A 461,373-nucleotide genomic window follows, 5' to 3' on the forward strand; every position below is an offset into this window, starting at 1 on the left:
CGTACGCAAATGGAAAAACAGAGATGATGAAAGAAGGAGAAACGGCAAAAGGGTTGAACTATGAAGTAGAGGATATGCAAGCAGCAGTCCTGCATCAAACAGACAGCCAGACCATCAGTCTCTCCCTGGATGTCATGAGAATCATGGACAATGTAAGAGAACAGTGGGGAATTACCTATCCGTTTGAATATGAAAACCTCCGGCTTTTATGACGGGCCGGGGTTCCTTCATAGAAAAATGTAAGCGTTTAAAAATTTAATGAAAAAGAGAGGCGAACTGTGTAGATGTTGAACCGATTGTTCCGTGTATGTTTTCTTGCAGCCCTTATCATGGCCTTCACCCTGCCAAACCCCGTCTATGCACAAAAGGCAGAAAAACCCGTATTTACAGAAGTCAGCGTTCATGATCCTTCCGTCATTGAGACAAACGGCACCTTTTATGTATTTGGATCTCATCTTGCTTCAGCAAAAACAAATGACCTCATGCAATGGCAGCAGCTGACCACCAGTGTAAGCAACGACAATCCTCTGATTCCGAATGTCTACGAAGAATTAAAAGATACCTTCGAATGGGCGCAATCCGATACCCTGTGGGCGGCTGACGTCACACAGCTGGCGGATGGCAAATACTACATGTACTACAACGCCTGCCGCGGCGACTCGCCTAGATCCGCCATGGGTGTCGCCGTCGCAGATAACATCGAAGGCCCATACAAAAACAAAGGCATCTTTTTGAAATCAGGCATGGAAGGAACAAGCGATGATGGAACACCGTATGACGCGACCAAACATCCGAATGTCGTAGACCCGCATACCTTCTTTGATAAAAACGGCAAGCTGTGGATGGTGTATGGATCATACTCAGGCGGCATTTTCATTCTTGAAATGAATCCGAAAACGGGCTTCCCGCTTCCTGGGCAGGGATACGGGAAAAAACTGCTCGGCGGCAACCACAGCAGAATTGAAGGCCCATATGTTCTCTACAATCCAGACACCCAATACTACTACTTATACCTGTCATATGGCGGTCTCGACGCAACAGGCGGCTACAACCTCCGTGTGGCCCGCTCCAAAAAACCGGACGGCCCATACTATGACGCAGAAGGCAACTCGATGCTTGACGTCCGCGGAAAAGAAGGAACATTCTTCGACGATCGTTCCATTGAACCGTACGGCGTCAAACTCATGGGCAGCTATTCATTTGAGACAGAAAAAGAAAAAGGAACCGGTTACGTCTCACCAGGCCACAACTCCGCATATTATGACGAAAAAACCGGACGCTCCTATTTAATCTTTCACAGCCGCTTCCCGGGCAGAGGTGAAGAACACGAAGTCAGAGTCCACCAAATGTTCATGAACAAAGACGGCTGGCCGGTAACAGCGCCATATCGTTACGCAGGAGAAACACTGAAAGAAGTTAAACAAAAAGACATCACAGGAACATACAAACTCATCCAGCACGGAAAAGACATCTCAGCCGACATCAAAAAAACCATCAACATCCAGCTCAACAAAAACCATACCATTTCCGGGGAAATGACTGGAACATGGAAGAAAACCGGAAAAAATACAGCTGAACTTACGTTAGCCGGCAAGAAGTATAGCGGAGTGTTTTTACAGCAGTGGGATTCGGTGAGAGAGAAGAACGTGATGACGTTTAGTGTATTGAATGGCAGCGGTGAGACTGTTTGGGGATCTAAATAAGATGGAGAAGCGCCTTCGAGAGAAGGCGTTTTTTATGATCTTTATTGACTATAAGTAACGGTTAAGAGTGAGAAAAAACTAGAAATGGTAGTGAGGTTGAAGGCCTAAACAAAAAGACCCCCTTTATGATTATCATTCCCCTTATAAAATCATACAAATCGAATTTTTAGCAATTTAGAACCGGGATAACTCTCCTTAAGACAGACCCTTTTACCTATTTATCCAATATGACCCATCATGTAATATGAAAATAGTCTGTATTGTAAAGAATTGACACAGTTTGATAGAAACATGAGGTGTTGCGGCATGCATAGTGAAATGTTGTTACATTCGGTAAAAGCCGACTTACATAAAAAGCAGGAACAGATCCATCAGTTAAAACGAGTGCTGCACGAAATCAGGCAAATCAAACACGATTTTTCTGAGGCCCAGCATCTCATTCACCGGCCTCATCTCACCCCGGATGCATGGAGAGGAACACATGCTGAGCGGTTTGAAGATATTCGTGAAGGAATGAACAAAGCATATCATCAAATTAAAAGCGAACAGGTCAGTGGAATTATCGAAAGCATCGAAGGGAAAATCCACTCATTAGAGGGCGATGTCTATTCCATAAGACGCCAAATTACGAGGATAGAGCATGAAATAGAGAAGGACAAACATAAAAAGTGAGGTGAGCACAAATGGCACAGGAAATTAAAATGATCTATGGCACAGTGAAGCAAGGGCTTTCTCAGCTCAAGAATTCAGCTGAACTCAAATCCTCCTTGCCCGGCCATCTCTCAGGCAGAAACCATTTGAATGTTGTAAAGTCCATCGAGCAATTAAATGAGGACATCAAAGAGCTCACTGAAGCATATGCCTCCGTTCTGGCCAAGCATATCGCACAAACGGAAAGCGCGGTAAATGCTATGAAGGAAACGGATGAAAACATATCATCTTCCATGAAATAAAGCGCGGGAGGACAAGGGATTGAAAACATTAGATGTCCACGCTCTTCACGAGGGCATTCAGCATACGATTGAGAAACTCGACAAGCAAAAACAGCAGCTGGAGAAGCTGGAAAAAAGCGTTGAGCATCTGGCAGGCATGAAGGATGCGTTAAAAGGAAAAGGCGGAGATGCGATCCGGACTTTTTACGAGGAGTGCCACAAGCCTTTTCTCCTTTTCTTTGGCATGTTTATCGACGAATATAAAAAAGTGCTGAAACAAACACAGCATGCGATTTCCTCTGTAGAATCTGACTCCCATGGCATGATCGCAGAGGCTTTTCTCTCACACGATGCGAGACACGGGGTCAAGCATGCACGAGAAGTGACAGAGCAGCTCACTGACGCAGTCAATCGCCAGACATCAGCCATCGACCACATCGTCAGCCTGCCGACAGTCAATGATACCTTTTTCCGAATGGAAACAGAACAGGCTGAGCGACTGATTTCGGACACCCTGAACAAGCTCTTTCAATTTGACGGCCAGCAAACCCAAGCACTAGAAACCGCAAAATCAGATTTTCAAACGATGAAAAAGTATATCGATCAGCTCGAAACGATGTACACAGGGCCGAAAATTGAAATTACAGGGTACAAAAGCGGCTCGATTTTGAAATCACAGGAAGAAGAAAAGATCAACCAAACCTTCGGCGGCATAAACTCGCAAATGAAGCAGGCGGATGATTCACCGATGGAGTTGATGTTGAAGAAGCTGGAGAAACATAAGCAGTCCAACGTTGATACCGTGATGAAGGATGGCAAACAACAGAAGATCGAGCGTGAGATTCATGCTGATGATAGTAACTTAACTGTATTACAGAAAGAAGCAGCAGCCCATCCGAAAGTCTATGGAGACATACGGGTGATAAATGATAAACTATATAATCATAAAGGATTAAAAAAGATAGATACGATAGAAGTGATTGACGAACTAACTCGTGATACTGCAAGCATCGACTACGTCGGCGGCAAATATTTTGTATATGAAAACGGCCAAATTGTGAGAGAATTCTACGCTGGAGGGAAAAAGCGGCTAGAAGAAGTTTCTTACATACCAGAGGATAAAGTAGGCGGAGCTAAGTCATTGGATTCATTTTTGGCTGGAACGCAGTATGAATTTATTGAGTGGGTAAGTCCTCAGGGCGCTATTAAAAAATTGGCGGTCAGAGGCGGGAAACGTGTTGTCACAGATGTGGCTAAGCATGTTGCGGAGAAAGATATAAAGGGAGATGTAAAGAAGAAAACTCCTAAGGGTAGCGTTAATAGTAAGTGGTGGCATCCCGGATATGTAGATAATTTAAGCTCTTCCCAAACTGTTATAGGAATAAAAAATTCACCCAAAGGTTTATCAACCCTTGGTAGTTCAACACGTCAGAATGCACTAGATGCAGGAAAAGGATGGGTTGGTGAAGCAGCAGAAAAAATGTATGATAAAGCAGGAAATTTTTTAGGGTACAAAAGTGTAGATAAAATGAGAGCTTTTAGATTGCAATATAAACCAAAAGAAAAAATGTGGAGAGCAAACTTTACTGAAAATGAAATTACGGTTGTAGGATCAAAAACAGAATTAAGAAATGTACATGTTGATATTTTAGATTAAAAGGTGGGATATAATTATGTTAGAAATTAAAGCTTTAACTAAGGATTATGAAAATTGGGGTGAAGACGCTGATGATTTCTACGTTTCATTTGAACTTGATGTAGGATTGCACGATATACCAGGTGCTTCTGATTTGTTTACTTTTAACGTTCTTAGCCCTAAAAGATTGGATAAGATACTTGAAAGTACTGAAATTGAATTAGGGCATGGATATTTCATAATGAGAGATTTTAATATAAAAACTGTCAATTCTACTGTAGAGACTATTATGAATAAATGTAAAGACGATGACTATGATAAGTATGTGAATAATTTATCTCAATATTTTAAATTACAAGGATAACACCAAAAGAGTTGTTGGCATAGAAACACATTCGCTTATAGTTATACTAAAAGAATATGAAGATATCGAAACTGAGATCTATATCGGACTTAATACAAATGTTATATGATAATTTAAGATAAAATAACTAAGAGTTTTTCAAGTTAGAAGATATTCCTGATTATAAATATCTCACTTCAAACTATATTTTAATTGAATAGTTTTCAGGGCCTTACGGTTTGCTTCCTAGTAGATCCAGCTTTAGAGTAGTAACTGTTTTACCTTGATTGGCAAAGTGCCTTTCAAGGTTTTTTAAAATAACTTTTGGGTGGACAAAGCAAGTCCTATCTTGAGTTTTAAAAACTCAAAATGATAAGTGAGGGGTTTTATTAAAAACTGAATTTGATGAAACTAGCAAAGAAGATTGTGGACTATACTTTCGAGTTTTGGGTAATGAGATAAAACTTCAGAGAGTAGAAGTTAGCGATGTGTAGCGAAACAAAGCTTAAAAAACAGGTCGAGAAAGTTATTGATTTAGTATTAGAAAAAAAGAGTTTAGTAAATCAAGAAGATCATAACTATTTAAATACTCTTTTTAAGAAGTTTGTAGGCGAATTTTTAAATGATAATGAGAACATAGAAAAAATAAAACAACAAACTTTTGTAAAAGGAGCTTTACGTGCATATTTTGAAAACTTTCTAGTTGATAGCTATCAAAAACCTCTTGTGGTAGAGCGCTAGATAAATTAAAAACAATGTTATTTAAATAGTAAAGTAACTAGTAAAGTAGTAGTTCAAAAACCAAAAATGAAAGCGTTGACATCCTCTAAATCTAGTGCTAAAGTATACCTACAAACAAATACAGCGACCCGTCAGGATTGTTACTGCGAAAGCAGGCAAAACCTAAATGGTGCAGGTGCAGGAGGAGACTCTCGCAATCTGCGTCATTTAGGTTTTTTTTATTCTCATTTAGGAGGTGATGCGTTTTTTGATACAAAAAAAGCTGGTGAAAGGCGGCCACCTTTCATCCAGCAGTCCCCCCCATAAAAAGGAGGTATACACATGGATTATGATAAATTATCGAAAGACATATTACAACTCGTAGGCGGTGAAGACAACGTTCAGCGCGTGATTCACTGTATGACGAGGCTGCGTTTTAATCTTCATGACAACTCAAAGGCGGATCGCAGTCAGTTGGAGCAGCTGCCGGGTGTGATGGGCACCAACATCAGCGGCGAGCAGGTTCAAATCATTATCGGAAACGATGTGCCAAAGGTGTATCAGGCGATGTTGCAGCATAGCAATCTCAGTGATGAGAAGAGCGCTGGTTCATCCTCTCAGAAAAAGAATGTGCTGAGTGCGGTCTTTGATGTGATTTCTGGTGTGTTTACCCCGATTCTGCCTGCGATTGCGGGAGCGGGGATGATCAAAGGGCTTGTTGCGCTAGCGGTCACGTTTGGCTGGATGGCTGAGAACAGTCAGGTTCATGTCATTTTGACGGCTGTCGGTGACGGCGCGTTCTACTTCCTGCCACTTCTGCTTGCGATGAGTGCGGCGAGAAAATTTGGAAGCAATCCGTACGTAGCGGCAGCCATTGCGGCGGCGATTTTGCACCCGGATTTGACGGCACTGCTTGGTGCGGGGAAACCGATTTCCTTTATCGGGCTTCCTGTAGCCGCTGCCACTTATTCGTCAACAGTCATTCCGATTTTGCTGGCGATTTGGATTGCTTCATACGTGGAAAAGTGGATTGACCGTTTTACACACTCGTCTCTCAAATTGATTGTGGTTCCGACATTCACATTATTGATTGTCGTGCCGCTGACATTGATTACTGTCGGTCCGCTTGGCGCTATTTTAGGAGAATACTTGTCTGCTGGGGTCAATTATTTATTTGATCATGCAGGGCTGGTAGCGATGATTTTGCTGGCGGGAACGTTCTCTTTAATCATTATGACAGGTATGCATTATGCCTTTGTGCCGATTATGATCAACAACATCGCTCAAAACGGCCACGATTATTTACTGCCGGCTATGTTTTTGGCGAATATGGGGCAGGCCGGGGCATCATTTGCCGTCTTCCTTCGCTCCAGAAACAAAAAGTTTAAATCACTCGCGCTTACCACAAGCATAACGGCGTTGATGGGAATTACAGAACCTGCGATGTACGGCGTGAATATGCGTTTGAAGAAACCGTTTGCGGCCGCTTTGATTGGCGGTGCGGCCGGTGGCGCTTTTTACGGGATGACGGGTGTTGCTTCCTATATTGTCGGGGGGAATGCGGGTCTGCCGAGTATCCCTGTCTTTATCGGCCCAACGTTTATTTACGCGATGATCGGTCTTGTGATTGCTTTCGCGGCAGGAACAGCAGCTGCGTATTTGCTTGGATTCGAGGATGTACCGTCTGACGGCAGCCAGCAGCCGGCTGCAGGAAAAAGCTATGAGAGCAGCGGAGAAATCATTCACAGCCCGATTAAAGGGGAAGTGAAAGCATTAAGCGAAGTCAATGACGGGGTGTTTTCTGCCGGGATCATGGGAAAAGGATTTGCCATTGAGCCTGAAGAAGGAGAAGTTGTTTCACCTGTTCATGGAAGCGTTACCACCATTTTTAAAACAAAACATGCAATTGGCATTACGAGTGATCAGGGGGCTGAAATCCTCATACACATTGGATTGGACACGGTGAAACTCGAGGGACAATGGTTCACAGCTCACGTCAAAGAAGGCGACAAGGTCGCGCCGGGAGATCCGCTCGTGTCCTTTGATCTGGAACAAATCAAAGCCGCGGGATATGACGTCATTACCCCGGTGATCGTGACCAACACAGACCAATATTCGTTTTCACCGGTGAAAGAAATCGGCAAAGTGCAGACAAAAGAAGCGGTGCTTGCTTTATCTTAAAAAACTGATGGGGTGATCAATATGAGTTCAAATGCAAAACGATTTCCAGAAGGATTTTTATGGGGCGGCGCAGTTGCTGCCAACCAAGTGGAGGGTGCTTATAACGAGGGCGGTAAGGGGCTTTCGACAGCTGATGTATCGCCGAACGGCATCATGTCTCCATTTGATGAATCAATGACTTCCTTGAATCTGTATCACACCGGAATTGATTTTTACCACCGTTATAAAGAGGACATCGCCTTGTTTGCGGAAATGGGTTTTAAAGCGTTCCGTACATCGATTGCGTGGACAAGAATTTTTCCAAATGGCGATGAAGAGGAACCAAATGAAGAAGGCCTCAAATTTTATGATGATCTGTTTGATGAACTGTTAAAGCATCAGATTGAGCCTGTCGTAACCATCTCTCATTATGAAATGCCGCTCGGTTTAGTGAAACATTATGGCGGCTGGAAGAACCGCAAAGTCATAGAGTTCTATGAACGCTATGCCAAAACTGTATTCCAACGCTATCAACACAAAGTGAAGTATTGGATGACGTTCAATGAAATTAACGTGGTGCTCCATGCGCCGTTTACCGGAGGCGGCCTTGTCTTTGAAGAAGGAGAAAACAAACGAAACGCAATGTATCAGGCGGCACACCACCAGTTTGTGGCCAGTGCTCTTGCCGTCAAAGCGGGTCACGAAATCATCCCTGATTCGAAAATCGGCTGTATGATAGCGGCAACGACAACCTATCCGATGACCTCTAAGCCGGAGGATGTCTTCGCGGCAATGGAGAATGAGCGCAAAACACTTTTCTTCTCAGATGTGCAGGCAAGAGGTGCGTACCCAGGATATATGAAACGCTATCTGGCAGAAAACAATATTGAAATTGAAATGGCTGAAGGCGATGAAGAGCTCTTGAAAGAACATACGGTAGATTACATCGGATTCAGCTATTACATGTCAATGGCGGCAAGCACTGATCCTGAAGATCTTGCAAAATCAGGGGGCAACCTGCTGGGCGGAGTCAAAAACCCTTACCTCAAATCATCAGAATGGGGTTGGCAAATTGATCCGAAAGGCTTGCGCATCACGCTCAACACCTTATACGACCGCTATCAGAAGCCGCTATTTATCGTTGAAAACGGCCTTGGCGCTGTCGACAAAGTTGAGGAGTACGGCACAATCCAGGACGATTACAGAATCAACTATCTGCGTGATCATTTAATTGAAGCGCGTGAAGCGATTGCGGACGGCGTTGAATTAATCGGATACACATCATGGGGGCCAATTGACCTTGTCAGCGCATCTACTGCGGAAATGAAAAAACGCTACGGCTTCATTTATGTGGACCGGGACAATGAAGGAAACGGAACATTAAACCGCATCAAGAAAAAAAGCTTCAACTGGTATCAGCAGGTCATCGCCACAAACGGGGAGAGTCTCTGACAAATTTTTGAAAACTTATGCGCTTCAATTGACAATAACTAAAAGCAGGCGGACAATTAAAGAGAAAGATGAACCACCCACAGTCCGAAAGGCGGGAAGAGCATGTTTAACAAAATGTTAGTTGCGATTGACGGATCAGACATGAGTGAAAAAGCGCTTGATGCCGCAGTGCATTTGGCCAAAGAGCAGCAGGTGGAACTAAGCATTCTTCATGTGGGGAGAGAAGCCGTCGTCACGACTTCTTCTCTGACGGGAATTGTCTATGTGCCTGAACATTTTATTGATGAAATCAGGAACGAGGTTAAAAAAGAGGGTCTCAAAATCCTTGAGAATGCAAAAGAAAAAGCAGCCGAGAACGGTGTTCAAGCTGAAATATTTTACGCGCAGGGCGAGCCGGCTCATGAGATACTAAATACCGCAAAAGAGAAAGGCGTCGGCCTGATCGTAGTCGGCAGCCGGGGCATCAGCGGCCTGAAAGAAATGATGCTAGGAAGCGTCAGCCATAAAGTGTCTCAATTATCAACTTGCCCGGTTTTGATTGTTCGATAGATTTGTTAAAAAAGCGCCTCTCGGGCGCTTTTTTCTATTTAGAATAGAAGTGTTATAATATTTGCATGTAAAAAAGAGGAATTCCATGTGTAGATTTCTGAATTTATAAAAAATATGCTATGGGTACTGGAGGTAGATTACGCTTGATGCAACAGGATCTTTCCATATCGTCAAAACAAAAATCAACAGCCGTAATCAAAATGGTCATCTCCATGGTGATTTTCGGTTCCATCGGCTTTTTCTCGGAGCATGCCAATCTGCCGTCATTTGAATTGGTCTTTGTCCGCTGCCTTTGCGCGACGCTATTTTTAAGCTTTTGCTGGCTGGCGTCCGGCCAGTATAAAACTGAAAAGTGGAGCAAGAGAGAAGTGCTGCAAACATTGGCGTGCGGTTTCTTTCTTGTATTCAACTGGGTGTTTTTATTTAAGTCTTTTGAAGAAACATCTGTCACGATCGCCATCTCCGTTTATCACCTTGCACCGGTGCTTGTTCTTCTTCTGGGGAGCATCATCTACAGAGAGAAATTAAATGTGATCTCCGTCAGCTCCATTATCATCTGCTTTCTGGGAACTGCGCTGATTTCCGGAATTAACGGCAGCACTTCATTGACACAGCTGATGGGATCAGGGATCATATGGGCCGTTCTCGCCGCACTGTTTTATGCGTTCACCACTTTATTGGGAAAAGGCATTCAAAACCTCAGTCCTTACACGACAACCTTCTTGCAAACGGGTTTAGGGGTTATCATCCTGATTCCATTTATTCACTTCGGCGCTTTTGCTGACCTGTCTCAAGGAAACTGGATTATGGTGGTATCTACCGGTATCATCCATACGGGTATTGTGTATTTACTGTTTTTTGACAGTTTACGATTTTTATCAACGAAATTCATTTCAATCATTGTCTTCCTCGACCCGGCTGTTGCGATCGTACTCGATACCGTCTTCACAGGTTTCCGCCCAGACCTCTATCAAACACTAGGTATCGTGATGATCTTTGCGGGCATGGCTTTGACGCTTGTCAGGAGGCAGAGAAAAGCGGATGTGGTTGCTGAGGGTAAGGATATGGAACAAATTCAATAATGATAGAAAGAATGTAAAAAGGCCTAATCGGCCTTTTTTTGTTTTAGGTCAATTTACTCTCGCTAATCCTTAAAATAAGATAAACTTTCTAGAAAAATATTGTAATAATATTTCAGTCTAGTTAAGATTATTGAGTGAATATTACTTTTATTACAAAAGGAGAGAGGAAATGAAAAAAAGAAAGAGGCGGACCTTTAAAAGGTTCATTGCAGCATTTTTAGTGTTGGCTTTAATGATTTCATTATTGCCGGCAGATGTACTGGCAAAAACCACAGAAGAAGAGACTGGAAATCGTATTGTTGCCGATGATCCAGAAGAAACTCCTCGGAATGAACAAACTGAGGAAGCCGTACCTTTTGATCCGAAAGATATAAACAAAGAGGGAGAGATCACCTCAGAAAGAACAGAAAATACAAAGCTTTATTATGAAGGAGACGGTGTCTATAAACAGGAAGTATACCTTGATCCTATTCATACAAAGGAAACACCGAATGCTGACTGGGAAGACATTTCTCCTGAGTTAAAAGAATCGACAAGCAAACAAGTCGAGACAGAGAATGCCATTTTGAATTCAGATTTTCAAAAGCAAATGAAGAACGGGCTTTATGCGACTTTTGAGCACAATGACCATAAGGTTACATATTCACTTGTAGAAGCGAAAGGCCCAAATAAAACTTCACTTACTCCGAAAGATACCTCAGCAGATTATAAGACTGACAGTAATGAGATTGTTTATCCGGATGTTTTTCCGAATATTGATCTTCAGACTTTCACATTCAACGAAAACATCAAAGAAGATTTAGTCCTTCATCAGTATGATGGATACAACACATTTACATTTCAGGTAAAAACCGATTTGCAGGCTAAAGAACAAGAGGATGGATCCATTGATTTTTCTGATGAAAAAGGAAAAGTTGTTTTTTCTGTGCCTAAACCTTTTATGACGGATTCAAAGTTAGATGAGCTTTCTGGCGAGGTTGAACGGTCAGACAAAGTCAGCTATAAGCTGGAAAAGAATGAAGAAGGGTATTTGCTTCACCTCACAGCAGACGAGAACTGGCTGAAAGACCCGGAACGCGTATATCCAGTATCTATCGACCCATCAACATCTTTATCTGTTTCATCGGACACGTTTGTCATGAGTGCCTACCCGACGACGAACTATTCGGCCTCCTCACAAAAATGGGATGCTAATTTAAAGTCTTATGTGCTGAAAACGGGATACTATGACAAAACAACAGGCACAAACTATGCGTTCATGAAATTTAATAACCTAAAACCGATTCAAAATATGACTGTCACCAAGGCTACATTAAAAACTTATGTTGCCCATTCCTATTATGGAACAAAGGCAACCGGTCTTTGGCTGGATACGGTCAACAGCAATTATGATAATGCAAAAGTGACATGGAACACCAAACCGGCATCTAAAAATATCGGAAAAGCCGACGTCCATAAAGGACAGTGGGCGAGTTATGATGTGACCGCTGCTGTAAAGTCATGGAACTCCGGCGGGGCCAACTATGGGTTTAAGCTTCATACAAACGGAAACGGTAAGGAATACTGGAAAAAACTAATTTCTTCAGCGAACTCCGCCAATAAACCGTATATTGAAGTGACGTATACCATACCAAAGGGAAACACCCCTTCCATTAAAGCGTATCACAACGGAGACTCCACTGGTTATTTTGATATCAGCTGGAAAAAGGTTGAAGGTGCGAAAGGATATAAAGTATGGATTTACAATGGTAAAGAGTATCAAGCGATCTCTGCAGGCAACGTCACATCGTGGAGCACTAAAGGAAAAAAGATCTGGCCTACGAGCGCAGAAATTGCTTCCAAGCGATATAAACTGCATGTGGACGGCAAGGACGGAGCCGAATTGGCACTAGACCCATCCCCGGTCTATAAGAATTCCGGCGGAAGCTATGCCACAAGCAAAAACTATTGGATCGGCGTCAGTGCGATATTTGACCAAGGTGAAGGAGCGATGTCCGCACCGGCAAAGCCCGTTATCCCTAATGTAGGAAAAGCACAAGCACCGTCAACCAAGGGCTATAATAATGGAAATGCCACAGGATATTTTGATCTTTCTTGGAAAGCTGTATCAGGAGCCACCGGCTATAAAATTCAGGTATTCAATGGGAAAGGCTTTGAGACACTTGATCTGGGAAATCAGACATCTTGGACCACCAAGGGGAAAAAGATCTGGCCGACAAGTGCAGAAATCAAAGCGGGAAAATATGCTCTTCATCTAAAGGACGGAAACGGAGCAGAGCTGCCGATCAATCCTGGCCCAACTTATAAAAACGCCGGAGGAGACGGAGCCAAAAAAAATTACTCATTTAAAATAATCGCCTATAACAAAGACGGCGAAGCCATTGCATCACCGGCTGCTAATCCGACACTTCCTGATATCGCTAAGCCAAAGAATTTAACTGGCTATTTGTATACAAACACAAAATCGAGTCAAACGGGCTATGTGAATTTGATATGGGAAAAGGTTCAAAATGCGAAAGGCTATAAAGTTAACATCTATAACGGGAAAGAATATCAGTCCTATGATGTTGGTGACGTGGATCATTGGACAACCCAAAATAAAAACATCTGGCCGACGCCTGAGGAAATAAAAGCCGGAAGCTATAAGCTGCATACAGACGGAAAGGGCCGTGAATTGGCACTCGATCCATCACCTGTCTATAACAATGCAAATGGGAATTACAAAGGGAAGAAGAATTATTCTTTCACGCTTTCCGCCTATAATGCAAATGGTGAAACGATTCCGACGGCACCCTTTAACCCAACGTTCCATGAAGGCGCAGAATTCCTTGGAACAGAAGAATACTGGTCTATCATTGATATCCCAAGCGGCCAGTTAAATGGTGCGACAGGCAATGTTATTGTGAATGAAGAAGACCTGTCAATTGACGGACGCGGACCGGGACTTGGCTTATCGAGAACCTACAACAGTCTTGACACCTCTGATCATTTATTTGGGCAAGGCTGGTATGCTGATGCAGAAACATCTGTCATCTCGACGGATGGCGGGGCAATGTACATCGATGAAGACGCTACGACCCATCGATTTACGAAAAAAGCCGATGGCACATATCAGCCGCCGACCGGTGTATATCTTGAATTAACAGAAACAGCTGATCAGTTCATATTAAAAACAAAGGATCAAACCAACGCTTATTTCAATAAAAAAGGCGGCAAACTCCAAAAGGTAGTGGATGGCCACAACAATGCAACTGTCTATACTTACAATGACAAAAATCAACTGACAGCCATTACAGACGCATCAGGCCGCAAGCTCACATTCACATATGACGAAAATGGCCATGTGACCTCCATCACCGGACCTAAGAATAAGAAAGTAACCTACTCATATGAGAGTGATTTGCTGAAGAAAGTCACGGATACAGATGGGACTGTCACAAGCTTTGACTATGATGCGGAAGGGCGTCTTGTCAAACAATATTCAGCCAACAGCAACGAAGCAAAGCCTGTCTTTACCGAATATCAGTATAGCGGACACCGTCTCGAAAAAGCGATCAACGCTAAAAAAGAAACATATGTCTATAGCTATGATGCTGATAAAAAGACGCTTCTTATGACACAGCCAAATGGCCGGAAAGTACAGTATGGCTATAATGAAGCGGGAAATCCCATTCAGGTTATTGATGATGCGGAAGGGCTAAAAATTACAACAAATACAAAATATGAAGGCAATAATGTCGTAGAAGATGTAGATCCAAACGACGTCGGAACCGGAAAAGCAACGGAAAGCTATCAATATGACAAAGATGGCAACGTTACATCCGTTAAAGACGCGTATGGAACTGAGACATACGAATACAACAAAAACAACGACGTCACAAAGATGAAGGATACCGAGGGCAATGTCACGGATATTGCTTATGACGGACTGGATGCTGTATCCGAAACCGATCAGAGCGGAAAATCATCTTCAGCAGCTGTTTATGATAAATATGGAAACCAGATTCAATCCAGTAAAGATTTATCAGCTTCAACTAATATTTTGAAAGACGGAAGCTTTGAAGCGCAAAAATCCGGCTGGAATCTGACTGCATCTAAAGACAGCGGCAAAATCTCAGTGATTGCCGATAAAAGCGGGGTTCTTTCCGGATCAAAGGCATTGGAAGTCTTGAGCCAATCAACGTCTGCCGGAACAGATCACGGATATTCCTCAGCGACACAAACAGTTGAGCTGGAGCCGAATACAACCTATACATTAAGTGGGAAAATCAAAACAGATCTAGCGAAATCAAGAGCTTACTTTAACATTGATTTGCGAGACAAAGATCAAAAACGAATTCAATGGATTCACAATGAATACAGTGCATTAGCCGGAAAAAATGACTGGACAAAACGGCAAATCACTTTTACGACTCCGGCAAATGCAGGAAAAGCTGTTGTGTACATGGAAGTCGATCATAGAGATAAAGATGGCAAAGGAAAAGCATGGTTTGATGAAGTCCAGCTGGAAAAAGGCGAAGTTTCGTCAAGCTATAACCCAGTTCAAAACAGCAGTTTCACAGCAGCAACGGAAAACTGGAATGTAAGCGGGGCCTCCGTTGATTCTGAGGAAGGCTTTAATGATGACATATCATTAAAAGCTGCCCGGACCAGTGCGTCCCAAGCCGGATCAGTAACAAAACAAACCGTTGTCTTAGGGCAAAGCGCAAACGACAAACCAGTTTATCTCACACTGACAGGAATGTCGAAAGCCAGCAGCGTCAAATTTACAGATGAAAAAGACTATTCTCTGCAGGCTAATGTCACTTACGCGGACGGCAGCACAGGTGTATACAATGCCAAATTCCCTTCTGGAACACAGGAATGGAACCGGGCAGCTGTCGTTATACCAAAAACAAAGCCGATCAATAAAGTCGATATCAGCATTCTGTTCCAAAAGAGTGCGACAGGAACAGTCTGGTTTGATGATATCCGCCTGATTGAAGGAAGCCTTCTGACAAAAAGCACGTATGACAGTAATGGTAACTATGTGACCAAGGAAGAGGACGAACTAGGTTACGCCACTTCAACTGATTACGATGAAACTGGTAAGAAAACAGCTGAAACGGATGCAAAAGGTGAAAAAACAACCTATACGTATGATCAGGCAGACCAATTGACAAACATGACGCTCTCCAACGGCACTTCTATCCTTCACAGCTATGATAAGGAAGGCAATGAGGTAAGCAAAACCATCCGGGCGGGAGCAGATCAAACCTATAAATACGAATATGATGTCATGGGCAAGCTTGTCAAAACAACTGACCCTCTCGGCAATGTGTTAGCAAGCGAATATGATGCCAACAGCAACCTGACCAAAACCATTTCACCGAATGGCAACGAAGTGTCTCTTTCTTATGATGGAACAGACCGGGTGAAATCAAAATCATATAACGGTACAGAAAAGTACAATTTCACGTATGACAAAAATGGAAATGAAACGTCAGTCGTCAATAAAGAGCAGAACACCACAAAGAAACGGACATTTGACAACAAAAACCGTTTAACCGAATTGACTGACCGCGGCGGCAGCCAAACTTGGACATATCCTAGTGACTCCGATAAGCTGAAAACCTTCTCATGGAGCCATGGGGATCAAAAAGGAACGAATCAATTTACGTATAACAAACTGGATCAAATGATTGAGATGAAAGACAGTACATCTTCCTATTCATTCGATTATGATGAAAATGGCAACGTCCAAACCTTTATTACGGGCAACGGTGGCGGAACAAGTTTTTCTTATGACGAAAGAAACCTTGTAAGCTCGCTGCATATCGGCGACAAAAACGGCGGAAGCATTCTGACAGAAAGCTATGAATACGATGCCAACGGAAACCGTACCACGATAAACAGTTCAGCAAGCGGCAAGGTGCAATATGAGTATGGGAAGCTGAATCAGCTTGTCAAAGAAATCCATGAAGATGGTACTGTCATTGAATACACATATGATGGATTCGGGAACCGGAAAACCGTTACAACTGTAAAAGACGGTTCAAGCAAAACGGTGAACGCTTCCTTCAACATCATGAACCAGCTGACAAAAGTTAATGATGAAAGCATCTCTTACGATAAAAACGGCAACCGTACATCCGACGGCAAATTCACATATACGTGGGATGCAGAAGATAACCTGACCGCCGTTACAAAAAAGGGCGAAGACAAGCCATTCGCAACATATAAGTATGACGAAAAAGGAAACAGAATCCAAAAAACCGTCAACGGAAACGTCACGAACTACTTCTATGACGGAGACAGTTTGAACGTCTTGTATGAAACAGACGCGGACAACAATGTCACAAAATCGTACACGTACGGGGACAGCGGCCAGCTGTTATCCTACACAGAGAATGGCAAGAAATATTTCTATCACTACAACGCACACGGCGACGTCATCGCGATCTCAGACAGCACTGGAAAAACCGTTGCCGAGTATCAATATGACGCATGGGGAAATCCAACAAAAACCGAAGCAAGCGAAGAAGTAAAGGACAACCGCTACCGCTACGCAGGCTACCAATACGACGAAGAAACCGGCCTGTACTATCTCATGGCCCGCTACTACGAGCCAAGAAACGGCGTGTTCCTATCGCTCGACCCAGACCCGGGCAGCGACGGAGATTCATTGGATCAGAATGGGTATGCTTATGGAAATAATAACCCGGTGATGAATGTTGATCCGGATGGGCATTGGGTTTGGCTTGTGGTAAATGCCGGGTTTGCAGCCTATGATGGGTACAAGGCATATAAATCAGGTAAAGGATGGAAAGGTGCTGCTTGGGCGGCTGCTTCTAACTTTGGGCCTGGGAAGATATTTAAGGGTGCTAAGAGAGTTTATAGATTTGCGAAATCAGGTAAAAATTTCAACTGGAAACATATCAAAAAAGATCATGGTCCTAAGTCGAAGGCACGAATGCCAAATGGGCAACCAAAAAGCAAGTTTAGAAGTGCTAAAACTTTAAGAAGAACAACTAAGGCAACAGCAAGAACTAGACCGGCATACGTCCAAAAAGATGGTAGAACAGTTCACTTTAAGAAGTTTAAAAAGCCTATTGGAAGAAAAACGAATGGTAGGCATACTTATACTGTAAAGGTTGTTAAGTCTGGAAGGTATGTTGTAACGAGTTACCCTTATTAAAAAGTGAATAAAAGGAAGAGGGATGATTCTTTCTTCCTTTTTAAAAATAGAAAGGATGTCATCTATGCATGAACTAAAATTTAGAGATTTGAATGTCGAAGTAAATGAGGAAGATACAGTATTACTATCGATGACTGAATCAGAAATAATTGTATTGACTAAAAAGGAAATCGATTATGGTGCTAAATATATAAATCATATTGTTCTCTACTGTAACACTGATGGACGATTCTTAAATAGCTTTAGCATACAAACAAACGAACAAGTCATAAATGTACAAAAAGTTGATGATTCATTCTTGTTTTTAATTGATAAAGAGTACGAGGATAGTGTTAGAGACGTTGAACCCAATATATATTTGTGGAATCCGATTGAAGGATTCCATCAATCTTTTTATGCGGGGCGATACATTAATTCAATGATAATAGATCAAAATAAGAATTTATGGGTCGGCTATGATGAAACGGGTATATTTTCATGCGTTGATCAGGAAATAAGCACGAGAGGGATTAATAAATTCGTTTTGAAAAATGGAAAATATGAATTGTATTTCCACGGTGTTAGTTCTTATGTGATTGACCAATATTTTTCTACTTTTGTAAGTGAGGATGCCATCTATTTGTATTACAGATCGATGGGTGAAGATTATTTACAAAAATTGAATTTACTTGGAGAAACATTAGAAAGAGTTGAGGTTGGAATAGAGTGTAGTTCATGCATCAAAAATGGATCATCTATTTATCTTTTCAGTCGTGATGATGACTCTTACAATATTGAAAAAGTATTCAAGACGAATGACATGCAAAATTATGTAGAACAAAAAATTTCAAATGAAAACAATGGAGAAAGTCTATGTTTTACACAAGTAGCTTCCTATAAAGATAAGGTTGCAGGAATTGATCATAATAATAAGCTTTTTCTGTTAAATAATCAAAGCTTATAAAAGGGGATGCTCAACAAGTAGACTCATCAAATTTGGTAAGCAGTGAAAGTGAGAAATTTAGATGGAACATACAAATAGGAGGAATCCATTTGAATTCACACAATACGAGAAATTGAAAAAGCATCTTTCTGATGCGGATACGGGTCCATATACATTAAAAGAGTTTTCTTTCTATATGAAAGAAGATGATCGTTATATTCATATTCCTGTGTTTGAATTAAAACTCTCAGCTCAAACCTGTGACATTCATTTGCGGTTTGATGACATCAGTGCATCGAAGCTGGATGACCTTGAATCCATCGAATGGGTTGAATTTGAGATTTTACCGACTGACGATCAATGGGAAAGGCTTCGCTATTATGTGTATGATCAAGAAAACCAAATGAGTTTCTATTGTGGAGGATGGGATGTGATCAAGTGTGACAAGAAGTCACACTGATTTTCCCCTTTTTGCTTGAGACCCCCCACCTCATTTTTATTCTTCAACGCAATTTTTTTCTGCCTTCAGCCATCGTAAAGAAACAATCTCCGAGGAACTGGATCATGGTGGTATCTACCGGTATCATCCATACTGGTATTGTCTATTTGCTGTTTTTTGACAGTTTGCGATTCTTATCAACAAAATTTATTTCAATTATTGTCTTCCTCGACTCGGCTGTCGCAATCGTACTCGATACCGTCTTTACGGGTTTCCGCCCAGACCTCTATCAAACACTAGGCATCGTAATGATCTTTGCGGGCATGGCTTTGACGCTTGTCAGGAGGCGTGGGAAGGCGGATGTGGTTGCTGAGAATTCTCAAATATAGGCCTGATGAAAAGAATATCGAAATGATAAAAGCAGCTGTTTTCAACAGCTGCTTTTATTTTATTTCCAAATGTACTTTCGATACAGATTCCCCATAGCGTATATCACTTTGAGAAATGAACCTAAAGAAATGAGTCTATAGTCACTGTATATGGGAAATGCATCTTTTATCGTCATAATTTAGTATTTTAGAAGGATGCATCTTTTTTTGATCACAATTATCATAATTAAAGATGAATAAAGAACTACAATAGAGTAGGAGGAATTGCATAATGAAAAAGAAATTGATCATGACATTCGCATCTTTTGTTATCGCCTTGACAAGCTTTACAGCTATTGATCTTGCTGATAACAAAGCACAAGCAAAAGATTGGGTGAAAAGAGGCAGTATTTGGACTACCCATTACCATTCAGGCTCATTCAAAAACTATACGTACTCACCTACATTTCAGATTTTTTATTCAGGTCAAGGAACGAATGCAAGCATTAATGCAAACGGATCTGGAAGCGGGAATATAAAAGCCGAGATGCAACAGAAGACAAGTAAAGGATGGAAAACCATTAAAACTTTTTATGCAAAGAAAAAGGGTTATACCAACTTGAGCTACAGTAAAGCATCTAAGAGCTATAAAACAAAATACAGATTTAAATTCAGTAATACAGGAACTAAAAAAACGATTAATTATACATTCGCTTCTCTTTATTAAAAAGCAAAACCCCAGCCTTCACTCAAGGTTGGGGTTTCTGCGTTTGACTCGCCAAATTCTGAAGACAGCGGCTGCGTAAGTGAGGGAAGCCGGAATAGTAATGGCGATGAGAAAGATAAAAAGGATGTGTATGGTGTTATGAAGTACGGTAGCTTCAGCAGAAAAAAGCATACTCCTGATGACAGTGAAAGCCGCAGTAAGACAGAGCATAAACAATGTGATATAGCGAAGGGTATATTCACTTTGTTTGTATTTATCAATCATGGTTGAACGGTCGGAGTAAATCGGCTTCGTTCCGGGTGCAGCGGCAAAGATATGTGTGGTGTATTCAGAACAAACATGCTCCCATCCAGCATTTTCGAATATGTCAAGGTATTCATCCATGCTGTCATCATTGACGGCACGATAGTCTAAGCTGTAAATCAAATTCCGCGGTTCAGCTTTTCTAAGTTTATACCCCATAAACGCAAATGAATCGAGCACCCAGCCTTTGCTGGCCATATCACTTAGTCTCTTCATATCCTTTTCCTCTGAAAACGCCAATCCTTTAGACATCATATATTTTTTCTGTTTCATGACTAGTCCCCTTTCAATTGTTGAAAAGCGCGTTCTCCGTGTTCAGCCATCCATTTTCTGCGATGAATTTCTTTTTTCAGTAATTCTTGGCCGCTTCGTGTGGTTTGGTACACTTTGCGGCGCGGGTTGTCATTGTTGACAAGCTCAATGATCTCTTCTTGCAGTAATTTCTTTAACAATGTATATAAGGTAGCCGGGCCGATCGTGAAGGAGTCATCGGTCATGTCTTCAATCTCTTGCATGATCGAATATCCGTGTTTTGGTTCCAGCAATGTTAAGACAATATAATAGGCTGGATCGGTAAGCTGATCCATTTCCTGCGGACGTTGCTTTGGCAAGTGGTCACCTCATTTCCTATATCAATAAATGATATATCAACTATTGATATAATAAAATCTTCCTTTCTGTTTGTCAACGCCATTTTTTTCTGCATTCAGTCATCATAAAGAAACAATCACCGAGTATGCATTATTGTATACGTTTTCATAGAGGGGGGAATCTTAATGAAAAAATGGATGGCTGCGGGTTTTGTGATGATGCTGATGCTGTGTTTCGGCGGGATTGAGAGTGTGAAGGCGGCGGAGCCGAAGGTGTATCAGTTTGACTTTGGGAGCGGTTCGGTTGAGCCTGGTTACATTGGTGTCAGGGCGTCTGAGCGTTATGACCCGTCAAAGGGCTACGGTTTTCAGACGCCGGAGAATATGAAGGATGTGGCGGCATCCGGGACTGGTGTGAAGAGTGATGCGGTTCAGTTTTTAGCGTATGGGACGAAAAGCGACAACACGTTTCATGTGGATCTTCCGAACGGCCTTTATGAGGTAAAGGTGACACTTGGCAATACGGCAAGGGCCAGTGTGGCGGCGGAGGGTGTGTTTCAGGTCATCAATATGACGGGGGACGGTGCGGAGGATACGTTCCAAATTCCTGTCACCGACGGGCAGCTGAATCTGCTGGTGACAGAGGGGAAGGCTGGCACCTCTTTTACGCTCAGTGCCTTGAAAATCAAGAAATTGTCTGATCAGCCGGTGACGAATCGAACCATCTATGTCGGCGGCGATTCGACGGTGTGCAATTATTATCCGCTCAACAGCAGTAAGCAGGCGGGCTGGGGGCAGATACTGCCTCAATATATCGACAAACACACCTTCCAAGTGAGAAACATGGCGTCCGGCGGGCAGATCGCGAGAGGGTTTCGAAATGACGGACAGCTGGAGGCGATCCTGAAGTATATTAAGCCGGGTGATTATTTTATGTTGCAGCTTGGCATTAATGACACAAATCCGAAGCATAATGAATCGGAAGCGGAGTTTAAGGAGATTATGCGTGATATGATCCGCCAGGTGAAAGCAAAGGGTGCGGAAGTCATTCTTTCAACACCCCAGGGACGGGCAACAGATTTTACTTCTGAAGGCATCCATTCGTCTGTAAACCGATGGTACAGGGCTTCAATTTTGGCTTTGGCCGAAGAGGAAAAAACACACCTCATTGACTTAAATGTCCTCAGCTCGGCCTACTTTACATCAATCGGCCCGGAAAAAACACTCGCATTATACATGGACGGAGATACGCTGCATCCAAACCGCGCGGGAGCCGACGCACTGGCGCGACTAGCTGTTCAGGAGTTAAAACGCCAGGGAATCGATGGCTTTTAATACGTCATTTTTCGACAAAACACATATGCCTTCGCCAATTAGAGTATAATGAGAACATCTGCAAGAGACAGGAGTTTATACATGAGTCATTTTAAAAACTATCAAATCAGTCATGACATTTTACGAGCATTAGAAGGGCTGGGATATACAGAACCGACCAAGGTGCAGCAGAGCGTGATCCCCGCCGCCCTTGAACGAAAAGATCTTGTCGTCAAATCACAGACCGGAAGCGGGAAAACGGCTTCGTTTGGGATTCCTCTCTGTGAGCTGGCGGATTGGGATGAAAACAAGCCGCAGGCGCTTATTTTAACACCGACCCGTGAGCTTGCCGTACAAGTAAAAGAGGATATCACGAACATCGGACGATTTAAACGAATCAAAGCGACAGCTGTGTTTGGAAAATCATCCTTTGACAAACAAAAAGCTGAGCTTAAACAAAAAAGCCACATTGTTGTCGGCACGCCGGGACGTGTACTGGATCATATCGAAAAGGGTACGCTGCCGTTAGACCGTCTCTCCTATTTGGTCATTGATGAAGCCGATGAGATGCTGAATATGGGCTTTATCGAGCAAGTGGAGGAGATTATCAAGCATCTGCCGACTGAGCGCACGACGATGCTGTTTTCGGCGACGCTGCCGGAGGATATTGAGAAATTGAGCCGTCAATATATGCAAAACCCGGAGCATATCGAAATCAAAGCGGCCGGCCTAACCACAAGGAATATTGATCATGCGGTGATTCAAGTAAGAGAAGAGAATAAGTTTTCTTTGCTGAAAGATGTACTGATGACGGAGAATCCCGACAGCTCCATCATTTTCTGCCGGACGAAAGAGCATGTCAATCAGCTGACCGATGAATTGGATGACTTAGGATATCCATGCGATAAAATTCACGGCGGAATGATTCAGGAAGACCGTTTCGACGTTATGAATGAATTTAAACGGGGCGAGTACCGGTACCTCGTCGCGACAGATGTCGCCGCGCGCGGGATTGATATTGAAAATATATCCCTCGTCATTAACTATGATCTGCCGCTTGAAAAGGAAAGCTACGTCCACCGCACGGGCCGGACCGGGCGCGCAGGTAAGAAAGGAAAGGCCATTTCGTTTGTCACGGCCTTCGAAAAACGGTTTTTAGCCGACATTGAAGAATATATCGGGTTTGAGATTCAAAAAATAGAAGCCCCTTCTCAAGAAGAAGTGGCCAAGAAGAAACCTGATTTTCTATCTAAATTGAATGACCGTCCGGAATTCAAAAAGGACAAAAGCGAAGAGCTGAATAAAGACATTATGAAGCTGTATTTTAACGGCGGAAAGAAAAAGAAAATCAGAGCCATTGATTTTGTAGGAACGATTGCCAAAATTGACGGTGTGTCAGCTGATGACATCGGCATTATCACGATCATGGATAACGCCTCTTACGTGGAGATTTTAAACGGAAAGGGCCCTCATGTTCTCAAAGTGATGAAGAATACAACCGTCAAAGGGAAAAAGCTGAAGGTGAATAAAGCGAATAAATGATGAATGACCTGCTCCAATTAAAGGGGCAGGTCATTTTGGTGTTTACTGACATCGGCACGGTTTTCCTCCGGAACGAACGCGAGAATCACAATGCCGATTATAAAAAGAACAATCAGGCTGAACACTGCAGTCGAGGATTTCCCGGTCAGCTGGGCGGTAACGGCGATGAGCAGCGGTCCCATAATCGAAGCGAATTTCCCAAAAATGTTGTAGAAGCCGAAGAATTCATTGGCGTGGCGCTTTGGCACGAGCTTGGCGAAATAAGAACGGCTGAGGGCTTGAATGCCGCCCTGCGAGGTAGCGACAAGCATAGCCAGTATCCAGAAATCAAGCGTTGTCTCCAGAAAATAGGCGTATACACAGACAATCATATAAATAATGATCCCAACGTACAGCATTGTCTTCCCCGTAAAGCGTTCTGCCAGTTTTCCGTATACAATGGAAAACGGCGCGGCGACGACCTGGGTGACAAACAGGATGATCAGGAGGCTTGTGGGGCTGATCCCTAAATCAGATCCATAGGATGTCGACATCGTAATAATAGTGCCGACTCCGTCGATATAAAAGAAATAAGCAAGCAAAAAGAGGAACAGCGCCCGGTACTGCCTAATCCGTTTCACCGTTTGGCCGAGCCGTTTGAAGCTGTTGATGACGATATGAGGTTCTCTTTTGATGTAATAGCGCTGATGGACATGTTTCAGCATCGGGATGGTAAACAGCCCCCACCAGGCAGCCGTTATGAAAAAGGACAGCTGGCTTGCGGCCGATACAGACATCGGAATCGTTTCAGCTTGTGCAAGCAGGATGGCAGCAATGCTGATGATAAATGGAATCGTGCTTCCAATGTACCCTAAGCCAAAACCCCGTGCAGAGATGATATTCATCCGTTTTTCTGAAGTGACGTCAACGAGAAAGGCATCATAAAACACGTTGGCGCCGGAAAAACCGATAGCCGATATGGTATAAAACAGCAATAAAAGCAGCCAATGTTCACTTGGGATAAAGGCAAGCATCGCGGTGCTGGCGACACCGGCTGACACAAAGAAACCAAAGAACCGTTTTTTGCACCCTTCATAGTCGGCGATCGTGCCTAAAATCGGCCCGAGCATGGCAAGGATAAACGTTGAAATCGCAATGGTATAGCCTAAATAGGCAGTCGATTGAGCGGCGCCGATACCGCTTTCCGCAACCGCTGATTTATAAAATAACGGAAATACCGCGGTGGTTACGACAATCGAGTAAGCAGAATTTGCCCAGTCATATAACACCCAGCTGTTTTCTTGTTTCGTAAAACGTTTCATCATCAGCGCCCTCCTCCGGTAACGATACTTCTATTGTACGAGAAATGGGCCTGAAAAGAATGGAATGAACGTCAATTTTTACAAAATATTTATGTTTTTGTGCTTCAAATCATACTTTTGGTTTATTGATGGGCATAGGTGTATCTGGTACCATTTATCTATATTTTGCCGTATTTTCCAGAAGAGGTGCAGCGGAGAGGAGACTGAGCATGAGGCGAATAGGCTTGTGTATAAGCCTGCTGGTCACAGTTTTTGTGATGAGCGCATGCGAAAGTGAAGATGAGGCTCAGACGTTTGCAGATCGTGATCAAGAGACAGTAAAACAAACCACAGTCAAACTGATGAGCAATAAGAATAAGCAGGACTTCCAGACACTCCCAAACGATATGCAGCTGGCCATTGTATTCAGTTCCATGATACGTGTAAGCGAAGCATTTGATTATGGAATCGGCAATCCTGAATACTTCGTCCGGAGCAGCATGACTGAAGGAGAAGCAGACATTGCGAAGGAGAACCTTGAATCGATTCAATTTGAAAATAAACAGCTCAAAAAGCAAAACAACGAGGCAGTTGCTTTGCTCCAAAAAACCCACAATCAAGAAATGAGCCATAACGAAATGCAACAGCTGAAAGAGAATAGAACCGCTTTTTTTGAGGTCACAGAAAGCATGATCAAACTTATCAGCCAAGTCACACCGAAAAACGCGAAGAAGACAAGACAGCAGCTGGATCAGCTGAAAAAACAATATACGCAATACAGCGCCGAAAGCGTCAAAATCATGAACAGCATTGTCAAGAAGCAGGGGGCTGACAAGGCATCATTTGAACGCCATCTGGAGACAATGCTTCAAAAACAGCCCGGGCAGCCGATGCTGAGTGAATTGTATTAACCTGTTCCCGTCTTTCCCTGATGATATTGACCTAGTACAAAAAGAATGTACAATCAAGGTGTAGTCTGTTCTTAGTTGATTGGAGGGACATGTCATGAAAATTGCGAAGGTGATCAACAATAATGTGATCAGCGTGGTCAATGAACAGGGAAAAGAATTGGTCATCATGGGCAGGGGGCTCGCGTTCCAGAAAAAGACCGGCGATGATGTCGATGAAGACCGCATTGAGAAGGTGTTCACGCTCGATAACAAGGATGTATCAGAAAAATTCAAAACCCTTTTGTATGATATACCGATCGAGTGTATGGAAGTATCCGAAGAGATTATCAGCTATGCGAAATTACAGCTCGGCAAAAAGCTCAACGACAGCATCTATGTATCGCTGACCGACCATATTAACTTTGCCATCCAGCGCAATCAGAAGGGGCTTGATATCAAAAACGCCTTGCTGTGGGAAACAAAGCGGCTGTACAAAGATGAGTTTGCGATCGGCAAAGAAGCGCTGGAGATGGTGAAAAACAAGACTGGCGTGTCTCTGCCGGAGGATGAAGCAGGCTTTATTGCCCTGCATATCGTAAATGCCGAGCTCAACGAAGAGATGCCTAATATCATCAACATTACAAAAGTCATGCAAGAGATTTTGAGTATTGTAAAATACCATTTTAAAATTGAATTCAACGAAGAATCGCTTCACTATTATCGGTTCGTCACCCACTTAAAGTTTTTCGCGCAGCGTCTATTTAACGGCACACATATGGAAAGCCAGGACGATTTTTTGCTGGAGACGGTGAAAGAAAAGTATCATCGCGCGTATGTATGCACGAAGAAAATCCAAACTTATATTGAGCAGGAGTATGAACACAAGCTCACCAGTGACGAGCTGCTGTATTTAACGATTCACATAGAAAGGGTCGTCAAACAAACATAATGAAAGCGTTGACATTTTCATTTCCTTGTGTTAATTTTTTCTTACATTCATATATGATGATGTTAGGATTGTTACTGATAAGCAGGCAAAACCTAAATTACAATGAGTGCGGATGATCTCTGTCTGTGCTGATGGTAATTTAGGTTTTTATTTTTTCAGAGGGATGGTGATGATGGCGTTTCGCAGAAAAAACCGAATGATGGCGTTTCATAGGATTGTTACTGGTCAGGCAGGCAAAACCTAAACTACTTGTTCCTATTGCGATAGGGGTAGTTTAGGTTTTTTATTTTTTAACAGAAGGGATGAGAGGAAAATGGGGGTTCAAGCAGCGGCAAAAGAGATTTTACAGCTGGTCGGCGGGGAAGAAAATGTGCGTTCTCTAGTACATTGTGCGACACGCCTGCGTTTTACGCTGAACGATCGGTCGAAAGCGGATAAAGATAAAATCGAAGCTTTGGATGATGTCGTAACTGTAGTGGAAAGCGGCGGGCAGTTTCAAGTCGTGATCGGCAATCACGTTTCAGAGGTATATCAAGAGATTGGGAGAATGTCTAATCTGCTGAATGATGACCAAGCTGAACGGTCTGCCCAAAAAGGGAATCTGTTCGGACGGCTTGTTGATATCGTATCGAGCATTTTTACACCTTTACTTGGCGTGATGGCGGGAGCGGGAATTTTAAAGGGCCTGCTGATGATATGTACAAATGCCGGCTGGCTCAAAACAGAGGAAACCACTTATACGATACTGTATGCCGCTGCGGACAGCCTGTTTTACTTTCTTCCGCTCTTGCTGGCCATTACTGCTGCCCGGAAATTTGGCGCGAATCTATTTGTTTCTGTCACAGTTGCGGGTGCGCTTATCTATCCAACGATCATTGAGTTGAAGAATGGTAATGCAGAAACGGACTTTTTCGGCATTCCAGTCGTGTTAATGAACTATACGTCAACTGTGATCCCGATCATTCTGGCGATTTTTGTGATGAGTTACGTTGAGAAGTATTTGAACCGGGTGATTCATGACAGTGTGAAAACCTTCATCACCCCGCTGATTTGTCTGGTAACCATTGTGCCGCTCACATTAATTGTATTCGGTCCGCTTGGTGTAAACGCGGGAAATGCCATTGCGTCTGCGATTCTGGCAATCTTCAGCTTTAACCCGATGCTGGCCGGCGCCGTGATCGCGGCACTCTGGCAGATTCTTGTCATCTTCGGCATCCACTGGGGGATTGTGCCGGTCATTTTAAATAACATTGCGGTCAATGGGCAGGATTCGATCAAACCGGCTACAGCGGCAGCCGTGTTTGCACAAACAGGAGCTGCTGTGGGTGTCATGCTGAAAACGAAAAACAAAAAATTAAAGGCGCTTGCCGGTTCCGCCGCTGTCACAGGGATTTTTGGCATCACAGAACCAGCCGTTTACGGCGTGACGCTCAGGCTGAAAAAACCTTTTGTATGCGGTGTCATTAGTGCTGCTGTTGGCGGGGCGATTATCGGACAGGCTCACAGCGTGGCCATCGCTTCTGGCGCACCCGGTCTATTGACGATCCCGATTTTCTACGGACAGGGCTTTGCCGGTTTTATCTTGGGAATCTCGGTATCTTTTATTCTATCAATCATCTTAACGTACATTGTCGGGTTTGAAGATCCCGCGGAACAAATAGAAATAAAAGCAGAACCACCTGTACCCTCAGTCCGGCGTGAAGAGATCAGCAGTCCGTTAGAAGGAAAAGTGGTTCCGCTAACAGAAGTGAAGGATAAAGTGTTTGCATCTGAGACACTTGGAAAGGGAATAGCGATTTTTCCGGAGAAAGGCAGACTCGTCGCACCAGCTGATGGCGTGATATCAACCGTTTTTCCGACGGGCCATGCATTCGGCATGGTCACCGATCAGGAAACGGAAATCCTCATTCACCTCGGATTTGATACGGTGAAGCTGGAAGGAAAACACTTTTATCCTAAAGTAGTGCAAGGACAAGCAGTCAAACAAGGTGATTTGCTTGCTGAATTTGACCTGGATGACTTACTAAAGGCGGGGTTTGATATGAACACACCGATCGTCATCACAAACGCAGATCAATATACCGACGTCATTCAAACAGATCAAAAGCAAGTCAAAATAGAAGAAAGAATCTTTTCTTTAATCTAAAACCATTGGAGGAACAGACGATGAACTATAAAACACTTGCAGCATTTCCGGAGAATTTTTTGTGGGGGGCATCGACTTCTGCCTATCAAGTTGAAGGCGCGTGGAACGAAGATGGAAAAGGCCCGTCAGTGATTGACGCACGTGACAGCTATCCTGAGGGAACGACTGATTTTAAAGTCGCCAGCGACCATTACCATCGCTATAAAGAAGACGTTGCCTTGTTTGCTGAAATGGGCTTTAAAGCGTACCGGTTTTCTATCGCATGGACGCGGATTATTCCTGATGGCGACGGAGACATCAATCAAAAGGGAATTGAGTTTTACAGCAATCTGATTGATGAGTTGCTCAAATATAAGATTGAGCCGATCGTCACGATGTATCACTTTGATCTGCCGAATGCTCTGCAGAAAAAAGGCGGCTGGTCGCAAAGAGCCACAATAGATGCGTTTGAACGGTATTCCAAAGTGTTGTTTGAGCACTTCGGCGACCGTGTGAAGTACTGGCTGACCATCAACGAACAAAACATGATGATCCTTCACGGAAGCGCTTTAGGTACACTTGATCCGAATCTTAAAAATCCGAAAAAAGAGCTGTATCAGCAAAACCACCACATGCTGGTGGCGCAGGCAAAAGCCATGAACCTCTGCCACGACATACTGCCGGGCGCAAAAATCGGCCCTGCTCCGAATATCGCGCTCATCTACCCGTCGTCTTCTAAACCGGAGGATATTGTGGCGGCTTTTAACTATAATGCGATTCGGAACTGGCTCTATTTAGACATGGCAGTTCATGGGCGCTACAATACGACGGCGTGGGCTTATATGAAAGAAAAAGGCTATACGCCAGTTATTGAAGATGGTGACATGGAGATTCTGCAATCCGCGAAACCTGATTTTATCGCCTTTAACTACTATACCTCTCAAACAGCGGCAGCGAGCCAAGGCGACGGATCGGACGAAGTGGCGCGCGGAGGTGACCAGCATTTGAAAACGGGAGAAGCTGGCGTCTACCGCGGAAGCAGCAACCCGCATTTGAAGAAAAATGACTTCGGCTGGGAGATTGATCCGGTCGGTTTCCGCTCCACGCTAAGAGAAATCTATGACCGTTACCAGCTGCCACTGATCATCACAGAAAACGGGCTTGGTGCCTTCGATCAACTAGAAGAAAACGATACGGTCAATGACGATTACCGCATTGATTATGTAAAACAGCACATCGAACAAATTCAGTGGGCCATCACAGACGGCGTCGATGTGTTCGGCTACTCCCCATGGTCAGCCATTGACTTGATTTCTACACACCAAGGCTGCTCGAAACGCTACGGCTTCATTTACGTCAATCGTGATGAATTTGATCTGAAGGATCTGCGCCGTATCCGGAAGAAAAGCTTTTATTGGTATAAAGAGCTGATTGCTTCAAATGGTGAAATTTCGAATGAGTAGTTAAATATATACAAATTATGAACATTGAGTCATAAATGTAAACTGGTTGGAGTTTCCTGCCGATATGTACAGTATAAAACCTGGAAGGAGTTTGTATATGAAGAACAAAAAAATATTTTCATTACCCCTATTGTGTGTTGTCTTGATTGTGGTCTTTAGCTTTTGTCTGAATTCAAATGCTGCTGCAGCGCAAAATGTGCCAAAAGAGAAAGCAATCACGAAACAGCAGGAAACATTGAAAAACCATAAGGAAATGGAGGATGTTTCTTTAAAGCAAGCAGATGCAGGGAGCCTTAAAAAGGATAAAAATGCAGAAACAATAAAAGTGAAGAAGCCTGCCAATGAGAATGTTTTTAAAACAACTTCCATGTACAACTCCGAAGACCAAGTATTCGATACTTCATCTGTACTTAACGATAATAACCCTGACGATATGTATTTCTTCAGCACTGCGTCAGATCGAACTCTGATCACACGGATTTTGTCTGGCAACAGTCAGTACTATTTAAAACTGTATGTTGTCAATTGGGATACGGGTGAAGCACAGCCGACTAATATTACAATGGATGCGGGGAACTTAGTGCTTTTAAAAGAGCTTCCGGCCGGCGATTATATGATTCGGGTCTATTCTGAAGGAACGCTGGGAGATTCATACAACATTCAGTTAAATGCAAAAAACCCTTCAAATTACACAAGTGTGAAGTCGATCACCTCTAATTTGCAAGCCTTTGTTGCTGAGTACGCAGACGGTTCTGTCTATGCAAACGGAACATTGTTGTACAATACCAGCACAAAAACATCTTCATTAAGCTGGGAAAGAGAATATTATTTTTCGTATGGCGGCGGGTATAATCAGCGCACCCATTCTATTTCCGATGTGAAGGTGAAAAATGTTTCTGATCCTGTTACTTATCGTTCAAGTTATGCGAGCTCAAATGCGGCAGTGATGGTTTACTTAGATACAGGGACGCTGTTTATGCATCATGTATCAGCGTATCAATCAGGGGTAGGTTACGATGACTCTTTTCTTGATACATTAGGCAAAAAAACACCTAGAAGACTTGATGCAGATGATCAAAACTATGGTGATCACATTTTAATTGTTGATGTAAAAACCGGCAAAGCAATCGACTTTTTCAGTGTTTTAAATTACTACTATGCATCAGGCGTTGAGAGCTTGCCAGTCATTTCGTATATTCAATAAGAATTCACTTAGGCTATTTCATTACAATGAAATAGCCTATTTTAATTGGCTAGCGGAATGACTAGAGTTTTTTAACTCTTCAAAAATGTTATCTTGCTTATCAGGTTCAGGCCGATTCATTGTATTTGCATCAGGAACATTCATCATTTTCTTAAAATCACCCATGGTTAGCGGCTTCTTGTCATCATGTAATTCATATCCTAATTGGCCGTTTGCCTCAATCGTTGCATTCTTAACGTCCTTTATGCTGGAGATTCCGTGAAGCCTCATTCGCATTTCAAGCTGATCAACTGTCAGCCTCAATTTTTTCATATTTTCTATATTGAGTTTGCCATCTTCAATGACTAACTTTGCTTTGCCTGTTATGAACTTTTCCATCCAATTGGCTTTTATCTGGAACCATTCCATGAGTATTAGCGCCAGAGTAAAAATACTGGCTGCCACAAGGGTTTTCCATAAACTTGTCTCTATAATCGGCTGGACAATAATTGTTCCAATTGAAATCATCACCACAGTTTGTGCTAACGTCATTTGAGAGATCGATTTTCTGCCAGAAATTCTGAGCAATATAATACCGGATATAATTAAAATGAGTGCTTCCCAAGCAAAATTCATGCAATCACCTTTTTGTGTTGGTTTTCCATAGTATGATCTTGGGTTTTCGGATTATACAGAACAAAAGGATTTCCGCCAGCGGAAATCCTCTTCTCATTAAAACGAAATAATCCCAATCAAAAGCGCCGCAATCGTCATCACAATCGTTGTCCCCACTGCCCATTTGATGGTGAATTTTTGATGATCGCCAAAGCTGACGCCTGCCATTCCGACCAAAAGATAGGTGGAAGGCACAAGCGGACTTAGAAGATGCACTGGCTGTCCCAGCAGGGAGGCCCTTCCGATTTCAGCGGCATCTATTCCGTAAGCGGATGCGGCTTCGGCGATGATGGGCAGGACACCAAAGTAAAAGGCGTCATTTGACATGAAAAAGGTGAATGGCATGCTGATGATGGCGGTGATCAATGGCAGGTGCGGACCCATGGCATCAGGGATGAGTGAAACGAGAGAATGCGCCATCGCATCCACCATTTTTGTGCCGGAGAGAATGCCTGTGAATATGCCTGCCGCAAACACCATCGAGACAACGTTTAACGCATTTCCCGCATGCGCCGAGATTCGTTTCTGCTGCTCGTTGACATTTGGATAGTTGACCATCAAGGCGATGGCGAACGCGGTCATAAAAAGAACAGGGAGCGGCAGCAGGCTGGTGATCAGAGCGGCCATCAGAGCAACAGTCAGCAGCAGATTAAACCATTGGAGGGCGGGACGCTTGAGCGGCGCTGCCTCCGGATCAGAGGACGGTGCGTGTTCAATCGAAATGACGCCGAGACGCTTCCGCTCTTTTTTTCCAAGGAAATAAGCAACGGCGATCACCCAGAGAATGCCGGCGATCATAGCGGGAATCAGCGGCGTGAAGACCTCCGACGTGTCCAATTTTAAGGAAGCCAAAACCCTCGCCGTCGGTCCGCCCCACGGTATAATGTTCATGACCCCGGAACCGAGCATCGCAATTCCCGCTAGCACCAAACGGTTCATGCCGAGCCGTTTGTACAGAGGCAGCATCGCCGCAATGGTAATCATATAGGTTGTTGTCCCATCTCCGTCCAGCGAGATGGTCATCGTCAGAACCGCTGTGCCGACGGCAATTTTTAACGGATCTCCTTTGACAAGAGATAAAATTTTTGCGATGAGAGGATCAAACAAACCTGAATCAATCATAATGCCGAAATACAGGATGGCGAATAACAGCATGATACCGGTAGGAGCGAGGTCTGTAACGCCCTGAATCATCATCTCGCCGAGATCTTTGCCAAATCCGCTGATCAGGGCAAACACAACAGGAACGACAATTAAAGCAATAAGAGCGGAAAGCCGGTTAGACATAATAAGGTACATGAAGACAATAATCATCACAAAACCGAGTGTGGCAAGCACGATATGACCTCCCCCATTCAATAGCATATTTTTGAGTAAGCGCTTCCACTTTTTCTTTCTGAAAAGAAGGCTTATTTCAAATATGTATGACCACATATGTATATGTAGACCTAAAATCCTATTGAGCGGATTAGCAGTTTATATGAAGGATGCCACGGGTAAATGTGCTGTAGAATGTTTCGTTTGAAAAGGGGGAGCAGACATGAATGATGATCAAAACAAACGTGTAAATGAACACGCAAAGGACGAGCAGCTTGAGCAGTACAGGGCCGATAACAGCGGGAAGAAAATGACGACAAACCAAGGCGTGCGGGTGTCAGAGGATGAGCACTCGTTAAAGGCCGGGGTCCGGGGCCCGACGCTGATGGAGGATTTTCACTTCCGGGAGAAAATGATGCATTTTGACCATGAGAGAATCCCTGAACGGGTCGTGCATGCACGTGGGTATGGGGTGCATGGCTTTTTTCAGGTTTATGAGCCGATGACAGAATTCACCCGGGCGAAATTTCTTCAGGACCCTTCGGTGAAGACGCCGGTATTTGTCCGGTTTTCTACAGTTGCGGGTTCCAAAGGCTCCGCAGACACGGTGCGGGATGCCAGAGGCTTTGCGACGAAATTTTATACTGAAGAAGGAAACTATGATCTTGTGGGAAATAATATCCCAGTGTTTTTCATTCAGGATGCGATCAAATTTCCGGATCTGGTTCACGCGTTTAAGCCTGAACCTCATAATGAAATGCCCCAAGCCGCGACTGCTCATGATACGTTTTGGGATTTTGTCGCCAATAACCCTGAGTCTGCTCACATGGTGATGTGGACGATGTCTGACAGGGGCATCCCTCGCAGCTACAGAATGATGGAAGGCTTCGGTGTTCACACGTTCCGTTTTGTCAATGAACAAGGAAAGGCGCGTTTCGTGAAATTCCACTGGAAGCCTGTGCTCGGCGTGCATTCTCTTGTATGGGATGAAGCGCAGAAAATTGCCGGGAAGGATCCCGATTTCCACCGCCGCGACTTGTGGGAAACAATTGAAAACGGCGGCACGGTTGAATATGAGCTCGGCGTACAGATGATTGATGAAGAAGATGAATTTAAATTTGATTTTGATATTCTTGACCCAACCAAGCTGTGGCCGGAAGAGCTTGTACCGGTGAAAGTCATTGGGAAAATGACGCTGAACCGCAACCAGGATAATGTATTTGCGGAAACAGAGCAAGTCGCATTCCACCCGGGAAATGTTGTGCCAGGCATCGATTTTACAAATGATCCGCTATTGCAGGGACGGCTTTTCTCTTATACCGACACACAGCTCATCCGTCTTGGCGGCCCGAACTTCCATGAGATTCCGATTAACCGGCCGGTATGTCCATTCCATAACAACCAATACGACGGCTATCACCGGATGACAATTAATAAAGGGCCGGTCGCTTATCATAAAAACTCTCTGCAAAACAATGACCCGTCGCCTGCGACAGCTGAAGAAGGCGGCTACGTCCACTATCAGGAGAAAGTCGAGGGCAAAAAAATCCGCCAGCGGAGCGACAGCTTCAACGATTATTACTCACAGGCGAAGCTTTTCTGGAACAGCATGTCTCCTGTCGAAAAACAGCATATCAGCTCTGCTTTCTGCTTCGAGGTCGGAAAGGTCAAAAGCAAGGACGTGCAGCGGCAGGTTGTTGACGTCTTCAGCAATGTCGATACAGGCTTAGCGGAAGAAATCGCCAATGGAGTAGGTGTGGCGCCGCCGGCGAAACGAAAAGCATCAAAAGAAATTCTTACCTCACCTGCGTTAAGCCAGGCCCGCACTGTGAAAACAGCGTCAACGAGAAAAGTCGCCGTTCTCGCCGGAAACGGATTTCATGAAGAAGAGCTGCAAACAGTGCTGAACGCCTTAAAGCATGAAGGGATCACAGCAGATATCATCAGCCAAACGCTGGGGTACATCACAAGCGGCACCGGACAGCAGCTTGAGGCCAGCGGCACGTTCCTGACGGCTGATTCAGTTCTGTATGATTCCGTCTATGCCGCAGGAGGACCAGAGTTAAAAGACAACAAACAAGCGATGTCATTTATCAGAGAAGCCTATAATCACTATAAGGCGATCGGTGCGGCAAATGAAGGAATTGATCTTCTTCAATCCTCTGTCGGGACAACAGAAGGCCCGGGCATTGTGACTGCTAAAGATGAAGCTGACTACACCGCCTTCAGCAAGGCGTTTATTGAGGCGGTCGCCGCTCACCGCCATTGGGATAGACGAATTTGATCCGCTCCTGTATCTTAAAGGAAGATACTTTTCATAAGGAGCATGACAGATGAACGAAAAACAGCTCGCTGAAGCTTACGAACGCGATGAAAATATGATGATTTTGGTGTTTGCCCAATGGTGCGTGAACCATGATCTTGATCCGCTGGAGCTGTACGCCAAAGCGTATCCGCAGCAAAAGCTCAATGAAAGCTTGAAAAAAACCATGGACGAACTGGTCGTGGCGAAACACGAATCAGAGCACATTCCGGACCAGGCCGTCATTGCGGTATTAGAAATGTTTGGAAATATAGATTTGGCCCAAGCGGTTCACGAAGCCATTGCTGAGCGTAAACAATAAAAGGAGACATGTGTTGTCTCTTTTTTTATTGGGGAAATCGAGCTGTTAGACCTAGAAACTTCTTTTGATTTTATCAGTCTATAAAAGTGTGTATTGCTTAAAAGAGGGAATGATAAGCAACGACATCAAAGGAGGAGATCGTATGAAATGGAATCACATGCTGAAAGCCGCGGGGATTGCTGTTTTGCTTTTTTCTGTATTGGCATATGCGGCCCCATCTTTAAAAGCGGTTCAAGCGAAAACACCGACTGTCAGCAGCCATACGTACAAAAAGATCAAGGAGCTAAAGTATCCTCAGGTGCATCACATCGGGAATGCCGCGTTTGAAAAGAAAATCAATCAAGAGCTGAAAGCCTACATTGAACAATCGTATCAGGAATACCTGAAAAACAAAAAAGCAGGCGAACAGCAGGGATTCAAAGCGGAATACCAAACATCCTTCAGCGTCAAATACAATGCGGCGGGCAAGCTCAGCATTCAAACACTCAATTATATATATTCAGGCGGCGCCCATGGTTTAACGTCTGTTCAGTCCTTCAACTATGACTTGAAAACACAAAAGCGGGTGACACTGAACCAGATTCTGAATACCAAAACAAAAGTCAGCAAAACGCAAGATTATCTGTATAGCTATATCAAAAAACACGATGAGCTGTTTTTCCCTGATGTAAAGAAAGAGGATATTACCCTTAATCAAGACACAACGTTTTACTTTACGAAAAACGGAATCGCCATCGTCTTCGGCCAGTATGACTTAGGACCATATGCAGCCGGAATCCGGGATGTGCAGGTGCCTTCCTCTATTTATCAATAATCAAAAGAGCCATATCCGCAAAGGGATATGGCTCAATGTTTCTACCATACAAACAGGCCGACAATCGCAGCACTCAGTAAAGATACCGCAATTCCGCTGACAAGCAATTTCCACACGTTTTTCCCGATGACCGTTGACTTTTCGCCGTCAAGAATCGAGTTGTACGTTCCGTAAATCATGCCGACTGTACTGAAGTTGGCAAATGACGTCAGGAATGTCGTCGCCACCGCAACTGTGTGAGGCGGAAGTGATTTGAGATTGTTTTTCAAGTCAAGCATCGCAACAAACTCGTTCGTTGCCAATTTCATGCCCATCAGTTGAGCAACATACATTGCATCATGTACTGGCAGCCCAAGCAGGAAAGCGAAAGGACTGAAGAGATAAGCGAAAATCGTCTGGATGGTCAGGCCATGTACGAAAACGCCAAGAATGCCATTGACTGCAGACGTTAATGCGACATATCCGATTACCATTGCCAAAATAACGATAACCATGTTCATGCCGACAAGCATACTGTTAGAAATCGTAGAGAAAAAGTCTTTCTTCTCTTCTTTAGGCGGTGTATAGATGATATCTTCATCCTCCGGCACATGAACAGGGTTCAGCAGGTTTGCGATAATCAGCGCGTTTAAGCAGTTCAACGGAATCGCTGTAAACACGTATGTCGCCGGCACCATTGACAGGTAAGATCCAATAATGGAGCCGCTGATGCTGCTCATGCTCATTAAGCCGAACGTAAGCAAGCGGTTGTTATTTAGTACCGTAAGCTGCTGGCGGATGACCGCAAGTGCTTCAGTATTTCCCAGGAACATCATTTGAATAGAGAAAAAGCTTTCTAATTTCGGCAAGCGGGAAGCCTTTGAAATCACCCATCCGATTTTATCAATCAGCCAAGGCAAAATGCCGAAATATGTTAAAATATCAAAGAATGTGACGATAAAGATAATTGGAAGAAGTGCACTAAAGAAAAAGTCTACTGTTTCATTCGCCATGACTGACGGGAAGGCAAACGCGATACCGTCACTGGCGCAAGCAATCAGCCAAGTGAAGAAATCACCAATTTTACCGATGGCCCAGCTCCCGACTTTTGTTCCCAGCATAAACCAAGTAATCAGCAATTCCAGAACAATTAACGTAATGATCGGGCGCCACTTGATTTTCTTTTTCTGCGGAGAACATAGGAATACAACTGCCATAATCACAATGAGACCGACAAGGTTTAATAAAAAGTACATGATAGCAACTCCTATGAGGTTTATTATGGAAACAAAAAAAGCCCCTATCCTTCACAAATTCTGGAAGTGCAGAAAGTGTGAAAAATAAGAGCAAACAGAAAAGAACTTGTCCTTTTCAACTCGTTCAAATTTATTCAAACTTTCTTGTAGTCTAGTTTTTTACGGTTACTAGGTAGAAACAATCAGACCATATTACTGATCATATACAAGAATGTCTTTTTTCTAAGATGATAGCAGTATTTTATCCTTTCACTTTTTGAAAATCAACCTTTTTAACTATTTTCACAATAATAAAATTTATATTTTGAAATGAGAAAATAAAGGGAAAATATGCTGGATTGCTATGTTGATATGATGTTGATGGGGACAAAAGCGGTATGGCATTGATTTTTCTTCAACATATGGTTTCAGCTCCTGGAGGTTTGTTGTATGATGTAAATGGGGAAACCCATACAGCAAAAAGGGAGTTTTTTTCATGATTATCCAATTCATTCGTTATAGATAATGACAGGTATAGACAATCTGCCAGACCTGGCCAAACATTTGAGATAGGCCCAGGTTTATTTGTCTATGCCTTTTTCATTTATCTAAAAATGAATGAATGAGGTGTTTTTATCATGAAACGAATAGTTGATTTCAGCCAATTCGCCCCTATGTTTCGATGCCCGCTTTGTGGTTCTTCCATGGATGCGAATTCAGGAAAAAGCTTGATTTGTACAAAACGAGGCCACACGTTTGATAAATCTCGACACGGATACGTGAACTTCCTGACGAAGCCGGTCAAAACCGGTTACGATGCCGGACTTTTTGAAGCGAGGAGCAGGCTGATTGGAGAATGCCAGTTTTTTGAGCCGCTCCATCATGCAATTGCAAATCTCATTAGTTATCCCAAATCTGGTCAAGAAGCATTCACCATCTTGGACAGCGGGTGCGGTGAGGGATCTCATCTGAATGCGCTTTGCGGGTTTGATTATGCGGGGAGAACAGCGACGGGAGCCGGCATCGATCTTTCGAAGGATGGGATTATAAAAGCTTCTAGGACATTCAAAGATCAGATGTGGGCGGTTGCCGATGTGGCGCGTGCTCCCTTTCATGACCGCCAATTCGATGTTGTCTTGTCGATTTTTTCACCATCCAATTATGCAGAGTTTCATAGGCTGCTGAAGGATGATGGCATGCTCATAAAAGTAGTGCCGCGAAAAGATTATTTAATAGAATTAAGGCAATTTTTATATACTGATTCACCAAGGCGTACGTATTCCAATATGGCAGCTGTTGAGCGTTTTACAGCGAATGTTGAACACAGCCATCATGTGAGGCTGCGTTATGTCAAAACGCTTGATCGCCAAGCGATACATTGGCTGCTCCAGATGACGCCGCTCGCCTGGTCTGCGCCGGAAGACAGAGTCAGGCTGCTGAAAGAGATGAAATCAGCCGATATTACGGTTGATGTTGATATCTTAATAGGAATGAAATGAATGGCAGAGGAAAGCTCCGAAAAAAGGAGCTTTCCTTTTTTTAATCGGAATAGTTGGCCCCCGCTTCCCGTACATATGGAAAGGGGACGGGAACGGTCGATGCGGAGAGTATTTGTAAACGCTTTCCCATCCGTGGAAATGGGGGATGTGTGTGGAACTGATCATCATTCTATTGGCGTTAGGCTTGCTGATGTTTACGGCGTATCGGGGATTTTCTGTCATTTTGTTTGCGCCGATTTGCGCGTTATTTGCGGTGCTGCTGACAGATCCAAGCCATGTGCTTCCTTTTTTCTCCTCGATTTTTATGGAGAAGATGGCGGGTTTTATTAAGCTGTATTTCCCGGTATTTTTACTCGGTGCGATTTTTGGAAAAGTCGTTGAAATGTCCGGGCTTGCGGCATCGATTGCGAAAACGATTGTCAGGCTTGTCGGGGCAAAAAGAGCGATACTTGCCATTGTGCTGATGGGCGCTATCTTGACGTACAGCGGCGTCAGCCTATTTGTTGTCGTGTTTGCCGTGTATCCGTTTGCGAAAAATCTGTTCCGAGAAGCTAACATACCGAAACGCCTCATCCCGGGAACGATTGCTTTAGGGGCTTTTACATTTACAATGGACGCACTTCCGGGGACGCCGCAAATTCAAAATGTCATCCCGACGACGTTTTTCAAAACAGACATTTATGCCGCTCCTTGGCTTGGCTTGTTCGGCGCAGTGATTGTGCTGGCAGCGGGCATGATGTATTTGGAATCGAGGCGAAAAAAAGCGCAGACATCCGGCGAAGGCTACGGCGGTTTTGATTCGGAGAATACTGCTGCTCTTGAATCGCCTGAGTTCACGGCCGAACCGGACAAAAGCCCGGTGCAGCATGCGCTTGCCTTTGTCCCGCTTATACTCGTAGGTGCAGTGAATAAATGTTTCACCATATACCTTCCAAAGTGGTATCCGAATGGATTTGATTTTTCATCGATCGGATTAAAGGAATTCGGCAAGCTCGATATTTCTTCAGCGGCTGCTATTTGGTCGGTGGAGCTCGCTCTGGTGATTGGCATCATTACAACGATTTTATTTGATTGGAGAAGGGTGTTTGCCCAAATGAAGGAAGGGCTGAATGAAGGGATCGGCGGTGCCTTGCTGGCATCTATGAATACGGGTGCCGAGTATGGTTTCGGCGGCGTTATCGCCGCGCTGCCGGGGTTTCACAAGCTGAGCAGCGGAATCTCGCACACCTTTACCGATCCGCTTGTGAACGGGGCCGTCACGACAACTGCACTGGCGGGGATCACCGGATCGGCTTCAGGAGGTATGGGCATTGCACTAAGCGCGATGTCGGATCAATACTTGCAGGCGATTCAGGCTTACAACATTCCGCCGGAAGTGATGCATCGAGTCATATCGATGGCATCAGGCGGCATGGATACGCTGCCGCATAATGGCGCTGTTATCACGCTTCTGGCCGTGACAGGACTAACTCACCGGCAATCGTATCGGGATATTTTTGCAATCACGCTCATTAAAACGGCTGCCGTATTTGCTGTGATCGCGATTTACAGCCTGACCGGTCTAGTGTAAGAGAAAACGAAAGGGGCATCAATATGGGAAAAGTACTGTCATCAAGTAAGGAAGCTGCGGAACTGATTCATGATGGAGATACACTGATCGCAGGAGGATTCGGGCTCTGCGGCATTCCTGAACAGCTCATTTTGGCGATAAGAGATCAGGGAGTAAAGGATTTAACCGTTGTCAGCAACAATTGCGGAGTTGATGACTGGGGGCTTGGTTTGCTTTTGGCTAACAGGCAAATCAAGAAAATGATCGCATCCTATGTCGGTGAAAATAAAATTTTTGAGCGGCAGTTTTTAAGCGGAGAGCTTGAGGTTGAACTTGTTCCCCAAGGAACGCTCGCTGAGAGAATTCGTGCAGGCGGTGCGGGCATACCGGGATTTTACACGGCGACAGGCGTTGGTACTTCAATAGCAGAGGGAAAAGAACATAAAACGTTCGGAGGCCGGACATATGTACTGGAGCGAGGCATCACCGGCGACGTGGCGATTGTCAAAGCGTGGAAAGCGGACACCATGGGGAATTTGGTTTTTCGGAAAACGGCGAGAAATTTCAATCCCGTTGCCGCCATGGCAGGGAAGATTACGATTGCCGAGGCAGAAGAAATCGTGGAAGCGGGAGAGCTCGATCCAGATCATATCCATACGCCGGGAATTTACGTACAGCATGTGGTGCTTGGCGCGAGCCATGAAAAACGGATTGAAAAGCGAACAGTCCGACAAGCGGCGGGAAAGGGTGAGGCGAAATGAAAGAAGCGAGAAAACGAATGGTCAAACGGGCTGTACAAGAAATCAAGGATGGCATGAACGTCAATCTTGGGATTGGAATGCCAACGCTTGTCGCAAATGAGATACCCGATGGCGTTCACGTCATGCTTCAGTCAGAAAACGGCTTGCTCGGGATCGGTCCGTATCCTGTGGAAGGAACGGAAGATGCGGATTTGATCAATGCAGGAAAGGAAACAATCACTGAAGTGACGGGGGCTTCCTATTTTGACAGCGCTGAGTCATTCGCAATGATAAGAGGCGGGCATATCGATTTGGCTATCCTCGGCGGCATGGAAGTTTCTGAGCAGGGCGATTTGGCCAATTGGATGATCCCAGGGAAAATGGTAAAAGGGATGGGCGGCGCCATGGATCTCGTCAACGGGGCGAAACGGATCGTTGTCATCATGGAACATGTCAATAAACATGGCGAGTCAAAGGTGAAAAAAACATGCTCGCTTCCGCTGACAGGCCAGAAAGTCGTACACAGGCTGATTACGGATTTGGCTGTTTTTGATTTTGATAACGGCCGCATGACACTGACGGAGCTTCAGGAAGGTGTCACAATTGAAGAGGTTTATGAAAAAACAGAAGCCGCTTTCGCTGTAAGCCAGTCTGTGATCAAACAAAATTCTTAATGGGAGGGTGTTTGACATGAAAAAACAAGTCGCCTTGGTGACTGGGGCAGCCGGCGGAATCGGATTCGAAATCGCGAGGGAATTCGCCCGTGAAGGCGCTAGCGTCATCGTTTCGGACCTTCATCAGGAAGCATGCGAAAAGACCGCTTCCAAGCTTGCAGAAGAAGGTTTTGACGCAGCAGCCATTCCGTGTGATGTGACAAAGGAAGCGCAAGTCGCTGATACGGTAAACGCCATCCAAAAACGATACGGCCGCTTGGATATTTTGGTGAACAATGCCGGTATTCAGCACGTCGCCCCGATTGAAGAGTTTCCGACAGAAACCTTTGAACAGCTGATCAAGGTTATGCTGACGGCGCCCTTCATCGCGATGAAGCATGTTTTTCCGATCATGAAAAAACAGCGGTTTGGCAGAATTATTAATATCGCATCTGTTAATGGTTTAGTCGGCTTTGCGGGGAAATCCGCTTATAATAGTGCCAAGCACGGCGTCATTGGACTGACAAAGGTGGGGGCGCTGGAAGGTGCGCCCCACGGCATTACAGTCAACGCGCTCTGTCCGGGTTATGTCGATACACAGCTTGTCCGCAATCAGCTGAGCGATCTTTCGAAAACGAGAAATGTCCCTTACGACTCCGTGCTTGAACAGGTCATTTTTCCGCTTGTGCCGCAAAAACGATTGCTTTCCGTCAAGGAAATCGCGGATTATGCGGTGTTTTTGGCAAGCGAGAAAGCGAAGGGTGTCACCGGGCAGGCTGTCGTCCTTGATGGAGGCTATACCGCTCAATAACATAAAAAACACACTTGCTCCGCCAGGGAATCAAGTGTGTTTTTTCTTTGCTTATTTCCAAACATCGTTAGCGATCTCAACCACATGGCGCAGCTTCGCCCATTGCTGTTCTTCAGTCAGCTTGTTGCCTTCCTCAGTTGAAGCGAATCCGCATTGAGGGCTGAGGCAAAGCTGGTCTAAGCTCACATAGCGGGACGCTTCTTCGATACGGCGTTTTACATTGTCTGGATGTTCAAGCTCACCGAATTTAGATGTCACTAAGCCAAGGACAAGCTGAAGATCAGAGCGCTTCACATAACGGAGTGGTTCAAATCCGCCTGAGCGTGAATCATCATACTCTAGGAAAAGCCCGTCCAGGTTCAAGCCGTCAAAAATGGTTTCGGCTGCTGCGTCATAGCCGCCTTCCGCTGTCCAAGTGGACTGGAAGTTGCCGCGGCAAATGTGCATTGTTACGGTCAAGTCATCCGGACGGTCTGCAATCGCGTCGTTAATGGATTTCGCAAACAGCTGGCGAAGCTCATCAGGCGTTGTTCCGAACGCTTCGATTTGTTTTAAGCCTTTTTCAGATAAGAAAACAGCCCATGCTGTATCATCAAGCTGGAGGTAGCGGCAGCCTCTGTCATAAAACGCTTGAATCGCTTTTTTATATGCTTTGGATACATCGTGCTGGAAAAGGTGATAGTCGTTTTTGTATGCATCCTTTTCCAGCTTTCCGCGGAAAAACAGCATATTCGGGCTTGGGATTGTCATCTTTGGTGTCGCGTCACCGGCAATGCTATGGAGAAAGGAGTAATCTTCAAGCATTGGGTGAGTTGAAAAGTCGATATCACCGGTCACTTTTATGCCGCGTGCTTTTGTCTGTACGTTATGGAATTGAATGCCCTGCTCAGGAGTAAACGGCTCAACGCCATCTAAGTTTTCAAGGAAATCAAAGTGCCACCACGCTCTGCGGAATTCACCGTCTGTCACGACGTTCAGGCCGGTTTCCTTCTGTTTTTCCACAATGCGGGTGATTTCATCGTTTTCGATTTGGCGAAGCTGCTCAGCCGTAATCTCGCCGGCCGCTTTTTGCAGCCGCGCTTTTTTAACGGGCTCAGATCTCAGCAGGCTTCCGACTTGATCCGCGCGAAACGGCGGTTTTTTTCTTTGAAGTGATTTTTGTTCTGCGGGTGTTGTTTGTTGTGGCATGTTGTCCATTCCTTCTTTCCATTCGAATATAAAAAAGCTCTTCCTTTGGATAAGGAAGAGCTTGTATGACAATCTCAACCTTATCTTCAAGAGCAATCATTGCTCTAAAGGATTTAGCACCATTCTGTTAAACAGCGGTTGCCGGGTATCGCAGGGCCAGTCCCTCCACCTCTCTTGATAAGGAAAACCTTTTTATGAAATTTTCTGATAGTATCTATTATTCACACATTTTATGTTTCTGTCAATGATAGATTATCTCCACACATCGTTGGCGATGTCGATCACATGGCGCAGCTTCGCCCATTGCTGCTCCTCTGTCAAAAGATTGCCTTCTTCTGTAGAGGCGAAACCGCACTGCGGGCTGAGGCACAGCTGATCCAGGCTGACAAAGCGCGCCGCTTCATTGATTCGGCGCTTCACATCCTCAGGATTTTCAAGCTCGCCGTATTTCGATGTAATCAAACCGAGTACAATTTGCAGATCCTTGCGTTTCACGAAACGGAGCGGATCAAAGTTACCGGAGCGGTCATCATCGTATTCCAAGAACAGGCCGTCCAAATGTAAGCCATCCAAAATCGTTTCCGCTACAGCGTCATAGCCTCCAGATGCCGCCCAAGTTGAACGGAAGTTGCCGCGGCAAATGTGCATCGTGATTGCTAAATCATCAGGCCGATCTGCCACTGCATCGTTAATCGTTTTGGCGAATAAGGCAGGCAATGTTTCTGGATCGCCGCCAAGCGCTCGGACGACCTCTCTGCCTTTTTCCTCAAAGAAGAGAGACCATGACGTATCATCAAGCTGAAGATAGCGGCATCCAGCGTCATAGAAGGCTTTGATTGCTTTTTTGTACGCTTGGGCCAGATCATGAAAGTATTCCTCTTGGTCGTCATAAATCCCTTTATCGGCTTTTTCACCGAAAAACAGCATATTCGGGCTCGGAATCGTCAGCTTTGGTGTCGCGTCACCGGCAGTCTCATGTAAAAATTGATAATCGGCAAGCGCGGGGTGGCTCGTAAAATCGAGTTTTCCCGTCACTTTGATGCTGCGTGCTTTTGTTTTCGCATGATGGAACTGAATCCCTTCAGCCGGGATGAACGGTTCCACACCGTCAAGCCCTTCCAGGAAATCATAATGCCACCAGGAACGTCGGAATTCCCCGTCTGTTACCACATCGAGACCGATTTCTTTTTGTTTTTCCACAGTGCGGGTGATCTCTTGATTTTCGATATCACGAAGCTGTTCCGCAGTGATCTCGCCAGCCGCTTTTTTTTGCCGGGCTTCTTTCACCGGAGCAGATCGCAGTAAACTGCCGACATGATCGGCACGGAAAGGAGCTTTGATTTGTTTTTCTGTTTTTTGTCCTGCAACATTTGTTTGTTGAGCCATGTCATTCGCCTCTTTTCTGAAATGTGTTGTGCATGAAAAAAGCTCTTCCTTTGAGTAAGGAAGAGCTTGAATGATCAAATCTCCGCCTCATCTGCAAGAACGCAATGTTCTAAAGGATTTAGCACCATTCTGTTTGAAACAGCGGTTGCCGGGTATCATAGGGCCAGTCCCTCCACCTCTCTTGATAAGGTACATCTTCATATTCAGATTTTAATTATCTTAATATTATTACTTTTGGATCAATTGTCAACACCTTTTTAGAAAATACTTTCATCTTCGTCGTCATATAATACCATATCCAGCACGATAGCAATGGCTGTGCAGATCAGCACATCTTCCTCGTTTGCAATTTGCAAATGATAGGAATCCCCCCAGCTAAGCCACTTTTTGCTCACTGACATCCGGACATTTTCCCCGTCCGTCAGTTGAAATTCATCCTTCCACAAGTCACCGTCAATTTCCCAGTTGAGCTTGGAAATTTCAAATTTTGGTTTAAAAAACGTTAATTTCTTTGCCACCTCACAAACTGTTTTCCCGCCAATTGAAATCTCGTATCGCGGCAATACAGACATTACTTTTTGTTCTATGGAAACGAGTGTTTTTCCGGATGAATCTGTCATTTGTAGCGAGTCTCCTAACGAAAAGAACCGGCCCTCGACCTTGAATGTCTCTTCTTCATCTCGGTCATAAATGTGAAATGCATCTTTAAACGAGAACATTTTTTGTTTCATAAATAATTCGATCATTGCTGAAGTCTCCTTTTGGATTTGCCTTGTAAGAGATTACGGACAGGCGGCAAAAAGGTTTCAAGTTCCAAATCTAGTGATCAGAAACCCTGCTGATTGTTTTTCCCGAGTAATAAATGTTTCTAAAATTGAAAAAGGCTGCATGATTCAGCAGCCTTTTCGTTTGAAATATAGGATTAGGAAAGAGGCATCCGGCGTTTTTGGCGGATGGCGTCAAGGTCGATTAGGTTGTTGTGATGAGGTGCGGCTGCTGGCAGAGGGCTTGTCTTTTGCGGTTTGCGGCGATTGTCCTTGCTGAAAGAAAAAAGAAGATAGCCGCATAATGCGATGATAATAAATAGGATCATTTTACATACCTCCCAAAAAAAGTTTTGGTATTCTCTATTGTACGGATAAAATGTCAAAAAGTATTCAAAAAATTCTAAATCCATTAAAAATAAATAACTGCCCCTCAAAAACAGTCTAACCTGATGACCTGAAAATAGTCTTACAACATGATGATTGTTCTGGTTGGTGATTGGTTCTATAGTTACTATCGACGATAAAATAAATTCCTTTATATAACTTTTAACCTAAAATTTCATAATTCAAATTACCTGTTTTTGGTTGTTGTTTTCTTGCTTGTTTGGTTTATACCCTATTTTGCGGAATCAAACACAAAAAACCCAAATTACGGAGCATTTGGGCGGTACGAGTGAATGCGGATTATGTTTTGGGGATTTGAATGTTTTATTTGAAGAAGCGTTTGAACATTTTTCTGATTTTTTGAAAGGGGCTGGATTTCTTTTGCATGTTAAGCGGCCTTGTCATCATCCATTTTTTCAATAGACTCTTTGCAGCGATTGCATGTTTTGTCATTGTTTTTCCTCCTCAACTGTTGATACTTGTTTTACGGAGGACGTATTCAAAATGTTTCGTTTTCACACAAAAAAACCAGTCTTTTTTTAAGACTGGCTTTTGGTATTATGCCTGTTCTTCAAACAGTTTTGCAATCTCAACGATGACATTTACGGCTTTCACCATGTTATCGGCTGAGATGTATTCAAATTTGCCGTGGAAGTTTTCCCCGCCGGTAAAGATGTTTGGCGTTGGGAGTCCCATGTAGGACAACTGGGATCCGTCCGTGCCGCCGCGGATTGGAGAAATCTTCGGTTCGATGCCGAGGTTTTCCATCGCTTGCTTGGCAATGTTGACAATTTCGATGACAGGTTCAATTTTCTCTCTCATGTTGTAGTATTGATCGTTCATATCAAGCTGAATCCGGTCTTGCCCGTATTCGTTTTGAAGTTCTTCAACGACACGCTTCATTGTTTCTTTTCTGCTTTGGAAGTTGCCTTTGTCGAAGTCTCTGATAATGTAGTGGAGTTTTGTTTCCTCTACATCTCCTTGAATCGACAGCAGGTGGTAGAAGCCTTCGTACCCTTCTGTATATTCAGGGGCTTCGTCTGCCGGCAGCAGGCTGTTCAGCTTCATTGCGATTTTCGCAGAGTTGATCATTTTCCCTTTTGCCGTTCCGGGATGTACGTTGTTGCCTTTGATCGTGATTTTTGCGGCAGCGGCATTGAAGCTTTCGTATTCAAGCTCGCCGAGCGGGCCGCCGTCAACTGTGTAGGCAAAAGACGCATTAAACCGTTTTACATCAAATTTGTGCGGCCCTCTTCCGATTTCTTCATCTGGCGTAAAGGCGACTCTGATTGTGCCATGCTTGATTTCAGGGTGTTTGATGAGGTAATCCATGGCTGTCATGATTTCGGCGATACCGGCCTTATTGTCTGCGCCGAGAAGGGTTGTGCCGTCTGTGGTGATGAGTGTATGGCCCTTATAGCCGGGCAGTTCAGGGAATTGATCAGGTGACAGGATGACCTGCAGCTGTTCATTAAGAACAATGTCTTTTCCATCGTAGCTTTCAATGATTTGCGGATTCACGTTTTTGCCGGTAAAGTCTGTGGCAGTATCGACATGTGCGAGAAAGCCGATAGTCGGCACGTCTTTTTCAGTATTGGAGGGAAGAGTCGCCATGACATAGCCGTTCTCATCAATGGCTACATCCTGCATGCCAATGGATTTCAATTCATCAACGAGCATGTTTCCTAACGTCAATTGGCCGGGTGTGGAAGGGCAGGTGTCGACGGATTCATCGGACTGTGTGTCCACTTTTACATATGTAGTAAACCGTTCAATGATTTCTTCTTTCATTTCCAATCATCTCCTTTGTCTTATTTTATCATGACGGGATGAGAGTTTTCTATTGCACAATACCGTTTCGAATAGCAAAAACGACTGCTTGTGTCCGGTCTTGGGCATTGCATTTTTGCAGAATGCGGTGCACGTGAGTTTTCACAGTGCTTTCGCTGACGAAAAGCTTTTCAGCAATGTCTTCATTTCTCAACCCATAGGCCATTTGCTGAAGAACTTCGAGCTCTCTTTTTGTAAACGGATCTGCCAATTCTTTGTCTTGAGTTTGTTGCTTTGAGCGAAATGTCTCGCTGATAATTTTAGCAGCTGTGGCTGTACGGAAAATCGCTTCACCTCTGGCCGCGGCGCGAATGGCGTCAATCAATTCTTCAGGAAGCGTATCTTTCAGCAGATAGCCGACTGCTCCCGCGCGAATGCCTTCAAATACATATTCCTCGGTATCAAAGGTAGTTAAAATGACAATCTTTGTATCTGGCAGTGCAGACATAATGTCTTTCGCCGCTTCGATACCTGAGCAATGTGGCATTTGGACATCCATCAGGATGACGTGGGGTTTTGTTTGCTTTGCCAGTGCAATAATGCCGTGCCCGTCGCCTGCCTCACCAGATACGGCCATATCCGGCTGTGCGTTGATGACATAGCGGAAGCCTTCACGCACAAGCGGCTGATCATCGGCAAGTGCGACGCGTATTTTATCTTTGTTCATCTTTTTGCTCCTTATTCGTTGTCGTGAGCGGCAATGCCAGCTCAATTTGCAGGCCGCTCGGCTGCACGGCGCTGAAAGAAAGGGAACCGCCTGCTTTTTCAGCGCGGTCTTTCATTCCTGTCAGCCCAAATCCGCAAGTAAGATTGCCGGTGAAATGTCCGTTGTCGGTGATTGTGACATAGAGGTGGGTCTCGTCGTTAGAAATGACGGCAGCCGCATGGGTAGCGTGAGCGTGACGGATGATATTGGTCAGCGCTTCTTGCAAGGTGCGGTAGATCGTTTCGCTTACGTTTTGAGGCCAAGACTCTTCTGAAAGGCCGGCAGTGTCTAAAGAAACGTGCAAGCCGCTTCGTTCCTCCACTTGGTGGATAAGCCCCCGCAAAGCGGTAAGGCCAACCATCGATTCACTTCGGCCCATTTGGTGAACGACAGACCGTACTTCCTGAAGACATTCTCTGGCGACAGTCAGTACATTTTGAATGACTTTTTCTGAATCATCCTTGCTGCTTTTCAGGATATAGGGAAGAGATTGAAGCTGAACAATCACAGAAGTCAGCTCGTGGCCGATACTGTCATGAATGTCTCGGGCAATTCTTGTACGCTCCTCAAGGACCGCGTACCTTAAAGAAAGAACAGAAGCCTCCTGCAGCTCTGCATGTGCTTTCTGGAGTTCTTCGTGGGCTTGCTCCAGCTGCAAGTGCATTTTTGCCAATTCAGCATGATTTCGTTCAGCCTCTCTTCTCGCTTCTCGCTTGAAACGCATGGAGGAGAAGAAGACGTACAGTCCGATCATGATAGAGATGTTACTAATGATATCATCCAAGCTGCTGTCAAAAAGGGTGTATAGAAAGAAAACGTTGCCCCCAATTAGACATATTGTAAAAATCAAGGACAGCCGTGCAGGAAGCTTTATGGCTGCGAAAACCATTAAAAATACGATTAAGAAAAAGGCGGCTCCCTGCTCTTGGCCGGAAATAGCCCAAAGGAAAACGGTCAGGAGCCAAAGCCCGATGAATATGCCCAAATTGACAGCAGCAGATGCCACAAAGGGAATGATCCAAATGAATGCTAGATACACCGCAAATACAAACACTAACAAAATGGGGTCAGCTTTGGCTGGGTGAGATAAAAATTGTATGCAATTCAAAATGAGAATAAGGCTCGGCACAAGCTTCTTGTAGTGCCGAGCCGGAGATTGTTGGTTCATGCTGGTCCTTCTTTCAGTTATTGAATGGATACTTTGCCAGAGGCCAGCCGTCTGTATGCTTTGTAAAGCATGATGTTACGGGCTGTGATAGTGCCGAGGGGAATGAAGAACATAGAATGTATAATGGCAATAAAAATCTCGTTGCTCTCAGGCAGCCATGTTCTCGCAGCCATGCGCAAAGAAAGTATCACTAGAATGAGGATAACACTTCCAAGGGAGCCGCGTGAAGTGACCTTTCCGGTTTCCGGGTGAATCCGCACGTTTACCATCTTCCCAATGCCAAACCCGCAGGCCAGCCCGATCAGTAATAAAATGCAGCTGATCGCCACATGTAAAACAGAATGAAAATACACCGGCTGAAATGATGCTGATACACCCCATAAGAGCAGCAGCGGAATGATCAGCAATTTCGCGGGCTTTACCGTTCTTTCTCGATACATCGATAAAATAATAAGAATAAATACAATAAAAATGTAGGGGCTCATCGCCATGTCATCAAATCCTTTCAGCATTAAGCATAGCGAAAATTGGAAAAGAAAACGTCAACCGGCAGATTGATTTTTCAGCTGCCATACTTGTTTGCGCTGCATAAAGTCATGTAATATGGCGTGAAAATGCTGAAAACCTGTATCGGATAGCCCGCAAAAATATGAAAAAACCATTAATAAACTATTAAACTTCTTAAAAATGGATGTAGCCCGGTTCCAAACACTATATAATAATAGCAGGTCATTTTTTAGGAGGGTTTACATCATGGCAATACTTGTTACTGGCGGTGCCGGGTACATCGGAAGCCACACATGTGTTGAATTATTGAACAGCGGCTATGAGATTGTCGTTCTTGATAATTTGTCCAACAGTTCAGCTGAGGCACTGAACCGCGTCAAGGAGATTACGGGAAAAGATTTAACGTTCTATGAAGCGGATCTATTGGATCGGGAAGCGGTAGATTCGGTTTTTGCAGAAAACGAGATTGAAGCTGTGATTCATTTTGCGGGGTTAAAAGCAGTCGGTGAGTCTGTTGCGATTCCGCTCAAATATTATCATAATAATCTCACAGGAACGTTTATTTTATGTGAGGTCATGGAGAAATACGGCGTCAAAAAAATCGTATTCAGTTCTTCTGCGACGGTATACGGCGTTCCGGAAACGTCACCGATCACGGAGGACTTTCCATTAGGTGCGACTAACCCTTATGGGCAGACGAAACTCATGCTTGAACAAATATTGCGTGACTTGCATACGGCCGATAATGAGTGGAGCGTTGCCCTGCTGCGCTACTTTAATCCATTCGGCGCGCATCCAAGCGGACGGATCGGTGAAGACCCGAATGGCATTCCGAATAACCTTATGCCATATGTGGCGCAAGTCGCCGTCGGCAAGCTGGAACAGTTAAGCGTATTCGGCAATGACTATCCGACAAAAGACGGGACAGGCGTACGCGATTATATTCACGTAGTTGATCTCGCAGAAGGCCACGTCAAGGCGCTGGAAAAAGTATTGAACTCCACAGGAGCAGATGCATACAACCTCGGAACAGGCACAGGCTACAGCGTGCTTGAAATGGTCAAAGCCTTTGAAAAAGTGTCAGGGAAAGAGGTTCCGTACCGTTTTGCGGACCGCCGCCCGGGAGACATCGCCACATGCTTTGCAGATCCTGCAAAAGCCAAGCGGGAACTAGGCTGGGAAGCAAAACGAGGCCTCGAGGAAATGTGTGCTGATTCCTGGAGATGGCAGTCTTCTAATGTGAATGGGTATAAGAGTGTAAAATTATAAACAAAAGGGCTGGTGGTTTTCCCCAGCCCTTCTTTCTATTGATCTAAGTTCACTTCAAATGTAAATGGATTGATTGTTATATCGTAGTTTTCGGAAGATCCTTCTAAAATAATTTTTGCTGTTTTGCTTTCGATTTTAGGGAAAACAATAACTCCTTCAGTGTTAACTCCTGGTAAGATTTCACTTTGGATTTTAGGATAACTTGATAGGTCGTCTTTACGCTCAAGCTGTTTATTATCAGCGATGATTTTGGCATTGAAGTCATAAAAATTGATTTCATCTTGTGATTTGTTTTCTATCTTTACATATAGGCGAGTTTCTTTTTCAGCAAGTTCAACTTTTTGAAGCGTGAGTGCAAATCCGTGCTGGTTCTGTGTTTTATCCACGTTAATTGTTTTTTGAGCTGGGGCAAAAGCTGTTGCATAGTCGCTTTTTTCAATAGAATCGGCAATGATTCTCGGCGCTGAAACAGATCCGCCCAATGCGTTTTCACCATCATATTTGTCTTTCACCGTACCGACTACATGAATAATATCGTCATCTTTAATATCTAAATCAGAGTCGTCGCTCATAATAAGTGTATTCTTGCTTAACTTTTCTGGATTATTATAGCCCTGAAAATATGTACCATCATCGTCTTGTTCAACGTCAAAAACTTTTACATACAGATCAACTTTATAATTTTTAAATTGATTGGCATTGGTATATAGTTTTTCTATATCAGCCTTTTGTACTGTTTTTGTCGACTTTTTAGAGTCGGAGCTGGTTGTTGCTGTAGAAGCTTGAGAATCTCCGCTGTTTCCGATGTTCGCAATAATGATAATGACGACTATCGCTAGAATAAACGTAATGATTTTATGTCTCATAAAAAAGTTACGTTGGTCTTTACCGCAATTCGGGCATTTTTTAACACCTTTTGCAATCTCTTGACCGCAAGTTTTACAGTGTTGCATCTTTCCTGACATTATATTTCCTCCTATGTAATTAAATGTTTGAAATATATGTTCTATTTTGCCTATATATTTTCGCGTAGTCAATGATAAATTGATACTAATATTTAATTTATATTTTCTTTTAAAAGGTACTTTGTATCATATCGGTCAAATCTTTCATTTATTAACAGCTGATGCTCTTTTTTTGTTTCTCTTTATTTACTGATTAAATCTCCGCAAATACCTCTTGAACCAATTCAAACCGTCCCTTATAATGCTAATATTGGAAAGTAAAAATGATATGATAAAAACAGTGGTTTTCTAGGGTTCCGCAATGCAAATTGGACTGTGACCGAGAGAAAACACATAGCAGCCCGGCTGTTATGACACGGTGGGATAAAAGCCCAGGAGTTTCTGCTCTTTTGCGAGAGCGTACTCCTGGGTTTTTTTGTTGATACTATCTGGAGAAGGAGTGTTTTGTGATGAAAAAGAAAATGCTTGATGTGCTGATGCTTGTGATTGGCGCTTTTTTCTTTGCGCTTGCAGTGAATTTGTTTGCGATTCCCAATGACCTTGGGGAAGGCGGGGTCACTGGGATTACGCTGATTTTGTATTATCTGTTTCAATGGTCTCCCGGGGTAACGAACTTTATCTTAAATGCATTTCTGCTTTTAATCGGCTACAAGTTTCTAGACGGTAAGACCACTGTCTATACAATCATTGCCGTAGCGGCGAATTCGCTTTTCCTCCACCTGACACACGGGTGGAGCACTCCGTCTGATGAATTGATCATTAATACGATTTTCGCGGGTGTATTTGCGGGAGTCGGTATTGGCATGATTATTCGTGTCGGCGGAACGACAGCCGGTTCTGCGATTCTGGCCAGAATTGCTAATAAATATTTAGACTGGAATATCAGCTACGCGCTCTTGTTTTTTGATTTAATCGTGGTATTTAGCTCTTATTTTATTATTGGTGCGGAAAAAATGATGTTTACGATCGTGATGCTGTATATCGGAACGAAGGTGATGGACTTCATTATTGAAGGCTTGAACACGAAAAAAGCGATTACCGTCATTTCAGAAAATAAGAGTGAGATTGCAGAGCAGGTAAATACCTTGATGGATCGGGGCGTGACGATTTTATCAGGGAAGGGAAACTATACGGGCCAGTCAAAAGAGATTTTGTATATCGTCATTAACAAACAGGAACTGTCCATGCTGAAGAAAATCATCAGAAGCTGTGACAAAAAAGCGTTTGTGATCGTTCATGACGTACGCGATGTGTTTGGCGAAGGCTTTGTTGATATATCTAAATAATGAAATTCCCTCTGCACTTAAAGCAGAGGGATTTGTTCGTTTAGAACGGATATTTGCGGTATTGTTTCTGGATTGATATCCATTTCGTCACAGTAAATTCCTCGACCACCCATGGATTTCCGAAGCGGCCGACACCGCTGGCTTTGTTTCCGCCAAAGGCGATATTCGGCGAGTCATTAACGGACTGGTCGTTGACATGGGTCATGCCGCTGTCAATTTGCAGGGCAAACGTTTCGCCTTTTTCTAAATCAGAAGTGAAAACCGCTGAGCTGAGGCCGTATTCGGTATCATTAGCCATGTCGATCGCTTCCTGATCACTGGAGGCTTTGATAATGGTGGCAATCGGGGCAAACAGCTCCGTTTGGGCAATTTTGCTGTCGTTGTCTGCACCTACAAAGACATAAGGTGTGAGCACGTTTCCGACGCGTTTTCCTTCAACCGCAAGTTCAATGCCGTCTGCCTTTGCCTGCTCAATGATCTCCAGCGCTTTTTCGATTTGGCGCTCGTTGATCAGCGGGCCGACAACGGTTTTCGGATCAGTTTGATCGCCGTACGGAAGCTGTTTGACACGTGCGGTGAATTTTTCAACAAACTCATCGTACACATCTTGATGAACGATGATTCTGTTGATAATCATGCAGATTTGTCCCTGGTGAATAAATTTCCCGAAAATCGCGGCGTCTACAGCACGATCGACATCCGCGTCTGAAAGGACGGCAAAGGGGTTGTTGCCGCCGAGCTCAAGGGCCATTCGCTTAAAGTCACGCCCGGCGATTTCACCAATATGGCGCCCGACTGCGGTTGATCCCGTAAAGCTGATTAATTTCGGAATTGGATTGGTCAGCATGCCGTCCCCGATTTCCTTTAGGTCCGTCAACATGACGTTGAGGACACCCGCAGGAAGACCGGCGTGTTCAAATGCTTTTGCAATGATGGTTCCGCCGGAAAGAGCGGTTTGAATATCAGGCTTGTGAACAACACTGTTTCCCAGTGCAATCGCAGGCGCAATCGTTCTCATTGATAAGTTCATCGGAAAATTAAATGGAGAAATCGATGAAATGACACCGAGCGGAAGGCGGTAAATCTTATTGATTTTCCCTTCAATGTCGGATGGAACCTCTTTGACGCCGCCTAATTCTCCGGTATATGTCATGGCTTCATCTAAAATCGCAATTGTTTGTTCAAGCTCGATCGTTGCTTTAATGATGGTTCCGCCGGTTTCGCGGGAGATCATCATGATGATGTCATCACGGTTTTCCTGTAGGTAGTCGCGTGCTTTTTGCAGGACTGCTTTTCGTTCTTCTGCTGTGCTCTTGGCCCACTCTTTTTGCGCCTGCTGTGCAATGTCAAATGCATCCTCCAGTTGTTTGTTTGTTGCCAAAGATGCTGTTGTCATCACAGACTGGTCATACGGATTCAAAATGTCCTCCGTACGTCCGCTTTCCCCTTCTGTCCATTTTCCGTTGATAAAACTTTTGTTTAACGCTTCTAAACCCATTAATGATCGTCCTCCTTTGGTCGTGCATATCCTCTTCTATTTCCGCTGAAGCCAATATGTAAACGAACGAGGTTTCCCTTTCAGTTTCCCGTCTATCTATGCCGGATATACTCTTTTTTATTGGAGAACATGTGCATTTCGCCTTATACTGAATATACAGATCCTTACATGAGAGAGGAGACCCTATGAAATCGCTGCTGGCTATTTATCCCGGTTCGATTGTGTCTGAGGAGCTTTGCGTAAAGGAAGGCTGTCTATGTTTTTTTGATGAGAACAGTCAGAGATATATCACCATTCCGAAAACGGAGATTAGCGAAAAAGAGACGTTGCTGCTGCGGTCATTTTTGACACCTGCAGATGAGGCCAATCAAATGTCTTTGAAGTCGCCGGAGGAGAACAAGTGGTTTGCGTTTCTTTTTTCGAGAGGGGAAGTGCCGGCGAGCATAAAGAAGCGAACGAGATTTGTTCATTTTCATTTGCTCGGTAAAATAGAGCGTGCGTCTTTTGCGGAAGCGGTTCGCCATTTCTGGCCGGTGCCTTTTGTGATTGTGTGGATGCATGAAGACAGAGGCGTGATTGTCGAGCAGGAAAGTGAAGCGGCGGCGGGGAAGGACGAACTGGAATCACTCGCCAAGGTTCTTGAAAGTGATTTCTACTTCAGTGTCCGTTTTTACGCCGGGAGATTTTACGAGCCCGATGAGAGTCTGCGAACACATTATGCCCGTGAACAGACGTATTTCCTCTTTGCTGAAAAACGGCTGCCTCAGATGCAGAGTGTGACCTTTGAGATGATCTTTCCTTTTTTATTATTAGAAGCAGAAAAAGAAAAGCTTGAAACGCTGCTCTCTGAAGAAGCTGAGCTTTTATTCGGAGATGAATCTGAGCTGAGGAAGACAATCAAGCTCTTTATTGAAAACAACTCAAACGTGACGTTAACGGCGAAAACGCTGCATCTGCACCGCAACAGCCTGCAATATCGAATTGATAAATTTATTGAGCGGTCAGGGATAGACATTAAAACGTATAAAGGCGCGCTGCTCGCCTATTTTATCTGCCTGCAAAGCGAAGTTTCAGAATAAATTGGAAATATGCACGAAAAATGGTTGCTGATTTTATGAACGCTGCCCATTTTAGCGATAGGGAAATGCTGTTACACTCAATTTAGGAAAGCGTTTACAATGACAAAGGGGGAAATTACATGGCTGAATTGCGGATGGAGCACATTTATAAATATTATGATCAGAAGGAAGCGGCTGTTGATGACTTTAACCTTCATATTGACGATAAGGAATTTATCGTATTCGTAGGCCCGTCTGGCTGCGGGAAATCAACGACGCTGCGGATGGTCGCAGGGCTTGAGGAAATTTCGAAAGGCGATTTTTATATTGAGGGAAAACGTGTAAATGATGTAGCGCCAAAGGACAGGGATATCGCGATGGTATTTCAAAACTACGCGCTCTATCCGCATATGACTGTCTACGATAATATTGCATTCGGGCTGAAGCTTCGGAAAATGCCGAAGCCTGAAATCAAAAAAAGGGTAGAGGAAGCCGCTAAAATTCTCGGGCTGGAGGAATATTTGCACCGCAAACCGAAAGCGCTGTCAGGCGGGCAGAGACAGCGGGTCGCGCTTGGACGGGCAATCGTGCGGGATGCAAAGGTGTTCCTGATGGATGAGCCTTTGTCAAACCTAGACGCGAAGCTGAGGGTGCAAATGCGGGCGGAAATCATTAAGCTCCACCAGAGACTGCAAACCACAACAATTTACGTGACGCATGACCAGACAGAAGCGCTGACGATGGCGACACGGATCGTGGTCATGAAAGACGGAAAAATCCAGCAGATCGGGACGCCGAAGGACGTATACGAATTCCCTGAAAACGTCTTTGTCGGCGGTTTTATCGGCTCACCGGCGATGAATTTTTTCAAAGGAAAGCTGACGGACGGTCTCATCAAAATTGGTTCTGCGGCATTAACCGTGCCGGAAGGAAAAATGAAGGTGCTGCGTGAAAAGGGCTACATCGGCAAAGAGGTCATCTTCGGCATCCGTCCTGAGGATATTCATGATGAATTGATTGTCGTGGAGTCATATAAGAATTCTTCGATTCAAGCGAAAATCAATGTCGCAGAGCTGCTCGGTTCTGAAATCATGATTTATTCGCAGATTGATAATCAAGACTTTATTGCGCGGATCGACGCCCGTCTCGATATTCAATCAGGTGATGAGCTGACGGTTGCGTTTGATATGAATAAAGGCCATTTCTTTGACAGTGAGACAGAAGTGAGAATTCGTTAAGCACAAAAGCCGGACATGGAGACATGTCTGGTTTTTTTGTGTTCTTTTTAAGGTTTACAGAAAAAAACGCAGCGGGTAGTGGTTGGTAAGGAAGGGGAGATAGAGATGTGGCATGCGGCAATGTGGGGCGGGATCTCAGGCTCTGCTGTATTGCTGGGCGCGCTGGCGTCCATGTTTTTTTCGATTCGCAAACAGATCATCGGCTATATTATGGCTTTTGGCACAGGGGTATTAATTGGCGCGGCTGCTTACGAACTTCTCGGGGATGCAGTGGCAGAAGGCGGAATTGTAGCGACAGGCGCCGGATTTATTGCGGGAGCTGTCGTGTTTACGGTTTTTGATTATGCTGTTTCCAAAAGAGGCGCGTCGCAAAGAAAAAGATCGGGACAAGCAGCTGCCGGCGGCGGAGGAATAGCCATTTTTATCGGCACCATTATGGATGCTGTTCCGGAATCGATTATGATTGGCGCAAGCCTTCTCGAAGAACAATCGGTCAGCTTCCTTTTGGTGATCGCCATTTTTATCAGCAACATACCTGAAGGGCTGTCCAGTACAGCAGGAATGAAAAACAGCGGATATTCGAGAACGAAAATTGTACTGCTTTGGGCCGCGGTACTCGTGATATCAATTCTCGCATCATGGTCAGGATACTTCCTTCTCGACGGTGCTCCAGAAGAAGTGATGTCAGCGATTGCAGCATTTGCAGGCGGGGGGATCATTGCGATGGTTGCTTCGACGATGATGCCTGAGGCGTACGAAGACAGCGGTCCAATGACAGGTTTGATCGCTGCACTTGGCCTGTTAACCTCGCTGGTTTTGAATCAGTTTTCTTAAGTTATTTTTATTAAATGTATTGAAAAGAGAGTGGCTTATCCACTCTCTTTTTGTTCGCATTATCGATAAACTGAAACACTTAATTGTCCATAAAGTGAACCATTTTTAAAAACAGTAAGTTTTCCCTGACCAACACTTTGACCTGTTACGATCCCATAAGCATCTACAGTAAAAACAGCTTTGTTGTCACTATGATATGAAAATCCTGAGCCCAATAAATGGCTTGGTAGTGGTTTTGCATGACCCACCTGTATGTTAAAGTCGGCTAATTTCGCCTCAATAGGAGCGAGTGATGCAGGAGCAGTTTGACTTTCTGGAACCATTACAGAATTCTGAGTTGCCTCTTTAGCAGAAGCTTGACCTCCGATTGATAAAACAACAGCTGAAACAGAAAGTAAAGAAACAATCGTTTTCTTCATTTTCATATCAATTCCTCCTAATATCATTTTTTATTGCAAGTAAACTATTCGATTTACTTAATTAATTACCCTTGTAAAAATATGTAAACTATTTGTGAACTTTTGGAAGTGGTTTTTTTGTACTTGAAAAACCTACAAATCAACCGATGAAAAAGGAGGAAGAAATAGACAGAAAGCAGGGAACTGATGAAACGTTTTATCCTAAGCATTTTTCTTTTGGGAAGCTGCTTGGCTCTCGCGGCTTGCGCTGATAAAGAGGCGAACGCGGAGCAGCAGATGCCGAAAGCCGAACAAAAGAAACCGGAAGAAAAGACAGTACATGTTCAGAAAAAAGAAAACGATACATCCGCATGGATCAAAACAGAGAAACCGGCAAAGCTGCCGATTTTGATGTACCACAGCATTTCCTCTGGAAACAGCCTCCGTGTCCCGAAGGAAGAATTCGAAGCGCATATGAAGTGGCTGCACGAAAACGGCTATCAGACATTAACGCCGAAAGAGGCGTATCTCATGCTGACGCAGGATAAAAAGCCGAGTGAGAAATGCGTGCTGATTACGTTTGATGACGGATACACCGACAATTATCAAGACGCGTATCCAGTGCTAAAAAAGTACGGGATGAAGGCGACGATTTTTATGATCGGCAAATCGATCGGACATAAACACCATCTGACAGAGGACCAAATGAAAGAAATGGCGAAGCATGGCATATCCATTGAAAGCCATACGATTGACCACCTTGAGCTGAACGGGTTAACGCCTGAACAGCAGCACAGTGAGATGGCTGATTCGAAAAAGCTGTTTGACGGCATGTTTCATCAGCAAACCTCTATCATCAGCTATCCGGTAGGACGCTACAATGAGGAGACGCTGAAGGCTGCCAAAGAAACGGGCTATCAAATGGGCGTGACGACAGAACTGGGCGCGGCATCGAGAGACCAGGGAATGTACGCCCTCCATCGCGTGCGCGTGTCCCCGGGCATGTCAGGCTCGGCTTTTGGCGCGTACATCGAATCAATGAAATAAAAAAGGGCGGCGCTCAATCGCCGCCCCCTCCGCCACAGCCGGAATCGCTGAAACCTCCGTCACTGCCGCATCCATCATGGTGCGAGCCATGATCTGAATAACCGAAAAAACCGCTGTCCGCATGCTGGCGGCTTTTGTTTTCCGACGGCTGCGGCTGAATGACTGAAAGAAAAACAATAATAGCTATAATCAATAAGATGATCACAATCACTTCTGATCACTCCCTTTTTTCACCATATCTGTTATACGGGTGAAACGCAGATCGGTTTCACTTCAAAGAGATCGATTCTTTCAGACGGTCTCTGAGCCAGCGTTTCAGTACCCCGTGTCCTTTGTTTGACAATAGAGTGCTAACACGCCAATACATAGGGGGATGAGGAGCGAACTGAAAATCAATCAATCTGAAAAGCCAGCTTTTATCGCGGGTGAGAGAGTCAATTTGAAGCTCGTCTTCATCTGCTTCGGAACTGTAGGCACTTTGTTTCTGTATGTCTTCATCCTGCCGAACCGCCAAGATCCTCAAAGCTTCGGCCATTTGTTTGTACCCGCCTTCCAGCAGTGATGCGCCAAGGTTGTCAGCGCGCACCTCCATCCATTGTGAACAAAAGGATTGATAGAGCTGAAACAGGATGATGATCGCCATGATGAAGACCCAAAGCACAATTTTGTGGGCCCCGGAATGGACGATATGCTGTTCAAATAAGAGGATGACCCCAACGACGGCTCCAAGATATAGAAAACGTAAAAACTGTGATGACAGAACATCACGTTTTTTAATATGAATCGCCTCATGAGCCAGAATGCCTTCGATGACACGCAGCGGAAGGGTTAGTGTGGCACTTGTCAGAATGACCATCGACCTTCCGACATTCATGCCGACTGCCATTCCGTTGTAATCATCACTTTCCGTTTCGTATATGCGGACATGGGAAATACCGGCCTTGCGGAAAACCTTGTCGGCCGCTGCCTGTACATGCGGATGATGACAAGGCTTGGCATCCATTGCCGCCCGCAAAACACGGTCTGACAGATACATGTTGAGTATCCAGTACAGCATCACGGCAACGGCCATGGCCCATGGAGAGGCATGTAATGCATATAACGCGAGCACCAATAAGGCGTAAGCTGATACGCCCTTTACGCTGGCGGCAAAATATAGCTTCCCAAGCAGCCGCTTCACATTTTTTCTATGATAAAACGGTAAAACAGAAATCACAGTGTCATCGTTGTTTTCCGATTCTGTGTATTCACGGAGGATCGCTTTCCATCTTTGCGGTTCCTTCACCGTCAGAAACAGCGTTTCACCGGGAAGAGACAGTTTGATGACTTGCTGAAAGCTTGTTGTCAGATCTAAACGGGATGAATACATCGTCAGAAGCGGATGAAGCTTTAAGAGATCAGCCGTTGATTCAAGCTGAATATCTTTCAAATCAGAAAGTGGGTATGTACGGGTTTCATAACGTGAGCTGATGTGCAATTTTTCTAAGGATGCTGAATACAAAACGTTCACGCTGAAAACATTCAATATTCGTTTCACCATTGCCCCTCCGCCGGAGATCATGCCGAAAAGGATCACATATTTGAGGGGGCTTGGGTCAGGTCCATAGATCAAAAAGATGACGGCGCCCGCAAACACAACGGCGGTCAGCGTGATGTCTGACAGGAGGCGTGTTTTGTTTCTGGCAAGCTCGATTTCCTGCCAGTCTCCCGAAGGTTTTGCCGCACGTTCGGAGACAGTGAGATCCATTGCAGTCCAATAGCAGTAGAACATTGTCGCGATCGAGACAATGCCGTCTATGAATGATTGATGAGAGAAGATGTAAACAGCTGCGCCGACCCAAAGAACGATATCAATCCAGAAATCTATGGCCGGAATGAGTTTTGCTGCCAGGGATGATATAAAATAAAGTCCCAGCCCGAGAATCATAAAGAGAAATAGATCTGTTCCCATAGGCATGCTAGAGTCCTTTCTATCTGGTATTTCCAACTATTACTATAGCATGTTGCGGGAACTTGCAAAAACACGGACATGCAAAAGAGCAAGCCCTTTCGTTTTACGAAGAACTTGCTTGCGGTGTATCAATAAAACTGGTGAAGCAGCAATAAGGTTAAGGACACTGTAATCGCTCCCCCGATTCGGGTAGACACCTGGGCGAATGGCATTAACTCAAGCCTTTCTGCGGCGCTTAAAATGGCGACGTCTCCGGTGCCGCCTTGTCCTGAGTGGCACGCATTGATAATGGCGGTCTCAATCGGATACATGTTCAGCCACTTTCCAGTGAAGAAGCCGACGGCCATCATGGTCACAACGACAGACAGAATCGTAATGATATTGCTGAGGTTAAAGGCAGCGATAAGCTTGTCCCACGGGGTCATGGACACCCCGATCGCAAAGAGCAGCGGGTAAGTCACAGCGGTTGAAAAGAAGCGGGACACCCCAAAAGCGCCATTTTCAATTGAGGCAGGCGCCAATTTGAACAGCTTAATCAGAACAGCCAGTAACAGCATGGCAACGGGTGCCGGAAATCCAAAAAAGTCGTGAGCGAGCATGCCGACTAAATATAAAGAAACAGCAAGGATACCGCCTGAAGCAAATAAGGAAAGGTTGAACATTTGCTGTCCGCTTTGCGATTCCTCCAGCGCAGGGGACTCCTCTTCAGAGCGGTCCACTTTGCCGTTGCCTGTCCATTCCGGTTTTTTCTTTCCGATTCTGTTCAGCAATCCCGCTAGAATGATCGCGCACAGGCTGCCCAGCATGATAGACGGCAGAACAAGTGCAAACGCTTCCCCTTGAGACATGGGCATGATGTCAGAATAACCGATGGACAGCGGAATAGCGCCTTCTCCGACTCCCCCTGCCATAATAGGGATGACAATGTACAGCAATGTATGCTGAAATCCGAGCCCGAGCAAAGTGCCGACAGCCAGTCCGACAATAGCGGCTGCGACAGAACCGGCAATAAGCGGAATAAAGATTTTCATGAATGCTTTTATGAGTGTTTCTCTTTTCATGCCAAGGATGCTTCCGACGACAATCCCAGCGATAAATAAGTATAGAAAGTTTGAGTTTTCTGTAAATTCTGTGGTGGATTTGACGATATCATTAGGCAGCAGGTGATAGTAGACGACAGCGGACGGAATAAAAGTAGCTAGGATGGCCGGGCCGCCGATAGAACGAACAATCGGTACCGATTTGCCGATTTGGGCAAAGGTGAACCCGAAAAACGCCATGACGGCAATGGATGTCAAGATGTCACTTTTTACATCGTGATGCATAACAAAAACAGTGATTAATATAAACAGCAAGACATACACAGGAAGCGGTATGATGCCTACTTTTATATTCATGGCTTTCGCAAACCAATTCTCTTTTCGAACCCCTTCGTGAATTGTATCCGTTTGCAATTGCATTTGTGTTTGAAGCTCTCCCATTGAAAAACCTCCCCCTATTCTTGATGCAGTGAAATTGTTCACTACGTTAAGTATACTAAAAAATTGAAATTATTAATATATTAAAAATTTACTATTCAGCTTTTCGAATTTTCCCGGTTCAAATGGAAAGAGGCATTCTGACTAAAAACGGTCTATGACGGAGTGCCGAGAAACGGGTGTTGGTGCCGGACAAGCATTTTATTCGCAAGGAACGATGTGTTGATGTACGATAATAAAGGGTCATTTATCCTAGGAGGCCGTCATAAATCAGCAACAAAATAGACAATAATTCGTCACATAGTGTGGGGCTTTTTAGGTATTTTAGGCTTTATTTTTAAAATGAATCGTTGTAAAGTACTTAATATGAACCAGTCAGAGAATGTGTCATTTGGTCAGTCTGGCAATCTAGCATCATATTGAACGACTTATTGACACATTTGTGAAATATTGAACAATATTTTTTTCGTCTATTTTGTGAATTACTGATCAAAGTCTCGGTTCTATTTGTGAAGTAGTGAGCAAATTAACAGTTTTAACCGGAAATGGAGGAGAAAGCATGAGTGAATTGGTATTAGCCCGTATACAATTTGCATCAACAACGTTGTTTCACTTCTTGTTTGTGCCGATGTCTATCGGGCTTGTGTTTATGGTTGCGTTGATGGAGACTCTTTATCTTGTGAAGAAAAATGAGCTGTACCTCAAAATGGCAAAGTTTTGGGGGCACTTATTCTTAATAAATTTCGCAGTCGGTGTTGTAACGGGGATTTTGCAAGAATTCCAGTTTGGGTTGAACTGGTCTGATTACTCCCGTTTTGTCGGAGATGTATTTGGCGCTCCGCTTGCTATTGAAGCATTATTGGCGTTTTTCATGGAATCTATCTTTATCGGATTATGGATTTTCGGCTGGGACCGCCTGCCGAAAAAAATTCACGCTCTCTGCATTTGGCTCGTGTCATTCGGAACGATTATGTCATCTTTCTGGATTTTAACAGCGAACTCCTTTATGCAGGAGCCGGTCGGCTTTACGATCAAAAAAGGCCGCGCGGAAATGAACGACTTTGCCGCGCTGATTACAAATCCTCAGCTTTGGGTTGAATTCCCGCACGTCATTTTTGGTGCGCTTGCCACCGGGGCTTTCTTTATTGCCGGAGTGAGTGCTTTTAAACTATTGAAGAAAAAAGAAGTGCCGTTCTTTAAACAATCTTTTAAACTCGCAATGATCGTCGGCCTTTGTGCCGGTCTTGGCGTCGGCCTTAGCGGACACATGCAGGCTGAGCACTTGATGGAATCACAGCCGATGAAAATGGCTGCCAGTGAAGGACTTTGGGAAGACAGCGGCGACCCTGCTGCTTGGACGGCTTTTGCTACGATTGATACAAAAAATGAAAAAAGCTCAAACGAAATCAAAGTTCCTTATGCATTGAGCTACTTGGCTTATCAGAAATTCAGCGGAAGTGTCAAAGGGATGAAAACACTTCAGGCTGAGTACGAAAAAATATACGGAAAAGGCGACTACATTCCGCCTGTCAAAACGACTTTCTGGAGCTTCCGCATCATGGTTGGCGCAGGTGTTGTCATGATTCTTGCTGCGTTAGGCGGCCTTTGGTTAAACCGGCGCAAAAAGCTTGAAAACAGCAAATGGTATTTGCGCATTATGATCGCATTGATTTCCTTCCCGTTTCTTGCGAACTCCGCGGGCTGGATTATGACAGAAATCGGGCGTCAGCCGTGGACGGTCATGGGCTTGATGACAACTGCTCAATCCGTGTCGCCTAACGTAACGGCGGGCTCCCTGTTATTCTCAATCATCGCATTTGGTTTGATGTACTTGATTCTGGGTGCACTGCTTGTCTTCTTGTTCATCCGTGAGATTAAAAAAGGTGCGGAGCATAGTGATCATCACGATGTTCCTGTAACAACAGATCCATTTAGTCAGGAGGTATACCATGGCATCTCTTCATGATCTTTGGTTTATACTCGTTGCTGTATTGTTTGTAGGATTTTTCTTTTTGGAAGGCTTTGATTTCGGGGTCGGCATGGCGACCCGTTTTCTTGGCCATAATGAGTTAGAACGCAGAGTGCTGATCAACACGATCGGGCCGTTTTGGGACGCGAATGAAGTATGGCTTTTGACTGGTGCAGGCGCCATTTTCGCGGCATTCCCAAACTGGTATGCAACGATGCTGAGCGGTTATTACATTCCGTTTGTCATTGTGCTGCTTGCGTTAATGGGCCGCGGGGTTGCGTTTGAGTTTCGCGGCAAGGTTGATCATTTAAAATGGGTAAAGGTTTGGGACTGGGTCGTTTTCTTCGGCAGTCTGATTCCTCCATTTGTGCTTGGTGTGCTGTTCACGACATTATTCCGCGGGATGCCGATTGATGCCGATATGAACATTCACGCACATCTATCCGATTATATCAATGTATACTCTGTACTTGGCGGTGTGACTGTAACACTTCTTTGCTTCCAGCATGGATTAATGTTTATCACACTGCGTACGATTGGTGATTTGCAAAATCGCGCCCGGAAAATGGCGCAAAAGATAATGGGTGTTGTTTTTGTAGCGGTTCTTGCCTTCGCGGCCCTTTCTGCCTATCAGACAGACATGTTTACTCGCCGCGGCGAGATTACCATTCCGCTCGTTGTTTTGATTGTCATCTGCTTTATGCTCGCGGCTGTATTTATCCGTAAGAAAAAAGACGGCTGGACATTTGGGATGACAGGCGCGGGGCTGGCGCTGACTGTAGGAATGATCTTTATTTCATTATTCCCTCGGGTGATGGTCAGCTCGCTTCAAAGCGCGTACGATTTAACAGTAGCTAACGCTTCTTCCGGTGATTATTCGCTTAAAGTCATGTCAATTGCAGCATTAACGCTATTGCCGTTTGTCATCGGCAGTCAGATCTGGAGCTATTATGTCTTCCGGAAGCGCGTCAGCCATAAGGAGCCTATGACTTATTAATGGGAAAAGACCTGTTTCGATATAAAGGAATGAAGCGGATTCTCACCGTGATTACTTGTTTAACGCTGATTCAGACAGCCGCTATTATTATGCAGGCAGAGTGGCTGAGTGAAGCCGTAACCGGACTGTTCAACGGGAAGAGCATTGCCTCCCTGTTTCCGGTGATCGGCTTTTTCCTTATCGCTTTTGCCGCCCGGCACGGGGTGACGGTGGCGCGCCAGAAAATCGTCTATCAATATGCCGCCCGGACAGGGGCAGATTTGAGAAAAAGTTTTCTTGATCAGCTGTTCCGATTAGGCCCCCGCTTTGCAAAGAAAGAGGGGACGGGGCAAATGGTGACCCTAGCGATGGAAGGCATCAGCCAGTTCCGCCGCTACCTTGAGCTGTTTCTGCCGAAAATGGTCAGTATGGCGATTGTGCCTGCGGCGGTTGTCATTTATGTGTTTTTTCAGGATCGCACATCAGCCGTCATTTTAGTTGCTGCTATGCCGATTCTGATCATCTTTATGGTTCTCCTCGGCCTTGTCGCACAGAGAAAAGCGGATCGTCAGTGGAAATCCTATCAGAGACTTTCCAATCATTTTGTTGATTCTCTTCGCGGGCTGGAGACATTGCGTTTCCTAGGTTTGAGCAAGTCGCACAGCAAAAATATTTTCTATGTTAGTGAGCGGTATCGGAAAGCAACGATGAGCACGCTTCGGGTGGCATTTTTATCTTCATTCGCCCTTGATTTTTTCACGATGCTGTCGGTGGCAACAGTCGCAGTGTTTCTGGGCCTGCGCCTCATTGACGGCGATATTTTGCTTGGCCCGGCTTTAACGGCGCTTATTCTCGCACCTGAATATTTTCTGCCGGTGCGGGAAGTGGGGAATGATTATCATGCAACGCTGAACGGACAGGAAGCAGGCAAAACCATTCAAGAGATTTTGTCGCAGCCTGGTTTTAAAGAAGAGGCGCCGCTTCAGCTTGAGGCTTGGTCCGATCAGGATGAGCTGAAGCTGTCAGGTGTGTCAGTCGGCCGGTCGGTGTCCGATATTGATCTGTCATTCAAAGGCAAGAAAAAAATCGGCATCATTGGTGCAAGCGGTGCGGGAAAATCAACTTTAATTGATATCCTCGGCGGTTTTTTGGAGCCGAATGGCGGTACGATAGAGGTCAATGGTTCAGAACGGTCCCACTTGCAGGACGGCAGCTGGCAGAAAAACCTCCTTTATATCCCGCAGCATCCGTACATTTTTGATGATACACTGGCGAACAACATTCGCTTCTATCATCCAAGCGCTTCGGCTGAGGATACAGCCCGCGCAGCTGCCGCGGCGGGACTGGCGGAGCTGGTGGACAACCTTCCGGACGGATTAGAGGGACGGATCGGGGAAGGCGGCCGGGCGCTCAGCGGCGGCCAAGCTCAGCGTGTCGCGTTGGCCCGCGCCTTCTTGGGAAACCGCCCGATCCTGCTGCTGGATGAGCCGACCGCCCATCTAGATATCGAAACAGAATATGAAATAAAAGAAACGATGCTGGATTTATTTGAGGATAAGCTCGTCTTTCTCGCGACTCACCGCCTTCACTGGATGCTCGATATGGATGAAATTATCGTGCTGGACGGGGGCAGGATTGCGGAAATCGGGACTCACGATGAATTGCTGGAGAAAAACGGTGTGTACACCAAACTCGTGGAGGCACAACTGGGGGAAAGAGCATGAAGAAAGAAGAATGGATTCTGCCGTATATCAAGCAAAATGCCCGCCTGTTCGTTCTGGTTATCTTTTTGGGCGCGGTGACAATTTTTTCTGCTGCTTTTCTCATGTTCACCTCAGGGTTTTTGATCTCTAAGGCGGCGACAAGACCGGAAAACATCCTGCTTATTTATGTGCCAATTGTCGCTGTGCGCACCTTTGGGATTGCGCGATCTGTGTCACGGTATGTGGAACGCCTCGTCGGCCATCACATCATTTTGAAAATCGTGTCCGACATGCGCCTCCGCCTCTACAACATGCTTGAGCCGGGTGCCTTGATGCTGCGTTCCCGTTTTCGCACGGGGGATATGCTCGGCATTTTGTCTGAGGATATTGAGCATTTGCAGGATGCCTTCTTAAAAACGATTTTTCCTGCCATCTCGGCCTTGCTCCTGTATGCTGTTTCAGTGATTGCGCTCGGCTTCTTCTCTTGGCCGTTTGCCATATTGCTTGCGCTTTATTTGTTTGTTCTTGTTGTACTGTTTCCGGTAGTGTCTTTGCTCGTGACGAGAGCGAAGAATGCGAAGCTGAAAAGCAGACGGAATGTGCTGTACAGCCGTCTGACAGATGCTGTAATGGGTGTCAGCGACTGGATGTTCAGCGGACGCCGGCATGCGTTTATTGATTCCTATGAAAAAGAGGAACATGATTGGTTTGAGCTTGAACGGAAAAAACAATGCTTTACAAGATGGCGGGACTTTGCTGCGCAATGCCTTGTCGCCGGCCTAATTTTGCTGATGCTGTTTTGGACGGCGGGGCAGCATGCAGACGGCGAACTCGCCAAAACGATGATTGCGGCTTTTGTCCTTGTGGTGTTCCCGCTGACGGAAGCCTTTCTGCCGCTTTCAGATGCTTTGGGCGAAGTGCCTGGCTATCAGGATTCCATCAGACGCATGAACAAGGTGGCTCCTCAACCGGAGGCGTCACAAACAGAATCAGCGGCTGAAACGCTCGATCTCCATGATGTCACACTGTCATTTCGTGATGTGGCGTTTTCTTATGACAACAGCAGCCAAGTGCTGCACAACTTTTCCTTTACGTTGCGCCAAGGAGAAAAGATGGCGCTGCTCGGCCGGAGCGGGTCCGGGAAATCTACGTCGCTCGCATTAATCGAGGGCGCTTTGAAACCGGTCTCAGGATCTGTGACGTTAAACGGTGTGGAGACATCGCTGTTAAAGGATCAGATTGCTGATGCGGTGGCCGTGTTAAACCAAAAACCGCACCTGTTCGATACAAGCATTCTGAACAACATCAGGCTTGGAAACGGAGAGGCAAGTGACGAGGATGTGCGCCGCGCCGCAAAACAGGTAAAGCTGCATGACTACATTGAGTCACTGCCTGACGGATATCATACTTCTGTTCAGGAAACCGGAATTAGGTTTTCCGGAGGAGAGCGCCAGCGGATCGCACTTGCGCGGATTTTGCTGCAGGATACGCCGATCATCATCCTTGATGAGCCAACGGTCGGACTCGATCCTATTACCGAACGTGAATTGATGGAAACGGTGTTTGAGGTGTTGAAAGGAAAAACGATTCTATGGATTACGCACCACCTTGCGGGAGTGGAAGCGGCCGATAAAATCGTGTTTCTCGAAAATGGCAAAACAGAAATGGAAGGAACGCATGAAGAACTGCTGGCGGCAAACGAACGATATCGCCGGCTGTATCATCTTGACGTTCCTGTAAAATAGAAGACAGCCCCTAAGGCTGTCTTTTTTTGTTTGAAATAGTAAAGGTGCAGGAAAAATAGGAAGAGAAAGCAGAGGAGGGATAGAGATGAATATTCCAATTTGGACGGAGGAGCATGTGAGGGCCTCGCTCCCTGAAAGAGAGACGGGAAGCCATAAAGGCACGTACGGTACTGCATTGCTGCTGGCGGGAAGCGACGACATGCCGGGCGCAGCGCTTCTTGCGGGGCTTGGGGCCATGCGGAGCGGGCTCGGAAAGCTTGTCATCGGTACGTCTGAAAGCGTGATCCCGCTGATTGTTCCTGTTCTGCCGGAGGCGACCTATTGGCGTGACGGCTGGCAAAAAGCGGCTGACGCTCAGCTTGAAGAGACGTACCGGGCCATTGCCATCGGACCGGGGCTTCCGCAAACCGAAAGTGTTCAGCAGGCAGTTGATCATGTGCTTGCGGCGGATTGCCCCGTTATTTTGGATGCCGGAGCGCTGGCGAAGCGTACATATCCGAAACGGGAGGCGCCCGTCATCCTCACACCGCACCCGGGCGAGTTTTCCCGCATGACAGGGGTACCGGTGAAGGAATTGAAAAACAAAAGAGCGGAATATGCAAAGGAATGGGCGGCTCAGCTGCAGGCTGTCATTGTGTTAAAAGGGAATCAAACCGTTATCGCATTTCCCGATGGTGACTGCTGGCGCAACCCAACCGGAAACGGGGCACTCGCCAAAGGCGGAACCGGTGACACGCTGACGGGCATGATATTGGGCATGCTTTACTGCCACGAAGACCCGAAGCATGCCATATTAAACGCAGTCTATCTGCACGGTGCGTGCGCTGAGCTCTGGACGGACGAGTACTCCGCTCATACGCTGCTCGCTCACGAGCTTTCTGATGTGCTGCCTCGTGTGTGGAAGCGATTTGAATGATAAAAAGCTGTCTTCATAGAGAAGACAGCTTTTCTTGATAACTCCGTTTTTTCAGACGCGGTTTCATCAATACATAATAAAGAACAGAAGGCACGGCCAAGCCGACAATCCATGCGATATCTCCGCCTCCAAACTTTTTGGCAAGCGGTCCAATGTAAAAGGACGTATTGATAAACGGGATTTCAAGCAAGATGGACAGGACGAACGCAATCGTGGTAATCCAATTGACTTTTCCATACGGCCCGTTCACATCAAACATGGCTTTGACTTGATAGTTTCCGTGGCGGACGAAGTAGTAATCGACTAAATTGATTGCCGTCCAAGGTATTAAGAAATAACTGATGAAAAAGATAAAATTCAAAAACAGCTCCATAAAATTGCTTTGCCCGAGAAGGCTTAAGACTGTGCCGACAAGCGTGACGCCGAGGATCATGATGATTCTGACTTTGGGCGTGACTTTTAACTTCAGAAAAGGCTCAAGCGTTGTTGTTGTAGACATGAAAGCTCCATACAGGTTAAAGACATTGATCGCCATTTGCCCAAATAACACAATGATTAGCATAATAAACGAGAAGGGGCCAAACAATTGGACAATCTGGCTGCCTGAGTTTGCCGTAAAGTCAGGCAGTGCTGTCGTCAGCAAAGCGCCGAGCAGCATCATCCAGATGGAGCTGACAGATGTACCTGCATAGCTGTACCAAAATGTTTGAGAAGCCGGTGTTTTAACTGGCAGATATCTAGAATAATCGGCAACATACGGTGCGTATGCAAGCTGCCACGTTGCGACTGCGCTGACCGCCACCAAGAAAATTGGCAGATCAACCGCTCCGGGAATCCAGCTGCCTGCCGGAATCGGCAATTGGAAAATGAGTATCGTTGCAGCAAAAAATACAGCAAAAGAGGTCCAAGAAAGGATTTTTTGCATTTTGTGAATCAAATCATGGCCGAAAATGGTGAGTAAAAAACATACGGCGCTTAAGCCTATAATGCTCCATGATCCCGGGATGGGAACAAAGCTGCTTAAGGTTCCAGCCGCCAGAATCGTGCTGCTTGCGAAGAAACCAAGGTAGATAAACATAACTAAGAAGAGGGGAAGAATCGCTCCAATTACGCCGAATTGGGCACGGCTTTGAATCATTTGCGGGATGCCAAGCTGAGGGCCTTGCGCGGAATGAGACGCCATAAATATGGCACCGATTAAGGTTCCGCAAATAATAGCGGCAACACTCCAAAACAGATTAAGTCCCATTGCAACGGGAATCGTGCCAGTCACTAACGTGGTGATATGCATATTAGCCCCGAACCATACGGGAAATAAATCTTTCGCTTTACCATGTCTTTCTTCATTCGGAATATATTCAATCGTTCGCCTTTCTACTTTCAATGCATCGTCCTCCATATATAATGAAATTTTGAAATTGACATAAAAACATAGCTTAACAGACTGTACCTCGCTTTACAAATTTAGATGTTCACGAAAACCGATGAGAAGCCAGTGAAGTCAATAGATCAAAAGAATTATAAAAAAAATGAGCGCTTTAGAATCCGGTGTCGTCTCATAAGGCAGAAAAACAAAAAAGGGGGGATCGCGGCTATTGGATACACATGAAGAACACCAGCTGATTCAACAGGCGAAAGAGGGAGACGACGAGGCGTTTACAGCCCTTTTCCACTATCATTATTCTTTTTTATATAAATATTTGTTGAAGCTCTCTCTTCACCCTGATCTCAGCGAGGAACTTGTTCAGGAAACCTTTCTCAAAGGATACATTCATTTAAGAAGCTTCCAAGGCCGTTCCAAATTCTCCACGTGGCTGATCTCTATTGCGTCGAAGCTCTACCTCGATCACCAGAAAAAGAGAAAGAGAGAATGGAAACGGAATCAGGCGGTTAAGGAGGAAGCAATCAGATCAAGTGGGACGTGTCAGCGAAAGGGGAAGAATGGAGCGAAGCGCTTGATCTGTTTTCAAAGCTGGACCCTAAACTGCGCACGCCAGTTTTATTAAGGCATTACTACGGCTATACCTATGCAGAAATCGGGCTGATGCTGCAAATCAAGGAAGGCACGGTTAAGTCTAGGGTTCATAAAGGAGTGGGACGATGAATAAAGAAAAGCTTTCTATTCATTTAAAATCAGAATTGCAGAAAATTGATCAAACAGCCAATCCCTCTATACCAGATCAAAAAGAACTGATTTACCAGCTATTACAAATGAAAGCTGAACGCAGAAAAAAACTGCTGAAAGAGATCATCTTATTTGTATTCTGCGCGCTGATGGTTGTGAGTGCGGCAATCCTGACATTCACTCAAGCTCCCGCTGTATTTATCGTAATTCAGGTTTGTGTGTTTGCGGTGCTGCCGATTTTGATTGCGGCTGAGAAAAAAAGACATCTTGGTGAATGGGAGGTGGAGCGCCGATGACACAATCAGAAATTGTCGTGGCGGTGGTTGCTTATCTCATCGTATTGGCGCAGGGAATCTTTTTATTTATTGATGCGAAAAAACGAGATCGTTTGGCATGGGTATGGGGAATTGTCGGACTGATTCAAGCACCGATTCCTCTGGTTTGCTATTACTTTTTTGTTATTAGGCCGGACCGGAAGAAAAGGGGGATCAAGCAATGAATATTTCTTGGGAAATGATTTTGCCGCTAATTGTATTGCAGCTTGTGCTGGCGGTGTTCGCTCTCATCAGCTGTATAAAGGAAGAGCGGACAAACGGGCCAAAGTGGATGTGGGCTGCAATTATTGTATGTATCAATATTATCGGGCCGATTTTATTTTTTACCGTCGGCAGAAAGCAAAGGTGAGAGGGCATGCTGTCTATTGAGTCATTATGCAAATCGTATCGGCATCATCAAGCTGTAAAGAATGTCAGTTTTCACGTGAATGAAAACGAGTGTGTTGCACTATTAGGTCCCAATGGAGCCGGTAAAACCACAACGCTGCAAATGCTGGCCGGGCTGCTTTCGCCAACCTCTGGAACCATCAAGCTGTTAGGGGAGAAAAAACCCGACCGGCGTTTGATTGGGTACCTCCCGCAGTATTCTGCTTTTTATTCGTGGATGACCGCAAATGAATTTTTAACCTTTGCCGGGAGACTGTCCGGGCTTTCGAAGAAAAAATGCCAAGAGGAAATCGGTGGGATGCTTGAATTCGTCGGCTTGCAGGAATCCGCGCACAAAAGAATCGGCGGCTATTCAGGCGGCATGAAGCAAAGACTCGGGCTGGCACAGGCGCTGCTCCATAAACCGAAGCTGTTGATATTGGATGAACCGGTGTCTGCTCTTGATCCATCAGGACGGTTCGAGGTGCTGGACATGATGCAGGAGCTGAAGAAGCATATGGCTGTCCTGTTTTCTACACATGTTTTGCACGATGCGGAGCAGGTATGTGATCAGGTGTTGATCATGAAAAACGGGGAGATTTCATGGAAAGGCGAATTACAGCAGCTGAAGAAACAGCATCAAACGAACGTTTTCACCCTTACAGTGAAAGAGAAGCTGAAGGGCTGGCTTGAAGAGAAGCCTTACGTCTCAACTATTGTCTATATGAATCCGTCTCAAGCTGTTTTCGAGCTGCCTGATATACAGGCTGGCCGGACATTGCTGAGTGATTGTATCCGAACGGGCTTGACTGTCACCATTTTGAACAGAAAACGGAGTCGCTTGAAGACGTCTATCTAAAGGTGGTGCACGCATGAAGGTGATGATAACGCTATTGCAGAAAGAATGGCTCGATGGGTGGAAAAGCGGCAAGCTGATCTGGCTGCCGATCGCAATGATGATTGTCGGGTTGACACAGCCGCTGACCATTTATTATATGCCGGAAATCATTGAACACGGAGGAAACCTTCCTGACGGCATGAAAATCAGTTTTACGATGCCTTCTGGGTCTGAAGTGATGGTCAGCACGCTTTCTCAATTCAACACGCTTGGCATGGCTCTGGTCATCTTCAGCGTCATGGGCAGCGTGGCGAATGAAAGAAATCAAGGCGTAACGTCGCTGATCATGTCACGGCCTGTGACGGCAGCCCATTATATCGTGAGCAAATGGCTCACCCAAAGCGTGATCGGCATTGCGTCATTTGCAGCTGGATACGGGCTTGCTTATTATTACGTCCGGCTGCTGTTTGAGGACACATCATTCAGCCGTTTTGCCGTAAGTCTTGGCCTCTACGCTCTTTGGATCATGTTTATTGTGACAGCCGGCCTTGCCGGAAGCACGATGTTTCGGTCTCTCGGAGCAGCCGCGGCTGTCGGAATCGGGCTGACAGCTGCAGTTTCCTTTGCTGTTTCGCTATTTCCTGATGGTGCGAAATGGCTTCCGGATGCGCTTTGCAAGCAGGCGGAGCATATCCTTCTTCATGGAGAGCGGGCGGATTTTTTCGGATGGTCGCTCACATTCTCCATTTTGTGCATCGTGCTTCTGGCCATGTTTTCAGTATGGCGCTTCCGGCGGTATGAAAGCTATTAATTGATCATGTTGCGCTTTTGCACAAGCATTACAAGAAAGGCGGCAAATGCCAGCGACCCGGCTCCATAAAAAACCTCGGACAGCCCGAAAAGCTGTGCGGTTTTTCCTGCAAGAAGGGGACCGAGGAAGATACCCAGCGCATAAAACGATTGATAAAACCCCATAACCGACATTTTCAAACGGGCAGAACTGATATCGACGACAAGGCTTAGCAGCAGAGGAAATACGAAACCGAGCGCCAGCCCGATGCAGGCGTGTGTGATGCAAACTGTGAACAATGTAGCTGAAAAAGGAACGAATAGCAAACAGACTCCTGTGACAGCAAAACTGATGAGCATCACCGAGTAAGCGATTTGGCTTGTGAAACGCAGAAACACGAAGCTTAATGTGGCGGCTGCGTGAGGGAGGAAAAAGGCGCTCATCACCCAAAGCAGCTCCGCGTCGCCCATTCCGAGCTGATTAATGAAAAGCGGCGTAAATCCAAACACTGTCATAAATAATACCGCATGGGCCGTCATGGATAGAATGGTGAAAAGCTTCAGCTTCGGCAGCTGGAATGTGTCTTTGATGTATTGCGGCACACGGATTGTATCACGGTTCGCGGGAGGAGCCGACGGATCTTTAATAAAACAGCAGATCACCAGACCGGCGGCAGAGGCTGCGAGCGCCATCCAAAATGGAACCTGCCTGCCTAAGTGGGCTGCCGCAAGCCCGCAGAACACAATACTGACAAACTGAGGCATGACGGTGAAAAACTGCATGATGCCCATTGCTTTTGATGCATTGTCATTGTTGAAATAATGCGCGTATAAAATGGTCGCCATTACCCACATGGAAGCGGTTATCCCTGCAAACAGCCGGGCGGCCAGCACGAAGAAGAAAGAATCAAACATCAGAAAAAGCAGGCTGCTGAGGACAGAAAACCCAAACCCGGCAATTAACAATTGCTTGCGCAGAGAAAACAGAATGTCTGACAGAAGGCCGAGCGGGAATCGCAGAAGGATTTGCGTAACGCCGTAGCTGCCGAGAATGATGCCGATTGCGCCGTATGAAAAGTGCAGATCCTCCAAATACAGGCTGAATACAGGAACATAAATATAACCTGAGAACCAAAAACAAAATACCATGCATAAAAAAACGGCGTGATCTAAAGCGCCGATTGTTTTTTTCTGAGGAATCATGTCCTGCTGTAATTCCATCGTTTCTCTCCACCCCTTTCCTTCCAGTACAACACAATTGCTGAAAGCGTTTCAATAGAAAAATAAAAAACAGGACTTCAAAAAAGCCCTGTTTGTTGTTTTTAATACGGATCAGACGGATGGCTTTCCTGTTCAGCCTGCTTTGCAGCCTGTTCAGTCTCTGTTGTGCCGATCGGTCCGTTGCTGTTGTTTTCTGAGACTTTTTTCAGGCCTTCCGCCACGCGTTTTCCGTAGTCCGGATCAGCTTTTGTGAAATTTTCAATCATCTGATCCTGGATTTCTTTTCGGCATGTAGAAAGCGTATTAACTAGATTCGTGATCAATTCGTTCCGTTCAAATTCGGTAAATCTCCGGTACGTTTCTCCGGCCTGTCCGAAGTTGTTCGTTCTGTCGATCGCTTCACGTTTTACATCACCTTCGACATGCGGCGTATGATCTTTTCCATCCTGCTTCGCTTCCTTTAGCCCGCCCATAATCGATGGCTCATAGTTGACGTGCGGATTTTGGCCTTCTGCTCTATCGACCCGATATTGCATTTGCCCGCCTTCCTGGTTGGTGGCAACATGCTTTTTCGGCGAGTTGATCGGAAGCTGCAGGTAATTTGCACCTACACGGTAGCGCTGCGTATCTGAGTAGGCAAACGTCCGTCCCTGAAGCAGCTTGTCATCTGAGAAATCAAGTCCGTCAACAAGCACTCCCGTTCCGAATGAAGCTTGTTCCACTTCTGCATGGTAGTTTTCCGGGTTTTTGTTAAGCACCAATTTGCCGATCGGTTTCCATGGGAAATCGTCTTTATACCACAGCTTTGTCGGATCGAGTGGATCAAAGTCCAGTTCAGGATGCTCATCATCGCTCATGATTTGAGCATACACTTCCCATTCCGGATAATCTCCATTTTCAATCGCTTCATACAAATCCTGTGTAGCATGGTTAAAGTTTTTCCCTTGAATCTCTTCCGCTTCCTTCTGTGTCAGGTTGCGGATGCCCTGCTTCGGTTCGAAATGATATTTCACGAGAACGGCTTTGCCTTCCTCATTCACCCATTTATAGGCGTGTACGCCCGAACCCTGCATTTGCCGGTAGTTGGCTGGGATGCCCCAAGGCGAAAACAAGAAGGTGATCATATGTGTCGCTTCAGGAGACTGAGAAATGAAGTCGAAAATACGTTCACCATCTTGGATGTTGGTCACTGGGTCAGGCTGAAACGCGTGCACAAGATCCGGAAATTTAAGCGGGTCGCGGATAAAAAAGATTTTCAGATTGTTCCCGACTAAATCCCAGTTTCCGTCTTCGGTATAAAGCTTAAGGGCAAAACCGCGCGGGTCTCTCAATGTTTCTGGTGAATGTTTTCCATGATTTACCGTAGAAAAACGGACAAATGCCGGCGTTTTCTTGCCTTTTTCCTGAAAAAGCTTGGCCCGGGTGTACTTTGAAATCGGCTCGTCTCCAAAGCTTCCGTAAGCTTCAAAATACCCGTGTGCACCCGCTCCTCTGGCATGAACAACCCGCTCAGGGATGCGTTCACGGTCAAAGTGGCTGATTTTTTCGAGAAAATCGTAGTTCTCAAGTGTTGTAGGTCCTCTGTTCCCGACAGTTCTCACATTTTGGTTGTCAGTGACAGGGTGCCCCTGTCTATTCGTTAAGGTATCCTCTGATTCGTTTTCCCCGGATGTCTTATGAGAAAGCGCATCCTCGCTGCTTTGGGCATTTGTTCCGTGATGTTTGTTTTGATGATTATCTTTCATTGGTTGACCCTCCTTTTTAGAACGGTAATAATATTCCCTTAATGGAAAGATTTTAAAACAGCCGTTTTTTTTTATCGGGGTCGGGAATGGTACAATGTACAAAAATCGGTAAAAGGAGAGGTCGATTCGTGACGAGAGAAACAAATCCGCTGCCCATCACGTTTTACCAAAGAACCGCCCTTGAGCTTGCCCCGGCGCTTCTCGGCTGCCTTCTGGTAAAAGAAACAGACGAAGGCACAGCGTCAGGCTATATTGTGGAAACAGAAGCCTATATGGGCGCCGGAGACAGAGCGGCCCACAGCTTTAATAACCGCCGGACGAAACGGACTGAGATTATGTTTGCAGAAGCTGGGCGGGTGTATACATACGTGATGCACACCCATACATTGCTGAATGTCGTTGCCGCAGAAGCAGATGTCCCGCAAGCGGTCTTAATCAGGGCCATTGAGCCTCATGAAGGCCAGCTGTTAATGGAGGAGAGGAGGACGGGCCGGCATCCGAGGGAATGGACAAACGGGCCCGGAAAGCTGACGAAAGCGCTTGGCGTCACGATGAATGACTACGGACGCTGGATCACGGAACAGCCGCTTTACATCGAAGGCGGGTATACACCGGAAGAAATTTCAACCGGCCCGCGTATCGGCATCGACAACAGCGGAGAGGCGCGCGATTATCCGTGGCGTTTCTGGGTGACGGGAAACAGGTACGTGTCGCGGTAGCATGTTTAAGCAAAAGGCAATCAGGGGAATGGTTGAGAAAAAAGAAGGGAGAATCGGAGCTTTGAAAAAGATGATCAAAACCGTTATCAAATGGGCGCCGGTCATTTACCCGATTGTGCGAAAAATCATGAAGGATCGCAAGGCGTCTAAACGAAAGAATATGTCCGCATCCCGAACAGCCGGCTGACCCCGGCTGTTTTTTATAGGTCAGTTTTCCCTCCAGGCCTCCCGATGTTCATTGACTTGCCATTCCCGCCATTATAGAATTTATATACATTTCGCATTCCTTCATCATCCTTTCTGCCTATTCACTTATCCCTGCATCTACTTGATAGGAGGTTTTTCTCATGCTTCATGGGCGACTTCGTGATATTCTGCGCTTGCTGATGGCGGCTGAAGCCCCGGTGACAAGCTCGTTTTTTGCCGCGCAATTAAATGTGACGACGCGGACGGTCCGCAATGATATAAAGGAACTGCAAGGTGCGCTAAGCGGCTATGGCGCCTATGTCCAATCGGTAAGAGGCTCAGGTTACAAACTCCGCATTCATGACGAGCAGACATTCAGAACGCTGCTGCAAGATGTGTTTCAGCAAAAAAAAAGCCTGCCGGTATTGCCGGAGGAGAGAATGGCCTATCTCACGAAACGGCTGCTGCTGGCGGAGCATTACCTCAAGCTCGATGAACTGGCTGAAGAACTATTTATCTCAAAATCTACACTCCAAACGGATTTAAAAGAAGTAAAGAAACGGTTGCTGCCGTACCGCATCGTCATGGAAACACGCCCAAATTACGGCTTCAAGCTGCGCGGGGACGAGGTGCAGATGAGGTACTGTATGGCGGAGTACATTGTCGATGAAAGAGAAATGGAGATTGATATTCTGAATGAAAAGGCTGATATTTTGCCAAATGAAGAAATCGAGATCATCCGTTCCGCCATCCTGAAAAAAATGAAAAACGACCGCATCCCTCTGTCCAACTTGGGACTGAATAACCTCATCATCCATATCGCCATTGCCTGTAAACGGATCAGAACGGAAAACTATGTATCTCTTTTCCCGGAAGATATGGATCACATCCTGCATCAAAAAGAATATCAGGCTGCCGAAGCCATTGTAAAAGAGCTGGAATCAGCACTTGCCGTTACATTTCCGAAAGACGAGACGGCCTATATTGCCATGCATCTCCTTGGCACAAAACGAATGACACAACCACAATGCGGGGAGGACACATTTTCAATAGACGAGGAAACTGATCAGCTGACATTTGCGATGATTGAAGCCGTTGATCGCGAAATGAAGCTCGGCATCCTGCATGACAAAGAGCTGAAAATCGGCTTGGCGCTACATGTGAAGCCGGCGGTCAGCCGCAACCGATACGGCATGAACCTTCGAAATCCGATGCTGGCAGCGATCAAGGAACATTATCCTCTCGCTTTTGAAGCCGGGATCATTGCGGGGATGGTCATAAAGGAACAGACGGGCATCGATATTCATGAAAACGAAATTGGGTATCTGGCTCTCCACTTTGGCGCTGCGATTGAACGGAAAAAAACAGAAAGCCCGCCGAAACGCTGTATCATTGTGTGCGCATCAGGTGCCGGAAGCGCCCAGCTACTGCGTGAAAAACTCCGCTCCCATTTCGGCAAGCGGCTCGATATTCTTGGAACGGCTGAGTATTACAGTCTTGACCAAATGTCCTATGAATCCATTGATTTTGTCATCAGCACCATCCCGATCAAAAAAGAGCTCCCTGTACCAGTGCTAAAGGTCAACACACTCTTAGGCGGGACTGACTTTACAAAAATCGAATCCATTCTGAGTGATGAAAAAGAAAAAGCCGCCCGCTATCTGAAAAAAGAACTCGTTTTTTTCCAGGAGGATCTGCGCTCAAAAGAAGAAGTGATTCAATTTTTAGGGCAGAAAGCGGTTGATTGCGGCTATGCCGACAAAGAAATCATAGATTCCATTTTTGAAAGAGAAGACATGTCGCCAACGTGCTTTGGCAATCTGGTTGCCATCCCGCATCCGCTCGTTCCGCAGACAAAAACAACGTTTTGGGCCGTCTGTACGCTCAAAAAACCGATAGATTGGGAGGACCAGCGTGTTCAATTTGTCTGTTTGCTTTGTGTCGAAAAGGAGAACAAAGCGGATTTGCAAAGCATGTATAAACTGCTTGGCAGCATTTTGGATGACCCGGCAGCGGTGAACCAGCTGATCAAATGCCGTTCATATCAAGAGCTTTCGGACGTGTTTGACCAAAAAATGCTGAGCTGACAGCCTGTATATACCTTTTTTCCGTTTCCTGCGGAAAAACCTTGAGTGTTTATGAAAGCGATTTCATAATATGATGATATCAACAGCAGGACATTACAAAATTGATCAAACTCTAGGGGGTCTTTTACATGAATATATTACTCGTATGTGCAGCAGGCATGTCTACTAGCTTATTGGTGAGCAAGATGGAAAAAAGTGCGCAGGAACAAGGAAAAGACTATACCATTTGGGCAGTTTCAGGCGATTCTGTACAAAGTCATATTGATAAAGCGGATGTATTGCTTCTCGGCCCGCAAGTCCGTTATATGCTTCCGCAGCTGAAAAAATTAGGAGAGTCAAAGGGGGTACCAGTAGACGTCATTAATACCGTCCATTATGGCACATGCAACGGGGCGGAAGTGCTGAAATCAGCTGAACAGCTTGGACATGTGTCATAGAGAGGGGCGGGCTATGTGAATAAAGTCAATCAGATCTTAGAAGAAAAGGTCATGCCTATAGCGGGAAGAATTGCGGGGCAGCGTCATTTGCAGGCGTTGCGTGACGGTATCATCCTCACGATGCCGCTGATTATCATCGGTTCCTTTTTCCTCATCATCGGCAACCTCCCGATCCCGGGATACGCTGAGTTTATGGCAAAAACGTTTGGCAGCTCCTGGTCTGAAAAGCTGGCCTATCCAGTTGACGCCACCTTTGAAATTATGGGTCTTGTCGCCGCGTTCGGCATCGCCTACCGGCTCGCCGAGAAATACGGCGTTGATGCCTTGTCGGCCGGAGCCATTTCACTAGCGGCATTTTTGCTAGCGACACCGTATCAAGTGCCGTTTACGCCGGATGGTTCGACGAAAGAGATTATGGTCGGGGGCGGAATTCCGCTCTCGCTGATGGGAAGCAAAGGCCTGTTTGTCGCCATGATTATTGCCATGGTGTCGACAGAGATTTACCGTCTCATTATCCAGCGCAACTTGGTCTTCAAAATGCCGGATGGTGTTCCGCCGGCAGTCAGCAAGTCATTTGTCGCGTTAATCCCCGGCTTTGCCGTCATCTTTCTGATTTGGGCAGCCCGGCTGATTGTTGAAGCGACGCCGTTTGAAAGCCTTCATAATATTGTAAGCGTTTTACTGGGAACCCCGCTTTCCATTCTGGGAGGAAGCCTCGGGGGAAGCCTTGTCGCAGAAGCCGTGAAAATGCTTTTATGGGCCTGCGGCCTTCACGGCGCCAACATTGTCGGCGGCGTCATGGCACCGATTTGGTATGGCGCAATGGATGCCAACCGGATCGCATTCCAAGCCGGTGAGGAGCTTCCTAAGATTTTCACCCAGCAATTTTTCGATATCTGGGTCAATATCGGCGGAAGCGGCGCCACATTGGCGCTGGTTGTCACGATGTTCCTGCGCGCCCGAAGCAAACAAATGAAGCAGCTCGGGAAGCTTGCGATCGGCCCGGCCATCTTCAATATTAACGAACCGATTATTTTCGGAATGCCGATCGTCATGAACCCGATGCTTTTACTTCCGTTTATCATCACGCCGCTTATCACACTGACACTCACTTACATCGGAATGAGTACCGGCCTTGTCGCCAAACCGGCGGGGATCGCAGTGCCGTGGACCATGCCGCCAATCTTTTCAGGCTATTTGGCGACAGGGGGGAAAGTTTCAGGCGCGGTCATGCAAGCCATTAATATCGCCGTATCCTTTGTTGTCTACTATCCGTTCTTCAGAATGTGGGATAAACAGAAGCTGAAAGAAGAAAACGATTTGGAACTGGTCCAAACGCCTGCAGCATCAGATGACAAAGAAGCGGCTCTGTAGAGAAAGGAAGTGAATCGCGTGAATGAAAAAATGGAGCAAATCATTTTTCAAATTATCCTTCACGGAGGAAACGGAAGGAGCTCCGCAATGGAGGCCATTGCCGCTGCCAAAAGCGGTGACGCAGAAGAAGCGCGGAAAAAGCTTCAAGACGCGGCAGAAGAATTATCAAAAGCCCATCATTATCAGACAGAGCTGATCCAAAATGAAGCGGGCGGAGAAAAAACAGAAATGACGCTTCTGATGGTGCATGCACAGGATCATTTAATGAATGCAATGACAGTGAAGGATCTGGCGGCGGAGATCATTGAGTTATATGAAAAAATCACCGAGCAAAGGGGAGCAAGCATATGACAAAAGGATTAAAGATTGTAACGATTGGCGGAGGTTCAAGTTATACGCCCGAGTTAGTGGAAGGGTTGATTAAACGGTATGATGAGCTGCCTGTCCGTGAATTATGGCTCGTCGATATCCCTGAGGGCGAAGAAAAGCTGAATATTGTCGGCACGCTCGCCAAACGGATGGTTGAAAAAGCCGGCGTCCCGATCGATATTCACCTTACGCTCGACCGGAGAAAAGCGCTGAAAGACGCAGACTTTGTCACGACTCAGTTCCGTGTCGGACTTCTGCAGGCAAGAGCCAAGGATGAGCGCATCCCATTAAAATACGGCGTCATCGGCCAAGAAACGAACGGCCCGGGAGGCCTGTTTAAAGGATTGCGCACGATTCCAGTTATCCTGGAGATCGCAAAGGACATTGAAGAACTCTGCCCGAACGCGTGGCTCGTTAACTTCACAAACCCTGCCGGCATGGTGACAGAAGCTTTGCTTCGCTACTCCAACCTGAAGAAAGTCGTCGGTCTCTGTAACGTTCCAATCGGCATCAAAATGGGTGTAGCCAAAGCGCTTGATGTAGATGTGGACCGCGTAGAAGTCCAATTCGCCGGACTGAATCATATGGTGTTCGGGCTGGATGTTTTCTTGGATGGCGTAAGTGTGAAGGATCAAGTCATCGAAGCGATGGGTGACCCGAAAAACGCGATGACGATGAAAAACATCTCAGGCGCAGAGTGGGAGCCAGAATTTTTAAAAGCACTCGATATCATCCCTTGCGGCTACCACCGTTACTATTTCAAAACAAAAGAGATGCTGGAGCACGAACTGGAAGCATCACAAACGGAGGGCACCCGTGCTGAAGTTGTGCAGAAGGTTGAAAAAGAACTGTTCGAGCTCTATAAAGATCCGAACCTTGCGATCAAACCGCCGCAGCTGGAAAAACGGGGCGGTGCGTATTACAGCGATGCAGCGTGTAATTTAATCAGCTCTATTTACAATGATAAACACGACATTCAGCCGGTGAACACGATGAATAACGGGGCAATCGCCAGCATTCCAGACGATTCCGCGGTTGAAGTGAACTGCGTGATGACGAAAAACGGCCCTCAGCCAATTGCTGTCGGCGACTTGCCGGTGTCTGTCCGGGGCCTCGTTCAGCAAATCAAATCCTTTGAACGTGTCGCGGCAGAAGCGGCGGTCACAGGCGACTACCAAACAGCGCTCCTCGCCATGACGATTAACCCGCTCGTTCCGTCCGACACTGTGGCTAAACAGATTTTAGACGAAATGCTGGAGGCGCACAAAGCGTATCTGCCGCAGTTCTTTAACAAAATTGAAGCGTAAAAAAAGCCGGCCATTGAAGGCCGGCTTTTTTCTTACTTATTTGCTTTCAGTCAGCGCTGCAACTTCGGTCGTCCATCCGAATTCGTCTGCGACAGCGCCTTTTTGAATGCCTGTAATCGTGTCATATAGTTTTTTGGCGATTTCACCTGTTTCACCGTTGTTGATCGAAAGTGTTTCATCCTGCCAGATCAGCTCGCCGACTGGGGAAATAACAGCTGCTGTACCAGTTCCGAAGGCTTCTTCCAGGATGCCGTCTTTATGGGCTTGGATGACCTCATCGATCGCAATTTTCCGTTCTGAAACTTGAAGGCCCCAATGCTTAAGCAAGGCGATGACTGAATTGCGCGTAATGCCTTCCAGTATGCTTCCGTTCAGCATCGGCGTTACGATTTCACCGTTGATTTTGAAGAAGATGTTCATGCTTCCGACTTCTTCGATGTATTTCTTCTCAATGCCGTCCAGCCAGAGTACTTGAGAAAATCCTTTCTCTTCGGCTACCTGCTGAGCTTTTAAGCTTGAAGCATAGTTCCCTGCGGTTTTGGCATTTCCCGTTCCGCCTTTTACCGCACGGACAAATTCACTTTCAACAGCGATTTTGACCGGCTTGATGCCTTCTTTGTAATAAGAGCCGACCGGAGAAAGAATGATAAAGAGCTTATACGTATGAGATGCCGCAACACCGAGGAAAGGCTCGGTTGCGATGATGAACGGACGGATATAAAGGGACGTGCCCTCCGCATTCGGAATCCAGTCTTTATCGATCGCGACAAGTTGTTTTAAGCCTTCCAGAACCTGTTCTTCATCAATTTGCGGGATGCAGAGGCGGTCGTTTGATTGATTCAGACGCTCCATATTTTTTTCTGGTCTAAAAAGCAGGACATGGTCATCCTCTGACACGTAGGCCTTTAACCCTTCAAACACGGTTTGGCCGTAGTGATAGACCATTGCGGCCGGGTCCATTGGAATGGGTTGGTAAGGAATGATTCTTGGATCGTACCATCCTTTATCCGCCGCATAGTCCATTACAAACATGTGGTCTGTAAACACTCTCCCGAACGAAAGCTGATTTGGATCTGGTTTCGGTTTTTTTGTTGATGTCAATTCAACGCGAATCGTTTGTTTAGTCATGGTCAATCTCCCTGCTGTTAAATTGTTTATATTATCAAACTTATTTGAAAATAATTTATATTCTATTGTATACCTTCAACAAATATTCGCAATAGGTTTGCTCAAATTTGTAAGAAATTCATAAGAAAAAAGCAGGAGAAATTAATTCTCCTGCGTGTTCATTTGCTCGAACACTCTGTCATAATCGGCCCGAGTTGCATTTCGAAGACCTTCAACACGTTCATTTGTAATCTCTTGTTTGCCTTCCTTCAAGCCGTCCAAGAAATACTGAACATATTCTTCAGCTGAAATGCCGCGGTACGTCAGGCCTTGTTTATCGCGTGATTTTTGGTTTAAGCCCGTGTCAACCATAGGCGGTGCCATTTCAATCACTTCCACGCTCGTGTCGCGGAGCTGGTGTCTCAGCGTAAGCGAGAACGAGTGAAGCGCCGCTTTCGTTGCGCAGTACACCGGATAAACAGCTAACGGGTTAAATGCAAGCCCGGATGTGACCTGAACGATTGCTGCCTTGGGCTGCTTCATCAAATGAGGCGTGAAAAGGGCTGATAAATGGACAGGCGCTTGAAAATTAAGTTCAATTTCATCTCCGTCCACAAGAAGCTCTTCCGTCCCTTTTTTGAAGTCAATTTCCTTTTGAATGCCAGCGTTGTTGACAAGAACATTCAGGTTCGGAAATTCCTTTAAAGCCCATTCATACAATGCTTCCCGCTGCGAACGGTCTGCAACATCACATTGCTTTGTATGGATGTTTGGGAGCTGCTGCTTCGCTTCTGTAAGCCGCGCTTCGCTGCGTCCGCAAATGATAACTTCATTGCCAAGTTCCAGCAGGCGCTTGGCAAGCTCAAGCCCGATGCCAGCGGACCCCCCTGTGATTAAAATCGTATTGCCTGTCATCTTCATTGATGTACCACCTCTTACTAGTTGGCTGTGATTCCTTTACTATTTCAAATCTTAGCAGGAAATATGCAGCCGCGTCCTATGAGATGCTCAGGATGACGTGACTTTTCCGGTTTTATAAAACTCGTCAATTGCTTTATCGACATACACCCAGCCTTTCCAGCCGATGTGGATGGTATCTTTCATGAAATATGGGTCATATTCATGTCCTGAAAAATCAGCAACCTGGAAGCCCTTCGCTCTAATCTGCTTATTTACTTTTTTGTAATAATCAGTGCGGCCTTTTTTCGGGAAGCCAGTGTAGTCGTACCATTTTCCATTGACAGGGATGGTGACAAACATAGGCTCTGCACCCGCATCCTTCAGGATATCAAGCATCATTTCAAAATCGCCGTATTCCGGTGACACCGCATACGATTTTCCTTTGTTTTTCCCTTTCAGCTTAGGCACTTTCGGCTTCAGCTTTTTATAAACAGGATTGTCAATGTGAAAATCGTTAGACCCAGAGTGGCGTTTGCCTGATTGATCTGCGAGTTTATTCAATTCAGACCATGACTTATCTTTTACAGACTGAGAGATATAACGCTTTGGCCCGGATGATTCCGTCGTTGAATAATACAGGTCTTTCTTTTCGAGCATGCTGTAATATACTTTTGCGGCCGGCTTCAGCGCGTTCACTTTCCACGTCTGGCCGTTTACCATTGCTTTATACAGCTCGCAAAGAATCGCATCATTTTGTACGGCCTTAAAGCGCAGCATGCGTTTCATCATTTTCTTTTTCACATCAGGGTCGATCTGCTCGTTAAATGCCAAATCAAGCCCTTGCAGCGCAGAATAGTTCGGCGCGAAATGCTGTTCATCAGACCCGCGCTTAATAAACCATTGCGGAGACACGATGAATACGATTTTTTTGCCCTTCAGCTGATCCATATGGGCAGCGAAGTTTAAGGAATGGATCAATGACTGGGACCCGCCTTTGCCGACAAGGTATGGCGTGAACCCCTCATTGTTTACCTGAAAATAATTAGATGGGTGGAACTCGTCCAGCCGGGAAAGCTCAGAAGACCCGTAAATCGGAAGATATGCCGGATCTTTGAGCATTTGATCTTGTAAATATAGCCCTTGAAACATACTCGGGTTCAAGGCGGTTGCTGACTCTTTCACCTGCTTATCAGTGATGAAGCCTGTCAGCCATGAAGATGGAATTGCGATGGCGCCTGCGAATAGAATAAACGCCAAAATAATTGGACCGAAAAAACGCTTTTTCATTATTTCAACTCAGACAGCTGATTTACAATGTTGTTAGGCGTATTCCAAACATCCCGATCAAACTCAGTGATCGGCACTAAAATATCAAAACGGTTTTCAATCGCAAGCAGCAATTCTACTGTTCCAAAAGAATCAAGCAAACCTTCTTCAAAAATTTCAATATCAGGATTTTCCTTTACGATGTCATCCTGGCAAACCTCTGCTAAAACGTCTAATACCTCTTGTTTAAAATCCATAGCTTTCTAATCTCCTTTAATGGTGGTGATGAAATAGTTTTCCTGAGAAAATATAAAACCCGAAGCAAACGAAGTGGAACGTGATCACAATCGCAAGAATGGTTGTCCAGCGATTGGACGGAAGCCATTTGTATTTCTTATTCCACTTCTCGAAAAAGTTGTAACACGTCATCAGCACGGCGTGATAGAGGCCGTAGATGATATATTGCGGCGCGAGCCCGTGCCAAACCCCCATCAGCATAAACAGCAGGAAATACCCGATGTTTGAAACGGCCATACGGTTTTTGATCCACTTTTTCTTTGTCATCCAAAATACGAATCTCATGAACACATAATCTCTGAACCAGAATGATAGAGACATATGCCAGCGATTCCAGAAATCTTTAATATTTTTACTGATAAACGGTTTATTAAAGTTTTCCGGTGATTTAATGCCCATAATATAGCTGACCCCGACGGCAAACATCGTGTAGCCGGCGAAATCAAAGAATAAATACATGCTGTAGCCGTACATGTACAGCAGGTTCCCAAGAATCTTATTGTGCGTGATCGCGGGAAGATTCATGATGAAGTACGTATTGATTGCATAGCCGATAATAAACTTGTACAGGAAACCGATAAAGATCTTATGAATCCCTGTATACAATAGGTCGGCGTATTCTTCTTTCGTCCAAGCCTTCTGTTCATCCTTGACGAATCGGCGGTATCTGTCGATCGGACCGGAGGAAATCGTCGGGAAAAACAGGATGAAATACAGCAGGCGGTGCAGCGGCAGCTGTTCTTTCAGCAGGCCGTCTCTTGCTTCCATAATCAGCTGAACGCCTTTAAAGGTTAAATACGAAATCCCTAAAAAGCTGATCAGGTTATCTGGCGGATGATGCGGCTGCGGGTGTGAAAGGAACGGCCATATTTTTGACAGAAATAAAGGCAGAATCGAAGCGATAACAGCTCCGCAAAAGACAAAGCCGCTGTTCGCTTTCTGCCGGTACGCCAGATAGCCGCTGATCAAAAGCACCTGCCATATCGTAAACAGACACAGTGCGATGACCCCGTGTAAGTCGTGCGAAAAAATTAAAGCCAATATAATGATAGATATGAACATGTTGTATGCTTGAAATCTTTTTCCGTTCAGGCCGAGAATGATCGTCGGCAGAAGAAGAATGCCAAGCAGTATAAAGAATAAAAACGAGCTGTAAGGCGTCATACAAGAACCTCTTCGCCGATGCGTTTCCGGTCGATTTTGCCGTTAGCCGTCATTTGGATGTGATCCTGATAAATGAATTTTCTCGGGATCATATACGCCGGAAGGGAAGCGGCAAGCTCTTTTTTAATAGCGCTTGTCAGCTGGAATTCCTTCTCGAACTCATGCTCCTCAGGCACAATAGCAGCGATCAGGTACTCAACTGTTCCGTTTGGCTGATAAGGAATCACGACAGCAGAGCGAACGTACTGTGACTGTCTGACATGGAACTCGATTTCCTCCAGCTCCATTCGATAGCCGTGAAGTTTAATCTGAAAATCCAAACGTCCTTGGCAGAAAATCTGACCGTCTTGAATAAAGCCGGCATCGCCAGTTCGGTATGCCCACTGGCCTTCATGAGAGAAAAACGCTTTTTCCGTCAGCTCTGGCTCACCAAGGTAGCCTCGGCTTACACTCGGCCCTGCAATGACGATTTCTCCTTTTTCTCCATCAGGAAGCGGCTGTCCCTGTTCATCCATAATGAAAATGTTCATATCTGGTTTGGCGAAGCCCACTGGAAGCGATTCGCTGCGGCTGATGACGTCATCCGTAATTTCAACCGATGTGACAGCCACTGTCGCTTCAGTCGGACCGTACGTATTAAAGATTTTTGCTTTCGGAAAACGCTCAAGCAGCGCTTTTGCAACAGAAACCGGAAGAACCTCTCCGCAAAACATAAATGTGTCCGCTTCAGGCAGCAGGTCCTGTGAAAAACCCGGGTCCATCAGGCACATCTGCACAAAGGAAGGTGTTGATGTCCACACATTCAGCCCGGACTTTTTCAGCTCTTCGAATAAGATTTTCGGCTTATTCACCGCATCCTTTGTCACGCAGTGTAAAGTCCCGCCTGATTGAAGGCACGGATAAAGATCCATGACTGATAAATCAAATGAAAACGGCGCTTGATTTAAAAATGTTTTTCCTCCGTTGACTGGAAAGTCTGCACAAATCCAGTCTGTAAAGCTTTGAAGATTCGCAGCGGAAATCTGCACGCCTTTCGGATTTCCTGTGCTTCCGGAAGTGTAAATGATATAAAACGTTTCGTGTTCTTTGACCCATTGATCTTGGCTGACAGAGCCGCCTTCGTTTTCCAGCAGTTCTTCCGCAGAAACTGTCTGAATCTGCTGGCCGACTGCATCAATTGAGAGTCCTGCTGCATGGATCAGCAATTCTGCTCCAGAGCTTTCGATAATTTTCGCAATCCGTTCGGACGGAATAGACAGGTCAACCGGAATATAAGGATGTCCCGCTTTGACACTTCCCAAGAAGGAAACGATCATGTGCGGCTCCATGTGGCCGTACACAAGGATAGGAGATTTCTTTTCCCCAGAAATGCGTTTTTGGATCGCGGCAGCCGCGCGGTCAGACTGCTCCCATAATTCCTGATACGTGAGCGACTGGCCTTGAGAGCGGAAGGCATCGGTTTGCGGATAAGTTTCCGCATGTGTTTGAATAGCATGTAAAAGTTTCATAGTTATTCTCTCTCCAATTAGAAATCGTTATAAATATATGAACCGGTATTCGCGGTGTGAAAACCATACATAAAAAACAAAACAAGCAGTATCATCAAATAAAAGCCTGTATGACATGTCCACTTGACAGCGGGTTTTTCATACAACTGTTTCATTAATTGCAGCATATCAAAAATTCCCTTCCCGTTTTTTCGACAATCACATGATTATTTGACGATCAGATGCTCAAAAAGTTTCATTTTTTCCCTAATCTCCCTCAAATTAATATATCGGCGTATGTTTTTGAAAATGAATCTTTATACCTGCAAGGGCAAGAATGGAATGTTTCGAGCTGATTCATAATAAAGGAAAAGATACCTGGAGTCAAAAGATCTTTTTAACTTTTAAAAAGTGTAATGTACTTAAAAAAATTTTTCTGTACCTGTTCGTTCAAGTGAAAGCAGAAACCTAATGAAATCAGGGCGAGAAGCGTATAATAAGAAAGAAAACGCCTTCTTGCGGTATCTTGTGAAATAAGGGAGAAGTCATTATGATAGATAAGGAAGCAAAAGGAGTCTTTATCAAGCTGCCGGCTGAAAAAAAGTAAGCCTTTTAATAGAAAGGAAGAGGAAGATGAACCAAACAAATAAGGGTGAGGGTCAGACAGCGCCGCAAAAAGAAAGCATGGGGCAGATCCTTTGGCAGTTAACCCGTCCTCATACGTTAACCGCATCGTTTGTGCCTGTGCTGCTCGGAACCGTTTTGGCGATGTTTTATGTGAAGGTTGATCTGCTGCTGTTTTTGGCTATGCTGTTTTCTTGCCTATGGATCCAGATCGCGACGAACTTATTTAATGAATACTATGATTTTAAACGCGGATTAGATACAGCAGAATCAGTCGGAATCGGAGGTGCGATTGTACGCCACGGAATGAAGCCTAAAACGATTTTGCAATTAGCTCTGGCCTCATACGGGATTGCCATTTTGCTCGGTGTCTATATTTGTGCGAGCAGCAGCTGGTGGCTTGCGCTGATCGGCCTTGTCGGCATGGCGATCGGCTACCTGTATACAGGCGGGCCGCTGCCGATTGCGTACACGCCGTTCGGTGAATTATTCTCAGGCATTTGCATGGGTTCGGTGTTTGTGCTGATTTCGTTTTTCATTCAGACAGATAAGATCAATATGCAGAGCATTTTGATTTCCATCCCGATTGCGATTCTTGTCGGCGCAATTAACCTGTCGAACAACATTCGTGATATTGAAGAGGACAAAAAAGGCGGACGCAAAACATTGGCGATTTTGATGGGGCATAAGGGAGCTGTTACTCTGTTAGCTGCGTCGTTTGCCGTCGCTTATATCTGGGTTGTCGGCTTGGTTATTACCGGTGCCGCAAGCCCATGGCTGTTTGTCGTCTTTTTAAGCGTGCCTAAGCCGGTTCAGGCAGTGAAGGGCTTCGTCCAAAAAGAAATGCCGATGAATATGATTGTCGCAATGAAATCAACAGCCCAAACAAATACATTTTTCGGATTCCTGCTCTCGATCGGTTTATTGATCAGCTATTTCCGATAAAAAGAAAGACCGCTTATTTCTTGCGGTCTTTTTTTGTTACATTCGACCGCATTTTGTAAAAAAATTCATAAAACCATGCTGCAGGCAGGCACGTCTAGTACATGGACAGCGGATAAAGATCCGTTAAAGGAGATGACGAAAATGGATTTATCTGTAACACATATGGACGATTTAAAAACAGTAATGGAAGATTGGAAAAATGAATTATTAGTTTATAAATTTGCGCTCGATGCCTTGGATACAAAGTTCTCAATTATCAGCCAGGAATATAACCTCATTCACGGACACAACCCGATTGAACATACGAAATCCCGTGTCAAAAGCTTTGAAAGCATCGTGAATAAGTTAATGAGAAAGGGCTGCGAAATTACGACGAAGGAAATGAAGGAGCACATCAATGACATTGCCGGTGTGCGTATCATTTGTTCCTTTATTTCTGATATTTATAATGTCGTTAACGTGCTAAAGCAGCATGAAGATTTGAGAATTGTAAAAGTGAAGGATTATATCCAGACGCCAAAACCGAACGGCTACCGAAGTCTGCATTTAATCATTGAGATGCCTGTGAATTTAACGAACCGTGTGGAATACGTCAAAGCAGAAATTCAAATCCGGACGATCGCGATGGATTTCTGGGCGAGCCTTGAACATAAAATTTACTATAAATTGAACAATGACGTTCCTAAGCAATTAACAGATGAGCTGAAAGAAGCGGCGGAGATTGCCCATTATCTAGATGAGAAAATGCTGGGGATTAAGAAAGAAGTGGATTAAAAAAAGACGGCAGCAATGCGCCGTCTTTTTTATTTGGTATCTTCATAAATGTCGGAGGCTTTGGCCTTCATTTGTTTCTTAATGGCTTTCGGTTTCTTCTCTTTTTTCACAGCTTGATAGACAGCGGCGGTTATAAGATCACCGGCTTGCTGGAGGCGTTCTTTGCTGATATGTTCGATCGAGTCTTCAGGGGTGTGGTACCACGGCTCAACTTCTTCTGTTTCTGGGTCTCCCCAAATAAAGTTGGCGGAATCAATGCCGGCTTCGTGGAACGGCACATGATCAGATGATCCTCCCTGTGTGAGAGACAGGCTGTCAAACCCAATTTTTTCAGCGGCCGTATGGCTGGATTCCCAAACATAGTTAGATTGGCCGTCCAATGTGTTGACATACAGCTCAGACGCATTCTCCCAGCTTGTGCCTACCATGTCTAAGTTAAAGTTCACTTCGCTTCGTTTCAGCTCTTTAGCCGATAGGTGATCTACATAATGAGAGGAGCCGAGCAGGCCGAGCTCTTCAGCGCCGAAAGCGATAAAGCGGATTTCTTTGTCAGAAGGAATGCTTTTTAAGACGCGCGCCATTTCCAGCATGACAGAGGTTCCTGAGCCGTTGTCATTTGCTCCGGGCGAAAAAGGAACACTGTCGTAATGGGCCGTCACGTACACAATGTCTGGATGTTTGATGTTCTTTGGTTTTTTGATTCCGATGATGTTCTGGGAGGTTTGGTTTGTGATTGCGTTTAGTTTTAAAGTTGCTTCTTTTTGCTGAGTAAGGGTTTCACCGTCTTCTTTCTTAATTCCGACGACAGGAACGCCGACTTTATTTCCCGACAGGTTTGGCGTCACAGGCACGAGGCTTTCTTTGTTGTTATAAATGATGACAGCCTTGGCTCCGGCGGCTTCGGCATTTTTGGCTTTCTCGTAAAATGTAAGATCTCCTCTGGAAATCAAGGCAATTTTGCCCTTAACGTCAGCGGTGAAGTCCTCTGGATAGCCCAAGCCGGCATTGTAAAGCGGAGCCGTCAGCCCTTGTTCTTCAGTCGGGGCAGAGCCGGATGCCGCTCGGAGAAGAATATCGCGTCCTGCTGAAGACAGCGTTCCCTCAAGCCGGTCAGGGATACCGAAACGTTGAACCTTCACATCAAGTTTTAATTTTCTCAAGGATGAAGCGATTAACAGGGCACTCTTTTTTTCAGCGGCAGTTCCGGCTATTCTGGGACCGATTGTTTCACTAAGCTGAGAAATGGTTGAATACGCACGCTTTGCTTTGAATGGGAGCTCTCGCTCGCTATCTGATATTTGAACAGCGCGCGCGGCAGGGGTGACGCTCTGTGCCGGCATGATGATCGTGCCAGCAGTTAAAACGGCCATCGTCATTACAGTCAAAAGCTTTTTCATCAGAATTAAACCTCCCCTAAATGTATGGATGGGGAATATTTCGGGATGCTAAAAGAATTTCCTGCAAAAGGGAGAGCGTTTTTGAAAAGACAGTGCTTTATACCTGCAAAAAAACGCTTATGAAAGACAGGTCATAAGCGCTTCGGGATATCAGACTATTGGAGTTTTAAAAACTTGCGTTTGCCGACTTGGATGATCATATTTTCCTTTATCACTGCATCAGCGTGGATATCTGTTATTTTCTCTCCGTTAATTCGGACACCTCCGTTTTGAATCATGCGGCGCGCCTCGCTCTTCGAAGAGAGGAGCTCTAGCTTGACGAGCAGATCAATAATCGCTATCGTTTTCTCGCCTTTCCAGTTCACAGCCGGAATATCCTCTGGCAGGCTGTTTTCCTGAAAGACTGTTTTAAATGAGTGTTCGGCAGTTTCAGCGGCTTCCGATCCGTGATACATTCGGACGAGCGTTTTGGCTAAAAGCATTTTGGCATCCCGTGGATGAACAGCGCCGGTTTCTAAGTCTTTCACGAGCTGTTTTTTCTCTTCAAGCTCTAAGTCTGTTGCCAAGTGGATGTATTTTTTCATCAGGCTGTCGGGCAGTGACATCGTTTTCCCGTACATGTCGTTTGGATGTTCGTCAATGCCGATGTAGTTATGTTTCGATTTCGACATTTTCTCAACACCGTCCAAGCCTTCTAATAGCGGCATCAGGATGACGATTTGTTTTTCTTTGTTGTACCGTTCTTGGAAGTGCCGTCCCATCAGTACATTGAAATGCTGGTCTGTTCCGCCAAGTTCAATATCGCTTTCCAGAACGACGGAATCGTATCCCTGCATCAATGGGTAAAAGAATTCATGAAGCGAGATCGGTTTTTGCATAGCGATGCGTTCTTCAAAGTCGTCGCGCTCCATCAGGCGGGCTACGGTTATTTTGCCTGCCAATTCAATGACATCCTCCAGATTCAATGTTTTCAGCCATTTCGAGTTGTAGTGTAGCTCGACTTTTTCAGGATCCAGCACTTTTCCGAATTGCTGAAAATATGTTTTGGCGTTGTGCTGAACTTCTTCATCAGTCAGCTGCTTTCTGGCTGCTGACTTTCCGGTCGGATCACCGATTTTTCCTGTGAAATCCCCAATTAACAGCTGGACTATGTGGCCGTTTTCTTGAAATTGGCGAAGCTTGTTTAACACAACCGTATGGCCCAAATGTACATCCGGTGCAGACGGATCTAATCCGAGCTTAATTTTAAGCGGTGTGCCTGTCGAAATCGATTTAACGAGCTTCGCCCTTAATTCCTCCGGCGGTATGACTTCTTGGGCGCCTGTCATGTATAGCTGTAGCTGTCTTTCGACTTCTTTTTGCTGTGCTGCTGTGAGCTGTTCAAATGTTTTCATCTTTCTTCCTCCTTTTTTAAAAACACAAAAAAGAGCCCATCCCGATAAGGGACGTGGCTCAATGCACGCGGTACCACCCTGGTTGAAGACATCGTCTTCCGCTCATTCGAATAACGGTTTCCCGTTCTTTGCTACTAAGGTTCACAAAGAAAGCTTGGGGAGGTAATTCACGTTTGCCTGTGCGCCGGCTCGCACCTACCGCCGGCTCTCTGAAACAGGGAGACAAACCGCTACTGGATTCCCGTCAAAGCTTATGTTGTATGAAGATTGTCAGCTACCTTTCTAAGCAGCTCTGTCAGTGTTTTCTGTTCGTCTTTCGTCATCCCCGCAATGAGTTCTGTTTCCCCTTTGTGAAACTCCGGATAAAGCTCTTCTATCGCTTGTTTGCCGAAATCGGTGATGGAGACAAACACGAGTCGTCGATCTCTTGTGTCGATGCTTTTACGGCAAAAACTCTTTTTTTCGAGCGTTTTGATCACGTTGCTTGCTGTAGCTGTTGAAATGTCTGACAGCTCAGCAGCTTTTCTCGTTTCGAGTGCTCCCCATACCCATAGATCATAAAGGATGGAGAAAGCTGTCCAAGAAAGGCCATAGGAAGAAAGAACCTTAGTCTCCATTTTGATACGGAGCTTTTGCGCAGATCGATACAGATTCGTCGCAATCGATATGGCTTCGAGGTTGAGTGACTCGATGGGCATTTGTTTAAGCTTAGAAAGTGTGTCGTGTTCTTCTTTCCGAAGCTGTTGATGTTGATAGGAACGTTTCACTATTTATGCCTGCCTTAAATTATCAGAATCATTAGCTATGAAATGAATTGTAACAGAGTCTGATATTAAGTTCAAGTCATTTTAATTAGATATTTAGCAAACAAAAAAGTGGAAAAAAAGGATTTATTGTAAGTATATCTTTTAGCATCTATAAAATGCTGGAGTGGCTCTTTTAAATATTTGAAAGGGGGCAAGCCCTTTCTTTGACTTTATTTTTTAACTGCGGATCCCGTGGCAAATTCATTATTTAGGTAAGAACATACAAGCCGGCTAACTGCGTAAGCACTTTCTATAGCGCCGTCAATAAATCCTGCCCAGCCGTTGGCATAACTTGAACCTCCAATAAATATACCTTCCTCAGGCTCCTGAAGAGCAGACAAATAAGATGTTAGCTGTCCTTTCTTCTTCATGGTCCACGTCTCTCCAGAAAATGGGTCGTTAACCCAATTATGTCCGCAGGACTCAAGCACTTTAATGTCAGGCAAAAGGTGTCGAAGTGCAGATTCAACCTCAGTTCGATTATTCGGATCAAGCTTTTCAGCATCAGCCCCAAAACCGACAATAATCCCGTCAGCTCCTTGAACATATTCAAATTGGGCATAATGAATAGGATACCGTGAAGGGGCAAAAGCTGCAAAAGGTTCGGTAACTCCTTTTATTTTCGCCCAAAACTTAACTCCTTTGCTGCTTTGTTTTTCAGTACAAGCCATCGTTTTTTCTGCGGAAAGCGGAGGTGAGAACGTAATGCTGTTTAAAATGTTAACCGGGAGCGTATTAATTACGGCTTTTGCAGTATATTCATCACCTGCATATGTTATAGCTTTGTAACCGCTATCAATTTTATTGACTCGTTTTACTGGGGAGGAAAATAGGATATCTGTTTTGGCATCGTTGAAAATACATTCAATCAGTGTTTTTGTCCCTTTTGTCAGTTTATAGCTGGAACAGATGTCCATCATCAGTTTCCAATTATAATCTGACAACGCTGCCCAGTGGAGCGCTTGTGAAAATCCCGCTTCATCCAGAGGGCTGTTGAAATTCAAGGACCACATGCTGTCCATCATATCATGCTCTTCGTCTGATAGTTGTAACTCAGCAAGTTTTTCTTTCAATGTACTCTGATCAATGTCGTGAATCTCTTCTGAGGATAAAGGGATGTATGGAAGCGGAAAGCAACGGCGCGCGGGCTCTAAAAGTCTCTGGTTGGGCCCATCTATTTTTAAAAAAAATTCGTCTGGTTTCCCTTCATGTCGTTTGCCGTCCGCAATCCAATACAGCGTATTAGGAACAGGTGATGGAACAACGTCTAAACCGTATCTTCCAATTTCAGCCCAAACGTATGGTTGAAACCAATGGACCCAGGTTCCGCCCATTTCTAAATCAATTCCTAAACGTCTATCATGCCATGTGCGTCCACCTAAACGATCTCTTGCTTCCAAGATAAGCGTGCGAAAACCCTTATGGCTAAGTTCTCTAGCAGCTGTTACCCCTGTAAACCCTGCTCCGATAATGATAACGTCATACTGTTCTTGTCTTTTACTCAATGTGTTTTTGCCTCCTCTTCATGATAAATTGTTCAATTTGCGGAGCTGATAGTATAAAACTTTATAAATGGTGCGGTTGTCTTCCAAGTAGCGGAAAATCCATCTGAACCAGAAAACATATCGCCTTTTTTCAATTGAATGACTTCACCATCAGGCGTATACAATTCAGCGCTACCTTGTAAGACATAGAATGTTTCATTGCCATGTATCAAAAATGGCATGCCGTCTGGATGTTCTTCAGGTGAATGCTTCCATAAGCCGGACACTGTCCCTGTTTCGATATCAGTTCTTAGTACGTGAGCTTGTCCAAGTTCCATTCCTTCCACCACAAAAGGCTCCCATTTCGTTTCTTCCATATTTGAAATAAATACTTCGACTTGTTTTGAGTTCATGGTCTTCTGGTATGAGATAGACATTTTTTTCCTCCTTATTTAGGTCTGTAATTTTATCTTTATTAAAATATATCATGTATCGTAGAAAAGAATGCATATGCATTTTCTTGTCTTTTTATACAAAATAAATATATAAAAACTTTGCCATTTGCGCGATTAATAATCATCCGCCAAGTGTCGAGCCCATTGTATATTTTTTTAAGATCTAAAACCTATGTTATTTGTATTATTCAAAGCGAATCGTATATGATAAATTCATTTTTGTAAACGCTTTCAAAAAATAGAGGAGGGCTATGTTGTGAACCAAAGGAGACTGTTGACTGAGGATTACAAAACATTGATGCGTGCCAGAATGCGTTTTAACATTTCAGTTGCATTGTTTGCTCTGGCCTTTGCGCTGTTGCTTCCATTGCTTGCTTTTTATACTGATGTTTTAACTATTCAGGTATTTGGAGCCATTTCACTTGGATGGGTCTTCTTTTATGGCCAGTTTGTCCTGACTTGGCTGATCTGTTTCATGTACATCAGAAAGGCAAGGCAGTTTGACAGTATGGCGGAAGCGATAAGAAGTAGGGGTGAACATTTATGAATGTGTCGGTTATTTTAATGTTTACAGCAATACTGTTGTTATCATTATGGGTGACTTATTTTGCTTCAAAACGAACGAGTGGCGCAAAAAGCTTTTATACGGCTGGGGGCGGGCTCAGCGGATGGCAAAATGGCTTAGCCATTTCTGGAGATTTTATGTCAGCCTCGTCATTTTTAGGGTTAATTGGAGCGGTTTCCCTTATCGGGTTTGACGGAATATTTTTGGTGTATGGGGCACTTGTCTCTTATGTGATTGTGATGCTCCTTGTGGCGGAACCTCTCCGCAACTTAGGCACCTATACACTTGCTGACATGATAGATGTTCGTTTTAAGAGGAAACAAGTGCGAGGGGTGACAGCCTTTAATACGCTTTCAATTTCTATATTTTATATGATCGCTCAACTGGTGGCGGCAGGCACTTTATTTAGATTGCTGCTGAATGTTCCCTACGAACTGTCGGTAGGGGCGGTCGGGGTTATTATGCTGATGTTTGTCATCTTTGGAGGAATGACTGCAACGAGTATGGTTCAAATGATAAAAGCCGTACTGCTTTTTACAGGAACATTTATTATCTTTTTGCTTGTATTGGGAAAATTTGATTTTAATGTGATGGCGATTTTTGAGGAGATGAAGAGCGCCACATCATTAAAAGAGGCGTATTTACATCCAGGTGTAAAATATGGGAATGGACTTGATGCTATTTCACTTACTTTGGGGCTTGTACTGGGAACGGCTGGATTACCGCATTTGCTTATTCGCTTTTTAACTGTTCCTGATGCACAAACGGCACGAAAATCGGTGGTATATTCGGCCTGGATTATCGGATTGTTTTATCTCATGACCATTATACTCGGCTTTGGAGCAGCTAAATTTGTAGGGGAAAAAGCCATTAAAGCTGCTAACGGCGCCGGCAACATGGCGGCTCCGCTGCTGGCTGACTTTTTAGGCGGAGATCTTTTATTTTCTTTTATCGCCGCTGTGGCCTTTGCGACTATCTTGGCGGTGGTGGCAGGTATTGTAATGTCAGGCGCAACCGCGTTTTCACATGACTTTTATAATGAAATTGTAAAAGACGGAAAAGCGACAGAGCAACAGCAGGTAAGAATGGCGCGGGCTGCGTCTGTCGGAATTACGGTTATGGCCATTTTGATTGCGTTATTTGTTCAGTCTATGAACGTCGCATTTCTTTCCTCGTTGGCGTTAACCGTTGCTGCCAGCTCTAACTTCCCTGTCATTTTGTTTACCCTTTTTTGGAAAACATTTAACCATATTGGCGCTATTACTGGAATGCTGACGGGACTGCTCTCGACGATTGTTCTGGTAATGCTGAGCCCAAGTGTGTGGGATCCTGTGCCTGGCGCGGCTATTTTTACGGGAGAGGCGCTGTTCCCGCTGACATCCCCGGGAATTATCTCCATACCGCTTGGATTTTTAGGTTGCTATGTGGGGACCGTCTTGAGCCGCACTAGAGGAGTTAAGGGAAATTTTGATGATATTGTTGTGAAATCCATGATTGGAGAAAGCCATCTTCAGACGAAAACCGAAGGAGTGAAGGACGATGTTTACATTTAACATCTCGAGCAAGATTTATTTTGGCAGCGGAGTATCAAAAGATACGGGACGGATTGCGGCTGATCTAGGAATGGAAAAGGTATTATGTGTATATGACCCTGGGATCAAAGCGGCAGGAATTGCGGATGATATTATGTCAAGCCTAGAAGCTTCCGGCCTGACATGCTCGGAGTACGGCGGTGTCATTCCCAATCCAGATGAAGCATCAATTGAAGAAGCTGCTGAGGCGGCAAGAAGCACACAGGTTGACGGAATTGTTGCTGTAGGAGGGGGAAGCAGTATAGATACGGCAAAGGCCGTTAATATATTGCTGACAAACCCTTCGCCGATTCGTCAATATGAAGGCTCTGATCTCGTTTTTCATAACACAAAGCCCTTGATTGCTATTCCAACAACGGCCGGCACAGCAAGTGAAGCCACAGACTTCACTGTTGTGACCGATCTTGCGCGCAAGAAAAAAATGGTCATACATGGAAAAAACTGCAGTGCGGATATTGCCTTATTAGACCCAGTGCTGACTAAAAAGCTTCCGCCTAATGTGACAGCATTTACAGGTATGGATGCTCTTACTCATGCAATAGAGGCTTTTTTGTCTAAGGCCTCATCTCCGATTTCTGACCACAATGCTTTAAAAGGGATCAGTCTCATTTATCAGAATCTTGAGCAGGCAGTGAAAAACGGAAACGAAGTGGAAGTGAGGAGCAACATGCTGTTGGGAAGCTTGTTTGCCGGGTTTGCTTTTAATTCGGCAGTTCTCGGTTTAGTCCATGCGATCGCACACCCTTTGAGCGCGCATTGCGGCCTGCCTCATGGTTTGGCAAATGCGGCAGTGCTTCCCTATGTCATGAGCTATAACGCAGGCGACGCATCGGTTCGAAAGAAATATCGGCAAATCGCCGCTTCAATGGGTATAGAAACAGCACAAGATTCAGATGAAGAAGCAGCATGCAGAGTGATTAAAGCTGTGGCTGAGCTTTGCAAGAAAGTAAAAATCCCGCCTTTGCGTGAGACTGGCGTAGCAAAGGAGGACTTTGAAACGATTGCGATAGATGCGTTAAATGAACACAGCATTCAATTCAATCCAAGAAAAGCGAATGTTCAAGATGTGATGGCTATTTTGAAGCAGGCATATTAGAGAGACCGAGGAAGCATGACATCTTCCTCGGTAAACGTATGTAAAAAATGACGGGCGTTTTTGGAAAGATAGCGATCTTTCAGCCAAATGACGACTGTTTCTGTATAAATATCGGCATCGGAAATGGGAACAGCTTTCACACCGGTAAGCGGCAATGCTGTCAGAGCGGATTGGGGAAGCAATGCCGCACCTACCCCCGCCCGCACAAGAGACAGAACCATAGCGGCGTCAGGTGTCCGGCACACGACTTCAGGTATAAGGCCTTTCTGCTTAAACTCATTCATGACTAAACTGTAAAGACCCGCTCCCTTCATCGTACTCAGCATAATGAGCGGCAGCCGCGCGGCTTCTTCCATGGAAATGCCATGTTCATAGTGCCATCGATCAGGTATCACAGCAACAAAACAGTCTGAGTGAAGAGGTAAATGGGAGAAAAGGTCGAGATTGAAGGGCAGCCTTATAATCGCTAATTCAATTGTTCTGTTTTTCAACTCCTCTGCCAAAGTAAAAGTATCACCTTCTTTAATCGTAAAACTAACACGGGGATAATACTTTCGAAAATAGCTGATTCGTTCAGGAATAAGAGAAAAGCTGGTCTTGACTGAGCCAATTGCAAGGTTGCCTTTCAAGCCGTTACCAATCTCTTTAACTTCTTTTTTAGTTTCTTCGAGATAGATTAATAAATCCTTCGCTTTTTGATACAGCACCTCGCCTGCTTGGGTCAGTTCCAAAGATCGGCCGTTTCTGTCGATCAGCTTAACGCCGAGTTCTTCCTCCAGTAATTTCAGCTGCTGGCTGAGCGGCGGCTGAGCCATGTGCAGTTTTTTAGCCGCTTTTGTGATCTGTTTTTCCTCTGCAATGACAGAAAAATATCGGAGCTGTCTTACGTCCATCAACATCACCCTTTCACATATATATGTTTTTCATATAGAAAAGCAACTTTTTCAATATTTTTCATATGGGAATCTACATGATACATTGATGACAAGGCATTCACTTCAGAATTATTTATATATTCTGAATTGTAAACACTTACATTTGTAAAGTAAAGGAGATTATCACAATGAAGAACTATGAAGAAAGCAAACAAAAATTAAGAGGTTCTATTGCACCAATTGTAACACCTTTTCAAACGGATGGTTCTGTTGACTTCAACAAACTGGAAGAATTAATTCATTGGCATATTGAAAGCGGAAGCCACGGTATTTCAGTCACCGGAACGACAGGTGAGCCAAGCTCGCTGACAATTGAAGAACGAGTGAAGGTAATGGAACATGCATGCCAAGCAGTAAACGGAAGGGTTCCTTTTGTTCCTGGAACGGGTTCAACGAATCATAAAGAAGCCCTTTATTTAACGAAAAAGGCAGAAGAGATGGGTGCTGATGCTGCCCTTGTTATTGTCCCTTATTACAATAAACCGTCTCAGCACGCTTTGTATAAACACTTCAAGGCTATTGCAGATTCTGTGCAAATTCCAATTATCGTTTATAACATCCCTGGCAGAACAGCCGTGAACCTTGAAGTAGGAACGCTGGCAAAATTACATCGCGATTGTCCGAATATTATCGGCGCTAAGGAATCTAATAAAGATTTTGAACATATTAACCGCGTGCTTAAAGAATGCGGGCGAGATTTTCTCTTATATTCCGGAATTGAGTTGCTTTGTTATCCAATGCTTGCGATTGGCGGAGCCGGCCACATATCGGCCACCGCAAATGTCGCGCCAAAACAGGTCGCTGATGTCTACAATGCTTGGGCTGAAGGTGATGTCAAACGGGCGCAAGATCTTCACTATGATCTGATGGAGCTAAACGATGTGCTCTTTAAAGATACAAACCCGGCTCCTTTAAAAGCGGCGCTCGGCATGATGAACAAAATAGAGCCAGTCCTGCGTCTCCCAATGGATCTCCCTTCAGAAGAACTGCAAGCGGAAATTAAGTCTGTATTGCAAAAGTATGTCAATCTATCTGATGTCACAGCCGTAAAGTGAAAATGTTGAAAGGTGGGATAAGATGAAACAATATCAATACACAGCGCAAGCTAGGAAAGGACATCAAACAGCAGATGATATCAAACTATACATCAATGGGGAATTTGCAGAAGCAAATGATGGAGAGACATTTGAAAATATCAATCCCTTTACAAATGAAGTGATAAACAGAGTCGCTTCCGGAAAAGAAGCGGATATTCAAAATGCGGTTGCGGCTGCAAGGGAAGCATTTGTTTCCGGTCCATGGGGATCAATGAAACTTGCGGAACGTATGGCGTATATCAACCGCATTGCGGATGTCATCGACGAAGAAATTGAAGAAATAGCTGTGCTGGAAGCGCTTGATACCGGGCTGCCAATCAGCCAGACCAAAAAAATGACGGCACGAGCTGCTGAGAATTTCCGCTTTTATGCACGGATGGTGCAGACAAAGCTGCACGGAGAGGCTTACCCGGTTGATGGAGAGTTCCTTAACTACACAGTATATCAACCTCTCGGAGTAGTGGGTCTGATTACGCCGTGGAACGCGCCTTTCATGCTGGAAACATGGAAGGTGGCCCCGGCACTGGCTACTGGCAATACAGTCGTCTTAAAACCGGCTGAACTATCACCGCTGACCGCCAATAAATTAGCTCAGGTCATTCATAAAGCAGGCTTGCCAAAAGGTGTATTCAATATTGTTCATGGGTTCGGTGAAACGGCGGGCGCATCTCTTGTAGCGCATCCTGATGTCGAAGCAGTTTCCTTTACGGGTGAAACAACAACAGGATCAATCATTATCAAAAATGCCGCTGATACGTTAAAGAAAACATCAATGGAGCTGGGCGGGAAGTCACCGCTGATTGTGTTTGACGACGCTGATGTGGAACGGGCGCTGGACGCCGCTGTATGGGGAATCTTTTCATTCAATGGAGAGCGCTGCACCGCGAATTCCCGTGTTTTTCTTCATAAGGCCATAAAAGATGACTTCATTCAAGCATTGAAAGAACGCGTGAACAACATTGTCATCGGGGATCCGATGGATGCGGCTACACAGCTTGGCCCGCTGATTGGCAAAGAACATTATGAGAAAGTCGCATCATATATCAAACTGGCACAGGAAGAAGGATGTGAAGTTGTGCAAGGAGAGATTCCTGTTGATTGTCAATCAGGCTATTTTATCCCGCCGACTCTGCTCCTGAATGCGAATAATAACATGCAAATTGCACAGGAAGAAATTTTCGGGCCTGTCATGACTGTGATTGAATTTGAAACGGAAGAAGAAGTAATTGAAATGGCCAATGATATCAAATACGGACTCGCAGGCTATGTATGGACCAATGATATCAAAAAAGGCCACCGGGTCGCTCAAGCTGTTGATGCGGGCATGTTATGGGTGAATGCCCAAAACGTCCGCGATCTTAGAATTCCTTTCGGCGGCACAAAAGCAAGCGGAATCGGCAGAGAGGGCGGACATTATGCCATCTTTGAATTTTATACAGAGCCTAAAGTCATCCATGTCTCCATAAGTGATCATCACATTCCGCAATTCGGAAAGAAACAATCATAAGGAGGAAACCTGCATGCCCGCAAAAACAGGAAAAGAGTATATTGAACGCTTAAAAAAAGCGAAAAACAACATCTATCTGCACGGAGAAAAAGTCGAGGATGTCACTGAGCATCCCGGCTTAAAAGGAGTCGTCAAGTCAATGGCTTCTTTATACGATCTCCAATACGAAAAGCCAGAGAAAATGCTTTATACATCACCAAGCACCGGAAAAAAAGTCGGAATGACTTTTCTTCAGCCAAAAACGATAGAGGATTTACAAAAGAGGCGAGGAGCGATTCAGGAATGGGCCCGGATGACAGGCGGAATGATGGGACGATCGCCGGATTACTTAAATGCCGAAGTGATGGCAATGGGGATAGCGAATGACTTATTTGCCGAGGGAGACAAACGGTTTGCTGAAAATGCATACAACTACTATGAATTCGCGCGTGAACATGACATTAGCCTCACGCATACTCTGATTCACCCTCAAGTGAACCGCTCCAAAGCGCAGCATGAACAAAAAGACGCAAACGTTGCGCTTCACCTTGTCGAGAAACGAGAAGATGGAATCATTGTGGATGGTATCCGTCTGTTAGCGACACAAGGGGGAATTACGGACGAAATACTAGTGTTTCCTTCGACGGTTAAAAAAGCGGGTGAGGAGGATGATCCGTATTCTCTTGCATTCGCGATTCCGAACAATACAGAGGGCTTAAAGTTCATTAGCCGTGAGTCTTTCGATTACGGCAAAAACAGTTGGGATCATCCGCTGTCCTCAAGGTTTGAAGAAGGTGATGCCATTGTTTCGTTCGAAAACGTATTTGTTCCGTGGGAGCGTGTCTTCGTCTGTGGAAACTCTTCCGTCTGCAACCGAACGTTCAGAGAAACAAATGCCGTCATCCATATGTCGCATCAGGTGGTTTCTAAAAACATTGTAAAAACAGAATTTTTACTTGGTGTCGCGCTCCGTATGATGGATGCCATCGGTATTGATGGATTTCAACATGTCAAAGACAAAGGCACTGAGATTATGCTTGTGCTGGAAACAATGCGCTCACACCTTTTCCGGGCGGAACAAAACGCGAAACTGGATAAATGGGGAACAATGACACCTGATTACGATGCTCTTGATGCGGCAAGAACATGGTACCCGCGTATTTATCCTCGGCTTGTAGAAATTTTACGCGTACTAGGGGCTTCTGGACTGATGGGAATCCCGACTGAGGCTGATTTCCAAAACGAAGAAATTGGAGAACTCATTCATCGGGGCCTTCAAGGGAAAAACATCGAGGGGTATGAACGTGTTCAGCTTTTCAGGCTTGCATGGGATATGACGATGAGTGCTTTTGGCAGCAGGCAGATGCATTATGAATATTATTTCTTCGGAGATCCGGTCAGGATGGGGATGTCTTATTTCGATCAATACGATAAGGAAACGTATACAGGTTACGTTGATGAGTTTCTAAAGAAAGCCAAAGCTGACGCAGTACATTACACAGAAGTATAGGGGGAAACGGTATGGATTTTAATATTATTCGCTGTGCGAGAGCGGTTCTGCATGTGACCGATCTAGATAAATCAAGGGAATTTTACGTGAAAGCACTGGGTTTTATTGAAACAGACGCAGATGACCAGCACATTTATTTGCGCGGGCTGGAGGAGTGCGGACATCACAGCCTTTTACTGAAAAAGTCAGATGAAGCTCACGTGGAAGCCATCAGCTATAAAGTCTCTTCAGAAGAAGATCTTGATCGCTTAGAACAGTTTTTCACTTTAAAAGGAATGAAAACCATTTGGATGGAAAAAGGGACTCAAAAGGGAGTCGGCAGGGCGCTACGCGTTCAGGATATTTCCGGACTCCCGATCGAGTATTTTGCTTCTATGGATCAGGTCGACCGCATGCTTCAGCGCTATGATTTGTACACGGGTTCAAGAGTCCAGCGGATCGACCACTTTAACTGCATGGTGAAAGATGTGGAAACAGCGTATGACTTCTATATGAAAGAGTTGGGATTTGCTTGTTCGGAATATACCGAAGACGAACAGAAGAAAATTTGGGCAGCTTGGCTACACCGTAAGCATACGGTTCATGATCAAGCGTTTATGAATGGGGAGGGGCCTAGGGTTCACCATATCGGATTCTGGCTGCCAGATCCGTTGGCACTCATCCATGCGTGTGATGTTTTAGCTGCTTCAGGCTTCGGCAAGAGCATAGAAAGAGGGCCGGGCAGACATGGATTATCAAATGCGTTTTTCCTTTATTTAAGAGACCCAGACGGACACCGTATTGAATTGTATAACGGGGATTATCTCACCAGTGACCCTGACTTTAACCCGGTGTGCTGGGATTTGGATGACCCGCAGCGGCAAACATTCTGGGGGCATGAAGCGCCGGACAGCTGGTTTAACGAAGCTTCCAGCGTGCTGGATATAGAGACACGGAAGCCCCTAAAAACAGGAGAGCCTACATTGAAAAAGAGAAAACCTACGTTTGTCATTTGATAAATGTCAGAACTTGCCGGTCTCTCAGCCGGCATTTCTGATGTAAGGGAGGAAAAAACATGGCGCTCGTTAAGGATGAACTACAAAAGAAGCTATATATAAACGGGGAATGGAGAACGGCCAGTCATTATCAAACCTTAAAGGCTCCGTTTGATCAAAGCATTCTAGCTGAAATACCTCAAGCAACAACAGAAGAAACAAAAGAAGCCATAGATGCCGCGCATCGGGCAATCCCGGTAATGAAAAAGCTCTCACGGTACAGACGCTCAAACATTTTAGCGGATCTCGTACGTTTATTGCAAGAGCGTAGGGATGAAGCGGCGCGTTTGATCGCGCTAGAAGCGGCTAAACCGCTGAAAGTGGCGGAAGCGGAAGTGGAACGGACCATTCAAACGTATCAATTTGCCGCGGAAGAAGCGAAACGTCTGCAAGGTGAAATCATCCCGATTGATGCTGCACCTGGCGGGGAAGGGCGTATGGCATTTACGAATCGAGAGCCTTTAGGCGTTGTCGGAGCGATTACCCCGTTTAATTTTCCTATGAATCTGGTGGCACACAAAGTCGGGCCAGCGATTGCGGCGGGAAACCCAATTGTGTTAAAGCCTGCCAGTCAAACGCCGTTGTCAGCGTTATTTTTAGCTGAACTGCTCGCTGAAACCGATTTGCCGAAAGGCGCCCTGAATGTTGTGACAGGCAGCGGTAAAATTGTAGGAGATCAGCTTGTCACCGATGAAAGAGTTAAAATGATTACCTTCACAGGAAGCCCGGAAGTGGGAGTGCAAATTCGGAGTAAAGCGGGGCTGAAAAAAGTCACACTTGAGCTGGGGTCAAATTCGGCCGTTATCATAGACAAAGAGACTGATATCGAAAAAATTGCTGAACGTTGTGTGAGCGGGGCATTTTCCTACCAAGGACAGGTCTGTATTTCCCTTCAAAGAATGTTTATTCATGAAAGCTTGTATCAGCCATTTATGAAGCTGTTTGTAGAGGGGGCAAAAAATTTGAAAATGGGTGATCCACTTGATCCGGACACCGATCTATCAGCTATGATTTCAGCCGAGGATGTGAAGCGTGCGAAGGAATGGGTTGATGAAGCCAGGCAAATGGGGGCTTCTGTGCATGGCGGAAATGTGCAAGGGCAAATACTTGCTCCGACTGTCATTGAGCAAGCGCATCAAGAAATGAAAGTAAGCTGCCAGGAAGCGTTTGCGCCGATTGTGACGGCATCCTCTTTTACTGATTTAAAAGAAGCCATCGAACGAGTGAACGATTCACGCTATGGCTTGCAGGCGGGAATTTATACGAATCGCATAAATGACGCTTTGGATGCGGCAGACCAATTGGAAGTCGGTGGTGTGATCATTAATGATTTTCCGACATTCCGAGTAGATCAAATGCCTTACGGCGGTGTGAAAGAAAGCGGAACCGGACGCGAGGGAATCAAATATGCGATCGAAGAAATGACAGAATCAAAGTTAGTGGTGATAAACCGGCAATAAGCTTACGGACTGGAGTTCGATCATGACGATATCAATTATGCTGAAAGGAGACTGACGTAATGGAAGTCATTGAATTGGGCATCCCTTCCTCACCCGGACAAAACGTCCATCAGCCCTGTGTCATGGCTCTCGGTTTTTTCGATGGCGTCCACCTTGGGCATAAACAGTTGCTGCGCCAAGCGAGAGCATTGGCCCGGCAAAAAGGGTTGGCTTTTAAGGTGATGACATTTGACAGGCATCCGAGCCAAATCATTACACCGCATAAAGCCATCAGACATTATTTAACGCCGCTTCCGGAAAAATTAGAGACCTTTGAGGCTGAAGGGGCAGATGCAACGTATGTCATTCGTTTTGATCAAGCCTTCGCAGACATCGCCCCAGATCAATTTATTGAACAATTTATTTATGGACTAAACTGCAAACAGGTGGTTGCTGGATTTGATTTCTCTTTTGGAAAAGGAGGAACTGGAAATACAGATACATTAAGAGAGGCTTCCAAAGGGAGATATGACCTCACGATTGTCCCCAAGCTGGCCTTCCAAATGAATAAAATCAGTTCGTCGAAAATCCGGGAGCTTCTGATGTCAGGCTGTGTCAGTCATATCCCGGAGTATTTAGGAGACTTTTATCAAGTCAACTGCACGGTTCTAGCTTCCCAAAAATTCGGGAAGGGCAATCAGCTTATATTGATGCTCAGATATTCAAGCTATTTTCTGCCTCAGGAGGGAATGTACCGAGTCAGGATCTCTCAAGAGAACACGTCGATAGAGGGATGGTGCAGGGTGGAAAAAGGCAGCAGCGTTCTTCGTGTTAACGGATGCGGCAATCATACATGCTCTCTGGGACAATCAGCATCACTTCAATGGATTGAACAAATACGTGAGGAAACTGTCGGTTTGAAAGGAGCATACCTATGACGGAGATTTTTGTGAAGTTTCGAGATAACAGCTTCATGACAGCAGCGGTTTTACAGGAAAATGGCCAGACAATCATAAGGGACAGCAAGAAATATGACTTGAAGAACACTGCCATTGACGTCCCTGAGGTCGGTACAGTTTACGGAGTTGCGTTAAATATGGAGCAGGATCTTAGTGAGCTTGGTGACGCTTTATATGAAAAACCTTATCAAAAGCCGCCGAAAGCCCCGGTGTTGTATATGAAACCCCAAAATACAGTGACAGGGCCAAATGCTTTCGTTCCAATGCCGCCAGACACAGATTCCCTTAGCATGGGACCCGGACTCGGTGTTGTAATTGGAAAAACGGCGTGCAGGGTTCAGCAAGAAGACGCGCTTGATTATGTATCAGGCTATACAATTGTCAATGATATCAGCATTCCGAATGATAGTGTATTCAGGCCGGCAGTCAGCCAAAAATGCCGGGATTCGTTTTGCCCGATTGGCCCTTGGATTACGAGCAAATCCGCTATTCAAGATCCTAATCAACTGACGGTTTCGCTGTTTATCAATGGAACACTTGAGCAGGAGTACAATACATCCGGGGTAATAAGGTCGGTTCCTAAGCTAATTGCTGATGTGACTGAATTTATGACACTCTCACCTGGCGATGTGCTGATTGCATGTGTACCATTACGGTCGCCTTCTGCCAAAAGAGGGGACAGCATTACAATACAAATCCCCGACATTGGTTCGTTGCACCACACTATCATAGAGGAAGGAGAGGAACAGCCGTGAAAAAAGCGCGCATTGCTTATAAAGGAGCAATTCATGAAGCGAGTGTGTCAGGTGAGGGAATAATGACTCTGACTGATGGCCGTACAATAAAAGAAAATGAGGCTGTTTGGCTGCCGCCAGTCGCCCCCAGAACGGTTTTTGCCTTAGGACTGAATTTTGCTGATCATGCAAACGAATTGGCGTTTAAAGCGCCGAAAGAACCGCTCATTTTTTTAAAAGGGCCAAACACACTCGTGGGACATCGAGCTGAAACTCGGAGACCCGCTGATGTGACTTACATGCATTATGAGTGCGAATTGGCGGTTGTGATCGGTAAATCAGGAAAGCACATTAAAAAAGAAGAAGCCTATGACTATGTACAAGGGTATACCATCGCAAATGATTACGCGCTTCGCGACTACCTTGAAAACTATTACCGCCCGAATCTAAGAGTGAAAAACAGAGATACATGCACACCGATCGGCCCTTGGCTAGTCGATAAGGAAGACATTGCCGACCCTATGAATCTGGCAATGAGAACCTATGTTAATGGCGTGAAAACCCAAGAAGGCACAACCAAAGACATGGTCTTTGGTATTCCATTCTTAATAGAGTATATCTCATCCTTTATGACCCTTGGAGAAGGCGATATCATCCTGACAGGAACGCCAAAGGGAACAGTAGACACAAAGGTTGGGGATGAGGTTGTGACTGAAATAGAGGGCATCGGAAAGCTTGTCAATTACATTGTCGGGGATGAGGCATTTGAAACAACAAAGAGCATGGAAGTAAAATCATCTTCGAATCTGTAAGGAGTGAGGAACAGTTGCCTCATATTACTGTTGAATACACAGATAATATAAAAAAAGAAGCGAATATCACTGAGCTTTTGCGTGATATCAATCAGGCGATCATAGCCCAAGGCGGAGTGTTTCCTATCGGTGGAATCAGAGCAAGGGCTATTGAGCTGACAGACTATGTTGTTGCCGATGGGACAGAGGATGATGCTTTTGTTCACGCGGCGCTGAAGATAGGGGCCGGCCGTACGATAGAGGAGAAGAGAGCGGTGGGGGATGCTATCTTTTCTGCGATGACAGAACATTTTTCAGAACTTTTTTACACACGTTATTTAGCTTTATCACTGGAGATAATAGAATTCAGTGAAGCAGGGACATATAAAAAAAATAATATTCATCAGAGATATAAAAACAAGAATTGATCAACTTAGCTGTGTCTAACTTTGCCGGCAATTCTTGCTCATGCGATTGCGATACAAAATTAACCATAGAGGAGCGTTTTGACATGGGGACTGCTTTAAAAACAAACGATTTTATCGAGATTATGAAAGGCCGTCGTTCCATCCGCAGCTATGATCCAACCGTCAAAATCAGCAAAGAAGAGATGACTCTTATATTAGAGGAAGCGACTACTGCACCATCGTCAGTTAACGCACAGCCTTGGCGATTCCTTGTCATTGAAAGCCAAAAGGGCAAAGAAAGGCTTTCAGCTCTTGCCAAATTCAATCAAACACAAGTTAACTCGTCTTCTGCTGTCATAGCAATATTTGCAGATATGAATAATGCCGACTATTTAGAAGAAATTTATTCAAAAGCCGTAGAGATGGGTTATATGCCGCAAGAGGTAAAGGACAGACAATTGAAAGGATTGACAGCGCATTTCGAAAAACTTCCAACACAGGAGAATCGGGAAACCATCTTGATTGACGCAGGTCTTGTTTCCATGCAAATAATGCTGACAGCACGTGCACACGGGTATGATACAAACCCAATCGGGGGATACGATAAAGAAAATATCGCTGAAGCATTCGGACTTGAAAAAGAACGCTATGTACCGGTTATGCTTCTTTCCATCGGCAAAGCAGCTGAAGAGGGATTTGCTTCGTACCGTCTCCCAGTTGAAAAAATTGCACAGTGGAAGTAACACAAAAGCCTAAGAAATCGTTTCTTAGGCTTTTTGTTTCGTTTGCGTGAGATATACGCGGGAAATCTGAATGCCCAGAAGATAGCGGAGCCGAATCAAGCAGTTATTTGGTGTGTTCTATTGAAATTCATCGATGTGGATCTCTTTCACTTTAATACCGTTTTTAGTCATTCCAAGTATCACCAAACCGAAAATGAGCCATAAAACCCCAATTGTTTTTCCGATTACGTCCATACTGAAAAGAATAAACGTGCTAATCAGAAACCCGATGGCAGGAAATAAAAAGTAACTAAAAAAGCCAAGACCCTTCATTTTTCTCCTCTTTATTGAGAATTCAGAAATAACAGATAAATTTACGCATATGAATCCAATTAATCCGCCAAATACCATAATCGTATAGACTATGCTTAACGGAATACACACAGCACCCAAGTAACCGAGAACGGCTAATGTTAAAATGCTGATATATGGTGTTTTAAATCTTGGATGCAATTTGGCGAAGCTAGCAGGAAGGCGTTTGTCTCGAGCCATACTGAAGATAATCCGTGATGATGAAGCTTGCCCGGCCAATGCTGTAGAAATTCCAGAAACAGAAATAACGAGTGTGATCAAGAGTGCCAGACTGTTCCCTCCGACTGTTTGTGCGATTTCGAAAAAAGCGGTGTCAGGAGATTTTAAAGTGCCGATTGTTTGCGTAATCAGTGTTGCAAAGTAAGCTTGGATACAATACAAAAACGCGCTCATAAATAAAGCAATAACTGCTGCCCTCCCGACCATCTTACCCTTTACAGCGGAATCTTCTGCCATTGTTGTCACTGCATCAAACCCTAAGTAAGATAGTACTGCAATAGAAGCACCCGACATCATCGTCTGAAAGGAGAAAGTATCAGCTTGATATAAACCTTTGAAGGTAAAAAGGCCCTGCATTCCGTCTGTTGCAGATATATGTTTGATAGCGAAGCCCACGAACAGGAACAGACTGATTAACATAATAGCTGTCATGAAGATGTTTACAATAGACGAAACAGCGGCACCCAGAAAATTGCTGATGGTAACTGGGAGGAAAAAAACTAGCAGCATGAACCAAAATGGAACACCAGGAAACAGCTCTAATGCGTAAACAGCGCTCAACTTACAGAGCAAGATTGGCATTAGCAGATAATCAAGCAATATGCCCCATCCGGCAATGAAGCCCGCAACCGGATGAATGGCTTTTGACGTATAACTGTAAGTAGACCCTGATGAAGGGAATGTACCCGCCATCTTACCATAGCTCAATGCCGTAAAAAGCATCGCAGCTAGTGCGACCAAATACGAGAGCACCGCATGATTGGTTGATACCCTTGACAGTTCGCTGAATAAGGTTTGAGCAGAAACTGGAGCCATAAACACCATTCCGAAGATAACTAGATCTCTCGTTTTCATTACTTTTCTTAATCCGCTGTTGTCCGGTATATTTTTGGTTCTCATTCCCATAGAATGCCTCCTTTGAAAAGAAGCCATGGCTTTTGAGGCTCATGGCTCCATACTTAGTCAGTCTTTAACATGTTTTTTCAAAAGTAGTCAAAGCATCAGACATGATGTTGATGATGTCTTCCACTTGTTCTTTCGTAATGATCAGAGGCGGGGCAATAGCCACGGTATTGGTGCCTCTCCAGTCAAAGTAGCGAAGCTGAAGCCCTTTTTCAAAGCAGATATCAACATATTTTGCCGCCGCATGTGTAGACACATCAAATGGTGTGCCTTTATCCGGGTCCTGGAACAATTCAAAACCGCCGAGTAATCCTAGTCCTCTTACTTTTGTTACGTGTTTGTGTGTGCGTTCCAGGTGCTGGAGACCTTTTAGCATTTCTTCTCCGCGAAGTCTGCTGTTTTCAACAAGCTGGTCTCGTTCCATAATTTCTAATGTTTTCAATCCGACTGCGCAAGCTGAAGGGTGTCCACTGTAAGTAAAGCCATGAAACATCATTTCATCTGAATTGACAAACGCTTCGCGGACATGCTCTCGCATGACAACTCCCCCGAGATGAGCATAGCCGCTTGAGATCCCTTTGGCTATACAAAGGAAATCTGGAACAATATTAGAATGGTCAACACCAAACATCTTTCCTGTCCGCCCGAATCCGCAAATGACTTCATCTGCGATCAGCAAGATGCCATACTCGTCACATAGCTTGCGAACAGCCTGCAAATAACCATCCGGCGGGAAGATCACGCCGCCGGCCCCCTGGATTGGCTCTAAAATAACGGCAGCGATTGTATCTGCACCTTCTGATTCGATAAGGCCGCGGATTGAATGGCCGAAGTGAGGATCTTTTCGGTCCCCGAGTTCACAATTAAGCTGATGGGCAGCAGCTGTGAGGAAGTTTTGCGAATTGGACGTCGTGAATTTTTGGAAGCCCTCAATGCCTGTGGCACTCGTTGCTCCCATTGTTACGCCATGAAATCCTTGTTCGAGCCCGATAATTTTAGTGCGTTCTGGTTTGCCTTGGAGCTTCCAATAGAACCGTGCAAGCTTAAAGGCTGTATCATTTGATTCTGATCCGCCAGAGGTAAAGAAAGTAACGTTTAAATCGCCAGGTGTAAGAGAAGCTACTTTTTCTGCTAAATAAATAGCAGGTTTATTGGATTGGCCTGAAAATGAAGAGGCATATGAAAGAGTAAGCATTTGTTGCTTTGCGGCCTCTGCCAGTTCTTCATTTCCATAGCCAAGGTTGACATTCCATAGCATGGAAACGCCATCAATTCGTTCCTTTCCTTCTATATCTTTTAAATAGATGCCTTTTGCTTCAGAGAAAATGACAGAGGGACCGTTTTGAAAATGATGTTTTGGCGGTGTTGTCGGATGCAGATAATGTCTCTTATCCATTTCTGCTAATTCTTTAATGCCAGCTGTTTGTTGGTTAAAGATCGGGTTCATATTTTATTCCTCCCTATATATAGTTAAAGCTGAAACCAGTTAAGACCTTCGCCTTTTTTATTGAGATCAACCCAAACGTGTTTCAAATTGGTATACATGTCAATTGCTTGAATCCCAAGTTCTCTGCCGAATCCGCTTTGTTTTACGCCCCCGAACGGTGCTGTGCTGTCCAGCATGTTGTATGTGTTAACATACACAGTGCCTGCTTTTATGCCCTTTGCCATCCTCATTGCACGTTTAATATCATTTGTCCATACACCTGACGCAAGGCCGTAAACAGTGTCATTCGCCTTTTGCAGAGCGTCTTCCTCATCTTTAAAGCGAATAACTGAAACGACAGGGCCGAAAATTTCCTCTCTTGCAATTTTCATTTGGTTCGTTACATTCTCAAAAACAGTCGGCGTATAAAAATTTCCATTTCCTGCGGCGGTGAATCGTTCCCCGCCAGTGACAATACGGGCTCCTTCTTCTAAACCAGCTGCTACATAATGTTCTATCGTTTCCAGATGCTCCTGCGAAATTTGAGGGCCCATTTGTGAGGCTGGATCCAATGCTTGGCCGACTTGAATGGATTGCACTTTTCTCACAAAATGATCCATAAATTCGTCATACACAGAATCTTGAACAAACAATCGGGAACCAGAAGCGCAAACTTGACCTTGAGCAAAATAAATTCCGAACATTGAGCCATTAACAGCCGCTTCAATTTCTGCATCTTCGAACACGATGTTCGGTGATTTTCCGCCAAGCTCTACAGTGACCGGCTTTAACGTTTTACTGGCACCCTGGAGAATCAGCTGTCCTGTAGAAGTTGACCCTGTAAAAGCAATTTTTGCTACATCTGGATTTGAAACGAGGGCTTCGCCGGCATCGCCGAAACCTGTCACAACGTTCACCACACCGTCTGGAATGCCGACTTCTTCACATAGCGACATTAGTTCGAGAATGCTGACAGGTGTCTGCTCTGCTGGTTTAATAACAATGGTATTACCGGCTGCGAGAGCGGGAGCCAGCTTCCACATGGTAAGCATTAATGGAAAATTCCAAGGAACAATGGCTCCGACGACTCCTATAGGCTCTCTTAAAGTAAAATTAAGCCGATTCTCCGGTGAAGATAACGTGTCTCCCTGCACTTTATTCGCAAGCCCCGCATAAAACTCTAGAACATCAATTGTGGCAGGTATTGCAATATGTTTTGTTTCAGTGATCAGCAATCCATTATCATTGGATTCTATTTCCGCGAGGGAGTCTGCATGTTCTGCCATTTTTTGAGCGAGCTTATATAATAAACGCCCTCTGTCGCTTGGACTCATCTGACGCCAGCTTCCGCCCTCAAATGCATGTTTAGCAGCCTGTACTGCGCGATTGACATCCTCTTTCTCTGCTTTTTGCACAATCGCATTTACTTCGCCTGTACTGGGGTTCAGGGATTCAAAGGTCTGTCCTCCAACAGCATTTACCCACCGCCCGCCAATGTATAGCTGGTACGTTTTTTTCATCATTCCGCCCCTTTCATCATGATCGCCTTTAGAAGAGATTTATGTCTTCATCACTAGTAAATGCAAGAACTATGCCAAGCGGAAAACAGCGTCATAAACGGTTTTTGTAAAGGAAGGGGTGTTCCGTTTTATAGCAAAGTGCGTCAAAATAGAACAATATAAGGCTGAATGTTATTTTTATTCAGATAATTTAGTATAATAGTCAGATGAATACGAATGGAGGAGGCGATTATTTTGACATATTCGGTCATGCCGAATAGAAACAGTTTAATCAGTGAGTCTTATTTCCGTTGTGAAAAAGCAAATTTAAAAAGGACCAGGCCGATTGATCAAAAGCCTTATGATAAAAATAAGCTGTATCAAGAAAATCAATTGTTTTTAGATTACTCCATTAAAGTATTTGAGGAGCACCTGAGTTTTTATCTTCAGAATACAGGGCATTCGGTCTCTCTTATGGATGCAAATGGGCGGGTTTTATATGTGTATCAGGAACCAGGCTGTATTCGAAATAATACTGTATCAGAAATCGGTGTGAATTGGAGTGAGTCCTACAGGGGGACGAACGCTGTCGGCATCGTATTAATGGAAAAAACACCAATCATAGTAAAAGGATCCGAGCATTTTTACCCGGAACATTCAACACTTAATTGCGCAGCCAGCCCCATTTTTACAAAAAAGGAGGGCTTTAGAGGAGTGGTTAATGTTTACAGGCATTCGGGAGCTTTTGATCCTGTATCATTTTCAATGGCAACAATGGCTGCCAAATTGATTCAAAACAAATTAGATGAACAATTTCAGCAGCAACAATACTCGTATCTAGAACAAGAACTGGAAAAAATATTCGATAAATATCAAGCTCCCATTGTGTCTACAAGTCCTTCTCACCGCATTTTGAAAGCAAATCGGGCGGCTAAGCATATCCTCGGTCATGACTGTGTGGGGGAAGATTTTTTTCCTGATCAGTCATTAAAAACTGAGACAATCAGCAGTCGTTCTAATCCGAATTGGAAAACCAAAATCCTTTATCAGACACAGCGAAGCAATCATCAATATACATTCTCCGATATCAAAGGCAGCTGTCCAAAACTGAAAGAACAGATCTCTCTAGCAAAGAAAGCGGCCGAATTTGATTTGCCCGTTTTAATTTTGGGAGAAAGCGGAACCGGAAAAGAATTGGTTTCACAATCCATTCACTCCATAAGCAGTCGATCAGATAAACCTTTTATTGCGGTAAATTGCGCGGCGATACCTGAAAATCTTGTGGAGAGTGAGATGTTTGGATATAAAAAGGGTGCTTTTACAGGAGCAGACCAAAAAGGGAGTGAAGGGAAGTTTTTGGCTGCAAACGGAGGTACGATCTTTTTAGACGAGATTGGTGATATGACTTTAAGCGCCCAAAGTGTGCTTCTACGGGTTTTGCAAGAAAAAATGGTTACACCGATTGGAGGCACAAAGCCTATTCACATTGACATCAGAATTATCGCAGCAACACACAAAAACCTCATAGAAGAGATAGAGAAGGGAAAGTTTCGTGCGGATTTATACTATCGGATAAAAGGTATAACACTAAGATTACCGTCCCTTTCAGAAAGAAGTGATGTATTAGAACTTGCAGAAGAATATTTACAAACTGCCAGTATTTCTAGAAAAGTTCTTTCCGCAGAGGCGAAGAGGAAAATTGAACAGTATCATTGGCCGGGGAATATTAGAGAATTGCATAGTGTTTTGGCTCAAGCTGTTGTTTTATCTGACGGCAATGTTATCGGCGGTAAAGACATTCAAATAGACGTCATGAATAAACTGGAAAAACGCTTGCCCCTTTCACTTGAGGAATCTGAAAAGAGAACAATTGCAGATGTATTAAACTATTGTAATTGGAATATACAGAGATCTGCCAAGCTGCTCGGAATCACAAGAAACAGGCTATACAGAAAAATTGAGTTATATGACATAAAAAAAGAGAATTGAGTTTACGATGCGGTTCGCGTACTACTAGCGATCCGCTTTTTTTGAATAAAAAAAGCCCATACAACACCACAATAAACAAAAAGCTGCAAACGGGGGTGTCATCTTGCAAAAATATGTTCAATCCGTCTATAAACATGATCCGTTTCACCTTTTTTCAGCAGAGCATGTGGTGACGTTAGCAATCATTGCTCTTTTGGCCATTCTGTTGTTTCTGTTCCGCGAGGCGGTCAAGCGGCCTAAGGTCAGCCAGTTTTTGCGTTATTTGTTTGTGTTTCTGTTGCTTGGTTCGCAAATCGGCTATCAAATATGGATGATTGCCACGGGCAGATGGTCGGTGCGCACTTCATTGCCTCTCCAGCTTAGTGACCTGTCGGTGTATTTGTCGGCCATCATGCTGGTGACCAAAAGCAGGAAGCTGTTTGTATTTTTATATTTTGTCGGCATCGGCAGTTCGATTCAGGCGCTTGCCACTCCTGATCTCGGTATGTTTTCATTTCCGCATATCCGATATATCCTCTTTTTTATTTCTCACGGGTCCGTGTTTCTGTCCTGTCTGCTGATGGCGGTAATTGGGACGTACAGACTCAGACAGCGTTCTTTATGGGGGACTGTCCTTATTGTCAATGTGTACGGCATCTGCATTTATCTGCTTGATCGGTTGCTTGGCGCGAATTATATGTATTTGACGAAAAAACCGGGCGGCTCTTCTCTTTTAGATGTTCTCGGGCCTTGGCCGTGGTACATCGCTTCGGCTGAAGCCATAACGATCGCCAGCTTTTACATCCTATATTGGCTTTATCGCATGTTCAAAAAATGACACCTTTTTTGTTGTATAGCACATTCTGTCTAAAAAAATATTGAAGAATAGTGTTTAATTTTCTGAAATCGGGAATGTAATTTGTACAACACAAAGGGAGATGAATATCATTGAAGAAAGATGAAGTTATGCATATCGTATCATGCGCAGATGATAATTATGCTCGTCATTTAGGTGGGATGTTCGTTTCTTTATTGACAAATATGGATCAGGAGAGAGAGATAAAATTATACGTCATTGATGGCGGAATTAAGCCTGATAACAAAAAAAGACTGGAAGAAACCACATTGAAATTCGGCGTGCCGATTGAGTTTTTAGAAGTGGATACCAATATGTATGAACATGCGGTAGAGAGCAGCCATATTACAAAAGCGGCGTATTACCGCATTTCGATTCCTGACTTAATTAAGGATGAGAGCATCAAACGAATGATTTATATCGATTGTGATGCGATTATTCTTGAGGATATTTCGAAACTGTGGGACTTGGATATTGCTCCATATACGGTTGCTGCTGTTGAGGATGCTGGGCAGCATGAACGCCTGAAAGAAATGAACGTCACTGATACAGGGAAGTATTTTAACTCAGGTATCATGATTATTGATTTTGAACCTTGGAGAAAGCAAAACATCACAGAAAAAGTCATCAACTTTATCAATGAAAACCCGTCTGAAGACTTTCTTGTGCTGCACGACCAAGATGCACTGAATGCGATCTTATATGATAAGTGGTATGAGCTTCACCCGCGCTGGAACGCTCAAACATACATCATGTTAAAACTGAAAACACCTCCGACACTGTTAGGACGGAAGCAATATAATGAAACGAGAGAAAACCCAGCAATCGTGCACTTCTGCGGCGGAGAAAAGCCTTGGAACTCCAATACAAAACATCCGTATCGCGATGAGTATTTCCATTACATGTCCTATACGAAGTGGAATACGATCGGGAACCCGGCCATCAACCAATAAATTGAATATAAAAAACGCTTTTGATCATCTCAAAAGCGTTTTTTTGTTTGCCTCAGCGTGCGACTGACCGCTGGTAAAACCGCTGAATATGCATGGCAATGTAGCACAATTCTTTATCAGGAAACTCAAAGCCGTATTCCTTCTTCACAAAAGTGCCGATGCTTAGGGCACACAGGAAGGCATCCTTAAACTTCTCTTTAATAATGTCGATCATTTCTGCATCCAGCTCGTAAATGGATTCGCCCGCTTTGATATGCTGAATGGCAAAGCGGAGATGGGTCACAAGCCGTTCATAAGAGATGGTATCTTCAACAATATTGATCGCCAGCTGAATTTCAATAATCTCGATAATATCACGGATCATTGTTGTAATATCAAGCGTCTGTGTCATATCACCAGCATTGTTTCTTGCTGTGTGGATGTGCATGGCGATATTGCCGATTTCATCATCAGGAATGTGAATCCCCAGTTTATCTTTAATCAGCGCTCTGGCCCACAAGCCGATCTGGAATTCCTTCGGATAAAGGACTTTGATCTCATTCAGCAGCGGATTTTTGATGACCATCCCATTGCTCAGGCGTTCAATCGCAAAAGAAAGATGGTCTGAAAAAGCGACGTGAATGCGCTCGTTGATTTTAATGTTCAGCTCTTTTTCGGCATGGGAGATAATTTGCTCAGAAATCTGAATATGATCTTCCGGCAATGTTTCTAAAATCTCTTCGAATTGCTTATAGTCAGCTGTATCTTTTCTGACAAAGGTTTTTTCTATTTTTGATGGATCGACAATATCATTCTTCTTTTTGTCGAACGCAATTCCTGCACCTAAGAGAATCTTCTCTTCATTTTGATCCTTTACGACGATAGCATTATGATTTAAGATTCTTTTAATTTTCATAGCTTTTTTGTCCTTTCATCCCCCGTTTTATGAATGAAAACGAATAAATCCATTTATTCTGTCTCTTCTTTAAACCCGAGAAACAATGTAGCTATAAAAGCAGAGACGGCCGCGATCAAAAAACCGATCATATAATGAACAAAATTGGCGGCGCCGAACGGCAGTACGATTGAAATCATCGGAATGCCTGTCAGCCCGTAGGAATTCGACACGACATGTACCGCAACCACGTATGCTCCGCCAATAGCGCCGCCGATGGCAGCTCCGATAAAGGGACGGATCAGTTTGACATTAACCCCGAATACAATCGGCTCTACAATGCCTAAAAACGCGGTCAGGGAAGCGGGGAGCGCAATTTTCTTCAGGCTTGATTGTTTTGTTTTGAAGAAAACCGCAAGCCCCGCTCCGCCTTGGGCCACATTCGCCATCGACCATATCGGCACTAAAAAGTTCACGCCGACATGCGGATCTGCAAGCAGCGTTGCTTCAATCGCATAAAAGCTATGATGCAAGCCGGATAGAACGATAGTGGAGTAGATGCCGCCGAACAGGGCTCCGGCAGCAATGCCGGCGTGATCATAAATATAGACAATCGACTGTGTCATGATTTGGCCGATGATGGACGCGGCGGGATTCATCACAATCAGCGCGAGGCACCCTGTTACCATGACCGTAATAAAAGGAATGATGACGACATCAAGCGACTTCGGCACAATTGATTTTAATAGCTTCTCGATTTGGCTCATGACATACACGGAGAGAAGAATTGGTATAATGGAGCCCTGATAGCCCATCATTGGAATATGCAGCCCCCAGATGTCTAAGGAAGCGGGGGTTTTGCTGCCGAGCATAGACGGGTCCAGCAGATCAGGATGCGTCAGGAGCCCTGCTATGACTGCCCCTAAATATGGGTTGCTGCCAAATTGCCGTGCGGCACTGAAACCGACCAAAATCGGCAGCAAAATAAAGGCTGTGCTGGACACGAGGTCGAGCACTTTGATCCATGGGCTGTCGGCTGCGAACCAGTGAAACACCTTAATCATTCCGATCAGCCCCATAAGCAGGCCGCTTGCTGTTATCGCCGGGATAATCGGCACAAAAATATCGGACAGTGTTTTCGCAAATACGGCGACAGGGCTCAGCTTCCGGCTGGCCTGTTTCTGCTGAACAGGTTTTTCAGAAGGCGCGGCCTCCCACACGTGAACGACTTCTTTATATATTTTGTTGACGACGCCTGCTCCGAAGATAATCTGGAATAACCCATATCGGAAAAAGGTACCCTGCACACCTTGCAGATTTTCAATAGCATGTATATCGATTTTCGTCTCGTCCTTTACCTCAAAACGAAGACGGGTTGTACAATGGCTGATGCTGATAATATTGCTTTTTCCTCCTGCGAGGAGCAATAATTCTTTTGCAATCTCTTTTTGCAAGCAATCAAAACCTCCTTTGCTGAAGAAAAGTCGGCTTGTTCATCGTATCAAATGAAAAGTTGACAATCAAAATGAAAAAAGTGAGAAATACCGGCTGAAAATGACAAAACGTGCAAGGACAACAAAAAATGCCCGCGTCGGTGACGGAGCATTAGAATATGGGGTTGTCCATGGCGCCGTTATGAGCCCAACACGAAAAGAAGAGTTAAAATGCCCTGTTTTTTAGGCACTAATACTCCCTTTGCATCATTGGGTCTTGCCTGCCTGCCAGTCACAATCCCTCCATATGTGGTGATAACTGTAATAACGTCATTTTATGCTGTTCATGGCCGGATAGCAATAGTAGGAAAAGCCTGTGCGTTGAATGGGAAAAAGGTTGTATGTGGTGTTTTTTGGAATGGAAAAAGCCTGTGAGACCCAGAATACAAGTCTTACAGGTTTTTTGGCTACTTTTTCGGTTTGACGGCATTCAGCCGTTTTTGCAGCTTTGTTTTTTCATTGGATGCTTTTAATTGATTCACTGCAGACTGAGCGGATGTCTTTGATTTTTTTGTTTTGTCTTTTTCCGCTTTTTTCACTTTTGCTTTGGCAGTTTCGACTTTTTTTGCTTCGGCTGCCGCCACTTTTTTCTTCACTTTATCTAACCGTTTTTGCAATACCGTTTTGTCCTTGCCTGATTGAAGCTGGTTGACTGCTGATTGTGCTTTTGCCGCATTTGCATCAGTTGATTTCTTTTCAGCTGCAGATACGGATTGCTGCGCCGTTTTCAAATTGGTGCTTTTTACTTTGTTAAGGCGTTTTTGCAGGGACGTTTTTTCTGAACCTGCTGGCAGCTTGCTGACTGCTGATTGTGCGCTGTCGACATCTGTTTTCCTTTTGCTTTTTTCCGCCTTCGCTACTTTCTCTTTCGCCTGCTTCGATGCGATGTAGTGTTTTACTTGGTCTAAGCGTTTTTGCAGGTTCTTTTTGTCTGTTCCATTCGGCAGCTTGTTAATGGCAGCTTGTGCTGTATCAACAGTTTGCTGTGTTTTATACTTTTCTGCCTTTGCGACTTTGTCTTTCGCATCCTTTACATTTCTGTATGACTGTACTTTATCCAGTCTTTTTTTCAGGGCTGTTTTGGCGTCAGAATCCGGCAGCTGGCTGACGAGTTCTCTCGCTTTGTCGATATCGGTTTGTGCTTTTGTTTGTTCTGCTTTTTTCACTGCTTGCTCTGCTGTCGCGTACGCTGAATCTGTTGCCTGCGCTTTATATTGGATTAAGCCGTAGCCAAATTGCTGATCGCGGCCTGCGGTTCCAAGATCAACGATATGTTTCTGCATATCTGCGCGAAGCTGCACGTTTGTCTCGGCAGGATCCCGCTGTTTTAACAAAGCAAACATGGCAGCGGCGTGCGGTGTCGCTTGGGATGTTCCGCTTCCAGTTGCATAATATTGGTTTAAATATGTGCTCGTGATATTTGTTCCCGGCGCTGAAAATTCAACTTCATCTCCAGTTGTTGAGAAGGAGGCAAGCTGATTCTTTTCGTTTGTCGCTGAAACCGCAATGACACTGTTGTATGCTGCCGGATAGTTCACAGGCTTGCCGTTCCCGTCGTTACCGCTTGCGGCAACGAGCAGAATGCCTTGTTTATATGCTTTGTCTACGGCGTCATGAAGGATTTTGCTGTCTGACGTCGTGCCAAGGCTCATATTGACGATGTCCATCCCGTGGGTGATTGACCAGTCGATTCCTTGGAGAAGGCTTTGAAGATCCCCCGAGCCGTTCTGATCAAGCGCTTTAACCGCGTATATTTGTGCTTCCGGTGCGATGCCATCAATTCCGTAGCCGTTATGCTTGGCTCCGATAATCCCTGCGACATGTGTTCCGTGGCCGTTATCATCTTTGTAAGAAGAGGTATAACTGACAGCTGAATACCCGCCGGCAATCGACAGGTCATCGTGGGGGGAGATCCCGCTGTCAATAACTGCAATTTTGACATTTTTGCCTGTCAGTCCTGCCTTCCAAACCTGTTTTGCCTGAATAGGCTCAAGGTTCCATTGCTCGAAGTTGTTAGAGGTGTCAGTGCCGTCTGACAGCACTTTGAAATTCGTACTGCCTGCTGCGGTGAATGAGACATTGTTTTCGACATACAAAATATCAGGGTCCTGTTTTAATTCTTTCACTGTCTCCTGCTCTGCTGTGACCGCTACCGCCGGAAGATGCGTATACTGCTGTTCAACCTCAGCATCGCTGTCCAGGACGGTTTCCTTTCCGGTCTTGTTTTTATAAACCACAATAACCTCTTTTTCGCTGCTGTTTTGCGCATGCGCGAGAGGGCCTATGGCGAGAAAACTGACAAACAGAGTGACTGATACAACAAGCTTGCATAACATGTTTTTCATGATTCATCTCCTTTTTCTATGATGTTTGATATATATATCGGAGAAAAAAGAGAGTTTGACAGTAAGAAGGAAAAATATTTTCATGGACTGGATTGTTCAGCAGCATGTGGATTTTTTCCGCAGGAAGAGGAAATTTTCCAAATGAATTTGTAAGCGTTTTCAAAATAAGATAAAGAAAACATTGCGAAGGTTGTTCACAAAGCAATGAAAAAAGGGGGCTTTTCAGATGAGCGCATTCACTCGGGTGATGGAAGAAAAAATAATGCCTGTCGCTGGGAAAATTGCCGGGCAGCGGCATCTCAGCGCTTTGCGTGACGGAATTATCCTGACCATGCCGCTGATTATTATCGGGTCTGTCTTTTTGATTTTAACGAGCCTGCCGATTCCCGGTTATGCTGATTTCATGACGAGTGTGTTTGGGAAAGAGTGGGCGGATAAGCTCGGTTATCCCGTTAATGCTTCATTTGATATTATGGCGATGATCGCCGCTTTTGGAATCGCCTATCGTCTTGCGGAAAGCTATGGTGTCGATGCCCTTTCTGCCGGAGCGATATCAATTGCCGCATTTCTATTGGCAACGCCGTTCGAGGTGCCGTTTACGCCGGATGGCTCAACGGAATCCATCTTGGTCGGTGGCGGAATCCCGATTACACTGCTTGGCAGCAAGGGTTTATTTGTCGCCATGCTGATCGCTTTGTTTTCAACTGAAATGTATCGGTACATTATTCAAAAAAATATCGTCTTCAAAATGCCAGACGGCGTGCCGCCGGCGGTAAGTAAATCATTTGTCGCGCTGATTCCCGGCTTTATCATTGTGTTTCTCGTGTGGCTGGCACGTCTTCTGATTGAAATGACGCCTTTTCAGAGCCTGCACAATGTCGTAGGAGACCTGCTTGGCACACCGCTTTCCATTCTTGGCGGCAGTCTCGGCGGGAGCCTGATTGCTGAATTTGTGCAGATGCTGCTTTGGTCGTGCGGGATTCACGGAGCTTCAATCATTGGCGGAATCATGGCGCCGATTTGGTATGGCGCGATGGATGCCAACCGTCTCGCGTTCCAAGCGGGAGAGGCGCTGCCAAGTATTTTCACAACCCAGTTTTTTCAAATTTGGATTAATGTCGGCGGAAGCGGAGCGACGCTGGCGCTTGTCCTGACGATGCTTGTGCGTTCCCGGAGCAAACAAATGAAGCAGCTTGGCCGATTAGGGATTGGACCTGCGCTATTTAATATCAACGAGCCGATCATTTTCGGCATGCCGATTGTCATGAACCCGCTCCTCATTGTTCCATTCATCATCGCACCACTCCTCACGATTACAGCAACTTATATCGGCATGAGCACTGGACTGGTAGCAAGGCCGGCCGGAATCGCCGTGCCATGGACGATGCCGCCGCTCATATCAGGCTACCTGGCGACAGGCGGAAAGGTATCGGGCGCCGTTATGCAGCTGGTGAATCTGCTGATCACCTGCGCCATCTACTATCCGTTTTTCAGAATATGGGATCATCAAAAATGGAAGGAAGAGAGTGCGGTTGAATCCGGGGGATGAAAATGTGTCGTGATGTAAGCTGTTATAGATCATCAGCTGTTAATGGGCTGATGATCTTCTTTCAACTATAAGTAAATGTTAGAATATGTAAAGGGGGTGCGCATGCTGGAATACATATGGTTAGATGACGAATCACCAATCTTGAAACAAATACCAATTGAATATACATCAGCTGTTATTTTATTTTCTCCTTTTATTCAAATGCCTGAAGGATGGGAAAAAGCAAAGAGAAAAAATAATGATGAGCATATTTATCCATATGATGAGGAAATAAGGGAAAAAGGCAAAGCCGTTTCATGGAAGAAGGTTATGTCCTCTTGCGGCTTTCAAACGCATGCTGAGCTGGCGCTTGCGTTAACGACATCGATAGGCGCCTTAAGGGATGAGTGCGCGAGAGGAGATTTGGCTGAACTTTTACATGCAAACGTAAAAAGAGATCTCTTTTATCCTAGCGAGGACCATATTTCAAATTTTCATATTCCCAGTTTGATGAAAGTGCTTAGTTACAACGGGTCCAATCAGTTTTATTACTCAGAACCGATTTGGGAAAACAGCGGCTTTCTGGACATAACTGAGGCTAACTTGCGGACGGTTCTTGATGATGCCGCCGCAGAGCTCATTTTAACTGATAAGAAAATGGACTTTGTGTTTATGAGTGTATATGACTCATTTATTAATGTCTTTTTAGCGAAAGGTGAAAATGTCAATGAGTTGGTTCAGCGTATGGGCTGGGAAGCCATGATCTGCGACGAGTCAACGTATATCAGTTGGTATAGATAAAAAAGAACGTACATTACATAATGTACGTTCTTTATTTTTATCTCTGAAAGAACTCAATCCACTCACCGTCAGGACCTTCGATATAGAAGTAACGGTACCCGTTTGGAAGTGTTGTGATCTCCTCGTCGATAAATGTCGCGTTCATTCTTTCCGCTTTTGTATATTCAGCCGCGATGTCATCCGTCAGCAGGGCAATGTGGTGCACTTTTCCTTCGACAGGAAGCTCGCTGCTGTAACCTTGAATCAGTTCGATTTCCGTTTCCGGACCGTCTTCAAAACCGAGAAAAGCAAGCTCGATCACACCGTTCGTGTGTGTGATGCGATCCTTCAATTTCATGCCGAGAACCTCTTCATAAAATGTGATGGACGCGTTGATATCCCTTACCATAATGCCTGTATGATCAATTCGTTTTGCCATGCTGCTCCTCCTCGTAACTCTTATTTGTCTATCGTAGAAAAACCTTTCCTTTCTGTCAATGCAGACAACTTGGCGTTTTGTGGTACGATAAGAGAAAGCATACAGAAAGAGGACGAATAGATATGAAGCTACTCACCCTAAAAATAGCGCATACTGCAAAAATCAAAAAAGGCTATCCGCTCATCGATAAGGAAGCTCTCGCAGGGAGTGCGGGGCACGTGAAAGAAGGAGACCTCGTTGATATCGTGTCAGAGAGCGGCGAGTTTCTCGCGCGAGGTTATTATGGCCTGCAAAACAAAGGGGTCGGCTGGACGCTTACCCGCAATAAACAAGAACAGATTGACCAAGCATTTTTTCTCAGCAAATTATCAAAAGCGGTCCAAGCACGCGCCAAACTATTCGCTGCCCAAGATACAACGGCTTTCCGCCTGTTCAACGGTGAGGGAGACGGCGTCGGCGGCGTCACGATCGACTATTATGACGGCTACCTGCTGGTTCAATGGTACAGCAAAGGCATTTACACCTTTAAAGACATGCTGATTTCCGCTTTGGATGAGCTGGATCTTGATTATAAAGCGATTTACGAGAAAAAACGCTTCGACACGGCTGGACAATACGTTGAAGATGATGACTTCGTGAAAGGGAAAAGAGGCGAGTTCCCGATCATCATCCAGGAGAATGGCATTCAATACGCGGTGGACCTGAATGAAGGCGCTATGACGGGCATCTTTTTGGATCAAAGACATGTGCGCAAGGCCATTAGAGCCCGCTATGCAAAAGGAAAAACAGTGTTAAATACGTTTTCTTATACGGGTGCATTTTCCGTGGCAGCGGCGCTTGGCGGAGCGGAGAAAACAACAAGCGTGGACGTGGCAAACCGAAGCCTGGCCAAAACGATCGAACAATTCAGCGTGAACAAGCTGGATTTCGAGGCACACGACATTAAAGTGATGGACGTGTTTAAGTATTTTTCGTATGCGGCGAAAAAGGATCTGCTCTTTGATCTGATTATTCTCGACCCGCCTTCCTTTGCCCGCACAAAAAAACGCACCTTCAGCGCGGCCAAGGATTATAAAAACCTGCTGAAAGAAACGATCGCCATCACAGCTGACAAGGGCATCATCGTTGCTTCCACAAACAGCAGCGCCTTCAGCATGAAGAAATTCAAAGGCTTTATTGATGCCGCCTTTAAAGAAACAAATGAACGCTACACAATCATTGAGGAATTTACGCTGCCGGAGGATTTTAAAACGATTTCAGCGTTTCCGGAAGGCAACTACCTAAAAGTGGTCTTTCTGCAGAAAAAATAAAGCTGCCCTGTTCAGGAGCAGCTTTTTTCTATGTAGAAATGATTTTCTGGACGCGGCCGATGCGGCCATCTTCAAGCCGGACTTTAATGCCGTGCGGATGAAAGCTCGATTTCGTCAAAATATCCTTCACTGTCCCTCTCGTCAGTTTTCCTGTTTTTTGATCTGCCTTCAATACAATATCCACCTGTAATCCTTTTGAAATGCTGCTTCGCTCTTGCCCGTTCATAGCGCACATCCTTTCTTTTTTCATTATAGTCATTATGGTTTAAAAGTAACAGCCGGCTGATGAAGTGTATTTTTGTTTTTTTCTGCCTTCATTAAATATAATGTCAGCCCAAAGCCTGCTATGCTCAGCATGCCAAAAAGCAAGTAGACTGCGAAGATGGACACGTAGTCAAAAATGTAGCCGCCTGCAAATGTACAGAACCAGTTGCCGAATCCATTGCCGATGGCCGCGTACATGGTCAGCGCCGTCGCTTCAACGTGGCTAGGAGTAATCTTTTTTACGTATTGAAGCGCCGCGGGGATAAATAAACCGATGGCCACTCCTTGAAGAAAGACCGTCGCATAAATGAGCCATAATGAAGGCGCTGTGAAATAGAGCGCCCACCTGAATAATGAGACCCCGCCTGACAGCATAATGACGTTTAAAAGCCCCATTTTATCTATAAATGTTTGGGCAAATCGCATAAATGGAATTTCCGAAATCACGCCGATGAAAAATAAAATGCCGATAGCGGAAAGTGACGCGCCGCTTTTGTCCAGAAAAAGACTGAAATACGTATTGTTCGCTAAGTTTGGAGCAAATGTTGTAAAGGTGATGATCATAAAGATGAGGAACGTTTTGTTGCTGATAAGCTCACGGAATCCTTTGCGGATATTGACCTTTGTTTTTGTTTTCTGCTGGCCCGGCATTTGTGAGGCCAATATGGCGGCAATGCACAGAAAGGCACAGCCAAAGATAAAGATCACGTGAATGGGATACAGCTGATTCGTCACTTGTCCCATGACAAACACTGCGACGCCGAAGCCGAGAGAACCAAACAGGCGGATTCCGCCGTAGTTGCCGTTTGTTTCTTGTGTGTACCTTAGTGAAATGCTGTCCGATAATGGAATAATCGTGCTTTGAAAGGCTGCAAAACAGGCTGCAATCAAAATAAACATAGGAAAGCCGTCAAATGCAATATAGCCTAATCCCATGATGCCTGTGATTGATGTGCAAACGGCCAGCAGGCTTTTCGTTTTTTGCGTATAGTCGCTCAGCATGCCCCAAAAGGGCTGAAAGAAAATCATCACAATCGGGCCGAGTGACATGATCAAGCCGACCTGTGATCCGCTTACATGCTGTTCTTTCGTTAAATACATACTGAGTAAGGGAATAATGCTGCCCGTGCCAAGAAAAGCAAACAAATAAAAACCTCTTAACGCGGCGTAATGCCGTCTCACCTGCAAGTTGTGCATGGGGTGCCTCCTTTGGTATCCACAAATTACATTATATTGGAATCCGCCAGCTTTTCAATAAGGGGAAACACATAAAAAAAACTGCCCTTGAGAGGACAGTTTTTTCTTACATAAATGAAAGTAAAAACGGCGCTGCGCAAAGCGTCATAATCGCAGCTAAGATCATTGACACGCTGGAAATCGTACCGGACACAGAGCTGAGTTCAAATGCTTTTGACGTTCCCGCGCCGTGTGCGCTTGTGCCGAGCAGCACGCCCCGCGCAATTTCATTATCAATGCGGAAATAGCGGATGACCATCGGGCCGATCACTGTGCCGAACAGAGCAGTTAAAATCACAAACACGGCTGTAACGGCAGGCATTCCGCCGATCATTTCAGATACGTTCATTGCGATCGGCGTTGTCACTGATCTCGGGACGAGGCTGTCAATTAAGCCGGTGCCGAGGTGAAGCCATTTCGCAATAAGAGCGGTTGAAATAATCGCGATACATGAACCGACGGCCACATTCAAAATAATTTCCACTGCGTATTTCTTTAAAACAGGGAAATATTTATAAAGCGGGATCGCGAATGCCACGGTGGCCGGCTGAAGCATATCGGTCAGCAATCCGCCGCCGAGATTATATGACTCGTACGGGACATTCACCAGCAGCAGCAGACCGACTAACACAGCGGGCGTCACCAATAGCGGCGACGTATAGACACGCGGAAAGCGTTGATATACCTTTTTTGCTCCTAAATACACCAAAACCGTTAAAAACAAACTTACAATTCCGATGAACACGTATGTTTTTTCTCCTTTCTTTTTGCAATGATTTGTGTAAGCGTTCCTGTAGACACCATCACGACAAATGTGCTGATGATGACAACAAGCAGAATGCTGACACCAAATTTCGACATAATGTCTCCGTATTCAATCACTCCGACGGCAGACGGGATAAAAAATAAAAGCAGCTCCCCGAGAAGCCACGCCGCGCCAAGCTCTATCCATTCAAGCTTGATGATTTTAAAGTGTAATAATGTGAAGAGTATCACAATCCCAATTATACTGCCGGGAATATTTATATGAAGAAGGGCTGTCACCCAATTAATCAGCCGAGCAAATATAAATAACAGAGCGATTTGAATAACGGTTAGCAACAGTTTTTTCATATTGATGCCTCCCTTATATTCATATTGTACATAAGGTCTCTCTATAGGTAAAATATATATAAAGAATAATAAGTATTCCTTTTGTCTATAGAAAGGGTGAAACCCATGGATATCCGCCATTTAACATATTTCTTGGAAGTCGCCCGTTTAAAAAGCTTTACGAAGGCTTCCCAATCCCTTTATGTTTCTCAGCCGACGATATCAAAAATGATCAAAAATTTAGAAGAAGAACTCGGGATTGAACTGTTTTACCGAAACGGCAGGCAGGTGGATCTGACTGACGCCGGCCAGAGCATGTATGTGCAGGCGCAGGAAATTATTAAATCATTTCAAAACCTGACGTCAGAATTAAATGATATTATGGAGGTCAAGAAAGGGCACGTACGGATTGGACTGCCGCCGATGATTGGATCGGGATTTTTCCCGAGAGTGCTCGGCGATTTTCGTGAAAACTATCCGAATATCACCTTTCAGCTAGTCGAAGACGGTTCTATAAAAGTCCAAGAAGGTGTCGGGGACGGTTCACTTGATATCGGCGTTGTCGTTCTTCCTGCAAACGAAGACATCTTTCATTCGTTTACAATCGTAAAAGAAACCTTAATGCTTGTCGTTCACCCTTCCCACCGGCTGGCAGGCGAAAAAGAGTGCAGGCTGCGTGAGTTGAAGGACGAGCCTTTTATTTTCTTCAGGGAGGATTTTGTCCTGCACAATCGAATTATGACAGAATGTATCAAAGCTGGATTCCGGCCTCATATCATTTATGAAACCTCACAATGGGATTTTATCAGTGAGATGGTGTCAGCCAACCTTGGAATCGGGCTTTTGCCGGAACGAATCTGCCGCGGACTTGACCCGGAAAAAGTGAAAGTCATTCCGCTTGTCGATCCGGTCATCCCTTGGCACCTCGCCATTATTTGGAGAAAAGACCGCTACTTGTCCTTTGCGGCCAGAGCTTGGCTCGAACATACGAAATCGTATTTATGGGACCCGAAAAAAGAGAGTAAAGGATGATGCAAACATGGATGCACAATCAGCAGCAAAATGTCTTACTGCTGTCCGCCAGCATAGCCCTCTGGTGCACAGCATAACCAATAATGTCGTAACGAATTTTACAGCAAACGGCCTGCTCGCCCTCGGCGCATCACCTGTTATGGCGTACGCGAAAGAAGAGGTCGCGGACATGGCGAAGATTGCGGGTGCACTTGTTTTAAATATCGGAACGCTGAGCAAGGAGTCTGTCGAAGCGATGATCATCGCGGGAAAATCAGCTAATGAACATGGTGTTCCTGTCATTCTTGACCCTGTCGGCGCCGGAGCAACACCGTTCCGTACTCAATCGGCGCGTGACATCATTCGTGAGGTGCGCCTCTCTGCGATCAGAGGAAATGCTGCGGAAATTGCCCATACCGTTGGTGTGACCGATTGGCTGATCAAAGGTGTTGATGCGGGAGGAGACGGAGGAGACATCATCCGGCTCGCCCAGCAGGCGGCACATAAGCTAAACACAGTCATCGCGATTACCGGTGAAGTGGATGTGATTGCCGACACGTCAAACGTATATACCCTTCATAACGGCCACAAGCTGCTGACGAAAGTGACAGGCGCCGGATGCCTGCTGACTTCTGTTGTCGGTGCGTTTTGCGCTGTGGAAGAAAATCCAATGTTTGCTGCTATCGCTGCCATTTCTTCGTATGGGGTCGCAGCTCAGCTTGCCGCACAGCAGACAGCTGACAAAGGTCCGGGAAGCTTTCAGATTGAATTGCTGAACAAGCTTTCATCTGTTACTGAACAAGACGTCCAAGAACTGGCGACAATAGAAAGGGTGACTGTCTCATGACACGTATTTCTCGGGAAATGATGAAAGAGTTATTATCTGTTTACTTCATTATGGGGTCAAACAATACGAAAGCCGATTCTGTCACGGTCGTACAAAAAGCGTTAAAAGGCGGCGCCACTCTGTACCAGTTTCGTGAAAAGGGCGGGGATGCGCTGACAGGAGAGGCGAGGATTGAATTTGCTAAAAAAGTGCAAGAAGCCTGCCGTGAAGCCGGTGTTCCTTTCATTGTCAATGATGATGTGGAGTTGGCTCTGAAACTGGAGGCTGACGGTATCCATATCGGCCAGGAAGACGCCAACGCAAAAGAAGTAAGAGACGCTATAGGGGATATGATTCTTGGCGTTTCCACCCATACAATGTCTGAGGTGAAGCAAGCCGAAGAAGATGGCGCAGATTATGTCGGACTCGGGCCAATCTACCCGACAGAAACGAAAAAGGATACGAGGGCTGTACAAGGTGTATCTCTCATCGAAGCGGTCCGCCGTCAAGGTATCGACATTCCGATTGTGGGCATCGGCGGCATCACAATCGAAAATGCCGCACCTGTTATCCAAGCGGGGGCCGACGGTGTCAGTATGATCAGCGCCATCAGTCAGGCGGAGGATCCAGAGGGTGCCGCACGCAAGTTTCATGAAGAAATTCAAACGTATAAAACAAGAAGATAAACGTTCTTCTTCCTTCAAAAGGCTGTTCTATAAAGGACAGCCTTTTTGCTTTATATCAAGGTTTTCAGACCTTCAAATTTTAATTGACAAAGAACAGGAACTGGCTATGATTATGTTATATAATGATAATCATTTTCAATTATAGGGGGAGCATGATGACTCGGGGGCTGGCGCTTATTTTATTTAGCTTGTTGATGGTTTTCGGTTCTGCGGCACATGCGGAAGACGATCCGATTGCTGCGCTGATTCAATTAAACAAGCAAATGATCGAATCCGTAAAAGGCGGAGATATGGACTCGGCACAACAAACGTTTGAAACATTCAAGGCAAAGTGGAAAAAAGAAGAACCTTCTATTAAGAAAGAAAATCTATCTTCCCACAGCAAAATGGACTCAAATATCGCGATGATTTCTCTTTCTTTTATTAATCAAGACGCAGACAAGCTCAAAACACAGCTTGAAGAGCTTTCTTCCCATTTAGAAACCTATCAGCAGGCTGTCGTGCTGAAAAAGACATCCTCGGGTCAATCAAGGGCGTCCTTAACAGCCTATATACAAAGCCTGAAAGACACAAAACAGTTAATAGAAAAAAAACAATTGGATGAAGCGTCATCTGCAATCGACAATTTAATTACATCCTGGCTCGCTGTTGAGGGAGACGTCGTTTCCCAATCGAAAGAAGCCTATACGAGATCAGAGGAAAACCTGGCGCTGATGAAAGCTGAGATCGGCAGCCATCCCGAAAAGGTATCAAAGCAAATTGACGAAATGATTCAATTGCTCGAGCCGATCGCTTCAAGCAGCTACAGCTGGTGGGATGCTGCGCTGATCCCGATTCGTGAAGGGATGGAGGCCCTGCTAGTCATCGGGGCGCTTTTAACCATGACAAAGAAAGCCCGTGTCACGCGTTCCTCGGCATGGATCTGGGGCGGGGCGTCCGCCGGAATGGTTGTGTCCCTGGCAGCCGGCATCGGTGTCACGCTTTTGTTCTCTTCCAGCGTATTCGGAGAAAACAACTTCTTGCTTGGCGGAATTACCGGCGTACTGTCCGCTGTCATGCTTTTATATGTCGGGGTGTGGCTGCACAGAAACGCCTCAATGGATAAATGGAGAGAAAAAATCAATATCCAGAAGTCACAGGCACTGAAAAAACGAAGCCTGCTTTCCTTTGCGCTCATTGCATTTCTGGCAGTTGTTAGAGAAGGGCTCGAAACAGTCATTTTTTTCATCGGGCTTGTCGGGAAGCTTCCGCTCACTGAACTGATCGGCGGAACTGCCGCGGGGCTTATTGTTCTCGTCATCGTCGGTGTTTTAATGATCAAGCTCGGAATGCGTATTCCATTAAAGCCGTTTTTCCTGCTGTCCATGGCGGTCGTCCTGTATATGTGCGTGAAATTTCTCGGAACAGGCGTTCACAGCCTTCAGCTGGGGGGCATTCTCCCGTCTGATGCGGAGAGCTGGCTGCCGTCTGTATCGGTGCTTGGAATTTATCCGTCCGTGTACAGTACGATTCCACAATTGCTGATTTTACTCTTTTTACTGATTGCGCTTGTCTCAGAAATGGCAAAACATTTTACAAACGGAAAGGAACTGACAAAATGAATTTCACAAAAATCGCTGTATCAGCCGGATGCATCCTTGCGCTGTGTGCAGGTTGCGGAGCCAATGACACATCTTCATCCAAAGAAAAAGCTTCATCTGAAAAAAGCGGGGTCACTAAAGAGATCACCGCATCCGTAGATAAAATGGAGACCATCATTTCCAAGCTGAATGATTCAGCGGAAAAAGGCGACCAAAAAGAGATTGAAAAGAAGGGGAAAGAGTTAAACAGCTACTGGCTTTCCTTTGAAAATGATATTCGCGGCGACTATCCGTTCGAATATACAGAGATCGAAAAGCACCTTCAGCCCATCTATACAGAAGCGCAGAAAGACAAACCGGATACAGACAAAATCAAGACAGAATCCGAGTCGCTGAAAGCGTCCTTAGAGGACTTGACAGAAGCGAAGAAGAGCAGCAAAAAGGCAAGCGATCAGCTGGCAAAAGCAGCGGACGAATATAAAGACTATGTCAAAGAGCAGAGCGATCAGCTTGTCAAAGCGACTGAAGCATTTACAAGCGCCGTCAAATCCGGCGATATCGAAAAATCTAAAACATTATATGGAAAAGCACGTGTTTATTACGAGCGAATCGAACCGATCGCTGAAAGCCTCGGAGATCTTGATCCAAAAATTGATGCCCGTGAAAACGACGTAGAAGAAGGGGACAAATGGACAGGTTTCCATAAGCTTGAGAAAGCCATTTGGAAGGATCAAGATATTTCCGGGGAAAAGGCAACAGCTGACCAGCTTCTCAAGGATGTAAAAGAGCTTGACGGTTCAATTGAATCACTGAAATTAACACCTGAACAAATTGTAGCAGGCGCGATGGAGCTTCTGAACGAAGCCGGCATTTCGAAAATCACGGGAGAAGAAGAGCGCTACTCACGAATCGATTTAGTCGACCTCATGGCGAATGTAGAAGGCTCCGAAGCTGTTTATCAAACAGTAAAAAGCGCGCTTGTTAAAGATCACTCTGACCTGACGGAAAAACTGGATACGGAGTTCAGCGAATTTGAAGTTTTAATGGCAAAATACAAAACAAATGATCAGTCCTATACGTCTTATGATAAATTAAGTGAAGATCAAATCAGAGAGCTGAGCACAAAGCTGACGACTCTTTCTGAAACCATGTCGAAGATTGCGAATGTGCTATAAAAGGAGTTTTGTAACAGCATGAGCGATGAACAAAAAAAGCCAGAACAAATTCATAGACGGGATATCCTAAAATGGGGGGCGATGGCAGGTGCAGCTGTTGCGATCGGCGCCAGCGGACTCGGCGGTCTGGCTCCGCTTGTGCAGACTGCGGCTAAGTCATCAAATAAGGATGAAAAAGAGGATGAGCAGGTCGTTCCGTTTTACGGAAAGCATCAGGCCGGCATCACAACTGCCCATCAAACGTATGTCTATTTTGCCGCGCTGGATGTAACAGCAAAAGAGAAAAGCGACATCATTACATTATTCAGAAACTGGACAAGTCTGACACAGATACTGACGTCTGGAAAGAAAATGTCGGCTGAGCAAAAAAATCAATATTTGCCGCCGCAAGATACAGGTGAATCTGCTGATTTATCCCCTTCGAACTTAACGGTTACATTCGGATTCGGGCCTGGCTTTTTTGAAAAAGACGGAAAGGACCGCTTCGGGCTGAAAAACAAAAAACCGAAGCACCTTGCCGCTCTTCCAGCAATGCCGAATGACAACCTGGATGAAAAACAGGGAGGCGGAGACATCTGCATTCAAGTATGCGCAGACGATGAACAAGTGGCGTTTCACGCGCTGAGAAATCTGCTGAATCAAGCGACCGGCACCTGTGAGGTCCGCTTTGTGAACAAAGGTTTTTTAAGCGGAGGAAAAAATGGCGAAACGCCGCGCAACCTCTTCGGGTTTAAAGATGGAACAGGCAACCAGAGCACGAAGGATGACACCTTGATGAACTCCATTGTGTGGATTCAGTCCGGTGAGCCTGACTGGATGACGGGCGGCACCTATATGGCTTTTCGGAAAATCAAAATGTTCCTTGAGATATGGGACCGTTCTTCCCTCAAGGACCAAGAAGATACCTTCGGCCGCAGAAAAAGCTCGGGGGCGCCTTTCGGTCAGAAAAAGGAAACAGACCCCGTGAAGCTGAATCAAATCCCAGCAAATTCACACGTCAGCCTTGCGAAATCTACGGGAAAACAAATTTTGCGAAGAGCTTTCTCTTACACAGAAGGACTTGATCCGAAAACCGGCTATATGGATGCGGGTCTCCTGTTTATCAGCTTTCAAAAAAATCCCGACAATCAGTTCATCCCCATGCTTAAGGCCCTTTCGGCAAAGGATGCATTAAACGAATATACGCAAACAATCGGTTCTGCTTTATATGCATGCCCAGGCGGCTGCAAAAAAGGAGAATATATTGCCCAGCGTTTGCTGGAATCATAAAAGAAGCCTTTATCGGCTTCTTTTTTAAAAAACAGTTGTAACTTTTATTGTTACAGTTTAAAATCAACCTATACGAAAGGAGATTATCATGACAGTACACATCAAAGTTTATTCAGATTACGTCTGCCCATTTTGTTTCATTGGAAAAGCCGCTTTTGAAGAAGCGATAAAAGGAAAGGATGTTGAAGTCGAGTGGATGCCGTTTGAACTGCGCCCAAGCCCATCTCCACAGCTTGACCCGGTCAATGATCCTTCCAAACAGTACATGTGGCAGAAGTCGATTCAGCCAATGGCGGACAAATTAGGAGTCGAGATCAATTTTCCAAACGTCTCGCCTCATCCATATACAGATCTGGCGTTTGAAGGCTTCCACTTTGCAAAGGAATACAATAAAGGACATGAATACAACACCCGTGTCTTTCAGGCATTTTTCCAAGAGGGCCAAAATATCGGCGACATTGACATCTTGACGAAGCTTGCCGAGGAAGTGGGGTTAGACGGAGCCTCATTCAAATCCGCACTTGAAACAAGAACATATCAGGACGTGCAGCGGCAAGCCTTGAAGCACGCCTATGAAGAGGCCGACATCACTGCCGTTCCAACCTTTATCATTGGCGACACTGTGATACCGGGTGCTGCCGGCAAGGATGTATTTGAAAAAGCGATTTCTGACGAACAGCAGAAAAAGTAAGGAAAGCTCTCTATACAAGAGAGCTTTTTTACTCCTACTCCTGTTCCATATGAATGCCAGTATGTGCCTTCACCTGTATTTCCGCAAACGTCTCTTCATCAACTGTTTTATTTGACGACAGCACCGTTCCGAGCCATGCACCGAGGAAGCCGAGCGGGATGGAAATAATGCCCGGATTAGAAAGCGGAATAAGCGGATCGCCGGTAAATATAGCTCCTCCGGACGGGTCCCACACACTAGGGCTCATCGATACAAGCACAAGCGCGCTGATCAGGCCTGTCAGGCTGCCCCACAAAGCGCCTGTAGCATTGAATCTCTTCCAGAAGACCGTAAACACAATCAGCGGGAGGTTTGCGCTGGCCGCCACCGCAAACGCAAGTGCGACAAGGAACGCCACATTTAAGGACTGTGCAAAAATCGCGAGGAGAATCGAGAGAACTGACACGGCGACAGAAGCCCATCTGGCCGCTTTCATCTGTTCTTTTTCAGTTGCTTCTCCCTTTCTGATAATCTGGCTGTAAATATCATGGGCAAATGCTGAGGCGGCAGACAGCACCAATCCTGTCACGACAGCTAAAATGGTAGCAAAGGCGATGGCTGATACAAAAGCAAACAGAAAATCTCCCCCGAGCGCTTTCGCTAAAAGCGGAGCCGCCATATTTCCCGCTTGATCAGCCGCTGTAATCGCGTCAAAACCGACAAACGCAGCGGCGCCAAAGCCGAGAAACACCGTCATAATGTAAAACACACCGATAATCCATGTCGCTGACACAACGGATGTCCGGGCAGTCTTGGCATCCTTAACAGTATAAAACCGGATCAAAATATGCGGGAGCCCGGCAGTTCCAAGCACGAGTGCCAGGTTTAACGACAAGGTCTCCAGCGGCACCTTGTACTTATTTCCGGGGTTTAAGAAATCAGCGCCAAGCGGAGTTGCCGTTTTCATCTGCTCAAACATGGTATTGAGGTTAAAGCCGAATTTCGAAAACACGATGATTGAAATGACGAGTGTTCCGGCCATCAGCAAAACGGCTTTAATAATTTGAACCCAGCTTGTCGCGATCATGCCGCCAAACACGACATAAATGGTCATCAATACTCCGACAATGAGGACCGCCGCTGTATAATCCAGCCCCAGCAGCAGTTTGATCAGCGCGCCCGCCCCCACGAGTTGGGCGATCATATAAAAAGTAGAGATGGCAATGGTATTAAGAGCCGCGACGCCGCGGATTTTCTTTTCTTTAAATCGAGCCGCAATCATGTCCGCCATCGTGTACTTCCCAAGATTCCGAAGCGGTTCCGCCACGATGTACAAGACAACGAGATAAGCCACCAGAAAACCGATGCTGTAAAAGAATCCATCAAATCCATATAACGCAATCATTCCGGCAATCCCGAGAAACGAGGCCGCGGACATGTAGTCGCCGGCAATTGCCAGTCCATTCTGAACACCGGTGAGCCCGCCGCCCGCCGTATAAAACTCACTCGTCGTTTTCGTCTTCTTCGCGGCAAAATACGTGATGATAAGCGTCAGGCCGACAATCGCTAAAAATAATAGAAAAGCAGTCATATTCATGTCTGTTCACCCTTCAGATCTTCCTTTAAAGCGCTTACATACTGATCGAAATGCGCCGCCCTTCGGGAATACACTGTACTCAGTATCCAAGTCATGGCGAATTGGGCGATGGCAAACAGCCAAGCCCATGAAACAGCTCCAATGGCCGGTGCATTCAAAAAGGTGAAATAAGACGTCAAAACAGGAAGTGAAAAATAAAAGACAAAAAAGAAAATCGCTGAAGGAACAATAAAAGCGCGTTTCTGCTTTAAAAAAGCTTGAAAAGACGGCGTTGCAGCAATCTGTTTGTAATCAGCTTTGTACATGGCTTTCCTCCTTTTATTCGCTAAACGTAAGCAAAAAAGGTACACCAATAGGTATGTACTGAAAGTCTGATTTATGCTGAATAACATCTTGAGGATGAAAAAAGAAGGAAGTCGTGAAGAGGTGAACATAGAGGTATAAAGACAGGCGAAGGTTTTCCAGCTCGGCGCGTATAAAATGCGTTTGCTTTCAAAACCTCACCGAATGCAGCTTGTTCTCAGCAAAGCTGCTGTTTACCAGAGCCCGGTTAATAGATGTTCGCATCACCTCTTTATGACAATGCATGTGCCAAGAGGTGATCGCATCACCGGCTGTCTGTCGTATGTTAGCTGACACACCGTTTGTCCTCAAGCTCGGCGCAGCAATCGCTTTCGAATAGAGGAAATGGTGAAAACTCAGATCAGATGATAGAAAAGCCAGAGGTAATAGATCCGCCTATTCGGATTAGTCTTGGCGGACGGTTTTTTTGTGATTATTCTTTCTCAATGCTGTCTCAGATTCTAAAAACTGCCTCACATCACGAATGCCTAACCCAATGGATCTAGCTTCTTGCATTAACATATGCCAATCTTTGTCCAAATCTTTTTTAACATGAGTTTTCATAGTAACCTCCAATTGTATAAAATGTTTTCCTGCAACATGCGGGCAATAAAGATGAGCCGGCGCGATGATGAGGCGAGTACAACAAATTTCACACATAGTTGCCCGGTGTTCACAAACTGAAGGAAAAACCACCTACCTATTCCCTAAAAAAATGACTAATATAACCAATGAATCTTATTTATAATAATAAACAATTAAATACTGACTGGATAGTATGTAAATGAAAATAAATCATTCAGCCTATTAAAAATGACCCCGGGAAAACCGAATAGCATAAGCGTCCAAAGAAATAAATACCGCTAAAGATTGATCCGTTGTAAGATAAGGGTAATCATACCGCCTGGAGAAAAATATGAAAAAAAACAAATTTCAAATGAAAAGAGAAGCAACATTTCAAAGTTTTATAGACGCTGGCTTGAATTTGTTGATTGACCGAGCGTATGATCCGGTTTCTGTAGAGGATATCAGCAGAGCAGCCGGGTACAGCAAAGGAGCGTTTTATGTTCATTTTGTCAGCAAGGAGGATTTTCTGCAGCATCTTCTCGAAAAACGACAGATGAAAAAAGAGATCATCATAGGGTATCTTGATCAAATGGAGCAGGTCTCAGTGAAACCGCTGACATTGGACGAGGCTGCAAAACATGCCGCAGAGCTGCTTTATTCCTATTACATAAATAAGCCGTCGTGGGAGATTACCTCATTTGCCATGAATATGCCGACATACAAAGTCCTTCAGAAATGCAAGGCCTATGTCCGGCTGTACGAATTGTGGGTGGAAGAAAACGCGTTATATATTAAGTGGCTGAAGGAGAGAAAGCTGATTGACGCCTGTATTGATCCGGAATATACGGCTAAAATAATATGTGCAGTGCTCGACGGAATCATCAAACAATCGTATGTATTGGGTCAGCCCGCCACATTCCGCAGCTTTTTAGACGCACTCTCTGTTTTTTTTACTCTGGACAGAGAGCAAGTGAGCCCAAGAATTTTGAAAAGTTATTCAGGAAGCGAGGAACATCAGTGAAGTATAGAGAAATGATTATGTATATCATTATGGGGGTTTTCACAACCATTGTGAACATCGCCAGCTTTTATATATTGGTAGAGATCATGAATATGGATTACAAAGCCGCTACTGTAGCCGCTTGGATTTTGTCCGTGCTGTTTGCTTACATAACAAATAAATTATATGTATTTCAGCAAAAAACACATGACCTGCAGAGCCTGATAAAAGAGATCACTGCCTTTTTCAGCGTTCGGGTCCTGTCTCTTGGCATAGATTTAGGCATGATGATCATTCTTGTCGGCCAGTTCAATACAAATGAAACTCTTGCCAAAATACTCGACAACGCGGTGATTGTTGTCGTTAACTATGCCGCAAGCAAATGGCTCGTCTTTAAAAAGACAAAAGAGGAAGGGGTATAACAGGGGACAGCAGCGTATGATCTACAGTTTTCACTGAAGAAATAAGGGGAAATAAAAAAATAAAACAATGAAAGGTGATTGCACATGCGGGAAGAGCTAAAGGGGATATTTGCAAGTGTATTCGGAGAAAAAGAGGGGTTACGGTTTTTTTTCGCACCTGGAAGAGTGAATCTGATTGGGGAACATACAGATTATAACGGCGGGCATGTGTTTCCGTGCGCGCTGACAATGGGTACATATGCTGCTGTTGCAGAAAGAAACGACGGGGTTGTCCGGATGTATTCAGACAACTTTAAAGACGCAGGGATCAAGGAATGCTGCCTTGACGACATCCGCTATCAAAAAGAAGACGACTGGGCGAACTATCCGAAAGGCGTCATTTATGAATTTCAGCAAAGGGGCTATTCAGTTCCTCATGGCTTTGACATTGTGTTTTCAGGGAATATTCCAAACGGAGCGGGACTGTCGTCCTCCGCTTCTATTGAATTGCTGATGGGAGTTGTGCTCCAAAGCTATTTTCATCCTGAAGTGGATGCGCTTGAGCTTGTGAAAATGGCGCAGCATGCGGAAAACACATTTATCGGTGTTAATTGCGGGATTATGGACCAATTTGCAATCGGAATGGGGAAAAAACACCATGCGATGCTGCTGAACTGCGACACGCTGGACTATGAATATAGCAAACTCGATGTCTCAGGCCTCGCGCTGGTCATCGCGAACACGAACAAAAAAAGGACATTGGCAGACTCAAGCTATAATACGAGACGCCAAGAGTGCCATGACGCCTTGCTTGATCTGCAAAAAACACTTGATATTGCCTCGCTGGGCGACATCAAGCCTTCTGATTTCGACGCGCATTCCAGCTTGATCCAAAATGAAACGAACAGACGCCGGGCAAAGCACGCCGTATACGAAAGTCACCGTGCTATCAAGACGGCTCATATGTTCAAGGAAAATAATGTAGATGAAATCGGGCGGTTAATGAAGGAATCCCACCTTTCGCTGAAGGATGATTATGAAGTGACATGCCTTGAACTTGATGAGCTTGTGTTTGCGGCGTGGGACCACGAAGGTGTGATTGGCTCAAGAATGACGGGAGCGGGCTTCGGCGGCTGCACCATCAGCATTGTAAAAGATGCGTTTGTTGATGATTTTATCCAAAAGGTTGGAGACAGATATCAAGAAAAAACAGGGCTCAAAGCGGATTTTTATGTCGCTGATATCGGAGAGGGAGCGAGAGAGCTAAAGGGGGAATGACAAATGAGTATCATTGAACACCTGGAACAGCTGCTGGAGTATGGACTGGAACGAAAACTCATTTCGATCTGGGATCGGGAATATACGAGAAACCGCCTTTATGAAGCGTTGGACATCAAACACCCCGAGCCGGTCTCCCACACTTGCATCAAGCAGGCACCAAGCCTGCCGGATTTGCTTGCTCCTATTTACAAATGGGCTGCGGAAACCGGTCGGATGGAAGCGGATACAGACACATACCGTGACTTGCTCAGCGCAAAGCTGATGGGATGTTTCGTACCTGCTCCGTCTGAGGTCATACGCAAGTTTGAAGAGACAAAAGCATTATACGGCCCAAAACAGGCCACAAAGGAATTCTATCAATATTCAGAGGATGTCTATTATATCCGGTCTGACAGGATCGCCAAAAATGTTCATTGGACGGTGCCGACCGAATATGGCGAGTTGGAAATGACTATTAATCTATCAAAGCCCGAAAAAGACCCGAAAGCGATTGCAGCTGCAAAAGAACAGGCGCAGACAAATTACCCAATGTGTTTGCTTTGTAAAGAAAATGTTGGGTTTGAGGGAAGCGTGAATCATCCAGCCCGCCAAAACCACAGAATCATTCCGGTCATCCTTAAAGACGAACAATGGTACTTGCAGTTTTCGCCATACGTCTATTATCCGGAGCATTGCATTGTCTTAAAGGGTGAGCATGAACCGATGGAGATCAGCAGAAAAACATTTGAAAGGCTGCTGTCATTTCTCGGACAATATCCGCATTACTTTATTGGTTCAAACGCGGACCTGCCGATTGTCGGCGGCAGCATCCTAAGCCATGATCATTTCCAAGGCGGGGCACACGATTTTCCGATGGCGCGTGCAGAAGCGGAAGACGTTTATGAATTAAATGATTATCCCGGCGTGTCGCTGGGCTTAGTGAAGTGGCCAATGTCCGTGCTCAGGCTCCAAGGAGACAAACCGGATCATGTCGCCGAAGCTGCTGATCATCTATTCCGCACGTGGCAAACGTATTCCGATGAAAAAGCCGGCATAGCCGCCTATACAGGCGATACGCCCCATAATACGGTCACTCCGATTGCGCGACGCAGGGGAGACTTGTATGAACTCGATATCGTGCTGAGAAACAATCGGACAGATGAGGAGCATCCATCAGGAATATTCCATCCTCATCAGGAAGTTCACCATATTAAAAAAGAAAATATCGGCCTGATTGAGGTCATGGGATTGGCGATATTGCCGGGCCGTTTACAGAAAGAAATGAAAGAAACGGCAGCGGCGCTATGCTCTGCTGATCCGAAATCCGCTTTAGAACAAAATCCGCTCACAGCAAAGCATAAGGAGTGGGCTCTTCGGATGATGGAAAAAAGAACGATAACAAAAGAGAATGTGGATCTAGTCATAAAGGAAGAGCTTGGACATGTATTCGCGCGCATTCTTGAACACGCCGGTGTATTTAAACAGACAACGGAAGGAAAACAGGCCTTCAGAAGGTTTATCGATCATTTAGGCGTCAAACCAGTCAAAAGCCTCAACCGTTAGGGTTGAGGCTTTTCCGATTTTTTTGCAAAACAAATGCCCAAAACGCTGATGCTTTGGGCACTGTTACTTTTATCCTCTTTTTCTGGCTAACAGGCTTACTAGAAATACAACAATGGCTGCGCCGATCACCGCTGGAATAATGGCAAATCCGGCTAGGTTCGGGCCCCATGTACCCAGCAGCCCGTGTCCGATCCACGCACCGATAAGACCCGCGATCATAGACCCGATAATTCCGCCCGGCATATCTCCTTTAACAAACAGGCTGCCAAGCCATCCGATAATAATTGCGACGATAAGGGAAATAATAAAACTCATCATACAACACATCCTATTTTATATTTATTTGCTTATATCATTCCTCTTTTTTGTATAAGATAAACAATTGGATGCTCTCATAAAAAATGGGAACAGTTCAGAACATATCGCCGCTTTAATAAGCCTTTTCTTTCAAAATTGGTTGCGTTAAAATGGTAGCCGTGTGAAAAGATGCTAGACAAGGAAAAAATAATTCCTTTCTAGAAAGTTTAACAAAATGAAACTTTTGATTGACCTAAGTTTTTTATTGTGGTAAACCTTTATTTGTCAGAATTAGTTCTTCATCATCTTTCTTTACTTATATGCGGAAATAACTAGAAACTTTTCATCTTAAGCGATAGATGTGAATAAAGTTGGAGCAATTTTTGTCGATTTTATGACATTTAAGCGAAAATGGGATGAAGTTTATAAAAAAATAAAGCTAATAAGTGAAGTTTTTGATAGCATAACAAAGTAGAGAAAAGATTTTGAGGAAGTATGCACTTCAGATTTATTACATCAATAGGAAGGATGGTGATCTTCTTGTTCAGAGCATTAAAACCGTTACTTGTATTAGCGCTGTTAACTGTGGTTTTCGTCCTTGGGGGATGCAGCAATGCTTCAGTACTAGATCCGAAAGGGCCTGTAGCTGAACAGCAAAGTGATTTAATCCTGTTATCTATCGGATTTATGCTGTTTATCGTCGGGGTTGTCTTTGTTCTATTTACCATTATTTTAGTAAAATACCGCGACCGTAAAGGCAAAGATAATGGATCTTATAACCCAAAAATTCACGGTAACACGTTCTTAGAAGTAGTCTGGACAGTGATCCCAATTTTAATCGTCATTGCACTTTCTGTGCCAACCGTACAGACGATATATTCGTTAGAAAAAGCTCCTGAAGCAACAAAAGACAAAGAACCTCTTGTTGTTTATGCTACTTCGGTAGACTGGAAATGGGTATTCAGCTACCCTGAACAGGATATTGAAACGGTCAACTACTTAAACATTCCTGTCGACCGCCCGATCTTGTTCAAAATTTCATCTGCAGATTCAATGGCTTCGCTTTGGATTCCTCAGCTTGGAGGACAAAAATACGCGATGGCAGGAATGCTGATGGATCAATACTTACAGGCTGATGAAGTGGGAACTTATGAAGGCCGCAACGCGAACTTCACAGGCGAACATTTTGCCGACCAAGAGTTTGATGTGAATGCTGTAACAGAAAAAGACTTTAACAGCTGGGTGAAAAAGACTCAAAATGAGGCTCCTAAGCTGACAAAAGAGAAGTATGATCAATTAATGCTTCCTGAAAATGTGGACGAATTAACGTTCTCTTCTACCCACTTAAAATACGTTGATCACGGACAAGATGCAGAATACGCAATGGAGGCCCGCAAACGCCTTGGCTACCAAGCCGTTTCACCTCACTCTAAAACAGATCCGTTTGAAAACGTAAAAGAAAATGAATTTAAGAAGTCTGATGATACAGAAGAATGATATTGATCAGGAAAGGAGGAAGCCCGCATGAAATTTAAATGGGATGAATTTTTTGTAACTGGTGACCCATTAATTCTGGGCGCACAAGTTTCCATTGCACTATCTACCATTGCCATCATTGTTGTTCTTACCTACTTCAAGAAATGGAAATGGCTCTGGTCTGAATGGATAACAACTGTTGACCATAAAAAACTCGGAATCATGTATATTATATCTGCTGTAATTATGCTATTCCGCGGCGGTGTCGACGGTCTGATGATGCGTGCCCAGCTAGCGCTTCCGAATAACAGTTTTTTAGACTCAAACCACTATAATGAAATTTTTACGACTCACGGTACGATCATGATCATCTTCATGGCGATGCCGTTTTTGATCGGTCTTATTAACGTTGTTGTACCTCTTCAAATCGGTGCTCGCGACGTTGCATTTCCTTACTTGAACAACCTGAGCTTCTGGACGTTCTTCGTAGGAGCGATGCTTTTCAATATTTCTTTCGTAATCGGAGGTTCTCCGAACGCAGGCTGGACAAGTTACATGCCGCTTGCAAGTAATGACATGAGCCCTGGACCGGGTGAGAACTACTATCTCCTCGGACTTCAGATTGCCGGTATCGGTACGCTGATGACAGGGATCAACTTTATGGTAACAATCTTAAAAATGAGAACAAAAGGCATGACACTGATGCGTATGCCGATGTTTACATGGACAACACTGATCACAATGGTTATTATCGTGTTTGCGTTCCCTGTACTTACAGTAGCTTTAGCACTTTTATCATTTGATCGTTTGTTCGGTGCTCACTTTTTCACATTGGAAGCAGGCGGTATGCCGATGCTTTGGGCAAACTTGTTCTGGATTTGGGGACATCCTGAAGTATATATCGTTATTCTTCCGGCATTCGGTATTTTCTCTGAGATTATCTCAAGCTTTGCAAGAAAACAATTGTTTGGTTACACAGCGATGGTTGGTTCTATTATCGCCATCTCCGTATTGAGTTTCCTAGTTTGGACTCACCACTTTTTCACAATGGGGAACAGTGCGTCCGTTAACTCTTTCTTCTCAATTACGACAATGGCTATCTCGATTCCGACCGGGGTTAAAATCTTTAACTGGCTCTTTACCATGTATAAAGGCCGAATCAGCTTTACAACGCCTATGCTGTGGGCGCTTGCGTTCATTCCTAACTTCGTAATCGGCGGAGTTACAGGGGTTATGCTTGCGATGGCAGCAGCGGATTATCAATACCATAATACGTACTTCCTTGTATCTCACTTCCACTATGTGCTGATCGCAGGTACTGTATTTGCTTGTTTCGCCGGATTTATTTTCTGGTATCCAAAAATGTTCGGCCACAAGCTGAACGAAAGAATCGGAAAATGGTTCTTCTGGATCTTTATGATCGGGTTCAATATTTGTTTCTTCCCGCAATATTTCTTGGGGCTTCAAGGCATGCCTCGCCGTATTTACACATACGGACCGAATGACGGCTGGACAACATTGAACTTTATTTCAACTGTCGGAGCTTTTATGATGGGTGTAGGATTCTTAATCCTTTGCTATAACATCTACTACAGCTTCCGCTACTCAACTCGTGAAATCAGCGGAGATTCATGGGGTGTGGGACGCAGTCTTGATTGGGCGACTTCTTCTGCGATTCCGCCGCATTACAACTTTGCGGTGCTTCCTGAAGTCAAATCTAAGGATGCATTCCATCATATGAAAGAAGAAAAAACCGAGTTATACCCTGAAAGCAAATTCAAGAAAATCCATATGCCAAGCAACTCAGGCAGACCGTTCTTTATGTCTGTTGCCTTCGGTATCGCCGGCTTTGGACTTGTCTTTGAATGGTACTGGATGGGCGTAGTCGGATTGATCGGAGTCCTGCTCTGCATGGTTCTGCGTTCATTCGAATACGACAACGGCTACTACATTAGTGTTGATGAAATAAAAGAGACGGAAAGAAAGATTTCCGAATAAGGAGGCGTGAGTTATGGAACATGCAGAACACGGCAATTCTAACGCGCCTATGGAATATCAATCTGAAACCGGCAGACTTAATATTCTCGGGTTTTGGATCTTTTTAGGGGCAGAAATTGTGTTGTTCTCAACACTATTTGCAACCTTCTTCGTTCTTCAAAACAGAACAGCAGGAGGTGTCTTACCGGACGAACTGTTTGAAGTGAATCTGGTAATGATTATGACGTTCTTGCTGCTTATCAGCAGCTTTACCTGCGGGATCGCTGTTCATGAAATGCGCCGCGGAAGTTTAAAAGGCGTAGTCATTTGGACAATTATCACTCTTCTTCTCGGCGCCGGCTTCGTCGGATGCGAGATCAACGAGTTTGTCCACTATGTACATGAAGGAGCATCTCTCGGTACAAGTGCGTTCTGGTCTGGATTCTTTGTTTTACTTGGAACTCACGGAACTCACGTAACAATCGGTATTTTCTGGATTACAGGAATTCTGATTCAGTTGAAGAAACGCGGCTTAACTCCGCAAACTTCATCTAAAATCTTTATCTCAAGCTTGTACTGGCACTTCTTAGATGTTGTATGGATTTTCATCTTTACAGGTGTCTATCTCATGGGATTGGGGGGTCTGTAAAATGGCAAACAAATCTGCTGAACACAGTCACTTTCCATGGAAGCACATTGTAGGTTTTGCACTGTCTATCGTTTTGACCCTGCTGGCTCTATGGGTTGCAGTGTATACTGACCTGAGCTCATCAGCAAAACTTTGGATCATTTTCGGCTTCGCCTTCATCCAAGCGGCGCTGCAGCTTCTCATGTTCATGCACATGACAGAGAGCGAAAACGGTGGGATCCAAGTCGGAAACACGCTGTTCGGATTCTTCGGTGCGATCGTTATCGTACTTGGTTCCATCTGGATTTTCGCGGCTCACTATCACCATGGTGACCATATGGACGGAAATCCTCCTGGAGGCGCTGAACACTCAGAGCATTCAGGCCACAACGAATAATACAAAAACCCTCTTCGTTAGAAGAGGGTTTTTTGCTGTCCTCAGCTGCTTCGCTTTCTGCGAAGATACGGAAAACCGTAAATAATAAATGCGGCGATATGAGCGACAATGACGTTGACGGCAAACAAGATAATCATGAGAGTGTGTCCGAGTGGAGAAAGGCTTTCTGTTGCGTAAAAGAAGAAGAATACCCACATTAAGATGATTGGCGGAATAGCTGAGAGTGCGACTTTTTTGTTATCAAGCCATATAAAGAGAGGTGTTGCGCTGGCAACCAATAAATAAGCAAAAAACATGTCCATCATACCCGTCTCCTTTCATTTTGTGATAACGTTTACAAAAATGAAATAGAGGAACTGAGTTGTGTCTTTTTTGTGATTGTTTTTTGAACATTTTGTTACAATTATTATACCATGTTTTCCAGAAATTGATACAGGTTTTTGTGGAATTGGTCTGGACCTATCGTCTTATTTTTAAGTTCATTTCGCTAGGAGAATGTACGGAGCTTTTTTAAAAAAACAGGGGGGATGCAGATGTATCAGGTAGTCAAGCTTGAAAAAGAAGACTGGCGAGAAGTGATCCGCATGTCTGAATATGCTTTTCAGAAAGAACTCAGTGATGAGGAACGAGAAGAGAAAGTAAAAGCTTTAGAGAACCATTACATCATCGGAATCAAAGAACAAGAGAAACTCCTCTCTAAGCTTCACATCATTCCCTTTTCTGTGATGTTGGAGGAACAGGAGATGAAGATGGGCGGTATTGCCGGGGTGGCAACCTGGCCTGAATACAGAAGAAAAGGTACAGTAAAGGAGCTTATTCGAAACGCTTTAACGGTCATGAAGAAAGAAAACCAAATCATCAGCTTTTTGCATCCGTTCCTGATCTCCTTTTACCGTAAATTTGGCTGGGAGCTCTGTTTCTATCAAAAACGCCTGATCTACCTTAAAGAACAGTTTCAAAAGCTAGGCGATGTCTCTGGGTACGTGAAGAGGCTTCAAAAAGATGAAACAGATGCAGTGAATGCTATCTATAATCAGTACAGAACGAAGCATAATGGGCTGATGAAACGTTCAAAGGAGCATTGGACAGAGAAGGTCCATGGGATGAAAGCGATGTATATCTCTGAAGATGGGGTGCCCTGTGGATATCTTGTGTATGACATCAAAAATAAAACGATGCGAGTTAAGGAATTTGTTTATTTGAACAGAGAGGCACAGAGAGGCTTGTGGAATTTTATTTGCCAGCATGATTCGATGCTGAATGAAGTGGAACTGACTGTACGGATGGAGGAAGATCTTGATTTTTTAACTGTCGAACCCCGAGTCAAACAAGACATATATCCTTATAGTATGGCGCGCATTGTTGACGTTGAAGGTTTTTTTCGGGAATATCCAAAATCTCGCATGACAGCACCCTTTGACTTTAAGGTTACGGATCAATGGGCCCCATGGAATCAACAGACTTTCCGCGTCGACTCGGAGCAAGTGCAGATCATTCCAGAAGAGTCATCAGACCATCTAATAGAATGCAGCATATCTTCTTTAACCGCTTTCTTTCTAGGCGCCAGAAATGCCCGTTTCCTTTATGAAACAGGCATGATAAATGGGCCGGTATCGGAAATCAAACGGCTTGATGATGTTTTTCAGTCAAAACCTCCATTTCTTATGGATTTCTTTTAACCCCTTATTTAAAAGGGGTTTTTTTCATTTGAAAAGTTTTGTGTCAATCGAAACATTTCGGTTTATGATACGTCATATTTCGTGTAGCTGAAAAAGCGCCGCAAATGCGCAAAAAACAGAAAAGGAAGCGAGCTTCACGTGTCATCTTGAACTTGGTTCATGTATAATAAACATTAGTGATTTTCCGATGAAAATGTAAGGCGGGATAGAATGAGTCGATATAAGAAGCAGCAAAACCCCTTTTATCAGGGGGATTTGATTTTTATATTTGGTGTGTTTTTTATTATAAGCGTAGTATCAATTTATGCTGCCGGTCAATTTGGGCAGTATGGGAACACGGATTGGATACAGCAAATTGTCTTTTATCTTTTGGGAGCTATTGCGATTACAGTTCTGTTGTACTTTGATTTAGAGCAACTTGAAAAGTTAAGTTTATATATTTTTATCATAGGTATTTTATCTTTGATTATTCTTAAGATCAGTCCTGAGTCCATTGCACCGGTCATTAAAGGAGCAAAAAGTTGGTTTAGGATTGGGAGAATAACAATACAGCCCTCAGAGTTCATGAAGGTCGGTTTGATTATGATGCTTGCTTCAGTCATCGGAAAAGCCAATCCTAAAGGAGTTCGGACGCTTAGGGATGATATTCATCTCTTATTAAAGATTGCGGGTGTCGCAGTTATCCCTGTTGGCCTTATCCTGATGCAAGATGCGGGGACAGCAGGAATATGTATGTTTATCGTTCTTGTCATGATTTTCATGTCGGGTATAAATTGGAAACTGATAACGATCATTGCTGGTTCAGGTATCCTATTCATTTCACTTATTTTATTAGTCATAATAAACTTTCCTGACGTTGCTAAATCAGTTGGGATACAGGATTATCAAATTAAGCGGGTCACTTCTTGGGTTTCAGCTTCTAATGAGACGCAGGAAGATTCAAATGACAGCTGGCAAGTTGATCAAGCCATTATGGCAATAGGATCTGGCGGCATTATAGGAAATGGTATTTCTAATTTAAAGGTTTATGTTCCAGAAAGTACAACTGACTTTATCTTTTCTATAATAGGTGAGTCATTTGGCTTTTTAGGCTGTGCGATTGTCGTCATTATGTTCTTCTTCTTAATCTACAGGCTTGTCGTTCTGATTGACAAAATACATCCGTATAACCGTTTCGCATCTTTCTTTTGCGTTGGTTTTACGGCGTTAATAGTGATCCATACATTCCAGAATATCGGAATGAACATCGGTATTATGCCTGTTACCGGGATTCCGCTGCTGTTTGTCAGCTACGGGGGAAGCTCGACGCTTTCCACGCTAATCGGCTTCGGGATTGTGTATAACGCAAGTGTGCAGCTGACGAAATACAGAAGTTATCTCTTTAATTCTTAAGATGAAGACAGCCTTTACAGAGGCTGTCTTTTTTTGTGCAGAGCATTTCACTTTTGAGATCACTTTTTTTCGGATATGATAAATAGAGATAAGGAGGTTCTTGTGATGAATAACACAATCGAAACCATTTTAAATCATCGGTCGATCCGGTCTTTTACTGATCAGCTTTTGACTGCTGAAGAAATTGATATATTAGTGAAAAGTGCGCAGGCTGCGTCTACGTCCAGCTATGTGCAGGCGTATTCGATTATCGGGGTTTCCGATCCTGAGAAAAAACGTGAGCTGTCTGTGCTTGCCGGAAATCAGCCTTACGTTGAGAACAACGGGCACTTTTTTGTATTTTGCGCGGACTTGCACCGCCACCAAAAACTGGCTGAGGAAAAAGGCGAAAATATTTCTGAGCTGCTCGAGAATACGGAAATGTTTATGGTCAGCTTGATTGATGCAGCGCTGGCAGCGCAAAATATGAGCATTGCCGCTGAATCTATGGGGCTTGGCATTTGCTATATCGGCGGCATTCGGAATGAACTGGACAAGGTGACAGAGGTGATGCAAACGCCTGACCATGTGCTTCCGCTTTTCGGTCTGGCAGTAGGCCATCCTGCAAACCTATCCGGCAAAAAACCGAGATTGCCAAAGCAGGCTGTCTATCATGAGAATACGTATAATGTAAACACAGATGATTTCCGCGAAACCATGAATGCGTATGACCAAACCATTTCTGATTATTATAGAGAAAGAACAAACGGAAAGCGGGAAGAAACGTGGTCTGATCAGATTCTGAACTTTATGAAGCAGAAGCCGCGTACTTATTTAAATGACTATGTGAAAGAAAAAGGCTTTAATAAAAACTAAAGCAAACCTCTCCGCTTCGGAGGGGTTTTTATGTTTCACGTGTAACATATTCCGACAAATAGAGACATGTTATCACAAATAAATGGCAAATGATCGGGAAACACTGATAAGCAGTATGAGCGGCTTTGGAGAAAAAATAAGGGATCAGTGATACGATGAGGATGAGGTGGTAGGGATGATTTCATTGAGTATATTAGATCAATCTCCAGTATCAGAGGGCAGCAGTGCAGAAACAGCCTTACAGCAAACCGTTGCACTTGCACAGGCTGCTGAGGACCTTGGATATAAGAGATTTTGGGTTTCTGAGCATCACTTTTCAAGGCGGCTGGCAGGGTCAAGCCCTGAGGTGCTAATCAGTCATATAGCAGCGAAAACGAAGCGAATCCGTGTTGGATCAGGCGGAGTCATGCTGCCGCATTACAGCGCTTATAAAGTAGCTGAGAATTTCCGTGTGCTGGAGGGGCTGACACCGGGAAGAATTGATCTTGGGGTTGGCAGAGCACCGGGGGGAATGCCGATTGCATCATGGGCGCTGAATGACGGAGGAAAACGCAATGCTGATCAGTATCCGCAGCAAATCAAGGAACTGACTATGTATTTACATGATTTGGCGGATGACAAACACCGTTTTCCGAATCTGACGGCTGCGCCGCATATTTCCACCGCGCCGGATGTGTGGCTGCTCGGCTCATCTGGAGAAAGCGCACTGCTCGCCGCTGATTCAGGCGCTGGCTATATGTTTGCCCACTTTATCAATGGAGAGGGCGGAGAGGATAAGGTTAGACAGTATAAGAGACGATTTAAACCGTCTGTGTTAGGGGACACAGCCCGAGCGGCAGTCGCTGTTTTTGTTCTTTGTGCTGACACGGAGGAGAAGGCAGAGGAGCTTGCCGCAGTGCTTGATTTTACGCTTTTGGCAGGGGAGCAGGGCATTCCTTTAGAAGGAGTTCCTTCGTATGAAGCTGTTCGGGAAAATACGTACTCCCCTTATGAACAGAGACGAATTGCGGATAACCGAAATCGAATGATTGTCGGCACGAAAGAACAGGTTAAGGAGCAGCTGTTAGCTTTGAGTAAGGCGTATGGAACTGAGGAAATCATGGCGGTGACCATTACGCATCATTTTGAAGATAAGCTCCGTTCTTACCGCTTGTTGCAGGAAGCATTTGCGAATTAATCTGAAAAAAGCCCTGCCGATTCGGCAGGGCTTCTTATTATTCAACTGTAAAAGGCTCTTCAGTCAGAACCTGGCTTGATTTGCCTTTGTTTGCGGCATAGGCGAGCAAGTAATATTCTCCGGCAGGAAGCTTGGTTCCGCCATTGATCGTGCCGTCCCAGTCAAAGTATTGATAGCCCTTATCTTGATTTTTATAAATGCCGGCTTGGCCTGCAAAATCAAGGTTGCTGTCATAGACGAGGAATGCCAGCTCTTCTGCTCCTGAAGGAAGGTAGGTTTCAATTTGATAGGTGCCTTGTACAGACCCTTCGCTGACGGAGACAGATGTTACTCTCGGATAATCCGGCTCTTTAACAATTAGCAATGTAGGTACCTTAGCGACGGTTTTTCCGCCTTCTCTGACGATAACCGTTCCTTCATAGGTGCCAGCTTTTGTTTTCTTAGTATTGACTTTTACTTTTGCAGTGGCTTTTCCGGTTTTATGTGCCGGAATCACAACACGGCTTGTGCCGGATGTGGAGATGCCGCTGCCGTTAAATGAGTATTCAAGTGTGTATGACTTTCTAATGGAAGATTGGTTTTCAATCGTAAACGTTTCTTTTTTCGTTTCGTTTCCGCTTTCCTTCAAGAATGTACCGTATGAATAGCTTCCAGGTGAGACGAGCGAGTCGGCTTTGATCGCGTTCATGATTCTCGCGCTGCCTGCACCTTGGGCGTTATGAGGATACACTTCTCCGTCGCCATCCTTTAAGGTGACAGCGGTATTCATGATGGCGGCTTTGATCTGTTCAACGCTCCACTTTGGTTTGGCTTGTTTGATAACGGCAACCGCTCCGGCAATATGAGGCGATGCCATGCTGGTTCCTTGTTTTGATCCGTACCCGTATGGGTTGTTAGGATCGTGTGTCGGGATAGTGCTGACGATATTGACGCCTGGTGCGGAAATATCAGGCTTAATCATCCACGTATCCATAACAGGGCCGCGTGATGAGAAATCAGCCACTTGCTCACCGAGGGATTTTGAGACCGTCAACTTGAATGTTGTTTTTGTCTCACCAGCTTTTATGGCGCTGACGAGTTTCTCACCGTCTTCTAATGAAAGCTTAATCGTTGGCACAGACATGCCTGGCACATTGGATTCAATTTCTCCAGTGAGGTTGTTATACACAACCATGCCGATGGCGCCGGCTTTTTTAGCATGATCCGCTTTATCCACAAATGCAATGCTGCCTCGTTTGACAACGGCGACTTTTCCTGTCAGATCTTTTCCTTCAAAGTCCTTTGCTTCGCCGATTCCCGCTTCAACAAGCTCAATTTCTTTGTTATTGAGCGCCTTGACATCGTCCTCTTTGTTATAGCCCATCACTTTTGCTGAAGAGTAGGAGCCGAAAGTGACGGCATATTCGTTGAGCGGCAGCTGGGTCGCACCGACGGAAATCGCTTCTCTTGATGTGCCAGGTGATCCGACTGTCCAGCCGTTCGGTCCGCTGTTGCCGTTTGACGTAACAGCGACAACGCCTTCTGACATGGCCCAGTCAAGCGCTGTGCTTGTCGCCCAGTCCGGGTTGTTTAATGAGTTTCCGAGAGACAGGTTCATCACATCTGCTCCGTCCTGTACAGCACGTTCCACGCCGGCAATGACGTTTTCTGTTGTGCCGCTTCCGCCAGGACCTAACACGCGGTAAGCGAGAAGTGTGGCATCAGGCGCAACCCCTTTAATCGTTCCGTTTGCGGCCACAGTTCCGGCTACGTGTGTTCCGTGGTCAGTTGCTCCGCCTCTCGGATCACCTGTTGGTGTTTCTTTTGGATCGTAATCATTGTCTACAAAATCGTATCCTTTATATTGTCCGAAGTTTTTCTTCAGATCAGGGTGATTGTATTCAACCCCGGTATCAATAATGGCCACCTTGACGCCTTTTCCTGTGTAGCCTAAATCCCATGCATCGTTTGCTCCGATATACGGAGCGCTGTCATCCATTTGCGGAGATACGGCGTCCTCGGAGATCGTGACGTCTTTATCCTTTATATTGTCTGTTTTGTATGTGACGTTCGGGTATACTGCCTTAACGTCTTTTACCGCGAGAAGTTTTGGAATCTCATTAGCTGGGAGCTTCATAGAAAAGCCTGAGAATACCTGCTCATATTCCCGGTTAACTTTCCCGTTTTTCACCGCTTTGAGGGCTTTGTTTTTTGCTGTGGTGCGAGCGGTTTTTAGCTTGCTTTTCGTTTGGCTTTCTCCCGCTTCCTTCGCCTCTGCCAAGGATTTTTCTTTTAATTCCACGATAACGGTTGTTTTTTTGCTTGTTGTCGTGTCGATATCACCGAATACCTCGGCTTTTTCCAGGTCAGCCGACGTTTTTGAAGAAGCCGGAGCTGCCTGTACTCCTGTCATACCTGTGGATAACGCAAAAAATACAACAAAACTTAGAAGCAGAAAGCGAATGATCCCCTTTTTCAATGTGTTTCCCCCTTTGTGTTTAGAAAAAATGTTATAGATCTAGTATATATTTCTTGAAAATTCAAAAATATCCTTGTGTCATTTGGACCATTTATTGGATTTTGTTTGTGTATAAGGAAGGAGTTATACACAGAACCCTGTGTATAAGTGAATAAACCTGTGTATATATATAGTTGGGAATATATGTTCTTATACAAAATATAGATAGGGTTTGTGGACATGTGGATATCTATTGTGATTAAGTTGTTCTTATCTTTGGGATAACTTGTGTATAAAGTTTTTAAAGCAGTTCTCCAATTTTCATTTCATTTCTTTCAGCTTTCAACAAAACTTCTAAAAACTAGTTGGTTTTTTCACTCATATTGTGACAAAGAATTCTCTTTCCGCAGTCTATTATAGAGTCATGAGTTTTGCTAGAGCCGCTAGTTTGCGAGAAAAGAAATCGGCCGTCTTTTCTCGTGGGCTGCGGCTGAGAAAACGGGCTGCTAAAAGGCTGCCTGCCAAAAAGAAGCGGAGGGATGTTTTTCTATGAAACGTTTGCTTGTATCTTTACGGGTGTGGATGGTCTTTTTGATGAACTGGGTGACGCCGGACAGAAAAACTGCGGCTGCCGCAGTCTATTCGGCTCAGCGTACATACCAAAGAAAAGCGGCGGTGCAGGCCGCGGGACTTGTTTCGTTTTATGAGTGGCGGATGGCTGTGAATGAGGAAGAAAAGCAGAAAGCGAAAGCCGCCGCGCTTTATAAAAGAAGATGTTTGCAAGCCTTCAAGGAATCGCCAAAGCAGGAGAGAGCTGGCCCGCATCTTTACATGGCGGTCAAAAGGAGGTAAAATCCCAGTCAAAAGCTAATTGGCGGGAGAGATAGCCTCTTGAAAATCTATAAAGTACTAAACAACAATGCGGCTTTAATAAAAGAGGATGATCAGGAAAAAATCGTGATGGGGCCAGGGATCGCTTTTCAAAAAAAGAAAAATGACCTCATCCCTATGAATAAAGTGGAAAAGATCTTTGTCGTGCACGACGAGAATGAAAAGTTTAAACAAATTCTGCAAACGCTGCCGGAGGAGCATATTGAAATAGCTGAGGATATCATCAGCCATGCGGAAGGGGAGCTCGTGGCGCCGCTGAGCGACCACATTCATATCGCGCTTTCTGACCATTTGTCCTTTGCGATCGAAAGGATTCAAAATGGGCTGCTTGTGCAGAATAAATTGCTGCATGAGATAAAAGCGCTCTATAAAAAAGAATACGAGATCGGCCTGTGGGCGATCGGACATGTAAAAGAGACATTGGGCGTGTCTCTTCCTGAAGATGAAGCGGGTTATATTGCCCTTCACATCCATACGGCGAAAATGGATGCGGAGAGCATGTATTCAGCGCTGAAGCATACGACCATGATCAAAGAAATGATAGAGAAAATAGAACAATACTTTAATCGAAAGGTGGATGAAAACAGCATTTCCTATCAACGCCTTGTCACGCATTTGCGATACGCGGTCAGCCGGTTGGAATCAAATGAAGCGCTCCATCGTATGGACGAGGAGATGCTTTATTTCATCCAAAAAAAGTATTCATTTGCCTATCAATGTGCGCTGGAGCTGGCGGAGTTTTTGAAAAGTGAATATCAATTACATTTGCCGGAGTCCGAGGCCGGCTATATCACGCTGCATGTCCAGCGTCTTCAAGATCTCTCGGAATAACCGCTTTGACTTGCAGGGAGTGATCTCTGGAAGTTTTTTTATTTATCGGGATTGAGCGTGTAGTACATCCAGCCCATCATTACCATTCCCGCAGTCAGATTGCCAAGCGTAACGGGAATTAAGTTTCTGACTGCTCCCATTACTGTCACTGTATCAGGGTGCTCGATCAAAAGTGAGATGGCGAATGTGCACATATTGGCAATGCTGTGTTCAAAGCCGGAAATAAAGAAGCAGAAAACGAAAAGCATCATGGCAAACAGCTTTGCTCCTTCCCCTTTGAGAGACATCGGAATGAAAAAGGCGAGGCACACAAGCCAATTGCACAGCATTCCTCTGAAAAACAGTTCGGAAGCGGGCGGCTCCATTTTGTGCTCTGCCAGATGAATCAAAAAGGAATGAACAGAAGCCTCCTCAAAAAGTCCTGTCGCGCTGATCAGAATGGCAAATAGAATGGCGCCGATCAAATTGCCGGCATAGCTTGACATCCATAGGTACAGAGTGTCGCGCCAGCGGATTTTTTTTCGGAGCGCGGTATATGTGAAATAAAAGGTGTTGCCGGTAAATAAATCTCCGCCCCCGTAAGCAATCAGCAGAATAGCGGCCCCGAATGTGACGGCGGCTGCCGGAAAAGCAAACGGAGAATCCGCCATAGAGAAATAGCTGCCTGTTTTGCTTGCGGCTGTAATGCCGAATCCGATAAACATGCTGGCCAAAATGGATCTGAGCACATAACGGATTTTGCTAGAAACAAATATGTTTTGTTTGTTCAAAGCGTACTGTTCAACCTTTTGCAATGCTTGAGTTTCCATTGTCTTTTTCCCGCTTTCTCTGATGGTTGAGCATAGTATAACATGATATTGTGAAATGTTTCACAAGTAATTTTTACGAATTTTTGTCTAAATGTTTTATCAAACTTTTTAACTAAAAAAATAGTTGACGAAAACGCTGTCATGATTTATGATGAAAGCGTATTCTCAATCTAAATAAGCGGGATTGTGACTGGTAAAGCAGGCAAGACCTAAAATTTGCGTAAATGAAAAAGGATCGCTGTGTCCTTTATTCGTTGGCGAATTTTAGGTCTTTTTTGTTTAAATAAAAGGGGGAGAAACAGATGGATTACAAAGAGACTGCCAAACGCCTCATTGAACTTCTCGGGGGGAAAGATAACATTATCAGCGCGGCTCATTGTGCAACAAGACTGCGTTTAGTGATGAAAGATGAATCAAAGATAGATCAAGCACAAGTAGAAGAGCTTGATGGCGTAAAAGGCGCTTTCAGCAGCTCTGGCCAGTACCAGATCATTTTCGGAACAGGCCTTGTCAATAAGGTGTACGATGCTTTTTCTAAGGAAGCCGATACTGAGCGTGAAGAACACGTAAATCACCAGGATGCAGCAAAAGAAAAACTGAATCCCGCTGCGAGATTTGCGAAAACGCTTTCTAATATTTTCGTTCCAATCATCCCGGCTATTGTGGCCAGCGGCCTATTAATGGGATTACTGGGTATGATCAATGCGTTTCATTGGATGAGCAAGGATTCTGCACTGCTGCAGCTGCTCGATATGTTCTCAAGTGCGGCATTTATTTTCTTGCCGATTTTAATCGGGGTCAGTGCTTCAAAAGAGTTTGGCAGCAACCCTTACTTGGGAGCGGTCATCGGGGGTATCATGATTCATCCGACGCTTTTGAATCCATGGGGTTTGGCGGAAGCAACACCTGATTATATGCATCTTTTCGGATTTGATATCGCGCTTCTCGGCTACCAGGGAACTGTTATCCCTGTCCTGTTGGCGGTTTATGTGATGAGCAAGGTAGAGAAATGGACAAGAAAAGTGGTTCCGCATGCGGTAGATTTGCTTGTTACACCTTTTGTTACAGTGATTGTCACCGGGTTTGTCGCTTTTATCGCGATTGGTCCTTTGGGCAGAGCACTTGGCTCCGGCATTACGGTTGCTTTAACTTATGTATATGACCATGCCGGTTTTGTTGCGGGTCTGATTTTCGGGGGCACGTATTCACTCATCGTTTTGACAGGTGTTCATCACAGCTTCCATGCGATTGAGGCAGGGCTTATTGCAGATATAGGCAAAAACTACTTGCTGCCGATCTGGTCAATGGCGAATGTCGCACAGGGCGGGGCGGGCCTTGCCGTTTTCTTTATGGCGAAAAAGGCAAAGACAAAAGAAATCGCGCTTCCGGCTGCATTTTCCGCTTTTCTCGGCATTACTGAGCCAGTCATATTCGGAGTCAATCTTCGCTACCGAAAACCGTTTATCGCCGCGATGATTGGAGGGGCATTGGGCGGTGCATATGTCGTCTTTACACATGTTGCTGCAAACGCTTACGGGTTAACGGGTATTCCGATGATCGCTATTGCGGCGCCGTTTGGCTTTGGCAACTTGATCAACTATCTAATTGGAATGGCGATTGCGGCAGTGTCAGCGTTCATTGCAGCGTTTATCATGAAAATTAATGAGGATGAGGGGAGAAAAAAATGACAGCACATGATCAGGAGCTTCGTCGCCGGGCTTATGAAGAAGTGGAGAAAAATGAACCTATTGCTAATAGCGATCCGCACCGCCAGCATTTTCACATTATGCCGCCGGTTGGGCTGCTGAATGACCCGAATGGCGTGATATTTTGGAAGGGCAGCTATCATGTGTTTTTCCAGTGGCAGCCGTTTCAGACGGGGCACGGCGCGAAATTCTGGGGACATTATACGAGTCAGGATGTTGTGAATTGGAAGCGGGAAGAGATTGCGCTCGCTCCGAGTGATTGGTTCGATAAAAACGGCTGCTACTCGGGCAGCGCTGTCACGAAAGACGATCAGCTCTATCTGTTTTACACAGGCAATGTCAGGGATCAGGATGGGAATCGGGAAACGTATCAGTGCCTTGCTGTATCTGACGACGGATTGTCCTTTGAGAAAAAAGGTGTCGTCGCCCGCCTCCCAGAGGGATACACGGCGCATTTTCGCGATCCGAAGGTATGGGAGCATGAAGGCACATGGTATATGGTGATCGGTGCGCAAACGGAGAATATGCAAGGACACGCTGTGTTGTTTGCTTCTGATAACCTGACAGAGTGGAGGTTTCTCGGCCCGATAACCGGCGCGGGCTTCAACGGGTTGGACAATTTTGGGTACATGTGGGAATGCCCTGACTTGTTTTCCCTTCAGGGGTCCGACGTGCTGATAGTCTCGCCTCAAGGGCTTGAGGCTGATGGTTTTCGTTATCAGAACGTGTATCAATCAGGTTATTTTGTCGGACGTCTCGATTATAACAAGCCTGAACTGAAGCATGGTGATTTTACGGAGCTTGATCAAGGCTTTGATTTTTATGCGCCGCAAACACTTGAAGATGATCAGGGAAGGCGGATTTTGTTTGCATGGATGGCTGTGCCTGATCAGGATGAAGGGTCTCATCCGACGATTGACTATCACTGGATCCACTGTATGACGCTGCCGAGACAGCTGATGCTATCAGGGCAGAAGCTGATTCAGCAGCCGCTGCCTGAGCTGAAAGCCATGCGCAGGAATGAGAAGAACATACAAATCAACATGCATGGATCATCTGGTACGCTTCCAGTTGAAAACCCTGAAAGAACTGAGATCTTGATCGAAGACATTGATACACAGTCCGGATTTTCAATCAGTATCCGGGGTACGGCTGCGTTTTCCTTTAAAAAGGAGGAGAGAATTGTTACGCTGGAGCGAACGAGCTTCGACGGAAAACGAACAGAAGCGAGACATTGCCGCATCAAGGATTTGCATACCGTGCATATGTTTATCGACGCGTCATCTATAGAAATCTTTATCAATAATGGAGAAGAGGTCTTTAGTGCAAGATATTTTCCTTTCCCGGGAAATCATGAAGTCACAGCCAGCTCGACCGGAAAATCTAAAATGAACGTCGGAATTTGGACACTTATGTAGAAAATACTTCTATTTTCTTATGTGAAATCTGTGCCATCTGTGCTATTCTTCAACGATAACCTATTATTTTTTCTGTAAAAGGAGTTGTTTTCTTGAATATACATGAACAGAAGATAACACCGGAATGTTTGGAAAAGGCTGCGGACCAAGTTGAAGATAAGCGGGAAGAATATAAGGATGTGCTGCTGCAGCTGAAAAAAATGCTTGGCGGGACAACACCGCACAGTGAAACAGCGGAAATTCTTTCGCGAGCATATGAGCAAATGAAGGAATATGCACTTTTTGTTCAGTCGATCGAAGCATTTTTGAGGAAATCTGCGAACAATTTAAAAGTCAAATAAACAGGCTGCCGATGGGATCGGCAGTTTTTCTGTGAACAGTATTCGGTCATATTAAAAAGGCTGCCTTTCTGTAAGGCAGCCTTTTTTGTTTATGATTGTTTATTCAGGCGCAGCGCAGAATGCTTCGTAGGTCCGACATACTGGTTTAGCGGGAAGGATTCTTTAATAGCAGCGGTAATGAATTCTTTTGCTGCGTAAATGGCTTCTTTGACTTCTGCACCTTTGGCGAGTTCCGCTGTCACGGCTGCTGAGAAGGTACAGCCTGCGCCGTGTGTATAAGGCGTATCGATCATTTCGCTTTCAAGGACTTCCGCTGTTTCTCCGTCGTAGAGAACATCAACGGCTTTTTCGTGTTTGAGTTTGCCTCCGCCTGTAATGACAACATATTGGGCGCCGAGTGTGTGAATTTTTTTCGCGGCTTCGATCATATCGTCAACTGTTTTTAATTCATCCATGCCGCTGAGCTGGCTGGCTTCAAACAGATTCGGCGTAATGACAGTGGCTAGCGGCGCTAATTGTTCACGCAGGGCTTGGGCGTGCTCCGGATAAAGGACTTCATTAGCTCCTTTGCAAACCATGACCGGGTCAATCACCACATTTTTTAATTGTTTTTCTTTGATCGTTTTTGCTGCAAGCTCGATAATGTCAACGGTTGGCAGCATTCCTGTTTTCATGGCGTCTACACCGATGCCGTCCGTAATCGTTGCAAGCTGGGCACGGATTGTATCAGTATCGATCGGAAACACTTGATGGTCCCAGCTGTTATTCGGGTCCATCGCAACGATCACCGTTAAGGCGGTCATCCCGTATACGTTTTTTTCTTGAAATGTTTTTAAATCAGCTTGAATCCCAGCACCGCCGCTGGAATCTGAGCCGGCAATGGTGAGTGCTTTATGCATAGACATGTCTTGAACCTCCATCATGTTTTGTCTTTCATTATAGTTAGATTTTCTCTGTATCACAATATAGAAGAACGATAGGAATCATTTGACAATATCAAGAGGCTTTCGTAAAATGCTACATAAGAATACTAGGTAGGGGTTTTGTGATGTTAAATCGTGAGCTGGTGAAGGGCAGCACTGTTATATTGGTATTGACGCTTCTGAACGAGCGGCCGATGTACGGTTATGAGCTTGTAAAAGAAATGGGAAGCCGCAGCGGAAATGAACTGCAGATGAAAGAAGGGACCTTGTATCCTTCTCTTCACAAGCTTGAACGCCAAGGGTTTATTTCTTCATATTGGGAAAAGCAGGAGAAAGGGCCGGACCGCAAATATTACCGGATTACAGATGAAGGACAAGAGGTGCTGGCGGAACGTACGAAGGAATGGAGCGTATTTTCCGCTATGATGGACCGATTGCTGAAACGGAGCGGGCAGAATGGATAAAGAAACGTATTTATCTGAAATCAAAAACGGGCTTAAGGAGCTTCCCGAAGGAGAGGCAGTGATAGAAGAGATTGAGAGCCATATTGAACATCATCTGCTTCACTCTCTTCAAGAAGGGAAGAGTGAGGCGGAAGCTATGCAGACTTTATTACTGGCATTCGGAACGCCTGCTGACATTGTTTCTTCGTTTAAAAAAGAACAGCCTGTAACGTTCCGTGCGTTTTTGATGTTCCATCTTTTCTGTAACAGCGCACTATTCGCTGTCGGCATCGCCATTACGATGATGTATGTCTGGCTTGAATCACCCATTGTTCATGCTATATGGAAAGGCATTTCTGTTTCTGTGTGGCTGATCTTAGCTGCATATATTATCTACTGGGTCCTGATTGGGTATCAAGGGGTGAGGGAGTTTGGAAAACGCGGAGAAAAGCTTGTTTTACATACGATTCTGATCTCAATGGTGCCAAACGTCATTTTTATGCTTGTTTTTCTGTTCAATGTAATTCCTGCTGCGCTATTTCAATCCTTGCTGACACCTTGGTTTGTCGGAACTTGTGCTTGTGCAACGCTGTTATTTCCGTTATTCGGCCGAATGGGCTGTTATATTGGCAGGCGTCAGCTTGCCTGATTTTTTAGGTATATGCATAGAATTTCTATGTAAGGGAGGTGTATGTCGTGAGGATTAGCTCTTGTTTATATGGTTTTGTCGCTCATGGGGCAGTATTTTTGTTTACTGGTGGCTGCATGCTCTTGGCTATGTTAGCCAGCTTGCCTTTTGTTTTTCTGCTTGATTGGCTGCCTGATGTCGTCTTTACAGCCGGTGCCATTCTTATGCTGTTATGTTCATATGCTTATGTCTGGTTTTGGGCGGTCCGATTTGCATATAACCAGAAAATGCGCCTGTTCGAGGTTCAATTGGGGTCCTTTGTGTTGCTTGCCTTCATGATATCTTTGTTTTTATTGGATGGATCTAGTATGAAAGACATCGTGATGAATTGGGACGATGCAGGCTGTACTTTTGTTCCGCCGGCTTTTACTTTTTTGTGTCTTTCTTATGCGCTGGTGCTGCTTCCGGTCTATCAATCTAAGCTGTGGCATCTCATCCTTCCGAATGGCGTCCGCCTGAAAGATCTTTTTCCTGTCTTTGGAGATCTGATACTGATCATGGTGCTTCTGATCGGAGCCACATTACTGTTTCTATCATTCTAGTATCCCGTTTCAGTAGGATATTCCCACTGATCTCTTGTCCAATATATGTTTTAATAGTACATGACTATGAAAATGAGAAGGAGAGCATCATGAAGATTTCTATCGTAATTGTGACCTATAATCGGATTCCGGCTTTGTGTGAGCTTCTGGAGTCGATTTCGCAGCAGACCTTGAAGCCGTATGAAATTATTATTGTGAATGATGCCGGGGAATCGGTCGTGCCGGTCAAAGCACTGTATCCGGAGCTGCCGATTGCTGTCATCAATTTAGAAAAGAACTCGGGGCATGTGGCTGCGAGAAATGCCGGTGTAAAAGAGGCGTCTGGCGATTGCATTATGCTTTGTGATGACGATGATTTCTTTACGCCGGGGCATGTGGAGAGAATGGCGAAGGAAATAGAAACGGCAGATTTTGTTCATGCTGATGCGGAAATCGTCTCGTTTGAAGAGAAAAACGGAACAAGATATCCAGTTTCGCGGAAGCTATTTGCTTATACCGCTGACTACGAGGATATGAGAGTGTTCTCTACATACGTGCCGTCGGGCAGCATGTACAGACGTTTTCTGCATGATGAAATCGGGTATTTCGATGCTGATGTGCACAATTATTGGGACTGGGATTTTTATTTGCGTGCGGCGAAGGAGTACCGGGTGAAGCGTGTCCCTTGTGCGAGTGTGATTTATGCCTTCAGTGACGCGGGAGACAATCAGTCCGCGGACCTTGGCGCCAAGCGGAAACAATATTTGGATCGTTTAAGTGAAAAGCACGGACTCGGGGAACTGCCGACGAAGAACTTTGCCGTCCTGCTTGAAGAGCCTGAGATGAAAAGACGGGAAGCACAAAGTGAGATCGTTTGGGATGGCAAACCTGTCTATTCCAGACTTCATCGTTCGTAAGGGAGGCCTGAATCTTGAAACAGCTTTTACAAGACAGCTGGTGGAATCAGCTGAAGGAAGAGTTTGAGAAACCATATTATCAAGAGCTCAGAGAAATGCTGAAGCGGGAATACGCGGAGCAAACGGTTTATCCGGACAGCCGGGATATTTTTAATGCGCTGCATTATACCCCATACGATGATGTCAAGGTCGTCATTCTCGGCCAAGATCCGTATCACGGGCCAGGACAGGCTCAAGGCTTAAGCTTCTCCGTAAAGTCAGGTGTGAAGCAGCCGCCTTCATTAAAAAATATCTTTCTTGAGTTGCAGCAGGACATCGGGTGCAGCATCCCGAATCACGGGTCGCTTGTGAGTTGGGCAAAGCAAGGGGTTCTTTTGCTGAATACTGTGTTGACAGTAAGGCGCGGACAGGCGAATTCCCATAAGGGAAAAGGCTGGGAGCGTCTGACGGATCGGGTTATTGACGTGCTGAATGAAAGAGAGCGGCCGATTGTCTTTATTTTGTGGGGGCGGCATGCTCAAATGAAAAAAGAACGGATCGACACGTCCAAGCATTTTATCATTGAATCCACGCATCCCAGCCCGTTCTCTGCAAGAAACGGATTTTTCGGGAGCAGGCCGTTTTCCCGGGCGAATGCGTGCTTGGAGAAAATGGGAGAGGCCCCGATTGATTGGTGTATACCGGATTTGTAAAAAAGAAGCGCAGATATTCTGCGCTTTTTATTTAAGTATTTTCCGAATTATTTGCAGTCCGTTTTTGGAGGAAGGATAACGAAATGCGAAGTCGAAGCGGTTCGTTTGTTTGACGACGCTTTTTTTGTGCGTAAATGTGTTGAAGCTGTCAAATCCATGATAGCTGCCGATGCCGCTTTCTCCGACGCCGCCGAATGGCAAATACGGTGTCGCGACGTGCATTAATGTATCATTGACACAACCTCCGCCAAACGACAGGTTTTCTAAAACTGCCCGCTCGATTTCTTTATTTGTGGTGAAGACATACAGAGCGAGCGGCTTTGGGCGCGATTTGACTTTCTCAATGACTTCGCCGATATCGCCGTATGTAAAGAGTGGAAGAATCGGCCCGAAAATCTCCTCCTGCATCACTGGAGAGTCATCTTTCACTTGCTCAAGAATCGTCGGAGCTATTTTGTGGTGATCAGGATCAGACTGTCCGCCTGTGAGCGGAACGCCATCATTCAGAAAGCTGAGCAGCCGCTGATAGTGGCGTTCGCTGACGATTTTGCCGTACTGCGGATTACGTTCGGGCTGAGGGCCGTAAAATTTAATGATTGCACGCTTCATTTCTTCTATGAGCTTCATTTTGACGTCTTCGTGGACAAATAAATAATCTGGTGCGATGCAGGTTTGACCCGCATTTGTAAATTTCCCGAAGACAATGCGTTTGGCGGCAAGCTGTATGTCAGCATCCTTATGGACAATGCAAGGGCTTTTGCCACCGAGCTCCAAGGTAACGGGAATTAATTGTTTGGCGGCAGCCTCCATGACGATTTTTCCCACGGCAACGCTGCCGGTAAAGAAAATATAGTCAAAGGGCTGCTGTAATAATGCTGTGCTGACGTCGGGCATGCCTTCCGCCATAGCGACATAATCATTCGGAAAAACGCTGCTGATGAGTTTGGAAAGAACAGCGGAAACAGCCGGCGTATATTCTGACGGTTTGAGAATGACCGTGTTTCCGGCGGCAATAGCTCCAATCAAGGGAGAAAGCGCCAGTTGCAGGGGATAATTCCAAGGCGCAATCACCAAAACGGTTCCATACGGCTCAGGGATGATGATGCTCTTGGAGCCTAGATGAGTCAGCGGCGTTTTGACTCGTTTTGGCTTGATCCATCTCCCCAGCCGTTTCATCACAAAGCTGATTTCCTCCAACACAATTCCGATTTCTGTCGTGTACGCCTCCTGTTCAGATTTGTGGAGATCCTGATAGAGAGCGGCTGTTAAATCGGCTTCATGTGTTTTGATGGCTTGTTTCAGCTTCTGCAAAATGTCCAGTCTCGATTCTAGCGGTCTCGTATGCCCCGCCGCAAAATAGGCTTTATGCTTGCTGACGATAGAGGGGATGCTGTTCATTCCGTCGCTCCTTTTTTGTAAGGTATGGTGATTTATTATGTGAAAAATCTCTTCTGCTTGTCAAATGCGCAAGGTTTGTCAGAAAAAATAACAAACTCATATCTGCGTTCGCGGCAGGAATTTGATAAAATGCAGGAAGACGACATTTATTTTTTGGAGGGTTCTTGATGAACATTCATATATCTGCTTTGATTCAAAAGATGGAAGAGGAGCTGAAAAAGGCAAAGACAGCTGAACGGGATGAGGAGCTGAAGCGTTACGTAGCAGTTGTCCGTTCGTTGTGTGACGTCGTGCTGGATCAGCCGGAGACCGCGAGCGCGCCCCGCATACAGCCGAGCAGCACGCCGATTCCTGCCGCACCGCCATCGACAGACCAGCTGATGATGGAAAAAATGATGGGAAGCACGGGATTAAACAAATATCGAAAGCAGGAAAAAGAGAAGCAGGAAGAGGACGGAAACGGAGAGTCTTTATTTGATTTTTAATGAGAAAGGTTGAGCTACGTGAAATTGGTTCTTGGTGCGCTGCAATGGACAGCGTTTATCATTGCTGCGGCGATTGTTGTTCCGGTGGCGGTTGCCCAGTCGTTTCATTTGGATCACTCAGATTCTGCGAGATTGATCCAAAGCACCTTTTTTGTGCTGGGAATTGCCGCCGTCATTCAGTGTTTGAAAGGCCACAGACTGCCGATCAATGAAAGCCCCGCGGGCTTGTGGTGGGGAGTGTATACAATCTACGCCGGGCTGACGGGAACTGTGTTTGCGACATATGGGGACACACTGCGCGGTTTGCAGGGAGCTCTTCTTGTAAGCGCTGTATGTTTCTTTTTGTTAAGTGTTTTCAAGGTCATTGACCGGCTTGCAAAATTGTTTACTCCGGTTGTCACGGGCGTCTATTTATTGCTGCTTGTGATGCAGCTGAGTCAGCCCATTATAAAAGGAATTCTCGGAATCGGCTATCGTAAGGACGGGGTGGACGGTCTTGTATTTGGCCTGGCACTTGTTGTGATCGCTGCCGCCTTTATGATGACAAATTCGAACATCATGTTTTTCAAGCAATATTCTATTTTATTGGCCTTGTTCGGCGGGTGGGTGCTGTTTGCGGCTGCTGGAGCGGCAAAGCCGATTGAAATGCCGGATCGGCTGTTTCAGCTGCCTTCCTTGTTTCCTTTTGGCGCCCCGTTATTTAACAGCGGCCTGATCATCACCTCAATTTTTATTACCATCTTGCTGATCGTAAATATGCTGGCTAGCATGAAGGTTGTGGACATCGCTGTGAAGAAATTCGGCAAACAGCCGGATGAACAGCATCATGAACGACATGCCGGTTTTGCCGCCTCATTCAGCCATCTGCTGAGCGGTTTGACAGGAGCCATTGCTCCGGTTCCGATTTCGGGAGCCGCAGGTTTTATTGAGACGACGAAAATGTCTTCTAAAAAACCGTTTATAATAGGCAGTATTTTGGTTGTCGTGATCAGCGTGATCCCGTTTTTTATGAATGCGTTTGCGAGCCTGCCATCACCCGTTGGATTTGCGGTAAACTTTGTTGTGTTCTCCGCAATGGGAGGTCTGGCCTTTGCAGAATTTGATTCATATGAGAAAGCAGAATTAAAAAGGGTGCGGTCTGTCATCGGCATCTCGCTGCTGACAGGAGTCGGTATCATGTTTGTTCCTGAAACTGCATTAAAGGGATTGCATCCGGTATTGATTTCTCTGTTAAGCAATGGGCTCGTATTAGGGACACTTGCTGCAATAGCGGCAGACCAGTTTCAGCTTTGGCGCAGGAGAAAATCCGACAATCTCGTGTCATCGGAGAACAAACGTTGAATTTTGGTTCAGGTGCGATAAGATAAATGATATGAGTTTAACGAAAAGGCGGGAGAGATAGATGAAAGTGTTTATCATATTAGGGGCTATTAACGCTCTGCTTGCCGTGGGACTTGGGGCATTTGGCGCTCACGGATTAGAAGGGAAAATTCCTGATAAATATCTTCAGGTGTGGCACACAGGCGTCCAGTATCATATGTATCACGCCCTTGGGCTTTTCGTTGTCGCGTTTCTCGCCGATAAATTATCCGGCATCGGCAGTGTCACGACAGCCGGCTGGCTGATGTTCGCGGGAATTGTGCTGTTTTCCGGAAGCTTATATATTCTCAGTGTGACGCAAGTCTCCATTCTTGGGGCGATTACCCCGCTCGGCGGTGTGGCGTTTATTATTTCTTGGATTATGATCGTTGTCGCAGCCGTCAAATATTTATAAACAAAAAAGCCAATCCTCATGATATGAGTGATTGGCTTTTTCTTTATCTTGGCGAATAGGACGACATGGAGTATGGATACGTATACGCAATTTCTTCATCAAATGTAATGTAATCGAGGTAGATTGTCAGGAGCAGGTAGCGTGTTCCTGATTTCGGGTCGCTGAGGATAATGTGATCCCGGCCCGCAGCCTCGATGACGCCGCGAAAGATCTTCGAGCCCCATTCCTTGCTGTTTTCAAATGTCATATAAATGGTAGCCGTTTTTCCCCGGTTCAGGCGCAAAATATTCTCAATGTAAGATTCCTCAACAGGCAGCATGCCGGGAACGCTTTGGCCCGGCGCTGACGGTGTCGGCCCCGATGGGATTTGAAACCCGCCGCCCTGCTGCTGGCCCGGGAAGCCGAAGCCCTGCTGTCCTTGCTGCCCCTGCTGCATTGGCATCATTGGCTGCATCCCCATCATCTGCATTTGTCCGCCTTGGCCTTGCTGCGGGTACGGATTGGCACCGTACTGAGGCTGATACCCCTGCATATTATCAAATCCCTGCATTTGCTGATATTGATTTTTTTTCGGTTTCATATCGTTCCTCCTTTTTATGAAAACCAATCAAAACATGTTCCGGATGTATAGATGAACGCTCCGCGATGACTCACCTCCGATGGAAAACGATCTTAGTCGCTGGTGCGATTTTTATCTCTTTCACCTTATGAGGCTGATGCTTGGAATATGCGGAAAAAGAGCAGCAGACGGCACAGATTTTGATCTGGGCAGCTGCTGTTTTTCGTAGACATACACAAACTTTTCGCATATTGGTTTGTATCCCTAGCGCAACTTGCGCATAAGCAACATAAGATAACGTTAGTTTCAGGTGTGAAGTTTCAAGAAGGAGGTGTAGGATTTGCCGAAAGTATCAGTCATTATGACGAGCTATAACAAAAGCGATTATGTGGCAAAGTCCATTTCTAGCATACTCTCACAAACGTTTTCAGATTTTGAATTGTTTATTATGGATGACAACTCCAATGAAGAGACGCTGAATGTAATCCGTCCTTTTTTGAATGATAACCGAGTGCGTTTTTATCAAAGTGATGTATCTGGAGTAAAGGAAAGAACGGAAAAAACGAGGTACGCGGCGCTGATCAATCAGGCGATTGAGATGGCGGAGGGTGAATATATCACCTATGCAACGGATGATAACATCTATATGCCGGACCGGCTCCTGAAAATGGTGCAGGAGCTCGATGCTCATCCTGAAAAGGCTGTGATTTACTCAGCATCCAAAACCTATCATTTAAACGAGCATCGCGACATCATAAAAGAAACTGTCAGGCCTGCCGCCCAAGTGACATGGAACGCGCCGTGCGCCATCGATCATTGTTCGGTGATGCACAGGTATTCAGTGCTTGAGAAGGTAAAGGAGGAGTTTGGCTCCTATTGGGATGAAAGCCCGGCGTTTTACCGGATCGGGGATGCCCGGTTCTTTTGGAGAGTCAATCATTTTTATCCGTTTTACCCGCTGGCTGAGGAGCTGGATCTGAATTATATTACCGACCAATCGATTCACTTTCAGCTGTTTGAATCAGAAAAAAATGAATTTGTCAGGAACCTTCCTCCGCAACGCAATTGCCGCGAGCTGCGGGAATCATTAAAAAAGCTTGGAATGGGGTGAGAGCTTGTCGGCCTATTTAAGCAACTATTGGGTGCTGTACCGGAAGTATGTGGAGCTTTTTGAAAGACTTCGCTACAAGGGGATTCCGCTTGGGCTTATCAGTAATTTTTATCAATACATCAGCCCTGAGCTAAGGGTGATGATGGAAGAAGAACCGGAGTTATTCGGACCGGCGGATCAGCATATCGATGAAGGGCAGATTCAGCCGTTTTTTGAAGAAAAAATTCAAAATATAGTTAAAACAAACGACGAACCTGTTAAGGGGAAAGTCATTTTGCATTTTGATTACCTGCGTTTTTCAAACGAAAATTACTATCAATTTGACCCTGAAAAAACGGCTGTTTTGGCCAGATGGAGTTTGCCGCATTATTGTGATCTGCCTGTGATTAGCAAGCGTGAGATTGCCGAATCATGCCCAAAAGGCGATCCGAAGCCGTATCTCGAAACAGCCTGTTCGATTCTCGCCCCTTTTGAAGACCACCCGGCATTCGGTGATCAAGCATTTCGCGACCGGCTTTATAAAGATATTCCTTTATTTATGGAAGCCATTGATACGGTTGATACGCTGTTTGAGCAGGAGAAGATTTCGGCTGTTGTTGTCGGAACGGCAGAAGATATTTACAGCAGGGTGCTCGCTCTCATGTGTCAAAGGAGAGGGGCCGTCAGCATTTGCCTTCAGCATGGCGCATTGATGGGAGATGAAGCCTTCATTCCTGTTTTTACAACCTATCAAGCTGTTTTTGGTGCGTATGAAGCGGAGTGGTTCATACGAAAAGGCTGTAAACCTGAGCAGATTCTCGTAACGGGACATCCCCGCTTCGATCAGATTTTTAACAGAACCCCTATGGACATGTCCACATTCTATCGAAAACTTGCTTTTCATCCATCTAAAAAAATCGTGCTCATTGCGACCCAGCCCTTTTCAGAAGATTTTTATTCAGGTGTGCTAGAAGGGCTTTCTGATCAGAAACAGCTGCAAATTATCATTAAACCTCATCCTTGGGAAATCGGAAAAAACAAGCTGGATCTATATCACGCTGCGGCGAAAAAACATAACGCATGCAGAGTCATCAAAAAGGAGCTGGATCTGTATGATTTGCTGCCGTATGCTGACGCGGCAGTGACGCAAACCTCAACAGTCGGACTTGAAGCCATGCTGTTTCAAAAGCCTGTGCTGATCGGGAAATCATCCGGAAACCGCTCGTATCCGTATTATGAGTCTCTTGGCGATTTTATGTTTGATCAGCCGGATGAACTGGCGCGCACCTTGATTGAGGTTCTTCGAAGTCCCGCCGTGCATCAAAAAGCAGAAGAGGCGCGTATGGCATTCACAGCTGCTAATTATCCGGTGGCAGAATCAACAAACGCTTTATTTTCGGTACTGAAAGCCAAAACAGGGGTTGATTACAGGCGGGAAGATACTGAATAAAATGATAGGAGCGCAAAGAAAATGGTGCAAAAGAGAAATCATTTTCTTCCTTACTCATTGCCGTTAATCGGCAAGGAAGAAATTCAGGAGGTTACAGATACGCTTGAATCGGGATGGCTCTCCAAAGGCCCGAAGGTTCAGCAGTTTGAAAAAGAGTTTGCTGCGTTTGTCGGGGCAAAGCACGCCGTGGCGCTGAATTCATGTACCGCTGCTTTATTTTTGGCTTTGAAAGCAAAAGGGATCGGGCCGGGTGACGAGGTCATTACCTCTCCGCTTACGTTCAGCTCGACCGCCAATACGATTATTCATACAGGAGCGACCCCTGTGTTTGCGGACATTGACGAAAACACGCTCAATATTGACCCGGCAAAGCTTGAGGCGGCCGTCACACCGCAAACGAAAGCAGTTGTACCCGTCCACTTCGGCGGGCAGTCCTGTGATATGGATGCGATATTGGCAATTGCCCAAAAGCATGGTTTATTCGTGCTGGAGGATGCGGCACATGCGGTGTATACGACTTATAAGCAAAGTATGATCGGTTCTATCGGGGACGCGACGGCATTCAGCTTTTATGCCACTAAAAACCTGGCGACAGGCGAAGGCGGTATGCTGACGACAGACGATGAGGAGCTTGCCGATAACATCCGGGTGCTGAGCCTTCACGGCATGAGCAAAGCCGCATGGAACCGTTATTCTTCAAATGGCAGCTGGTATTATGAAGTCGAATCGCCCGGCTATAAGATGAACATGTTTGATTTGCAGGCGGCTCTCGGTCTTCATCAGCTGAAACGGTTAGATGATATGCAGAAACGGAGAGAAGAGATTGCCGGCCGCTACCAAGCCGCTTTTCAGCAGATTCCGGGGCTGATCACGCCGTTTGTTCATGATGACGGAAGGCACGCATGGCATTTATATGTTTTGCAAGTTGATGAAAAACAGGCCGGTGTCACGCGCAGCGAAATGATTACGGCTTTAAAGGATGAATACAATATCGGAACTAGCGTTCACTTTATTCCAGTACACATTCATCCGTATTATCAAAAGCAATTCGGGTTTAAGGAATCGGACTTCCCGAATGCCATGAATTACTATAAACGAACCCTGTCGCTCCCGCTCTATCCATCAATGTCTGACGAGGATGTAGATGATGTCATTGACGCTGTGCGGGATATCGTAAAAGGGGCTGGTTAAAGTGTACACGGTAAAAGAAAATGTCTCCAAAGAAGCGATTGAGAGTTTTCTCCAAAGCAGGCAGCTTACATTGGACGTTCTGTATCAATTCTCCCTCGGCCTTTTTGAAAACAGCAGGCTCCAAGGCGTCTTGCTTTACGAAGATTCTCTGTGGGAAAGCCAGATGCTTCAGAAGAAAGTCATGAACGTCAAACTTCTTGCGGCAAACAGCGCCGGGCAGTTGAAGAGGCTGTTTGAAGCTTTTTATTCTGTACGCCAAATGGATGAAACGGATTTTATCTTTGTTCGTGTTCCGGCTGAAGATATCGGAGCGGCGCATGTGATACAGCAGCAGCCATCCTCTTACTTTGTCGGCAGTTTGCTGAAGCTGGCGAAGCCCCCGTCTTTTTATGACAAAACAGCGCCGTTTTTTGAACTGGGCCCTCCTGAGCCTGGAGACACAGAAGCGATATGTGAGCTGGCCCGAGACTCGTTTACAAAAAGCAGATATTTTCAAGATCCTCATCTCAGCCGTGAAGCAGCAAACAAAATTTTTCAGGAGTGGACACGAAACAACCTGAATGGAAGGGCGGCTATAAACATTGCCGCTAAGCATAAAGGCGAGGTCATCGGCTATCTTCAGGGCTTATCAAGAGACGATGAATGTATTCTCGATTTGATGGCTGTGAAGCCGGGGTTTGAAGGAAAACGTATCGCGTTTCATTTATTGGCGAATCTCATAGAACAACCGGAGACACAGAAGCATAAAACGGTAACAGCGGGGACGCAGCTTCACAATGTAAGGGCGATCCGCCTTTATGAAAGAATGGGCTTCACCGCTGAACAATCATACTATTATTATCATATTTGGCCGGGCAAGGAGGCGAAATAATGGCAGAGTTTCAGATCGCGAATAAAACTGTAGGCAAAGACGCGCCTGTATTTATTATCGCCGAGGCAGGAATTAATCATGACGGTAAGCTTGATCAGGCCTTTGCGCTGATTGATGCAGCGGCGGAAGCTGGAGCGGATGCCGTGAAATTTCAAATGTTTCAGGCTGATAAGATGTACCAGAAAGATCCTGGTTTGTACAAAACAGCGGCGGGTAAGGACGTCTCTATTTTTTCTTTGGTTCAATCAATGGAAATGCCAGCTGATTGGATTTCTCCGCTATTGGATTACTGCCGAGAAAAGCAGGTGATCTTTTTAAGCACAGTATGTGACGAAGGGGCAGCCGACCTGCTTCATTCCACCTCGCCGAGCGCTTTTAAAATCGCATCCTATGAAATTAACCATCTTCCGCTGCTCAAATATGTCGCCCGTATGAACAGGCCGATGATATTTTCAACAGCCGGAGCGGAAATTTCTGATATTCACGAAGCTTGGAGCACCATCAGGACAGAAGGCAACGATCAAATTGCCATTATGCATTGTGTGGCGAAATACCCTGCGCCGCCGGAGTACAGCAACCTCAGCGTCATTCCGATGCTTGCCGCCGCTTTTCCTGATGCGGTGATCGGCTTCTCCGATCATAGCGAGCATCCGACAGAAGCGCCGTGTGCCGCGGTTCAGCTCGGAGCTAGACTGATAGAAAAACATTTTACGATCGATAAAAACCTGCCGGGCGCCGACCACTCGTTTGCGTTAAATCCGGACGAATTGAAAGAAATGGTCGGAAGCATCAGGAAAACCGAGGCTGAGATGAAACAAGGAATCAGGAAGCCGGTCTCTGAAAAACTGCTTGGCAGTTCATACAAAACAACGACCGCCATCGAAGGAGAAATCCGAAATTTTGCATACAGAGGGATTTTTACAACGGCTCCGATTCAAAAAGGTGAAGCTTTTAGTGAAGACAATATCGCAGTGCTTCGCCCCGGGCAAAAGCCGCAGGGGATGCACCCGAGATTTTTTGAGCTGCTGACCTGCGGCGTTCGGGCTGTAAGAAACATTCCGGCCGACACAGGCATTGTCTGGGATGACATTTTAGTGAAGGACAGCCCATTTCATGAATGACATTCTCTTTATCATTCAAGCCAGAATGGGGTCAACACGGCTTCCGGGAAAAGTGCTGCGTCGGCTCGGTTCCAATCGCTTACTCGATATGATCGTTCACCGCGTCCGGCAAAGCGCGTTTTATCAAAAGGATCGGGATAATCTTGTCATCGCCACGTCTGATAAAGAAACTGACGACATATTAGAGGCGCACTGTGTTAAACATGGCTTTCGCGTTTTTCGCGGCAGTGAGGAACGTGTTCTCGACAGGTTTGTGAAGGTCATTGAGGCTGTCAAACCGACAGTTGTCATCCGGTTAACAGGTGAAAATCCGTTTGTTGATCCAGAGCTGCTCGATATGATGATTCAGGCGCATCTTGATCAAGGAGCGGATTATACGTATATCCTGAATACCCCGTTAGGGATTTGCGGCGAAGCGGTCAGCGCCAAGCTGTTAACAGACATCAGCCGCATTCAGGCGTTGGGGGATCAATATCAGGAGCATGTCACGTTATATGTAAGGGATCATCCAGATCTTTATCGCGTTCAGTTTTTAGAGGCGCCGGAACAATTTCGCGGCCCTCAATACCGACTGACCATTGACACAAAGGAAGACTATGAATCGATAAAGGCCCTTTATCAAAAAGCAGGCGAGCGTCCAGATGTATCCGCCTCAGAGCTCATCAGCCTGCTGAACCGGAACCTTGGTGCGGCAAACGAACGAGAGGCTGAATAGCCATGCATATTGGGATTGTCGCAGACGGGGGTTATGAAAAGGGAATGGGCCATGTTGTCCGGATGAAGAGACTTGCGGATGAACTCAAACAGTGCTGCTTGATTACGTTTTACACGAATCAGGAGTCTGAACCATTTCTTCATGAAGAGCATTGGCATGTCATCGTAAAGCCGGAGCTGCAGCAGCACGAATTTATTCTCCGGGAAATAAAAAGCAAGAAACTTGATCTGGTTTTATTTGATATTCTCGGCGCACCTGTTGAGCTGTTAAAGAAAATAAAGGCGGAAACAGATACAAAAATTGTACTTTTTGAAGAGAAAAACGCCAAAGCGATTCATCAAAGTGACGCAGTCATCAACGGAATTTACGGCGATATCAAAAGCAGGGTGTACGATCAGGGAAACACCCGCATCTATGAAGGGCCGGATTATCTTATTCTTCACCCCGCCTTCCGAGCCGCAAGAAATGATTACACACTTAAGAAAAAATGCCGCAATATTGTTGTCGCATTAGGAGGAAGTGATCCGAAGCAGCTTGTTTTTAAAGTGCTGGCTGCAGCCGACCAAGTCCCCGCCATGAAAGACAAAAACATGATGTTTGTGATGGGGAGCGCTTCACCGCATCAAGAGGCGGTCCGAAGGCAGATTCAAAAGAAGCCGCAGTACACGGTGATCGGGCAAACAAATGATATGGCGGGTATGATGAAACAAGCGGATGCAGCCATTGTCGCCGGCGGCATCTCCCTGTACGAAGCCATTTGCATCGGCGTGCCGTGCCTCGTTCTTTCTCAGGTTGAGCACCAAACGGCAACAGCCAAAACATTCGCTGAGCTAGGCGCCGCTCTTGATCTTGGCTTGGGAGAGCTTGTATCGGATGAGACGCTTATCTATCAGATGTCACGAATCATCAGCAGCTATCCTCTTCGCCTTTCATTGCACAAAGGAGGAAGGCTGCTCGTGGATGGCAAAGGCATCAAACGGGTATCAGCTATTCTTTTAGATTTGTATGATCAAAAGGCATAAAAATGCATGTAAGGAAGTGTTAATGTGAAAGGTGTTATTTTAGCCGGAGGAAACGGCTCACGCCTTATGCCCTTAACGAAAGCCGTCAACAAGCATTTGCTTCCTGTAGGCCCGTATCCGATGATTTACTGGTCGATTATGAAGCTGGAGGAAGCCGGAATAAAAGACATTTTACTCATCAGCCAAAAAGAGCATATGCCGCAATTTTTCAAACTGCTTGGGAACGGGAAAGAGCTTGGCGTCACAATCACTTATCAGGTCCAGCCTGCCGCATCGGGCATTTCGGATGGTCTGTCTTATGCAAAACGCTTTACGAAAAAAGAGCCTTTCATTTTATTATTAGGTGATAATATATTCGAAGATTCATTAAAGCCTTTTACGGAGCGTTTTGAACAGCAGGGAAAAGGAGCAAAGGTGCTGCTGAAAGAAGTTGATGATCCGGAACGCTTCGGGATTGCTGAGATTGATGAGAAAAACAAGCGGATTCGTTCCATTATCGAGAAGCCCGCACATCCGCCGACTAACCTTTGTGTAACCGGCATTTATATGTATGATGCGGAGGTGTTTTCGTATATTGAACAAATATCACCGTCGAAGCGCGGCGAGCTGGAAATTACCGATGTGAATAATCTATACATCGAAAACAGCCAGCTTACGTATGATGTGTTATCAGGCTGGTGGGTCGATGCCGGAACTCACGAATCGCTTCATCTCGCCTCTCAGCTTGTACATCAGGCTTTACAGAAAGGACAGGACGAAAAGTGATGGCAAAATCATATTTAATTACGGGCGGAGCCGGCTTCATCGGGCTCACGTTTACAAAGCTCATGCTGAAGGAAACGGATGCACGCATTACCGTTTTAGATAAACTAACGTACGCCAGCCACCCGGAGGAAATGGAAAAACTAAAGGAAAACAGCCGATTTCGCTTTGTAAAAGGGGATATCAGCGTTCAGGAGGATATCGACCGGGCGTTTGATGAGACCTATGACGGTGTGATTCATTTTGCTGCGGAATCGCATGTGGACAGAAGCATTTCCCAAGCGGAGCCGTTTATCACCACGAATGTCATGGGGACATACCGATTGGCGGAAGCGGTCTTGCAGGGAAAAGCCAAGAAGCTGATTCATATTTCAACAGATGAGGTGTACGGGGATTTAGAAGCGGATGATCCCGCCTTTACTGAAACGACGCCGCTTTCCCCTAATAACCCATACTCAGCCAGCAAAGCAAGCTCTGATTTGCTCGTGTTATCGTACGTAAAAACCCACAAGCTACCAGCCATTATTACACGATGCAGCAACAATTACGGCCCCTACCAGCACAGCGAAAAAATGATTCCGACGATTATCCGACATGCGAAGCAAGGCCTACCGGTTCCGCTGTACGGCGATGGGCTCCAGATCCGAGACTGGCTGTTTGCGGAGGACCATTGCCGCGCCATCAAGCTGATTTTAGAAAAAGGAACCGACGGCGAGGTGTATAACATCGGCGGCGGAAATGAACGCACAAATAAAGAGCTGGCGAGCATCATCATGAAGCATCTGAGCTGTGAGGAATTGTTCGCCCACGTGGAAGACCGAAAAGGGCATGACCGGCGCTATGCGATCAATGCTTCAAAGCTGAAAAACGAACTGGGCTGGCGGCAGGAAGTGCCGTTTGAAGAAGGCATTGCGCGTACGATTCGCTGGTATACAGACAATGACCGATGAGAAGGTGATCCGATTGACAAAGGTATTGGTGACTGGTGCGGGAGGACAGCTTGGCCTGGAACTGTGCCGCCAGCTGAAGCAAGCCGGGTATGAGGTCATTGCGTTAACAAAGAAGATGATGAACATTGCTGACCAGCGCTCAGTACGGCATTCGTTTGGCCATTATCAGCCGGATATCGTGGTCAATACGGCCGCGTTTACATCGGTTGATAAATGCGAGACAGAACTTGATAAAGCGTACTCGATTAACGGAATCGGCGCTTATTATACAGCGCTGGAGGCAACCCGCATCGGCGCTCAATATATTCATATCAGCACGGACTATGTATTTGACGGGAAAGGAACCCAGCCATACAGGGAAGACGATCCCCTCGATCCGAACACCATCTACGGCAAAAGCAAAAAGCTCGGAGAAGAACTGATTCGATTAGCAACAAAAGACAGCACGATTATCAGAACGTCGTGGGTGTACGGACATGGCGGCAGCAATTTCGTTCATACCATGCTGAGGCTTGCTGAAACGAAACAAGAGCTGCGGGTTGTAAGCGATCAAATGGGTTCGCCGACCTATACGAAGGATTTAGCAGAAGCGGTTATCAAGCTGTTCAGCCATCCGCCGGGCATCTACCATGTCAGCAATTCAGGCATATGCAGCTGGTATGAATTCGCGAAGGCCATTATGGAAGAAAGCGGACTGGCCACAGTCATTTTGCCTGTCACGACTGAAGAATATGGAAACAAAACGCCCCGTCCGGCTTACTCTGTGCTAAGCCATCGGGCCATTGAAGAAGCCGGTATTCGCCCTCGCCATTGGCGGGAAGCGCTACGGGAGTATTTGCAGGAGAGGAGCAGTGCGCGTGATTGATGGAGTCAAGGTGAAAAATTTGACGAAGCATAGTGACGACAGGGGCTTTTTTGCTGAGCTGGTTCGAGATGATGAGAACCTTCTTGAGCATTTCGGGCAGGCCTCTTGGTCGAAAAGCTATCCGGGTGTGATTAAAGCATTTCATTATCATGAGAAGCAGGATGATCTCTGGTTCTTCCCAACCGGCCACGCTCAGGTTGTCCTTTACGATCTGCGCGAGGACTCAAAGACAAAAGGAGAAACTGACGTCTATTATATGGGCGAAGACAACCCGATGCTGTTATTGATCCCAAAAGGGGTAGCTCACGGGTACAGAGTGCTGGGAGAAACGCCGCTGACGATTATCTACTTCACCACCATGTCGTATAATCCGGATCAGCCTGATGAAAAAAGAATTCCGTGGAATGATGAGACGATCGGTTTTAATTGGAATACCGAATTTAGATAAAGATAGGAACATGATCAATCGAAGAGCGGAGGCATCTTCGCCTTTTTTTTGTCCTTTTTTCAAAATAGGATTAAAAGGTAGAATTCAACAGGTGGATGTGACTAGAAAAAGAGAGTAAATCGTCCATTCGACCCTTGTATATCCAGGATGAAATACTCAAAGAATCCCAAGTGTTAATATTCCTAAAAAAAGCATTTACTTCCATGGAAAATGATGATAGATTAATTTTTAAGAAAAAGTAAGATAATTCGCGAATTATGGCAAAACACTTTTTCTGCAGAGGACGCTCTGGCCAATTCCGAAAATTAATTGAGGGGGAAATGTCATGTTAAAAAGAACTTCATTTGTATCTTCATTATTCATCAGTTCAGCTGTCTTACTATCAATCTTGCTTCCTTCAGGCCAAGCTCATGCGCAGTCTGCATCAATTGAGGCTAAAACGATCAACAGCACAAAAGAGTGGACCACTTCTGATATTGAGGTAACATATAAACCAAATGCGGTGCTTTCTCTCGGAGCGGTAGAATTTCGTTTTCCTGACGGGTTTCATGCAACGACAAGAGATTCAGTGAATGGAAGAACACTGAAAGAAACACAGATATTAAACGATGGAAAAACAGTCAGACTCCCGCTTACGCTTGATTTGTTAGGCGCAACTGAATTTGACCTCGTCATGGTGCGTAAAACCCTTCCGCGCGCAGGCACTTATACAATTAAAGGCGATGTTGTAAACGGTTTGGGAATCGGCAGTTTTAATGCTGAAACGCAGCTGGTGATTGACCCTCGTTAATAAATAGATGTGATCAGAGACTGAGATGTTTTCAGTCTCTTTTTTTTGTTGATTAAAAAAACTGGTACGGATCTTGCATGATAATAAGGGTGAATCCAATGTAGAAAGGAATTGGCCGGTTAAATTTTTAAAGCGCTTACATTTCTGGCTGGTCAAAAAAACAATGAGGTGAAAAAAGATGTCAGCAAAGCAAGTCTCGAAAGATAAGGAAAAAGAAGCTCTTAATTTATTTCTGTCTACCCAAACGATCATTAAGGAAGCCCTTCGAAAGCTGGGCTATTCGGGCGATATGTATGAACTTATGAAAGAGCCGCAGAGAATGCTCACTGTCCGCATCCCGGTAAAAATGGATAACGGCAGCGTCAAAGTGTTCACAGGCTACCGGTCGCAGCACAATGATGCGGTCGGTCCGACAAAGGGAGGCGTGCGTTTCCATCCTGAAGTCAATGAAGAGGAAGTCAAGGCATTATCCATATGGATGACGCTCAAGTGCGGGATTGCTAATCTTCCTTACGGCGGCGGAAAGGGCGGTATTATTTGTGATCCGCGGACAATGTCTTTTGGAGAATTGGAAAGGCTGAGCAGAGGATATGTCCGTGCCATCAGCCAGATCGTCGGCCCGACAAAGGATATTCCGGCTCCCGATGTGTACACCAACTCGCAAATTATGGCGTGGATGATGGATGAGTACAGCCGGCTGCGGGAATTCGATTCTCCGGGCTTTATCACAGGAAAACCGCTCGTTTTAGGCGGATCGCAAGGCCGGGAAACAGCAACGGCACAGGGGGTCACGATTTGTATTGAAGAGGCGGTGAAGAAAAAAGGGATTAAGCTGCAAAACGCGCGGATCATCATACAGGGCTTTGGAAATGCGGGAAGCTTTCTGGCCAAATTCATGCATGATGCGGGCGCGAAGGTGGTCGGGATCTCGGATGCCCATGGCGGTCTCTACAACCCGGACGGTCTTGATATCCCTTATTTGCTCGATAAGCGGGACAGCTTCGGCATGGTCACCAACTTATTTACAGACGTCATCACAAATGAGGAGCTGCTTGAAAAGGATTGCGATATCTTAGTGCCTGCGGCAATCGCCAATCAAATCACAGCCAAAAACGCACATAACATTCAGGCGTCAATCGTCGTCGAAGCGGCAAATGGTCCGACAACCATTGATGCCACGAAGATCCTGAATGAAAGAGGCGTGCTCCTCGTGCCTGATATCCTGGCGAGTGCCGGCGGCGTCACGGTTTCTTATTTTGAATGGGTGCAAAACAACCAAGGATATTATTGGCCAGAAGAAGAGGTTGCAGAAAAACTGAGAAACGTCATGGTCAATTCGTTCGAAACAATTTATCAGACAGCGGCAACACATAAAGTCGATATGCGCTTGGCGGCTTACATGACAGGCATCAGAAAATCGGCAGAGGCATCGCGATTCCGCGGGTGGGTATAAATTCGGAAGGGGAGATATCCTCTTCTGATGCAAAGAAATTTTGCGTTTATCCTTTGCAGGAAGAGTGAGACCTGCAAATAAAATTTGCGTTTCATGGTCGGAGAAAGAGAAAGGTGTCGGCTAATAGACAAATTTCCGTTTGATTCAACAAGTTTTTTCAGCAAAAGACAAAAAAATGGCATGGTTCTTGCATTTTTATTCATACGAAAACATATTTCATGACATGAGGGGGACTACATATGACAGTTTCATACGCACACGAACCATTTACTGATTTTACGGAAGCAAAGAATAAAACATCATTTCAAGAGTCATTGGCATTTGTAAACACTCAGCTCGGCAAGCATTATCCGCTTGTCATAAATGGAGAAAAAATAGAAACGAACCGCAAAATTGTTTCCATTAATCCGGCAAATAAAGAAGAGATCATTGGGTACGCGTCTACAGCGGATCAAGAGCTTGCTGAAAAAGCGATGCAAGCTGCACTGCAGGCATTTGAATCTTGGAAAAAACAAAGACCGGAGCACCGCGCGAATATCCTCTTTAAAGCAGCGGCTATTTTGCGCAAAAGAAAGCATGAATTTTCAAGCTATCTTGTAAAGGAAGCAGGAAAACCGTGGAAGGAAGCTGATGCGGATACGGCTGAAGCGATAGACTTTTTAGAGTTCTACGCGCGGCAAATGTTAAGCCTCAAGGAAGGGTCTCCGGTGAAGAGCCGTGCAGGCGAGTTCAATCAATACCATTACGAAGCGCTTGGCGTCGGCATCGTCATTTCTCCATTTAATTTCCCGCTTGCGATTATGGCAGGTACAGCGGCGGCTGCAATTGTGACAGGGAATACGATTCTCTTAAAACCGGCTGACGCAGCCCCAGTAGTAGCTGCAAAATTTGTCGAGGTCATGGAGGAAGCGGGCTTGCCAAACGGCGTTCTGAATTACATCCCGGGAGATGGAGCGGAGATCGGTGATTTCTTAGTGGAGCATCCGAAAACGCGGTTTGTCTCATTTACAGGTTCCCGTGCAGTCGGCTGCCGGATTTATGAGCGTGCCGCCAAAGTGCAGCCTGGCCAAAAATGGCTGAAGCGGGTGATTGCTGAGATGGGCGGAAAAGACACGGTGCTTGTCGACAAGGACGCTGATCTTGACCTTGCTGCCTCTTCTATCGTGTATTCAGCATTCGGGTATTCAGGACAGAAGTGTTCAGCAGGCTCCCGCGCGGTCATCCATCAGGATGTTTATGATGAAGTGGTGGAAAAAGCTGTAGCGCTGACGAAAACGCTGGCTGTAGGCAATCCGGAAGATCCTGATACGTATATGGGTCCCGTGATCCATGAAGCGTCCTACAATAAAGTCATGTCATATATTGAAATCGGCAAATCTGAAGGCAAGCTGTTGACCGGCGGTGAAGGCGATGATTCAAAAGGTTACTTTATTCAGCCGACGATCTTTGCAGATGTTGATGAAAACGCGCGCCTGATGCAGGAAGAAATTTTTGGCCCGGTTGTTGCGATCTGCAAAGCGCGTGATTTCGATCATATGCTGGAGATTGCAAATAACACGGAATACGGATTAACAGGCGCTCTGCTGACGAAAAATCGCGCACACATTGAACGGGCGCGTGAGGATTTCCATGTCGGAAACCTATACTTCAACAGAGGCTGTACCGGGGCGATTGTCGGCTATCAGCCGTTCGGCGGTTTTAATATGTCTGGAACAGATTCAAAAGCAGGCGGCCCGGATTATTTAATTCTTCACATGCAGGCCAAAACAACGTCCGAAGCTTTTTGATTTGAGAGAAATAAAATCGTGCGATCCTTGAGCGGATCGCACGATTTCAACTTTTGATCAGGAGGACAATTTATGCTATATACAAAAATCAGTCACATGAAGCCGGCTGAAAGAGTGGAGGCGCTGACAACGTCTCTGGTCAGTCTCAGCAGTGTGAACGGCACTGTCGGAGAGGGGACAAAGGCAAATTTTATCAAAGAAGTGATCATGAGCTATCCTTATTTTCAGGAAAATCCTGAACATGTGTGGGAACAGGCTATTCCTAACGACCCATACAATCGTAAAAATATTTTTGCATTTATTGAAGGACATGGAGAAAGCCAAAATACTGTCATTTACCATGCCCATCTGGATACAGTCGGAATAGAAGATTTCGGCCCTTTAAAGGATATTGCTTTTGATTGCGAGAAATTGGCCGAGTACTTCAGCCGTTATGAATTCGATCAAGATGTTCAGCGGGATGCCGAATCAGGTGAGTGGATGTTCGGAAGAGGATCTGTCGATATGCAAAGCGGCATCGCTGTTCATTTAGCCAACCTTCTGCATTTTTCAGAGAACCTCCATACACTGCCGGGAAACCTATTGTTTATGGCAAATCCGGATGAGGAGAGTCAGCATTCCGGCGTTCTCGCCTGCATTTCAGAGCTGAACCGGCTAAAAAAAGAAAAACAGCTTCATTATCTGGCTGCCATTAATACGGATTTTATTACGCCGCTTTACGATGGTGATAAGACAAGGTATATCTACACCGGAGCCGCGGGGAAACTGCTGCCTTGCTTTTACATCTACGGGCGAGAAGTACATGTTGGCGATACGCTGGCAGGCATTGATCCAAATTTGATTTCATCAGAAATCACACGCCGTCTCCACAATAACATTCAGCTGGCAGAAAAGATCGAAGGAGAGTTGGTACTGCCCCCATCCTGTTTGTATCAGCGCGATAATAAGGAATCCTATAATGTGCAAACGGCTGTCAGCAGCTGCTTGTATTTCAATTATTTTATTTATGAAAGAACAGCAAAGGAAATTATGGATCTGCTTATCGAAGTTACTGAGGAAGCATGCCGGGACACAGAACAAAAATTATCAGATTATTATGAAGAATATGTAAAGAGAACCAATCTGCCGAAGAAACACTTAACATGGGACATTCAAGTGTACAGTCTGGAGCAATACTTAGAAAAGCTGAGAAGCCGCGGCGTAGATCCCGAGCAGTGTATCGAGCAGGCATTCAAAGCCAATGAGCACCTCGAACTTCGTATGAAATGCTTTCAGGCAATCGAAGAGCTTCAAAAGCTTGACCCCGATCAAGGCGCAAAAGTCATTCTATTTTACGCACCTCCTTACCTGCCGCATAACTATTTAAAAGAAGATAGCACAAGAGATCAGCTTTTGGAGCATGTGATTAAAGAAGCGGCTGACAAAACCGCTGAATCGACAGGCGAAACATTTGTCTTCAAAAAGTTTTTCCCCTACTTGGCAGACGGCAGTTTCTTATCGCTGCACGAAACCGATGGCGAAATTGATTCCTTTATCAGAAACTTCCCTGGGTGGAATATGATTGGAACCATTCCGTTCAAAGACATACGCAAGCTGAATATTCCATCCATTAACATGGGCGTTTACGGAAAAGACGGCCATAAGTGGACGGAACGAGTCTATAAACCGTACACATTTCACGTTTTGCCTCACCTCATACAGCAGACCACTGTTCATCTTTTACAGAGCTACCGGATGACCATCACGGCAAAAGAACCAAAGGGGGAAGGATGATGCAGGATCATCATAATGAATTGCAGCGCAGCATGAAAAGCAGGCATTTGTTTATGATTGCATTAGGAGGGGTGATTGGAACCGGGCTGTTTTTAGGCTCCGGCTTTACCATCAGCCAGGCGGGACCGCTCGGTGCCATTGCCGCGTATATCATCGGCGGATTTTTAATGTATCTTGTCATGCTTTGTTTAGGAGAACTGGCTGTTGCCATGCCGGTGGCCGGATCGTTTCAGGCCTACGCCACTAAATTTCTGGGGCCGTCGACAGGCTTTATGATCGGGTGGCTGTATTGGTTCAGTTGGGCGAATACAGTAGGCTTGGAGCTGACGTCAGCAGGCATTTTGATGCAAAGGTGGCTGCCCTCCGTTCCTATTTGGATATGGTGTCTTTTGTTTGGCATCGTCATCTTTTTGATTAATGCGCTGTCTGTCAGAAGCTTTGCCGAAATGGAGTTTTGGTTTTCAAGCATCAAAGTGGCAGCGATCGTATTATTTATCGTGATCGGCGGAGCCGCTGTGTTTGGCTTGATTGACTTTAAAGGCGGACAGGAAACGCCATTTTTGTCTAACTTTATGACTGATAGAGGGCTTTTCCCTAATGGGGTGCTGGCCGTTATGTTTACGCTGGTCATGGTGAATTTCTCCTTTCAAGGGACGGAGCTTGTCGGCATTGCGGCAGGGGAAAGTGAAAATCCGGAAAAAACACTGCCAAAGTCCATTCGAAATGTCATTTGGCGCACACTGTTTTTCTTTGTGCTCGCGATGTTCGTCCTGGTTGCCATTCTTCCCTACAAAACGGCGGGGGTTATTGAAAGCCCGTTTGTAGTGGTGCTCGATCAAATCGGCATCCCATTTGCAGCTGATATCATGAACTTTGTTATCTTAACGGCGATTTTGTCTGTTGCCAATTCAGGATTGTATGCTGCGTCGCGCATGATGTGGTCACTTTCATCAAATAAAATGGGCCCTTCCTTTCTTACCAGGCTGACAAAAAAAGGTGTGCCGATGAACGCCTTGCTGATTACACTTGGCATTTCCGGATGTTCGCTGCTGACAAGTGTCATGGCTGCAGAAACGGTGTATTTATGGTGTATTTCAATCTCTGGTATGGTGACAGTTGTCGCATGGATGTCCATTTGTGCGTCGCAATTTTTCTTTCGCAGACGTTTCCTCGCTGAAGGCGGAAACGTAAATGACCTGGAGTTCAGAACGCCGCTTTATCCGCTAGTCCCGATTCTCGGATTTTGTTTATACGGATGCGTGTTGATCAGCCTCATTTTCATTCCCGATCAAAGAATCGGCTTGTACTGCGGCGTGCCGATCATTATTTTTTGCTATGCGTACTACCATCTGAGCATCAAAAAACGCATAAATCATGAACCGATTGAAAAAGAGCAGGCAGAGGTCCAATAAAAAAGCTCTCCGGAAAACCGGAGAGCTTTTTTACGTGTTGCGTCTGACAAGAAAACAGTTTTTTTAAAATGAAATATATAAATCTATATTGATATTTAAATGAAAATAATAAAAATGATAAAGATTTCGTTCGTATTGTGAATTGTGAAAAAACAATGCTAAACTATAATTCAACTTTATGATAAGAAGATTATGGAAGAGGTGTTTGATAAAGAATGAACAGCAAACAAAACAATGACATCAAAACAAAACATCATTTTCCACTATTGTTAGCATTGGCTTTAACGATGGGGGTATTTGCTGCCGGATCTGAAGAACTTGTCATCTCACCGCTGCTGCCGGATTTGGCAAAAGCCTTCAATTCAGATGTCAGTGTCCTTGCGTTATCTATCAGTATTTACGGCGTTATGATTTTTATCGGTGCGCCGCTACTGGTTCCTTTAGGTGATAAATACTCCAGAGAACTAAGTTTAATGGCTGGGCTTATGATCTTTATCATAGGAACAGTGATATGCGCTTTGGCTCAAAATATCTTTTTCTTCTTTTTAGGCCGTGCGCTGTCGGGGTTAGCTGCGGGAGCGTTTGTGCCGACCGCTTATGCAGTTGTAGGAGACCGTGTTCCTTATACATATCGGGGCAAGGTGATGGGACTGATTGTTTCAAGCTGGTCGCTGGCACTGATCTTCGGTGTGCCGATCGGATCATTTATCGGCGGTGTCCTGCATTGGAGATGGACATTTTGGATCTTCGCCTTGATGGGCGTTCTGGTTGTTCTGCTGATCCTGTTTGAAATGCGTCGTCATGCCGAACATAAAAACAGCGGCAAGGAAGAAAAAGAAGAGCCAGCTGGAACATTCCGGGATGCGCTGAAAGTCCCGCGCGTACCCGTTTATATCACGATAACCTTTTGTAATATGATTGGTTTTTACGGTATGTATTCATTTTTAGGCTCCTATCTTCAGGACGTTTTTACCGGAGGAAATACAGCTGCGGGCTTATTTATCATGATTTATGGCATCGGATTTTCCATGAGTGTCATTACAGGAAAGATTGCCGACCGCATCGGAAAAATGCGCTCCCTTTTGATTGCACTGGGGGTCATCAGCGTGCTGCTGGCATGTTTAGCCTATGCGCCGGCTTCAATGATTCTGTTAATTGTCAGCCTGTTTATTTGGGGATTAATGCAAAGCTTGACGGTGACACTGCTTAGCACCATTTTGAGTGACTGCTCAGAGCATCATCGCGGGAAAATCATGGTGTTTTACAGCCTCGCCTCGAATCTGGCTGTGACATTAGGATCTGCTTTGATGGGGCCTGTATATGTAGGGTACGGGTATGCAGCCGTCGGATTGATTTGCGCCGCCATCACAGTGCTCGGATTTGTGCTCAGTGTATTCGCATATAAAAAGTACGGCAAGTATGAGCAGAAAGCTGATCATTCCTTATCCCAATAAACAAAGTTTCTAAATTCCTATAATAAAAAACCCTTCCTTGAGGGGTTTTTTGTTTGTATAGGAATAATTATCAATATTTTCATAAAACATTGACAGTTCAATTGCCGCTGGATAAAATTTACTTAAAATTTAAAAGATTGGTTGGTGCTCATGATTATATTGGATAATAGCATTCAGACAAAAAAAAGAACTGATTCAATATCCAAACTCATTACAGTCAACACGCTCGGCCCTGAGGGGACAAGCAGTGAGTACGCAGCAAAACATTTCATTTCCAATTTTACTCTTCTTCAGGGGCTGAACAGTAAATTGTCCTTGCATGATACTTTTGAATCATGTATCGAAAGGACGCTTCAAAGCCCGCTAGAATATACCATCGTCCCACACGCTTATGACGGCATTAAGCATTTCTACATGAGGCCGGATTTGCAGCTTTTGCAGATCTTCAGGTGCGATACACCGATGTACGGCCTGGCTGTTCGTCCTGATTTTGAATTCAGCGACGATATGCTTGATTCATCTGTTATCGTTTCACATCCTTCACCCATTAATTTAATCAAATATTTTACCCGCAAAGATGTACGTTTCAAACTGGTCAATTCGACCAGTCAAGCTGCAAGAAAAGTAAAAGAAGGCTTATATGACATTGCCTTAACCAATGAGCTTGCACGGCAAAAGTACGGGCTTACATTTGTGAAAACATTTAAAAGCATTCCTATGAGCTGGTCATTATTCGGAAAAGGAGACGTTGATGATGAAAACTAAAGAAGATATGCAGGAGCTTTATTTCCCGACACCGAAATTAATAGAATGGGAAAATGGAGTGAGACAGTATTCAACCGTGCGCGGCGACACTGAAGTATTAATGTCTTACGTTCCGCCGCATACCAACGTTGAACCCCATCAACATAAAGAAGTCCAAATCGGCATGGTCATTTCTGGCGAGCTGATGATGACTGTCGGAGATGTGACGAGAAAAATGACGGCCTTGGAATCTGCCTATATTGCGCCGCCTCATGTGCCTCACGGGGCAAGAAACGATAGAGACCAAGAAGTCATTGCGATCGATATCAAGCGGCTGAAAGCTGATGAAACATATACAAGTCCTGAGGACTATTTTTTGAATATTTTTAAAACAAGAGACCTATTGCCTGGCATGGAAGTCACGTTCTTTGTTGAGGACTGGGTGGAAATCATGCTGGCCAAAATCCCTGGAAACGGCGGAGAGATGCCTTTCCATAAACATCGGAATGAACAAATCGGCATCTGCATCGGCGGAGGTTACGACATGACGGTCGAAGGCTGCACGGTGGAAATGAAATTCGGAACAGCCTATTTCTGCGAGCCTCGGGAGGATCACGGCGCCATCAACCGTTCCGAAAAAGAATCAAAATCAATTAACATCTTCTTCCCGCCGCGCTACAACAGAGCAAAAGCAAAAAAAATAAAGGCGGATGAGTGATCATGAACCTTATCGATAAAACTGTCCTCATAACAGGAGGCGCATCAGGAATTGGTTATGCGGCGGTTCAAGCTTTTTTGAACCAGCAGGCCAACGTGGTTGTGGCGGATATTGACGAGGCGCAGGGAGAAGCAATGATTCGGAAAGAAAATAATGACAGGCTGCACTTTGTGCAAACAGACATCACAGACGAAGCTGCCTGTCAGCACGCTGTTCAATCGGCGGTCGATACATTTGGAGGGCTGGATGTATTGATTAATAATGCGGGCATTGAAATCGTGGCTCCCATTCACGAGATGGAGCTCAGCGATTGGAACAAGGTGCTGCAAGTCAATTTGACCGGCATGTTTTTAATGAGCAAGCACGCACTCAAGCATATGCTCGCTGTCGGCAAGGGCAACATCATTAATACGTGCTCAGTCGGCGGACTCGTGGCATGGCCTGATATTCCTGCTTATAACGCCAGCAAAGGAGGCGTTTTGCAGCTGACGAGGTCAATGGCCGTTGATTATGCGAAACATCAAATTCGCGTCAACTGCGTATGCCCGGGAATTATCGACACACCGCTAAATGAAAAATCATTCCTTGAAAATAATGAAGGCACACTTGAAGAGATCAAAAAAGAAAAGGCAAAGGTAAATCCGCTGCTGAGGCTCGGGAAACCCGAAGAAATTGCAAACGTGATGCTGTTTTTAGCCTCAGATTTATCAAGCTATATGACCGGAAGCGCCATCACCGCAGACGGAGGATACACCGCACAATAAAGAAGGAGTGTTTTACATATGGAGAGAAAAACAGTATTGGTCATCGCTGATCTTGGAGGCTGCCCGCCGCACATGTTTTATAAAAGCGCTGCTGAAAAATATAACCTGGTTAGCTTTATTCCAAGACCTTTTGCAATTACAGCCTCCCATGCAGCACTGATTGAAAAATACTCGGTCGCGGTCATAAAAGATAAAGACTATTTTCAGAGCTTAGCTGATTTTGAGCATCCCGATTCAATTTATTGGGCACATGAGGATCATGACAAGCCTGAAGAAGAGGTTGTCGAGCAAATCGTCAAGGTTGCCGAAATGTTTGAGGCGGACGCCATCACAACAAACAATGAATTATTCATTGCTCCGATGGCGAAAGCCTGTGAACGCCTGGGCCTGAGGGGCGCCGGCGTGCAGGCAGCCGAAAATGCCAGAGATAAAAATAAAATGAGGGACGCTTTTAATAAGGCCGGAGTCAAATCGATCAAAAATAAACGAGTCACAACTCTTGAGGATTTTCGTGCTGCACTTGAAGAGATCGGCACACCTCTTATTTTGAAGCCTACATACTTAGCGAGTTCAATCGGCGTAACGCTGATAACCGACACGGAGACGGCAGAAGATGAATTTAACAAAGTCAATGACTATCTCAAATCGATTAACGTGCCGAAGGCGGTCACATTTGAAGCGCCGTTTATTGCTGAAGAATTTTTACAAGGTGAGTACGGAGACTGGTATCAAACAGAAGGGTACTCCGACTATATCAGCATAGAAGGCATTATGGCTGATGGTGAGTATTTTCCGATCGCCATTCATGACAAAACGCCGCAAATTGGATTTACAGAAACATCACATATTACGCCGTCCATTTTGGATGAAAAGGCGAAAAAGAAAATTGTCGAAGCGGCTAAAAAGGCAAATGAAGGGCTTGGACTGCAAAATTGCGCAACACATACAGAAATCAAGCTAATGAAAAACAGAGAACCGGGTTTAATAGAGTCGGCAGCCAGATTCGCCGGCTGGAATATGATTCCTAACATTAAAAAGGTTTTCGGCCTTGATATGGCGCAATTATTATTAGATGTTCTCTGTTTCGGAAAAGATGCTGATCTGCCGGACGGGTTATTGGATCAAGAGCCTTACTATGTCGCTGACTGCCATCTGTACCCTCAGCATTTCAAACAAAATGGCCAGATCCCTGAAACTGCTGAGGATTTGGTGATCGAAGCGATCGATATTCCGGACGGGCTATTGAAGGGTGATACAGAAATCGTTTCTTTTTCGGCTGCGGCACCAGGCACATCAGTTGATTTGACGCTGTTTGAAGCCTTCAACTCCATTGCTGCTTTTGAACTGAAAGGCAGCAATTCACAGGATGTGGCTGAATCAATCAGACAAATTCAGCAGCATGCGAAGCTGACGGCAAAGTATGTGCTGCCAGTATGAAACAGTTAAAACCCAACTCTAAATACTTGCTTTACGGGCAGGCGCTATCGTTTATGGGAGACTATTGTGTTCTCCCTGCCCTGCTCATTTTGTCTACATATTATCACGATTATTGGGTGACGTCGGGGGTCATCGTGGTCAGAAGCATTCCGATGGTGTTCCAGCCATTTTTGGGGGTTCTGGTCGACCGGTTAGACAGAATTAAGATCATGCTGTGGACGGATATCATCAGGGGCATCATCTTTTTGGGGCTCACATTTCTTCCAAAAGGCGAGTATCCGCTGATTTTTCTGGCCTTGCTGTTTATTTCTTATGGAAGCGGCGTGTTTTTTAACCCGGCCCGTCTCGCTGTCATGTCATCATTGGAATCAGATATTAAAAGCATCAACACGTTATTTGCAAAAGCGACGACCATCTCCATCATCGTCGGGGCAGCTGCCGGAGGGCTTTTTCTGTTAGGCGGTTCTGTAGAGCTGGCTGTTGCTTTTAACGGTGTGACATACTTGATTTCGGCCATTTTTATCAGCCGCATTAAGCTGCAATTCGTGCCGATTCAATCTGAAAACATAAAAGAGGCCTTTCAGTCTTTTAAAGAAGGACTCAAGGAAATCAAAACCAATGCTTTCGTATTAAACGCCATGTTTACGATGATTACGATGGCTTTGCTGTGGGGAATTGTGTACAGCTATTTTCCGATTGTCAGCCGCTTTTTGGGTGACGGGGAAATCGGCAACTTTATTCTCACATTCTGCATCGGCTTCGGCGGCTTCATTGGGGCAGCGCTTGTCAGCAAATGGGGCTTTAACAACAATAGAGGCCTGACGTACTTTACCGTTTTATCCATTGTCTCGCTGGCGCTGTTTTTATTCACGCCGATCTTCGCTGTCTCTGTCATCGCCGCAATCCTCTTTTTCATCGCGATGGAATACGGGGAAGTGCTTGCAAAGGTGAAGGTTCAGGAGAACGCGGCGAACCAGATTCAAGGGCGCATTTTTTCGGTGGCGGAAGCGTCGATCGGATTATGTATTTCTGTTGGTTCGATGTTAATCAACGTCTTTAACGCTCCAGTCATTATGGGGCTGATTGTTGTGATCGTAAGCGGATTGTTTCTGCATACGAAGCTCGTCAACAAATCGTTTTTGGAACGGGATAACAAAACGGAGCAAAAAGGAGTCTTTTAGATGGAAATAACACCGTCCGACGTCATCAAGACACTTCCAAAGCAAGAGTTTTCTCTCGTTTTTCAAAAGGTAAAGGAATTGGAAAAAACGGGGGCCCATATCATTAATCTCGGACAGGGAAACCCTGACCTTCCGACTCCGCCGCATATTGTGGAGGCTTTGCGGGAGGCGTCCCTGAATCCTTCATTTCATGGATACGGCCCATTCAGAGGCTATCCTTTTTTGAAGGAAGCGATCGCTGCTTTCTATAAAAGAGAATACGGGGTGTCAATCAATCCTGAAACGGAAGTTGCGCTCTTCGGCGGCGGAAAAGCCGGCTTATATGTGCTGACACAATGCCTGCTTAATCCGGGAGATATCGCTTTGGTCCCGAATCCAGGCTACCCTGAATACCTGTCAGGAATTACGATGGCGCGAGCTGAGCTGCACGAAATGCCACTGTATGAAGAAAATGGCTATCTGCCGGATTTTGAAAAGATCGATCCCGCTGTGCTGGAAAAAGCAAAGCTCATGTTTTTGAATTATCCGAATAACCCGACGGGAGCTGTGGCCGATGCGGCTTTTTATGCAAAAGCGGCTGCTTTTGCGAAAGAGCACAACATCCACTTGATTCATGATTTTGCGTACGGCGCGTTTGAATTCGATAAAAAGCCGGCCAGCTTTCTTGAGGCAGAGGATGCCAAAGCTGTCGGGGCAGAGCTTTATTCATTTTCAAAAACATTTAACATGGCCGGCTGGAGAATGGCGTTTGCCGTCGGGAATGAGAAGATCATTCAGGCCGTCAATGAATTTCAGGATCATGTATTTGTCGGCATGTTCGGCGGATTGCAGCAGGCGGCAAGTGCCGCGCTTTCAGGAGATCCGGAGCAAACGGAATCCTTAAAACGAATCTACGAGGAACGAATTGACTTTTTTACGGAGCTGTGTGAAAAGGAACTGGGCTGGAAGATGGAAAAGCCAAAAGGAACGTTTTACGTATGGGCTGAAATTCCGACAACGTTTGAGACATCTCACCAATTCTCCGATTACTTGCTGGAGCATGCCCATGTCGTTGTCACACCGGGCGAAATATTCGGAAGCAACGGAAAAAGGCATGTCAGAATATCGATGGTGTCGAAGCAGGAGGATTTGTGGGAGTTTGTCATGCGGATTCAAAAGCTGAACCTGCCGTTTGCATCATTACAAGAAGCATCCCGCTAAAAAGCGGGATGTTTTTATATGCTTTTCATGCTTCCGCCATCAGCGGAAATTTGCTGTCCGGTGATATAGGAGGCCTCCTCAGAGGCGAGAAACGCGGCGAGCGCTGCGGTTTCTTCAGCTGATCCGACACGCTTCATCGGAATCCCGGAAGCAATCTGTACTTCTGCTTCTTGTTTGGATATGCTGTTCTTTTTCATTACATTTTCCACAAATTGATGGTAACGGTCTGTAGCGATAAAACCAGGGTTCAGGCAGTTGACAGTAATGTTGTGAGAAGCAAGCTGGCTGGAAATATTTTTACTGGCGTTAATTAAAGCAGCATTCATCATACTGTTCGTGAACATATTGGCGCCGGGTTCTTTCCACAGGTTTCCGACAATGTTGATGATTCTGCCAAACTCGTTTTGTTTCATCAGTGAAGCGGCACGCTTGATAGCGTCAATATAGGCGACGGTTTTCTGTGTAAACGTGGCCGTCATATCCTCTATATTACAATTATCAAATGTGTCAGGCGCGCCGCCCGGGATATTATTAATCAGAACATCAAGCCGTCCGCATTGAGATTCGATTTTTTGAAAAATATCGGCTCTCGTATGCTGGTCAGACATATCACCCGCAAGGACAATGACACTCGCTTCAGGATGCTTGGCCAAAATGTCTTTTTTGACAGATTCAATATTGTCCAAGTTTCGCGAATTAATGACGACGGAAAAATGCTGGTCTGCTAGCTTCAGAGCAATTGCTTTTCCAATCCCTTGACTGGCTCCCATAATAAATGCGGTTCGTTTTGACAAATAACAGCACCCCTTTGAAAAAAATGGATTATTAACTACATCGTAAGAAAAAACAGAGAAAAAAGCAAATTTTATTTAAATTCTGATAAAGGAGGATCGAAAAACTCCCGCCGGCTTGGGCGGGAGAGATATTATACATATAGGAATTGAGGAAGTGTATCAAGAGAAAGGCGGTTGCCGACAAAGAATGAACCGAATTCGCCGTAGCGAGCGCTGACTTCGTCAAAACGCATTTCATACACAAGCTTTTTGAATTGGAGCACATCATCACTGAACAATGTAACGCCCCACTCGTAATCGTCAAAACCGACGGAGCCGGTGATGATCTGTTTGACTTTGCCCGCATAGCTGCGGCCGATTAAGCCGTGGCTTCTCATCAAGTTTCTGCGTTCTTCCATTGAAAGCATGTACCAGTTGTCATTGCCGGATCTTCTTTTATCCATTGGATAGAAGCATACATATTTTGACTCAGGCAATTCAGGGTAAAGGCGCGCACGCACATGCGGATTTTCGTAAGGGTCGCCGTCGCCGCTTGCCAAGTAGTTGCTCAGCTCTACCACTGATACGTAGGAGTAAGCCGGAATGGTGAACTCAGCAAGTCTTGATTTGTTGAATTCGAGCTCAATTTGATTTAATTCTTCCATTGTAGGGCGAAGAATCATCAGCATAAAATCAGCTTTTTGGCCGACGATGCTGTAAAGGGTCTGCGATCCTTTTCCTTCTTTTTGGGCAACGCCCCATTTTTCAAGCAATCCTGTGAATTCATGTATGATAGATTGGCGCTCATCACTGGACAGCAGCTTCCAGGAAGTCCAGTCCATTGTGCGGAAATCATGAAGCGCATACCAGCCGTCAAGCGTTTTCGCCGCTTCATTGGTCATTTGCTGTTCACTCATTTATCTTCACTCCTATTATCTTTTCATTGTTGCCTTCACTATACCATAGTTTATCCGATTCTACTGTGGAGAAACCTTGAACATCCCTTTCGTATAACTCCATAAAAATAAGAGAAGCTATAAGGAAAGAATGAGTCACTTAAATTAATTAGAAAAATAAGATTTTTTTATGAAAGCGCTATAATGAAAGTTGGCTGTTTGAATTTGATTGGAAGAAGAGTATGCTAGTAAAAGAAAGCGTTTTTGTAACTTTTTGAGGAGGTTTTATTGTGGCAGATTTATTTTCAACAGTGCAAGAAAAAGTAGCTGGAAAAGACGTTAAAATTGTATTTCCTGAAGGCTTAGACGAGCGTATTTTAGAAGCGGTCAGCAAGCTTGCAGGAAACAAAGTGCTGAATCCGATTGTGATCGGCAATGAAAATGAGATCCAAACAAAAGCAAAAGAACTGAACCTGACGCTAGATGGCGTTGAGATTTATGATCCTCATACATATGAAGGCATGGAAGACCTTGTACAAGCATTCGTAGAACGCCGTAAAGGCAAAGCAACAGAAGAACAGGCTCGTAAAGCATTATTAGATGAGAACTACTTCGGTACAATGCTGGTGTACAAAGGCCTTGCACAAGGACTTGTAAGCGGAGCGGCTCATTCAACAGCCGACACTGTCCGCCCGGCTCTTCAAATCATCAAAACAAAAGAAGGCGTGAAAAAGACTTCCGGCGTCTTCATCATGGCTCGCGGAGAAGAGCAATACGTATTCGCAGATTGCGCGATCAACATTGCGCCTGACAGCCAAGATCTTGCCGAGATTGCGATCGAAAGTGCCAATACGGCAAAAATGTTCGACATTGAGCCTCGCGTGGCAATGCTCAGCTTCTCTACAAAAGGCTCAGCAAAATCTGATGAAACAGAAAAAGTAGCGGATGCGGTGAAAATCGCGAAAGAAAAAGCGCCTGAACTGACACTTGACGGCGAATTCCAATTCGATGCTGCATTTGTTCCATCTGTAGCTGAGAAAAAAGCGCCGGATTCCGAGATCAAAGGGGATGCTAACGTATTCGTATTCCCAAGCCTTGAAGCAGGAAACATCGGCTATAAAATCGCTCAGCGTTTGGGCAACTTTGAAGCGGTAGGACCAATCCTGCAAGGTTTAAATATGCCTGTAAACGACCTTTCAAGAGGATGTAACGCTGAAGATGTTTACAATCTTGCATTAATTACAGCGGCGCAAGCACTGTAAGAAAAATGAAGACGATGGCAGCTCTCTTCCGGAGGGCTGTCTTTTTTGCGTCTCCGTATAGCCTTCTTTACCAAGACAGATGATATGAGTACAATAAAGAAAACTGATCATAACCATATATTTCATTAATGACAGGGGTGGGGTTTTTGTATTACGACGTGCTGAAAACGTTTATAGCGGTAGTAGAAGAAAAAAACTTCACAAAAGCGGCGGAAAAGCTGATGATCTCCCAGCCCAGCGTCAGTCTGCATATCAAAAATCTTGAGAAAGAATTTCAAACGGCTCTCCTGAATCGGTCGCCAAAACACTTTACGACAACGCCGACAGGAGACATTTTGTATCAAAGAGCAAAGCAAATGGTATTTCTCTACGAGCAAGCAAAGGCTGAAATCTATGCGCATCATCACTATGTGAAAGGCGAATTGAAAATTGCTGCCAGCTTTACGATCGGAGAGTATATTCTTCCGCCGCTCTTGGCCCAGCTGCAAAAGCTGTATCCAGAGCTGAATCTCGATGTCATGATTGGCAATACGGAGGAGGTTAGCGAGCGTGTGCGGATGCTTCAGGCTGATATCGGACTGATTGAAGGACATACAAACGAGAATGAACTGGAAATTGAACCGTTCATGGAGGATGAAATGTGCATTGCCGCGCCGAATCAGCATCCGCTGGCCGGACAGAGAGATATTTCGATCAGCGATTTGCAAAACGAAGCATGGGTGACAAGAGAGAAAGGCTCCGGGACGAGAGAATATCTCGATCATGTTCTCAGCTCAAACGGGCTGCGGCCAAAGTCGATGTTCACCATCAGCAGCAATCAAGGTGTAAAAGAAGCGGTGATCAACGGCATGGGACTGTCGGTTTTATCCAGAAGCGTGCTGCATAAGGATTTGATTCACCGTGAAATTTCAATTCTCCATATAAAAGATTTCTCGTTAAAGCGCAAGCTGTCTTACATTCATTCTCCTCTCATGGAGAATACAAAAAATAAAGAAATTTTTATTACGATGCTGAAAAGCAATTATCAATCACAGCGGCTGAAATGATATAATAGTTTTCGTTCATAAGCCTAACATGAAAGGGTTTTACATAGATGGCAAACCAACCGATTGATTTACTGATGCAGCCGACATGGAGAGTCATTGACCAATCCAGTCTCGGCCCTTTATTTGATGCGAAGCAATCCTTCGCAATGGATGATACGCTGTGCATGTCCGTCGGAAAAGGCGTGTCGCCGGCGACAGCGCGCTCATGGGTTCACCACAATACAATTGTCCTTGGAATACAGGATACGCGTCTCCCGTTTTTGCAGGACGGCATCACCTTCCTGGAAAACGAAGGATACCGTGTGATTGTACGCAATTCCGGCGGTCTTGCCGTCGTTTTGGATGAAGGCGTTTTAAATATTTCTCTCATATTCGAAGACGAAAAGAAAGGCATCGATATAGACAAAGGATATGAAGCGATGGTTGAGCTGATGAGACGGATGCTAAAACCGTACAATGCAAAGATCGAAGCCTATGAAATTGAAGGATCTTATTGTCCCGGCAGCTATGACCTTAGCATAAATGGAAAAAAATTCGCCGGCATTTCTCAAAGACGCGTTCGCGGCGGAGTTGCTGTTCAAATTTATCTCTGCGCGGATAAAAGCGGCAGTGAAAGAGCCGATTTGATCAGACGATTCTACCAAGCGGCGCTGAAGGACAAACGAAACGATAAAAAAGGCGTCTATCCTGAGATACGTCCCGAAACGATGGCGTCCTTAAGCGAGCTACTGCAAACAGACATCTCCGTACAAGACTTAATGTTCGCTTTACTGACAGAATTAAAAGCGTTAAGCACCCATCTATACTCAGCCGGACTGTCCATTGATGAGGAAATGGCATTTGAGAAAAACCTCGTCCGGATGGCTGAGCGGAATGCAAAGGTATTTGGGTGAGCGTTCTTCGCATGCCAGCTGTATCGGCCGGCATGCAATTTTTATTTCAAGCGGTATTTTATCCTCAACAATCTTATTTTCAGATAAATCCTTCTTACATTCAGATAACCCTGACAAAAAGAAAAACGATAAAATGACATCAGCATCCATATACAAAGGGGAGAGGCAGATGAAAGGGAATTTTTACAGCCTGTTTGTGCTGATCGCGGCTTTCTTCTGGGGAACCACGGGAACCGTTCAGGCGATGGCTCCAGAAAGCTCCACACCGCTGGCATTCGGAGCGTTCAGATTATTAATAGGAGGAAGCGCCATGCTGCTTGCGGTTTGGATCAGCCGGGAGCTTCACGTGAAAAATTGGTCATGGCCGCTCGTATTATCAGCTGCAGTTTGTATGGCGTGTTACCAGCCGCTGTTTTTCACAGCCGTTAAAGAAACCGGAATCGCAGTGGGGACAGTGATTGCGATCGGCAGTGCGCCTATCATTGCCGGAAGCATGGAGTGGGCCGTATTGAAAAAACGTCCGCGAAACTCTTGGTGGATCGCGACTGTACTGGCTTTAGCCGGTTGCTGGCTCCTGTTTTCCGATGGTTCGAATGTTCGGATTGATGTGGCTGGCGTTCTTATGGCGCTCGGAGCGGGTGCTTCTTTTGCGGGCTATACGCTCATCAGTAAAGCGATGATGAAAACCCAGCCTCCGCGAGCGACTTCAGCCGTTGTCTTTATGATCAGTGCCATCCTGCTGACACCGCTTTTATGGCAGTCAGATATCTCGTGGATATTGACACCGAAAGGATTGGGAACGAGCCTTTACATCGGGTTAATTGCAACATGCGCCGCATACTTTTTGTTTGCGAAAGGGCTTACCGGAGTTCCGGCCTCGGCGGCGGTCACGCTGTCTTTAGCTGAACCGCTGACGGCCTCATTGCTGGGCGTGTTTTTCATAGGGGAAATGCTTTCACTTTCCTCGTGGCTCGGCATTGCACTGATGATGCTAGGGCTTCTGGTCATTTCCGCTGCGCCTCGGAAACAAAAAACGGCCGGGGCAGCTCACATGTCTTGATAGATTCACATAAGCTTGGCCTCATTTTACAAGAATAGCGGAGCCGGCTGCAAAATAATAAAATCCTCTTTTCTCAATGGAAAAGGGGATTTTGTACATGGTGAAAATCCCAAAACCAACAGCTGTTTTGGGATTTTTCTAACTTACTCTGCCATTTTTTCTAAATTGCCGTTTCGGTCCATTTTGAAGGACGGAGAGGCATGTTCATCTTCTTCAAATAAAACTAGCTTTCTGGCTCTATTCATAATTTTCACCAAGGTTTCATAATCTTCTTGGATCGTTTTTTGGTCTTTTTCAAGCTTTTGTACTTCTGCCTCAAGCTGTTCCGTTTTGCTTTGCAATTCCTGATTTTCTTTCTTTAAACGCTCATTTTCCATTTTTAATGCCGATGATTGCTCGTTATTGCCTTCGTAATTCTGCAGGAAGCGGATCACATCATTCATCGTCATCTCTGGCGCGGCTGCAGGTGTTTGGGGAGACAATAAGTGTGATAGACTAGCTAACTCTTCCTTAAAGCTTTCATCCACAAAAGGCATGTGTTCGCCTGACATGAAAGGCTGCTGCTCATTTTCAGCTGATGGTGCGTCTGTTTTAACCGGCTCCTCTGCAGCGGTTTCTTGAACGATTTCAGGATCAACCGCAGGAGGCTGATATAATAGCCTTTTTTTCGCAGGCTGCCCGTTTCCGAGCGCTCTCATCCGCTGTTTTCGCTGTTTTTTCGCAAGCTGAAGCGCTTTTTCATATTGATGGCGGACTACCGCGTTCCATCTGAATCCGCAGGCTGCAGATGTCCGGTTTAATTTATCACCGACTTCTTCAAAGGCGTTCAGCTGAGTGCTGCCCTCCCTCACATGCCGAAGCACTGTTTCGGCTAAAAGCAGATCATTTTCTTCTGACCAAGCGTCTTGTCGCTGTTTTGTCATTTATCTCAACTCCCATTTTTCTTTTCATGGTATTAGAATGTCCAGTTTGGAAAATATTTATACAAGTTGGCTGAAAGAATAGGAGATACGAAGGATGGAGCGGCTTGCAGGAACAGTCGAATCCTTGTAAAATGAAGAGTGATGTGATTTTTTTTGAAAAGCGATTTTAGGTTATACACATAGATGAACATAGAAATGAAGGGAAGCGTACGTCATGGCTAATGAATTTCGAGTGTGTGATGATTGCCAAGCCACTAATATCAAAACATTGCTGCCGCGTTTAAAAGAAGTGGACCCGGACGCAAAGGTTGAGGTAGGATGCCAATCTTATTGCGGACCCGGACGGAAAAAATCATTTGCTTTTGTGAACAATCGCCCGCTGTCAGCTCCGACAGAGGATGAGCTGATTGACAAAGTAAAAAAGAAAATAAAAAAGTAAAAACATATTTTTTTATAGCCTCGGCCCTCAGGTCAGGCTTTTTTGCTTCACATAACGTGTTTTTCGTAAAGATGGAACAAATCGCCGGGCAAATTCAAGGATGTTTTCAAAGAATAGAGTCGATATAATAGAAACATGGCTAAAAAAAAGAGGGAATGACGATGGCGTATCCAAATGGAAAATTATCAGAAGAAAAAGTGTTTAAAGATCCGGTGCACCGCTATGTTCATGTTCGGGACAAGCTGATATGGGATTTGATCGGAACCCGCGAATTTCAGCGTCTCCGCAGAATTAAGCAGCTCGGCACGACGTATTTGACGTTCCACGGCGCTGAGCATAGCCGGTTCAACCATTCTCTCGGTGTCTATGAAATTGTCAGGAGAATGGTTGATGACGTCTTTAAAGGCCGCCCTGAATGGGATAACAGTGAGCGCGAACTCTGTTTGGCCGCGGCGCTGCTTCATGATCTCGGGCACGGGCCGTTCTCGCATTCATTTGAAAAAGTCTTTCACCTTGACCACGAAGATTTTACAAGAGATATCATTTTGGGGGACACAGAGGTCAATCAGGTGCTCAGAAAGGTGGGCCCGCGTTTCCCGCAGGATGTTGCTGAAGTCATTGCCAAAACATATAAAAACAAGCAAGTGGTCAGCCTGATTTCGAGTCAGATAGACGCAGACCGCATGGATTACTTGCAGCGCGACGCATATTATACGGGCGTCAGCTACGGCCATTTTGATATGGAGCGGATTCTTCGGGTGATGCGACCGCGCGAGGATCAGATCGTCATTAAAGAAAGCGGGATGCACGCTGTCGAAGACTATATCATGAGCCGCTACCAAATGTACTGGCAGGTGTATTTCCATCCTGTGACAAGAAGCGCAGAGGTTATTTTAACGAAGATTCTTCACAGGGCGAAGCAGCTGCACGATGAAGGCTATGTCTTCACTCACGCTCCGGTTCATTTCTATTCTATTTTTGAAGGGAAATTGACGCTGGAGGATTATTTGAAGCTTGATGAATCTATTATTTTGTATTACTTCCAGGCCTGGGAGGATGAAGAAGACGCGATTTTATCTGATTTGTGCCGAAGATTCATTAACCGCCAGCTGTTCCAATACGTTGAATTCAATCCGAATGAAGAAATGTCGGCTTATTTTGAGCTGACTTCATTGTTCAAAGAGGCGGGAATCGATCCGAGTTACTATTTGGTCGTCGATTCTTCTTCAGATCTGCCATACGATTTTTACCGTCCTGGAGAGGAAGAGGAGCGTCTGCCGATCCATCTCTTGACGCAAAACGGCCAAATTAAAGAGCTGTCCAGACAGTCGGCTATTGTGGAATCCATCTCCGGGAAACGTCGGACGGACCACAAGCTGTACTATCCGAAGGACCTGATTTGTGACGGCTCTGAACATCCGGAAACGAAAATGAAAATCCGGCAGCTGCTGGGACTGACATAGAAATTGGAAAGAAGGAAAAAGGAGATGTCGGGAATTTGTTGAAAGAACATGCAAAACTGATGAAGGTGTTCTCGGATTCTGGAGAAATCATCGGGCGGAAGAAGCTGCAGAAAATGATTTATATCGCAAAGAAAATGCAGTTTCCTTTCTATGAGAAATATGATTTTCACTTTTATGGACCGTATTCAGAGGAACTGACGCTCCAGATTGAAGAGCTGTGCAACCTTGGATTTCTGCATGAGGTGAAGGAAAAAAAGGGCGGCTACTTTCAATACCGTTATTCGCTGACTGAGACAGGCTCTGCATTTTTAGACCATGCTGATCTGGATATGCCGGATATCAAAGGCTATATCGACAGTGTAAACAGCCGTTCATCACGGTTTTTAGAGCTGGTTTCCACGATCCTTTACTTTGACGGGCTTGAGGCTGAGGAAAAGAAAGAAAAAGTCTTTACAATCAAAAGCAAGCAAAAATATACAAATGAAGAATATGACGAAGCGCTTCAATACATAGAAGAACTGAAGCAGATTTGTTAACCATACCAAGCAAAAGAAATGAACCGTTTCTTTTGCTTTTTTTTACAAAACAGATTGCGGTTTCAGAAAATGTATTGTAAAATATATGAAATCATAAACAATCAGTAATGTATACAGGCACTGATAAGGACATGAGATGCTTTTTACGGTTTCCAGAGAGGGAAGGACAGCTGAGATCTTCCTAACGCAGGGAAAGCAGCTTACCGCCTTTGAGCCGTATCGGGGAAATCCAGTATCTGATACCGTCATGCTGCGTTACAGCACCTTAAAGCCGATACACCATGTGTGTTGATCGGGAATTTGGGTGGAACCACGGATGATAAACACATTCGTCCCTTTTAGAGGGATGGGTGTGTTTTTTTATGAACTAAATACATGCGATGAAAAGGACATGAATGATCATTACGGTTTTCAGAGAGGGAAGGAAAGGTGAGAGCTTCCCAGCTTAGGATGATCATTTACCGCCTTGGAGCAGCATTGGGGAACTGAAGTATCCAATGCCGTCTATGCTGCGTTACAGCACCGAGCCGACAACATAGCGTTTGTCGGGAATTTGGGTGGAACCACGGGTACATCACACACTCGTCCCTTTTAGAGGGATGGGTGTGTTTTTTTATGAATTGAATACATGCGATGAAAAGGACATGAATGATCGTTACGGTTTTCAGAGAGGGAAGGAAAGGTGGGAGCTTCCCAGCTTAGGATGATCATTTACCGCCTTGGAGCAGCATTGGGGAACTGAAGTATCCAATGCCGTCTATGCTGCGTTACAGCACCAAGCCGACAACATAGCGTTTGTCGGGAATTTGGGTGGAACCACGGGTACATCACACACTCGTCCCTTACAGCGGGACGGGTGTGTTTTTTTATATCCAACAATTATGAAGGAGTGTTTAAAAATGAGTAAACAAGTGTACATTCAGCTTCCGGACGGACAGATCAAGGAATATCCGAAAGGCATCACAATCAAAGAAGCGGCTGGTTCTATCAGTTCCAGTCTGCAAAAGAAGGCGGCCGCGGGCCAGGTCAACGGCAAGCTCGTTGATCTCAGCTTTAAGCTGGAGGAGGATGCTGAGCTTTCGATTGTCACACTTGATTCCCAAGAAGGCTTGCAGGTGCTTCGCCACACATCAGCGCACGTACTGGCTCAAGCAGTGAAACGTCTGTACGGAGAAGTGTCATTGGGGATAGGTCCAGTGATTGAAGACGGCTTCTACTATGACATGAAGCTGGAGCAAAGCTTGACATCAGGAGACTTAGAGGCCATCGAAAAAGAAATGAAGAATATTATAAATGAGAACCTTGAAATCAAACGAATTGAGGTTTCTTACGAAGAGGCTGAAGAGCTGTTTGCCAAAAAAGGCGAGCCGTTTAAGCTGGAGATTTTGAAGGATATTCCGCGCGGAGAGGATATCACGCTGTATCAGCAGGGAGAATTCGTTGACCTGTGCCGCGGGCCGCATCTTCCTTCTACAGGAATGATCAAGGCGTTCAAACTGACAAGAGTATCGGGCGCTTATTGGCGCGGAGACAGCGAAAATGAAGTCCTGCAGCGGGTGTACGGGGTTGCGTTTCATAAGAAAAAAGATCTCGATGCACATCTTCATATGCTGGAAGAAGCGGCAAAACGAGACCATCGCAAGCTGGGCAAACAATTAGAGCTGTTTATGTTTTCTGAGGAAGCGCCGGGGATGCCGTTTTATTTGCCGAAAGGGCAGATTATCCGCAATGAGCTGGAATGCTTCTCGCGTGAGCTGCAAACAAAGGCTGGCTACGAGGAGGTCCGTACACCGTTTATGATGAATCAACGGTTATGGGAGCAGTCAGGCCACTGGGATCATTATCGCGACAATATGTATTTTTCAGAAGTGGATGGTACAAGATTCGCAATGAAGCCGATGAATTGTCCCGGCCATATGCTCATCTTTAAAAACTGCCTGTATTCGTATCGGGATCTGCCGATTCGAATGGCGGAATTCGGTCAGGTGCATCGCCATGAATACAGCGGTGCTTTAAACGGAATGCTTCGCGTCCGGACGTTCTGCCAGGATGATGCCCATATCTTCGTTCGAGAGGATCAGATTGAGAGTGAGATCAAAGAAGCGATTCGGCTGATTGACGAGGTATATCGTACTTTTGGCTTCGAGTATTCGGTCGAACTCTCGACTCGCCCGGAGAATTCATTAGGCGATGACAGCCTTTGGGAAGTGTCGGAACGTGCCTTAGCATACGTCCTTGAGGAGCTTGGCCTGTCTTATGAGGTTAATGAAGGCGACGGGGCGTTTTACGGGCCGAAAATTGATTTTCACATAAAAGATGCCCTGAAACGAAGCCACCAATGCGCGACAATACAGCTTGATTTTCAAATGCCGGAAAAATTTGATTTATCATATATCAATGAACACAATGAAAAAGTTCGTCCTGTTGTCATACACAGAGCGATATTCGGCTCGATCGACCGGTTCTTCGGCATTTTGATCGAGCATTTCGGCGGGGCATTCCCAGTCTGGCTTGCACCGATCCAGGTTCAAATCATACCGGTTTCGCACGTTCATTTGGACTATTGCAGAAAGGTGCAGGCAGAGCTGAAGCAGCTGGGGATAAGAGCCCGCATAGATGAGCGCAATGAGAAGCTGGGCTACAAAATCAGAGAGTCGCAGGTGCAGAAAATCCCGTACGTGCTGGTGCTTGGGGATCATGAAGAGCAGGAAGGTGCGGTAAACGTCCGCCAATTCGGAGATCAGCAGAATGAACACGTTCCTTTTCAGACGTTTAAAGATAAACTGGTCAAACAGGTGAAAAATCGCAGTATCTAGGAGAAAAGCTGTGAATTCTCATTTTGCTTTTTTGACTTTCCCTATCCGGAATCAGTAAAATAATAAGTAAATCATATCGTTCGTATGTTATGAATGCATCTCGAAATGGGGAAATCTACATGGACCATGACAAACTGGAAGCAAATTTGCTGGATCACGCACTTACAAAATACTTGAAAAGCACGAAGCAATTAGATGAAGCCACTGTTCCGAAACACGTGAATAATGTAAGAGGATTTATTCTGCGGATTATATACAGACATGGGAGCTGCACCATAAAGGATATTCTGAAGGAGGTCACACTGTCTCCCTCTGCTACAACCACCGCCCTGAATCATTTAGAACAGGAGGGGTTTATTAAGAGATCCAGAAATAACAATGATCGCCGTACTGTATGGATTACGCTTTCTGAATCGGGCCGGGGAACAGCTGAGCAAATGATCGAAAACCGCCAGCAGCTGATTGACAGCATGTTTGAACGTTTAACAATCGAAGAGAAAAAGACGTTCCTAGCGATTATTGGGAAGCTGGCCCAATAGGGATAGAAAGAGCCGGTGCGCGAAGCGCCGGCTTTATAGAGATTATTCCATATCGCTCAGGCGTTTGCCTGCGACGGCATAATGGTCTTTTCTCATTTCTTCTATAAATACAACAATTTTTTCTTCAGAAGCACCGGTTGTTTCCTTTACGGCTTCTGTTACTTTCTCGACAAGATTGCGTTTTTGCTCGTCTGTACGGCCTTCGAGCATTTTGACGGTTACGTATGGCATGGATGCTGAATCCTCCTTTATCTCGTTTCCTCTCTTTAGAAAAAGAGGCTTCTTATAGTATACTGAATAAAGTAAATTCTTGCATTTTTAGAAAGAGGGATATCTCACTTGGACCGTTTTTTATATTATCCGTTATCTTTAATGCCATACCTCGTCATCACGTTAATTGTGTCGTTTACGATACATGAGCTTGCCCATGCTTATGTTGCATACAAATTCGGTGACGATACGGCGAAAAGACAAGGAAGACTGACGCTGAATCCGATTAAACATCTTGATCCGTTCGGAACCATTTTGATTTTGGTGGCCGGCTTCGGGTGGGCGCGCCCTATTCCCGTTAATCGCCGCTTCTTTAAGAAACCGCGGCTTGCCGGTGTGCTCGTATCTATCGCCGGACCCGTCAGTAACCTGATTCTTGCGTTTATCGGTTTCTTTTTGTTAGTGTTGATGCATGCGTACGGAATGGAAATGCTTGCGGCATTTAGCACTGGACTTGATCAGTTCTTTTCCATTTGGATACAGCTGAATCTTGTTTTGTTTTTATTTAATCTGCTGCCGCTTCCTCCGCTCGATGGCTATCGGATTATTGAAGATCTCGTTCCGCCGGGGGTGCGTGCCAAGATGACGCAGGCGGAGAGCTACGGCTTTATCGTCTTTTTGGTTCTGTTTGTGACACCGCTCGGATCTTACGTGCTTTGGCCGATGCTCAATGCCGGAAGAGATTCGATTTTAGAGCTGTTTTCAGCGATATTTCAACCGCTTTTGTAGGAGGTAGAACTCATGGAAGAAAAAAAGAAAAAATCAATCGGGTTTAATATTATCAAAAGTGATCCGACAGACGGACACGGCGGTTTCGGTGTAGGGGCACTCAGCCTCGATAACATTTCCCCTGTATTCGTCGATGTAGAGGAAAAAGAAGCGTTCGTTGACATCGGTGCCATGCACGCCCGCAGCACCGTTGAAAAAGGAATTAAATTTCTGCCGAATAAAGAAGAAGTTCCAAACGGCAAACCATACTGGCTTGTGTGGGTGACGATTGACAGAAGAGAAGAGGGGCCTTATTACGCAGGGGTGACAGCTTGTGAACTGACGGTCGACAGAAGCATCAGAAGAGGCTACAAATCGCTGCCTGAGCATGTGAATCTAATGGATAAATCAATGAAACGGAAAATTATCATTGATAAAATGGATGACAGCTCGAAGCGTGTGCTCGGCGAGTTTCTGAAAAATCATGATCAGGGCCTATGGGACCGGTCCTCAGATGAATTAAAAACAGGCCTGCTTCCGGAAGTCAATTAATTTGTGAACTTTCTGTGAACTTTTAGAAAATTTGAACTATTTTTCGTAAACATTGAGTAAACTGGTGATACAGAAATAGGACATGGAAAATCCCGAGCCGAAACAAGACTCGGGGTTTTTCATTTTCAAGTGTAAGATGATGTACGAAACCATTCGAGTCGGTGACTGGGAGATTAAAGCCGACGTCGAAGAAATGAGAAATCACCACTTTATCCTCGAAGGATTCCGAAACTGATTGTTCAGCTCGATTGCGTAACATTGCTTCCATCGATTATGAAGGAACCATACGAATAACCCGCCTCCGAGGAGACGGGTTATTTTCAATGATTTCGCCCCAGCCATTTGTCCCACCACTTTTTCGGTGAAGCAGGCTTCTCTTTGACTGGATGCAGGTCTTTTGTTTGTTTTGCAGGTTCTGCCCCATAGCATACGTTTGATGGCTCAGTGCCTTTCACAAAATACGTGTAGTGCTTGGCTGTGCAGCCGGGACCGGACGTGTAGCCCGTTGCCGGATCAATGTACACGCCGGTTACGCCTTTTGGCGGTTTGAATGCAGTTTCCGGTTCTCCTTTGAGCGCATTCTCCATGAAGTCAGCCCAAATCGTTTTGGCATAGCTCTTTTCTTCGACCGAGTCGATGGTGCTGTTTTTGTCATAGCCCGTCCAAACACCTGCAGCCAGCTTTGGATTGAAGCCGATCATCCAGCTGTCTGCGCTTGTGGTTCCTGATTTTCCCGCATACGTTCTTGTCAGGCGGTTGGCGATCGTCCGTCCGGTTACCGACGTATAGCCGTTTAAATCCGTATCAAACATGCCTGTCATCATACTCGCCGTGACAAAAGCGGCTTTTTCATCGAGCACTTGTTTATGCTGATTAGGGCTTTCATACAGCACATGTCCCGCTGCGTCCGTGACCCTCGAAATAAAGGTCGGTTCGATTTGCTTCCCGCCATTTGCGAGCATGGCATAGGCATTGACCATCTCAATTGGGCGCACGGGTTCGGTGCCGAGCGCCAGGGACGGCAGTGCTTGAAGCTGCGCAGTGATACCGAATTCCTTTGCCGCCTGTACGAGCTTGTTCATGCCAAGAAAGAGATGTGTTTTCACAGCGTAAATGTTGTCGGAAAGCGCCAGCGCCTGCAGAAGCGTAATCGGCTTGTTGGCGTAGTATCCGTTATAGTTGCTTGGAGAATAGGTTTCTCCCTTTGCATCAATTTGAAACTCGGTTTCTTCGCTTTTCATCAAGGTGACTGGTGTAAATCCGCTCTGGATCGCTTTATAGTACAGTAACGGCTTGATCGTCGAAGCAGGCTGGCGCTTCGCCTGTGTCGTCCGGTCAAACGGGCTTTTTTGATAATCCCTGCCGCCGACAAGAGCGAGAACGTTTCCTGTGCGGGGATCAATAGCTGAAAATCCGACTTGAATGTCAGAGCCGGCGTTAACCGTTTCGGTAATGGTCTCCTCGGCGATGCGCTGCATCCGTTTATCTACTGTCGTATAGACGTTTAACCCGCTTGTTTCAATTTGCTCCCGCGTCAGGCCGAGCTTTTTCTCCAGCTCTCTCATCGCATTGTCATAGAAATAAGGGGCCTTTCTCTTGGAAACTTGTTTATTCAAAGGCTGATAGGAAAGAGGTTCTTTCATCAGCTCATCCGCTTTCCTATGGCTGATCATCCGCTGCTTTTCCATCATCCGCACAATCGTTTTCTGGCGCTCCTTGGCCTTTGTTTCATTGACATACGGCGAATAGCCGGAAGGGCCTTTTGGGATACCCGCCAAAAGCGCCGCCTCCGCATCTGTCAGGTTTTTCGCATGCTTGCCGAAATACAGGCGGGAAGCGGCTTCAATGCCGTAAGCGCCGTGGCCGTAGTAAATCGTATTTAAATAGCCTTCTAATATCTCGTCCTTAGAATAGTTTTGTTCCAGGCGGATCGTGTAGAACGCTTCATTCCATTTTCGTTTCCACGTTTTATCGTGTTCAAGGTATAAGTTTCTCGCATATTGCTGGGTGATGGTGCTTGCGCCCTGAACCTTGGCAAATGCTTTCAGGTCAGCAAGCGCCGCACCGGCCATGCGTTTATAATCAAAGCCGTGATGATCGTAGAAATTCTGGTCTTCAACCGCCACTGTCGCTTTTACAATCGTCGGATTCATGTCCTTTAAGGGGACCCAATAGCGCTTTTCACCGTAATTCGTTTCCCCGAGCTTTGAGCCGTCACTCGCATACAAAATCGTGGATTGCGGCACTTGCACGGAGGGAGCGCCCTGGTATTTGGCTATCAAAATGACAGTCATAAACACAGCAGCTGCCGCTAAGGCCGCCAAAGCCCCTAAAAAGATAAAGGCGCGAACGGTTTTCAGCGTCAGTCTCAGCCGTTTATTTGTCATTGCATCCACAACGGGTTCCCCCTTTTTTTATGTTTCTACTATTATGTGAAAAAAAGATCATTTTTAAACATCGCAGAACAGGACGTATCTTTACTTTTTCCCCGCCATCCTCTATACTTTTTCCTTAGGTGAAAATGAGATTTCAACCGAGAATAAAAGCTGATAAGACGCTTACAATAAATAAATACAGCCTTGAAAGGGAGATGACAATTGAGCGAACTTTGGTACACAGAAAAGCAGACGAAAAACTTTGGCATTACAATGAAGGTTAACAAAACGTTACATACAGAACAAACGGAGTTTCAGCATTTAGAAATGGTGGAAACAGAAGAGTTCGGCAACATGCTGTTTTTGGACGGCATGGTGATGACATCTGAAAAAGACGAATTCGTTTATCACGAAATGGTGGCGCATGTCCCATTATTTACGCATCCTAATCCGGAGCACGTTCTTGTAGTCGGCGGCGGTGACGGCGGCGTCATCAGAGAAATCCTGAAGCATCCGAGCGTGAAAAAAGCGACACTAGTTGATATTGACGGCAAGGTCATCGAATACTCTAAAAAGTTCCTTCCTTCTATCGCAGGAAAACTGGATGATCCGCGCGTTGACGTGCAGGTGGATGACGGATTTATGCACATTGCGAAATCTGAAAATCAATATGACGTGATCATGGTAGATTCAACTGAACCTGTCGGACCAGCTGTAAATCTGTTTACAAAAGGATTCTACGCGGGAATCGCGAAGGCGCTGAAAGAAGACGGTATTTTCGTCGCTCAGACGGACAACCCATGGTTTACACCGGAATTAATCACAAATGTACAGCGAGACGTGAAGGAAATCTTCCCGATTACGAAGCTGTATACGGCAAACATTCCGACATACCCAAGCGGTTTGTGGACATTTACGATCGGTTCGAAAAAATATGATCCGCTTGCAGTAGAAGATAGCCGTTTCTTTGAAATTGATACGAAATATTACACAAAAGATATTCATAAAGCGGCCTTTGTTCTGCCGAAATTTGTGAGTGACCTGATTAAATAATGTTGGTATGGCGCAGGAGCGAATCTTGCGCTTTTTTACAGGAAAGCGAGGGTATTATAGATGAGATTTGATGAAGCTTATTCAGGAAAAGTATTTATTGCGAGCCGTCCCGAGTGGGAGGAGGCGGACGCCATCCTTTACGGCATGCCGATGGACTGGACGGTCAGCTATCGCCCGGGCTCACGCTTTGGCCCAAGCAGAATCCGCGAGGTGTCAATCGGCCTTGAAGAGTACAGCCCGTATTTAGACCGTGATCTGGCCGATCTGAACTTCTTTGACGCCGGCGACATTCCGCTGCCATTCGGAAATCCGCAGCGAAGCCTTGATATGATTGAGGAATATGTGGACAGCATTTTAGAAAAAGGGAAGTTCCCAATGGGCATGGGCGGGGAGCACCTCGTGTCATGGCCTGTCATTAAAGCAATGCACAAGAAATACCCAGACCTTGCGATTATCCATTTTGATGCACATACAGATCTTCGCGTTGACTATGAGGGAGAACCGCTTTCTCACTCCACGCCGATCCGCAAAGCGGCAGAATTGATCGGACCGCAAAATGTGTATTCATTCGGAATCCGTTCCGGCATGAAAGAAGAGTTTGAATGGGCGAAGGAAAACGGCATGCACATCTCAAAATTTGAAGTGCTTGAACCGCTGAAAGAAGTGCTTCCGAAGCTTGCGGGCCGTCCGGTATATGTCACAATCGACATTGACGTATTAGACCCTGCACACGCACCGGGAACGGGCACCGTTGACGCCGGGGGCATCACGTCTAAAGAACTGCTTGCGTCCGTTCATGAAATCGCGCGTTCAGAAGTAAACGTGAAGGGCGCTGATTTAGTGGAAGTCGCACCGGTGTATGACCACTCAGAACAAACGGCAAACACAGCCAGCAAAATCATCCGTGAAATGCTGCTTGGGTTTGTGAAATAAGAAAACATCCAGACCTTGTCTGGATGTTTTTTTATTTCCAGCCTTTACAAACATCAACCCACTCTTTTGAGAAAGAAAATTCGGATCTTCTAACGTTAATTAAATAGCGGAGTCTCTGCTGCCGCATGCCGGAAAAACAGTTTCAAACGGTTTCAGCGATACATCAAAATAAACCTCCAGGTCATGAGCCAATCCAAACGGGCAACCCCCTCCAATTTCAGGGCCTGTCTGCTCAAGTACCTCATCAGGAGAGAACATTCTTGCTTTAAAGCCAAATGTTTGCCGGACAGCTTCTTGGCGATCCTTGCCGGCCTTACACCGATGGTTTCAGCCACCTGTTCAACTGTTGCGCTCCATGACATCCTGTTCCCGATTCCACTGTTTAAAGTTGGTTTTCACACTTTCCAGAGACATAGTACCTTGCCATCCTCTCCCATGATGTGTTGAAAAATCTTAGCATGGATTGGAAGACTGGGCAAAGAGGGGTCAAAAAAACCGCCGATGGACAGCGGTTTTTTATTTATATCATGGCTCGTTCAGCAATCTCAATATCGTGTATAAACATGGGTGTTACCCCACTCCAAAACAATACAGCAGCACTTACTGTCAAACAACCGATTAGTAACTTATACTTCAATTTCATACAAATTCACTCCTCCTTGAATGTGCTGTCTGATATCTTCAACCTTCAAAAAATAAGCGGAGGCTTTCTTAAAATCCTCTAACTTATAGTAGTATTTGGCTGCATCAAGGGCTAAATCCTCCATATCAGCGTACATCATTTTACTTTCAAGGAAAAGAAAACATTTATTAATTTGTTCTTCATCAGGACCAGATAAGTGTAAAGATTTTAAAAATTCAAACTTGAGGAGATAAACATTATCCTCAGCTTTTAGAGAATGGGCTAATCCCTTATTATAATATTCTTCTGCTTTTATCAGATTACCTAAATTAAAATATATTTGTGTAATCAAGAAGTATGGCTGAGGAAGGGAATTTATGATTTCTGCATTCTCAAATACAGTGATAGCTCTTACCAAGTGATCTATAGCATTTTGATAGTCTTTTTGGTTATTGTGACAAAGCGCAACATTATATAGAGTTCTTCCCATTAATTGAGGCAGCTGTTCCGCATCAGCCATCGAAAAAGCTTTTTGAAAATGAGATATCGCTTGATCATATTGTTTTAGATCCAAGAAATTTGCCCCAAACAAGGAGTGGCACTGAGTAAGCCTTATATCATATGCAGTCTGTGCTGTATAAATTTCATACGCTTGTCTAGCATAATCCATTGATACATAGGTTTGTTTCATATAATAGTAAACCTCAGACATCTTAAAGAAAAACTCTGCCTTCTCTATCCGATCCTTAACAAATATCAACTTGCTTTCGGCCTTTTTAAAAAATTTAATAGCCGACAGATATTCCCGCTGGTCTAGCTCATACATGCCCCTGAAGAAATTAAAATAATAATCAAGGACTCCAGTTAAACGAGCCTGTTTTTTATCAATCTCAAGCAGCAAATCTGACAATCTCGGCTGTTCCTCGATCCGCATTTTCTCTAGTGGTTCAAGGTACTCAAGCATCAGGTTGTGCCGGAATTCCATCAGTGAATAGTACAAATGAAGATCCTGATCTTCTTCCATTTGATCCAGCTCTTGTTTGATTTCTCTTCGCAAATACTCTGCATCGGGTATGCTGAATCGGCGTATGTACATATACCATTCGTTAATCTTTTCTCCGACGGAAGAAGAAGATATGACACCTGTCACGTTTGCAAATCCCTCCCTTCATTATTCTATATATGTCATATTTTATCATCATCATTCTTGTGAGAAGCGCAAAAAAACCGCAATCTTTTCTTTCGTTACACCGCATTGATGGGGATTTTTTAAAAAACTGCTTTTGCCCTCAGCAATTTGTACAAGCAAACACATTCACCTTCCATATTCTGTTGTATCTGCGTGAGCAGTGTATTTCTGAAAAGGAAGTGAAGGTATGAGAAAAAACAAGCTTTCCTTTAAAGAAAAAGCAGGAGCCACACAAGAAGAATGTTTATGTTTTTGTGAGGAAGAAGCTAGCCGTGAAGCAATGTTTCAAGCGCCGATTGAATTGCCTGAGGGGTTTGTTGTTGATCCGGCTGAAGCTGTTGCAAACGTCACGTGGAATGCAGACAGCCTTTCTTGTGTCAGTGAACGTTGCTTAATTGAGACGGGGCCTGAGCCTGATGAAATCGGTGTTCAATTTGCAGTACGCCTGCAGGGAACCGTTACGCTTCTCGTCAGTGTCTCACCAGTGCGAAATCAATATGGACAAGGGGACGGGGCCGTTTCTGTCATTCACAATGCAGAGATCGATCAAGTCGTCTATTATTCTGATAACCCGGATGATTGCCCGGATTTCAGTGGCATCACGATCGAGAACCTTGTTGTCGTTCCGCCGTTCTACGGCAGTCCTTTATCGGTGACGGGGACGATTGTGCTTGTACCGGAGCCGGAGCCTGTTTATGCGTTTACAGCGAATCCAAATGATCAATCAGTTTCTGTGATTGATACAAACACTCATACTGTTGTGACAACGATTGCTCTTCCGTACCGGCCGACAGGTATTGAAATAACTCCGGATAAAAGCGCTGTGTTTGTCTTGCATTTCAACAATAATGTGATTTCTGTCATCGACTATGAGACATTAACGGTGACAGCATCTATTTTGCTGGATCAGCAGCCTCAATCGATTACATTTATCCCTAATCATGAATTTGCTTATGCTTTCGCCGGCACTGTCATTTATGTGATTAGAATTGATACGTTGGCTGTCGAGAGGTCTATTCCTGTAGAAGGTTTTGATATTGCAATTGATCCCAATGGGTTATTCGCCTATGTTCTTAATTTTGGTTTAGTGCAAAAAGTGGACCTATTCACCGGCGAAGTCACAGGAACGATTGAACGAGAGCTTATCGTATCATCCATAGAAACAGATTCTACGGAGCGGTATGCGTATGTATTAGAACAAGAATTCTTATTCAATTATTTGACGGTTATTGATTTAAATACGTTTACGATCAGGGATACCCAAGAGCTTGAGCCTGACGGGCTATATGTAATGTTTACGAGTGGATCAGAGGTGTATTTACATGACAGCTTCACTGGCAATTTATATTCTGTCAGTCCGAATGGAGCAGGCGTAATTGGAAATCTTCCGCAATCAGCAACAGACTATGCGTTTACCCCGAATGGCGAATTTCTGTATGCAACTCGTTTTATAGAGCAGAGCATCATTGTTTACAACACAGATGATTATTCTGAGGAAACTGTGATATCTCTTGGGGTTTCACCGGGGGCCATTGCAATTTAATCAACATCTACAATCAGTATATTTATGCGGCACAGCCTAACAATAATACCGTGACCGTGTACCGCACGAGTGATGATACAGCTGTGACGGTGATTCCGGTTGGGGACGGTCCGTCTGTGATAGCGATATAGCTTATTTCACAGGTCGAGAGAAGTGAAGCCGTGATTAGAGAATCGTTTATAAATAAATGATCCGATCTGCTGGATGGCAGCCAGGATGACCAGAAACAGCAGTTCACTTATGGTGAAACTGAGCATCCACCCAATCCCGGCTACTGTCAGCACTCCCGCAAGAATTTTTTTGAACAGGGTACCATGCTGGAAAAGCTGCAGCAAGTATGTTCGCATGTAAAACAATAAATACAAAATCAGTAACAATGCCAGCCCCATTGAAACGGCAAGGGGCGTGTGAAGGCGGAAAGGGACGGCTTTAACGATTTCGAACATGCAGCCGAATATGATGACTTGGCATAATACAGCAGCCATCACGTATGTTTGGCGGACATTTTTATAGCTGTCACGCAGCGATTTGACGTCTTCTGCATAGCGGCTGCACAATCTGTGATGCTGGAAGTCACAGCAGCTTTGATGAGACTGTGTGAGTTTCTGAAAAGCTGCTGTCATGTTTTTCACGGATTGGATGACATAGTGAAGATAGAGAAAAGCAGGCAGCATCAGAACGGCAGCGATACAAGCCAGCAGTCCGAGCTGCAAAGCATCGTTATTAAATATCTGTACATATTGCGCTGCGGCTTCGGCGACGGCCTGAACCCAGCCGAAGGAATAAGCCGCCATACCTAAGAGCAGCAGCAACACGGTAAAGACATTGCTTTTTCTCATTGTCCGATCGCCTCTTTCTGAGAAACATGAATGACCGCTTTTTTAGAAGATGCCAATGCATCAATGAGAGACAAGAAATCTTGACTATTCATACCGTGAATGATTCGGTACATGTCGAGAAACGTGCAATCGCACCTGTCACACTCGGCCGCCCATTCGAAGCATTTACGAACATAATCGCTGTCATAAATGATCGCGTCCGTCAAAGAATCCTTGCCGTATTGGAGCCAGGCCTCAATCTGTTGTTTTTGCTGTGTGACATAGTAGGAAGCGACATCAATATAAGCCGAAGAATGCGCCCCTTGACTGTGAAGGATCAAAAAACCGCCATCCTCATACATGTGAGCCTCGGCTGATAAGCGATCGATTTCCAGGCGGTACGTTTGCTGAATCTCTTGAAAAAACGGTGAATCTAATTGAAATAGAATACGAGACGCGATGTCCCAATAAAGCTTTAACGTCAACAGATTGTTTTCTCCGGGAATTGCGCCGATCTGTAATCCGGTCCATGTGTCTTCCATCCGCTCCTCATTGCCAAGCACCATTTTTTGTGAGAGGGCTGGTGGAGAGGAAACGGAGATGATTTTTCTTTCTGCTTTATGATCTGGACGCTTTTCCAGCCGGAGGTGAGGAGGCAAAAGGGCTTCCGTGTCTTCTGAGCCTCCGATCAAAAACAGCGTCATCCGCTGGGGCTGATAGGCGGCATTGTAGGCTTTTTGTAAATCACAGATGTCCAGCGCCTTAATGTCCTCGATTCTGCCTGCGGGGAAGACGGCAGCAGGTGAGGCGGGAGAAAGCATGCTGATCAGCTGATAATGGTAAGAGAGCTGATGATTGAGGTGTGCTGTTTGAATTTCGCTTGTAATCACAGCTTTTTCCTGAGTGATCACCTTCTTGTCAAATGAGTGGTTCCATAACGCATCAAGCAGGATGGGGATCGTCTGTCCGAGCCGATCCGGCAATGAGGTAAACATGAAATTGGTATCGGTGTAGGTGGTGAACGCGTTTAAAAGCGCGCCATGCGCAAAAAAATCATTGTACAGATTGCGGCCATTATGCCAGAAGAGAAGATGCTCTAAAAAATGCGCTGTGCCATACGGGAGAAGCGTGTCACCTGATTCTGCCTGTAAGCGGATATCCCGGCTTCCAAAATCGATTTTCACATTGCACAGCCGCAAATGGGCGCGAGGGAACTTCAATCTGAATATTTTCAGCCCGCTGTCTGTGTATCTGATATCGGTTCGTTCATCCAGTTGTTGAAAAAAGGCTTTTTTTCCCATCTCTTCATCCCCTTACTACATGAGCTCCGATATAATTGATAGTCGCTATGAATGGTAATACATCGCGGCACGTAACCGCTGAGATGCCATCCAGCAAGTCTTCTTTCGTGCAGGAGAAGCGGCGCAGGATACCCATATAGGCTAAAAGCCCTTCGGGAGAATCGAATTGCAGCAGCATTTCATTGCGTAAAAATTGCTTTGACTGTTCTAGTTCCCGCTCATCGGCTGAAAAATGTGAGACAGCTTCCAAAACGCGCGGGGGAATCTCTTTCTCATGAAGCTGATCCGTACATATTGAAACAAGCAGCAAATTGTTCATGATGTCGTATCGGGTGATGACATGATAGACTGCCAGATCCTTTTCGCGGAAATGCTTGAATAAAGCGGAATGTCCGTACTTTCCGAGCAATCCGTCTATCAGCTGGATTTTGATATAATCGCTGGCATCTTTCAACTCCCCGCAGTCAAATCCGAGAGTCAAGACGGAAGGACCTGTTGCGCTGCGTGTCTCTGTTTCAAAAACATGCCGGTTCACGAGGAATCTTCCGGCCGTTACGTCGGACGTTTGCGATGCATGTCCCGGAATATCACATGCTTGTACATGTCCCAATATGTTCAGCTGTTTTTGTTGGGACAATAAATCAACGATGAAATCCGTTGCATTTAGAAACCGTTGTGGATGGATTGCCTGTATCCTGTCTTTTCGGCCAAACATGGCTGTGCCGTACATCGGGTTTCCGAATGCCTCCTCCGCCAAGCGGGCGGCCGAGTAGGAGAAGGGGTCAGCGAATTTCTTTTCGATTTTGAGCAGCAATTCATCCTTTGCCTTTTCAACAGCATCTACTGAAAGAGAAGAAGGGAAAGTCATGTCTGCAAATGTCTTCATCAGGGCATCAACTTGAAGATTCTTGTTAAATGACGGGTGAATCAAACGGGTTCCGCAGGTTTTTAGCTGCTGGTCAAAAAAGAGATTCGCTGAATACATAAAGCGGCTGCCGGCGGCGTAACCGAAAGCGTCAATGATTTGCTGCTTCAGGTGTGCAGCCGCGGCGTAAAAATAGATTGTTTCTTCTTCAGGCTCCGCCGCGCTTTCGATCGGCTTCAGAAAGCTCGCGGCGATTGAGATTGTTGAAAATTGATGAGTCTTCAGCAGGTTAACTTCCAAGCCGTTCTCTTTTGCTTGTATCAAAGAAACCACCATCCTGTTTTTGCAGGTAATAAACTATGATCAGCGCCGCAATTGGAATCACCGCCAAGGAGACAGCGGTGCCGGCTAATGTGGCTAAGAAAAGGGGAAGACAAAATAGATAAGACCGGTATTTTGAAAATCCGCTCCAGAGCTGCTGCTCCGTCTGCCAGCCGAAGGACGGCCTTTTTTCATCTGCGGTTAACCGGATAAACGCGCCCGCCAGCAGCAATTCCATACACTGCACAAAAGTAAGGGCTGAAATCGGGCGGCCGCTGATGAAGCCCACAATGATAGCGACAAGGAGAAATCCGCCTGCCAATAGGCCTGTATAAAAGCGATATTTCGCCCAAAACATCGTTCTTCGTTTAATTGGAAGCGTGATGAGCAGCATGCGATCGTTTTTTTCAATAGAGTACAAAAGGGCGATCGGCGAGCAAATCAGCAAAAGGGCGGAAATCACAATATAAATCACTTGCTGATTGAAGATGCCGGTGTTCATCATCTGGAACGAAAAGAATCCGCTGAACGCCGCCATCACCACATAATTTAACAGCATCGCTTTAGAAGAAATAAATCGGTTCCATTCTCTTTTGTAAAACGAAAATTCAGATCGCCGCATAAAAGAATGCATCTTGCTCTGCTGCGGAGGCCCCTGCAGAAAGACCGGAAAGTCAATGATCACTGCCCACAGCATGTGAACCGCGCATAGCGGAATCGTGACGGCCGGCATAAAAGCGGCACTGAGGCATACAAAGGCGAATACCGCCGTATGCAGCAGAAACATCGAGTTCTTCTTTTTGAGGAAATGGTTGCTTAGCATAACTCCGAATATTATCGAGTAAACGGTAAAAAACGAAAATCTGCCAAGCCAAAACAATGTTTGCACCCCTGACAGCGTTCCGTTTCCAAATAAGAACAGCGGTAAAATAAAAAAGAATAACGTTCTTCTCAAACAGGTATCGACAAACAGAACGACACTCTGGGCGAGCCAAAAGCTCCGTGAAGAAATCGGCAGCAGGCAGCTCAGCTTCATATAGGATTCCTTCCATTGAGATGTCACGGAAAGAAACACCATATATGCGTTCATCAAGAGAAGCGCGAGTATGATATATGTTTTTCCCAACACCGATTCGTCAATGCCGGCCTGGCGGATCAGCCCGATTTCAAACACGGCGAGAATCACAAGCCCTGCAGCAATGCGTATAGCGTCCTTTTTCCCTTGCCGGCTGTAAAGCTGTTTGAACAGCAAAGACATGATGGGGAATATGTTATTCATGGCCGATCACCTCAAAAAATTCCCGCCGCAGATCGGTCTCCTCTCCAATCGGAATGACCTTTTGGATCTGTTTGTTGTGAAGAATGGCCGCAAAGTCACAAAATCTCTGCACGACATCGAGCAGATGGGAAGAAAACAAAATGGTTCCGCCTTCCTCACAGTACTCCCGCATTTTCTGATAAAAGACCTCTATTGATTCCACATCCAAACCGACGAGCGGCTCATCCAAAATAAACAGGGGAGCCCGCAGCAATAACCCTGTCATCAACACAACCTTTTGCCTGTTCCCCAAGGACAGCTCCGAGATTCTCCTGTTGATGTATTTTGAAAAATGAAAGGCCTCAGCCAAACTGGCAAACTGCTGCTCTGAAAAATCCTTTTGATAAAGCAAATGGACGAAAGACACATAGTCCTTCGCCGTAATTTCTGTAAACAGCAGCGGATAATCTGCGGCGAAGTAACGGTAAGTCTTCAGTTGATCTGATGTTTTCTGCGGCATGCCGGCCTCCGCTTCAATGCCGCACAGCGTAAAGCCCCCGCTGTAATTGCGGTTCACTCCTGTAAGCGTATTGATCAGTGTTGTTTTTCCGGCACCGTTTACCCCAAGCAATCCGTAAACGGCGCCTTTTTCTAAGTGTAAGTCCACGTGCTCTAAGATAACGTTGTCCCGTTCATACCAAACGGATACATCGTGTATATCCAAAATGCTCATCGCGAGTCAGCCTTCCGCGCGCGCATCCCGAAAAGAATGGCAATGGCAATGAAAATCAGCGTAAACAGATAATCGCTTTTGACAAAATAGACGACTGCGCCGATGACAAAGATAAATGAAAGGATATACAGTAAAATTCTTCTTTGTGCTGGTGACAAATCGTTTCCCTCCTAAATAAGCTGGACCACGTCTTCTAATTGTTCATTTTTCGCCCAAGAGCAAATGTTTTTCCGGTGATATTTGTTAGAGTTCAGCCCTTTTAAGTAACAGCCTCCGCAATAGCCGCTGAACGGGCATTTGTCTTTCATGCAATGCTCGCTGAACCGCGGCGCCTGCGCTTGCCACAGTTTATGGACGAGAGGGGAGTTAAAGATGCTTTCATATGAATCATGAAAGATATTTCCCAATGAAAACTCCTTCGGAAAGAGCGCGCACGGACGTACTTCTCCGAACGGGCTGATCACAATGGACTTCCAGCCAGCGCCGCAATTTGCCGCGCGTTTTCTCTCATAAGGAATAATCGGAATCAGATCTTTAAACTCATCAATGATATTTTGCTCGTACTCCATAAATTTGCGGTGCTGCTCGGCGTCTTTTGTGGGGTGGACAATATCTCTGCCTCTTCCGAAATCATCAACCCAATTGTAAGAGAACGCCTTTGCCCCGAGATCCCGAACCTTTTGGGCCATATCGTGGATTTCCCACATGTTTTTTTCGAAAACGGACATGGCGACTCTGACAAATATACCGTGGTCACTCAACAATTTTATCGTTTTACAAGTTTGGGCAAAAGAGCCTTTTCTCCCTCTAAAGGAGTCATGGACCTCGGAATTCACACTATCGAGAGAAATGCCAACAATGATTTTTTGTTTGTAAGCTTTCAAAAGCTCCAGGCTCTCTTTTCGCATGAGTGTTCCGTTTGTTAAGACAGCGACCTTTTTGAACTTTTTGCACACATAGTCAAGAATCTCATTGGCGTTCGGGTGGACAAAAATTTCTCCGCCCGTGATTTCGCATGTCAATACACCGTTGTCAAACAGCATATCAGCCGTTTTCTTGAATTGCTCAATCGACACGGTGCCGAGCGCTTCCGGCGAGCTTTCCAAATAACAGTGGGCGCATTTCAAATTACAGCGGTGCGTCAGCTCAAAGGTGGCGTGCAGCGGCATCGGAAATTCGTTGCTTCCGCTCGTGGTGATCGCATGACGGCTGGACCGATTTTCAAGCTGGATGACCTGCTTGTTCAGGAGCATGTTGAGCATGTCGTAATACCAATCCTTATGGTCTTCCGGTGATTCATTGTACACGGCGCATTGTTCCGCTAAAATCTGTTCAGCCGTTTTTTGCCCTTCCATTCGCATGCAGAGCTCGTAAGCCGTTTTGTTAAGATCCAAATACTCAAAGTCAGAAATGGAGACATTATCGCGCAAGTAGTCGATTTCTAACACGCCGCCCTCAGGGAGCTGGTGAACTCTTACACTTTCATTAATAAATGGAAACATCTGCTCTATAAACAAAATACCATCCCCTATACATATGATTCAAATGAAAAACGATTGTGTATGTATAACCAAGAGGTAGATTTTAGTTAGAAATTGTAATTTACTAAAAAAGGCATAGTAGAATGACTATGCCCTTTTGGAGAATCTTATCCCCATAGACCGAATAGACCTGTAGCACCGGCAATTTCAAAATCAGGGATAGGACCGTCCACTAGACAAGCGGCTCCGATCGAGCATGTTGCACAACCTTTGTTTTCTACAATGACAGCTTTTTTCATAATTGAATCCTCCCTTTTTTTGTTTTTTCTAGCAGATCTATGTTGTACTTTTATGATAAAACTATTAAATTACCAATTCAATACATATATTTTGAAGAAAATGTGAAATAGAAATGATAGATTTCGGAAAAATGTAACATTTCCTAAAGGGAATTAGTGATATCATTTTCTCTTCTATTAAGGAAATGCTTTTTATGAGGTTTATCTTCAAATCTGATGAGCAATGATGGTAAGATAGAAGCAGTTGAAGTTTACAAACGGAATGATTATACTATTCAAGTCAAAGTGGAATGATGAAAAGGACGTGTCAAAATGAAGCAAGAGACACCGATAACACTCCATGTGAAGTCTGTGATCGAGGATGACGGAAACCAGGAAGTCATCGAATTCCGCACCACCGGATTTTACTATGTAAAACAAAATAAAGTGTATCTATCTTATTATGAAGAACACGACTTAGGCAAAGTAAAAACGATTGTGAAAGTAAGCGAAGGCGAAGTCCTGGTCATGAGGTCAGGCGCTGTCAAAATGAATCAGCGTTTCGTAACGGGAGCTTCCACAATTGCTAAATATAAAATGTCATTTGGTGAGCTTGAGCTGAAAACAAGCACAAAATCGATTCAATCTGATCTCGGTGAAGAAAAAGGCCGTGTCAGCATCGCATATGACATGCATGTCGGAGACGAACAGCAGCATTTACATAATATGACGATCACGTATGAGGGAGGAACTCACGCATGAACATTGCGGAACAAATGAAGGACGTGCTGAAAGAAGAAATCAAAGCGGCCGTTCTGAAAGCGGGACTGGCTGAAGAAAGCCAGATTCCTAATGTCGTTTTAGAAACACCGAAAGATAAAACACACGGCGATTATTCAACAAATATGGCGATGCAGCTGGCAAGAATCGCAAAAAAAGCGCCGCGCCAAATTGCTGAAGAGATTGTCTCTCATTTTGATAAAGGAAAAGCTTCGATTGATAAACTAGATATCGCTGGCCCGGGTTTTATCAATTTTTATATGAACAATCAATATTTAACGAAGCTGATTCCGTCTGTATTAGAAGCAGGGGAAGCATACGGGGAAACGAACATCGGAAACGGTGAACGAGTCCAGGTGGAATTCGTATCAGCGAATCCGACGGGAGACCTTCACCTCGGCCATGCCCGCGGTGCAGCTGTCGGCGATTCTTTGTGCAATGTGCTTTCAAAAGCGGGCTACGATGTGAGCCGCGAATACTACATTAACGATGCCGGAAACCAAATCAATAACCTGGCGCTATCTGTTGAAGTCCGTTACTTTGAAGCGCTCGGCTTGGAAAAACCGATGCCGGAGGATGGCTACCGCGGCGAGGATATCATTGCGATCGGAAAGCGTCTCGCTGAGGAATACGGCGACCGTTTCGTCAACGAAGAGGAAAGTGAACGCCTCGCATTTTTCCGTGAATACGGTCTGAAATACGAGTTGGAAAAGCTGCGCAAGGACTTGGAAAACTTCCGTGTGCCGTTTGATGTGTGGTATTCCGAAACGTCACTGTACCAAAACGGAAAAATCGATAAGGCGCTTGAAGCGATCCGCGAAAAAGGCCATGTCTATGAAGAAGACGGCGCGACTTGGTTCCGCTCTACGACGTTTGGCGATGATAAAGACCGCGTATTGATCAAGAAGGACGGCACGTATACGTACTTGCTGCCTGATATCGCGTATCATAAGGACAAGCTTGACCGCGGCTTTGATAAGCTGATCAACGTTTGGGGCGCCGATCACCACGGCTACATCCCGCGTATGAAAGCAGCAATTGAAGCGCTGGGCTATGAAAAAGGAACGCTTGAAGTAGAAATCATTCAGCTCGTTCACCTTTACAAAAACGGCGAGAAAATGAAAATGAGCAAACGGACGGGTAAAGCGGTAACGATGCGCGACCTGATTGAAGAAGTCGGCTTGGATGCCGTGCGTTACTTCTTTGCGATGCGCAGTGCTGATACGCATATGGATTTTGACTTAGATCTTGCTGTATCAACATCTAACGAAAACCCTGTGTATTATGCACAATACGCACATGCCCGTATTTGCAGCATGCTTCGCCAAGGGGAAGAGCAGGGACTTAAGCCTGCGGCGGACCTTGATTTCAGCCATATTCAATCAGAAAAAGAGTATGACCTGCTGAAAACAATCGGCGGCTTCCCAGAGGCGGTGGCGGAAGCAGCGGAAAAACGAATTCCGCACCGTGTCACAAACTATATTTATGATCTGGCTTCTTCTCTGCACAGCTTCTACAATGCGGAGAAAGTCATCGATCCGGAAAATGAAGAGAAAAGCCGTGCGCGCCTGGCTTTAATGAAGGCAACGCAAATTACGCTGAACAATGCGCTTCAGCTGATCGGCGTATCGGCTCCGGAAAAAATGTAATCTTGATCAAAGGGCAAAGTCTTCGGACTTTGTCCTTTTTTTATGCGTAAAACGTGTGATGTAATTCACAATCCTGTTTGCTGAGTTTTTGTATGATAAGACTGATTATTGAATCATTGAAAGGGGCAAGCCAAATGATCAACCGTCAACACATTCAATTATCGTTACAGTCATTAAGCTTGGTGGCAGGGTTTATGGTTTGGGTGCTGATTTCATCACTCATTTCCCAAATTACATTAGATATTCATTTAAGCAAAGGCGAGATTTCTTTGGTGACGGCGATTCCCGTTATTCTCGGATCGCTTCTCCGCATTCCTTTAGGGTATTTGACGAACAGGTTTGGCGCGCGGCTGATGTTTATGATCAGCTTCATCCTGCTTTTCTTTCCTGTGTTTTGGATCAGTATCGCGGATTCTCTGTTTGATTTAATCGTGGGCGGCTTTTTCTTAGGAATTGGGGGAGCGGTATTCTCCATTGGGGTGACATCCCTTCCGAAATATTATCCGAAAGAAAAGCACGGTGTCGTCAATGGGATTTACGGGGCCGGAAACATCGGAACAGCCATTACCACATTTGCGGCGCCGGTTATCGCTCAAGCTGTGGGATGGAAAGCAACCGTGCAGATGTATATGGTTCTGCTGGCTGTCTTTGCATTGCTGCACGTATTGTTCGGCGACCGGCATGAGAAGAAAGTGAATGTTTCCGTAAAAACTCAAATCAAAGTCGTTTACCGAAATCATATCCTGTGGTTCTTGAGCCTGTTTTATTTTATTACGTTTGGCGCCTTTGTCGCCTTCACCATCTATCTGCCGAACTTTCTGGTGGAGTACTTTGGGCTGAATCCTGCGGACGCCGGTTTGCGGACGGCTGGCTTTATTGCCGTCTCCACGTTGCTCAGGCCTGTGGGAGGACTCTTGGCTGATAAAATGAGCCCGCTCCGCATCTTGATGGTCGTTTTTGCGGGACTTACATTATCAGGCATTATCTTATCGTTCTCGCCGACGATCGGCCTTTATACGTTTGGGTCATTAACGGTGGCCGTCTGCTCAGGAATAGGAAACGGGACCGTTTTTAAACTGGTGCCTTTCTATTTTTCGAAGCAAGCGGGGATTGCCAATGGGATTGTGTCTGCTATGGGCGGATTAGGCGGTTTTTTCCCTCCGCTGATATTGGCGAGTGTATTTCAGGCAACAGGCCAATACGCGATCGGTTTTATGGCGCTTTCGGAAGTGGCGTTAGCCAGCTTTGTCCTTGTCATATGGATGTATTGGCAGGAAAGAATGAAAACGCACACGGAGAGAAACAGTCAGAGCGTCAACTAACACTGGGCATTCACAAGATTGTTAGTTTTTTCTGGATGGGGGCAAATCAATTCACGTTACAATAAATATACAACGTGACTTTCTTCGAGGTGAGCTCATGAATTTTCTCTCTGTTCGACCATCTGATAGTGATCTTATTTCCAGCGATCTGCATGAATTGCTGGAATCGATTAGTACGAAAAGAAAAATGGAAAAACACACGTATTTGTTTCAGGAAGGAATGGATGCAGAAGAGCTTTATCTGATTCAATCAGGACTCATTGAAATCGGCAAGCTGACATCTGACGGAAAAGACCTGACACTTAGAATTTGCCAAAAGCATGATATCGTCGGGGAATTAACACTTTTCACTGAAGAGCCGAGATATATGCTCAGTGCAAAAGTGCTAGAGGATGGCGAGGTGCTCGTCATTAATAAAAACAAGCTGGAAAAGGAATTAATCCAAAACGGTGCTTTGACATTTGAATTTATGAAATGGATGAGCACTCACCTCCGGAAAATCCAGTCCAAAATAAGGGATCTGCTTCTTCACGGCAAAAAGGGGGCGCTCTACTCCACCCTTATCCGCTTATCAAACAGCTACGGTGTGGAACGAAGCGATGGCATTCTGATTAACATTGTGCTGACAAATCAAGATTTGGCAAAGTTTTGCGCAGCGGCAAGGGAAAGCGTCAACCGTATGCTGGGGGACCTCCGCAAACAAGGGGTGATTTCGATAGAAGAATCCGGAAAAATTATTTTGCACAAGCGGGACTATTTGCGATGCGAGATCGAGTGTGAAAACTGTCCGCTGGAGATTTGCAATATTGACTGAAAAAACCAAGGACCGCCGGCGGTCCTTGGTTTTTTATCTAGTGATAAACATACAAATGACGGCAAAAAAGAAGCAGGCATTCACGATTTCTAGAATGCCGATCGTTTTCGCGGGCCAGTCCCTTCCGTGAAAAAACCATGCCCGCAAACTGCTTGGGATAAAAGCAAGAAATGCCCATCCTGCTCCGAGAAGAGCGGATAGAAAGGGGAGCAGCAGATGGTATCCCCATGACCAGTATGCAAATACGCTGTTTTTTCTCTCCCGGATCACCGACTTCACATAAAAGGAACTTCCGATAAAAAATAAAGCAGATTGAGAAAAAATAAACCAAGCCCAACCGTCAAGGGTTCCCGTCCCCAGCCAGCAGCTCGCAAGCCCGCCTGAACAAAAGAACAAGACACCCGCAATATCGTTCACTAGCGCCCGTTCATTTTTTCGGCGGGCATAATACATATGAATGAGGAACAGCGGCAATAAAGAAACGCCAACCCAGATGAGCGGCGGCTTATGAAAGACAGGAATAATCAAAAAACAGCAGGCCGGAACACCGTAATAATATATCCACTTTTGATAGGATTTGATCTGCTTCTTTTTCAAAGCAAGCGTGATGGGATAAACCGCCAAGTAAAGGAAAAGCCAGCCTAAGAAGAGCGGAATATGCCAGAAAACGGGGCCTCCCTTGATCATCCCGAGTAAAAATGGAATCAGCAGCATTGCCCATGCGCCGTGCTGCTTCGGAATCAGCGCCTTCATTGAAATCCTCCTTTTTTATTTCATTATAAATGCAATCATCCTCCCGATAAGTGACATTCATCATACAGGCTGTGAAATATATCACTGCTGTACAGGCTCAATCGAGCTACACTAAAGCTATCCTTAGCACAGGAGGCTTTCCTATGAATCAGTGTGACTATTTATTATTTCTGAAGCAACTTCCTATGTTTAATGAAGTGCCTCTATCCATTGTCGAAACCTTGCTGAAAAACGGGACGTTTATCCGCGGAACATCTGAGCAGTCTCCATCCTTTCTTCATTCTCAATCCGTTTATATTGTATTAAAAGGCAGTGTCCGTTTTATGGACAGCAGGCTCCCTGAAGGATCGAAAACCGTTGCGCTGTGGGAAAAAGGCGATGTGTTTCCGATTGATGAAAAAGGCGGGCTGTATTTATCGCCTTTTATCTCAGTCAATGCCACTTCAGACATTCTGATTCTCAATATCCCTTACTGCACATTTAAAAAAATGATGTCTTACAATCCGCAGCTGCAAATGAATTTTTTGGGCATGCTTCAGCAAAATGTCTTCTGTTCCTATCAATTATTTTTGCGTTATCTGCACACATCACAGGATGAAAATGCCGAGCCCGGTTCTTAAACAGAGCCGGTTTTTTTGATCTTTGAATGAAAGGCGGCTAATGACTCAGGTGTCCTGCCTGAACGCCGCCTTCATCACATGCTGTGAAAGCCCTTCCTTCTCCTTTATGTGAACATTTTGTGAAAAAAGCAAAGTGTGTGACATAGTTCACAAGGAAACACGCTGTCTCTGTTTATAGTGAACTTAGCATCACCTGACTCGGAAGGAGTGAACTCTCATGAAGAAAAAGAAAATGAGTCCGTTGTTTAGGAGATTGAACTATTTCTCTCCTATAGAACACCATTCAAATAAACATAGCCAAACCACCCGCGAAGATCGCGATTGGGAGAATGTATACAGAAACAGATGGCAGTACGACAAAGTCGTTCGCTCCACCCACGGCGTCAACTGCACGGGGTCCTGCAGCTGGAATATTTATGTGAAAAACGGAATTGTCACGTGGGAAGGACAAAACTTGAATTATCCATCAACAGGCCCGGATATGCCTGATTTCGAACCGAGGGGCTGTCCGCGGGGGGCAAGTTTTTCATGGTACATCTACAGCCCGCTCCGTGTGAAATATCCATACGTACGCGGTGTGCTGATCAATTTATGGCGGGAAGCACTGCAGGCCTATCAAAATCCATTGGATGCTTGGAAATCGATCGTTGAAAATCCTGAAAAAGCAAAGTCCTATAAACAGGCGAGAGGGAAAGGCGGTTTTGTGCGCGCTGAATGGCCGGAGGTGCTGAAGCTGATTTCAGCCTCTCTGCTCTATACAGTCATGAAATACGGGCCTGACCGGAACGTCGGCTTTTCCCCGATTCCGGCCATGTCCATGATCAGCCACGCGTCAGGCTCCCGGTTTATGTCTTTAATCGGCGGCCCTATGCTCAGCTTTTATGACTGGTATGCGGATCTTCCTCCGGCGTCCCCGCAAATTTGGGGGGACCAGACGGACGTTCCGGAAAGCAGTGATTGGTACAATTCAGGCTATATCATCACATGGGGCTCCAACGTTCCGTTAACGAGAACGCCTGACGCGCATTTTTTGGCGGAAGCCCGCTATAAAGGCGCTAAAGTCATTTCGATCAGTCCGGATTTTGCGGAATCCTCAAAGTTCGCGGATGACTGGCTGAGTATCCGCCAAGGGACTGACGGTGCGCTTGCGATGGCGATGGGCCACGTCATTTTACAGGAATTTTACGTGAACCAAGAGACGGAACGTTTCATTGAGTACGCAAAGCAATACACGGATTTTCCGTTCTTCGTCACCCTGTCAAAAGAAAATGGCGTATACACAGCGGGGCGTTTTCTGCATGCGAAAGACATCGGGCGGCAGACAAAGCATGATCAGTGGAAGCCTGCGGTCTGGAATGAACAGACAAGCGCATTTGCCATACCGCAAGGGACAATGGGCTCCCGCTGGGACGGACAGCAGAAATGGAACCTGCACATGGTCGATGAAGAAACCGGGGACCCGATTGAACCCCGTCTCTCTGTGCTGGGAATAGAGGACGAAATCGGCACGGTGCGCATCCCATATTTTTCAAATGACGGAAACAAAGTGCTTGAGCGGGATCTTCCTATAAAAAAACTGAACCTGAACGGCGAAGAGGTTTGTGTCACGACCGTGTTTGACTTGATACTGGCCAACTACGGCGTGAACCGAGGCTTCGGCGAACAATCAGCTGTCTCTTATGATGATCCTGAGCCGTTCACGCCTGCCTGGCAGGAACAGATGACAGGAATCAAAAAAGAAGCCGTCATTAAGATAGCCAGAGAGTTTGCCCAAAATGCGATCGATACAGACGGCCGATCCATGATTATCGTAGGGGCGGGGATTAACCACTGGTTCAATTCCGACACGATCTACCGGGCAGTGTTAAATCTCGTATTACTGGTAGGCGCCCAAGGCGTAAACGGCGGAGGCTGGGCCCATTATGTGGGGCAGGAAAAGCTCCGTCCTGCTGAAGGGTGGCAGACGATTGCAAATGCAAAGGACTGGGAGGGCGTGCCCAAGCTGCAAAACGGCACCTCATTTTTCTACTTTGCGACAGACCAGTGGCGTTACGAGGACCAGCCGATCAGTGACTTGGCTTCACCGATCGCTGCGTCATCCCGCTACAAGCATCACGCCGATTACAATGTGCTGGCAGCGCGATTAGGGTGGCTGCCGTCTTATCCGACGTTCAATCAAAATGGCATTGATCTGTACAAAGAAGCTGAAAAAGCGGGTGCAACAACACCTGAAGACGTTGGTGCGTACGTGGCCTCACAACTTCAAGAGAAAAAGCTGAAATTTGCAATTGAAGATCCTGACAATGAAGTGAATTTCCCAAGAAATCTCTTTGTATGGCGGGCAAATCTGATTTCCAGCTCAGGAAAAGGGCATGAATATTTTCTCAAGCACCTGCTGGGGACGACGAATGGCTTGATGAATGACGACAGCGACAGCATCCGTCCTGAAGAAATCAAATGGAGGGAGCAGGCACCGGAAGGAAAGCTCGACTTGTTAATCAATCTCGATTTTCGAATGGCCGGTACGGCGCTGTATTCCGATATCGTGCTGCCGGCGGCGACATGGTATGAAAAACACGATCTCAGCAGCACAGATATGCACCCGTTCATTCATCCTTTTGCTCCGGCGATCTCGGCTCCGTGGGAATCGAAGTCAGACTGGGATATTTTCAAAGCACTGTCAAAAGCCGTTTCTGATCTGGCAGAAGAAGTCGATATGGAGCCGATGAAAGAAGTTGTAGCGACACCGCTCCTCCATGACACCATGCAGGAATTGGCCCAGCCGTTCGGCAAAATCAATGACTGGAGCAAGGGTGAATGTGAAGCCATTCCGGGAAAAACGATGCCGAACATCCAAGTCGTTGAACGGGATTACAAGCACATTTTTCATAAAATGACCGCGCTCGGACCTCAGGCCGGTTTAAAACCGAGCGGCACAAAAGGGATGAGCTGGTCTATAGCCGATGAATATGAATCACTCAAAAAGAGACTGGGAGAAATCACCTCGGACAGCGTTGCAAAGGGATGTCCGAATATAAGTGAAGCAAAGCAGGCGGCAGAAGCGATTTTAACCCTATCGTCCACTTCAAATGGAAAAGTCGCCGTGAAAGCATGGGAATCACTTGAAAACATCACAAACCTGAAGCTGAAAGACCTGGCGGAAGAACGGGAGGAAGAATGCTTTACGTTCGAGCAAATTACAGCCCAGCCAAAAACGGTCATCACGTCTCCGGCATTTACAGGCTCAGAAAAAGGCGGACGCAGGTACTCGCCGTTTACAACGAACGTAGAAAAATTAATCCCGTGGCGAACACTGACCGGAAGGCAATCTTATTATGTCGATCATGAACTGATGATGGAATTCGGTGAAACAATGGCGACATTTAAACCGATCCTCCAGCATCGTCCGTTTCTGAATAAGCGGCCTGATCAAGAGGGCAAAGAAATCGTCCTCAATTATTTGACGCCGCATAATAAATGGTCTGTCCACAGCATGTATTTTGATTCTTTGCCGATGCTGACGCTATTCCGCGGAGGGCCGACTGTGTGGATGAATAAAGATGATGCAGAGGACACAGATATCAAAGATAACGATTGGATTGAATGCTTTAACAGAAATGGTGTTGTCGTCGCAAGAGCGGTTTTGTCTCACCGGATTCCTAAAGGAATGGCGTTTATGCATCATGCCCAGGACCGCCACATCAACGTGCCCGGCACGAAACTGACGAATAACCGAGGAGGCACCCATAACAGCCCGACAAGGATACACGTCAAGCCGACTCAGATGATCGGGGGCTATGCCCAGCTCAGCTACGGCTTTAACTATTACGGTCCAACAGGGAATCAGCGCGACCTGAACGTCGTCATCCGCAAGCTGAAGGAGGTCGATTGGCTTGAAGATTAAAGCGCAAGTCGGTATGGTCATGAACTTGGATAAATGCATCGGCTGCCACACGTGCAGCGTCACCTGCAAAAACACGTGGACAAACCGTGCCGGTGCGGAATATATGTACTTTAATAATGTAGAAACAAAGCCGGGCATCGGCTACCCGAAGCAATGGGAGGACCAGGACAAATATAAAGGCGGCTGGACATTGAAAAAAGGAAAGCTCGAGCTGAAATCAGGCCCGAAAACCAATCGGCTTGCTGGCCTTTTCTATAACCCGAATCAGCCGTCGATTGATGATTACTATGAACCTTGGAACTATGATTATGAAACATTAACAAACAGCCCACAGAAAAAGCACCAGCCTGTGGCGCGCCCGAAATCATCCTTGACGGGGGATTTCATGAATATCGAATGGGGCCCGAACTGGGAGGATGATCTTGCAGGCGGCCACATTACGGGGCTTGAGGACCCAAACGTGCAAAAGATGGAGGAATCGATCAAAACAGAATTCGATGAGGTCTTTATGATGTATCTGCCGCGTATTTGTGAGCACTGCATCAACCCGGCGTGCGTTTCCTCTTGTCCGTCCGGCGCCATGTACAAACGCGAGGAAGACGGCATTGTGCTTGTGGATCAAAACGCATGCCGTTCATGGAGATATTGTGTCCCATCCTGCCCTTATAAAAAAGTCTATTTTAACTGGCAAACGAACAAAGCGGAAAAATGCACCCTCTGTTTTCCGCGCTTGGAGGCGGGACTGCCGACCATCTGCTCCGAAACCTGTGTAGGCAGAATCCGCTATCTCGGCGTCATGCTGTACGACGCGGACAAAGTGGAGGAAGCGGCATCTGTTGAAAATGAAAAGGATCTCTACCATTCCCAATTGGACGTTTTTCTTGATCCGAATGACCCTGAGGTTGCCAAACTGGCAAAAGAACAAGGCATCCCGGCTGAGTGGATAGAGGCTGCACAGCAATCGCCGATCTATAAAATGATCATCGACTGGAAGATTGCGCTGCCGCTTCATCCTGAGTACCGTACGCTGCCGATGGTTTGGTACATTCCGCCGCTGAGCCCGATTATGAATCTCTTTGAAGGAAAAGGCAGCCAGCAATCTGCGGAAGATATTTTTCCGGCTATCGACCAAATGAGAATTCCAATTGACTATTTGGCGCAGCTATTAACGGCCGGTGATACGGATCATATTCGGTCAACGTTAAAGAAAATGTCTGTCATGCGCCAGTATATGAGAGCAGTCCAGACGAATAAATCCATCGACCCGGCACTGATCTCCAGTGTCGGCTTAACAGAACAGCAAATTGAAGACATGTATCGGCTGCTTGCGATTGCCAAATATGATGACCGCTTTGTAATTCCGAGCAGCCACCGAGAAGAAGTGTCTGATTTATACGCTGAACAAGGGAGCTGCGGCTTATCATTTTCAGGCGGCCCCGGCTCTTGTTTGTAACTTTTGATAAACGAGGTGTAACAAGATGAACACCACAGACCGGCAAATCACGTTCTCCGCTCTTTCCTGTCTTCTTTCCTATCCGGATGAAGAGTGGAGAGCCGAGCTTCCCGATTGGAAGGCTCTTATCCATGAAATCAGCAACCAGCAAATCCGGGAGAAGCTACTGCACTTTTTCGAAGCGTCAGCCAGCTTTTCTCAAGAAGAGCTGATTGAACACTATGTCTATACGTTCGACTTCGGGAAAAAAACGAATATGTACGTCACTTACTTTAACTCAGGCGAGCAAAGGGAACGCGGGATTGAATTACTGCATTTAAAAAACACGTACCAGCAATCCGGTTTCCTGCCGACAGAGAAAGAGCTGCCTGATTATCTGCCGCTTATGCTGGAATTTTCCGCGGTTGCAGAGATTGAAGCAGCGAGAAGCGTGTTTGAGAAATATCTGTCCAATGTAAGGGAGCTGGCATCCCGACTTGAAAAAAATGACAGCATATATGCGGAGCTGCTGTACGTGCTGCTGGCCGCGCTGGAAAACATCGGCGTACGTGAAAGCGTTGAAGGGGCTGTTCAGGCATGAGCGGGCAGATCCTGTGGGGCGTGATGCCATACATTGTAATGACAATCTTTATCGGCGGCCATATTTACCGCTATCAGCATGACCAATTTGGCTGGACGGCGAAATCCAGCGAGCTATTAGAAAAGAAAAAACTCGCTGCGGGCAGCACACTTTTTCACTGGGGTATGCTGTGCGTTATCGGCGGGCATCTCATGGGAATTCTGATCCCGGAAGCTGTGTACACCTCCATTGGCATTTCAGAGCATGCTTATCACAAAGTGGCAATTGGCGCAGGCCTGCCGGCGGGGGTTGTGGCATGTACCGGCCTTTTCATCCTGACGTACAGACGGCTGTTTGACAAACGAATCCGCAACACCAGCTCGCCATCGGATATCCTTATTCTCATCCTGCTGCTGTTCATGCTGCTGTCAGGCGTTGCCGCCACGTTTCTTAACATTGATTCGAAAGGATTTGATTACAGGACAACAGTTGGGCCGTGGTTCAGGGAGATCTTTTTGTTCAGCCCTGACGCCTCTTTGATGGAGAGTGTCCCGCTATGGTTTAAGCTTCATATCATGATAGGATACGTCGTTTTTATCCTGTGGCCGTTTACGAGATTGGTACACGTGTTCAGTCTGCCGCTCAAGTATTTGACACGAAGCTATGTCGTGTATCGAAAACGTTCGTAAAAATCCCCCTTGAAAGAGGGGGATTTTTTATGATGATGGCAACAAGTCTTACAAAACAGTTTGATAAAAAAATAAAAACGCAAGATATTTTCTGCCAAGGTAATGGCTGGGCGGCCAGGAATCCTGTTATGTTTGTATTTGGAAATAACATTCTAAAAGGGAGAGTGAAGAATGAAGCGGATTTTACTCATTTTAACTGCTTGTCTTCTGACAAGCGCGGGGGTCCTGACACTCAGACATTCTCACGTATTAACCGGCGGGACAGCCGGACTGTCACTAAGCCTGACATACTTGTTTCACTCCTCGTTTGCCATGATCTTCTTTCTGATCAATATCCCGTTTTACGTATTTTCTCTCATCAGAATGGGCATCACATTCACCCTATCTACTGTATTTGCAGTCACAGCGCTGACTCTGTTTACAAGCGCGGATCACTGGCTGCCGTCTGTCTCTTTTTCACCGCTTGCCGGGGCGATTGGTGGCGGGGCGCTGATTGGAATCGGCTTGTCGCTCATGTTTTATCATCAGGCTTCGCTCGGCGGCGCCAATATTCTCGCTTTATTTCTGCAACAGCGCTACGGATGGAATCCGGGTACGGTTAATTTCCTCTTCGATTTTGGCGTAGTGCTGGTCGGCATTTTCTCCGTCGGATTGCTGAAAGGGCTCTTTTCCTTAGTGTCGATTGCGGTCACGGGCCTGATCGTCAGCTTCTTCAAACATAAAATCAAAAGCAGCTACTCCCTCAAGCCGGCCTTGCTCCAGAACATCACACCCGGCCAATCTCAGGAAGCTTCATCATAAGCCTTTCCGCATCTTGCGGAGAGGCTTTTTACATAGAAGGTTTACCGATTAGAAAAAAGAGGTAATACGGAGGTAATTGAATCAGATTGGAGAGAATCAGGATGCTGAAAAGGAGACTGGAATTTTTCTTTTTATATATGATGCTTATCGGGGCATATGTCATATGGTTTTTTCCGGTTTCCAGGCTTGAGTTTTACGGAGGATTGCTTTGCTATGTAAGCATTATTTTGTTCAGCATCTATTCGTTAATTCTTGAAAACCGTACCTCGCAGCACACGCTGTTATGGATCCACATTCTTGTCTTTTTTCCGATCGCCGGCTACATGTTTTATCTGTTTTCCGGACAGCTTTATGTTAAAGGAAAGCTGTTCAAGACAAAACGAATGCACAACAGGGAAAAGCTCAGGAAGCTGTTTGACATGGAAGAAACGCCGGAAGTGACAGGGCTGAAGGACAATCAGGAGAGGTTCTTTACGTATTCCATCAGGGCTGCCCATATGAATATCAATACGAAAAGCAATATCAAAGTGCTGAAAAACGGCGAAGAAACCTTTCCGGACATTTTCAAAGCGATGAGGAAAGCAGAATCTTATATACATATTGAATACTACATGTTTAAGTCAGACATGCTTGGCCGCGGCATGATGGACATTATGATGGAAAAAGCGCGCCAAGGTGTCGAGGTGAGGTTTTTATATGACGCTGCAGGAAGCATCAAACTGGCAAGAAGAGATATCATGAAAATGAAACAAGCGGGAGTGGACATCGTTCCGTTTTCTCCGCTGAAATATGGGTTCTTCAACCAGAAGCTGAATTTCAGAAATCACCGGAAAATCGTGATCATCGACGGAAAAACCGGTTTTGTGGGCGGATTAAATGTCGGGAAGGAATATATCAGCAGAGATCCGTACATCGGGTTTTGGAGAGATACTCACCTGCGGCTGGAAGGAGAAATTGTGCAAACGCTTCACGCTATCTTTATGCTCGATTGGGAATACGTCTCCAATGAAGTGTTAATTGATCAAGAGGAGTACAATACCCCGGTTCCCGTGGAAGGAGAGGGCATTTACCAAGTTGTCGCGACAGGCCCTGACATGAAGGAAAGCATGAGCGACCTTTATTATGAAATGATTTCTTCAGCGCAGAAATCAATATGGATCGCCACGCCCTATTTCGTCCCGAATGAATCCATTCGCACGGCGCTCAAAGCAGCGGCGACAAAAGGCGTACAGGTAAGGGTCATGGTGCCGGAGAAGAACGACAGCTTTTTGACGCAATACGCGTCAAGATCTTATTTCCCAGAGCTGCTACTTGAGGGAATTGAAGTGTATTCCTATCAAAAAGGCTTCATGCATCAAAAAGTCATGATCGTTGACGGCGATCTCGCCTCCGTCGGCACCGCGAATATGGACATGCGCAGCTTCCAGCTCAACTTTGAAGTGAACGTGTTCTTCACGGATGCCGAAGCGATCCGCACCCTTGAAGCCCATTTCGAAGAGGATATGCTGGACAGTGAACAACTCAGCCCTGTTGGCTTTTATAAAAGGGGAATGACCGACCGGACAAAAGAATCCTTAGCCCGTCTGTTTTCAGGTGTTCTGTAAAAAAAGGAAATCTGATCTTTAAAAACCGCCGGTGTATAGTATAATTGAGAAATATTATCAGTTATTTAGGCATTGGGGGAAGATAGAGTGCTGCGGCAATTTTTTTCGTATTATAAACCATACAAAACGTTGTTCTTTCTCGATTTTTTCTCGGCGATCGCGGGAGGCTTAATGGAGCTGAGTTTTCCTTTGATCGTCAATTATTTTATTGACACCTTGCTTCCGGGCAGGGACTGGGGGCTGATCATCGCGACCTCAGTCGGCTTATTTGCAGTGTACGCGCTCAGCTCGGCTCTCCAGTATATCGTGACATACTGGGGACACATGCTCGGAATCAATATCGAGACCGATATGAGAAAATCGCTTTTTGACCATTTGCAAAAGCTCTCGTTCAAATTTTACGACAACAACAAGACGGGAACGCTGATGTCGAAGCTGACGAACGATTTAATGTACATCGGCGAAGTTGCCCATCACGGCCCGGAAGACTTATTCATTGCCATCATGACCATTCTCGGAGCGTTCGGAGTCATGCTGTTTATTAACTGGCAGCTTGCATTATTAACGTTTATCATCATGCCGATTGTCATTTGGCTAGCGCTTTATTTCAACAAAAAAATGACCAAAGCGTTTACCACGCTGAACAAAGATATCGGAGACTTTAGCGCGCGTGTAGAGAATAATATCGGCGGCATCCGGCTCGTGCAGGCGTTCGGCAATGAATCATTTGAAAAAGAGCGCTTTGCTGTCAACAATCAGCGCTTCCGTGTCACAAAGCTTTCCTCATATAAAATTATGGCGAAAAACGGCTCAATCAGCTATATGCTGACTCGGTTTGTCACGCTGTTTGTGCTTTTGTGCGGAACGTGGTTTGTCATTCGCGGCTCCTTATCGTACGGGGAATTCGTGGCGTTTGTGCTCCTGACGAATGTGCTATTCAGGCCCATTGACAAAATTAACGCCATTATCGAAATGTATCCGAGAGGAATCGCCGGTTTCAAAAGCTATATGGAACTGATGGAGACAGAGCCGGATATTCAGGATTCTCCTGATGCGAGAGACGTTTTCGGCCTGAAGGGCAATATCTGCTATGAACATGTTTCATTTGGATATGATGACCATCACAATGTCCTCAATGACATTAACCTGTCCATTCAAGCGGGGGAAACGGTTGCGTTCGTCGGTCCGTCAGGCGCGGGAAAATCAACGCTTTGCAGTCTGCTTCCGCGCTTTTATGAAGCATCGAAGGGTGACATTACCATCGACGGCATCAGCATTAAAGACATGACGCTGTCTTCGCTGCGGGGGCAGATTGGCGTCGTACAGCAGGACGTTTTCTTGTTCTCGGGCACGCTTCGAGAAAATATCGCCTACGGCCGATTAGACGCATCAGAAGAAGACATTTGGCAGGCTGTGAAGCAAGCACATCTGGAAGAGCTCGTCCATAACATGCCGGATGGGCTGGATACCATCATCGGCGAACGGGGCGTGAAGCTTTCCGGCGGACAAAAGCAGCGCTTGTCAATTGCACGGATGTTCTTGAAAAATCCGTCGATCCTGATTCTCGACGAAGCGACCTCAGCGCTTGATACAGAAACAGAAGCGGCGATCCAAAAGGCGCTTCAAGAATTGTCCGAGGGGCGCACGACGCTCGTCATCGCTCACAGGCTGGCGACGATCAAAGACGCGGACAGAATTGTGGTCGTCACAAACAACGGTATTGAAGAACAAGGCCGCCATCAAGACCTGATCGAAGCCGGAGGCCTATACAGCAGGCTGCATCAAGCGCAATTCGGGCAAATGGTGCAGCAATAGGAGGAGAATATGAATAGAAAAAATGTGCTGTACATTGCTGTTTCATTGGATGGGATGATCGCACGAGAAGATGGAAGCATCGATTGGCTGGATGAATTTGAAGGTGAAGGCGATAACGGGTACAGCGCGTTTTATCAGACTGTCGATACCGTCATCTTAGGCCGGAGCACATATGAACACGTCAAAATTCTTACACCGGTTTTCCCGTACCAGGATAAAACATGCTACGTTTTCACGAGAACGCCCGACAGCTATCGGGATGAACACGTGACGTTTATCAATGAGGGAGCCAAGGGCTTCACTGACCGTTTGAAACAGGATAAAGGCTTAAACATCTGGATAGCAGGCGGGGCAGAGCTGGTGAATGCCTTCATGAAAGAAGATGCCATCGATGAATTCATCATCACTGTTATTCCTGTTGTTTTAGGGAGCGGCATCCCGCTGTTTCATGAACTGACGAATGAAACAAAGCTGCGGTTAAAAGGGATGAAACAATTCGGGCAGGCGGTTCAGCTTCATTATGTAAGACCATAAGAAAAAGGATAGACAAGATGTCTATCCTTTTTATATGTAAGTTAAAGCACTTCTCTTTCAGCAGGCTCGATAATATTTTGGAACTTTTCAATCAGCTGTGATGCTTTAGTTCCTTCCACTACAATCAGATATTCCTTTTCATCATGAGCCATACGGAACGTCTCAAGCTCAATTAAGCTTTTGATTTTGCACATTGTTTTCTTTGAATAAATATAAACCTCGTGGCTTCCGGAATGGCACATTTTATAAAGATGAATCAAATTTCTTAAAGTAAATGCCTGTGCGGCTACTTTCAGAGACTTGATGTTTTTCATAATCTTTCTCCTCCATCGGTTGTTTTCTTATATAGCGTATGTTCCCAGAGCGGACGAACTGTAAACCTGATATTGCACATTTATGATTTCCATTGCAGCGTGCCGCCGCCGATGCGTTTGACACCGCGGATGGAGCTTAATTCATCCATCAGGCGGAGAAGTGCCTTGTCTTTCTGTTTTGCTTCAATCATGAAATCAATATTTGTTCCCCATTGTCTGAAGCGCTCTAATAGCGGCAGCAAAAAGTTGGCGTCAACATAATCGGCATGGCTGCGTATGGCTTGCTCCGATTTTGGGGAAGACAGGTGAACCTTTGGCTGCAGCCCTATCCGCTCCCACGTTTTGATCATCCGGGGCAGTGCTTCATTCAGGTCGGCGTGATCATCTGGATTGGCGTAAAAATGATGAAAGTCAAAGACAAATGGAACATCCTCTTGTTCACAGACCTGAAGCGTTTCTTCTGTCGTATAGGTTTTATCATCGTTTTCCAGCGTCATCCGCTGTTTGATCTCCTGCGGCAGCTGCTTCATATTTTGATGAAATTGAGCAGTGGCGGTGTCTTTATCACCGTAAGCGCCGCCTATATGAATGTTGATAACGGAGCGATCAGCAATGCCCATGGCTTCAAGCATGCGGTAGTGATACGCCATATCGGTTACCGCATTTTTTGTGACGTTTTCCTTCGGGCTCGTGAACAGAGTGAATTGGTTTGGGTGAAAGCTTGTTCGCAGATGATGTGTTTTAACAAGCTCCCCAATCTCCCGAAACTCCTTTTGAAACGGCGTTACAAAATCCCACATTACATCAGGATGTGTGGCCAGTGGCACAATCGAACTGGAAAAACGGTACAAAGGAATACCGTGGCCGATGATATAGTGAAGGGTTCTCATCGTATTGTTCAAATTGGCTCTTGTCACAGTCAGCAGGGCTTCTTTTCTTTCATCCTTTGAAAGCTTGGAATAACGCGCGAATGTCAATGTTTTAGCGGGAGACGCATCCCAAAGGCTCATCGCGTTTGAAACGAACCCGAATCTGAAAATCATAGGAACTCTCCTTTATAAAAAATAAGATAATGCTCTGCCAAGCCATTCCGCCGGGCGCTGTCTGAACGTACGCTTTTTGAAATTCTCCTTTGTCAGCAGCTCCGACCTATTAATATCCTCTTCAATCGTGGCATAGACTTCTTTTGTAAAAGCCTTATCATCGATTTCAACATTCACCTCTTCATTTAAAAAGAAGCTTCGCTGATCAAAATTGGCGGTGCCGATGACGCTGAAGTGATCGTCAATGATCAGGGCTTTCACATGATAAAACCCCTGGTAAAAACGGTAGATAAGACAGCCGGCATCCAAGAGCTCTGAATAATACGTAAAAGCTGCCTCTCTGACCAGCGGATGATCTGATTTCATTGGCACGATGAGCGTAACAGTTACACCGTTTTTTCTTGCTTTGACCAATGCCTGCTGAAGCGGTTTTGTCGGAATATAATAAGGTGTGCAAATGGTAATGCGATCTTTTGCCTGCGCGATATTTGCCAAATATGTTTTTTCAAGAGAATAACCATCAGTCGCATAAATCTTAAGAGAGATATTCCCTTGCGGAAGCTCCGGCCAAACATCCGGGGGCAGTTCAGCTGATCCGGTATTTCGTTTTAGATCGGCTGTAAAAAGCGTCTGAAGATCGCGGACACCTTCTCCCTTCATGCGCAGATGATAATCCTCCCAATTGCCGAACTTCGCCTTCTTTCCAAGGTATTCCTCACCGATGTTAAACCCGCCGATATAACCGATCTTCCCGTCTATCACAGCGATTTTTCGGTGATTTCGTTTTTGCATATGGAAAAAGAAAAAAGGAAAACGGGGCTTGTTAAGAAAATGAACATGGACCCCGGCATTTTTCATCGTCTTCAGCGCCGGTTTTTTAATTTTTTGGCTGCCGGACCAATCCAGCAGCAAATAAACAGAAACACCGGCTTTAGCTTTTGCTTTCAGCAGCGTAAACATATTGTGGCTGACCTCATCATTTTTCATAATAAAAAACATCACGTGAACAGAGGAAACAGCCTGGCGGATGTCTTCCATCATCCGTTCGACAAGATCAGCGCCGCAGTGGATCAATTCGATGTCACTCTTCTTTTTTGAAAAAACAGGCTCGTACGCGTTCTTTCTATATCCTGCGCGGCCCATGAAGATATCAAGCAGAATCAAAGCAAAAAGAATAACGACAATGATCATAATCACGAAAAATACCTTCATCCCGGCACTCCTTTCCGTAGTAAAGGTAGTGTGCCCGATCAGCTGGAATTTAATTATTGACTGAACACTCATTCATTATTTATCATAAAGATAATCTTATACAGATTCGAGGGTAGGGGATCGCGGTCTTTATCAGTAAAAAGGGGGAATTAGAATGAGCGGCTTTCTCATCGCAAATGCATTGTTATTTCTGATTGTAACCGCTTACGCTGTCTATTTGTTTGTCTACTTGGTTAAAACGAGACTGGCCTACATCAGGCTCGGGCAGAAAGAACATTTTGATCAACGGATCAAGGAACGGCTTCGCGCCATATGGGTGAATGTATTCGGACAGAAAAAACTGCTCAAGGATAAGAAAAGCGGAATCATTCACGTCATGTTTTTCTACGGATTTATATTGGTTCAGTTCGGAGCAATTGACTTTATTATCAAAGGACTGGCTCCTGATCGGAATCTGCCGCTTGGCCCTGTCTATCCCGCCTTCACCTTTTTTCAGGAAATCGTTACATTTCTTATTTTAATTGCTGTAGGCTGGGCATTCTACAGACGTTATATTGAAAAGCTCGTCAGGCTGAAACGCGGTTTCAAAGCAGGGCTCGTTCTCATTTTTATCGGGGGATTAATGCTGACGGTTCTGCTTGGAAACGGGATGAATTTGATCTGGCATGAGCACGGGCTTTCTTGGAGCGAGCCGATTGCATCAGGTATTGCGTTTTTGCTTAGCGGGGTCGGGGAAACAGGTGCGGCGGTGATTTTCTATATCGCATGGTGGGCGCATCTTCTGTTTTTGCTGAGCTTTTTAGTGTACGTGCCTCAGTCGAAGCATGCCCATTTAATCGCCGGACCTGCCAATGTCTTCTTCAATAGAATGGAATCAGCCGGAAAGCTTGAAAAAATTGATTTTACCGATGAAACGAAAGAAAGCTACGGAGCGGGGAAAATTGAAGATTTTCGGCAGACTCAGCTGCTTGATCTGTACGCGTGTGTCGAGTGCGGCCGCTGCACCAATATGTGCCCTGCAACAGGCACCGGAAAAATGCTGTCGCCGATGGACTTGATTTTGCGTCTCAGAGACCATCTTACTGAAAAAGGCGCCGCTGTCACCTCGCGTTCGCCATGGGTGCCCGCGGCAGCGTTCCGGCATACGAGAAGCAATCAGCTGGCGGCGGCGTCAGCGGGCAGCGGATCGCAGGAAGCCGCTGCAGCGATAGATTACAATCCGAGCTTGATCGGTGACGTCATCACAGAGGAAGAAATTTGGGCGTGCACCACTTGCCGGAATTGTGAGGATCAATGTCCGGTCATGAACGAGCACGTGGATAAAATCATCGACCTTCGCCGCTACCTCGTACTGACAGAAGGAAAAATGGACAGTGACGCACAGCGCGCCATGACCAGTATCGAGCGGCAGGGAAATCCGTGGGGCCTCAACCGCAAGGAACGTGAAAATTGGCGTGACGCGGCGCCGGATGCTGAGATTCCGACCGTGAAAGAAATGAAAAAAGAAGGAAAAGAATTTGAGTATCTTTTCTGGGTCGGTTCCATGGGGTCATACGACAACAGAAGCCAGAAAATCGCGATTTCCTTTGCCAAGCTGCTCAATCACGCGGGCGTGTCCTTCGCGATCCTCGGTAATAAAGAAAAAAATTCAGGAGACACGCCGCGCCGCCTCGGAAATGAATTTTTATTCCAAGAGCTGGCTGAGAAGAATATCTCTGAATTTGAAAAAAATCATGTGGAAAAAATCGTTACGATCGATCCGCATGCATACAATTTATTTAAAAATGAGTATCCTGATTTCGGTTTTGAAGGCGAGGTTTATCATCATACAGAAGTGCTGGCCGAGCTGGTAAGGAACGGGAAACTAAAACCGCAGCACCCCCTTCAAGAGGTGATTACCTTCCATGATTCATGCTACTTGGGCCGGTACAACGAAGTCTATGATCAGCCGAGGGAGATTTTGAAAGCCATTCCTGGCGTACAGCTGATTGAAATGGAGAGAAACCGGGAAACCGGCATGTGCTGCGGCGCCGGCGGGGGATTAATGTGGATGGAGGAAGAAACGGGCAATAGGATTAATGTCGCCAGAACAGAGCAAGCGCTCGCGGTCAACCCATCGGTGATCAGCTCAGGCTGTCCGTACTGTCTCACGATGCTCGGAGATGGCACAAAGGCGAAAGAAGCCGAAGACCAAGTCAAAACGTATGATGTCGCCGAGCTTCTGGCTCAATCTGTCTTAGGTGCTGATATGAAAATGGGGGAGAAGCCATGAAGTTTTCATTATCAGAAGAACACGAGATGATACAAAAATTGGTGCGTGATTTTGCGAAGCATGAGGTGGCCCCGACAGCCGCAGAACGCGACGAACAAGAACGCTTCGACCGCGAGTTGTTTCGGGAAATGGCGAATCTGGGGCTGACGGGAATTCCGTGGCCTGAAGATTATGGAGGAATCGGAAGTGACTATCTGGCCTACGTCATCGCGGTGGAGGAACTGTCAAAAGTGTGCGCCTCCACCGGTGTGACGCTTTCCGCCCATATCTCTCTTTGCAGTTGGCCGCTGTTTGCCTTTGGGACGGAAGAACAGAAGACAGAGTATTTGACACAACTGGCCCTAGGAGAGAAAATCGGTGCTTTTGCTTTGACCGAAGCAGGGTCCGGCTCTGACGCCGGCGGCATGAAAACAACTGCTGAACGAATCGGCGATGACTATGTGTTAAATGGCTCAAAAGTGTTTATCACAAACGGCGGAATCGCGGATATTTACATTGTTTTTGCAGTCACCGATCCCGCGAAAAAGAAAAAAGGCATTTCCGCTTTTATTGTAGAAAAGAATTTCGAAGGATTTTTGACAGGCAAGAAAGAAAAGAAGCTGGGCATCCGTTCGTCTCCGACAACAGAAATCACATTCGAAGATTGTGTTGTGCCCGCAGCAAACCGTCTTGGAGAAGAAGGGGAAGGCTTCAAAATCGCGATGAAGACGCTTGATGGAGGAAGAAACGGCATTGCCGCTCAAGCCGTGGGCATCGCTCAGGGAGCGCTTGATGCGGCGCTTCAATACGCAAAAGAGAGAAAGCAATTCGGAAAATCAATCGCCGAGCAGCAGGGCATTGCTTTTAAACTCGCGGATATGGCTACAATGATAGAAGCTTCAAGGCTATTGACCTATCAGGCGGCATGGCTGGAATCATCAGGCCTTCCATATGGAAAAGCTTCCGCCATGTCCAAACTGCTGGCGGGGGATACGGCGATGAAGGTGACGACCGAAGCCGTGCAGATTTTCGGCGGCTATGGCTATACAAAAGATTATCCGGTTGAACGCTATATGCGTGATGCAAAAATCACGCAAATCTATGAAGGCACTCAAGAAATTCAAAGACTTGTCATCTCCAGAATGCTCGCGGATTGACGCAAAACATCTATCAGTCGGAACACTCTTGTAAAATTATTTAAATTAACGCTGTTAAGGGTAGCATATTCTGTTTTATTTTGTTTATAATGAGAGGTATGGTTTGTATAAGAACGATACAAAATCGCTTTCATTATTGATAAAACAGATACATATAAGTAATAGAAAGGGAGTGTCCGACCTTGGGTATCAAACAATATTCACAGGAAGAGCTAAAGGAAATGGCTTTAGTTGAAATCGCTCACGAATTATTTGAAGAACATAAAAAACCAGTTCCTTTTCAGGAGCTTTTAAATGAAATTGCATCTTTGCTCGGCGTGACAAAAGAAGAGCTTGGAGACCGCATCGCTCAATTTTATACAGATTTAAACATTGACGGCCGCTTCCTGGCGCTTTCTGACCAGACTTGGGGACTTCGCAGCTGGTATCCGTATGATCAGCTTGACGAAGAAACGCAGCCGACCGTCAAGGCGAAAAAGAAAAAAGCGAAGAAAGTAGTCGAAGAAGATCTTGACCTTGACGAGTTTGAAGTGATCGACGAAGACGACATTGATTTAGATGAAGTCGAGGAAGAACTTGATCTTGATACCGACGATTTTGACGATGAAGATCTTGATGAAGACGATGATGATCTTGAGATCGAAGAGGATATTATTGATGAAGATGATGAAGATCTTGATGATGAAGATGAGGATCTCAAATAGTAATAGATCATCTTCAAAACCATCTTGACTTTCAAAGTCGAACTATGTAGTATGTATTTTGGGCTCTTCAAAAACGAAGAGAGAACATAGTGCGTTATGCTCCCTTTCAAGAAATTGAAAGGGAGCTTTCTTATTTTCACCCCTCATTTTTCTTATAAATCATTTAAAATGCTAAATGATTTTCTATAAAACAGTACATTTTAAAAATGTAGCTAAGAGTGAAGAGAGGAGCAAACGAAATGACGAAATATATTTTTGTAACCGGGGGAGTCGTATCCTCACTTGGAAAGGGTATTGTAGCAGCTTCATTGGGACGTTTGCTGAAAAACCGTGGACTGAACGTGACGATCCAAAAATTTGATCCATACATCAACGTCGACCCGGGAACAATGAGCCCATACCAGCACGGTGAAGTATTCGTAACGGATGACGGCGCCGAAACAGACTTGGACCTTGGTCACTATGAGCGTTTTATCGACATCAACCTCAATAAATTCAGCAACGTGACAACTGGTAAAATCTATTCAACAGTTCTTAAAAAAGAACGCCGCGGAGACTACCTTGGCGGAACCGTACAGGTTATCCCGCACATCACAAACGAACTGAAAGACCGTGTTTACCGCGCGGGGAAAGAAACAAACGCGGATGTCGTCATTACAGAAATCGGCGGTACTGTCGGGGACATCGAATCACTGCCATTCCTTGAAGCGATCCGCCAAATGAAGAGCGACATCGGCCGTGAAAACGTAATGTACATCCACTGTACGCTTGTTCCTTACATTAAAGCTGCGGGCGAATTGAAAACAAAACCGACACAGCACAGCGTAAAAGAATTACGCAGCTTGGGCATTCAGCCAAACATCATCGTCGTGCGTACAGAAATGCCGATTTCTCAAGATATGAAAGATAAAATTGCGCTATTCTGCGACATCGATACAAAAGCGGTGATCGAGTGTGAAGATGCGGACAACCTATACTCCATTCCGCTTGAGCTGCAAAAACAAGGACTAGACAAGCTTGTTTGCGAGCACATGCAATTGGCATGCAAAGAGGCTGAAATGTCAGAGTGGAAAGAGCTTGTTAACAAGGTTAGCAATCTGTCTCAAACAATTACGATCGGCCTTGTCGGTAAATACGTTGAGCTTCCTGACGCATACATCTCTGTTGTCGAGTCTCTCCGCCATGCGGGCTATGCGTTTGACACAGATGTAAAAGTGAAATGGATCAACGCAGAAGAAGTGACAGAAAGCAACATCGAAGAGCTCACAAGCGGAACGGACGGCATCATCGTGCCGGGTGGATTCGGAGACCGTGGTGTTGAAGGCAAAATCGTTGCAACAAAATACGCGCGCGAAAACAACATTCCATTCTTGGGCATTTGCTTGGGCATGCAGGTTGCGTCTATTGAATACGCACGTAATGTATTAGGCTTAAAAGGCGCTCACTCTGCGGAAATTGATCCGTCAACTCAATACCCGATCATTGACCTTCTTCCTGAACAGAAGGATGTTGAGGATCTCGGAGGAACGCTTCGTCTCGGCCTTTACCCATGTAAGCTTGAAGAAGGCACGAAAGCCTTTGAAGTGTATCAGGATGAAGTGGTGTACGAGCGTCACCGCCACCGTTATGAATTCAACAACGAATTCAGACAGCAAATGGAAGACCAAGGCTTTGTATTCTCAGGCACAAGCCCGGACGGACGCCTTGTTGAAATCATCGAGCTGAAAGACCACCCTTGGTTCGTGGCTTCTCAGTTCCACCCAGAGTTCAAGTCAAGACCGACAAGACCTCAGCCTCTTTTCAAAGGATTTATTGGAGCGTCTGTCGAAGCTGCAAATCAGAAGTAATCAAAAAAGACTTGCCGTTTGTCAAAAGCGGGCAAGTCTTTTTTATTTGTTTCCTGCAAGATACAGCATGTACAATAAGATATTATGCATACTCTTGCAGAATTTCTTTTAATGTAAACGATAAAGCATGGTAGACATACAGTGCTGTCATTAAAGAGGGAAATCCGTAACGGGTGCCGTCTTCATCGGGAACGAGCGGCATTTTTAATTTAGAATCAATATGCACATCGCAATATTGTTCCATTCCCGCACTCTCTTTAGCTGCCGGCGATACGCATACGACTCCCGTGCCTTTTTCATAAAGCTCTTTCGCGAGCGCCTGCTCTTCGGCTGTCCCCGTCCCAGAGCAAAACATCAGCACCCTGTCGCTTTCTGTCACTTCCTCAGCGCTTTGTGGAAAGGCTTTGACAGATGGGAAGGGTTCGCTGCTTTCGGTGGCCTCATAAAAGACGCCCTGAAGCTCATTGGCACCGTATAAATAAATGGAATGCCCGCTGATCACCGCTTGAGCAAGCAGCCGCGCCCCATCTTCAATCGCGTCAGATTCCTTATCCTGAATGCGGGAAAAAATACCTGTTAACTGCGTCGTAAATATTTTCAACATAAGTGAATCCTCCTTTATAACGTACAATATCAGTATACAACAAAAGAGAAAATGCTCAGAAAATGTCGTAAAGTAGACTATTATAATTAAAGGAAATAGGAAAATCAAACAGAATACATACACTACTGCTTACTTTTGACGAAAATCATAATATTGGGGTGTAAAATGATGAATGAAAAAATTTTAATCGTTGATGATCAATACGGCATACGTATTTTGCTTAATGAAGTATTCAATAAAGAAGGCTACCAGACGTTTCAGGCTGCAAACGGCCTGCAGGCGCTTGACATCGTGACAAAAGAACGGCCCGACCTTGTGCTTCTGGACATGAAAATTCCCGGCATGGACGGTATCGAAATCTTAAAACGGATGAAGGTCATTGACGAAAACATCCGGGTGATTATCATGACGGCATACGGAGAGCTCGACATGATCCAGGAATCAAAGGAACTGGGCGCCTTGACGCACTTTGCGAAGCCGTTTGACATCGACGAAATCAGAGACGCCGTGAAAAAATATCTGCCCCTGAAGTCTAATTGACAAAAAGAAGAAACAAATGAATGATGTCATTGTGTTGCCGATTTGTCGAAAAGTTGGTATTCTAGTTATGGAGAAAAAGCGATCTGGTATTTACATATGACAGCAATAGATGGGTCATGCTAGGGTGGAAAGCTTTTTTCGCTAGAAGACAATCAGGCTACATAAGGAGGACATTCGACATGCCTTTAGTTTCTATGACGGAAATGTTGAATACAGCTAAAGAAAAAGGTTATGCTGTAGGACAATTTAACTTAAACAACCTTGAGTTTACTCAAGCGATTTTACAAGCAGCTGAAGAAGAAAAATCTCCAGTGATCCTTGGTGTTTCCGAAGGTGCGGGACGCTACATGGGCGGCTTCAAAACAGTCGTTGCTATGGTAAAAGCACTTATGGAAGAGTACAAAGTGACAGTTCCTGTTGCGATTCACTTAGACCATGGTTCAAGCTTTGAATCTTGTGCGAAAGCGATTCATGCAGGTTTCACATCTGTCATGATCGACGCTTCTCACCATCCATTTGAAGAAAACGTAGCAACAACTTCTAAAGTTGTTGAGCTTGCTCATTTCCACGGAGTATCTGTAGAAGCTGAGCTTGGAACAGTCGGCGGACAAGAAGATGACGTTATCGCTGAAGGCGTAATCTACGCTGATCCGAAAGAGTGCCAAGAGCTTGTTGAGCGCACTGGCATCGACTGCCTTGCACCGGCATTAGGTTCTGTTCACGGCCCTTACAAAGGTGAGCCAAACCTTGGTTTCAAAGAGATGGAAGAGATCGGAAAATCAACTGGTCTTCCGCTAGTTCTTCACGGCGGTACTGGAATTCCGACTGATGACATCAAAAAATCAATTTCACTTGGTACAGCTAAAATCAACGTGAATACTGAAAACCAAATTTCTTCTGCAAAAGCTGTTCGCGAAACATTGGCAGCTAAGCCTGACGAGTACGATCCACGTAAATATCTTGGACCAGCTCGTGAAGCGATCAAAGAAACAGTTATCGGTAAAATGCGTGAATTTGGTTCTTCAAACCAAGCTTAATTCAATTGGAACGTTTATAGCCGCCTGACAGCTTGACAGGCGGTTTTCCGTCTATCTTTAGAAAGCGCAATCATATTCACAGTTCAGAAAATTTCTTAATCAGGGAGGCTTTTTGAAAATGTTATTCTTTGTTGATACAGCCAATATCGATGAAATTAAAGAAGCGAATGAATTAGGAATTCTCGCCGGTGTAACGACGAATCCTAGTTTAGTAGCAAAAGAAGCTAACGTATCATTCCACGACCGTCTTCGCGAGATCACAGATGTCGTGAAAGGCTCTGTAAGCGCAGAGGTTATTTCTTTGAAAGCTGAGGAAATGATCGAGGAAGGAAAAGAACTGGCGAAAATCGCTCCGAACATTACGGTGAAAATCCCGATGACGACTGATGGCTTAAAAGCGGTAAGAGCACTTACTGACTTAGGCATCAAAACAAACGTCACATTGATCTTCAATGCCAACCAGGCGCTTCTCGCTGCCAGAGCTGGGGCAACGTATGTATCTCCATTCCTGGGACGTTTAGATGACATCGGCCACAACGGACTTGACCTGATTTCAGACGTCAAGACGATTTTTGACATTCACGGTCTTGACACGCAAATCATTGCAGCGTCAATCCGCCATCCGCAGCACGTGACAGAAGCCGCTCTAAGAGGGGCTCATATCGGCACAATGCCGCTGAAAGTCATTCATGCGCTCACTAAGCATCCGTTAACAGACAAAGGAATTGAACAATTCCTGGCAGACTGGAATAAATAATTGCAAAGGGCGGCAAACAGCTTTATGCCTGTTTGCCGCGGCCTTTGTTTTTCACCGTCTGATACAGCGGACCTACAGATGCTGACGCCGCTTTACAGAGAAGGAATCATTGGGCTGCAGAAGCTGATATCGGAATGAAGGGTTTGCGTACTGCTTTTGCCGGATGAAGACGATGTCTCTTGAGCCGGCGGGTCTCTGTGCAACTTTCGAAACCTGTACCCCGCAAAGCTTCGCTATTTTCTTCCTGATATTTTACAATGTGTTGTATTCTTTCTCTTCGAATTGGCTAGATTTTGGACATAAGCTTTATTTGCAGAGACAGAATAAAATGACATTTTATTTAGCTCCGCAGCTATCTTCTTATGGAAGGAGACTATCATGGAAAAGTTGAATATTGCCGGCGGTGACTCGTTAAACGGTACAGTACATATCAGCGGCGCTAAAAATAGTGCTGTTGCATTAATACCTGCAACCATTTTGGCAAATTCCGAGGTGACAATTGAAGGGCTTCCAGAGATTTCAGATATTGAAACGCTGCGTGACCTGTTAAAGGAAATCGGCGGCAACGTGCATTTTGAGAATGGGGAAATGGTTGTTGACCCCACGTCGATGATCAGCATGCCGCTTCCTAACGGGAAAGTAAAAAAGCTTCGCGCGTCCTATTATTTAATGGGGGCGATGCTCGGCCGCTTCAAGCAGGCCGTCATCGGATTGCCCGGCGGCTGCCACTTAGGGCCCCGTCCGATTGATCAGCATATCAAAGGCTTTGAAGCGCTAGGGGCTGAAGTGACCAATGAACAGGGTGCTATTTATTTGCGTGCTGAAAGGCTGAGAGGCGCACGTATTTATTTAGATGTCGTAAGCGTAGGGGCAACCATTAACATTATGCTTGCCGCTGTTTTGGCAGAAGGAAAAACGATCATCGAAAACGCTGCCAAGGAGCCTGAGATCATTGATGTCGCGACACTGCTTACCAGCATGGGAGCCAAAATCAAAGGTGCGGGAACCAATGTGATCCGAATCGACGGCGTGAAGGAACTGCACGGCTGCAAGCATACGATCATACCGGACAGAATTGAGGCCGGGACATTTATGATTGCAGGAGCTGCAATGGGAAAGGAAGTTATTATCGATAATGTGATTCCCACTCATCTTGAGTCGTTAACGGCAAAGCTGAGAGAAATGGGTTATCATATCGAAACAAGCGACGACCAGCTTCTCATTGTCGGCGGGCAGAAGCACTTAAAGCCGGTTGATGTCAAAACCCTTGTATACCCGGGCTTTCCGACTGATTTGCAGCAGCCGATGACGGCGCTCCTGACAAGGGCAAAAGGGACAAGCGTCGTAACAGACACCATCTACTCGGCAAGATTCAAGCACATTGATGAGCTGAGACGAATGGGTGCCAATATGAAAGTAGAAGGCAGATCTGCCATCATCACAGGTCCTGTCGAGCTTCAAGGCGCAAAAGTGAAGGCGAGCGATCTTCGTGCCGGAGCTTGTCTGGTGGTAGCTGGCCTGATGGCTGACGGCGTCACGGAAATTACGGGCCTGGAGCATATTGACCGCGGATACAGCAGCCTTGAGAAGAAGCTTGAGGGGCTTGGAGCGACAATCTGGCGTGAAAGAATGACTGACGAAGAAATAGAACAGCTTCAAAATTCATAATGGTTTCTTGTGAGAGGAGATCGTGTTGAAATGGAAAGAAGTTTATCAATGGAATTGGTACGTGTGACCGAAGCTGCGGCATTGGCATCTGCTAGATGGATGGGCCGGGGAAAAAAAGATGAGGCTGATGAAGCGGCAACGAGCGCAATGAGAGACGTTTTTGATACAGTTCCGATGAAAGGGACCGTTGTGATCGGTGAAGGCGAAATGGACGAAGCGCCGATGCTGTATATCGGAGAAAAACTCGGAAACGGGTACGGCCCGCGCGTCGATGTCGCAGTTGACCCTCTTGAAGGCACAAACATCCTAGCAAGCGGCGGCTGGAACGCGCTGACGGTTATTGCGGTAGCAGACCACGGCACGCTTCTGAACGCTCCTGACATGTATATGCAAAAAATCGCAGTCGGTCCGGAAGCGGTGGGCTGCATTGATATTGAAGCACCCGTCATTGATAACCTTAAAGCGGTGGCAAAAGCGAAAAACAAGGACGTTGAGGACGTCGTTGCCACAATCTTAAACCGTGAAAGACACGCAAAAATTATTTCTGAACTTCGTGAGGCCGGCGCCAGAATCAAATTGATCAATGATGGCGATGTCGCAGGCGCCATCAACACGGCTTTCGACCACACGGGCGTTGATATCCTGTTCGGATCAGGTGGAGCTCCTGAGGGTGTGCTATCCGCTGTTGCGTTAAAAGCGCTCGGCGGAGAAATTATTGGTAAACTTCTTCCGCAAAGCGAAGAAGAAATCACACGCTGTCACAAAATGGGCCTTGATTTAAGCAAAGTCCTCCGCATGGAAGACCTTGTGAAGGGTGATGACGCGATTTTTGCAGCTACCGGTGTAACGGACGGCGAGCTGTTAAAAGGCGTTCAATTCAAAGGCTCTGTCGGCACAACTGAAAGCTTAGTTATCCGTGCAAAATCAGGCACTGTCCGCTTCGTTGACGGCAGACACAGCCTGAAAAAGAAACCAAATCTTGTAATCCGTCCATAACAAACAGAAAAAGCGGGTGTGAGCCCGCTTTTCCTTTGCAGAAAAGCGTCAACTCTATCAATTCCGTGTCAAAACCTTATTTCAGTTGAATAATTTTTTGAAATAAGGTAAAAATAAAGAGTGCTGCGAATTTTACTGCGTAATTCCTTCTTTTAAGCACTAGGAAAGTTTCAATTTCTACCGCATACAGACGATATAAGTATTGATCTTCTCATGTTTTTGTCCTCGCTTCCTTCAAAACTCATTAAGACAATCCTTTTAACAAAAGCGCCGATCATGGGTGGAAGTGTTACCGATAGAAGTTCCTTTATGTTAAAAAAAGAATGTGCTTTGGCGGATGTTGTGCAAAAGCAGCAGATTACATGTGCAAGTAAGATATTGACTATGAAAAGCGTGGTGTTTTTATGAAAGACGTATCTATTTCCTCTTTGGAAAATATGAAATTGAAAGAACTTTATGAACTTGCAAGACATTATAAAATCTCCTACTACAGCAAACTGACAAAAAAAGAACTCATTTTCGCCATTCTGAAAGCAAATGCAGAACAGGAAGATCTGCTGTTTATGGAAGGCGTTCTTGAGATCATCCAGTCTGAAGGTTTCGGCTTCCTGAGACCGATCAACTACTCTCCAAGCTCAGAAGACATTTACATCTCAGCTTCACAAATCCGCCGTTTCGATTTGCGGAACGGAGACAAAGTATCAGGCAAGGTTCGCCCGCCAAAAGAAAATGAGCGTTACTATGGACTTTTGCACGTTGAAGCAGTAAACGGGGATGATCCCGAATCAGCAAAAGAGCGTGTGCATTTCCCGGCTCTTACACCTCTTTATCCAGACCGTCAAATGGTGCTTGAAACAAAGCCGAACTTCTTGTCTACTAGAATAATGGACATGATGGCGCCGGTTGGATTTGGACAGCGCGGTTTGATTGTTGCGCCTCCAAAAGCCGGAAAAACGATGCTGCTGAAGGAAATTGCCAACAGCATTACAGCAAACCAGCCTGAAGCAGAGCTGATCGTGCTTTTGATCGACGAAAGACCGGAGGAAGTGACCGATATCGAGCGTTCTGTAGCTGGGGATGTCGTCAGCTCAACGTTTGATGAAGTGCCGGAAAACCATATTAAAGTAGCCGAGCTCGTGCTTGAGCGCGCGATGCGTCTCGTGGAACACAAAAAAGATGTCATCATTCTGATGGACAGCATCACACGCCTTGCCCGCGCCTACAACTTAGTGATTCCGCCGAGCGGAAGAACGCTTTCCGGGGGGATTGACCCAGCAGCGTTCCACCGTCCGAAACGCTTCTTCGGGGCTGCGAGAAATATCGAAGAGGGCGGAAGCTTAACTATCCTTGCTACGGCTCTTGTCGATACAGGGTCACGTATGGATGATGTCATTTATGAAGAATTCAAGGGAACAGGCAACATGGAGCTACACCTTGACCGTTCTCTGGCAGAGCGCCGCATCTTCCCGGCCATCGATATCCGCCGTTCGGGAACGCGCAAGGAAGAGCTGCTTGTGCCTAAAGAGCACCTTGATCGTTTATGGTCTATCCGCAAAACGATGTCTGATTCACCTGATTTCGCAGAAAAATTCATGAGAAAAATGAAAAAAACCAAAACAAACCAGGAATTTTTCGATATTCTCAATCAAGAATGGAAACAGGCAAATCTATCATCTGCTAGACGATAAATTGTATTTGCAAAAGAAGTAAATCACTGATATAATTTTCTCATATGCGTTTCGGACAATGCTCCGAAATAATAACTCTGTTTCCACACGGGATTCAGGGCGGAAGGAGATGGATACAATGAAAGCAGGAATTCATCCTAATTTCAAAAAAGCAACAGTTAAATGCGCTTGCGGAAATGAATTTGAAACAGGCTCAGTAAAAGAAGAGGTACGCGTTGAGATTTGCTCTGAATGCCACCCATTCTACACTGGCCGTCAAAAATTCGCTTCTGCTGATGGTCGTGTTGATCGCTTTAACAAAAAATACGGTCTTAAGTAATAATAGATTTTTCAACAGGCAAGAAGCACTCTTGCCTGTTTTTTATATTGTCTAAAACACACAGCTGGCAGAGAGGAGAGCGAAGCCTATGTACATAATGAAACAAAGCGGGTGGCTTGAGCTGATTTGTGGCAGCATGTTCTCGGGGAAATCTGAAGAGCTGATCAGAAGAGTGAAGAGAGCGACTTACGCCAAGCAGGAAGTCAGGGTATTTAAACCTGTGATTGATAATCGATACAGCGAAGATGCTGTTGTCTCCCATAATGGAACATCCATGACGAGCTATGCCATTTCTTCTGCTGCGGATATTTGGGATCACATCAGTGAGAGTACGGATGTGATTGCGGTTGATGAAGTGCAGTTTTTTGATGAGGAAATTGTTGCGGTTTTATCATCTCTTGCCGATAAAGGCTACCGTGTGATTGCGGCGGGCCTTGATATGGATTTTAGGGGAGAGCCGTTCGGCGTCGTCCCGAGTATTATGGCGATTGCGGAAAGTGTGACGAAGCTGCAAGCCGTCTGTTCTGTCTGCGGATCACCGGCAAGCAGAACACAGCGCCTGATTGACGGTAAACCTGCTTCTTACGATGATCCGGTCATTTTGGTGGGCGCATCCGAATCGTATGAAGCAAGATGCAGACATCACCACGAAGTCCCAGGAAAATTTAAAAAATAGTCCAAAACATGGGTCTAAAGATAGAAAACACCGGCTAAAAACACCGGTGTTTTTTTTATATTCTGATAATACATAATTAAAAAATTTAATTAAGTGTATTAAAAAATTAACTAATTTTCTTCCCTTGAATTTTGATTTGGACAGGCATACAATAGCTTACGTAATGTAAATAGTTTTGAGACATTGTTCGAATAATTGTCACAAAGTCGCATAAAGATCATGATCGGTATTTTTTAGATGGGTTATTACTTAACTTGGTTAACTATTTCAAGAAAGAAGGAGATTTGCTTGAATAACATAAAAAAAACGAAAGAAGGCCACTTAGAAACAACTCTTAGAGGAAAAGAAGTTTTATCTATTCCTACTTTAAATAAAGGTGTTGCTTTTTCAATAGAAGAAAGACAAGAACTTGGCTTAGAAGGACTTCTGCCGCCAACTGTACTTTCTCTTGATCAACAAGCACAACGCGCATACGAGCAATTCCAAGCGCAGCCTGACCGCCTTCGTCAAAATGTTTACTTAAGTGATCTTGCAAACCGTAACGAAGTTCTTTTCTATAAATTGCTGAAAAACCATCTTCGCGAAATGCTTCCTGTTGTGTACACACCAACAGTTGGTGAAGCGATTCAGGAATACAGCCATGAATATAGAAGACCTCAAGGTATCTACTTGTCAATCGACAATATTGACGGTATTGAAAAAGCTTTTGAAAACCTTCATGCGACAGCAGGGGATATTGATCTGATCGTTGCTACTGACTCTGAAAGTATTCTCGGTATCGGTGACTGGGGTGTAGGCGGTATTAACATCGCAATCGGTAAATTGGCGGTTTACACTGCTGCAGCAGGCATTGACCCTAGCCGTGTTATCCCGGTAGTGCTTGATGTCGGTACAAACAACGAAAAACTACTGAATGATCCTTTATATATTGGTAACAAGCATGAACGTGTTCAAGGCGAACGCTATGAAGCTTTCATTGACGCTTATGTAAAAGCAGCATTGAAATTCTTCCCTAAAGCGCTTCTTCACTGGGAAGACCTTGGTAACAAAAATGCACGCAATATCATGAAAAAATACAACCATGAAGTTCTTACATTTAATGATGATATCCAAGGTACAGGCGCGATCACACTCGCTGGTGTGCTTGCTGCTATGAAGAAAACTGGCGCTTCTATTAAAGATCAGCGTGTTGTTGTCTTTGGTGCTGGTTCTGCTGGTATCGGTATTGCCGACCAAATCCGTGACACAATGGTGCTTGCTGGATTATCTGAAGAAGAAGCTAACAAACGCTTCTACACAATTGATTACAGAGGCTTGCTGACTGAAGAAATCGAAGGTATCCTTGATTTCCAAAAACCTTACCTTCGCAGTACAGATGAAGTACAAGACTGGAAACGCGATGAAAAAGGCCAAATTCCATTCGATGAAGTGGTTCGCCAAGCGAAACCAACTATCTTGATTGGTACTTCAGGGGTTTCAGGTGCGTTCACAGAGGAAATTGTGAAAGAGATGGCATCTCACGTAGACCGTCCGGTTATCATGCCGATGTCTAACCCGACTCACCTTGCTGAAGCAGTTCCTGAAGATCTGTTCAAATGGACTGACGGAAAAGTGCTTATTGCAACAGGAAGCCCATTTGACAATGTAGAATACAACGGTGTTTCTTATGAAATCGGACAATCTAACAACGCATTCGCGTTCCCTGGTCTTGGACTTGGTTCAATTGTAGCTGAAGCGCGTATCATTACGCCTGCTATGTTTGCTGCAACTGCTGATGCGATTGCTGAAATGGTTGATCTTGAAACACCTGGGGCAGGATTGCTTCCAAGCATTGACAAGCTTCAAGAAGTTTCTATTCAAGTTGCAATTGCCGTTGCTGAAGCAGCAATTAAAGACGGCGTAGCAAATCGTCAGCCTGAAGATGTGAAACAAGCGGTTCTTGATGCAATGTGGACACCGGAATACAAAAAAGTCATCGCGAAATAATTAGCGAGTAAATTTTTTCGTCCGAGGGAAAGCTTTTTGTAAAGCTAAAGTATACGGACATAGGATTTGGAGGAGAATATTTTGAGCATCTTAGATATCTTAATCCTCCTGGCGCCGATTTTCTTTGTTATCGTGCTGGGTTGGTTTGCAGGACATTTTGGAAGTTATGATGCCAAGTCGGCAAAAGGGGTAAGTACGTTAGTAACGAAATACGCACTTCCAGCTCACTTTATCGCTGGTATTTTGACAACTTCCAGAAGTGAATTTTTATCTCAAATTCCATTAATGGTTTCTTTAACTATTGGGATTGTTGGTTTCTATATCGTTATTTTATTGCTTTGCAGATTTGTGTTTAAATATGATTTAACGAACTCATCCGTATTTTCTTTGAACTCTGCACAGCCGACATTCGCATTTATGGGTATTCCTGTACTGGGAAGCTTGTTCGGTGCGCAAGAGGTTGCGATTCCGATCGCGGTTACAGGTATCGTCGTTAATGCGATTCTTGATCCGCTTGCGATTATTGTTGCTACTGTTGGTGAGTCTTCTAAGAAAAACGAAGAGGGCGGCGACAGCTTCTGGAAGATGACAGGAAAATCAATCCTGCACGGTCTTTCTGAGCCGCTTGCAGCTGCTCCGTTAATCAGTATGATCTTAGTGCTTTGCGGGGTCACTCTTCCTGAGCTGGGTGTTAAAATGCTAGATCAGCTTGGAAGCACAACATCTGGTGTTGCTCTCTTTGCTGTCGGTGTTACCGTTGGTATCCGCAGTATCAAACTCAGCGTACCGGCATTTGGTATTGCGTTACTCAAAGTTGCGGTTCAGCCTGCGTTAATGTTCCTGATTGCTCTTGCAGTCGGACTTCCAGCTGACCAAACAACAAAAGCGATCCTTCTTGTTGCATTCCCAGGTTCTGCTGTTGCGGCCATGATTGCGACTCGTTTCGAGAAACAAGAGGAAGAAACAGCTTCTGCGTTTGTGATCAGTGCGATTCTGTCATTGATTTCACTTCCGATCATTATCGCGCTTACTGCGTAATCAAAAAAGCTCCCTTTACGGGGAGCTTTTTGCTTTAGGTTTGAAATTTGAACAGTGATAGCAGCGGTTTTTTTCTTGTTTTGGTTTTTTCAGAAGCAGCAGCAGTCTCGGGGATCGGCTGAGCGGTGAATTCTTTCATTTGTGAGGTCAGTGATTGCAGGTCTGCAAGGATGTCATCAATTTCTCTGCGGTGCTGAAGCAGCTGATAAGATACACCCTCATCGGCTTTTTGTTTCAGCTGGCGTTCCAGTTCCGAAATCCTTGTCAGCAGTTCAGTTTCGTCCTGCCTTTGCTGTAATAGGGTGTCCAGCTTCTGTTCGAGCTGTTCGATTCGTCGTTCTGTATCGCCATTTGTTTTTTGGACAATGAAGCCTGTGCGCTTTTTAGTGCTTTGCGGCACATGAATATCTTGAATCGCCGTGCCTTCAGAGATTTGTTTTTGAACAGATTTTAGAACCTTCACGTCTTCTGTAGTGAACGTGTAGTGCCCGAGCTCATTGCGTTCGGCCGGAAGATTCAGCTGCTTCACCCATCGCTGCACCGTTTTTGCGGAGACGCCGAGTTCACTTGCTACCATATTTGTATTCATGATCCCATACCTCCTTTTTAGCTAGGTATTCGACCATAGAATGCGGTTCCCTTCTTGTTAGACAAAACAAGAAAAGATTCGGCAAAGAAAGTGGGTATCTCCTTTTTTTCTTCAAAAACCGTTATTGTTCATACAGCTCTAAAGGAAGCTGGTCAGGATCAAAAAAGAAGGTGAACCTCTTTCCGGTCAGCGGATCTGTTCTGATCGGCTCTGTTTCGATTCCTTTTTCATGAAGCTCCTGAACGGCCTCATCCAAGTTGCCGACTGTGAAGGCGAGGTGGCGCAGGCCTGCAGCTTCAGGCCGTGTTTGGCGTGCGGGCGGATCGGGAAACGAGAACAGCTCAATGACATACGAGCCGTTAAGTGACAAATCAAGCTTATAGGAACCGCGGTCTTCGCGGTACGTTTCTTGAATCACCTGAAAACCGAGCTTATGTACGTAGAAAGCTTTCGACTTTTCATAATCTGAACATATGATTGCAATATGATGTATGGATTTCAGCAACATCATCCCTCCTTGATTCCCAGTATAGCAGAGAAGGCTTTTCCAGCTGGGATTGAAATGCTTTTGACTGGGGGTAAGCACTATACTATAATGAGAATGTTACGCACAGGAAAACAGAGGTGAAGACCGTGTTAGACCGTTTAAAGTCAATCGAAGAACGATACGAAAAATTAAATGAGCTTTTAAGCGATCCAGAAGTAGTAAATGATCCGAAAAAGCTAAGAGAATATTCAAAAGAGCAATCTGATATACAAGAAACAGTTGACGTATATAGACAATACAGAGATGCGTCAGAACAGCTGGCTGATGCAAAAGCGATGCTTGAAGAGAAGCTGGACGCTGAGATGCGCGACATGGTGAAGGAAGAGATTTCTGAACTTCAGAAGGAAACGGAAACACTGTCAGAACGCCTGAAAGTGCTCCTGATCCCGAAAGATCCTAATGACGACAAAAACGTTATCATGGAGATCCGCGGAGCTGCGGGAGGCGAGGAAGCCGCTTTATTCGCGGGTAACCTGTATAGAATGTATTCCCGTTATGCCGAGCTGCAAGGCTGGAAAACAGAGGTCATGGAAGCGAATGTAACCGGAACGGGCGGCTACAAAGAGATCATCTTTATGATTACGGGAAGCGGCGCATATTCTAAACTCAAATATGAAAACGGCGCCCACCGCGTACAGCGTGTTCCTGAAACAGAATCAGGCGGCCGTATCCATACATCTACTGCAACAGTAGCATGTCTTCCTGAGGCAGAAGAGGTAGAGGTTGACATTCATGAGAAGGATATCCGTGTTGATACGTTTGCATCAAGCGGACCGGGCGGACAAAGCGTTAACACAACAATGTCTGCCGTTCGTCTGACGCACTTGCCGACAGGTGTTGTTGTATCGTGCCAGGATGAAAAATCTCAAATCAAGAACAAAGAAAAAGCAATGAAGGTTCTCCGTGCCAGAATCTACGATAAATTTCAGCAGGAAGCCCAGGCTGAATATGATCAAACACGGAAATCAGCAGTCGGATCAGGTGACCGCTCTGAACGTATCCGCACATACAACTTCCCGCAAAACCGTGTGACGGATCACAGAATCGGCCTGACGATTCAAAAGCTTGATCAGATTCTTGAAGGAAAACTTGACGAAGTGGTTGAAGCGCTGATCGTTGAAGATCAGGCAAGCAAGCTTCAGCAGTCGGAAGGTTAAGATGAAGACGATATTTGAAGCCCTGAAATGGGCTTCTTCTTATTTAACCGAAGCGGGAAGAGAAGAAAATGCGGCCGAGCTTCTTTTGCTTTATGATACCGGAATGGACAGAAGCAAGCTGCTCGCCAGCTTACAGGAACCGATTGGCGAAGACGAACTGTATCGCTTTAAGCGTCACGTTGAGATGCATAAAGAGGGCGTGCCGGTTCAGTACATTATCGGAAAAGAGTTTTTTTACGGACGGGAATTTATGGTGAATGATGATGTGCTGATTCCGCGGCCGGAAACAGAAGAGGTTGTCTATCATCTGCTTGAAAAATATCGGCATGTCTTTTCTGAAGACAGCAGGCTCGAAGTCGTTGACGTCGGTACAGGGAGCGGCGCGATAGCCGTCACGCTTGCGCTTGAAAACAAAAACTTTTCTGTGTCGGCTGTCGATATCTCGAAAGAGGCGCTGCAAGTCGCCTCCGCCAATGCGGAAACGCTCGGAGCAGATGTGGGCTTTTATCAGGGCGATCTGCTTGAGCCTTTTATTAAGGCAGGCAAAAAAGCGGATATTGTCGTCTCGAATCCTCCTTATATTTCAGAAGAAGAAATGGCTGATCTATCAGAGATTGTCCGTTTTCATGAGCCGCTGCACGCTCTCACCGATGGCGGAGACGGGCTGAAATTCTATAAGCGGTTTATGGAAGACCTCCCGCTTGTCATGAAGGATAAAGTGTTTGTCGTTTTTGAAATCGGATGGAAACAGGGTGCAGCGGTCAAAGAGCTGATCCTCAAGGCGTTTAAGGGTGCGGAAGTGGAAGTGCTGAAAGATATTAACGGAAAAGACAGAACCATATGCGCCGTGATTCATAAAGATATATAAGCAGCTTGCTGGCGAGTTGATGAATCAAGCTGTGTTAACACCGGCAAAGGGGATGTAAAAGATGAAAAAAGCCCTGGCAGCAGGAATCTTGCTCATTGCGATTGAGAGCATGGTTGGCACTATTTTTCCGCAGGCTCTTTCATATGAAACGCTGTTTGGCGTTGCGTCTCTCGTTTTGATTGGGCTTGCGATCATCACATCGGGTTTGGCTGTAAGCGGAAGCGATCAGCGGGCAAACTACCATTCAGAAACCAAAGAAGGCCGTACAGCCCGCTTGAAAATGGCGGCTGCTTTCTTTGTTGCGGCGATACCTTCTATTCTATGTTATTTGCTGACGGTTTTGTTTTAATGAAAAAGGAAGCCTCTTTAGGCTTCCTTTTTTTGCAGTAAAACAGAATCCCATATCCAATAGACAAGAGCTGTTAATACAGCGAAGATGTAAAAGGCTGTATTTTGAAACAGAGATTGTCCCGAAGGCTGCAACACGCCGAAAATGATTGCGTTGGCAATAAAAGCCGCAATAAGGTAATACAGCAGATACAAAGGGCTGAACCGTTTCGGTTTTTTATTCATCATGAATTGAAGCGGCAGCGCAAATACCAAATAAGGAAACAGAAAATAAAATGCCATCGTGATGACAGCGGCAATGATAAATGAATGAATATAGATAATCGAATAAAGAACCGACATCGTGAATGCTGATAACAGCACTGTATAATTATATTTCATCTTAAACCTCCTAAAACACTATCGTACCATAAATTAGATTAACAGCTTGCTAGATTTTTTTCACCCTGTACGTTTACCTTAGGCTCTCCTTGTCCATAATAGGGCTAGAAACAAAGCACGGAGAGGAACGGTGGGGACTGATGAAAAAAACAGTAATCATATGTATATATATCTTTCTTTTATTATCCGGAGCGCTTGTAGGGCTGGCAAAAGAAGAGACGGCACAGCGATCAGAAAATCAGCCGGTGGTCATACCGGATCAGGCGATTCGCCTGAGAATATTAGCAAATAGCGACAGTGACAAAGATCAGCAATTAAAACGTCATATAAGAGACGCAGTGAATAAAGAAATCACAACTTGGGTAAAAGATATTACTTCTATTGAAGAAGCACGGCGTGTGATTCGCTCAAAGCTCCCTGAAATCAAAGCAATTGCAAAGGAAACAATGGAGAAAGAAGGAGCGAACCAATCGATATCCGTTGATTTTGACAAAATCTCATTTCCGACAAAGCTTTACGGCAACATGGTATATCCGGCTGGTGAGTATGAAGCGATTCTGATTACGCTTGGAAACGGCGATGGCGCCAACTGGTGGTGTGTGCTGTTCCCGCCGCTCTGCTTTCTCGATTTTTCTAATGGGGAAGCCGTCAAAGAACAAGAAGATAAAGAAGCCTCAAAAAAGCAGACTGAAAAAGTGCTTGAGGACGTAACCGCTAAAGCGGAAAAAGCCAAAAAAGCAGAGAAAGAAGAGAAGGAAGACGGCACAGAAGTGAAATTCTTCTTAGTCGAATGGATTTCCGACCTTTTTTCCTAAACACCTGGTCTAAAAATAGATTTGCCTCATAGATTGGAAGAAAGAATGCAAAAACGGGGTGAACGGATGTTTTATCAACTGCGGGTGGCAAGGGAAAAAGACGGAGACGTGCTCGAGGAATTTTTAAAACAGGCGAAAACCAATCATGAAGGCGTGAAAGAAGGCTTCACCCAGTTTCTTATGCTGGAGGACAGCGAGAAAAACATTGCCGGATGTCTCGGAATTGAAAAAATAAGCTGTGATCAAGGGCTGCTGCGATCACTTGTGATATCGGACAAGCTTCACCAAGGCCATGTCGTGACGCTCTTTCAGAGCATGGAGCTGCTGTGCGAAAAGCACCAGATCAAAACAGTATATTTAATAGCGAACCAGCATTCCTCTGCTGACTTTCTGGCGGCACTGGGATTTGAACCAGCTGAAAGCGTACCTGAAGAGCTGTTTTCTTCTGATCACTTCTGTGAATCGCGGCAAACCGAAGGGGCCGTCTTGATGAAAAAAGCGTCTGGATAAGTGTGATTTATACACATACTTATCCACTTCTTCATTAGCGTTGTCCACAATTTGTGGATAACGCTTGTTTTATTACAGGACATCTTTTATACTTTCAAAAGGATTACACGCGTAAAACAATCGTTTTATTGTTGTGAATAAGGAGTTTGGTCAGAAAATGAAAACGAAAAGATGGTTTGTGGATGTAACTGGCGAGTTATCCACAAATGATCCACAAATTGCACAAGCAGCTGCTTTGCTTCGGGAAAATGAGGTCGTTGCGTTCCCGACAGAAACGGTATACGGTCTCGGCGCAAACGCGAAAAACACAGATGCTGTCAAAAAAATATATGAGGCAAAAGGGCGGCCGAGCGATAATCCCCTGATTGTCCACATTGCGGACATCGGTCAGCTGAACGGTTTAACGGGTCCGGCGCCCGAAAAGGCGAAAACATTGATGAAACGGTTTTGGCCTGGAGCACTTACGCTCATTCTACCTTGCAAACCTGGTGCGCTCTCACCTCGTGTAACGGCAGGGCTTGAAACGGTTGCCATTAGGATGCCGGATCATCCGCTTGCCCTAGCATTGATTCGCGAGTCGGGTTTGCCGATTGCGGCACCTAGCGCCAATCTATCAGGCAAGCCAAGTCCGACAAAGGCGGAACATGTGGCTCACGACTTGGATGGCCGAATAGCTGGCATTATGGACGGAGGCCCTACTGGGATTGGGGTCGAATCAACCGTACTTTCATGTGCAGGCGACATCCCTGTTCTCCTGCGCCCGGGTGGCATTACGAAAGAACAAATTGAAGCGGAGATCGGGCCGATCCTTGTGGATAAAGGACTCAGCGATCAAAATGAGAAGCCGATTTCTCCAGGGATGAAATATACACATTATGCGCCGACAGCGCCGCTTGCTATTTGCGAAGGCGGCCCAGAGCGCATTCAGCATCTCATTCAAGAATATCAACAGGGCGGCAGACGGGTCGGTGTCCTGACGACAGAAGAAAACGCGGGTGTTTATTCCGCTGATTATGTGAAGAGCTGCGGCAGACGGGCTCAGCTTGAGACTGTTGCGGCTGCGCTGTACGATGCTTTACGCAGCTTCGATGAGAATAAGGTGGATTTTATTATCGCGGAATCCTTTCCAGACACGGGCGTGGGTCTCGCCATTATGAACAGGCTGATGAAAGCCGCCGGAGGAAGAGTGATTCGCTGAACACAGTCAGATGTTCTAACCCTTTTTGGACACGCATAGGCTAAAAAAGCGGGGCGTGTCCAAGGGGGTTATTCATGTATGTCGGATTTGTTCATAGGCGAACTGATTACTTTAAGCATCATGGCGTTTGCTTTAGGGATGGATGCTTTTTCTGTCGGTCTCGGAATGGGCATGGTCAAACTCAGGAAAAAGCAGATATTCTATATTGGTTTCATCATCGGCCTCTTCCACGTCATCATGCCTCTCGGGGGGATGGCGGCCGGTAACATGCTGTCAGGGCTCTTCGGTGTGTTAGCGGTTTATATCGGGGGTTCGCTGCTATTTGTTCTGGGGGTTCAAATGCTTACGGCCTCTTTTAAACAGTCAGAAGAACGATTCATGTCGCCGACAGGGCCGGGCTTATTGCTGTTTGCCATCGGCGTTAGCCTTGACAGCTTCTCCGTCGGTTTGAGCTTGGGGATATACGGATCACATCCGCTCCTTACCATTACCCTGTTCGGGCTTTTCAGCATGATTTTGACATGGCTGGGCCTGCTGATCGGAAAACAAGTGCAGTCATGGCTTGGCACATACAGCGAAGCGCTCGGGGGCATCATATTAATCGTATTCGGCCTAAAGTTGCTTTTGCCAATTTAATATACCAATAAAAGAAACGAAGTCGCCGTTTCTTTTTTCTTCATATATAATAGAGAAAAATAAGGGGTGACTGACATGAATATTATTTTTGTCTGTACTGGAAATACGTGCCGCAGCCCAATGGCTGAGGCGCTTTTTAAATCAATTGCAGAAACGGAAGGGCTGAATGTCAGTGTCCGCTCGGCAGGCGTGTTTGCTTCGCCTAATGGGAGAGCGACGCCTCAAGCGGTCGAAGCGCTGTTTGAAAAACACATTGCCCTGAATCATGTGTCTTCTCCATTAACTGAAGAACATATGAAATCAGCTGATTTGATTCTGGCTATGACCCATCAGCACAAACAGATCATTGCCAGCCAATTTGGACGTTATCGTGATAAAGTGTTTACGCTAAAAGAATATGCCACAGGCAGCCATGGGGATGTTATCGATCCGTTCGGCGGTTCAATTGACATCTATAAACAAACGAGAGATGAGCTTGAAGAGCTTCTTCGGCAGCTGGCAAAACAACTGAAAAAAGACGGCAGGTAAGTTGTCAGAAAATCTGCAAACAGGTCATTTGCAAATCCTGCGTGAAGGAGTAGAATATAGTGAAAAGCACATCATATGGTGTGAATGAAAGAGCGGACAGGCTGCGCGGTCAACATAGCGGGCGGGGCCGTATCACACACGCTGGGAGGAAAAGCAGATGAAAGTAGCCATAGCATCGGATCATGGCGGCGTTCACATTCGAAATGAAATCAAAGAGTTAATGGACGAATTGCAAATTGAATATATTGATATGGGCTGTGACTGTGGCAGCGGATCTGTCGATTATCCGGATTATGCTTTTCCGGTGGCCGAAAAAGTGGTTAGCGGCGAAGTTGACAGAGGGATTTTAATTTGCGGGACAGGTATTGGCATGAGCATTTCCGCCAATAAAGTCAAAGGCATCCGCTGCGCGCTGGCGCACGATACATTCAGCGCAAAGGCGACGAGAGAGCATAATGATACTAACATCCTCGCGATGGGTGAACGAGTGATCGGCCCCGGTTTGGCGCGGGAAATTGCGAAAATCTGGCTGACCACTGAGTTTACCGGCGGAAGACATCAAACCCGTATTGGAAAAATCTCAGATTATGAAGAGAAAAACCTGTAGGGGTGCTGTTCAATGAATGAGATCAAGCAAACGTGGAATAGGATGCTGTCTGAATTTCAGGAACAAGCGGGATTGAAACAGGATCAGCTCTTTGTCCTTGGATGCAGCACGAGCGAAGTGGCTGGCAGCCGGATCGGAACATCGGGCAATGTAGACATCGCGGAAAGCATCTACAGCGGGCTTGCCGGGCTTAAGGAAAAAACGGGAATCCATCTCGCGTTTCAATGCTGTGAGCATTTGAATAGAGCACTTGTCATCGAGGAAGAAACGGCCCGGCTGTTAAGGCTTCCAACCGTTTCTGCCGTACCCGTTCCGAAAGCGGGCGGGGCGATGGCTTCTTATGCGTTTAAGCAGATGAAGTCTCCTGTTCTTGTCGAAACCATTCAGGCTGATGCCGGGATAGACATCGGCGATACGTTTATCGGCATGCATCTGAAGCCGGTGGCTGTCCCTGTACGAGTCTCTCAAAACAGTCTAGGTGCAGCCCATGTGACATTAGCGCGTACGCGGCCGAAACTGATCGGCGGAGTACGGGCCGTTTATGAGTGCGAATGAAAGGACTGCATGCCAGTCTTTTCTTTTGTTTTAAGGAAGAAAATAAATTCCGAACTTTAATTTAAATTTAAGTTATTAATATTCGTTTTTACCAATAAAAGTTTTGATTTTTTAAAAATAATCTTTTACATTGGCCTAAAAAACCATGTACAATAGTGGTGGTAAAAACAAAGAACAGGATACGGATAGGAGAGGATCTCGCTGATGAAACATTTACCTGCGCAAGACGAACAAGTGTTTAACGCCATTAAAAATGAGCGTGAACGCCAACAGACTAAGATCGAATTGATTGCTTCTGAGAACTTTGTAAGTGAAGCGGTTATGGAAGCACAAGGATCTGTTTTGACAAATAAATACGCTGAGGGATATCCGGGCAAACGCTACTATGGCGGATGTGAGCACGTCGATGTCGTTGAAGATATCGCTCGTGACCGCGCGAAGGAGATCTTTGGAGCGGAGCATGTAAACGTTCAGCCGCATTCAGGCGCACAAGCAAACATGGCAGTGTACTTCACGATTTTGGAGCAAGGCGATACTGTACTTGGGATGAACCTCTCCCACGGCGGCCATTTAACACACGGAAGTCCAGTCAACTTCAGTGGTGTTCAATATAACTTTGTTGAGTACGGCGTAGATAAAGAAACTCAATATATTGATTACGATGACGTGCGTGAAAAAGCCCTCGCTCATAAGCCGAAGCTTATCGTAGCAGGAGCAAGTGCGTATCCTCGTACAATCGACTTTAAAAAATTCCGTGAAATTGCTGATGAAGTCGGCGCTTACTTCATGGTGGATATGGCGCATATCGCAGGACTTGTTGCGGCAGGCCTTCATCCGAACCCGGTTCCTTACGCTGATTTCGTGACAACAACAACACATAAAACACTTCGCGGACCTCGCGGCGGTATGATCCTTTGCCGTGAAGAGTTCGGCAAGAAAATTGATAAATCGATCTTCCCTGGAATTCAAGGCGGCCCGCTGATGCACGTTATTGCCGCAAAAGCAGTTTCATTCGGCGAAGTATTGCAGGACGATTTCAAAACATATGCACAAAACGTTATTTCAAATGCAAAACGCCTGGCTGAAGCGTTAACGAAAGAGGGCATCCAGCTCGTTTCAGGCGGAACTGACAACCACCTTATCCTTGTTGACCTTCGTTCTCTCGGACTGACTGGTAAGGTTGCGGAGCACGTGCTTGATGAAATCGGTATTACGTCTAACAAAAACGCGATCCCATACGATCCGGAAAAACCTTTCGTAACAAGCGGTATCCGTCTTGGTACAGCTGCTGTGACAAGCCGCGGTTTTGACGGAGACGCATTGGATGAAGTCGGTGCCATCATTGGGCTTGCATTGAAAAACCACGAAGATGAAGGAAAACTAGAAGAAGCGAGACAGCGTGTAGCTGCTCTGACTGACAAATTTCCTCTATATAAAGAATTAAATTACTAAGATCCTAAAACCCGCTCGGGCCAATGCCCGGCGGGTTTTTTGACGATGTTCTTGAAACTCCATGTCTTTTTTTGTAGAATCAATAGAAGTGTGTAATTGTTGATGGGACAATAAAAAAGGAGCTGAAACACAGTATGGGAAAGGTTTATGTATTTGATCATCCTTTAATTCAGCACAAGCTGACATATATACGGAATGAAAATACAGGTACGAAAGATTTTAGAGAGCTTGTAGACGAAGTAGCCACTCTTATGGCGTTTGAAATTACCCGCGATCTTCCTTTAGAAGAAGTGGATATCAATACACCGGTTCAGGCTGCGAAATCGAAAGTCATCTCAGGGAAAAAACTTGGAGTGGTTCCTATCCTCAGAGCGGGATTAGGAATGGTTGACGGTATCTTAAAACTGATTCCTGCAGCAAAAGTGGGACATGTCGGCCTGTACCGTGATCCTGAAACCTTAAAACCCGTGGAATACTATGTCAAGCTTCCTTCTGACGTGGAAGAGCGTGAATTCATCGTGGTTGACCCGATGCTGGCCACAGGCGGTTCCGCAGTTGAAGCCATTCACAGCCTCAAAAAGCGCGGTGCGAAAAATATTCGTTTCATGTGTCTTGTAGCGGCACCGGAGGGTGTGGAAGAATTGCAGAAGCATCATTCAGACGTGGATATTTACATCGCGGCACTTGATGAAAAACTAAATGAAAAAGGTTATATTGTTCCAGGTCTCGGAGACGCGGGAGACCGTATGTTTGGAACAAAATAAAAAAAGAAAACCCCCAAAAAGGGTTTTCTTTTTTTATCCAGTTATTTGCTATTCGGTCAATTTGTATACAATTATAGGTGAAAATGTGAACATTCTGTGGAGGCGTACAGTATAAAAAGTTTTTTAACTTTAAACAGATTGACACATGTTAGGGGCTATTGTATGCTAAACGAGGGTATTATGAGAAGGTTTTCATAGCTTTCATTATAGTCCTCATCCTCAATGTAAATCCTCTCAGTAAACCCGTATTATGAGGATTTATTTAAGCGAATGAAACAGCATCCTTGCAAGGCTTGCGGATGAATGATTTTTTCGAACAGGCCCGTTTTGCCGGTCAAAAAAGGTCTTCTACTAGGGTTAACCGCTGATTTATGCCGTATCTAAGCTATACATTATTTTTTCATCAGGAGACAGATAATTGATGGACGATCCCAAGCTTACATTTAGCAGACAACGTAAATATCTATTGTTCATTTTGGCAGTGTATGTACTGGGTTATGGTTTAACAGCGTATAAAACCGTTTTTTTAGGCCTTATTCTGGGAACTGTTTTCAGTTTGTTTAATTTTTTACTGCTCGTCAGGAGAATGAACGCTTTTGACAGAGCCGTTGAGAAAGGGAAGTCCATACGATCTCTTGGGAGCGCAGCGCGGTGGTGCAATGCGATTCTTGCTGCCGCTGTTGCCTATAAAAATCCCGAGCATTTTCATATGGCAAGTACAATTATTGGATTAATGACAATATACCCTGTCATTATGATAGATTCCTTTATCCAGCTTAAACGTTCATCAATGGAAGAGAGGTGAAAACCCTTTGAATCATGAATACAGAACTATTGAATTTCTAGGTCTTACTTTTAATCTGACAAACATTCTGATGATTACTGTGGCGAGTGTAATTGTTTTATTGATTGCTATATTAACGACAAGAACGCTTTCGATCCGTCCCGGAAAAGCCCAGAATTTTATGGAATGGGTTGTGGATTTCGTCCGCAATATTATCGGCAGTACAATGGATTTGAAAACAGGGGCTAACTTCTTGGCACTTGGTGTCACATTGCTGATGTACATATTTGTGTCGAATATGCTGGGGCTGCCGTTCTCTATTACAATCGGACATGAGCTCTGGTGGAAATCTCCGACAGCCGATCCTGCCATTACATTAACGCTAGCCGTGATGGTTGTTGCTTTAACTCACTACTATGGTGTGAAGATGAAAGGGCTCAAGGAATATTCCAAAGACTATTTAAGACCTGTTCCATTCATGCTCCCGATGAAAATCATTGAAGAGTTTGCGAATACGCTGACTCTCGGTTTGCGGCTTTATGGTAACATCTTCGCCGGTGAGATTCTTCTCGGCCTGCTTGCGGGATTAGCGACAAGCCATTACTCACAAAGCGTGGCTCTCGGTCTTGTTGGTACAATCGGCGCCATTCTGCCAATGCTGGCATGGCAAGCATTCAGTTTATTTATAGGTGCCATCCAAGCGTTTATCTTTACAATGCTGACGATGGTGTACATGTCTCATAAAATCAGTCATGATCATTAAAACATTATATCCAAACGGATAACATTTTAAAGGAGGAACTTTTTCATGAATTTAATAGCAGCTGCGATTGCAATTGGTTTAGGTGCACTTGGTGCAGGTATTGGTAACGGTTTGATTGTTTCACGTACGGTAGAGGGGATTGCCCGTCAGCCGGAAGCAGGTAAAGAACTTAGAACTCTTATGTTCATGGGTATCGCATTAGTTGAAGCCCTTCCTATTATCGCTGTCGTTATCGCATTCTTAGCGTTCTTTGGCTAAGCATAAAAGCCTTATATGAACTAAAAATGGCGAAGATCATTCCAAGAGAACCTTCGCCATTGCTTTATGTCTGATAAGCATCCCGCCTTGCCGGCTGAAAAGAGACAAGTGCGGCTGCTGGATCAGCAAAGAAAAACCTGCAGAAGGGAGTTGCCGTAGTAGATGTCTCAATTACCACTTGAACTAGGATTTTCGTTTAACGGCGGAGATATCCTGTTCCAACTGTTAGCTATGTTAATCTTATTAGCGCTTCTGAAGAAATACGCTTTAGGGCCGCTATTAAACATAATGAAACAGCGTGAAGACCACATCGCTGGAGAAATTACGTCTGCTGAAGAAAAAAATAAAGAAGCGCAGCAGCTGATTGAAGAGCAGCGCGTTCTTTTAAAAGAAGCAAGACAGGAATCCCAAACTCTTATCGAAAACGCAAAGAAACTGGGAGATAAGCAAAAAGAAGAGATTATTCAGGCTGCACGTGCAGAATCTGAACGTCTGAAAGAAGCAGCAAGAACTGAAATCGTGAAGGAAAAAGAACAGGCGGTTTCTGCTCTCCGCGAGCAAGTAGCGTCTCTTTCTGTCATGATTGCGTCGAAAGTGATCGAAAAAGAACTGGATGAACAAGCTCAAGAGAAATTGATCCAGGACTATCTTAAAGAGGTAGGAGAAAGCCGATGAGTGGATCAGCTGTCTCTAAACGATATGCGTCAGCTCTTTTTGATATTGCCAATGAGTCCGCTCAGCTGAATCAAGTTGAAGAAGAGCTAACCGTTGTAAAACAAGTGTTTCAAAATGAAAAAGCGTTTAATGACGTGTTAAACCATCCGAAGGTGCCGGCTGCGAAGAAAAAAGAGCTGATTCAAAATGCATTTGGCTCTTTGTCGCAGTCCGTGCTCAATACGATTTTTCTTTTGATTGACCGCCATCGTGCCACGATTGTGCCTGAGCTCACAGATGAGTTTATCAAACTCGCAAATGAGGCTCGTCAAATAGAAGACGCGACCGTATATTCAGTGAAACCGCTGACGGATGCAGAAATTTTATCATTATCACAAGTGTTTGCAAAAAAAGCCGGAGTCGCTTCACTGAGAATCAGAAATGAAGTGCAGACGGATTTAATAGGCGGCATTAAAGTCCGCATTGGTAACCGGATTTTTGACGGCAGCGTAAGCGGAAAGCTTCAGCGCATTGAACGTCAACTAGCCGGGGAAAATCGATAGAAGGGGTGAAACCTAAGTGAGCATCAAAGCTGAAGAGATTAGCACGCTGATAAAACAGCAAATACAAAATTATCAATCTGATATTGAAGTTCAAGACGTAGGTACAGTCATCCAAGTCGGTGACGGTATTGCTCGTGTACACGGCCTTGACAATTGTATGGCCGGTGAACTTGTCGAATTTTCAAACGGTGTTTTGGGTATGGCTCAAAACCTTGAAGAATCAAACGTAGGTATCGTCATCTTAGGACCTTTCAGTGAGATCCGTGAGGGAGACGAAGTAAAAAGAACAGGCCGCATCATGGAGGTTCCTGTCGGTGAGGAACTAATCGGCCGTATTGTGAACCCATTAGGTCAGCCGGTAGACGGACTTGGCCCGATCCTCACAAGCAAAACACGTCCGATCGAAAGCCCTGCACCAGGCGTTATGGACCGTAAATCCGTTCATGAACCGCTTCAAACGGGTATTAAAGCGATCGATGCACTGATTCCAATCGGCCGCGGCCAGCGTGAGCTGATCATCGGTGACCGTCAAACAGGTAAAACTTCTGTTGCGATCGATGCGATCCTTAACCAAAAAGACCAAGACATGATCTGCGTATACGTTGCGATCGGTCAAAAAGAATCAACAGTCCGCGGCGTAGTAGAAACATTGCGTAAGCACGGCGCGCTTGATTATACAATCGTTGTAACGGCGTCTGCGTCACAGCCGGCACCGCTTCTGTACCTGGCTCCATATGCAGGGGTTACAATGGCAGAAGAATTTATGTACAACGGCAAGCACGTTCTTGTTGTATACGATGATCTTTCTAAACAAGCGGCTGCTTACCGTGAGCTGTCCTTGCTTCTTCGCCGTCCGCCAGGCCGTGAAGCGTTCCCTGGGGATGTATTCTACCTTCATTCCCGTCTGCTTGAGCGTGCAGCAAAGCTTAGTGACGCGAAAGGCGCAGGATCAATTACAGCTCTGCCGTTCGTAGAAACACAAGCCGGAGATATCTCTGCTTATATTCCGACGAACGTCATTTCCATCACCGACGGACAGATTTTCCTGCAATCTGATTTGTTCTTCTCAGGCGTACGTCCAGCGATCAACGCCGGATTGTCTGTATCCCGTGTCGGCGGTTCAGCGCAAATCAAAGCGATGAAAAAAGTATCAGGAACTTTGCGTCTTGACCTTGCATCATACCGTGAGCTGGAAGCATTCGCTCAATTCGGATCTGACCTCGACCAAGCGACTCAGGCGAAACTGAACCGCGGTGCGCGTACAGTTGAAGTGCTGAAGCAGGATCTGAACAAGCCGCTTCCGGTTGAAAAGCAAGTAGCCATTCTTTATGCGCTGACAAAAGGATATCTTGATGATATTCCTGTAGCGGATATCAGACGTTTTGAAGAAGAGTACTACATGTACCTTGACCAAAACCATAAAGAACTGCTTGATGGAATTGCGAAAACAGGAAACCTTCCTGCTGATGAAGACTTCAAAGCTGCAATCGAAGGCTTCAAACGCACATTTGCACCAAGCAACTAACTCGAATGCTGATGAGAGAAAAAGGTTCTCTTTTTCTCTCTTTTTACGCAGATGAAGAGAAAAGGTGGTGAAATCTTTGGCCTCATTACGCGATATTAAGTCAAGGATCACGTCAACGAAAAAAACGAGTCAGATTACAAAAGCCATGCAGATGGTATCTGCGGCTAAGCTGAATCGTGCTGAAAACAATGCAAAATCATTTGTGCCATATATGGATAAGATCCAAGAGGTTGTGTCAAATGTCGGGAGAGTTTCCGGCAACGTGAAACATCCGATGCTTCTCAGCAGAGAAGTGAAAAAGACAGCATACCTTGTCATTACGTCTGACCGCGGTCTTGCCGGCGCTTTTAACAGTTCGGTTTTACGAAGTGCTTATCAGGCCATGCAAGAACGTCATCAATCTAAGGATGAGTATGCGGTAATCGTCATCGGAAGAGTGGGCCGTGATTTCTTTAAGAAACGTGAGATTCCTATCATTTCCGAGTTAACAGGACTTGGAGATGAAGTAACGTTTACAGAAATTAAGGATCTTGCCCGACAAACGATCCAAATGTTTATAGACGGGGCGTTTGATGAATTGCACCTTGTTTATAACCATTTTGTCAGCGCCATTTCTCAAGAAGTAACGGAGAAAAAACTTCTGCCGTTATCTGATTTGGGCAGCGGCGGCGGAAAGAGAACGGCGTCTTATGAATTTGAACCGTCTGAAGAGGAGGTTCTGGAGGTTTTGCTTCCTCAATATGCAGAAAGCTTAATCTTCGGTGCGCTTCTTGACAGTAAAGCAAGTGAGCATGCAGCAAGAATGACGGCGATGAAAAACGCGACAGACAACGCGAAGGAACTTATCGATTCACTTTCGCTTTCTTACAACCGCGCTCGCCAAGCAGCCATCACACAAGAAATTACGGAAATTGTCGGCGGAGCAGCCGCTTTAGAATAGAAAGATTTTGTCAGGAGGGATAGCGATGAAGAAAGGACGCGTTAGCCAGGTATTAGGACCGGTCGTCGACGTGCGTTTTGAAGACGGTCATTTGCCTGAAATTTATAATGCGATTAAAATTTCACAGCCAGCTGCAAGTGAAAACGAAGTAGGTATTGATTTAACGCTTGAGGTCGCTCTTCATTTAGGTGATGATACAGTCCGTACAATCGCAATGGCATCTACGGACGGTGTTCAGCGCGGAATGGAAGCTGTAGATACAGGAGCGCCAATCTCAGTACCGGTTGGTGATGTAACACTTGGCCGTGTATTTAACGTACTCGGAGAAAATATTGATTTGAATGAGCCAGTTCCTGCGGATGCGAAAAAGGATCCGATTCACAGACAGGCGCCTTCATTTGATCAGCTTTCAACAGAAGTTGAAATTCTTGAAACAGGTATTAAAGTTGTTGACTTGCTTGCTCCTTACATCAAGGGCGGTAAGATCGGATTGTTCGGCGGTGCCGGTGTAGGTAAAACCGTATTAATCCAGGAATTAATCAACAACATCGCGCAAGAGCACGGCGGTATCTCTGTATTTGCCGGTGTAGGAGAGCGTACTCGTGAAGGGAACGACCTTTTCTACGAAATGAGCGACTCTGGCGTCATCAACAAAACAGCCATGGTATTCGGACAAATGAACGAGCCGCCGGGCGCACGTATGCGTGTTGCTTTGACAGGTCTTACAATGGCTGAGCACTTCCGTGATGAACAAGGACAGGACGTACTGTTCTTCATCGATAACATTTTCCGTTTCACACAAGCAGGTTCAGAGGTTTCTGCCCTTCTTGGCCGTATGCCTTCAGCGGTTGGTTATCAGCCGACGCTTGCGACAGAAATGGGTCAGCTTCAAGAGCGTATCACGTCTACTAACGTTGGATCAGTTACATCTATCCAGGCGATCTACGTGCCTGCCGATGACTACACTGACCCGGCGCCGGCAACAACGTTCGCTCACTTGGATGCGACAACAAACCTTGAGCGTAAGTTAACTGAGATGGGTATTTACCCTGCGGTTGATCCGTTGGCTTCTACATCACGCGCCCTTGCTCCTGAAATTGTTGGAGAAGAGCATTATGCAGTTGCCCGTGAAGTACAGTCAACGCTTCAGCGTTACAAAGAGCTTCAAGATATCATTGCGATTCTCGGTATGGATGAATTGAGTGATGAAGACAAGCTTGTCGTTCAACGCGCACGCCGTATTCAGTTCTTCCTTTCTCAAAACTTCCACGTGGCTGAACAGTTCACTGGACAAAAAGGTTCTTACGTGCCTGTGAAAGAAACGGTTCAAGGTTTCAAAGAAATCTTAGCCGGCAAATACGACCATCTTCCTGAAGATGCGTTCCGTCTTGTAGGCCGTATCGAAGAAGTTGTTGAGAAAGCAAAAGAAATGGGTGTAGAAGTTTAATCTGGTCCTAGGAGGGTAAAAGCATGAAGACCGTTAAAGTCAATATCGTTACTCCCGACGGCCCAGTATACGATGCGGATATCGAAATGGTGAGCGTGAGAGCCGAAAGCGGCGATCTCGGTATTTTGCCAGGTCATATTCCAACCGTGGCTCCTCTTAAAATCGGCGCTGTCCGTCTGAAAAAAGACGGACAGACTGAATTGGTTGCGGTCAGCGGCGGATTTGTAGAAGTCCGTCCTGATCAGGTTACCATCCTTGCCCAGGCTGCTGAAACAGCGGAAGGCATTGATAAAGAGCGCGCTGCAGCTGCACGTCAGCGGGCGCAGGAGCGTTTGAATTCTCAATCAGATGATACTGACATTCGTCGGGCTGAGCTTGCGTTACAGCGGGCTTTGAACAGATTGGATGTAGCAGGGAAATAAGAAAAAATCCTTCTCATGTATGAGAAGGATTTTTTTATGAACACACAAGAGAATCAAACAGCGACAGAAGCGGCTTATCCTCTTTTTGCTGCAAGTATAAACGATCACAGCAATTCATTGTATGCCATGATTTGTGATGTCTTCTAAAGCCCATTGTATAAGCGCCGTCTGTGTATGGGTAAGGCTTTACGATCCATTCAGCATCTTCATGTTGGGCAATCACGCAATCTATAAGATAAACACTGATCATTTTCTCGAATTCTTCAATAGGAAGATTCCAATCAGCAAGCAAAAGCTCTTGTATACTTTGAAAATAAAGGTTTTCAAGCTCTTCAAGGCTTTCTCTCGTATAGGTAAGAGAAATGTTATAAAACTGACACAATTCATTCAGTTCTTCAATCTGTGACTGTCTATAATCATAATAGAATGCAATTGCTTCCCATTCCTGTTCAAAAATTGGCAGGTTCTCACCGTATTGCTCTTCAGGCTGAAAAAAAGAATGATTCACATTTGCCAGCTCCTTTCCAATAAAGTATACCATGTAAAAGAATCGCACTTTAAGTGGGGATTAACCCTAGATTTGGCTGATTATTCCGTTCTGTATAAAATGTATCATCTTTATCCGTGCTTCTTATATAATAAGAAAGGGTATAAACGCGGAGAAAGGATGAAAGGAGTGGAATAGATGAGTGTATTGGGACAGCAGGCTGCAATTGGTATTGTCGTTCATCTGATTTTTATAGCGGTGACTTGGTGGGCGTTGCAAGCCGTCAATATCGATCCGTTAATTAAAAAAGGCAAAGTCGTGCAGGCAAGACTCCTGATGATTTTACTGACAATTGCTATTGGAACGACTGTTGCGAATTTCTTTTTAGATTACCTCAATTATTCACAGCAGCTTCCCTACCTATTTTAATAGGTTTTGAACATTATAATCACGGGAATGGTTTGGGAAGCGGGTTGAAGCGTATAACGCGAGTTTTGACGAAGATTTTTACGTATGGCGCCTCTTGCCTCCGGTAAAACTGGGGATAAGGGGGAGAGATGAACATGAAGAAAAAACAAGTAAGCCACGCCATTATCATATCCGTAATGTTAAGCTTCGTCATTGCTGTTTTCCATACCATTCATGCGAGTGAGTTAACGCCGTTAGCACAAATGGCAGAGGGGATGGAACGCCAAGATGTGTCAATAGATAAGTGGGCATTGCATGCAAAACAAAACATGTCGCTGACCGAAAAAGAATTTTATCAAAAAGTGCAACGTTTAAAATCAGAGTATCGTCAATATGATTGGGCGATTGCACAGGAAGATAAAATCGTAAAGGCAGTTGGAACGTATACTGACAAAAAAAATCACACTTCTTTTAGACTACAGTTTGTCACAACCCTCAAAAAACACAACCCAACTTCGTATTTACTATATGAGCAAATGAGTCTTAAGACACCGGATAGCTGGAATGATACATATGAACAGTTTGAACGGGAGACACTCGGGATATTCCAAGAAAAAGTAGTTGTTTTTACTTGTCTAAATGGTCATTTAGATGATAATATGAATATTGTTTTGCAAAAAAAAGCAAATCAGTTATTAAATGAATTTCAAGCAAGATCTGTTGAACATGTAGTTGAGCCAAATTTCGTTTCTATTTCTGCGTTTACAGATGAGTGGAAAGAGTACATCATGACCTCGAAACATAAAATGAATTTGCAAATTGCACTTAGAAGTGCAGGAATGGGCGGAAAACATACCGTTACGGTTGGCACACCAATCGTTACGACTGAATATTAATATAGAGAATTTAGGGACGCGGAGGGGAATACCTTGGAAAAAATCATCGTCCGCGGCGGTCAAAAGTTAAACGGCACAGTCAAAGTTGAAGGCGCTAAAAATGCCGTTTTACCTGTTATCGCTGCATCTTTATTAGCAAGTGAAGAAAAAAGCGTAATTTGTGATGTACCTACGCTCTCCGATGTATATACAATTAACGAAGTGTTGCGTCATTTAGGAGCAGATGTGCATTTTGAAAATAATGAAGTGACTGTAAATGCTTCATACGCTTTGCAAACTGAAGCACCTTTTGAATATGTACGTAAAATGCGTGCGTCCGTGCTTGTCATGGGGCCGCTTCTTGCGCGTACTGGTCATGCAAGAGTTGCGCTTCCAGGCGGATGCGCAATTGGTTCCAGACCGATCGATCAGCATTTAAAAGGTTTTGAAGCAATGGGCGCAGAAATCAAAGTCGGCAATGGCTTCATCGAAGCTGAAGTAAAAGGCCGTCTGCAAGGCGCAAAAATCTATCTGGACTTCCCAAGTGTAGGAGCTACAGAGAACCTGATTATGGCAGCCGCTCTAGCTAAAGGAACAACAACGCTGGAGAACGTGGCGAAAGAACCCGAAATCGTTGATTTAGCAAACTATATCAACGGCATGGGCGGAAAAATCCGCGGAGCTGGCACCGGCACCATCAAAATTGAAGGAGTCGAAAAGCTTCACGGTGTAAAACATCATATTATTCCTGACCGCATTGAAGCGGGCACATTTATGGTTGCTGCTGCAATCACTGAAGGAAACGTATTAGTTAAAGGAGCGGTTCCTGAACACCTCACTTCTTTAATTGCCAAAATGGAAGAGATGGGTGTAACGATTAAGGATGAAGGTGAAGGCCTTCGTGTCATCGGCCCGAAAGAACTCAAACCGATCGACATTAAAACAATGCCTCACCCGGGCTTCCCGACTGATATGCAGTCACAAATGATGGCGCTTCTGCTTCGTGCAAGCGGCACAAGCATGATTACAGAAACTGTTTTTGAAAACCGTTTTATGCATGCGGAAGAATTCCGCCGTATGAATGGCGATATCAAGATTGAAGGACGTTCTGTCATCATTAATGGCCCTGTACAGCTTCAGGGAGCTGAAGTTGCAGCGACTGACTTGCGTGCAGGTGCAGCGCTGATTCTTGCGGGGTTAGTGGCTGAAGGTCATACACGTGTTACTGAACTGAAGCACTTAGACCGCGGTTACGTTGATTTCCATAAGAAGCTTGCAGCTATTGGCGCAGACATCGAACGTGTAAATGATGAGTCTGCTTCTGAGCAAGAGAACAAAGAAGTCGTTTCTGACTTAAACGCATAAACTTACCTAAAAATCAGTATGTCATTCTGGCATACTGGTTTTTTATTTTTAGTGTATTATCATCATTATGCGCAAAATAGCAAAAAAGAATACGTAAATGACAAATAAAGTTTCTGTCCAAAACGAGAGTCATATTAGCTTGTCCCTGCCCATAGACTAGACTAGAGTCGAATCCCGAGCAGGAGGCAGCTGAATATGAAACAATTCGTAATCACACTATCTGTACTATGTGCATTGATTCTCTTGATTCCCACACTCTTGGTCATTCCGTTCCAGCATAACAAAGAAGCGGGGGCCAGCGTAGAATCAGGAAAGACAGCAGTCAGCACGAAACCAGCATCAAAAGGAGCGGAAACGTTGAAAGCATCGCCTGTTTCTATTCCCGTCTATCGAACCGCAAATCAATCCGTAGAAGACATTCCGCTTGAAGAGTATGTCATTGGAGTCGTCGCCTCCGAAATGCCGGCAACCTTTGAATCTGAAGCGCTGAAAGCCCAGGCTCTCGCCGCCAGAACGTTTATTGTCAGACTGATGGTCTCAAATTCAGCAGTGGAGGCTCCTAAAGGCTCGCTGGTGGATGATACACAGATGTTCCAGGTGTATAAAAGCAAAGCGGAGCTGAAAAAACAGTGGGGCGCGAGCTATGAGGGAAAACTGAAGAAAATCACAGATGCGGTAGCCAGCACACAAGGCAGAATTTTAACGTACAACAACCAGCCGATTGAAGCCTCTTTTTTCTCCACAAGCAACGGCTACACTGAAAACGCAGAAGCCTATTGGACAAGTGCCATCCCATATTTAAAAAGCGTCAAAAGCTCATGGGATAAAAAGTCTCCGAAATATAAGGCAACGAAAACCTTTACAGCCTCAGAATTTGAGCAAAAGCTTGGCGTCAAGCTGGATGGGTCTGGCACAGTCGGAAAGATTACCGGAGAGACGCCGGGCCACCAGGTCGCAACAGCCGTTATTAACGGCAAGACGCTGAAAGGTAGAGACATCCGTGAAAAGCTGGGCCTCAATTCAGCCGATTTTGTATGGGAGCGAAACGGAGACACGATTACAGTCACGACGAAAGGATTTGGCCACGGTGTCGGGATGAGCCAATATGGCGCGAATTTTATGGCGAAAGAAGGCAAAACGGTTGATCAAATTGTGAAGTATTATTACCAAGGCACACAAATTTCAGACGCAGATTCGTTTTTGAATAAATATATGGCGAAGAAGTAAAAAAGACGCTCAATGAGCGTCTTTTTCTGTTCCTGAATGTCTTTTATCTAAGAACGGTTAAAACTGTTTAGAGAAGCTCCTGACAGTCTTTAGAGCGACAAGGCCCTTTTTCCTGATTTATGACTTTGAGATTGTGGTAAAGTAATCCACATGTATCGACAGACTTCGACAGACTCATATAACGAAAGCCGAAAGGCCGACAATCTTCTTTTTTCATAGTAGTGTTAGGCGGAAATCACTAATAAAAACAAAGGTTTCTATGCAAAAGTAAACAACAGCAATGGGGAAGCCCGCCCTATTTATTTCTCTGTTTTTGTCGATTACGATAAGTTATGTTCAGCGTTGAACATCTGCACGCAGAAACAAACTTGTAAAGGGGTACGAACATGAAGAAAAGATTTTCACTGATCATGATGACAGGATTGCTATTTGGATTAACTTCACCTGCTTTTGCGGCTGAAAAGAAAGAACCGGAGGCTGAAGCTCCGGCAAACGTTGCAGTCTTGCTTGATGCCAGCGGAAGTATGGCGAAAAGAATAGACGGTGTATCTAAATTTAATTCAGCTAAAAAAGAAATTTCTAAGTTTGCAAGCTCACTGCCGGAAGGAACTCAGGTGAAAATGAGTGTGTTTGGTTCAGAAGGAAACAATAAAAATTCCGGAAAGGTTCAATCTTGTGAATCCATCCGTAACGTATACGGCTTCCAAAGCTTTAACGAGCAAAGCTTCCTCAATTCTCTCAATGCAATTGGGCCGACTGGCTGGACGCCAATTGCCAAAGCGCTGAACGAGGCGAAATCTTCTTTCGACCAGCTTGATACTAAAGGGGAAAAAGTAGTGTATCTGTTGACAGACGGTGAGGAAACGTGCGGAGGAAATCCAATTAAAACAGCAAAAGAACTGCATAAAGACAATATTACTGTTAATGTGATCGGTTTTGATTATAAAGAGGGATACAAAGGCCAGCTGAACGCAATTGCGAAAGTAGGCGGCGGTGAATACTTCCCTGCTTATACTCAAAAAGATGTTGAGAAAATCTTCACTCAGCAATCATTGATGTTATCTAAATAAGAAAAAAGAGGCTGATAGTGGTCAGCCTCTTTTTTGTATGTAACATAATGTTCAAAAGTAATCAGGTGTCAGCCTGTAGCATAGTAGCAGATTTCCGTTTTTCTGTGATGATCCAGGCGAAAAAAGAATGAATGATGTCACAAACTGTATATGCTTTCTGGGCGAAAAAGGCTAAATATCATCGGCATTTCAAGCGATTTTGAATAGAAAGTGAAAGCGGCACAAAAGGCAGCTTGCCCTATATCTTTTTGCATTTTCATATTCTAGCATAAAGAGGAATCCAACTATAGTTGGAAAATATGATAAAGAAAGGAAGAATAATATGAAAAAATTGCTGGCTGCCGGTATCATTGGGTTGCTGACTGTCTCCTTTGCGTCTCCGTCTTTTGCCGCTGAGAAACAGGTTGACACAAATGTAGCTGTTTTGTTTGATGGAAGCGGAAGTATGATTCAAAAAACAGGGGGAGAGCGCAAAATAGACATTGCCAAAAAATCAGTAAAGTCTTTTGCCGAGCTTCTTCCGAAGGATACAAATCTCATGCTTCGCGTTTTCGGACATGCTGGAAACAATAAATTGTCCGGCAAAGCTCTTTCATGCAGCACGACGGAAACCATTTACGGCCTTCATCCATATGAAGGATCGCTGTTTGACAATTCATTGAGTGAGATCAAGCCGACTGGCTGGACACCGATTGCCAAAGCACTTTCAGATACAAGAAAAGAATTTGAAGCATTTGACGCTGACGGGAAAAACGTGGTGTATTTAATCACTGACGGTGAAGAAACGTGCGGCGGAGACCCCGCAGCGGAAATTGAAAAGCTTCGTGAATCGAATGTGGATACCATTGTAAACATCATTGGCTTCAACTTTGATATCAAAGGTAATGAAGAGATGAAACAAGCGGCTGTTGCTGGCGGCGGAGAATATATTTCAGCGAACAGTGCGGATGAGTTCGAACAGGCTTGGGAAAAAGAAGCACAAAAATTTACTGAGTAAAGAACCTAACGATTAGGCGCTCCCCCAGGCGCCTTTTTTAATTGGTTTAAAAACAGCTTGGGCGGGAATGATACCCTTAAAAGGGGTTGAACATATGAAATTATTAGGAATGATTTTTCTTATTGCCGCCGTGGCATTCATATTGCTCGGTGTTTTTCTAAAACTGGCAGCCTTCTTTTTTGTCAGCATGCTCACTTTGATCGCAGCTATTGTGCTGTTTACGATCCTGAAAAAAAATCAGCATAATCAAACATAGAGTCCTTTATATAGAGGGCTCTTTTTGTGTCTCAGAATTCGACAAAATCCGAGGAGTGTGAAAAAATATAAAGGCAGGAACATTGCGGAGGGGAAGAGACATTGAACGATAAAGTAACTGCGGTCAGGGATGTATGGCGCTATGAACAAGGGGAAATAAGCAAAATAGAAGACCGGATGGTGACGGAATACCCTTTGACAGTGATACTGAACGGAAGTGAATTTGTGACGCTCGTTTGTACGCCGGAGCATATCAAAGAGCTTGTCATTGGATTTCTCGCATCAGAGGGTGTTATACGATTTCAAAAAGAGATTAAAAGGTTTACAATAGATGAAAGTCTCGGTTTTGTTTATGTCGATCTTGTTCATCCTGAGACATTGGATCAAAAGGATTATACGAAACGGGTGATCGGCTCATGCTGCGGAAAGGGCCGCCATTTTTATTTTCAGCAGGATGTCAAAACCGCCAAAACGGCTGTCAGCCAAATCAAGATATCGCCTGAAGCATGTCTGGCGCTTATGAAAGACATGCAACAAGGGAGCGGAACGTTTCAGGATACGGGAGGCGTTCATAATGCGGCGCTTTGCGACACAGAGAAACTGCTGTTAATGCGCACAGATATCGGCCGGCACAACGCGCTTGATAAATTATACGGACACTGCCTTCTGAACGGGATGTCCGTCCGCGACAAACTGATTGTGTTCAGCGGAAGAATCTCATCAGAAGTCCTGTTGAAAGCGGCAAAAATCGGAGTGTCGATCGTCATTTCCAAATCGGCCCCGACGGAGCTTGCGATTCAAATGGCGGAAGAATTAAATATCACAGCGATCGGATTTGTCAGAAACGGATCATTTAATGTATATACACACCCTGAGAGAATCAGGGGATAGGAAGGGGCTGTAGCTATGATTACAGAATCGCGTCAGATGTTGGATAAGAGGAACAGACCGCTGAGAGACCTTCGCATTTCTGTTACAGACCGCTGCAACTTCCGATGCACGTACTGTATGCCCGCCGAATTATTCGGCCCGGATTATCCTTTTTTAAAGAAAGAGGAGCTGCTTTCGTTTGAAGAGCTGGAACGGCTTGCGACGCTATTTGTCACAAGGTTCGGTGTTGAAAAAATCCGCTTAACCGGCGGAGAGCCCCTCATGAGAAAGGATATGCCGGAATTAATCAAAAAACTGGCCCGCATTCCGGGTGTCCATGATATTGCGATGACGACAAACGGATCACTGCTGCCTGTTTATGCGGAGAAGCTCAAGGAAGCAGGGCTGAAACGGGTCACGATCAGCCTTGATTCCTTAGAGGACGAGCGTTTTAAAAAGATAAACGGGCGCGGGGTTTCTGTCAGCAAGGTGCTGGAAGGCATTGAAGCGGCGAAGCAAGCGGGGCTCGGTGTTAAAATCAACATGGTCGTCCAAAAGGGCGTCAATGAAAAAGATATACTGCCTATGGCCCGTTATTTTAAAGAAAAAGGGCATATCCTGAGATTCATCGAATTTATGGACGTGGGCAACACCAACCAATGGGAAAAGAAGGACGTCATGACAAAGGCGGAAATCATTGATTTGATCAATGGACACATGCCGGTTGAACCAATAGCGCCGAATTATAAAGGCGAAGTGGCTTCCAGATTCCGCTACTTGGACGGATCTGGAGAAATCGGCGTCATATCATCTGTATCTGATGCATTTTGCGGATCATGCAACAGGGCCCGTCTTTCTGCGAGAGGGGAGCTGTTTACCTGCTTATTCGCTTCAAGCGGATTTGACCTCAGAGGGCCGGTTCGTCAGGAATTAAGTGATGACGAACTGTCAGAGATGATCGGCACCGTATGGAAAAATCGGATCGATCAGTATTCGGTCGATCGTACTCTATCAAAAGCATCAGACAAAAAGAAAGTGGAAATGTCTTATATTGGCGGTTAATATGAAATAAAAAGCTTATCGGCACTGTCCGATAAGCTTTTTTTATAAACATCCAAGTGCAAAAAATACTTACAAAAACCGAAATATATAAAGATAGGCATAAGGAAGGAATCATTGTAAGAAATTTTAATTCCAAAGCCATACATTATGATAAAATATAACCAATTAGAAAATAGAAAGGGTTGGAGGGGCATGGCCGCGTACGAGATCCCGTCATCTCAAGTAGGAGTGAAAATCAATAAGTGGTACAAGCACATTTTAGCATTTCAAGTGGCTGATGCCGTTAAGCTGAAGGAAGAGATTGATCAAGACATAGAACAGATGGAAGAGGATCAGCTGCTTCTCCTGTATTATCAGCTGATCAGTTACCGGCACCAAATTATGCTGGATTATGTAAAGCCTGACCTGCACGAGGAATCTCAGCTTCAATATCGTGAATTGATCAAAACGCTGGAAAGCAATCAGGACAGCATCTCGGGATTATCTGAGTATTATTTTCACTTGTTCAGAGGAATGTACGAATTTGAACAGAACAATTACATCTCGGCTATATCCTTTTATCGGAAAGCTGAGAAGATGCTCGCGTTTGTAGAAGATGAAATTGAAAGAGCGGAATTTCATTTTAAAGTGGCGGAAGTCTTTTATATCATGAAGCAGACGCACTTTTCCATGAACCACGCCGTACAGGCGCTTGAGACATACAAGGCTCACGACTTTTACAGAGTCAGAAGAATTCAATGCCATTTCGTCATATCAGGAAACTACATTGACTACAGACATTATGAAAAAGCGCTTGAGCATCTGGATGACGCGTATCGTCTGGCTTTATTGGAAGGACAGCCCCGTTTGATCGGATCAGCCCTCTATAATATCGGGAATTGCTATGATGACAAAGGAGAGCTGGATCAAGCCGCGGAATACTTTGAAAAAGCGCTTCCTGTCTTTGAAGAGCATCAGCTGGAACAGCTTCCAAAAGCGCTCTTCAGCCTGACTCGCGTTCTTTTCAAAAAGCAAGATGTCCAAGCTGCGATGCAGTACTATGAAAAAGGGATTGCCATCGCCCAAAAACGAAACGACTTCTTCAGTCTGGCGAAATATAAATTTTTGCAGGCCTTATATGTGGAATCTGTTAATGTAGATATGATTCAAGAAGTATTTGACTATATGGAAGAAAAAGCCCTTTACGTATATATTGAAGAATTCGCTTTGGATGCTGCCTCCTATTTCAGTCATCGCGAACACTACAAAGAAGCGGTGTATTTTTATGAAAAAGCAGTCAGTATGAGAGAAATGATCCAAAGAAACGACTGTTTATATCAAGTGTAAGACGAAACCATCTGCTGCCAGATGGTTTTTTTATATACAAAAAAAGGAGAGCATCGGAACGTTTATTTTCGGGCAGAACAGGAAAATTCGCTACATATGCTTTTGATCAAATTCAAAATAGCCGGGTTTAGACGGTGCCTGGGTCAATGACAGGCGTGAGGGGGAATTCGATGTTCGGTTTCAATGATATGGTGAAGTTTCTATGGTCTTTCCTCATTGTTCTGCCGCTTGTACAGATCATACATGTTTCAGGGCACAGCTTCATGGCACTTATTTTTGGCGGAAAAGGATCGTTGGATATTGGGATGGGCAAAACGCTGTTCAAGATTGGGCCGATACGGATCAGAGCGATCTATTTCATAGATTCCTTTTGCAGGTTTGGTGAGCTGAAAACCGACAATCGGTTCTCGCATGCACTTGTGTATGCCGGGGGCAGCCTGTTTAACCTGATAACGATTTTTATAGTCAATTTGCTAATTATACACAGTGTATTAAAACCGAATATGTTTTTTTATCAGTTTGTCTATTTTTCTACGTATTATGTGTTTTTCGCCCTGCTGCCGGTTCGATATTCAGAGAAAAAGTCATCAGACGGTCTGGCGATTTACAAGGTGCTCCGCTACGGAGAGCGCTACGAAATCGATAAGTAACATTCAAATGTTTACCGCCTCTCAGATCGGGAAGGTAACAAGTACACACATAATGAAGGGAGAGAATCAACATGGGTAACGATAGTGTAAAAGATAAAATGAAAGGCGGCTTAAATAAAGCCAAAGGAGAAGCGAAGGATAAAGTCGGAGATATGACCGATAAAACGGACATGCAGGCTGAAGGCAAAAAGGATAAGGCAAAAGGCGAGATCCAAAAGGATATCGGGAAAGCAAAGGATACATTCACAAATAAAGATTAATCATACGAAAGAGGCAGGAAACGATATGTTTCTTGTCTTTTTTTGTGTGCTTTTTTGAATGTGAATAAATGTAACAAAAAAAGCAATCGATTTGGTTAAAGTATCTAAATTTTCGAAATATTCTTTGAATCAATGAACCTCTTCTATATAATAATGACATGAGTTGTTAACTTTTGTAACATCACATGACAAAGGGAGGTTCTAAATGAAAAACAAAGGGGTTGGAATACAGGCTGTTTTTCTGTTGTTTCTGATCATGGTGTTGATGACGGGGTGTGCTGCGCCGAAGAAAGTGTCAGAAGCCAGCGGAAGTGCGAAAAGAACAGTTGATATCGACACAAGCGGGGATTCAGTGAAGGTCGGGATTCTTCACTCACTAAGCGGGACAATGGCGATCAGCGAAGTGTCCGTCCATGATGCAGAGTTAATGGCGATTCAAGAAATCAACCAAAAAGGCGGAGTTCTCGGCAAAAAGCTTGAACCCGTCGTGGAAGACGGCGCTTCAGACTGGCCTACATATGCGGAAAAAATGAGAAAGCTGCTTCAGCAAGACAAAGTGGCTGCTGTTTTTGGCGGATGGACATCTGCTAGCCGCAAAGCCATGCTTCCGGTTGTGGAGCAAAACAATGGCCTGCTGTTCTATCCGGTGCAGTACGAAGGAATGGAGACATCACCTAATATTTTTTATACCGGAGCAACGACGAATCAGCAAATTGTGCCGGCTGTCGATTGGCTGCTGAAAAATAAAGGTAAGAAGATCTTTCTGATCGGATCAGATTACGTGTTCCCGAGAACAGCCAATAAAATCATTAAAGCACAAGTAAAAGCGGACGGAGGAGAAATTGCCGGTGAAGAGTATACGCCGCTAGGCCACACCAATTACAGTACGCTCGTCGGCAAAATCAAAGAAAAACAGCCCGATGTCATTTTTAACACATTAAACGGCGACAGCAACGTGGCGTTTTTCAAACAGCTGAAAGATGCGGGGATATCGGCTGATGATATGCCTGTCATGTCGGCAAGTGTCGCTGAGGAAGAAATTCGGGGGATCGGCTCTGATGTGTTAAAAGGACATTATGCGGTGTGGAATTATTTCCAGACAACCAATACGAGCGAAAATCAAACATTCGTGAAAAGCTATAAAAAGATGAACGGTGATAGCCGGGTGACGAGCGATCCGATTGAAGCCGGCTATAATGCGGTTTATCTCTGGGCGGCGGCTGTTGAAAAAGCCAAGTCCTTTGATGTCGATAAGGTGAAGAAAGCCGCTGACGGGATTGCATTCAAGGCACCGGGCGGCACAGTGAAAATTGACGGGGATACACAGCATCTCTACAAAACGGTCAGAATCGGGCAAATCACGGGGGATGGACAGTTTAAAGAAGTATGGAACTCAGGTGAACCGGTAAAACCTGATCCATATTTGAAAACGTACGACTGGGCAAAGGGGTTATCTAAATAAATCAAAGCCGTTTGCGGGGGAGGAGGCGGAGCATGTCTGTCGTCGTTACTCAATTATTTAACGGGATCAGTCTCGGTTCTATTTTGATTCTCATTGCGATTGGATTAGCCGTTACATTCGGTTTGATGAACATTATTAATATGGCGCACGGTGAGCTGATTATGGCAGGAGCCTACACGACATATGTCGTTCAGCAGCTGTTTTTAAGCTATTTGCCGGCTTCTCTGTTTTCTTACTATTTTTTATTCGCAATCATCATGGCGTTTGCGGTTGCGGAGCTTATTGGGATTGTCATTGAAAAAGTGATTGTCAGGCAATTATATGACCGTCCGCTCGACAGCCTTTTGGCGACGTGGGGGGTGAGCTTGATACTGCAGCAGGCAGCAAGATCGATTTTTGGCGCGCCGAATGTGGCCGTCAAGTCACCTGAGTGGCTGACGGGAGGGGTGACGCTGTTTTCGGTTACCTTTCCGTATAAAAGGCTGTTTATTTTGGCGCTCGTTCTTTTTACGCTGGCACTGCTCGGTTTCTATTTATTTAAAACCTCTGCGGGGCGGCGGATGCAGGCGGTTACGCTGAACCGGAGCATGGCATCGTGTCTCGGCGTATCTGTGAGAAAAACAGATACATTGGCTTTCGCGCTCGGAAGCGGACTGGCCGGTATCGCGGGGAGCTCACTCACATTGCTTGGTTCGATCGGGCCTACTCTCGGTTCGTCGTACCTCGTCGATGCCTTCATGATCGTCATATTAGGCGGAATTGGAAAATTAAAAGGCACCATTATCGGCGCGGTGACGGTCGGTTTGCTGAGCACATTCGTTGAGTATTCCACAAACGCTACGATTGCAAAGGTAGTCGTGTTTGCATTTATTATTCTCTTTCTGCAATGGCGGCCTTCAGGTCTTGCGAGTGTCAGAACGAGATTACTTGATTAGGAGGGAACCGGATGAAGCGGTTTTCACAATTCAGTCCGTATCTGGTGATGTTTGCCCTTTTTATCGCCGCTCCGTTTTTTCTGCAGGAGTTTCGATTAGGGCTGTTGGCGAAGTTTTTATGCTTCGCGATTGTGGCGGTCGGCATTTGCCTGATTTGGGGATATACAGGCATTTTGAGTTTGGGACATGGCGTCTTTTTTGGATTGGGCGCTTACTGCATGGCCATGTACTTAAAAATAGAAGCCTCACCGTCAGGCATTCCTGATTTTATGGAGTGGACCGGCGTCAGTGAACTGCCGTGGATTTGGGCAATGTTCAGTAATCCTTTTAGTGCGATTGCTGCAGCCGTTATTGTGCCTGTTTTTTTGGCCTTTTTACTCGGTTACTTTACCTTCCGCAACAACATAAAGGGTGTTTATTTTTCGTTGATCTCTCAGGCTGTTGTGGTGGTTGTTGTCACACTGTTCATCGGCAGCCAGGACATCACTGGCGGCACGAATGGCCTCACGAATTTCTTTACCGTTTTTCAATATGCTTTGGCCGATCCTGCAATAAAGCGGATTTTGTATTATACGACAGTCTTTTTCCTCGGTGTTTCTGTCATGTTTGCTTTGTTTCTGACGAGAAGCCGTTTTGGGCGGCTATTGCAGGCGGTGCGCGACGGAGAAAACAGGGTTCGTTTTTTCGGGTATCACTCCACCGTTTTTAAAGTGTTTATTTACTGTGTATCTGCTGCGATGGCGGGGATTGCCGGGATGCTGTTTGTGCTTCAGGATGGGATGATCTCGCCGGAAATGATGGGCATCATCCCTTCGGTGGAAATGGTGCTGTGGGTCGCAATCGGCGGCAGGCACTCCATTTTCGGGGCGGTGCTTGGCGCGCTGTTAACGAACGGCTTGAAAAGCTATTTAAGCGAATATTACCCTGACATTTGGCTGTACTTCCTCGGCGCGCTGTTTATTATCGTCGTGCTCTATATGCCAAAAGGGATTGTCGGGCTGTTCGAGAAGATTAGAACCCAGCTTTCTTCCTCGAAAAAGAAAGGAGCGGCTGCTTATGAAACCGATACTTACCTGCCGTGACGTGAAGGTTGAGTTTGACGGATTTTGGGCCTTGCAGGGCGCTGATATCAGCGTGCGGGAACGTGATATCCATTTTTTAATTGGGCCGAACGGAGCCGGAAAAACGACTTTGCTGGACATCATTTGCGGAAAAACGAAGCCGCATTCGGGCGAAGTGCTATTTCAAGAAACGAATGAACTGACAAAAGCGCGGGAATATCAGATCGCCAAACTGGGGGTCGCCAGAAAGTTTCAGGCTCCGAGTGTTTTTACGCAGCTGACTGTGTTTGAGAACCTCGAACTTGCCATGAAACAGAAAAAAACAATCCTTTCACTGCTGACAGCTCGTATGACAAAAGAGCAAAGTGACAGGATCATAGACATCCTGCGGCTGATTGGGTTAGATGACAAATGGGATCTAACAGCTGGCAGCCTGTCACACGGACAGAAGCAATGGCTTGAGATCGGCATGCAGCTCGCCATGGAGCCGAAGCTTTTGCTGCTGGATGAACCGATTGCCGGCATGACAGGAAAGGAGCGGGAAAAAACCGGAGCCCTGTTTGAAGAAATTGCAAAAACGTGCTCTGTTCTGATTGTCGAGCACGATATGGATTTTGTGCGCTCGTTTTCCAGAAAAGTCACGGTCATGCATGAAGGCAAAGTGCTTTGTGAAGGGTCGATGGATGACATCACAAGCAATGAAGAGGTGGCAGAGGTGTATTTAGGAAGGAGCGGTGTGTCATGATTGCCGTCAGGAATGTAACGTCCGGTTACGATCAATCGATGGTTTTGCACAGCCTCAGCATGGAGGTTCGCCCGGGGCAGATTGTCGCTGTATTAGGCCGAAACGGAGTCGGCAAATCCACCTTGCTGAAAACAATCATAGGCCTGCTTCCGGCAAAACAGGGGGATATTTGTTTTAATCAAACGTTTGTTCAAAACGAAAAGGCGGAAACACGGGCAAGAACGGGAATTGCGTACGTTCCGCAGGGAAGAGACATCTTTTCCTCCTTAACCGTTCGTGACAACCTGCTGCTTGGGGAAGAGCCGCTTCCGAAGAAGGAGCGAACGGGGCAGGTCAAGGAAGACATTTTTCAATGGTTTCCTGTTTTAAAGGAGATGCTTGACCGCAAAGGCGGCGATTTAAGCGGAGGCCAGCAGCAGCAGCTTGCAATTGCCAGAGCGCTGATGGGAAATCCAAAAATTATTTTACTTGATGAACCAATGGAAGGAATTCAGCCGTCAATTATCGAACTAATCAGACAAGTTATCGTAGAAATTTCCAGAAAAAAAGACATTTCCGTTGTTTTAGTCGAGCACAGTCTGGAAAACGCGTTAACATGTGCTGACTACCTTTATGTGATCGACAGGGGAACGGTTGTCGACCATGGAAAGGCCGATGAAGAAACGGCACGCCGCTTTGAAAGGCATCTTACCGTATGACCCGGTACTTGAAGAAAGGGAGGTGATGTCCCGCCTGCATGTTCCGCAAATTCGCAGTAACCGCATCCGCTTTATATGACAAAAGAAGGAGGACTACAGATGAAACTGACACCGGTTGAACAAGAGAAATTGCTCATTTTTGCAGCGGGGGAATTAGCCAAACAGCGAAAGGCGCGGGGCGTTCTGCTCAACTACCCTGAGGCTGCCGCTTATATCACCTGCTTTATCATGGAAGGCGCACGTGACGGAAAGGGAGTAGCAGAGCTGATGGAAGCCGGCCGCCATGTGTTAACAGAAAAAGATGTGATGGAGGGTGTTCCTGAGATGCTAGACAGCATTCAGGTGGAGGCCACATTTCCTGATGGAGTGAAGCTTGTTACGGTACATCAGCCAATTTCTGCGGAGGTGAAGTCATGAAGCCGGGAGCATTCCAAATTGCTGAGGGAACGATTACGATTAATGAAGGCCGTGAGACACGGGAGGTAGCGGTAAAAAACACCGGATCACGCTCCATTCAAGTCGGCTCGCATTTTCATTTTGCGGAAGCCAACGGGGCATTATCATTTGACCGTGAGCAGGCGATCGGCATGCGCCTTGATGTTCCATCAGGCACGTCGGTACGTTTTGAGCCGGGCGAGCAGAAAACAGTCACGCTTGTGGAAATCGGCGGACGAAAGACAATTAGAGGCCTGAACGGAATGGCCGACACGTTTATCGATGAACGCGGCAAAGAAAAAACGTTAGCCAACTTAAAACAAGCCGGCTGGAAGGAGGGGGTAATCCGATGAAAATGTCACGGGAGGAATATGCGGAGCTGTTTGGCCCGACAACGGGCGATAAAATCAGATTGGGCGATACGGATTTATGGGTCGAAGTCGAAAAGGATTTCACAGTATATGGTGAAGAGATGATCTTTGGCGGCGGAAAAACGATCCGCGACGGCATGGGCCAAAACGGCAGAATTACAGCCAAAGACGGCGCTTTGGATTTGGTCATCACAAACGTCGTCCTATTGGATTACACAGGCATTGTCAAAGCGGATGTCGGTGTGAAAGACGGCCGGATTGTTGGCGTCGGAAAAAGCGGCAACCCTGATATCATGGACGGAGTCGATCCGCATATGGTCATCGGCGCGGGTACAGAGGTGATTTCCGGTGAAGGAAAAATTTTAACAGCTGGAGGCGTGGACACGCACATTCATTTTATTTGTCCTCAGCAGATGGAAGTTGCGCTTTCTTCAGGTGTGACGACCCTTTTGGGAGGCGGAACAGGACCTGCTACAGGAAGCAAAGCGACAACATGTACGTCCGGCGCGTGGTATATGGCAAGGATGCTGGAAGCGGCCGAGGAGTTTCCGATTAATGTCGGCTTCTTAGGAAAAGGGAATGCATCCGATAAAGCGCCGCTGATCGAGCAGGTGGAAGCAGGCGCCATCGGCCTTAAGCTTCATGAAGACTGGGGCACGACGCCAAGCGCCATCAAAACGTGTATGGAAGTTGTGGATGAGGCGGATATTCAAGTCGCCATCCATACCGATACGATTAACGAAGCGGGCTTTTTGGAAAACACGCTCGATGCGATCGGGGACCGGGTCATTCATACCTATCACATTGAAGGAGCAGGCGGCGGCCACGCCCCGGATATTATGAAGCTCGCCTCTTACGCAAACATTCTGCCGTCATCCACAACGCCAACCATTCCTTATACCGTTAATACGATGGATGAGCATCTTGACATGATGATGGTCTGCCACCATTTAGATGCGAAAGTGCCTGAAGATGTGGCGTTCAGCCATTCCAGAATCAGGGCTGCGACCATTGCGGCAGAGGACATACTCCATGATATCGGCGCGATCAGCATGACATCATCGGATTCCCAAGCGATGGGGCGTGTCGGTGAAGTGATCATCCGAACATGGCAGGTAGCCGATAAAATGAAAAAGCAGCGCGGCGCACTTGCCGGTGAAAACAGAAACGACAATGTGCGTGCAAAACGCTACGTTGCCAAATACACAATTAATCCGGCGATTACTCACGGGCTCAGCCATGAAGTCGGCTCGGTGGAAAAAGGGAAGCTCGCAGATCTCGTTCTGTGGGACCCGGTATTTTTCGGCGTAAAACCTGAACTTGTCTTAAAAGGCGGCATGATTGCACGTGCGCAAATGGGGGATCCGAACGCGTCCATCCCGACTCCTGAACCGGTGTTTATGCGCCAAATGTATGCGTCTTACGGAAAAGCCAATCGCTCAACCTCCATTACATTTATGTCTCAAGCAAGCATTGAGCGGGGTGTGGCAGAAAGCTTAGGGTTGGAAAAAAGAATTTCTCCTGTCAAAAATATCAGAAAGCTGAGCAAGCTGGATATGAAATTGAACTCAGCATTGCCGAAGATTGAGGTTGATCCAAAAACTTATCAGGTCTTCGCTGACGGAGAGGAATTGTCTTGCCAGCCTGTCGATTATGTTCCGCTTGGACAAAGATATTTCTTATTCTGACAAGACGCGGCCGGAGTGCATCCGGCCGTTCTATTGACTAAAAACGGTGCACAAGAACCCCGTATTTAGTGTATATTAGATGTTGACAAACGAATCAAATGTAACTATTATAGTTACAACGGTGGTGAAAAACATGATTAACAGCCGTCTTGCTGTTGCCATTCATATTTTATCCCTCATTTCGATGGATGAAAAAGAGTCTTCAGAAACCATCGCTGGCAGCGTCAACACCAATCCGGTTGTCGTGCGAAGAATGATCAGCATGCTGAAAAAAGCGGATATTCTCACATCCCGCGCTGGGGTGCCGGGTGCAAGCCTCAAAAAAGATCCGGCTGATATTTCTCTTTTAGAAGTCTATCGGGCTGTCCAAAAGCAAGATGAACTCTTTGCGATTCATGAAAACCCGAATCCGAACTGTCCGGTAGGGAAAAGAATTCAAAACGCATTGGATGAAACGTTTGAAAGTGTGCAAAAAGCGATGGAAGATGAACTGGCAAGCAAGTCATTAAAAGATGTTATGAATCATCTCTTTTAATCAAAAGAGATGACTTCTCACCGCTAACATGTAACTAAAATTGTTACAAATAAGGAGGAAATGAAAAATGAGAATTGGAATTATCGGCGCAAGCGGAAAAGCAGGAAATGAGATTTTGAAAGAAGCGAAAACAAGAGGCCATGAAGTGACTGCCATCGTCCGAAACGCTTCAAAAGTGCAGGAACAGGACATAGCGATTTTGGAGAAAGATGTGTTTGAACTGACTGCAGAAGACATCAAGCCTTTCGATGCGGTTGTAAACGCTTTTGGAGCAGCGCCTGGCCAGGAACACCTTCATGTTGAGGCAGGCAGAGCGCTAATCAGCATCTTAAAGAATGCGAAAAACATAAGATTGCTTGTCGTCGGCGGAGCAGGAAGCCTGTTTGTTGATGAAGCCAAAACAACCCGTTTAATGGATACACCGGAATTCCCGAAAGAATATTTGCCGACTGCATCAAATCAAGGGGAGAACCTGAAAGATTTGCAGCAGACAGACTCCATTTCCTGGACGTTCCTCAGCCCTGCGGCATTTTTTGATCCGGCAGGAAAACGGACGGGTTCTTACCAAAAAGGAAAAGACAATGTCATCGTAAATGCAAAAGGCGACAGCTATATCAGCTATGCAGATTATGCCATTGCCGTATTGGATGAGCTTGAACAACCTGCACACAAAAATGAACGCTTCACAGTGGTAAGCGAAGCGGAATAATAAAAAACCCGGAGCTTCCTCCGGGTTTTTCTCATTAATAAGTGTTGTACGTATCATAATCGCTGAAAAGGCCGTCAGCAATTCCAAGCATTAAGAAGACGAAGAAGGCGATAATCGCAAGAATGGATACAGCAATGCTTACGATTAAATAAATCCCTTGCATCTTTACAAACTTCGCGTAATTCTCCAGCATTAAGTCCTCAGACTGTCCGCTATGGTGTTCAGCCATTTGCCCTGCTTCTTTAGCGGAACGCATCAAAAAGATTCCGGAAATAATTTGCAGTACGCCCGGCACGGCACCGATTAGAAAAAAGAACGCGCCTGAAAGCGCGGTAATTGCGCCCATAATAATAAATAAAATGCCTGTTGCTTTTCCCCATTTCGAAATGCTAATGAGGGTTTTGTTCATGGTTTCAGGATTCATGTACACTGGCTCCCCTTTACAAAAAAATACTCACTTTTCTTTTATACACTATTTGTGAGAAGTTTTGTATATAAAAAATAACATTTTGGGATTGACCCTGACGCTGCGTGATTGTTTACGATAGAAGAAGAGGAGGTGTTATTTATGAAATACCAAGTCAAACAAGTGGCGGACATAGCAGGTGTCAGCATTCGGACGCTTCATCACTATGATGATATTCAGCTTCTGAATCCTTCGGCGCTTACTGACGCAGGGTATCGTTTGTACAGTGATGCAGATCTGGAAAGACTCCAGCAGATTTTATTTTTTAGGGAAATTGGGTTTCGTCTGGATGATATTAAAGAGATGCTGGATCATAAGAATTTTGACCGGAAAGCGGCACTTCAGTCGCAAAAGGATATGTTGATGAAGAAAAAACAAAGAATGGAAGAGATGATTCAAACGATTGACAGGACGCTTCAATCTATTGAGGGAGGGGAACATATGGATAAGCGGGATTTATTTGCCGGGTTAAGCATGAAAGACATTGAAGAGCACCAGCAGACATACGCTGATGAAGTCAGAAAGCTGTATGGAAGGGAAATTGCAGAAGAAACAGAGAAAAGGACATCTGCATACTCAGCGGACGATTGGCGCGCGATCATGGCTGAATTTGATTCGATTTACAGACAAATTGCGGCACGAATGATACACGGCCCCAATGATGCAGAGGTTCAGTCTGCTGTGGGGGCGTTTCGTGATCATATTTGCCAATATCATTACGAATGCACACTCGACATTTTCAGAGGGCTTGGAGAAGTGTATATCACTGACGAACGATTTACAAATGCAATCAATCAATATGGAGAAGGCCTTGCCGCTTTTTTGCGGGAGGCGATCATCATTTACTGTGACCAACAGGAAAAACCCCGGCTATAAAGGCCGGGGTTTTGGCACATCTTATAAAATCGGCGACAACAGGCGCGAGACGGATTCTTTAATTCGAATCCACAAGGGGCGCTGCAGGTATTCTTCATAGGTGTATTTTCTGGATACGAGCAAATCTTCTTTAAATGTAGAAACCAGTTTTTTCGCAATGGTGATATCGTAAATAAATGCATTAACCTCAAAATTCAGCCTGAAGCTTCGGACATCGATATTCGCTGTGCCGACAGATGCGATTTCGTCATCCACCACGATGGTTTTCGCATGAATAAAGCCATTATCGTAAATATAGACAGTGGCTCCGGCTTTCAGCAGATCGCCGATGTACGAAAGTGTCGCCCAGTATACAAAGGCATGATCAGGCTTGTTCGGGATCATAATATTGACGTCAACACCCGATAGGCACGCGATCCTCAAAGCATCCAGCAGGCTTGCGTCCGGGATAAAATAAGGCGTTTGAATCAAAATGGAACGCTTGGCATTCGAAATCATTTTAATGTAGCCATTTTTAATTTGTTCCCATTCGGAATCCGGTCCGCTTGTGACAATCTGCATCCCGACGTTGCCTTTTGGGCCGTAATCAGGAAAGTGATTCGGAATATATGTCAGCGTATGGTGATGGGAAGCTTGGTTCCAGTCAAGGATGAAACGCGTCTGGATGGCATGCACGGCCGTCCCCTGGAGCCGGATATGCGTATCACGCCAATAACCAAATTTCGGATTAAGCCCGAGATACTCATCTCCGACGTTAAATCCTCCGACATAACCGATTATTCCGTCTATGATGACAAGCTTGCGGTGGTTCCGGTAATTCAGCCGCAAGTTAATTGGCCTGAGCTTTGAAGGGAAAAAGACCTCCACATGCCCGCCGGCCTCGCGGAGCTCTTTAAAAAACTTTTTTCGCAGCGTTCTGGACCCGAGTTCATCATAAAGCACTCTGACCTGAACGCCTTCTTTCGCTTTTTGGATGAGAGCGTCCCGTAATTTTTTGCCTAATTCATCACCTTTATAAATATAATATTGTAAGTGGATATGATCTTTAGCCTTTGAAATGTCATTCAGAAGCCGCTGAAACTTATCCCGTCCATCTGTAATGACGTCAACTGAATTATCCTCAGTGAACACAGCATGATTATTCATGATAAGCATATATATTAAATCTTTGTTATCAAAGGTTGCCCGGTTGTTGAACTGAAATTGCTTGTTTTCTAAGTCTTCAAGCTGATGCTTCAGCAGCTTTTCAATTCCGATCTTTTTTCGGTCCTCCCATTGAAACAAATGCTTACGCCTGAGATTATGGCCGAATAATAAGTATAAAATAAAGCCTAAAACGGGAATAAAGAAAAGAACAAGCAGCCACGCCCAAGATGCGCTGGCATCGCGCCGTTCTTTAAAAATGACAATGATAGCCAAAAGAATATTCAAAATGAAAAAAAGTGATAAAAGGATGGAAGAAATACTCACTTTGTAACCCCGCTCATTCATATTTATCAAGAAGATTGCCATTAGTATTCCATGATTAACAGCGATCTGATTCCCATTACAAATTATAACACTCACATTTTAAAAGAATAAAGAGCGGTGATCCAGATTCTTCGTGAAAAATACGGGCAGATTTCTTTAAAACCAGCTTGCACCTGCGTTAAAATAAACACATATCATAACGTCCGTGAAGCCTTGCAACAAAATAAAGGGGGAGGATTACATGAACTTTTACAGAGTCGAACAAATGCCGGGGTTCATTAAAACAGAAATGCAAAAAATTCAAAAGGCCGTACAGCCTTTCATGAAAAAAACCGTCATTTACCGTTTTCTTGCTATTCCGCTTGCTGCATTCTCTCTCTTTAATTTAGCTGCTTTTCTATTTCACGCTTCAGCTGACAGGGAGTCCTTGATCAGCGCAGCTATATTCGCCCTTTTGGCGGCGCTTGGGCTGGCATTTTTCAAAGAAGCAGGCTATCAGCATAAACAAATCCAAAAAACGGTTCACATCTATATGCTGAACAGGATCAAAAAGAGCGAAATCCTTTCAGAAGAGAGAAAAGACTCCTATACGCGACAGATTAAGGAAGAACCGTTTGCGATGCGAAGTTTTGTAGAATTTTTGACTGAGGAAGACAGACGCAAGAAAATGTATTAAATAAGAACTGCACCCGGAATGTTGGGATTTGCCTGACAATCGGGTGTTTTTTTAGACACTAGGGATGTGGGCAGTCGTAATAAAAATGCACGGTTTCGGAATGGTCCCGAACTCATGCACCGTTTTTTAGCAAGATATTATTTGTTCTCCGATGACAACAGCGTTGCTTTGTTGATTTCCTTCACTAGAGATGTCTGATCGATCCATTTGGTCGACACATCCTGATTTATTTTTGAAACGTGTTGGTTTTCTGATAAATAATCTCTTATCCGGCTGAAATAGAGCGGTTCGTTTTTGACATCCAGGTTTCGATATATTTGTTCAAACAACTCTAAGTCTTTAGGTTCATCCAGTGTTAAACGCCAAGATGGATAATGGAGTTCTTCTGGCAGGCTGACTTGATTGATGGAAAATAGGGAAGGGTTGTTTAAAAAATAAAAAGAAAGATATTCTGTATGGGTTAACGGTTTTGGCTGCTGCACAAGCCGCTGAAGGGCTTCAACAGTAATGACATTACCGGAAATTCCTGCTGAACTTGAAAGCTCCTGAGTATAATCTGCACCTTTTTGCAAGTGCCGGTCAATTAAATATTGAAGCACTTCAGGTGAAACCGCTGAACAATCACCTGTCACACGGATAATAATATCGGATTTTGTTAAAGCTGCGGCTTCAAGCATTCTTTCTGCCACATTTTCGGGGGCGCCTCTCACGATTCTGACCTTTCCGTTTAGAGTAAAAGCTTCAAGCGGGTCGTCTTCAGGAAGATTTGACGTTGCCAATACAACTTCATGAACACCAGGGACAGCCAGGCAATTGATTAAACAGCGCTCAACAGATGGTATTCCGTAAATAGGGAGCAGCGCTTTTTTCGGCAAACGAGTCGATTTTAGCCGGCATATCACTGCAATCGCAATTCTTGGACTTTTTATTTCGTTGGGTGTAATTGGCTGGTTTAACGATACATTAGCAGTTGCTACTTGAGGAAAAGCGTCCTCGGCTTGTAAGGGCATTAATGCATTCTCATTTCCGCATCTTTTGTAGCTCGTTTTATCCAGTGTAATGATTTCTCCTTTTTTTATATCCCGGTTGGCTGTTACGCGTAATGATGAATCATGCAAATACTTTCTTTCGGATTCCTTTACTTCAGTTGAACCATCTGCAATTTGGGCCTGCTGGAGCTTTTCCGTCATCACTTTGAATTCGTTCGGCTCTAGTGAAGAATAATAATCAAACCCTTTAGCTGCCCGATGTAGGGTAATATGTTTTTCAATAACAGCTGCCCCTGAGAAGAATGCATAGACAGGGAGATCGGCTGCAAGCGGATGATCTGCGTCAATGTGATCCGCAAATCCAATTTGAACCTTGTATCTTTTTTGTAGATGTTGTATCCGTTTTAGGTTAATATCCTCTAATTTTGTCGGATACCCTTGAAATCCGTGCATGAGAATGAGCTGATTTGCCATATGTTGTTTTACAAGCGACATCATCTGATCGATCTCTTCTTCATACCATCCCCCAACTCCGATGAGCACAGGCTTCTCTGTCATACCGATCGTTTTCATGATTTCCGTGGATTGAAGGATGGTTGTTGGAAGCTTTATGCCATCAATGTCATGCTGCAGATGCAAAAAGAGCTCTGCCCCCCATGAATCGAAAATATCCACCCAAATTTCTAATCCAAGTCTTTTTCCATAAGCGACACAATTTTTCCATACATCCTCATTCAAAAACAGCTCGATATACGACTCATAAGCAAAAAAACACGGTGTTGCAATACGGTCATACTTGAACCACTGAAATTTTACACCATCTGCTCCGCTTTCTGCAGCAGCCTTGATGAGTGCTTTGAGGTTCTCCTCTTTTCCTTGATGGGCGTTTGCGATTTCAGCAATGACTTTTACTTTTTCCGAAATGCTGTTACTTTCCAAATGCCCCACTCCTTTATTTTTATTGGGACAATCCTGCAGTGATATGGCAGGTGCCACTTTTGAAAACTGTCTCTAAAAAAAGACCAAGTCGTTTTATTAGATTGTATGCTTGCTTAAGAACTTAGTGTTTGCACCTGCCTGCTTTGATTGGCAAATATCCGTCAAATTGAGGTAAAGGGTGAAAAATGGACAAATAAAAAAGGCATGGTTCCGCTTTGGCTGGAACACATGCCCGGTACTGTTCAATGGCTTTATTCAAAAACTGGATCATCCTCATAATAATAAGAATCCGGATCCTCATACGTATTGGTGTTTTCAAAAGCAGCAATGCCGATAACCACCAGCACGAAAATGGCCAAAATGATTCCGATCAGGCCAGTGACGATACTGGATGCTGCGTAAAACAGCTGCATTTTAATAAATGTCCCGTAATTCTCCAGCATGCTTTCGCCAGCGGTGCCGCTAAGATTTCCTTCGGCTTCCGCGGCTGCTTTTGCTGAACGCATCAGAAAGACGCCCGAAATAATGAGCAGTACGCCCGGAATGGCGCCGATGACTGTCATTAAGGTAGACAGAGTAACCAGCGATCCCATAATGATCAGCAAAATGCCTGAAATTTTGCCCCACTTGGCAATGTCTGATAGCGACTTGACAGCAGAGGCACTCAGCTGGCGGCCCTCACTTTCTGCAGGTTCAATCTCCTGCTCAGCGGGGCTATTTTCTTCATTATGATTTTCAATCTCGTTTTCATCTTTATCCAGACTAATCATGACAGCTCTCTCCCTAAAATTTTTAAATCGTATCTTTTGCCGTCCATTTCGGCAATGCCGGGGAATAGTCCCCATTCTGCAAACCCGTGCTTCTCAAACAGCTTCAGGCTTGGTTTATTATGTCCGAAAATGAAGGCCATAAGTGAGCGGATTCCAAGATCCGGCGCAATGCGGAGCGCTTCCTGAAGCAAATACGATCCAACGCCTTTGCCGCGGCATGCTTCGTCAATGTATATGCTGACTTCCGCTGTTTTATTATAGGCGGGCCTTCCGTAAAATGTTTCAAAGCTGATCCAGGCAGCGACGTTCCCGTTTTCGTCCTCGGCAACATAGAGGGGACGTGCCTCTGTATGGCCCAAAAACCATTCCATCCGGTCTTCAGGAGTTACCGGTTCGGTATCGGCTGTTACCATTCGAGAAGCAATCGTTGAATTATAAATCGCAACAACAGCCTCCAGATCTTTATGTTCAGCAAGACGCAATGTCATGTTCATACGTTTTTGGCACTCCTCTCAAAAAAAGACATATTTTCGTATCAGTCTGCGCAAACTACATCTAAAAAAAAGTTTTTTTGGATAGGTGTATATATTTTCAGAAAAGTGTTCAGAATGTTGCTGAGGTGATAAACAATGAGAGAGGAAGAAAAGAAAACTTCTCAAGTCAAAAAACTTCAGCAGTTTTTTCGTAAACGCTGGGTGTTCCCTGCAATTTACTTAGTCAGTGCGGCCGTCATTTTAACAGCTGTCCTTTGGTATCAATCTGTATCAAACGATGAAGTGAAGGATCAGTTAGCTGATAACGGCGGAAACTCCGCGTATGACAACAACGACGATGCAGTTGAAGTAGGAAAGTCAATGGAAAATGTCGCAATGCCGGTTGTTGATTCTGAAAACGTTTCTGTTGTGAAAAAGTTCTATGAAACCGATGCCGCAAAAGAAGAAAAAGAAGCAGCACTCGTTACCTATAATAACACGTACAGCCTAAGCAAAGGAATTGACTTAGCTGAGAAAGACGGAAAAGAATTCGATGTTTCTGCTTCTCTGAGCGGTACGGTTGTTAAAGCTGAAAAAGATCCGGTGCTGGGATATGTTGTGGAAGTAGAACATGCCGACGGATTATCAACTGTGTACCAATCTCTTTCTGAAGTAAGTGTTGAGCAAGGTGACAAAGTAAAACAAAACCAAGTGATCGGAAAGTCTGGCAAGAACCTTTACAGCGAAGACAGCGGAAATCACGTACATTTTGAAATCCGTAAAGATGGAGTCGCAATGAACCCGCTGAACTTTATGGACAAGCCGGTTTCTTCTATTGAAAAAGCAGCAGCTGCTGAAGAAAAAGCTACCACTGAAGAAACAGAAGAATCCATTCAGCAATCTTCCGAGAAAAAGGATGGATCACCTGAAAAAGGAACAGAAGAAAAATCCGGTGAGAAAACGGATGATTCAACTGACAAATCTGGATCTAAAGAAAGCAGCACAACAGAAGACACTGAACAGTCTTAATGTAGAAAACGTCTATCCGTGTGATGGGCGTTTTTTTTTCTGTTACTTTTTGCTTTGTTTCACCGTCTATGTAGTTACACATAGGCACGTTCGTTATAAAGGAGGTTATGTCATGAACCGTCTATTGCTCGCGGGTTGGATCTTTTTTATTCTGCTCTCTGTTTGTACGGAAAGCTTCAGCGGCTTGGTCGTATCGCAAACGGTGGCTTTTCATTTTCAGCCGCACCCTGATCTGTCTCAATTTTTAGACATGGATTTTACTGAGCTTACTGTACCTGTAGCGTTTATCCAAAAAATCGGGCACGTGTTTTCTTTCTTTGTGCTGACATACTTGCTGTGGAAACAGCGGGGCAGCATAAAATCAGCTGCAGCCGGCTCATTCGCGTTTGCTTTTTTCACAGAAGTTCTTCAGCTCTTCTTCAGCAGGAACGGATGTATTCGGGATGTGCTCATCGATACTGTTGGAATTGTATTGTTTTGTGGTTTATATGTGTTGGCGAAGCGGAGAAAACATGAAATGTACGAAAAATATGAAAGCCGGCTGTCTTAGGTTCAGACGCCGGCTTTTGTTTTTTCTAGAAATTTTGATCAGTTGGTTTTTTCGTCAGTTTATTGATGATGGCTTCATAGATTCTCACAATCAAATCGACGAATGGGCGAAGCAGATCTGAAAATCTAAAGAATAGGAACCCGATAATGATGGCGACAACAAGGCTGCCCAATACATCTACCGGATAGTGATGCCCTACCCAAATTCTCGAAAAGCCTGTCAAAAGCCCGAAAATGACAAGCGGCCAGCCGATTTTGCGGTTTCTGAAAAGCATCGCAATAGAAATCGCTAACGCACCTGTAGTGTGGTCACTCGGAAATGAAGCATCCGCATCATGCGGAATCAGCGTATGCACGGTGTGCGCAACGAACGGGCGCGGTTCGAAATAAACTTGTGTAATCAAAAAGTTGATGACAAGACCCGCAATTCCTGTAAGTCCCGCGTAAAGCACATTTTTTCTGCTTTGCGTGTTCCCGAACAGCCAAATTGCCAATAGGATAAGGGCATAGGCGACAATCGCATATTCCGTTATGAAGACCATAATAGAATCGAGAACTGAATTGTGATGAGATAGTCCATGGATGGCTTTAAAGATTTCGTAATTCAAATAATCACCTTTTACATTTTTAATAATAGACTCATTATACTCATAAAAAGTTTCAAATCAAAAAAGAGTTTGCCAAAATGCGTGATGCTTGAAGAGAATTCGAAGGGGGGACAGTGTTTCTGGGGGTTTTTTCTATGCGTAAAAAAAGAGATCCGGAATTCCGAATCTCTTCAAAACGATTACAGTGCTTCAGGTCCTTCCTCGCCGGTGCGGATATTGATTGTATTGCTGATTTCATAGACAAATATTTTACCGTCACCCGGTGATCCCGTTTTCAGAACCCTTTTAGCGGTCTCAGTCACTTGATCAACAGGAACCTTGCTGACTACAATTTCAATTTTTAAACGCTCATATACATTGCTTTCTATTTTTACCCCTCTATAAAGCTCCGTGTGTGCTTTTTGAAGGCCGCAGCCGTGAACATTAGAGAAGGTCAGAGAGGTGACTCCGATTTTTCCGAGTTCCTGCTTCAGCTTTTCAAAATTTGCCGGACGCGTTACAATTTCTACCTTGAACATTTGACCGCTCATAGCGTCACTCCTCACATAGAATCTTGATATGCTTTTTCCCCGTGCATCGTTAAGTCAAGCCCAAGTGATTCTTCTTCTTCGGTTGCGCGAAGGGGAAGGAAGAGGCCTACAATTTTAATAATAACGAAAGTGACAATAAATACAAAAACATAAGTGGCGGCGATGGCTACGATTTGTTTCCAGATTAAGCTTGCATCACCGTAGAATAATCCGTCCGCGCCCGCTGAATTAACAGAGGTTGTCGCAAATAATCCTGTTGCGATCCCGCCCCATGTGCCGCCGATGCCGTGCAGTCCAAAGGCGTCGAGCGCGTCATCGTATCCGAATTTCTTTTTAAGCGAGAATACGCCCCAGAAACAAACCGCTCCGCCAATGATGCCGATAATGATGGAAGCGAAAGGTGTGACAAATCCGGCAGCCGGCGTAATTGCGACAAGTCCGGCGATTGCGCCAGATACCGCTCCGAGCATCGTTGGTTTTTTGTTAATGATCCATTCTACTAAGATCCAGCCGGCAATCCCGGCTGCTGCGGCAGTGTTTGTGTTGATGAAAGCGAACATGGCCACACCATCTAAGGTCAGGGCGCTGCCAACGTTAAAACCGAACCAGCCGAACCAAATCAAAGCCCCTCCTAAGAAGGTGTAAATGAGGTTGTGCGGGGAAGACGCTGTACCGTCTTTCCGTTTACCGAGCACAATAGCGAGAACAAGTCCTGCCACCCCGGAGGAAATATGAACAACGTTGCCGCCGGCGAAATCGAGCGCGCCAAGCTGGCCGATCCAGCCGCCGCCCCACACCCAGTGAGCAACCGGTGTGTAAACCAAAGAAACCCATAAAACCGAGAATAAAAGAAAAGCACCGAATCGCATCCGTTCTGCGAAAGCCCCGGAAATAATGGCTGTAGTCAGAACAGCGAACGTCATTTGGAACATCATAAATAATGAGTGAGGAATGGTATCGCTGTAATCTCCGGGATCAAATCCGACCCCTTTCAGACCGGCCCACTCCAGTCCGCCAATGATCGAATTGCCTGGTGCGAAGGCAAGTGTATATCCGAACAGCACCCAAACGATGGAAACGATGGCAATAGAAGAAAAACTGTGCATTGCAGTGCTCAGCACATTTTTGCTTTTTACCATTCCTCCATAAAATAACGCTAATCCCGGGGTCATCAGCCACACGAGTAAAGCGCAAAAGAACATAAAAACTGTATCGCCCATTTGCATGTCTCATTCCTCCGTATCTTTCAGAATTATTATATTTCTTCATTATAGAGAAAAAAGAATGATAAAACATTTTCATGTAAGATTTCCTAACATGGTTTTTTAGGGAATGTTATCGAGGGATGTAAAGAATGGAAAATGTTATTTTTACGATATAAGTCTTTATATCTATAAAAGAAGCTGTCCATATGAGCAGAAAAGGGAATTGACAATTATTAGATTATTTCATACTGTATTAAGTGTACTAATCCAATTAATACACATAAGGGGAGGATGCGTTATGAATAAAGGCGGCAGGCTGAGGAGAGCGGTAAGTAAATCGATTCCGGTGACGTTCCGATTGTTTTTAGCTTTTAATTTTTTCGTGTACGGCCTGGCGAAAGTGGTAATAGGCCAGTTTGGCGAGGTGACGCCTGAAATCGAGGCAGTTGCTGGGAAGGGGTTTACAATTGCGTGGACATTTTTCGGTTATTCTCATGTTTACGAACTGTTTATAGGTTTCGGCGAAATCGTTGCAGCTGTTTTATTGCTGATTCCGCGAACATCTGCATTAGGGGCAGTTGTTTTTATGCCGATTATTGTGAACATCGTCTTGATTAACTATTGTTTTGATATTGGCGTGCAGGATCTTAGCACGATATTAATGGTCATGTGTCTCATCCTGCTATGGGTAGACCGCCGCAAATTCATGGGCATGTTCAGACAGGAGCCGATAAACGGCGGGCAGGTGATGAAGCGATGACACCCCTTATGATTACAGTGCTTGCCGGTCTATTTGTATGCACGACCTGTTACTTTTACATAAAAGAAAAATCATGAGAAAAGCGCTCCTTCTGAGAGTTTCACAAGCATAATAAAAGAACTTAGGCAGAGTGAAGAGTAAAATATGCAATGCGAGAAACACTAACAGCATCAGGAGGAGACGTATGATGAATACACTCAATATTGATTTTCAAAAAACTGCATTGGTTATCATTGATTTGCAAAAAGGAATTGTGCCGATAGATCAAAGCGGTCAGGTTGTCCCAAATGCGAAAAAACTCATCGATGAATTTCGGAAACATAACGGATTTATCAGCTTTGTGAATGTAGCCTTCCATGATGGAGCGGATGCGCTGAAGCCGCAAACGGATGAGCCTGCGCAGGGAGGTTCGGGGGAAATGCCTGCGGACTGGGCTGAATTTGTTCCGGAAATCGAAGTGCAGGATGGAGATTACACTGTGACAAAACGGCAGTGGGGCGCATTTTTCGGCACAGATTTAGATTTGCAGCTGAGACGCCGAGGCATTGACACGATTGTATTGTGCGGCATCGCGACGAACATCGGGGTGGAAAGCACAGCACGCGAGGCATTCCAGCTTGGCTATCAGCAGATTTTTATTACAGATGCCATGTCCACGTTCAGTGAGGAAGAGCATGAAGCCACACTGCGCTTTATTTTCCCGAGAATCGGTAAATCGCGGACAACGGAAGAATTTCTAGCACAAGTGAAATGATGATATCGAAAAAAAGCCGTGCTGTTTTTTTGACAGCGGTGGCTTCAGGGACAATGCTGAATCCGCTGAACTCGTCTATGATTTCTCTTGCGCTCCATAGCATCCAGCATGAATTTCATCTGTCGTTTACAACGGTTTCCTGGCTGATTTCCTCGTTTTACCTGGCGAGTGCCGTAGCTCAGCCTGTAACGGGAAAACTCGGTGATTTGATCGGGCGGAAACGTTTGTTTTTATTCGGGCTCATTCTTGTTGCGGTTTCTGCCATAGGGGCACCGTTTGCGCCAACGTTTATGACATTATTGATCATGCGGCTGTTTCAATCGGTAGGGAGCAGTGCGATTTACCCGTCAGGAGTCGGATTGATTCGGAGTCATATTCATGAGCGGCAGGCATCCGCCTTGGCTGTGCTCTCTATTTTTGCGTCTGCCATGACGGCGCTCGGACCGACTGTCGGCGGTTTTTTGATTGTGTGGGGCGGCTGGCCGGCGATCTTTATCGTCAATTTGCCGTTTATTATCCTCAGCTTTTTCTTAGGCATGTATATGTTCCCGAAAGATCAGAAAAAAGGGGCTGGAATCAAAACGATTATTCGGCAGCTCGACATTCTTGGCATTGTTTTATTTGCCGGAGGAATCATTTTGCTTCTATCTTTTCTGCTGTCATTCAGCACGTCGCCGCATGCGGTTGAAGGTGTGCTTGGCGTGCTTCTGCTCGGTGCATTTGTTTGGCGTGAGCTGAAAACGGAAAAGCCGTTCATTGATGTCCGTCTGTTTAAAACGCAGCGAAATCTATCAGCTGTGTATGTTCAGTTTATTTTGCTGAATGTTTTCTTCTATTGTTTATTTTTTGGGCTGCCGAGTTATTTTCAGGATGAAATGCATCTTTCTGTTCAAACGAGCGGTCTGTTTATGCTGTTTATGTCTGGCATGAGCATCGTAGTGTCACCTATTACGGGCAAATGGATCGACCGATCAGGCGTCGTCAAGCCGATCTTTGCGGGCGCGCTTCTGATGACGGCTGGAGCCGTGCTCTTAACCATCTTTTTTATCAACGCTCAGGTGATCGGGAAAGGCTTTATCCTGTCAATCTTGGGTATAGGCTACGGGCTTGGAAATGTCGCGCTGCAGGCAGCGATGCTGAAAACGAGTCCTTCCAACATGGTAGGAACGACTTCAGGGCTGTTTCAAACCTGCCGTTACTTAGGGTCGATTTTATCTTCGGTGATCCTTGGTATTCTTTTTGGAAAAGAAATCACGGCGGCCCATTTTGATATGATGGGAATCATCATGATCATTGCGGGCGGAGCAAGCCTGTTAATGGCTGTGAGATTTGCTGCATTAATGAAAACTGCATCATGAGAAAAGAGGCAGACGCTGAGTCTGTCTCTTTTTCTTGTTTAGGCTGTTCAAATAGAAACAGAAAAATTGTATATCATAGCCAATGTTATTGTCTGACTCTTCAGTTATATTAAGTGACATCAAATGTTAGAAAACTGAACATATGACGAAAAACAGATAATATTGAAAGGGGAGCCGGCTATGAAATTAAAAGAGAGCCAGCATCAATCCAACAGACTGAGCAATGAAGATCTGCTGCCTTTGGGACAGGAGAAACGGACGTGGAAAGCAATAAACTTTGCCTCCATTTGGATGGGATGTATACATAATATACCGACCTACGCGACGGTGGGCGGATTAATTGCGATCGGTCTTTCGCCTTGGCAGGTGCTCGCGATTATTATTACGGCATCGCTTATCTTGTTTGGGGCTCTGGCTTTAAACGGCCACGCGGGGACAAAATACGGGCTGCCGTTTCCGGTGATCATCCGTGCTTCTTACGGAATATACGGCGCGAATATCCCAGCGCTTCTAAGGGCGTTTACAGCGATCATGTGGCTTGGCATTCAGACCTTTGCAGGAAGCACGGCGCTGAACATTTTACTTTTAAATATATGGCCGGGCTGGGGAGAAATTGGCGGCGAGTGGAACATCCTCGGCATTCACTTGTCTGGTTTGCTTTCTTTTGTCTTCTTTTGGGCTATTCATTTACTCGTATTGCATCACGGCATGGAATCGATTAAGCGCTTTGAGGTATGGGCAGGCCCTTTAGTGTATTTGGTATTTGGCGGCATGGTATGGTGGGCCGTTGATATTGCCGGAGGACTGGGGCCGATCTATTCTCAGCCAGGAAGGTTCCATACGTTTTCAGAAACGTTCTGGCCGTTTGCTGCCGGAGTTACCGGCATCATCGGCATCTGGGCGACATTGATCTTAAATATACCTGATTTCACGCGGTTTGCAGAAACGCAAAAAGAGCAAATCAAAGGGCAATTTTACGGTTTGCCGGGAACCTTCGCGCTGTTTGCGTTTGCCAGTATTACTGTGACCTCCGGTTCGCAGGTTGCTTTCGGCGAGCCGATTTGGGACGTTGTCGATATTTTGGCGAGGTTTGATAACCCTTATGTCATCGTATTGTCCGTGATTACGCTCTGCATCGCCACGATCTCTGTAAATGTCGCGGCGAACATCGTATCGCCCGCTTATGATATAGCGAATGCCCTGCCGAAATATATTAATTTCAAACGCGGCAGTTTTATCACTGCGTTGCTCGCTTTATTTACGGTTCCGTGGAAGCTGATGGAGAGTGCGACAAGCGTATATGCGTTTCTCGGCTTAATAGGCGGCATGCTTGGTCCGGTGGCAGGCGTGATGATGGCTGATTACTTTATCATTCGCAAACGGGAACTCTCGGTAGATGACCTGTATTCTGAAACAGGGCGGTATGTATATTGTAAAGGCTATAATTACCGTGCGTTTGCAGCCACGATTTTGGGTGCGCTCATCTCGCTGATTGGAATGTATGTTCCTGCATTAAAGAGCTTATACGACATTTCCTGGTTTGTAGGTGTGCTGATTTCATTTCTTTTCTATATTGTTCTGATGCGTGTTCACCCGCCGGCATCATCTGCGATTGAACCGTTTGAATCTAGGCAGGTTCGCCAAGCTGAATAAGATCTATTTCACGCTATATATTCATATTTTTGAAATGGTTTTCCATAAATAGAACATTTATAATTGTTTTAGAAATCTATTCTAAAACGAAATGGGAATCGAATATGAGAAAATTATATTATATTCTTTTGGCGGGTGTTTTAACGTCTGTCATCCTCGCTTTCGTTTTTGATAAGACAAAAGCGAATGAGGAACGATCTGGGGATTGCCTATATGTTTCGCCAAATGGCAGTGATCAAAATGAAGGGACAAAAGAAAAGCCATTTCGTACACTGGCACACGCTTCAGAGGAGGCTGCCCCCGGCACAACTGTCATGATTCGGGGAGGAACGTATCATGAAACACTTGTTGTAAAGCACAGCGGTACGGACGGAAAGCCTATCACATTCCGAAACTATGAAAATGAAAAAGTCGTGATTAGCGGAGAATCCATTGAGGACGCAGAATATGAAACACCGCTCATTCATATTCACGATAAACACGACATTGCCATCAGCGGTTTAACGATTCAAGATCTTTCTGTTTCATCTGAGGAAGCAACTGCTATGGGGATTTATGTATCAGGCTCCAGCAGTCATATTGCCATTAAGAACAATCATGTCCGGGATATTAAGACAACAGCGGATGAAGGAAATGCCCACGGAATCGCGGTCTATGGAACCGGCAGCATGAAAGACATTCAAATTGAGGACAATACGGTTGAGAATCTGACACTTGGAGCGAGTGAGGCGGTTGTGCTGAACGGGAATATTGACGGCTTCACTATTGCGGGCAATGTGGTCCGCAACAATAACAACATCGGGATTGATCTTATCGGTTATGAGGGAACCGCAGACAAAAACGATTATGTGCGAAACGGTGTCGTAGAAAACAATACAATTTATCAAAACTCGACTTACGGAAACCCAGCTTATGGAGATGATTACTCAGCGGGCGGGATATATGTTGATGGCGGACACAGTATCGATATTAAGAAAAACACAGTTTACGATAACGATATTGGGATTGAAGCAACGTCTGAACACAAAGGGAAATATGCAACTGCTATTCAGATAACAGACAACAAAGTGTACAACAATGCATACACCGGTATTTCAATCGGAGGATATGACAAAAAGCGGGGCGGCACCAGCAATTCTCTGATTGCCCGCAACATTATGTACCAGAATGACACAAAGGGGCTGTATGGCGGACAGCTGCTGCTGCAGTACGATGCGAAAAACAACACAATTGAAAAGAATATATTGACGGCCAGTGATTCCAGATTATTTATCGGAAACGATTTTACAGAAAATGAAGGGAATACGGTCAATCATAACGTGTACCATAAGGAAGCGGATCAAGACGGCATATGGATGTGGAAAAAGAATGAATACGATTCATTTTCATCGTATCGAAAAGCAACCAATAACGATCAGCAATCCATTTATGCCGATCCAATGTATCGTGATGAAGAGTCCTATGACTTTACGTTAGATCCAGATTCACCTGCACGGCCGGTCATTGAATAATATGCCATAAGCGGCGTTCTCTTCCGTTCAACGGAGCAGGACGCCGTTTTTTATATGCAAAAAAAAGACTGCCGGCAATTCCCGGCAGTCTGAGTGTTATTCTGCAATAGACACTTTTCCTTCAGCTTCAGCAGGTTTTTTCTGGCTCCATGCGTAGAGAAGCAGAGCAATCAGAACGAACAGCCCCGCTGATAAATAAATGGCAGAGAAGCCGGCAGATGCTACAAACAATCCAAAAACATACGATCCTACAGCAATTCCGCTGTCAAAGAAGGTAAAGAACGTTGCCGTTGCAAAACCTGAGCGGTGCGCGGGAGATTTCTGGATCGCCAATGTTTGCATGCAAGGAACGATTGATCCGTATCCGAGACCGATAACCGCTCCTGAAAGAAGGAGCATTAAGCCGCTGTGTGTGAAGGACAGCATGCAGAGCCCCACTGAGAAAATCAAGATAGATGGGTAAATGACAATTCCCGGTCCGACTTTGTCGAACAATTTCCCTGTGAACGGGCGTGCAACCATCATTGTCACCGCAAAGCAAACAAAGAAATATCCGCTGATATTCGAAAGATCAACTGATTTGGCGAATACAGACAAATACGCTGTGACAGTTGAATAACAGAAAGAAATAAATAAACCGACCGTCGCAATCTTAAGTGCGCCTTTTTCAAACATATCCGAGAACGAAAAACGGAATACAGTCGTGCCGCTGTTTTGGTTTTGGGGCACCTTTATCAAGAACGAAACAAGCAAGCCTGCAACCATAAACAGCGCAAAGGCTGTAAAGAATACAGAGAAGCTTACGACCTTCATCAAGTTCAATCCAAGGAAAGGCCCGATTGCCATGGCGAGGTTCATAGACATGGCAAAGTATCCAAGCCCTTCACCGCGGCGTTTGGCCGGAATAATATCCGCTGCAATTGCACCTGTAACAGTCGTTAAAATGCTGAACCAAATTCCTTGGAAGAACCGCAAGCCAAGCAGCAGGTAAAAGTTATGAATCGGCATATACAGAAAAGAAGAAAGGGCGAATAACGCCATTGAGACAATTGCCATTCTTTTCTTCCCGAAACGCTCAACGATGGCTCCGGAGAAAGGCCGTGTAATGATCGCTGACAGAAGGAACAGGCTGATTAAAAGCCCGCCTTGTGATTCTGTGCCGCCAAGCTCTTGAAGCGTATAGATCGGCAGTACAGTTAAAAATGTATAAAAGAACACAAACACAAATAAATTGACAAGCAGGACCATAATAAAATCCTTGGTCCATATCGCATCCGTTTTTTTCAAATGTATGTCACTTCCTTATTTTCATTGTTGTAAAAACATGCGAAATAAATGAGAAAAAGCTTCCTTATCTTCATCCCGGAAATCTGCAAGCAGTTCTTCCTCGAATTTCAGCATTTTCACATTGATTTCTTCGTATTTTTTCTCGGCTTCTTTTGTGAGGACAACAAGTTTTTCCCGTTTGTCTTCACCTTGCCGTCTCTGTACCCAACCGTTTTCCTCCAGACGTTTGATCGTCCGTGTCACAGTCGGCGCTTCCACATTTAAATAGGACCAAATCTCTTTTTGAGTCATTGGTCCGATCGTACGCAAACAATATAAAACTGACCATTGAGATGAATAAAGGCCGAATGGCTCCAGCTGTTCATTGGCTTTCTTGGCAATCAGGCGGGCGCTTTGGTTGATTTGATGAATGAGGTGTCTGTTGACGTAGGTCATTTCGTTCTCCTTCTAAAAAACTTACCTAAGTAACTAATTGCTTTTTTCATTTTACAGGAGCGGTGAATGGATGTAAAGATAAAAATTTAGTGACGCGAAATAGTTGGCTAAAGCCGAAAAAGTTCGTTTCACCCCTTGTCCTTATTGAGTTTTTAGCATATTCCCACCAGAATGCTAATACACTGTTACAAACCTAACAAAGAGAGTGTTTGAGGTGAGGGATCGTGGGCATATTTCACAAACTTACTTTTAAAACCATACAACGAAGAAGCGGCATAATGAATGACTCTTTACACAATACGGATCTCATTTCACACTTCTCACATCCATTTTAGGGAGGTCGAGTGGTGTGCACGATTACATCAAAGAGCGAACAATCAAGATAGGGAAGTACATCGTGGAGACAAAGAAAACCGTTCGTGTCATTGCGAAGGAATTTGGTGTTTCCAAAAGTACAGTACACAAGGATTTAACAGAGCGTCTGCCTGAAATTAACCCTGACTTGGCAAACGAAGTGAAAGAAATACTCGATTATCATAAATCCATCAGGCATTTAAGAGGAGGAGAAGCGACAAAACTCAAATATAAAAAAGATGAAATTCTCGAAGGAGAGCCTGTTCAGCAATCGTAATTACCAGCTGTTATCAGTTGGCATTGTCTTCTTGAAATCGTTCATAAAACATCCGCAAAAATTTGTAAAGAACTTAATGCGCTTCCAACTTTTTTTCTATATTTTATGATAATATATATAATTAGGGCACAATGTGGATATTTACTGTGAAACAGATTTTCAAGGAGGATATAAATAGATGTTTGCAAGGGATATTGGTATTGACCTCGGTACTGCAAATGTACTGATCCATGTTAAAGGTAAAGGAATTGTTCTGAATGAACCTTCCGTAGTTGCACTTGATAAAAACAGCGGCAAAGTGCTGGCGGTTGGCGAAGAGGCAAGACGAATGGTTGGACGTACACCTGGGAATATTGTTGCGATTCGCCCGCTGAAAGACGGAGTTATTGCTGACTTTGAAGTAACAGAAGCAATGCTGAAGCATTTTATTAACAAGCTGAATGTAAAAGGCTTGTTCTCAAAACCGCGCATGCTCATTTGCTGCCCGACGAATATTACATCCGTTGAGCAAAAAGCAATCAAAGAAGCCGCAGAAAAAAGCGGCGGTAAACATGTGTACCTTGAAGAAGAACCTAAAGTTGCCGCTATCGGCGCGGGTATGGAAATATTCCAGCCAAGCGGTAACATGGTTGTAGACATCGGAGGCGGGACGACGGATATCGCGGTTATCTCAATGGGCGATATTGTCACCTCCTCTTCTATTAAAATGGCTGGGGACAAGTTTGACATGGAAATCTTAAATTACATCAAACGCGAGTACAAGCTGCTGATCGGCGAACGTACTGCGGAAGATATTAAGATTAAAGTCGCAACAGTTTTCCCAGACGCACGTCAAGAGGAAATTTCCATTCGCGGACGGGACATGGTTTCCGGTCTTCCTAGAACAATTACAGTAAACAGCAAAGAAGTAGAAGAAGCCCTTCGCGAATCTGTAGCTGTTATTGTGCAGGCGGCGAAACAAGTGCTTGAAAGAACACCGCCTGAGCTTTCTGCTGATATCATTGACCGCGGTGTTATCATTACCGGCGGCGGAGCGCTCTTAAATGGCCTCGACCAGCTGCTTGCTGAAGAGCTGAAGGTTCCGGTGCTTGTTGCTGAAAATCCAATGGATTGTGTAGCAGTCGGCACAGGTGTCATGCTTGATAATATGGACAAGCTTCCTAAACGCAAACTAAGCTGATCACTTAAACCTCATTCTGAAAAAGAATGGGGTTTTTTTATGAAAACTCTTCACGAATTGATGAGAAATGCCGATAATAGGGTAAAATACTGAATTCTATTATAGAACGAATGTTCCTATATGACAACTGGAAAAAATGCCATTTTAGAGGTGGGAAACTTGTTAAAAGGATTATATACAGCAACATCCGCAATGATTGCCCAGCAGCGAAGAACGGAAATGCTTTCAAATAATATTGCAAATGCAAATACATCCGGATATAAAGCTGATCAAGGCTCTATGCGCGCGTTCCCTGAGATGCTGCTCAGCAGAATAGAATCAAAATCTCCGGCCGGAACATCAAGGACGGAAATCGGTTCCGTGAATACCGGTGTGTATATGCAGGAGCTTAAGCCCCTTTTCACACAGGGGAGCTTGAAGTCCACAGATCAGCCTACAGACATCACATTGGTCGAAAATCAAGTTCCGGTTAATACGGAAACCAACGAAAACGCGGCTCTTTTTTACCCGGTTCAGACAGCGGACGGAATCCGTTATTCAAAAAGCAGCACTTTTTCACTAAATGAGAATAATCAGCTGACGATCAACGGGCGTCCTATTTTATCGACGGATAGCCAGCCGATTACTGTTGATAATGAGAACTTCACTGTGTCTGAAAACGGTACTGTGACAACGAACGGACGGACAGCTGGCCAGATTGATGTCAGAATGGCGGAGGATGTCCGCAATCTGAAAAGGGACGGAAATGATCTGTACAGCACGGCAGACGGCAATGATCTGCCAAGCGCAGCCGGCAATAACCAGGTATCCTATTCATTAAAACAAGGCGTCTCGGAGCTTTCAAACGTGGATGTGACGAGTGCTTATACAGAAATGACTGAAGCGTACAGATCGTTTGAGGCCAATCAGAAGGTTATTCAGGCTTACGATAAAAGTATGGATAAAGCAGCCAATGAAATCGGAAAAATCTAAGAAAACGGAAGAAAAAACGGGGGTCATCAACTATGCTCAGGTCAATGCTAACGGCATCAACAACCTTAAACCAGCTGCAGCAGCAGATTGACACAATCAGCAGCAACCTTTCAAACAGCAACACAACCGGCTATAAGGCAAAAGATACGAATTTTTCTGAGCTAGTCAGACAGCAATTCGATCAGGTTGATGAAAAAAATGAGGAAGTGGCAAAAGCCCGAAAAACGCCGCCCGGCTTGCGCCTTGGCGTCGGAGCGATGATGAATTCACGCCTTGTATCTGATCAAGGAAGCATTCAGAAGACGGATCGCGATCTGGATATCGCGTTTACGTCTCCATACCAATATCTTCAGGTTAACGTGAATGGAAACCGCCAGTACACGAGGGACGGAGCGCTGTATGTAACGCCTTCAGCTGCAAATGCCAACCAGCTTCAGCTCGTTACTGGAAATGGGAATCCGGTGCTTGATGAAAACGGCAATACAGTGAACATCGACAGCTCAATGAAGAATATCACCATCAATAAAAACGGCACGTTAACCGCATCTGACGGAAACGCGGTCCAGCGGTTTAATCTCGGAGTTGTCCAAGTGAATAACCCTCAAGAGCTGAAATCGGAAGGAAATAACCTGTTCTCTATTGATAATGCGGCAGCTTTTGAAGAGCTGAATGGCGCTAATAGACAAAACATCGGCATAGAGCAGGGCTCGCTTGAGATGTCCAATGTCGATATTTCAGAACAAATGACAGATTTGATCACGTCCCAGCGTTCATATCAGCTGAACAGCAGAACGATTACAATGGGAGATCAAATGCTCGGTATAATCAATTCAGTCAGATAATAAGAAATGGGCGTTTTCAATCAGCCGCGCAGGATAAAAAAAGCGGCTTTTTCGAAATCGTCCTTTTTTTTGTAGTATTCCGTGATATCTTCTAAAAGCACCTCTAAATCCACCCACGCTTCAATTTTTTCTAATTCAAGCACATATTCGAGCAGCTGATCATAGGGGTCTTCAACTGATGTGTAGAGCGCTTCGAGCGTTTTTAATTTTAGATAAATGGTTTGAATGTCTACCTTTTCAGATAATTCTTTCCCTTTTTGCAGGACGGCTTTCGCTTCTGTGACCTTTCCTGTTTTAAAAAGCGCTCTGACAGATTCGTACACACAGTGCAGATACGAGACTGGAGAATTCGTTTCAAATTCTTGATTCCTTAATACTTTTTTAAAGTAAAGAAGCGCTTCCTGGTCTTTTTTTTCGGTTGCTTTTAAAAAGCCAAGGTTATAATAAGCGTGGCAAAGCAGGTTTTCGTCATGTAATTGCTGGGTTTTCCTAATGATTTCTTTAAAAAGCTGTTCAGCTTTTTCATAGCGTTCTTGATCAATATAATTAACGGCGAGCAAAAGTTTGCAGGTGATCACCTTTTTTATATAGCCGAATTGGTGTAAATAGATGTGTAATGCTTTTTTGACGTATTGGATGGAAAGCGGCGGTGATTTCATCAAGTAATAGGCGCCAGCGGTTTGATAATATAAATCAGCGGCTTCAAACGTGTTTTGAATGGCGGCCAGGTACTGTTCAGCTTTTTTAAAATGATTCACTGCATGTTTCGGAGCTGTTTTTACCATTTCATATAATCCTGAGAAAAAATATAGATAATATTTCAATTCATCATCCATTTTGTCTTCCAGGCCGTATAGATCATCGAATAATGAATCAAGTCCGTTCTGGTTTTCAAAAAGCAGCTGATGGCGGGCCTGAAACAATTGATAACGCATCCAAAGTTTTGAGTTCTTTTTGATCTTCGGAAGGTGCTGGTCGATTTTCTCTTTCAGTGTGCAAACGTGATTCATTTTGCGTTTGCTCATTGCGGAATACCACTCGTCTAACATGTTTTGCATCCTTTTTTCAATAAACTTCGAAATCATTTTCCTACCTCTTTGCTATTGGTAAAATCTATAATTATCATATCATAACTTTTGACGGCTCTCATTGACAGTTGGTTACATTTTAGCGCGGTTGAAAAAGAGATTAATTCATAATATACTTTTCAAATGTACAGATTGGATCTTTAATGATTGCTATACATACTAATGCAGATGAAGGAGATGTCAAGAGAATGCTTGATACTCAGCAAATTAAAGAAATTATTCCTCACCGTTATCCGTTTTTGCTTGTAGACCGGATTACGGAAGTTGAAGAGGGCAAACGGGCAAAAGGCTATAAAAATGTAACCGCAAATGAAGAGTTCTTTAACGGGCATTTTCCTCAGTATCCGGTAATGCCCGGCGTATTAATCGTAGAAGCGCTTGCTCAAGTCGGAGCCGTTGCGATGCTGATTAAAGAAGAAAATCGCGGCAGACTGGCGTTCTTTGCGGGTATTGATAATTGCCGGTTTAAAAAACAAGTCAAGCCTGGTGATCAGCTTCACCTTGAGGTTGAAATCATTCGTGCGCGCGGCACAATCGGACGCGGAAAAGGCGTTGCCACAGTTGATGGCGAAGTCGTTTGCGAAGTCGAACTGACTTTTGCCCTCGGAGAATAAATGAAAAAAGGCAGATGGGCAGCGGCACATTTGTCTTTTTTCTTTCAAAACATGAGAAAAGCAGGTGATTGTATGTGGAATGAATTTAAGGCTTTTGCCATGCGCGGGAACATCGTTGACCTCGCGATTGGTGTTGTAATAGGCGGCGCGTTCGGGAAGATCGTCACATCTCTAGTCAATGATATCATCATGCCTTTAGTCGGCTTGCTGCTAGGAGGGCTTGATTTTTCAGGTTTATCGTTTACGTTTGGCGATGCTGTGGTGAAGTACGGCAGCTTTATACAGACAATTGTGAACTTCTTAATCATATCGTTTTCCATATTTATTGTGATTCGGATTTTGAATGGGTTAAGGCGCAAAAAAGAAGCAGAAGAAGAGGCGGCGGAGGAAGCGCCGGATGCGCAAGAGGAGCTGCTGAAGGAAATCAGAGATCTGCTAAAGCAGCAAACAAAGTCGCCGGAATAAAAAGACTGCCGTTTTGAAACGGCAGTCTTTTTTTATTTTCAATTCCTTTCACTTAATGCCGCGGGGCTTTCTGTTGTTACAGCGAGATGAATGAGCATTGAAACAGAGGTGCCGGCATCCGGAGTGCTGCTAATCTTCAATTCACTTCCGCAAAAATGTTTCAGCCGCTGGTTGATATTTTTCAATCCGACGCTGCGATCGAAATCCGCAGATAAGAGATCTTCTCGTTTTTCCGGAGCTATGCCGGCACCGTTATCTTCTACTTTGATGTAATACTCATTCTCGCTTTGTTTTTTAGCTGTCAGCTTGACCCATCCTCCGCCTCTTTTCTTGCTGACGCCGTGAAGAACGGCATTTTCCACCAAGGGCTGAATCATTAAAGGAGGAAGGATAAAGTCAATGTCTTCTTCTATATCAAAAATGATGTCCAGCCGATCGCCGAAGCGTGTCTTTTCTATGGAAAGATAGGAACTGATAATAGAAAGCTCATGTTTGAATGAACTGATGGCAGATGTATTTTGGAAATCAAAACTCATTCTTAAATAGTTGGTAAATTCCTCTGTTACCTCCCGCGCTTTTTCAATATCCAAATGGCTGAGAGAAATGATCGTGTTTAATACATTGTAAAGAAAATGAGGTTTGATTTGCGATTGGAGAAATGCCATTTCCATTCTTGTGGCTTGATTTGCTGTATGTTTCATCATAATCAGGTTTTTGATACGCGCCATAAATTCAGAGTAATGATAAGGTTTTTGCAAAATGTCATTCGCTCCGGCATGAAAAGCCTTGTATTTGTCATGGCCGATAATGGCTGCTGTAATGATCAGAACGGGGAGATCAACCAAGCTGAATCGTTCACGAATTTTCGTACAGACTTCAAAACCCGACATATCCGGCATCATCAAGTCCAAAATAACCAAATCAAGCTTCGTGCAAGAGATGACTTCTAATGCTTCCTTTCCGTTTTTTGCAGCAATTACATTGTAGGGTACACCTTCAAGCATATCGCTTAAAATTTTTAAACTGTCAAGGTTATCATCGACAATCAGAATGGTTGGAGCGTCAGTTTTCTCAGAGTAATAAGGCGTTTTCAAAGAGATATCTGACATATTTATCTCGGATTGTAAATCAGAAAGACCCTTCTTTGTTTCAGGCACAGATTCATTTTGAGCAATTGGCAATGTGAAGTGGAATGCCGAACCTTTTCCCTCTTCCGATTCTACCCAAATGTCTCCGTTCTGGAGCTCAACCAGCTGTTTGACAATGCTTAGACCAAGACCGGCTCCGTCGTCTTTATTCGTTTCGGCTTGCTGAAAAGACTCAAAGATGGTTTGGCGATCGGTTTCTGAGATGCCGCTTCCGGTATCTGTTACTGTCACCTTGATCATGTTATCGTTCAGTTTTGAAGCAGAAAGTGTGATTTTGCCCTCCGCTGTATATTTGATTGCATTGTCTACTAGATTGGTTACAATTTGCCGAAAGCGATTTTCATCTGCAAGTACCAAAGGAAGGCCGGGTGGAATATGGTTCATAATGTTCAAGTTTTTATGCCTGGACAAAAGATGATAAAAATTCATTTCCGAACTGATTAAAGTGTAAATATCAACAGGAACCGGGTGAATCTGAAGCATGCCTTGTTTTATTTTTTCTAAATCCAAGATGTCATTCACCAGATTGGACAGCCTGTAGCCCATGCGGATGACAAGCTGCATATTTTCTTTCTCTTCTTCTATCGTTCTTTTTCCTTTGCCGGCCAGCAGTGTCTGGCATATATTAATAATGCTGTTCAGCGGCGTTTTGAATTCATGCGATGTTTTGGCAATAAACTCATCCTTTAGCCGGTCGATTCTGAGCAATTTCCATGATAGCACTTCATTTTCGCGGAAAGCGCCGGCAAATTGCTGTGCCATCAAAAGAACGATCGCCAGCAAAGCGATAACTGTGGGCAATGAATAGATCGAATTAAAGGAAAAAGCTGTTTTTCCGCTGTAAGCGGAGATGGTCGTTAAAATGACAAAAGCACTCATTGATATAGAAGCGATTGTAAGATACAGGCTTCCTTCCATTTTGCGGATCGCTGCAATCGTAAAAATATATGTAATATAAACCAGGGTCGAAACGGCTAGCACAGAATGTAATATGTATGAGGCATGGCCGATAAAACCCACGGTTAAAAAATCTGTGATCAAGACCAGCCCGGAAGAAACAGTGGCTATGAGAATAAAACGCTTTGAAACAATCTTCCGGTAAGCAAAATAGAGATAGAGAAAAACCGCAATGCTGACAAACACTGTAGAGATTGCCCTCATTGAATTTAGCAATGAAAATGAAATTGACGGATTGAGGAGAAATATAATCCGCTCTTTTCCGATCATCAGAATAATGAACGAAAACAGAAGACACATAACAGAAAAAAACAACAAATGTTTATCTTTTTTTCTTTGCAGGAAAAAGCCCAGAAAATATAATCCGGTAATGAAAAAAGCCGTAATCATGATTGAATCATTAAGAAAGGAAATTTTGTTCTCTCGCAATATGTTATCCTGCGTTCCAAAAGTAATCGGCTTTGCGATTCCCCACCCCGGCGTTTTTCCGAAGTTTGAAAATTGTACCACAAGTTCATTGTCACCCTTGTGAAGCGTAAAAAAGCTCGTATACGGTCTGTTTTGCGCTGTAAAATCAGGTTTATTTGAAGGGCTGCCGCTTTGTCCTATCAATTGGCCATTAAAATAGATGCGATTTGCACTGTAAATAAACGACGTGCTGATCCCGAAAACCTGATTGTCTTGCTTTGATCTGATCGTCAGCTTGTACGTTCCGTAATCTACGTTAATACCCTGCTTGGCCAGCTTCACATTACTGGGGACATCAACGAAGAGGGGATCTTTTCCTTTTGCTGAAGCGATCTCTTTTGGCGACAGCAGCTGATTGGGATATAATGTCCACTTTCCATTCAGCTGTACATTTCCATCCTTCTGAAAATCCCAGTTTTCCAAGTCCATGATCCCATGCTTTGCAGCAGGAAGTGTTGAACCAGAAAAATGGTCAATGGCTATAAAAGCCATAAAGAATGCGGCATAACCGAAAATAATCGAAGTGAAAATGAATTTTTCTTTCATATCAATGCTCCTTTATAATAGGATTTTTCTAAATTCCTATTTTTATAAATATTGTAAGTGCAAACTTTCAAAAACTATAGATAGAAAGAAAAAGAATCCAGATAAAGGGACAATTTGGCATGATATAATAGAAGTTATTTACTGTTATCTCGATTTTATTTATAGGGTGTGATGTTTTGTGAAAGCGTTAATTGTTGATGATGAGCACCTGGCATTGCTTCACTTTAAAAATATGCTTGAACGGACAAACGCATTTCAATCTATTATGGCGTATCAAGATCCGATTGAAGTTCTGGAGCACCCAGAGATTCCTGCTGTAGATGCAGTGTTTCTTGATATTGAAATGCCGGGGGTTAACGGCATTGAGCTTGCTGAAGCGATTCAATCGATGAATGAAAACATCCAAGTCGTTTTCATCACGGCCTATAATGAGTTCGCTATCAAAGCGTTTGAGCTGAATGCCATTGATTATTTGCTGAAGCCTGTAAATTACAAGCGGCTCGAGACAACTGTTGAACGAATTAGAACGAATAACATGCTCAGAGCATCTGCAGAAAATACCGAGGCGCATTTTTCTATCCAATGTTTTGGAAACCTGCAGTTTTATCAAACCTTAAAGGGTGTCAAAACAAATATTCCAGTCAAGTGGAGAACGTCGAAAGCACGCGAAATATACTCATTTTTACTTCATAACCTAGGCCGCGTGGTCAGTAAAGACATGTTAATCGATCTTTTTTGGCCTAATTACGATGTGTCAAAAGCAAGCACCCAGCTCTACTCAACCATTTATCAGATACGAAAATTACTCAGCCAGATCCCGTTCAGCCAAACAATCGAGAAGACCGATACAGGATATATTCTTCGGCTTTCAGGCGCAAAAATCGATGTTGCCGAATGGGAAAAGTCACTAAAAGAGGCTCCTCCGCTCAATACAGCTACATTACATCTGCACATGGATATTTTCATGGCCTATCAAAGTCATTACCTGTTAGAGTACGGCTATTTGTGGGCAGAACCGGAAAAGACGCGTCTCGCCCAGCTTTGGCTTGGAAAGGCTTATGAACTGATCGATTTCCTCATTCGGGAAATGAACGATCATCAAGCAATGGATATTTGCCTGCAGGCCGAGAAAATTGAGCCTTGCGATCATAAAATTATGCAATACAAGCTGCAGCTATTTAACAAAAACGGGAAGGTAGAAGAGGCAATAAAAGAATATCAGCGTTATAAACAAATGAAAGATCAGATTAATTGAAGAAGCAAAAAAACTTATCCAAACCAGTGTGTGTCGATTGCCTATCGATGCACACTGGTTTTTTTGTACAAGTCATTTAAAGGGAAGGCCCTCTCCATATGTCTCCGCTTGAAACTTCTAATCTCCAACTCATTCCATTTTTAGTTGTACAGAATTTGTATAGTTCCATTTCATACAATGTAGTTTGGTTCGGATGGCAATTCTTAGTTTTTAAACTCATTCGGCATTAGTAGTTATTTTTGGGGGATGAGACATGACTTTATGGTCTCGCGGATCAATCGGCAAGTGAAAAAATAGATATGAAAGGGAGGAATGAAAAGTTGAGAACAAGGAGTTTTCCCTTAGGGCTGAAAAAAAGCGGGCGAATCGTTATGATCATAAGCCTGGCCATCTTTTTCTTCTTCAGCCAGATCGCAAGCTATACTCTTACAGCACAGGCTGTTGACGTAACGTCAAGTGACAGCCAATTCTTCGATTCGGTGACGGTCAAGGAGGGCAATGACAAGATTGTTGACGGGTCAAAAGGAAATGAACCGGCATTAACGCCGGGGGATGAAGTGACACTGACATATGAATGGTCATTAAAAAAAGATAAAGACGCAGAAAGCGAACAAGATATCAATGTGGAGATACCTAAAAGCTTTACATTTGATAAAGGTGCAGAAGGTGAGATCAAATCTGCTGACCAAGTCATCGGCAGCTATCAAGTGCCGGCGGGCGGCAGCACCATGACGGTAAAATTAACAACTGCATCCGCGGACTCTCCTGATGCCAAGGGAGCCATTACACTGTCAGCCACGTTTACTGCAGATGTAAAAGACGATGAGCATACAGTAGCAGCCCTTTTTCAACTGGGGGGAGGCAAAACCCAGCAGGTGATCATCCCTGTTAAGAAAGATGAGACACAAGATGCCGAGGCGGAAGAGCCAAAAAACGACTCTTCTGAAACTGCGGGTGATCAGGAAGGGACAGATGACAAATCTACACCTTCAGTCAGCAAGGAGCAAAAAGAGGAAGAACAACAGCCATCAGCCGACTCTAAGAGCAGCGACTCCTCTAAGAGTGATGATTCCAAAAAAGTGTCATCCTCTAGTCAATCAGCTTTCAAAAGCTTGCAAACTGAAGAAAAACAAATCACCCAACATATTTTAACCGGCGTGACACTGACGGATGAAAACGGGGAGCCATATGACAAGAGCAATCGTGCCAGTACAAATGCTCCGGTGAAAATTTCAATTGATTGGGCCATTCCTGACGATTTAGGAAAAACAATCAATGCCGGCGATACGTATGAATTTGATTTGCCTAAAGAATTTATTATGCATAATGACATTGTGAACCTGCCATTAAGAGCCGGAGACACCACATACGGGACATTTTCTATTGATACGAACGGACATGTGGTGATGACATTTAACGGCGAGGTAAAAGAAACTTCTAATGTCAAAGGCACATTGGTTATCAATACGCAGTTCAACGAGAAAAAAATAACGGGTTCGACAACACAAAAGATTCCATTCCCTGTGAATTCCGATACTCCTGAGACAACGGTTTATTTTAAACCGAATGTGAGTAAAACCATTGATAAATCAGGTGCTCTGGATAAAGGCATCAACCCCGGCAAAGTAACATGGACGGTCGATGTCAATAAAAAATTAGATCAAGTCAAGAATGCTAAACTCACAGAAAGCCTCCCGGATGGCTTAATCTACCGTTCAGTTAAAGTGTATGAACTCAATGTGAACATTGATGGTTCTGTAAGCAGAGGAAATGAAGTTTCTTCCGGCTATAGCGTTGATTCAAAAGGAAATGTCACATTTAACGGGACAATTGATTCAGCCTACCGCCTTGTGTACGAAACCGACATTGACAATAGCGCAAAGCCGAGCCAGGGCGGAAATGTGACGCTGACGAACAAGGCAGCATTCAGTGGAGACAATCTGGAACCCATTTCTGCAGAAGCCACTGTTACGGCCAAATATGGAAAAATGATCGCAAAATCATCTACCGGCTATAATGGAGAATCTCAAACATTCAGCTGGGCTATTGCATATAACTACGGTGAGAAACAGATCGACCAATCCAAGGCCAGCATTAAGGATTCTTTTGGAACTGGCGATTTGCACCTCGTGAAAGACTCTTTGAAGGTTATTCCTATTACCTTTGGACAGAACGGCAGTGAGCAAGCTGGAACGCCTTTAAAAGAAGGCGAGGACTACACGCTTACCGATAATGGAAGCGGATTTGAAATCAAATTTAATAAATCTGTTACCAGCGCTTACAAAATCACATATCAAACAAAGGTCAACAGCGGAGTGATCATTGATAAATCGACAACATACACCAATAGCGTGGTGACCGGAACAGGGGATTCAAAAGAAGCTTCTGGAATAGCCATTCAACAGAACCTTATCAAAGGGTATTCAAATGTTGATTATGAGAAGAAGACGGTTGATTGGACGATTACAGTTAATAAAAATAACTATGAGATGAACAATTGGACGCTGGATGATCAATTCGAAAGCGGCGGATTGGTTCTGATTGATGACTCGTTCAAAATTCAAGACACAACGAACAACAAAACGTTGCAGAAAGACAAAGACTACACGTTGACAAAAAATCCCGAACATAAAGGCTTTACTTTGGCATTGATCGGGGATTACGCGAAAACAAACAGTCAATTTAAGATCACGTATACGACAACATTCAATGCCGATTATTCTAACGAAATCGTCAAGAATACAGCTCAGTCGAAATGGACTGATCAATACGGCAATGAGCGCACGAATAAGGTATCAAGCGGTTTTACGCCGAATCATCAGACGACAAACAATGGATTCAAAAACGGATCATACAACGCAGTTTCAAAGGAAATCACGTGGAAAGTCGGCATCAATTATAATGGCGAACCCACAAAAAATCCTTATATAAAAGATGCCATAACAGATCCTCAACAATTTGTGCCGGGTTCCGTTGTGGTAAAGAGCTATACGATCAATAAAAACGGCTCCATCACAGAAGGAGACGCGCTTGACCCTTCCAAGTATGAGGTCGAAGAGCCTTCAGAAAAAAATGAACGCACTCTGACGGTACACCTTAAAACGGGCGATTCTGTGCCATACTTGATTGAGTTTAAGACATCGCTCAAAGGACAGGTCATTGATCAGAATCAGTATACAAACAAGGCGACCTACCATAATGACGGTTATGCAGACCGCACGTTGACGGGCTCTGTTTCAGTTACGAACGGTGGAAGTCTGGTTTTCAAAGGCGGCAAACAAAATGGAAGCTACATCGATTGGAACATCAATGTCAACTCCAGCCAATCAACGCTGGATGACGTAAAAGTTACTGACACGCCGGATGAAAATCAAATCCTAGATGCGGATTCTTTTAAAGTATATCAAGCAAAATATGATGAAAACGGAGTGGTCAAAGACAGCAGCGGAAATCTGACCGCGGGAGATGTCGAGCTTCAAAAAGACAAAGACTACACGTTAGACATCAAAACTGACAATACAACAGGTGAACAATCGTTTGTCCTGAAATTCATAGGCAGCTATAAGCAAATTGACCGCGCCTATGTGATCAAATACCGGTCTCTGATTAACATAGCCGGCACGAATGGCCACGTTAAAAATAAAGTGTCCATTTCGGGAACAAATGTGAAGGAGCAGACTCAGGAAAACAGCAGCTCGATCTTTGTTGCCATTTCAAGCGGTGACGGTTCCGGATCCGGAGATAAAGGAAGCCTGACGATTTTTAAGACTGGAGAGGACGATAAAGCTCTTGAAGGAGCAGAATTCCAGTTATGGTCTGAGGATTCCAAACAGCTCCTCCGCACTGGCACGACGGATGCCGGCGGGAAGCTTACATTCGGAAATATTCGCTACGGTTCCTACGTATTAAAAGAGATAAAAGCGCCTGACGGATATACCATCAGCGATGCTTATGCAAAAGGAGTCTCTGTTAAGATAGACAGCAATTCCTCCAAGACAGGGGCACTGTACAAAGTCGTAAATCAACAGAACAAGGTGACGCTTATCAAACAAGACGAACAAAACAATCCTTTGGCGGGTGCTGTTTTCAAGCTGGAGAAAAAATCAAATGACGGCACCTATACTCTCATACGAACAGATATAAAATCCGATAAAAACGGAAAAGTGGAAATGAACGGTTTGCCGGCGGGCTACTACCGCTTGACAGAAACACAAGCTCCTGCAGGCTTTATCGTGAATACAAAAGCGATTCACTTCTCAATCGCAAAGAATGAAAAGAATCAAGTGTCTGATGTCAATTTAGGAGCAATGACCAATTACCAAGGGAAAGTCTCTCTAACGAAGGAAAATGCTGAAGGCCAGAAACTTGAAGGCGCAGTATTCAACATTGTCGATCAAGATGGAAATATCGTTAAAGAAAAGCTGACTTCGGATAAAGACGGAAAAGTTGAAGCTTCGGGCCTTGCGCCGGGCCGTTACGCCTTTGTGGAAACAAAAGCGCCATCCGGCTATGTGCTGAATACAACGAAAAAAGAATTTACCATCTCAGAATCTGCAGCAGGAAAACCTGAAGCCGCAGATGCCGGAATTGCCGTTAACGATAAAGGCTCGGTTCAGCTGACGAAGGAAGATGCCGATGGCCAGAAGCTTGAAGGAGCCGTCTTTAGGATTATTGACAAGGAAGGAAATACGGTCCAAGAAGGGCTGACCTCAGATGAAAACGGGAGAGTCGCAGCTTCAGGCCTTGCACCGGGACACTATGCTTTTGTTGAAACGAAAGCGCCATCCGGCTATGTGTTAAACACGGAGAAAATAGAGTTTGCGATTTCTGATTCCGCAGCAGGAAAGCCGGAACCAGTGGATGCCGGGACCGCTATCAACTATAAAGGCTCTGTTGAGTTGACGAAGGAAAATACTGAAAGCCAGAAACTGGAAGGGGCAGTTTTCAACATTGTCGACCAGGAAGGAAATACGGTTCAAGAAAAGCTGACTTCGGATAAAGACGGAAAAGTTAAGGCTTCGGACCTTGCACCGGGACGCTATGCCTTTGTTGAAACGAAAGCGCCATCTGGCTATGTGTTAAATACGGAGAAAATAGAGTTTACCATTTCTGAATCAGCAGCAGGAAAACCAGAATCTGCAGATGCAGGGATCGTCGTGAACGATAAAGGCTCGGTTCAGCTGACGAAGCAAGACCAAGATGGAAAAGGCTTAGCCGGCGCAGTATTCAAAATCACTGACAGCAATGGAAAAACAGTGAGAGACGATCTCGTTTCAAAAGAAGGCGGCAAAATTGAAGTTGACGGGTTAGCGCCGGGAAGCTATCAATTTGTTGAAAAACAGGCGCCAGATGGATATCTTTTATCCGAAAGCCCAGTGTCATTCACCATTAAGGGTGAATACAGCGGCAAACCTGAACAAGTGATAGTAACAGCGGTTAATACCAAGAACCTTGTTGTTCTCACGAAAGTGGATCAGCATGATAAAAATAAAGTTCTTCAAGACGCGGAGTTCAATCTGACAGACGCCAAAGGCAAAGTACTGAAATCTGGCTTGACAACTGATGACAAAGGACAGCTCACGGTTCATGGCCTCAAAGCCGGCGAATATCAGTTTGTCGAAACAAAAGCGCCTAAGGATTATCATTTAGACCAAACACCTATATCGTTCAAGATCACAAATACAGACACGAAACCAGTTGATATCACCGCTGAAAACATATTGACACCAGGTGACGTGAATGTGACGAAAGTGGATCAAGATGATAAAACTACAGTTTTGGAGGGCGCTGAATTCAAGTTATTGGACGCAAGCGGCAAGCCTGTAAAAACTGACGGCTATGGCAAAGAGCTGCCTGAACTCTGGAAAACGGATAAAAAGGGGCAGTTCATAGTAAAAGGCCTTGCGCCGGGAAGCTATCAATTGATTGAAACAAAGGCACCGGAAGGTTACAAACTGGATGAAACACCAATTGAATTCACAATAGAAAAAGGACAGCCAAAAGCTGTTGAGCTCGTTGTTTCTAATCAAAAAGTGAAAACACCAACGCCTGACAAACCGGATAAACCTACACCGGATGGAAATGTGAATGGAGATGGACATCATTCGAAAACTAATGGTACAGATGGTGATTCGAAAACAGACAAATCCCTTCCAAAAACCGGAGATGCGGACAGCACATTAACGGTCATGATCGGTATCCTGCTGCTAATGGCAGGCGGAGGCTTAGCTGTTGCCTCAAGAAAGAAGCAAAGAAAGGGATAAATATGAAAGCACCTGATCATTGAAGAATTGATCAGGTGCTTTTTTAAAAGTGACACAGCTCATTTTAGAATGAAGCATAAGAAAGGAATTTTTTTGCATGTACAAGAAAATGATCATTACGATGTTCATTCTTTTAGGACTGCTGCTTATCTGTTCTCCTCTGTTGAAAGGAGGAATCATAGCCTATCTTAGCAAAAGCCAGAGTGAGTCGGCCTTAACTATGGAGCAGCTGAAAAGAAATAATGAGAAAGAAGCGGAATTTGAATTTGATTCAATCGAGCCGCCTGAGTTGGTGGATGCCATAAAGGCTGGCTTTAATCACGATCAAAAAGCGGTTATCGGGCGGATAACGATTAAAAGTGTCAATCTAGAGCTTCCGATCGCAAAAGGCACAACCAACGAAAACCTTCTGATCGGGGCGGCAACAATGCGCCCGGATCAGAAAATGGGCGAGGGAAATTATCCGTTGGCTGGCCATCATTTGAAGCAAAAGAGTCTTCTGTTCGGACCTCTTGAAAACATAAAAACAGGTGCTCAAATTGTGATCACAGATTTTAAAAAAGACTATATTTATTCTGTGACATCCAAAAAAATCATGTCGGAAATGGATGCAGATGTGATTGAGGAGACAAACGAAAAGGAGATTACGTTAATCACATGCGACAAGGCGGCCGAAACCGAAGGGCGCCTCGTTGTTAAAGGGGAATTGGTTGATTCTTTTGGCCATACAAATTAAATATGCAAGCACGAAAATAAAAGCTGCCGTTCTAAAACGGCAGCTTTTTTAATGTAGAACATATTGATTCAAAATGTCTATTGTGCCGCTCTTCGCTTCTGTACCGGCTTCAGGGGACATATCCCCTCATTTTTATATTTTTTGCCTAAATGCCTCAATGAGTTGTGTTCCTGTATAGCCCTCTTTTACAAGGGATTCGAGAATGGTCTCAGTGCCTTGCTGTTTTCTTGTGACCATTTGTCCGTAGATTAAAACCTGTATGCTTTCTTCCAGCTTGACGATATTTTTCACTGCTGCTGTCAGCTGGGCGGGGCGATTGCTTTTTTTCGTGATTGTTACAAATACTTTGGCTTCAGATTGGCTGTTTTGAAGCTGTTCAAAAAAAGACAGGTGTTCTTTCGCTACAAGCGCTTCGATCAGCCAGTGATTTTCACCGTCTTCTTTATTTATAATTAGTCCGTCGATAAGGGGAAACTGTTCAATTGTTTTTTCTTCCTTGTCCACTCGTTCCACATTCAGATCAACCAGTTTAAAGGTTTTCATTCCTTTTCTCACCCCGATTACTTCCAAAGTTTTCTTGCCTTTCATTATAACATAAACGTTTTAGAGGAAAAAATGCTGCAATGCTGGGGCTAAAGAATTTTGTATTGGCGAAACATTTAATAATTTCTATTTTTTCATTATACTGTAACTGACTATAGATTACGGAGAGATGTAGTATGAATCAATTTCGTTTAAAAGAAATTTATATTGACGGCACTCCTTCTGAGGATTGTTTGATTCAAAAGGAAGTAACATATATGTTAAGCCGTAAAGAAGTGTTTGAGGTTCATCTGAACAAGAGAGGCAGGATAAGCTTTTTATACGAAACGCAAGACGGCATGGAACAGTATAAAATTAAGGTGTCACTGCCGGAAAAAAAACTGAGCTTTCAGTGGTTTGCATGGGATGGTTCTTCCTATGTGTGTATGAATACGCAAAATTGGCTGACAAAGCAAATATTTTTCCGGTTTTTAAAAAGTACATATTTCTTTAAAGGGAAAAAACAAAAGATGTTTTTAGCTGAAGGAAAAATGAAAACGAAAGATAAAAACAGAGGCTGAAAGTCGCTTTTACACGTTTTTCTTTTCTCATTGCATCATCTACAATACATATAACCGCAAGGAGAGGAGGAATCGCATGTTCAATCAGGTCATGCTTGTCGGACGTCTTACAAAAGATCCTGAGCTTCGCTACACTTCCGCCGGTGCGGCAGTCGCACACGTTACGCTCGCGGTAAATCGCAGCTTCAAAAATGCTTCAGGTGAAATCGAGGCCGACTACGTCAATTGCACACTTTGGAGAAAAACAGCTGAAAACACGGCGTTGTATTGCCAAAAAGGTTCTCTTGTCGGCGTAAGCGGGCGGATTCAGACAAGAAGCTATGAAAACGCAGAAGGCGTTACCGTATATGTAACGGAAGTGTTGGCTGACACTGTTCGTTTTATGGACCCTAAACCCCGGGAAAAAGCTGCCGATTGACATCCCCCTGATCCTCCCGTTTTCTATCCATTCATATTATCCGGATCTCCGCATCATCCCCTCAAAATTGACCAGTCGACCAGACTGGTTCTTTCTTTTGTGTCATTTAGGAAAAATTGGTTCTTATGATGCATTTTTACTTAAATTCACTTAATAATGTTGAATGAAATTGAATAAAAACTTATAATTGCTTAAAGATGATTGATAAGAAAAGGAATGAGGGCGTGTACCAAGAAGAAAGATTAGTAGCGATTTTGGATTTTTTAAAACAGCATAACCGAATTACAACGGAGCAGATCTGTACGCTTCTTCAGGTGTCAAGGGATACAGCGAGACGGGATCTTGTGAAGCTGGAGGAACAGAATGCCATCATCCGTACAAGGGGCGGTGCCATTTTGCCGACTGTGCATCAAAAAATTCAAAGTTACTCTGGCCGCCTGAAAACAGTGTCCGAGGAAAAAAACAAGATCGGCAGGCTTGCCGCATCGCTCATTCATGATGGTGACCGGGTGATTTTAGACGCTTCTACAACCGTTCAGGCATGTGCAAAGCATTTGAATGCGGATGATTGTACGGTGATCACCAACTCGATTAATCTTGCGGAAGTACTGTCCGATAAAGAGGGAATTGAAATCTATCTGCTCGGAGGCAAGCTGGAAAAGGAGCACCGCTTTCTGTACGGCGCCTCTGTGATTGAAAAGCTCTCAAGCTACCACGTCGATAAAGCGCTGATCGGTGTGGTCGGGATTTCCGAACATGGCATTACAATTGCGCATGAAGAGGATGGTATGGTGAAGCGAAAAATGATTCAGCAGGCAAAGCAGGTAATCGCGCTTGCAGATCATTCGAAGCTGGGGAGCACCAGTTTTTATCAGTATGCGGAGCTGAGTGAAATCGATCTCTTGATCACAGACAAGCTGCCGAATCAGGCGTTTTGTGACTTGCTTGACCGTAATGGTGTGGAACTTCTCGTGACAGAGCAGGATGAAGGAAAGGGCTGACAAACTTGAAATTGATTGCGATTGACTTAGATGGAACCTTACTCAACAGCAAGCATCAGGTAAGCTTGGAAAATGAAAACGCGCTGCGGCAGGCGCAGCGGGACGGCATTGAAGTGGTGGTGTCAACTGGGCGCGCTCATTTTGACGTCATGTCAATCTTTGAACCGCTGGGGATCAAAACGTGGGTCATCAGCGCAAACGGCGCCGTCATTCACGATCCCGATGGCAGGCTTTATCATCACGAAACGATTGATAAGAAGCGGGCATATGATATTCTCTCATGGCTTGAGTCGGAAAACTATTATTACGAGGTATTCACAGGTTCAGCCATATATACGCCGCAAAACGGCAAGGAGCTTCTTGAGGTTGAGCTGGACAGATTCAGAAGCGCGAATCCGGAAGCAGATCTTTCTGTCCTTATGCAGGCGGCCGAGGTGCAATACAGCCAATCCGGCTTCGCTTATATTGGCTCGTTTCAAGAGCTGTTTGAGGCTGATCAGGAGATCGACTTTTATAATATTCTCGGTTTTTCTTTCTTCAAGGAGAAGCTCGAGGCAGGCTGGAAAAAATATGAGCATGCCGAAGATTTGACGCTTGTCAGTTCTGCTGAGCACAACTTTGAGCTATCTTCCCACAAAGCTTCCAAGGGGCAGGCGCTGAAGAGGCTTGCGGAACGGCTGAATATCCCGATCGAAGAAACCGCGGCTGTCGGTGACAGCTTAAATGACAAATCGATGCTGGAGGCGGCGGGAAAAGGTGTAGCGATGGGCAATGCGCGGGAAGATATCAAAGCGATGGCCGATGCTGTCACCTTGACCAATGACGAACACGGCGTCGCACATATGATTAAACATTTACTGTAGGTTTATATGCTGCATCAAAAGCGCATCCTGTTGATAACCGGCGTAACGGATTCCTTGGAAATTCGGCGTGACGGATATGAACGGAAAAAAGCTGGCTCTTTCAAAGAGCCAGCTTTTTTATAGTCATTCTCATCGCGCTGAGGCGCTTAATGTAAACAATTCTTCGAGTTCCTGTGTGGAAAGCTCGGTAATCCAGTTTTCACTTTGGATAATTTGGTCGTTCAGGGTTTGTTTCGATTCGAGCATAACATCAATTTTTTCTTCGATTGTTCCCGTTGTAATCATTTTATGAACGTGGACAAAGCGCTCCTGGCCAATGCGGTATGCCCGGTCAGTGGCCTGGTTTTCAACGGCCGGGTTCCACCATCTGTCATAATGGATGACGTGATTGGCGGCGGTCAAATTAAGCCCGGTGCCTCCAGCTTTGAGTGAAAGAATGAGTGTCGGGTATTCTTTCTTCTGAAATTTCTCAACGAGTGTATCCCGCTCTTGCTTGGAGAGACTCCCGTTTAAAAATTGCACAGGTTCGCCGAACGTTTTTTCAAGCAGCCTTTTCATCATGTTCCCCATCTGAATGTATTGCGTGAAAATGAGGCAGCTTTCGTTTTGGACGCGGATCGCTGTCATGAGTTCCAGCAATTTTTCGAGCTTGACTGATCTGCCGGCCAGCAGCTCGGTTTGATCCTCTTTTAAATAGAGCGCGGGGTGATCGCATATTTGCTTGAGACGTCCGAGCATGCTGAGGATCAACGCTTTTCTCTGCATGCCGGTCAGTGACGTCATATGGTCAAATGTGTCTTTGACAAGCTGCTCATAAAGTGATGCCTGTTCGGCTGACAGCGGGATAAATTCTTTTTCTTCCAGCTTCTCAGGAAGATTAAGCGCGACCTCTTCATCACGTTTCGTCCGCCGCAGAAGGAATGGGCGGATTAACTGCTGAAGCTGTCCGATTCTCTTTTCGTCCCGGTCTTTTTCAATCGGCAGCACATAGCGTTTATGGAAGCCCGTCAGACTGCCGAGGTAGCCTTTATTCATGAAGTCAAAAATGGACCATAGTTCAGTTAAGCGATTTTCCATTGGCGTGCCGCTCAGCGCGATATGGTGAAGCCCTTTCAGCTTTCTGATTGCACGTGATTGCTTCGTATGCGCGTTTTTAATATTTTGCGCTTCATCAAGGCAGATTGTGTTCCATGTCACAGAAGACATCTCATCCGAATCGGCATGCGACAATCCGTATGAAGTGAGTACCACATCTGCGTTTTCGTAATGCGCGGCGAAATCATCACCTTTTGGACGGCGCGGCCCATAATGGAGCGCGACAGACAGGTCAGGTGCAAAGGTTTGAAGCTCCCGCTGCCAGTTGCCGAGTACGGATGTCGGCGCGATAATCAAATTCGGCGTTTTTTGCCGGCCGCTTTCCTTCACGTGTAGGAAATAGGCGATCATTTGAATCGTTTTCCCAAGACCCATATCGTCAGCCAGACAGGCGCCAAAACCGCTTTCTCGCAGAAACAGCAGCCAGTTCATGCCGTATTTCTGATAGGGGCGGAGAGTTCCTTGGAAAGAAGGACTGACTTCGTGCTCCGGCAGATTTTCCGCGGCCGTAAGCTTTCGAATCAGTGACCTGAGCTGTTTGGACAGATCAAATTGAATGCCGGCAAAAGCGGATGTATCAATCAGATCTGAATCTTCAAGCCCGCCTTCCCCCTGATCCATTAGTTCGCGCGCCAGAATATCAGACATGTGGAGTCCTTCCGATTCCGCTTTTTCCATCAGGCGTTTCATTTGTTTGATAAACTGCGGATCGATTTTTACCCATTGCCCGCGTATATTAACGAGGCGCCTGTTGCTGGCGACAAGCTCATTAAATTCAGCCTCAGTCAGCTCAATTCCATTTGTCGCAAACCGCCAGTTGAAATCAAGCAGCGCATTCATGCCGACAAATGACTCGCCGCGCGGGGCGGACGACACCTTTGCCTTCAGCATCATGTTGCTGTCTCTGACAATCTGCCACCAGGACGGCAGGAGAATTTCAACCCCCATATCGACAAGCGTCTCACTAGCTTCTGACAGGAAGATCCAGGCTTCTTCCTCTGAAATCAGCGTTGTCCCAGAATCAAATGACAGCCACGGAACCGTTCTGTGAAAGCGATCCTGCTCACGTGCGATTTTATCGCTGTACGCCTGCCACGATTTCTTAAGGCTCTTCAGCCCGTCAAAGAATTCAACAGCGCCGCTCTTTTTATCGCGTAAAAACATCTCGATTTTCCAATCGTCTCCGTCAAAGTCTGGCTCATTTAAGCGCAGGCCGACTGTAAATGGAGATTGATCGTCAATCCAGCCGATCCCTTCAAGAAAATCCTCTTCATCGAGAAAATGTCCGCGGAATGTCGTGACCGCAGGCGATTTCTCCTTAATGTGTTCCCATTTCTCCCGCAGGTCATCGTCGTATTGGATGTAGTCCTGCACTGCAGCGGAAAACCAATCCGCAGTAAAGCCATCTAGTATATTGTCGCGGTCCTTCCAGCGAAAAACACCGTTTGTCCATGCTTCATAGTCAGGCAGAAAATCGCCGTCTGCGATAAATTCATAGATGGTCGATGCCGCCTCGATCAGCGGCTCCGTTTCTTCTGTAAGGTGCACGGAGCTGAATGAGTTGAACGAGTTTTTGCCGAGAAGCTCTACAGTCATCCATGGAGAAAGCAAAACAGCGGTTGTCCCGATGAAGCTGACATCCTCAAGAAAGGTTCCGTAAAATGAGGATTCATGCCATTGGAACAAATGCCTTTTCATATGGCTGTAGGGAAGGGGCTGTTCATTCTCATCAAAGGCTGAGAGCGTAAATGAACCATCTTCCATTTGTTCGACGTGGATGAGAATTTCTTTAAGACTCGCCATCAATCAACTTTCCTTTCTGCAGTTCTTCTTGAAGCGCGCGCAGACGCTTGTAATGCGAGCTCAGCTGCTGAATATACCGCTCCCACACCTTCAGTTTCTTCGCTTTTCTGTACAGGGTGCGCAGTTTTTTCAAATACCGTGCGGCTTCCTTGTACGAGCTGCGGTTCTTCTGATCGATAAAAAAGGCCACTTCTCTGTGGTAAGCCGGGATAAGCGCCTCCGGATCGCTTGCTGCAATTTCCTTCAGCATCATTTTATCCATTTCATAGATGGAAAAGCCGACAAGGCTGTGAATTTCGATCCACTCGGTATACCGTTTTTTCTCATATAAGTGATGGCTGTATTCTGTGAACGTATACGGCAGACAGCCCGAAGCATAGCGTTCAAACAGCGATTGGTCATTGGTTTGCTTCACATAGGCATTCATCAGAAGGAACAATTCGCTGATCACGTCGCGAATTTCTTTAAACGGCTTATCCAGTTTCGTATAACCCATCGCAATCGGTTCAATCCGCTGGTACCATGTTTTCAGCCGTTTCCAATCCTTCTTGGCAGTGATTTCACTCAGCCACTGAAACGTATACGGCAGCGCTTCCGGCGGGAATTCATCAGCTTCCGCAAAAATAACGTCATCATTCTTCTGCAAGAATTCTAAGTGCAGGCGCCCGAATTGCAATTCAGGAGAAAAACGCCGTCCGGCTTCTTTTTTCAAAATCTCCTGTTCGCGCGCCACCCATTTTGGCCGCGACAGCAGCGCACTCCAAATTTCACCGAAGATGCGGATGCGTTCATATTGAAAAATATCTTCTTTCAACAGCAAATGTCGGATAACTTCCGGTGTTTTTTCCAAAAACGGATCAAGCGCAAATGACAGCGCATATGTTTTTAATTTATCAATAGAGCTGTAGATTGTATCCATCAGCTGTTCAACATACGGATTGAGGGAATAAAAGTCTTGCTCTGGGTTCAGCTTGCCCGCTTCAATCAATGTGAACATCCGAAGCCACACCGCAATCGCGGAATGAATTTGGTACAGGCTTTTCAGCTCTGGCTTGTTCGGCGCATGCTTTTTTAATGCGGACAGGTAGCCGTAATAGAGGCCCTGCATGTTTTGGCTGCTTTCCGGCGTGCGCGCCTGCCAGAGAGAGAATTCTGAATCAAAAAAAGCGAGCCAGCTTGATAGCGATTCTTCATTAGGCAGCACCTTTTCCTGGAATTGGCGGCGGACGAGCTCTTTACTTTCCTCAAGTTTTTCCCTCTCAAGCCAATACTCTGTAAAAGTACCCACCCGCTCAAACATTGCATATACATATAAAAACACAGCCAGCATATGGCGGCAGATTCTTCCGGACGGACATGAACAGCCGCTTTTGACTATGACAAACAAGTTCAATGTGACCCGCACAGGGACAACATCCTGCACAAAAGCCGTAACTTCCGTCGGACTCACTGCTTGTAAACGATAGACTGAATCCTGCCGATATAAAATAAGGGCTTTTTTGATCAGCTGAACATTTTCCTCATTGTAGGGAAGGAGTTCTTTCAACTGTTCGGCAGATGCCAGCACATCGTCTTTGGAAATCATATTCTGAAGCATGATTATCGCTCCTAACCGAGTCACGTAATAAAAAGATCCAATTTCTCTATTATATCGCAACACATCGGCCTGAAAAAGTTTTTCCTAAAAAAGGACATAAAAAATGGGATGTGTCGAATGATGTATTAGAGATTGCAAATTGATAACCGGCATCATATAATAATCGTGTTTTCAACTTAATGGAAGCTGAAAGGAACAAAAAAGATGAGTGAAAAGAAATTGAATCAAGAAGAATTTCTGAAAATTTTGATGCATGCACATGAAATTGGTGAGCGGTCATCTGAAATGACGACAAAGGAAATGCTTGAAAATTTGATTTCTCATATTAAAAATGGATATGCAACATAAGAATCCCGCACGCCTTTTGCGGGATTTTTTTAATGCGTGAATACGTGACTGCCTGAATAGGAGAAAAAGAGGAAGCTTTGTCAAAACAGTAAATAGAGCGCTTACATAAAGAATCGCTACATAACGTTTTGTAAAAAAATGTCGAATTATGTCACGTGAAAAGCTGGAGAAATGCGGTTTCTACGTTGTATAATCGTAGATGGAAAAGGATGTTATAAGAGATTTGGAGGTATCATGGGAGAATCTACTAGCTTAAAAGAGATATTATCAACGTTAACAAAACGCATACTTTTGATTATGATTGTAACCGCAGCTGCCACTGCTGCCGGCGGACTCATCAGTTTCTTCGCACTTACACCCATCTATGAAAATTCAACTCAGATTCTGGTCAATCAATCGAAAAACAACCAAAAAGAAGTCCAATTTAACGATGTTCAAACCAATCTACAGTTAATCAATACGTATAACGTCATCATTAAGAGCCCTGCCATCTTAGACGAAGTCATTAAAGAGATGGGCCTGTCGATGACATCTCAGGAACTGAATGACAAAATTACCGTATCCAGCGAGCAGGACTCCCAAGTGGTTAACATATCGGTCAAGGATGAAAACGCGGAAACAGCGGCTCATATTGCCAATACCATCGCATCTGTCTTTAAAACCAAAATCACATCCATTATGAATGTTGACAATGTCAGTATTCTGTCAAAAGCCGAGGTTTCAGACCATCCGTCACCTGTATCGCCAAAGCCGCTTCTTAACATTGCCATCGCGTTTGCGGCGGGATTGGCGGGAAGCATCGGTCTGGCCTTCCTGCTTGAGCATTTGGATAATACGATCAAATCGGAAGAGCAGCTCGAATCCTTGCTGGACATACCGGTTTTAGGGACGGTTTCCACGATTGCGAATGAGCAGAAAACAGCGAAGAGCCTACACGGTATCCAATCTGAAAAAGCGGGGAGTGGACATTTTGGCGCTTAGAAAAAGCAGAGGCTCTTGGATACGCAGAAATGTCATTGCGATGACAGAGCCGAAATCCTTGAACTCTGAACAATATAGAACGATTCGTACGAATATCGAATTTGCTTCAGTGGACCGCCAAATGAAATCAGTGATGATCACATCGGCCTGTCCCGGAGAAGGAAAATCAACGACGGCCGCTAACCTGGCTGTCGTATTTGCCCAGCAGGGAAAAAAAGTGCTTCTAATTGATGCCGATTTGCGAAAACCAACAGTACATACGGCCTTTCATCTTGAAAATATGATTGGCTTAACAACTGTTTTATTAAAGAAAAGCTCACTGGAGCAGGCTGTACAAGCCGCAAATGCAACACATCTTGACGTGCTGACGAGCGGCCCGATCCCGCCAAACCCTGCTGAGCTTCTCTCCTCGAAGTGGATGAACGAGCTTGCAGACGAAGTGTGTGCGGCATATGATATGGTCATTTTTGATACGCCGCCTATTCTTGCTGTAGCGGATGCGCAGATTTTAGGCAACGTGGCAGACGGTTCTGTTTTGGTTATCTCAAGCGGGAAAACAGAAAAGGAACAAGCCGCAAAAGCGAAAGAGGCACTTGAATCGTGCAAAAGCAAGCTCCTTGGGGCGATTATGAACGGCAAAAAGCTTTCGAAGCACTCTGAATACGGATATTACGGAAACAAGGAAAATTTCATACAAAATAAATAACGTGCAGCTTGCCCGTTATTTATTTTTGCGAAAAAAAGGAGGCTAAGACATGATAGATATTCACTGTCACATTCTTCCGGCAATGGATGACGGGGCAAGCGATTCAGCCGATAGTATAGAAATGGCAAGGGCTGCTGTTTATCAGGGAATCCGGACCATCATTGCGACACCGCATCATAAGAACGGTGTGTATGAAAACGGTCAAGCCGCAGTCAGAGAAGCGGCAGATCAGTTAAACAAACGTTTAATCAAAGAAGACATCCCTTTAACCGTGCTTCCGGGGCAGGAAATCAGAATCTATGGCGATTTGGAACGGGATCTTGCTGAACAGCAGCTGCTTACACTGAACGATACTAAATACATTCTGATTGAGTTTCCGTTTGATCAGGTTCCCCGATATGCGGAGCAGCTTTTTTATGATTTGCAGCTGAAAGGATATATTCCAGTTATCGCCCATCCTGAACGCAACAGGGAAATTCGCGAAAACCCGTCATTGCTGTATCATCTTGTGGAAAAAGGAGCGGCATCTCAAGTGACTTCAGGAAGTCTTGCGGGTACTTTCGGAAAACAGATGAAAGCATTTTCTCTCCGGCTGGCTGAAGCCAATTTGATTCATTTCGTAGCATCAGATGCTCATAATCTGAAAACAAGAGACTTTCATTACCAGGAAGCCTTTCATGTTCTTAAGAAAGAATTTGGTCCGGAATTTCCTTATATTCTGACGGAAAATGCCGAGCTTCTCCTTCAGAATCAGACGATCTACAGGCAGCCTCCGCAGCCGCTCAAAAGAAGAAAATTATTTGGGCTCTTTTAAACAGCCGGTTCTCATTTCACCACTTTCTTTCTGAGAGCGATATAATAGTATACTGTATGATTGAATCACATTTCAGAAATCTGTACAGGCTGTACCCGACAGGCTATGCGGGAGATCATCCGCATTCATGATAGGATGTTCTCATACGATAATACGAAAGCTGCAAAGCAGCAATTTAACTGTTGGAGGGAAACAATGAATATAACAGTCATCGGAACAGGCTATGTCGGTCTTGTGACAGGTGTTTCTCTTTCTGAGATTGGACATCATGTAACCTGCATTGATATTGACGCTCACAAGATTGATGAAATGAGAAAAGGCATTTCCCCCATATTTGAACCGGGTCTTGAAGAGCTGATGAGAAAAAATACAGCTGATGGACGGCTGAACTTTGAAACGAGCTATGAGAACGGCTTGGCACAGGCAGACATTATTTTTATAGCGGTTGGCACACCGCAGAAAAGCGACGGGCACGCGAATCTGGAGCATATTACAGATGCAGCCAAACGCATCGCCCGGCATGTCAAACGGGATACCATTGTGGTAACGAAAAGCACAGTGCCCGTCGGAACAAATGATTTGATTGATGGGCTAATCACTGAACATCTTGCAGAGCCTGTGAGCATTTCGGTCGCATCCAATCCTGAATTTTTACGTGAAGGATCGGCGATCTATGACACGTTTCATGGCGATAGAATCGTGATCGGAACGGCGGATCAGAAAACAGCCAAGACGCTTGAGGAGCTTTTCCGTCCGTTTCAAATCCCGATTTATCAAACAGATATCAGAAGCGCCGAGATGATCAAATATGCCTCAAATGCTTTTCTGGCCACTAAGATCAGTTTTATAAATGAAATTTCAAATATATGTGAAAAGGTTGGCGCCGATATTGAAGCAGTCGCGTACGGCATGGGACAGGATAAGCGGATCGGGAGCCAGTTTTTAAAAGCCGGCATAGGCTACGGCGGCTCTTGTTTTCCGAAGGATACAAACGCTCTCGTGCAAATTGCCGGCAATGTCGAGCATGATTTTGAACTGCTGAAATCGGTCATCAAAGTCAACAACAATCAGCAGGCGATGCTGGTTGATAAAGCGCTGAACAGGCTCGGCGGGGTGACGGGAAAAACGATTGCCCTTTTAGGGCTGTCATTTAAACCGAATACGGATGATATGAGGGAAGCGCCGTCGATTGTCATTGCAGACCGTCTCGCTGCGCTCGACGCCCATATTATAGCCTACGATCCCATTGCCGCCAGCCATGCGAAGCATGTTCTCCCGCAAGCTGTTGAATATAAAGAGACGATCGAGGAAGCAGTCAAAGGCTCCGACGCCGTCATGATTTTAACCGACTGGGCCAACATTAAACAATTCCCGTTAGCGGCCTATCAGAACTTGATGAAAACGCCGCTCATCTTTGACGGCAGAAACTGCTACACATTGGATGAAGCAGCTGAGGCAGGAGTGGAGTATTACTCTGTGGGACGGAAGGCGGTTGTTCCGTCAGGTGCAATTCAATAGTTGGAAAAGAGAAAACTGGCTGGAAGCCAGTTTTTTTCTTTTCTACTACGGTTTAAAGTGAAAAAACAAAATATGCTCTTACGACAAGAGACAGATCATCAACATCTGTCTCTTTCAAGTGTCTTTATAACTACGACTTTAGGTGTTTTCATCTTATAAAACGCTTTCGTTGGCTGTATAACGAACAAAAACAAGATTATAGACCTACACATTGCGAGCATTATACGTTGAAATTAAGCCGTTTACCCTATTTAAGCCGCCTTCTGGCTATTTTAAAATATAATATATGGAAATAAAGTATGGAAAAGTCTATCTTCATCAGCCCCTCCATACGACTTTTTGAGTATTAAGAGGTGAATCAGATGGGTTATGAAAGTATGTTAGCGGATATCAAAAGTTCGCTCAACGGAAAAATTTCCGACGTAGAAGACAAGATCGAAAAGCTGAAAAAAGCAAAAAAGGACATAGACACACTGCAAGAAGAGGCAATTACTGAAATCAAAGACATTGTGAAACCGGAATTAGGCAAGCACTGGACGGGAACAAAAGCGGATGATTTCGACAAGGGCAGAGAAAACGCAAAATCGGAAGCATCCAAGATTGTGAATGATAAATATAACGAGTATATGGCTTCGATTCAAAGCAAAATATTTTGGCTTGAAACAGAGAAATTCGAGCTGAATTTGACAAAAAGCGCAGCGAATGCCGCAGGCGACCTTCTTGCTAAAGGAGAAGAGTTCGTGGAAGAAGCGGGAAGACAAATTAGCAAACTAAAATGGTGGTGATCTTTTTTTATGTCAGAAATTAAGCTGAAGTACGACACAGTCATCAAAACATTGGATTCTGTCAAAGACGCGCTGGCTGACGTATCAATCGGCGCAGCAGGATCAAATGGAAAAAACAGCCTCGATTACACGAAAAAATATCATGAGCGTGAGGAGAACATCAAAACCATGCTCGGAGATTATAAAAAAGCGGTGCAGAAAAATATCGAGGATACGAAGGATAACGTTGATTCACTCAAAGAGCAGGACGAGGCGATAGCGGTAAAATAGAAAAGAAAGGGCAGTGCGATGAGCAAAGTATTTGAATCTAAATCTTTAATCGAAGAAGCGAAGAGCAGAAAAAAGCAATATGAGACGCTTGAGGAGCAGCTGGATACGCTGAAAAAAGCATTTCAGGAAGTGGCGGATTTAGGCGACAATTTTAAAGGAAAAGGCGCGGACAATATTAAAGATTTCTTTCAGGGACAGGCAGAAATCGTCGAAAGCTGGCTGACGCTTGTTTCTGCTCAAATTGCGTTTTTAAATGGCATTTCAGGAGACATTAAAGATCAAGAACTGAATGATTCATATGTGGAAACTTCTTTTTTGGATCATGAGCTGCCCAATGGAGATTTGAAAGCCTCAGGGATTGTCTCCGCTCATAAAGAGGAAATCGATTCCATTTTGTCAGGCATCAGCGATATTATTGATCTCGACATGTACACGCTTGACGACTATGCCGATAAGATGGGCGATGCTCAAAAAATCAGACGTGACACGATCACAGCAGTCGATAAGCTTGACGAGTCTCTGACCACTGAATATCAAAATTTAGAATCTCTGGACAGCGCAGTGCTCAGCAAATATTCCGTTCTCATGCAGGCCACCAGTAACGGGAAAAGCGCATCCCCTATGTACTATGACAAAAAAGCATTCCACAGCAATGAAGTCTACAAAAGCGTCATTGAAGTAGAAAAACAGGGAACAACATATATCGATGCAAAAAAACAGCAAGCAGAAACAAGACGGCTTCAGGAAAAGGCTGAAGAAGAAGCAAATAAACCATGGTACGAGAAAACATGGGATGGAGTTTGCAACTTTACTGGAGAAGTCACTGGCTATTATGATTATAAAAGAGCAACCGAAGGTGTTGATCCGGTTACCGGAGAAAAACTCTCCACCGCAGAACGTGTGACAGCAGGAGCTATGGCAGCAGCTGGCTTCATACCGGTCGTCGGCTGGGCAGGCCGCGCCTTCAAAGGCGGAAAAGCCATTTACAAAACCGGAAAAACTGTCATTGCCGCAGAACACGCTTTAGATGCTTATAAAACTGGAAAATCCTTAGACATTCTCAAAATGTCAGAAATGGGCGCATACGGCCTTGTTGCTTCTAATGGATTCTCAGAAGCTGTCACGGGACGGGATATGTTTGGAAATAAAGTGTCTGAGGAGAAGCGGAAAACGGGCGCGCTGGAAGCGGCATTGAGCTTGGTTGGAGCCGGTGCATTGGCGAAACATATAGACAAAGGCATACCGCTCGCAACTCATTCAAAAGTCCAAAAAGCTAACAAGACACTAGAAAAAGTAAAACAATTCAAAGTCCCAACAAACGTCCGCGTATACGCAGAACGCCCAGTAACTCCCGAGGGCTTCACATTCGGATTCCCGACAGTCCGTGTCGATGTGGAAACGACTGCTGTTAAGGATCTTGGGATTGTGAAGATGGCGAGTAGCCAGTCAAAAAAACCCAAATGGTTGGAAAAACCTGAGGGGATGACTCAAAATGATTACGTTGCTCATAATGGTACTAACTACAGTAAGAAGAAACGGACTGAAGAATACAATGCTGCGATAGCTGACAGGGAGAAGATAGTTGGAGACAATTCAAATGGATATCGTTTAAAGGAACCAACTAACTGGATGGAAGATAGAGGCATGGTACAAATAAAAGAAAGATTAAAAAGAAAATCTTGGACAGATAAAGATGGATTTAATTGGCAATGGGATTCCCAGCATGGCAAATTAGAAAAGTGGAACCGTAGAAGAACAGAGCATTTAGGAGAGTTTGATCCTGTAACTGGTAAGCAGACGAAAAAAGGCGAGCCTTCAAGAAGATGGGATGGTTAAAAACTATGGAACATGGAATCAGATTTATTAGTGAATATCCTGAAATCGGTGAATTGCTTCATCGTCTATTTGTGAAAAGGGAATTAGACGAATGGTATAAGAACAAATGTGCAGAGAAAATAAAAGTGCCTGATGAGTTTAATCAAATAAAAGGTTTGAAAAAAATTGAAGTTAGAGATTTAAACAATCCTTCAGGAGAAATTGATATCCATTTGAAAGATCTTTCTGGGGAGAATAGTTTTCATTTAGAACAGCAAATCAATATGAAAGTATCTAAATTGGTGCCTGTTTATGTACTAGATTATAGCTATTCCCTAAGACACGATTTAATTGACGGCGCTTATGATATTATAGGGACTGCTGAATCTTTAGAATTCATTCAGGGAACGAACTATATCAATAAAATAATGCATGAGAAAGGGTTTATCGAACTCAGTTATTTGTATGATTACTACGATACTGTGTATGAATGGAGTGAATTGCCACATATACAGCCTTTCAACAGGAGATTAACATTAGGAGATGCCTTGTTTACTGATGTATTAGAGTTGCTATAGTTAAAAACTTGCCGTGTTGTCATCGGCAAGTTTTTTTAAAATGATGAAGCTTTTTAAAGCTTGGCCAACGAAGTACAAGGAGAAGCGGGATGGGCGAAGATCATATTTCTCAATTGCAGCCATTAAAAATCTGTGATGGCTGGTCTGTAGTACTGAACAATTTAAACTCAGAAAAAAGAACGGAAGAAGAATATGAACTTCTAATACTGCAAAATGAAAAACGTAATGCCATTATTAAGGTAATATATGAAAATGATCAATACCATATAAAAGTGGTTGGCTTAAAAATAAATAAGATTTATGACGTAGAATCTTTTGATGAAATAGAACATGTATTAGAAGAGTTAGAATATCAAATCTGGAGTGTGGGAAGTGGGGTTTTAGAGGGTTTGCAGCCACTAAGCCAACAGATTCCCAATTTCTTAAGGCTAAAGATACCGGCTGGTTGGACTGTTGATTATATTACATTAAAAGATACTGATCCTAAGAACCTAGAGGCAAATGATGATACTTGGTTATTTGACTTTAACCAAGATCTCCTACAGATTTCTCACAAGACAAAAAACTTGTTGTTTGACGTAGGGTGGTACCCAGAAGGGGATCCAGCTGGAAGTTACGGTATTGAACTTATAAAAAACGAAGATTGGGGAAATCCGGTAGAAGATATTGTGTGCATTGAGCTTAAAGAATTAATTAAACAATTGGATAATATTTTTATGAAAGAAATTAAAAATGAATACTAATAAAAAAGCAGGTTGTATTACCCTGCTTTTTTCAAAGAGGCATCTATTATTATTGATACAGGAGCCTTCGCTAATACCATCAGATAGAAGTTAACTAGTTACTATAGAGGTTATCATTGTGAGAAAACATGTTAGGTTAGATGTTCCAAAAGCTAATATACACCCTCTACGAATAACACAAGGATGGAAAGTGAATTATAATCATTTTGTTGAAATAGACCCAAGAACTTTAGAACCGAATGATGATTCCTGGTTTTTGTTCACAGACAGTTTGTTGCAGCTTTATCATGAACAATCTTCAATAACACTTGATTTAGGCTGGGTTCCTGACATTTCTCCTGAAGGTAATTATCTGGTTTTAATAGCCAAAAATAATGATTGGGAAGATCCTATTAAAGAATTTTCATCAGATGACTATAAAAAAGTGATTTTATATATTGAATATCATTTAAATCAAGTAACAACTACTTGGTGGAAGTAGGTTTAATGATTCTTGATTAATGGATGGAATGGTTACTATTTATGGAACATGGAATCAGATTTATTAATGAATATCCTGAAATCGGTCTTTTTTAAGAAGTAAAGAGAGGAAAACTAGTGAAATGAAAGTACATCAAATTCACGATTTTCATCTAAAAGATGAATCGGATTTTGTTCAAACACAACAATCCCTTAAACATAAAATCAACCTATCACCCTCCATCACCCCAGACTCCATCAACACCTGCGCAGGCGTCGACCTCGCTTATTGGGAGCAGGACGGCGAACCGTACGGGGTGTGCAGTATTATCGTGATTGATGCTGATACTAAAGAAGTCATTGAAAAAGTGCACAGCATGGGGAAAATCAGTGTGCCGTATGTTGCTGGCTTCCTTGCGTTTCGTGAGCTGCCGCTGATCATCGAGGCGGCGAAAAAACTGGAGACGGAGCCCGATGTGTTTTTGTTTGATGGCAACGGGTATCTGCATTACAACCATATGGGCGTTGCCACCCATGCTGCTTTTTTTCTCGGTAAGCCGACAATTGGGATTGCGAAAACCTATCTCAAAATCAAAGACTGTGATTTCGTCATGCCTGAAAATGAAGTTGGTGCATATACCGATATTATCATTGATGGCGAGGTATATGGTCGGGGGTTGCGGACGCGGCGGGACGTGAAGCCTATCTTCTTGTCTTGTGGAAATCATATTGATTTAGAAAGCAGCTATCAGATCACGATGAGCCTGATCAATCAAGAAAGCAGGCTGCCAATCCCTGTCCGCCTTGCTGACCTAGAAACACATATCTTGCGAACGTTCTATCAGAAAAATCACGTGTAACACTTGCAGGCCCGGAACTGCAAGTGTTTTTTATTGATTTCTGTATATTTCGCTTATATATAAAGACGGGGACACTCCAGTCACCCGTTTGAACACTCTGCTGAAGTAATAAGGGTTAGAAAAGCCTAATGTGCTGCTGACTTCAGTTACATTTAAGTTGGTTGTTTTGAATAGATCAATTGCCTGTGCAATCAGCAGTTCATTTTTATAAGCTGTTATGCTTTTCCCGGTTTGCTTTTTGAAGAGGGAGGAAAGGTAGGCATAATTCATTTCTAAAGCATCCTCAAAATCTCTGCTGACCAGCTTTGCATGCTTGTTACGGTGCAGAAATTCAATGATTCGGCTGATGACCCTTGAAGAGCGTGTGCCGGCCTGACTGTTTATCGCATTTCTATACAGATCAATGAAGAGTTGATAGGTGAGAGAACACACTTGGAGCGCCCTGAAAGCACTTGGTGATTCAAAGGCATGAACAATGCTGCTCAGCTGTTTTTCTGTGTACTCACGATGAGAGACAGAACCGCTTTTCGGAAAGGTTAATTGTGATGAATAGATGCTGTCGAGAAGGATTGGTGAATTGTGAAATGGAGAAAACTCGTCCTCCTGATCCACGGAAGGTTCGGCATAAAAATGAATGTAGTACCATTCGGTGCCGGGTGTATAAAAATCGCCTCCCCAATGCGGTGTATTGTTCTTAAGAAAAAGATATCCCCCCGCCTGAATGCGGTACTCGTTTTCGTTCTCAAATACATGGATCGCGCCTTGTTTTACGTAAAAAAATACACTGATTCTATCCATCGTCCTGTCAGGGTGACGTAAAGTCCCTTCTGTATCCTTCATATGTCCGGCCTCACGGATTTTAGGGAGATGATTGGCTTGGAGTTTTACTTTATACATGGCTTCACCATCTTTCGCTATTCTTATCTCCAGTGTAACGGTTCAATCTAAAAAAAGGATATGTTTTTGATAAATAATGAATTCACATCCCATATCATCATTTGGATAATGAAAGCATCACCATGAATGATGAAACGTGATAGGGGGAGATCGAGATATGAAAGATGTAACATTATTAAAAGGTATGTTTTATGATTCCCAGATGAAAGGGAAGGAATATTTGCTTTTTTTGGATGTAGACCGTCTTTTGGCTCCGTGTTATGAGGCTGTATTACAGACGCCTAAAAAACCGCGCTACGGCGGGTGGGAGGCAAAGGAAATTGCCGGGCATTCGATCGGTCATTGGCTGTCAGCCGCATCAGCCATGTACCAGGCTTCCGGAGATGAAGAACTGAAAAGAAAAGCAGAGTACGCAGTGAATGAGCTGAGTCATATCCAACAATTTGATGAAGAGGGATATGTAAGCGGTTTCTCCAGAGCGTGTTTTGATGAGGTGTTCAGCGGTGATTTTCGGGTGGACCACTTTAGTCTGGGAGGTTCTTGGGTGCCGTGGTACAGCATCCATAAACTGTTTGCGGGATTAATAGATACGTATCGGCTAACCGGCAATCAGACGGCTTTACGTGTCGTCGTCAAGCTGGCTGATTGGGCAAAAAAGGGGCTGGATCGTCTGACGGACGAGCAATTTCAGCGTATGCTGATATGTGAACATGGCGGGATGAATGAGGCGATGGCCGATCTTTTTATGCTGACGAAAAACAAAGCATATCTTGAACTTGCGGAACGTTTCTGTCATCGTGCCATTCTTCAGCCACTGGCAGAGGGGAAGGATGAGCTTGAAGGAAAGCATGCCAATACCCAAATTCCAAAGGTGATCGGGGCCGCCAAGCTGTATGACATTACTGGTAATGAAGCATATAGAAATGCCGCGCTCTTCTTTTGGGAACAGGTTGTATATCAGCGTTCCTACGCAATTGGCGGCAACAGTATTGGAGAGCATTTCGGAGCGGAAGGCAGCGAGGAGTTGGGGGGAACAACCGCAGAAACGTGCAATACGTATAACATGCTGAAATTGACCGGGCATTTATTCCGGTGGTTTCACGAAGCGAGATTTATGGATTACTATGAGAATGCGCTTTATAATCACATTCTTGCTTCCCAAGATCCTGATTCAGGCATGAAAACCTATTTTGTTTCCACACAGCCGGGGCATTTCAAGGTGTATTGTTCTCCAGAAGATTCTTTTTGGTGCTGTACAGGCACGGGGATGGAAAACCCTGCGCGCTATACGCAGCATATTTATGATATAGACCAAGACGATCTGTATGTGAATTTATTTATTCCTTCACAAATAAACATGCAAGAAAAACAACTGATCATCACACAGGAAACCTCTTTTCCAGCAGCCGAAAAAACCAGGCTAGTTGTCAAAAAAGCTGACGGTGTGCCTATGACACTGCATATGCGTATTCCTTATTGGACAAATGGCGGCCTTAAAGCTGCGGTCAATGGGAAACGAATTCAATCGGTTGAGAAAAATGGGTACCTCGTTATTCACAAACATTGGAATACAGGAGATTGTATTGAGATTGATTTGCCGATGAAACTCCACATCTATCAAGCGAAGGATGATCCTAAAAAAAGCGTCCTGATGTATGGGCCGGTTGTATTGGCAGGAGCACTAGGCAGAGAGGACTTCCCTGAAACAGATATACTTGCTGATCATCTCGCCCTTAATAACCATCCGTTAATTGATGTCCCTGTGTTGGTGGCGGATCAGCGTCAATTGGATCATTGGGTGAAGCGGGTAAATGAAACATCACTCGTATTTCAAACGAAACCGATTGGCCAGCCGGGGAATGAAGAAATCACATTCATGCCGTTCTACAATGTGCATCATCAGCGGTATTCCGTTTACTGGTATGTGATGACCGAAAAGGAATATCTTGATTTTACAGATGAAGAAAAAGAAAGGCAGGAAATCATCAGACGCATAACCGTTGATGCCGTTCAGCCGAATGAACAGCAGCAGGAGATAGAACATCACTTGAAAAAAGAAAACTCTTACTCCGGTTACGCAAGTATCGTTCACAGAGGCTGGCGAGACAGCAGAGGAGATGGTTTTTTCAGTTATGAGATGAAAACAGAGCCGAGTCAACCCATGTATTTGCTGGTCACTTATTTTGGAAGTGATGATACCTTTCAATCGGAGGAACAAACATACGAAAGAAATTTTGAGATCATGATAGATGATCAACTACTGGCCAGACAGCAGCTAAAGGCAAATCACCCAGGAAGGCTTTTTGATGTATGTTATGACATTCCAGTTGCATATACGAAAGGAAAAGAGAGAGTAACTGTCACGTTCAAATCAAGAAAGGGAACAGCAGCCGGCGGAGTGTTTGGGGTTAGGATGATTAATGAAAAAATGGTTTTACATTGAATGCATATCGATATGAAGCTTGTTCACTCAAAAACTTGCGACCCATGGGCCGCAAGTTTTTTATTTGAATGTTTTCCGCGTCAAATCGATAAAAGCCTTTAATGGCGCAGACATCCACTTGTCCTTATGCCATGCTAGTTGAGTGAAAACGGGGCAATCGCTCTGCCAATTGAGTTCTTTCATCCGGCCTGCTGCAATATCATCTTTTACTGTCATTTCAGGCAAGATTCCAATCCCAAGTCCGGCCATCACGCATTGTTTGATGGCTTCTATGCTGACGAATTCCAATTTATTAGGATAGACACCGGAGTCATGTAAAGTATTCTCAAAGAGCGTGCGGTACGAGCAGCCGTCCTCTGTCAGCAGAAGAGTTTCGTTTTGAAGCTCCTTCAATGTTACTGGTAAATCTGCGGGGAAAAGATGGTCGTTAGCAGCCACCATTTTGATCTCATCCTGAATCAAAGATTCAACGTGCAATGTGTCATCCGGCCGGTTTACATCCAAGATGAAGGTGATATCAAGCTGGCCCTGTAAGAGCTGTTCTTTTGCTTGTTCATTGGAGATATATGGTTTGAATATGAGCTTTACTTGGGGAAAAGCGTGTTTAAATTCTTTTATGATAGGCGGAAGGCGGTATGTGCACTGGCTTTCCGTCGCCCCGATTTTTAAGGTTCCCGTTGTTTCTCTTACTTGATTTGCGGCCATTTTCGCCTCTTCTGTTAAAGTAATGATCTTCTCCGCATAGGATTTGAACGTTTTTCCTGCTTCTGTCAAGATAAGCCGTTTGCCGAGCCGTTCAAATAAAGGAGTCCCGATTTCTTCTTCTAGTGATTTGATCTGGGAGGTAATGCTTGATTGTGCATAATTAAGCATCTTGGCGGTAAGGGTGAAGTTTACATGTTCTGCCGCCGTAACAAAGGTGATCAGCTGCTTCAATTCCACCTGTCTCTTCCTTTCTAAATCGGTTTTACCGATTGAATTAATCAAAATAATCATCTGTAATGATTGGTGAATCCATTATATGATGAAGAAAATCATTCGTAAACAAAGGAGTAGATGCATCATGAAAATTGCGGTTATTAACGGCGGAACTCGGTCTGGCGGAAATACGGATATTCTTGCGGAGAAGGCTGTTCAAGGATTCGATGCGGAACACATTCATTTGCGTAAATATCAGATCCAGCCAATTGAAGATCATCGTCACACTCAAGACGGCTTCCGTCCTGTTCATGATGACTACAATTCTATTATTGAGCGGATATTGCCGTGCGATATTCTCATATTCGCTACTCCAATTTATTGGTTCGGCATGTCAGGGACGTTAAAGCTATTTATTGATCGCTGGTCACAGACGTTGAGAGATCCCCGATTTCCTGATTTTCAACAACAAATGTCGGTGAAGCAAGCATATGTGACAGCAGTGGGCGGAGACAATCCAAAAATAAAGGGGCTGCCGCTGATTCAGCAATTTGAACATATTTTTGATTTTATGGGGCTGCCCTTTAAAGGCTATGTGCTGGGAGAAGGCAATCGTCCAGGCGATATTCTTCGTGATCATCAGGCGCTGTCTGCTGCGAGCCTCTTACTGAAAAGAAGCGATGCTATATGAAGTTTTTGCTGTCGGTCATTGCTGGCATGCTGATTCTTGCATTCTTTTTATTTTGGAAGGTCCAGCCTCCTGTTTGGATAGATGTTGAAACCAATTCGCCTCAGTTGAAGCAATCTATGAGAATGGCAGGAACCACGCTGCAAGTCAAGCACATCATCAAGAGTGATGCAGGAGAAGAAACAACTGTCATATCGAACGGCATTTCGGGACCAAAATAAAAAAGCACCTGTCCAGGTGCTTTTTTCTATAAATGAGGAATGACAAGGCCGCCATATAAAAATGCCGCGATAATCAGAAATGCCGGATGCATCTTGAATTTAGTCATGGCAAGGAGGGAAATCCCCGCAATCACTATAGATTGGATCCAGCCGATAGCTTTGATGCCGTCTGCGCCGATTTGCCAGGTAAGAATGAGCATCATGACCGCGATGACAGGCTGAACGGACAGCGTCATGCCTTTGATAACGGGTGATTGGCGGAAGCGCTGAATGATGCGCAGCAGGACAATCAATGCAAGCGCCGACGGTACGACGGTTGCGATCAGCGCAATCAAGAAGCCGGGCCACCCGCCTGCGCTGTAGCCGACATACGCGGCGATTTTGGTTGCGATCGGGCCCGGCAATGCGTTCGCAAGTGCGAGCATGTTTGAGAATTGGTCGTTTGAGAGCCAGTTGTATCTGTTTACGACTTCTTCAAACATCAGCGGGATAGACGCAGGTCCGCCGCCATATCCGAGTAGGTTTGCGATAAAAAACGCCATAAATAAATAGATCGATATCATGAGGCCGACATTCCTTTATCTTTTGAATGTTTATTTGTGATTTTGTCTTTCAGTTTAAAATGAAACGCGCCGTACGCTAAGAAAATGATAATGACAAGGCCGGGATTGATCTGTAACGTTTGCAGGCCGATAAAAGCGATAATAAAAAACAGGATGCCGGTGACCCAGCCGAAACCTTTAAGCGCTTTTTGGCCAAACTCGTACGCCATTATGCCAAGCATTACCGCAATCACCGGCGTTACGGCACCAATCATGCCGGCAACAATTGCTGAATGGCTTAAGACATTTACAGCCGCAAACAAGCCCACCATCGCAAGACATGTAGGCAGAATATGGGCAAGTGTCGCCACGAGTGCGCCTAACGTGCCTTTTAGCTTGAAGCCCAGATACGCAGCCATTTTTGTGGCAATCGGTCCGGGAAGCGCATTAGCGATCGCTAATATTTCTCCGAATTCATCATCATCAATCCATTTATATTTATTGACCGCTTCATGGCGGATCAGCGGAATCACGGAAGGTCCGCCGCCGAACCCTAGTATGCCAGTGCGCACCATTGCGGCCGTCATATCCCGATAAGGATGGTTTTTCATTCGTTTCTCTCCTTTACAGCTTCATTCCCATACGGCTTTTGTATCGTTTGATCAGCATCTGGCAATCAACACTGACGACGCCTCGCAGCGGATACAGCCGTTTTGTTAAAAACTCTTCCATTTCTTGATCGTTGGCAAAGATCCCATGCATATGCAGCTTGCTCGGGCCTGTCATGTGATAAAGGCTGGTGACCGCAGGCTCTTCCTCAAGCTTGAGAGCGACCTCTTCTAAAAATTGCGGCTCTACCTCGACATTGAAAAACACGGATACATGGATGCCGATTTTAGCGGGATTGATGACCGCTGTGAATTTTTCAATGACGCCTGCTTCAATGAGCTGATTGATCCGAGCTTGGACGGCAACCCGTGATAAATCGACTCTCTTGCCAAGATCCGTATAAGAAATTCTTCCTTCTTCATGCAAAATGGTGAGGATTTGTTTGTCGATCTCATCAAGTACAAGGTTGGGGATTTGGTATTCATTGCTCATTTTCTCCACCTGCTTTCGTAAGCCTTTTAGACGTTATTTTATCATATAAGTTTCGTTTCGTACGATAAAATTTTAATTTATTTTCACAATGAATATAAAAATGTTTTGTTGTTTACGAAACGAATAAAGTTCGTCAGCTTTTCTGACGGGTGAGTAGATGTGAAAAATCAAGCTCTCTATACTGAAGAAAATCTCATGATAAAGGGGACTTGTGATGAACAAATCTATCATCGGTACAAAACAAATGGTCGTCAGTCCGCATTATCTCGCTTCTCAAGCCGGAAACCGAATACTGGACAAGGGAGGAAACGCGTTTGACGCCGCTGTTGCTGTGAGTGCTTGTCTGGCAGTTGTGTATCCGCATATGACGGGGCTTGGCGGGGATTCCTTTTGGCTGACCTTTCACCAGGAAACAAAGTCGGTAAGAGTCTATAATGGCAGCGGCCGTTCAGGAAAACATGTAACGAGAGATGTATATAAGGGAAAAAGCGCGATTCCGCTGAGGGGAATCGACAGTGCCATTACCGTTCCGGGGATGGTTGATAGCTGGGATGCGGTGCTGAAGGAGTACGGACGTATGTCCCTTGCGGACGTGTTGGAGCCCGCACGCGACTATGCCCAAAATGGTTTTCCAGTATCAGCTGATCAGTGTCGTCACACAGAAACGAATCTTGAACTGCTGGCCTCCACGCCTTACACGGCCGGCATCTTCACGAGATGCGGAAAAGCGCCTGTCCCGGGAGAGCGGTTTGTGCAAAAAGAGCTTGCAGAAAGTCTGAACATGGTCGCTAAAAAAGGAAGAAGCGCATTCTATGAAGGAGATATCGCTCAGCGGATTGTCTCGTATTTACAGCATAACGGCAGCTACATGACACTCGATGATTTTAAAGCGCACCGGGGCGAGTGGGCGGAGCCTGTCTCAAGTGATTACCGAGGATACAGTGTGTACCAGGCGCCGCCGAATTCTCAGGGATTTACCGGTTTATTGACACTGAACATTCTGGAAAACTATGATTTCACCCAAATCGAACACGGTTCATTTGAGTATTATCATGTGCTTGTGGAGGCATTGAAAAAGAGTTTTCTAGATCGGAATGCCGTCCTGACTGATCCGGCGTTTGCGGACATCCCACTTGAAAGGCTCTTGGACAAAAGTTACGCGAAACAATTGGCGGAAGAAATCGGCTATTTGGCAGAACCGGCGGAAAGCAGGCCAGTAGGAAGTGATACTGCATATGCGGCCGTCATCGATGCGGATGGCAATGCAGTATCTTTCATTCAAAGCCTGTACTTTGAATTTGGCTCGGCAGTCACTGCTGGTGATACAGGCATATTACTGCAAAACCGCGGGTCATTTTTCTCATTGGATAAAAATCATGTCAATACGCTTGAACCGAGAAAGCGCAGCTTCCATACGCTGATGCCGGCTATGGCCTGCAAAGACGGAAAACCGAAAGTCCTGTACGGCACACAAGGCGGCGAAGGCCAGCCGCAGACCCAGACGGCCATCATTACCAGAATGCTGGACTACGGAATGCATCCTCAGCAGGCAATCAGCGAACCGCGCTGGGTGTGGGGCAGAACGTGGGGAGAGGAATATGAAGGGCTTAGAGTCGAGGGCAGATTCTCAGAGGAAACAATTGAAAAGCTCAAAGACAGCGGACATCTCGTCGAGGTTGTCGGTGACTATGATCCGCTGATGGGACACGCAGCAGCAATCAAAGTTGATGAGGAAGGCTTTCTCCAAGGCGGAGTCGACCCGCGGGGAGACGGAGCGGCTGTGGGGGTTTGAGGTATCAGAAGAAAATACACATATAAATAAAAACGACTAGAAAGAGGACTGCGCCAAATAAATAGTGTATATATTGTTTTTCTTCACGCTTATATTTCCATTCCATAAATGTACGAAAACAACTCGTCAGGAATAGAAAGAAAATAAGCATAATCTCTGGAGGAAAGCATAAAACAGAAAAACCTAATAAAATGAGCATGATGATTTCCAGCAGCCCTTGTGTGCTATTTACAGGTTTATACCACCAAGGCGGTTTAGGGATGCCTAGTTTTTTTCTGGCATAGATATAAAAAGTAGTATTGATTAAAGCTGCAACCAGTAACACAATCAAAAAATGAGTGCCTGTCATATATACCCCTCCTATCTATCTTATATACGGGTGGAAAAGGAAAAATGTTTCATAAAAGAACACCCGGAGTTTTCTCCGGGTGTTTTTTAACTATATTTTTCTTCCTGCTTTTTTGTGATTACAAGGTCTTTTTGACTAGTTTCTTCTATTTAAATAGTCCTTCTGTTTAGCTTGGACGAACCAGTGTAAATTCTTCGCCGAGCTTCGCATAGTGATTTCCCGCCAATCTTGAAGCAGGCTTTAATTCATCTGTCAAAACATAGCCTTTTTCTGCATCATACACCTTTTCATCAAGGTGGAAGCAGACGACTCTCCCGATAAGCAGATCTGCTGTAGTAACGCCTTGATCATTGTCGAACGTCATATGCCGCTCTAATGTGCATTCAAAGCGGATGCGTGCTTCTTTAATGCCGGGAACTGAAACAGCTTTGCTTTCGACGGGATGAAGCGAGGTGCGTGTGAGCTCGCTTTCGTCCGGATCTAAGCTTGCCGCCGTTTCATTGATGTCTTCAATGATGGCTTCATCACTGACATGAACGACAAATTCTCCGTTCTCCACTGCGTTTCGGGCTGTATCTTTTTGGCGTCCTCCAGCCCTGTTAACAGAAACACTGAGAAGCGGAGGATCTGAGCTGACAACGTTATAAAAACTGAAAGGCGCTGCATTTACCGCTCCGCTTGAAGAAAGGGTGGTTACAAATGCAATGGGACGGGGGATGACAGCACCCGACAATAGCTTGTATGTGTCTTTGGCACTAAGCTGATCCGCTTGAAATATGTACATAGCAACAACCGCCTTTATCGTAGGATACCTTGATTATAACGAAATGGTTTCAAGGAAACCAAATGATGTGGGTTGCATATGTTATGTCATGACATATATCTAATACAGGGGAAATGTAAAAATAGGCTTCCGTACGTCCGCCGGCAGCCTATTGAAAATGAAATCTTAGATTATTTGTATTTCTTTTTGACTACCCAGCAATTGCCGTCTTTCCAGAATTCTTTTTTGCTGTGATAATCATCCTCTTTTTTGTAGTAATGGTGGTGATGCGGTTTTTTGTAGTATTTCTTATGGGATTTTTTCTTATGGGAGCAATATGATTTTTTGTGTGTGCGGCATGATTTCTTATAGCTGCGAGATTTTTTCTTGTGAGAACAGTATGACTTTTTGTAGCTGCGAGATTTTTTGTAAGAACGGTAAGATTTTTTGTAGCTGCGAGATTTTTTGTGAGAACAGTATGATTTTTTGTAGCTGCGAGATTTCTTGTGAGAGCAATATGATTTTTTGTAGCTGCGAGATTTTTTGTGAGAGCAGTACGATTTTTTGTAGCTGCGAGATTTTTTGTGAGAGCAGTATGATTTTTTGTGGCTGCGAGATTTTTTGTGAGAGCAGTATGATTTTTTATGGCTGCGAGATTTTTTGTGAGAGCAGTATGATTTTTTATGGCTGCGAGATTTTTTGTGAGAGCGGCGCGACTTTTTATGGCTGCGTTTTTTTCCATGAGGCTCTTGGTATAAATAATCTTTTAAACCTTCTTTTTTTGCGGATTTCACCGCTTCTTTGATGTCAGAATGGGAATAGTGGCCCAATTTGAAATCCTCCTTTTGAAAATGATGTTAAGGATGAAGATCCTTACTACCCACATAGTACGCGCAGTTTTAAAAAGTGTATAAGTGTTCCGCTGAGATCACACAAAAATAAAAGCCTAAATTTGTGAGGGGGAATATGGATGAAGAATCAATCCAATTTGCCGCTTTATCAGCTGTTTGTTCATCCAAAAGATTTGCGTGAATTAAAAAAAGATATATGGGACGATGATCCGGTGCCGGCTGTCATGAAGGTAAATCAAAAAAGGCTGGATATTGATATTGCTTACCGGGGATCACATATTAGAGACTTCAAAAAGAAGTCATACCATATTTCCTTTTATCAGCCGAAAACATTCCGCGGCGCCCGCGAGGTTCACCTGAATGCAGAATATAAAGATCCTTCCATGATGAGAAACAAGTTGTCACTGGATTTTTTCTCAGAGCTTGGGACGCTGTCTCCAAAGGCGGAGTTTGTGTTTTTAAAAGTGAATGGGAAGAATGAAGGGGTTTATCTTGAACTTGAATCCGTCGATGAATTTTATTTAGCGAAAAGGAAGCTGGCGGACGGGGCGGTTTTTTACGCGGTTGATGATGATGCTAATTTCTCTCTGATGAGCGATTTGGAAAGGGAAACGAAGACGTCGCTTGAGCTTGGATATGAAAAGAAGACAGGGACTGAGGAAGACGATTTTTATTTACAGGATATGATTTTTAAAATTAATACTGTCCCTAAAGCCCAGTTTAAATCAGAAGTGACAAAGCATGTGGATGTCGATAAGTATTTGCGCTGGCTCGCCGGCATTGTATTCACCTCAAACTATGACGGGTTTGTCCACAACTACTCGTTGTACAGAAGCAGTGAAACCGGATTATTTGAGGTGATTCCTTGGGATTATGATGCGACTTGGGGCAGGGATATCCATGGAGAGCGGATGGCTGCCGATTATGTAAGAATTCAAGGATTTAATACACTAACCGCCCGGATTTTGGATGAACCCGATTTTCGCAAGTCCTACAAGCAACTGTTAGAGAAAACGCTCCAATCTCTTTTTACAATAGAATATATGAAACCGAAAATAATGGCGATATATGAGCAGATTAGGCCGTTTGTCCTGATGGACCCATATAAAAAGAATGATATTGAGCGTTTTGACCGTGAGCCGGATGTGATTTGCGAGTATATTATAAAAAGAGCTGATTACCTCAAAAGTGAGCTTGATCTTTTATCCTGACGATAAACGGGCGGATTCCGGAGAACGGAGCGCCTTTTTTTATTTCCGTTCATTTAACGATTTGGATATATCCACAAATTGCCTCAGTACAGGGTTTTGGCTGTCTTTTCGATATGCGATGATCCATTCTGCTTTGAGTTGAAAATGATCAACGCTGCGATACGTGACATCAAGGTTAAACAGCCGTCTGGCAGAGGATGGGACAATGGTAATGCCGATGCCTGCTGTCACCAGCCCGATCACCATTTGATATTCTGTCGCTTCTTGAACGATATTCGGCACAAAACCTGCGTCTTCACAGAGCTGAATAAAGTCGGTATATAGCGTAGGCCACGCTTCTTTGGAAAGGGTAATGATCGGTTCGTTTTCCAAATCTGTAATGTCAATTGATTCTTTTAATGCAAGCGGATGCTGCTTCGGCAATGCGAGGATGCATGGACTGCTCTGGGTTGTCTCAATTTGCAGCTCGGGATGCTCTAACGGCGGATGGAGAATGCCGATATCGATATTTCCCTTGAGCAATTCCTCCTGCTGCCGATAAGAAGCGATTTCTTTCAGTTCAATTTTCACAGAAGGAAATTTTTTACGGTATTCCCGGATGATCGGCGGCAGAAATTCATATGTAGCTGATCCGACAAAACCAATAACGAGATGGCCATGTTCGCCGCGAGCCGTCCGTTGGGCCAGTTCAATTCCTTGACCAATTTGCATCAAAGCTGATCGGCAGTGATTTAAAAAGATTTCACCAGCCGCCGTAAGCTCGACAAATCGTTTTGTCCTCTTCAGAAGCGTCACCCCGACTTCTTCTTCCAGCTGTTTGATCTGCTGGCTGAGAGGAGGCTGTGTCATGTTCAGCCGCCGCGCAGCTTTTCCGAAATGAAGCTCTTCGGCTACTGCGATAAAGTATTGAAGATGGCGAAGCTCCATTCAATATGCATTCCTTTCCATAGGTTAATAATTCGTAATACATATTAATCATAAGGCGAATCGATATTGGAGGTCAATTTCCAAAGAGTGTATAGTGAAACGTATCACAAGAAATATTTAAAATTTTATGTTTAAAATGCATAATAAGGAGTGAGGGTGTTGACAAAAGCAACAAAAGAACAAAAATCCCTTGTGAAAAGAAGAGGGGCGGAGCTTGTTGTTGATTGCTTAGCGGAGCAAGGTGTCACACATGTATTTGGCATTCCAGGTGCAAAAATTGATGCAGTATTTGACGCTTTACAAGATAAAGGGCCTGAAATTATCGTTGCCCGGCATGAACAAAATGCAGCATTTATGGCGCAAGCAGTCGGCCGTTTAACTGGAAAACCGGGAGTCGTGTTAGTCACATCCGGACCAGGTGCTTCTAACTTGGCAACAGGACTGCTGACAGCAAACACTGAAGGTGACCCTGTCGTTGCGCTTGCTGGGAACGTGATCCGTGCAGATCGTTTAAAACGGACACATCAATCTTTGGATAATGCGGCGCTATTCCAGCCGATTACAAAATACAGTGTAGAAGTTCAAGATGTAAAAAATATACCGGAAGCTGTTACAAATGCATTTAGGATAGCGTCAGCAGGGCAGGCTGGGGCCGCTTTTGTGAGCTTTCCGCAAGATGTTGTGAATGAAGTCACAAACACAAAAAACGTACGTGCTGTCGCAGCGCCAAAACTTGGTCCCGCAGCAGATGACGCAATCAGTGCGGCCATTGCAAAAATCCAAACAGCGAAACTTCCTGTCGTTTTAGTCGGCATGAAGGGCGGAAGACCGGAAGCGATTAAAGCAGTTCGCAAGCTATTGAAAAAAGTTCAGCTTCCATTCGTTGAAACATATCAAGCTGCCGGTACACTTACGAGAGATTTAGAGGATCAGTATTTTGGCCGGATCGGTTTATTCCGTAACCAGCCTGGCGATCTGCTGCTTGAGCAGGCTGATGTTGTTCTGACAATCGGCTATGACCCAATTGAATACGATCCGAAATTTTGGAATGTCAATGGAGACCGGACGATCATTCATTTAGACGAGATTCTGGCTGACATTGATCATGCTTACCAGCCGGAGCTTGAATTGATCGGTGATATTCCATCTACGATCAATCATATCGAACACGATGCTGTGAAAGTAGACTTTGCGGAACGTGAGCAGAAGATCCTTTCTGATTTAAAACAATATATGCATGAGGGTGAGCAGGTGCCTGCAGACTGGAAATCAGACAGAGTGCATCCTCTTGAAATCGTAAAAGAATTGCGAAACGCAGTCGATGATCATGTTACAGTGACTTGCGATATCGGTTCACACGCGATTTGGATGTCACGTTATTTCCGCAGCTACGAGCCGTTAACATTAATGATCAGTAACGGTATGCAAACACTCGGCGTTGCGCTTCCTTGGGCAATCGGCGCTTCATTGGTGAAACCGGGAGAAAAAGTGGTTTCAGTCTCTGGTGACGGCGGTTTCTTATTCTCAGCAATGGAATTAGAGACAGCAGTCCGCTTAAAAGCACCAATTGTTCACATTGTATGGAACGACAGCACATATGACATGGTTGCATTCCAGCAATTGAAAAAATATAACCGTACATCTGCGGTCGATTTCGGAAATATCGATATCGTGAAATATGCGGAAAGCTTCGGAGCAACTGGCTTGCGCGTTGAATCACCAGACCAGCTGGCAGATGTTCTGCGTCAAGGTATGAACACTGAGGGTCCTGTTATCATTGATGTCCCGGTTGACTACAGTGATAACATTAATTTAGCAAGTGACAAGCTTCCGAAAGAATTCGGGAAACTCATGAAAACGAAAGCTCTCTAGCACTCTGCGCATCACGACACTGTTTGATGAACAGCACTAAACAAAAAGGAGTGAAGGGAATTATGAAACGCGAAAGCAACATTCAAGTGCTCAGCCGCGGGCAAAAAGATCAGCCTGTGAGCCAGATTTATCAAGTATCAACAATGACTTCTCTATTAGACGGGGTATATGACGGGGATTTTGAACTGTCAGAGATCCCGAAATACGGAGACTTCGGTATCGGAACCTTTAACAAGCTTGACGGAGAGCTGATTGGGTTTGACGGTGAGTTTTACCGTCTCCGTTCAGATGGAACTGCGACACCGGTCCAAAATGGGGACCGTTCTCCGTTCTGTTCATTTACATTCTTTACACCGGACATGACGCACAAAATTGATGCGAAAATGACACGTGAAGAGTTTGAAAAAGAGATCAACAGCATTCTGCCAAGCAAAAACTTATTTTACGCTATCCGCATTGACGGATTGTTTAAAAAAGTGCAGACAAGAACGGTAGAACTGCAAGAAAAACCTTACGTGCCAATGGTTGAAGCGGTTAAAACACAGCCGATTTTCAACTTCGACAATGTGAGAGGAACGATCGTAGGCTTCTTAACACCAGCTTATGCAAACGGAATCGCCGTTTCAGGCTATCACCTGCACTTCATTGACGAAGGACGCAATTCAGGCGGACACGTTTTTGACTATGTGCTTGAGGATTGCACGGTTACGATTTCTCAAAAAATGAACATGAATCTCAGACTTCCGAATACAGCGGATTTCTTTAATGCGAATCTGGATAACCCTGACTTTGCTAAAGATATTGAAACAACTGAAGGAAGCCCTGAATAAAGAAAAAAAGAAAGCCCCTTTGTGAAGGGCTTTCTTTTTATTTGGCTCTTTTCCTGATTTTAGATAAAATAACGTCAAAAGGGTAAAGGTGTGGTCTGATGAAAATATTGGTTTTGGCAGTTCATCCTCATATGGAAACCTCAGTTGTGAATAAGGCATGGGCAGAGGAATTGAGTCATCATGACAATATCACAGTACGGGAGCTTTATAAGGAGTACCCGGATGAAGCGATAGATGTTGCGAAGGAACAGCAACTGTGCGAGCAATACGACCGGATTGTCTTCCAATTTCCGTTTTATTGGTACAGCTCTCCGCCGCTCTTAAAAAAATGGCAGGATCTTGTGCTGACTTTCGGCTGGGCCTTTGGTTCACAAGGAAACGCCTTGCATGGCAAGGAGCTGATGCTGGCTGTATCAACAGGGAGCGAAGCAGAAAAATATCAAGCAGGCGGAGCAAATCATTACTCAATCAGTGAGCTTTTGAAACCATTTCAGGCCACGAGCAATCTGATCGGCATGAAATACCTGCCCCCATATGTATTCTACGGCGTGAATTATGCAACTGCAGAGGATATTTCTCTCAGTGCAAAACGTTTAGCTGAATACATCCAGAAGCCTTTCGCTTAAAAGAAAGCCCTGTCCGGCATGCGGCAGGGCTTTTTTATAATTAAAAGTCCGGAAGCTCAGACAGGTTATTTTCCTTTAAGCCGTCCGGTTCACTTCGCAAAATGTCACGCCCGTATTTATGGAAGACATCAACATGAGCGAGTTTTCCCGCTTTTGCTTCTGACAGCGCAGTGGGATAGTCGAGCTCTCTTCCTGTGTTCGTTTTTACTGCGATAATATTGTCTTCCTCATTTCTCCTGACCGCAATAATTTCTTCTTTTCCAGATGGAACATCTTCCTGATCGGCAGTTGTTTGCCGGGCTTTATACGATTCATATGCTGCTTCAAATTGATCCATATTTACACCTCCACTTTTAGCGTGAACAAAAATGTCGATGATCATGTAAGGTTTCGACACAGCATACGACAATATTTCCTGAGAAATATCTAGAGAATGTGACAAATCAATTCATAATAAAAGGGATTCCGCATAAATACGGAATCCCTCTCAGTTATTTTGTCAGGTGTAAGTCCTTTGTTTTCATATAGCCTGTCGCACCGCCGTAATCAACGAATACCCAATCAAAATCAAAACCGCCTTTTTTCGTTTTACTCCAGCCTAAAAAAGAAACGCTTGTGTCTGCTGGTAGAGTCTTGATGCTTTTTCCTTCAGCGGATGTATATACTTTCGTTTTTGTTTTGGTTTTTACTGTTGTAGCTGCTTTTACAATGTAATGAGTGGAGACAAAGCCTGTTTTGCCGTTTTTATAATGAACCTTTGCCCAGTCAGCGTTTGAGAAGGAAATCAGTTTTAAGCTGTCGCCCAAGTACAGCGTATCGGCTTTCTGACTTGATGCGGAAGCCTTCGTTCTGACATTTAGCGCCTCTGCTGACACCAAATAAGAATCAATCGGATAACTGTATAAATCATCAATGCTTACCGTTGTTTCTGGCTGTTGTGCATGGATCGTGCTTGCGCCCCCTGCAGAAGCCGCAGTCATCCCAGCTGCAAGTGCTAAAGTTGATAGTATTTTTGTTGTTTTGTTCATTTCGTTCCTCTCCTCACGTAAGAGAAATAATTCACTCTATATCCCTATTCACGTTTTCACAGATTCCTAAACATTAAAAAGGATCAGATAAAAATCTGATCCGTGGCAATTATTTTTTTGTTTCTAGTTTGAGAGGCGCAGATATTGTTTTTTTCACTTTTTTTCCGTGCAAAATATCGTCTGCTGCTTCTGTAGCCAGTTTACCGATCAATTCAGGCTGCTGAGCGACGGTGGCTGAGAGCTTTCCGTCTTTAATGGAAGCGAGCGCATCTTTATTGCCGTCAAAACCAATCACTAAAATATCTTTTCCCGTGCTGTTAATTGCCTCAAGAGCACCGAGCGCCATTTCATCATTGTGAGCAAAAACAGCTTGGATATCCGGATGTCCTTGCAACAGGTTTTCCATGACAGTCAGGCCTTTGGTGCGGTCAAAGTCGGCTGATTGCTTTGTGACAACGTCGAGCTCTTGATCTGCGATGTTATGAAATCCTGAGCCCCGTTCCCGTGTGGCAGATGCGCCGGGCACGCCTTCGAGCTCTGCCACCTTTGCTCCTTTTCCAAGTTTGTCAGCAATGAATTCTGCGGCCATTTCGCCGCCTTTTACATTATCGGAAGCAACTAGGGTTTCAACTTTACCTTGTTCGGCGGAACGATCGATTGTTACGACGGGTACACCGACTGTGTTTGCAGATTCTACTGCCGTTGAGATCGCCGAAGAATCAGTCGGGTTGATTAACAATGCATCGACACCTTGCTGAATTAAGTCTTCCACATCACTCGTCTGTTTCGATGCATCATTTTGTGCATCGACAATGATGACTTTCATTCCCCGTTTTTTAGCTTCTTTTTCGATGCCCTTTTTTAATGAGACAAAAAAGGGATTATTAAGCGTTGAGACGGACAAGCCGATGGTGAATTCCTTTTTGTTACCCGAATTTGTCGGCTTTGCCCATTGGGGGGGCTCAAGCGAACAGGCAGTTAATAAAAACAATGATAACGTTAAAATGACGGATACAGCCTTTTTCATGTAAAAAACCCTCCTATGCTGACTTCTTGCGGTCTAATAATACCGCAATTAAGATGACAATCCCTTTGACAACCAGCTGATAAAACGATGAGACGCCAAGCAGGTTGAGCCCGTTATTCAGTGTGCCGATGATCAGCACCCCGATTAACGTACCGATAATGCGACCGCGGCCGCCGGAAAGACTTGTTCCGCCTAAGACGACCGCCGCGATAGCATCCAGTTCGTACGATTCCCCGGCAGTCGGCTGGGCTGAATGCAGGCGGGAAGTCAATATCGCGCCTGCAAGAGCGGATAAAAGCCCGGCTAAAGAATAGATCATCACTTTTACGCGCGTCACTTTAATGCCTGAAATGAGCGCGGCTTTTTCATTGCCTCCGATTGCGTACGTTCGGCGGCCGAACGGTGTTTTATGAAGAAGCACCCAAAGGATGACAAAGGCAAGAACCATCGTAATCGCCGGTACAGGAATGCCTAAAAAGTAACCGCGTCCGAACAGCTGAAACGCGTAGTTTGTGCCAAGTCCGGTAATCGGATTTCCGTCTGTATACACAAGCGTCAGTCCGCGAAATACAGTCATGGTCGCAAGCGTAGCGATAAAGGGCGCCATTTTTCCTTTTGTGATCAATAGTCCGTTGATCATCCCGAGTACGGCACCAATGATACAGCCGAGGATGATCGCGAGAACCGGATCGACACCAGATACAATCATCCCCGCAACTAAAGCGCTGGACAGAGCAAGAATAGCGCCGACAGAAAGATCAATGCCGCCTGTTAAAATCACAAAGGTCATGCCGAACGCGATTAATCCGTTAATGGCGACCTGGCGAAGCAGGTTTAAAATATTCAGCGGTTCAAGAAAGCTGGGATTTAAAATAGATACAATGATAACGAGAATAAATAAACCGAGAAACGGGCCGAGTTTTTGCATGACTCCGTCAAAGTGAATCCGTTTTTGTTCTGTTTGCAGTTGTTCCGTTTTCATATTACCGCCCTCCTGTGGCAAGTGTCATAATTCGTTCTTGAGTTGCTTCCTGCGCATCGATTTCTCCGCTGATTCTGCCTTCATGGACAACGATAATGCGATCGCTCATCCCGAGAATTTCCGGAAGCTCTGATGACACCATAATGATGGCGACACCGCGCTCAGTCAGCTCATTCATCAGCGAATAAATCTCCCGTTTCGCGCCAACATCCACACCTCTGGTTGGCTCATCCAAGATAAGCACTTTTGGTCCGATTCCGATCCACTTGGCAATCACCACTTTTTGCTGGTTGCCTCCTGATAAATGGCGTGCGTGCGTTTCCGGCGATGCCGTTTTGATGGTCAGGCGTTTAATTAAAAGATCGACAAATTCAGCTTCCCGCTTGTGATCAATGAGGCCCTTTGGAGAAAAACTGGACAGATTGGGCAGCGCAATATTCTCGCGAATCGAGGTGTCGAGCAGCAGCCCTTCATCTTTGCGGTTCTCTGTAATAAAGCCGAGCCCTTTTTTCACCGCATCCTGCGGGTTCTTAATGGCTGTCTTTTTTCCAGCGATCCATATCTCACCCGAGTCCAGCCTGTCAACGCCGAACAGCGCTCTCATGATTTCTGTCCGGCCGGCTCCCATCAATCCGGAGACACCGACGATTTCACCGGAACGAATGGAAAAGCTGACATCTTCAAAACGTCCTTTGACGGAGGCGTTTTTCACCTCGAATATTTTGTCGCCGAGAGAAGGAGTGCGTTTCGGATATCGTTCAGTCAGCTCGCGTCCGACCATTTTTTTGACAACTTCATCAAAATTGGTTTCTGAGATGTTTGTTGTATCTACCGTTTTTCCGTCACGCATGATGGTGATTCTGTCGCAAATCGCAAAGATTTCTTCCATACGATGAGAAATGTATACAATGGATACGCCGTTCTTTTTTAACGCTGTAATGACCTCAAAGAGCTTGCTGATTTCCCGTTCCGTCAAAGCAGCGGTAGGCTCATCCATAATGATCACCTCAGCATTTGTCATGAGCGCTTTTGCAATTTCAATCATTTGCTGCTGCCCGACGGAACACTCGCCGGCTTCTTGCTCAAGAGAAAGAGAGACAGACAGTTTGTTAAATTGCTCTTTTGCTAGCGCTTTCATTTTTCTTGTTTGTAAAACGCCCAGCTTGGAGGATATCTCTTTCCCGATAAATAGATTCTCAAGAACGGTCATTTCCGGCCAGATATTCAATTCCTGATGGATAAAGGCTATTCCATGCTGTTCTGCTTCTTTCGGATTGGAAAAGCACGTTTCGTTTCCGTTTATGCGGATTTGCCCTTTATCCGATTTATGCAGGCCTGTCAGGATGTTCATAAGCGTGGACTTGCCGGCGCCGTTTTCTCCCATTAATGCGTGAACCTCGCCAGGCATGAGCTGAAAGGAAACGCCTGACAGCACTTGGTTTTTTCCGAATGCTTTATGAATGTCTTTCATGTCAATCTGCATGTCCCATCCTCCTTTCTAGAAAAGCACACCCGCCTGCAGGATGCAGTTGGCATACGGTGTGAATTCACCTGTTCTTATAATGGCTTTTGCTTCTTTTGTCAGCAGCTTAAACTCCTCGTGAGAAAGGTATTCTATCTCCTGTTCAGAAAAAAGGTTCTCTAGAAATCTCGCATTCTCTTGATTAGATACTTTTATTTCAGCTGCAGCAATGACTTTTTCGACGACCATCTCGTCCGCGACCACTGCCGCTGTATCTTGGAAAGCCGGAAGACCCGGCTTCAGTGAAAGATCAATTTTCAAAACGCCGTCTGGAACCGGCAGCCCTGCATCTGCGATGACAATTTTATCAGTGTGGCCAAGGTCGGCTAAAAGCTTGGCAAGATGGCTGTTCAGTATACCGTGTTTTTTCATGACAGCAGCTCCTCTACTTCTTTTCTAGTCGGCATTCCGCCTTGAGCGCCGAAGGAACAGACAGAAAGGGAAGCAGCACGATTGGCAAACCGCAATGCGGCTTCAATGTCTTTCCCCTCAGCCAGAGCCACGGCTAAGGCTGCGTTAAACGTATCACCGGCTCCGGTTGTATCAACGGGCTCTACGGGGAAGGACGGGATGAGGCGCTCTTTGTTGCCGACTGAATAGCGGACGCCTTGTTTTCCTTCCGTAATAAAGAGCTTCGCTGGATAAAGCGCCAAGGCTTCAGAAACGGTAAGACCAGGGAATAAGATCGACGCCTCGTGTTCATTTGGCGTGAGATAGGTGGCATGATCAATTGTTTCTTGTTTCAGCGGGCGGGACGGTGCCGGGTTGAGCATGATCGGAATATCGTGAGAATGGCAGTATCTGCACAACTCATCAACCGTTTCTTCCGGAATTTCCTGCTGAATCAGGACCATATCGACCTTTTCGATCTGATCAAGCGCGTCTATCGCATATGATGGAGTGACATCATCGTTCGCACCTTTGACAACGACGATACTGTTATCACCTTCAGCAAGCACAATGTGGGCGGTTCCGCTTTTTTTATGTGTAACCGGTTCCATATAGTCGGTGCGCACGCCGTTTGCTTTTAAATTATCCAAAATGGCTGTTCCATAATGATCATCTCCGACCTTGCCGACCATAAACACGTGGGCGCCAAGTCTGGCAGCAGCAACGGCCTGATTTGCTCCTTTACCGCCCGGCACCGTCTGAAACGACGTGCCAAGTACCGTTTCTCCGGCCTTTGGGCGTTTGTCCGAGGTGACCACTAAATCCATCGAACAGCTTCCAATCACACAAATATTACGCATCATAATCTTCCTTTCTTGTCGTCTTTCTTCTTATATAGGTGACAGGCATTTGAATCGCCGTTTCTGTCAGCGGCTGTTTTTTGATGATACGCAAAAGCAGTTTGGCCGCTTCTTTGCCCATGTCATATGCGGGCTGTTTAATTGTAGACAGGGGAGGGAACAGCAGCTCACTTTGCGGAATGTCATCATAGCCGATAATTTGAATGTCCTCCGGCACGTTTCTTCCGAGCCGCAATGCTTCATGTAAAACTGCAGCGGCTTGAATATCATTACTCGCTATCACACCGTCTGTCTCCGGATAAGCGGCAAACAGCTCCTTCGCCATCGATTGCGCATCCTCAAAAGAAAATGAAGCCGTCTCGATGACCTGAAAATCAGCTTCAGCCTGCTGTAAGATCTCCAAAGCGCCGTTAAAGCGGTCTTGAGCGGTCGGCAGGTGAGCGGGGCCTCTCAAGAGCGTGATGAGCCGGCTTTTTCCGTAAATGATGGCTTCGGCGGCTAATTTTCCTCCTGTATAGCCGTCACTGGATACAGAAGGAGCGCCTTCAGGTGTTCTGTCCAGAAAAACGACTGGGTGATTCATGCCGCTGTATTCCTCAAGATCCGGGTAATTCGTTGCGGCAATAATGCCTGCGACATGATTTTGCTTAAAGGTTTGAAGGTACTCAAGTTCTTTTTTTAATTCCTCGTCACTGTTGCCAAAAATAAGGCGATAGCCTTCCCGGTTCAATTCATCCTCCGCACCGCGGGCAAGCTGGGGGAAGAAAGGGTTTGTGATATCCGGGAGCAAAAGCCCGATCAGCCGGGATTCTCTCTTATAAAGAGATCTGGCGACTTCATTCGGGTAATAGTTCAGCTTCTCCATCGCCGCTATGACACGCGTTCGCGTTTCTTCGTGTACATAGCCGTTGTCATTCAGGACGCGGGAAACCGTCGCAACTGAAACGCCCGCCGCTCCGGCGACATCTTTAATTGTAGCCAAAACAGCTCCTCCTTGTTTATGTAACCGTTTACATAGATAGATTATCATGAGCAATCCGAAGTTGGCAATAAAAATATCGAAAGAAATCTATTGTAAATTGTATATATAATTGAGAAATTTAAGGTTTTCACTCTTTTTTTGACAAAGTCTTCACATTTCTGGATGAAGATTTCTTGAACAAATATTAAGTTTTATTAAAATTGTTTCAAAGTCATGCGTTTAGACCTGTAAATGAGGAGAAACGGAAAAGACTATCAGCCCAGAAAATGTTTAATTATGTTAGAGAATTCGGACCCGTATGTTTAGCGTTTTCATAGATAGCCCCATTAGTCATTTTGGAATGGGACTAATTTTTCCACTTCCATGCAGAAAGGATGACATTATGACCTTGTTCTTAAGAAACAGGAAAAAATATTTTGTGTTCATAAGAACCGGAAACACGCATGGTAGCAGGAAAAGCTTGATATCACGGGCTGTGAAAAAGATTGATTTGAAATGCATATTAAATGCAAACACCAAGGTGTGACTATACGTCCAGAAGGATATCAGGGGAGAAATGTAAGCGCATTCCTTTTGCTTTTTAAAAAAAGAGATGAGGTGTAAGTCCTGCTGTTTTCCAAAAATAGAAAACAGTTTGTAGGTACAAAATCTCTTTCAAAAGAGAAGTTTGGCTTAGTGGATTAGGGAAGATTATGTTACATAATGCCGATTGAGAATTCATAGTGATTCTATATACTGATGAATGAATTTACAACAATATAGAAGGAGATGTCGAAAAGCAATGTGGTTACTCATTATAGCCTGTGCTGTCATACTGGTCATCGGAATATTAGAAAAACGACGACATCAGAAAAACATTGATGCCCTCCCTGTGCGAGTGAATATTAACGGCATCCGAGGAAAATCGACTGTGACAAGGCTGACAACCGGAATATTAATAGAAGCCGGTTACAAAACTGTTGGAAAAACAACAGGGACAGATGCAAGAATGATCTACTGGGACACACCGGAGGAAAAGCCGATTAAACGGAAACCTCAAGGGCCGAATATCGGAGAGCAAAAAGAAGTGATGAAAGAAACAGTAGAAAGAGGAGCTAACGCTATCGTCAGTGAATGCATGGCTGTTAATCCGGATTATCAAATCATCTTTCAGGAAGAACTTCTGCAAGCCAATATCGGTGTTATTGTTAACGTTTTAGAAGACCATATGGATGTTATGGGGCCGACGCTTGATGAAATTGCAGAAGCGTTTACGGCTACTATTCCTTATAATGGCCATCTTGTCATTACTGATAGTGAATATACTGAGTTCTTTAAACAAAAAGCCAAAGAGCGAAACACAAAAGTCATCATTGCTGATAACTCGAAAATTACTGATGAATATCTTCGTAAATTTGAATATATGGTATTCCCTGATAACGCTTCTCTCGCACTGGGTGTGGCTCAAGCACTCGGCATTGATGAAGAAACAGCGTTTAAAGGAATGCTGAATGCGCCGCCAGATCCGGGAGCAATGAGAATTCTTCCGCTGATCAGTCCGAGCGAGCCTGGGCACTTTGTTAATGGGTTTGCCGCAAACGACGCTTCTTCTACTTTGAATATATGGAAACGTGTAAAAGAAATCGGTTACCCGACCGATGATCCAATCATCATCATGAACTGCCGCGCAGACCGTGTGGATCGGACACAGCAATTCGCAAATGACGTATTGCCTTATATTGAAGCAAGTGAACTGATCTTAATCGGTGAAACAACAGAACCGATCGTAAAAGCCTATGAAGAAGGCAAAATTCCTGCAGACAAACTGCATGATCTAGAGTACAAGTCAACAGAAGAAATTATGGAATTGTTAAAGAAAAGAATGCACAATCGTGTCATATATGGCGTCGGCAATATTCATGGTGCCGCAGAGCCTTTAATTGAAAAAATCCACGAATACAAGGTTAAGCAGCTCGTAAGCTAGGAGGAAATGCAGACATGTTCGGATCAGATTTATACATCGCACTAATTTTAGGTGTACTACTTAGTTTGATTTTTGCAGAAAAAACAGGGATCGTGCCGGCAGGACTGGTTGTACCGGGATATTTAGGACTTGTGTTTAATCAGCCGGTCTTTATTTTACTCGTTTTGCTAGTGAGCTTGCTCACTTATGTCATTGTGAAATACGGTTTATCCAAATTTATGATTTTGTACGGACGCAGAAAATTCGCGGCCATGCTGATCACAGGGATCGTCCTGAAAATCGCGTTTGATTTTCTATACCCGATTGTACCATTTGAAATCGCAGAATTTCGAGGAATCGGCATCATCGTGCCAGGTTTAATTGCCAATACCATTCAGAAACAAGGTTTAACCATTACGTTCGGAAGCACGCTGCTATTGAGCGGAGCGACCTTTGCTATCATGTTTGTTTACTACTTAATTTAATGTAAGGTGTGTCAAACGATGAAAAAAGAACTGAGCTTTCATGAAAAGCTGCTGAAGCTGACAAAACAGCAAAAAAAGAAAACCAATAAGCACGTATTTATTGCCATTCCGATCGTTTTTGTCCTCATGTTCGCTTTTATGTGGGCGGGAAAAGCAGAAACACCGAAGGTCAAAACGTATTCTGACGACGTTCTCTCAGCCTCATTTGTCGGAGATATTATGATGGGGCGTTATGTTGAAAAAGTAACGGAGCAAAAAGGGGCAGACAGTATTTTTCAGTATGTTGAACCGATCTTTAAAGCCTCTGATTATGTAGCCGGAAACTTTGAAAACCCGGTAACCTATCAAAAGAATTATAAACAAGCAGATAAAGAGATTCATCTGCAGACGAATAAGGAATCAGTGAAAGTCTTGAAGGATATGAACTTCACGGTTCTCAACAGCGCAAACAACCACGCAATGGATTACGGCGTTCAAGGCATGAAAGATACTCTTGGAGAGTTTGCGAAGCAAAACCTTGATATCGTTGGAGCAGGATACAGCTTAAGTGATGCGAAAAAGAATATTTCGTACCAGGAAGTCAATGGGGTAACCATCGCGACGCTCGGCTTTACCGATGTGTCTGGAAAAGGTTTCGCGGCTAAAAAGAATACGCCGGGCGTTCTGCCTGCAGATCCTGAAATCTTCATCCCTATGATTTCAGAGGCGAAAAAACATGCGGACATCGTCGTTGTGCAGTCACACTGGGGACAAGAATATGACAATGATCCAAACGACCGTCAGCGTCAACTTGCAAGAGCCATGTCTGATGCTGGTGCTGATATCATTGTCGGCCATCACCCGCACGTCTTAGAACCGATTGAAGTATATAACGGAACCGTCATTTTCTACAGCCTCGGTAACTTTGTCTTTGACCAAGGCTGGACAAGAACGAGAGACAGTGCACTGGTTCAGTATCACCTGAAGAAAAACGGAATAGGCCGCTTTGAAGTGACGCCGATTGACATCCACGAAGCGACGCCTGCACCGGTGAAAAAAGGAAGCCTTAAACATAAAACGATTATTCGCGAACTCACGAAAGATTCTAACTTCGCATGGAAAGTAGAAGACGGAAAACTGACGTTTGATGTTGATCATAGCGACAAACTAAAATCTAAATAATCGGAGTGATAAAGATGAAATTTGTCAAAGCCATCTGGCCGTTTGTTGCCGTAGCTATCGTGTTCATGTTTATGTCAGCTTTTAAATTCAATGATCAGCTGACAGATCAGGAAAAGCAGAAGATTGATACGGAAATGCATAAAATCCAACAGCAGGAAGAACCGGCAAACGCTAATAAATAATTCAAAAAGAGAGTGTCTGATGAGACATTCTCTTTTTATTTGCCCAGCACATTCATTCTGTAAAAATATCAAAAAGGCTCTTAACATATTCAAAAAAATACCGATGTTAAAACTGCAAATAGAGGAGGAGATAATAAAAGTGAAGACACTGGCAAACTGGAAGAAGTTTTTGCTTGTGGCGGTTATCATTTGTTTTTTGGTTCCAATTATGACAAAAGCGGAGATTGCGGAGGCTGATACATCATCTGAATTGATCGTCAGCGAAGCAAAAAAACTGCTTGGGTATCAGTATAAATACGGCGGTGAAACACCGAAAGAGGGATTCGATCCTTCGGGATTGATTCAATATGTTTTCAGTAAGGCTGATATTCATCTGCCGAGATCTGTGAACGACCAGTATAAAGTCGGAACGGCCATAAAGCCCGAAGACCTGAAGCCGGGCGATATTTTGTTTTTCAAGAAAGAGGGAAGCAGCGGGACAACTCCGACACATGACGCACTTTACATCGGAGACGGCCAAATGATTCACAGTACGCAATCAAAAGGGGTTATCATTACCAATTACGCAAAAAGCAGCTATTGGAGCGGGTCTTATATTGGGGCGAGACGAATCGCAGTCGATCCGGCAACCGCTGATGTTCCTGTCGTTCAGGAGGCCGAAAAGTATATCGGCATTCCATATGTGTTTGGCGGAAGCGCACCGTCAGAGGGATTTGATTGCTCAGGGCTTGTGCAATATGTGTTTCAACAGGCACTCGACATTTATCTGCCGCGATCAGCCGAACAGCAGTGGGCAGTGGGTGAGAAGGTGGCGCCTCAGAACATAAAGCCTGGTGATGTTGTCTATTTCAGCAATACGTATAAATCGGGAATTTCACATGCAGGGATTTATGCAGGCGGAGGAAGGTTTATTCAGGCAAGCCGGTCAGAAAAAGTAACCATTTCTTACTTGTCAGAGGATTACTGGAAATCGAAGATGACAGGCATTCGCCGATTTGACAACCTGACAATCCCGAAAGAAAATCCGATTGTGTCTGAGGCAACACTTTATATCGGAGAAGTCCCTTACAAACAGGGCGGAGTGTCTCCAGAGACAGGATTTGATACAGCTGGATTTGTCCAGTATGTATATCAGAAAGCAGCTGGTATTTCCCTGCCTCGGTACGCAACAAGCCAGTTCAAAGCCGGAACTAAGATTGAGAAGGCGGACCTGAAACCGGGAGACATTGTGTTCTTCCAATCAACAAGCCTAAATCCGGCCATCTATATCGGAAATGGACAAGTTGTTCATGTCACATTATCAAACGGTGTGACCATCACCAATATGAACACGAGCACATATTGGAAAGATAAATATGCGGGAAGTATACGGGTGCAATAAAAGACAAAGACTCCAGAAACTCTGGAGTCTTCAGTGTGTTGGCAAACCCTCGCATTCGTTGTCAAGCCTGTGCGTTGGTGCTCACGAATTAGAACATTCGCTCCGCTCCAATGCTCGCCTTTCCTAGACTTCAACAATTTGAAGACTCCAATCTCTGGAGTCTTTTCTTTATGCATATTGGCCGGAAAGAAGCTGGTCTATAAAGTAGGCCACACCATGTTCGTCATTGCTTTTTGTGACAAAGGTGCTTTTTTCTTTTAATTCATCGATCGCATTTTCCATGGCGATACGGTGTCCGGCGACTTCAAACATGGACAAATCGTTCGGACTGTCGCCGATCGCATAGATATCCTGTGTTCCAATTCCGTATATTTCAGCCAGCTCTGTCAGCGCGCGTCCTTTTCCTGAAGAGGCCGGCAGGATTTCGATAATGTGTTTTCCAGAAGAGGTTTGCGCCAGTTTTTTATGATGCTTCAGCTCTTCTTTCGCTTGTCTCAGCTTGTCCATATCAAAGGAGAAGCAAAGAAGCTTATAAATGTTTTCACTGCCGTCAAAAACCGATTCGATATGAGGGATCGGTTTAATGCCAAACTGCTTGAACTGAGTCATGGCTCCTTGCCACAGTTCATCCGTCTTCTCGTTTGGATTTGCGCTCTTTAGAATATCAAGCTCCGCATGCAGCTTATCTTCGCCGTCAAAAGGAGAAAGCAGATGGTCATCTGTATATACCTCAAAGTAAATGTTTTTTGACAGTAAGTAATCAGCGATCGCTTTACCGGCCTCCTGATCCATTAATGTCCGGCTGATCAGGCGGTAGCCTTTGTCATGAACCGTACCGCCATTTGCCGCAATAATAGGGATATCCAAGTCTTCCAGCAGCGCTTTTACATCAAATGTCGCTCTTCCCGTGCAAATGGTGACGAGGATGCCGGCATCAACGGCCCGCTTGATCGCCGCTCTGTTTTCAGCAGAAATGACGCTCTCTTTATTCAGTAATGTACCGTCTAAATCAATCGCAATTAATTTCATATATAGGGGGAACCTCCTTAAAAATGAAGCTGCTTCGTGTAGTATGTTCAGCTTTTCTGTGAAACATAATCCATATAAACCAAGGCTAAACGTTACTTTGATTATTTTCAACAAGAAAATATGTAAAAAGGGATGGCGTAAATCGCCATCCCTTTCATTATACACCTAAATCGTTTTGCAGCTCTTCTTTCACTTCCTGCAGTTTTTGCTGATTCAATTTTAAATAATAAACGCCGGAAGGTTCATAATCATAACCCGTCAGCTGAATAGAATCAACTGATTTCAATGAAGTGAGGAACGGGAACAAGCCGATGGCATCTTTAAGAGATAAGTTCATTTTCAGATTTTTCCCCATCGTATCCACAATATCATCATAAGCAGGGATTGAGCTCAGTGATTTTGATTTTTCCAAAATGGCGCTCAGCACTTCCATTTGTCTTTGTCCCCGCAAAAGGTCACTGTCCGCTTTGCGTGTTCTTACGTAAGCGAGTGCTTCTTCTCCATCAAGCGTATGTGTTCCCTTTTGAAGAACCACTTTACCTTTTGTATCTTTTTTGATTTGCTGAATGACTTTATCGCTTTTTACCGTTACTTTTACGCCATTCAGCTGGTTTACGACGTCTTCAAAAGCTGTGAAATTGCTTTCAACGACATAATCGACGGGAATATCGAGCATTTCCTCAACTGTTTTCACAGTAAGGTCAACGCCGCCGTAGGCATGAGCATGTGTAAACTTATCATAGCCGTGGCCTGGTATGTTTACATAGGCATCACGCGGAATGCTCAGCATTTTAGCTGTTTTTTCTTTCCGGTTAAATGTAACCAGCACATTTGCGTCACTTCTTGCCTGATCGACAGTTTCGCCGTTTTCCTCTCTGGCATCAATTCCTAAGAGCAATACAGAGAAAGAATCTTTTCCGGGATCAAATTCTTTAATCCGTTTTACTGATTGTTCTCCGCGTGCAAGGCTAACGTGAGCTTCTTTAGAAGCATTGTTAAGTTTTACATAAGCATAGGTGCCGACAGATCCTGCCGCAATGATTAGAAAAGCCATCAAACCGGCAACGATTTTCACCCATTTTCTAAGTCTTCTCTTTTTCTTTCTGCGGTGTGTTCGTTCTTCCATATCAATACCTCTCGTTTTCTTTAATATTTGAAGAGTACCATTTATTTTGCCATGGGGCAACTCCTGGACAGACATTTTTCGATAAATATTCCTATATTTATAAATTTATAAGTTCCTGGTTCTGAAAATAGATATTTTTCATGTGCTGAATCACCTTATATTGGACGCCGCAGCAGAGAAAATGTTTCGATGGCGTTGAAAAAAATGCAAGTAAATGATTGGAAACTCATGATCAGCAAGAATGAAAAGGTTTAATGGCCAGAAAAAAAGGCTAAAAGATTTCTAAAAAACTCTACAGACAATGTCATTCCAGCTGATGGAGAAAGGGAGTCATTTTTATGAAAAAGCAGTCCAATATATGGCTTTATTTTTTCGGCGCTCTTGGAGGCGCGTTATACGGTTATGATACCGGAGTGATTTCCGGAGCTATTTTATTTATGAAAAAGGACTTAGGCTTGAATGCCTTTACGGAAGGACTTGTTGTCAGCTCCTTATTGGTGGGGGCGATATTAGGCTCAGGAGCGGCCGGCAAGCTGACTGACCGGTTCGGAAGAAAAAAAGCAATTATGGCGGCAGCACTGCTGTTTTGTATAGGAGGGCTTGGTGTGGCATTTGCCCCGAATACAGGAGTCATGGTGCTGTTTCGCATCATTTTGGGACTTGCAGTCGGAACATCGACGACGATCGTGCCGCTCTATTTATCTGAACTGGCGCCAAAACATAAGCGCGGGGCGCTGTCATCTCTGAATCAGCTGATGATCACGGTCGGCATCCTTCTTTCTTACATTGTCAATTACATACTTGCCGATGCCGAAGCATGGCGCTGGATGCTTGGATTAGCTGCTGTGCCGTCGCTGCTTTTGCTCATTGGCATTTTGTTCATGCCGGAGAGCCCGCGCTGGCTGTTTACGAATGGCGAAGAGAATAAAGCGAAAAAGGTTCTCGAAAAATTGCGTGGCACAAAAGATATTGATCAGGAAATACATGATATTCAAGAAGCGGAAAAGCAGGATGAAGGCGGCCTGAAGGAACTATTCGATCCATGGGTGCGTCCCGCTCTGATTGCCGGTCTGGGACTGGCGTTTTTGCAGCAATTTATCGGAACAAATACGATCATCTATTATGCGCCAAAGACCTTTACAAACGTCGGATTCGGAAACTCCGCATCGATTTTAGGAACGGTCGGAATCGGTACAGTCAATGTTCTCATGACGTTAGTAGCGATTAAAATCATCGACAAGATCGGAAGAAAGCCGCTATTGTTATTCGGGAATGCCGGGATGGTGATCAGCTTAATCGTTCTTGCGCTGGTGAATCTCTTTTTCGATAACACTCCGGCTGCCTCATGGACGACTGTCATTTGTTTAGGCGTATTTATCGTTGTCTTTGCGGTCAGCTGGGGCCCGGTTGTCTGGGTGATGCTTCCTGAATTGTTCCCGCTCCATGTCAGAGGAATCGGTACTGGTGTATCGACCTTGATGCTGCACGTTGGGACACTGATTGTTTCACTTACCTATCCAATATTAATGGAAGCGATCGGCATCAGTTATTTATTCCTGATTTATGCCGCGATCGGTATCATGGCGTTCTTATTTGTCCGTTTTAAAGTGACAGAGACGAAGGGTAAAAGCCTTGAAGAAATTGAGCAGGATTTACGGGACAAAAACGGACAGGGAGGATCGGCTGGAAAACAGCAGACTGTCGGAACATAAAAAAGGGTGCGCGATCATGCGCACCCTTTTGATTGCTCACTGTCCTACCGTGCCGAAGTTAACGATTTTGAAAGAAATATCGTATGTAAAATCAGCATCAGAAAATATGTCATCCCAATGTCCTTTTACTTTATGCCAGTATTCAGGGTATTGAATCCGGATGTAGTCCGATAAAAAGATCGGATCGCTTTTATACTCATGCTGCAGTTTATCCATAACCTTCTTTACATCGCGTTCAAGCTTTTTCTCAAAAATGTTCTCAAGCCTGTGCAAATAGCTTTTATGAAAGGAGTTTTCATTCGGATTTTGGTCTTCTGTCAGGATACCCTTTGTTTTGACAGAAACCTGAAAGACAGGCTTTCCGTTTTCAATCACCGGCTTGATTTTAGATTTCGACTTTTTAATCTCAAATGTAATCGGATGTCCTTTATCTGTCGTCGGCATGACGCCTCCTTGGATCGTCCCCATGACCCATGTCAGTGTCTGGATTTCATCAGCTGAAAGAAATCCAACGAGTTTATTACTGCCGCTTTTGATAATGCCTGCCCCGTCATATTTTGCTTTTCCCTTTTGGTTACTAATGGCTTGAATGAGAAAACTGTAGCCATTTTGGCAATAGATAGAGGCCCTGCCGATGCGAAGCGGCATCATAATCTTCCCGTTATACCCGCTGTTATTGGTCAGATCAATCAGCTTTTCGGAAGGCATCGGCAGCTGTTGCTTCGGACTTCCTTTTGTAAAAATATCTCCGGCTTTCCCTCTGGAAGCCATCAAATAGCTGCTGCGCCGCAGCTCATCATCCCGGATAAAATGATTGAAGACCTGATCTATGTTTTGATTCCTCATTAGCTTTTCTCCCAGAAGAATGACTTTTAAATGATCGCTATAGATAGGAGGATCCTTGATGGATACATCACTGACTGCTTCTAAAATGGTCTTCCCGTAGGATGTCACATTGACAAATTCGGGTTTTCCGGATGCTTGGCTGTCTTCACTTTGGGGAAGAAGGTTTTGATACGTTAATTTATACTGATGATCATCGGTCGCATCGATGGCAAGTCCTCTGGCAAAAGACAGTTTTTCAATATTTTTGACATCCCAGCATCCGCAGAGCATCTGCAGCATCAAAACCATTGATGCAAGCTTCATCATTGTCTTCATTGCAGCTGACCCCTCCCCAGTTTTTTCTGTACCCAGCTTAAAAACCAGATAAGAAATGGTATTGCAATGACACCTAAAAATACATATCCGAGAAGTGTACCATAATAAAACACGGCGTTAAGATCGTCAGGAAACATTGACAGGAAAAATGTAACAACCAGCAATGCAGTAAGCAGCCACGGATTGTTTTTATTTTTCAGGTGAAAGATGTCTGTTAAGCCGATGTGCGCTCCTTTAAAGGAACCGAGCATACATGCAAATTGCTGGGCTGTCCAAGTTAATTGCAAAAACAGGTCAAATCGTTCAATAAAAATCCCTGGAATTTCTAAAGCGTGAATGAGTGAAATGGTTGGCCATGTCACTGTTTTTGCCTCAGCCACACTCATACAGCCAATGACCATAAACAAAGTAATGCTATAGAAAACAGTCGAGGTTGCAATGCCTAAAGCGACAGCTTTTTTTACCTGCTTGGGATCTTTCATAAAGGGAACGAGATAAAAAATAATTTCAAATCCTGAAAAATATAAAAGGGTTTTGGGAAATAAGGAGAAAAAACTTTGATAACCGCCTTCAAATACAGGTCGGATAAAATCTAATTGAAATAAACGAAAGCTGAACATCAGAAGCATAAGGAAAATAATAATAGTGACAGGAAAGATATACGCATATACCTTCGCAATGGGATAAACACCCCCGGCCACATGATAAATGGCAACAGCCAGAAAAATAAATACGACAACCGCCATCGGTGTGTTTTTTAAAAGAAAGAATCCGACAACCTCACCCAATACCCGAGCTTGAAAGCATACGATACCGATAAAATAAAGGGAAATAAATACATTTAAAAAGAAACCGATCAATTTTCCGGCTGCAATACTGTTGAGCTCAAAAATTGTTCTCTCGCTGTTTCGTTGAAGAAAAGGCAAAAAAAGCAGTACAAAAATAATAAAAATAACGCCCTGCAGCAGGATCATGATCCATCCGATTGGACTGCCCGTTTCAGCTGCTGAGCGGGGAAGGGTTAAGACACCGGCACCGATCATTGTACTGCTGACCATAATAAACGTTTGCATAAATGTAAGCTTGTCCTCTGATTGCATCATAGCTATCACCTTTGTCTGATTTTATCTTTTGTGTCTTTTCGGGTGGGCCTTCTTTTTAAAAATAGGGTAGGGACGCGAATCACAGTGTCTTTCAAATCTTGTCCGGGCTGTGCCATAATCGGAATAATGTAATCCTGGCCAAAGCTTTTCAGTCGCATCAAGTGCCCGATTACAAACAGAAAGACCATAATGACGCCATACATGCCAAGCGTTGCAGCACTTATCATACCCGCAATGCGAATAATCCGCAGCGGAAAGTTAAAGGCGTATGAAGGAACGGTAAAGGATGCCAATGCGGTAACGGATACCACAATGACCATCAGCGCACTGACGATTTGAGCCTGTACGGCAGCCTGACCGATGACAACGCCTCCAATGAGCCCGATCGTCTGTCCGATCGGCTTTGGCAGCCGTAAACCGGCTTCCCTGATCAGTTCTATCGTAAATATCATAATAAATGCTTCGACAAAAGGCGGAAAAGGTACATTCAGCCTGCTACCTGCAATTGAAATGGCCATTCTCGTTGGCAGAAGGCCCGTGTGAAAGGAAACGAGAGAAATATATAAGCCGGGCAAATAAATGGTAATCAGGATGCTCGAATAACGAAGCAAACGAATAAGTGACATTGTAATCCAGCGCTGGCTGTAATCATCCGGTGAATGGATAAATTCATCAAGCGTTGCCGGTACAATGAGTGCAAATGGGGTGCCATCTACTAAAATGGAAACCCGCCCTTCTAACAAAGAGCTTTCTACACGATCCGGACGTTCTGTGCTTAAGATCGTTGGAAAGATGGAAAAAGGTTCATCCTCAATGAGCTGCTCTAGTGTACCTGATTCTGGCAAATCATCTGTCGTGATGGATTTCAGCCGTTTAAACACTTCTTTTACAACATAATCAGGGGCAATATCCTGAATATATGCGACAGCTATCTTTTTCTTCGTCCTTTTGCCTATCGTCATTTCTTTTATGACGAGATTAGGGTCACTTGACCGTTCTCGTAAAAGCGCCGTATTTGTCCGCAGTTTTTCAATAAAGCCAATCTTCGGACCGCGTTCTACGATTTCTGAGGAAGGTTCTTCAAGGCTGCGCGACTTTAATGTTTTTGTGTCAAATGCCAGTCCCGCGCTGTAACCATCAGCCAGCAAAATGGTATGTCCGGAAAAAATGAGCTGCTGTATATCTTTCATTGTAGAGATCACGCTGTGGCGATAACCGAAAAAAAAAGCGGATAAATCTTCAATCAAGCCTTCTTTTTGAGCTAACGATTCTTTTTGTAAAGGAGAAATGACGTATTGCGCCAGAAGATTATTTTCTGTTAAACCGTCAATATACAGCAGGCACGCCTTCTGTCTGCTGTCTCCGAAAGAAAACGTATAAAATATGATATCGTCGTTTTGCCCCAATTTTTTTTTCAATGTTTCTACATTGTGCTGGAGATCAGAGTCGATTTGCAAAGTTTCTCTCCCCTTTATAAAACAGATTGACGGTTTTTCTTAATTTGTATCAAAAAAGGAGAATTATTCTTTATGAGGAAAAGGCTGAAACAAACCTTCTTTTGAAAGTGATATAATAAATAGGAAGCGTTTTCTCAAAAAGGGGTCATTGATACATAATGCTTTGTCCATATGTTGTCATAGGAAAAAGACAGCTTATACGGCGTTTGTAAGGGGAGCGCACCGGGAAAATAATGATCAGCTATTTACAGGGGAGGGGTACAGATCATGACGCAATCACCGATTTTTCTAACGCCTGTGTTTAAAGAAAAAATCTGGGGCGGCACCGCTTTACGAGATAGATTTGGATACGGTATTCCTTCAGAAACAACGGGGGAATGCTGGGCCATTTCCGCTCATCCAAATGGACCGAGCACAGTTGCGAATGGCCCGTATAAAGGAAAGACACTGACTGAGCTTTGGGATGAGCATCGGGAAGTATTCGGCTGCGTGGAGGGGGAGCGATTTCCGCTTCTGACAAAGCTGCTAGACGTGAAGGAAGATATGTCAATTAAAGTTCACCCTGATGATTACTATGCCGGAGAAAACGAAGAGGGAGAACTCGGCAAGACGGAATGCTGGTACATTATCGACTGTAAAGAAAACGCGGAGATTATCTACGGGCATACGGCCCGTTCAAAAACAGAACTTGTCACAATGATAAACAGCGGTGATTGGGAAGGCCTGCTGCGAAGAATCAAAATTAAACCGGGTGATTTCTATTATGTGCCGAGCGGAACGCTGCACGCATTGTGCAAGGGGGCACTTGTATTAGAGACCCAGCAAAATTCAGATGCCACATACCGGGTGTACGACTATGACCGGCTTGGTAACAATGAGAGTCCGAGAGAGCTTCATTTTGCCAAAGCGGTCAATGCGGCCACGGTACCCCATGTGGACGGGTATATAGATGAATCGACCGAATCAAGAAAAGGAATAACCATTAAAACGTTTGTCCAAGGGGAATATTTTTCGGTATATAAATGGGACATAAATGGCGAGGCTGAACTATCTCAGGATGAATCCTTCCTGCTTTGCAGCGTGATAGAAGGAAGCGGTTTGCTGATGTATGAAGACAAAACATGTCCGATCGAAAAAGGCGATCACTTTATGTTGCCGGCTCAAATGCCCGATTTTACGATTAAAGGAACCTGTACACTTATCGTGTCTCACATTTAACTTAATCTCACTTCGAGATTAAGTTTTTTTATTAAAAAATGGAAGTGATTCACCTATAAATGAAGCATATGCGTGCCGATAAATAAACTAGTTTTATATACTCATTGAATAAGAAAGAGGAGAAGGAATGAAAAAGAGATTAATCGCACCTATGCTTCTGTCCGCCGCGTCCCTTGCCTTTTTTGCCATATCCGGTTCTGCCCAGGCTGCAGCGTATACGGATTACTCGATATATGAGGTAGAGCCGTCAAAAACGTTCAGTACAGAAAGCCAAGCCTCGCAGGCTGTCGCCCAACTGAAAAAGGACACTGGCTGGGATGCTTCTTATCAGGCTTCAGGCACAACAACGACCTACCAAATTTCCGCTGCAGGCATACATAGCGAAGCAGAAGCGAAAGCAATACTGAGCGGGCTTACCAAACAGACAGCGATTACAGGCACGACAAGCCCTGTCGGAAGCAAACAGCCCTATGTCACCATCACCTCAGGTGCCATTTCCGGAGAAAAACAGGCAAACACTTTGCTGACCAAGCTTAAACAGGAGACGGGAGTGGCTGGTGCTGTAAAAGCTTCCGGAGAAGCTCAGTCCTATGTGAACGTCATGACATCAGAAATCGCTGATGAGACAAAAGTTAAGGCGCTTATTCAGAGCCTGGCTAAGCAAACGGGGATTAAAAGCTCGTATCAGCCCATCACCCACACGGTGTCCGTCACAACCATTCAGTCAGGCACAATTGTGGGAAACAGCAAAGCAGAGCAGATCAAAAGTGCATTCCAAAAGGAATCAGGGCTGCAGGCATCATTAAAAGAAACGGTGAAAGGACAAGCCTATTATACGTTCACTACAGCCGCCATTTCAGGTGAAGCGAATGCCAAAAATCTATTAAATCAGCTGAAACAGAGCACCGGTATCACAGGAAGCTACAAGTCAATCAATCAAAAAACAACTGCTGAGTCATACAATGTCCAATCAGCTTATTTCAAAGGGCTGAATACAGTGAAGGACGCCATCAGCCAAATCAAGAAAAACACCGGCGTATCAGGGAGTTATCAACAGGTTGGCAAAAGCACAACATATACAGTGAATATGAAGGGGGTAACGAAACAGCAGCTGCAAAAGATAGACACTTTCTTTAAAAAGAAAAAATGGCATTACACGTCATCCAGCGTCAAAAAAACGACCACGTCTACAGCCTATCAAATAATGACGGCACAGATTTTAGGCGAGCAGCAAGCAAACAAAGCCGCAGCCTTCTTTTCTCAGAAAAAAGTAAAGGCAACGAAAAAAGCAACTGGAACAACAGCAGAAAACCAATATCAGCTCATCTCAGAAGAAACATCAGATCAAGCAAAAGTTACAAAGGGCTTGAACATATTAAAGAAAAATCAGCTGAGTGCAACTGCGAAAACAGTAAATAAACAAATAGCTAAGACGTTTAAAATAACAACTGAATCTCTGCTTGATACAGCGAAAGTCAATCAGGCACTTACATTCTTTCAATCAAATCACATATCAGCAACACGCCAGAAAACCGGTCAGACTACAGCGAGCAGCTATCAAATCATAACTGGAGCAATCATCAGCCAAGAAGATATTGACCGCGTTTTAGCGTTTTTTAAACAAAACAAAGCCGCCGGCACCACAGCAAAAACAGGCGAGACGGCATATACACAATACAAAATTGTAACAGCTCAGCTCAGCAGCAAAACAGCATTGAACAATGGGTTAACCTATCTTAAAACGCAAAGTTTAAGCCCAAGTTACACAACGAAAAGCAATACGCTTTATAAGATCAGCTTAAACGAACAGTTCACAGGCAATGATACAGCTACTGCGGCATCAACAAAGCTAAAACAATTATACGGATGGACATCATCTATCGTGAAAATCAAAAATGGCCCGCAAATCATGAAAACCAATTACAATCTCTCTCTTCGTGATATGGTCCAAAAACAAATGACGGTAAGCCCGCAAACAGACGGGGCCGCTTACGTATCGCTCACTTATATTAATACAGCAACTTCAACCGTTACGGCTGATGTGCTGAATATCCGGTCAACACCGGCAGTCATCCCGACGAACGTGATCGGCCAATTTAAAAAAGGCGATAAGGTGAAAATCATCAGCCAGACAAACGGCTGGGCCAAAATCAATTTAGGCTGGCGAAACGCAAGCAGTGATGAAGTGGTTCAATACGTAGATCCGAATAACTTTTCCAGAGACAGCAAATACTACTTCCAATTTCTCAAGCTCTCACAGACAGCCGGCCTCAGCGTTCCTGAGGTCAATCAGAAAGTGCTTGCGGGCAAAGGCATCCTGACAGGGAAAGCAAAGGCATTTATCGATGCTGCCAATCAATACGGCATCAACGAGCTGTATTTAATCTCACACGCTCTCCTTGAAACAGGCAACGGAACATCCGATTTAGCCAATGGTTTAACCTATAACGGAAAAAAAGTATATAACATGTACGGAATTGGCGCCTACGACAGCAACCCGAATTACTACGGCGCTAAATATGCATACGAGCAAGGCTGGTTCACACCAGAAGCTGCTATTATCGGCGGTGCCAAATTCATAGGCTCATCGTATATACACAACACAGCCTACAATCAGGACACACTGTACAAAATGAGATGGTCATCCACAGCGACACACCAATACGCAACTGACATCGGCTGGGCGTACAAACAAGTAAACCGCATGTACAGCCTGTATTCATTGCTGGACGGTTATACGCTTTACTTTGATGTTCCGGAATATCAATAAAAAAAAACACCTTTTGCAGCTGCAAAAGGTGTTTTTGATTTATCTTTTAAGGACTTTATCGTCTACCGGCTCCTCTTCCTGAGGGAAGACAATTTGATCGACCACACGTTCACTTGCTTTTCCGTCAAGATCATCAAAGAAATAATGAACAAATGAATCAATTTGCTCAAAGTTATACCTCTCTTCTTTAATGATCGAAATCATTTGATCAGACGTTTTCGCAAGCGGACCAGGAATAAAGTCAAAGTAATCATAATAGAAATCACGTTTGCGAATATAATCATCTACATCATAGCTGAAGAAGATCATCGGTTTATTTAATAAAGCATACTCAAAGCAGACAGAAGAGTAATCCGTGATCAGAACATCTGTTACTAGCAATAGCTCGTTAATTTCCCTGAACGAGGAGAAATCATAAAAGAAATCACTGTACTGATAAGGAATATTGGCATCATTACGTACGAATGGATGAATTTTGAATAAGAAGATATATTCATCCTTTAACTCATGATACAGACGGTCAAAATCAAGCACTTCAAAAGGATAATGAGCTGATTGCTGACCGTTTCCGCGGAAGGTTGGCGCAAAAAGAATGACCTTTTTGTCCTTCAGAAACGGATATTCTGTATAGAGACGTTCTTTTACAAATGCCTTCTTCGCTTCATCAAAGAAGAAGTCTGTTCGAGGTACGCCGGTAGCGATGACGTTCTCTATGTCTACGCCAAAGCCCTCTGCATAGTGTTTTCGTATATTTTCAGAGCTGACAATAACCTTCGTGTAGTTCCTATGGTTTTTCGAATGCGGCGAAGGTCCTCCCGGCAGCCCGATTCGGCTGTAGCCGAATGTCTTAAAGGCGCCGACAGCATGCCACAGCTGGACAAGATCAGCATTTTTACGGATTTTCAACGGATAAATGATCGGATAAAAATCATCAATAAAAATGATTTTGCTTGTCGCAAAGTGATAAGCCATAGACATCAGTTCAGACAGGCTTTTTCTATCTCGAATGCTGCTCTTTAAGAAAAATTTGAAATCAAAGTTTTCTTCGCGCTTCAGCAGTTCTTCATAAACAAATTCGAAGTTTCCTGTCATATCAAGCCGGCTGTCAGAAGCAAAGACGATCTTATTGGACTTAATCGGCAGCAGGCGGAATACGTCATAAGCAAAATGGAATAAGCTCGTATTCAGCTTGCGCATAAAGCGGTTTGCTTCTTTTCCAGTATCCAGCTCCAAAAGGCTCGGATCGATTTCCTGCAGTTTGTTGCAAGACAAGTTAATGGTCTTTTCGCCCTCATCATAGTTAACAATCAAATTGAACTTCATCAGCTTTTTAGCAGAATGAAATTCCATCTTTGTGGCATACACATCATTAGAGAGGAAATTGCTGACGTTTCCAACCGTATGCACTTCCTGATGTTTTACATTTTGGTCATCTACAGCTTCAATTTCGAGAAACAGCTTATACTCGCCCTGCGGAAGAGGCTTGTCATTCATCAGCTTAGAAAAGTTAATTTGCTGTGAAAATCCTGCCCACTTATAGGCCCCTGGCACATTTGAAGTATCAATTGACAGCTGATCTACCGGAATATCCCGCAGAGAAACAGCTGTGAATAAAACACCATTATTTACCAATAATAAACGTTTCCGAACCTGATCCTCTTTTTGAAGCGGTAAGCCCTTGATATACATATAACCCGCAATTTTTAGAATTGACCCATTCCAAGAAAACTCAGAAATTTTTCTGACAGGGACTTGCTGGTTTTCTTCAATTCGCTTCGTTTTATCAAAAAGAGAAAAAACCCTGTTATCTGCCGGATGGACAAAAACAGCTGTATTTTCTTTTTGCATTTTCTTTTTTGATCTGAAAAGTCTGTTCTTAATCTTTCTGGCCAGCTTCACTTTGTACCTCACTTTCTCCTAATCGGCACCAGATGTTAAAAATGATGAAATAAAATCGGCTACCCGCTCTGAAGATTTGCCGTCTTGATGGGTAATAAATGTCTGTGAAAAAGCTTCAATCCGCTTCGTATCAGCCTCGTGATCACTCTCGATATCGTGTACAAGCGATGGAACGTCTTTCGAAATCGGCCCGGGTACAAACGATTCAAACGGATAGTAGAAATCACGTTCTTTCAAGTAGTCTTCTAAATCCGGGCAGTAAAAATACATTGGACGTTTCAGCAGGCTGTATTCGAAAATGACTGAAGAATAATCGGTTATCAGCCCATCGGAGATTGCCATCAAATCGTACAAAGAGTACGAATCGGTTAAATCCAGCACAAAATCATCCTCTTCCGTGTGCGCATGCTTGCGCATATACGGATGAAGATGGAGCATCACGACATAATCTTTATGGTGTAGCGCCGACTTTAATTGTAGCAGATCAAGCGGGGTAGCGTCACCCTCTTGATGATGTCCGCTGCCTCGATAAGTAGGAGCATACAAAAGCTTTTTCTTATGCTTAAGTTCAGGGTAAGCCCGATGAAACTCATCCAGTACAGTGCGCATATGTTCCTTATGATAAAAATAATCCGTCCTTGGAATGCCGAGCGGCAAAATCTGCTTTTCCTCCATTTGAAAAGCCTCGGCGAAATGCGGCACGGCAGCGGGTGCACTGACGATGGCATAATCATAGTTAGAATGCACGGGAACAATCTTCAGGTAATCAGAAGATGGGCCGAACGGCTTGTTCACTATGCTGTAGCCGAATTTTTTAAAGGCGCCGCAAGCATGCCAAAGCTGGATGGCGACAGTTTCCTTGCGTTTTGGCACAACATACAAAGGAAAGTAATAATCATCCAACAAAAGCACACGGCACGTGGCAAGGTGATATAGTGAGCTGAAAAGATGAAGCAAATATGCAGCTCGTCCGACCAGTCCCTTATCCATCTTGCGGAAAAGCAGGGTGATGCGAAGAGACGGATCTTGCTTCAGCTTTTCATAGACACCTTTAAAATTATCACTTAATTGATCCTCACGATAGGAAGCTATGACAACTTTGTTGTGCTGTACTGGTAATAAAGCGCTCAATAGTTTATAAGCAGTGCCGAATACTCCTTTTACGATTCGTGTAAGGAATGTTTTCACTGTTTAAATTTCCCATTCGATAACAGTTTTTCCCCAAGATGAAGTCAAATCTGCTTCAAACGCGTTTGTAATTTCCTCAATACTGCGTACCGGGAAGCGTCCGCCTACTAATGTTTCTAAATAATCAACGACTTCAGGGTATTGAGCTAAAAAGTCCACAGTACGGGCAAAATCTTCGCGTCCGCTGCGGCTGCTGCCGATCAGCGTAATTCCTTTTTCAAGCACCATTCTCGTTTCAATTTCAACAGGGTATTCAGATACGCCTAAGAGCGCTACACAGGCTTCAGGATGAACATGGGCGATGATCTGCTCAATTGCGCTTTCACTGCCGCGTCCGCCTACACATTCAAAGGCATGATCGAGTCTGACATCCTCAGGAATGTCGTTAATTTGATAAGCTGCATCAACAAAAGAAAAATGATCAAGCTTGTAAGGTGTTTTTCCGAAGATAAACACTTTGCTGTCCGGATATTTCTTCTTCAGGAGAAGCGTCATGATAAATCCGAGATTTCCGTCTCCCCAGACACCGAATGTGTCGCGCTTTTTGTGTGCCATACGCTCAAAGCGGGAAAGCGCGTGAACTGCAATCGTAATAAGCTCAGTAAAGGCTGCGACATGCGGATTAATGCTGTCCGGAAGTTCAACGAGCCGATCCGGCGCCATGAACATGTAATCCTGCATAAATCCATCATAGCCGCTTGAACGGAATCTGCTGGAACGCAGGTAATTCTCCGCAATGACTTCATGCTCTTCAACCGGTGTATTCGGCACCATAACAACCCGTGTTCCGACTTTAAATGTGCCTGTCGGATCAAACATGACTTTCCCGATTCCTTCATGAATCAGAGCCATCGGCAGTTTTTTATCCATCGCTTCTTTGCCGCGTGAGCCAGTATAATAGCGCTGGTCGGCGGCACAGATCGATAAATGGGTGGGCCGGACGACGACCTTATCTGAATGGACAACTTTATCTTTATACGTCACTTCAAATTGTCGGGCAGAAACTAAACGATACGTTTGATTAATCATTGTGAAATTCGCTCCTGTAAAATGGCATTCGCCACTTTTAAGTCATATGGTGTTGTTACTTTAATATTAAAGACTTCACCGCGGACCAGCTTCACTTTTTCACCTGCTAACGAACAGATTTTGCAAGCGTCAGTCAGGACAGCTTTTTGCTCATCGGACAGTTTATTATAAAGCTCGACCAATTTGCTGATCCGGAAGCTTTGCGGTGTTTGCCCTTGATACATGTGATCGCGGACAGGGATATCAGAAATAAATTCCTGATCTTCTGAAGCGATAATTGTATCAATGGCTGAGATCACAGTATCGACCGCACCGTATTGAAGAACCGCATCAATGTTTTCGTCGATAATGCGATGAGTCAGAAATGGACGCACAGAATCATGAGTGATGATCACGTCATCATCCTGAATGCCGAATTCTTTTTCAATATAGCGGATGCCGCTCATAATAGACTCATTACGGTCACTGCCGCCTTCAACAACAACCAGGCGATCATCCTGCCCGATGAATTTCTTTAAAATGTCTTTTGTATGGTTAATCCACTCTTTAGGTGAAACGATTAAAATCTTATCGAAACGGTCATTTAATAAAAACTTTTCAACCGTATGAATGATAATAGGGCGTTTATTTAACGGTAAAAACTGTTTTGGCATATTGACGTTCCCCATGCGGGAACCTTTTCCACCGGCTAGAATCTCAGCATAAATCATAAAATGACTCCTTCCTTACTACAACTCATAATGTTTTATAAAAGGTTTTCATATTATTTGCAATACCGACCTCTATTATATATAAAGATCAGCTTGATTTCTCATTCACATAGCTTAAAAGCTGCTTACTGGCATTCCCTCTAGAGTACAGATTCCACTCACGTGAAAAGCGCTCTACTTCGGATTGGAGCTTGTCCATATCTTTCAGCTGCTCCAAGAGCATTCCTGAATCACAGCAAGGCACCCCGGGGATCATCTCTGTATAATGCCGAATTAAACCGCGGGTTTTGTTGTAAGCTTCCATATCATACGTATAAAACAAAATGGGTTTGTCCAGCAGCGCAAATTCAAATGGGACAGAAGAATAGTCTGATATTAACAGATCACTCATTTTTAAAAGGTCTGCAAGAGGGAGATCTGACACATCTTTTATCCACGCACTATCCTCAGGTAATTCAGCAGATTGCTTCATAACAGGATGCAGTTTTACTGCAAGTATATATTCACCTTTTAAATCATGTTGCAGCTGTTTTTCTGAAAACGGCAGCGAAAAGCTTTCGAACTGGTCGTCCCTAAAGGTCGGCGCATACAAAATGATTTTTTTCTCCACTGGCAGATGATATTTGCTTTTAAGGTCATTGCTGTTTTCCTGCTCCTCATAGTAAGCATCGGTTAAAGGCACACCATACCGAAGAAATTTATCACCTTTTATATCGAAAAATTCCTTGAATATGTCAGCCATATGTTCAGAACCAACGACAATCCTGTCAAATGAAGCATACACTTTTCGAAAGCGTCTTACGTCAGCCCGAGAACGATTCTGTGTGTTGATATCCTTTAACCCAAATCGCTTAAACGCCCCATTCGCATGCCAAACTTGGATACACTCGATATCAGGCCTGCTGGTCAGAACAGTTGTCAAAACAAAATAGTTATCAACAATCACAGTCTTACTGCTCAGCATAGAAAAGACCGCTTTACATATATGAAGCGGGTGTTTTTCGTTAATAACCGAAACAGTAAGCTCAGGAAATTCTTTTTCCAGCGACTTGGCATGCTGGGTCAGCAGTACATGAATGGGAAATGAAAAGTGCCCCTTCTGGTATTCCTTTAATATGGCACGGGCATTATCAGGAAAGGAAACCAGAAGCGTCACTTGCTTGCCCGGCTTGACCCAAAACAGCAAAGCGCCAATGACTTTGATGAACAAATAATAAAAAAACGCAAACCAGGATTTCAATCTGTCATCAGCTCAAAACGGCTTTCACAGATAGTCCGCAGGCTCAGCGAATGATTCATGCATTTCATTACATACCATAGCTCCTTTAAGGCCGATTACAGATGGCGTGATTGATCTTTGACCTGTCCTGTATATTGCGGCTTTGCTGAAGCCCGTTCATGTTTCAGCACGGCTGTAACATACTTAGGAATGCTCAGCATCCTTCTCCAGCGGGCAGGGTTGGTAATCAGCCTGTACATCCATTCAAGGTGAAAACGGATAAAAAATGAGGGCGCTCTTTTTACATTGCCGCTGAACACATCAAAGCTTCCGCCCAGCCCTACAGCAACAGCCTGAGGGAATAAATGGCGGTATTTATGGATAAAGAACTCCTGATTAGGATAACCTAATGCGACAAATACCATATCAGGATTTGAGGCCGCAATTTTGTCCGCCACCTCACGCTGATCTTTCACATAGCCGTCAGAGTATCCGGCAATTTCAATCCCAGGAAAATCACGTTTAACTCGCTCAATTGTTTCCGCAATCACATGCTTAGCCGCACCGTAAAAGAAAACCCGTTTTTTCTTTTGGTCGGCTTTCTCAAGCAGAGACGTAAACAAATCATAACCGGCGATTCTGGATTGAAGAGGTTTTCCAATCATTTTGGAAACCATTACAACACCAATTCCATCCGGCAAAATAAAATCAGCAGACGAAAGAACCGCTTCATAACGCGGATTCTGCATTGCTTCAAATCCGATTTCAGGATTCGCTGTTACGATGAACGCACCTTTATTCTGATCTAAATATGACGTTTCTAAATGTGATACAAATGAAGTCAGTTCACTGTCTACAAAATCTAATTGATTAATGGGTTTCGTTTGCATCGTATCAACCCTCCTTTTCATCTATATGTCTATAAAAAACACGTGTCATTCGTATAGTTTGATTAAAGACTCTTTGCCTGAAAACATCTTACTCTATTTTACCACAAAAATCTTTAGGAACTTTTAACATTCACATTACAATTCCTTCACGTTTTGACGATGAATTAATATGAGGAGGGTGTACAGAATAAATGACGCAGCAGAAAGAAAATCGTTTCACTTAAAAACGCGACAAAAGAATCGATTTTTCCGAAAAAGAAAACTTGTTATAATGGGTATGGATGAGACATTAGACCTACAAAATTTATACATCAATACAACGTTTGTTCCGAAAAATGCTGGTGATTTACATTTTTAAAGAGTCTTAACTTTTATAGGAACTTATGCTATTATTATTCATTATTAATGGCAGGTAAAAAATATCTCGAAATCATAAATAATTTGTTAAGATTTTTGTTTTTTCTGGTACTCTCAGTTGAAAACGGTTTGGAAGGTGATGTTATTTAATGAAGAAAGTGATAACGTATGGAACATTTGATTTATTTCACTACGGACATATGAAGCTTCTGGAAAGAGCAAAAAATCTGGGTGATTACTTAATCGTAGGATTGTCTACAGATGAATTTAATCTTCAAAAACAAAAAAAATCACATCATTCTTATGAACATCGAAAATTCATTTTAGAAACAATCGATTTTGTGAATGAAGTGATTCCCGAAAAAAACTGGGAACAAAAAATCTTAGATATTCAAAATTACGCTATAGATACATTTGTCATTGGCGATGACTGGAAAGGGAAATTTGATTTTTTAAAGGAATATTGTGAGGTCATTTACCTTCCAAGAACAGAAGGCATTTCAACTACACAGATAAAAAAGGATTTACAAGCTCATAATTTTTAACCAGAAGAGGCTTAATATTCTGAGGCTTCTTTTCTTTTTGTTTAAGAGATTAATTGTTTGATATTTAAGGAGTCTAGTATGAAAACTCGCATGTTAAAAAAACATAAAAAATTTTGGATCAAACTGTACGCTCTGTTTTTTCGATTAATTGGATTACTTCCCCCCAAAAAGAAATTGATCATTTTTGAGAGTTACTCTGGTAAACAGTTTAGTTGTAATCCAAGGGCAATTTATGAATATATGCAAAAAAATCATCCTGATTACAAGATGTATTGGAGTGTAAAGAAACAGCATGTTGCACCATTCAAAAAAGAAGGAATAAAATATATTAATAGACTCTCAATTAAATGGCTGATAAAAATGGCGCGTGCGGAATATTGGGTAGTAAACAGCCGTTTACCATTGTGGCTTTCAAAGCCAAAACATACAACTTATGTGCAAACTTGGCATGGAACACCATTAAAGAAGCTGGCTCTAGATATGGAAGAAGTACACATGCCTGGGACAAACACTAGTAAATACAAGAAAAACTTTATAAAAGAAGCCTCTAACTGGGATTACTTAATATCTCCAAATGCTTACTCTAGTGAAATTTTTAAAGGTGCTTTCCGATTTAACAAAACAATGATTGAATCAGGTTATCCAAGAAATGATTTTCTTCATAACTCTAATGATCAAAAAACTGTAGATAGTATTAAAAATAAGCTGAAATTACCACTAGATAAAAAGGTTATTCTATATGCTCCAACATGGAGAGATGATCAATTTTATACTAAAGGACGTTATAAGTTCGATCTCGATTTAAATTTAGATGAACTACAAAAGGAATTAGATGAGGATTATGTTGTTATACTAAGGATGCATTATCTCGTTGTTGAGCATTTTGATTTAGAACCCTATTCTGGTTTCGTATATGATTTTTCCGATTTTGAAGATATTCGGGAGTTATACATTGTATCAGATTTGCTAATAACAGATTACTCATCTGTATTTTTTGATTTTGCAAACTTAAAAAGACCAATGGTATTTTATGTCCCCGATATAGAGACTTATCGTGATAAACTTCGTGGATTTTACTTTGATTTTGAGAAAGATGCTCCTGGCCCTCTTGTAAAAACTACATCCGAAGTTATCAACTGGATACGAAAAACTGAATTGACTGAGTACTCATTGCCGGATTCTTTCACACCTTTTTATAACAAATTTTGTTACTTAGAAAGTGGGGAATCTGCAAAAAAGGTTATTGAGACAATCTTTACTCCATGACATATAGGGAACATGATCTTTTTGGGTTAAAATTTTCAATCAGACATAATTTTTCTGATATAAAGGATTTTTTATAAAATAGTAACTTTTAAAAGTGAACTAGAATTTAGGGAGACGTTATGCATTATAATTTATTCGATGATACTGTTGAAGTAATAGAAGCTAATCAAGATTTGTTATCTATCTTTTTAATTTCTAATAGTCAAAATATAGTTGTAAAGTTAGAAGATTTAACAATTGAACCCCGTGTAATTTGTGAATATATTCAAAAAGACAAAGTAATTTTTACATGTGATTCGGATATCAGCAGAGTCTATTTGTTTGTTAAAGAAAATGTTTTGTATGCAGCAAAAATTAATAAGGAAACGTTAAATGATATATCTATGCATGCATATGATATGGATATTAAAATTTTTGACCCAAAAGTTTCTATTGAAAAAACTGGACTGTTTACAATTTCTATAAGTTTACCGTATGTTAATGAAAAAATATTAATCAATGAATTTTTCACAGATGAAAATATTCTCTTTAAAAAAAGAGTAAAAACGGTAAAATATAGAAAAAGAAAAGTCTTGGCAAAGTTAACACATCAAAATTATTGTTTGTTTGTTATTTATGACCATATTTCAAGAAGTATTTTGATTAAAAAATCAAAATTTGAAAAACTTATTGCTGAAAACGATGTAAATATCGAACTTTTAAGTGATCAGAAAATTTCGGTTCAGTTGTCAAAAATAGAAAAAAGCAAGATGGTTGATCTAGTTACTTTAACTACAAAGCCTAAGAGAATATTCTCTAAAAAAGATATGTCTTTTTATAAAGATAAAAATTTATTATCACTTTTTATTGTAAATAGAACTCGTTACTATGTCTATTTAAAGCTGGGTGGTATTTATATAGTGAAAGGGGCACCTACAAAGGTAACTAAATTTAAATCCAATCTAAAAGTATTATCTTTGGGGAAGAATATTTTTATTTATGGTCGTATGGTGCACCATGCTTATAATTCTTTTGGCAAATATGATTATTTGTATACAATCAATGATGAAAATAAAATCGCAAAATTCAACAGACCTTTTAAACGAATTAAGTTTTTAAAACAATTCGGATATTTTAAAATTGCAAGAGAAAGTCTCGATTTAGGTGATCGCGTTCACTACCCTCTTTTCATTGGTACAAAAGATAAAGTGATACACAAATTTCCTCTAAATAGAAAATCTGAGCCATCAAGAGTTTATGCAATTAATAAAAAGGATGATAAAGTATTAGTTATTCGGACTAATATTTATAATAAAGCAGTTTATTCAATAGTTCCAAATTCAAAAATGTATAATAAATTTAATCTTTTTAAAATTAATTTGGCTTATATAATTTCTAAAACATTATATAAAAATAAAAAATATAATGTTAACTTGTTTTTTGAAAAGCAGGCTTCAAAAGCAGATGAATCTGGAATTCGTGTTTATGAAAAAGTAAAGGGGAAAGAATATCCTAACTCCAAAAATTATTTTATTTTAGATAGAGACTCTAAAGATTTTTATGCTCTCAAAGGTAAATTTGGAAGTGATGTAATAGAAAGATTTAGTTTTAGGCATTATTTGGCCATATTTATTTCTGACTATTTTATTAGTAGTGATCTTTCAAACCATGTTATTAATGACAGAATTTATATAAACCAAATACTTAATAAAATTAAAGAAGTCCCTTTAGTTTTTTTACAACATGGTATAATGTTTGCAAAACCTGTAGAAAACCCAATGGGAAAAATATTTTATAAAGATTATGCAGCGTATAACGTCTATAAAAATGTAGTTAGTTCAGAAACGGAAGCAAGGGAATTTTATAAAATGGGTTATGACGACCAAGATCTTTTATATACAGGGTTAGCCACATTTGATTATGCAAAGCAAAATAAAGATTCAGATAAAATTGTATACATGCCTACTTATAGATATTGGGAAGAGGGGATGATATATAGTGGTGATATAGAAGGGACAACTTATTACAAATCAATTCTTAAGGTCATTGAAGCTTTTGAAAAAGCAGGATTAAAGCATAGACTTATGATTGTTTCTCATAATAAATTCTCTGAATATATAGTGGAAAAAATGCCACAACATAGAGATATTTTAGGGGAAAACCCTTCTACAGCATTAAAAGAAGCTCGTATTTTTATTTCGGATTTTTCTTCTGCGATTTATGATGCTATATATCGTGGCTCTTTTCCTATTTTTTATTGGGAAGATAAAGATTATTTAATCAAAAAATATCAAGCTATCCCGCCAGTAAATGAAGATAATGCTCCAGGCCCTATTGCTAAAAGCCTTGATGAATTAGTTTCCATCTCTAAAAAAGCGATAGATGATGAATATAGATTGGAAGAGGAATATATTAATAAGTATAAGGAAATTAATCGTTTTAGTGATAATAAAAACACTGAGAGAATTGTTCATTTCTTAGAAACAGACGGAATTTTATAAGCATATTCCCCATATCGGCAACCATTGTTTTTGAGTTTTTTCACTCATAATGCAATGGTTGTTTTTTGAGTGCTTGTATAATGTGAAAAAAACATTAGAATCTGTTACAATAAAGTGCGATGATTTTACAAGTAAGAATAGTTGATCTCAAAACTTATTTTAAGGAAGATAAACAATGAATGCATTAGTAAAAATCGTAAAAGAGCAAGTGACATCATTTCCTTTAATTGTGCGTTTGGCTTCGTATGAAACAAAATCTAAGTACCAAATGAATTATCTTGGTGTTTTATGGCAGTTTTTGAACCCTCTCATTCAAATGCTGGCGTACTGGTTTGTATTTGGTATGGGAATTCGCAACAGTAAGCCGGTGATAACGGGTGTTGGAGAAGTGCCTTTTATTGTTTGGATGCTGGCAGGATTGATTCCATGGTTTTTTATAAGCCCGACGATTCTTGATGGATCAAACAGTGTGTTTAAGCGGATTAATATGGTGGCGAAAATGAACTTTCCCATTAGTTCGCTACCTTCTGTTGTGATTGCTTCAAATTTATTCAGTTATTTTGTTATGATGGGAATTTATTTGATCGTACTTTTGGCAAACGGCATTTATCCAAGTTTGCATTGGGTACAATATATTTACTACTTAGCCTGTATGATCATTTTTATGTTCTCATTCAGTTTGTTCAACTCTACAATAAGTGTATTAGTACGCGATTATCAATTTTTGCTACAATCTGTTACAAGATTGTTGTTCTTTTTGCTTCCGATTTTTTGGGATATATCAGAAAGGTTGGGAGAAAATCATCCAAAACTCATGACTATTTTGAAGCTAAATCCGATTTATTATCTAATAGAAGGTTTTCGAAACAGTTTCTTAGACGGTAAATGGTTTTTTCAAGATATGAAATATACGTTGTATTTCTGGTTGTTCACATTGCTTTTACTAACAGTGGGTTCTATCCTGCATATGAAATTCAGAGACAAGTTTGTTGACTTTCTTTAATACGTAAGGAGATTGTACGATGAAACTAAAAGTTTCGTTTCGAAATGTTTCAAAGCAATATCATTTGTATAAAAAACAATCGGACAAGATTAAAGGATTGTTTTTTCCGGCTAAGGATAATGGTTTTTTTGCTGTGCGGAATGTCTCCTTTGACGTGTATGAGGGAGAGACAATCGGCTTTGTAGGGATAAACGGGTCAGGGAAATCGACCATGTCTAACCTGCTGGCTAAAATTATTCCGCCGACCAGCGGTGAAATTGAAATGAACGGCCAGCCGTCGCTGATTGCGATTGCTGCCGGTTTAAATAACCAATTGACGGGCCGGGACAATGTCCGGCTTAAGTGTTTGATGATGGGGTTAACCAATAAAGAAATTGATGATATGTACGACAGTATCGTGGAATTTGCCGAGATTGGCGATTTTATTAATCAGCCGGTTAAAAACTATTCCAGCGGTATGAAATCGCGTCTCGGTTTCGCGATTTCCGTGCATATTGACCCTGACATTTTAATTATTGATGAAGCGCTCTCCGTAGGGGACCAAACGTTTTATCAGAAGTGTGTAGACAGAATTAATGAGTTTAAAAAGCAAGGAAAAACCATTTTCTTTGTCAGCCACTCCATCGGCCAGATTGAAAAGATGTGTGACCGCGTCGCTTGGATGCACTACGGCGAGCTTCGGATGTTTGATGAAACAAAAACGGTTGTCAAAGAGTACAAAGCGTTTATTGACTGGTTTAATAAGCTGTCGAAAAAAGAAAAAGAGACATATAAAAAAGAGCAAACGGAAGAGCGGAAGAAAGAAGATCCTGAAGCGTTTGCCCGTTTCCGCCAAAAGAAGAAAAAGCCGAAATCCCTGGCTAATGCTGTTCAAATTGCTATTTTGTCTATCCTGACGGTTTTTACTGCAGGAACAATGTTCTTTAATGCCCCGCTTCGTACAATTGCTTCGTTTGGCGCTATTCCGCAAAATGAAGTGAAGAACCATCAAGGCGATGCAAAGGGCAAGGCAGAGGAACGCTTAACCGCAGTCAACAAGCTAGGGTTTATAGCAGATGAAAAAGCGTCTGCTTATAAGGATCAAGATTTGAAACAGAAGGCTAATGTTACACTGCCATTCGGTACCGGGGTGACGGTGGCTGCAAAAGGCAAACAAGCAGCGAAAATAAAGTTTGACGGGCAGTCTTATTTTGTGAAAAAGAGCGCTGTGACAACAAACGTGAAACATGTTGAATTGCGGGCTGCTGCCTTTACACCTTATGTCTCGCAAAATGCAGCATCTTCCTATGAATACTTTCTGAAATTCCTGGGAGACAGCAGCAGCAGCATCCAATCGAAATTGAATGGATATACTGAAGGAGATACAGCTGACGGCAGAAAAACGCTGGATTTTGATTATGAAAAAATCAGTTATGTGCTGGAGAATGATAGAGCCTCTGAGCTTATCTTTCACAACATTTCTCCTGTTACTCCGGCGTCACTATCTTTAAGTGACAGTGATGTATTGTATGACAGCAGCAAGAATCGTTTTCTTGTGAATACAGCTGATCAGGTTTTTGCAGTTGATAATGAAGAGCATACGCTGACCTTGATGTCGAAATAAGAAAAGGCTATTGGATGAATGTCCAATAGCCTTTTTGCTTAGATTTATCAGTAATATCATACTTAATTTATATAAAATACATTCAAGGACCGAAATTTTATTTTACCATATATGAAAATAATGTAGAATGAAGTAGAAATTTTAAAATTAAAAAGAAAACAGGTGAAACAACAATGAAGAAAATAAAAGTTATGACTGTATTTGGTACGCGTCCTGAAGCAATTAAAATGGCTCCACTTGTACTTGAACTGAAAAAGTATCCGGAAATTGAATCTTATGTAACTGTTACTGCTCAGCATAGACAAATGTTGGATCAAGTGTTGGAGGCATTCAAAATTAAGCCTGATTTTGATCTTAATATTATGAAAGAACGGCAAACACTTTCAGATATCACATCAAACGCCCTTACAAAACTAGATGAATTATTTAATAAAGTAAAACCAGATATTGTACTTGTTCATGGAGATACCACTACAACTTTTGCAGGAAGTTTAGCTGCGTTCTATCATCAAATATCTGTGGGGCATGTTGAAGCCGGTTTGCGTACTGGGAACAAGTACTCTCCATTTCCAGAAGAATTGAACAGACAAATGACGGGGGCTATTGCAGATTTGCATTTTGCGCCGACTGACCAATCTAGGGCAAACCTTGAAAAAGAAAATAAAAAAGCAGAATCCATCTTTGTTACTGGTAATACAGCAATTGATGCACTTAACACAACTGTTAAGGAACATTATTCTCATCCTATACTCGATAGAGTTGGTAACAGCAAGATGATTTTGTTGACAGCTCACCGTCGAGAAAATTTAGGAAAACCAATGGAAAATATGTTTAAAGCTATCCGACGAATCATTGAAGAATTCAATGATATCCATGTAGTATACCCAGTTCATTTAAATCCTACTGTTAGGGAAATGGCACAAAAGCACTTTAGTGATTCAAACAGAGTACATTTAATTGAACCTTTAGAAGTAATCGATTTTCATAACTTTGCGTCTAAATCTTATTTAATTTTGACTGATTCTGGAGGGGTTCAAGAGGAAGCACCTTCACTAGGCAAACCAGTCCTCGTGTTACGAGATACAACTGAGAGGCCTGAAGGTGTACTTGCAGGTACGCTGAAATTGGCTGGTACTGACGAAGAGACCATTTATAAGCTTACAAAGCAACTATTAACAGATGAAAAAGAATATAAAAAGATGTCTTTTGCTTCTAACCCTTATGGAGACGGACAAGCAGCACGCCGTATTGTTGAGCAATTGTTATTTTATTACGGTTTACGTGATAAACAAACCGATTCATTTCGTGCTAATTAAAAGAATAGGGTGGGAATTAAAATGTTCCCACCTCTATTCTTTTTTTTTTTTGAAATAGAGAATAGTTAGATGACAAGCTTTGGTTTAAAGAAAATATACTTGCTTAGTTAATTTCTTTTTTATTCAGTAACTCTTCCATAAATGGAACGAGCTGATCGCGAAGCTCTTTATCCTGCATCGCAAACTCAAGAGTTGTTGTGATAAAGCCCAGCTTTTCACCAACATCATAACGCTTGCCTTCAAAGTCGTAAGCAAACACTCTTTGAATTTCATTTAGCTTTTGAATGGCATCCGTCAGCTGAATTTCTCCGCCGGCGCCAACCTGCTGTTCCTCTAAGTACATGAAGATCTCAGGTGTGAATACGTAACGGCCTAAGATGGCAAGGTTAGAAGGTGCAGTGCCTTTAGGCGGCTTCTCAACGAAGTTTTTCACCTGGTAACGGCGGCCATCACTAGTCAGCGGGTCGATTATGCCATATCGGTGTGTTTCTTCTTCAGGCACTTGCTGAACACCGATAATAGAAGAAAGTGTTCTTTCATATTCATCCATTAATTGGCGCAATCCAGGTGTTTCTGCCTGAACAATATCGTCTCCAAGCAGAACCGCAAACGGCTCATCGCCAATAAAGTTGCGCGCGCACCATACAGCATGTCCGAGTCCCTTAGGCTCTTTTTGGCGGATATAGTGAATGTCAGCCAGGTTAGAAGCTTTTTTCACTTTTTCAAGGAGTTCAGTCTTTCCTTTTTCTTCTAAGTTTCTTTCAAGCTCAGGAGAGTAATCAAAATGATCCTCAATCGCACGCTTGCTTTTTCCTGTTACGATAATAATATCCTCAATACCGGCTTCAACAGCTTCTTCAATTATGTATTGAATGGTTGGCTTATCAACGATAGGAAGCATTTCTTTCGGCATTGCTTTTGTAGCCGGCAAGAATCTCGTTCCGAGACCTGCGGCAGGGATTATTGCTTTACGTACTTTTTTCAATGTGAGCACCATCCTTAAGAGATTTAGATTCAGCTCTATTGATACGCTGAGTATTATGATTTTGAAAATTTAATACCCTTACAAGAAATCTGGTAAACATAAATAATCATATAAGAAAAACCAATATTAAACAAGAAATATTAAACTTACATTCTTATATCAATTGTTCAACTGAAAATTGTAAATAGGTTTAGTTGAGAGGATGATCAATTGCACAAATAACAATGCATAGGAATCTATTGTACAGTGAAAAGTTATTCAAAATAATTTGTGAAATAGTATAATACATAAAATCTACCGATTTTAACTTTGGAATTATGCCTTTATTATTTATGGGGAATATCGTAAAGCTTTTTAGCTCATTTATATTGACTTTACCCTATCCTAGAGCCATGTTTTGAAACATGATATAATGAATTTCTGAAAATGAGCGTCACCGTATTGCTCTTATTAAGAAAGGTAATCGTGTCTATGATGAGTATAAAGCCGAATTTAGCGTTTGTTTGTTCTGCGCTTCATATTGCAAAAAAACAAAATGTGAGCACAATTGATTGGAATTATCCTTTGAATATTGTGACTTTTAAATATGATCCTGATGTTTCATCTACTTTTAGAGATTCGAGCGTCTTAAATATGTACGACTTTTTGAAAGGTCCTGAGTCTGATGCTTCAAAGGTTGATCATCCAGTTGGGGAAGAGGGTTTGACTTATGTTAAGACGCCGGAGAAACCTATATACCGATATTATAAAAATGGGAAGTATGTGAAATATCAACGGTTTTCTTCAGCGGGTCAGTTGGTTGTAACAGATTATTTTAACGACAGCAGGCAAAGATTTAAAAGAGAAGAGTATACTAAATCTGGACATGTCCATAGTTTAATCTATATGGATTTGGAGACTAATCAGCCAAAACAGCAGCTTTATTTAAAAAAAGACGGCACTTGTTATATGACCAAGTGGTATAAGAAAGACGGAGACATTGATAAAATCTTTCTATTTGAAGGTAGGGATACAATAGATAAAGTATTTTATTCAGAAAAAGAGCTTGTTTTTTATTTTTTAAAATCTCTAATAAATAATTCTGATTATTTATTTATGATGTCCGAAGTGGAGATATATTCACTGATACGCTCTTTACCAGATACTCCATCATTTTATAAAGGATTTATTGAGGTGAATCATTCGATTGATAATATAGAGGATGAAATAAATAACATTGATGCACTCTGTCTTCCATCTATGAAAAGATATAACGAAGTCATTGCAAAGACTGGTCCTCGAATAAGTATTTACTATGTTTCAGAAGAACCGTTCATTCGTAAAAGGTTTATTAGAGAACTTGTTGATAATGTTCCGTATAATAATAACTTAATCAAGATGCACGCTAATCTGTCAAAGGCTGAATGGCAGCCAAAGTTAAACCTCTATGTTTCGGCAAAGATCCGTTTTGAAGGGAAACTTCCTAAACAATCTGAAGGACGCGGCAGGTTTTATTGGAAATTAAGGAATAGAAAAAGCAATTCAGTCTCTACATCTGCGGTGAAAATCCATGAGGTCTCAAGCTTGGAGTTTGCGGTTAGCGGTCTTGTTTCATTACGTACTGTATTGGATATGCCGTCTGACATTGACATTTATTTGTGCGTGGAATGGGATAATAAATACTTTGAAGAAAAATTAAGTGTCACTGAAGGAAAGATAGATGTTTCAAATGAACAGGCTAGTAAAGGATGGCGTGTCAAAATGACAGAGGAAAATCATCACTTTACGATAAAGGCTGCCGAAGGTTTAAAACGCAAAATGTTTAAACGTATGTCAGTACTCAAATATGAGAAGTAAATGGTGACAAGGAGCTTGTATATGAAAAGGATTTTCTCAGTGAATTATCAGGTCAATATAAACAAAGGCGGCATCATAAGCTCCATGATGTCAAGATCTTATACTTTTGCGGAGCACGGATATAATATTGATTTGGTTACATTTGATTACAAAGACAACTATAAGGAAGTTGAGAGAAGCTTAAAAAATGCAGGAAGGCTGCATACTAACGTGAGTATTATCAATGTTTATGATTATTATAAATATAAGAATAGTTCATTTGAGCCTAGTCCTGAACAGCCGCCGCATGATTATCAGCAAAATGTAAAACTATATGAAGAATCCTATGCAGTGTCTTATGATAAAGAGTTATTAGAAGCAGCGTATTTTAAAAATGGTTTATATGTCAAAAAGAAAAAATGGAATACAGATGGACAACTTCTTTACATTGATTACTATAATGAAAATATGCAAAGAACAAAGAGGAAAATATTTCATAGAGAATATGTGACAAGAAAGATATTTTTTGATCAACGAACAGGTAAAGAAACTCAAGTTCAATATCTAGTGCCTGATGGTTTTTGTTATTTAACAGAATGGTTTCACTTTGAGACAGGAGTCAGTCAGGGAGTAACATTGTTTGAACGAAATAAAAATTCAGCAATATTTTTCAAAAATAAGCATTCTTTTCATACTTATTGGCTTGAGAAGTTGTGCAAGCAAGATAAGGACCCTATTATCATCTGTGATGGGGTGGGAAGTGCTTCGAAAGTGAATGAAATGAAAAAAGATTTAGCTAAACGTTTTTATTGTATCCATTCTAATCATTTTACTTATCCACATACTTTAGGCAGTGAAGTGAAAAAAAATCATCGATATGTCTTGGAACACATAAAAGACTTTGATGGACTTATTGTATTAACAAATAATCAAAAAGAAGATATTCAGAAAGAATATGAATCTAAAAATAATATTTATGTTATTCCTCATGCACCGAGAAGACTTGAGAAGTTAAAGACCTTTGAAAAAAAGAAAAACGAGTTTGTCATGGTGGCCAGATATCATGAGGAAAAAGGGATAGATAAAGCAATAAAAGCAATGGGGATTGTGAAAAAATCCCGACCTGATATTGTCCTTAATATATATGGAAGTGGACCTGATTACGAGCAATACCAACATTTGATCCGTGAGCTGCAGCTTGATAATGTTCATTTGAAGGGATATGTGGAAAACCCAGCACCATATTATCAGTCGGCGCTTGCCACTCTATTAACTTCAAAATATGAAGGGTTCAGCCTTGCCATTTGTGAATCGTTCTCTTGCGCAACTCCGGTTATTAGTTTTGATGTGAAATACAGTCCTAGTGATCTTATAAAAGAGCATGAAACGGGATTGCTTGTAGAACCTGATAATATTGATATGCTTGCAGAAAAGATGATTTATCTGTATGACAATCCTGAGAAAGCCATTGAATATGGATTGAATGCAAAACAATTAATGGATACGGAATACAGTGAAGAACGCTTAGTTGAAAGATGGGAAGGCGTATTTGATCGAGCGAAGTAATTTCTTACCCTTTTTGTTCATTATATGATCGTTTACTGTAAAAGCGATTTAAATAATAATTGAACTATACGGTAATACTGTGATAATGAACAAATCTTATTTTCGTAGAATGTATTGAAAGGGCTATGGAAACCATTCAGAAGAAAGTAGACCTTTATACAATCAAATCATCAAAATTCTATCTAACAGCCCGTTAAACAAAGAAACCAGGTGACAAATATGAAAAAACTAAAAGTCATGACCGTCTTTGGGACCAGGCCTGAAGCGATCAAGATGGCACCGCTTGTGCTGGAATTGAAAAAATATCCTGAAATAGATTCCTATGTAACGGTCACTGCCCAGCACAGACAAATGCTAGATCAGGTTCTAGATGCGTTTCACATCAAGCCTGACTTCGATTTGAACATTATGAAGGAGCGGCAGACACTGGCAGAGATTACGTCTAACGCACTTGTGAAATTGGATGAGCTGTTTAAAGATATCAAACCCGATATTGTGCTTGTCCATGGTGATACAACGACGACGTTTGCCGGAAGCCTAGCCGCTTTTTATCATCAAATTGCTGTCGGCCATGTGGAGGCCGGGCTCCGTACAGGTAATAAGTATTCCCCGTTTCCGGAAGAGCTCAACCGCCAGATGACCGGGGCGATTGCTGATTTGCATTTTGCGCCGACAGGCCAGGCGAAAGACAATTTATTAAAAGAAAATAAAAAGGCCGACTCTATTTTTGTGACAGGCAATACAGCGATTGATGCACTCCGCACAACGGTGAGGGAAGGCTATTCTCATCCTGTCCTCGATCAGGTAGGTGAGGATAAAATGATTCTGCTGACCGCGCACCGTCGGGAAAATCTGGGTGAGCCAATGGAAAACATGTTCAAGGCTATCCGAAGAATTGTTGAGGAATTTAACGATGTACAGGTCGTTTACCCTGTGCACCTAAATCCTGTTGTCCGGGAAGCGGCTCAGAAGCATTTTGGCGATTCTGACAGAGTGCATCTGATTGAACCTTTAGAAGTCATTGATTTCCATAACTTTGCGGCAAAATCGCATTTTATTTTGACAGATTCGGGCGGCGTGCAGGAGGAAGCGCCTTCTCTCGGGAAACCGGTGCTTGTGCTGCGCGATACGACGGAACGCCCTGAAGGAGTGGAAGCAGGAACGCTGAAACTTGCAGGGACGGATGAGGAAAACATTTATCAGTTGACAAAACAGCTGTTAACTGATGATGATGAGTACAAGAAAATGTCCTACGCTTCTAATCCGTATGGCGATGGTGAGGCTTCCCGCCGGATTGTGGAAGAATTGCTGTTTCACTACGGGTTTCGGAAAGAACATCCAGATTCATTTACAGGCAAATAAAAAAGAAGCTTTGCACACTGTGCGAAGCTTCTTTTTGTTTTAATTTTCGAGGCTTTCCTTCAGCTCTTTTGTGATATCAGAAAGGGCGCTTTCATCTGCTTGATAGTAGTAAATTCCGTTGATTTTCGTGCCAGTACCTTTCAATTCGTGCTGTTTAATATTTTTACGAGCGCCTTTGTAGTCAGATTGGATATCCCACATGTCATCGAAGGTCAAATTCGTTTTCACATTATCTTCAACGACTTTAAACATATCTCCAAATTTCGTGATGGAAGAAATATTTGCGCCTTTATTAATGATTCCTTCAATCACTTGGCGCTGGCGGTCCTGACGGCCAAAATCGCCTCTCGGATCTTCTTTTCTCATCCGGGTATAGGCGAGCGCCTCTTTTCCGTTCAGCGTGATTTCTCCTTTGCCGAACGAATAACCGTCATAGCTGAACGCGAATGTGCTGTTTACTGTGACGCCGCCAAGTGTATCAACAACGTCTCTAAAGCTTTCCATGTTCACTTTTACAAAATAATCAACCGGAACATCGAGGAAGTTCTCAACCGTGTCAACCGTCATCTGTGTGCCGCCGAATGCGTATGAATGGTTGATTTTATCCATTGTGCCTTTCCCGATAATTTTTGTATATGTGTCACGCGGAATGCTGACCATGTCAGTTGTATTCGTTTTTGGGTTAACGGTCATATAAATGAGCGTGTCGGCACGGCCTTTATCGCCGTCGCGTTCATCCACACCCATAATTAAGACGGAAAACGGGTCTTTTTTATTGATATTGACCTCAGTATCCCTTTTTTTAGATTTATCAATACTTTCATGAATACTTGCCACGGTTGAAGCTGCTTTATGCCATAAGTAGTATGCATAGCCGCCAGTTCCAAGTACAAATACGGCTACAATGGCTAAAATGACAAGTAACGCCTTTCTTTTTTTCTTTCTTTTTTCAGCTCTCATAATAAAGTCCTCGCTTTTTTGTAATCTAGTACGATTATAAGTTTCTTAATATTTGAAAACAACTAAAATTTGTCTGATTCTTTACAATAGACGGTCGCTTGTAACAAATGTTTCGGTATTTTAAGAAAATCCGCAAAAATTTTTCGTTGTTTTGAAAGAAATCTTAAAATAAGCTTAAAATTGTCGATAAGAAGAGGAGAGGTGATGAATATGAAAAAACTAGCTGTTTTAATGTTCTCAATGCTGCTTCTATTGTCAGCGTGTGGAACTGCAGAAAACTCAACAGGTACTGACACAAATGCAGAGGCCGAGAGTGAAACTGTTGAAACTGTAACGAAGGAAGGAACGTTTGCCGGGTTGGCAGACAGTCACACAATTGCAGTCACAATTGATGGAGAAGAAACTTCAATTCAGGTAGAAGACTCAGAGCTTCAAGATAAGGTGAATAGTATTTCAGAAGGTCAAAAGCTTTCTGTCACTTATGCAAAAGAATCAAATGGCGTCTTGCAACTAAAAAAACTAGAGACAAAGTAATTTAACTTCAGGGGGGATTACTAGTTTTGAAAAAACTAAAGCTTCTGTTTTTATTGTCAGTGGCTGCAGCATCTGTTTTTTATCCGGCGTTTATGCAGTCTGCCAAAGCTGCCGATAAAACGATTTCGGTGAAACTGAGTAACTATGTAGGGAACAAATCCAGTTTGGATGTTGATATTACCGGCAGTTATGAAATTCCGGGGTCGAAAATTGCAGATACAGAACGCTACGGTGGAGCTACTCGGTATGATGTAGCCAATAATGTTGCTTCAGCAGGTTGGACAAATCCTGCAACTGTGGTCATTGTAAACCGTGATGCGTTTGCGGATGCTCTCTCAGCAGCTCCGCTGGCAAAAAAGTATGATGCACCTATTCTTTTAACGAGCGCGTCAAAATTGACGGCTAAAACAGAAAGTGAAATTGCCAAATTAAATCCTGATAACATTTTAATTATTGGCGGAACAATCAGCGTATCAAAAAATGTAGAGAAGACTTTAAAAAAATATGGCTCTATAGATAGGATTGGTGGAGCTAGCCGTTATGAAGTTTCTAAAAACATAGCAGACAGAATGGGAAATTACAGTCAGGCTGTAGTAGCAACCGGAAAGGTTTTTTCTGATGCCCTGTCAATTGCGCCATATGCGGCAATGAACGGTTATCCGATATTGCTCGCGGGAGACAATACTTTCCGCAGTGATTATAAGATTCCAAGTAAGGTTACCATTGTCGGAGGACCGTTGAGTGTCAGCACTGGCGTTGAAGCTACTTTAAAGAAGAAAGCTTCTGTTAAACGAATTGGAGGTGCCTCAAGGTATGAGGTGTCGGCCAATATCGTTAAAGAATTAAATATGAAAGCAAACAAAGTATTTATGTCTAATGGTAAAACATTTGCTGATGCTTTAACAGGATCTGTTCTTGCAGCAAAACAAGGAAACCCTTTATTGTTGGTTAAATCAGACAGTCTTCCTTCTTCAGTCGCAAACGTTGTTGCTGAGAAAGGGACTCAATCATTTGCGTTGCTTGGAGGAAACATCTCTATAACGGATTCGTTGAAAAACAAATTGTCTGATACGTTTGCTGGAACAGGATATTCAGTTAACCTATCAAAAGGAAACTTAGTTCTTTATAAAAATAACACGGCAATTAAGACACTTGGAACTTCATTCACAGCACAGCCTAAAAAATACTCAACTACAAACTCTATCAGTTTAAATGGGACGCCTTATCTGGGAAACATGAAGTTTACAATTGAGTCAGGAAAATATATCCGACCAATCAATGTAAACATTCCTTTTGAAGATTACTTAAAGGGAGTAGTTCCTCATGAAATGCCTGCAAGCTGGCAGAAGGAAGCTTTAAAAGCCCAGGCCGTTGCAGCACGAACGTATTCAGTCTCTTATGCTGGAAAGGAAGTGAAAGATACAACGGCATTTCAAGTATACGGAGGCTATGACTGGAATTCTAAGACTTCTGAGGTAGTGGAATCAACAAGAGGAAAAGTCCTCAAGTATAATGGGAATTTGATTTCAGCTACTTACTCATCAAGCAACGGTGGGTACTCAGAAGCGAGCGGCGAAGTGTGGAGCAGCCAGCTTCCTTATTTAATCGCCAAAAAAGATACGTACGACCCGCAAATCAGCTGGTCTCTGTCTTTAAACAAAACCCAGCTTGATAAAAGCAGTCTGAATCTGAAAAGCCCGGGATCTTGGTGGAGCACTAAAAATGAAACGAACTCAGCCTATTTGAGCGGTTTGAAAAGCTGGTTTATTAAAAATAAATACAGCAGGGCCGAGTCTATCAAAATCACGAACATATCCAGTGTGAAATTCAGCACGGAGAAAACTGCCGGTCAGCGGCCGGAAACAGCAAGTGTAACATTCTCATATTTCGTGAAAGAAAAATCAAATGGCTACATTCTTTCAAATGGAAGCCTGAGTGAAAAAACAGCAACAATTTCTGTACCAACTACAGAGCTGAGAACAATGCTTGGAGCTTCGAATATGAAGAGTACATATGCGTCTGTCTCAAACAATACAAACGCCTTTATCATCAGCGGCAAAGGATACGGACATGGCATAGGCATGAGCCAGTACGGAGCCAATGCCAGAGCTGCTGCCGGACAATCCTATACAACGATCTTAAGTTTTTACTATCCAGGAACGACTCTTTCAAGCTATTAAAGATTGATCGAGTTCAAGGAGGCACCGCTGCCTCCTTCGTTCTTTATTTGAGCTATGAATTATTATCAACCTTTGGAGGGACTATCTTTGCGGATTTTTTTAAAAAGCATACCGATCCTGATACTAGCAGTCGTTTTGTTTATACCAAATGCTTTTGCTGCTAACTCTGTCACCAGGCTGGACGGAGCAAACCGATACGAAGTTGCTGTAAACGTCTCTAAACAAGGATGGAGCAGTGCCAATACAGTTGTTATTGCAAATGGAACAGCTTATGCTGATGTGTTAACTGCATCTCCCTTAGCTTATAAGTATAATGCACCTATTCTATTGACAAAGTCGACTACATTAACAACTGCTACTAAAAATAGAATTAGCCAGCTTAAACCGAGTAAGGTCTTCGTAATTGGGGGGACAATAAGCGTATCAAATAATGTAGTAAACGAACTTAAAAAACTTGGTGTTTCTACTGTAGAACGTATCGGCGGAAGTAGCCGATATGAGGTTGCCCAAAATATCTCTAAAAAGTTATCATCAAATTCAAAAGCGATAATTGCAAATGGGACTGCCTATGCTGATAGCTTGGCAATTAGCACATATGCTGCCAGACAAGGTATACCCATTCTACTAACCACTGAAAAATCAATTCCAACAGCTACAAAAAACGCGATGAAGAGTAAGGGAACTTCATCTACTATCGTTGTTGGAGGGGAAATTAGTGTTCCAAAGAGTATATATGGCCAGCTTCCTTCACCAACAAGAATCGGTGGTAAAGATCGTTTTGAAGTAGCAGCGAATATTGCCAAAAGGTATTACTCTTCGTCTAAAAGCGCATTTATTAGCAATGGATTCAAATATGCTGATGCTCTAGCAGGTTCGGCACTGGCTTCTAAGCAAAATCGACCTATGTTATTTACCAAAGCGGACTCTTTGGCAACTGCCACTAGAGCAATCATCGGTTCTAACAGCATAAACAACTTCACTGTACTTGGAGGAACTATTTCTGTTCAAACAGTCGTTACCAATCAGTTGAAAAACGAAATTGTTGGTAAGAAGGTGTTTATAGACGCTGGACACGGCGGTTATGATAGCGGAGCGGTAGGAAATGGTCTTAAAGAAAAAGATGTAAACCTTACTGTTGCCAAGCTTGTGAACAGCAAACTTTCTAAAGGCGGGGCTCTACCAGTTATGTCGAGATCTACGGATGTATTCTTAGAATTGTCCGAGCGTGTTGCGAAAGCAAAATCTAACAATGTAGACCTGTTTGTAAGTATCCATGCCAACTCAGCAAGTGCTTCGGCAACAGGTACAGAAACTTACTATTATACGAAATATGAATCAGCAAACAGCAAACGATTAGCGACAGAAATTCAAAACAGACTATATCAAGCAATGAATACTCAAAATCGTGGTGTGAAAATCGGAAATTTCCATGTTATTAGAGAATCAACTATGCCAAGCAGTTTAGTGGAGCTGGCATTCATTTCTAATGCAAATGACGCTAGTAAATTGAAAAGTGCTTTGTATCAGGAAAAAGCTGCACAAGCGATATATGAAGGAATTATTGCTTATTATTAAAGAGAAATTCCAATGAGATGGCTTACCGGCAAATGTCGGTAAGCATTTTTTGTGCAATTAATTAAGGGGGGCATATTTCAAAGATGTAAAAGTTTATCAAAATTTAAGGTTTTCCGTATTCTTATTAATATTTGTTTTTGCTATAATAACGAAAAATATATCTGATCCATTTAAGGATAGTGAGGTTACCGATGAAAATTAGCATTGTTGTACCTGTTTTTAATTCTGAAGGATTAATTTCAGATTGTCTGGAAAGCTTAGTTAATCAAACAATGCCAAAAGAGGATTATGAGATTATATGTGTTGATGATAAATCTACGGATTCATCTTTAGACATTTTGAATCAATATAAAAAGAAATATGAAAATGTTGTTGTTATTGAAAGAACAGTAAATTCAGGCGGTCCAGGTGCTCCGAGAAATGATGGAATAAAAATAGCAAAGGGTGAATACATTCTATTTGTTGACTCAGATGATTATTTAGGTGAAGAGGCATTACTGAGATGGTACAGTTTCTCAAAAGAGAATCAATCAGATATTACTTTAGGAAAGTTAAAAGGGATAAACGGCAGAGGTGTACCAAAATCAATGTTTAAGGAAACGAACCCGGATGTTGATTTGGTTGATTCCAAAATTGTTTTTACTTTGGGACCCCAAAAATTGTTTAAGGCCTCACTTTTAAAAGAAAATCAAATAACCTTCCCTACTCACATAAAGGCGGCGGAAGATCAAGTTTTCACAATGAACGCTTATTTGAAAGCAAAGAAGATTTCTGTTTCAGCTGACTATGATTATTACTATCTGGTCAAAAGAGACGGTGAACATATGAGTGTTGCATATGTTCCTCCAGAGAACTTTTATGGAGCAATGGAAGATATTATCTCTGCTATCAAGGCAAGTGACCTAGAAGAAGCCAGAAAAATTAAGCTGATGGCAGTATTTTTAAATAGACATTTTGATTTCTCTAGGACAAGAAACGTGACGCTTAAAATCAAAAAGGAAAAAGAAAGAGCAGAATGGTTTCATTATTTGTCATCATTTATTGATTCAGTTCCTTTGGAAGCAGATCAATTTGTCTTACCTCATATAAAATTACGGTTAATGTTCATACGCAATAAGGATTTAAAAGGGTTATCGCAGTATGAACGAGAAGAAAAAAATATCAAAAAGTATACTGAAATCCAGAATGGAGAGCTAATTGCATGCTACCCCAGCTTAAAGACATATCACATTCATAAAGATTTGATTAATGTAACTTATAAAAATAAACTTGATCATTTTATTAAGAATATTGAAATTAATGACAGTGTACTCAGCATTGAAGGAACAATTAAGCACAAATTGCTGGATGATGAAACGAATAAAAATCAGTCTCTTACTGGAGTGTTTGTTCATCGAGATACAAAGGCGGAGAAATACTATTCGCCATCCTTATTTGAAAATTCAACGTTTAAGTTTGAATGTATGTTTGATAAAATAGCATCTGCTGAAGAGGATTTAGGCGTCTGGGATTTTTTCATTGAATCATCAATAGACCGGTACAAACATAGAGTTAGAATAGGAAATAAGCGTGATCCAAACAAGTATCCATTAAATGCTATGTATTTGGGGGATAATGATTTATATGTTTATAGTGCAAAACCTTACTTCACTATGAAATATGACAATCTTTCTGTTAATATAAAAAAACACGCTTATACAAAAGCTGTGCTTTCATATGAAGAGGAATCAAAAGACTTGTCATTTATTTTTAGTAACAAATTAATCTACTTACCGAGTGGATCCAAGGTTGTGGTAAGTAATGGTTACTCTGAGATGTCAGTGCCTATTAAAGATATTGTTGAAGAAGCTAATGGCACAAAGATAACAATAAACATGGAAAATCTGATAGCACAATTCTTTAATTACAACAAAAAAAAGCAATTAATTGAATTTGCCATAAATACATCTAACAATCAAATAATTCCAAAAGAAAATAATCAGGTACTTGTTTTAGAAAAAAAGTGCGTTGAACAAAAGTTCTTATTCTTTTTTGAAAAAATGGTTGAAGTTCAGTACAAGCTGCTAACCTCTAAATCAAAATTTTATTTTCAATATTAAATGCTTCGCAGCGAAAAGAGACAAATCTGCAAAATGGTTTGTCTCTTTTTTTATACAATATGCTTAATTTTAAAAAAAAGTGTCTAAAACAATAAAAAGTTTACGATTAAATGTCAGAAAAAATAACAAATTCACACTTCTTAACATACCATTTACATCCAATTAACATCCGTCTGCTAAACTGACTGGCATAGGTCATCATAACATCCCAAACAAATCGTGAGGTGTGTGTCAGTGAGTGCAGAGAAAAGCATGAATGTGAGTCGTGAATTCTCAGTCCAGCAAATACATTCATTTACATTATCTGAAAAGACGGCTCGTTATTTGGCAGTAAAACGCGTAATGGATATTTGGTTTGCGCTCATTGGATTGGCGATTGCGCTGCCAATGATTGCGGTATTTTCAATATTGATTTGTTTGGAGACGCCGGGACCTGCCATATATACGCAGGAACGCGTAGGGAAAGGCGGGAAACCATTTAAGCTTTATAAGCTTCGTTCCATGAAAATAGATGCCGAGAAGTCCGGTGCTGTTTGGGCGCAGAAGCAAGATCCGCGGGTGACGAGGATCGGAGCTTTTATCAGAAGAACGAGAATTGACGAGCTTCCTCAGCTATTTAATGTGCTGAAAGGCGACATGAGTATGATTGGCCCTCGTCCGGAACGTCCTGTGTTTACGGAAAAATTCCAGAATGAGATTCCAGGCTTTACACAGCGTCTGGCTGTTAAACCGGGATTGAGCGGCTGGGCTCAGGTGAACGGCGGTTACGATATGACGCCGAAGGAAAAGCTGATATTTGATTTATATTACATTCGCAATCTGACTTTCACTTTGGAATTAAAAATTATGTTAAAAACTTGTAAAGTAGTCTGGACAGGTGATGGTGCAAGATAAAACTGAATGCCTGCATTCACCATCAATCTGAGCTTAAAAAGAAGTAGGGAATATGATGCCAAGTATTACTAAACAAATCTTGAGCGGTGCAAAGTGGACAAGTATTTCAACCATGTGTATTACAATCATACAAATCGTTCAGTTTGCCCTGCTAGGAAATATGATGACCTTAACGGAATTTGGACTCGTCGGCATGATCACAACGGTTACAGTTTTCGCCCAGATTGTGCTTGATATGGGTTTTGGCGCAGCGTTAATTCAGAGAGATGATGCGACGGAGCGCCAGATGTCAACATTATATTGGCTTAACATTATGACCGGCGTTTTGCTGTTTGTTCTTTTATATGTGAGCAGTCCTGTGATTGCGGGATTTTATCAAAGGGAAGAGCTGGTGTTTCTGATTCGGATTTTAGCGATTATGTTTTTGATCGCGCCAATCGGACAGCAGTATCAGTATATGCTGCAAAAGCAGTTGCATTTTAATACGTTAAGCAAAATTGAGATTTTTTCAAATGTATTGTCATTCGGATATTTAGCTGTAGCGGTTTTTATGATGGATGCAATTTTGGCGTACGTCATTTCTCAAGTGCTGCTGCAGTCCAGTAAAGGGATTTTATATTGGGCCGTATACCGGAAAAAATGGCACCCCGCTTTTGTTTTTGACTTGAGGGGAATGAAGGCGTTCTTTTCCTTTGGAGCCTTTCAGCTTTCATCCCGCCTTGTGAACAGGCTGGGAGCGAATATCGATATGATTTTGATCGGCCGTTTTATTGGTGCTGAAGCATTGGGGATTTATAACCTTGCCTACCAGATTGTCACCATTCCGGTTTTGAAGATCAATCCGATCGTGACACGCGTGGCATTCCCTGTTTTCGCAAAAAACAAATATGAAAACAGCGTGATTAGAGAAGGCTTTCTGAATATGACAAAAATGCTGGCGCTTGTTTCGTTTCCGCTGTTAATCGGGCTCGTGTCTGTGTCAGACGCCTTTATCGCAGCAGTTTTCGGAGAAAAATGGCTTGCGGCTGTTCCAGTCCTAAATGTTCTGGCCATTGTCGGGATACTCAGAGTGCTCATGAATCCAAATGGATCTGTGCTTCTTGCTAAAGGAAGAGCGGACTTAGCGTTTTATTGGGATTCCGGTGTACTGCTGCTGTACGGATTGTCATTATTTGCAGCCGTTCAAACGGGAAGTCTGCTGACAGTCGCATGGGTATACGCCATCATTAGCGTTTTCAATTTCCTGATCGGACGCTGGCTGCTGGCTTATGTCATCAAACTTAACCTTTCGGCTTATTTCCAGTCGATTATCAAGCCGTTTCTGCTCACAGCCGTGATGGCCATCATCGCGTTTGGTGTAAGCCTAGGTACGGAACACTTCAGTCTGCAGGCAGAAATGCGGCTGGCCATTTCAGTGGCGGCCGGGGCGCTATGCTATCTCTTTCTTTTAGTAAAAGCGTACCCTCAAACGAAAAGCAAACTACTAAGAAAAGGGCGTTTGTCATGAAAATTTTGTGGATCACAAGCGTATATCCGAGCAGCCTGAAACCCGGTGAGGGTGTGTTTCATGAGACACAGGTGCAAGAGCTGCAAAAGCTCGGGCTTGATATCACCGTCATATGCCCAAGGCCTTTTCACTCTGCGCCTGTCCGCATGCTGAAAAAGGCATATCGAAAAAAGGATGCCAGACCGGAGTATGAGATTAGGAAGGGGATACCGGTTTACCGGCCTTTCTATCGAGCAGTTCCTGGCCAGCTGAAGTGGGCGCAGCCTCACCGAAGAATCGCATCATCTGTTTTAAAAACAATGAAACAGCACGACTTACATCCGGATCTAATTCATGCGCATTTTGCCATGCCATCGGGCGGGGCTGCGGCAGTCGTGTCGGAGTCAGAACGAATTCCTTATGTTCTGACCTTGCACGGAAGTGATGTGAATGTCTATCCGCATTACAGCAAAGGGGCGTTTAAAGCCTTCAATCGTGCGGTAGGTTCTGCGTCAGCCGTTTTAGCAGTCAGCGACAAGCTCCAGGAAGAAACCAAAAAGCTATCTGGCTTTGAAAGCTCGGTTTTGCCGATCGGCATACAGCTCAGCCGCTTTCAGGAGAATAAGCAGACAAAAGAAGAAATCAGAGAAAAACTCGGGCTCCCGCTCGGTCAGCGTCTGGCCGTCTATGTGGGCCGGCTCGTCAGGGAGAAAGGCATTTTTGAACTGTCTGAAGCCATCGAATCGTTGAAGGAACCTCCTAAGGCAGTCTTTGTCGGGGATGGTCCTGCAAAATCAATGCTGACCCAGAAAGGACATATCGTCACAGGCCAAGTGCCGAATCATAAGGTAAGAGACTATTTGCTTGCGGCAGACATGTTCGTGCTTCCTTCTTACAGTGAGGGGATGCCGACTGTCGTGATTGAGGCGCTGGCGCTAAGGGTTCCTGTCATCTGTACAGATGTTGGCGGTGTGGCATCGTTATTCGGAAAGCATCGGCATCTGTTGATTCAACCGAAATCGGCTCAAGCCTTGGCGGAGGCGATCGCTCTGTACGAACATGAGCAAATTTGGAAACCAGAAGTAGCAGATGATTTGTATGAAATCGTGCAGGCTCAATTTGACGCCGGAAAAAATGCCAAGGCTTTGCATCATCAGTATCAGACGGTCATGAAAACGTCCGTTTAATCGTAAGAAACTGCGACCAATATAAATAGGAAGGTCATTTTACAGGAGAGGGATGAGCACTGTGAAAAAAATAGCTGTCATTGGAACAGGTTATGTAGGACTCGTGTCAGGCACTTGCTTTGCGGAGATCGGCAATAAAGTTGTTTGCTGTGATATCGATGAATCAAAAATCAGAAGTCTGAAAAATGGGGTAATCCCGATCTATGAGCCAGGGCTTGCAGACTTAGTTGAAAAAAATGTGCTGGATCAGCGTTTGTCCTTTACTAACGATATCCCGTCCGCCATTCGGGCGTCAGACATTATTTATATTGCAGTCGGAACGCCGATGTCCAAAACAGGTGAAGCAGATTTAACATACGTAAAAGCGGCAGCGAAAACAATTGGTGAGCACCTCAACGGCTATAAAGTGATCGTAAATAAAAGTACAGTCCCGGTCGGAACAGGAAAACTCGTTCAATCTATCGTTCAAAAAGCTTCAAAGGGAAGATTCTCGTTTGATGTTGTATCTAACCCTGAATTCCTTCGGGAGGGCTCAGCGATTCAAGACACGATGAATATGGAGCGTGCCGTGATTGGCTCAACAAGTCATAAAGCTGCTGCCATCATTGAGGATCTGCACCAGCCTTTCCATGCTCCTGTCATTAAAACAAACTTAGAAAGTGCAGAAATGATTAAATACGCCGCGAATGCGTTTCTGGCGACAAAGATTTCCTTTATCAACGATATCGCAAACATTTGTGAGCGAGTCGGCGCAGATGTTTCAAAAGTTGCTGATGGCGTGGGGCTTGACAGCCGTATCGGCAGAAAGTTTCTAAAAGCGGGTATTGGGTTTGGCGGCTCCTGTTTTCCTAAGGATACAACCGCACTGCTTCAAATCGCAAAATCGGCTGGCTATCCATTTAAGCTCATCGAAGCTGTCATTGAAACGAACGAAAAGCAGCGCGTTCATATTGTAGATAAACTCTTAACTGTTATGGGAAGCATCAAAGGAAGAACCATTTCCGTCCTCGGATTGGCCTTCAAGCCGAATACAAACGATGTGAGATCCGCTCCCGCTCTTGATATTATTCCGATGCTGCAACAGCTGGGCGCACATGTAAAAGCATACGATCCGATCGCTATTCCTGAAGCTTCAGCGATCCTTGGCGAACAGCTCGAGTATTACACAGATGTGTATGATGCGATTGAGGGCACAGATGCCTGCCTGATCTTAACGGACTGGCCGGAAGTCAAAGAAATGGAGCTTGTAAAGGTGAAAACCCTCTTAAAACAGCCAATCATCATCGACGGCAGAAATTTATTTTCACTTGAAGAGATGCAGGCAGCAGGATACATTTACCACTCTATCGGCCGTCCTGCTGTTCGGGGAACGGAACCTTCTGACAAGTATTTTCCGGGCTTGCCGCTCGAGGAGTTGGCTAAAGACTTGGGGAGCGTCAATTTATAAAAAGAAAAAAGTGTTACTTGGTTGAAGCTGCCGGCTGCTAGGCTCGGCCGCCGGCTCCTGAAACATCAGGAAAGGGGTTAAACATGTGAGTATCAAACGTTCAGCGGTCCATACGCTTGCGTTACTGGCCGCTGTCATATTTGGAGTCGTCCTATTGCTGGGAGCCATCCGTAAAGATATAGGTTTCATACAGATGGCTGCCCTGCTTGCGGTGTTGGCGATCGGTCTGTTTGCGCTGACGCTTGCAACCGCATTTACAACAAAAGAACGGCTCTTTATGGCTGTAATCTATATTTTGATCGCCTGCACTTTTTTAAATAATGCATTTTTCGCGATACATCTTGGGTTTTTCAGTTTGTTCCTTTACAGGCTTCTGCTCATTGCAGCGGGGTGCCTCCATGTGATCGGGATGGTTCGGAATCGAACACATATTGAAAGATGGAACGGACTGCAAGTGAAAGGGATATTGCTCTTTTTCGCCTTTTGGTTTATATACGGCCTTGTTTCTCTGCTATGGGCTAAGTCGGTGACAGCCGGCATCAAATATTTGGCCTTATTGGCAATGGGAATTTTCTTCATTTACCTCATTGTCATGTATGTGCAAAAAATGGAGCGGCTGATGATTGTTTATGCCATTTGGCTGGTGATGACAGTATTCCTAATGATCATTGGTTTTTACAATCATATCACCCATCATCATCTCCCGAGTTCCACGCTGTACAGCGGACCGGAATATAAGCAACATTATCCGACCTCGGTATTTTTTAATCAAAATGACTTTGCGACCTTTTTATCAATCAGCTTCTTTTTTTACATCACTTTGATGAAAAACATAAAGAATGGATACATCAAGGCGATTGGCCTTGTGCTTTCGCTCTGTACGTTGTATTTAATTTTTGCCACTGGTTCAAGAGCCAGCCTTCTGGGGATTTTTGCAGGCATTGCTGTCTATATCTTCATTGTATTGCCGCCTGTTCTAAAGAAAATGGCCATATGGCTGTCAGCGGCGGGAATTGCCATTTTTGCAGTTCTTTTCGCCAGCCGAATTTATTCAAAGTTTTGGGAGCTGTTTCTGGCACCACAGACACTGCATTCATTTCATGACAGGCTTCCATCAAATGTGGCCCGGGCCAATCTGCTGAAAAACGCATGGCACTTTTTCCTTGATTCATACGGATTCGGAGTCGGAGCAGGGAATGTATCCTACTATCTTGAGCACAATGCTTTATATGATACTGACAATGTGGCAGAGGTGCACAACTGGCTCGTTGAAATCCTTACTAACTTTGGCTTGTTCATCATGCTGGGATATCTGGCCGTTTATGCCTACCTCATATGGGTGCTTTATAAATTTTATGAAAGAAAATTAGAAAATCAGTCAAAACTGATCACAGAAGGGCTTATTACTGCTCTGGTCAGTTTTCTGGTATCTAGTATCAGCCCAAGCTCTGTTTCAAATTTATTTTTCCATTGGGTGTTTCTGGCACTCGTCATCGCCGCTGTCAATGTGTTAAGGCGATCCAGACAGATGCCTGAACCGATGTACAGATAAACAGACTACAAAAAGCAGGGAGACTTATATGAACGATATATTGATAAGAATAGCCCGTCGCATTAAAAAAAATATCATTTGGATAATAGCAGTGCCCATTATATTAGGTGCGGCGGGGTATATCCTGCCGTCACAGATCGCTGATCAAAAGAGCTATACAGCTGAGGACACTTTAGCTGTAGGGAGATATGACCATCCGGTTTATAACAGCATAGAGGAGATTCCCCTTTTGCTCAAGAGCGACTCTTTTTTGAAGGAGGCGCTTCCTGGCGAAAAGGATGAAGATTTGGCAGAGATCAAAGAGAAGCTTACCATCAAAACGGAATCCAAATCTTTGCTGACATTGAGTTATAGCGACAAGGATAAGGATAAAACGGAATCCGTCTTAAATGCCATTTCCTCTGCTTTTCTCAAAAATGATCAAAAACTGTATGCAGAAAGAGAAGCCGTCATCCGCCGCAGCATAGATGCGCTCGAAGGCGAGTCGGTGAGCGAGGATTCCAAAGTGGATAAAGAGAGATTTTTGTATGAGCTGAAAAACACGCAGCTTAATTTGAAAGCGGCCAGTGTCACTGATTCTGAAACCGTAGGTGAGACAGCAGGCGGCGGAATGTCTCCGAAAAAGAAAGCGGTTCTCGGTGTTATGATTGGCCTCACGATTGCCTTTATGTTCGTTGTCATTCCTGAATTTTTCAGGGAATCCTTTTAAAATCATACGATGGAGATGTGATCATGACCAATTGGAAACCTCTCGTATCTGTCATTACGCCTTCCTTTAATGCGCGTGACTATATTGAAGACACGATTCATTCAGTGTTAGATCAGAGCCACTCTCATTGGGAAATGATTATCGTGGATGATTGCTCAACGGATGGCACACGCGACATTTTACAGCAGTATGAAAAGATAGATGAAAGAATTCATGTGGTGTATCTGGACGAGAACAGCGGAGCTGCAGTTGCTCGCAATAAAGCATTGGAGCACGCTCAAGGTCGTTACGTAGCATTTCTGGATAGTGATGACAAATGGAAAGAAGACAAACTGGAAAAGCAGCTTGAGTTTATGATGGAACGTTCCTGTGCGTTTTCTTTCACAGGCTACAGCTTAATGGCGCAGGACGGGACCCCGCTCGATAAATTTATTCATGCCCCGGAAAGCCTGACGTACGATGACGCTCTGAAAAATACGATTATCGGCTGCTTGACGGTGATGATTGACAGGGAGCAAACGGGACAGATCCAAATGCCAAATATCAGAACGAGACAGGACTTGGCCACATGGCTGTCTCTTTTGAAAAAAGGATTTACCGCATATGGTATGAATGAATGCCTTGCTGAATATCGGCTTGTAAATAACTCGATATCCAGCAACAAATGGAAGGCTGCGAAAAAAACGTGGTTTGTCTATAGGGAGATCGAACGTCTACATTTAATGAAAGCAACATGGTGTTTTGTTCAATATGCAAAAAATGCGGTGAAAAAAAGATTATAGCCGCAAACAGAGAGAAAAGGTGATGAAGGTGGAAACAAAAGAAGCAATCATTCATGTCATCGTTGCCACTGCCGAATGGGGAAAAGACCAATTGAGATACAGAAGGCATCGGCTGGCGGAATTTTTAGCTGCTCAGGAGGAAACGAAGGAAGTCATTTGGGTGTGTCCGGCTCCGCGCCCCCAAGGAAATGAATTTCAGCAAGTTCATTCAGGCATCAGGCAATTCGCTATCAAAGACTTGCTGCAGAAAAAAATGTTTCGTTTCGGACGATATACAGATGTCTTTTACAGACATAAGCTCTCACCATTACTTGATGAACTGACCTCTGCTTCTGCAAACGGTGAACGCTGCTGTTTATGGTATACGTTCCCCGGATTCCCGCTGCTGTCATCGCTGTATCCCTGGGATCAGGTCATTTATGATTGCAGTGATTTATGGGCGGCGCCGATCAGCGGCCGTTCAAATCTGCTGTCTGAATTCCGGCGAAAAGTCATTAAATCGGCGGAGCTGAGAATTATACATCGTGCAGATTCCATTACCTGTTCATCGGATTATCTTCACAAAGAAGTAGATAAAAAACTGACTGAAGGGCGAGAAAAGGTGCATACTGTCGAAAACGGTGTTGAATATGAGCTGTTTTCTGCAAATCAAGGGGGGGCTCCTAATCGCAGCATATTGCAGGGTAGAGAAGGAACAGTATTAGGCTTTATCGGCGGGATTAAACCTAAGCTCGATTTTAAAATGATTGAAGAGGCTGCGCTCCAAAAGCCTGAGTGGACATTTTTATGGGTTGGCCCGGATGCCACCAATGGCGACGTTTCGTTTCAAGAGCTTCTGAGACTTCCCAATGTTATATGGACCGGCCCGGCAGACCCAAAAGAAGTTCCGCATTATATGGAGCTTATTGACATTGGCATCATGCCATATAAAAAATCATCGTATAATCAAGCTGTGTTTCCGCTGAAACTATTTGAATTTTTAGCGGCTGGAAAGCCTGTTGTCGGCTCTAATCTTCCGTCAACCTCAAAAATGAAAAAGCCGTATGTATACGAATATGTAGAAGGCGATCATCCGCTTGATTTTATAGCTGCGTGCGAAAAAGTAATCGGCCAAAACGGAGATGAAACGTATAAAGAAATGCGCAGAAACATCGCCCGCGCACAGGATTGGAATTGCTTATTTAAACAAATTATGAAATATACAGGGATTCAAAAACATGCGTAGTCCTATAATTTGGGATGCGCGTTTTTTGATTATACGTGTTTCTTTTTGATGAAGCTTGTTATAATAACTAAGGAGAAGGTATAATGGAAGGAACGGTTCTCTATATAAATAAAGACTTCATTTAATTCCAAAGGAGACTTCTTTATGCTTGACGAACGCATGATTCGCATTGTTGTTGCGTTTATTGTCTCGCTGCTTACAGTTTTAATCATAACCCCAATCGTAAAAAGGATTGCGATTAAAATAGGTGCAGTTGATCAGCCCAGCAATCGAAAAGTACATGACAAAATTATGCCCCGGATGGGCGGGCTGGCCATATTTATCGGGGTGGTTGCAGGCGTACTTGCATCCGGTATTTACACAGAAACAAGAATGACGGCTATTACAGTCGGAGCATTCATCATTATTGTGTTAGGTATTCTTGACGATAAATATCAATTAAGTGCAAAAGTTAAGTTTTTGATTCAATTAGGTGTAGCCATTATGATTGTAAGCACTGGCTTAAAAATGGACTTTTTCTCAGTGCCTTTTTTAGCAGAACGATTTGAGTTAGGATGGCTGGCTTATCCGCTGACTGTATTATGGATTGTCGGCATTACAAACGCGATTAATCTGATTGACGGATTGGATGGCCTTGCCGCCGGTCTCTCTGTTATTGGCTTGTCAACAATCGCCGTTATGGCGCTATCCGGCGGAAAAGTACTGATTCTGTCGCTCTCATTGGTTGTGATCGCCAGCACACTTGGATTTTTGTTTTACAACTTTCACCCGGCAAAAATCTTTATGGGTGATACAGGATCACTTTTTTTAGGGTATAGTATTTCGATTCTTTCATTATTAGGTCTGTATAAAAGCGTAACATTGTTCAGTATCGTTATACCGGTTATTATTTTAGGCGTGCCAATTTTTGATACAACATTTGCTATCATCAGGAGAATATTAAACAAACAGCCGATATCTGCACCCGATAAGTCCCATATCCACCACAGACTGATGGCTTTTGGCCTTTCACATCGGATGTCGGTCATTGTTATTTATCTGATTGGATTTATTTTCAGCATAAGTGCAATTGTGCTCAAAAGTGCCACAATTTGGCTCTCTTTGTTTATTATCTTCATTTTAATTATTTTTATGCAGATCATAGCAGAAGTGACAGGACTCGTGAATGAAAAATTTAAGCCGTTTACGAAATTTTATAAACGACTGGTGAAAAGAAATTAAAAAACTCCGGCACAATAGCCGGAGTTTTTTCTGCGCGAAAATGCCCGATCCTCTAAAGGACCGGGCATTTTTTTAATAAGATGAATCAGTTGTTGAATTCGTTGTATTGTTTGAGCTTGTGCTGCTGTCATTCGAATAGCTGCTTCCGCTTGTCGTACCGTCAGTTGTCGTACTTTCATCTGTGCCAGTGCTGCTTGTATCTGGAGTATAATCTAAATGCTCTTGGAGCGTTTTTCTGACTTTCTCCAGATTTGTGGCATCAGGTTCAAAATAATACGTGTTGTTAGGCCCTAAATACAAATCAGAACCTGTGATGCTCAACGTGTCAATTTTCTTGCTAGTAAAGCCGCTGTAAATCTGCTGCAGCGCTAAACCTTCCGTAATGCGGATATTGGTTTCAACGTTTTCGCTTGCTTTTTCTGCGATTTTATCGATCTTAGCAATGTTGCTTGCACTTGACATTCGGTCAATCAGTGCATTTAAAATTTGTTTCTGTCTGTCATTACGGCCAAAATCTCCGCGTTTATCCTGTTTTCTCATACGGGCATACGCCAAGGCTTCTTCGCCGTTTAAGTGCATCTCGCCTTTTTTAAAGTAGATCCGTTTGCTTTCGTCTACGTCACTTTTTTCATCAAAATCGAAAGGCACATCTACATCAATACCGCCGACTTCATTAATCACATCTTTAAATCCGTCAAAATCAACTGTCACATATTTATCGATCGGGATTTGCAAGAAGTTTTCAACGGTTTCAACTGTCTCATCTTTTCCGCCTTTGCTGAAAGCGGCATTAATCTTTGTTTTGCTTCCGGTTGTGTCACTGGCTAATTGCACCCGTGTATCACGCGGAATGCTCAGCATTTTCATGGTTTTATTTTTGGGATCAAGGGTAACTACAATAAGAGAGTCTGATCTCCCTTTTTGTCCTTTGGTCGCGTAATCCTCTATTCCCATAAATAAAATAGAAAATGGTTTTTTCTTCATGTCTACAACTTCGCTGCGAAGATTTGATTTATTTCCGCGGGAAAGGGCATCGTATGAATCATCCGCAGCGTTAATGGTTTTATAAAGTTTATATCCACCTAGCCCTACGACTACCAATAATGCAAGGGCAAACAATAACATAATTCTTTTTAAAATTTTCCTGCGTTTGCTCTTTTTCTTTTTTCGCACACGCACTCTAACGCGTTCAGCCATTATTCAGTCTCCTTTATGTGATTGACGGCTTTTTCAAGATACGTCAACTCTCCCTCTTTAATATCACTCTTTCCATTTGTCAGTTCTGTCATCCACTCAGAAAATGTGTTTGTTTCTTTTTCTTCCACGTATGTTTCGAATTCAACATTTTCGGCATAATGGATTTCCTTTAATAGAAATTGTGATTCCCTTAATTCATTTTCTATCTTGCCAAGCCAAGTGTAATCTGCGGAAGTGTGCATGACCCGCATAAGCTTCCGTTCTACAACACCTATATGATTTAATCCTTCAGACACTGATTTCCCATAAGCGCGAATTAATCCGCCGGCTCCAAGTTTAATGCCTCCAAAGTATCGTGTAACGACGGCGCAAGTATCCTTAAGTCCGCGTTTTTTTAATACTTCAAGCATTGGCACTCCCGCTGTACCACTTGGTTCTCCATCGTCATTGGCTTTTTGGATATGATCGTTCTCGCCAATTACGTAAGCCGAGCAATTATGAGTCGCATTCCAGTGCTGTTTCTTTATTTTCTGTATAAATTCCTGTGCCTCTTGTTCGGTAGAAACACGGCTTAAATGACAGATAAAACGCGATTTTTCTATAACAATCTCGTGTTCTCCTGCTTCTTTCACAGTAAAATAGCTGTGCAGCATGCTTGCTGACCCCCTGCTAAGCATAAAAGACTGCCTATACAAATTCGTACAGTCTTTAGAATTTTTGTGCGTATTTTGGTATCATAAAGAATGGAAGGTATATAAAATTGTTTTTTTCTAGAATATACGCATTCTTTCATTATAATTCGACATAATTTGCATATCAATTACATTTATAATAAAAATATATGACAACGCCGTGACGGAGGGAAATTATGAATAAAACAAAGATGGATTCCAAAGTTCTGGATTCTATTTTGATGAAGATGCTGAAAACCGTTGACGGGAGCAAGGACGAGGTTTTTCAAATCGGGGAGCAGTCACGCCAGCAGTATGAACAGCTGGTTGAAGAACTGAAACAAATTAAACAGCAGGTGTATGAAGTTATCGAGCTTGGCGATAAACTTGAAGTGCAAACCCGCCATGCGAGAAACCGTTTATCCGAGGTCAGCCGCAATTTTCATAGGTTCAGTGAAGAAGAAATCCGCAATGCTTACGAAAAAGCCCATAAACTGCAGGTAGAATTGACGATGATCCAGCAGCGTGAGAAGCAACTGCGGGAACGCCGGGATGATTTAGAGCGAAGATTGTTAGGCCTTCAGGAAATCATTGAGCGGTCTGAATCATTAGTAAGCCAAATAACAGTTGTGCTTAACTACTTGAATCAGGATTTGCGCGAGGTCGGACTCCTTCTTGCTGATGCTCAGGCAAAACAGGATTTCGGCTTAAGAATTATTGAGGCACAGGAAGAAGAGCGAAAAAGAGTCTCCAGAGAAATTCATGACGGACCTGCTCAAATGCTGGCAAATGTTATGATGAGATCGGAATTAATCGAGCGGATTTTCCGTGACCGGGGTACTGAGGACGGATTCCAAGAAATTAAAAATCTCCGTCAAAATGTGCGGAATGCCCTTTACGAAGTGAGAAGGATTATATATGATTTAAGACCGATGGCCCTTGATGACCTAGGCCTGATTCCAACTTTAAGAAAATACCTATATACAACCGAGGAATATAACGGGAAGGTCAAAATACATTTTCAGTGCATTGGTGAAACAGAGGATCAGCGGCTTGCGCCTCAGTTTGAAGTTGCGCTCTTCAGGCTCGCACAGGAAGCTGTGTCTAATGCGCTAAAGCATTCTGAATCTGAAGAAATTACAGTCAAAGTTGAAATCACAAAGGATTTTGTGATTTTAATGATAAAAGATAACGGAAAAGGGTTCGACTTGAAGGAAGCGAAAGAGAAGAAAAACAAATCATTCGGCTTGCTGGGCATGAAAGAAAGAGTAGATCTATTGGAAGGAACCATGACAATAGATTCAAAAATAGGTCTTGGGACATTTATTATGATTAAGGTTCCGTTATCTCTTTGACTATGATTTGTAAAATAGAGCCAAAAGGCATATTGACCGAATGCTAGAGTATATTGAACAATAATACAAGGAGGCGTGGCTTGTGACTAAAGTAAACATTGTTATTATCGACGACCATCAGTTATTTCGTGAAGGTGTTAAACGGATATTGGATTTTGAACCTACCTTTGAAGTGGTAGCCGAAGGTGACGACGGAGACGAAGCGGCTCGTATTGTTGAGCACTATCATCCTGATGTTGTGATCATGGATATCAATATGCCAAACGTAAATGGTGTGGAAGCTACAAAACAGCTTGTAGAGCTGTATCCCGAATCTAAAGTAATTATTCTATCAATTCACGATGACGAAAATTATGTAACACATGCCCTGAAAACAGGCGCAAGAGGTTATCTGCTGAAAGAGATGGATGCTGATACATTAATCGAAGCGGTTAAAGTAGTTGCCGAGGGCGGTTCTTACCTTCATCCGAAGGTTACTCACAATCTCGTTAACGAATTCCGCCGTCTTGCAACAAGCGGAGTTTCTGCACATCCTCAGCATGAGGTTTACCCTGAAATCCGCAGACCATTACATATTTTAACCCGGCGGGAATGTGAAGTGCTGCAGATGCTTGCAGACGGAAAAAGCAACCGCGGTATTGGTGAATCATTGTTTATCAGTGAGAAAACCGTTAAAAACCATGTGAGCAATATTTTGCAAAAAATGAATGTAAACGACCGGACGCAAGCCGTTGTGGTCGCCATTAAAAATGGCTGGGTAGAAATGAGATAGTATAATACGAGACTTGCCTTTTACTAGGCAGGTCTTTTTTTAGGCTGCCGTTTCCCTTACAATAGAGTTATAAAGCAATAAGGCAGGTATCGAAGCTATGAATATTGCAGTCGTAACAGACAGCACGGCATATATTCCGAAAGAAATGCGTGAACAACATCAAATACATATGATCCCTCTCCAGGTTGTTTTTGGTGAAGAAACTTATCGTGAAGAAATCGAACTGGACTGGAAAAGCTTTTACGATGAAGTAAAAAAACATACCGAGCTTCCGACGACTTCTCAGCCGTCAATCGGCGAACTGGTTGCTTTGTATGAAGAGCTTGGCAAGTCTTATGATGCGGTCATCAGTATCCATCTTTCCAGCGGGATCAGCGGAACGTTCAGCAGTGCAGCAGCGGCTGACACAATGGTTGACAATATTGAAGTGTATCCATTTGACTCAGAGATCAGCTGTTTGGCTCAAGGCTTTTATGCTCTTAAAGCTGCTGAATTAATCAGAAATGGAGCATCATCGCCGGAAGATATCATAAAAGAACTGGAAGAAATGAAAAAAACAGTTCGGGCGTATTTTATGGTAGATGATTTAGCCCATCTTCAGCGGGGCGGACGATTAAGCAGCGCTCAAGCCTTCATTGGGAGTCTTCTAAAGGTAAAGCCTATTCTTCATTTTGACAATAAGGTAATTGTGCCTTTTGAGAAGATTCGCACACGTAAAAAAGCAATTTCGCGAATTTATGAGCTTTTAGACGAAGATGCGAGTAAAGGATTGCCTATGCGTGCTGCTGTTATCCACGCTAATCGAGAAGAAGAAGCAGCGAAAATCATTGAAGAGCTTTCTGCAAAATATCCTCACGTTGAATTTTATAACAGTTATTTTGGCGCGGTAATCGGCACTCATTTGGGTGAGGGTGCGCTAGGAATATGCTGGTGTTTTAAATAACGTAAAATCTCCGTTTTAACAGCGGAGATTTTTTTATATTCTTATTTTGATTGCTGGACAGAAAATATTCACTAAGGCATACTGTCTCGAAAGGAGGCGGTGCTATGCTGATTGTGCCAGCAGAAAAGAACATTTCTTTTTCAAAAGAATTGCAGCAGACGCTTCAAAGCCGTCATTTGCTCAGAACCGAACTCCCATTTTCCGATAAGTTGATTGAATGGCATATCGAAAATGGATATGTCGCTGCCCAAAACTCTATATCCATAAATAAACGGGGATATAAGTGTAATAGGTGCGGCCAAAATGATCAGCGGTATTTTTCTTTTTGTCTCTCATCTGGAAAGAATCAGCTATATTGCCGTTCCTGTGTCATGATGGGCAGAGTGAGTGAGAATGTTCCTTTATATTCGTGGATAGAGGAGGATGAACCAAACTGGCCGCAAATAAAGCTGACATGGGATGGCAAGCTTTCAAGCGGACAACAAAAAGCCGCCAATGTCTTAATTGATGCAATATCAAAAAAAGAAGAGTCCCTCATTTGGGCTGTTTGCGGCGCTGGCAAAACAGAGATGTTATTCCCCGGTATAGAATCCGCGTTAAATCAAGGGTTGCGTGTATGTATTGCGACACCCCGCACAGATGTAGTATTAGAGCTTGCTCCTAGACTCAAGGCTGCCTTTCAGTGTGCTGACATTTCAGCACTTTACGGAGGAAGTGATGACAAAGGCTGTTTATCTCCGCTTATGATTTCTACCACACATCAGCTTTTGCGATATAAAGGGGCATTCGACGTTATAATCATTGATGAAGTTGATGCGTTTCCGTATTCTGCTGATCAAACACTTCAGTTCGCTGTTCAAAAAGCTAGAAAGAAAAACAGCACCCTTGTTTATTTAAGTGCAACACCTCCTCAAGAATTAAAAAGGAAAACACTGAATGGACAGTTATATTCAGTCCGTATTCCAGCAAGACACCATCGAAAACCTTTGCCCGAACCGCGCTTTCTATGGTGTGGAAACTGGAAAAAGAAATTATACCGAAATAAAATCCCGCTAGCGGTAAAAAGATGGATAGAGTTTCATGTGGAAGAAGGGAGGCCGGTTTTTTTGTTTGTTCCCTCCGTTACTGTTCTGGAAAAGGCAGTTGTATGCTTTAAAGATGTTAATTGCCGAGCAGCGGCAGTGCATGCGGAAGATAAACACAGAAAAGAGAAAGTACAGCAATTCAGAGACGGTCAGCTTGATCTCTTAATCACAACAACAATATTAGAAAGAGGCGTCACGATTCCCAAGGTGCAAACGGGTGTATTAGGGGCGGAATCGCCTATCTTTACGGAAAGCGCACTTGTTCAAATCGCAGGAAGAACCGGGCGGCATAAAGAGCATGCAGACGGTGATGTCATTTTCTTTCACTACGGAAAAACAAAGAGTATGCTGGATGCAAGAAAGCATATAAAAGAAATGAATGCCTTGGCAGCAAAAAATGAATGAACAGACTAGCCATTATTTGAAAACGTGGTACAGTATACTCATATAACCGACGATGAGGAGCTGTAAAAATGCTTGTCAATTCAAAAGAAATCGTAATGAAAGAACTGCTCGACCGATATATGGATCAGCTTCATATGATCTGCACTTGCCAAGTATGCAAAAACGATGTATTGGCACTTTCTTTAAACAAAGTAAGACCATCCTACGTCACTGATCTTCAAAAGATCGCATATACAAAAGCTGAGCTTGTAGATAAACAAAAAAACACGGCTATGCTTGTCATTTTGGCTGAATCTGCTGCTGTGGTATCAGAGAGTCCAAGCGATTTATGCCAAATGAAGCAGGAGGGGGCATTTATAAACTGATCTGTCTATTATGCGATTCACCATTTTTTCAAGCTATTACATGGAGAGCTCTTTTTTTATTAAAGCCTGAAGAAAAGGTCTGCCATACCTGCAGAAGCAAATTAAAGAAAATCACAGGACATATCTGCACCCTGTGCGGCAGGCCTCAATCCGTTCATGCGGTATGCAGGGATTGCGAGGCGTGGAAATCAAGAGTCAGTGACAGCTTGCTGCTGCGCCAAAACCGTTCAGTTTACACATATAATGATATGATGAAAGAAACGCTCTCCCGTTTTAAATTTAGAGGAGATGCAGAAATCATAAATGCTTTTAAAAGTGATTTTTCTTCAACCTTCTCACAGGTTTACCCCGATAAGCATTTTGTTCTTGTTCCTATTCCGCTGAGCAAGGAACGGGAAAAAGAGCGCGGATTTAACCAGGCACAGCTCCTGGCAGAATGTTTAGACCGGCCTATCCACCATCCCCTCATCCGCCTGAATAATGAGAAACAGTCTAAGAAAAAGAAAACAGAACGCCTGCTTTCAGCACGTATTTTTGATACAAAAAACAACTCAGCCGAAGGTATGAATATCATTTTAATAGACGATCTTTATACAACAGGCGCCACTTTGCATTTTGCAGCCCGCTGTTTATTAGAGAAAGGAAAAGCCGCTTCAGTGGCATCTTTTACCTTAATCAGAAGCTAAATGATTCTGTTTTTATGCCGATATAATCACTAGAAATTAACACAGGCATATTATCGAATAAGGAGAAAAAAGATGGGAGAACTGGCGAATTGTCCGAAATGCAATGCTTTATTTTTAAAAACAAAGCTGCAAACCGTATGTCAGGCGTGTATTAAGGAAGAAGAAACATCATTTGAGATTGTATATAAGTTTTTAAGGAAGCAGGAAAACCGGCAATCGACTTTGAGCCGGATAACCGAGGAAACAGGTGTAGAAGAAGAGCTGATATTGAAATTCATCAGGCAGAAACGCATTCAAATCACTCATCTCCCTAATTTGGCATACCCATGTGAAAGGTGCGGGACATCGATTCGGGAAGGCAAGTTCTGCAAGGCTTGTCAGTCCGATTTAAAGGCTCAAATGGATCATTTGGACCACGAGGACGCACTGAAAACAGAGAAGGAAAATAGTAAAAAAGACACATACTATGCCTATAATACCAAAAACAACTGATTCCCTAAACTAACTGAAACCGCAGTCGATAAAAGGGTTAGATTGTTTAAAGACTGCAACGGAAAGCGAGAGGAATCCTATGAAAATCAATCAATTTGGAACACAATCCGTTAATCCATACCAAAAAAATTATGAAAAGCAAGCGGTGCAAAAAACTGCTGCACAGCCTCAAGATAAAATTGAAATTTCATCACAGGCTAAGGAACTGCAAAATGCATCCGACGCAGTCACTGGTTCACGCCAGGAAAAAATTGAGCAGCTTAAAGCGCAAATTGAAAATGGGTCATACAAAGTAGACGCAAATCATATAGCAAAAAATATGATTGATTTTTATAAAAAGCAATAAAAAGGAGAAAGCCCATGTCAGCAAAGCCAATTATTGAACAATTGAAGCGACTTTGCGTTCTGCATGAGCACCTGCTCACGCTGTCTGAGGAAAAGACGGAAGCGCTCAAAGCCGGCAAAACAAAAGAGCTTTCTAACATTTTGACAAAAGAACAAAAGTATATTCAAGCAATCGGGCAGACAGAAGATGACCGGATCAAGGCGACTTCCGCCTTTCTCGGATACAGCGACAATAACACCATTTCCGCATGTATCGCCAAAACTTCAGGCAGTGAAAAGGAAGAGCTGGAACAATTATACGAAGCTCTTTCTAACGTTCTCGGACATCTGAAAGAAGTGAATGAGATGAATAGGCAGTTGACGAGAGACGCGCTGCAATTCATCTCTATTTCGTACGATATGCTGGTTCCTAAGGAAAATAATTTCAATTACAGCAAATCAATTAAAGCTGAGCTTCCAAAGAGCAGCCCAATGAAACTTTTTGATTCAAAAGCTTAGCAGAAAGGAATTCAGAATATGACATCTACCTTTATGGGGCTTGAAACTGCAAGGCGGGCGTTAAGCGCTCAGCAAGCAGCGTTAAGCACTACTGCAAATAACGTGGCAAATGCCAATACTGATGGTTATACAAGACAGCGAGTCTCATTAGAGGCAACTGACTATTTCCCTGCTGTATCAAAAAATGCAGAAAAAACCGCGGGACAAATGGGAACGGGTGTTCAAGGGAAGTCAGTTGAGAGAATAAGAGATATCTTTCTTGACTACCAATACCGCCTTCAAAACAACAGTGCCGGATACTATGACACGAAAGTCAAAGCTCTGTCCCAAATGGAAGGCGTTTTAAATGAGACCGATGACAGCGGCTTGAACAGTGTGCTCAATTCGTTTTGGAATTCCCTTCAGGAATTATCGAATAATACTAATGAAGACAGTGCGCGTTCTGTTGTTGCTCGAAAAGGACAAGCTGTAGCTGAAACGTTTAATTATATTTCTGAATCACTTACAAATGTTCAATCGAACTTAAAAGCAGAACTAAATACAACTGTGTTGGACGTTAATTCTCTGCTTTCTCAATTAAACAGTTTAAATAAGCAAATTGCACAAGTAGAACCGGTCGGACTTCTTCCGAATGGCTTATATGACCAGCGAGATTTGCTGATAGATAAATTATCCTCAATGGTTGATATCAAAGTCAGCTACAACAAATCAGGAGGGAATGCACTTTCTTCTGCTGAGGGAACTGTATCAATTGAAATCCTTGATAAAAATAAACAGTCGCTGGGAACTGTTTTGGACGGTAAAAATTACGCGGTTTCAGAACTTGCAGCCAACTATGATAATGAAACTGGGTTAGTATCAAGTATTTCAATCGGAGATACGGCTGTACAGGTGGAGTCATTCAGCAGTAAGGGATCCCTTTTAGGATTTGTAGAGTCTTACGGGTATATAACAGCAGACGGTGAAGAAAAGGGCATATACCCTGAAATGCTAACTGACCTTGACAATATGGCCCTTGAATTCGCGAAAGCTTTCAATGAAGTGCACAGAAATGGTTTGACCAAGAGCGGTGAACAAGGCGGGGACTTTTTTGATTTTACTGGCGGTGACACTGAGCCTGCAAAGGGAGCAGCGGGCAAGATTAAAGTTGCTGACAGCATAATAGATTCTAAAGGCGCAAACATTGCTTTCTCACTGACTGGTGCAGCCAACGATAATGCAAATGCTACAAAATTAGCGAATGTTTTAACCGGTAAAATGATCATTAATGGCAAAGAAACTAGTGTGTTAGATTATTATGCGGGTTTGATTGGCGAGCTGGGGATCAAAGCTCAAGAGGCGAATCGCCTGGCGTCTAATACAGAAACACAGCTCAATGATGCTGACATCAACCGTCAGCAAATGAGCGCGGTCTCTTTAGACGAAGAAATGACCAATATGATTCAATTCCAACACGCATACAATGCTGCTGCGAGAATGGTAACGTTACAAGACGAAATACTCGACAAAGTGATCAATGGCATGGGTGTCGGAGGAAGGTAGGTAGATCAAATGAGAGTAACACAAGGGATGATTCAGCAAAACTCATTGAGATATATCGGTTCAAGCTACTCGAAGCTGGATAAACTTCAATCACAGATTTCTTCAGGAAAAAAAATCTCAAAAGCCTCCGACGATCCTGTAGTAGCGATGAAAAGCTTAAAGTATACGACGCAATTGTCTCAAGTGCAGCAATATAAAAGTAATGCTTCTCAAGCCTTTACCTGGCTCGAAAACACAGAAACAAACATTACTGAAGGAATTGACATCCTATCAAAGGTCAGAGAATTAGCTGTTCAAGCTCAAAGTGATACAAACGGCGAAGCGGAGCGGCAAGCGATTGGCGTAGAAGTGAAGCAGTTAAAGGAACAGCTTTTAAATATTGCGAATACACAAGTGAACGGAAGATATATCTTTAACGGCACAAATTCAGACAAGCCTCCGGTTACAGATAACGGAGACGGAACTTATACAATTTCTGATACTGCTGATGTTGTTGTCAATATATCAAATAATATGACATTGAAAGTGAATTCAGATCCAAAGTCAGCTTTTGGAGGCACCTCTGAAAGCGGACAGAATGTATTTGAAATGCTTGACTCATTTGAGAAAGCACTGAGTTCAGGTTCACTAGATGGCATGGACAATGTTTTAGATGATATTGATCAATTTTCTGGCGGCATGAGCGCTGAACGCTCTGATCTTGGAGCAAGATATAATCGTCTTGAACTGGTTAATACAAGACTTTCAGCTCAAGAAGAAACAGCTACAAAAGTGTTGTCAGACAATGAAGATGTAGAACTGGAAGAAATAATAACTGAATTTATTGCGCAGCAAAGCGTGCACAGGGCTACCCTGGCTGTAAATGCACAAATTGTTCAGCCTACATTGATTGACTTTTTAAAGTAAAGCGGCTCTCAGGAGTTCGCTTTTTTTATAGTTCAGGAGGTAGAGTGATGCAAATTCCCAGATTGATTATGCATAGTGTTCAAGGGAAAATTGGTTTAACAACGACGCCCGCCAGCTTAAAAATGGAGCAGCCGCAAGCCGATCTAGAGATCGAACAGCCAAGCGCGGAAATGGAAATTTCGGTGACACCTGGAAAACTCACGATTGACCAGACGCAAGCATGGGAAGAATTAGACAGAAAACATATATTCAAGAGAATCGAAGAAGCCGCCCAACAAGGGCATGAGGATGTAATGGAGGGAATAGCCCGCACTGCAGAAGAAGGCGCCGAGCTTATGAGAATTGAAAATAAGGGGAACCCAATCGCTTCACAAGCAAGGAGGAACTCTGAGATGCACCAGATTCAATTAGGCGAACATTATGCTTCTTCTTTTTCAAGGGTGAAAATACAATATACCCCGTCAGAGCTTGATATTCAGATTACGCCGAGAAAGCCTGTTATTCAGGCTGAACCGCATAAGCCAGTTGTTGAATATACGCCGGGAAACGTTAAGGTTGACATGCTTCAATACCCTGATTTAAATATAGATGTAGAATACCCGAAAGAATCACACGAAAAGTAAACAGAAAAGGATCGTGAACAATGATCATTCATACAAAGTACCATGGCCAAATGAACGTAAAAGAAGAACAAATCATTCTTTTTGAAAACGGGATTCCGGGCTTTTTAGAAGAAAAACAGTTCGTCATACTTCCGCTTTCAGAAGACTCTCCATTCGTGGCGCTGCAGTCCGTCACTTCAGAAAATCTTGCGTTCATTGTTGTAAGTCCGTTCGTCTTTTTTAAGAATTATGAATTTGACCTTGATGAATCAACTGCTGAACTTTTGGATATCGATAATATTGAAGACGTAGAAGTCATGACAATACTGACCATGGCAGAGCCGTTCGAAAAATCTACTGCCAATTTATTGGCTCCCATTATTGTGAATCGCAAAAACATGATGGCTAAGCAAGTCGTTTTACACGACTCCTCGTATACGACAAAGCATCCGATTGGAGGAGAATCATGCTAGTTTTATCCCGGAAAATAAACGAAGCGATTCAAATAGGTGCTGATATTGAAGTGAAAGTCATTGCGGTTGAGGGTGACCAAGTGAAACTTGGAATTGACGCCCCAAAGCATATTGATATTCACAGGAAAGAAATATATTTGACCATTCAGGAAGAAAATAACCGTGCGGCAGCGTTATCCAGCGATGTAATCTCCGCATTATCCTCACAAAAAAAGTGAGGATTTTTTTATTTTGGTATTAACAAAATCAGAGACGATCCGATATTAATGATGTAGCCGGGAGGAGACGCAAGAGACTCCGCCGGTTATAAAAAATGAGGCACAAGGACGTGCCTAAAAACACATTCAGGGAGGAACAAAACAATGAGAATTAACCACAATATCGCAGCACTTAACACATTGAATCGTTTGGGTTCAAACAACGGAGCAGCACAAAAGAACATGGAGAAACTTTCTTCAGGACTTCGTATCAACCGTGCGGGAGATGACGCAGCAGGTCTTGCGATCTCTGAAAAAATGAGAGGACAAATCAGAGGTCTTGAAATGGCTTCTAAAAACTCTCAAGATGGAATCTCTCTTATCCAAACAGCTGAGGGTGCATTAACTGAAACTCATGCAATCCTTCAACGTATGCGTGAGCTAGTAGTCCAAGCTGGAAACACTGGTACACAGCAAGCAGATGATCTTAAATCTATCCAAGACGAAATCTCCGCTCTAAAAGAAGAAATTGGCGGTGGGACTGGTGCGAACGGGATTGCAGACCGTACACAATTCAACGGTAAAAACCTATTAGATGGTTCTTTTGCTAGCGGGACAGCAGACCTTACATTCCAAATTGGTGCAAATAAAGGACAGCAATTAACAGTAAATATCGACAGCATGAAAGCAGCAGACCTTGGAACAACTGTAGCAATCAGCGATATCGATGTAACAACGTTTGATACTTCATCATTCGATAATCAACTTTCCGGGATTGATGAAGCAATCACTCAAGTTTCTAACCAACGTTCTAAACTTGGTGCAGTTCAAAACCGTCTTGAGCATACAATCAACAACTTGAGCGCTTCTGGTGAAAACCTGACAGCTGCTGAGTCTCGTATCCGTGACGTTGACATGGCTAAAGAGATGAGCGAGTTCACAAAGAACAACATTCTTTCTCAAGCTTCTCAAGCGATGCTTGCTCAAGCTAACCAACAGCCGCAAAACGTACTTCAATTGTTACGTTAATTTTTTAAAAAAGACCTTGGCTTTGCCAGGGTCTTTTATTTATGTTTTTATCTCCGAATCATTCCCCTTGCTGTCTATTACTCGTGATATAATAATCAGATTCTTCACCTGCTTTATAAATGTATTTCCAAACAAGAAATCTAAAACAGATGAGTTTTTTTCCAAAAATATGTGTAATCTTCTCTCTACTTAGTCGATATAAACGATAGATTGGGGCATAGGGGATGATCAATTGAACATTGAAAGGCTCACTACGTTACAACCTGTTTGGGATCGTTATGATACCCAAATACATAATCAGAAAGATCATGAGAGTGAGGGTCCTGTTCATCAAGTTTCATATACCAATCTTGCTGAAATGGTAGGGGAAATGAACAAGCTTTTGGAACCTTCGCAAGTTCACCTGAAGTTTGAGCTTCATGAAAAGTTAAATGAATACTATGTAAAAGTAATAGAAGACTCTACAAATGAAGTTATCCGCGAAATTCCGCCGAAACGGTGGCTTGATTTTTATGCGGCTATGACTGAATTTCTTGGGTTATTTGTAGATGAAAAAAAGTAGATTAGGAGTGGTTTGGAATGGTCACGAGAATAACAGGTCTGGCGTCAGGAATGGATATAGATGATATCGTATCAAAGCTGATGCAGACAGAAAGAGCGCCGCTTGATAAGCTGACACAAAAAAAGCAGACTCTTGAATGGCAGCGCGACAGCTATCGTGAAGTAAACTCAAAAATAAAAGAATTGCAAGATTATATGTCTAAAAATACGTTGACATATCCGAGTACGTATCAGAGCAAAACTGTGACCAGCTCCAATGAGTCTGTGTTAACTGCTACAGGAAACGCAAGTGCGCCAAATTCTTCTTCTACTGTTGAAGTAGCGAGCTTGGCAACCGCAGCAACGTATAAGGCAGATAATTACACGGGATACACACAAGGCGATTATAATTTGGCATTTAACGTTGTGGCGCCTGGCGAGACAACGGCAAAAACAGTAAACATCAGTGTGACGAGCGCCGATACGATTGATAATGTGATTTCTAAACTTAACAGCTCAGATCTAGGAGTCTCAGCATTTAAAGATAAAATTTGGAACGGTACAGAGTATGTAGAAACGATTGCGTTTTCTTCTAAAGCAACAGGCGCAGGAGGCAGCATACAGGCAGCAGACTCTTCTACAGCCGACTTTATGTCCGGTCAGCTCGGTTTTTCTTTAGACGCTGATAATAAGCTCACTGCTTACAAGGAAGGAACAAATGCAAAAGTCACAATTAATGGCTTTGAAATGGAGAAGCTGACAAACAACTTTACGGTTAATGGCGTTACCTACTCGATCAAAAATACAACGGCAGCCACAGGCCCTGTTACCACATCTGTTTCTACTGATGTTGACGGGATTTATAACCAAATTAAAGAGTTTGTAGATAAATACAATGAATTGGTTGACAGCCTGAATGAAAAGCTTAAGGAAGAAAAATACAGAGACTATACGCCGCTGACGAGTGAACAAAAAGAAGCAATGTCCGATAAAGAGGTAGAGCTGTGGGAAGAGAAGGCAAAAAGCGGATTGCTGAGAAATGATGCCAGCATAAGCACCGGTACGAACCAAATGCGGACTGATTTTTATACTCAAGTAAATGCGAATGGAAAAACCTATCAATTAACTGAATTTGGCATCACAACATCAAGTGCTTACCAATTACGGGGACATTTAGAGATTAATGAAGATAAACTGAAAGCAAAAATACAAGAAGATCCGCAAAGTGTTGCCGCTTTATTTACAAGCGGAACGAACAGCAGCGCCTATAGTGATAAAGGGATTATGAAACGCATCGGCGACACACTGAAAAGCACAGTGAAAAGCATTGAAGCAAAAGCCGGCAACTCGACAATGGGAACCAATGACTACTCAATCGGTAAAAATTTAAACACGATCAGCACTGATATCACCAAAATGCAGGACCGATTGACCACGATAGAAAACCGTTATTATAAAAAATTCAGTGCAATGGATTCTGCGATTCAAAAAATGAACGAACAAGCGTCCTATTTATCACAGCTTCTTGTACAATAAATGTAATTTGGAGGATGACACATGGCGATCCAAAATCCTTATACAGCCTATCAGCAAAATTCAGTGAATACTGCTACACCCGGTGAACTGACACTTATGCTGTATAATGGCTGTTTGAAATTTATAAGACTTGCATCTCAGGCCATTGAGAATAATGATTTGGAACGTAAAAATGAAAATCTGATTAAAGCGCAAAATATCATTCAGGAATTAAATTTTACGCTTAACCGTAACATAGAGCTATCCGCTTCCATGGGTGCGATGTACGATTATATGTATCGAAGATTGGTACAGGCAAACATCAAAAATGATACGAGCATGCTGGCTGAGGTTGAAGGATATGTAACAGATTTTCGCGATGCATGGAAACAAGCCATTCAAAGTGAACGGAAGGACCGGCACGGATCAGGCGGGATCGCATGAATAACATAGATCAACTATACACTGAGACGCAGAGTATGCTGTCACACATACAAGATACACCTGAAAGCGATGAACTTTTAAAGCAAATTGAAGATTTTGTGGCTAAACGGTCTGAACTTATTCAGGAGATATCTCTGCCGCTTTCAGAAGAAGAAAAAAAGCAGATGAAGCTTGTCCTGACATGGGATCAGCTTATTGTGAAGGAAATGAAAAGACTAAAGCAGTCAATCGCAACAGAACTTCAGCAGGTAAAAAGGAAACGTGCGATGCACACGACGTATTTAAATCCTTATAACAACATTACGATTGACGGCAGATATTATGACAAGCGTAAATAGGTGAGTGCCTTGAAGAGCATTGAAGATTATACGCTTTTATCAGCTTATTATCATCTTCTTTTTACCATTGAGGAAGGGCTATGTTATTTGATAGAAGCTGAACAGAATTTATCAAAAACAGAAGGGGATCGGATCTACCAAGATCTGATCCAAGCCTTTTTTTATTTGGATTCAACACATTCAACACTTCTCTTTGTTATGAACACGCGGTGTGCTGAAATATGTATTAAAGCATTTGACGAAATTTTTGCGGAGTTTGATCAATTGGTTTCTTTCTCTTTTCCCTCTTATGAGTTCTGCGAGTTTTTAAAAGAACATTTTCTGATTCATTATAGAAAATGGATGCTGTCCATTCATCAATGTATGGAGCCCTTTGTAATCAATTAGGCGAGGGTGAGGTATTTGTTTCTTACAATCAGCATATACATATACCTCCGAACCGCCAAATCATCAGCACATACAAACACAATTCGACAAAGTTCACTGAATTTTCACAAAATGTTTACGTTTCAGCAGGAATTGTAAAGGGTAAAGAAGAAATAGATACATATCCTTAATTAAAAGGGAGGCGTTCTTTGATGAACTATAACATCAGAGGAGAAAATATTGAAGTGACACCCGCGTTAAAGGATCATGTCGAGAAGAAGATCGGCAAGCTGGAGCGTTATTTTGACCATAGCGTGAATGCCGATGTGAACGTCAACTTGAAGTTTTACAACGACAAGGAGTCTAAAGTTGAGGTTACGATTCCGATGACAGATCTGGCGCTTCGGTCCGAGGTGCATAACGAGGATATGTACAACGCAATTGATCTCGCAACAAACAAACTGGAACGTCAAATCCGTAAGCACAAAACGAAAGTAAACCGTAAATTCCGTGAGCAGGGCTCTCCAAAATATTTATTGGCAAACGGCCTTGGCTCTGATACAGATATTGCGGTTCAGGATGAAATAGAAGATGAGGAGAGCTTGGACATTGTCCGTCAGAAACGCTTTAATTTAAAGCCGATGGACAGTGAAGAAGCGATCTTGCAAATGAATATGCTCGGCCATAATTTCTTTGTTTTCACAAATGCGGAAACAAACCTTACAAACGTCGTGTACCGCAGAAATGACGGGAAATATGGCCTGATTGAACCGACTGAATAATGAAGAGCAACCTTCCGTGATTTTCGCGGAAGGTTTTTGTTTTTTCTTATTTGCAAATTCTTTGGAAATAAGAGAAGGTATGATATGATAATGGGAGGTATACATGGACTAGTAAATTATTTATACATGCCTGCAAATCAGGCATGTGATGATAGAGGAGCGTTATAAATGCTTGGAATTTTAAATAAAATGTTTGATCCAACAAAACGTACGCTGAATAGATACGAAAAAATAGCTAACGATATTGATGCGGTTCGCGGAGACTATGAAAATCTCTCTGACGACGCGCTGAAACATAAAACGATTGAATTTAAAGAGCGCCTTGAAAAAGGGGCGACAACTGATGATCTTCTTGTTGAAGCATTCGCTGTTGTTCGGGAAGCTTCGCGCCGCGTAACCGGAATGTTTCCGTTCAAAGTCCAGCTCATGGGGGGCGTAGCGCTCCATGACGGAAATATCGCTGAAATGAAAACAGGGGAAGGGAAAACGTTAACGTCTACTCTGCCTGTTTATTTAAATGCGTTAACAGGTAAAGGCGTACACATCGTGACTGTCAACGAATACTTGGCAAGCCGTGACGCTGAGCAGATGGGGAAAATTTTCGAGTTTCTCGGTATGACTGTCGGCTTAAATTTAAACTCAATGTCAAAAGACGAAAAACGGGAAGCTTATGCCGCTGACATTACTTACTCCACAAACAACGAGCTTGGTTTCGACTATTTGCGTGACAATATGGTTCTTTATAAAGAGCAGATGGTTCAACGCCCGCTTCATTTTGCGGTAATAGATGAAGTTGACTCTATTTTAATTGATGAAGCGAGAACACCGCTTATCATTTCTGGACAAGCTGCGAAATCCACTAAGCTGTACGTGCAGGCAAATGCTTTTGTCCGCACGTTAAAAGCAGAGAAGGATTATACGTATGATATCAAAACAAAAGGTGTACAGCTGACTGAGGAAGGAATGACGAAGGCAGAAAAAGCGTTCGGCATCGATAACCTGTTTGATGTGAAACATGTTGCGCTTAACCACCATATCAACCAGTCCTTAAAAGCGCACGCTGCGATGCAGAAGGACGTTGACTATGTAGTGGAAGACGGACAGGTTGTTATTGTTGATTCCTTCACGGGACGTCTGATGAAAGGCCGCCGCTACAGCGAGGGGCTTCACCAAGCAATTGAGGCAAAGGAAGGGCTTGAGATTCAAAACGAAAGCATGACCTTGGCGACCATTACGTTCCAAAACTACTTCCGGATGTACGAAAAACTTGCCGGTATGACTGGTACAGCTAAGACAGAGGAAGAAGAATTCCGCAACATCTACAACATGCAGGTTGTCACGATCCCTACTAACAAGCCTGTTGTCCGTGACGATCGTCCGGATTTAATTTACCGCACGATGGAAGGGAAGTTTAAGGCGGTTGCGGAGGATGTCGCACAGCGTTACATGACCGGACAGCCTGTTCTTGTCGGTACAGTTGCGGTTGAAACATCTGAATTGATTTCTAAGCTGCTTAAAAACAAAGGGATCCCGCATCAAGTGTTAAACGCCAAAAACCATGAACGTGAAGCGCAGATCATTGAAGAGGCCGGCCAAAAAGGCGCAGTTACGATTGCGACAAACATGGCGGGGCGCGGAACGGACATTAAGCTTGGCGAAGGTGTAAAAGAGCTTGGCGGTCTTGCAGTTGTCGGAACGGAACGCCATGAATCACGCCGGATTGACAATCAGCTCCGAGGACGTTCCGGACGTCAGGGAGACCCGGGGATCACCCAATTTTATCTTTCTATGGAAGATGAATTGATGCGCAGATTCGGAGCTGAGCGGACAATGGCAATGCTTGACCGCTTCGGAATGGACGACTCTACTCCAATTCAAAGCAAAATGGTATCCCGCGCGGTTGAATCGTCTCAAAAACGCGTCGAAGGCAATAACTTCGATTCACGTAAACAGCTTCTGCAATATGATGACGTTCTCCGCCAGCAGCGTGAGGTCATTTATAAGCAGCGCTTTGAAGTCATTAACTCTGAAAACTTGCGCGAAATCGTTGAAAATATGATCAAGTCTTCTCTCGAACGTGCAATTGCAGCCTATACGCCAAGAGAAGAGCTTCCTGAGGAGTGGAAGCTTGATGGTCTTGTTGAGCTTGTCAACACGACTTATCTTGATGAAGGTGCGCTTGAGAAGAGCGATATCTTTGGCAAAGAGCCGGATGAAATGCATGAACTCATTATGGATCGCATCATGACGAAATATAATGAAAAAGAAGTGAAATTCGGCGAAGAGCAAATGCGCGAATTCGAAAAAGTCATCGTCCTTCGAGCCGTTGATTCAAAATGGATGGATCATATCGATGCAATGGATCAGCTTCGCCAAGGAATTCACCTTCGAGCGTATGCACAGACGAATCCGCTTCGAGAGTATCAAATGGAAGGCTTTGCGATGTTTGAGAATATGATTGAATCGATCGAGGACGAGGTCGCAAAATTTGTGATGAAAGCTGAGATTGAAAACAATCTGGAGCGTGAAGAGGTTGTACAGGGCCAGACAACGGCTCATCAGCAGCAAGAAGGCGACGATAACAAAAAAGCAAAGAAAGCACCGGTTCGCAAAGTGGTTGATATTGGCCGAAATGCCCCATGCCACTGCGGAAGCGGGAAAAAATATAAAAATTGCTGCGGCCGGACTGAATAGTCCGCTCGGGCAAGTTTACTGACCGCGGCGCCTGTAGGCGCCCGCGGATCTTTTAATGAGGTGAATGGAATGGAATTATCAGAAATCAGAGCAGAGCTCGAAAATATGGCTTCTCGTTTAGCGGACTTTAGGGGGTCTCTTTGACCTCGAATCAAAGGAGGCCCGCATTGCTGAGCTAGATGAACAAATGGCTGATCCGGAATTCTGGAATGATCAGCAGAAAGCTCAAACGGTCATAAATGAAGCAAACGGTATAAAGGATTATGTCAATTCGTATAAAAAATTAAATGAATCACATGAAGAATTGCAAATGACTCATGATCTTTTGAAGGAAGAGCCGGACTCTGACCTCCAGCTTGAGCTTGAAAAAGAACTAAAATCATTAACAAAAGAGTTCAATGAGTTTGAGCTTCAGCTTCTTCTCAGTGAGCCGTATGATAAAAATAATGCGATTTTAGAACTGCACCCTGGTGCTGGCGGTACAGAGTCACAGGACTGGGGCTCTATGCTTCTTAGAATGTATACCAGATGGGGAGAACGCCGCGGCTTTAAAGTGGAAACGCTCGATTACCTTCCGGGTGATGAGGCGGGAATCAAGTCAGTTACATTGCTGATTAAAGGGCACAACGCCTACGGTTATCTCAAAGCAGAAAAAGGTGTCCATCGTCTCGTGCGGATTTCACCGTTTGATTCATCAGGCCGCCGCCACACGTCTTTCGTTTCATGTGAAGTCATGCCTGAATTTAACGATGAGATCGATATTGATATCCGTACGGAGGATATTAAAGTTGATACGTACCGTGCTAGCGGAGCGGGCGGACAGCACGTCAATACGACGGATTCAGCCGTTCGGATTACTCACTTGCCGACGAATGTGGTCGTGACGTGCCAAACGGAACGCTCACAAATTAAAAACCGTGAAAGAGCCATGAAAATGCTAAAGGCCAAACTGTATCAGCGCAGAATTGAAGAACAGCAGGCAGAGCTGGATGAAATTCGTGGTGAACAAAAAGAAATCGGCTGGGGCAGCCAAATCCGTTCTTACGTATTCCATCCGTATTCAATGGTAAAAGACCATCGGACCAATACAGAAATGGGGAACGTTCAAGCGGTAATGGATGGAGACATTGATACATTTATTGATGCCTACCTGCGTTCCAAGCTATCATAAGCAGAAAAACACACCTGATGTATACAGGTGTGTTTTTTTAATTTCTTCATATCCTTGATTTCACTGCTGCTTTAGCATATTACCACTGTATTTGGGTGTTATTTACATCTAATCAGGGAAGGATTAAAATGCTATCGGAGAGCATTGGAAGAAACGGAGGATATATGATGGATGTACGGAATCAAACACTTCGGGTTTTGCGGGATTATGTATACATATTAATAGGAGCGGCGATTACAGGTGTGTCCTTTAATGTATTTTTGCTTCCAAACAAGATTGCTGCCGGCGGTGTCAGCGGAATCAGCACAATTTTGCAGTCATATGGTTTTGAAGCAGCGTATGTACAGTGGATTATTAATATTCCTTTATTTATTGCCGGTGTCATTTTGCTCGGCGGAAAATTTGGGCTTAAGACGCTTGCGGGTTCTGTTTTTTTGCCGCTTATTGTCTTTTTGACAAGAGATATTCAGCCCGCCACCCATCATGAGCTTCTGGCGGCAATTTTTGGCGGCGTAGGCATCGGTGTCGGAATTGGCATTGTGTACTTAGGGAAAGGCTCGACGGGAGGAACGGCCTTGGCTGCACAGATCATTCATAAGTACTCCGGTTTGTCATTAGGGACGTGTCTCGCCCTCATTGACGGATTGATTGTCGTTACGGCGATGATCGTATTTAATATTGAGCAAGGCTTATATGCCATGCTTGGCGTCTATGTGTCCAGCAAAACGATTGATGTCGTTCAAGTCGGCTTCAATCGTTCAAAAATGGCGCTCATTATTACAAAGCAGGAGCAGGCTGTCAAGGAAGCCGTTTTACAGAAAATTGACAGAGGCGTGACGAAAATTTCCGCGGTAGGCGGATATACTGACGATGACCGCCCGATTTTAATGTGTGTGGTTGGGCAAACTGAATTCACCAAATTGAAACAAATCGTCAAACAGATTGATGAGTCAGCTTTTGTGATTGTGGCGGATGCGAGTGAGGTGCTGGGCGAGGGTTTCAAACGCGCTTAAACGAGGTTATAATATGGAAGAGATCGTAAAGGAGTTGTGCTTCTCAACATGAAATCAAAGTTATCGATACTAATGCTTGTATTTGCGCTTTCTGTTCTATTGGCTGCCTGCGGTTCAAACGATGCAAAAGAAGAGAAGACAGACACCGGCAGCAAGACTGAAGCCTCAGCATCTGAAGGGGAAGAATTATATCAGCAAAGCTGCGTAGGCTGCCACGGAAAGGATTTAGAAGGTATGTCAGGGCCTAACCTCCAAGAGGTCGGAGGCAAATACGACGAAGACAAAATTGAAAGTATTATTAAAAACGGCCGCGGCAATATGCCGAAGGGGCTTGTCGATGATAAGGAAGCCGCCGTTATTGCCAAATGGCTGTCAGAAAAAAAGTAAGATGAAAAATCTTTGCCGCAGTGCAGGCAAGGATTTTTTTATGCCTTGACAATATGAATGAAAAGAAACTGTAATAGTATTATGTCTAAATTTGACGTATAATGAAGTGTGTTGAAAAATGAAACTTTCAGATTTTTCATCTTTTTACAAATGAAAGGGTCATAAATTGTCGAATGCATTCGAAGAGTATGACCGTGTGATAGATAAAATGACATAAAAGATTAGGTGATTTCATGATAGAGATGAAGGAAGTATACAAAGCCTATCCGAACGGCGTTAAAGCGCTCAATGGGATTTCTGTTACCATTCATCCCGGCGAGTTTGTTTATGTTGTCGGTCCGAGCGGAGCGGGTAAATCTACTTTTATTAAAATGATATACAGAGAAGAAAAACCGACAAAAGGACAAATTTTAATCAATCATAAAGATCTCGCTACAATTAAAGAAAAAGAGATTCCTTTTGTGCGCCGTAAAATAGGTGTTGTCTTCCAGGATTTTAAGCTTCTGCCTAAACTAACTGTTTTTGAAAATGTGGCATTTGCCCTTGAAGTGATTGGAGAACAGCCGTCTGTCATTAAAAAACGGGTGCTTGAAGTGCTTGATCTCGTGCAGCTGAAGCATAAAGCAAGACAATTTCCTGACACGCTTTCAGGCGGGGAACAGCAGCGTGTATCTATTGCCAGATCAATTGTGAACAACCCTGATGTTGTCATTGCTGATGAGCCTACAGGAAACCTTGATCCGGATACGTCCTGGGAAGTCATGAAGACGCTGGAGGAAATCAATAACCGCGGGACAACAGTTGTGATGGCGACACATAACAAAGAAATCGTAAACACCATTAAGAAACGTGTCATTGCAATCGAAGATGGTATCATTGTGCGTGATGAGTCAAGAGGGGAGTATGGTTCATATGATTAAAATTCTCGGGCGCCACTTGCGTGAGAGTTTTAAATCTCTCGGGAGAAACACATGGATGACGTTTGCATCCATTAGTGCTGTAACCGTTACGCTGATTTTAGTCGGCGTGTTTTTAGTGATTATGCTGAATTTGAATAACATGGCTTCGAATGCTGAAAAACAAGTCGAAATCAAAGTGTTGATTGATCTGACTGCAGATCAGAAGGCACAGGATAAGCTGCAGAGCGATATTAAGGATTTAAAGGGCATTCAAAGTGTCACTTTTTCATCTAAAGAAAAAGAGCTTGACCAGCTGGTTGACAGCTTTGGCGACAGTGGACAATCCCTGACAATGAAGGATCAGGAAAACCCGCTTAATGACGCGTTTGTCGTAAAAACGACAGATCCGCATGATACGCCGAACGTGGCGAAAAAGATTGAAAAAATGAATCATGTCTATAAAGTTACTTACGGAAAAGAAGAGGTCAGCCGTTTGTTTAAAGTGGTCGGCGTTTCCCGCAACATCGGAATCGCGTTAATTATCGGCCTGGTATTTACGGCGATGTTCTTAATTTCCAACACCATTAAAATTACAATTTTCGCAAGAAGAAAAGAAATTGAAATCATGAAGCTTGTCGGCGCGACGAACTGGTTTATCCGCTGGCCGTTTTTCCTTGAAGGATTGCTGCTTGGCGTATTCGGTTCAGTGATTCCGATCGCACTGGTGCTGAGCACTTACCAATACGTCATCGGATGGGTCGTTCCGAAGGTTCAAGGTTCATTTGTCTCTCTTCTTCCTTATAATCCATTTGTATTCCAAATTTCGTTAGTGCTTGTTGCAATTGGCGCCGTAATTGGCGTATGGGGAAGCCTGACTTCCATCCGCAAGTTTCTGCGAGTATAAAGAGAAAAGCTGTCCCGCTACCGGGGCGGCTTTTCTTTTGCCTTCTTTTTCTTCTATGATTACATGAAATCTCCATCCTTTACATATACTATCTCTAGGTTTTGATAAAGACAGTCTGGCATACAGGAGGAGTAAAGGATGAAGCAAAAATTAATGGCTGTGATCGCAGCGGGGAGCATGTTGTTCGGAGGCGCCGGTGTATATGCGGGAATAAACCTGCTTGAGATGGATAAGCCCCAGACTGAAGCAGTTCCCGCGACGGCACAAGCTGACTCTGAACGGGATAAGGCTATGGACAAAATCGAAAAAGCGTATGAGTTAATTTCGAATGAGTACGTAGAAAAAGTTGATAGAGAAAAGCTGCTCGAGGGAGCTATCCAGGGAATGCTGTCAACACTAAATGATCCTTATTCTGTCTACATGGACAAGCAGACGGCTAAGCAATTTTCTGATTCTCTTGATTCCTCATTTGAAGGCATCGGGGCTGAGGTTGGAATGGAAGACGGCAAAATTATTATTGTTTCCCCATTTAAGAAATCGCCAGCGGAAAAAGCCGGGCTCAAGCCTAATGATGAAATCATCAGCATCAATGGAGAATCGATGGCCGGCAAGGATTTAAACCACGCTGTGTTAAAAATAAGAGGAAAGAAAGGGTCCAGCGTTTCAATGAAGATTCAGCGGCCTGGGACGAAGAAGCAGCTGTCATTCCGGATCAAAAGAGCTGAGATTCCGCTCGAAACGGTTTTTGCTTCAGAGAAAAAAGTGCAGGGGCATTCTGTCGGATATATCGCCATCTCTACTTTTTCTGAGCATACCGCGGAGGATTTTGCAAAAGAGCTGAAGTATCTTGAGAAAAAAGGAATAGAAGGACTCGTTATTGATGTACGCGGCAACCCGGGCGGATATCTTCAAAGTGTGGAAGAAATTCTGAAGCACTTCGTCACAAAGGATCAGCCGTATATTCAAATTGCTGAACGCAATGGAGATAAAAAACGTTATTTTTCAACATTGACCCATAAAAAAACATATCCTGTCAATGTGATCACGGATAAAGGGAGTGCCTCCGCATCAGAAATTCTTGCTGGCGCATTAAAAGAAGCAGGGCATTATGATGTTGTAGGTGATACGTCTTTTGGTAAGGGAACGGTTCAACAGGCTGTTCCGATGGGAGACGGCAGCAACATCAAATTGA

442 protein-coding genes, 7 pseudogenes, 4 riboswitches and 4 other annotated features (2 of these 457 running past the window's edge) are annotated in these 461,373 nt (G+C 44.2%); of the genes and pseudogenes, 319 read left to right on the forward strand and 130 right to left on the reverse strand.

Annotation, left to right across the window (positions count from 1 at the left end; translation table 11 throughout):
- The 16 genes and pseudogenes from AC0C66_RS09125 to AC0C66_RS09200 form a co-directional block, all read left to right on the forward strand.
- A protein-coding gene (locus tag AC0C66_RS09125) for a Gfo/Idh/MocA family protein (RefSeq protein ID WP_072181650.1) crosses the window boundary here: on the forward strand, positions 1 to 212 show its 3' end. 778 nt of this gene lie to the left of the window's left edge; the window shows 212 of its 990 coding nt (coding positions 779-990); the start codon falls outside the window, past its left edge; its stop codon occupies positions 210 to 212.
- A 72-nt stretch (positions 213 to 284) separates the two neighbouring features.
- Complete coding sequence (gene abnB / locus AC0C66_RS09130) at positions 285 to 1,703, forward strand: arabinan endo-1,5-alpha-L-arabinosidase AbnB (protein ID WP_072181651.1); 1,419 nt, start codon at positions 285 to 287, stop codon at positions 1,701 to 1,703.
- Positions 1,704 to 2,009: 306 nt separating this feature from the next.
- A complete protein-coding gene (locus AC0C66_RS09135; RefSeq protein WP_072181652.1) occupies positions 2,010 to 2,375 on the forward strand; it encodes a YwqH-like family protein in 366 nt (121 codons plus the stop codon).
- A gap of 11 nt (positions 2,376 to 2,386) precedes the next feature.
- The gene (locus AC0C66_RS09140) at positions 2,387 to 2,656 is read left to right on the forward strand and encodes a YwqI/YxiC family protein (RefSeq protein WP_072181653.1); all 270 of its coding nucleotides are present in this window, start codon (positions 2,387 to 2,389) and stop codon (positions 2,654 to 2,656) included.
- Positions 2,657 to 2,675: 19 nt separating this feature from the next.
- The gene (locus tag AC0C66_RS09145; RefSeq protein WP_461845871.1) at positions 2,676 to 4,292 is read left to right on the forward strand and encodes a ribonuclease YeeF family protein; all 1,617 of its coding nucleotides are present in this window, start codon (positions 2,676 to 2,678) and stop codon (positions 4,290 to 4,292) included.
- A gap of 16 nt (positions 4,293 to 4,308) precedes the next feature.
- Entirely contained in the window at positions 4,309 to 4,635 is a 327-nt protein-coding gene (locus AC0C66_RS09150; protein ID WP_041521106.1) for an Imm8 family immunity protein, read from the forward strand.
- Between the two features lie 465 nt (positions 4,636 to 5,100).
- Positions 5,101 to 5,355 (forward strand): hypothetical protein, encoded by a 255-nt coding sequence (locus AC0C66_RS09155; protein ID WP_072181655.1) that lies wholly within the window; start codon positions 5,101 to 5,103, stop codon positions 5,353 to 5,355.
- A gap of 321 nt (positions 5,356 to 5,676) precedes the next feature.
- Positions 5,677 to 7,515, forward strand: a complete 1,839-nt coding sequence (gene bglP / locus AC0C66_RS09160) for a PTS beta-glucoside transporter subunit IIABC (RefSeq protein WP_461845872.1) — start codon at positions 5,677 to 5,679, stop codon at positions 7,513 to 7,515.
- A gap of 21 nt (positions 7,516 to 7,536) precedes the next feature.
- A complete protein-coding gene (gene bglH / locus AC0C66_RS09165; RefSeq protein ID WP_088680086.1) occupies positions 7,537 to 8,946 on the forward strand; it encodes an aryl-phospho-beta-d-glucosidase in 1,410 nt (469 codons plus the stop codon).
- A gap of 102 nt (positions 8,947 to 9,048) precedes the next feature.
- Positions 9,049 to 9,495 carry a universal stress protein gene (locus AC0C66_RS09170; protein WP_461845873.1) on the forward strand — a complete coding sequence of 149 codons (447 nt, stop codon included), beginning with the start codon at positions 9,049 to 9,051 and terminating at the stop codon, positions 9,493 to 9,495.
- Positions 9,496 to 9,641: 146 nt separating this feature from the next.
- Positions 9,642 to 10,577, forward strand: a complete 936-nt coding sequence (locus AC0C66_RS09175; RefSeq protein WP_088680123.1) for a DMT family transporter — start codon at positions 9,642 to 9,644, stop codon at positions 10,575 to 10,577.
- A 169-nt stretch (positions 10,578 to 10,746) separates the two neighbouring features.
- Positions 10,747 to 17,754 (forward strand): tRNA nuclease WapA, encoded by a 7,008-nt coding sequence (wapA, locus tag AC0C66_RS09180; protein WP_472973541.1) that lies wholly within the window; start codon positions 10,747 to 10,749, stop codon positions 17,752 to 17,754.
- A 22-nt stretch (positions 17,755 to 17,776) separates the two neighbouring features.
- Positions 17,777 to 18,697 carry an immunity protein WapI gene (gene wapI, locus AC0C66_RS09185; RefSeq protein WP_014115726.1) on the forward strand — a complete coding sequence of 307 codons (921 nt, stop codon included), beginning with the start codon at positions 17,777 to 17,779 and terminating at the stop codon, positions 18,695 to 18,697.
- A gap of 112 nt (positions 18,698 to 18,809) precedes the next feature.
- Positions 18,810 to 18,914, forward strand: a pseudogene (locus AC0C66_RS09190) (hypothetical protein); the annotation flags it as partial.
- A 254-nt stretch (positions 18,915 to 19,168) separates the two neighbouring features.
- Positions 19,169 to 19,504 carry an EamA family transporter gene (locus AC0C66_RS09195; protein WP_371864106.1) on the forward strand — a complete coding sequence of 112 codons (336 nt, stop codon included), beginning with the start codon at positions 19,169 to 19,171 and terminating at the stop codon, positions 19,502 to 19,504.
- A gap of 271 nt (positions 19,505 to 19,775) precedes the next feature.
- Entirely contained in the window at positions 19,776 to 20,210 is a 435-nt protein-coding gene (locus AC0C66_RS09200; protein ID WP_014115722.1) for a hypothetical protein, read from the forward strand.
- 18 nt (positions 20,211 to 20,228) lie between these two features.
- On the opposite strand, the gene AC0C66_RS09205 is transcribed toward AC0C66_RS09200, so the two are convergent.
- Together AC0C66_RS09205 and AC0C66_RS09210 are read right to left on the reverse strand one after the other, a co-directional pair.
- Positions 20,229 to 20,786 carry a DUF2812 domain-containing protein gene (locus tag AC0C66_RS09205; protein ID WP_461845875.1) on the reverse strand — a complete coding sequence of 186 codons (558 nt, stop codon included), beginning with the start codon at positions 20,784 to 20,786 and terminating at the stop codon, positions 20,229 to 20,231.
- 2 nt (positions 20,787 to 20,788) lie between these two features.
- Positions 20,789 to 21,124 carry a PadR family transcriptional regulator gene (locus tag AC0C66_RS09210; RefSeq protein WP_014115720.1) on the reverse strand — a complete coding sequence of 112 codons (336 nt, stop codon included), beginning with the start codon at positions 21,122 to 21,124 and terminating at the stop codon, positions 20,789 to 20,791.
- 165 nt (positions 21,125 to 21,289) lie between these two features.
- Between AC0C66_RS09210 and AC0C66_RS09215 the strand changes: the two genes are divergently transcribed.
- Entirely contained in the window at positions 21,290 to 22,438 is a 1,149-nt protein-coding gene (locus AC0C66_RS09215; RefSeq protein ID WP_088680083.1) for a rhamnogalacturonan acetylesterase, read from the forward strand.
- A gap of 81 nt (positions 22,439 to 22,519) precedes the next feature.
- Positions 22,520 to 23,959: an ATP-dependent RNA helicase DbpA gene (gene dbpA / locus AC0C66_RS09220; RefSeq protein WP_088680082.1), complete on the forward strand. Its 1,440-nt coding sequence runs from the start codon at positions 22,520 to 22,522 to the stop codon at positions 23,957 to 23,959.
- A gap of 17 nt (positions 23,960 to 23,976) precedes the next feature.
- Here dbpA and AC0C66_RS09225 read toward each other — a convergent pair whose 3' ends face one another.
- A complete protein-coding gene (locus tag AC0C66_RS09225; RefSeq protein WP_088680081.1) occupies positions 23,977 to 25,263 on the reverse strand; it encodes an MFS transporter in 1,287 nt (428 codons plus the stop codon).
- Between the two features lie 206 nt (positions 25,264 to 25,469).
- Here AC0C66_RS09225 and AC0C66_RS09230 point away from each other — a divergent pair, with 206 nt between their 5' ends.
- The 5 genes from AC0C66_RS09230 (at position 25,470) to AC0C66_RS09250 (ending at position 31,870) form a co-directional block, all read left to right on the forward strand.
- On the forward strand, positions 25,470 to 26,150 hold the full coding sequence (locus AC0C66_RS09230) for a hypothetical protein (protein ID WP_088680080.1): 681 nt from the start codon (positions 25,470 to 25,472) through the stop codon (positions 26,148 to 26,150).
- 94 nt (positions 26,151 to 26,244) lie between these two features.
- Positions 26,245 to 27,078, forward strand: a complete 834-nt coding sequence (licT, locus tag AC0C66_RS09235; RefSeq protein ID WP_014115714.1) for a transcriptional antiterminator LicT — start codon at positions 26,245 to 26,247, stop codon at positions 27,076 to 27,078.
- Positions 27,079 to 27,391: 313 nt separating this feature from the next.
- The gene (locus AC0C66_RS09240) at positions 27,392 to 29,224 is read left to right on the forward strand and encodes a beta-glucoside-specific PTS transporter subunit IIABC (protein WP_061186603.1); all 1,833 of its coding nucleotides are present in this window, start codon (positions 27,392 to 27,394) and stop codon (positions 29,222 to 29,224) included.
- A gap of 20 nt (positions 29,225 to 29,244) precedes the next feature.
- Positions 29,245 to 30,666, forward strand: coding sequence for a glycoside hydrolase family 1 protein (locus AC0C66_RS09245; RefSeq protein ID WP_072181671.1), 1,422 nt, complete (start codon positions 29,245 to 29,247; stop codon positions 30,664 to 30,666).
- A 97-nt stretch (positions 30,667 to 30,763) separates the two neighbouring features.
- A complete protein-coding gene (locus AC0C66_RS09250; RefSeq protein WP_472973542.1) occupies positions 30,764 to 31,870 on the forward strand; it encodes a hypothetical protein in 1,107 nt (368 codons plus the stop codon).
- 36 nt (positions 31,871 to 31,906) lie between these two features.
- Here the strand turns inward: AC0C66_RS09250 and AC0C66_RS09255 are convergent, their stop codons facing one another.
- Both AC0C66_RS09255 and citH read right to left on the reverse strand, forming a co-directional pair.
- On the reverse strand, positions 31,907 to 32,485 hold the full coding sequence (locus tag AC0C66_RS09255; protein WP_061186619.1) for a DUF421 domain-containing protein: 579 nt from the start codon (positions 32,483 to 32,485) through the stop codon (positions 31,907 to 31,909).
- Between the two features lie 96 nt (positions 32,486 to 32,581).
- Positions 32,582 to 33,862 (reverse strand): citrate transporter CitH, encoded by a 1,281-nt coding sequence (gene citH / locus AC0C66_RS09260; RefSeq protein ID WP_080376099.1) that lies wholly within the window; start codon positions 33,860 to 33,862, stop codon positions 32,582 to 32,584.
- 202 nt (positions 33,863 to 34,064) lie between these two features.
- Between citH and AC0C66_RS09265 the strand changes: the two genes are divergently transcribed.
- The 3 genes from AC0C66_RS09265 (at position 34,065) to AC0C66_RS09275 (ending at position 37,279) form a co-directional block, all read left to right on the forward strand.
- The gene (locus AC0C66_RS09265) at positions 34,065 to 36,125 is read left to right on the forward strand and encodes a catalase (protein WP_072181672.1); all 2,061 of its coding nucleotides are present in this window, start codon (positions 34,065 to 34,067) and stop codon (positions 36,123 to 36,125) included.
- A 49-nt stretch (positions 36,126 to 36,174) separates the two neighbouring features.
- On the forward strand, positions 36,175 to 36,465 hold the full coding sequence (locus tag AC0C66_RS09270; RefSeq protein ID WP_072181673.1) for a hypothetical protein: 291 nt from the start codon (positions 36,175 to 36,177) through the stop codon (positions 36,463 to 36,465).
- Between the two features lie 142 nt (positions 36,466 to 36,607).
- Positions 36,608 to 37,279 (forward strand): DUF3298 and DUF4163 domain-containing protein, encoded by a 672-nt coding sequence (locus AC0C66_RS09275; protein WP_014115705.1) that lies wholly within the window; start codon positions 36,608 to 36,610, stop codon positions 37,277 to 37,279.
- 41 nt (positions 37,280 to 37,320) lie between these two features.
- Here the strand turns inward: AC0C66_RS09275 and AC0C66_RS09280 are convergent, their stop codons facing one another.
- Positions 37,321 to 38,514 carry a NupC/NupG family nucleoside CNT transporter gene (locus AC0C66_RS09280; protein ID WP_014115704.1) on the reverse strand — a complete coding sequence of 398 codons (1,194 nt, stop codon included), beginning with the start codon at positions 38,512 to 38,514 and terminating at the stop codon, positions 37,321 to 37,323.
- Between the two features lie 127 nt (positions 38,515 to 38,641).
- Positions 38,642 to 38,743: riboswitch (purine riboswitch) on the reverse strand.
- Positions 38,744 to 39,131: 388 nt separating this feature from the next.
- Between AC0C66_RS09280 and AC0C66_RS09285 the strand changes: the two genes are divergently transcribed.
- From AC0C66_RS09285 to AC0C66_RS09305, 5 genes are all read left to right on the forward strand, one after another.
- A complete protein-coding gene (locus AC0C66_RS09285; protein WP_088680078.1) occupies positions 39,132 to 39,992 on the forward strand; it encodes a methyltransferase domain-containing protein in 861 nt (286 codons plus the stop codon).
- A 151-nt stretch (positions 39,993 to 40,143) separates the two neighbouring features.
- Positions 40,144 to 41,562, forward strand: a complete 1,419-nt coding sequence (locus AC0C66_RS09290) for a GntP family permease (RefSeq protein ID WP_072181675.1) — start codon at positions 40,144 to 40,146, stop codon at positions 41,560 to 41,562.
- Between the two features lie 23 nt (positions 41,563 to 41,585).
- The gene (locus AC0C66_RS09295) at positions 41,586 to 42,302 is read left to right on the forward strand and encodes a CoA transferase subunit A (protein ID WP_014115701.1); all 717 of its coding nucleotides are present in this window, start codon (positions 41,586 to 41,588) and stop codon (positions 42,300 to 42,302) included.
- Positions 42,299 to 42,955 carry a CoA transferase subunit B gene (locus AC0C66_RS09300; RefSeq protein ID WP_014115700.1) on the forward strand — a complete coding sequence of 219 codons (657 nt, stop codon included), beginning with the start codon at positions 42,299 to 42,301 and terminating at the stop codon, positions 42,953 to 42,955. Before AC0C66_RS09295 ends, AC0C66_RS09300 begins: the two co-directional genes overlap by 4 nt.
- A 16-nt stretch (positions 42,956 to 42,971) precedes the next feature.
- On the forward strand, positions 42,972 to 43,745 hold the full coding sequence (locus tag AC0C66_RS09305; RefSeq protein WP_072181676.1) for a 3-hydroxybutyrate dehydrogenase: 774 nt from the start codon (positions 42,972 to 42,974) through the stop codon (positions 43,743 to 43,745).
- 51 nt (positions 43,746 to 43,796) lie between these two features.
- Here the strand turns inward: AC0C66_RS09305 and AC0C66_RS09310 are convergent, their stop codons facing one another.
- The 9 genes from AC0C66_RS09310 to AC0C66_RS09350 form a co-directional block, all read right to left on the reverse strand.
- Positions 43,797 to 44,933, reverse strand: coding sequence for a 5-methyltetrahydropteroyltriglutamate--homocysteine S-methyltransferase (locus AC0C66_RS09310; RefSeq protein ID WP_072181677.1), 1,137 nt, complete (start codon positions 44,931 to 44,933; stop codon positions 43,797 to 43,799).
- A 77-nt stretch (positions 44,934 to 45,010) separates the two neighbouring features.
- Positions 45,011 to 45,117, reverse strand: a riboswitch (SAM riboswitch).
- Between the two features lie 68 nt (positions 45,118 to 45,185).
- Positions 45,186 to 46,319: a 5-methyltetrahydropteroyltriglutamate--homocysteine S-methyltransferase gene (locus tag AC0C66_RS09315; protein ID WP_461845878.1), complete on the reverse strand. Its 1,134-nt coding sequence runs from the start codon at positions 46,317 to 46,319 to the stop codon at positions 45,186 to 45,188.
- A gap of 84 nt (positions 46,320 to 46,403) precedes the next feature.
- Positions 46,404 to 46,510, reverse strand: a riboswitch (SAM riboswitch).
- 66 nt (positions 46,511 to 46,576) lie between these two features.
- Positions 46,577 to 47,065: an LURP-one-related/scramblase family protein gene (locus AC0C66_RS09320; protein WP_072181678.1), complete on the reverse strand. Its 489-nt coding sequence runs from the start codon at positions 47,063 to 47,065 to the stop codon at positions 46,577 to 46,579.
- Positions 47,066 to 47,241: 176 nt separating this feature from the next.
- The gene (locus AC0C66_RS09325; protein WP_072181679.1) at positions 47,242 to 47,496 is read right to left on the reverse strand and encodes a hypothetical protein; all 255 of its coding nucleotides are present in this window, start codon (positions 47,494 to 47,496) and stop codon (positions 47,242 to 47,244) included.
- Between the two features lie 298 nt (positions 47,497 to 47,794).
- Positions 47,795 to 47,923, reverse strand: a complete 129-nt coding sequence (locus AC0C66_RS09330) for a hypothetical protein (RefSeq protein WP_014115693.1) — start codon at positions 47,921 to 47,923, stop codon at positions 47,795 to 47,797.
- A gap of 105 nt (positions 47,924 to 48,028) precedes the next feature.
- A complete protein-coding gene (pepT, locus tag AC0C66_RS09335) occupies positions 48,029 to 49,261 on the reverse strand; it encodes a peptidase T (RefSeq protein WP_461845879.1) in 1,233 nt (410 codons plus the stop codon).
- Positions 49,262 to 49,310: 49 nt separating this feature from the next.
- Positions 49,311 to 49,967 carry a two-component system response regulator YxJL gene (gene yxjL, locus AC0C66_RS09340; RefSeq protein WP_326200124.1) on the reverse strand — a complete coding sequence of 219 codons (657 nt, stop codon included), beginning with the start codon at positions 49,965 to 49,967 and terminating at the stop codon, positions 49,311 to 49,313.
- Entirely contained in the window at positions 49,954 to 51,174 is a 1,221-nt protein-coding gene (locus tag AC0C66_RS09345) for a sensor histidine kinase (RefSeq protein WP_072181681.1), read from the reverse strand. Before AC0C66_RS09345 ends, yxjL begins: the two co-directional genes overlap by 14 nt.
- A 17-nt stretch (positions 51,175 to 51,191) precedes the next feature.
- Positions 51,192 to 51,665, reverse strand: a complete 474-nt coding sequence (locus AC0C66_RS09350; protein ID WP_061186591.1) for a DUF1453 family protein — start codon at positions 51,663 to 51,665, stop codon at positions 51,192 to 51,194.
- A 262-nt stretch (positions 51,666 to 51,927) separates the two neighbouring features.
- On the opposite strand from AC0C66_RS09350, the gene galE reads away from it, so the two are divergent.
- Positions 51,928 to 52,950 (forward strand): UDP-glucose 4-epimerase GalE, encoded by a 1,023-nt coding sequence (galE, locus tag AC0C66_RS09355; protein ID WP_061186590.1) that lies wholly within the window; start codon positions 51,928 to 51,930, stop codon positions 52,948 to 52,950.
- A gap of 35 nt (positions 52,951 to 52,985) precedes the next feature.
- Here the strand turns inward: galE and AC0C66_RS09360 are convergent, their stop codons facing one another.
- A complete protein-coding gene (locus AC0C66_RS09360; protein ID WP_080376100.1) occupies positions 52,986 to 53,915 on the reverse strand; it encodes a zinc ribbon domain-containing protein in 930 nt (309 codons plus the stop codon).
- Between the two features lie 277 nt (positions 53,916 to 54,192).
- A riboswitch (guanidine-I (ykkC/yxkD leader) is annotated at positions 54,193 to 54,295 on the forward strand.
- A gap of 69 nt (positions 54,296 to 54,364) precedes the next feature.
- Here AC0C66_RS09360 and AC0C66_RS09365 point away from each other — a divergent pair.
- The gene (locus tag AC0C66_RS09365; RefSeq protein ID WP_014115685.1) at positions 54,365 to 55,201 is read left to right on the forward strand and encodes a YitT family protein; all 837 of its coding nucleotides are present in this window, start codon (positions 54,365 to 54,367) and stop codon (positions 55,199 to 55,201) included.
- A gap of 40 nt (positions 55,202 to 55,241) precedes the next feature.
- Here AC0C66_RS09365 and AC0C66_RS09370 read toward each other — a convergent pair whose 3' ends face one another.
- A complete protein-coding gene (locus tag AC0C66_RS09370; protein WP_114151073.1) occupies positions 55,242 to 56,699 on the reverse strand; it encodes an aldehyde dehydrogenase family protein in 1,458 nt (485 codons plus the stop codon).
- A gap of 185 nt (positions 56,700 to 56,884) precedes the next feature.
- Here AC0C66_RS09370 and AC0C66_RS09375 point away from each other — a divergent pair, with 185 nt between their 5' ends.
- From AC0C66_RS09375 to AC0C66_RS09385, 3 genes are all read left to right on the forward strand, one after another.
- Positions 56,885 to 57,778 (forward strand): PucR family transcriptional regulator, encoded by an 894-nt coding sequence (locus AC0C66_RS09375; RefSeq protein ID WP_061186586.1) that lies wholly within the window; start codon positions 56,885 to 56,887, stop codon positions 57,776 to 57,778.
- 119 nt (positions 57,779 to 57,897) lie between these two features.
- Positions 57,898 to 58,995 carry a maltodextrin ABC transporter ATP-binding protein MsmX gene (gene msmX / locus AC0C66_RS09380; protein ID WP_072183115.1) on the forward strand — a complete coding sequence of 366 codons (1,098 nt, stop codon included), beginning with the start codon at positions 57,898 to 57,900 and terminating at the stop codon, positions 58,993 to 58,995.
- A 105-nt stretch (positions 58,996 to 59,100) separates the two neighbouring features.
- Positions 59,101 to 59,829, forward strand: coding sequence for a ZIP family metal transporter (locus AC0C66_RS09385; protein ID WP_090556903.1), 729 nt, complete (start codon positions 59,101 to 59,103; stop codon positions 59,827 to 59,829).
- A 59-nt stretch (positions 59,830 to 59,888) separates the two neighbouring features.
- Here the strand turns inward: AC0C66_RS09385 and AC0C66_RS09390 are convergent, their stop codons facing one another.
- A complete protein-coding gene (locus AC0C66_RS09390; RefSeq protein WP_014115680.1) occupies positions 59,889 to 60,254 on the reverse strand; it encodes a hypothetical protein in 366 nt (121 codons plus the stop codon).
- Positions 60,255 to 60,434: 180 nt separating this feature from the next.
- Between AC0C66_RS09390 and AC0C66_RS09395 the strand changes: the two genes are divergently transcribed.
- Positions 60,435 to 61,274, forward strand: a complete 840-nt coding sequence (locus AC0C66_RS09395) for a polysaccharide deacetylase family protein (RefSeq protein WP_087987362.1) — start codon at positions 60,435 to 60,437, stop codon at positions 61,272 to 61,274.
- A 13-nt stretch (positions 61,275 to 61,287) separates the two neighbouring features.
- Here the strand turns inward: AC0C66_RS09395 and AC0C66_RS09400 are convergent, their stop codons facing one another.
- The 3 genes from AC0C66_RS09400 to cimH form a co-directional block, all read right to left on the reverse strand.
- Complete coding sequence (locus tag AC0C66_RS09400; protein WP_326197719.1) at positions 61,288 to 61,485, reverse strand: hypothetical protein; 198 nt, start codon at positions 61,483 to 61,485, stop codon at positions 61,288 to 61,290.
- A 57-nt stretch (positions 61,486 to 61,542) separates the two neighbouring features.
- The gene (locus tag AC0C66_RS09405; protein ID WP_472973543.1) at positions 61,543 to 63,231 is read right to left on the reverse strand and encodes a M56 family metallopeptidase; all 1,689 of its coding nucleotides are present in this window, start codon (positions 63,229 to 63,231) and stop codon (positions 61,543 to 61,545) included.
- 122 nt (positions 63,232 to 63,353) lie between these two features.
- Positions 63,354 to 64,706: a citrate/malate transporter CimH gene (cimH, locus tag AC0C66_RS09410; RefSeq protein ID WP_014115675.1), complete on the reverse strand. Its 1,353-nt coding sequence runs from the start codon at positions 64,704 to 64,706 to the stop codon at positions 63,354 to 63,356.
- 556 nt (positions 64,707 to 65,262) lie between these two features.
- On the opposite strand from cimH, the gene cydA reads away from it, so the two are divergent.
- The 5 genes from cydA (at position 65,263) to AC0C66_RS09435 (ending at position 72,012) form a co-directional block, all read left to right on the forward strand.
- The gene (cydA, locus tag AC0C66_RS09415; RefSeq protein WP_472973544.1) at positions 65,263 to 66,669 is read left to right on the forward strand and encodes a cytochrome ubiquinol oxidase subunit I; all 1,407 of its coding nucleotides are present in this window, start codon (positions 65,263 to 65,265) and stop codon (positions 66,667 to 66,669) included.
- The gene (gene cydB, locus AC0C66_RS09420; protein WP_014115673.1) at positions 66,653 to 67,669 is read left to right on the forward strand and encodes a cytochrome d ubiquinol oxidase subunit II; all 1,017 of its coding nucleotides are present in this window, start codon (positions 66,653 to 66,655) and stop codon (positions 67,667 to 67,669) included. The genes cydA and cydB overlap by 17 nt, the downstream gene beginning before the upstream one ends.
- The gene (gene cydD, locus AC0C66_RS09425; protein WP_472962360.1) at positions 67,669 to 69,372 is read left to right on the forward strand and encodes a thiol reductant ABC exporter subunit CydD; all 1,704 of its coding nucleotides are present in this window, start codon (positions 67,669 to 67,671) and stop codon (positions 69,370 to 69,372) included. Before cydB ends, cydD begins: the two co-directional genes overlap by 1 nt.
- A complete protein-coding gene (gene cydC, locus AC0C66_RS09430) occupies positions 69,369 to 71,096 on the forward strand; it encodes a thiol reductant ABC exporter subunit CydC (protein WP_472973545.1) in 1,728 nt (575 codons plus the stop codon). The genes cydD and cydC overlap by 4 nt, the downstream gene beginning before the upstream one ends.
- 85 nt (positions 71,097 to 71,181) lie before the next feature.
- Complete coding sequence (locus tag AC0C66_RS09435; protein ID WP_090556911.1) at positions 71,182 to 72,012, forward strand: NAD(P)H-hydrate dehydratase; 831 nt, start codon at positions 71,182 to 71,184, stop codon at positions 72,010 to 72,012.
- A 13-nt stretch (positions 72,013 to 72,025) separates the two neighbouring features.
- Here the strand turns inward: AC0C66_RS09435 and AC0C66_RS09440 are convergent, their stop codons facing one another.
- A complete protein-coding gene (locus tag AC0C66_RS09440) occupies positions 72,026 to 73,396 on the reverse strand; it encodes a cytosine permease (protein WP_472973546.1) in 1,371 nt (456 codons plus the stop codon).
- 211 nt (positions 73,397 to 73,607) lie between these two features.
- On the opposite strand from AC0C66_RS09440, the pseudogene sigY reads away from it, so the two are divergent.
- From sigY to AC0C66_RS09470, 6 genes and pseudogenes are all read left to right on the forward strand, one after another.
- A pseudogene (gene sigY / locus AC0C66_RS09445) lies at positions 73,608 to 74,116 on the forward strand (RNA polymerase sigma factor SigY).
- On the forward strand, positions 74,113 to 74,433 hold the full coding sequence (locus AC0C66_RS09450; protein WP_072183107.1) for a YxlC family protein: 321 nt from the start codon (positions 74,113 to 74,115) through the stop codon (positions 74,431 to 74,433). The pseudogene sigY and the gene AC0C66_RS09450 overlap by 4 nt, the downstream one beginning before the upstream one ends.
- Positions 74,430 to 74,636, forward strand: a complete 207-nt coding sequence (gene yxlD / locus AC0C66_RS09455) for a sigma Y negative regulator YxlD (RefSeq protein ID WP_014115666.1) — start codon at positions 74,430 to 74,432, stop codon at positions 74,634 to 74,636. Before AC0C66_RS09450 ends, yxlD begins: the two co-directional genes overlap by 4 nt.
- Positions 74,633 to 74,821: a sigma Y negative regulator YxlE gene (gene yxlE, locus AC0C66_RS09460; protein ID WP_003218770.1), complete on the forward strand. Its 189-nt coding sequence runs from the start codon at positions 74,633 to 74,635 to the stop codon at positions 74,819 to 74,821. The genes yxlD and yxlE overlap by 4 nt, the downstream gene beginning before the upstream one ends.
- A gap of 6 nt (positions 74,822 to 74,827) precedes the next feature.
- Positions 74,828 to 75,714: pseudogene (locus tag AC0C66_RS09465) on the forward strand (ABC transporter ATP-binding protein).
- Entirely contained in the window at positions 75,711 to 76,487 is a 777-nt protein-coding gene (locus tag AC0C66_RS09470; protein ID WP_090556913.1) for an ABC transporter permease, read from the forward strand. Before AC0C66_RS09465 ends, AC0C66_RS09470 begins: the two are co-directional and overlap by 4 nt.
- On the opposite strand, the gene AC0C66_RS09475 is transcribed toward AC0C66_RS09470, so the two are convergent.
- Together AC0C66_RS09475 and katX are read right to left on the reverse strand one after the other, a co-directional pair.
- The gene (locus tag AC0C66_RS09475; protein ID WP_072182080.1) at positions 76,484 to 77,686 is read right to left on the reverse strand and encodes an MFS transporter; all 1,203 of its coding nucleotides are present in this window, start codon (positions 77,684 to 77,686) and stop codon (positions 76,484 to 76,486) included. The genes AC0C66_RS09470 and AC0C66_RS09475 overlap by 4 nt on opposite strands.
- 101 nt (positions 77,687 to 77,787) lie before the next feature.
- Entirely contained in the window at positions 77,788 to 79,431 is a 1,644-nt protein-coding gene (gene katX / locus AC0C66_RS09480) for a catalase KatX (protein ID WP_072182081.1), read from the reverse strand.
- A 128-nt stretch (positions 79,432 to 79,559) separates the two neighbouring features.
- Between katX and AC0C66_RS09485 the strand changes: the two genes are divergently transcribed.
- From AC0C66_RS09485 to licH, 7 genes are all read left to right on the forward strand, one after another.
- Positions 79,560 to 80,150, forward strand: coding sequence for a DNA-3-methyladenine glycosylase (locus AC0C66_RS09485; RefSeq protein WP_072182082.1), 591 nt, complete (start codon positions 79,560 to 79,562; stop codon positions 80,148 to 80,150).
- 28 nt (positions 80,151 to 80,178) lie between these two features.
- Positions 80,179 to 80,337 carry a hypothetical protein gene (locus tag AC0C66_RS09490; RefSeq protein WP_061186616.1) on the forward strand — a complete coding sequence of 53 codons (159 nt, stop codon included), beginning with the start codon at positions 80,179 to 80,181 and terminating at the stop codon, positions 80,335 to 80,337.
- 160 nt (positions 80,338 to 80,497) lie between these two features.
- Complete coding sequence (licR, locus tag AC0C66_RS09495) at positions 80,498 to 82,423, forward strand: transcriptional regulator LicR (protein WP_472962351.1); 1,926 nt, start codon at positions 80,498 to 80,500, stop codon at positions 82,421 to 82,423.
- 128 nt (positions 82,424 to 82,551) lie between these two features.
- Positions 82,552 to 82,860: a PTS lichenan transporter subunit IIB gene (gene licB / locus AC0C66_RS09500; RefSeq protein WP_014115658.1), complete on the forward strand. Its 309-nt coding sequence runs from the start codon at positions 82,552 to 82,554 to the stop codon at positions 82,858 to 82,860.
- 15 nt (positions 82,861 to 82,875) lie between these two features.
- Complete coding sequence (gene licC / locus AC0C66_RS09505; protein WP_014115657.1) at positions 82,876 to 84,234, forward strand: PTS lichenan transporter subunit IIC; 1,359 nt, start codon at positions 82,876 to 82,878, stop codon at positions 84,232 to 84,234.
- A gap of 18 nt (positions 84,235 to 84,252) precedes the next feature.
- Complete coding sequence (gene licA, locus AC0C66_RS09510) at positions 84,253 to 84,585, forward strand: PTS lichenan transporter subunit IIA (RefSeq protein ID WP_003218748.1); 333 nt, start codon at positions 84,253 to 84,255, stop codon at positions 84,583 to 84,585.
- Positions 84,582 to 85,910 (forward strand): 6-phospho-beta-glucosidase LicH, encoded by a 1,329-nt coding sequence (licH, locus tag AC0C66_RS09515; protein WP_014115656.1) that lies wholly within the window; start codon positions 84,582 to 84,584, stop codon positions 85,908 to 85,910. The genes licA and licH overlap by 4 nt, the downstream gene beginning before the upstream one ends.
- Positions 85,911 to 85,946: 36 nt before the next feature.
- On the opposite strand, the gene AC0C66_RS09520 is transcribed toward licH, so the two are convergent.
- The 7 genes from AC0C66_RS09520 to AC0C66_RS09550 all read right to left on the reverse strand — a co-directional run bounded on the left by AC0C66_RS09520 (position 85,947) and on the right by AC0C66_RS09550 (position 92,319).
- Positions 85,947 to 87,038 (reverse strand): branched-chain amino acid aminotransferase, encoded by a 1,092-nt coding sequence (locus AC0C66_RS09520; RefSeq protein ID WP_014115655.1) that lies wholly within the window; start codon positions 87,036 to 87,038, stop codon positions 85,947 to 85,949.
- 141 nt (positions 87,039 to 87,179) lie between these two features.
- Positions 87,180 to 87,938 (reverse strand): SDR family oxidoreductase, encoded by a 759-nt coding sequence (locus AC0C66_RS09525; protein ID WP_472973547.1) that lies wholly within the window; start codon positions 87,936 to 87,938, stop codon positions 87,180 to 87,182.
- Positions 87,939 to 88,025: 87 nt separating this feature from the next.
- The gene (gene dltD, locus AC0C66_RS09530; protein WP_472973548.1) at positions 88,026 to 89,204 is read right to left on the reverse strand and encodes a D-alanyl-lipoteichoic acid biosynthesis protein DltD; all 1,179 of its coding nucleotides are present in this window, start codon (positions 89,202 to 89,204) and stop codon (positions 88,026 to 88,028) included.
- The gene (dltC, locus tag AC0C66_RS09535) at positions 89,204 to 89,440 is read right to left on the reverse strand and encodes a D-alanine--poly(phosphoribitol) ligase subunit DltC (RefSeq protein WP_003227325.1); all 237 of its coding nucleotides are present in this window, start codon (positions 89,438 to 89,440) and stop codon (positions 89,204 to 89,206) included. The genes dltD and dltC overlap by 1 nt, the downstream gene beginning before the upstream one ends.
- Before the next feature lie 16 nt (positions 89,441 to 89,456).
- On the reverse strand, positions 89,457 to 90,644 hold the full coding sequence (gene dltB, locus AC0C66_RS09540) for a D-alanyl-lipoteichoic acid biosynthesis protein DltB (RefSeq protein ID WP_014115652.1): 1,188 nt from the start codon (positions 90,642 to 90,644) through the stop codon (positions 89,457 to 89,459).
- Positions 90,641 to 92,152 (reverse strand): D-alanine--poly(phosphoribitol) ligase subunit DltA, encoded by a 1,512-nt coding sequence (gene dltA / locus AC0C66_RS09545; RefSeq protein WP_472973549.1) that lies wholly within the window; start codon positions 92,150 to 92,152, stop codon positions 90,641 to 90,643. Before dltA ends, dltB begins: the two co-directional genes overlap by 4 nt.
- Positions 92,153 to 92,169: 17 nt before the next feature.
- The gene (locus AC0C66_RS09550; RefSeq protein WP_003227330.1) at positions 92,170 to 92,319 is read right to left on the reverse strand and encodes a teichoic acid D-Ala incorporation-associated protein DltX; all 150 of its coding nucleotides are present in this window, start codon (positions 92,317 to 92,319) and stop codon (positions 92,170 to 92,172) included.
- 149 nt (positions 92,320 to 92,468) lie between these two features.
- Between AC0C66_RS09550 and AC0C66_RS09555 the strand changes: the two genes are divergently transcribed.
- From AC0C66_RS09555 to ywaC, 3 genes are all read left to right on the forward strand, one after another.
- The gene (locus tag AC0C66_RS09555; protein ID WP_003227332.1) at positions 92,469 to 92,603 is read left to right on the forward strand and encodes a hypothetical protein; all 135 of its coding nucleotides are present in this window, start codon (positions 92,469 to 92,471) and stop codon (positions 92,601 to 92,603) included.
- A gap of 161 nt (positions 92,604 to 92,764) precedes the next feature.
- Positions 92,765 to 93,700: a 1,4-dihydroxy-2-naphthoate polyprenyltransferase gene (locus AC0C66_RS09560; protein WP_017697250.1), complete on the forward strand. Its 936-nt coding sequence runs from the start codon at positions 92,765 to 92,767 to the stop codon at positions 93,698 to 93,700.
- Positions 93,701 to 93,841: 141 nt separating this feature from the next.
- The gene (gene ywaC / locus AC0C66_RS09565) at positions 93,842 to 94,474 is read left to right on the forward strand and encodes a GTP pyrophosphokinase YwaC (protein WP_003222250.1); all 633 of its coding nucleotides are present in this window, start codon (positions 93,842 to 93,844) and stop codon (positions 94,472 to 94,474) included.
- 29 nt (positions 94,475 to 94,503) lie between these two features.
- Here the strand turns inward: ywaC and AC0C66_RS09570 are convergent, their stop codons facing one another.
- The 5 genes from AC0C66_RS09570 to AC0C66_RS09590 form a co-directional block, all read right to left on the reverse strand.
- Positions 94,504 to 95,871, reverse strand: coding sequence for a M28 family metallopeptidase (locus tag AC0C66_RS09570; protein WP_327816423.1), 1,368 nt, complete (start codon positions 95,869 to 95,871; stop codon positions 94,504 to 94,506).
- A gap of 155 nt (positions 95,872 to 96,026) precedes the next feature.
- Positions 96,027 to 97,265 carry a tyrosine--tRNA ligase gene (gene tyrS / locus AC0C66_RS09575; protein ID WP_472973550.1) on the reverse strand — a complete coding sequence of 413 codons (1,239 nt, stop codon included), beginning with the start codon at positions 97,263 to 97,265 and terminating at the stop codon, positions 96,027 to 96,029.
- A 44-nt stretch (positions 97,266 to 97,309) separates the two neighbouring features.
- Positions 97,310 to 97,522 (reverse strand) — a binding site (T-box leader).
- Complete coding sequence (locus tag AC0C66_RS09580) at positions 97,517 to 98,032, reverse strand: MarR family transcriptional regulator (protein WP_472973551.1); 516 nt, start codon at positions 98,030 to 98,032, stop codon at positions 97,517 to 97,519. Its footprint overlaps the feature before it by 6 nt.
- A 209-nt stretch (positions 98,033 to 98,241) precedes the next feature.
- Entirely contained in the window at positions 98,242 to 99,576 is a 1,335-nt protein-coding gene (locus AC0C66_RS09585; protein ID WP_472962339.1) for a flavin monoamine oxidase family protein, read from the reverse strand.
- A gap of 32 nt (positions 99,577 to 99,608) precedes the next feature.
- Positions 99,609 to 99,992 carry a cupin domain-containing protein gene (locus AC0C66_RS09590; RefSeq protein ID WP_072182093.1) on the reverse strand — a complete coding sequence of 128 codons (384 nt, stop codon included), beginning with the start codon at positions 99,990 to 99,992 and terminating at the stop codon, positions 99,609 to 99,611.
- A 274-nt stretch (positions 99,993 to 100,266) separates the two neighbouring features.
- On the opposite strand from AC0C66_RS09590, the gene AC0C66_RS09595 reads away from it, so the two are divergent.
- The 3 genes from AC0C66_RS09595 to AC0C66_RS09605 are packed head-to-tail and all read left to right on the forward strand — an operon-like array spanning position 100,267 to position 103,263.
- Entirely contained in the window at positions 100,267 to 100,557 is a 291-nt protein-coding gene (locus tag AC0C66_RS09595) for a DUF485 domain-containing protein (RefSeq protein ID WP_077670910.1), read from the forward strand.
- A complete protein-coding gene (locus tag AC0C66_RS09600; protein ID WP_472962337.1) occupies positions 100,554 to 102,128 on the forward strand; it encodes a solute symporter family protein in 1,575 nt (524 codons plus the stop codon). Before AC0C66_RS09595 ends, AC0C66_RS09600 begins: the two co-directional genes overlap by 4 nt.
- Complete coding sequence (locus tag AC0C66_RS09605) at positions 102,115 to 103,263, forward strand: iron-containing alcohol dehydrogenase (protein ID WP_472962336.1); 1,149 nt, start codon at positions 102,115 to 102,117, stop codon at positions 103,261 to 103,263. Before AC0C66_RS09600 ends, AC0C66_RS09605 begins: the two co-directional genes overlap by 14 nt.
- Here AC0C66_RS09605 and AC0C66_RS09610 read toward each other — a convergent pair.
- On the reverse strand, positions 103,260 to 104,156 hold the full coding sequence (locus AC0C66_RS09610; RefSeq protein WP_072182097.1) for a LysR family transcriptional regulator: 897 nt from the start codon (positions 104,154 to 104,156) through the stop codon (positions 103,260 to 103,262). The two genes, AC0C66_RS09605 and AC0C66_RS09610, sit on opposite strands and share 4 nt — an antisense overlap.
- A 170-nt stretch (positions 104,157 to 104,326) precedes the next feature.
- On the opposite strand from AC0C66_RS09610, the gene hpaI reads away from it, so the two are divergent.
- The 10 genes from hpaI to AC0C66_RS09660 all read left to right on the forward strand — a co-directional run bounded on the left by hpaI (position 104,327) and on the right by AC0C66_RS09660 (position 114,398).
- Positions 104,327 to 105,253, forward strand: a complete 927-nt coding sequence (hpaI, locus tag AC0C66_RS09615) for a 2,4-dihydroxyhept-2-ene-1,7-dioic acid aldolase (RefSeq protein WP_063093909.1) — start codon at positions 104,327 to 104,329, stop codon at positions 105,251 to 105,253.
- A 22-nt stretch (positions 105,254 to 105,275) separates the two neighbouring features.
- Positions 105,276 to 106,802, forward strand: coding sequence for a 5-carboxymethyl-2-hydroxymuconate semialdehyde dehydrogenase (hpaE, locus tag AC0C66_RS09620; protein ID WP_472962334.1), 1,527 nt, complete (start codon positions 105,276 to 105,278; stop codon positions 106,800 to 106,802).
- Between the two features lie 13 nt (positions 106,803 to 106,815).
- Positions 106,816 to 108,291, forward strand: coding sequence for a 4-hydroxyphenylacetate 3-monooxygenase, oxygenase component (hpaB, locus tag AC0C66_RS09625; RefSeq protein WP_072182099.1), 1,476 nt, complete (start codon positions 106,816 to 106,818; stop codon positions 108,289 to 108,291).
- An 11-nt stretch (positions 108,292 to 108,302) separates the two neighbouring features.
- Positions 108,303 to 109,286 (forward strand): 3,4-dihydroxyphenylacetate 2,3-dioxygenase, encoded by a 984-nt coding sequence (gene hpaD / locus AC0C66_RS09630; protein WP_072182100.1) that lies wholly within the window; start codon positions 108,303 to 108,305, stop codon positions 109,284 to 109,286.
- A 59-nt stretch (positions 109,287 to 109,345) separates the two neighbouring features.
- Complete coding sequence (locus tag AC0C66_RS09635) at positions 109,346 to 110,785, forward strand: aldehyde dehydrogenase family protein (protein ID WP_472962330.1); 1,440 nt, start codon at positions 109,346 to 109,348, stop codon at positions 110,783 to 110,785.
- A gap of 59 nt (positions 110,786 to 110,844) precedes the next feature.
- Positions 110,845 to 111,702, forward strand: a complete 858-nt coding sequence (locus tag AC0C66_RS09640) for a hypothetical protein (protein WP_472962328.1) — start codon at positions 110,845 to 110,847, stop codon at positions 111,700 to 111,702.
- Positions 111,699 to 112,478 (forward strand): fumarylacetoacetate hydrolase family protein, encoded by a 780-nt coding sequence (locus AC0C66_RS09645; protein ID WP_072182103.1) that lies wholly within the window; start codon positions 111,699 to 111,701, stop codon positions 112,476 to 112,478. Before AC0C66_RS09640 ends, AC0C66_RS09645 begins: the two co-directional genes overlap by 4 nt.
- A complete protein-coding gene (locus AC0C66_RS09650) occupies positions 112,475 to 113,269 on the forward strand; it encodes a fumarylacetoacetate hydrolase family protein (RefSeq protein WP_072182104.1) in 795 nt (264 codons plus the stop codon). Before AC0C66_RS09645 ends, AC0C66_RS09650 begins: the two co-directional genes overlap by 4 nt.
- Before the next feature lie 14 nt (positions 113,270 to 113,283).
- Positions 113,284 to 113,676 carry a 5-carboxymethyl-2-hydroxymuconate Delta-isomerase gene (locus tag AC0C66_RS09655; RefSeq protein ID WP_072182105.1) on the forward strand — a complete coding sequence of 131 codons (393 nt, stop codon included), beginning with the start codon at positions 113,284 to 113,286 and terminating at the stop codon, positions 113,674 to 113,676.
- A gap of 83 nt (positions 113,677 to 113,759) precedes the next feature.
- Positions 113,760 to 114,398 carry a nitroreductase family protein gene (locus AC0C66_RS09660; RefSeq protein ID WP_072182106.1) on the forward strand — a complete coding sequence of 213 codons (639 nt, stop codon included), beginning with the start codon at positions 113,760 to 113,762 and terminating at the stop codon, positions 114,396 to 114,398.
- Between the two features lie 117 nt (positions 114,399 to 114,515).
- Here AC0C66_RS09660 and AC0C66_RS09665 read toward each other — a convergent pair whose 3' ends face one another.
- The 3 genes from AC0C66_RS09665 to AC0C66_RS09675 all read right to left on the reverse strand — a co-directional run bounded on the left by AC0C66_RS09665 (position 114,516) and on the right by AC0C66_RS09675 (position 118,817).
- Positions 114,516 to 115,874, reverse strand: coding sequence for an APC family permease (locus AC0C66_RS09665; RefSeq protein ID WP_472973552.1), 1,359 nt, complete (start codon positions 115,872 to 115,874; stop codon positions 114,516 to 114,518).
- A gap of 64 nt (positions 115,875 to 115,938) precedes the next feature.
- Entirely contained in the window at positions 115,939 to 117,318 is a 1,380-nt protein-coding gene (locus AC0C66_RS09670; protein ID WP_072182108.1) for an aminotransferase family protein, read from the reverse strand.
- A 23-nt stretch (positions 117,319 to 117,341) separates the two neighbouring features.
- Positions 117,342 to 118,817 carry an aldehyde dehydrogenase family protein gene (locus tag AC0C66_RS09675; protein ID WP_072182109.1) on the reverse strand — a complete coding sequence of 492 codons (1,476 nt, stop codon included), beginning with the start codon at positions 118,815 to 118,817 and terminating at the stop codon, positions 117,342 to 117,344.
- Positions 118,818 to 119,270: 453 nt separating this feature from the next.
- On the opposite strand from AC0C66_RS09675, the gene AC0C66_RS09680 reads away from it, so the two are divergent.
- The 3 genes from AC0C66_RS09680 (at position 119,271) to AC0C66_RS09690 (ending at position 122,573) form a co-directional block, all read left to right on the forward strand.
- On the forward strand, positions 119,271 to 120,785 hold the full coding sequence (locus AC0C66_RS09680; RefSeq protein ID WP_350308257.1) for a sigma-54-dependent Fis family transcriptional regulator: 1,515 nt from the start codon (positions 119,271 to 119,273) through the stop codon (positions 120,783 to 120,785).
- A 103-nt stretch (positions 120,786 to 120,888) separates the two neighbouring features.
- Complete coding sequence (locus tag AC0C66_RS09685; protein WP_461845882.1) at positions 120,889 to 121,602, forward strand: YwaF family protein; 714 nt, start codon at positions 120,889 to 120,891, stop codon at positions 121,600 to 121,602.
- Between the two features lie 110 nt (positions 121,603 to 121,712).
- Positions 121,713 to 122,573 (forward strand): glycosyltransferase family 8 protein, encoded by an 861-nt coding sequence (locus tag AC0C66_RS09690; RefSeq protein ID WP_014115643.1) that lies wholly within the window; start codon positions 121,713 to 121,715, stop codon positions 122,571 to 122,573.
- Positions 122,574 to 122,625: 52 nt separating this feature from the next.
- Here AC0C66_RS09690 and sacY read toward each other — a convergent pair whose 3' ends face one another.
- The 3 genes from sacY to AC0C66_RS09705 all read right to left on the reverse strand — a co-directional run bounded on the left by sacY (position 122,626) and on the right by AC0C66_RS09705 (position 127,285).
- Positions 122,626 to 123,468 carry a transcription antiterminator SacY gene (gene sacY, locus AC0C66_RS09695; RefSeq protein WP_061186566.1) on the reverse strand — a complete coding sequence of 281 codons (843 nt, stop codon included), beginning with the start codon at positions 123,466 to 123,468 and terminating at the stop codon, positions 122,626 to 122,628.
- A 53-nt stretch (positions 123,469 to 123,521) separates the two neighbouring features.
- Positions 123,522 to 124,901, reverse strand: a complete 1,380-nt coding sequence (gene sacX / locus AC0C66_RS09700) for a SacY negative regulator SacX (RefSeq protein ID WP_072182111.1) — start codon at positions 124,899 to 124,901, stop codon at positions 123,522 to 123,524.
- Positions 124,902 to 125,347: 446 nt separating this feature from the next.
- Complete coding sequence (locus AC0C66_RS09705) at positions 125,348 to 127,285, reverse strand: S8 family peptidase (protein WP_461845883.1); 1,938 nt, start codon at positions 127,283 to 127,285, stop codon at positions 125,348 to 125,350.
- A gap of 226 nt (positions 127,286 to 127,511) precedes the next feature.
- On the opposite strand from AC0C66_RS09705, the gene celB reads away from it, so the two are divergent.
- Positions 127,512 to 128,834, forward strand: a complete 1,323-nt coding sequence (celB, locus tag AC0C66_RS09710; RefSeq protein ID WP_072182113.1) for a PTS cellobiose transporter subunit IIC — start codon at positions 127,512 to 127,514, stop codon at positions 128,832 to 128,834.
- Between the two features lie 102 nt (positions 128,835 to 128,936).
- A complete protein-coding gene (locus tag AC0C66_RS09715) occupies positions 128,937 to 129,614 on the forward strand; it encodes a DUF2711 family protein (protein ID WP_461845884.1) in 678 nt (225 codons plus the stop codon).
- A gap of 37 nt (positions 129,615 to 129,651) precedes the next feature.
- Here the strand turns inward: AC0C66_RS09715 and glxA are convergent, their stop codons facing one another.
- The gene (glxA, locus tag AC0C66_RS09720; RefSeq protein WP_072182115.1) at positions 129,652 to 130,032 is read right to left on the reverse strand and encodes a glyoxalase GlxA; all 381 of its coding nucleotides are present in this window, start codon (positions 130,030 to 130,032) and stop codon (positions 129,652 to 129,654) included.
- 122 nt (positions 130,033 to 130,154) lie between these two features.
- On the opposite strand from glxA, the gene AC0C66_RS09725 reads away from it, so the two are divergent.
- Positions 130,155 to 131,342, forward strand: coding sequence for a class I SAM-dependent rRNA methyltransferase (locus tag AC0C66_RS09725; protein WP_472973553.1), 1,188 nt, complete (start codon positions 130,155 to 130,157; stop codon positions 131,340 to 131,342).
- 28 nt (positions 131,343 to 131,370) lie between these two features.
- Here the strand turns inward: AC0C66_RS09725 and AC0C66_RS09730 are convergent, their stop codons facing one another.
- From AC0C66_RS09730 to AC0C66_RS09745, 4 genes are all read right to left on the reverse strand, one after another.
- A complete protein-coding gene (locus tag AC0C66_RS09730; RefSeq protein ID WP_003222222.1) occupies positions 131,371 to 131,568 on the reverse strand; it encodes a YwbE family protein in 198 nt (65 codons plus the stop codon).
- A gap of 32 nt (positions 131,569 to 131,600) precedes the next feature.
- Positions 131,601 to 132,803, reverse strand: a complete 1,203-nt coding sequence (locus tag AC0C66_RS09735) for an MFS transporter (protein WP_072182117.1) — start codon at positions 132,801 to 132,803, stop codon at positions 131,601 to 131,603.
- A 106-nt stretch (positions 132,804 to 132,909) separates the two neighbouring features.
- Entirely contained in the window at positions 132,910 to 133,587 is a 678-nt protein-coding gene (locus AC0C66_RS09740; RefSeq protein WP_014478359.1) for a CidB/LrgB family autolysis modulator, read from the reverse strand.
- On the reverse strand, positions 133,569 to 133,955 hold the full coding sequence (locus tag AC0C66_RS09745) for a CidA/LrgA family holin-like protein (RefSeq protein WP_003222205.1): 387 nt from the start codon (positions 133,953 to 133,955) through the stop codon (positions 133,569 to 133,571). Before AC0C66_RS09745 ends, AC0C66_RS09740 begins: the two co-directional genes overlap by 19 nt.
- 105 nt (positions 133,956 to 134,060) lie before the next feature.
- Between AC0C66_RS09745 and cidR the strand changes: the two genes are divergently transcribed.
- From cidR to AC0C66_RS09780, 7 genes are all read left to right on the forward strand, one after another.
- On the forward strand, positions 134,061 to 134,966 hold the full coding sequence (gene cidR, locus AC0C66_RS09750; RefSeq protein WP_014115634.1) for a cidABC operon transcriptional activator CidR: 906 nt from the start codon (positions 134,061 to 134,063) through the stop codon (positions 134,964 to 134,966).
- A gap of 7 nt (positions 134,967 to 134,973) precedes the next feature.
- A complete protein-coding gene (gene thiM / locus AC0C66_RS09755) occupies positions 134,974 to 135,792 on the forward strand; it encodes a hydroxyethylthiazole kinase (RefSeq protein ID WP_072182118.1) in 819 nt (272 codons plus the stop codon).
- Entirely contained in the window at positions 135,789 to 136,457 is a 669-nt protein-coding gene (thiE, locus tag AC0C66_RS09760) for a thiamine phosphate synthase (RefSeq protein WP_072182119.1), read from the forward strand. Before thiM ends, thiE begins: the two co-directional genes overlap by 4 nt.
- A 155-nt stretch (positions 136,458 to 136,612) precedes the next feature.
- A complete protein-coding gene (gene efeU, locus AC0C66_RS09765) occupies positions 136,613 to 138,058 on the forward strand; it encodes a ferrous ion permease EfeU (protein ID WP_461845890.1) in 1,446 nt (481 codons plus the stop codon).
- Positions 138,055 to 139,212, forward strand: coding sequence for an iron uptake system lipoprotein EfeM (efeM, locus tag AC0C66_RS09770; protein ID WP_088680046.1), 1,158 nt, complete (start codon positions 138,055 to 138,057; stop codon positions 139,210 to 139,212). Before efeU ends, efeM begins: the two co-directional genes overlap by 4 nt.
- 18 nt (positions 139,213 to 139,230) lie before the next feature.
- Complete coding sequence (gene efeB / locus AC0C66_RS09775; RefSeq protein WP_061186553.1) at positions 139,231 to 140,481, forward strand: iron uptake transporter deferrochelatase/peroxidase subunit; 1,251 nt, start codon at positions 139,231 to 139,233, stop codon at positions 140,479 to 140,481.
- Between the two features lie 88 nt (positions 140,482 to 140,569).
- Complete coding sequence (locus tag AC0C66_RS09780; RefSeq protein ID WP_072182123.1) at positions 140,570 to 141,172, forward strand: DsbA family oxidoreductase; 603 nt, start codon at positions 140,570 to 140,572, stop codon at positions 141,170 to 141,172.
- 34 nt (positions 141,173 to 141,206) lie between these two features.
- Here AC0C66_RS09780 and AC0C66_RS09785 read toward each other — a convergent pair whose 3' ends face one another.
- The 3 genes from AC0C66_RS09785 to slrA form a co-directional block, all read right to left on the reverse strand.
- The gene (locus AC0C66_RS09785; RefSeq protein WP_079287567.1) at positions 141,207 to 142,748 is read right to left on the reverse strand and encodes a solute symporter family protein; all 1,542 of its coding nucleotides are present in this window, start codon (positions 142,746 to 142,748) and stop codon (positions 141,207 to 141,209) included.
- Positions 142,745 to 143,053 carry a DUF485 domain-containing protein gene (locus tag AC0C66_RS09790; RefSeq protein ID WP_038429826.1) on the reverse strand — a complete coding sequence of 103 codons (309 nt, stop codon included), beginning with the start codon at positions 143,051 to 143,053 and terminating at the stop codon, positions 142,745 to 142,747. The genes AC0C66_RS09785 and AC0C66_RS09790 overlap by 4 nt, the downstream gene beginning before the upstream one ends.
- 442 nt (positions 143,054 to 143,495) lie before the next feature.
- Positions 143,496 to 143,654, reverse strand: a complete 159-nt coding sequence (gene slrA / locus AC0C66_RS09795) for a transcriptional regulator SlrA (protein WP_014115625.1) — start codon at positions 143,652 to 143,654, stop codon at positions 143,496 to 143,498.
- Positions 143,655 to 144,006: 352 nt separating this feature from the next.
- On the opposite strand from slrA, the gene AC0C66_RS09800 reads away from it, so the two are divergent.
- The 4 genes from AC0C66_RS09800 to galT all read left to right on the forward strand — a co-directional run bounded on the left by AC0C66_RS09800 (position 144,007) and on the right by galT (position 147,881).
- Complete coding sequence (locus AC0C66_RS09800; RefSeq protein ID WP_072565468.1) at positions 144,007 to 144,678, forward strand: TetR/AcrR family transcriptional regulator; 672 nt, start codon at positions 144,007 to 144,009, stop codon at positions 144,676 to 144,678.
- Positions 144,679 to 144,695: 17 nt separating this feature from the next.
- Positions 144,696 to 145,079, forward strand: a complete 384-nt coding sequence (locus tag AC0C66_RS09805; RefSeq protein ID WP_032727269.1) for a GtrA family protein — start codon at positions 144,696 to 144,698, stop codon at positions 145,077 to 145,079.
- Between the two features lie 84 nt (positions 145,080 to 145,163).
- Positions 145,164 to 146,336, forward strand: coding sequence for a galactokinase (locus tag AC0C66_RS09810; RefSeq protein ID WP_461845886.1), 1,173 nt, complete (start codon positions 145,164 to 145,166; stop codon positions 146,334 to 146,336).
- Positions 146,337 to 146,339: 3 nt separating this feature from the next.
- A complete protein-coding gene (gene galT / locus AC0C66_RS09815; RefSeq protein WP_461845887.1) occupies positions 146,340 to 147,881 on the forward strand; it encodes a UDP-glucose--hexose-1-phosphate uridylyltransferase in 1,542 nt (513 codons plus the stop codon).
- Positions 147,882 to 147,950: 69 nt separating this feature from the next.
- Here galT and AC0C66_RS09820 read toward each other — a convergent pair whose 3' ends face one another.
- Positions 147,951 to 148,196 (reverse strand): GlsB/YeaQ/YmgE family stress response membrane protein, encoded by a 246-nt coding sequence (locus tag AC0C66_RS09820; protein WP_003222176.1) that lies wholly within the window; start codon positions 148,194 to 148,196, stop codon positions 147,951 to 147,953.
- A gap of 513 nt (positions 148,197 to 148,709) precedes the next feature.
- Here AC0C66_RS09820 and qoxA point away from each other — a divergent pair.
- The 4 genes from qoxA to qoxD are packed head-to-tail and all read left to right on the forward strand — an operon-like array spanning position 148,710 to position 152,656.
- The gene (gene qoxA, locus AC0C66_RS09825) at positions 148,710 to 149,675 is read left to right on the forward strand and encodes a cytochrome aa3 quinol oxidase subunit II (RefSeq protein WP_079287695.1); all 966 of its coding nucleotides are present in this window, start codon (positions 148,710 to 148,712) and stop codon (positions 149,673 to 149,675) included.
- A gap of 27 nt (positions 149,676 to 149,702) precedes the next feature.
- On the forward strand, positions 149,703 to 151,652 hold the full coding sequence (gene qoxB, locus AC0C66_RS09830) for a cytochrome aa3 quinol oxidase subunit I (protein WP_061186549.1): 1,950 nt from the start codon (positions 149,703 to 149,705) through the stop codon (positions 151,650 to 151,652).
- A gap of 13 nt (positions 151,653 to 151,665) precedes the next feature.
- Positions 151,666 to 152,280 (forward strand): cytochrome aa3 quinol oxidase subunit III, encoded by a 615-nt coding sequence (gene qoxC / locus AC0C66_RS09835; protein WP_003236031.1) that lies wholly within the window; start codon positions 151,666 to 151,668, stop codon positions 152,278 to 152,280.
- Between the two features lies 1 nt (position 152,281).
- Complete coding sequence (gene qoxD / locus AC0C66_RS09840; protein WP_003222169.1) at positions 152,282 to 152,656, forward strand: cytochrome aa3 quinol oxidase subunit IV; 375 nt, start codon at positions 152,282 to 152,284, stop codon at positions 152,654 to 152,656.
- A gap of 41 nt (positions 152,657 to 152,697) precedes the next feature.
- On the opposite strand, the gene ywcE is transcribed toward qoxD, so the two are convergent.
- Positions 152,698 to 152,961 (reverse strand): spore morphogenesis/germination protein YwcE, encoded by a 264-nt coding sequence (ywcE, locus tag AC0C66_RS09845; protein ID WP_472973554.1) that lies wholly within the window; start codon positions 152,959 to 152,961, stop codon positions 152,698 to 152,700.
- A 228-nt stretch (positions 152,962 to 153,189) separates the two neighbouring features.
- Here ywcE and AC0C66_RS09850 point away from each other — a divergent pair, with 228 nt between their 5' ends.
- From AC0C66_RS09850 to AC0C66_RS09865, 4 genes are all read left to right on the forward strand, one after another.
- A complete protein-coding gene (locus AC0C66_RS09850; protein ID WP_072183249.1) occupies positions 153,190 to 154,335 on the forward strand; it encodes a GNAT family N-acetyltransferase in 1,146 nt (381 codons plus the stop codon).
- 210 nt (positions 154,336 to 154,545) lie between these two features.
- Positions 154,546 to 155,727 (forward strand): cell shape-determining peptidoglycan glycosyltransferase RodA, encoded by a 1,182-nt coding sequence (gene rodA / locus AC0C66_RS09855; RefSeq protein ID WP_061186547.1) that lies wholly within the window; start codon positions 154,546 to 154,548, stop codon positions 155,725 to 155,727.
- A 105-nt stretch (positions 155,728 to 155,832) separates the two neighbouring features.
- Positions 155,833 to 156,582, forward strand: a complete 750-nt coding sequence (gene nfsA, locus AC0C66_RS09860; protein WP_072565465.1) for an oxygen-insensitive NADPH nitroreductase — start codon at positions 155,833 to 155,835, stop codon at positions 156,580 to 156,582.
- Positions 156,583 to 156,757: 175 nt separating this feature from the next.
- On the forward strand, positions 156,758 to 157,759 hold the full coding sequence (locus tag AC0C66_RS09865; RefSeq protein ID WP_472973555.1) for an LLM class flavin-dependent oxidoreductase: 1,002 nt from the start codon (positions 156,758 to 156,760) through the stop codon (positions 157,757 to 157,759).
- A gap of 37 nt (positions 157,760 to 157,796) precedes the next feature.
- Here the strand turns inward: AC0C66_RS09865 and vpr are convergent, their stop codons facing one another.
- Positions 157,797 to 160,217, reverse strand: coding sequence for a serine protease Vpr (vpr, locus tag AC0C66_RS09870; protein WP_072183247.1), 2,421 nt, complete (start codon positions 160,215 to 160,217; stop codon positions 157,797 to 157,799).
- A gap of 528 nt (positions 160,218 to 160,745) precedes the next feature.
- Between vpr and AC0C66_RS09875 the strand changes: the two genes are divergently transcribed.
- Entirely contained in the window at positions 160,746 to 161,048 is a 303-nt protein-coding gene (locus tag AC0C66_RS09875; RefSeq protein WP_003222155.1) for a hypothetical protein, read from the forward strand.
- A gap of 39 nt (positions 161,049 to 161,087) precedes the next feature.
- Positions 161,088 to 161,918: a sac operon transcriptional antiterminator SacT gene (sacT, locus tag AC0C66_RS09880; protein WP_061186544.1), complete on the forward strand. Its 831-nt coding sequence runs from the start codon at positions 161,088 to 161,090 to the stop codon at positions 161,916 to 161,918.
- A gap of 38 nt (positions 161,919 to 161,956) precedes the next feature.
- On the opposite strand, the gene AC0C66_RS09885 is transcribed toward sacT, so the two are convergent.
- Positions 161,957 to 162,727: a formate/nitrite transporter family protein gene (locus tag AC0C66_RS09885; protein WP_014115611.1), complete on the reverse strand. Its 771-nt coding sequence runs from the start codon at positions 162,725 to 162,727 to the stop codon at positions 161,957 to 161,959.
- Positions 162,728 to 163,029: 302 nt separating this feature from the next.
- Between AC0C66_RS09885 and scrA the strand changes: the two genes are divergently transcribed.
- The 3 genes from scrA (at position 163,030) to AC0C66_RS09900 (ending at position 166,192) form a co-directional block, all read left to right on the forward strand.
- Positions 163,030 to 164,415, forward strand: a complete 1,386-nt coding sequence (gene scrA / locus AC0C66_RS09890) for a PTS system sucrose transporter subunit IIBC (RefSeq protein WP_014115610.1) — start codon at positions 163,030 to 163,032, stop codon at positions 164,413 to 164,415.
- Positions 164,412 to 165,851: a sucrose-6-phosphate hydrolase gene (gene sacA, locus AC0C66_RS09895; RefSeq protein WP_461845786.1), complete on the forward strand. Its 1,440-nt coding sequence runs from the start codon at positions 164,412 to 164,414 to the stop codon at positions 165,849 to 165,851. The genes scrA and sacA overlap by 4 nt, the downstream gene beginning before the upstream one ends.
- Positions 165,852 to 165,943: 92 nt before the next feature.
- Positions 165,944 to 166,192, forward strand: a complete 249-nt coding sequence (locus AC0C66_RS09900; protein WP_014115608.1) for a hypothetical protein — start codon at positions 165,944 to 165,946, stop codon at positions 166,190 to 166,192.
- An 89-nt stretch (positions 166,193 to 166,281) separates the two neighbouring features.
- On the opposite strand, the gene AC0C66_RS09905 is transcribed toward AC0C66_RS09900, so the two are convergent.
- On the reverse strand, positions 166,282 to 167,097 hold the full coding sequence (locus AC0C66_RS09905; protein WP_072183245.1) for a bifunctional hydroxymethylpyrimidine kinase/phosphomethylpyrimidine kinase: 816 nt from the start codon (positions 167,095 to 167,097) through the stop codon (positions 166,282 to 166,284).
- A gap of 143 nt (positions 167,098 to 167,240) precedes the next feature.
- Between AC0C66_RS09905 and AC0C66_RS09910 the strand changes: the two genes are divergently transcribed.
- The 5 genes from AC0C66_RS09910 to AC0C66_RS09930 all read left to right on the forward strand — a co-directional run bounded on the left by AC0C66_RS09910 (position 167,241) and on the right by AC0C66_RS09930 (position 170,376).
- Entirely contained in the window at positions 167,241 to 167,579 is a 339-nt protein-coding gene (locus AC0C66_RS09910; protein ID WP_072183244.1) for a PadR family transcriptional regulator, read from the forward strand.
- Positions 167,572 to 168,207: a permease prefix domain 1-containing protein gene (locus AC0C66_RS09915; RefSeq protein ID WP_072183243.1), complete on the forward strand. Its 636-nt coding sequence runs from the start codon at positions 167,572 to 167,574 to the stop codon at positions 168,205 to 168,207. Before AC0C66_RS09910 ends, AC0C66_RS09915 begins: the two co-directional genes overlap by 8 nt.
- Positions 168,208 to 168,254: 47 nt before the next feature.
- On the forward strand, positions 168,255 to 168,788 hold the full coding sequence (locus AC0C66_RS09920) for a hypothetical protein (protein ID WP_072183242.1): 534 nt from the start codon (positions 168,255 to 168,257) through the stop codon (positions 168,786 to 168,788).
- Positions 168,789 to 168,877: 89 nt separating this feature from the next.
- Positions 168,878 to 169,684, forward strand: a complete 807-nt coding sequence (locus AC0C66_RS09925) for a glycosyltransferase family 2 protein (protein WP_014115603.1) — start codon at positions 168,878 to 168,880, stop codon at positions 169,682 to 169,684.
- A 14-nt stretch (positions 169,685 to 169,698) separates the two neighbouring features.
- The gene (locus tag AC0C66_RS09930; protein ID WP_072183241.1) at positions 169,699 to 170,376 is read left to right on the forward strand and encodes a uracil-DNA glycosylase; all 678 of its coding nucleotides are present in this window, start codon (positions 169,699 to 169,701) and stop codon (positions 170,374 to 170,376) included.
- Positions 170,377 to 170,403: 27 nt separating this feature from the next.
- Here AC0C66_RS09930 and AC0C66_RS09935 read toward each other — a convergent pair whose 3' ends face one another.
- Positions 170,404 to 171,774 carry an aldehyde dehydrogenase gene (locus AC0C66_RS09935; RefSeq protein WP_461845785.1) on the reverse strand — a complete coding sequence of 457 codons (1,371 nt, stop codon included), beginning with the start codon at positions 171,772 to 171,774 and terminating at the stop codon, positions 170,404 to 170,406.
- 167 nt (positions 171,775 to 171,941) lie between these two features.
- Here AC0C66_RS09935 and AC0C66_RS09940 point away from each other — a divergent pair, with 167 nt between their 5' ends.
- The 3 genes from AC0C66_RS09940 to AC0C66_RS09950 all read left to right on the forward strand — a co-directional run bounded on the left by AC0C66_RS09940 (position 171,942) and on the right by AC0C66_RS09950 (position 174,033).
- Positions 171,942 to 172,259 carry a YwdI family protein gene (locus tag AC0C66_RS09940; RefSeq protein WP_072183239.1) on the forward strand — a complete coding sequence of 106 codons (318 nt, stop codon included), beginning with the start codon at positions 171,942 to 171,944 and terminating at the stop codon, positions 172,257 to 172,259.
- A gap of 18 nt (positions 172,260 to 172,277) precedes the next feature.
- Positions 172,278 to 173,600, forward strand: a complete 1,323-nt coding sequence (locus AC0C66_RS09945) for a purine/pyrimidine permease (RefSeq protein WP_461845784.1) — start codon at positions 172,278 to 172,280, stop codon at positions 173,598 to 173,600.
- 61 nt (positions 173,601 to 173,661) lie between these two features.
- Positions 173,662 to 174,033 carry a DUF423 domain-containing protein gene (locus AC0C66_RS09950; protein ID WP_003222123.1) on the forward strand — a complete coding sequence of 124 codons (372 nt, stop codon included), beginning with the start codon at positions 173,662 to 173,664 and terminating at the stop codon, positions 174,031 to 174,033.
- Between the two features lie 43 nt (positions 174,034 to 174,076).
- On the opposite strand, the gene gerQ is transcribed toward AC0C66_RS09950, so the two are convergent.
- Positions 174,077 to 174,613 carry a spore coat protein GerQ gene (gerQ, locus tag AC0C66_RS09955; protein ID WP_014115597.1) on the reverse strand — a complete coding sequence of 179 codons (537 nt, stop codon included), beginning with the start codon at positions 174,611 to 174,613 and terminating at the stop codon, positions 174,077 to 174,079.
- 319 nt (positions 174,614 to 174,932) lie between these two features.
- Between gerQ and spsA the strand changes: the two genes are divergently transcribed.
- The 23 genes from spsA (at position 174,933) to bacF (ending at position 199,790) form a co-directional block, all read left to right on the forward strand.
- Complete coding sequence (gene spsA, locus AC0C66_RS09960; protein ID WP_014115596.1) at positions 174,933 to 175,703, forward strand: spore coat dTDP-glycosyltransferase SpsA; 771 nt, start codon at positions 174,933 to 174,935, stop codon at positions 175,701 to 175,703.
- 4 nt (positions 175,704 to 175,707) lie between these two features.
- Positions 175,708 to 177,132, forward strand: a complete 1,425-nt coding sequence (locus AC0C66_RS09965; protein WP_072183237.1) for a CDP-glycerol glycerophosphotransferase family protein — start codon at positions 175,708 to 175,710, stop codon at positions 177,130 to 177,132.
- Positions 177,133 to 177,153: 21 nt separating this feature from the next.
- Positions 177,154 to 178,323 carry a DegT/DnrJ/EryC1/StrS family aminotransferase gene (locus AC0C66_RS09970; protein ID WP_072183236.1) on the forward strand — a complete coding sequence of 390 codons (1,170 nt, stop codon included), beginning with the start codon at positions 177,154 to 177,156 and terminating at the stop codon, positions 178,321 to 178,323.
- Between the two features lies 1 nt (position 178,324).
- On the forward strand, positions 178,325 to 179,194 hold the full coding sequence (locus AC0C66_RS09975; RefSeq protein ID WP_072183235.1) for a GNAT family N-acetyltransferase: 870 nt from the start codon (positions 178,325 to 178,327) through the stop codon (positions 179,192 to 179,194).
- Positions 179,194 to 180,315: an N-acetylneuraminate synthase family protein gene (locus AC0C66_RS09980; RefSeq protein ID WP_461845783.1), complete on the forward strand. Its 1,122-nt coding sequence runs from the start codon at positions 179,194 to 179,196 to the stop codon at positions 180,313 to 180,315. Before AC0C66_RS09975 ends, AC0C66_RS09980 begins: the two co-directional genes overlap by 1 nt.
- Positions 180,308 to 181,030 carry a glycosyltransferase family protein gene (locus AC0C66_RS09985; RefSeq protein ID WP_072183233.1) on the forward strand — a complete coding sequence of 241 codons (723 nt, stop codon included), beginning with the start codon at positions 180,308 to 180,310 and terminating at the stop codon, positions 181,028 to 181,030. Before AC0C66_RS09980 ends, AC0C66_RS09985 begins: the two co-directional genes overlap by 8 nt.
- A 2-nt stretch (positions 181,031 to 181,032) precedes the next feature.
- Entirely contained in the window at positions 181,033 to 182,052 is a 1,020-nt protein-coding gene (locus AC0C66_RS09990; protein ID WP_072183232.1) for a PseG/SpsG family protein, read from the forward strand.
- 24 nt (positions 182,053 to 182,076) lie between these two features.
- The gene (locus AC0C66_RS09995) at positions 182,077 to 182,817 is read left to right on the forward strand and encodes a sugar phosphate nucleotidyltransferase (RefSeq protein WP_472973556.1); all 741 of its coding nucleotides are present in this window, start codon (positions 182,077 to 182,079) and stop codon (positions 182,815 to 182,817) included.
- Entirely contained in the window at positions 182,817 to 183,764 is a 948-nt protein-coding gene (gene rfbB / locus AC0C66_RS10000) for a dTDP-glucose 4,6-dehydratase (RefSeq protein ID WP_472973557.1), read from the forward strand. The genes AC0C66_RS09995 and rfbB overlap by 1 nt, the downstream gene beginning before the upstream one ends.
- Positions 183,765 to 183,777: 13 nt before the next feature.
- Positions 183,778 to 184,629 (forward strand): dTDP-4-dehydrorhamnose reductase, encoded by an 852-nt coding sequence (gene rfbD, locus AC0C66_RS10005; RefSeq protein WP_041521097.1) that lies wholly within the window; start codon positions 183,778 to 183,780, stop codon positions 184,627 to 184,629.
- A complete protein-coding gene (locus AC0C66_RS10010; protein ID WP_472973597.1) occupies positions 184,622 to 185,077 on the forward strand; it encodes a dTDP-4-dehydrorhamnose 3,5-epimerase family protein in 456 nt (151 codons plus the stop codon). The genes rfbD and AC0C66_RS10010 overlap by 8 nt, the downstream gene beginning before the upstream one ends.
- 325 nt (positions 185,078 to 185,402) lie before the next feature.
- Complete coding sequence (bslB, locus tag AC0C66_RS10015) at positions 185,403 to 185,867, forward strand: biofilm surface layer hydrophobin BslB (protein WP_061186532.1); 465 nt, start codon at positions 185,403 to 185,405, stop codon at positions 185,865 to 185,867.
- 178 nt (positions 185,868 to 186,045) lie between these two features.
- Entirely contained in the window at positions 186,046 to 187,320 is a 1,275-nt protein-coding gene (gene rocG / locus AC0C66_RS10020; protein ID WP_072183229.1) for a glutamate dehydrogenase, read from the forward strand.
- Between the two features lie 239 nt (positions 187,321 to 187,559).
- Entirely contained in the window at positions 187,560 to 189,107 is a 1,548-nt protein-coding gene (gene pruA / locus AC0C66_RS10025) for an L-glutamate gamma-semialdehyde dehydrogenase (RefSeq protein WP_088679627.1), read from the forward strand.
- A gap of 72 nt (positions 189,108 to 189,179) precedes the next feature.
- On the forward strand, positions 189,180 to 190,880 hold the full coding sequence (locus AC0C66_RS10030; RefSeq protein ID WP_472973558.1) for a M20 family metallopeptidase: 1,701 nt from the start codon (positions 189,180 to 189,182) through the stop codon (positions 190,878 to 190,880).
- Positions 190,880 to 192,292 (forward strand): amino acid permease, encoded by a 1,413-nt coding sequence (locus AC0C66_RS10035; RefSeq protein ID WP_072183226.1) that lies wholly within the window; start codon positions 190,880 to 190,882, stop codon positions 192,290 to 192,292. Before AC0C66_RS10030 ends, AC0C66_RS10035 begins: the two co-directional genes overlap by 1 nt.
- 215 nt (positions 192,293 to 192,507) lie before the next feature.
- Positions 192,508 to 193,746 (forward strand): MFS transporter, encoded by a 1,239-nt coding sequence (locus tag AC0C66_RS10040; protein WP_061186529.1) that lies wholly within the window; start codon positions 192,508 to 192,510, stop codon positions 193,744 to 193,746.
- Positions 193,747 to 193,896: 150 nt separating this feature from the next.
- Complete coding sequence (gene bacA / locus AC0C66_RS10045; protein WP_072182885.1) at positions 193,897 to 194,511, forward strand: prephenate decarboxylase; 615 nt, start codon at positions 193,897 to 193,899, stop codon at positions 194,509 to 194,511.
- Positions 194,501 to 195,208: a 3-((4R)-4-hydroxycyclohexa-1,5-dien-1-yl)-2-oxopropanoate isomerase gene (gene bacB / locus AC0C66_RS10050; RefSeq protein WP_072182884.1), complete on the forward strand. Its 708-nt coding sequence runs from the start codon at positions 194,501 to 194,503 to the stop codon at positions 195,206 to 195,208. The genes bacA and bacB overlap by 11 nt, the downstream gene beginning before the upstream one ends.
- 2 nt (positions 195,209 to 195,210) lie before the next feature.
- Complete coding sequence (gene bacC, locus AC0C66_RS10055) at positions 195,211 to 195,972, forward strand: dihydroanticapsin 7-dehydrogenase (protein ID WP_072182883.1); 762 nt, start codon at positions 195,211 to 195,213, stop codon at positions 195,970 to 195,972.
- Between the two features lie 18 nt (positions 195,973 to 195,990).
- On the forward strand, positions 195,991 to 197,409 hold the full coding sequence (gene bacD, locus AC0C66_RS10060; RefSeq protein ID WP_072182882.1) for an alanine--anticapsin ligase: 1,419 nt from the start codon (positions 195,991 to 195,993) through the stop codon (positions 197,407 to 197,409).
- On the forward strand, positions 197,406 to 198,590 hold the full coding sequence (gene bacE, locus AC0C66_RS10065; protein ID WP_061186525.1) for a bacilysin exporter BacE: 1,185 nt from the start codon (positions 197,406 to 197,408) through the stop codon (positions 198,588 to 198,590). The genes bacD and bacE overlap by 4 nt, the downstream gene beginning before the upstream one ends.
- A complete protein-coding gene (gene bacF, locus AC0C66_RS10070) occupies positions 198,591 to 199,790 on the forward strand; it encodes a transaminase BacF (protein ID WP_072182881.1) in 1,200 nt (399 codons plus the stop codon).
- A 14-nt stretch (positions 199,791 to 199,804) separates the two neighbouring features.
- On the opposite strand, the gene bacG is transcribed toward bacF, so the two are convergent.
- Both bacG and hemQ read right to left on the reverse strand, forming a co-directional pair.
- Positions 199,805 to 200,584, reverse strand: a complete 780-nt coding sequence (gene bacG, locus AC0C66_RS10075) for an NADPH-dependent reductase BacG (protein ID WP_072182880.1) — start codon at positions 200,582 to 200,584, stop codon at positions 199,805 to 199,807.
- Positions 200,585 to 200,715: 131 nt separating this feature from the next.
- The gene (gene hemQ, locus AC0C66_RS10080; protein WP_014115577.1) at positions 200,716 to 201,480 is read right to left on the reverse strand and encodes a hydrogen peroxide-dependent heme synthase; all 765 of its coding nucleotides are present in this window, start codon (positions 201,478 to 201,480) and stop codon (positions 200,716 to 200,718) included.
- Between the two features lie 269 nt (positions 201,481 to 201,749).
- On the opposite strand from hemQ, the gene pta reads away from it, so the two are divergent.
- From pta to AC0C66_RS10100, 4 genes are all read left to right on the forward strand, one after another.
- Positions 201,750 to 202,721, forward strand: coding sequence for a phosphate acetyltransferase (gene pta, locus AC0C66_RS10085; protein ID WP_014115576.1), 972 nt, complete (start codon positions 201,750 to 201,752; stop codon positions 202,719 to 202,721).
- Between the two features lie 146 nt (positions 202,722 to 202,867).
- Positions 202,868 to 203,767, forward strand: a complete 900-nt coding sequence (gene cysL, locus AC0C66_RS10090) for a cysJI operon transcriptional regulator CysL (protein ID WP_072182879.1) — start codon at positions 202,868 to 202,870, stop codon at positions 203,765 to 203,767.
- Between the two features lie 47 nt (positions 203,768 to 203,814).
- Entirely contained in the window at positions 203,815 to 204,660 is an 846-nt protein-coding gene (gene ywfL, locus AC0C66_RS10095; protein ID WP_072182878.1) for an octanoyl-[GcvH]:protein N-octanoyltransferase, read from the forward strand.
- Positions 204,661 to 204,829: 169 nt separating this feature from the next.
- Positions 204,830 to 205,720, forward strand: a complete 891-nt coding sequence (locus AC0C66_RS10100; RefSeq protein ID WP_061186614.1) for a carboxylate/amino acid/amine transporter — start codon at positions 204,830 to 204,832, stop codon at positions 205,718 to 205,720.
- A 143-nt stretch (positions 205,721 to 205,863) separates the two neighbouring features.
- Here the strand turns inward: AC0C66_RS10100 and rsfA are convergent, their stop codons facing one another.
- Positions 205,864 to 206,643, reverse strand: a complete 780-nt coding sequence (gene rsfA / locus AC0C66_RS10105) for a prespore-specific transcription regulator RsfA (protein ID WP_014115572.1) — start codon at positions 206,641 to 206,643, stop codon at positions 205,864 to 205,866.
- 214 nt (positions 206,644 to 206,857) lie between these two features.
- Between rsfA and AC0C66_RS10110 the strand changes: the two genes are divergently transcribed.
- The 5 genes from AC0C66_RS10110 to AC0C66_RS10130 all read left to right on the forward strand — a co-directional run bounded on the left by AC0C66_RS10110 (position 206,858) and on the right by AC0C66_RS10130 (position 212,436).
- Positions 206,858 to 207,082, forward strand: a complete 225-nt coding sequence (locus AC0C66_RS10110; protein ID WP_003222050.1) for a YuzB family protein — start codon at positions 206,858 to 206,860, stop codon at positions 207,080 to 207,082.
- A 161-nt stretch (positions 207,083 to 207,243) separates the two neighbouring features.
- Complete coding sequence (locus AC0C66_RS10115; protein WP_072182877.1) at positions 207,244 to 208,545, forward strand: HD domain-containing protein; 1,302 nt, start codon at positions 207,244 to 207,246, stop codon at positions 208,543 to 208,545.
- 35 nt (positions 208,546 to 208,580) lie between these two features.
- Positions 208,581 to 209,081: a YwgA family protein gene (locus AC0C66_RS10120; RefSeq protein WP_003222046.1), complete on the forward strand. Its 501-nt coding sequence runs from the start codon at positions 208,581 to 208,583 to the stop codon at positions 209,079 to 209,081.
- Positions 209,082 to 209,192: 111 nt separating this feature from the next.
- Positions 209,193 to 209,421, forward strand: a binding site (T-box leader).
- Positions 209,422 to 209,452: 31 nt separating this feature from the next.
- Positions 209,453 to 209,674 (forward strand) — a binding site (T-box leader).
- Positions 209,675 to 209,705: 31 nt separating this feature from the next.
- Positions 209,706 to 209,927: a binding site (T-box leader), on the forward strand.
- 53 nt (positions 209,928 to 209,980) lie between these two features.
- Positions 209,981 to 211,897 (forward strand): threonine--tRNA ligase, encoded by a 1,917-nt coding sequence (gene thrS / locus AC0C66_RS10125; protein WP_461845782.1) that lies wholly within the window; start codon positions 209,981 to 209,983, stop codon positions 211,895 to 211,897.
- Positions 211,898 to 212,016: 119 nt separating this feature from the next.
- A complete protein-coding gene (locus AC0C66_RS10130; RefSeq protein WP_014115567.1) occupies positions 212,017 to 212,436 on the forward strand; it encodes a MarR family transcriptional regulator in 420 nt (139 codons plus the stop codon).
- A 42-nt stretch (positions 212,437 to 212,478) separates the two neighbouring features.
- On the opposite strand, the gene AC0C66_RS10135 is transcribed toward AC0C66_RS10130, so the two are convergent.
- On the reverse strand, positions 212,479 to 212,667 hold the full coding sequence (locus tag AC0C66_RS10135) for a 2-hydroxymuconate tautomerase (RefSeq protein WP_003222038.1): 189 nt from the start codon (positions 212,665 to 212,667) through the stop codon (positions 212,479 to 212,481).
- 108 nt (positions 212,668 to 212,775) lie between these two features.
- On the opposite strand from AC0C66_RS10135, the gene AC0C66_RS10140 reads away from it, so the two are divergent.
- Positions 212,776 to 213,435 carry a site-2 protease family protein gene (locus AC0C66_RS10140; protein WP_061186518.1) on the forward strand — a complete coding sequence of 220 codons (660 nt, stop codon included), beginning with the start codon at positions 212,776 to 212,778 and terminating at the stop codon, positions 213,433 to 213,435.
- Positions 213,436 to 213,447: 12 nt separating this feature from the next.
- Entirely contained in the window at positions 213,448 to 213,966 is a 519-nt protein-coding gene (locus AC0C66_RS10145) for a YwhD family protein (RefSeq protein WP_461845781.1), read from the forward strand.
- Between the two features lie 320 nt (positions 213,967 to 214,286).
- Here AC0C66_RS10145 and AC0C66_RS10150 read toward each other — a convergent pair whose 3' ends face one another.
- Positions 214,287 to 216,362: a transglycosylase domain-containing protein gene (locus AC0C66_RS10150; protein WP_072182347.1), complete on the reverse strand. Its 2,076-nt coding sequence runs from the start codon at positions 216,360 to 216,362 to the stop codon at positions 214,287 to 214,289.
- 201 nt (positions 216,363 to 216,563) lie between these two features.
- Between AC0C66_RS10150 and speE the strand changes: the two genes are divergently transcribed.
- Together speE and speB are read left to right on the forward strand one after the other, a co-directional pair.
- Positions 216,564 to 217,394, forward strand: coding sequence for a spermidine synthase (speE, locus tag AC0C66_RS10155; protein WP_003222027.1), 831 nt, complete (start codon positions 216,564 to 216,566; stop codon positions 217,392 to 217,394).
- Positions 217,395 to 217,454: 60 nt separating this feature from the next.
- The gene (gene speB / locus AC0C66_RS10160) at positions 217,455 to 218,327 is read left to right on the forward strand and encodes an agmatinase (RefSeq protein ID WP_014115562.1); all 873 of its coding nucleotides are present in this window, start codon (positions 217,455 to 217,457) and stop codon (positions 218,325 to 218,327) included.
- A 31-nt stretch (positions 218,328 to 218,358) separates the two neighbouring features.
- On the opposite strand, the pseudogene AC0C66_RS10165 reads toward speB, so the two are convergent.
- Positions 218,359 to 218,741: pseudogene (locus AC0C66_RS10165) on the reverse strand (YbaK/EbsC family protein).
- 212 nt (positions 218,742 to 218,953) lie between these two features.
- Positions 218,954 to 220,099 (reverse strand): response regulator aspartate phosphatase, encoded by a 1,146-nt coding sequence (locus AC0C66_RS10170; RefSeq protein ID WP_242733680.1) that lies wholly within the window; start codon positions 220,097 to 220,099, stop codon positions 218,954 to 218,956.
- 226 nt (positions 220,100 to 220,325) lie between these two features.
- Here AC0C66_RS10170 and AC0C66_RS10175 point away from each other — a divergent pair, with 226 nt between their 5' ends.
- Positions 220,326 to 221,681: a YncE family protein gene (locus AC0C66_RS10175; RefSeq protein ID WP_072565434.1), complete on the forward strand. Its 1,356-nt coding sequence runs from the start codon at positions 220,326 to 220,328 to the stop codon at positions 221,679 to 221,681.
- 11 nt (positions 221,682 to 221,692) lie between these two features.
- Positions 221,693 to 221,812, forward strand: a pseudogene (locus tag AC0C66_RS10180) (hypothetical protein); the annotation flags it as partial.
- 6 nt (positions 221,813 to 221,818) lie between these two features.
- Here AC0C66_RS10180 and AC0C66_RS10185 read toward each other — a convergent pair.
- From AC0C66_RS10185 to sboA, 8 genes are all read right to left on the reverse strand, one after another.
- Complete coding sequence (locus AC0C66_RS10185; protein WP_242733684.1) at positions 221,819 to 222,520, reverse strand: bacteriocin biosynthesis protein AlbG; 702 nt, start codon at positions 222,518 to 222,520, stop codon at positions 221,819 to 221,821.
- Positions 222,517 to 223,800, reverse strand: coding sequence for a M16 family metallopeptidase (locus AC0C66_RS10190; protein ID WP_472973559.1), 1,284 nt, complete (start codon positions 223,798 to 223,800; stop codon positions 222,517 to 222,519). The genes AC0C66_RS10185 and AC0C66_RS10190 overlap by 4 nt, the downstream gene beginning before the upstream one ends.
- 4 nt (positions 223,801 to 223,804) lie before the next feature.
- The gene (locus AC0C66_RS10195; protein WP_461845788.1) at positions 223,805 to 224,965 is read right to left on the reverse strand and encodes an insulinase family protein; all 1,161 of its coding nucleotides are present in this window, start codon (positions 224,963 to 224,965) and stop codon (positions 223,805 to 223,807) included.
- Positions 224,955 to 226,265 (reverse strand): antilisterial bacteriocin subtilosin biosynthesis protein AlbD, encoded by a 1,311-nt coding sequence (gene albD / locus AC0C66_RS10200; protein WP_472973560.1) that lies wholly within the window; start codon positions 226,263 to 226,265, stop codon positions 224,955 to 224,957. Before albD ends, AC0C66_RS10195 begins: the two co-directional genes overlap by 11 nt.
- A complete protein-coding gene (locus AC0C66_RS10205; protein ID WP_472973561.1) occupies positions 226,258 to 226,977 on the reverse strand; it encodes an ATP-binding cassette domain-containing protein in 720 nt (239 codons plus the stop codon). The genes albD and AC0C66_RS10205 overlap by 8 nt, the downstream gene beginning before the upstream one ends.
- Positions 226,974 to 227,135, reverse strand: coding sequence for an antilisterial bacteriocin subtilosin biosynthesis protein AlbB (gene albB / locus AC0C66_RS10210; protein WP_003222006.1), 162 nt, complete (start codon positions 227,133 to 227,135; stop codon positions 226,974 to 226,976). Before albB ends, AC0C66_RS10205 begins: the two co-directional genes overlap by 4 nt.
- Before the next feature lie 12 nt (positions 227,136 to 227,147).
- On the reverse strand, positions 227,148 to 228,494 hold the full coding sequence (albA, locus tag AC0C66_RS10215) for a subtilosin maturase AlbA (RefSeq protein ID WP_072182975.1): 1,347 nt from the start codon (positions 228,492 to 228,494) through the stop codon (positions 227,148 to 227,150).
- Between the two features lie 131 nt (positions 228,495 to 228,625).
- On the reverse strand, positions 228,626 to 228,757 hold the full coding sequence (sboA, locus tag AC0C66_RS10220; RefSeq protein WP_003222002.1) for a subtilosin A: 132 nt from the start codon (positions 228,755 to 228,757) through the stop codon (positions 228,626 to 228,628).
- 312 nt (positions 228,758 to 229,069) lie between these two features.
- Between sboA and AC0C66_RS10225 the strand changes: the two genes are divergently transcribed.
- The 4 genes from AC0C66_RS10225 (at position 229,070) to fnr (ending at position 233,301) form a co-directional block, all read left to right on the forward strand.
- Positions 229,070 to 229,498, forward strand: coding sequence for a YwiB family protein (locus AC0C66_RS10225; protein WP_014115545.1), 429 nt, complete (start codon positions 229,070 to 229,072; stop codon positions 229,496 to 229,498).
- Complete coding sequence (gene argS, locus AC0C66_RS10230; protein ID WP_472973562.1) at positions 229,495 to 231,165, forward strand: arginine--tRNA ligase; 1,671 nt, start codon at positions 229,495 to 229,497, stop codon at positions 231,163 to 231,165. Before AC0C66_RS10225 ends, argS begins: the two co-directional genes overlap by 4 nt.
- A 134-nt stretch (positions 231,166 to 231,299) precedes the next feature.
- A complete protein-coding gene (gene narK / locus AC0C66_RS10235; protein ID WP_472973563.1) occupies positions 231,300 to 232,487 on the forward strand; it encodes a nitrate transporter NarK in 1,188 nt (395 codons plus the stop codon).
- A gap of 97 nt (positions 232,488 to 232,584) precedes the next feature.
- A complete protein-coding gene (gene fnr / locus AC0C66_RS10240) occupies positions 232,585 to 233,301 on the forward strand; it encodes a fumarate/nitrate reduction transcriptional regulator Fnr (RefSeq protein WP_072182971.1) in 717 nt (238 codons plus the stop codon).
- A 33-nt stretch (positions 233,302 to 233,334) separates the two neighbouring features.
- On the opposite strand, the gene AC0C66_RS10245 is transcribed toward fnr, so the two are convergent.
- Positions 233,335 to 234,054, reverse strand: coding sequence for a YwiC-like family protein (locus AC0C66_RS10245; protein WP_072182969.1), 720 nt, complete (start codon positions 234,052 to 234,054; stop codon positions 233,335 to 233,337).
- A gap of 143 nt (positions 234,055 to 234,197) precedes the next feature.
- Between AC0C66_RS10245 and arfM the strand changes: the two genes are divergently transcribed.
- The 9 genes from arfM (at position 234,198) to AC0C66_RS10290 (ending at position 246,033) form a co-directional block, all read left to right on the forward strand.
- Positions 234,198 to 234,674, forward strand: coding sequence for a Crp/Fnr family transcriptional regulator ArfM (gene arfM / locus AC0C66_RS10250; RefSeq protein WP_014115540.1), 477 nt, complete (start codon positions 234,198 to 234,200; stop codon positions 234,672 to 234,674).
- A 217-nt stretch (positions 234,675 to 234,891) separates the two neighbouring features.
- Entirely contained in the window at positions 234,892 to 238,578 is a 3,687-nt protein-coding gene (locus tag AC0C66_RS10255) for a nitrate reductase subunit alpha (protein WP_072182967.1), read from the forward strand.
- A complete protein-coding gene (gene narH, locus AC0C66_RS10260; protein WP_472973564.1) occupies positions 238,568 to 240,031 on the forward strand; it encodes a nitrate reductase subunit beta in 1,464 nt (487 codons plus the stop codon). Before AC0C66_RS10255 ends, narH begins: the two co-directional genes overlap by 11 nt.
- 25 nt (positions 240,032 to 240,056) lie before the next feature.
- On the forward strand, positions 240,057 to 240,611 hold the full coding sequence (gene narJ, locus AC0C66_RS10265) for a nitrate reductase molybdenum cofactor assembly chaperone (RefSeq protein ID WP_072182964.1): 555 nt from the start codon (positions 240,057 to 240,059) through the stop codon (positions 240,609 to 240,611).
- Positions 240,608 to 241,279 carry a respiratory nitrate reductase subunit gamma gene (narI, locus tag AC0C66_RS10270; RefSeq protein ID WP_072182963.1) on the forward strand — a complete coding sequence of 224 codons (672 nt, stop codon included), beginning with the start codon at positions 240,608 to 240,610 and terminating at the stop codon, positions 241,277 to 241,279. The genes narJ and narI overlap by 4 nt, the downstream gene beginning before the upstream one ends.
- Before the next feature lie 171 nt (positions 241,280 to 241,450).
- Positions 241,451 to 242,080 carry a YitT family protein gene (locus AC0C66_RS10275; protein ID WP_061186499.1) on the forward strand — a complete coding sequence of 210 codons (630 nt, stop codon included), beginning with the start codon at positions 241,451 to 241,453 and terminating at the stop codon, positions 242,078 to 242,080.
- A gap of 101 nt (positions 242,081 to 242,181) precedes the next feature.
- The gene (gene cls, locus AC0C66_RS10280) at positions 242,182 to 243,684 is read left to right on the forward strand and encodes a cardiolipin synthase (RefSeq protein WP_072182962.1); all 1,503 of its coding nucleotides are present in this window, start codon (positions 242,182 to 242,184) and stop codon (positions 243,682 to 243,684) included.
- Positions 243,685 to 243,771: 87 nt separating this feature from the next.
- Positions 243,772 to 245,499, forward strand: coding sequence for an ABC transporter ATP-binding protein (locus AC0C66_RS10285; protein WP_472973565.1), 1,728 nt, complete (start codon positions 243,772 to 243,774; stop codon positions 245,497 to 245,499).
- A gap of 9 nt (positions 245,500 to 245,508) precedes the next feature.
- A complete protein-coding gene (locus tag AC0C66_RS10290; RefSeq protein ID WP_061186497.1) occupies positions 245,509 to 246,033 on the forward strand; it encodes a dihydrofolate reductase family protein in 525 nt (174 codons plus the stop codon).
- A 41-nt stretch (positions 246,034 to 246,074) separates the two neighbouring features.
- Here the strand turns inward: AC0C66_RS10290 and AC0C66_RS10295 are convergent, their stop codons facing one another.
- From AC0C66_RS10295 to cls (AC0C66_RS10305), 3 genes are all read right to left on the reverse strand, one after another.
- On the reverse strand, positions 246,075 to 246,347 hold the full coding sequence (locus tag AC0C66_RS10295) for a hypothetical protein (protein WP_472973566.1): 273 nt from the start codon (positions 246,345 to 246,347) through the stop codon (positions 246,075 to 246,077).
- A gap of 80 nt (positions 246,348 to 246,427) precedes the next feature.
- On the reverse strand, positions 246,428 to 247,390 hold the full coding sequence (uvsE, locus tag AC0C66_RS10300) for a UV DNA damage repair endonuclease UvsE (RefSeq protein WP_061186496.1): 963 nt from the start codon (positions 247,388 to 247,390) through the stop codon (positions 246,428 to 246,430).
- A gap of 12 nt (positions 247,391 to 247,402) precedes the next feature.
- A complete protein-coding gene (gene cls, locus AC0C66_RS10305) occupies positions 247,403 to 248,602 on the reverse strand; it encodes a cardiolipin synthase (RefSeq protein WP_472973567.1) in 1,200 nt (399 codons plus the stop codon).
- Positions 248,603 to 248,756: 154 nt separating this feature from the next.
- On the opposite strand from cls (AC0C66_RS10305), the gene AC0C66_RS10310 reads away from it, so the two are divergent.
- The 4 genes from AC0C66_RS10310 (at position 248,757) to pyrG (ending at position 254,561) form a co-directional block, all read left to right on the forward strand.
- Positions 248,757 to 250,874: a heterodisulfide reductase-related iron-sulfur binding cluster gene (locus AC0C66_RS10310; RefSeq protein ID WP_472973568.1), complete on the forward strand. Its 2,118-nt coding sequence runs from the start codon at positions 248,757 to 248,759 to the stop codon at positions 250,872 to 250,874.
- Positions 250,871 to 252,010: an acyl-CoA dehydrogenase AcdA gene (gene acdA, locus AC0C66_RS10315; RefSeq protein ID WP_268455904.1), complete on the forward strand. Its 1,140-nt coding sequence runs from the start codon at positions 250,871 to 250,873 to the stop codon at positions 252,008 to 252,010. The genes AC0C66_RS10310 and acdA overlap by 4 nt, the downstream gene beginning before the upstream one ends.
- A 182-nt stretch (positions 252,011 to 252,192) precedes the next feature.
- The gene (rpoE, locus tag AC0C66_RS10320) at positions 252,193 to 252,714 is read left to right on the forward strand and encodes a DNA-directed RNA polymerase subunit delta (protein ID WP_053407039.1); all 522 of its coding nucleotides are present in this window, start codon (positions 252,193 to 252,195) and stop codon (positions 252,712 to 252,714) included.
- Positions 252,715 to 252,953: 239 nt separating this feature from the next.
- Complete coding sequence (gene pyrG / locus AC0C66_RS10325) at positions 252,954 to 254,561, forward strand: glutamine hydrolyzing CTP synthase (protein ID WP_014115524.1); 1,608 nt, start codon at positions 252,954 to 252,956, stop codon at positions 254,559 to 254,561.
- An 82-nt stretch (positions 254,562 to 254,643) separates the two neighbouring features.
- Here pyrG and AC0C66_RS10330 read toward each other — a convergent pair whose 3' ends face one another.
- Complete coding sequence (locus AC0C66_RS10330) at positions 254,644 to 255,165, reverse strand: DUF2529 domain-containing protein (RefSeq protein WP_461845774.1); 522 nt, start codon at positions 255,163 to 255,165, stop codon at positions 254,644 to 254,646.
- 165 nt (positions 255,166 to 255,330) lie between these two features.
- On the opposite strand from AC0C66_RS10330, the gene spo0F reads away from it, so the two are divergent.
- The 11 genes from spo0F to AC0C66_RS10385 all read left to right on the forward strand — a co-directional run bounded on the left by spo0F (position 255,331) and on the right by AC0C66_RS10385 (position 265,870).
- Positions 255,331 to 255,705: a sporulation initiation phosphotransferase Spo0F gene (spo0F, locus tag AC0C66_RS10335; RefSeq protein ID WP_003227621.1), complete on the forward strand. Its 375-nt coding sequence runs from the start codon at positions 255,331 to 255,333 to the stop codon at positions 255,703 to 255,705.
- A gap of 179 nt (positions 255,706 to 255,884) precedes the next feature.
- On the forward strand, positions 255,885 to 256,742 hold the full coding sequence (locus AC0C66_RS10340; RefSeq protein WP_072182952.1) for a class II fructose-bisphosphate aldolase: 858 nt from the start codon (positions 255,885 to 255,887) through the stop codon (positions 256,740 to 256,742).
- A gap of 118 nt (positions 256,743 to 256,860) precedes the next feature.
- The gene (gene fsa / locus AC0C66_RS10345) at positions 256,861 to 257,499 is read left to right on the forward strand and encodes a fructose-6-phosphate aldolase (RefSeq protein ID WP_014115521.1); all 639 of its coding nucleotides are present in this window, start codon (positions 256,861 to 256,863) and stop codon (positions 257,497 to 257,499) included.
- Positions 257,500 to 257,877: 378 nt separating this feature from the next.
- Complete coding sequence (locus AC0C66_RS10350) at positions 257,878 to 259,167, forward strand: UDP-N-acetylglucosamine 1-carboxyvinyltransferase (RefSeq protein WP_014115520.1); 1,290 nt, start codon at positions 257,878 to 257,880, stop codon at positions 259,165 to 259,167.
- Between the two features lie 30 nt (positions 259,168 to 259,197).
- Positions 259,198 to 260,163 carry a class II fructose-bisphosphatase gene (gene glpX / locus AC0C66_RS10355; RefSeq protein WP_003242962.1) on the forward strand — a complete coding sequence of 322 codons (966 nt, stop codon included), beginning with the start codon at positions 259,198 to 259,200 and terminating at the stop codon, positions 260,161 to 260,163.
- A gap of 213 nt (positions 260,164 to 260,376) precedes the next feature.
- Complete coding sequence (locus tag AC0C66_RS10360) at positions 260,377 to 260,571, forward strand: hypothetical protein (protein WP_013308072.1); 195 nt, start codon at positions 260,377 to 260,379, stop codon at positions 260,569 to 260,571.
- Positions 260,568 to 261,851: a transcription termination factor Rho gene (rho, locus tag AC0C66_RS10365; protein WP_003221939.1), complete on the forward strand. Its 1,284-nt coding sequence runs from the start codon at positions 260,568 to 260,570 to the stop codon at positions 261,849 to 261,851. Before AC0C66_RS10360 ends, rho begins: the two co-directional genes overlap by 4 nt.
- A 118-nt stretch (positions 261,852 to 261,969) precedes the next feature.
- On the forward strand, positions 261,970 to 262,170 hold the full coding sequence (gene rpmE / locus AC0C66_RS10370) for a 50S ribosomal protein L31 (protein WP_003151132.1): 201 nt from the start codon (positions 261,970 to 261,972) through the stop codon (positions 262,168 to 262,170).
- A gap of 88 nt (positions 262,171 to 262,258) precedes the next feature.
- Entirely contained in the window at positions 262,259 to 262,846 is a 588-nt protein-coding gene (locus AC0C66_RS10375; RefSeq protein WP_061186490.1) for a thymidine kinase, read from the forward strand.
- A 288-nt stretch (positions 262,847 to 263,134) separates the two neighbouring features.
- A complete protein-coding gene (gene malS, locus AC0C66_RS10380) occupies positions 263,135 to 264,832 on the forward strand; it encodes an oxaloacetate-decarboxylating malate dehydrogenase (RefSeq protein WP_014115518.1) in 1,698 nt (565 codons plus the stop codon).
- 81 nt (positions 264,833 to 264,913) lie between these two features.
- A complete protein-coding gene (locus AC0C66_RS10385; RefSeq protein WP_072183002.1) occupies positions 264,914 to 265,870 on the forward strand; it encodes an AEC family transporter in 957 nt (318 codons plus the stop codon).
- A gap of 34 nt (positions 265,871 to 265,904) precedes the next feature.
- Here the strand turns inward: AC0C66_RS10385 and racA are convergent, their stop codons facing one another.
- Positions 265,905 to 266,459, reverse strand: a complete 555-nt coding sequence (gene racA / locus AC0C66_RS10390) for a chromosome-anchoring protein RacA (protein WP_090556999.1) — start codon at positions 266,457 to 266,459, stop codon at positions 265,905 to 265,907.
- A gap of 121 nt (positions 266,460 to 266,580) precedes the next feature.
- A complete protein-coding gene (gloA2, locus tag AC0C66_RS10395) occupies positions 266,581 to 266,967 on the reverse strand; it encodes an SMU1112c/YaeR family gloxylase I-like metalloprotein (RefSeq protein ID WP_014115515.1) in 387 nt (128 codons plus the stop codon).
- Between the two features lie 125 nt (positions 266,968 to 267,092).
- Between gloA2 and prfA the strand changes: the two genes are divergently transcribed.
- The 3 genes from prfA to AC0C66_RS10410 all read left to right on the forward strand — a co-directional run bounded on the left by prfA (position 267,093) and on the right by AC0C66_RS10410 (position 269,380).
- Positions 267,093 to 268,163, forward strand: coding sequence for a peptide chain release factor 1 (gene prfA, locus AC0C66_RS10400; protein ID WP_003227645.1), 1,071 nt, complete (start codon positions 267,093 to 267,095; stop codon positions 268,161 to 268,163).
- Position 268,164: 1 nt separating this feature from the next.
- A complete protein-coding gene (gene prmC / locus AC0C66_RS10405) occupies positions 268,165 to 269,031 on the forward strand; it encodes a peptide chain release factor N(5)-glutamine methyltransferase (RefSeq protein WP_061186488.1) in 867 nt (288 codons plus the stop codon).
- 61 nt (positions 269,032 to 269,092) lie between these two features.
- Complete coding sequence (locus AC0C66_RS10410) at positions 269,093 to 269,380, forward strand: DUF5316 family protein (protein ID WP_014115513.1); 288 nt, start codon at positions 269,093 to 269,095, stop codon at positions 269,378 to 269,380.
- A gap of 17 nt (positions 269,381 to 269,397) precedes the next feature.
- On the opposite strand, the gene AC0C66_RS10415 is transcribed toward AC0C66_RS10410, so the two are convergent.
- Positions 269,398 to 269,760: a UPF0715 family protein gene (locus AC0C66_RS10415; RefSeq protein ID WP_014115512.1), complete on the reverse strand. Its 363-nt coding sequence runs from the start codon at positions 269,758 to 269,760 to the stop codon at positions 269,398 to 269,400.
- 140 nt (positions 269,761 to 269,900) lie between these two features.
- Here AC0C66_RS10415 and spoIIR point away from each other — a divergent pair, with 140 nt between their 5' ends.
- The 18 genes from spoIIR (at position 269,901) to AC0C66_RS10505 (ending at position 284,181) form a co-directional block, all read left to right on the forward strand.
- Complete coding sequence (gene spoIIR, locus AC0C66_RS10420; protein WP_041521093.1) at positions 269,901 to 270,575, forward strand: stage II sporulation protein R; 675 nt, start codon at positions 269,901 to 269,903, stop codon at positions 270,573 to 270,575.
- Positions 270,576 to 270,641: 66 nt separating this feature from the next.
- Positions 270,642 to 271,085, forward strand: coding sequence for a GNAT family N-acetyltransferase (locus AC0C66_RS10425; RefSeq protein WP_041521205.1), 444 nt, complete (start codon positions 270,642 to 270,644; stop codon positions 271,083 to 271,085).
- Between the two features lie 157 nt (positions 271,086 to 271,242).
- Complete coding sequence (locus AC0C66_RS10430; RefSeq protein ID WP_061186486.1) at positions 271,243 to 272,283, forward strand: L-threonylcarbamoyladenylate synthase; 1,041 nt, start codon at positions 271,243 to 271,245, stop codon at positions 272,281 to 272,283.
- A 78-nt stretch (positions 272,284 to 272,361) separates the two neighbouring features.
- On the forward strand, positions 272,362 to 272,919 hold the full coding sequence (locus AC0C66_RS10435) for a manganese efflux pump MntP (RefSeq protein WP_072182996.1): 558 nt from the start codon (positions 272,362 to 272,364) through the stop codon (positions 272,917 to 272,919).
- Between the two features lie 75 nt (positions 272,920 to 272,994).
- A complete protein-coding gene (locus AC0C66_RS10440) occupies positions 272,995 to 273,447 on the forward strand; it encodes a low molecular weight protein arginine phosphatase (protein ID WP_014115508.1) in 453 nt (150 codons plus the stop codon).
- Positions 273,448 to 273,604: 157 nt separating this feature from the next.
- On the forward strand, positions 273,605 to 274,054 hold the full coding sequence (gene rpiB, locus AC0C66_RS10445) for a ribose 5-phosphate isomerase B (protein ID WP_003221910.1): 450 nt from the start codon (positions 273,605 to 273,607) through the stop codon (positions 274,052 to 274,054).
- Positions 274,055 to 274,066: 12 nt separating this feature from the next.
- Complete coding sequence (locus AC0C66_RS10450) at positions 274,067 to 274,609, forward strand: TIGR01440 family protein (RefSeq protein WP_461845773.1); 543 nt, start codon at positions 274,067 to 274,069, stop codon at positions 274,607 to 274,609.
- 204 nt (positions 274,610 to 274,813) lie between these two features.
- Complete coding sequence (gene glyA, locus AC0C66_RS10455) at positions 274,814 to 276,061, forward strand: serine hydroxymethyltransferase (RefSeq protein WP_114151121.1); 1,248 nt, start codon at positions 274,814 to 274,816, stop codon at positions 276,059 to 276,061.
- 134 nt (positions 276,062 to 276,195) lie between these two features.
- The gene (gene upp / locus AC0C66_RS10460) at positions 276,196 to 276,825 is read left to right on the forward strand and encodes a uracil phosphoribosyltransferase (RefSeq protein ID WP_003227670.1); all 630 of its coding nucleotides are present in this window, start codon (positions 276,196 to 276,198) and stop codon (positions 276,823 to 276,825) included.
- 421 nt (positions 276,826 to 277,246) lie between these two features.
- Entirely contained in the window at positions 277,247 to 277,630 is a 384-nt protein-coding gene (gene atpI, locus AC0C66_RS10465) for an ATP synthase subunit I (RefSeq protein ID WP_372402244.1), read from the forward strand.
- 7 nt (positions 277,631 to 277,637) lie between these two features.
- The gene (gene atpB, locus AC0C66_RS10470) at positions 277,638 to 278,372 is read left to right on the forward strand and encodes a F0F1 ATP synthase subunit A (protein ID WP_003221896.1); all 735 of its coding nucleotides are present in this window, start codon (positions 277,638 to 277,640) and stop codon (positions 278,370 to 278,372) included.
- A 45-nt stretch (positions 278,373 to 278,417) separates the two neighbouring features.
- On the forward strand, positions 278,418 to 278,630 hold the full coding sequence (gene atpE, locus AC0C66_RS10475) for a F0F1 ATP synthase subunit C (RefSeq protein WP_003151167.1): 213 nt from the start codon (positions 278,418 to 278,420) through the stop codon (positions 278,628 to 278,630).
- Positions 278,631 to 278,792: 162 nt separating this feature from the next.
- Positions 278,793 to 279,305 (forward strand): F0F1 ATP synthase subunit B, encoded by a 513-nt coding sequence (gene atpF, locus AC0C66_RS10480; protein WP_003235774.1) that lies wholly within the window; start codon positions 278,793 to 278,795, stop codon positions 279,303 to 279,305.
- Positions 279,302 to 279,847, forward strand: a complete 546-nt coding sequence (locus AC0C66_RS10485) for a F0F1 ATP synthase subunit delta (RefSeq protein WP_114151122.1) — start codon at positions 279,302 to 279,304, stop codon at positions 279,845 to 279,847. Before atpF ends, AC0C66_RS10485 begins: the two co-directional genes overlap by 4 nt.
- A 16-nt stretch (positions 279,848 to 279,863) precedes the next feature.
- Complete coding sequence (atpA, locus tag AC0C66_RS10490) at positions 279,864 to 281,372, forward strand: F0F1 ATP synthase subunit alpha (protein ID WP_014115501.1); 1,509 nt, start codon at positions 279,864 to 279,866, stop codon at positions 281,370 to 281,372.
- A 76-nt stretch (positions 281,373 to 281,448) separates the two neighbouring features.
- Complete coding sequence (gene atpG, locus AC0C66_RS10495; protein ID WP_003235766.1) at positions 281,449 to 282,312, forward strand: ATP synthase F1 subunit gamma; 864 nt, start codon at positions 281,449 to 281,451, stop codon at positions 282,310 to 282,312.
- Between the two features lie 25 nt (positions 282,313 to 282,337).
- Positions 282,338 to 283,759, forward strand: coding sequence for a F0F1 ATP synthase subunit beta (atpD, locus tag AC0C66_RS10500; RefSeq protein WP_003221884.1), 1,422 nt, complete (start codon positions 282,338 to 282,340; stop codon positions 283,757 to 283,759).
- Between the two features lie 23 nt (positions 283,760 to 283,782).
- Entirely contained in the window at positions 283,783 to 284,181 is a 399-nt protein-coding gene (locus AC0C66_RS10505) for a F0F1 ATP synthase subunit epsilon (RefSeq protein ID WP_003221882.1), read from the forward strand.
- Between the two features lie 34 nt (positions 284,182 to 284,215).
- Here AC0C66_RS10505 and AC0C66_RS10510 read toward each other — a convergent pair whose 3' ends face one another.
- Complete coding sequence (locus tag AC0C66_RS10510) at positions 284,216 to 284,689, reverse strand: hypothetical protein (RefSeq protein ID WP_461845772.1); 474 nt, start codon at positions 284,687 to 284,689, stop codon at positions 284,216 to 284,218.
- A 177-nt stretch (positions 284,690 to 284,866) separates the two neighbouring features.
- Here AC0C66_RS10510 and AC0C66_RS10515 point away from each other — a divergent pair, with 177 nt between their 5' ends.
- From AC0C66_RS10515 to AC0C66_RS10620, 22 genes are all read left to right on the forward strand, one after another.
- Positions 284,867 to 285,097 carry a DUF1146 family protein gene (locus AC0C66_RS10515; RefSeq protein WP_003221879.1) on the forward strand — a complete coding sequence of 77 codons (231 nt, stop codon included), beginning with the start codon at positions 284,867 to 284,869 and terminating at the stop codon, positions 285,095 to 285,097.
- Between the two features lie 134 nt (positions 285,098 to 285,231).
- Complete coding sequence (locus AC0C66_RS10520) at positions 285,232 to 285,972, forward strand: YwmB family TATA-box binding protein (RefSeq protein ID WP_461845771.1); 741 nt, start codon at positions 285,232 to 285,234, stop codon at positions 285,970 to 285,972.
- Positions 285,973 to 286,005: 33 nt separating this feature from the next.
- Entirely contained in the window at positions 286,006 to 287,316 is a 1,311-nt protein-coding gene (gene murA / locus AC0C66_RS10525) for a UDP-N-acetylglucosamine 1-carboxyvinyltransferase (protein WP_461845770.1), read from the forward strand.
- A gap of 195 nt (positions 287,317 to 287,511) precedes the next feature.
- Complete coding sequence (gene spoIID / locus AC0C66_RS10530; protein WP_014115495.1) at positions 287,512 to 288,543, forward strand: stage II sporulation protein D; 1,032 nt, start codon at positions 287,512 to 287,514, stop codon at positions 288,541 to 288,543.
- Between the two features lie 386 nt (positions 288,544 to 288,929).
- Entirely contained in the window at positions 288,930 to 289,613 is a 684-nt protein-coding gene (locus AC0C66_RS10535) for a vWA domain-containing protein (RefSeq protein WP_014115494.1), read from the forward strand.
- Positions 289,614 to 289,935: 322 nt separating this feature from the next.
- Positions 289,936 to 290,610 (forward strand): vWA domain-containing protein, encoded by a 675-nt coding sequence (locus AC0C66_RS10540; RefSeq protein ID WP_072181855.1) that lies wholly within the window; start codon positions 289,936 to 289,938, stop codon positions 290,608 to 290,610.
- A 94-nt stretch (positions 290,611 to 290,704) separates the two neighbouring features.
- Positions 290,705 to 290,866: a hypothetical protein gene (locus AC0C66_RS10545; protein WP_014115491.1), complete on the forward strand. Its 162-nt coding sequence runs from the start codon at positions 290,705 to 290,707 to the stop codon at positions 290,864 to 290,866.
- Positions 290,867 to 290,967: 101 nt separating this feature from the next.
- Entirely contained in the window at positions 290,968 to 291,756 is a 789-nt protein-coding gene (fdhD, locus tag AC0C66_RS10550) for a formate dehydrogenase accessory sulfurtransferase FdhD (protein ID WP_014115490.1), read from the forward strand.
- Between the two features lie 15 nt (positions 291,757 to 291,771).
- Positions 291,772 to 292,797, forward strand: a complete 1,026-nt coding sequence (gene moaA / locus AC0C66_RS10555; RefSeq protein WP_061186479.1) for a GTP 3',8-cyclase MoaA — start codon at positions 291,772 to 291,774, stop codon at positions 292,795 to 292,797.
- 192 nt (positions 292,798 to 292,989) lie between these two features.
- Positions 292,990 to 294,123 (forward strand): response regulator aspartate phosphatase RapB, encoded by a 1,134-nt coding sequence (gene rapB, locus AC0C66_RS10560; protein ID WP_014115487.1) that lies wholly within the window; start codon positions 292,990 to 292,992, stop codon positions 294,121 to 294,123.
- 170 nt (positions 294,124 to 294,293) lie between these two features.
- Positions 294,294 to 294,773 (forward strand): hypothetical protein, encoded by a 480-nt coding sequence (locus tag AC0C66_RS10565; protein ID WP_014115486.1) that lies wholly within the window; start codon positions 294,294 to 294,296, stop codon positions 294,771 to 294,773.
- 71 nt (positions 294,774 to 294,844) lie between these two features.
- Complete coding sequence (locus AC0C66_RS10570) at positions 294,845 to 295,033, forward strand: CsbD family protein (protein ID WP_014115485.1); 189 nt, start codon at positions 294,845 to 294,847, stop codon at positions 295,031 to 295,033.
- A 205-nt stretch (positions 295,034 to 295,238) separates the two neighbouring features.
- Complete coding sequence (gene urtA / locus AC0C66_RS10575; RefSeq protein ID WP_090557001.1) at positions 295,239 to 296,495, forward strand: urea ABC transporter substrate-binding protein; 1,257 nt, start codon at positions 295,239 to 295,241, stop codon at positions 296,493 to 296,495.
- A gap of 32 nt (positions 296,496 to 296,527) precedes the next feature.
- A complete protein-coding gene (gene urtB, locus AC0C66_RS10580) occupies positions 296,528 to 297,430 on the forward strand; it encodes an urea ABC transporter permease subunit UrtB (RefSeq protein WP_461845769.1) in 903 nt (300 codons plus the stop codon).
- 11 nt (positions 297,431 to 297,441) lie between these two features.
- Positions 297,442 to 298,512, forward strand: coding sequence for an urea ABC transporter permease subunit UrtC (gene urtC, locus AC0C66_RS10585; RefSeq protein ID WP_472973569.1), 1,071 nt, complete (start codon positions 297,442 to 297,444; stop codon positions 298,510 to 298,512).
- Positions 298,487 to 299,236, forward strand: a complete 750-nt coding sequence (gene urtD / locus AC0C66_RS10590) for an urea ABC transporter ATP-binding protein UrtD (RefSeq protein WP_472973570.1) — start codon at positions 298,487 to 298,489, stop codon at positions 299,234 to 299,236. Before urtC ends, urtD begins: the two co-directional genes overlap by 26 nt.
- Positions 299,233 to 299,934 (forward strand): urea ABC transporter ATP-binding subunit UrtE, encoded by a 702-nt coding sequence (gene urtE, locus AC0C66_RS10595; protein ID WP_014115480.1) that lies wholly within the window; start codon positions 299,233 to 299,235, stop codon positions 299,932 to 299,934. Before urtD ends, urtE begins: the two co-directional genes overlap by 4 nt.
- Before the next feature lie 99 nt (positions 299,935 to 300,033).
- Positions 300,034 to 300,351 carry an urease subunit gamma gene (gene ureA, locus AC0C66_RS10600; RefSeq protein ID WP_003227724.1) on the forward strand — a complete coding sequence of 106 codons (318 nt, stop codon included), beginning with the start codon at positions 300,034 to 300,036 and terminating at the stop codon, positions 300,349 to 300,351.
- Entirely contained in the window at positions 300,348 to 300,722 is a 375-nt protein-coding gene (ureB, locus tag AC0C66_RS10605; protein ID WP_472973571.1) for an urease subunit beta, read from the forward strand. Before ureA ends, ureB begins: the two co-directional genes overlap by 4 nt.
- Positions 300,719 to 302,428: an urease subunit alpha gene (ureC, locus tag AC0C66_RS10610; protein WP_072181857.1), complete on the forward strand. Its 1,710-nt coding sequence runs from the start codon at positions 300,719 to 300,721 to the stop codon at positions 302,426 to 302,428. Before ureB ends, ureC begins: the two co-directional genes overlap by 4 nt.
- Positions 302,429 to 302,561: 133 nt before the next feature.
- Positions 302,562 to 302,963: an Rrf2 family transcriptional regulator gene (locus AC0C66_RS10615; RefSeq protein WP_014115477.1), complete on the forward strand. Its 402-nt coding sequence runs from the start codon at positions 302,562 to 302,564 to the stop codon at positions 302,961 to 302,963.
- Positions 302,964 to 303,030: 67 nt separating this feature from the next.
- Positions 303,031 to 303,672, forward strand: a complete 642-nt coding sequence (locus tag AC0C66_RS10620) for an NAD(P)-dependent oxidoreductase (RefSeq protein WP_472973572.1) — start codon at positions 303,031 to 303,033, stop codon at positions 303,670 to 303,672.
- Between the two features lie 34 nt (positions 303,673 to 303,706).
- Here AC0C66_RS10620 and AC0C66_RS10625 read toward each other — a convergent pair whose 3' ends face one another.
- Positions 303,707 to 304,096, reverse strand: coding sequence for a DUF5362 family protein (locus AC0C66_RS10625; RefSeq protein ID WP_014115475.1), 390 nt, complete (start codon positions 304,094 to 304,096; stop codon positions 303,707 to 303,709).
- Positions 304,097 to 304,240: 144 nt separating this feature from the next.
- Here AC0C66_RS10625 and AC0C66_RS10630 point away from each other — a divergent pair, with 144 nt between their 5' ends.
- Complete coding sequence (locus AC0C66_RS10630) at positions 304,241 to 305,014, forward strand: MerR family transcriptional regulator (RefSeq protein WP_472973573.1); 774 nt, start codon at positions 304,241 to 304,243, stop codon at positions 305,012 to 305,014.
- Positions 305,015 to 305,035: 21 nt separating this feature from the next.
- On the opposite strand, the gene cls (AC0C66_RS10635) is transcribed toward AC0C66_RS10630, so the two are convergent.
- Positions 305,036 to 306,484 (reverse strand): cardiolipin synthase, encoded by a 1,449-nt coding sequence (gene cls, locus AC0C66_RS10635; protein WP_014115473.1) that lies wholly within the window; start codon positions 306,482 to 306,484, stop codon positions 305,036 to 305,038.
- 241 nt (positions 306,485 to 306,725) lie between these two features.
- Between cls (AC0C66_RS10635) and AC0C66_RS10640 the strand changes: the two genes are divergently transcribed.
- A complete protein-coding gene (locus AC0C66_RS10640) occupies positions 306,726 to 307,160 on the forward strand; it encodes a DUF5392 family protein (protein ID WP_072181860.1) in 435 nt (144 codons plus the stop codon).
- Positions 307,161 to 307,297: 137 nt separating this feature from the next.
- Here AC0C66_RS10640 and AC0C66_RS10645 read toward each other — a convergent pair whose 3' ends face one another.
- The 3 genes from AC0C66_RS10645 to AC0C66_RS10655 form a co-directional block, all read right to left on the reverse strand.
- On the reverse strand, positions 307,298 to 309,088 hold the full coding sequence (locus AC0C66_RS10645) for an N-acetylneuraminate synthase family protein (protein ID WP_472973574.1): 1,791 nt from the start codon (positions 309,086 to 309,088) through the stop codon (positions 307,298 to 307,300).
- A gap of 251 nt (positions 309,089 to 309,339) precedes the next feature.
- The gene (locus tag AC0C66_RS10650) at positions 309,340 to 309,858 is read right to left on the reverse strand and encodes a DUF5362 family protein (RefSeq protein ID WP_072181862.1); all 519 of its coding nucleotides are present in this window, start codon (positions 309,856 to 309,858) and stop codon (positions 309,340 to 309,342) included.
- Positions 309,855 to 310,346: a GNAT family N-acetyltransferase gene (locus tag AC0C66_RS10655; protein ID WP_072181891.1), complete on the reverse strand. Its 492-nt coding sequence runs from the start codon at positions 310,344 to 310,346 to the stop codon at positions 309,855 to 309,857. The genes AC0C66_RS10650 and AC0C66_RS10655 overlap by 4 nt, the downstream gene beginning before the upstream one ends.
- A gap of 141 nt (positions 310,347 to 310,487) precedes the next feature.
- Between AC0C66_RS10655 and spoIIQ the strand changes: the two genes are divergently transcribed.
- Together spoIIQ and AC0C66_RS10665 are read left to right on the forward strand one after the other, a co-directional pair.
- Complete coding sequence (gene spoIIQ / locus AC0C66_RS10660) at positions 310,488 to 311,360, forward strand: stage II sporulation protein spoIIQ (RefSeq protein WP_472973575.1); 873 nt, start codon at positions 310,488 to 310,490, stop codon at positions 311,358 to 311,360.
- 112 nt (positions 311,361 to 311,472) lie between these two features.
- Positions 311,473 to 311,910: a VanZ family protein gene (locus AC0C66_RS10665; protein ID WP_072181864.1), complete on the forward strand. Its 438-nt coding sequence runs from the start codon at positions 311,473 to 311,475 to the stop codon at positions 311,908 to 311,910.
- Between the two features lie 25 nt (positions 311,911 to 311,935).
- Here AC0C66_RS10665 and bcrC read toward each other — a convergent pair whose 3' ends face one another.
- The 3 genes from bcrC to amtB all read right to left on the reverse strand — a co-directional run bounded on the left by bcrC (position 311,936) and on the right by amtB (position 314,273).
- A complete protein-coding gene (gene bcrC / locus AC0C66_RS10670) occupies positions 311,936 to 312,517 on the reverse strand; it encodes an undecaprenyl-diphosphate phosphatase BcrC (RefSeq protein ID WP_014115466.1) in 582 nt (193 codons plus the stop codon).
- Positions 312,518 to 312,696: 179 nt separating this feature from the next.
- Positions 312,697 to 313,047 carry a P-II family nitrogen regulator gene (locus tag AC0C66_RS10675; RefSeq protein ID WP_003221829.1) on the reverse strand — a complete coding sequence of 117 codons (351 nt, stop codon included), beginning with the start codon at positions 313,045 to 313,047 and terminating at the stop codon, positions 312,697 to 312,699.
- Positions 313,048 to 313,058: 11 nt separating this feature from the next.
- Positions 313,059 to 314,273, reverse strand: coding sequence for an ammonium transporter AmtB (gene amtB / locus AC0C66_RS10680; RefSeq protein WP_014115465.1), 1,215 nt, complete (start codon positions 314,271 to 314,273; stop codon positions 313,059 to 313,061).
- A gap of 277 nt (positions 314,274 to 314,550) precedes the next feature.
- On the opposite strand from amtB, the gene AC0C66_RS10685 reads away from it, so the two are divergent.
- The 5 genes from AC0C66_RS10685 to AC0C66_RS10705 all read left to right on the forward strand — a co-directional run bounded on the left by AC0C66_RS10685 (position 314,551) and on the right by AC0C66_RS10705 (position 320,288).
- Positions 314,551 to 315,012 (forward strand): hypothetical protein, encoded by a 462-nt coding sequence (locus AC0C66_RS10685; RefSeq protein ID WP_072181865.1) that lies wholly within the window; start codon positions 314,551 to 314,553, stop codon positions 315,010 to 315,012.
- A gap of 184 nt (positions 315,013 to 315,196) precedes the next feature.
- The gene (locus tag AC0C66_RS10690) at positions 315,197 to 315,766 is read left to right on the forward strand and encodes a hydrolase (RefSeq protein ID WP_072181866.1); all 570 of its coding nucleotides are present in this window, start codon (positions 315,197 to 315,199) and stop codon (positions 315,764 to 315,766) included.
- Positions 315,766 to 317,124: an MFS transporter gene (locus AC0C66_RS10695; RefSeq protein WP_014115462.1), complete on the forward strand. Its 1,359-nt coding sequence runs from the start codon at positions 315,766 to 315,768 to the stop codon at positions 317,122 to 317,124. The genes AC0C66_RS10690 and AC0C66_RS10695 overlap by 1 nt, the downstream gene beginning before the upstream one ends.
- 180 nt (positions 317,125 to 317,304) lie before the next feature.
- On the forward strand, positions 317,305 to 318,777 hold the full coding sequence (gene pucI / locus AC0C66_RS10700; protein ID WP_014115461.1) for an allantoin permease: 1,473 nt from the start codon (positions 317,305 to 317,307) through the stop codon (positions 318,775 to 318,777).
- Between the two features lie 104 nt (positions 318,778 to 318,881).
- On the forward strand, positions 318,882 to 320,288 hold the full coding sequence (locus tag AC0C66_RS10705) for a right-handed parallel beta-helix repeat-containing protein (protein WP_472973576.1): 1,407 nt from the start codon (positions 318,882 to 318,884) through the stop codon (positions 320,286 to 320,288).
- A 96-nt stretch (positions 320,289 to 320,384) separates the two neighbouring features.
- Here the strand turns inward: AC0C66_RS10705 and AC0C66_RS10710 are convergent, their stop codons facing one another.
- Both AC0C66_RS10710 and AC0C66_RS10715 read right to left on the reverse strand, forming a co-directional pair.
- Positions 320,385 to 321,575: an MFS transporter gene (locus AC0C66_RS10710; RefSeq protein ID WP_472973577.1), complete on the reverse strand. Its 1,191-nt coding sequence runs from the start codon at positions 321,573 to 321,575 to the stop codon at positions 320,385 to 320,387.
- 21 nt (positions 321,576 to 321,596) lie between these two features.
- The gene (locus tag AC0C66_RS10715; protein ID WP_003235672.1) at positions 321,597 to 322,010 is read right to left on the reverse strand and encodes a MarR family winged helix-turn-helix transcriptional regulator; all 414 of its coding nucleotides are present in this window, start codon (positions 322,008 to 322,010) and stop codon (positions 321,597 to 321,599) included.
- A 224-nt stretch (positions 322,011 to 322,234) separates the two neighbouring features.
- Between AC0C66_RS10715 and AC0C66_RS10720 the strand changes: the two genes are divergently transcribed.
- The 5 genes from AC0C66_RS10720 (at position 322,235) to flhP (ending at position 325,635) form a co-directional block, all read left to right on the forward strand.
- Complete coding sequence (locus AC0C66_RS10720; RefSeq protein ID WP_072181869.1) at positions 322,235 to 322,345, forward strand: protein usd; 111 nt, start codon at positions 322,235 to 322,237, stop codon at positions 322,343 to 322,345.
- Between the two features lie 14 nt (positions 322,346 to 322,359).
- The gene (gene spoIIID, locus AC0C66_RS10725) at positions 322,360 to 322,641 is read left to right on the forward strand and encodes a sporulation transcriptional regulator SpoIIID (protein WP_003221804.1); all 282 of its coding nucleotides are present in this window, start codon (positions 322,360 to 322,362) and stop codon (positions 322,639 to 322,641) included.
- A gap of 178 nt (positions 322,642 to 322,819) precedes the next feature.
- Positions 322,820 to 323,821: a cell shape-determining protein Mbl gene (gene mbl / locus AC0C66_RS10730; protein ID WP_014115458.1), complete on the forward strand. Its 1,002-nt coding sequence runs from the start codon at positions 322,820 to 322,822 to the stop codon at positions 323,819 to 323,821.
- Positions 323,822 to 323,980: 159 nt separating this feature from the next.
- Positions 323,981 to 324,793: a flagellar hook-basal body complex protein FlhO gene (gene flhO, locus AC0C66_RS10735; protein WP_014115457.1), complete on the forward strand. Its 813-nt coding sequence runs from the start codon at positions 323,981 to 323,983 to the stop codon at positions 324,791 to 324,793.
- A 32-nt stretch (positions 324,794 to 324,825) separates the two neighbouring features.
- The gene (gene flhP / locus AC0C66_RS10740) at positions 324,826 to 325,635 is read left to right on the forward strand and encodes a flagellar hook-basal body complex protein FlhP (protein ID WP_061186466.1); all 810 of its coding nucleotides are present in this window, start codon (positions 324,826 to 324,828) and stop codon (positions 325,633 to 325,635) included.
- 20 nt (positions 325,636 to 325,655) lie between these two features.
- Here flhP and rapD read toward each other — a convergent pair whose 3' ends face one another.
- Positions 325,656 to 326,720: an aspartate phosphatase RapD gene (gene rapD / locus AC0C66_RS10745; protein ID WP_072181870.1), complete on the reverse strand. Its 1,065-nt coding sequence runs from the start codon at positions 326,718 to 326,720 to the stop codon at positions 325,656 to 325,658.
- A 191-nt stretch (positions 326,721 to 326,911) separates the two neighbouring features.
- On the opposite strand from rapD, the gene fabZ reads away from it, so the two are divergent.
- Positions 326,912 to 327,337, forward strand: a complete 426-nt coding sequence (gene fabZ / locus AC0C66_RS10750) for a 3-hydroxyacyl-ACP dehydratase FabZ (protein ID WP_003221796.1) — start codon at positions 326,912 to 326,914, stop codon at positions 327,335 to 327,337.
- Between the two features lie 72 nt (positions 327,338 to 327,409).
- A complete protein-coding gene (gene mscL, locus AC0C66_RS10755) occupies positions 327,410 to 327,802 on the forward strand; it encodes a large conductance mechanosensitive channel protein MscL (RefSeq protein ID WP_014115454.1) in 393 nt (130 codons plus the stop codon).
- A gap of 38 nt (positions 327,803 to 327,840) precedes the next feature.
- On the opposite strand, the gene AC0C66_RS10760 is transcribed toward mscL, so the two are convergent.
- Positions 327,841 to 328,911, reverse strand: a complete 1,071-nt coding sequence (locus AC0C66_RS10760) for a response regulator (RefSeq protein ID WP_309294814.1) — start codon at positions 328,909 to 328,911, stop codon at positions 327,841 to 327,843.
- A gap of 120 nt (positions 328,912 to 329,031) precedes the next feature.
- Positions 329,032 to 330,921: pseudogene (locus AC0C66_RS10765) on the reverse strand (sensor histidine kinase); the annotation flags it as partial.
- A gap of 178 nt (positions 330,922 to 331,099) precedes the next feature.
- Between AC0C66_RS10765 and AC0C66_RS10770 the strand changes: the two are divergent.
- The 3 genes from AC0C66_RS10770 to AC0C66_RS10780 all read left to right on the forward strand — a co-directional run bounded on the left by AC0C66_RS10770 (position 331,100) and on the right by AC0C66_RS10780 (position 339,175).
- Complete coding sequence (locus AC0C66_RS10770) at positions 331,100 to 332,176, forward strand: response regulator (protein ID WP_061186464.1); 1,077 nt, start codon at positions 331,100 to 331,102, stop codon at positions 332,174 to 332,176.
- A gap of 320 nt (positions 332,177 to 332,496) precedes the next feature.
- Positions 332,497 to 338,439, forward strand: coding sequence for a SpaA isopeptide-forming pilin-related protein (locus tag AC0C66_RS10775; RefSeq protein ID WP_461845767.1), 5,943 nt, complete (start codon positions 332,497 to 332,499; stop codon positions 338,437 to 338,439).
- A 97-nt stretch (positions 338,440 to 338,536) separates the two neighbouring features.
- Complete coding sequence (locus AC0C66_RS10780; protein ID WP_242733741.1) at positions 338,537 to 339,175, forward strand: class A sortase; 639 nt, start codon at positions 338,537 to 338,539, stop codon at positions 339,173 to 339,175.
- A 132-nt stretch (positions 339,176 to 339,307) separates the two neighbouring features.
- Here AC0C66_RS10780 and AC0C66_RS10785 read toward each other — a convergent pair whose 3' ends face one another.
- Positions 339,308 to 339,718, reverse strand: coding sequence for a YwpF-like family protein (locus AC0C66_RS10785; RefSeq protein WP_242733744.1), 411 nt, complete (start codon positions 339,716 to 339,718; stop codon positions 339,308 to 339,310).
- Positions 339,719 to 339,894: 176 nt separating this feature from the next.
- Here AC0C66_RS10785 and ywpG point away from each other — a divergent pair, with 176 nt between their 5' ends.
- The 4 genes from ywpG to ywpJ all read left to right on the forward strand — a co-directional run bounded on the left by ywpG (position 339,895) and on the right by ywpJ (position 342,560).
- The gene (gene ywpG, locus AC0C66_RS10790; RefSeq protein WP_014115448.1) at positions 339,895 to 340,278 is read left to right on the forward strand and encodes a DynA interaction protein YwpG; all 384 of its coding nucleotides are present in this window, start codon (positions 339,895 to 339,897) and stop codon (positions 340,276 to 340,278) included.
- A gap of 76 nt (positions 340,279 to 340,354) precedes the next feature.
- Positions 340,355 to 340,696, forward strand: a complete 342-nt coding sequence (ssbB, locus tag AC0C66_RS10795) for a single-stranded DNA-binding protein SsbB (protein WP_014115447.1) — start codon at positions 340,355 to 340,357, stop codon at positions 340,694 to 340,696.
- A 224-nt stretch (positions 340,697 to 340,920) separates the two neighbouring features.
- Entirely contained in the window at positions 340,921 to 341,697 is a 777-nt protein-coding gene (glcR, locus tag AC0C66_RS10800) for a transcriptional regulator GlcR (protein ID WP_014115446.1), read from the forward strand.
- 5 nt (positions 341,698 to 341,702) lie between these two features.
- Entirely contained in the window at positions 341,703 to 342,560 is an 858-nt protein-coding gene (gene ywpJ / locus AC0C66_RS10805) for a phosphatase YwpJ (protein ID WP_072181874.1), read from the forward strand.
- 129 nt (positions 342,561 to 342,689) lie between these two features.
- Here ywpJ and AC0C66_RS10810 read toward each other — a convergent pair whose 3' ends face one another.
- The gene (locus AC0C66_RS10810) at positions 342,690 to 345,458 is read right to left on the reverse strand and encodes a DEAD/DEAH box helicase (RefSeq protein ID WP_072181875.1); all 2,769 of its coding nucleotides are present in this window, start codon (positions 345,456 to 345,458) and stop codon (positions 342,690 to 342,692) included.
- Positions 345,445 to 347,055 carry an SWIM zinc finger family protein gene (locus tag AC0C66_RS10815; RefSeq protein WP_072181876.1) on the reverse strand — a complete coding sequence of 537 codons (1,611 nt, stop codon included), beginning with the start codon at positions 347,053 to 347,055 and terminating at the stop codon, positions 345,445 to 345,447. The genes AC0C66_RS10810 and AC0C66_RS10815 overlap by 14 nt, the downstream gene beginning before the upstream one ends.
- Positions 347,056 to 347,259: 204 nt before the next feature.
- Here AC0C66_RS10815 and AC0C66_RS10820 point away from each other — a divergent pair, with 204 nt between their 5' ends.
- The 12 genes from AC0C66_RS10820 (at position 347,260) to AC0C66_RS10875 (ending at position 356,932) form a co-directional block, all read left to right on the forward strand.
- Positions 347,260 to 347,403, forward strand: coding sequence for a YwzD family small protein (locus AC0C66_RS10820; protein ID WP_003221769.1), 144 nt, complete (start codon positions 347,260 to 347,262; stop codon positions 347,401 to 347,403).
- Positions 347,404 to 347,637: 234 nt separating this feature from the next.
- Complete coding sequence (gene tkmA, locus AC0C66_RS10825; RefSeq protein WP_014115441.1) at positions 347,638 to 348,384, forward strand: protein-tyrosine kinase activator TkmA; 747 nt, start codon at positions 347,638 to 347,640, stop codon at positions 348,382 to 348,384.
- Positions 348,374 to 349,090, forward strand: coding sequence for a CpsD/CapB family tyrosine-protein kinase (locus tag AC0C66_RS10830; RefSeq protein ID WP_072181877.1), 717 nt, complete (start codon positions 348,374 to 348,376; stop codon positions 349,088 to 349,090). Before tkmA ends, AC0C66_RS10830 begins: the two co-directional genes overlap by 11 nt.
- A 49-nt stretch (positions 349,091 to 349,139) precedes the next feature.
- Positions 349,140 to 349,904, forward strand: a complete 765-nt coding sequence (locus tag AC0C66_RS10835) for a tyrosine-protein phosphatase (protein WP_072181878.1) — start codon at positions 349,140 to 349,142, stop codon at positions 349,902 to 349,904.
- Positions 349,905 to 350,099: 195 nt separating this feature from the next.
- Positions 350,100 to 351,422 (forward strand): UDP-glucose 6-dehydrogenase UglF, encoded by a 1,323-nt coding sequence (uglF, locus tag AC0C66_RS10840; protein ID WP_061186457.1) that lies wholly within the window; start codon positions 350,100 to 350,102, stop codon positions 351,420 to 351,422.
- Positions 351,423 to 351,784: 362 nt separating this feature from the next.
- A complete protein-coding gene (locus AC0C66_RS10845; RefSeq protein ID WP_014115436.1) occupies positions 351,785 to 352,207 on the forward strand; it encodes a YwqH-like family protein in 423 nt (140 codons plus the stop codon).
- Positions 352,208 to 352,216: 9 nt separating this feature from the next.
- Positions 352,217 to 352,477 carry a YwqI/YxiC family protein gene (locus AC0C66_RS10850; protein WP_003221757.1) on the forward strand — a complete coding sequence of 87 codons (261 nt, stop codon included), beginning with the start codon at positions 352,217 to 352,219 and terminating at the stop codon, positions 352,475 to 352,477.
- 18 nt (positions 352,478 to 352,495) lie between these two features.
- Positions 352,496 to 354,313 carry a T7SS effector LXG polymorphic toxin gene (locus AC0C66_RS10855; protein WP_072181879.1) on the forward strand — a complete coding sequence of 606 codons (1,818 nt, stop codon included), beginning with the start codon at positions 352,496 to 352,498 and terminating at the stop codon, positions 354,311 to 354,313.
- A gap of 5 nt (positions 354,314 to 354,318) precedes the next feature.
- Positions 354,319 to 354,870, forward strand: coding sequence for a hypothetical protein (locus AC0C66_RS10860; RefSeq protein ID WP_072181893.1), 552 nt, complete (start codon positions 354,319 to 354,321; stop codon positions 354,868 to 354,870).
- Between the two features lie 89 nt (positions 354,871 to 354,959).
- Positions 354,960 to 355,613, forward strand: coding sequence for a hypothetical protein (locus tag AC0C66_RS10865; protein WP_472973578.1), 654 nt, complete (start codon positions 354,960 to 354,962; stop codon positions 355,611 to 355,613).
- Between the two features lie 118 nt (positions 355,614 to 355,731).
- Complete coding sequence (locus tag AC0C66_RS10870) at positions 355,732 to 356,094, forward strand: hypothetical protein (RefSeq protein WP_072181881.1); 363 nt, start codon at positions 355,732 to 355,734, stop codon at positions 356,092 to 356,094.
- 121 nt (positions 356,095 to 356,215) lie between these two features.
- On the forward strand, positions 356,216 to 356,932 hold the full coding sequence (locus AC0C66_RS10875; RefSeq protein WP_072181882.1) for an endonuclease V: 717 nt from the start codon (positions 356,216 to 356,218) through the stop codon (positions 356,930 to 356,932).
- A gap of 30 nt (positions 356,933 to 356,962) precedes the next feature.
- On the opposite strand, the gene AC0C66_RS10880 is transcribed toward AC0C66_RS10875, so the two are convergent.
- Entirely contained in the window at positions 356,963 to 357,829 is an 867-nt protein-coding gene (locus tag AC0C66_RS10880) for an AraC family transcriptional regulator (protein ID WP_072181883.1), read from the reverse strand.
- A gap of 157 nt (positions 357,830 to 357,986) precedes the next feature.
- Between AC0C66_RS10880 and AC0C66_RS10885 the strand changes: the two genes are divergently transcribed.
- Positions 357,987 to 360,272 (forward strand): beta-L-arabinofuranosidase domain-containing protein, encoded by a 2,286-nt coding sequence (locus AC0C66_RS10885; protein ID WP_472973579.1) that lies wholly within the window; start codon positions 357,987 to 357,989, stop codon positions 360,270 to 360,272.
- A 60-nt stretch (positions 360,273 to 360,332) separates the two neighbouring features.
- Here the strand turns inward: AC0C66_RS10885 and AC0C66_RS10890 are convergent, their stop codons facing one another.
- Positions 360,333 to 361,214, reverse strand: a complete 882-nt coding sequence (locus AC0C66_RS10890) for a LysR family transcriptional regulator (protein ID WP_072565386.1) — start codon at positions 361,212 to 361,214, stop codon at positions 360,333 to 360,335.
- Between the two features lie 121 nt (positions 361,215 to 361,335).
- On the opposite strand from AC0C66_RS10890, the gene AC0C66_RS10895 reads away from it, so the two are divergent.
- Both AC0C66_RS10895 and AC0C66_RS10900 read left to right on the forward strand, forming a co-directional pair.
- Positions 361,336 to 361,881, forward strand: coding sequence for a flavodoxin family protein (locus AC0C66_RS10895; RefSeq protein WP_072181886.1), 546 nt, complete (start codon positions 361,336 to 361,338; stop codon positions 361,879 to 361,881).
- Complete coding sequence (locus AC0C66_RS10900) at positions 361,878 to 362,099, forward strand: hypothetical protein (protein WP_072565385.1); 222 nt, start codon at positions 361,878 to 361,880, stop codon at positions 362,097 to 362,099. The genes AC0C66_RS10895 and AC0C66_RS10900 overlap by 4 nt, the downstream gene beginning before the upstream one ends.
- Before the next feature lie 26 nt (positions 362,100 to 362,125).
- Here the strand turns inward: AC0C66_RS10900 and chrA are convergent, their stop codons facing one another.
- From chrA to chrS, 3 genes are read right to left on the reverse strand one after another with little or no spacing between them, the layout of a single operon-like run.
- Positions 362,126 to 362,662 (reverse strand): chromate resistance efflux protein ChrA, encoded by a 537-nt coding sequence (gene chrA / locus AC0C66_RS10905; RefSeq protein WP_014115425.1) that lies wholly within the window; start codon positions 362,660 to 362,662, stop codon positions 362,126 to 362,128.
- Positions 362,659 to 363,252: a chromate efflux transporter subunit ChrB gene (gene chrB / locus AC0C66_RS10910; protein WP_014115424.1), complete on the reverse strand. Its 594-nt coding sequence runs from the start codon at positions 363,250 to 363,252 to the stop codon at positions 362,659 to 362,661. Before chrB ends, chrA begins: the two co-directional genes overlap by 4 nt.
- A 13-nt stretch (positions 363,253 to 363,265) precedes the next feature.
- Positions 363,266 to 363,742 carry a chromate efflux transcriptional regulator ChrS gene (gene chrS / locus AC0C66_RS10915; protein ID WP_014115423.1) on the reverse strand — a complete coding sequence of 159 codons (477 nt, stop codon included), beginning with the start codon at positions 363,740 to 363,742 and terminating at the stop codon, positions 363,266 to 363,268.
- 214 nt (positions 363,743 to 363,956) lie between these two features.
- Between chrS and ggt the strand changes: the two genes are divergently transcribed.
- Positions 363,957 to 365,534 carry a gamma-glutamyltransferase gene (ggt, locus tag AC0C66_RS10920; RefSeq protein WP_088679686.1) on the forward strand — a complete coding sequence of 526 codons (1,578 nt, stop codon included), beginning with the start codon at positions 363,957 to 363,959 and terminating at the stop codon, positions 365,532 to 365,534.
- 4 nt (positions 365,535 to 365,538) lie between these two features.
- Here ggt and AC0C66_RS10925 read toward each other — a convergent pair whose 3' ends face one another.
- The 3 genes from AC0C66_RS10925 to cotG all read right to left on the reverse strand — a co-directional run bounded on the left by AC0C66_RS10925 (position 365,539) and on the right by cotG (position 367,476).
- The gene (locus AC0C66_RS10925) at positions 365,539 to 365,883 is read right to left on the reverse strand and encodes a DUF4181 domain-containing protein (protein ID WP_072181889.1); all 345 of its coding nucleotides are present in this window, start codon (positions 365,881 to 365,883) and stop codon (positions 365,539 to 365,541) included.
- A gap of 166 nt (positions 365,884 to 366,049) precedes the next feature.
- Positions 366,050 to 366,667: a flavin reductase family protein gene (locus AC0C66_RS10930; protein ID WP_014115420.1), complete on the reverse strand. Its 618-nt coding sequence runs from the start codon at positions 366,665 to 366,667 to the stop codon at positions 366,050 to 366,052.
- A 170-nt stretch (positions 366,668 to 366,837) separates the two neighbouring features.
- Positions 366,838 to 367,476 carry a spore coat protein CotG gene (cotG, locus tag AC0C66_RS10935; RefSeq protein ID WP_461845765.1) on the reverse strand — a complete coding sequence of 213 codons (639 nt, stop codon included), beginning with the start codon at positions 367,474 to 367,476 and terminating at the stop codon, positions 366,838 to 366,840.
- Positions 367,477 to 367,616: 140 nt separating this feature from the next.
- Between cotG and cotH the strand changes: the two genes are divergently transcribed.
- Positions 367,617 to 368,708 (forward strand): spore coat protein CotH, encoded by a 1,092-nt coding sequence (cotH, locus tag AC0C66_RS10940; RefSeq protein ID WP_014115418.1) that lies wholly within the window; start codon positions 367,617 to 367,619, stop codon positions 368,706 to 368,708.
- Positions 368,709 to 368,747: 39 nt separating this feature from the next.
- Here the strand turns inward: cotH and alsR are convergent, their stop codons facing one another.
- Positions 368,748 to 369,635 carry an acetoin biosynthesis transcriptional regulator AlsR gene (alsR, locus tag AC0C66_RS10945; RefSeq protein WP_014115417.1) on the reverse strand — a complete coding sequence of 296 codons (888 nt, stop codon included), beginning with the start codon at positions 369,633 to 369,635 and terminating at the stop codon, positions 368,748 to 368,750.
- A gap of 159 nt (positions 369,636 to 369,794) precedes the next feature.
- Here alsR and alsS point away from each other — a divergent pair, with 159 nt between their 5' ends.
- From alsS to AC0C66_RS10960, 3 genes are all read left to right on the forward strand, one after another.
- Positions 369,795 to 371,507, forward strand: coding sequence for an acetolactate synthase AlsS (gene alsS, locus AC0C66_RS10950; RefSeq protein WP_088679687.1), 1,713 nt, complete (start codon positions 369,795 to 369,797; stop codon positions 371,505 to 371,507).
- 62 nt (positions 371,508 to 371,569) lie between these two features.
- Positions 371,570 to 372,337, forward strand: a complete 768-nt coding sequence (gene budA, locus AC0C66_RS10955) for an acetolactate decarboxylase (protein ID WP_003235587.1) — start codon at positions 371,570 to 371,572, stop codon at positions 372,335 to 372,337.
- A 98-nt stretch (positions 372,338 to 372,435) separates the two neighbouring features.
- Positions 372,436 to 372,963 (forward strand): NAD(P)H-dependent oxidoreductase, encoded by a 528-nt coding sequence (locus AC0C66_RS10960; protein WP_014115415.1) that lies wholly within the window; start codon positions 372,436 to 372,438, stop codon positions 372,961 to 372,963.
- A gap of 40 nt (positions 372,964 to 373,003) precedes the next feature.
- Here AC0C66_RS10960 and AC0C66_RS10965 read toward each other — a convergent pair whose 3' ends face one another.
- The 8 genes from AC0C66_RS10965 to AC0C66_RS11000 form a co-directional block, all read right to left on the reverse strand.
- Positions 373,004 to 373,300: a DUF3892 domain-containing protein gene (locus AC0C66_RS10965; protein ID WP_003219574.1), complete on the reverse strand. Its 297-nt coding sequence runs from the start codon at positions 373,298 to 373,300 to the stop codon at positions 373,004 to 373,006.
- A gap of 154 nt (positions 373,301 to 373,454) precedes the next feature.
- Complete coding sequence (locus AC0C66_RS10970; protein ID WP_072181805.1) at positions 373,455 to 373,991, reverse strand: SH3 domain-containing protein; 537 nt, start codon at positions 373,989 to 373,991, stop codon at positions 373,455 to 373,457.
- Positions 373,992 to 374,100: 109 nt separating this feature from the next.
- The gene (gene rbsB / locus AC0C66_RS10975) at positions 374,101 to 375,018 is read right to left on the reverse strand and encodes a ribose ABC transporter substrate-binding protein RbsB (protein WP_088679688.1); all 918 of its coding nucleotides are present in this window, start codon (positions 375,016 to 375,018) and stop codon (positions 374,101 to 374,103) included.
- Positions 375,019 to 375,031: 13 nt separating this feature from the next.
- Positions 375,032 to 376,000 carry a ribose ABC transporter permease RbsC gene (gene rbsC, locus AC0C66_RS10980; RefSeq protein ID WP_014115411.1) on the reverse strand — a complete coding sequence of 323 codons (969 nt, stop codon included), beginning with the start codon at positions 375,998 to 376,000 and terminating at the stop codon, positions 375,032 to 375,034.
- Between the two features lies 1 nt (position 376,001).
- A complete protein-coding gene (gene rbsA / locus AC0C66_RS10985) occupies positions 376,002 to 377,483 on the reverse strand; it encodes a ribose ABC transporter ATP-binding protein RbsA (RefSeq protein ID WP_072181807.1) in 1,482 nt (493 codons plus the stop codon).
- Positions 377,484 to 377,498: 15 nt separating this feature from the next.
- Positions 377,499 to 377,894, reverse strand: coding sequence for a D-ribose pyranase (rbsD, locus tag AC0C66_RS10990; protein WP_014115409.1), 396 nt, complete (start codon positions 377,892 to 377,894; stop codon positions 377,499 to 377,501).
- Complete coding sequence (gene rbsK / locus AC0C66_RS10995; RefSeq protein ID WP_072181808.1) at positions 377,891 to 378,772, reverse strand: ribokinase; 882 nt, start codon at positions 378,770 to 378,772, stop codon at positions 377,891 to 377,893. Before rbsK ends, rbsD begins: the two co-directional genes overlap by 4 nt.
- The gene (locus AC0C66_RS11000; protein ID WP_014115407.1) at positions 378,765 to 379,754 is read right to left on the reverse strand and encodes a LacI family DNA-binding transcriptional regulator; all 990 of its coding nucleotides are present in this window, start codon (positions 379,752 to 379,754) and stop codon (positions 378,765 to 378,767) included. The genes rbsK and AC0C66_RS11000 overlap by 8 nt, the downstream gene beginning before the upstream one ends.
- A 781-nt stretch (positions 379,755 to 380,535) precedes the next feature.
- Between AC0C66_RS11000 and pgsB the strand changes: the two genes are divergently transcribed.
- From pgsB to pgdS, 5 genes are all read left to right on the forward strand, one after another.
- On the forward strand, positions 380,536 to 381,717 hold the full coding sequence (pgsB, locus tag AC0C66_RS11005; RefSeq protein ID WP_003219593.1) for a poly-gamma-glutamate synthase PgsB: 1,182 nt from the start codon (positions 380,536 to 380,538) through the stop codon (positions 381,715 to 381,717).
- A gap of 14 nt (positions 381,718 to 381,731) precedes the next feature.
- Positions 381,732 to 382,181, forward strand: coding sequence for a poly-gamma-glutamate biosynthesis protein PgsC (gene pgsC, locus AC0C66_RS11010; RefSeq protein WP_003227889.1), 450 nt, complete (start codon positions 381,732 to 381,734; stop codon positions 382,179 to 382,181).
- A gap of 18 nt (positions 382,182 to 382,199) precedes the next feature.
- Positions 382,200 to 383,342 (forward strand): capsular polyglutamate synthetase PgsA, encoded by a 1,143-nt coding sequence (gene pgsA, locus AC0C66_RS11015; protein WP_087987262.1) that lies wholly within the window; start codon positions 382,200 to 382,202, stop codon positions 383,340 to 383,342.
- Positions 383,343 to 383,356: 14 nt separating this feature from the next.
- Positions 383,357 to 383,524: an extrachromosomal elements maintenance protein EdmS gene (edmS, locus tag AC0C66_RS11020; RefSeq protein WP_014115405.1), complete on the forward strand. Its 168-nt coding sequence runs from the start codon at positions 383,357 to 383,359 to the stop codon at positions 383,522 to 383,524.
- 139 nt (positions 383,525 to 383,663) lie between these two features.
- Entirely contained in the window at positions 383,664 to 384,905 is a 1,242-nt protein-coding gene (gene pgdS, locus AC0C66_RS11025; protein ID WP_072181809.1) for a gamma-DL-glutamyl hydrolase, read from the forward strand.
- Between the two features lie 168 nt (positions 384,906 to 385,073).
- Here pgdS and ywtE read toward each other — a convergent pair whose 3' ends face one another.
- Together ywtE and tagT are read right to left on the reverse strand one after the other, a co-directional pair.
- Positions 385,074 to 385,934, reverse strand: coding sequence for a 5-amino-6-(5-phospho-D-ribitylamino)uracil phosphatase YwtE (gene ywtE, locus AC0C66_RS11030; protein WP_072181810.1), 861 nt, complete (start codon positions 385,932 to 385,934; stop codon positions 385,074 to 385,076).
- A 157-nt stretch (positions 385,935 to 386,091) separates the two neighbouring features.
- Positions 386,092 to 387,060: a polyisoprenyl-teichoic acid--peptidoglycan teichoic acid transferase TagT gene (tagT, locus tag AC0C66_RS11035; RefSeq protein WP_072181811.1), complete on the reverse strand. Its 969-nt coding sequence runs from the start codon at positions 387,058 to 387,060 to the stop codon at positions 386,092 to 386,094.
- Between the two features lie 338 nt (positions 387,061 to 387,398).
- On the opposite strand from tagT, the gene AC0C66_RS11040 reads away from it, so the two are divergent.
- Positions 387,399 to 388,772, forward strand: a complete 1,374-nt coding sequence (locus tag AC0C66_RS11040) for a sugar porter family MFS transporter (protein WP_087987260.1) — start codon at positions 387,399 to 387,401, stop codon at positions 388,770 to 388,772.
- 36 nt (positions 388,773 to 388,808) lie between these two features.
- Here the strand turns inward: AC0C66_RS11040 and AC0C66_RS11045 are convergent, their stop codons facing one another.
- Genes AC0C66_RS11045 through AC0C66_RS11055 form a run of 3 tightly spaced genes read right to left on the reverse strand, consistent with a single transcriptional unit; the run spans position 388,809 to position 392,493 of the window.
- Complete coding sequence (locus AC0C66_RS11045; protein ID WP_072181813.1) at positions 388,809 to 389,933, reverse strand: Ger(x)C family spore germination protein; 1,125 nt, start codon at positions 389,931 to 389,933, stop codon at positions 388,809 to 388,811.
- Positions 389,930 to 391,036, reverse strand: coding sequence for a spore germination protein (locus AC0C66_RS11050; RefSeq protein WP_072181814.1), 1,107 nt, complete (start codon positions 391,034 to 391,036; stop codon positions 389,930 to 389,932). Before AC0C66_RS11050 ends, AC0C66_RS11045 begins: the two co-directional genes overlap by 4 nt.
- 5 nt (positions 391,037 to 391,041) lie before the next feature.
- Positions 391,042 to 392,493 (reverse strand): spore germination protein, encoded by a 1,452-nt coding sequence (locus AC0C66_RS11055; protein WP_072181815.1) that lies wholly within the window; start codon positions 392,491 to 392,493, stop codon positions 391,042 to 391,044.
- A 267-nt stretch (positions 392,494 to 392,760) separates the two neighbouring features.
- Here AC0C66_RS11055 and manA point away from each other — a divergent pair, with 267 nt between their 5' ends.
- Entirely contained in the window at positions 392,761 to 393,711 is a 951-nt protein-coding gene (gene manA / locus AC0C66_RS11060; RefSeq protein ID WP_088679691.1) for a mannose-6-phosphate isomerase, class I, read from the forward strand.
- 127 nt (positions 393,712 to 393,838) lie between these two features.
- Positions 393,839 to 396,481 (forward strand): SPOR domain-containing protein, encoded by a 2,643-nt coding sequence (locus tag AC0C66_RS11065; protein WP_072181817.1) that lies wholly within the window; start codon positions 393,839 to 393,841, stop codon positions 396,479 to 396,481.
- A gap of 39 nt (positions 396,482 to 396,520) precedes the next feature.
- Here AC0C66_RS11065 and AC0C66_RS11070 read toward each other — a convergent pair whose 3' ends face one another.
- The 6 genes from AC0C66_RS11070 to AC0C66_RS11095 all read right to left on the reverse strand — a co-directional run bounded on the left by AC0C66_RS11070 (position 396,521) and on the right by AC0C66_RS11095 (position 403,416).
- Entirely contained in the window at positions 396,521 to 398,380 is a 1,860-nt protein-coding gene (locus tag AC0C66_RS11070) for a CDP-glycerol glycerophosphotransferase family protein (protein WP_072181818.1), read from the reverse strand.
- Between the two features lie 18 nt (positions 398,381 to 398,398).
- Complete coding sequence (locus tag AC0C66_RS11075) at positions 398,399 to 399,568, reverse strand: CDP-glycerol glycerophosphotransferase family protein (RefSeq protein ID WP_072181819.1); 1,170 nt, start codon at positions 399,566 to 399,568, stop codon at positions 398,399 to 398,401.
- A gap of 3 nt (positions 399,569 to 399,571) precedes the next feature.
- Complete coding sequence (locus AC0C66_RS11080) at positions 399,572 to 400,597, reverse strand: ribitol-5-phosphate dehydrogenase (protein ID WP_003219623.1); 1,026 nt, start codon at positions 400,595 to 400,597, stop codon at positions 399,572 to 399,574.
- The gene (locus AC0C66_RS11085) at positions 400,594 to 401,307 is read right to left on the reverse strand and encodes an IspD/TarI family cytidylyltransferase (protein ID WP_072181820.1); all 714 of its coding nucleotides are present in this window, start codon (positions 401,305 to 401,307) and stop codon (positions 400,594 to 400,596) included. The genes AC0C66_RS11080 and AC0C66_RS11085 overlap by 4 nt, the downstream gene beginning before the upstream one ends.
- Positions 401,308 to 401,395: 88 nt before the next feature.
- Positions 401,396 to 402,547, reverse strand: coding sequence for a CDP-glycerol glycerophosphotransferase family protein (locus tag AC0C66_RS11090; RefSeq protein ID WP_072181821.1), 1,152 nt, complete (start codon positions 402,545 to 402,547; stop codon positions 401,396 to 401,398).
- Positions 402,548 to 402,642: 95 nt separating this feature from the next.
- On the reverse strand, positions 402,643 to 403,416 hold the full coding sequence (locus AC0C66_RS11095; RefSeq protein ID WP_014115391.1) for a WecB/TagA/CpsF family glycosyltransferase: 774 nt from the start codon (positions 403,414 to 403,416) through the stop codon (positions 402,643 to 402,645).
- A 506-nt stretch (positions 403,417 to 403,922) separates the two neighbouring features.
- On the opposite strand from AC0C66_RS11095, the gene tagD reads away from it, so the two are divergent.
- From tagD to wecB (AC0C66_RS11125), 6 genes and pseudogenes are all read left to right on the forward strand, one after another.
- Positions 403,923 to 404,318, forward strand: a complete 396-nt coding sequence (gene tagD, locus AC0C66_RS11100) for a glycerol-3-phosphate cytidylyltransferase (protein ID WP_072181824.1) — start codon at positions 403,923 to 403,925, stop codon at positions 404,316 to 404,318.
- Between the two features lie 87 nt (positions 404,319 to 404,405).
- Positions 404,406 to 405,584: pseudogene (gene tagF, locus AC0C66_RS11105) on the forward strand (teichoic acid poly(glycerol phosphate) polymerase); the annotation flags it as partial.
- Positions 405,585 to 405,703: 119 nt separating this feature from the next.
- Positions 405,704 to 408,064: a CDP-glycerol glycerophosphotransferase family protein gene (locus AC0C66_RS11110; RefSeq protein WP_088679693.1), complete on the forward strand. Its 2,361-nt coding sequence runs from the start codon at positions 405,704 to 405,706 to the stop codon at positions 408,062 to 408,064.
- A 175-nt stretch (positions 408,065 to 408,239) separates the two neighbouring features.
- A complete protein-coding gene (gene tagG, locus AC0C66_RS11115; RefSeq protein WP_079288833.1) occupies positions 408,240 to 409,067 on the forward strand; it encodes a teichoic acids export ABC transporter permease subunit TagG in 828 nt (275 codons plus the stop codon).
- A gap of 19 nt (positions 409,068 to 409,086) precedes the next feature.
- Positions 409,087 to 410,670 (forward strand): teichoic acids export ABC transporter ATP-binding subunit TagH, encoded by a 1,584-nt coding sequence (gene tagH / locus AC0C66_RS11120; protein ID WP_072183589.1) that lies wholly within the window; start codon positions 409,087 to 409,089, stop codon positions 410,668 to 410,670.
- 173 nt (positions 410,671 to 410,843) lie between these two features.
- A complete protein-coding gene (gene wecB, locus AC0C66_RS11125) occupies positions 410,844 to 411,986 on the forward strand; it encodes a non-hydrolyzing UDP-N-acetylglucosamine 2-epimerase (protein ID WP_072183669.1) in 1,143 nt (380 codons plus the stop codon).
- A 103-nt stretch (positions 411,987 to 412,089) separates the two neighbouring features.
- Here the strand turns inward: wecB (AC0C66_RS11125) and galU are convergent, their stop codons facing one another.
- The gene (galU, locus tag AC0C66_RS11130) at positions 412,090 to 412,971 is read right to left on the reverse strand and encodes a UTP--glucose-1-phosphate uridylyltransferase GalU (RefSeq protein WP_072183670.1); all 882 of its coding nucleotides are present in this window, start codon (positions 412,969 to 412,971) and stop codon (positions 412,090 to 412,092) included.
- Between the two features lie 471 nt (positions 412,972 to 413,442).
- Between galU and AC0C66_RS11135 the strand changes: the two genes are divergently transcribed.
- From AC0C66_RS11135 to wecB (AC0C66_RS11145), 3 genes are all read left to right on the forward strand, one after another.
- Entirely contained in the window at positions 413,443 to 414,807 is a 1,365-nt protein-coding gene (locus AC0C66_RS11135) for an alpha-glucosyltransferase N-terminal domain-containing protein (protein WP_088679695.1), read from the forward strand.
- A gap of 21 nt (positions 414,808 to 414,828) precedes the next feature.
- Entirely contained in the window at positions 414,829 to 416,352 is a 1,524-nt protein-coding gene (locus tag AC0C66_RS11140) for a glycosyltransferase (protein WP_090557045.1), read from the forward strand.
- A gap of 219 nt (positions 416,353 to 416,571) precedes the next feature.
- Positions 416,572 to 417,714 carry a non-hydrolyzing UDP-N-acetylglucosamine 2-epimerase gene (gene wecB, locus AC0C66_RS11145; protein WP_079288829.1) on the forward strand — a complete coding sequence of 381 codons (1,143 nt, stop codon included), beginning with the start codon at positions 416,572 to 416,574 and terminating at the stop codon, positions 417,712 to 417,714.
- Between the two features lie 39 nt (positions 417,715 to 417,753).
- Here the strand turns inward: wecB (AC0C66_RS11145) and tagU are convergent, their stop codons facing one another.
- Positions 417,754 to 418,674, reverse strand: a complete 921-nt coding sequence (gene tagU / locus AC0C66_RS11150) for a polyisoprenyl-teichoic acid--peptidoglycan teichoic acid transferase TagU (protein ID WP_072183458.1) — start codon at positions 418,672 to 418,674, stop codon at positions 417,754 to 417,756.
- 210 nt (positions 418,675 to 418,884) lie between these two features.
- On the opposite strand from tagU, the gene AC0C66_RS11155 reads away from it, so the two are divergent.
- The 13 genes from AC0C66_RS11155 to AC0C66_RS11215 all read left to right on the forward strand — a co-directional run bounded on the left by AC0C66_RS11155 (position 418,885) and on the right by AC0C66_RS11215 (position 435,565).
- Positions 418,885 to 419,208: a hypothetical protein gene (locus AC0C66_RS11155; protein ID WP_072183461.1), complete on the forward strand. Its 324-nt coding sequence runs from the start codon at positions 418,885 to 418,887 to the stop codon at positions 419,206 to 419,208.
- 26 nt (positions 419,209 to 419,234) lie between these two features.
- The gene (locus tag AC0C66_RS11160) at positions 419,235 to 421,388 is read left to right on the forward strand and encodes a SpoIID/LytB domain-containing protein (RefSeq protein ID WP_072183459.1); all 2,154 of its coding nucleotides are present in this window, start codon (positions 419,235 to 419,237) and stop codon (positions 421,386 to 421,388) included.
- Between the two features lie 87 nt (positions 421,389 to 421,475).
- Positions 421,476 to 422,963 (forward strand): N-acetylmuramoyl-L-alanine amidase, encoded by a 1,488-nt coding sequence (locus AC0C66_RS11165; RefSeq protein WP_072183462.1) that lies wholly within the window; start codon positions 421,476 to 421,478, stop codon positions 422,961 to 422,963.
- Between the two features lie 191 nt (positions 422,964 to 423,154).
- Positions 423,155 to 425,062: a glycosyltransferase gene (locus tag AC0C66_RS11170; protein WP_088679697.1), complete on the forward strand. Its 1,908-nt coding sequence runs from the start codon at positions 423,155 to 423,157 to the stop codon at positions 425,060 to 425,062.
- A gap of 234 nt (positions 425,063 to 425,296) precedes the next feature.
- Entirely contained in the window at positions 425,297 to 425,956 is a 660-nt protein-coding gene (locus AC0C66_RS11175) for a sugar transferase (RefSeq protein WP_014115374.1), read from the forward strand.
- Between the two features lie 55 nt (positions 425,957 to 426,011).
- Complete coding sequence (gene tuaB / locus AC0C66_RS11180; RefSeq protein ID WP_041521199.1) at positions 426,012 to 427,463, forward strand: teichuronic acid biosynthesis protein TuaB; 1,452 nt, start codon at positions 426,012 to 426,014, stop codon at positions 427,461 to 427,463.
- Positions 427,460 to 428,629 carry a teichuronic acid biosynthesis protein TuaC gene (gene tuaC, locus AC0C66_RS11185; protein WP_061186937.1) on the forward strand — a complete coding sequence of 390 codons (1,170 nt, stop codon included), beginning with the start codon at positions 427,460 to 427,462 and terminating at the stop codon, positions 428,627 to 428,629. The genes tuaB and tuaC overlap by 4 nt, the downstream gene beginning before the upstream one ends.
- 61 nt (positions 428,630 to 428,690) lie before the next feature.
- Entirely contained in the window at positions 428,691 to 430,076 is a 1,386-nt protein-coding gene (gene tuaD, locus AC0C66_RS11190) for a UDP-glucose 6-dehydrogenase TuaD (protein WP_087987595.1), read from the forward strand.
- 85 nt (positions 430,077 to 430,161) lie between these two features.
- Positions 430,162 to 431,628 carry a teichuronic acid biosynthesis protein TuaE gene (gene tuaE, locus AC0C66_RS11195; protein WP_014115370.1) on the forward strand — a complete coding sequence of 489 codons (1,467 nt, stop codon included), beginning with the start codon at positions 430,162 to 430,164 and terminating at the stop codon, positions 431,626 to 431,628.
- 28 nt (positions 431,629 to 431,656) lie between these two features.
- Positions 431,657 to 432,337, forward strand: coding sequence for a teichuronic acid biosynthesis protein TuaF (gene tuaF / locus AC0C66_RS11200; protein WP_326198478.1), 681 nt, complete (start codon positions 431,657 to 431,659; stop codon positions 432,335 to 432,337).
- Positions 432,338 to 432,360: 23 nt separating this feature from the next.
- Complete coding sequence (tuaG, locus tag AC0C66_RS11205) at positions 432,361 to 433,119, forward strand: teichuronic acid biosynthesis protein TuaG (RefSeq protein ID WP_072183701.1); 759 nt, start codon at positions 432,361 to 432,363, stop codon at positions 433,117 to 433,119.
- 28 nt (positions 433,120 to 433,147) lie between these two features.
- Positions 433,148 to 434,344, forward strand: a complete 1,197-nt coding sequence (gene tuaH, locus AC0C66_RS11210) for a teichuronic acid biosynthesis protein TuaH (RefSeq protein ID WP_072183705.1) — start codon at positions 433,148 to 433,150, stop codon at positions 434,342 to 434,344.
- A 144-nt stretch (positions 434,345 to 434,488) separates the two neighbouring features.
- The gene (locus tag AC0C66_RS11215; protein WP_061186932.1) at positions 434,489 to 435,565 is read left to right on the forward strand and encodes an MraY family glycosyltransferase; all 1,077 of its coding nucleotides are present in this window, start codon (positions 434,489 to 434,491) and stop codon (positions 435,563 to 435,565) included.
- Positions 435,566 to 435,637: 72 nt separating this feature from the next.
- On the opposite strand, the gene AC0C66_RS11220 is transcribed toward AC0C66_RS11215, so the two are convergent.
- Positions 435,638 to 436,762 (reverse strand): LCP family protein, encoded by a 1,125-nt coding sequence (locus AC0C66_RS11220; protein WP_061186931.1) that lies wholly within the window; start codon positions 436,760 to 436,762, stop codon positions 435,638 to 435,640.
- Positions 436,762 to 437,415: a YigZ family protein gene (locus AC0C66_RS11225; RefSeq protein WP_061186930.1), complete on the reverse strand. Its 654-nt coding sequence runs from the start codon at positions 437,413 to 437,415 to the stop codon at positions 436,762 to 436,764. Before AC0C66_RS11225 ends, AC0C66_RS11220 begins: the two co-directional genes overlap by 1 nt.
- A 215-nt stretch (positions 437,416 to 437,630) precedes the next feature.
- Between AC0C66_RS11225 and degS the strand changes: the two genes are divergently transcribed.
- The 28 genes from degS to ctpB all read left to right on the forward strand — a co-directional run.
- Positions 437,631 to 438,788, forward strand: coding sequence for a two-component sensor histidine kinase DegS (gene degS / locus AC0C66_RS11230; protein ID WP_014115355.1), 1,158 nt, complete (start codon positions 437,631 to 437,633; stop codon positions 438,786 to 438,788).
- Positions 438,789 to 438,870: 82 nt separating this feature from the next.
- On the forward strand, positions 438,871 to 439,560 hold the full coding sequence (gene degU / locus AC0C66_RS11235) for a two-component system response regulator DegU (protein WP_003219701.1): 690 nt from the start codon (positions 438,871 to 438,873) through the stop codon (positions 439,558 to 439,560).
- Between the two features lie 97 nt (positions 439,561 to 439,657).
- Positions 439,658 to 440,503, forward strand: coding sequence for a DegV family protein (locus AC0C66_RS11240; RefSeq protein ID WP_014115354.1), 846 nt, complete (start codon positions 439,658 to 439,660; stop codon positions 440,501 to 440,503).
- Between the two features lie 107 nt (positions 440,504 to 440,610).
- Positions 440,611 to 441,993, forward strand: a complete 1,383-nt coding sequence (comFA, locus tag AC0C66_RS11245; RefSeq protein ID WP_072182572.1) for an ATP-dependent helicase ComFA — start codon at positions 440,611 to 440,613, stop codon at positions 441,991 to 441,993.
- 68 nt (positions 441,994 to 442,061) lie between these two features.
- Positions 442,062 to 442,358 (forward strand): late competence protein ComFB, encoded by a 297-nt coding sequence (gene comFB, locus AC0C66_RS11250; protein ID WP_014115352.1) that lies wholly within the window; start codon positions 442,062 to 442,064, stop codon positions 442,356 to 442,358.
- Positions 442,322 to 443,044, forward strand: coding sequence for a ComF family protein (locus AC0C66_RS11255; RefSeq protein ID WP_061186927.1), 723 nt, complete (start codon positions 442,322 to 442,324; stop codon positions 443,042 to 443,044). The genes comFB and AC0C66_RS11255 overlap by 37 nt, the downstream gene beginning before the upstream one ends.
- Before the next feature lie 72 nt (positions 443,045 to 443,116).
- Entirely contained in the window at positions 443,117 to 443,536 is a 420-nt protein-coding gene (locus AC0C66_RS11260) for a TIGR03826 family flagellar region protein (RefSeq protein ID WP_014115350.1), read from the forward strand.
- A 79-nt stretch (positions 443,537 to 443,615) separates the two neighbouring features.
- Positions 443,616 to 443,882, forward strand: a complete 267-nt coding sequence (gene flgM, locus AC0C66_RS11265) for a flagellar biosynthesis anti-sigma factor FlgM (protein WP_014115349.1) — start codon at positions 443,616 to 443,618, stop codon at positions 443,880 to 443,882.
- A gap of 14 nt (positions 443,883 to 443,896) precedes the next feature.
- Positions 443,897 to 444,379, forward strand: coding sequence for a flagellar protein FlgN (flgN, locus tag AC0C66_RS11270; RefSeq protein WP_014115348.1), 483 nt, complete (start codon positions 443,897 to 443,899; stop codon positions 444,377 to 444,379).
- A gap of 18 nt (positions 444,380 to 444,397) precedes the next feature.
- Positions 444,398 to 445,921 carry a flagellar hook-associated protein FlgK gene (gene flgK, locus AC0C66_RS11275; RefSeq protein ID WP_472973580.1) on the forward strand — a complete coding sequence of 508 codons (1,524 nt, stop codon included), beginning with the start codon at positions 444,398 to 444,400 and terminating at the stop codon, positions 445,919 to 445,921.
- Between the two features lie 9 nt (positions 445,922 to 445,930).
- A complete protein-coding gene (gene flgL, locus AC0C66_RS11280; protein WP_072182543.1) occupies positions 445,931 to 446,827 on the forward strand; it encodes a flagellar hook-associated protein FlgL in 897 nt (298 codons plus the stop codon).
- Between the two features lie 47 nt (positions 446,828 to 446,874).
- The gene (locus AC0C66_RS11285) at positions 446,875 to 447,450 is read left to right on the forward strand and encodes a DUF6470 family protein (protein WP_072182544.1); all 576 of its coding nucleotides are present in this window, start codon (positions 446,875 to 446,877) and stop codon (positions 447,448 to 447,450) included.
- Positions 447,451 to 447,470: 20 nt separating this feature from the next.
- Entirely contained in the window at positions 447,471 to 447,902 is a 432-nt protein-coding gene (gene fliW, locus AC0C66_RS11290) for a flagellar assembly protein FliW (RefSeq protein ID WP_072182545.1), read from the forward strand.
- The gene (gene csrA, locus AC0C66_RS11295) at positions 447,896 to 448,120 is read left to right on the forward strand and encodes a carbon storage regulator CsrA (RefSeq protein ID WP_003219727.1); all 225 of its coding nucleotides are present in this window, start codon (positions 447,896 to 447,898) and stop codon (positions 448,118 to 448,120) included. The genes fliW and csrA overlap by 7 nt, the downstream gene beginning before the upstream one ends.
- A 144-nt stretch (positions 448,121 to 448,264) precedes the next feature.
- Entirely contained in the window at positions 448,265 to 449,128 is an 864-nt protein-coding gene (gene hag, locus AC0C66_RS11300) for a flagellin Hag (protein WP_072182546.1), read from the forward strand.
- A 232-nt stretch (positions 449,129 to 449,360) separates the two neighbouring features.
- A complete protein-coding gene (flaG, locus tag AC0C66_RS11305) occupies positions 449,361 to 449,690 on the forward strand; it encodes a flagellar protein FlaG (protein ID WP_072182547.1) in 330 nt (109 codons plus the stop codon).
- A 17-nt stretch (positions 449,691 to 449,707) separates the two neighbouring features.
- The gene (locus AC0C66_RS11310) at positions 449,708 to 451,204 is read left to right on the forward strand and encodes a flagellar hook-associated protein 2 (RefSeq protein WP_072182548.1); all 1,497 of its coding nucleotides are present in this window, start codon (positions 449,708 to 449,710) and stop codon (positions 451,202 to 451,204) included.
- A gap of 21 nt (positions 451,205 to 451,225) precedes the next feature.
- The gene (gene fliS / locus AC0C66_RS11315) at positions 451,226 to 451,627 is read left to right on the forward strand and encodes a flagellar export chaperone FliS (protein ID WP_072182549.1); all 402 of its coding nucleotides are present in this window, start codon (positions 451,226 to 451,228) and stop codon (positions 451,625 to 451,627) included.
- Positions 451,624 to 451,965 carry a flagellar protein FliT gene (gene fliT / locus AC0C66_RS11320; RefSeq protein ID WP_041521080.1) on the forward strand — a complete coding sequence of 114 codons (342 nt, stop codon included), beginning with the start codon at positions 451,624 to 451,626 and terminating at the stop codon, positions 451,963 to 451,965. Before fliS ends, fliT begins: the two co-directional genes overlap by 4 nt.
- 9 nt (positions 451,966 to 451,974) lie before the next feature.
- Complete coding sequence (locus tag AC0C66_RS11325; protein WP_014115337.1) at positions 451,975 to 452,352, forward strand: DUF8042 domain-containing protein; 378 nt, start codon at positions 451,975 to 451,977, stop codon at positions 452,350 to 452,352.
- Between the two features lie 191 nt (positions 452,353 to 452,543).
- Positions 452,544 to 453,113: a ribosome hibernation promotion factor gene (gene hpf / locus AC0C66_RS11330; RefSeq protein ID WP_014115335.1), complete on the forward strand. Its 570-nt coding sequence runs from the start codon at positions 452,544 to 452,546 to the stop codon at positions 453,111 to 453,113.
- A gap of 168 nt (positions 453,114 to 453,281) precedes the next feature.
- Positions 453,282 to 455,807, forward strand: a complete 2,526-nt coding sequence (gene secA / locus AC0C66_RS11335) for a preprotein translocase subunit SecA (RefSeq protein ID WP_472973581.1) — start codon at positions 453,282 to 453,284, stop codon at positions 455,805 to 455,807.
- Between the two features lie 69 nt (positions 455,808 to 455,876).
- Positions 455,877 to 456,978 (forward strand): peptide chain release factor 2 gene (gene prfB / locus AC0C66_RS11340; RefSeq protein WP_114151180.1). Its coding sequence is split into 2 segments (ribosomal slippage): positions 455,877 to 455,948 and positions 455,950 to 456,978, totalling 1,101 coding nucleotides; the frame shifts between segments, so codons are not numbered across the junction.
- 167 nt (positions 456,979 to 457,145) lie between these two features.
- A complete protein-coding gene (locus tag AC0C66_RS11345) occupies positions 457,146 to 457,991 on the forward strand; it encodes a YitT family protein (RefSeq protein ID WP_072182551.1) in 846 nt (281 codons plus the stop codon).
- 48 nt (positions 457,992 to 458,039) lie between these two features.
- Positions 458,040 to 458,378, forward strand: a complete 339-nt coding sequence (gene cccB / locus AC0C66_RS11350; RefSeq protein ID WP_014115329.1) for a cytochrome c551 — start codon at positions 458,040 to 458,042, stop codon at positions 458,376 to 458,378.
- 233 nt (positions 458,379 to 458,611) lie between these two features.
- Positions 458,612 to 459,298 (forward strand): cell division ATP-binding protein FtsE, encoded by a 687-nt coding sequence (gene ftsE / locus AC0C66_RS11355; RefSeq protein WP_003219741.1) that lies wholly within the window; start codon positions 458,612 to 458,614, stop codon positions 459,296 to 459,298.
- Entirely contained in the window at positions 459,291 to 460,181 is an 891-nt protein-coding gene (ftsX, locus tag AC0C66_RS11360; protein ID WP_072182575.1) for a permease-like cell division protein FtsX, read from the forward strand. The genes ftsE and ftsX overlap by 8 nt, the downstream gene beginning before the upstream one ends.
- A 138-nt stretch (positions 460,182 to 460,319) precedes the next feature.
- Positions 460,320 to 461,373 carry the 5' portion of a carboxy-terminal processing protease CtpB gene (gene ctpB / locus AC0C66_RS11365; RefSeq protein ID WP_472973582.1) on the forward strand. The gene runs 389 nt beyond the window's last position, so 1,054 of the gene's 1,443 nt are visible here — the first part of the coding sequence; its start codon is at positions 460,320 to 460,322; its stop codon lies off the right edge, out of view.

The organism is Bacillus sp. VA13, assembly GCF_055710085.1.

Coding starts and splice junctions, on each gene's coding strand:
- rbsB (WP_088679688.1), bottom strand. CDS start 375,018: ATGAAAAAGGCTGTATCCGTCATTTTAACGTTATCATTGTTTTTATTA.
- spoIID (WP_014115495.1), top strand. CDS start 287,512: ATGAAACAATTCGTAATCACACTATCTGTACTATGTGCATTGATTCTC.
- csrA (WP_003219727.1), top strand. CDS start 447,896: ATGCTAGTTTTATCCCGGAAAATAAACGAAGCGATTCAAATAGGTGCT.
- bacB (WP_072182884.1), top strand. CDS start 194,501: ATGAAAACTAAAGAAGATATGCAGGAGCTTTATTTCCCGACACCGAAA.
- AC0C66_RS09240 (WP_061186603.1), top strand. CDS start 27,392: ATGGGGGTTCAAGCAGCGGCAAAAGAGATTTTACAGCTGGTCGGCGGG.
- rbsK (WP_072181808.1), bottom strand. CDS start 378,772: ATGCGTAATATTTGTGTGATTGGAAGCTGTTCGATGGATTTAGTGGTC.
- AC0C66_RS10615 (WP_014115477.1), top strand. CDS start 302,562: ATGATTAACAGCCGTCTTGCTGTTGCCATTCATATTTTATCCCTCATT.
- thrS (WP_461845782.1), top strand. CDS start 209,981: ATGAGTAAACAAGTGTACATTCAGCTTCCGGACGGACAGATCAAGGAA.
- AC0C66_RS10565 (WP_014115486.1), top strand. CDS start 294,294: ATGTTCGGTTTCAATGATATGGTGAAGTTTCTATGGTCTTTCCTCATT.
- AC0C66_RS09705 (WP_461845883.1), bottom strand. CDS start 127,285: ATGAAAAACATGTTATGCAAGCTTGTTGTATCAGTCACTCTGTTTGTC.
- AC0C66_RS10785 (WP_242733744.1), bottom strand. CDS start 339,718: ATGAAAACCTTTAAACTGGTTGATCTGAATGTGGAACGAGTGGACAAG.
- AC0C66_RS10650 (WP_072181862.1), bottom strand. CDS start 309,858: ATGATTAGTCTGGATAAAGATGAAAACGAGATTGAAAATCATAATGAA.
- AC0C66_RS09915 (WP_072183243.1), top strand. CDS start 167,572: ATGGATAAAGAAACGTATTTATCTGAAATCAAAAACGGGCTTAAGGAG.
- AC0C66_RS10820 (WP_003221769.1), top strand. CDS start 347,260: ATGAGTGAAAAGAAATTGAATCAAGAAGAATTTCTGAAAATTTTGATG.
- AC0C66_RS09605 (WP_472962336.1), top strand. CDS start 102,115: ATGTTTACATTTAACATCTCGAGCAAGATTTATTTTGGCAGCGGAGTA.
- glyA (WP_114151121.1), top strand. CDS start 274,814: ATGAAACATTTACCTGCGCAAGACGAACAAGTGTTTAACGCCATTAAA.
- AC0C66_RS10450 (WP_461845773.1), top strand. CDS start 274,067: ATGAATGAGATCAAGCAAACGTGGAATAGGATGCTGTCTGAATTTCAG.
- cydB (WP_014115673.1), top strand. CDS start 66,653: ATGGCATCTCTTCATGATCTTTGGTTTATACTCGTTGCTGTATTGTTT.
- AC0C66_RS09140 (WP_072181653.1), top strand. CDS start 2,387: ATGGCACAGGAAATTAAAATGATCTATGGCACAGTGAAGCAAGGGCTT.
- AC0C66_RS11285 (WP_072182544.1), top strand. CDS start 446,875: ATGCAAATTCCCAGATTGATTATGCATAGTGTTCAAGGGAAAATTGGT.
- AC0C66_RS11345 (WP_072182551.1), top strand. CDS start 457,146: ATGGATGTACGGAATCAAACACTTCGGGTTTTGCGGGATTATGTATAC.
- cls (WP_072182962.1), top strand. CDS start 242,182: ATGCTGAAAAGGAGACTGGAATTTTTCTTTTTATATATGATGCTTATC.
- secA (WP_472973581.1), top strand. CDS start 453,282: ATGCTTGGAATTTTAAATAAAATGTTTGATCCAACAAAACGTACGCTG.
- AC0C66_RS11135 (WP_088679695.1), top strand. CDS start 413,443: ATGATGAGTATAAAGCCGAATTTAGCGTTTGTTTGTTCTGCGCTTCAT.
- AC0C66_RS11215 (WP_061186932.1), top strand. CDS start 434,489: ATGCTTGACGAACGCATGATTCGCATTGTTGTTGCGTTTATTGTCTCG.
- AC0C66_RS09525 (WP_472973547.1), bottom strand. CDS start 87,938: ATGAAGATGACAGGCAATACGATTTTAATCACAGGGGGGTCCGCTGGC.
- AC0C66_RS10860 (WP_072181893.1), top strand. CDS start 354,319: ATGGAACATGGAATCAGATTTATTAGTGAATATCCTGAAATCGGTGAA.
- AC0C66_RS09820 (WP_003222176.1), bottom strand. CDS start 148,196: ATGAGTTTTATTATTTCCCTTATCGTCGCAATTATTATCGGATGGCTT.
- AC0C66_RS09310 (WP_072181677.1), bottom strand. CDS start 44,933: ATGCCACAACAAACAACACCCGCAGAACAAAAATCACTTCAAAGAAAA.
- wecB (WP_079288829.1), top strand. CDS start 416,572: ATGAAAAAACTAAAAGTCATGACCGTCTTTGGGACCAGGCCTGAAGCG.
- pruA (WP_088679627.1), top strand. CDS start 187,560: ATGACAGTTTCATACGCACACGAACCATTTACTGATTTTACGGAAGCA.
- ftsX (WP_072182575.1), top strand. CDS start 459,291: ATGATTAAAATTCTCGGGCGCCACTTGCGTGAGAGTTTTAAATCTCTC.
- dltD (WP_472973548.1), bottom strand. CDS start 89,204: ATGAAAAAGCGTTTTTTCGGTCCAATTATTTTGGCGTTTATTCTATTC.
- urtC (WP_472973569.1), top strand. CDS start 297,442: ATGAAGCGGTTTTCACAATTCAGTCCGTATCTGGTGATGTTTGCCCTT.
- AC0C66_RS09285 (WP_088680078.1), top strand. CDS start 39,132: ATGAAACGAATAGTTGATTTCAGCCAATTCGCCCCTATGTTTCGATGC.
- yxjL (WP_326200124.1), bottom strand. CDS start 49,967: ATGAACAAAGATAAAATACGCGTCGCACTTGCCGATGATCAGCCGCTT.
- cydC (WP_472973545.1), top strand. CDS start 69,369: ATGAAGAAAGAAGAATGGATTCTGCCGTATATCAAGCAAAATGCCCGC.
- yxlE (WP_003218770.1), top strand. CDS start 74,633: ATGAATATTTCTTGGGAAATGATTTTGCCGCTAATTGTATTGCAGCTT.
- moaA (WP_061186479.1), top strand. CDS start 291,772: ATGATTACAGAATCGCGTCAGATGTTGGATAAGAGGAACAGACCGCTG.
- AC0C66_RS10835 (WP_072181878.1), top strand. CDS start 349,140: ATGATAGATATTCACTGTCACATTCTTCCGGCAATGGATGACGGGGCA.
- thiE (WP_072182119.1), top strand. CDS start 135,789: ATGACACGTATTTCTCGGGAAATGATGAAAGAGTTATTATCTGTTTAC.
- ywtE (WP_072181810.1), bottom strand. CDS start 385,934: ATGAAATTAATTGCGATTGATTTAGACGGTACATTACTGAATAAAGAG.
- albD (WP_472973560.1), bottom strand. CDS start 226,265: ATGAATAACATATTCCCCATCATGTCTTTGCTGTTCAAACAGCTTTAC.
- galE (WP_061186590.1), top strand. CDS start 51,928: ATGGCAATACTTGTTACTGGCGGTGCCGGGTACATCGGAAGCCACACA.
- hag (WP_072182546.1), top strand. CDS start 448,265: ATGAGAATTAACCACAATATCGCAGCACTTAACACATTGAATCGTTTG.
- ftsE (WP_003219741.1), top strand. CDS start 458,612: ATGATAGAGATGAAGGAAGTATACAAAGCCTATCCGAACGGCGTTAAA.
- AC0C66_RS09780 (WP_072182123.1), top strand. CDS start 140,570: ATGACAGTACACATCAAAGTTTATTCAGATTACGTCTGCCCATTTTGT.
- AC0C66_RS09910 (WP_072183244.1), top strand. CDS start 167,241: ATGTTAAATCGTGAGCTGGTGAAGGGCAGCACTGTTATATTGGTATTG.
- flgL (WP_072182543.1), top strand. CDS start 445,931: ATGAGAGTAACACAAGGGATGATTCAGCAAAACTCATTGAGATATATC.
- licR (WP_472962351.1), top strand. CDS start 80,498: ATGCTTCATGGGCGACTTCGTGATATTCTGCGCTTGCTGATGGCGGCT.
- cls (WP_472973567.1), bottom strand. CDS start 248,602: ATGAAGGTATTTTTCGTGATTATGATCATTGTCGTTATTCTTTTTGCT.
- alsR (WP_014115417.1), bottom strand. CDS start 369,635: ATGGAGCTTCGCCATCTTCAATACTTTATCGCAGTAGCCGAAGAGCTT.
- AC0C66_RS10100 (WP_061186614.1), top strand. CDS start 204,830: ATGAAAGGGAATTTTTACAGCCTGTTTGTGCTGATCGCGGCTTTCTTC.
- tagH (WP_072183589.1), top strand. CDS start 409,087: ATGAAACTAAAAGTTTCGTTTCGAAATGTTTCAAAGCAATATCATTTG.
- AC0C66_RS11220 (WP_061186931.1), bottom strand. CDS start 436,762: ATGGCTGAACGCGTTAGAGTGCGTGTGCGAAAAAAGAAAAAGAGCAAA.
- narK (WP_472973563.1), top strand. CDS start 231,300: ATGATCAACCGTCAACACATTCAATTATCGTTACAGTCATTAAGCTTG.
- AC0C66_RS09905 (WP_072183245.1), bottom strand. CDS start 167,097: ATGTCTATGCATAAAGCACTCACCATTGCCGGCTCAGATTCCAGCGGC.
- spoIIQ (WP_472973575.1), top strand. CDS start 310,488: ATGAGAGAGGAAGAAAAGAAAACTTCTCAAGTCAAAAAACTTCAGCAG.
- flhP (WP_061186466.1), top strand. CDS start 324,826: ATGCTCAGGTCAATGCTAACGGCATCAACAACCTTAAACCAGCTGCAG.
- tagT (WP_072181811.1), bottom strand. CDS start 387,060: ATGGAAGAACGAACACACCGCAGAAAGAAAAAGAGAAGACTTAGAAAA.
- AC0C66_RS10715 (WP_003235672.1), bottom strand. CDS start 322,010: ATGACCTACGTCAACAGACACCTCATTCATCAAATCAACCAAAGCGCC.
- tagU (WP_072183458.1), bottom strand. CDS start 418,674: ATGAGAGCTGAAAAAAGAAAGAAAAAAAGAAAGGCGTTACTTGTCATT.
- AC0C66_RS11170 (WP_088679697.1), top strand. CDS start 423,155: ATGAAAATTAGCATTGTTGTACCTGTTTTTAATTCTGAAGGATTAATT.
- AC0C66_RS09390 (WP_014115680.1), bottom strand. CDS start 60,254: ATGAAAATGAAGAAAACGATTGTTTCTTTACTTTCTGTTTCAGCTGTT.
- AC0C66_RS09970 (WP_072183236.1), top strand. CDS start 177,154: ATGGTGCAAAAGAGAAATCATTTTCTTCCTTACTCATTGCCGTTAATC.
- rbsD (WP_014115409.1), bottom strand. CDS start 377,894: ATGAAAAAACACGGTATACTGAACAGCCATCTTGCCAAGCTTTTAGCC.
- AC0C66_RS10430 (WP_061186486.1), top strand. CDS start 271,243: ATGAAAACGAAAAGATGGTTTGTGGATGTAACTGGCGAGTTATCCACA.
- sacY (WP_061186566.1), bottom strand. CDS start 123,468: ATGAAAATTAAAAGAATCTTAAATCATAATGCTATCGTCGTAAAGGAT.
- AC0C66_RS09230 (WP_088680080.1), top strand. CDS start 25,470: ATGAGGCGAATAGGCTTGTGTATAAGCCTGCTGGTCACAGTTTTTGTG.
- AC0C66_RS10640 (WP_072181860.1), top strand. CDS start 306,726: ATGAACTTTTACAGAGTCGAACAAATGCCGGGGTTCATTAAAACAGAA.
- AC0C66_RS09265 (WP_072181672.1), top strand. CDS start 34,065: ATGAATGATGATCAAAACAAACGTGTAAATGAACACGCAAAGGACGAG.
- AC0C66_RS10965 (WP_003219574.1), bottom strand. CDS start 373,300: ATGGATCAATTTGAAGCAGCATATGAATCGTATAAAGCCCGGCAAACA.
- AC0C66_RS09785 (WP_079287567.1), bottom strand. CDS start 142,748: ATGAATATGACTGCTTTTCTATTATTTTTAGCGATTGTCGGCCTGACG.
- slrA (WP_014115625.1), bottom strand. CDS start 143,654: ATGAAAACTCATGTTAAAAAAGATTTGGACAAAGATTGGCATATGTTA.
- AC0C66_RS11095 (WP_014115391.1), bottom strand. CDS start 403,416: ATGCAAACGAAACCCATTAATCAATTAGATTTTGTAGACAGTGAACTG.
- ureA (WP_003227724.1), top strand. CDS start 300,034: ATGAAACTGACACCGGTTGAACAAGAGAAATTGCTCATTTTTGCAGCG.
- cccB (WP_014115329.1), top strand. CDS start 458,040: ATGAAATCAAAGTTATCGATACTAATGCTTGTATTTGCGCTTTCTGTT.
- AC0C66_RS09985 (WP_072183233.1), top strand. CDS start 180,308: ATGAATGACATTCTCTTTATCATTCAAGCCAGAATGGGGTCAACACGG.
- AC0C66_RS09155 (WP_072181655.1), top strand. CDS start 5,101: ATGTGTAGCGAAACAAAGCTTAAAAAACAGGTCGAGAAAGTTATTGAT.
- AC0C66_RS10360 (WP_013308072.1), top strand. CDS start 260,377: ATGTTTTTGTCCTCGCTTCCTTCAAAACTCATTAAGACAATCCTTTTA.
- AC0C66_RS10815 (WP_072181876.1), bottom strand. CDS start 347,055: ATGCTTCAGAATATGATTTCCAAAGACGATGTGCTGGCATCTGCCGAA.
- ureC (WP_072181857.1), top strand. CDS start 300,719: ATGAAAATGTCACGGGAGGAATATGCGGAGCTGTTTGGCCCGACAACG.
- rho (WP_003221939.1), top strand. CDS start 260,568: ATGAAAGACGTATCTATTTCCTCTTTGGAAAATATGAAATTGAAAGAA.
- AC0C66_RS09305 (WP_072181676.1), top strand. CDS start 42,972: ATGAAAAAACAAGTCGCCTTGGTGACTGGGGCAGCCGGCGGAATCGGA.
- AC0C66_RS11255 (WP_061186927.1), top strand. CDS start 442,322: ATGCCAAATGAAGCAGGAGGGGGCATTTATAAACTGATCTGTCTATTA.
- acdA (WP_268455904.1), top strand. CDS start 250,871: ATGAAGTTTTCATTATCAGAAGAACACGAGATGATACAAAAATTGGTG.
- AC0C66_RS11110 (WP_088679693.1), top strand. CDS start 405,704: ATGCATTATAATTTATTCGATGATACTGTTGAAGTAATAGAAGCTAAT.
- cydA (WP_472973544.1), top strand. CDS start 65,263: ATGAGTGAATTGGTATTAGCCCGTATACAATTTGCATCAACAACGTTG.
- AC0C66_RS10505 (WP_003221882.1), top strand. CDS start 283,783: ATGAAGACCGTTAAAGTCAATATCGTTACTCCCGACGGCCCAGTATAC.
- AC0C66_RS10145 (WP_461845781.1), top strand. CDS start 213,448: ATGGAAGAAAAAAAGAAAAAATCAATCGGGTTTAATATTATCAAAAGT.
- AC0C66_RS10960 (WP_014115415.1), top strand. CDS start 372,436: ATGAAAATATTGGTTTTGGCAGTTCATCCTCATATGGAAACCTCAGTT.
- AC0C66_RS11065 (WP_072181817.1), top strand. CDS start 393,839: ATGAAAAAGAGATTAATCGCACCTATGCTTCTGTCCGCCGCGTCCCTT.
- AC0C66_RS09450 (WP_072183107.1), top strand. CDS start 74,113: ATGAATAAAGAAAAGCTTTCTATTCATTTAAAATCAGAATTGCAGAAA.
- AC0C66_RS09225 (WP_088680081.1), bottom strand. CDS start 25,263: ATGATGAAACGTTTTACGAAACAAGAAAACAGCTGGGTGTTATATGAC.
- AC0C66_RS09255 (WP_061186619.1), bottom strand. CDS start 32,485: ATGAATTTTGCTTGGGAAGCACTCATTTTAATTATATCCGGTATTATA.
- edmS (WP_014115405.1), top strand. CDS start 383,357: ATGAAATTTGTCAAAGCCATCTGGCCGTTTGTTGCCGTAGCTATCGTG.
- AC0C66_RS09660 (WP_072182106.1), top strand. CDS start 113,760: ATGGGGACTGCTTTAAAAACAAACGATTTTATCGAGATTATGAAAGGC.
- AC0C66_RS10665 (WP_072181864.1), top strand. CDS start 311,473: ATGAACCGTCTATTGCTCGCGGGTTGGATCTTTTTTATTCTGCTCTCT.
- AC0C66_RS09600 (WP_472962337.1), top strand. CDS start 100,554: ATGAATGTGTCGGTTATTTTAATGTTTACAGCAATACTGTTGTTATCA.
- AC0C66_RS10275 (WP_061186499.1), top strand. CDS start 241,451: ATGAAGCGGATTTTACTCATTTTAACTGCTTGTCTTCTGACAAGCGCG.
- AC0C66_RS11085 (WP_072181820.1), bottom strand. CDS start 401,307: ATGATTTATGCTGAGATTCTAGCCGGTGGAAAAGGTTCCCGCATGGGG.
- flgN (WP_014115348.1), top strand. CDS start 443,897: ATGTCAGCAAAGCCAATTATTGAACAATTGAAGCGACTTTGCGTTCTG.
- comFB (WP_014115352.1), top strand. CDS start 442,062: ATGCTTGTCAATTCAAAAGAAATCGTAATGAAAGAACTGCTCGACCGA.
- AC0C66_RS11260 (WP_014115350.1), top strand. CDS start 443,117: ATGGGAGAACTGGCGAATTGTCCGAAATGCAATGCTTTATTTTTAAAA.
- AC0C66_RS10245 (WP_072182969.1), bottom strand. CDS start 234,054: ATGAAGGCGCTGATTCCGAAGCAGCACGGCGCATGGGCAATGCTGCTG.
- ureB (WP_472973571.1), top strand. CDS start 300,348: ATGAAGCCGGGAGCATTCCAAATTGCTGAGGGAACGATTACGATTAAT.
- AC0C66_RS09490 (WP_061186616.1), top strand. CDS start 80,179: ATGGTTGAGAAAAAAGAAGGGAGAATCGGAGCTTTGAAAAAGATGATC.
- AC0C66_RS09670 (WP_072182108.1), bottom strand. CDS start 117,318: ATGAACCCGATCTTTAACCAACAAACAGCTGGCATTAAAGAATTAGCA.
- fabZ (WP_003221796.1), top strand. CDS start 326,912: ATGCTTGATACTCAGCAAATTAAAGAAATTATTCCTCACCGTTATCCG.
- AC0C66_RS09365 (WP_014115685.1), top strand. CDS start 54,365: ATGAAAAAGAAAATGCTTGATGTGCTGATGCTTGTGATTGGCGCTTTT.
- ggt (WP_088679686.1), top strand. CDS start 363,957: ATGAACAAATCTATCATCGGTACAAAACAAATGGTCGTCAGTCCGCAT.
- AC0C66_RS09250 (WP_472973542.1), top strand. CDS start 30,764: ATGAAGAACAAAAAAATATTTTCATTACCCCTATTGTGTGTTGTCTTG.
- rfbB (WP_472973557.1), top strand. CDS start 182,817: ATGGCAAAATCATATTTAATTACGGGCGGAGCCGGCTTCATCGGGCTC.
- chrA (WP_014115425.1), bottom strand. CDS start 362,662: ATGATATCGATCTATTTATTTATGGCGTTTTTTATCGCAAACCTACTC.
- AC0C66_RS09135 (WP_072181652.1), top strand. CDS start 2,010: ATGCATAGTGAAATGTTGTTACATTCGGTAAAAGCCGACTTACATAAA.
- AC0C66_RS09675 (WP_072182109.1), bottom strand. CDS start 118,817: ATGAAAAAAACGTACCAGCTATACATTGGCGGGCGGTGGGTAAATGCT.
- pyrG (WP_014115524.1), top strand. CDS start 252,954: ATGACGAAATATATTTTTGTAACCGGGGGAGTCGTATCCTCACTTGGA.
- AC0C66_RS09875 (WP_003222155.1), top strand. CDS start 160,746: ATGAAACGTTTGCTTGTATCTTTACGGGTGTGGATGGTCTTTTTGATG.
- AC0C66_RS10040 (WP_061186529.1), top strand. CDS start 192,508: ATGAACAGCAAACAAAACAATGACATCAAAACAAAACATCATTTTCCA.
- hpaD (WP_072182100.1), top strand. CDS start 108,303: ATGGATTTTAATATTATTCGCTGTGCGAGAGCGGTTCTGCATGTGACC.
- AC0C66_RS09245 (WP_072181671.1), top strand. CDS start 29,245: ATGAACTATAAAACACTTGCAGCATTTCCGGAGAATTTTTTGTGGGGG.
- AC0C66_RS09680 (WP_350308257.1), top strand. CDS start 119,271: ATGGATGCAAATGGGCGGGTTTTATATGTGTATCAGGAACCAGGCTGT.
- AC0C66_RS09790 (WP_038429826.1), bottom strand. CDS start 143,053: ATGTACAAAGCTGATTACAAACAGATTGCTGCAACGCCGTCTTTTCAA.
- narJ (WP_072182964.1), top strand. CDS start 240,057: ATGAACACCACAGACCGGCAAATCACGTTCTCCGCTCTTTCCTGTCTT.
- tuaB (WP_041521199.1), top strand. CDS start 426,012: ATGCCAAGTATTACTAAACAAATCTTGAGCGGTGCAAAGTGGACAAGT.
- AC0C66_RS09345 (WP_072181681.1), bottom strand. CDS start 51,174: ATGAACCAACAATCTCCGGCTCGGCACTACAAGAAGCTTGTGCCGAGC.
- rpmE (WP_003151132.1), top strand. CDS start 261,970: ATGAAAGCAGGAATTCATCCTAATTTCAAAAAAGCAACAGTTAAATGC.
- hpf (WP_014115335.1), top strand. CDS start 452,544: ATGAACTATAACATCAGAGGAGAAAATATTGAAGTGACACCCGCGTTA.
- mbl (WP_014115458.1), top strand. CDS start 322,820: ATGTTTGCAAGGGATATTGGTATTGACCTCGGTACTGCAAATGTACTG.
- glxA (WP_072182115.1), bottom strand. CDS start 130,032: ATGGCAAAACGAATTGATCATACAGGCATTATGGTAAGGGATATCAAC.
- hpaE (WP_472962334.1), top strand. CDS start 105,276: ATGAAACAATATCAATACACAGCGCAAGCTAGGAAAGGACATCAAACA.
- AC0C66_RS11140 (WP_090557045.1), top strand. CDS start 414,829: ATGAAAAGGATTTTCTCAGTGAATTATCAGGTCAATATAAACAAAGGC.
- dltC (WP_003227325.1), bottom strand. CDS start 89,440: ATGGATTTTAAACAAGAGGTATTAGACGTTTTAGCAGAGGTTTGCCAG.
- pgsA (WP_087987262.1), top strand. CDS start 382,200: ATGAAAAAAGAACTGAGCTTTCATGAAAAGCTGCTGAAGCTGACAAAA.
- yxlD (WP_014115666.1), top strand. CDS start 74,430: ATGACACAATCAGAAATTGTCGTGGCGGTGGTTGCTTATCTCATCGTA.
- bacF (WP_072182881.1), top strand. CDS start 198,591: ATGGAAATAACACCGTCCGACGTCATCAAGACACTTCCAAAGCAAGAG.
- hemQ (WP_014115577.1), bottom strand. CDS start 201,480: ATGAGTGAACAGCAAATGACCAATGAAGCGGCGAAAACGCTTGACGGC.
- argS (WP_472973562.1), top strand. CDS start 229,495: ATGAACATTGCGGAACAAATGAAGGACGTGCTGAAAGAAGAAATCAAA.
- uglF (WP_061186457.1), top strand. CDS start 350,100: ATGAATATAACAGTCATCGGAACAGGCTATGTCGGTCTTGTGACAGGT.
- prmC (WP_061186488.1), top strand. CDS start 268,165: ATGAAGACGATATTTGAAGCCCTGAAATGGGCTTCTTCTTATTTAACC.
- sboA (WP_003222002.1), bottom strand. CDS start 228,757: ATGAAAAAAGCTGTCATTGTAGAAAACAAAGGTTGTGCAACATGCTCG.
- AC0C66_RS10030 (WP_472973558.1), top strand. CDS start 189,180: ATGCTATATACAAAAATCAGTCACATGAAGCCGGCTGAAAGAGTGGAG.
- AC0C66_RS09640 (WP_472962328.1), top strand. CDS start 110,845: ATGGAAGTCATTGAATTGGGCATCCCTTCCTCACCCGGACAAAACGTC.
- arfM (WP_014115540.1), top strand. CDS start 234,198: ATGAATCAGTGTGACTATTTATTATTTCTGAAGCAACTTCCTATGTTT.
- spoIIR (WP_041521093.1), top strand. CDS start 269,901: ATGAAAAAAACAGTAATCATATGTATATATATCTTTCTTTTATTATCC.
- upp (WP_003227670.1), top strand. CDS start 276,196: ATGGGAAAGGTTTATGTATTTGATCATCCTTTAATTCAGCACAAGCTG.
- manA (WP_088679691.1), top strand. CDS start 392,761: ATGACGCAATCACCGATTTTTCTAACGCCTGTGTTTAAAGAAAAAATC.
- budA (WP_003235587.1), top strand. CDS start 371,570: ATGAAACGCGAAAGCAACATTCAAGTGCTCAGCCGCGGGCAAAAAGAT.
- atpD (WP_003221884.1), top strand. CDS start 282,338: ATGAAGAAAGGACGCGTTAGCCAGGTATTAGGACCGGTCGTCGACGTG.
- AC0C66_RS10545 (WP_014115491.1), top strand. CDS start 290,705: ATGAAATTATTAGGAATGATTTTTCTTATTGCCGCCGTGGCATTCATA.
- AC0C66_RS10895 (WP_072181886.1), top strand. CDS start 361,336: ATGAAAATTGCGGTTATTAACGGCGGAACTCGGTCTGGCGGAAATACG.
- cotH (WP_014115418.1), top strand. CDS start 367,617: ATGAAGAATCAATCCAATTTGCCGCTTTATCAGCTGTTTGTTCATCCA.
- tuaC (WP_061186937.1), top strand. CDS start 427,460: ATGAAAATTTTGTGGATCACAAGCGTATATCCGAGCAGCCTGAAACCC.
- fsa (WP_014115521.1), top strand. CDS start 256,861: ATGTTATTCTTTGTTGATACAGCCAATATCGATGAAATTAAAGAAGCG.
- licB (WP_014115658.1), top strand. CDS start 82,552: ATGAATATATTACTCGTATGTGCAGCAGGCATGTCTACTAGCTTATTG.
- pucI (WP_014115461.1), top strand. CDS start 317,305: ATGAAATTAAAAGAGAGCCAGCATCAATCCAACAGACTGAGCAATGAA.
- nfsA (WP_072565465.1), top strand. CDS start 155,833: ATGAATAACACAATCGAAACCATTTTAAATCATCGGTCGATCCGGTCT.
- spo0F (WP_003227621.1), top strand. CDS start 255,331: ATGATGAATGAAAAAATTTTAATCGTTGATGATCAATACGGCATACGT.
- AC0C66_RS10135 (WP_003222038.1), bottom strand. CDS start 212,667: ATGCCATACGTAACCGTCAAAATGCTCGAAGGCCGTACAGACGAGCAA.
- rodA (WP_061186547.1), top strand. CDS start 154,546: ATGAGTCGATATAAGAAGCAGCAAAACCCCTTTTATCAGGGGGATTTG.
- urtB (WP_461845769.1), top strand. CDS start 296,528: ATGTCTGTCGTCGTTACTCAATTATTTAACGGGATCAGTCTCGGTTCT.
- efeM (WP_088680046.1), top strand. CDS start 138,055: ATGAATTTCACAAAAATCGCTGTATCAGCCGGATGCATCCTTGCGCTG.
- bslB (WP_061186532.1), top strand. CDS start 185,403: ATGTTAAAAAGAACTTCATTTGTATCTTCATTATTCATCAGTTCAGCT.
- AC0C66_RS10885 (WP_472973579.1), top strand. CDS start 357,987: ATGAAAGATGTAACATTATTAAAAGGTATGTTTTATGATTCCCAGATG.
- AC0C66_RS10760 (WP_309294814.1), bottom strand. CDS start 328,911: ATGTCAGATATCTCTTTGAAAACGCCTTATTACTCTGAGAAAACTGAC.
- AC0C66_RS10035 (WP_072183226.1), top strand. CDS start 190,880: ATGCAGGATCATCATAATGAATTGCAGCGCAGCATGAAAAGCAGGCAT.
- AC0C66_RS10130 (WP_014115567.1), top strand. CDS start 212,017: ATGGACCATGACAAACTGGAAGCAAATTTGCTGGATCACGCACTTACA.
- AC0C66_RS09315 (WP_461845878.1), bottom strand. CDS start 46,319: ATGGCTCAACAAACAAATGTTGCAGGACAAAAAACAGAAAAACAAATC.
- cidR (WP_014115634.1), top strand. CDS start 134,061: ATGGATATCCGCCATTTAACATATTTCTTGGAAGTCGCCCGTTTAAAA.
- wecB (WP_072183669.1), top strand. CDS start 410,844: ATGAAGAAAATAAAAGTTATGACTGTATTTGGTACGCGTCCTGAAGCA.
- tyrS (WP_472973550.1), bottom strand. CDS start 97,265: ATGAAAACATTTGAACAGCTCACAGCAGCACAGCAAAAAGAAGTCGAA.
- tagG (WP_079288833.1), top strand. CDS start 408,240: ATGAATGCATTAGTAAAAATCGTAAAAGAGCAAGTGACATCATTTCCT.
- AC0C66_RS09270 (WP_072181673.1), top strand. CDS start 36,175: ATGAACGAAAAACAGCTCGCTGAAGCTTACGAACGCGATGAAAATATG.
- AC0C66_RS09850 (WP_072183249.1), top strand. CDS start 153,190: ATGTATCAGGTAGTCAAGCTTGAAAAAGAAGACTGGCGAGAAGTGATC.
- AC0C66_RS10705 (WP_472973576.1), top strand. CDS start 318,882: ATGAGAAAATTATATTATATTCTTTTGGCGGGTGTTTTAACGTCTGTC.
- rapD (WP_072181870.1), bottom strand. CDS start 326,720: ATGATTTCGAAGTTTATTGAAAAAAGGATGCAAAACATGTTAGACGAG.
- AC0C66_RS09555 (WP_003227332.1), top strand. CDS start 92,469: ATGGAATGTTTCGAGCTGATTCATAATAAAGGAAAAGATACCTGGAGT.
- chrS (WP_014115423.1), bottom strand. CDS start 363,742: ATGAGCAATGAATACCAAATCCCCAACCTTGTACTTGATGAGATCGAC.
- AC0C66_RS10340 (WP_072182952.1), top strand. CDS start 255,885: ATGCCTTTAGTTTCTATGACGGAAATGTTGAATACAGCTAAAGAAAAA.
- rbsC (WP_014115411.1), bottom strand. CDS start 376,000: ATGAAAACGGAACAACTGCAAACAGAACAAAAACGGATTCACTTTGAC.
- mscL (WP_014115454.1), top strand. CDS start 327,410: ATGTGGAATGAATTTAAGGCTTTTGCCATGCGCGGGAACATCGTTGAC.
- AC0C66_RS09370 (WP_114151073.1), bottom strand. CDS start 56,699: ATGGGTTTAGAAGCGTTAAACAAAAGTTTTATCAACGGAAAATGGACA.
- AC0C66_RS09865 (WP_472973555.1), top strand. CDS start 156,758: ATGATTTCATTGAGTATATTAGATCAATCTCCAGTATCAGAGGGCAGC.
- AC0C66_RS10845 (WP_014115436.1), top strand. CDS start 351,785: ATGGGTTATGAAAGTATGTTAGCGGATATCAAAAGTTCGCTCAACGGA.
- AC0C66_RS09980 (WP_461845783.1), top strand. CDS start 179,194: ATGGCAGAGTTTCAGATCGCGAATAAAACTGTAGGCAAAGACGCGCCT.
- narI (WP_072182963.1), top strand. CDS start 240,608: ATGAGCGGGCAGATCCTGTGGGGCGTGATGCCATACATTGTAATGACA.
- atpI (WP_372402244.1), top strand. CDS start 277,247: ATGGACGATCCCAAGCTTACATTTAGCAGACAACGTAAATATCTATTG.
- licT (WP_014115714.1), top strand. CDS start 26,245: ATGAAAATTGCGAAGGTGATCAACAATAATGTGATCAGCGTGGTCAAT.
- efeB (WP_061186553.1), top strand. CDS start 139,231: ATGAGCGATGAACAAAAAAAGCCAGAACAAATTCATAGACGGGATATC.
- AC0C66_RS10175 (WP_072565434.1), top strand. CDS start 220,326: ATGAGAAAAAACAAGCTTTCCTTTAAAGAAAAAGCAGGAGCCACACAA.
- AC0C66_RS09935 (WP_461845785.1), bottom strand. CDS start 171,774: ATGAACAGCATCCCCTCTATCGTCAGCAAGCATAAAGCCTATTTTGCG.
- AC0C66_RS09550 (WP_003227330.1), bottom strand. CDS start 92,319: ATGCTGCAATTAATGAAACAGTTGTATGAAAAACCCGCTGTCAAGTGG.
- AC0C66_RS09205 (WP_461845875.1), bottom strand. CDS start 20,786: ATGAAACAGAAAAAATATATGATGTCTAAAGGATTGGCGTTTTCAGAG.
- AC0C66_RS09610 (WP_072182097.1), bottom strand. CDS start 104,156: ATGGACGTAAGACAGCTCCGATATTTTTCTGTCATTGCAGAGGAAAAA.
- AC0C66_RS09560 (WP_017697250.1), top strand. CDS start 92,765: ATGAACCAAACAAATAAGGGTGAGGGTCAGACAGCGCCGCAAAAAGAA.
- pgsB (WP_003219593.1), top strand. CDS start 380,536: ATGTGGTTACTCATTATAGCCTGTGCTGTCATACTGGTCATCGGAATA.
- sacA (WP_461845786.1), top strand. CDS start 164,412: ATGACAGCACATGATCAGGAGCTTCGTCGCCGGGCTTATGAAGAAGTG.
- AC0C66_RS09350 (WP_061186591.1), bottom strand. CDS start 51,665: ATGGCGATGAGCCCCTACATTTTTATTGTATTTATTCTTATTATTTTA.
- AC0C66_RS09300 (WP_014115700.1), top strand. CDS start 42,299: ATGAAAGAAGCGAGAAAACGAATGGTCAAACGGGCTGTACAAGAAATC.
- rocG (WP_072183229.1), top strand. CDS start 186,046: ATGTCAGCAAAGCAAGTCTCGAAAGATAAGGAAAAAGAAGCTCTTAAT.
- hpaI (WP_063093909.1), top strand. CDS start 104,327: ATGAAGAACTATGAAGAAAGCAAACAAAAATTAAGAGGTTCTATTGCA.
- AC0C66_RS09295 (WP_014115701.1), top strand. CDS start 41,586: ATGGGAAAAGTACTGTCATCAAGTAAGGAAGCTGCGGAACTGATTCAT.
- bglH (WP_088680086.1), top strand. CDS start 7,537: ATGAGTTCAAATGCAAAACGATTTCCAGAAGGATTTTTATGGGGCGGC.
- AC0C66_RS10540 (WP_072181855.1), top strand. CDS start 289,936: ATGAAAAAATTGCTGGCTGCCGGTATCATTGGGTTGCTGACTGTCTCC.
- AC0C66_RS11225 (WP_061186930.1), bottom strand. CDS start 437,415: ATGCTGCACAGCTATTTTACTGTGAAAGAAGCAGGAGAACACGAGATT.
- AC0C66_RS10310 (WP_472973568.1), top strand. CDS start 248,757: ATGAGCGGCTTTCTCATCGCAAATGCATTGTTATTTCTGATTGTAACC.
- AC0C66_RS10855 (WP_072181879.1), top strand. CDS start 352,496: ATGAGCAAAGTATTTGAATCTAAATCTTTAATCGAAGAAGCGAAGAGC.
- AC0C66_RS10865 (WP_472973578.1), top strand. CDS start 354,960: ATGGGCGAAGATCATATTTCTCAATTGCAGCCATTAAAAATCTGTGAT.
- bacA (WP_072182885.1), top strand. CDS start 193,897: ATGATTATATTGGATAATAGCATTCAGACAAAAAAAAGAACTGATTCA.
- AC0C66_RS10330 (WP_461845774.1), bottom strand. CDS start 255,165: ATGTTGAAAATATTTACGACGCAGTTAACAGGTATTTTTTCCCGCATT.
- qoxC (WP_003236031.1), top strand. CDS start 151,666: ATGGAACATGCAGAACACGGCAATTCTAACGCGCCTATGGAATATCAA.
- AC0C66_RS10695 (WP_014115462.1), top strand. CDS start 315,766: ATGATATCGAAAAAAAGCCGTGCTGTTTTTTTGACAGCGGTGGCTTCA.
- AC0C66_RS09950 (WP_003222123.1), top strand. CDS start 173,662: ATGAAAGTGTTTATCATATTAGGGGCTATTAACGCTCTGCTTGCCGTG.
- AC0C66_RS10520 (WP_461845771.1), top strand. CDS start 285,232: ATGAAGAAAAAACAAGTAAGCCACGCCATTATCATATCCGTAATGTTA.
- qoxB (WP_061186549.1), top strand. CDS start 149,703: ATGAAATTTAAATGGGATGAATTTTTTGTAACTGGTGACCCATTAATT.
- cimH (WP_014115675.1), bottom strand. CDS start 64,706: ATGGGAGAGCTTCAAACACAAATGCAATTGCAAACGGATACAATTCAC.
- fliW (WP_072182545.1), top strand. CDS start 447,471: ATGATCATTCATACAAAGTACCATGGCCAAATGAACGTAAAAGAAGAA.
- AC0C66_RS09645 (WP_072182103.1), top strand. CDS start 111,699: ATGACGGAGATTTTTGTGAAGTTTCGAGATAACAGCTTCATGACAGCA.
- tagD (WP_072181824.1), top strand. CDS start 403,923: ATGAAGAAAGTGATAACGTATGGAACATTTGATTTATTTCACTACGGA.
- AC0C66_RS10675 (WP_003221829.1), bottom strand. CDS start 313,047: ATGAGCGGTCAAATGTTCAAGGTAGAAATTGTAACGCGTCCGGCAAAT.
- qoxD (WP_003222169.1), top strand. CDS start 152,282: ATGGCAAACAAATCTGCTGAACACAGTCACTTTCCATGGAAGCACATT.
- AC0C66_RS10440 (WP_014115508.1), top strand. CDS start 272,995: ATGAATATTATTTTTGTCTGTACTGGAAATACGTGCCGCAGCCCAATG.
- ywfL (WP_072182878.1), top strand. CDS start 203,815: ATGGCAAACCAACCGATTGATTTACTGATGCAGCCGACATGGAGAGTC.
- AC0C66_RS09745 (WP_003222205.1), bottom strand. CDS start 133,955: ATGAAAAAACTGTTGCTAACCGTTATTCAAATCGCTCTGTTATTTATA.
- AC0C66_RS09330 (WP_014115693.1), bottom strand. CDS start 47,923: ATGACAAAACATGCAATCGCTGCAAAGAGTCTATTGAAAAAATGGATG.
- AC0C66_RS09405 (WP_472973543.1), bottom strand. CDS start 63,231: ATGCCTATGGGAACAGATCTATTTCTCTTTATGATTCTCGGGCTGGGA.
- AC0C66_RS11155 (WP_072183461.1), top strand. CDS start 418,885: ATGAAAAAACTAGCTGTTTTAATGTTCTCAATGCTGCTTCTATTGTCA.
- bacC (WP_072182883.1), top strand. CDS start 195,211: ATGAACCTTATCGATAAAACTGTCCTCATAACAGGAGGCGCATCAGGA.
- AC0C66_RS10900 (WP_072565385.1), top strand. CDS start 361,878: ATGAAGTTTTTGCTGTCGGTCATTGCTGGCATGCTGATTCTTGCATTC.
- AC0C66_RS10875 (WP_072181882.1), top strand. CDS start 356,216: ATGAAAGTACATCAAATTCACGATTTTCATCTAAAAGATGAATCGGAT.
- AC0C66_RS10535 (WP_014115494.1), top strand. CDS start 288,930: ATGAAGAAAAGATTTTCACTGATCATGATGACAGGATTGCTATTTGGA.
- flgM (WP_014115349.1), top strand. CDS start 443,616: ATGAAAATCAATCAATTTGGAACACAATCCGTTAATCCATACCAAAAA.
- AC0C66_RS09320 (WP_072181678.1), bottom strand. CDS start 47,065: ATGATCGAATTATTTATGAAACAAAAAATGTTCTCGTTTAAAGATGCA.
- celB (WP_072182113.1), top strand. CDS start 127,512: ATGAGCGCATTCACTCGGGTGATGGAAGAAAAAATAATGCCTGTCGCT.
- AC0C66_RS11240 (WP_014115354.1), top strand. CDS start 439,658: ATGAATATTGCAGTCGTAACAGACAGCACGGCATATATTCCGAAAGAA.
- AC0C66_RS10190 (WP_472973559.1), bottom strand. CDS start 223,800: ATGGGAAAAAAAGCCTTTTTTCAACAACTGGATGAACGAACCGATATC.
- efeU (WP_461845890.1), top strand. CDS start 136,613: ATGACTCGGGGGCTGGCGCTTATTTTATTTAGCTTGTTGATGGTTTTC.
- AC0C66_RS10625 (WP_014115475.1), bottom strand. CDS start 304,096: ATGAATCCTGAAACCATGAACAAAACCCTCATTAGCATTTCGAAATGG.
- AC0C66_RS09725 (WP_472973553.1), top strand. CDS start 130,155: ATGAAGCTACTCACCCTAAAAATAGCGCATACTGCAAAAATCAAAAAA.
- AC0C66_RS11040 (WP_087987260.1), top strand. CDS start 387,399: ATGAAAAAGCAGTCCAATATATGGCTTTATTTTTTCGGCGCTCTTGGA.
- wapI (WP_014115726.1), top strand. CDS start 17,777: ATGATTCTTTCTTCCTTTTTAAAAATAGAAAGGATGTCATCTATGCAT.
- rbsA (WP_072181807.1), bottom strand. CDS start 377,483: ATGCAGATTGACATGAAAGACATTCATAAAGCATTCGGAAAAAACCAA.
- AC0C66_RS10925 (WP_072181889.1), bottom strand. CDS start 365,883: ATGACAGGCACTCATTTTTTGATTGTGTTACTGGTTGCAGCTTTAATC.
- AC0C66_RS09715 (WP_461845884.1), top strand. CDS start 128,937: ATGCTGGAATACATATGGTTAGATGACGAATCACCAATCTTGAAACAA.
- fliS (WP_072182549.1), top strand. CDS start 451,226: ATGGCGATCCAAAATCCTTATACAGCCTATCAGCAAAATTCAGTGAAT.
- hpaB (WP_072182099.1), top strand. CDS start 106,816: ATGCCCGCAAAAACAGGAAAAGAGTATATTGAACGCTTAAAAAAAGCG.
- rpiB (WP_003221910.1), top strand. CDS start 273,605: ATGAAAGTAGCCATAGCATCGGATCATGGCGGCGTTCACATTCGAAAT.
- dltB (WP_014115652.1), bottom strand. CDS start 90,644: ATGACGCCTTACAGCTCGTTTTTATTCTTTATACTGCTTGGCATTCTT.
- AC0C66_RS10515 (WP_003221879.1), top strand. CDS start 284,867: ATGAGTGTATTGGGACAGCAGGCTGCAATTGGTATTGTCGTTCATCTG.
- AC0C66_RS09470 (WP_090556913.1), top strand. CDS start 75,711: ATGAAGGTGATGATAACGCTATTGCAGAAAGAATGGCTCGATGGGTGG.
- AC0C66_RS10880 (WP_072181883.1), bottom strand. CDS start 357,829: ATGTATAAAGTAAAACTCCAAGCCAATCATCTCCCTAAAATCCGTGAG.
- AC0C66_RS11080 (WP_003219623.1), bottom strand. CDS start 400,597: ATGATTAATCAAACGTATCGTTTAGTTTCTGCCCGACAATTTGAAGTG.
- AC0C66_RS10970 (WP_072181805.1), bottom strand. CDS start 373,991: ATGAACAAAACAACAAAAATACTATCAACTTTAGCACTTGCAGCTGGG.
- fliT (WP_041521080.1), top strand. CDS start 451,624: ATGAATAACATAGATCAACTATACACTGAGACGCAGAGTATGCTGTCA.
- AC0C66_RS11045 (WP_072181813.1), bottom strand. CDS start 389,933: ATGAAGACAATGATGAAGCTTGCATCAATGGTTTTGATGCTGCAGATG.
- AC0C66_RS09570 (WP_327816423.1), bottom strand. CDS start 95,871: ATGAAAAAGCTTTTGACTGTAATGACGATGGCCGTTTTAACTGCTGGC.
- degS (WP_014115355.1), top strand. CDS start 437,631: ATGAATAAAACAAAGATGGATTCCAAAGTTCTGGATTCTATTTTGATG.
- gloA2 (WP_014115515.1), bottom strand. CDS start 266,967: ATGTTGCTGAAATCCATACATCATATTGCAATCATATGTTCAGATTAT.
- AC0C66_RS10685 (WP_072181865.1), top strand. CDS start 314,551: ATGAATAAAGGCGGCAGGCTGAGGAGAGCGGTAAGTAAATCGATTCCG.
- AC0C66_RS10630 (WP_472973573.1), top strand. CDS start 304,241: ATGAAATACCAAGTCAAACAAGTGGCGGACATAGCAGGTGTCAGCATT.
- ssbB (WP_014115447.1), top strand. CDS start 340,355: ATGTTCAATCAGGTCATGCTTGTCGGACGTCTTACAAAAGATCCTGAG.
- AC0C66_RS10110 (WP_003222050.1), top strand. CDS start 206,858: ATGGCTAATGAATTTCGAGTGTGTGATGATTGCCAAGCCACTAATATC.
- AC0C66_RS10570 (WP_014115485.1), top strand. CDS start 294,845: ATGGGTAACGATAGTGTAAAAGATAAAATGAAAGGCGGCTTAAATAAA.
- urtD (WP_472973570.1), top strand. CDS start 298,487: ATGAAACCGATACTTACCTGCCGTGACGTGAAGGTTGAGTTTGACGGA.
- AC0C66_RS10375 (WP_061186490.1), top strand. CDS start 262,259: ATGTACATAATGAAACAAAGCGGGTGGCTTGAGCTGATTTGTGGCAGC.
- chrB (WP_014115424.1), bottom strand. CDS start 363,252: ATGAAAAACCATCCTTATCGGGATATGACGGCCGCAATGGTGCGCACT.
- AC0C66_RS09810 (WP_461845886.1), top strand. CDS start 145,164: ATGCGGGAAGAGCTAAAGGGGATATTTGCAAGTGTATTCGGAGAAAAA.
- ywcE (WP_472973554.1), bottom strand. CDS start 152,961: ATGATGGACATGTTTTTTGCTTATTTATTGGTTGCCAGCGCAACACCT.
- gerQ (WP_014115597.1), bottom strand. CDS start 174,613: ATGAAACCGAAAAAAAATCAATATCAGCAAATGCAGGGATTTGATAAT.
- AC0C66_RS10115 (WP_072182877.1), top strand. CDS start 207,244: ATGGCGTATCCAAATGGAAAATTATCAGAAGAAAAAGTGTTTAAAGAT.
- AC0C66_RS09590 (WP_072182093.1), bottom strand. CDS start 99,992: ATGTCTATCTCATACCAGAAGACCATGAACTCAAAACAAGTCGAAGTA.
- cydD (WP_472962360.1), top strand. CDS start 67,669: ATGGGAAAAGACCTGTTTCGATATAAAGGAATGAAGCGGATTCTCACC.
- AC0C66_RS10485 (WP_114151122.1), top strand. CDS start 279,302: ATGAGTGGATCAGCTGTCTCTAAACGATATGCGTCAGCTCTTTTTGAT.
- tkmA (WP_014115441.1), top strand. CDS start 347,638: ATGGGAGAATCTACTAGCTTAAAAGAGATATTATCAACGTTAACAAAA.
- racA (WP_090556999.1), bottom strand. CDS start 266,459: ATGAATACAAATATGGTAGCAAGTGAACTCGGCGTCTCCGCAAAAACG.
- AC0C66_RS10655 (WP_072181891.1), bottom strand. CDS start 310,346: ATGACATTGCGTCTTGCTGAACATAAAGATCTGGAGGCTGTTGTTGCG.
- AC0C66_RS10690 (WP_072181866.1), top strand. CDS start 315,197: ATGATGAATACACTCAATATTGATTTTCAAAAAACTGCATTGGTTATC.
- AC0C66_RS09275 (WP_014115705.1), top strand. CDS start 36,608: ATGAAATGGAATCACATGCTGAAAGCCGCGGGGATTGCTGTTTTGCTT.
- galT (WP_461845887.1), top strand. CDS start 146,340: ATGAGTATCATTGAACACCTGGAACAGCTGCTGGAGTATGGACTGGAA.
- AC0C66_RS10930 (WP_014115420.1), bottom strand. CDS start 366,667: ATGTACATATTTCAAGCGGATCAGCTTAGTGCCAAAGACACATACAAG.
- atpE (WP_003151167.1), top strand. CDS start 278,418: ATGAATTTAATAGCAGCTGCGATTGCAATTGGTTTAGGTGCACTTGGT.
- pgsC (WP_003227889.1), top strand. CDS start 381,732: ATGTTCGGATCAGATTTATACATCGCACTAATTTTAGGTGTACTACTT.
- AC0C66_RS09635 (WP_472962330.1), top strand. CDS start 109,346: ATGGCGCTCGTTAAGGATGAACTACAAAAGAAGCTATATATAAACGGG.
- ywpG (WP_014115448.1), top strand. CDS start 339,895: ATGAATCAATTTCGTTTAAAAGAAATTTATATTGACGGCACTCCTTCT.
- dbpA (WP_088680082.1), top strand. CDS start 22,520: ATGAGTCATTTTAAAAACTATCAAATCAGTCATGACATTTTACGAGCA.
- fnr (WP_072182971.1), top strand. CDS start 232,585: ATGAATTTTCTCTCTGTTCGACCATCTGATAGTGATCTTATTTCCAGC.
- AC0C66_RS09730 (WP_003222222.1), bottom strand. CDS start 131,568: ATGAACGGGCAAGAGCGAAGCAGCATTTCAAAAGGATTACAGGTGGAT.
- AC0C66_RS09375 (WP_061186586.1), top strand. CDS start 56,885: ATGAAATCGCTGCTGGCTATTTATCCCGGTTCGATTGTGTCTGAGGAG.
- AC0C66_RS09925 (WP_014115603.1), top strand. CDS start 168,878: ATGAAGATTTCTATCGTAATTGTGACCTATAATCGGATTCCGGCTTTG.
- AC0C66_RS10810 (WP_072181875.1), bottom strand. CDS start 345,458: ATGGCGAGTCTTAAAGAAATTCTCATCCACGTCGAACAAATGGAAGAT.
- bacE (WP_061186525.1), top strand. CDS start 197,406: ATGAAACAGTTAAAACCCAACTCTAAATACTTGCTTTACGGGCAGGCG.
- abnB (WP_072181651.1), top strand. CDS start 285: ATGTTGAACCGATTGTTCCGTGTATGTTTTCTTGCAGCCCTTATCATG.
- msmX (WP_072183115.1), top strand. CDS start 57,898: ATGGCTGAATTGCGGATGGAGCACATTTATAAATATTATGATCAGAAG.
- AC0C66_RS09990 (WP_072183232.1), top strand. CDS start 181,033: ATGCATATTGGGATTGTCGCAGACGGGGGTTATGAAAAGGGAATGGGC.
- wapA (WP_472973541.1), top strand. CDS start 10,747: ATGAAAAAAAGAAAGAGGCGGACCTTTAAAAGGTTCATTGCAGCATTT.
- amtB (WP_014115465.1), bottom strand. CDS start 314,273: ATGCAAATGGGCGATACAGTTTTTATGTTCTTTTGCGCTTTACTCGTG.
- AC0C66_RS10415 (WP_014115512.1), bottom strand. CDS start 269,760: ATGAAATATAATTATACAGTGCTGTTATCAGCATTCACGATGTCGGTT.
- pepT (WP_461845879.1), bottom strand. CDS start 49,261: ATGAAAGAAGAAATCATTGAACGGTTTACTACATATGTAAAAGTGGAC.
- AC0C66_RS10295 (WP_472973566.1), bottom strand. CDS start 246,347: ATGAAAAACATCAAGTCTCTGAAAGTAGCCGCACAGGCATTTACTTTA.
- AC0C66_RS10225 (WP_014115545.1), top strand. CDS start 229,070: ATGAAGCAAGAGACACCGATAACACTCCATGTGAAGTCTGTGATCGAG.
- AC0C66_RS10620 (WP_472973572.1), top strand. CDS start 303,031: ATGAGAATTGGAATTATCGGCGCAAGCGGAAAAGCAGGAAATGAGATT.
- AC0C66_RS09800 (WP_072565468.1), top strand. CDS start 144,007: ATGAAAAAAAACAAATTTCAAATGAAAAGAGAAGCAACATTTCAAAGT.
- AC0C66_RS09360 (WP_080376100.1), bottom strand. CDS start 53,915: ATGTCAGGAAAGATGCAACACTGTAAAACTTGCGGTCAAGAGATTGCA.
- AC0C66_RS10425 (WP_041521205.1), top strand. CDS start 270,642: ATGTTTTATCAACTGCGGGTGGCAAGGGAAAAAGACGGAGACGTGCTC.
- katX (WP_072182081.1), bottom strand. CDS start 79,431: ATGAAAGATAATCATCAAAACAAACATCACGGAACAAATGCCCAAAGC.
- AC0C66_RS10780 (WP_242733741.1), top strand. CDS start 338,537: ATGTACAAGAAAATGATCATTACGATGTTCATTCTTTTAGGACTGCTG.
- AC0C66_RS09395 (WP_087987362.1), top strand. CDS start 60,435: ATGAAACGTTTTATCCTAAGCATTTTTCTTTTGGGAAGCTGCTTGGCT.
- bacD (WP_072182882.1), top strand. CDS start 195,991: ATGGAGAGAAAAACAGTATTGGTCATCGCTGATCTTGGAGGCTGCCCG.
- AC0C66_RS10255 (WP_072182967.1), top strand. CDS start 234,892: ATGAAGAAAAAGAAAATGAGTCCGTTGTTTAGGAGATTGAACTATTTC.
- AC0C66_RS10410 (WP_014115513.1), top strand. CDS start 269,093: ATGAAAAAAGCCCTGGCAGCAGGAATCTTGCTCATTGCGATTGAGAGC.
- AC0C66_RS09520 (WP_014115655.1), bottom strand. CDS start 87,038: ATGACTAAACAAACGATTCGCGTTGAATTGACATCAACAAAAAAACCG.
- AC0C66_RS09805 (WP_032727269.1), top strand. CDS start 144,696: ATGTATATCATTATGGGGGTTTTCACAACCATTGTGAACATCGCCAGC.
- AC0C66_RS09735 (WP_072182117.1), bottom strand. CDS start 132,803: ATGCACAACTTGCAGGTGAGACGGCATTACGCCGCGTTAAGAGGTTTT.
- uvsE (WP_061186496.1), bottom strand. CDS start 247,390: ATGATTTTCAGATTCGGGTTCGTTTCAAACGCGATGAGCCTTTGGGAT.
- AC0C66_RS10350 (WP_014115520.1), top strand. CDS start 257,878: ATGGAAAAGTTGAATATTGCCGGCGGTGACTCGTTAAACGGTACAGTA.
- AC0C66_RS09435 (WP_090556911.1), top strand. CDS start 71,182: ATGAATATTCCAATTTGGACGGAGGAGCATGTGAGGGCCTCGCTCCCT.
- speB (WP_014115562.1), top strand. CDS start 217,455: ATGAGATTTGATGAAGCTTATTCAGGAAAAGTATTTATTGCGAGCCGT.
- AC0C66_RS10850 (WP_003221757.1), top strand. CDS start 352,217: ATGTCAGAAATTAAGCTGAAGTACGACACAGTCATCAAAACATTGGAT.
- AC0C66_RS09475 (WP_072182080.1), bottom strand. CDS start 77,686: ATGGAATTACAGCAGGACATGATTCCTCAGAAAAAAACAATCGGCGCT.
- AC0C66_RS10435 (WP_072182996.1), top strand. CDS start 272,362: ATGTCGGATTTGTTCATAGGCGAACTGATTACTTTAAGCATCATGGCG.
- urtE (WP_014115480.1), top strand. CDS start 299,233: ATGATTGCCGTCAGGAATGTAACGTCCGGTTACGATCAATCGATGGTT.
- AC0C66_RS09385 (WP_090556903.1), top strand. CDS start 59,101: ATGTGGCATGCGGCAATGTGGGGCGGGATCTCAGGCTCTGCTGTATTG.
- AC0C66_RS11310 (WP_072182548.1), top strand. CDS start 449,708: ATGGTCACGAGAATAACAGGTCTGGCGTCAGGAATGGATATAGATGAT.
- AC0C66_RS09150 (WP_041521106.1), top strand. CDS start 4,309: ATGTTAGAAATTAAAGCTTTAACTAAGGATTATGAAAATTGGGGTGAA.
- ywaC (WP_003222250.1), top strand. CDS start 93,842: ATGGATTTATCTGTAACACATATGGACGATTTAAAAACAGTAATGGAA.
- tuaG (WP_072183701.1), top strand. CDS start 432,361: ATGACCAATTGGAAACCTCTCGTATCTGTCATTACGCCTTCCTTTAAT.
- AC0C66_RS09200 (WP_014115722.1), top strand. CDS start 19,776: ATGAAAAAGAAATTGATCATGACATTCGCATCTTTTGTTATCGCCTTG.
- AC0C66_RS10290 (WP_061186497.1), top strand. CDS start 245,509: ATGAATAGAAAAAATGTGCTGTACATTGCTGTTTCATTGGATGGGATG.
- tuaF (WP_326198478.1), top strand. CDS start 431,657: ATGAACGATATATTGATAAGAATAGCCCGTCGCATTAAAAAAAATATC.
- bglP (WP_461845872.1), top strand. CDS start 5,677: ATGGATTATGATAAATTATCGAAAGACATATTACAACTCGTAGGCGGT.
- scrA (WP_014115610.1), top strand. CDS start 163,030: ATGGATTACAAAGAGACTGCCAAACGCCTCATTGAACTTCTCGGGGGG.
- AC0C66_RS11050 (WP_072181814.1), bottom strand. CDS start 391,036: ATGATGCAATCAGAGGACAAGCTTACATTTATGCAAACGTTTATTATG.
- dltA (WP_472973549.1), bottom strand. CDS start 92,152: ATGAAACTTTTACATGCTATTCAAACACATGCGGAAACTTATCCGCAA.
- thiM (WP_072182118.1), top strand. CDS start 134,974: ATGGATGCACAATCAGCAGCAAAATGTCTTACTGCTGTCCGCCAGCAT.
- urtA (WP_090557001.1), top strand. CDS start 295,239: ATGAAAAACAAAGGGGTTGGAATACAGGCTGTTTTTCTGTTGTTTCTG.
- licH (WP_014115656.1), top strand. CDS start 84,582: ATGACAAAAGGATTAAAGATTGTAACGATTGGCGGAGGTTCAAGTTAT.
- AC0C66_RS09170 (WP_461845873.1), top strand. CDS start 9,049: ATGTTTAACAAAATGTTAGTTGCGATTGACGGATCAGACATGAGTGAA.
- AC0C66_RS09175 (WP_088680123.1), top strand. CDS start 9,642: ATGCAACAGGATCTTTCCATATCGTCAAAACAAAAATCAACAGCCGTA.
- AC0C66_RS10205 (WP_472973561.1), bottom strand. CDS start 226,977: ATGAGCATTTTGGATATACACGATGTATCCGTTTGGTATGAACGGGAC.
- AC0C66_RS09885 (WP_014115611.1), bottom strand. CDS start 162,727: ATGGAAACTCAAGCATTGCAAAAGGTTGAACAGTACGCTTTGAACAAA.
- AC0C66_RS10185 (WP_242733684.1), bottom strand. CDS start 222,520: ATGAGAAAAAGCAATGTCTTTACCGTGTTGCTGCTGCTCTTAGGTATG.
- AC0C66_RS09215 (WP_088680083.1), top strand. CDS start 21,290: ATGAAAAAATGGATGGCTGCGGGTTTTGTGATGATGCTGATGCTGTGT.
- glpX (WP_003242962.1), top strand. CDS start 259,198: ATGGAAAGAAGTTTATCAATGGAATTGGTACGTGTGACCGAAGCTGCG.
- atpF (WP_003235774.1), top strand. CDS start 278,793: ATGTCTCAATTACCACTTGAACTAGGATTTTCGTTTAACGGCGGAGAT.
- AC0C66_RS09325 (WP_072181679.1), bottom strand. CDS start 47,496: ATGGATTTAGAATTTTTTGAATACTTTTTGACATTTTATCCGTACAAT.
- AC0C66_RS09940 (WP_072183239.1), top strand. CDS start 171,942: ATGAACATTCATATATCTGCTTTGATTCAAAAGATGGAAGAGGAGCTG.
- AC0C66_RS09280 (WP_014115704.1), bottom strand. CDS start 38,514: ATGTACTTTTTATTAAACCTTGTCGGTCTCATTGTGATTATGGCAGTT.
- AC0C66_RS09665 (WP_472973552.1), bottom strand. CDS start 115,874: ATGGGAATGAGAACCAAAAATATACCGGACAACAGCGGATTAAGAAAA.
- rapB (WP_014115487.1), top strand. CDS start 292,990: ATGGCCGCGTACGAGATCCCGTCATCTCAAGTAGGAGTGAAAATCAAT.
- flgK (WP_472973580.1), top strand. CDS start 444,398: ATGACATCTACCTTTATGGGGCTTGAAACTGCAAGGCGGGCGTTAAGC.
- rsfA (WP_014115572.1), bottom strand. CDS start 206,643: ATGACAAAACAGCGACAAGACGCTTGGTCAGAAGAAAATGATCTGCTT.